This window comes from Paraburkholderia sp. NPDC080076, assembly GCF_050281145.1.
Lineage (GTDB): Bacteria > Pseudomonadota > Gammaproteobacteria > Burkholderiales > Burkholderiaceae > Paraburkholderia.
This window is the reverse complement of the sequence record NZ_JBNNWQ010000001.1, coordinates 965365-1426737: the sequence shown is the minus strand read 5'-3', so window position 1 is coordinate 1426737 and position 461373 is coordinate 965365. Positions and strand designations below refer to the sequence as shown.

The 461373-nt window shown below is 63.1% G+C and carries 403 protein-coding genes, 11 pseudogenes and 2 riboswitches (2 of these 416 cut by a window edge); of the genes and pseudogenes, 166 read left to right on the top strand and 248 right to left on the bottom strand.

The window, feature by feature from the left end; genetic code table 11:
- Positions 1-155, top strand: partial view of an SLATT domain-containing protein gene (locus ACQKRQ_RS06405; RefSeq protein ID WP_132377235.1) — the 3' end only. It extends 364 nt beyond the left edge of the window; the window shows 155 of its 519 coding nt (coding positions 365-519); its start codon lies off the left edge, out of view; it ends in the stop codon at positions 153-155.
- A 71-nt stretch (positions 156-226) separates the two neighbouring features.
- On the opposite strand, the gene ACQKRQ_RS06400 is transcribed toward ACQKRQ_RS06405, so the two are convergent.
- Entirely contained in the window at positions 227-931 is a 705-nt protein-coding gene (locus ACQKRQ_RS06400) for a YceH family protein (RefSeq protein WP_132377236.1), read from the bottom strand.
- A 368-nt stretch (positions 932-1299) separates the two neighbouring features.
- On the opposite strand from ACQKRQ_RS06400, the gene ACQKRQ_RS06395 reads away from it, so the two are divergent.
- Together ACQKRQ_RS06395 and ACQKRQ_RS06390 are read left to right on the top strand one after the other, a co-directional pair.
- Positions 1300-1872 (top strand): helix-turn-helix domain-containing protein, encoded by a 573-nt coding sequence (locus ACQKRQ_RS06395; protein WP_427475782.1) that lies wholly within the window; start codon positions 1300-1302, stop codon positions 1870-1872.
- Between the two features lie 8 nt (positions 1873-1880).
- Positions 1881-2408, top strand: coding sequence for an N-acetyltransferase family protein (locus tag ACQKRQ_RS06390; protein WP_427475780.1), 528 nt, complete (start codon positions 1881-1883; stop codon positions 2406-2408).
- 26 nt (positions 2409-2434) lie between these two features.
- Here the strand turns inward: ACQKRQ_RS06390 and ACQKRQ_RS06385 are convergent, their stop codons facing one another.
- Complete coding sequence (locus ACQKRQ_RS06385) at positions 2435-2830, bottom strand: PaaI family thioesterase (RefSeq protein WP_132377239.1); 396 nt, start codon at positions 2828-2830, stop codon at positions 2435-2437.
- A gap of 282 nt (positions 2831-3112) precedes the next feature.
- Here ACQKRQ_RS06385 and ACQKRQ_RS06380 point away from each other — a divergent pair, with 282 nt between their 5' ends.
- Positions 3113-4342: an MFS transporter gene (locus ACQKRQ_RS06380; protein WP_427475778.1), complete on the top strand. Its 1230-nt coding sequence runs from the start codon at positions 3113-3115 to the stop codon at positions 4340-4342.
- 30 nt (positions 4343-4372) lie between these two features.
- On the opposite strand, the gene ACQKRQ_RS06375 is transcribed toward ACQKRQ_RS06380, so the two are convergent.
- A complete protein-coding gene (locus ACQKRQ_RS06375) occupies positions 4373-5005 on the bottom strand; it encodes a LysE family translocator (RefSeq protein WP_132377241.1) in 633 nt (210 codons plus the stop codon).
- 210 nt (positions 5006-5215) lie between these two features.
- A riboswitch (glycine riboswitch) is annotated at positions 5216-5309 on the top strand.
- 184 nt (positions 5310-5493) lie between these two features.
- On the opposite strand from ACQKRQ_RS06375, the gene ACQKRQ_RS06370 reads away from it, so the two are divergent.
- On the top strand, positions 5494-6705 hold the full coding sequence (locus ACQKRQ_RS06370) for a D-amino acid dehydrogenase (RefSeq protein ID WP_427475776.1): 1212 nt from the start codon (positions 5494-5496) through the stop codon (positions 6703-6705).
- A 123-nt stretch (positions 6706-6828) separates the two neighbouring features.
- Positions 6829-7089 carry a BON domain-containing protein gene (locus tag ACQKRQ_RS06365; RefSeq protein WP_408180153.1) on the top strand — a complete coding sequence of 87 codons (261 nt, stop codon included), beginning with the start codon at positions 6829-6831 and terminating at the stop codon, positions 7087-7089.
- Positions 7090-7092: 3 nt separating this feature from the next.
- Here ACQKRQ_RS06365 and ACQKRQ_RS06360 read toward each other — a convergent pair whose 3' ends face one another.
- Both ACQKRQ_RS06360 and ACQKRQ_RS06355 read right to left on the bottom strand, forming a co-directional pair.
- Positions 7093-8253 carry an acetate/propionate family kinase gene (locus ACQKRQ_RS06360; protein WP_427476098.1) on the bottom strand — a complete coding sequence of 387 codons (1161 nt, stop codon included), beginning with the start codon at positions 8251-8253 and terminating at the stop codon, positions 7093-7095.
- Between the two features lie 13 nt (positions 8254-8266).
- Entirely contained in the window at positions 8267-10660 is a 2394-nt protein-coding gene (locus ACQKRQ_RS06355) for a phosphoketolase family protein (RefSeq protein WP_427475774.1), read from the bottom strand.
- Positions 10661-11057: 397 nt separating this feature from the next.
- Here ACQKRQ_RS06355 and ACQKRQ_RS06350 point away from each other — a divergent pair, with 397 nt between their 5' ends.
- Both ACQKRQ_RS06350 and ACQKRQ_RS06345 read left to right on the top strand, forming a co-directional pair.
- A complete protein-coding gene (locus tag ACQKRQ_RS06350; RefSeq protein WP_279388615.1) occupies positions 11058-11183 on the top strand; it encodes a hypothetical protein in 126 nt (41 codons plus the stop codon).
- 124 nt (positions 11184-11307) lie between these two features.
- Positions 11308-11844: an ankyrin repeat domain-containing protein gene (locus ACQKRQ_RS06345; RefSeq protein ID WP_427475772.1), complete on the top strand. Its 537-nt coding sequence runs from the start codon at positions 11308-11310 to the stop codon at positions 11842-11844.
- Positions 11845-11926: 82 nt separating this feature from the next.
- Here ACQKRQ_RS06345 and ACQKRQ_RS06340 read toward each other — a convergent pair whose 3' ends face one another.
- The 5 genes from ACQKRQ_RS06340 to ACQKRQ_RS06320 form a co-directional block, all read right to left on the bottom strand.
- Positions 11927-12619 (bottom strand): HAD family hydrolase, encoded by a 693-nt coding sequence (locus ACQKRQ_RS06340; protein ID WP_132377245.1) that lies wholly within the window; start codon positions 12617-12619, stop codon positions 11927-11929.
- Positions 12620-12634: 15 nt separating this feature from the next.
- On the bottom strand, positions 12635-13672 hold the full coding sequence (gnd, locus tag ACQKRQ_RS06335) for a phosphogluconate dehydrogenase (NAD(+)-dependent, decarboxylating) (RefSeq protein ID WP_132377246.1): 1038 nt from the start codon (positions 13670-13672) through the stop codon (positions 12635-12637).
- A 373-nt stretch (positions 13673-14045) separates the two neighbouring features.
- Positions 14046-15374 (bottom strand): sugar efflux transporter, encoded by a 1329-nt coding sequence (locus ACQKRQ_RS06330; RefSeq protein WP_427475769.1) that lies wholly within the window; start codon positions 15372-15374, stop codon positions 14046-14048.
- Positions 15375-15547: 173 nt separating this feature from the next.
- A complete protein-coding gene (locus ACQKRQ_RS06325; protein WP_132377248.1) occupies positions 15548-16060 on the bottom strand; it encodes a hypothetical protein in 513 nt (170 codons plus the stop codon).
- 145 nt (positions 16061-16205) lie between these two features.
- Positions 16206-16502, bottom strand: a complete 297-nt coding sequence (locus ACQKRQ_RS06320) for a DUF2628 domain-containing protein (protein WP_132377249.1) — start codon at positions 16500-16502, stop codon at positions 16206-16208.
- A 253-nt stretch (positions 16503-16755) separates the two neighbouring features.
- Between ACQKRQ_RS06320 and ACQKRQ_RS06315 the strand changes: the two genes are divergently transcribed.
- Both ACQKRQ_RS06315 and ACQKRQ_RS06310 read left to right on the top strand, forming a co-directional pair.
- Positions 16756-17076, top strand: a complete 321-nt coding sequence (locus tag ACQKRQ_RS06315; protein WP_132377250.1) for a thioredoxin family protein — start codon at positions 16756-16758, stop codon at positions 17074-17076.
- Between the two features lie 57 nt (positions 17077-17133).
- Positions 17134-17553 carry a secondary thiamine-phosphate synthase enzyme YjbQ gene (locus tag ACQKRQ_RS06310; protein ID WP_408180162.1) on the top strand — a complete coding sequence of 140 codons (420 nt, stop codon included), beginning with the start codon at positions 17134-17136 and terminating at the stop codon, positions 17551-17553.
- 58 nt (positions 17554-17611) lie between these two features.
- Here the strand turns inward: ACQKRQ_RS06310 and ACQKRQ_RS06305 are convergent, their stop codons facing one another.
- The 4 genes from ACQKRQ_RS06305 to ACQKRQ_RS06290 all read right to left on the bottom strand — a co-directional run bounded on the left by ACQKRQ_RS06305 (position 17612) and on the right by ACQKRQ_RS06290 (position 25853).
- Positions 17612-18634: an alpha/beta hydrolase fold domain-containing protein gene (locus ACQKRQ_RS06305; protein WP_427475766.1), complete on the bottom strand. Its 1023-nt coding sequence runs from the start codon at positions 18632-18634 to the stop codon at positions 17612-17614.
- Positions 18635-18800: 166 nt separating this feature from the next.
- Positions 18801-23000, bottom strand: coding sequence for a CheR family methyltransferase (locus tag ACQKRQ_RS06300; protein ID WP_427475764.1), 4200 nt, complete (start codon positions 22998-23000; stop codon positions 18801-18803).
- A gap of 251 nt (positions 23001-23251) precedes the next feature.
- Entirely contained in the window at positions 23252-23542 is a 291-nt protein-coding gene (locus ACQKRQ_RS06295; RefSeq protein WP_427475762.1) for a hypothetical protein, read from the bottom strand.
- 142 nt (positions 23543-23684) lie between these two features.
- Complete coding sequence (locus ACQKRQ_RS06290; RefSeq protein WP_427475760.1) at positions 23685-25853, bottom strand: ATP-binding protein; 2169 nt, start codon at positions 25851-25853, stop codon at positions 23685-23687.
- A 275-nt stretch (positions 25854-26128) separates the two neighbouring features.
- Between ACQKRQ_RS06290 and ACQKRQ_RS06285 the strand changes: the two genes are divergently transcribed.
- Together ACQKRQ_RS06285 and ACQKRQ_RS06280 are read left to right on the top strand one after the other, a co-directional pair.
- Positions 26129-27694 carry an FAD-dependent oxidoreductase gene (locus tag ACQKRQ_RS06285; RefSeq protein WP_427475758.1) on the top strand — a complete coding sequence of 522 codons (1566 nt, stop codon included), beginning with the start codon at positions 26129-26131 and terminating at the stop codon, positions 27692-27694.
- A gap of 27 nt (positions 27695-27721) precedes the next feature.
- On the top strand, positions 27722-27904 hold the full coding sequence (locus ACQKRQ_RS06280) for a hypothetical protein (RefSeq protein WP_132377257.1): 183 nt from the start codon (positions 27722-27724) through the stop codon (positions 27902-27904).
- Positions 27905-28059: 155 nt separating this feature from the next.
- On the opposite strand, the gene ACQKRQ_RS06275 is transcribed toward ACQKRQ_RS06280, so the two are convergent.
- The 3 genes from ACQKRQ_RS06275 to glgX form a co-directional block, all read right to left on the bottom strand.
- Positions 28060-30096, bottom strand: a complete 2037-nt coding sequence (locus ACQKRQ_RS06275) for an AI-2E family transporter (RefSeq protein WP_427475756.1) — start codon at positions 30094-30096, stop codon at positions 28060-28062.
- Positions 30097-30223: 127 nt separating this feature from the next.
- Positions 30224-30403, bottom strand: coding sequence for a DUF2934 domain-containing protein (locus ACQKRQ_RS06270; RefSeq protein ID WP_427475754.1), 180 nt, complete (start codon positions 30401-30403; stop codon positions 30224-30226).
- Positions 30404-30558: 155 nt separating this feature from the next.
- Positions 30559-32769: a glycogen debranching protein GlgX gene (glgX, locus tag ACQKRQ_RS06265; RefSeq protein ID WP_427475752.1), complete on the bottom strand. Its 2211-nt coding sequence runs from the start codon at positions 32767-32769 to the stop codon at positions 30559-30561.
- 269 nt (positions 32770-33038) lie between these two features.
- On the opposite strand from glgX, the gene ACQKRQ_RS06260 reads away from it, so the two are divergent.
- The gene (locus ACQKRQ_RS06260; protein ID WP_427475750.1) at positions 33039-33443 is read left to right on the top strand and encodes a PRC-barrel domain-containing protein; all 405 of its coding nucleotides are present in this window, start codon (positions 33039-33041) and stop codon (positions 33441-33443) included.
- Between the two features lie 215 nt (positions 33444-33658).
- Here the strand turns inward: ACQKRQ_RS06260 and ACQKRQ_RS06255 are convergent, their stop codons facing one another.
- The 3 genes from ACQKRQ_RS06255 to ACQKRQ_RS06245 form a co-directional block, all read right to left on the bottom strand.
- Positions 33659-34117 (bottom strand): response regulator, encoded by a 459-nt coding sequence (locus ACQKRQ_RS06255; RefSeq protein ID WP_408226228.1) that lies wholly within the window; start codon positions 34115-34117, stop codon positions 33659-33661.
- Positions 34118-34485: 368 nt separating this feature from the next.
- Positions 34486-36162 (bottom strand): ATP-dependent DNA ligase, encoded by a 1677-nt coding sequence (locus ACQKRQ_RS06250; RefSeq protein ID WP_427475748.1) that lies wholly within the window; start codon positions 36160-36162, stop codon positions 34486-34488.
- Complete coding sequence (locus ACQKRQ_RS06245; protein ID WP_427475746.1) at positions 36159-37310, bottom strand: ligase-associated DNA damage response exonuclease; 1152 nt, start codon at positions 37308-37310, stop codon at positions 36159-36161. The genes ACQKRQ_RS06250 and ACQKRQ_RS06245 overlap by 4 nt, the downstream gene beginning before the upstream one ends.
- Before the next feature lie 277 nt (positions 37311-37587).
- Between ACQKRQ_RS06245 and ACQKRQ_RS06240 the strand changes: the two genes are divergently transcribed.
- The 5 genes from ACQKRQ_RS06240 to ACQKRQ_RS06220 all read left to right on the top strand — a co-directional run bounded on the left by ACQKRQ_RS06240 (position 37588) and on the right by ACQKRQ_RS06220 (position 44288).
- A complete protein-coding gene (locus ACQKRQ_RS06240) occupies positions 37588-38490 on the top strand; it encodes a YihY/virulence factor BrkB family protein (RefSeq protein WP_132377264.1) in 903 nt (300 codons plus the stop codon).
- Positions 38491-38622: 132 nt separating this feature from the next.
- Positions 38623-39426, top strand: coding sequence for an alpha/beta fold hydrolase (locus tag ACQKRQ_RS06235; RefSeq protein WP_132377265.1), 804 nt, complete (start codon positions 38623-38625; stop codon positions 39424-39426).
- A gap of 4 nt (positions 39427-39430) precedes the next feature.
- Positions 39431-41761 (top strand): PAS domain S-box protein, encoded by a 2331-nt coding sequence (locus ACQKRQ_RS06230; RefSeq protein WP_427475743.1) that lies wholly within the window; start codon positions 39431-39433, stop codon positions 41759-41761.
- Positions 41762-41881: 120 nt separating this feature from the next.
- On the top strand, positions 41882-42985 hold the full coding sequence (gene zapE, locus ACQKRQ_RS06225; RefSeq protein WP_427475741.1) for a cell division protein ZapE: 1104 nt from the start codon (positions 41882-41884) through the stop codon (positions 42983-42985).
- Positions 42986-43202: 217 nt separating this feature from the next.
- A complete protein-coding gene (locus tag ACQKRQ_RS06220) occupies positions 43203-44288 on the top strand; it encodes a hypothetical protein (protein WP_408285764.1) in 1086 nt (361 codons plus the stop codon).
- Positions 44289-44390: 102 nt separating this feature from the next.
- Here the strand turns inward: ACQKRQ_RS06220 and tkt are convergent, their stop codons facing one another.
- From tkt to ACQKRQ_RS06205, 3 genes are all read right to left on the bottom strand, one after another.
- Entirely contained in the window at positions 44391-46475 is a 2085-nt protein-coding gene (gene tkt / locus ACQKRQ_RS06215; RefSeq protein ID WP_408285762.1) for a transketolase, read from the bottom strand.
- A 257-nt stretch (positions 46476-46732) separates the two neighbouring features.
- Positions 46733-47278: a cupin domain-containing protein gene (locus ACQKRQ_RS06210; RefSeq protein WP_132377270.1), complete on the bottom strand. Its 546-nt coding sequence runs from the start codon at positions 47276-47278 to the stop codon at positions 46733-46735.
- 395 nt (positions 47279-47673) lie between these two features.
- Positions 47674-47946: a hypothetical protein gene (locus ACQKRQ_RS06205; protein ID WP_427475740.1), complete on the bottom strand. Its 273-nt coding sequence runs from the start codon at positions 47944-47946 to the stop codon at positions 47674-47676.
- Between the two features lie 156 nt (positions 47947-48102).
- Between ACQKRQ_RS06205 and ACQKRQ_RS06200 the strand changes: the two genes are divergently transcribed.
- Positions 48103-48339, top strand: coding sequence for a hypothetical protein (locus tag ACQKRQ_RS06200; RefSeq protein WP_132377272.1), 237 nt, complete (start codon positions 48103-48105; stop codon positions 48337-48339).
- Between the two features lie 44 nt (positions 48340-48383).
- Here the strand turns inward: ACQKRQ_RS06200 and ACQKRQ_RS06195 are convergent, their stop codons facing one another.
- Positions 48384-48629: a DUF6723 family protein gene (locus ACQKRQ_RS06195; protein WP_132377273.1), complete on the bottom strand. Its 246-nt coding sequence runs from the start codon at positions 48627-48629 to the stop codon at positions 48384-48386.
- 195 nt (positions 48630-48824) lie between these two features.
- Here ACQKRQ_RS06195 and ACQKRQ_RS06190 point away from each other — a divergent pair, with 195 nt between their 5' ends.
- Together ACQKRQ_RS06190 and ACQKRQ_RS06185 are read left to right on the top strand one after the other, a co-directional pair.
- Entirely contained in the window at positions 48825-49022 is a 198-nt protein-coding gene (locus ACQKRQ_RS06190; protein WP_427475738.1) for a hypothetical protein, read from the top strand.
- A 133-nt stretch (positions 49023-49155) separates the two neighbouring features.
- Positions 49156-51525, top strand: a complete 2370-nt coding sequence (locus ACQKRQ_RS06185; RefSeq protein ID WP_427475736.1) for an FdhF/YdeP family oxidoreductase — start codon at positions 49156-49158, stop codon at positions 51523-51525.
- Positions 51526-51601: 76 nt separating this feature from the next.
- On the opposite strand, the gene ACQKRQ_RS06180 is transcribed toward ACQKRQ_RS06185, so the two are convergent.
- The gene (locus tag ACQKRQ_RS06180; RefSeq protein WP_427476096.1) at positions 51602-52687 is read right to left on the bottom strand and encodes a porin; all 1086 of its coding nucleotides are present in this window, start codon (positions 52685-52687) and stop codon (positions 51602-51604) included.
- A gap of 318 nt (positions 52688-53005) precedes the next feature.
- Here ACQKRQ_RS06180 and ACQKRQ_RS06175 point away from each other — a divergent pair, with 318 nt between their 5' ends.
- Positions 53006-54235 (top strand): AAA family ATPase, encoded by a 1230-nt coding sequence (locus ACQKRQ_RS06175; RefSeq protein ID WP_427475734.1) that lies wholly within the window; start codon positions 53006-53008, stop codon positions 54233-54235.
- Positions 54236-54240: 5 nt separating this feature from the next.
- Positions 54241-55986 carry a cobaltochelatase CobT-related protein gene (locus ACQKRQ_RS06170; protein ID WP_427476094.1) on the top strand — a complete coding sequence of 582 codons (1746 nt, stop codon included), beginning with the start codon at positions 54241-54243 and terminating at the stop codon, positions 55984-55986.
- A 27-nt stretch (positions 55987-56013) separates the two neighbouring features.
- Here the strand turns inward: ACQKRQ_RS06170 and ACQKRQ_RS06165 are convergent, their stop codons facing one another.
- Entirely contained in the window at positions 56014-56847 is an 834-nt protein-coding gene (locus ACQKRQ_RS06165; RefSeq protein ID WP_427475732.1) for a class II glutamine amidotransferase, read from the bottom strand.
- A 122-nt stretch (positions 56848-56969) separates the two neighbouring features.
- A complete protein-coding gene (locus ACQKRQ_RS06160; RefSeq protein WP_132377277.1) occupies positions 56970-57647 on the bottom strand; it encodes a MarC family protein in 678 nt (225 codons plus the stop codon).
- 363 nt (positions 57648-58010) lie between these two features.
- Here ACQKRQ_RS06160 and ACQKRQ_RS06155 point away from each other — a divergent pair, with 363 nt between their 5' ends.
- Both ACQKRQ_RS06155 and ACQKRQ_RS06150 read left to right on the top strand, forming a co-directional pair.
- Positions 58011-58226 (top strand): DUF3311 domain-containing protein, encoded by a 216-nt coding sequence (locus tag ACQKRQ_RS06155; RefSeq protein WP_132377278.1) that lies wholly within the window; start codon positions 58011-58013, stop codon positions 58224-58226.
- Positions 58223-59695: a sodium:solute symporter family protein gene (locus ACQKRQ_RS06150; RefSeq protein WP_427475731.1), complete on the top strand. Its 1473-nt coding sequence runs from the start codon at positions 58223-58225 to the stop codon at positions 59693-59695. Before ACQKRQ_RS06155 ends, ACQKRQ_RS06150 begins: the two co-directional genes overlap by 4 nt.
- Positions 59696-60641: 946 nt before the next feature.
- Here the strand turns inward: ACQKRQ_RS06150 and ACQKRQ_RS06145 are convergent.
- Positions 60642-61031 carry a hypothetical protein gene (locus ACQKRQ_RS06145; RefSeq protein ID WP_427475730.1) on the bottom strand — a complete coding sequence of 130 codons (390 nt, stop codon included), beginning with the start codon at positions 61029-61031 and terminating at the stop codon, positions 60642-60644.
- Positions 61021-61284 carry a hypothetical protein gene (locus ACQKRQ_RS06140; protein WP_427475729.1) on the bottom strand — a complete coding sequence of 88 codons (264 nt, stop codon included), beginning with the start codon at positions 61282-61284 and terminating at the stop codon, positions 61021-61023. The genes ACQKRQ_RS06145 and ACQKRQ_RS06140 overlap by 11 nt, the downstream gene beginning before the upstream one ends.
- A gap of 329 nt (positions 61285-61613) precedes the next feature.
- On the opposite strand from ACQKRQ_RS06140, the gene ACQKRQ_RS06135 reads away from it, so the two are divergent.
- Complete coding sequence (locus tag ACQKRQ_RS06135; RefSeq protein ID WP_427475728.1) at positions 61614-62819, top strand: IS110 family transposase; 1206 nt, start codon at positions 61614-61616, stop codon at positions 62817-62819.
- Between the two features lie 611 nt (positions 62820-63430).
- Here ACQKRQ_RS06135 and ACQKRQ_RS06130 read toward each other — a convergent pair.
- From ACQKRQ_RS06130 to ACQKRQ_RS06120, 3 genes and pseudogenes are all read right to left on the bottom strand, one after another.
- Complete coding sequence (locus tag ACQKRQ_RS06130) at positions 63431-63787, bottom strand: hypothetical protein (protein ID WP_427475727.1); 357 nt, start codon at positions 63785-63787, stop codon at positions 63431-63433.
- 344 nt (positions 63788-64131) lie between these two features.
- Positions 64132-64293: pseudogene (locus tag ACQKRQ_RS06125) on the bottom strand (RHS repeat-associated core domain-containing protein); the annotation flags it as partial.
- 213 nt (positions 64294-64506) lie between these two features.
- The gene (locus tag ACQKRQ_RS06120; protein ID WP_427475726.1) at positions 64507-64755 is read right to left on the bottom strand and encodes a tyrosine-type recombinase/integrase; all 249 of its coding nucleotides are present in this window, start codon (positions 64753-64755) and stop codon (positions 64507-64509) included.
- On the opposite strand from ACQKRQ_RS06120, the gene ACQKRQ_RS06115 reads away from it, so the two are divergent.
- Positions 64685-64876 carry a SymE family type I addiction module toxin gene (locus ACQKRQ_RS06115; protein WP_427475724.1) on the top strand — a complete coding sequence of 64 codons (192 nt, stop codon included), beginning with the start codon at positions 64685-64687 and terminating at the stop codon, positions 64874-64876. The two genes, ACQKRQ_RS06120 and ACQKRQ_RS06115, sit on opposite strands and share 71 nt — an antisense overlap.
- A gap of 58 nt (positions 64877-64934) precedes the next feature.
- Here the strand turns inward: ACQKRQ_RS06115 and ACQKRQ_RS06110 are convergent, their stop codons facing one another.
- From ACQKRQ_RS06110 to tssF, 9 genes and pseudogenes are all read right to left on the bottom strand, one after another.
- Positions 64935-65183 carry an immunity protein TriTu family protein gene (locus tag ACQKRQ_RS06110; RefSeq protein WP_427476092.1) on the bottom strand — a complete coding sequence of 83 codons (249 nt, stop codon included), beginning with the start codon at positions 65181-65183 and terminating at the stop codon, positions 64935-64937.
- An 8-nt stretch (positions 65184-65191) separates the two neighbouring features.
- Positions 65192-65460, bottom strand: a pseudogene (locus ACQKRQ_RS06105) (hypothetical protein).
- Between the two features lie 73 nt (positions 65461-65533).
- Positions 65534-65677: pseudogene (locus ACQKRQ_RS06100) on the bottom strand (RHS repeat-associated core domain-containing protein); the annotation flags it as partial.
- Positions 65678-66217, bottom strand: coding sequence for a hypothetical protein (locus ACQKRQ_RS06095; RefSeq protein ID WP_427475722.1), 540 nt, complete (start codon positions 66215-66217; stop codon positions 65678-65680).
- Positions 66218-66694: 477 nt separating this feature from the next.
- Positions 66695-67021 (bottom strand): annotated as a pseudogene (locus ACQKRQ_RS06090) (RHS repeat-associated core domain-containing protein); the annotation flags it as partial.
- Positions 67022-69404: 2383 nt separating this feature from the next.
- Positions 69405-70490 carry a DUF6531 domain-containing protein gene (locus tag ACQKRQ_RS06085; RefSeq protein ID WP_427475720.1) on the bottom strand — a complete coding sequence of 362 codons (1086 nt, stop codon included), beginning with the start codon at positions 70488-70490 and terminating at the stop codon, positions 69405-69407.
- Positions 70491-70577: 87 nt separating this feature from the next.
- Positions 70578-71009 (bottom strand): DcrB-related protein, encoded by a 432-nt coding sequence (locus tag ACQKRQ_RS06080; RefSeq protein WP_427475718.1) that lies wholly within the window; start codon positions 71007-71009, stop codon positions 70578-70580.
- Between the two features lie 170 nt (positions 71010-71179).
- A pseudogene (locus ACQKRQ_RS06075) lies at positions 71180-72997 on the bottom strand (type VI secretion system Vgr family protein); the annotation flags it as partial.
- 175 nt (positions 72998-73172) lie between these two features.
- A complete protein-coding gene (gene tssF / locus ACQKRQ_RS06070; RefSeq protein WP_427475716.1) occupies positions 73173-75062 on the bottom strand; it encodes a type VI secretion system baseplate subunit TssF in 1890 nt (629 codons plus the stop codon).
- Positions 75063-75652: 590 nt separating this feature from the next.
- Here tssF and glgA point away from each other — a divergent pair.
- From glgA to ACQKRQ_RS06055, 3 genes are all read left to right on the top strand, one after another.
- Positions 75653-77242, top strand: a complete 1590-nt coding sequence (gene glgA, locus ACQKRQ_RS06065; protein WP_427475715.1) for a glycogen synthase GlgA — start codon at positions 75653-75655, stop codon at positions 77240-77242.
- Between the two features lie 72 nt (positions 77243-77314).
- On the top strand, positions 77315-77704 hold the full coding sequence (locus tag ACQKRQ_RS06060; protein WP_132377287.1) for a VOC family protein: 390 nt from the start codon (positions 77315-77317) through the stop codon (positions 77702-77704).
- A gap of 262 nt (positions 77705-77966) precedes the next feature.
- Positions 77967-79391, top strand: a complete 1425-nt coding sequence (locus tag ACQKRQ_RS06055) for a DUF1254 domain-containing protein (protein ID WP_427475713.1) — start codon at positions 77967-77969, stop codon at positions 79389-79391.
- Between the two features lie 71 nt (positions 79392-79462).
- Here the strand turns inward: ACQKRQ_RS06055 and ACQKRQ_RS06050 are convergent, their stop codons facing one another.
- Positions 79463-81109, bottom strand: a complete 1647-nt coding sequence (locus tag ACQKRQ_RS06050; RefSeq protein WP_427475711.1) for an FAD-binding oxidoreductase — start codon at positions 81107-81109, stop codon at positions 79463-79465.
- Between the two features lie 465 nt (positions 81110-81574).
- On the opposite strand from ACQKRQ_RS06050, the gene ACQKRQ_RS06045 reads away from it, so the two are divergent.
- Positions 81575-82237 carry a glutathione S-transferase family protein gene (locus ACQKRQ_RS06045; protein WP_427475709.1) on the top strand — a complete coding sequence of 221 codons (663 nt, stop codon included), beginning with the start codon at positions 81575-81577 and terminating at the stop codon, positions 82235-82237.
- A gap of 39 nt (positions 82238-82276) precedes the next feature.
- On the opposite strand, the gene ACQKRQ_RS06040 is transcribed toward ACQKRQ_RS06045, so the two are convergent.
- Entirely contained in the window at positions 82277-83131 is an 855-nt protein-coding gene (locus ACQKRQ_RS06040) for a phytochelatin synthase family protein (RefSeq protein ID WP_427475707.1), read from the bottom strand.
- A gap of 229 nt (positions 83132-83360) precedes the next feature.
- On the opposite strand from ACQKRQ_RS06040, the gene ACQKRQ_RS06035 reads away from it, so the two are divergent.
- Complete coding sequence (locus ACQKRQ_RS06035; protein ID WP_132377291.1) at positions 83361-83591, top strand: DUF1289 domain-containing protein; 231 nt, start codon at positions 83361-83363, stop codon at positions 83589-83591.
- A 9-nt stretch (positions 83592-83600) separates the two neighbouring features.
- Here ACQKRQ_RS06035 and ACQKRQ_RS06030 read toward each other — a convergent pair whose 3' ends face one another.
- The 4 genes from ACQKRQ_RS06030 to ACQKRQ_RS06015 form a co-directional block, all read right to left on the bottom strand.
- Entirely contained in the window at positions 83601-84665 is a 1065-nt protein-coding gene (locus ACQKRQ_RS06030) for a GGDEF domain-containing protein (protein ID WP_427475705.1), read from the bottom strand.
- Positions 84666-84705: 40 nt separating this feature from the next.
- Positions 84706-85434 carry a hypothetical protein gene (locus ACQKRQ_RS06025; RefSeq protein ID WP_427475703.1) on the bottom strand — a complete coding sequence of 243 codons (729 nt, stop codon included), beginning with the start codon at positions 85432-85434 and terminating at the stop codon, positions 84706-84708.
- 750 nt (positions 85435-86184) lie between these two features.
- Positions 86185-86529, bottom strand: a complete 345-nt coding sequence (locus ACQKRQ_RS06020; protein WP_132377293.1) for a cupredoxin domain-containing protein — start codon at positions 86527-86529, stop codon at positions 86185-86187.
- Positions 86530-86561: 32 nt separating this feature from the next.
- Positions 86562-87506 (bottom strand): metallophosphoesterase family protein, encoded by a 945-nt coding sequence (locus ACQKRQ_RS06015; protein WP_132377294.1) that lies wholly within the window; start codon positions 87504-87506, stop codon positions 86562-86564.
- Between the two features lie 385 nt (positions 87507-87891).
- On the opposite strand from ACQKRQ_RS06015, the gene ACQKRQ_RS06010 reads away from it, so the two are divergent.
- Positions 87892-88638 carry an SDR family NAD(P)-dependent oxidoreductase gene (locus tag ACQKRQ_RS06010; protein WP_427475701.1) on the top strand — a complete coding sequence of 249 codons (747 nt, stop codon included), beginning with the start codon at positions 87892-87894 and terminating at the stop codon, positions 88636-88638.
- Between the two features lie 108 nt (positions 88639-88746).
- Here ACQKRQ_RS06010 and ACQKRQ_RS06005 read toward each other — a convergent pair whose 3' ends face one another.
- From ACQKRQ_RS06005 to ACQKRQ_RS05980, 6 genes are all read right to left on the bottom strand, one after another.
- On the bottom strand, positions 88747-90930 hold the full coding sequence (locus ACQKRQ_RS06005; protein ID WP_427475700.1) for a M1 family metallopeptidase: 2184 nt from the start codon (positions 90928-90930) through the stop codon (positions 88747-88749).
- Between the two features lie 591 nt (positions 90931-91521).
- The gene (locus ACQKRQ_RS06000) at positions 91522-92520 is read right to left on the bottom strand and encodes an aldo/keto reductase (protein WP_427475698.1); all 999 of its coding nucleotides are present in this window, start codon (positions 92518-92520) and stop codon (positions 91522-91524) included.
- A 113-nt stretch (positions 92521-92633) separates the two neighbouring features.
- Entirely contained in the window at positions 92634-92846 is a 213-nt protein-coding gene (locus ACQKRQ_RS05995; protein ID WP_408314501.1) for a hypothetical protein, read from the bottom strand.
- Positions 92847-92882: 36 nt separating this feature from the next.
- Positions 92883-93521 carry a glutathione S-transferase family protein gene (locus ACQKRQ_RS05990; protein ID WP_427475696.1) on the bottom strand — a complete coding sequence of 213 codons (639 nt, stop codon included), beginning with the start codon at positions 93519-93521 and terminating at the stop codon, positions 92883-92885.
- Positions 93522-93560: 39 nt separating this feature from the next.
- A complete protein-coding gene (locus ACQKRQ_RS05985; protein WP_408290736.1) occupies positions 93561-94010 on the bottom strand; it encodes an SRPBCC family protein in 450 nt (149 codons plus the stop codon).
- Positions 94007-94342, bottom strand: coding sequence for an ArsR/SmtB family transcription factor (locus ACQKRQ_RS05980; protein ID WP_132377301.1), 336 nt, complete (start codon positions 94340-94342; stop codon positions 94007-94009). Before ACQKRQ_RS05980 ends, ACQKRQ_RS05985 begins: the two co-directional genes overlap by 4 nt.
- A 160-nt stretch (positions 94343-94502) precedes the next feature.
- Between ACQKRQ_RS05980 and ACQKRQ_RS05975 the strand changes: the two genes are divergently transcribed.
- Complete coding sequence (locus ACQKRQ_RS05975; RefSeq protein ID WP_408180938.1) at positions 94503-95408, top strand: LysR substrate-binding domain-containing protein; 906 nt, start codon at positions 94503-94505, stop codon at positions 95406-95408.
- A 23-nt stretch (positions 95409-95431) separates the two neighbouring features.
- Here ACQKRQ_RS05975 and ACQKRQ_RS05970 read toward each other — a convergent pair whose 3' ends face one another.
- The 4 genes from ACQKRQ_RS05970 to ACQKRQ_RS05955 form a co-directional block, all read right to left on the bottom strand.
- On the bottom strand, positions 95432-96046 hold the full coding sequence (locus ACQKRQ_RS05970; RefSeq protein ID WP_427475692.1) for an HAD family hydrolase: 615 nt from the start codon (positions 96044-96046) through the stop codon (positions 95432-95434).
- A gap of 181 nt (positions 96047-96227) precedes the next feature.
- Positions 96228-97379, bottom strand: coding sequence for a branched-chain amino acid ABC transporter substrate-binding protein (locus tag ACQKRQ_RS05965; RefSeq protein ID WP_132377304.1), 1152 nt, complete (start codon positions 97377-97379; stop codon positions 96228-96230).
- Between the two features lie 137 nt (positions 97380-97516).
- Positions 97517-98746, bottom strand: a complete 1230-nt coding sequence (locus ACQKRQ_RS05960) for an NAD(P)/FAD-dependent oxidoreductase (protein ID WP_427476090.1) — start codon at positions 98744-98746, stop codon at positions 97517-97519.
- Positions 98746-100176 carry an amino acid permease gene (locus ACQKRQ_RS05955; protein WP_427475690.1) on the bottom strand — a complete coding sequence of 477 codons (1431 nt, stop codon included), beginning with the start codon at positions 100174-100176 and terminating at the stop codon, positions 98746-98748. Before ACQKRQ_RS05955 ends, ACQKRQ_RS05960 begins: the two co-directional genes overlap by 1 nt.
- Before the next feature lie 294 nt (positions 100177-100470).
- Here ACQKRQ_RS05955 and ACQKRQ_RS05950 point away from each other — a divergent pair, with 294 nt between their 5' ends.
- Complete coding sequence (locus ACQKRQ_RS05950) at positions 100471-101874, top strand: PLP-dependent aminotransferase family protein (protein ID WP_132377306.1); 1404 nt, start codon at positions 100471-100473, stop codon at positions 101872-101874.
- A gap of 120 nt (positions 101875-101994) precedes the next feature.
- Positions 101995-103080: a TIGR03118 family protein gene (locus tag ACQKRQ_RS05945; RefSeq protein WP_427475688.1), complete on the top strand. Its 1086-nt coding sequence runs from the start codon at positions 101995-101997 to the stop codon at positions 103078-103080.
- Between the two features lie 52 nt (positions 103081-103132).
- Here the strand turns inward: ACQKRQ_RS05945 and ACQKRQ_RS05940 are convergent, their stop codons facing one another.
- The 3 genes from ACQKRQ_RS05940 to ACQKRQ_RS05930 all read right to left on the bottom strand — a co-directional run bounded on the left by ACQKRQ_RS05940 (position 103133) and on the right by ACQKRQ_RS05930 (position 107402).
- Positions 103133-104107: a hypothetical protein gene (locus ACQKRQ_RS05940; protein ID WP_427475686.1), complete on the bottom strand. Its 975-nt coding sequence runs from the start codon at positions 104105-104107 to the stop codon at positions 103133-103135.
- A gap of 443 nt (positions 104108-104550) precedes the next feature.
- Positions 104551-105915 carry a sigma 54-interacting transcriptional regulator gene (locus ACQKRQ_RS05935; protein WP_427475684.1) on the bottom strand — a complete coding sequence of 455 codons (1365 nt, stop codon included), beginning with the start codon at positions 105913-105915 and terminating at the stop codon, positions 104551-104553.
- A 323-nt stretch (positions 105916-106238) separates the two neighbouring features.
- The gene (locus tag ACQKRQ_RS05930) at positions 106239-107402 is read right to left on the bottom strand and encodes an epoxide hydrolase family protein (RefSeq protein ID WP_427475682.1); all 1164 of its coding nucleotides are present in this window, start codon (positions 107400-107402) and stop codon (positions 106239-106241) included.
- 151 nt (positions 107403-107553) lie between these two features.
- Here ACQKRQ_RS05930 and ACQKRQ_RS05925 point away from each other — a divergent pair.
- Positions 107554-107746: pseudogene (locus ACQKRQ_RS05925) on the top strand (LrgB family protein); the annotation flags it as partial.
- Here ACQKRQ_RS05925 and ACQKRQ_RS05920 read toward each other — a convergent pair.
- A pseudogene (locus tag ACQKRQ_RS05920) lies at positions 107717-108269 on the bottom strand (porin); the annotation flags it as partial. The pseudogenes ACQKRQ_RS05925 and ACQKRQ_RS05920 sit on opposite strands and share 30 nt — an antisense overlap.
- A 121-nt stretch (positions 108270-108390) precedes the next feature.
- Here ACQKRQ_RS05920 and surE point away from each other — a divergent pair.
- Positions 108391-109170: a 5'/3'-nucleotidase SurE gene (gene surE / locus ACQKRQ_RS05915; protein ID WP_427475680.1), complete on the top strand. Its 780-nt coding sequence runs from the start codon at positions 108391-108393 to the stop codon at positions 109168-109170.
- 40 nt (positions 109171-109210) lie between these two features.
- Here the strand turns inward: surE and ACQKRQ_RS05910 are convergent, their stop codons facing one another.
- Positions 109211-110182, bottom strand: a complete 972-nt coding sequence (locus ACQKRQ_RS05910; protein ID WP_427475678.1) for a hypothetical protein — start codon at positions 110180-110182, stop codon at positions 109211-109213.
- A gap of 222 nt (positions 110183-110404) precedes the next feature.
- Positions 110405-111304 carry a DMT family transporter gene (locus ACQKRQ_RS05905; RefSeq protein ID WP_427475676.1) on the bottom strand — a complete coding sequence of 300 codons (900 nt, stop codon included), beginning with the start codon at positions 111302-111304 and terminating at the stop codon, positions 110405-110407.
- Between the two features lie 347 nt (positions 111305-111651).
- On the opposite strand from ACQKRQ_RS05905, the gene ACQKRQ_RS05900 reads away from it, so the two are divergent.
- The 3 genes from ACQKRQ_RS05900 (at position 111652) to ACQKRQ_RS05890 (ending at position 116575) form a co-directional block, all read left to right on the top strand.
- Positions 111652-113958 (top strand): PA14 domain-containing protein, encoded by a 2307-nt coding sequence (locus ACQKRQ_RS05900; protein ID WP_427475674.1) that lies wholly within the window; start codon positions 111652-111654, stop codon positions 113956-113958.
- A 213-nt stretch (positions 113959-114171) separates the two neighbouring features.
- A complete protein-coding gene (gene treA, locus ACQKRQ_RS05895; protein WP_427475672.1) occupies positions 114172-115845 on the top strand; it encodes an alpha,alpha-trehalase TreA in 1674 nt (557 codons plus the stop codon).
- Positions 115846-115969: 124 nt separating this feature from the next.
- A complete protein-coding gene (locus ACQKRQ_RS05890) occupies positions 115970-116575 on the top strand; it encodes an alpha-ketoglutarate-dependent dioxygenase AlkB (protein ID WP_427475671.1) in 606 nt (201 codons plus the stop codon).
- 15 nt (positions 116576-116590) lie between these two features.
- Here ACQKRQ_RS05890 and ACQKRQ_RS05885 read toward each other — a convergent pair whose 3' ends face one another.
- The 5 genes from ACQKRQ_RS05885 to ACQKRQ_RS05865 form a co-directional block, all read right to left on the bottom strand.
- A complete protein-coding gene (locus tag ACQKRQ_RS05885) occupies positions 116591-117310 on the bottom strand; it encodes a carbonic anhydrase (RefSeq protein ID WP_427475669.1) in 720 nt (239 codons plus the stop codon).
- Between the two features lie 118 nt (positions 117311-117428).
- On the bottom strand, positions 117429-118064 hold the full coding sequence (locus ACQKRQ_RS05880) for a carbonic anhydrase (protein WP_132377318.1): 636 nt from the start codon (positions 118062-118064) through the stop codon (positions 117429-117431).
- 350 nt (positions 118065-118414) lie between these two features.
- On the bottom strand, positions 118415-118723 hold the full coding sequence (locus ACQKRQ_RS05875; protein WP_427475667.1) for a DUF4148 domain-containing protein: 309 nt from the start codon (positions 118721-118723) through the stop codon (positions 118415-118417).
- A 145-nt stretch (positions 118724-118868) separates the two neighbouring features.
- A complete protein-coding gene (locus ACQKRQ_RS05870; RefSeq protein WP_427475665.1) occupies positions 118869-120020 on the bottom strand; it encodes a porin in 1152 nt (383 codons plus the stop codon).
- 295 nt (positions 120021-120315) lie between these two features.
- On the bottom strand, positions 120316-120582 hold the full coding sequence (locus ACQKRQ_RS05865) for a DUF1488 domain-containing protein (RefSeq protein ID WP_132377321.1): 267 nt from the start codon (positions 120580-120582) through the stop codon (positions 120316-120318).
- Between the two features lie 215 nt (positions 120583-120797).
- On the opposite strand from ACQKRQ_RS05865, the gene ACQKRQ_RS05860 reads away from it, so the two are divergent.
- Positions 120798-122291, top strand: a complete 1494-nt coding sequence (locus ACQKRQ_RS05860) for an MDR family MFS transporter (protein ID WP_427475662.1) — start codon at positions 120798-120800, stop codon at positions 122289-122291.
- 75 nt (positions 122292-122366) lie between these two features.
- Here the strand turns inward: ACQKRQ_RS05860 and ACQKRQ_RS05855 are convergent, their stop codons facing one another.
- Both ACQKRQ_RS05855 and ACQKRQ_RS05850 read right to left on the bottom strand, forming a co-directional pair.
- A complete protein-coding gene (locus tag ACQKRQ_RS05855; protein WP_427475660.1) occupies positions 122367-123491 on the bottom strand; it encodes an alpha/beta hydrolase family protein in 1125 nt (374 codons plus the stop codon).
- A 2-nt stretch (positions 123492-123493) separates the two neighbouring features.
- Positions 123494-124387, bottom strand: a complete 894-nt coding sequence (locus ACQKRQ_RS05850) for an AraC family transcriptional regulator (RefSeq protein WP_427475658.1) — start codon at positions 124385-124387, stop codon at positions 123494-123496.
- Positions 124388-124454: 67 nt separating this feature from the next.
- Here ACQKRQ_RS05850 and ACQKRQ_RS05845 point away from each other — a divergent pair.
- Positions 124455-124673 (top strand): annotated as a pseudogene (locus ACQKRQ_RS05845) (polyamine ABC transporter substrate-binding protein); the annotation flags it as partial.
- 27 nt (positions 124674-124700) lie between these two features.
- Here ACQKRQ_RS05845 and ACQKRQ_RS05840 read toward each other — a convergent pair.
- Entirely contained in the window at positions 124701-125633 is a 933-nt protein-coding gene (locus ACQKRQ_RS05840) for a LysR family transcriptional regulator (RefSeq protein WP_132377325.1), read from the bottom strand.
- Between the two features lie 135 nt (positions 125634-125768).
- Between ACQKRQ_RS05840 and metE the strand changes: the two genes are divergently transcribed.
- Complete coding sequence (metE, locus tag ACQKRQ_RS05835; RefSeq protein ID WP_427475656.1) at positions 125769-128063, top strand: 5-methyltetrahydropteroyltriglutamate--homocysteine S-methyltransferase; 2295 nt, start codon at positions 125769-125771, stop codon at positions 128061-128063.
- Positions 128064-128147: 84 nt separating this feature from the next.
- Here the strand turns inward: metE and cobM are convergent, their stop codons facing one another.
- Genes cobM through cbiE form a run of 4 tightly spaced genes read right to left on the bottom strand, consistent with a single transcriptional unit; the run spans position 128148 to position 132142 of the window.
- Positions 128148-128873, bottom strand: coding sequence for a precorrin-4 C(11)-methyltransferase (gene cobM, locus ACQKRQ_RS05830; RefSeq protein ID WP_132377327.1), 726 nt, complete (start codon positions 128871-128873; stop codon positions 128148-128150).
- Positions 128874-128919: 46 nt separating this feature from the next.
- Positions 128920-129642 carry a cobalt-precorrin-6A reductase gene (locus tag ACQKRQ_RS05825; RefSeq protein ID WP_427475654.1) on the bottom strand — a complete coding sequence of 241 codons (723 nt, stop codon included), beginning with the start codon at positions 129640-129642 and terminating at the stop codon, positions 128920-128922.
- Positions 129639-130736, bottom strand: a complete 1098-nt coding sequence (locus ACQKRQ_RS05820; RefSeq protein ID WP_427475652.1) for a cobalt-precorrin-5B (C(1))-methyltransferase — start codon at positions 130734-130736, stop codon at positions 129639-129641. The genes ACQKRQ_RS05825 and ACQKRQ_RS05820 overlap by 4 nt, the downstream gene beginning before the upstream one ends.
- Positions 130736-132142: a precorrin-6y C5,15-methyltransferase (decarboxylating) subunit CbiE gene (cbiE, locus tag ACQKRQ_RS05815; protein ID WP_427475650.1), complete on the bottom strand. Its 1407-nt coding sequence runs from the start codon at positions 132140-132142 to the stop codon at positions 130736-130738. The genes ACQKRQ_RS05820 and cbiE overlap by 1 nt, the downstream gene beginning before the upstream one ends.
- Positions 132143-132226: 84 nt before the next feature.
- Positions 132227-132405: riboswitch (cobalamin riboswitch) on the top strand.
- An 84-nt stretch (positions 132406-132489) separates the two neighbouring features.
- On the opposite strand from cbiE, the gene cobG reads away from it, so the two are divergent.
- The 4 genes from cobG to cobJ are packed head-to-tail and all read left to right on the top strand — an operon-like array spanning position 132490 to position 137151.
- On the top strand, positions 132490-134100 hold the full coding sequence (gene cobG / locus ACQKRQ_RS05810) for a precorrin-3B synthase (protein ID WP_427475648.1): 1611 nt from the start codon (positions 132490-132492) through the stop codon (positions 134098-134100).
- Positions 134093-134719 carry a precorrin-8X methylmutase gene (locus tag ACQKRQ_RS05805; protein WP_427475646.1) on the top strand — a complete coding sequence of 209 codons (627 nt, stop codon included), beginning with the start codon at positions 134093-134095 and terminating at the stop codon, positions 134717-134719. Before cobG ends, ACQKRQ_RS05805 begins: the two co-directional genes overlap by 8 nt.
- Positions 134720-135451, top strand: coding sequence for a precorrin-2 C(20)-methyltransferase (locus ACQKRQ_RS05800; RefSeq protein WP_427475644.1), 732 nt, complete (start codon positions 134720-134722; stop codon positions 135449-135451).
- Positions 135448-137151 (top strand): precorrin-3B C(17)-methyltransferase, encoded by a 1704-nt coding sequence (cobJ, locus tag ACQKRQ_RS05795; RefSeq protein ID WP_427475642.1) that lies wholly within the window; start codon positions 135448-135450, stop codon positions 137149-137151. The genes ACQKRQ_RS05800 and cobJ overlap by 4 nt, the downstream gene beginning before the upstream one ends.
- A gap of 15 nt (positions 137152-137166) precedes the next feature.
- Here cobJ and ACQKRQ_RS05790 read toward each other — a convergent pair whose 3' ends face one another.
- From ACQKRQ_RS05790 to ACQKRQ_RS05770, 5 genes are all read right to left on the bottom strand, one after another.
- Entirely contained in the window at positions 137167-137778 is a 612-nt protein-coding gene (locus ACQKRQ_RS05790; RefSeq protein WP_427475640.1) for a hypothetical protein, read from the bottom strand.
- Positions 137775-138257: a DUF2778 domain-containing protein gene (locus ACQKRQ_RS05785; RefSeq protein WP_427475638.1), complete on the bottom strand. Its 483-nt coding sequence runs from the start codon at positions 138255-138257 to the stop codon at positions 137775-137777. Before ACQKRQ_RS05785 ends, ACQKRQ_RS05790 begins: the two co-directional genes overlap by 4 nt.
- Positions 138258-138276: 19 nt before the next feature.
- Positions 138277-138753, bottom strand: a complete 477-nt coding sequence (locus ACQKRQ_RS05780) for an Hcp family type VI secretion system effector (RefSeq protein WP_427475637.1) — start codon at positions 138751-138753, stop codon at positions 138277-138279.
- A 268-nt stretch (positions 138754-139021) separates the two neighbouring features.
- A complete protein-coding gene (locus ACQKRQ_RS05775; RefSeq protein ID WP_427475635.1) occupies positions 139022-141646 on the bottom strand; it encodes an AAA family ATPase in 2625 nt (874 codons plus the stop codon).
- Complete coding sequence (locus ACQKRQ_RS05770) at positions 141643-142785, bottom strand: metallophosphoesterase family protein (protein ID WP_427475633.1); 1143 nt, start codon at positions 142783-142785, stop codon at positions 141643-141645. The genes ACQKRQ_RS05775 and ACQKRQ_RS05770 overlap by 4 nt, the downstream gene beginning before the upstream one ends.
- Before the next feature lie 216 nt (positions 142786-143001).
- Between ACQKRQ_RS05770 and ACQKRQ_RS05765 the strand changes: the two genes are divergently transcribed.
- The 4 genes from ACQKRQ_RS05765 (at position 143002) to ACQKRQ_RS05750 (ending at position 148500) form a co-directional block, all read left to right on the top strand.
- Positions 143002-144282, top strand: a complete 1281-nt coding sequence (locus tag ACQKRQ_RS05765) for a DUF445 domain-containing protein (protein ID WP_132377339.1) — start codon at positions 143002-143004, stop codon at positions 144280-144282.
- A 136-nt stretch (positions 144283-144418) separates the two neighbouring features.
- Positions 144419-146371, top strand: a complete 1953-nt coding sequence (locus tag ACQKRQ_RS05760; RefSeq protein WP_408180977.1) for an AI-2E family transporter — start codon at positions 144419-144421, stop codon at positions 146369-146371.
- A 161-nt stretch (positions 146372-146532) separates the two neighbouring features.
- Positions 146533-148290, top strand: a complete 1758-nt coding sequence (locus ACQKRQ_RS05755; RefSeq protein WP_427475630.1) for an FAD-dependent oxidoreductase — start codon at positions 146533-146535, stop codon at positions 148288-148290.
- A gap of 18 nt (positions 148291-148308) precedes the next feature.
- Entirely contained in the window at positions 148309-148500 is a 192-nt protein-coding gene (locus tag ACQKRQ_RS05750; RefSeq protein WP_427475629.1) for a hypothetical protein, read from the top strand.
- Positions 148501-148557: 57 nt separating this feature from the next.
- Here the strand turns inward: ACQKRQ_RS05750 and ACQKRQ_RS05745 are convergent, their stop codons facing one another.
- From ACQKRQ_RS05745 to ACQKRQ_RS05735, 3 genes are all read right to left on the bottom strand, one after another.
- Entirely contained in the window at positions 148558-149541 is a 984-nt protein-coding gene (locus tag ACQKRQ_RS05745; RefSeq protein ID WP_427475627.1) for a 2-dehydropantoate 2-reductase, read from the bottom strand.
- A 4-nt stretch (positions 149542-149545) separates the two neighbouring features.
- Positions 149546-150337 carry a class II aldolase/adducin family protein gene (locus ACQKRQ_RS05740; protein WP_427475625.1) on the bottom strand — a complete coding sequence of 264 codons (792 nt, stop codon included), beginning with the start codon at positions 150335-150337 and terminating at the stop codon, positions 149546-149548.
- A gap of 247 nt (positions 150338-150584) precedes the next feature.
- Positions 150585-151784, bottom strand: a complete 1200-nt coding sequence (locus tag ACQKRQ_RS05735) for an aromatic amino acid transaminase (protein ID WP_427475623.1) — start codon at positions 151782-151784, stop codon at positions 150585-150587.
- A gap of 282 nt (positions 151785-152066) precedes the next feature.
- Between ACQKRQ_RS05735 and ACQKRQ_RS05730 the strand changes: the two genes are divergently transcribed.
- A complete protein-coding gene (locus ACQKRQ_RS05730; protein WP_132377346.1) occupies positions 152067-153008 on the top strand; it encodes a LysR family transcriptional regulator in 942 nt (313 codons plus the stop codon).
- Positions 153009-153032: 24 nt separating this feature from the next.
- On the opposite strand, the gene ACQKRQ_RS05725 is transcribed toward ACQKRQ_RS05730, so the two are convergent.
- From ACQKRQ_RS05725 to ACQKRQ_RS05705, 5 genes are all read right to left on the bottom strand, one after another.
- Positions 153033-153851 (bottom strand): helix-turn-helix transcriptional regulator, encoded by an 819-nt coding sequence (locus tag ACQKRQ_RS05725; RefSeq protein ID WP_427475620.1) that lies wholly within the window; start codon positions 153849-153851, stop codon positions 153033-153035.
- Positions 153852-154125: 274 nt separating this feature from the next.
- Entirely contained in the window at positions 154126-155253 is a 1128-nt protein-coding gene (locus ACQKRQ_RS05720; protein ID WP_132377348.1) for a hybrid sensor histidine kinase/response regulator, read from the bottom strand.
- 9 nt (positions 155254-155262) lie between these two features.
- On the bottom strand, positions 155263-155889 hold the full coding sequence (locus tag ACQKRQ_RS05715) for a chemotaxis protein CheB (RefSeq protein WP_427475618.1): 627 nt from the start codon (positions 155887-155889) through the stop codon (positions 155263-155265).
- Between the two features lie 10 nt (positions 155890-155899).
- Positions 155900-156745 (bottom strand): CheR family methyltransferase, encoded by an 846-nt coding sequence (locus ACQKRQ_RS05710; RefSeq protein WP_427475616.1) that lies wholly within the window; start codon positions 156743-156745, stop codon positions 155900-155902.
- Positions 156746-156763: 18 nt separating this feature from the next.
- On the bottom strand, positions 156764-160333 hold the full coding sequence (locus tag ACQKRQ_RS05705) for a response regulator (protein ID WP_427475614.1): 3570 nt from the start codon (positions 160331-160333) through the stop codon (positions 156764-156766).
- Positions 160334-160596: 263 nt separating this feature from the next.
- Here ACQKRQ_RS05705 and treF point away from each other — a divergent pair, with 263 nt between their 5' ends.
- Positions 160597-162411 (top strand): alpha,alpha-trehalase TreF, encoded by a 1815-nt coding sequence (treF, locus tag ACQKRQ_RS05700; protein ID WP_427475613.1) that lies wholly within the window; start codon positions 160597-160599, stop codon positions 162409-162411.
- A 67-nt stretch (positions 162412-162478) separates the two neighbouring features.
- On the opposite strand, the gene katE is transcribed toward treF, so the two are convergent.
- The 5 genes from katE to ACQKRQ_RS05675 all read right to left on the bottom strand — a co-directional run bounded on the left by katE (position 162479) and on the right by ACQKRQ_RS05675 (position 168124).
- The gene (gene katE, locus ACQKRQ_RS05695; protein WP_427476088.1) at positions 162479-164776 is read right to left on the bottom strand and encodes a catalase HPII; all 2298 of its coding nucleotides are present in this window, start codon (positions 164774-164776) and stop codon (positions 162479-162481) included.
- Between the two features lie 25 nt (positions 164777-164801).
- Positions 164802-165698, bottom strand: coding sequence for a MipA/OmpV family protein (locus tag ACQKRQ_RS05690; protein ID WP_427475611.1), 897 nt, complete (start codon positions 165696-165698; stop codon positions 164802-164804).
- A 392-nt stretch (positions 165699-166090) separates the two neighbouring features.
- Positions 166091-166834 (bottom strand): peptide-methionine (S)-S-oxide reductase MsrA, encoded by a 744-nt coding sequence (gene msrA, locus ACQKRQ_RS05685; RefSeq protein ID WP_427475610.1) that lies wholly within the window; start codon positions 166832-166834, stop codon positions 166091-166093.
- A gap of 24 nt (positions 166835-166858) precedes the next feature.
- A complete protein-coding gene (gene msrB / locus ACQKRQ_RS05680) occupies positions 166859-167446 on the bottom strand; it encodes a peptide-methionine (R)-S-oxide reductase MsrB (protein WP_427475608.1) in 588 nt (195 codons plus the stop codon).
- 147 nt (positions 167447-167593) lie between these two features.
- Entirely contained in the window at positions 167594-168124 is a 531-nt protein-coding gene (locus ACQKRQ_RS05675) for an Lrp/AsnC family transcriptional regulator (RefSeq protein WP_427475606.1), read from the bottom strand.
- 161 nt (positions 168125-168285) lie between these two features.
- Between ACQKRQ_RS05675 and ACQKRQ_RS05670 the strand changes: the two genes are divergently transcribed.
- Positions 168286-169302, top strand: coding sequence for a 1-aminocyclopropane-1-carboxylate deaminase (locus ACQKRQ_RS05670; protein ID WP_012427263.1), 1017 nt, complete (start codon positions 168286-168288; stop codon positions 169300-169302).
- On the opposite strand, the gene ACQKRQ_RS05665 is transcribed toward ACQKRQ_RS05670, so the two are convergent.
- The gene (locus ACQKRQ_RS05665) at positions 169299-170186 is read right to left on the bottom strand and encodes a LysR family transcriptional regulator (RefSeq protein ID WP_427475604.1); all 888 of its coding nucleotides are present in this window, start codon (positions 170184-170186) and stop codon (positions 169299-169301) included. The genes ACQKRQ_RS05670 and ACQKRQ_RS05665 overlap by 4 nt on opposite strands.
- Positions 170187-170317: 131 nt before the next feature.
- Here ACQKRQ_RS05665 and ACQKRQ_RS05660 point away from each other — a divergent pair, with 131 nt between their 5' ends.
- A complete protein-coding gene (locus tag ACQKRQ_RS05660; RefSeq protein ID WP_408250210.1) occupies positions 170318-171043 on the top strand; it encodes a pirin family protein in 726 nt (241 codons plus the stop codon).
- 79 nt (positions 171044-171122) lie between these two features.
- Entirely contained in the window at positions 171123-171536 is a 414-nt protein-coding gene (locus ACQKRQ_RS05655) for a DoxX family protein (RefSeq protein WP_427475602.1), read from the top strand.
- A 125-nt stretch (positions 171537-171661) separates the two neighbouring features.
- On the opposite strand, the pseudogene ACQKRQ_RS05650 reads toward ACQKRQ_RS05655, so the two are convergent.
- The 4 genes and pseudogenes from ACQKRQ_RS05650 to prpR all read right to left on the bottom strand — a co-directional run.
- Positions 171662-171991 (bottom strand): annotated as a pseudogene (locus ACQKRQ_RS05650) (alkane 1-monooxygenase); the annotation flags it as partial.
- 31 nt (positions 171992-172022) lie between these two features.
- A complete protein-coding gene (ahpF, locus tag ACQKRQ_RS05645) occupies positions 172023-173615 on the bottom strand; it encodes an alkyl hydroperoxide reductase subunit F (protein ID WP_132377360.1) in 1593 nt (530 codons plus the stop codon).
- Between the two features lie 152 nt (positions 173616-173767).
- A complete protein-coding gene (gene ahpC / locus ACQKRQ_RS05640; protein ID WP_063499251.1) occupies positions 173768-174331 on the bottom strand; it encodes an alkyl hydroperoxide reductase subunit C in 564 nt (187 codons plus the stop codon).
- A gap of 138 nt (positions 174332-174469) precedes the next feature.
- A complete protein-coding gene (gene prpR, locus ACQKRQ_RS05635) occupies positions 174470-176464 on the bottom strand; it encodes a propionate catabolism operon regulatory protein PrpR (RefSeq protein ID WP_427475600.1) in 1995 nt (664 codons plus the stop codon).
- 202 nt (positions 176465-176666) lie between these two features.
- On the opposite strand from prpR, the gene ACQKRQ_RS05630 reads away from it, so the two are divergent.
- The 4 genes from ACQKRQ_RS05630 (at position 176667) to ACQKRQ_RS05615 (ending at position 180640) form a co-directional block, all read left to right on the top strand.
- Entirely contained in the window at positions 176667-177548 is an 882-nt protein-coding gene (locus ACQKRQ_RS05630) for an isocitrate lyase/PEP mutase family protein (protein WP_427475599.1), read from the top strand.
- Positions 177549-177900: 352 nt separating this feature from the next.
- Complete coding sequence (locus ACQKRQ_RS05625) at positions 177901-179340, top strand: MFS transporter (protein WP_427475597.1); 1440 nt, start codon at positions 177901-177903, stop codon at positions 179338-179340.
- Between the two features lie 37 nt (positions 179341-179377).
- Positions 179378-179812 (top strand): GNAT family N-acetyltransferase, encoded by a 435-nt coding sequence (locus tag ACQKRQ_RS05620; RefSeq protein WP_427475595.1) that lies wholly within the window; start codon positions 179378-179380, stop codon positions 179810-179812.
- Positions 179813-179977: 165 nt separating this feature from the next.
- On the top strand, positions 179978-180640 hold the full coding sequence (locus ACQKRQ_RS05615; protein WP_427475593.1) for a cation diffusion facilitator family transporter: 663 nt from the start codon (positions 179978-179980) through the stop codon (positions 180638-180640).
- Between the two features lie 19 nt (positions 180641-180659).
- Here ACQKRQ_RS05615 and ACQKRQ_RS05610 read toward each other — a convergent pair whose 3' ends face one another.
- The 3 genes from ACQKRQ_RS05610 to ACQKRQ_RS05600 all read right to left on the bottom strand — a co-directional run bounded on the left by ACQKRQ_RS05610 (position 180660) and on the right by ACQKRQ_RS05600 (position 183815).
- A complete protein-coding gene (locus ACQKRQ_RS05610) occupies positions 180660-181547 on the bottom strand; it encodes a 2OG-Fe(II) oxygenase (RefSeq protein WP_132377365.1) in 888 nt (295 codons plus the stop codon).
- Between the two features lie 92 nt (positions 181548-181639).
- Positions 181640-182125 carry a nuclear transport factor 2 family protein gene (locus tag ACQKRQ_RS05605; RefSeq protein ID WP_427475591.1) on the bottom strand — a complete coding sequence of 162 codons (486 nt, stop codon included), beginning with the start codon at positions 182123-182125 and terminating at the stop codon, positions 181640-181642.
- Positions 182126-182249: 124 nt separating this feature from the next.
- Positions 182250-183815 (bottom strand): MFS transporter, encoded by a 1566-nt coding sequence (locus ACQKRQ_RS05600; RefSeq protein ID WP_427475589.1) that lies wholly within the window; start codon positions 183813-183815, stop codon positions 182250-182252.
- Between the two features lie 112 nt (positions 183816-183927).
- On the opposite strand from ACQKRQ_RS05600, the gene ACQKRQ_RS05595 reads away from it, so the two are divergent.
- From ACQKRQ_RS05595 to ACQKRQ_RS05585, 3 genes are all read left to right on the top strand, one after another.
- Entirely contained in the window at positions 183928-184803 is an 876-nt protein-coding gene (locus ACQKRQ_RS05595) for a LysR family transcriptional regulator (protein ID WP_427475587.1), read from the top strand.
- 189 nt (positions 184804-184992) lie between these two features.
- Positions 184993-185592 (top strand): hypothetical protein, encoded by a 600-nt coding sequence (locus ACQKRQ_RS05590; protein ID WP_427475585.1) that lies wholly within the window; start codon positions 184993-184995, stop codon positions 185590-185592.
- A gap of 148 nt (positions 185593-185740) precedes the next feature.
- The gene (locus tag ACQKRQ_RS05585) at positions 185741-187093 is read left to right on the top strand and encodes a DUF2325 domain-containing protein (protein ID WP_427475583.1); all 1353 of its coding nucleotides are present in this window, start codon (positions 185741-185743) and stop codon (positions 187091-187093) included.
- Between the two features lie 25 nt (positions 187094-187118).
- Here ACQKRQ_RS05585 and ACQKRQ_RS05580 read toward each other — a convergent pair whose 3' ends face one another.
- From ACQKRQ_RS05580 to ACQKRQ_RS05570, 3 genes are all read right to left on the bottom strand, one after another.
- Positions 187119-187520: a winged helix-turn-helix domain-containing protein gene (locus ACQKRQ_RS05580; RefSeq protein WP_243658296.1), complete on the bottom strand. Its 402-nt coding sequence runs from the start codon at positions 187518-187520 to the stop codon at positions 187119-187121.
- Positions 187521-187572: 52 nt separating this feature from the next.
- Entirely contained in the window at positions 187573-188118 is a 546-nt protein-coding gene (locus tag ACQKRQ_RS05575) for a nitrogen fixation protein NifQ (RefSeq protein WP_427476086.1), read from the bottom strand.
- A 173-nt stretch (positions 188119-188291) separates the two neighbouring features.
- Complete coding sequence (locus ACQKRQ_RS05570) at positions 188292-188780, bottom strand: molybdopterin-dependent oxidoreductase (protein WP_427475581.1); 489 nt, start codon at positions 188778-188780, stop codon at positions 188292-188294.
- A 216-nt stretch (positions 188781-188996) separates the two neighbouring features.
- Between ACQKRQ_RS05570 and ACQKRQ_RS05565 the strand changes: the two genes are divergently transcribed.
- From ACQKRQ_RS05565 to ACQKRQ_RS05555, 3 genes are all read left to right on the top strand, one after another.
- Positions 188997-189923: a hypothetical protein gene (locus ACQKRQ_RS05565; protein WP_427475579.1), complete on the top strand. Its 927-nt coding sequence runs from the start codon at positions 188997-188999 to the stop codon at positions 189921-189923.
- A gap of 78 nt (positions 189924-190001) precedes the next feature.
- Complete coding sequence (locus ACQKRQ_RS05560; RefSeq protein ID WP_427475577.1) at positions 190002-190892, top strand: extracellular solute-binding protein; 891 nt, start codon at positions 190002-190004, stop codon at positions 190890-190892.
- A 5-nt stretch (positions 190893-190897) separates the two neighbouring features.
- A complete protein-coding gene (locus tag ACQKRQ_RS05555; protein ID WP_427475575.1) occupies positions 190898-192745 on the top strand; it encodes an ATP-binding cassette domain-containing protein in 1848 nt (615 codons plus the stop codon).
- On the opposite strand, the gene ACQKRQ_RS05550 is transcribed toward ACQKRQ_RS05555, so the two are convergent.
- The 3 genes from ACQKRQ_RS05550 to ACQKRQ_RS05540 form a co-directional block, all read right to left on the bottom strand.
- On the bottom strand, positions 192742-194184 hold the full coding sequence (locus ACQKRQ_RS05550) for a nicotinate phosphoribosyltransferase (RefSeq protein ID WP_427475573.1): 1443 nt from the start codon (positions 194182-194184) through the stop codon (positions 192742-192744). The genes ACQKRQ_RS05555 and ACQKRQ_RS05550 overlap by 4 nt on opposite strands.
- Before the next feature lie 342 nt (positions 194185-194526).
- Positions 194527-195729, bottom strand: a complete 1203-nt coding sequence (locus ACQKRQ_RS05545) for an AAA family ATPase (RefSeq protein WP_427475571.1) — start codon at positions 195727-195729, stop codon at positions 194527-194529.
- A 67-nt stretch (positions 195730-195796) separates the two neighbouring features.
- Positions 195797-196084 (bottom strand): hypothetical protein, encoded by a 288-nt coding sequence (locus tag ACQKRQ_RS05540; protein ID WP_427475569.1) that lies wholly within the window; start codon positions 196082-196084, stop codon positions 195797-195799.
- Between the two features lie 1350 nt (positions 196085-197434).
- On the opposite strand from ACQKRQ_RS05540, the gene ACQKRQ_RS05535 reads away from it, so the two are divergent.
- The 4 genes from ACQKRQ_RS05535 to ACQKRQ_RS05520 all read left to right on the top strand — a co-directional run bounded on the left by ACQKRQ_RS05535 (position 197435) and on the right by ACQKRQ_RS05520 (position 204270).
- Positions 197435-198871: a sigma-54-dependent transcriptional regulator gene (locus ACQKRQ_RS05535; RefSeq protein WP_132377378.1), complete on the top strand. Its 1437-nt coding sequence runs from the start codon at positions 197435-197437 to the stop codon at positions 198869-198871.
- 224 nt (positions 198872-199095) lie between these two features.
- Positions 199096-200850, top strand: a complete 1755-nt coding sequence (locus tag ACQKRQ_RS05530; protein ID WP_427475567.1) for an MFS transporter — start codon at positions 199096-199098, stop codon at positions 200848-200850.
- Positions 200851-200990: 140 nt separating this feature from the next.
- The gene (locus ACQKRQ_RS05525) at positions 200991-201341 is read left to right on the top strand and encodes an NIPSNAP family protein (RefSeq protein ID WP_132377380.1); all 351 of its coding nucleotides are present in this window, start codon (positions 200991-200993) and stop codon (positions 201339-201341) included.
- A 286-nt stretch (positions 201342-201627) separates the two neighbouring features.
- Complete coding sequence (locus ACQKRQ_RS05520; protein WP_427475565.1) at positions 201628-204270, top strand: mechanosensitive ion channel family protein; 2643 nt, start codon at positions 201628-201630, stop codon at positions 204268-204270.
- On the opposite strand, the gene ACQKRQ_RS05515 is transcribed toward ACQKRQ_RS05520, so the two are convergent.
- The 14 genes from ACQKRQ_RS05515 to ACQKRQ_RS05450 all read right to left on the bottom strand — a co-directional run bounded on the left by ACQKRQ_RS05515 (position 204209) and on the right by ACQKRQ_RS05450 (position 222822).
- A complete protein-coding gene (locus ACQKRQ_RS05515; RefSeq protein WP_427475563.1) occupies positions 204209-205060 on the bottom strand; it encodes an alpha/beta fold hydrolase in 852 nt (283 codons plus the stop codon). The genes ACQKRQ_RS05520 and ACQKRQ_RS05515 overlap by 62 nt on opposite strands.
- Before the next feature lie 121 nt (positions 205061-205181).
- Positions 205182-207446 carry an ATP-dependent DNA helicase gene (locus ACQKRQ_RS05510; protein WP_427475561.1) on the bottom strand — a complete coding sequence of 755 codons (2265 nt, stop codon included), beginning with the start codon at positions 207444-207446 and terminating at the stop codon, positions 205182-205184.
- Positions 207443-209236, bottom strand: a complete 1794-nt coding sequence (locus ACQKRQ_RS05505) for a VRR-NUC domain-containing protein (protein ID WP_427475559.1) — start codon at positions 209234-209236, stop codon at positions 207443-207445. The genes ACQKRQ_RS05510 and ACQKRQ_RS05505 overlap by 4 nt, the downstream gene beginning before the upstream one ends.
- 83 nt (positions 209237-209319) lie before the next feature.
- On the bottom strand, positions 209320-210207 hold the full coding sequence (locus ACQKRQ_RS05500) for an MBL fold metallo-hydrolase (RefSeq protein ID WP_427476084.1): 888 nt from the start codon (positions 210205-210207) through the stop codon (positions 209320-209322).
- 280 nt (positions 210208-210487) lie between these two features.
- Positions 210488-211903, bottom strand: coding sequence for an MFS transporter (locus ACQKRQ_RS05495; RefSeq protein ID WP_427475557.1), 1416 nt, complete (start codon positions 211901-211903; stop codon positions 210488-210490).
- Positions 211904-211940: 37 nt separating this feature from the next.
- Complete coding sequence (locus ACQKRQ_RS05490) at positions 211941-212954, bottom strand: succinylglutamate desuccinylase/aspartoacylase family protein (protein ID WP_427475555.1); 1014 nt, start codon at positions 212952-212954, stop codon at positions 211941-211943.
- 156 nt (positions 212955-213110) lie between these two features.
- The gene (locus ACQKRQ_RS05485; protein ID WP_427475553.1) at positions 213111-213995 is read right to left on the bottom strand and encodes a LysR family transcriptional regulator; all 885 of its coding nucleotides are present in this window, start codon (positions 213993-213995) and stop codon (positions 213111-213113) included.
- A 73-nt stretch (positions 213996-214068) separates the two neighbouring features.
- Positions 214069-214656: a LutC/YkgG family protein gene (locus ACQKRQ_RS05480; protein WP_427475551.1), complete on the bottom strand. Its 588-nt coding sequence runs from the start codon at positions 214654-214656 to the stop codon at positions 214069-214071.
- Complete coding sequence (locus ACQKRQ_RS05475; RefSeq protein WP_427475550.1) at positions 214643-216037, bottom strand: lactate utilization protein B; 1395 nt, start codon at positions 216035-216037, stop codon at positions 214643-214645. The genes ACQKRQ_RS05480 and ACQKRQ_RS05475 overlap by 14 nt, the downstream gene beginning before the upstream one ends.
- Positions 216034-216777, bottom strand: coding sequence for a (Fe-S)-binding protein (locus tag ACQKRQ_RS05470; protein WP_408180004.1), 744 nt, complete (start codon positions 216775-216777; stop codon positions 216034-216036). The genes ACQKRQ_RS05475 and ACQKRQ_RS05470 overlap by 4 nt, the downstream gene beginning before the upstream one ends.
- A gap of 347 nt (positions 216778-217124) precedes the next feature.
- Positions 217125-217871: a FadR/GntR family transcriptional regulator gene (locus ACQKRQ_RS05465; RefSeq protein WP_168790285.1), complete on the bottom strand. Its 747-nt coding sequence runs from the start codon at positions 217869-217871 to the stop codon at positions 217125-217127.
- Positions 217872-218054: 183 nt separating this feature from the next.
- Complete coding sequence (locus ACQKRQ_RS05460) at positions 218055-219839, bottom strand: S10 family serine carboxypeptidase-like protein (RefSeq protein WP_427475547.1); 1785 nt, start codon at positions 219837-219839, stop codon at positions 218055-218057.
- A gap of 188 nt (positions 219840-220027) precedes the next feature.
- Positions 220028-221206, bottom strand: coding sequence for a pyridoxal phosphate-dependent aminotransferase (locus ACQKRQ_RS05455; RefSeq protein WP_427475545.1), 1179 nt, complete (start codon positions 221204-221206; stop codon positions 220028-220030).
- 134 nt (positions 221207-221340) lie between these two features.
- Positions 221341-222822, bottom strand: a complete 1482-nt coding sequence (locus tag ACQKRQ_RS05450) for an RNA polymerase factor sigma-54 (protein WP_408180001.1) — start codon at positions 222820-222822, stop codon at positions 221341-221343.
- Positions 222823-223318: 496 nt separating this feature from the next.
- Here ACQKRQ_RS05450 and ACQKRQ_RS05445 point away from each other — a divergent pair, with 496 nt between their 5' ends.
- Positions 223319-223660 carry a BON domain-containing protein gene (locus ACQKRQ_RS05445; RefSeq protein WP_408180000.1) on the top strand — a complete coding sequence of 114 codons (342 nt, stop codon included), beginning with the start codon at positions 223319-223321 and terminating at the stop codon, positions 223658-223660.
- Positions 223661-223850: 190 nt separating this feature from the next.
- Here ACQKRQ_RS05445 and ACQKRQ_RS05440 read toward each other — a convergent pair whose 3' ends face one another.
- A complete protein-coding gene (locus ACQKRQ_RS05440; RefSeq protein ID WP_132377396.1) occupies positions 223851-224303 on the bottom strand; it encodes a PA2169 family four-helix-bundle protein in 453 nt (150 codons plus the stop codon).
- A 371-nt stretch (positions 224304-224674) separates the two neighbouring features.
- Here ACQKRQ_RS05440 and ACQKRQ_RS05435 point away from each other — a divergent pair, with 371 nt between their 5' ends.
- Positions 224675-224917 carry a hypothetical protein gene (locus ACQKRQ_RS05435; RefSeq protein WP_427475542.1) on the top strand — a complete coding sequence of 81 codons (243 nt, stop codon included), beginning with the start codon at positions 224675-224677 and terminating at the stop codon, positions 224915-224917.
- 91 nt (positions 224918-225008) lie between these two features.
- On the opposite strand, the gene ACQKRQ_RS05430 is transcribed toward ACQKRQ_RS05435, so the two are convergent.
- The 5 genes from ACQKRQ_RS05430 to ACQKRQ_RS05410 form a co-directional block, all read right to left on the bottom strand.
- Positions 225009-225590, bottom strand: a complete 582-nt coding sequence (locus ACQKRQ_RS05430) for a hypothetical protein (RefSeq protein ID WP_408314387.1) — start codon at positions 225588-225590, stop codon at positions 225009-225011.
- Between the two features lie 92 nt (positions 225591-225682).
- On the bottom strand, positions 225683-226027 hold the full coding sequence (locus tag ACQKRQ_RS05425; RefSeq protein WP_132377399.1) for a DUF1488 domain-containing protein: 345 nt from the start codon (positions 226025-226027) through the stop codon (positions 225683-225685).
- The gene (locus ACQKRQ_RS05420) at positions 226024-226587 is read right to left on the bottom strand and encodes a DUF4142 domain-containing protein (protein WP_408250131.1); all 564 of its coding nucleotides are present in this window, start codon (positions 226585-226587) and stop codon (positions 226024-226026) included. Before ACQKRQ_RS05420 ends, ACQKRQ_RS05425 begins: the two co-directional genes overlap by 4 nt.
- Positions 226588-226687: 100 nt before the next feature.
- Positions 226688-227239, bottom strand: a complete 552-nt coding sequence (locus ACQKRQ_RS05415; RefSeq protein ID WP_427475539.1) for a type 1 glutamine amidotransferase domain-containing protein — start codon at positions 227237-227239, stop codon at positions 226688-226690.
- Between the two features lie 146 nt (positions 227240-227385).
- Positions 227386-227727 (bottom strand): chemotaxis protein, encoded by a 342-nt coding sequence (locus ACQKRQ_RS05410; RefSeq protein ID WP_132377402.1) that lies wholly within the window; start codon positions 227725-227727, stop codon positions 227386-227388.
- A 212-nt stretch (positions 227728-227939) separates the two neighbouring features.
- On the opposite strand from ACQKRQ_RS05410, the gene ACQKRQ_RS05405 reads away from it, so the two are divergent.
- A complete protein-coding gene (locus ACQKRQ_RS05405) occupies positions 227940-229259 on the top strand; it encodes a DNA topoisomerase IB (protein ID WP_427476082.1) in 1320 nt (439 codons plus the stop codon).
- A 25-nt stretch (positions 229260-229284) separates the two neighbouring features.
- Here the strand turns inward: ACQKRQ_RS05405 and ACQKRQ_RS05400 are convergent, their stop codons facing one another.
- Positions 229285-229581, bottom strand: a complete 297-nt coding sequence (locus tag ACQKRQ_RS05400) for a hypothetical protein (RefSeq protein ID WP_132377403.1) — start codon at positions 229579-229581, stop codon at positions 229285-229287.
- Positions 229582-229863: 282 nt separating this feature from the next.
- Positions 229864-230157: a hypothetical protein gene (locus tag ACQKRQ_RS05395; protein ID WP_427475536.1), complete on the bottom strand. Its 294-nt coding sequence runs from the start codon at positions 230155-230157 to the stop codon at positions 229864-229866.
- Between the two features lie 367 nt (positions 230158-230524).
- Between ACQKRQ_RS05395 and ACQKRQ_RS05390 the strand changes: the two genes are divergently transcribed.
- The 5 genes from ACQKRQ_RS05390 (at position 230525) to ACQKRQ_RS05370 (ending at position 233806) form a co-directional block, all read left to right on the top strand.
- Positions 230525-231052: a PRC-barrel domain-containing protein gene (locus ACQKRQ_RS05390; RefSeq protein ID WP_427475535.1), complete on the top strand. Its 528-nt coding sequence runs from the start codon at positions 230525-230527 to the stop codon at positions 231050-231052.
- Positions 231053-231203: 151 nt separating this feature from the next.
- A complete protein-coding gene (locus ACQKRQ_RS05385) occupies positions 231204-231590 on the top strand; it encodes a DUF3175 domain-containing protein (protein ID WP_132377406.1) in 387 nt (128 codons plus the stop codon).
- Positions 231591-231681: 91 nt separating this feature from the next.
- Positions 231682-233001 carry a cation:proton antiporter gene (locus tag ACQKRQ_RS05380; protein ID WP_427475533.1) on the top strand — a complete coding sequence of 440 codons (1320 nt, stop codon included), beginning with the start codon at positions 231682-231684 and terminating at the stop codon, positions 232999-233001.
- Between the two features lie 22 nt (positions 233002-233023).
- The gene (locus ACQKRQ_RS05375) at positions 233024-233212 is read left to right on the top strand and encodes a hypothetical protein (RefSeq protein ID WP_427475531.1); all 189 of its coding nucleotides are present in this window, start codon (positions 233024-233026) and stop codon (positions 233210-233212) included.
- 15 nt (positions 233213-233227) lie between these two features.
- Complete coding sequence (locus ACQKRQ_RS05370; protein ID WP_408434084.1) at positions 233228-233806, top strand: FUSC family protein; 579 nt, start codon at positions 233228-233230, stop codon at positions 233804-233806.
- On the opposite strand, the gene ACQKRQ_RS05365 is transcribed toward ACQKRQ_RS05370, so the two are convergent.
- Positions 233807-234757, bottom strand: a complete 951-nt coding sequence (locus ACQKRQ_RS05365) for an AraC family transcriptional regulator (protein WP_132377408.1) — start codon at positions 234755-234757, stop codon at positions 233807-233809.
- A gap of 116 nt (positions 234758-234873) precedes the next feature.
- On the opposite strand from ACQKRQ_RS05365, the gene ACQKRQ_RS05360 reads away from it, so the two are divergent.
- Positions 234874-235245 carry a carboxymuconolactone decarboxylase family protein gene (locus ACQKRQ_RS05360; RefSeq protein WP_408179989.1) on the top strand — a complete coding sequence of 124 codons (372 nt, stop codon included), beginning with the start codon at positions 234874-234876 and terminating at the stop codon, positions 235243-235245.
- Positions 235246-235431: 186 nt separating this feature from the next.
- Here the strand turns inward: ACQKRQ_RS05360 and ACQKRQ_RS05355 are convergent, their stop codons facing one another.
- Positions 235432-236484, bottom strand: coding sequence for an aldo/keto reductase (locus ACQKRQ_RS05355; protein WP_408179988.1), 1053 nt, complete (start codon positions 236482-236484; stop codon positions 235432-235434).
- Between the two features lie 226 nt (positions 236485-236710).
- On the opposite strand from ACQKRQ_RS05355, the gene ACQKRQ_RS05350 reads away from it, so the two are divergent.
- Together ACQKRQ_RS05350 and pdeR are read left to right on the top strand one after the other, a co-directional pair.
- Positions 236711-241213: a DEAD/DEAH box helicase gene (locus ACQKRQ_RS05350; protein ID WP_427475528.1), complete on the top strand. Its 4503-nt coding sequence runs from the start codon at positions 236711-236713 to the stop codon at positions 241211-241213.
- Positions 241214-241452: 239 nt separating this feature from the next.
- Positions 241453-243456 carry a cyclic di-GMP phosphodiesterase gene (gene pdeR / locus ACQKRQ_RS05345; RefSeq protein ID WP_132377412.1) on the top strand — a complete coding sequence of 668 codons (2004 nt, stop codon included), beginning with the start codon at positions 241453-241455 and terminating at the stop codon, positions 243454-243456.
- A 51-nt stretch (positions 243457-243507) separates the two neighbouring features.
- On the opposite strand, the gene ACQKRQ_RS05340 is transcribed toward pdeR, so the two are convergent.
- The gene (locus ACQKRQ_RS05340; protein ID WP_132377413.1) at positions 243508-244392 is read right to left on the bottom strand and encodes a crotonase/enoyl-CoA hydratase family protein; all 885 of its coding nucleotides are present in this window, start codon (positions 244390-244392) and stop codon (positions 243508-243510) included.
- A 1-nt stretch (position 244393) separates the two neighbouring features.
- On the opposite strand from ACQKRQ_RS05340, the gene ACQKRQ_RS05335 reads away from it, so the two are divergent.
- Positions 244394-244690 (top strand): hypothetical protein, encoded by a 297-nt coding sequence (locus ACQKRQ_RS05335; protein WP_427475525.1) that lies wholly within the window; start codon positions 244394-244396, stop codon positions 244688-244690.
- A gap of 126 nt (positions 244691-244816) precedes the next feature.
- Here the strand turns inward: ACQKRQ_RS05335 and ACQKRQ_RS05330 are convergent, their stop codons facing one another.
- Together ACQKRQ_RS05330 and ACQKRQ_RS05325 are read right to left on the bottom strand one after the other, a co-directional pair.
- A complete protein-coding gene (locus ACQKRQ_RS05330) occupies positions 244817-245920 on the bottom strand; it encodes a malate/lactate/ureidoglycolate dehydrogenase (protein WP_132377415.1) in 1104 nt (367 codons plus the stop codon).
- Between the two features lie 55 nt (positions 245921-245975).
- On the bottom strand, positions 245976-247436 hold the full coding sequence (locus tag ACQKRQ_RS05325; RefSeq protein ID WP_132377416.1) for a M20 family metallopeptidase: 1461 nt from the start codon (positions 247434-247436) through the stop codon (positions 245976-245978).
- Between the two features lie 216 nt (positions 247437-247652).
- On the opposite strand from ACQKRQ_RS05325, the gene ACQKRQ_RS05320 reads away from it, so the two are divergent.
- Complete coding sequence (locus ACQKRQ_RS05320) at positions 247653-247964, top strand: superinfection immunity protein (RefSeq protein ID WP_408179982.1); 312 nt, start codon at positions 247653-247655, stop codon at positions 247962-247964.
- A 70-nt stretch (positions 247965-248034) separates the two neighbouring features.
- On the opposite strand, the gene ACQKRQ_RS05315 is transcribed toward ACQKRQ_RS05320, so the two are convergent.
- The 3 genes from ACQKRQ_RS05315 to ACQKRQ_RS05305 form a co-directional block, all read right to left on the bottom strand.
- Positions 248035-248307 (bottom strand): YodC family protein, encoded by a 273-nt coding sequence (locus ACQKRQ_RS05315; protein ID WP_132377418.1) that lies wholly within the window; start codon positions 248305-248307, stop codon positions 248035-248037.
- 486 nt (positions 248308-248793) lie between these two features.
- Positions 248794-250362 (bottom strand): MFS transporter, encoded by a 1569-nt coding sequence (locus ACQKRQ_RS05310; RefSeq protein ID WP_427475522.1) that lies wholly within the window; start codon positions 250360-250362, stop codon positions 248794-248796.
- A 31-nt stretch (positions 250363-250393) separates the two neighbouring features.
- Positions 250394-251032 (bottom strand): TetR/AcrR family transcriptional regulator, encoded by a 639-nt coding sequence (locus ACQKRQ_RS05305; protein ID WP_427475520.1) that lies wholly within the window; start codon positions 251030-251032, stop codon positions 250394-250396.
- Positions 251033-251230: 198 nt separating this feature from the next.
- Here ACQKRQ_RS05305 and ACQKRQ_RS05300 point away from each other — a divergent pair, with 198 nt between their 5' ends.
- Complete coding sequence (locus ACQKRQ_RS05300) at positions 251231-252346, top strand: patatin-like phospholipase family protein (RefSeq protein WP_427475518.1); 1116 nt, start codon at positions 251231-251233, stop codon at positions 252344-252346.
- Positions 252347-252530: 184 nt separating this feature from the next.
- On the opposite strand, the gene ACQKRQ_RS05295 is transcribed toward ACQKRQ_RS05300, so the two are convergent.
- Positions 252531-252956 carry an OsmC family protein gene (locus ACQKRQ_RS05295; protein ID WP_011492126.1) on the bottom strand — a complete coding sequence of 142 codons (426 nt, stop codon included), beginning with the start codon at positions 252954-252956 and terminating at the stop codon, positions 252531-252533.
- Positions 252957-253305: 349 nt separating this feature from the next.
- On the opposite strand from ACQKRQ_RS05295, the gene ACQKRQ_RS05290 reads away from it, so the two are divergent.
- Positions 253306-253614: a DUF4148 domain-containing protein gene (locus tag ACQKRQ_RS05290; protein ID WP_427475516.1), complete on the top strand. Its 309-nt coding sequence runs from the start codon at positions 253306-253308 to the stop codon at positions 253612-253614.
- Between the two features lie 255 nt (positions 253615-253869).
- Here ACQKRQ_RS05290 and ACQKRQ_RS05285 read toward each other — a convergent pair whose 3' ends face one another.
- The 6 genes from ACQKRQ_RS05285 to gltA all read right to left on the bottom strand — a co-directional run bounded on the left by ACQKRQ_RS05285 (position 253870) and on the right by gltA (position 261765).
- On the bottom strand, positions 253870-254424 hold the full coding sequence (locus ACQKRQ_RS05285) for a carboxymuconolactone decarboxylase family protein (protein ID WP_427476080.1): 555 nt from the start codon (positions 254422-254424) through the stop codon (positions 253870-253872).
- Positions 254425-254459: 35 nt separating this feature from the next.
- Positions 254460-255791 (bottom strand): aspartate aminotransferase family protein, encoded by a 1332-nt coding sequence (locus ACQKRQ_RS05280; protein WP_427475514.1) that lies wholly within the window; start codon positions 255789-255791, stop codon positions 254460-254462.
- 31 nt (positions 255792-255822) lie between these two features.
- On the bottom strand, positions 255823-256884 hold the full coding sequence (locus ACQKRQ_RS05275) for a C45 family autoproteolytic acyltransferase/hydolase (protein WP_427475512.1): 1062 nt from the start codon (positions 256882-256884) through the stop codon (positions 255823-255825).
- 129 nt (positions 256885-257013) lie between these two features.
- Complete coding sequence (locus ACQKRQ_RS05270; protein ID WP_012427335.1) at positions 257014-257868, bottom strand: MurR/RpiR family transcriptional regulator; 855 nt, start codon at positions 257866-257868, stop codon at positions 257014-257016.
- Between the two features lie 98 nt (positions 257869-257966).
- Entirely contained in the window at positions 257967-260240 is a 2274-nt protein-coding gene (locus tag ACQKRQ_RS05265) for an amylo-alpha-1,6-glucosidase (RefSeq protein ID WP_132377427.1), read from the bottom strand.
- 226 nt (positions 260241-260466) lie between these two features.
- Positions 260467-261765 carry a citrate synthase gene (gene gltA / locus ACQKRQ_RS05260; protein WP_132377428.1) on the bottom strand — a complete coding sequence of 433 codons (1299 nt, stop codon included), beginning with the start codon at positions 261763-261765 and terminating at the stop codon, positions 260467-260469.
- 434 nt (positions 261766-262199) lie between these two features.
- On the opposite strand from gltA, the gene ACQKRQ_RS05255 reads away from it, so the two are divergent.
- Complete coding sequence (locus ACQKRQ_RS05255) at positions 262200-262601, top strand: hypothetical protein (RefSeq protein WP_132377429.1); 402 nt, start codon at positions 262200-262202, stop codon at positions 262599-262601.
- Between the two features lie 131 nt (positions 262602-262732).
- Here ACQKRQ_RS05255 and ACQKRQ_RS05250 read toward each other — a convergent pair whose 3' ends face one another.
- The 3 genes from ACQKRQ_RS05250 to ACQKRQ_RS05240 all read right to left on the bottom strand — a co-directional run bounded on the left by ACQKRQ_RS05250 (position 262733) and on the right by ACQKRQ_RS05240 (position 265686).
- Positions 262733-263521 carry an alpha/beta fold hydrolase gene (locus ACQKRQ_RS05250; RefSeq protein ID WP_427476078.1) on the bottom strand — a complete coding sequence of 263 codons (789 nt, stop codon included), beginning with the start codon at positions 263519-263521 and terminating at the stop codon, positions 262733-262735.
- 260 nt (positions 263522-263781) lie between these two features.
- Entirely contained in the window at positions 263782-264834 is a 1053-nt protein-coding gene (locus ACQKRQ_RS05245; protein WP_427475509.1) for a rod shape-determining protein, read from the bottom strand.
- Positions 264835-265026: 192 nt separating this feature from the next.
- On the bottom strand, positions 265027-265686 hold the full coding sequence (locus ACQKRQ_RS05240) for an alpha/beta hydrolase (protein WP_408181753.1): 660 nt from the start codon (positions 265684-265686) through the stop codon (positions 265027-265029).
- 279 nt (positions 265687-265965) lie between these two features.
- Between ACQKRQ_RS05240 and ACQKRQ_RS05235 the strand changes: the two genes are divergently transcribed.
- Positions 265966-267543 (top strand): DHA2 family efflux MFS transporter permease subunit, encoded by a 1578-nt coding sequence (locus ACQKRQ_RS05235; protein ID WP_132377432.1) that lies wholly within the window; start codon positions 265966-265968, stop codon positions 267541-267543.
- Between the two features lie 22 nt (positions 267544-267565).
- On the opposite strand, the gene ACQKRQ_RS05230 is transcribed toward ACQKRQ_RS05235, so the two are convergent.
- Positions 267566-268318, bottom strand: a complete 753-nt coding sequence (locus ACQKRQ_RS05230) for an AraC family transcriptional regulator (RefSeq protein ID WP_427475507.1) — start codon at positions 268316-268318, stop codon at positions 267566-267568.
- A gap of 187 nt (positions 268319-268505) precedes the next feature.
- Here ACQKRQ_RS05230 and ACQKRQ_RS05225 point away from each other — a divergent pair, with 187 nt between their 5' ends.
- Positions 268506-269420: a glutaminase gene (locus ACQKRQ_RS05225; RefSeq protein ID WP_427475505.1), complete on the top strand. Its 915-nt coding sequence runs from the start codon at positions 268506-268508 to the stop codon at positions 269418-269420.
- Between the two features lie 142 nt (positions 269421-269562).
- Here ACQKRQ_RS05225 and ACQKRQ_RS05220 read toward each other — a convergent pair whose 3' ends face one another.
- From ACQKRQ_RS05220 to ACQKRQ_RS05205, 4 genes are all read right to left on the bottom strand, one after another.
- Positions 269563-270018 carry a universal stress protein gene (locus ACQKRQ_RS05220; RefSeq protein WP_408181747.1) on the bottom strand — a complete coding sequence of 152 codons (456 nt, stop codon included), beginning with the start codon at positions 270016-270018 and terminating at the stop codon, positions 269563-269565.
- Positions 270019-270452: 434 nt separating this feature from the next.
- Positions 270453-270704 (bottom strand): GlsB/YeaQ/YmgE family stress response membrane protein, encoded by a 252-nt coding sequence (locus tag ACQKRQ_RS05215; protein WP_132377436.1) that lies wholly within the window; start codon positions 270702-270704, stop codon positions 270453-270455.
- A gap of 663 nt (positions 270705-271367) precedes the next feature.
- Positions 271368-271739, bottom strand: a complete 372-nt coding sequence (locus ACQKRQ_RS05210; RefSeq protein WP_427475502.1) for a ligand-binding protein SH3 — start codon at positions 271737-271739, stop codon at positions 271368-271370.
- Between the two features lie 18 nt (positions 271740-271757).
- A complete protein-coding gene (locus tag ACQKRQ_RS05205) occupies positions 271758-273182 on the bottom strand; it encodes a UbiA family prenyltransferase (RefSeq protein ID WP_132377438.1) in 1425 nt (474 codons plus the stop codon).
- Between the two features lie 287 nt (positions 273183-273469).
- On the opposite strand from ACQKRQ_RS05205, the gene ACQKRQ_RS05200 reads away from it, so the two are divergent.
- The 3 genes from ACQKRQ_RS05200 (at position 273470) to ACQKRQ_RS05190 (ending at position 277747) form a co-directional block, all read left to right on the top strand.
- Positions 273470-274666 (top strand): hypothetical protein, encoded by a 1197-nt coding sequence (locus ACQKRQ_RS05200; protein ID WP_427475501.1) that lies wholly within the window; start codon positions 273470-273472, stop codon positions 274664-274666.
- A 716-nt stretch (positions 274667-275382) separates the two neighbouring features.
- The gene (locus ACQKRQ_RS05195; protein WP_427475499.1) at positions 275383-276951 is read left to right on the top strand and encodes a tetratricopeptide repeat protein; all 1569 of its coding nucleotides are present in this window, start codon (positions 275383-275385) and stop codon (positions 276949-276951) included.
- A 307-nt stretch (positions 276952-277258) separates the two neighbouring features.
- Positions 277259-277747 (top strand): cache domain-containing protein, encoded by a 489-nt coding sequence (locus ACQKRQ_RS05190; protein WP_427475497.1) that lies wholly within the window; start codon positions 277259-277261, stop codon positions 277745-277747.
- A gap of 634 nt (positions 277748-278381) precedes the next feature.
- Here the strand turns inward: ACQKRQ_RS05190 and ACQKRQ_RS05185 are convergent.
- Complete coding sequence (locus ACQKRQ_RS05185) at positions 278382-279020, bottom strand: hypothetical protein (RefSeq protein WP_427475496.1); 639 nt, start codon at positions 279018-279020, stop codon at positions 278382-278384.
- Between the two features lie 1066 nt (positions 279021-280086).
- Here ACQKRQ_RS05185 and ACQKRQ_RS05180 point away from each other — a divergent pair.
- The 3 genes from ACQKRQ_RS05180 (at position 280087) to ACQKRQ_RS05170 (ending at position 283352) form a co-directional block, all read left to right on the top strand.
- Complete coding sequence (locus tag ACQKRQ_RS05180) at positions 280087-280998, top strand: PadR family transcriptional regulator (RefSeq protein WP_427475494.1); 912 nt, start codon at positions 280087-280089, stop codon at positions 280996-280998.
- 150 nt (positions 280999-281148) lie between these two features.
- A complete protein-coding gene (locus ACQKRQ_RS05175; RefSeq protein ID WP_132377443.1) occupies positions 281149-281988 on the top strand; it encodes a siderophore-interacting protein in 840 nt (279 codons plus the stop codon).
- A 107-nt stretch (positions 281989-282095) separates the two neighbouring features.
- Positions 282096-283352: an MFS transporter gene (locus tag ACQKRQ_RS05170; protein WP_427475492.1), complete on the top strand. Its 1257-nt coding sequence runs from the start codon at positions 282096-282098 to the stop codon at positions 283350-283352.
- Between the two features lie 168 nt (positions 283353-283520).
- Here ACQKRQ_RS05170 and ACQKRQ_RS05165 read toward each other — a convergent pair whose 3' ends face one another.
- From ACQKRQ_RS05165 to ACQKRQ_RS05140, 6 genes are all read right to left on the bottom strand, one after another.
- A complete protein-coding gene (locus ACQKRQ_RS05165; protein WP_427475490.1) occupies positions 283521-284669 on the bottom strand; it encodes an enoyl-CoA hydratase/isomerase family protein in 1149 nt (382 codons plus the stop codon).
- Positions 284669-285484: an enoyl-CoA hydratase gene (locus tag ACQKRQ_RS05160; RefSeq protein ID WP_427475488.1), complete on the bottom strand. Its 816-nt coding sequence runs from the start codon at positions 285482-285484 to the stop codon at positions 284669-284671. Before ACQKRQ_RS05160 ends, ACQKRQ_RS05165 begins: the two co-directional genes overlap by 1 nt.
- A complete protein-coding gene (gene mmsB / locus ACQKRQ_RS05155) occupies positions 285481-286386 on the bottom strand; it encodes a 3-hydroxyisobutyrate dehydrogenase (protein ID WP_408432291.1) in 906 nt (301 codons plus the stop codon). Before mmsB ends, ACQKRQ_RS05160 begins: the two co-directional genes overlap by 4 nt.
- 33 nt (positions 286387-286419) lie before the next feature.
- A complete protein-coding gene (locus ACQKRQ_RS05150; protein WP_427475485.1) occupies positions 286420-287931 on the bottom strand; it encodes a CoA-acylating methylmalonate-semialdehyde dehydrogenase in 1512 nt (503 codons plus the stop codon).
- A 59-nt stretch (positions 287932-287990) separates the two neighbouring features.
- Positions 287991-289682: an AMP-binding protein gene (locus ACQKRQ_RS05145; protein WP_427475483.1), complete on the bottom strand. Its 1692-nt coding sequence runs from the start codon at positions 289680-289682 to the stop codon at positions 287991-287993.
- 109 nt (positions 289683-289791) lie between these two features.
- Positions 289792-290925 carry an acyl-CoA dehydrogenase gene (locus tag ACQKRQ_RS05140; protein WP_132379340.1) on the bottom strand — a complete coding sequence of 378 codons (1134 nt, stop codon included), beginning with the start codon at positions 290923-290925 and terminating at the stop codon, positions 289792-289794.
- A gap of 270 nt (positions 290926-291195) precedes the next feature.
- Here ACQKRQ_RS05140 and ACQKRQ_RS05135 point away from each other — a divergent pair, with 270 nt between their 5' ends.
- The 7 genes from ACQKRQ_RS05135 to ACQKRQ_RS05105 all read left to right on the top strand — a co-directional run bounded on the left by ACQKRQ_RS05135 (position 291196) and on the right by ACQKRQ_RS05105 (position 297915).
- Entirely contained in the window at positions 291196-292233 is a 1038-nt protein-coding gene (locus ACQKRQ_RS05135) for an AraC family transcriptional regulator (protein ID WP_132377450.1), read from the top strand.
- A gap of 84 nt (positions 292234-292317) precedes the next feature.
- Positions 292318-293895 (top strand): NfeD family protein, encoded by a 1578-nt coding sequence (locus ACQKRQ_RS05130; RefSeq protein WP_427475481.1) that lies wholly within the window; start codon positions 292318-292320, stop codon positions 293893-293895.
- Complete coding sequence (locus ACQKRQ_RS05125) at positions 293892-294665, top strand: slipin family protein (protein WP_132377452.1); 774 nt, start codon at positions 293892-293894, stop codon at positions 294663-294665. The genes ACQKRQ_RS05130 and ACQKRQ_RS05125 overlap by 4 nt, the downstream gene beginning before the upstream one ends.
- A 129-nt stretch (positions 294666-294794) precedes the next feature.
- On the top strand, positions 294795-295055 hold the full coding sequence (locus tag ACQKRQ_RS05120) for a DUF4148 domain-containing protein (protein ID WP_132377453.1): 261 nt from the start codon (positions 294795-294797) through the stop codon (positions 295053-295055).
- Between the two features lie 238 nt (positions 295056-295293).
- On the top strand, positions 295294-295791 hold the full coding sequence (locus tag ACQKRQ_RS05115) for a YaiI/YqxD family protein (protein ID WP_427475478.1): 498 nt from the start codon (positions 295294-295296) through the stop codon (positions 295789-295791).
- Positions 295792-295946: 155 nt separating this feature from the next.
- Positions 295947-297248 (top strand): NCS2 family permease, encoded by a 1302-nt coding sequence (locus ACQKRQ_RS05110; protein ID WP_408178107.1) that lies wholly within the window; start codon positions 295947-295949, stop codon positions 297246-297248.
- A gap of 136 nt (positions 297249-297384) precedes the next feature.
- Positions 297385-297915, top strand: a complete 531-nt coding sequence (locus ACQKRQ_RS05105; RefSeq protein WP_408178108.1) for a cytochrome b — start codon at positions 297385-297387, stop codon at positions 297913-297915.
- 152 nt (positions 297916-298067) lie between these two features.
- On the opposite strand, the gene ACQKRQ_RS05100 is transcribed toward ACQKRQ_RS05105, so the two are convergent.
- A complete protein-coding gene (locus ACQKRQ_RS05100) occupies positions 298068-298358 on the bottom strand; it encodes a DUF1488 domain-containing protein (protein WP_132377457.1) in 291 nt (96 codons plus the stop codon).
- A gap of 403 nt (positions 298359-298761) precedes the next feature.
- Here ACQKRQ_RS05100 and ACQKRQ_RS05095 point away from each other — a divergent pair, with 403 nt between their 5' ends.
- Together ACQKRQ_RS05095 and ACQKRQ_RS05090 are read left to right on the top strand one after the other, a co-directional pair.
- Entirely contained in the window at positions 298762-300753 is a 1992-nt protein-coding gene (locus ACQKRQ_RS05095; RefSeq protein WP_427475475.1) for a sigma-54-dependent Fis family transcriptional regulator, read from the top strand.
- A 46-nt stretch (positions 300754-300799) separates the two neighbouring features.
- Entirely contained in the window at positions 300800-301111 is a 312-nt protein-coding gene (locus ACQKRQ_RS05090) for a 2Fe-2S iron-sulfur cluster-binding protein (protein WP_132377459.1), read from the top strand.
- Between the two features lie 22 nt (positions 301112-301133).
- On the opposite strand, the gene ACQKRQ_RS05085 is transcribed toward ACQKRQ_RS05090, so the two are convergent.
- The 3 genes from ACQKRQ_RS05085 to ACQKRQ_RS05075 are packed head-to-tail and all read right to left on the bottom strand — an operon-like array spanning position 301134 to position 302243.
- Positions 301134-301328 (bottom strand): YqaE/Pmp3 family membrane protein, encoded by a 195-nt coding sequence (locus tag ACQKRQ_RS05085; RefSeq protein ID WP_408255431.1) that lies wholly within the window; start codon positions 301326-301328, stop codon positions 301134-301136.
- Between the two features lie 25 nt (positions 301329-301353).
- Positions 301354-301548, bottom strand: a complete 195-nt coding sequence (locus ACQKRQ_RS05080; RefSeq protein ID WP_427475472.1) for a DUF1653 domain-containing protein — start codon at positions 301546-301548, stop codon at positions 301354-301356.
- 50 nt (positions 301549-301598) lie between these two features.
- The gene (locus ACQKRQ_RS05075; RefSeq protein ID WP_095421107.1) at positions 301599-302243 is read right to left on the bottom strand and encodes a helix-turn-helix transcriptional regulator; all 645 of its coding nucleotides are present in this window, start codon (positions 302241-302243) and stop codon (positions 301599-301601) included.
- Between the two features lie 190 nt (positions 302244-302433).
- On the opposite strand from ACQKRQ_RS05075, the gene ACQKRQ_RS05070 reads away from it, so the two are divergent.
- The 3 genes from ACQKRQ_RS05070 to infA all read left to right on the top strand — a co-directional run bounded on the left by ACQKRQ_RS05070 (position 302434) and on the right by infA (position 303922).
- The gene (locus ACQKRQ_RS05070) at positions 302434-302652 is read left to right on the top strand and encodes a hypothetical protein (protein WP_132377461.1); all 219 of its coding nucleotides are present in this window, start codon (positions 302434-302436) and stop codon (positions 302650-302652) included.
- Between the two features lie 584 nt (positions 302653-303236).
- Positions 303237-303518: a hypothetical protein gene (locus ACQKRQ_RS05065; RefSeq protein WP_035557986.1), complete on the top strand. Its 282-nt coding sequence runs from the start codon at positions 303237-303239 to the stop codon at positions 303516-303518.
- Between the two features lie 131 nt (positions 303519-303649).
- Positions 303650-303922: a translation initiation factor IF-1 gene (gene infA, locus ACQKRQ_RS05060; protein WP_012427521.1), complete on the top strand. Its 273-nt coding sequence runs from the start codon at positions 303650-303652 to the stop codon at positions 303920-303922.
- Between the two features lie 235 nt (positions 303923-304157).
- On the opposite strand, the gene ACQKRQ_RS05055 is transcribed toward infA, so the two are convergent.
- The 5 genes from ACQKRQ_RS05055 to ACQKRQ_RS05035 all read right to left on the bottom strand — a co-directional run bounded on the left by ACQKRQ_RS05055 (position 304158) and on the right by ACQKRQ_RS05035 (position 309115).
- A complete protein-coding gene (locus ACQKRQ_RS05055) occupies positions 304158-304901 on the bottom strand; it encodes a GntR family transcriptional regulator (protein WP_427475469.1) in 744 nt (247 codons plus the stop codon).
- A 327-nt stretch (positions 304902-305228) separates the two neighbouring features.
- Positions 305229-306248, bottom strand: a complete 1020-nt coding sequence (locus ACQKRQ_RS05050; RefSeq protein ID WP_427475467.1) for an alcohol dehydrogenase — start codon at positions 306246-306248, stop codon at positions 305229-305231.
- A 329-nt stretch (positions 306249-306577) separates the two neighbouring features.
- Positions 306578-306940 carry a translation initiation factor Sui1 gene (locus ACQKRQ_RS05045; protein WP_132377463.1) on the bottom strand — a complete coding sequence of 121 codons (363 nt, stop codon included), beginning with the start codon at positions 306938-306940 and terminating at the stop codon, positions 306578-306580.
- A 232-nt stretch (positions 306941-307172) separates the two neighbouring features.
- The gene (locus ACQKRQ_RS05040; RefSeq protein WP_427475465.1) at positions 307173-308690 is read right to left on the bottom strand and encodes a CoA-acylating methylmalonate-semialdehyde dehydrogenase; all 1518 of its coding nucleotides are present in this window, start codon (positions 308688-308690) and stop codon (positions 307173-307175) included.
- 293 nt (positions 308691-308983) lie between these two features.
- Positions 308984-309115, bottom strand: a complete 132-nt coding sequence (locus ACQKRQ_RS05035) for a hypothetical protein (protein WP_427475463.1) — start codon at positions 309113-309115, stop codon at positions 308984-308986.
- Between the two features lie 504 nt (positions 309116-309619).
- On the opposite strand from ACQKRQ_RS05035, the gene ACQKRQ_RS05030 reads away from it, so the two are divergent.
- The 3 genes from ACQKRQ_RS05030 to ACQKRQ_RS05020 all read left to right on the top strand — a co-directional run bounded on the left by ACQKRQ_RS05030 (position 309620) and on the right by ACQKRQ_RS05020 (position 312780).
- Positions 309620-310864, top strand: coding sequence for a cyanate transporter (locus tag ACQKRQ_RS05030; protein WP_427475461.1), 1245 nt, complete (start codon positions 309620-309622; stop codon positions 310862-310864).
- 178 nt (positions 310865-311042) lie between these two features.
- Positions 311043-311618, top strand: a complete 576-nt coding sequence (locus ACQKRQ_RS05025) for an ANTAR domain-containing response regulator (RefSeq protein WP_132377466.1) — start codon at positions 311043-311045, stop codon at positions 311616-311618.
- A gap of 10 nt (positions 311619-311628) precedes the next feature.
- On the top strand, positions 311629-312780 hold the full coding sequence (locus ACQKRQ_RS05020) for a CmpA/NrtA family ABC transporter substrate-binding protein (protein ID WP_427475458.1): 1152 nt from the start codon (positions 311629-311631) through the stop codon (positions 312778-312780).
- A 22-nt stretch (positions 312781-312802) separates the two neighbouring features.
- Here ACQKRQ_RS05020 and ACQKRQ_RS05015 read toward each other — a convergent pair whose 3' ends face one another.
- Positions 312803-314221, bottom strand: coding sequence for a sensor histidine kinase N-terminal domain-containing protein (locus ACQKRQ_RS05015; protein ID WP_427475456.1), 1419 nt, complete (start codon positions 314219-314221; stop codon positions 312803-312805).
- Entirely contained in the window at positions 314218-314889 is a 672-nt protein-coding gene (locus ACQKRQ_RS05010) for a response regulator (protein ID WP_132377469.1), read from the bottom strand. The genes ACQKRQ_RS05015 and ACQKRQ_RS05010 overlap by 4 nt, the downstream gene beginning before the upstream one ends.
- 140 nt (positions 314890-315029) lie before the next feature.
- Here ACQKRQ_RS05010 and ACQKRQ_RS05005 point away from each other — a divergent pair, with 140 nt between their 5' ends.
- The 4 genes from ACQKRQ_RS05005 (at position 315030) to ACQKRQ_RS04990 (ending at position 320178) form a co-directional block, all read left to right on the top strand.
- Positions 315030-316118, top strand: coding sequence for an ABC transporter substrate-binding protein (locus tag ACQKRQ_RS05005; protein WP_427475454.1), 1089 nt, complete (start codon positions 315030-315032; stop codon positions 316116-316118).
- A gap of 101 nt (positions 316119-316219) precedes the next feature.
- On the top strand, positions 316220-317989 hold the full coding sequence (locus ACQKRQ_RS05000; protein WP_427475453.1) for an ABC transporter permease: 1770 nt from the start codon (positions 316220-316222) through the stop codon (positions 317987-317989).
- Complete coding sequence (locus tag ACQKRQ_RS04995) at positions 317982-319049, top strand: ABC transporter ATP-binding protein (protein WP_427475451.1); 1068 nt, start codon at positions 317982-317984, stop codon at positions 319047-319049. The genes ACQKRQ_RS05000 and ACQKRQ_RS04995 overlap by 8 nt, the downstream gene beginning before the upstream one ends.
- 52 nt (positions 319050-319101) lie before the next feature.
- Positions 319102-320178 (top strand): porin, encoded by a 1077-nt coding sequence (locus ACQKRQ_RS04990; protein WP_427475449.1) that lies wholly within the window; start codon positions 319102-319104, stop codon positions 320176-320178.
- Positions 320179-320525: 347 nt separating this feature from the next.
- On the opposite strand, the gene rhaS is transcribed toward ACQKRQ_RS04990, so the two are convergent.
- The 6 genes from rhaS to rhaM all read right to left on the bottom strand — a co-directional run bounded on the left by rhaS (position 320526) and on the right by rhaM (position 326542).
- Positions 320526-321533, bottom strand: a complete 1008-nt coding sequence (gene rhaS / locus ACQKRQ_RS04985) for a rhamnose ABC transporter substrate-binding protein (protein WP_132377476.1) — start codon at positions 321531-321533, stop codon at positions 320526-320528.
- A gap of 92 nt (positions 321534-321625) precedes the next feature.
- Positions 321626-322642, bottom strand: a complete 1017-nt coding sequence (locus ACQKRQ_RS04980; protein ID WP_132377477.1) for an ABC transporter permease — start codon at positions 322640-322642, stop codon at positions 321626-321628.
- Positions 322635-323693: an ABC transporter permease gene (locus ACQKRQ_RS04975; protein ID WP_132377478.1), complete on the bottom strand. Its 1059-nt coding sequence runs from the start codon at positions 323691-323693 to the stop codon at positions 322635-322637. The genes ACQKRQ_RS04980 and ACQKRQ_RS04975 overlap by 8 nt, the downstream gene beginning before the upstream one ends.
- Positions 323690-325228: a sugar ABC transporter ATP-binding protein gene (locus ACQKRQ_RS04970; protein ID WP_427475446.1), complete on the bottom strand. Its 1539-nt coding sequence runs from the start codon at positions 325226-325228 to the stop codon at positions 323690-323692. Before ACQKRQ_RS04970 ends, ACQKRQ_RS04975 begins: the two co-directional genes overlap by 4 nt.
- 40 nt (positions 325229-325268) lie before the next feature.
- Positions 325269-326162 carry an amidohydrolase family protein gene (locus ACQKRQ_RS04965; RefSeq protein WP_427475444.1) on the bottom strand — a complete coding sequence of 298 codons (894 nt, stop codon included), beginning with the start codon at positions 326160-326162 and terminating at the stop codon, positions 325269-325271.
- 56 nt (positions 326163-326218) lie between these two features.
- Complete coding sequence (gene rhaM, locus ACQKRQ_RS04960) at positions 326219-326542, bottom strand: L-rhamnose mutarotase (RefSeq protein WP_132377481.1); 324 nt, start codon at positions 326540-326542, stop codon at positions 326219-326221.
- A gap of 139 nt (positions 326543-326681) precedes the next feature.
- Here rhaM and ACQKRQ_RS04955 point away from each other — a divergent pair, with 139 nt between their 5' ends.
- Positions 326682-327683: a LysR family transcriptional regulator gene (locus ACQKRQ_RS04955; RefSeq protein WP_132377482.1), complete on the top strand. Its 1002-nt coding sequence runs from the start codon at positions 326682-326684 to the stop codon at positions 327681-327683.
- Between the two features lie 16 nt (positions 327684-327699).
- Here ACQKRQ_RS04955 and ACQKRQ_RS04950 read toward each other — a convergent pair whose 3' ends face one another.
- The 4 genes from ACQKRQ_RS04950 to ACQKRQ_RS04935 form a co-directional block, all read right to left on the bottom strand.
- Positions 327700-328482, bottom strand: coding sequence for an SDR family NAD(P)-dependent oxidoreductase (locus tag ACQKRQ_RS04950; RefSeq protein ID WP_132377483.1), 783 nt, complete (start codon positions 328480-328482; stop codon positions 327700-327702).
- A gap of 97 nt (positions 328483-328579) precedes the next feature.
- On the bottom strand, positions 328580-329758 hold the full coding sequence (gene rhmD, locus ACQKRQ_RS04945) for an L-rhamnonate dehydratase (RefSeq protein WP_012427543.1): 1179 nt from the start codon (positions 329756-329758) through the stop codon (positions 328580-328582).
- 36 nt (positions 329759-329794) lie between these two features.
- Positions 329795-331123: an MFS transporter gene (locus ACQKRQ_RS04940; protein ID WP_427475442.1), complete on the bottom strand. Its 1329-nt coding sequence runs from the start codon at positions 331121-331123 to the stop codon at positions 329795-329797.
- Between the two features lie 92 nt (positions 331124-331215).
- Positions 331216-331968: an SDR family NAD(P)-dependent oxidoreductase gene (locus ACQKRQ_RS04935; protein WP_132377485.1), complete on the bottom strand. Its 753-nt coding sequence runs from the start codon at positions 331966-331968 to the stop codon at positions 331216-331218.
- Positions 331969-332246: 278 nt separating this feature from the next.
- Here ACQKRQ_RS04935 and ACQKRQ_RS04930 point away from each other — a divergent pair, with 278 nt between their 5' ends.
- From ACQKRQ_RS04930 to ACQKRQ_RS04920, 3 genes are all read left to right on the top strand, one after another.
- The gene (locus ACQKRQ_RS04930) at positions 332247-332477 is read left to right on the top strand and encodes a hypothetical protein (RefSeq protein ID WP_132377486.1); all 231 of its coding nucleotides are present in this window, start codon (positions 332247-332249) and stop codon (positions 332475-332477) included.
- 285 nt (positions 332478-332762) lie between these two features.
- On the top strand, positions 332763-332972 hold the full coding sequence (locus ACQKRQ_RS04925) for a hypothetical protein (protein WP_132377487.1): 210 nt from the start codon (positions 332763-332765) through the stop codon (positions 332970-332972).
- A 116-nt stretch (positions 332973-333088) separates the two neighbouring features.
- Positions 333089-333787: an SDR family NAD(P)-dependent oxidoreductase gene (locus ACQKRQ_RS04920; RefSeq protein WP_427475439.1), complete on the top strand. Its 699-nt coding sequence runs from the start codon at positions 333089-333091 to the stop codon at positions 333785-333787.
- 19 nt (positions 333788-333806) lie between these two features.
- On the opposite strand, the gene lhpH is transcribed toward ACQKRQ_RS04920, so the two are convergent.
- The 5 genes from lhpH to ACQKRQ_RS04895 all read right to left on the bottom strand — a co-directional run bounded on the left by lhpH (position 333807) and on the right by ACQKRQ_RS04895 (position 338680).
- Positions 333807-334814 (bottom strand): trans-3-hydroxy-L-proline dehydratase, encoded by a 1008-nt coding sequence (gene lhpH / locus ACQKRQ_RS04915; protein WP_427475437.1) that lies wholly within the window; start codon positions 334812-334814, stop codon positions 333807-333809.
- Positions 334815-334847: 33 nt separating this feature from the next.
- Positions 334848-335969, bottom strand: coding sequence for a branched-chain amino acid ABC transporter substrate-binding protein (locus tag ACQKRQ_RS04910; RefSeq protein WP_132377490.1), 1122 nt, complete (start codon positions 335967-335969; stop codon positions 334848-334850).
- A 124-nt stretch (positions 335970-336093) separates the two neighbouring features.
- Positions 336094-336804: a lysophospholipid acyltransferase family protein gene (locus tag ACQKRQ_RS04905; protein ID WP_132377491.1), complete on the bottom strand. Its 711-nt coding sequence runs from the start codon at positions 336802-336804 to the stop codon at positions 336094-336096.
- Positions 336805-336994: 190 nt separating this feature from the next.
- A complete protein-coding gene (locus ACQKRQ_RS04900) occupies positions 336995-337342 on the bottom strand; it encodes a lysozyme inhibitor LprI family protein (RefSeq protein ID WP_427475434.1) in 348 nt (115 codons plus the stop codon).
- A gap of 90 nt (positions 337343-337432) precedes the next feature.
- Entirely contained in the window at positions 337433-338680 is a 1248-nt protein-coding gene (locus ACQKRQ_RS04895) for an MFS transporter (RefSeq protein ID WP_427475432.1), read from the bottom strand.
- Positions 338681-339067: 387 nt separating this feature from the next.
- On the opposite strand from ACQKRQ_RS04895, the gene ACQKRQ_RS04890 reads away from it, so the two are divergent.
- Complete coding sequence (locus tag ACQKRQ_RS04890) at positions 339068-339340, top strand: hypothetical protein (protein ID WP_427475430.1); 273 nt, start codon at positions 339068-339070, stop codon at positions 339338-339340.
- Positions 339341-339399: 59 nt separating this feature from the next.
- On the opposite strand, the gene ACQKRQ_RS04885 is transcribed toward ACQKRQ_RS04890, so the two are convergent.
- Positions 339400-339717: a hypothetical protein gene (locus tag ACQKRQ_RS04885; RefSeq protein ID WP_427475428.1), complete on the bottom strand. Its 318-nt coding sequence runs from the start codon at positions 339715-339717 to the stop codon at positions 339400-339402.
- A 437-nt stretch (positions 339718-340154) separates the two neighbouring features.
- Here ACQKRQ_RS04885 and ACQKRQ_RS04880 point away from each other — a divergent pair, with 437 nt between their 5' ends.
- The 3 genes from ACQKRQ_RS04880 to ACQKRQ_RS04870 all read left to right on the top strand — a co-directional run bounded on the left by ACQKRQ_RS04880 (position 340155) and on the right by ACQKRQ_RS04870 (position 341407).
- Positions 340155-340385 (top strand): hypothetical protein, encoded by a 231-nt coding sequence (locus tag ACQKRQ_RS04880; protein WP_132377495.1) that lies wholly within the window; start codon positions 340155-340157, stop codon positions 340383-340385.
- Positions 340386-340490: 105 nt separating this feature from the next.
- Positions 340491-340817 carry an H-NS family nucleoid-associated regulatory protein gene (locus ACQKRQ_RS04875; RefSeq protein ID WP_132377496.1) on the top strand — a complete coding sequence of 109 codons (327 nt, stop codon included), beginning with the start codon at positions 340491-340493 and terminating at the stop codon, positions 340815-340817.
- Between the two features lie 308 nt (positions 340818-341125).
- On the top strand, positions 341126-341407 hold the full coding sequence (locus tag ACQKRQ_RS04870; protein ID WP_427475426.1) for a hypothetical protein: 282 nt from the start codon (positions 341126-341128) through the stop codon (positions 341405-341407).
- 60 nt (positions 341408-341467) lie between these two features.
- On the opposite strand, the gene ACQKRQ_RS04865 is transcribed toward ACQKRQ_RS04870, so the two are convergent.
- The 3 genes from ACQKRQ_RS04865 to ACQKRQ_RS04855 form a co-directional block, all read right to left on the bottom strand.
- On the bottom strand, positions 341468-341992 hold the full coding sequence (locus ACQKRQ_RS04865; protein WP_427475424.1) for a low molecular weight phosphatase family protein: 525 nt from the start codon (positions 341990-341992) through the stop codon (positions 341468-341470).
- A 225-nt stretch (positions 341993-342217) separates the two neighbouring features.
- Positions 342218-342418: a hypothetical protein gene (locus tag ACQKRQ_RS04860; protein WP_427475422.1), complete on the bottom strand. Its 201-nt coding sequence runs from the start codon at positions 342416-342418 to the stop codon at positions 342218-342220.
- A 209-nt stretch (positions 342419-342627) separates the two neighbouring features.
- Complete coding sequence (locus ACQKRQ_RS04855; RefSeq protein ID WP_427475420.1) at positions 342628-344196, bottom strand: MFS transporter; 1569 nt, start codon at positions 344194-344196, stop codon at positions 342628-342630.
- A 369-nt stretch (positions 344197-344565) separates the two neighbouring features.
- On the opposite strand from ACQKRQ_RS04855, the gene ACQKRQ_RS04850 reads away from it, so the two are divergent.
- On the top strand, positions 344566-345231 hold the full coding sequence (locus ACQKRQ_RS04850; protein ID WP_427475419.1) for a gamma-glutamylcyclotransferase: 666 nt from the start codon (positions 344566-344568) through the stop codon (positions 345229-345231).
- Positions 345232-345235: 4 nt separating this feature from the next.
- Here ACQKRQ_RS04850 and ACQKRQ_RS04845 read toward each other — a convergent pair whose 3' ends face one another.
- The gene (locus ACQKRQ_RS04845; protein WP_427475417.1) at positions 345236-345913 is read right to left on the bottom strand and encodes a J domain-containing protein; all 678 of its coding nucleotides are present in this window, start codon (positions 345911-345913) and stop codon (positions 345236-345238) included.
- A gap of 460 nt (positions 345914-346373) precedes the next feature.
- Between ACQKRQ_RS04845 and ACQKRQ_RS04840 the strand changes: the two genes are divergently transcribed.
- The 6 genes from ACQKRQ_RS04840 to ACQKRQ_RS04815 all read left to right on the top strand — a co-directional run bounded on the left by ACQKRQ_RS04840 (position 346374) and on the right by ACQKRQ_RS04815 (position 352083).
- Complete coding sequence (locus tag ACQKRQ_RS04840) at positions 346374-347036, top strand: NADPH-dependent FMN reductase (RefSeq protein ID WP_408178144.1); 663 nt, start codon at positions 346374-346376, stop codon at positions 347034-347036.
- A 337-nt stretch (positions 347037-347373) separates the two neighbouring features.
- Complete coding sequence (locus ACQKRQ_RS04835) at positions 347374-347589, top strand: transcriptional regulator (protein WP_106277508.1); 216 nt, start codon at positions 347374-347376, stop codon at positions 347587-347589.
- Between the two features lie 132 nt (positions 347590-347721).
- Positions 347722-348675 (top strand): ferritin-like domain-containing protein, encoded by a 954-nt coding sequence (locus tag ACQKRQ_RS04830; RefSeq protein WP_427475414.1) that lies wholly within the window; start codon positions 347722-347724, stop codon positions 348673-348675.
- Positions 348656-350110, top strand: coding sequence for an indoleacetamide hydrolase (iaaH, locus tag ACQKRQ_RS04825; protein ID WP_427475412.1), 1455 nt, complete (start codon positions 348656-348658; stop codon positions 350108-350110). The genes ACQKRQ_RS04830 and iaaH overlap by 20 nt, the downstream gene beginning before the upstream one ends.
- 49 nt (positions 350111-350159) lie before the next feature.
- Complete coding sequence (locus ACQKRQ_RS04820; protein ID WP_427475410.1) at positions 350160-350948, top strand: CDP-diacylglycerol diphosphatase; 789 nt, start codon at positions 350160-350162, stop codon at positions 350946-350948.
- A gap of 151 nt (positions 350949-351099) precedes the next feature.
- Entirely contained in the window at positions 351100-352083 is a 984-nt protein-coding gene (locus tag ACQKRQ_RS04815) for a fatty acid desaturase (protein ID WP_427475408.1), read from the top strand.
- Positions 352084-352285: 202 nt separating this feature from the next.
- Here the strand turns inward: ACQKRQ_RS04815 and ACQKRQ_RS04810 are convergent, their stop codons facing one another.
- From ACQKRQ_RS04810 to ACQKRQ_RS04800, 3 genes are all read right to left on the bottom strand, one after another.
- Entirely contained in the window at positions 352286-354217 is a 1932-nt protein-coding gene (locus ACQKRQ_RS04810; RefSeq protein ID WP_427475406.1) for an SMP-30/gluconolactonase/LRE family protein, read from the bottom strand.
- A gap of 290 nt (positions 354218-354507) precedes the next feature.
- Positions 354508-355776, bottom strand: a complete 1269-nt coding sequence (locus tag ACQKRQ_RS04805; protein WP_427475404.1) for an RNA polymerase sigma factor — start codon at positions 355774-355776, stop codon at positions 354508-354510.
- Complete coding sequence (locus tag ACQKRQ_RS04800; RefSeq protein WP_132377510.1) at positions 355773-356144, bottom strand: YciI family protein; 372 nt, start codon at positions 356142-356144, stop codon at positions 355773-355775. Before ACQKRQ_RS04800 ends, ACQKRQ_RS04805 begins: the two co-directional genes overlap by 4 nt.
- A gap of 584 nt (positions 356145-356728) precedes the next feature.
- On the opposite strand from ACQKRQ_RS04800, the gene ACQKRQ_RS04795 reads away from it, so the two are divergent.
- Positions 356729-357655, top strand: coding sequence for a hypothetical protein (locus tag ACQKRQ_RS04795; RefSeq protein ID WP_427475402.1), 927 nt, complete (start codon positions 356729-356731; stop codon positions 357653-357655).
- A gap of 181 nt (positions 357656-357836) precedes the next feature.
- On the opposite strand, the gene ACQKRQ_RS04790 is transcribed toward ACQKRQ_RS04795, so the two are convergent.
- The 4 genes from ACQKRQ_RS04790 to ACQKRQ_RS04775 all read right to left on the bottom strand — a co-directional run bounded on the left by ACQKRQ_RS04790 (position 357837) and on the right by ACQKRQ_RS04775 (position 364065).
- Positions 357837-358580, bottom strand: coding sequence for a BON domain-containing protein (locus ACQKRQ_RS04790; RefSeq protein WP_408255514.1), 744 nt, complete (start codon positions 358578-358580; stop codon positions 357837-357839).
- A gap of 65 nt (positions 358581-358645) precedes the next feature.
- The gene (locus tag ACQKRQ_RS04785; protein WP_132377521.1) at positions 358646-359131 is read right to left on the bottom strand and encodes an aminoacyl-tRNA deacylase; all 486 of its coding nucleotides are present in this window, start codon (positions 359129-359131) and stop codon (positions 358646-358648) included.
- A 249-nt stretch (positions 359132-359380) separates the two neighbouring features.
- Positions 359381-360922: a DUF2235 domain-containing protein gene (locus tag ACQKRQ_RS04780; RefSeq protein ID WP_427475400.1), complete on the bottom strand. Its 1542-nt coding sequence runs from the start codon at positions 360920-360922 to the stop codon at positions 359381-359383.
- 170 nt (positions 360923-361092) lie between these two features.
- The gene (locus tag ACQKRQ_RS04775; protein ID WP_427475398.1) at positions 361093-364065 is read right to left on the bottom strand and encodes an acetoacetate--CoA ligase; all 2973 of its coding nucleotides are present in this window, start codon (positions 364063-364065) and stop codon (positions 361093-361095) included.
- Between the two features lie 323 nt (positions 364066-364388).
- On the opposite strand from ACQKRQ_RS04775, the gene ACQKRQ_RS04770 reads away from it, so the two are divergent.
- On the top strand, positions 364389-365840 hold the full coding sequence (locus ACQKRQ_RS04770; protein WP_427475396.1) for a GDSL-type esterase/lipase family protein: 1452 nt from the start codon (positions 364389-364391) through the stop codon (positions 365838-365840).
- An 86-nt stretch (positions 365841-365926) separates the two neighbouring features.
- Here ACQKRQ_RS04770 and ACQKRQ_RS04765 read toward each other — a convergent pair whose 3' ends face one another.
- From ACQKRQ_RS04765 to ACQKRQ_RS04740, 6 genes are all read right to left on the bottom strand, one after another.
- The gene (locus ACQKRQ_RS04765; RefSeq protein WP_408285258.1) at positions 365927-366094 is read right to left on the bottom strand and encodes a hypothetical protein; all 168 of its coding nucleotides are present in this window, start codon (positions 366092-366094) and stop codon (positions 365927-365929) included.
- A gap of 997 nt (positions 366095-367091) precedes the next feature.
- Positions 367092-368774 (bottom strand): glucosamine inositolphosphorylceramide transferase family protein, encoded by a 1683-nt coding sequence (locus ACQKRQ_RS04760; protein WP_427475393.1) that lies wholly within the window; start codon positions 368772-368774, stop codon positions 367092-367094.
- A 12-nt stretch (positions 368775-368786) separates the two neighbouring features.
- The gene (gene glmS / locus ACQKRQ_RS04755) at positions 368787-370604 is read right to left on the bottom strand and encodes a glutamine--fructose-6-phosphate transaminase (isomerizing) (protein ID WP_427475392.1); all 1818 of its coding nucleotides are present in this window, start codon (positions 370602-370604) and stop codon (positions 368787-368789) included.
- A 177-nt stretch (positions 370605-370781) separates the two neighbouring features.
- Positions 370782-371480 carry a FadR/GntR family transcriptional regulator gene (locus tag ACQKRQ_RS04750; RefSeq protein ID WP_132377528.1) on the bottom strand — a complete coding sequence of 233 codons (699 nt, stop codon included), beginning with the start codon at positions 371478-371480 and terminating at the stop codon, positions 370782-370784.
- Between the two features lie 240 nt (positions 371481-371720).
- The gene (locus ACQKRQ_RS04745; RefSeq protein ID WP_427475390.1) at positions 371721-372857 is read right to left on the bottom strand and encodes an MraY family glycosyltransferase; all 1137 of its coding nucleotides are present in this window, start codon (positions 372855-372857) and stop codon (positions 371721-371723) included.
- A 311-nt stretch (positions 372858-373168) separates the two neighbouring features.
- A complete protein-coding gene (locus ACQKRQ_RS04740) occupies positions 373169-374224 on the bottom strand; it encodes an EpsG family protein (protein ID WP_427475388.1) in 1056 nt (351 codons plus the stop codon).
- Between the two features lie 536 nt (positions 374225-374760).
- Between ACQKRQ_RS04740 and ACQKRQ_RS04735 the strand changes: the two genes are divergently transcribed.
- The gene (locus tag ACQKRQ_RS04735) at positions 374761-375936 is read left to right on the top strand and encodes a glycosyltransferase (RefSeq protein WP_132377530.1); all 1176 of its coding nucleotides are present in this window, start codon (positions 374761-374763) and stop codon (positions 375934-375936) included.
- 21 nt (positions 375937-375957) lie between these two features.
- Here the strand turns inward: ACQKRQ_RS04735 and ACQKRQ_RS04730 are convergent, their stop codons facing one another.
- The 10 genes from ACQKRQ_RS04730 to ACQKRQ_RS04685 form a co-directional block, all read right to left on the bottom strand.
- Complete coding sequence (locus ACQKRQ_RS04730; RefSeq protein WP_427475386.1) at positions 375958-376959, bottom strand: hypothetical protein; 1002 nt, start codon at positions 376957-376959, stop codon at positions 375958-375960.
- 41 nt (positions 376960-377000) lie between these two features.
- Positions 377001-377738, bottom strand: a complete 738-nt coding sequence (locus tag ACQKRQ_RS04725) for a DUF2334 domain-containing protein (RefSeq protein ID WP_132377531.1) — start codon at positions 377736-377738, stop codon at positions 377001-377003.
- Between the two features lie 81 nt (positions 377739-377819).
- Positions 377820-379010, bottom strand: coding sequence for a glycosyltransferase family 4 protein (locus ACQKRQ_RS04720; RefSeq protein WP_427475384.1), 1191 nt, complete (start codon positions 379008-379010; stop codon positions 377820-377822).
- Between the two features lie 71 nt (positions 379011-379081).
- Positions 379082-380206, bottom strand: a complete 1125-nt coding sequence (locus tag ACQKRQ_RS04715; protein ID WP_427475382.1) for a glycosyltransferase family 4 protein — start codon at positions 380204-380206, stop codon at positions 379082-379084.
- Between the two features lie 47 nt (positions 380207-380253).
- Complete coding sequence (locus ACQKRQ_RS04710; protein WP_427475380.1) at positions 380254-381414, bottom strand: glycosyltransferase family 4 protein; 1161 nt, start codon at positions 381412-381414, stop codon at positions 380254-380256.
- On the bottom strand, positions 381411-382775 hold the full coding sequence (gene murJ, locus ACQKRQ_RS04705; RefSeq protein WP_132377534.1) for a murein biosynthesis integral membrane protein MurJ: 1365 nt from the start codon (positions 382773-382775) through the stop codon (positions 381411-381413). Before murJ ends, ACQKRQ_RS04710 begins: the two co-directional genes overlap by 4 nt.
- An 82-nt stretch (positions 382776-382857) precedes the next feature.
- Entirely contained in the window at positions 382858-383889 is a 1032-nt protein-coding gene (locus ACQKRQ_RS04700; protein ID WP_427475377.1) for an SDR family oxidoreductase, read from the bottom strand.
- Between the two features lie 70 nt (positions 383890-383959).
- Positions 383960-385237: a Vi polysaccharide biosynthesis UDP-N-acetylglucosamine C-6 dehydrogenase TviB gene (gene tviB, locus ACQKRQ_RS04695; RefSeq protein ID WP_427475375.1), complete on the bottom strand. Its 1278-nt coding sequence runs from the start codon at positions 385235-385237 to the stop codon at positions 383960-383962.
- A gap of 91 nt (positions 385238-385328) precedes the next feature.
- Complete coding sequence (locus ACQKRQ_RS04690) at positions 385329-387572, bottom strand: polysaccharide biosynthesis tyrosine autokinase (RefSeq protein WP_132377537.1); 2244 nt, start codon at positions 387570-387572, stop codon at positions 385329-385331.
- 499 nt (positions 387573-388071) lie between these two features.
- On the bottom strand, positions 388072-388953 hold the full coding sequence (locus tag ACQKRQ_RS04685) for a pirin family protein (RefSeq protein ID WP_427475373.1): 882 nt from the start codon (positions 388951-388953) through the stop codon (positions 388072-388074).
- Positions 388954-389055: 102 nt separating this feature from the next.
- Here ACQKRQ_RS04685 and ACQKRQ_RS04680 point away from each other — a divergent pair, with 102 nt between their 5' ends.
- Complete coding sequence (locus tag ACQKRQ_RS04680; RefSeq protein ID WP_427475371.1) at positions 389056-389940, top strand: LysR family transcriptional regulator; 885 nt, start codon at positions 389056-389058, stop codon at positions 389938-389940.
- Positions 389941-389998: 58 nt separating this feature from the next.
- On the opposite strand, the gene ACQKRQ_RS04675 is transcribed toward ACQKRQ_RS04680, so the two are convergent.
- From ACQKRQ_RS04675 to ACQKRQ_RS04655, 5 genes and pseudogenes are all read right to left on the bottom strand, one after another.
- Positions 389999-390697 carry a pirin family protein gene (locus ACQKRQ_RS04675; protein ID WP_408178174.1) on the bottom strand — a complete coding sequence of 233 codons (699 nt, stop codon included), beginning with the start codon at positions 390695-390697 and terminating at the stop codon, positions 389999-390001.
- 264 nt (positions 390698-390961) lie between these two features.
- The gene (gene wrbA, locus ACQKRQ_RS04670) at positions 390962-391561 is read right to left on the bottom strand and encodes an NAD(P)H:quinone oxidoreductase (protein WP_427475368.1); all 600 of its coding nucleotides are present in this window, start codon (positions 391559-391561) and stop codon (positions 390962-390964) included.
- A gap of 140 nt (positions 391562-391701) precedes the next feature.
- Positions 391702-392124, bottom strand: coding sequence for a DoxX family protein (locus tag ACQKRQ_RS04665; protein ID WP_427476076.1), 423 nt, complete (start codon positions 392122-392124; stop codon positions 391702-391704).
- Positions 392125-392720: 596 nt separating this feature from the next.
- Complete coding sequence (locus tag ACQKRQ_RS04660; RefSeq protein WP_427475367.1) at positions 392721-393185, bottom strand: MFS transporter; 465 nt, start codon at positions 393183-393185, stop codon at positions 392721-392723.
- A gap of 101 nt (positions 393186-393286) precedes the next feature.
- Positions 393287-393936, bottom strand: a pseudogene (locus ACQKRQ_RS04655) (oxidoreductase); the annotation flags it as partial.
- 158 nt (positions 393937-394094) lie between these two features.
- On the opposite strand from ACQKRQ_RS04655, the gene ACQKRQ_RS04650 reads away from it, so the two are divergent.
- Positions 394095-395009: a LysR substrate-binding domain-containing protein gene (locus ACQKRQ_RS04650; RefSeq protein WP_427475365.1), complete on the top strand. Its 915-nt coding sequence runs from the start codon at positions 394095-394097 to the stop codon at positions 395007-395009.
- 251 nt (positions 395010-395260) lie between these two features.
- Positions 395261-396097 (top strand): aldo/keto reductase, encoded by an 837-nt coding sequence (locus tag ACQKRQ_RS04645; RefSeq protein WP_427475363.1) that lies wholly within the window; start codon positions 395261-395263, stop codon positions 396095-396097.
- Between the two features lie 242 nt (positions 396098-396339).
- On the opposite strand, the gene ACQKRQ_RS04640 is transcribed toward ACQKRQ_RS04645, so the two are convergent.
- Both ACQKRQ_RS04640 and ACQKRQ_RS04635 read right to left on the bottom strand, forming a co-directional pair.
- Positions 396340-396954 carry an O-methyltransferase gene (locus ACQKRQ_RS04640; protein ID WP_427475361.1) on the bottom strand — a complete coding sequence of 205 codons (615 nt, stop codon included), beginning with the start codon at positions 396952-396954 and terminating at the stop codon, positions 396340-396342.
- 3 nt (positions 396955-396957) lie between these two features.
- The gene (locus ACQKRQ_RS04635) at positions 396958-397089 is read right to left on the bottom strand and encodes a hypothetical protein (protein WP_279388618.1); all 132 of its coding nucleotides are present in this window, start codon (positions 397087-397089) and stop codon (positions 396958-396960) included.
- A gap of 319 nt (positions 397090-397408) precedes the next feature.
- On the opposite strand from ACQKRQ_RS04635, the gene ACQKRQ_RS04630 reads away from it, so the two are divergent.
- Positions 397409-397687, top strand: coding sequence for a DUF1488 family protein (locus ACQKRQ_RS04630; RefSeq protein WP_132379356.1), 279 nt, complete (start codon positions 397409-397411; stop codon positions 397685-397687).
- 25 nt (positions 397688-397712) lie between these two features.
- Positions 397713-398504 (top strand): phosphate/phosphite/phosphonate ABC transporter substrate-binding protein, encoded by a 792-nt coding sequence (locus tag ACQKRQ_RS04625; protein WP_132377546.1) that lies wholly within the window; start codon positions 397713-397715, stop codon positions 398502-398504.
- Between the two features lie 16 nt (positions 398505-398520).
- Here ACQKRQ_RS04625 and ACQKRQ_RS04620 read toward each other — a convergent pair whose 3' ends face one another.
- From ACQKRQ_RS04620 to ACQKRQ_RS04605, 4 genes are all read right to left on the bottom strand, one after another.
- Entirely contained in the window at positions 398521-400575 is a 2055-nt protein-coding gene (locus ACQKRQ_RS04620) for an acetyl/propionyl/methylcrotonyl-CoA carboxylase subunit alpha (protein WP_427475358.1), read from the bottom strand.
- A gap of 80 nt (positions 400576-400655) precedes the next feature.
- Complete coding sequence (locus ACQKRQ_RS04615) at positions 400656-401441, bottom strand: enoyl-CoA hydratase/isomerase family protein (RefSeq protein ID WP_427475356.1); 786 nt, start codon at positions 401439-401441, stop codon at positions 400656-400658.
- Positions 401442-401472: 31 nt separating this feature from the next.
- Positions 401473-403080: a carboxyl transferase domain-containing protein gene (locus ACQKRQ_RS04610; protein WP_408178183.1), complete on the bottom strand. Its 1608-nt coding sequence runs from the start codon at positions 403078-403080 to the stop codon at positions 401473-401475.
- Positions 403081-403241: 161 nt separating this feature from the next.
- The gene (locus tag ACQKRQ_RS04605) at positions 403242-404423 is read right to left on the bottom strand and encodes an isovaleryl-CoA dehydrogenase (RefSeq protein ID WP_132377550.1); all 1182 of its coding nucleotides are present in this window, start codon (positions 404421-404423) and stop codon (positions 403242-403244) included.
- A 298-nt stretch (positions 404424-404721) separates the two neighbouring features.
- Between ACQKRQ_RS04605 and ACQKRQ_RS04600 the strand changes: the two genes are divergently transcribed.
- The 3 genes from ACQKRQ_RS04600 (at position 404722) to ACQKRQ_RS04590 (ending at position 407650) form a co-directional block, all read left to right on the top strand.
- Positions 404722-405468 (top strand): TetR/AcrR family transcriptional regulator, encoded by a 747-nt coding sequence (locus ACQKRQ_RS04600; protein ID WP_427475353.1) that lies wholly within the window; start codon positions 404722-404724, stop codon positions 405466-405468.
- A gap of 93 nt (positions 405469-405561) precedes the next feature.
- Complete coding sequence (locus ACQKRQ_RS04595; protein WP_427475351.1) at positions 405562-406404, top strand: DUF72 domain-containing protein; 843 nt, start codon at positions 405562-405564, stop codon at positions 406402-406404.
- 127 nt (positions 406405-406531) lie between these two features.
- Positions 406532-407650: a 3-deoxy-7-phosphoheptulonate synthase gene (locus tag ACQKRQ_RS04590; RefSeq protein WP_408285303.1), complete on the top strand. Its 1119-nt coding sequence runs from the start codon at positions 406532-406534 to the stop codon at positions 407648-407650.
- 200 nt (positions 407651-407850) lie between these two features.
- On the opposite strand, the gene ACQKRQ_RS04585 is transcribed toward ACQKRQ_RS04590, so the two are convergent.
- Entirely contained in the window at positions 407851-408129 is a 279-nt protein-coding gene (locus tag ACQKRQ_RS04585) for an HU family DNA-binding protein (protein ID WP_006049832.1), read from the bottom strand.
- A gap of 350 nt (positions 408130-408479) precedes the next feature.
- Between ACQKRQ_RS04585 and ACQKRQ_RS04580 the strand changes: the two genes are divergently transcribed.
- Together ACQKRQ_RS04580 and ACQKRQ_RS04575 are read left to right on the top strand one after the other, a co-directional pair.
- Positions 408480-408863: a hypothetical protein gene (locus tag ACQKRQ_RS04580; RefSeq protein ID WP_427475347.1), complete on the top strand. Its 384-nt coding sequence runs from the start codon at positions 408480-408482 to the stop codon at positions 408861-408863.
- 186 nt (positions 408864-409049) lie between these two features.
- Positions 409050-411023: a putative bifunctional diguanylate cyclase/phosphodiesterase gene (locus ACQKRQ_RS04575; protein WP_427475346.1), complete on the top strand. Its 1974-nt coding sequence runs from the start codon at positions 409050-409052 to the stop codon at positions 411021-411023.
- An 85-nt stretch (positions 411024-411108) separates the two neighbouring features.
- Here the strand turns inward: ACQKRQ_RS04575 and ACQKRQ_RS04570 are convergent, their stop codons facing one another.
- Positions 411109-411840 (bottom strand): DUF899 family protein, encoded by a 732-nt coding sequence (locus ACQKRQ_RS04570; RefSeq protein ID WP_427475344.1) that lies wholly within the window; start codon positions 411838-411840, stop codon positions 411109-411111.
- Between the two features lie 234 nt (positions 411841-412074).
- Between ACQKRQ_RS04570 and ACQKRQ_RS04565 the strand changes: the two genes are divergently transcribed.
- Both ACQKRQ_RS04565 and ACQKRQ_RS04560 read left to right on the top strand, forming a co-directional pair.
- A complete protein-coding gene (locus tag ACQKRQ_RS04565) occupies positions 412075-413013 on the top strand; it encodes a LysR substrate-binding domain-containing protein (protein ID WP_427475342.1) in 939 nt (312 codons plus the stop codon).
- A gap of 108 nt (positions 413014-413121) precedes the next feature.
- Positions 413122-414372, top strand: coding sequence for an MFS transporter (locus tag ACQKRQ_RS04560; protein ID WP_427475341.1), 1251 nt, complete (start codon positions 413122-413124; stop codon positions 414370-414372).
- Between the two features lie 65 nt (positions 414373-414437).
- On the opposite strand, the gene ACQKRQ_RS04555 is transcribed toward ACQKRQ_RS04560, so the two are convergent.
- Positions 414438-415043: a peroxidase-related enzyme gene (locus ACQKRQ_RS04555; protein WP_427475339.1), complete on the bottom strand. Its 606-nt coding sequence runs from the start codon at positions 415041-415043 to the stop codon at positions 414438-414440.
- Between the two features lie 180 nt (positions 415044-415223).
- Here ACQKRQ_RS04555 and ACQKRQ_RS04550 point away from each other — a divergent pair, with 180 nt between their 5' ends.
- From ACQKRQ_RS04550 to ACQKRQ_RS04535, 4 genes are all read left to right on the top strand, one after another.
- On the top strand, positions 415224-415640 hold the full coding sequence (locus ACQKRQ_RS04550; RefSeq protein WP_427475337.1) for a cupin domain-containing protein: 417 nt from the start codon (positions 415224-415226) through the stop codon (positions 415638-415640).
- 334 nt (positions 415641-415974) lie between these two features.
- Positions 415975-416994: a VTT domain-containing protein gene (locus ACQKRQ_RS04545; protein WP_427475335.1), complete on the top strand. Its 1020-nt coding sequence runs from the start codon at positions 415975-415977 to the stop codon at positions 416992-416994.
- 108 nt (positions 416995-417102) lie between these two features.
- Positions 417103-417636 (top strand): MarR family winged helix-turn-helix transcriptional regulator, encoded by a 534-nt coding sequence (locus ACQKRQ_RS04540; RefSeq protein ID WP_427475333.1) that lies wholly within the window; start codon positions 417103-417105, stop codon positions 417634-417636.
- Positions 417633-418829, top strand: a complete 1197-nt coding sequence (locus ACQKRQ_RS04535) for an MFS transporter (RefSeq protein ID WP_427475331.1) — start codon at positions 417633-417635, stop codon at positions 418827-418829. Before ACQKRQ_RS04540 ends, ACQKRQ_RS04535 begins: the two co-directional genes overlap by 4 nt.
- A 41-nt stretch (positions 418830-418870) precedes the next feature.
- On the opposite strand, the gene speB is transcribed toward ACQKRQ_RS04535, so the two are convergent.
- The 3 genes from speB to ACQKRQ_RS04520 form a co-directional block, all read right to left on the bottom strand.
- The gene (gene speB / locus ACQKRQ_RS04530) at positions 418871-419839 is read right to left on the bottom strand and encodes an agmatinase (protein WP_427475329.1); all 969 of its coding nucleotides are present in this window, start codon (positions 419837-419839) and stop codon (positions 418871-418873) included.
- Between the two features lie 133 nt (positions 419840-419972).
- A complete protein-coding gene (locus tag ACQKRQ_RS04525; RefSeq protein WP_132377565.1) occupies positions 419973-421466 on the bottom strand; it encodes an aldehyde dehydrogenase in 1494 nt (497 codons plus the stop codon).
- 102 nt (positions 421467-421568) lie between these two features.
- Positions 421569-422120 (bottom strand): cupin domain-containing protein, encoded by a 552-nt coding sequence (locus ACQKRQ_RS04520; protein WP_132377566.1) that lies wholly within the window; start codon positions 422118-422120, stop codon positions 421569-421571.
- 447 nt (positions 422121-422567) lie between these two features.
- Here ACQKRQ_RS04520 and ACQKRQ_RS04515 point away from each other — a divergent pair, with 447 nt between their 5' ends.
- The 11 genes from ACQKRQ_RS04515 (at position 422568) to ACQKRQ_RS04465 (ending at position 435493) form a co-directional block, all read left to right on the top strand.
- On the top strand, positions 422568-422789 hold the full coding sequence (locus ACQKRQ_RS04515) for a hypothetical protein (protein WP_370577238.1): 222 nt from the start codon (positions 422568-422570) through the stop codon (positions 422787-422789).
- A 303-nt stretch (positions 422790-423092) separates the two neighbouring features.
- Positions 423093-423887: a gamma-glutamyl-gamma-aminobutyrate hydrolase family protein gene (locus ACQKRQ_RS04510; RefSeq protein ID WP_427475327.1), complete on the top strand. Its 795-nt coding sequence runs from the start codon at positions 423093-423095 to the stop codon at positions 423885-423887.
- Positions 423888-423919: 32 nt separating this feature from the next.
- Positions 423920-425254, top strand: coding sequence for a glutamine synthetase family protein (locus ACQKRQ_RS04505; RefSeq protein ID WP_106277425.1), 1335 nt, complete (start codon positions 423920-423922; stop codon positions 425252-425254).
- Positions 425255-425281: 27 nt separating this feature from the next.
- Positions 425282-426730: an aspartate aminotransferase family protein gene (locus ACQKRQ_RS04500; RefSeq protein ID WP_427475324.1), complete on the top strand. Its 1449-nt coding sequence runs from the start codon at positions 425282-425284 to the stop codon at positions 426728-426730.
- Between the two features lie 73 nt (positions 426731-426803).
- Positions 426804-427925 (top strand): polyamine ABC transporter substrate-binding protein, encoded by a 1122-nt coding sequence (locus ACQKRQ_RS04495; RefSeq protein WP_427475322.1) that lies wholly within the window; start codon positions 426804-426806, stop codon positions 427923-427925.
- A 213-nt stretch (positions 427926-428138) separates the two neighbouring features.
- Entirely contained in the window at positions 428139-429302 is a 1164-nt protein-coding gene (locus tag ACQKRQ_RS04490; protein WP_310818132.1) for an ABC transporter ATP-binding protein, read from the top strand.
- Complete coding sequence (locus ACQKRQ_RS04485) at positions 429299-430273, top strand: ABC transporter permease subunit (protein ID WP_408285348.1); 975 nt, start codon at positions 429299-429301, stop codon at positions 430271-430273. The genes ACQKRQ_RS04490 and ACQKRQ_RS04485 overlap by 4 nt, the downstream gene beginning before the upstream one ends.
- Positions 430270-431181 carry an ABC transporter permease subunit gene (locus tag ACQKRQ_RS04480; RefSeq protein ID WP_408178201.1) on the top strand — a complete coding sequence of 304 codons (912 nt, stop codon included), beginning with the start codon at positions 430270-430272 and terminating at the stop codon, positions 431179-431181. Before ACQKRQ_RS04485 ends, ACQKRQ_RS04480 begins: the two co-directional genes overlap by 4 nt.
- 38 nt (positions 431182-431219) lie before the next feature.
- Complete coding sequence (locus ACQKRQ_RS04475; RefSeq protein WP_427475319.1) at positions 431220-432797, top strand: DUF3138 family protein; 1578 nt, start codon at positions 431220-431222, stop codon at positions 432795-432797.
- Positions 432798-432869: 72 nt separating this feature from the next.
- Entirely contained in the window at positions 432870-434162 is a 1293-nt protein-coding gene (locus tag ACQKRQ_RS04470; RefSeq protein WP_427475317.1) for an NAD(P)/FAD-dependent oxidoreductase, read from the top strand.
- A complete protein-coding gene (locus ACQKRQ_RS04465; protein ID WP_427475315.1) occupies positions 434162-435493 on the top strand; it encodes an NAD(P)/FAD-dependent oxidoreductase in 1332 nt (443 codons plus the stop codon). Before ACQKRQ_RS04470 ends, ACQKRQ_RS04465 begins: the two co-directional genes overlap by 1 nt.
- 47 nt (positions 435494-435540) lie before the next feature.
- On the opposite strand, the gene ACQKRQ_RS04460 is transcribed toward ACQKRQ_RS04465, so the two are convergent.
- The gene (locus ACQKRQ_RS04460; protein WP_427475313.1) at positions 435541-435915 is read right to left on the bottom strand and encodes a hypothetical protein; all 375 of its coding nucleotides are present in this window, start codon (positions 435913-435915) and stop codon (positions 435541-435543) included.
- Positions 435916-436024: 109 nt separating this feature from the next.
- Between ACQKRQ_RS04460 and ACQKRQ_RS04455 the strand changes: the two genes are divergently transcribed.
- The gene (locus ACQKRQ_RS04455) at positions 436025-436303 is read left to right on the top strand and encodes a 5-oxoproline transporter, DUF979 family subunit (RefSeq protein ID WP_427475311.1); all 279 of its coding nucleotides are present in this window, start codon (positions 436025-436027) and stop codon (positions 436301-436303) included.
- Between the two features lie 10 nt (positions 436304-436313).
- Entirely contained in the window at positions 436314-437324 is a 1011-nt protein-coding gene (locus tag ACQKRQ_RS04450; protein WP_132377578.1) for a DUF2891 domain-containing protein, read from the top strand.
- Positions 437325-437520: 196 nt separating this feature from the next.
- Here the strand turns inward: ACQKRQ_RS04450 and ACQKRQ_RS04445 are convergent, their stop codons facing one another.
- On the bottom strand, positions 437521-437946 hold the full coding sequence (locus ACQKRQ_RS04445) for a PRC-barrel domain-containing protein (RefSeq protein ID WP_012426540.1): 426 nt from the start codon (positions 437944-437946) through the stop codon (positions 437521-437523).
- 229 nt (positions 437947-438175) lie between these two features.
- Between ACQKRQ_RS04445 and ACQKRQ_RS04440 the strand changes: the two genes are divergently transcribed.
- Positions 438176-440557 (top strand): DNA polymerase II, encoded by a 2382-nt coding sequence (locus tag ACQKRQ_RS04440; RefSeq protein WP_427475308.1) that lies wholly within the window; start codon positions 438176-438178, stop codon positions 440555-440557.
- Between the two features lie 45 nt (positions 440558-440602).
- The gene (locus ACQKRQ_RS04435; protein ID WP_427475306.1) at positions 440603-441583 is read left to right on the top strand and encodes an LLM class oxidoreductase; all 981 of its coding nucleotides are present in this window, start codon (positions 440603-440605) and stop codon (positions 441581-441583) included.
- 28 nt (positions 441584-441611) lie between these two features.
- Here the strand turns inward: ACQKRQ_RS04435 and ACQKRQ_RS04430 are convergent, their stop codons facing one another.
- From ACQKRQ_RS04430 to ACQKRQ_RS04415, 4 genes are read right to left on the bottom strand one after another with little or no spacing between them, the layout of a single operon-like run.
- A complete protein-coding gene (locus ACQKRQ_RS04430; protein ID WP_427475304.1) occupies positions 441612-442880 on the bottom strand; it encodes an MFS transporter in 1269 nt (422 codons plus the stop codon).
- A gap of 1 nt (position 442881) precedes the next feature.
- On the bottom strand, positions 442882-443436 hold the full coding sequence (locus ACQKRQ_RS04425; protein ID WP_427475302.1) for a GAF domain-containing protein: 555 nt from the start codon (positions 443434-443436) through the stop codon (positions 442882-442884).
- 32 nt (positions 443437-443468) lie between these two features.
- Complete coding sequence (locus ACQKRQ_RS04420; protein ID WP_427475300.1) at positions 443469-444881, bottom strand: MFS transporter; 1413 nt, start codon at positions 444879-444881, stop codon at positions 443469-443471.
- 48 nt (positions 444882-444929) lie between these two features.
- Positions 444930-446714: a gamma-glutamyltransferase family protein gene (locus tag ACQKRQ_RS04415; RefSeq protein ID WP_408285376.1), complete on the bottom strand. Its 1785-nt coding sequence runs from the start codon at positions 446712-446714 to the stop codon at positions 444930-444932.
- Between the two features lie 224 nt (positions 446715-446938).
- Between ACQKRQ_RS04415 and ACQKRQ_RS04410 the strand changes: the two genes are divergently transcribed.
- Entirely contained in the window at positions 446939-447616 is a 678-nt protein-coding gene (locus tag ACQKRQ_RS04410; protein ID WP_427475298.1) for a FadR/GntR family transcriptional regulator, read from the top strand.
- Here ACQKRQ_RS04410 and ACQKRQ_RS04405 read toward each other — a convergent pair.
- The 7 genes and pseudogenes from ACQKRQ_RS04405 to ACQKRQ_RS04375 all read right to left on the bottom strand — a co-directional run bounded on the left by ACQKRQ_RS04405 (position 447557) and on the right by ACQKRQ_RS04375 (position 452526).
- The gene (locus ACQKRQ_RS04405) at positions 447557-447859 is read right to left on the bottom strand and encodes an SDR family oxidoreductase (RefSeq protein WP_427475296.1); all 303 of its coding nucleotides are present in this window, start codon (positions 447857-447859) and stop codon (positions 447557-447559) included. The genes ACQKRQ_RS04410 and ACQKRQ_RS04405 overlap by 60 nt on opposite strands.
- Positions 447750-447977 (bottom strand): SDR family NAD(P)-dependent oxidoreductase, encoded by a 228-nt coding sequence (locus ACQKRQ_RS04400; RefSeq protein ID WP_427476116.1) that lies wholly within the window; start codon positions 447975-447977, stop codon positions 447750-447752. The genes ACQKRQ_RS04405 and ACQKRQ_RS04400 overlap by 110 nt, the downstream gene beginning before the upstream one ends.
- Positions 447978-448056: 79 nt before the next feature.
- Positions 448057-448356: pseudogene (locus ACQKRQ_RS04395) on the bottom strand (SDR family oxidoreductase); the annotation flags it as partial.
- A 208-nt stretch (positions 448357-448564) separates the two neighbouring features.
- Positions 448565-449362: a substrate-binding domain-containing protein gene (locus ACQKRQ_RS04390; RefSeq protein WP_427475294.1), complete on the bottom strand. Its 798-nt coding sequence runs from the start codon at positions 449360-449362 to the stop codon at positions 448565-448567.
- 164 nt (positions 449363-449526) lie between these two features.
- On the bottom strand, positions 449527-451125 hold the full coding sequence (locus ACQKRQ_RS04385; RefSeq protein WP_427475292.1) for an FAD-dependent monooxygenase: 1599 nt from the start codon (positions 451123-451125) through the stop codon (positions 449527-449529).
- Between the two features lie 540 nt (positions 451126-451665).
- A complete protein-coding gene (locus ACQKRQ_RS04380; protein ID WP_427475290.1) occupies positions 451666-451923 on the bottom strand; it encodes a hypothetical protein in 258 nt (85 codons plus the stop codon).
- A 153-nt stretch (positions 451924-452076) separates the two neighbouring features.
- Positions 452077-452526 (bottom strand): Rrf2 family transcriptional regulator, encoded by a 450-nt coding sequence (locus ACQKRQ_RS04375; protein WP_132377590.1) that lies wholly within the window; start codon positions 452524-452526, stop codon positions 452077-452079.
- A 364-nt stretch (positions 452527-452890) separates the two neighbouring features.
- Between ACQKRQ_RS04375 and ACQKRQ_RS04370 the strand changes: the two genes are divergently transcribed.
- Positions 452891-453958: an alkene reductase gene (locus ACQKRQ_RS04370; protein WP_427475288.1), complete on the top strand. Its 1068-nt coding sequence runs from the start codon at positions 452891-452893 to the stop codon at positions 453956-453958.
- An 80-nt stretch (positions 453959-454038) separates the two neighbouring features.
- Here the strand turns inward: ACQKRQ_RS04370 and ACQKRQ_RS04365 are convergent, their stop codons facing one another.
- The 3 genes from ACQKRQ_RS04365 to ACQKRQ_RS04355 form a co-directional block, all read right to left on the bottom strand.
- Complete coding sequence (locus ACQKRQ_RS04365; protein ID WP_427475286.1) at positions 454039-455505, bottom strand: MFS transporter; 1467 nt, start codon at positions 455503-455505, stop codon at positions 454039-454041.
- A 182-nt stretch (positions 455506-455687) separates the two neighbouring features.
- The gene (locus ACQKRQ_RS04360; RefSeq protein ID WP_427475284.1) at positions 455688-457637 is read right to left on the bottom strand and encodes an aconitase family protein; all 1950 of its coding nucleotides are present in this window, start codon (positions 457635-457637) and stop codon (positions 455688-455690) included.
- A 198-nt stretch (positions 457638-457835) separates the two neighbouring features.
- Positions 457836-458738, bottom strand: a complete 903-nt coding sequence (locus tag ACQKRQ_RS04355) for a LysR family transcriptional regulator (RefSeq protein ID WP_427475282.1) — start codon at positions 458736-458738, stop codon at positions 457836-457838.
- 257 nt (positions 458739-458995) lie between these two features.
- Here ACQKRQ_RS04355 and ACQKRQ_RS04350 point away from each other — a divergent pair, with 257 nt between their 5' ends.
- The gene (locus tag ACQKRQ_RS04350) at positions 458996-460555 is read left to right on the top strand and encodes a serine hydrolase (RefSeq protein WP_427475280.1); all 1560 of its coding nucleotides are present in this window, start codon (positions 458996-458998) and stop codon (positions 460553-460555) included.
- A gap of 11 nt (positions 460556-460566) precedes the next feature.
- Here ACQKRQ_RS04350 and ACQKRQ_RS04345 read toward each other — a convergent pair whose 3' ends face one another.
- Positions 460567-460887 carry a DUF1330 domain-containing protein gene (locus tag ACQKRQ_RS04345; protein ID WP_427475278.1) on the bottom strand — a complete coding sequence of 107 codons (321 nt, stop codon included), beginning with the start codon at positions 460885-460887 and terminating at the stop codon, positions 460567-460569.
- Between the two features lie 137 nt (positions 460888-461024).
- Positions 461025-461373 carry the 3' portion of a GntR family transcriptional regulator gene (locus ACQKRQ_RS04340; protein WP_132377597.1) on the bottom strand. The gene runs 317 nt beyond the window's last position, so the window shows 349 of its 666 coding nt (coding positions 318-666); its start codon lies off the right edge, out of view — the gene reads right to left on this strand; it ends in the stop codon at positions 461025-461027.

Sequence of the window (461373 nt, the reverse complement as noted above, 5' to 3'; positions counted from 1 at the left end):
CGGGCGATGCCGATGCGCGTGACGGCCACTACCTCACCGCGATCCGCGACGAGCTCGACCGGCTCGCCGAAGATTCGCCTAACGTGCCGCCGCGCGTTTTCTATCGCACGCAGCGGACGCTGTCCGCGGATCGGCAGCGCAACCGCGACAACTAATGCGTGAATTCAACGCGTCGCGGACACCAGCATCATCATCGGGCGTTCGCGTTCTTCCGCGGTTCACGGCTTTATTCGCCTGCGGTGAGGTCGCTGGCGTCGATCCCCAACTCCGCTGCCATGCGGCGGACTACGGCCTGCAGCCGGCTGACTTCATCCGCGAGACGCTTCTGTTCGGCCTTGACCGCTTCGAATGCGGAGAGCGGCACCGAATCGTCTTCCTCACCCGGCTGCGCCAACTCGCTTGCGCTCACTTCACCGCACAGCAGATGCGTCCAGCGGTTCTCGCGCTCGCCCGGCACGCGGGCAAGTTTCACGACCCGTGGCGGGTCGTTGGCCGCGAGTTCGTCGAGAAATGCCTCGACCGACGAGATATCCGCGAAGCCATGCAGACGCGCGCTGTTCAGGCGCAATTCGGCCGCGGTTTGCGGACCGCGCAGCAGCAAGGTGGTGAGCAACGCCGCCGACTGGCTCGGCAGTCCCAACACGCGATTCATGTTGTGCTCGAAACGCGGCACGCGGCTGCTGCTGCCTTCCATCACGAGGCTGAGCCGTTTCAAACCGTCGACGGCGGTCAGCACCTCGGCTTCCGTGGCGTTCATCACCGGCGTGCGGCCGGTTTTCTGGTTGCAGCCCAACGTCAGCGCGTTGAGCGAGAGCGGATAGCTGTCCGGCACCGTGTGCTGCTTTTCGACAAGCACGCCGAGCACGCGTCCTTCAAGCAAGGTCAACGCGCGGATCGAAGGACGGGAAAAAGCGTCGGGAGTGGAGTTCATAGATGATGTCGCGGCATGAGCCGCCGGGTCTCGTAAATGATGTGCTTTACCGCTGCACAGCCGGGCGGCGCTTTCTGGTTTGTGGGCACTATGATAAACGGCCCAGGCCGCGCAGGTGTATGAATCTCCGCTACGGCAAGGCGCGCGTGAGGCTCGTGTGGCATGGGTCGAGCGGGCGTTGTCTGTGGATGCTCTCGAGCGTGTCGCCACACTCGCTGCAAGCGTGAAAGACGCGTTGATCGAGCGCGTTTGCTCGTCCCTTTACGACACATTGACGCTGCGCATGAACCGGCACGCGCCAGCGGAGCCGCCGGGCCCATCCATTTTCGTTGTTGACGGTTTTCCATATTAGAGATAATTTCCCTAATATGGAAAACACACTCTCCGACGACAACGCCATCGACCGCCGCATCGCCCAGCGGCTACGTGCGCTGCGCGCCGAACGCAACTGGTCGCTCGACGACCTCGCCAAACTCAGCGGCGTCAGCCGCGCGACGCTGTCACGCCTCGAAAACGCCGCCGTGAGCCCGACGGCGAGCGTGCTCGGCAAGCTCTGCGTCGCGTACGGCCTGCCGATGTCGCGCCTCATGCACATGGTCGAAGAAGACTTTGCGCCGCTCGTGCCGCGCGACGCCCAGCCGCTCTGGACCGACGCCAGCATCGGCTTCCGGCGGCGCTCCGTGTCGCCGCCCGCGCAGGCGCTGAGCGGCGAGGCGCTGGAATGCGAACTCGACGCCGGCGTGCACATCACCTACGACGCGTCGCCGCGGCCCGGTCTCGAACATCATCTGATCCTGCTCGAAGGGCAGTTGCAGATCACTGTCGACGGCCAGAGCCACGATCTGCAACCGGGCGACTGCCTGCGCTATCAGTTGTTCGGGCCCAGCGCTTTCGTGACGCCCGCGCATAGCGCGGCCCGCTACATTCTCTTCATCGTGTGAGCCAGAGCATGAGCAAGACCACCATCACCCCATTCACCGCCGACGACCTCGTGCGCCATCTTCCCGAACTCGGCGCACTGCTGCGCGCCTGTGTGCATGACGGCGCCAGCGTCGGCTTCGTCATGCCGTGTGGCGTCGACGAGAGTGAAGCGTTCTGGAACGGCAAAGTGCTGTCTTCGCTGCGTGCCGGCGGGCTGGTGGTGTTGGTCGCGCGTCAGGGCACGACGATCGCGGGCACCGTCCAACTCGACTACGACACGATGCCGAATCAAAGGCATCGCGCCGAGGTGCGCAAGCTGCTGGTCCATCCCGCGTTCCGCCGTCAGGGCATCGCGAGGGCGCTGATGACCGAACTCGAACGCCATGCGCATGGGTTGCAGCGCAGCCTGCTCACGCTCGACACCCGCACCGGCGACCACGCCGAGCCGCTTTATACCGGCCTGGGTTATCGGACGGCCGGCGTGATCCCGGGCTATGCGCGCGGCACGCACTGCCACGAGTACGATGCGACCACCATCATGTACAAGGCGCTATGACGAGCGTGCAGACTGGTCGCTACGGCTCAAGTCGTCCGTGAATACTTGAACGTGCCCTGCGCGCTGGCAATCAACAGCTTGCCGTCCACCCAGGCCTCGCCGCGCGAGAAGAAAATCGAACGGCCTGCGCGCTCCAGAAAACCCTTCGCGGTGACCGATTCGCCGAGTCCCTTGTCGAGGTAATTGGTGGTCAGCGACAGCGTGAAAGCATGCCGTGCCGGTTCGCCGCTCGGCGCAAAGAGTCCGGCATAGCCCGCCGCCGCATCGAGCAGCGTCGCGATCGCGCCGCCTTGCAGCACGCCCTGCCGATTGAGCTTGCTCGCATCGATCGGCATCAGCAGTTCGGCGTAGCCATCGCGCCATTGCGTGAGACGAACGCCGAGCGATTCGAGAAACGGATTGTCGATGGGGAAGTCGGACATGGGCGTGCCTTTGTGTTCGAGATAAGAAATGCCGGGGCGCGCGTGGTGCGCGGGCAATGATGAACAGTCAGCATACCAGGGTTCACGACCGGCAATTGTCTGAGGCGGCACCAGACTGCGCCGGTTAACTGTTTTCGGCTTGCGCTCGCTACATCGCTCGATGACCCATTGATCGGCCACGCCCTGCCCGCTTCACCGGCCCGATTGCCCGCTCTCAGGCACAATCGGTTTTTCGCCGCGCCCGCGGCCCGACGTCATTCGCCCGCATTCCATCCTGCCTCGATGAGTTCAGCCACTTCCACCGACGGCGCGCCGCACTGGCAGCGCAATCTCTATGTCTGCCTGTTCGGCTCGTTCACGACCATCGTCGCGATGACGTTGCTGCTGCCTTTCCTGCCTCTCTATGTGCAACAGCTCGGCGTCCATTCGGCCGCGGTCGCCGTGCAGTGGTCCGGCGTCGCGTTCGGTGCGACGTTCCTCGCCGCCGCGCTGGTGTCGCCGCTGTGGGGGCGCATGGCCGACCGCTACGGACGCAAGCTGATCCTGATTCGCGCGAGCCTCGGCATGGCCATCGTGATGTCCTTGCTCGGGCTCGCGCAGAATGTCTGGCAACTGGTGGGGCTGCGGTTTCTGGCGGGACTCGTCGGCGGCTATGCATCCGGCGCGACCGTGATGATCGCCACGCAGACGCCGCGCTCACGCACCGGCTGGGCGCTCGGCACGCTGGCTTCGGGCGTGATGGCGGGCAGTCTGGTCGGCCCGCTGGTGGGCGGCGCGCTGCCGCCGCTGATCGGTATCCGCAACACGTTTTTCATCGCCGGCGCGATGATCTTCTGCGCGTTCATCGCGACCACGCTGCTCGTCAAGGAGCAACCGGTCGAGCGCACGCGCGGCAAGGCGCACACAGCGGACGCGGCGACCGGCTGGGCCAGCGTGCCCGACCTGCGGCCGGTGCTGGCAATGCTGTTCACCTCCGGCTTGCTGATGTTCGCCAACATGTCGATCGAGCCGATCATCACCGTGTACGTCGCCCAACTGGTGCACGACGCAAGGCACGTCACGCTGGTGTCCGGCTTCGTGATGTCGGCGTCTGCGCTGGGCAGCGTGCTGGCGGCTTCGCGTGTAGGGCGTCTGGCCGACCGCATCGGCGCGCCCAAGGTGATCGTGGTGTGTCTCGCCGTGTGCGCGGCCTTGCTGGTGCCGCAGGCGTTCGTCACGAGCGGCTGGCAACTGGTGGCGCTGCGCTTTCTGATGGGTTTGGCGCTGGCCGGCCTGCTGCCGTCGATCACGAGCGTGATCCGCCACAACGTGCCCGACCGCTCGGCCGGCTACATTCTCGGTTATGCGACTTCGGCGAATTACGCGGGCCAGGTGGCGGGTCCGCTCGCGGGCGGCTTTGCCGGCGCGCATTTCGGCATGCAGGCGGTGTTCCTAATCACCAGCGCGTTGATGCTCTGCGGGGCGCTGTTCAACGGCTGGGTGTTCAGAGGCTCGGGTGCCGGGTCTGGCTGACCAGGCAACGGATAGCGCGTCTCAAGCGAATCAACGACGCGAATCGAACGCGATGCGTACCGCGAGTCCGGCGAGCACGGTGCCCATCAGCCAGCGCTGCACCAGCAGCCACACCGGACGGCCGGCAAGAAACACGGCGATCGAACCCGCCATGCTTGCGATCAGCGCATTCACCGTCACGCTGATGACGATCTGCACGCAGCCAAGCGCAATGGACTGCGCAAGCACGCTGCCGTGCCCCGGCGAAATGAATTGCGGCAGCAGCGACAGATACATCACCGCGATCTTCGGATTCGCGAGATTGGTGACGAGGCCCATGGTGAACAGCTTGCGGCGGCTGTCGTGCGGCAGATCGCGGACCTGGAACGGCGAACGGCCACCCGGCTTGACCGCCTGCCACGCCAGATACAGCAGATAGAGCGCGCCGCCGAAGCGCAACGCGTCGTACGCGTACGGCACCGTCAACAGCAGCGCCGTGATGCCGAACGCGGCGCAGAACATGTAGAACACGTAGCCGAGCGCGACACCACCGAGCGAAACGAGGCCCGCGCGCCGCCCCTGGCAGAGCGATCGCGAGATCAGATAGATCATGTTCGGCCCCGGCGTGAGCACCATGCCGAGCGAGACCAGACCGAAGGCGAGCAGCGTTGGGAAAGCGGGCACGTCATTCTCCTTTGCAAATGAAGGTTGGGCGGTGCCGCCAAATATAGCCGATGCCGGCCATTCCGGCGCGACATACGGGCCCGAAAATTCGTAGCGACGCATGCCCCGCCTTCATCTCCACTCAAGCAGTTTCAGACCGCCGCTTGCGCAGTGCATAGCAGGAAAGACTTGCGGTGAAATTTTTTGAACGGTATTGTCGAGCCGTTCTGCAATGCAAGCGCGGGAGAGATCGTCAGACGTTCGTGACGACGCCGACGGAGCAACCGCCCCGGAAACTCTCAGGCAAAAGGACCGCGCAGCAGGAACATCTGGAGAGCGGCGCACTGGACTACCCTGTGCGCCCACCGAAGGGGATTCCCCGCACACGGCTCGCATCGGGCCCGGCTGCCGCGGGGAAGAAACTCTCAGGTACATGGACAGATGGGGCATCGACGCCGGTTTCGACACGAAATCGACACCGGTGATGCTCAACTACTCTGGACCATGCCATGTCACGAATCGCCATTATCGGCGCCGGCATTACCGGCGTCACGACTGCTCACGCCCTCGCTCAGCGCGGCCACCACGTTACCGTCTTCGAGCGCCATCGCTATGCGGCGATGGAGACTTCGTTCGCCAACGGCGGCCAGTTATCCGCCAGCAATGCCGAAGTCTGGAACAGCGCGGCCACCGTCATGAAAGGCCTGCGCTGGATGCTCACGCGCGACGCCCCCTTGCTGCTCAACCCCACGCCCACCTGGCACAAGTACTCGTGGATGGGCGAATTCCTGCGCGAGATTCCACACTACCGGACGAACACGGTTGAAACCGTGCGGCTCGCGATTGCCGCGCGCGAACATCTGTTTTCGATCGCCGAGACCGAAGGCATCGACTTCGATCTGGAGCGGCGCGGCATTCTGCACATCTACAAGACCCGCAAGGAATTCGACGCCGCGAGCAAGGTGAACGAACTGCTGCGCGAAGGCGGGCTCGACCGCAATCCGGTGACGGCGAGCGAGCTGCATGGCATCGAGCCCACGCTGCACGGCGATTTTTACGGCGGCTTTTTCACACCGTCCGATTCGACCGGCGATATTCACAAGTTCACGCGCGGCCTCGCTCAGGCGTGCGTGCGGCACGGCGTCGAGTTTCATTACGACGCGCAGATCACGTCGATCGAGCAGCCCGCCGAGGGCCGCTTTACGCTGACGGTCGATCTCGAAGGCGAGTCGCAGCGGTTCGCGTTCGAGCGGATCGTCGTGTGCGCGGGCGTGAAGAGCCGCGATTTCGCGTCGATGCTGGGCGATCACGTGAACATCTACCCTGTCAAAGGCTATTCGATCACCGTCTGTCTCGAAGACGAACTCAGCCAGCAGCGCGCGCCGTGGGTGAGCCTGCTCGACGACAGCGCGAAGATCGTCACGAGCCGGCTCGGCGTGGATCGTTTTCGCGTGGCCGGCACGGCGGAGATCAACGGCTTCAACCGCGATATCCGTTCGGACCGGATCGCGCCGCTGGTGGACTGGACGCGGCGTTATTTCCCCGAGGTGTCGACCTCGCGCGTGATTCCGTGGGCGGGCTTGCGGCCGATGCTGCCGAGCATGTTGCCCAAGGTGGGCCGCGGCAAACGGCGCGGCGTGTTCTACAACACCGGGCATGGACATCTGGGCTGGACCTTGTCGGCCGCGACGGCGCAGGTGTTGGCGGGCGCGATTCAGTAGCGCTTGCTGACGCAGGGTTTTGCAGGCGGCGGTAGCGTGATGTCACCACTGCCGCCGCCGAGTGCAAAATTCGCCACTTCTGCTAGTGTTCTCCCCATACGCATCAGTGCCGCGGAGAACTCCATGCCCTACACCCGTGCAGCGAACCACAAGGCAGGCAGCGCACGCCTGAGCGACGCGCAGATCGCCGCGGAGGCGACCCGGCGTCTCGCCTGGGACGCCGCGGTCCCCGAACACGCCGTGAAAGTCCACGTCTCGCGCGGCCGCATCACGCTGCGCGGCGAACTGCAACGCGATCAGCAACGCACCGCGGCGCTCGAAGACGTGACACGCCTGTTCGGCGTAACGGGCGTGTCGGATCACACCGTCGTCAAGGCAAAGTAAAGGTCAGCCCGTCTGCGTTTGCCGCAGCAGCGTGCGGCAATGCCGCGCGATCTGCTTTTCCTCTTCGGTGTGAATCGCCCTCACCTTGCCCGCCGGATCGCTGTCTGTTAGCCCCATGAAAGCCAGCCCGTCGCACACGCGCCTGCGAATCTGTCCGCTGTGCTCGCCGATGCCGCCGGTAAACACCAGCAAATCGATTCCGCCCAGCAACGCCGCATAGCCGCCGATGGTCTTGCGCACGGCGGTCGCGAACGCATCGAGCGCGAGTGACGCATCGGCATCGCCCGCTGCTGCGCGTTTTTCCAGAGCTTGCATATCGCTTTCGCCATCCGCGTAACCGGCGAGGCCGCTCTCGCGATTCAGCAGCGTCTCCAATGCGCCGGCATCGAGCTTCTCCACACGCATCAGATACAGCAGCACGCCTGGGTCGAGATCGCCGCTGCGTGTGCCCATCGGCACGCCGCCGGTCGGCGTCAAACCCATCGACGTGTCGATCGATTGGCCGTCGCGCAACGCGCAGACGCTCGAACCGTTGCCGAGATGCGCGAACACGGCGCGCGCCGGCAAGTCCGCGCCGAGCCGCGTCACCAGCGATTCGTACGAGAGACCGTGAAAGCCGTAGCGCATCACACCGGCTTCCGCGTAGCGGCGCGGCAACGCAAGGTGTGCCGCGCGCGGCGGCAGCGTCGCGTGAAACGCGGTGTCGAAACAGGCGAAATGCGGCGCGTCGTCGAAAATCTTCTCGGCCTCGTCGATCAACGCAAGCGCAGGCGGAATATGCAGCGGCGCGAAGTGCACGGCATCATGCAATTGACGGCGCACGTCGGCGGTAATGCGCTGATGCGCGCGCAGATGGGGTCCGCCATGCACCACCCGATGCCCCACCGCCGAAGGCCGCGCATGGTGCTGCTCCGTGAGCACCTGCGCGAGTTTTTGCAACGCATCGATCTGCGATTCGAGCACGCGCTCCTGCTGCACCAGCACGCGGCCGTCGGGCGCCTTGATCCGCAAACTGCCGTCGTCGCGCCCGATGCCTTCCGCACTGCCTTCCAGCAACAGGGATTCGTCATCGCCCGCGTGCCTGAACAGCCCGAACTTCAGCGACGACGAACCGCTGTTCAACACCAGAATCGTTCGATCGTCAGCGCTGTTTTCAGTGTGCATGGTCATGCCTCGCTCAGCCTTTCCACGTCCAGTTGCGGATTTCTTCCTTATCGATGCCTTCGGAATGCGCATAAGCCAGATGTTCGATGATCTGGCCACGCAACCATTCCTTCGCATGATCGCCGACACCGCGCAGCTTCGGCACGCGGTCGATCACGTCGATCGCCAGCGAAAAGCGGTCGACCTGGTTGATGATCGCCAGTTCGAGCGGCGTGTTGATGTTGCCCTTCTCGTGATAGCCGTGCACATGCAGGTTGTCGTGATTCGTGCGGTTATAGGTCAGCTTGTGAACCAGCGACGCATACGAGTGGAAGTTGAAAATCACCGGCTTGGTCGCGGTGAACAGCGAATCGAAATCGCGGTTGGACAAACCGTGCGGATGCGCGTGCTCGGGCATCAGGCGGAACAGATCGACCACGTTGACAAAGCGGATCTTCAGGTCGGCGAACTGCTCCTTCAGAATCTGCACGGCGGCGAGCGCCTCCATGGTCGCGATGTCGCCCGCGCAGGCCATCACCACATCCGGCTCGACGCCCTGATCCGTTGACGCCCAGTCCCAGATGCCGATGCCCTTGGTGCAATGCGTGACCGCCGAGTCCATGTCGAGATACTGCAGGTGCGGCTGCTTGTCGGCGACGATCACGTTGACGTAGTCGCGCGAACGCAGGCAATGATCGGCGACGCTCAACAGGCAGTTCGCGTCCGGCGGCAGATAAATACGCACCACGTCCGGGCTTTTGTTCGTGACGACATCCAGAAAGCCGGGGTCCTGGTGCGTGAAGCCGTTGTGATCCTGACGCCACACGAGCGACGTGATCAGCAGATTGATCGACGGCACCGGCTGCCGCCAGCCGAGATCGCGCTTGGCCTTCTCCAGCCACTTGGCGTGCTGGTTGAACATCGAATCGATCACGTGGACGAAGGCTTCATACGTGGCGAACAGACCGTGGCGGCCGGTCAGCACATAGCCTTCGAACCAGCCTTCGAGCGTGTGTTCGCTGAGCATTTCCATCACGCGGCCGTCTACCGCGAGGTCGCCGCCGTCCGCGTCGCCCGGTTCGGTTTGCGCGAGCCAGGTTTTTTCCGACGCTTCATAGATCGCGGTCAGCTTGTTGCTCGCGGTTTCGTCGGGGCCGAACACGCGGAAGTTCGTCATGTTGTTGCGCATCACGTCGCGCAGGAACTTGCCGAGTACCTCGGTCGGCGACGTGTACGAGCCGCCCGGCTTTTTGACCGCCACCGCGTAATCGCGAAACGGCGGCATGTCGAGCGTCTTGCAGAGCAAGCCGCCGTTCGCATGCGGATTGGCGCTGATGCGGCGCGCGCCCACGGGCGCGAGTTCGCGCAGTTCTTTCACGAGGCGCCCTGCTTCGTCGAACAGCGTCTCAGGCTCGTAACCGCGCAGCCAGCTTTCCACCAGCTTCAGGCTTTTGCCGTTGGTCACCGGATCGAGCACGGGCACCTGATGCGCGCGCCACGAACCTTCCACCTTGTGTCCGTCGACTTCCTTCGGGCCAGTCCAGCCTTTGGGCGAACGCAGCACGATCATCGGCCAGCGCGGCCGCGACGCGTCGTTGCTTTCACGCGCACGCTGCTGGATCGCGCGGATTTCGCCGATGCACTGTTCGAGCGTCGCGGCCATCTGCTGATGCATGACAGCGGGATCGTCGCCTTCGACGAAATACGGTTTGTGGCCGTAGCCGGTCAGCAAAGCTTCGAGCTCCTCGCGGGGAATGCGCGCGAGAATGGTCGGATTGGCGATCTTGTAGCCGTTCAGATGCAGCACCGGCAACACCGCGCCGTCGCGGATCGGATTGAGGAATTTGTTCGAGTGCCAGGAGGTGGCGAGCGGGCCGGTTTCCGCTTCGCCATCGCCGATCATCACGGCGACGATCAGATCGGGATTGTCGAACGCGGCGCCGTAGCCGTGCGAGAGGCTATAGCCGAGTTCGCCGCCTTCGTGAATCGAGCCGGGCGTCTCGGGTGTGCAATGCGAACCGATGCCGCCGGGAAACGAAAACTGCCGGAAAAAACGCTGCATGCCGGCTTCGTCTTCGCTGCGGTCGGGGTAGATTTCCGAGTAGTGCCCTTCCAGATAGCAATGAGCCAGCGTGGCCGGCGCGCCATGACCGGGACCGGCGACGTAGATCATGTCCAGATCGAGCTTTTTGATGAGCCGGTTCAGATGCACGAGCAGGAAACTCTGCCCCGGGTCCGAACCCCAGTGGCCCAGCAGGCGGTTCTTGATGTGTTCGGGCTTCAGCGGTTCGCGCAGCAGCGGATTGTCGCGCAAATAGATCATGCCGGCCGACAGGTAGTTGCAGGCTCGCCAGTAGCGGTCCATGTTGCGCAACGTGTCGGCGTCCAATGTTTGCGGCGGCGTGGGATGAGAGGTTGCTTCAGCCATGGTGTCACTCCTTGGAAAGGACTGTCAGGCAGGTTGGCGGATGCGGCAACGGTGATTCGTGAGGCGGCCGGCGCGAAAGAAACCAGCGGTACCGGCCATGCTGTCATGCGGATGACACAACGAAAGCGTAAGGGCAAAGGCCCGTGGCAGCGGGCCTTTGCGCCCTTGTCTGGTGATCGTCAGTGTGACAGGAAGCGGGCCGCATGGTTCGACGCAATCGTCCAAAGCTTGATCCATCTGCGACTGCGCGACCGTGATGACATTCCGCCTCATGACGCATGCGTTAGACTTTAAGCCCGTATTAAGCGAATGCCTTTAAGCTGCTCATGCTTCATGCGCGACGGCGGACCGCATCTGGCGCGTACCACCTTGCTCGCCCCTTACCAAACATTCCATCATGCCGACACCCAGTCGCCTCAAAGCGCCGTTGATCCTTGTTCTGACATTGGTGTTCCTGTTCGCGGGTGTCGCCATTCTGGTCGGCGTGTTCGGCTTGCTGGTCAAGCTGTTCGGCCACGCCTGAGTGCCGCTGCGCGGGCGTCGCCGGCGCAAAATGTGTATCCTGAGCAATCTTCCCGGCGCCTTCACGTGTGGTCTCCCGCCTTCCCGAGACCTGGGGCGCCCAGCCTGATTGCAAGGAGATTCCATTGACGGACCACGCTGATACTTCCCCGCCCTCCGGCCAGCCGATCGACCCGGAGTTGCTCGAACTGGCGCACCAGGTTTTCGACCTCGCGCGGAGCGGCGATGCCGCCATGCTCGCGGCGGTGATCGAAAAAGGCGTGCCGCCGAATCTGCGCAACGACAAAGGTGACAGCCTCGTCATGCTCGCCAGCTACCACGGCCACGCGAACGCCGTGCGCACGCTGCTCGAACACGGCGCCGATCCCAATCTGCGTAACGACAACGGACAGACGCCAATTGCAGGCGCGGCGTTCAAAGGCTTCGACACCGTGATCGAAACCTTGCTCGCGCATGGTGCGGATGTCGAAGGGGCGTCGCCGGACGGACGCACCGCGTTGATGATTGCGGCGATGTTCAATCGCACGGCAATCATGGAATTGCTGATAGCGCATGGCGCGGACCCGAAGGCCCGCGATGCGAACGGCGTGACGGCACTGGATGCGGCGGGCCGCATGGGCGCCGGCGATGCGCAAGCGCGCCTGAAGGAACTCGGTTCATAGAGCGAACCGGTATTGGCCCGCGGCGTTGTTGCTCTCCATGTGCATGACACATACATAGAGACGCGCGAGCGCCGCGAACCGTCTAGCGTTTCTCAGCCAACAACGACTCCACGTCGATCTCCGCCAACTCGCCGATCCGCTCCACCGTCACATCCGCCGGCGGATTGCTGGAGATCTCTTTCGGATCGAATGCATAGTGCCCCTGGCGGGGAAACACCGTCGTCAGTTTCGCGCCCCATGCCTTTTTCATGGCTGTGAGAATGCGCAGCTTGTCGTCGACCATGACATAGTGGCGCGCGGGATAGCACTCCATCACCTGATCGAGCATCAACTCTTTGTGGATGTAGATCAGCACGCGCCCTTCGACCTCGTCCCATAGTCCAGAGCGGGAGATCTTGCGCGGCTGGAACACCACGTCGCCGTCGGAGAGAATCACCGTGGGACCGCGCTCGCCCACATGCCGGAGCGCATCCAGCGCGCCCGGATACAGGCGGTTCGCAAACGGATAGTCGATCAGGAACGACGACATCAACAACAGCCGCGTGTCCCGCGGATGCTCCGAGCGATAGCGCTGCAGCGCGCCCAGGTAGTCGGCATAGCCGAGCTCGGTGCGCAGGTTCTCGAAGATTTCCCAGTACCGCGCGCTGTTCTCCGCGCCGAACTCGCGCATCATGTGCGCGCGCAGATCCGAGAGCACATGATCGTTGTCCAGCAAGGTGTTGTCGCAGTCGAACAGAAACACGACGTCGTGCGGCGTGGAGGTGGTGGCTTGCATCGCGGCTCCCTGGAATCAGCTTTTCGGCTTATCGGACGGCGTGGCCGATTTCTCGGCGTGGCCACCGAAATCCTTCCGCATGGCCGAGAGCACCCGGTTCGCGAAATCCGCCTCGCCGCGCGAACTGAAACGCGCGAACAGCGCCGCGCTCAGCACCGGCGTAGGCACGCCTTCGTCGATGGCGGCCGCCACGGTCCAGCGCCCCTCGCCTGAATCGGATACGCGTCCTGCGTAGTTTTTCAGCTCGACATCGCTAACGAGCGACCCGGCGATCAGATCGAGCAGCCATGAACTGATCACGCTGCCGCGCCGCCAGACTTCGGTGACGTCGGCGAGATTCAGATCGTACTGGTACAGCTCGGGTCGGCGCAGCGGCGAGGTTTCGGCGTCAGCCTCGCGCGCCTGCTTGCCGGCGTCGGCGTGGTGCAGAATGTTCAGACCCTCGGCGTACGCGGCCATCATGCCGTACTCGATGCCGTTGTGGACCATCTTGACGAAGTGCCCCGCGCCCTGCGGCCCGCAATGCAGGAAGCCTTGATCCGCGGTGCTCGAGCCGGCGACACGGCCCGGCGTGGCCGGCTCTGAGCCGGCACCCGGCGCGAGCGTCGCGAAAATCGGTTCGAGCCGCTTCACGATCTCCGGCTCGCCGCCGATCATCAGACAGTAGCCGCGCTCGCGGCCCGCCACGCCGCCGCTGGTGCCGACGTCCACATAGTGAAGCTTGCGCTCGGCCAGTTCGGCGCTGCGGCGGATGTCGTCGTGGTAATAGGAGTTGCCGCCGTCGATCACGATGTCGCCCGGCTCCAGCAACGGCACGAGTTTCTCCAGCGTCATGTCGACCACGGCGGCGGGCACCATCAGCCACACGGCGCGCGGCTTCTCGAGTTGCGCGACGAGGTCTTCCAGCGACGCCGCGCCCGCCACGCCGTCCTGTTTCAGCCTCTCCACCGCCGCCGGTTGCACGTCGAAGGCGATACAGTGCTGACCGCCGTTCGTCAGGCGCCGCACCATGTCGGCGCCCATGCGCCCCAATCCAATCATGCCTAGCTGCATATCTCGCTCCGGAAAGTGCCTCGTTGCGCTGCTGGATTTGCTTCGATGTTTTGCTTCGTTCTACCGCGGCTATGTTGCGTTTTCGCTGAGCGCTTCAGTGGCGGCGTCAGGAATCGCACCTGGCTACACTTACTGTAGTGGTGTTTCTTCGCGTGCGCCGGACACACGGTAGCAGCCCTGATTCGCTCTTGCAGCGAAGCGGGCATCGCCCATGCATCGAAAGACGATACGCCTTTTTGCAGAGGTTTTGCGCGGCGTAAAGTTCCTGGGCAGTGTGCGCTTGCGTCAGGCTTGCGCGGCATGACGCCCGCGCAGGCTTCGATTCGGCTGACCGCTTTCTTGCAGTTCGTGTTTGCCCTTGAAGCCGGCGCGTCTAGCGCTGTCGCTGTCGTGCCTGGAGTTTGCCGTATTGCGAACGCGCAAAACGCTTCACGGCGTTCCACATCAACGGATAGCGGTAGCCCGGCACGGCGAACAGCACCAGCGCGCACAGCGCCAGCAGGCCGCAGAACAGAAACGTGCCGCGATAGCTGAACGCCTGCACCAGCAAGCCCGACAACACGCCCGAGAGAATTGAGCCGACGCGCGCCGCATTGAAAAACAGCGCGGTGGCGCGGCCCGGCGACTGTGGCATCAGATCCTGCACATAGGTCATGCCGAGGCACGAGGTCACGGCGACCACGAATGCGTTGAGCATCTGCATCGGGATCAGCACGTGGACATTCCCCGCCAGCGACATGCCGACGAAATACACCGCGTGCACCGCGGCGCAGGCGGCCAGCCAGTTCGGCTTGTGCAGCGCCGACGACTTCGCGCCGAGCGCGAGCATCATCGGAATCTCCATCAAGGCGCCGAGGCCGAGCATGACCGACACATCCAGATGCGTGCCGTTCAGCCCATGCACGATGTAGAGCGGCAGCACGATCATGGTCGCGTTCGCGGCGAGGCCGAGCAAGGTGAGCGCGGCGACCGCGCGGCCGATGTCGTTGGCCGAGGCGACGCCCGGCAAGTCCTCGTGCGCATCTTCGCCGGGCGCGGTCAGCGGCGGCACGGTGATCGAAGCCGACGGCTCCGACGCCGTGTCTTCCACCGTGTGATCGCCCAGGTGGCCCTGCGGCTCCCGCATGCGCCATACGATCGTCGCGCAGGCGCCGAAACTGGCGGCGGCGAACAGGAAGAGCCCGTAAAAGCTGCTGGCGGCGAGCACCAGCGCGCCCACCGACGGCCCGAACACCCAAGCCGCCGACAGAATGGTCCGCAAGGTCGCGCTGGCGAACACGCGCTCCGCCGGGTCTGCTACCGGCAAGGCCGCGCGGCTGAACGAGAACACCATCGAAATGGCCGAGCCGCCCGCGCCGATGAAGACGATCCCGACCACCAGCAGCAGCCGGTAATCACGCACGACGCATAAGCACAGATAGCCGAGCGCCGCCGCGATCAGCGCGGCCAGCAGCAAGGGCCGGTGCCGTCCGCTCGCGTCGCTCCAGCGGCCCGCGAAGGTGCTGGCGAGCACCCCGCTCGCCGCGATCAGCGTCATGAAGACGCCGAGCCTGAACGGCGTCATGCCGGCGCGCTCGACGCCGAACAGGGAGAGATAGGGAGCGGTGAACGACATCGCCACACCGAGCATGAGCGTCGCGGCGGCGAGCGGCTTGAAGCCGGGAATGCGCAGCAGGTCGAAAAAACGTGAGGTTTTTAACACGAGGGGCGGTGGGTCAGGGAAAGCGAGCCTGCGACGCGTTATGCACGCCGCACACTTCGTGGCCGGAACGACCGGGGCATTATCGGCTTAGCTCGCGGGCGCGTAAACCCGCGCCACCGCATCCCAAAATTGCAGACCGCACCGTTGCCGCGCCACCGACGGCGTGGAGCACGCTACTTGCCGTCCGCCGCGCGCATCTGCTGCGCTTGCGCCTTGTAGTCGTAGGTCGGATAAAACTCGGTGCGATAGCCGCCCCACGCGGTGGTTTCGATCGCCCGGTTCACCTCGCGCAGGCGGCTCGCCGGCACGCGCAGCGTGACCACCTGGCCGATGCCCATCATCACGTACCACGACACCACTTCGATGCCGGGCGGCGGAAAGGTCTTGAAGAATCCTTGTGCGCGCAACTGGTCGTTGATCTTCGGCAGCGGCTTGGACTCGTCGTGCCGCAGGAAGATGGTGAGCAGAAAGGTGTCGTCGGGCGCGGATGCGGCGGCCGTTGGCGGTGCCGTGGCGCTCGAAGCACCGGAGGCGCCAGCCATGCCCGCGCCCGGCGCGGCGCTCGGTTCGGCGCCATGCGCAAGCGGCGCGACGCCGAGCGACACGGCCAGCGCGGCGCCGGCCAGGTTGCGGCGCAGCAGGTTGAACAACACGGCGGAACGGCGTGAAGCAACTGCATTTGGCATGGGATGCCTCCATGACGCGTTGGGAATCGGTTCGACGGCGCGCGCTTCGTTGTCTTTGTTTCGCTTCGGTGCATGCACGTGCGGCGTGAAGCTAGCAATATCCGCTCCCGCTATGCAACTCCCGACCGCGCCTTTGCAGCGCGCGTTACTGCACGACGTAACCGCGTTTTTCGAGCGTCCAGCGGTGCCACTGATTGCCATACATACCGCAAGCGATACCGAACAGCACCGACAGCACGAGTCCGATCAGGTCGGCGGTTTCGCCCCATAGACCCGAGCAGAAGAGCAGCAAGTTGATCGCCAGCATGACGAAAGCAGCAAACCACATCTTCTTCGACAAGGCCCAGACGAAGCCCAGCAGACACGCACCCCAACTGAAACCGGTAGCCACCGCGACGGTTTCTTCCTTGCCGGGGTAGCGCAGATAAATCCTTTCGCCCATTTCTTTCCCTTCCTGCCTTCGATGATTCGCCGCCTGCCGGCAGCACCGGACGAATGTTTAACACGCCATGGCGGCAAGAATATGAGTTCGCGTGAAATTTACGCCGCCGCGCGCCGTGCCGGGCCGCGCATCGGCGGAAGCCAGGCTCACTGACGATCCCGGGGATAGCTGCTACTCTTGGCAATTCCACCCGCAGGGGCGCCACGGCGGCCCAAGCCCCTGCCTGCACAGGTTAAACCGCTCCGGAGCAAGCATGGCAACCCAGACAGCCTATTCTTCCAAAGCCCCCTCGCGAGCCCAACTCGACGCCCTGGCGGGCGCCACCCTCGTCGAATTCGGCACGGACTGGTGCGGCTACTGCCAGGGCGCGCAGGCGTCGATTGCGCAAGCCCTCGAACCGCACGACGGCCTCAGGCATCTGAAGATCGAAGACGGCCCGGGGCGGCCGCTCGGCCGCTCGTTCAAGGTCAAGCTCTGGCCCACGCTGATCCTGATGCGCGACGGCACGGAAGTCGCACGCGTGGTCCGCCCGGCCAACGCCGCGGAAATCGCGGACGTGCTGACGTCGCTCTGAGGTCTAGCGGCGCACGCTGCGCCTCATGCGCCGCGCCATCTCCACCCGACAACTAGCATGCGACAAGCCATCCACCACCTCAGCGTGAAGGCCCGCAGCCGCGGCCTCGTCGAATTCACTGACGAAGCGCGCCGCTTCGTCGCCGCGCAGGGCATCGACACAGGGCTGCTGACGCTGTTTTGCCGCCATACGTCGGCTTCATTGCTGATTCAGGAAAACGCCGACCCTTCGGTACAGCGCGACCTGGAGCGCTACTTCGCGAGCCTCGCGCCCGAAGACGCCGAGCGTTACGAACACGACGCCGAAGGCCCGGACGACATGCCGGCCCATTTGCGCACCGCGCTCACGCAAGTGCAATTATCGGTGCCGGTCGAACATGGGCAGATGGTGCTCGGCACCTGGCAAGGGTTGTATCTGTTCGAACATCGCCGTCACACGCAGCATCGGGACATCGTGCTGCATCTGATCGGCGAATGACGGCGCGCTCCATTGCACTCGAAAGTTCGATAGAGAACCAAACGGACCGCTCACCGCTTCAAAGCGGCGCCCCGCCGAACGCCTGGCGCTGCGCGAGCGACACGAAGGCCTGCGCGTCGCGCGCCGCCTGCACCACCGCTGCCATGCCGAAGAACTCGTGCGTCGCGCCCCGATAATTGCGATGCTCGACGGGCACGCCCGCGCTGTGCAGTTTCTGCGCGAGCTTCTCACCATCCGAGCGCAGCGGATCGATGCCCGCAGTCACTATCACAGCCGGCGGCAAGCGTGACAGATCCGCGCTCACCACGTCGATCAACGGACTGGTGAGATCGCTCTCACTGTTGATCACGTTATGTATGAACCACAGCATCATCGGCTTGTTCAAGGGCTTGGCATTGCGATTCTCTTCATAAGAGATCGACACGATGTTGTTGCTCGCCACCGGATAGATGAGCGCCTGATGCATCGGCATGCGGATGCCCGTGTTGCGCGCGCGGATCGATACATTGATCGCCAGATTGGCGCCGGCGCTCTCGCCCATGATCGCGATCTTGTCCGGGTCGCCGCCGACGCTCATTGCATTCCCGATCAGCCAGCCCCATGCGGCGAACGCGTCGTCGTGAGCGGCCGGCAGCCGGTGCTCCGGCGCCTGCCGGTAGTGCGCGGACACCACGATCGCCCGGCTCTGGGCGGCCATGGAACGCGGCGTGGCATCGTAGGTATCGAGGTCGGCGATCACCCAGCCGCCGCCGTGAAAATACAGAATCAGCGGGAATGGTCCCTCGCCTTGCGGCGTGTAGACCCGCGCGGGATTGCTGCCGGCCGCGCCTGGAATCATGATGTCTTGGGTGCGCACCGCCTCCAGTTCCAGCGCAGGCCGCGCGCTGAACGCGGGGTTCTGCATCAGTTTTTTGACGGCGTCGGCGGGCGTGGGCTGGTGCCTCGCCTCCTCCACCGTGCAATCTTCGATGGGCTTCGGGTCCAGACTCTTGAGCGCGTCGAGTACCGCTTTCATGTCGGGATCGGCATGTCCCGTTGGATCCATGCCGACCATGCCTTTGATCGTATCGCCGAGTGTCATGTCCATGCTCCTGCAGAAAATGAAGGGCACGGACTCATCGGAGGCTTTCAGGACTGGCGCTCGACAACCGTGCATGCGTTTAATTTCAGCAAGCGCTATACCCGTTGACGGCAGGTCGCGCGGGCTGTTCAAAGCCCGCGCCAAGACGAAAAATCAGATCGAACCCTCAACGGTTCGGAGTGGTTGCGCGCGCAATCTTATCGAGCAGCGCCTGCAGCGAAACCGGCTTGCCGAGATGCGCGTCGTAGCCCGCGCGAATCGCACGCGTGGCATCCTGCGGGCGGCCAAAGCCGGTGAGCGCGAGCGCGGGCACCGACGCCGTGGCCGGCAGTTTGCGCAACGCCGCGATCAGCTCATAGCCGTCCATGCCCGGCATGCCGATATCCGACAGGATCAGGTCGAACTGTTGATGCGCGGCAACCTCCAGCGCGCCCGCGCCATTGGTTTGCGGCCACACTTGCGCGCCCTCCATTTCGAGCAGGCTCTGGAACGCCTGCAGGCTTTCGACCGCGTCGTCGACCAGCAGAATCCGCATGCCCTTGAGCAGACTGACGTCGCCCTGGCTTTCGCGGGGTTCGGCTTGCACTGCGGCGCTATCGGCGGGCAGCCAGACGCGAAAACGCGCACCCTTGCCCGCACCCGCGGACTCCGCCTGCACATGCCCGCCATGCATTTCGGCAAGTTGCTTGACGAGCGCGAGACCGATGCCCAGACCGCCGCTATGCCGCCGGTGCGCGCCTTCGGCCTGGCTGAACATATCGAACACGTGCGGCAGGAAGGCCGGTTCGATGCCGCGCCCGGTGTCGCGCACCTCGACACACGCGAAGCCGTCCTCATGCGCGAGCCTGATCGTCACGCTTCCGCCCTGCGGCGTGAATTTCACCGCATTGCTGACGAGGTTCCACAGAATCTGCTCGAAGCGCACGGCGTCGGCGTCGATAAGAAACGGTTCGGCCGCACCCTCCACGTTCACCTCGACCTGATGCGACAGCGCATCGGCTTCGATCGCGCTCGCCACCGACGCCGTGATCGCCGCGATATCCACCCGCGAGCGCTCCAGCGCCAGTTTGCCGGTGCGCACGCGCGACAGGTCGAGCAGGTCGTCGATGATCTTTGCGAGGCTGATCACCGAACGGCGGATCGCATCGGCCGCATCGCGCACTACCGGCAGGCCTTGGGTGGACGGCGCGCGGTCCAGCATGTCCGCTTTTACATGAATAAGGTTCAGCGGGTTCTTCAATTCGTGCGAGAGCACCGCGAGGAATTCGTCCTTCAGACGGCTGGCCGCTTCCATTTTCTGCCGCACCGAGCGTTCCAACGAAATCTTGCGCTGCTCGAGCGCCTCGGTGCCTTTGCGCTGCGTCAGATCGCGCACGATCTTCGCGAAACCGCTGAAGGTGTCCGACGCCATCGGCGTGATCACGCCGCTGCAATAGAGCCGCGTACCGTTTCTGTGGATGTACCAGCGTTCGTCTTCGCAACGACCGTCGGTCTGCGCGCGCCGCCGTTCGTTCGCGGGTTCGCCGGCTTCGCGATCTTCCGGCAGATAGACACGGTCGAGCGTCTGCCCCGCCATCTCGCTCTCGCTGTAACCGAAGATGCGTTCCGCGCCCTTGTTCCACGTCACCACGCGGCCATCCATGTCCTGCACGATGATCGCGAAGTCGTTGGTGCTTTGCGCGGCGAGATGCAGGCGCTCCTCGCCGACGCGCACGAGCTGCTCCGCGCGCCGCAACGCTGTGATATCGACGATGGTCAACACCGCGCCGTCGATGTGATCGTCCGTGGTGCGATACGGCGAGAGGCGCGTGAGGAAATAGCCCCCGTCGGTGCCGCGAATCTCGCGCTCGATCAGTTGCAGCGACTCGAACACGGTGAGCGTGTCGTCGTTCAGTTGCGGATAGTGGAGCCGGTGCGTGATGTCGTGCAGCGGGCGGCCGAGGTCGGACGGAATCACGTTGAACAGATCCGTTGCAGCCGGCGTATACCGCTTGATCCGCATCTCGCGATCGACGAACAGCGTGGCGATGCCGGTCGAGGCGATCACGTTCTGCAAGTCGTCCTTGGCCTTGCCGGTCTCCTCGATCTTGGTCTGCAATTCCGCGTTGACGGTGAACAACTCCTCGTTCAGCGACTGTAGTTCTTCCTTGCTGGTCTCGAGTTCTTCGGTAGCCGCGCGCAACTCTTCATTGATCGCCTGCAATTCCTCGTTCGACGCTTTCAGCTCTTCCGTCGATGCCTCCGACTGCTCGACCGTGGAGCGCAACTCCTGTTTCGTGCGATGCAGTTCATCCTCGAGATGCACCAGCAGCGAATCCTGCGCCGCCGGACCGGCGGGCTGCTTCGACGGTTGCGCGGCGGCGTCGGCCGCAACTTCCTCGAACAGCACCAACGCGAATTCCGGTGAATCTTCCGTGCGCCGATAAGGGCGCACGACGATCCGCACCTGCGTGCCGGGCGTGAAATCGATCGGCGGAGTGGCCGCTTCGCGGTTGCCGCGCAAGGCCTGAAACAAGGTCGCACGCAGTTGCAGACGCAAATCCGGGTGGACCAGCATGATCAGGTTGTACGACGGCTCGCCCCGCACGAAGCGCAGAAACTGGCCCGCGTGCTCGGACATATGCAGGATGTTCGCGTCCGTATCGACCACCACGCTCGGCGGTGCGTACGACTCCAGTATCCGGTGATGCAAGGCCGAAAACGGCAGCGACTGCGGTAGCGGCGCCGCGGGCCCGATGTTGGCGATGCTGGCCGCGCCGCCTTGTGCAACGACCGGCATGCTGATCGGCGGGCGAACGGTGCTGGCCACGACGTTGGCGCGATAGATCCGGTTTTTCTTGTCGACCGCCGTGAACAGATCGCCGGCGGCCTCGGCGGATTCCGAACTGCCGAGCAGCAGATAGCCGCCGGGCTGCAGGGAGAAGTGAAACATCTGCAGCACCTGGGTTTGTACGCTGCGGTCCAGATAGATCAACAGATTGCGGCACGACACCAGGTCGACGCGGGAAAACGGCGGATCGCGCAGCACGTTATGCACGGCGAACAGCACCTTTTCGCGGATCGCCTTGGTGACGCGAAAGTGTGCGTGCTCGGCCGTGAAGAACTGGCGCAGCCGTTGGGTGGGCACGTCCGCGGTGATCGATTCGGGATACAGCCCCGCGCGCGCGAATGAAATCGCGCGTTCGTCGATGTCGGTCGCGAACAGCTGCGCCTGAATGCCTTCATGCCGCTCCGGATGATCGGCGAGCAGCATGGCCAGCGAATACGCTTCTTCGCCGGTCGCGCAGCCGGCGACCCAGGCGCGCACCGGATCGTCCGCGGACTTCTTCTGGAACAGCTTCGGCACGATCTCGCGCTCGACGACTTCGAAGGTCTCCCGGTCGCGGAAGAAATTGGTCACGCCGATCAGCATGTCCTTGAGCAGCGCCGGCGTCTCGTCGGGATGCGTGAGAACGTAGTCCTGGTAGGCTTGCAGATCGGGAATGCCGTTGACCTGCAAACGGCGTTCGATACGCCGCAAAATCGTGGCGCGCTTGTAGTGCTGGAAATCGTGGCCGGTGCGTGCGCGCAAGGTGGCGAGCACGCCGAGCAAGGCCCGTTCGGCGATCGAAGCCGCATCGGGCTCCTTGACGGCGAGCGTTTCCGGCTCGTCGTCCGCGGACGGCAGGCGGATGGCGCGCGCGTTTTCGGCCAGCTCGCGGAGTTTGCGCGGCATGTCGGCCGCCGGCAACGTGAGGTCGACCATGCCGGTGGCCATCGCGTTCTGCGGCATTTCCGGGTACTCGGCGTCGGCCGGGTCCTGCGCAATCGTCACGCCGCCCTGTTCCTTGATTCGCCCGATGCCGGTCGCGCCGTCCGCGCCCGTGCCCGAGAGCACGATGGCGATCGCCCGCTCGCGGTGCGCGTCGGCGAGGCTACGAAAGAACAGGTCGATGGCGATCGGCCGGCCACGCGGACGATCGGCTTCAACGGGCGTGAGATGGCCGTGGTCGAGCGAGAGATCGTGTGACGGCGAAATCACATAGACGTGGTTCTTTTCCACCTGGACCGGCCGCTGAACCTGACGCACCGGCATGCGGGTGGCGTGCTGCAACACCTGGTCGGCGCTGCTTGCATGGTCGGGCGACAGGTGCAGCACCACCACGAACGCCATGCCGATATCGGCCGGCGCGTTCTCGAAGAAACGCAGCAGCGCCTGCACGCCACCCGCGGATGCGCCAATGCCGACTACAGGAAAGTCCAGCGAGCCTGAAGCGGCCGCCCTGCTCCCCGCGGTATCGGAGTTCGTCTGTATGCCTGATTGCGTGCTCGTTTGCGCAACGCTCTGCGTGTTCGTTTGAGACGCTCCTGCTTCACTGCCAGCCATACTCATCCTTGTGCGCTGCGCTGCGTCTCAGCCGACCTCGTCTCGTCTTGGCACGGGCCTGTGCTGTATCAACTCATATTGTCGCGTGTGTTGCACCGCATTGCAAAGCCAGCCCGGCTTCGGCGCCCGTGCGCAGCGCGCCTGCCAAGGCTGGGTGCGGGAGTTTCGTGTCATCGGTTGGGATCGGAGGCGCCCGCAGCAGCAAGCGCTCCGGAATCCTCGTTCAGCTTTGCCCACTGTGCTTCTCTACGTTACTGCCCCTTCGTATCGCTGCTCGCGTCCGCGCCCGGCATATTGGTCGAGTCGGTAGCCGGCTTCGCCTTCGACGACTTCATGTGATGTTTCTTGGTCGGCTTCGAATGCGCCATCGCGCCCGATGCCTGCATGTCGCCACCCTCACGAGTCGCGCCGGCATTGGTGCCGCCACTTGGGTCATTGCCGGCCGGACCGCCACCCCCGCTGCCTTGCGCCATCGCAATTGAGGAAGCGGCGAGCAAGGCCGAGATGAGGACTGCGCTGCGAGTCTTGTTTCTGAGGTGCATGACTTTCTCCTGTGCGAAAAGAAGTGGGTTGCGCCGGCCGGTTCAGCCAAATACGCATACCTCGTCTTCCTCTCAGCAAGGGGTGTGCCGCGAGTCATGAAACACTTCGAACATGCAAGGCGTGCGCCGCGAATGGCGAGCCTTACGGTTCACACGCCACCAGAGCGTGCAATTCGTCGATGTTGAACGGCTTGGCGAGTATCGCCACGCCCAGCCGCCGCGCGCGTTCGAGTTCATCGGCATAGCCGGTCATCAAGGCGATCTTCTGTGACGGCCACGCGCTGCGCACCTTCTCCGCGAGGTCGATACCGTTGAGCTTGCCCGGCATCTGGATGTCGGACAGCACGAGCTCGAAGCGCGCGCCGCCGGTCAGCACATCGAGCGCCCGGTCGGCGGTCGGTTCATGGCGCACCTCGCAGCCGAAGGTCTCCAGCACCGCCGCCACGCCCGCCGCGACATCTTCGTTGTCTTCCACCAGCAGCACGACGCCGCTCGGCGCGGGCACCGGCGCCTGCACCGTCTCGGCTTGCACCACGGACGCCTTCTGGCGTTCGCGATATCGCGGCAAATACAACCTGACCGTCGTACCGCTGCCCGGCACGCTGTCGATCTTCGCCGTGCCACCCGCCTGTTCGCACATGGAAAGCACCTGCGCGAGGCCGAGGCCCGTGCCCGAACCGCGCAGCTTGGTGGTGAAGAGCGGCTCGAAGGCGCGCCGCGCGACGGCCTCGGGCATACCCTCGCCGTCGTCGGAACAGGCGATCAGCACGTATTCGCCGTCGGGCAGCAAGGTATCGCTGCCGACCAGCCGGTTGTTCTGGCAGCGAATCACGAAGCGTCCGCCACGCGGCATCGCGTCGCGCGCGTTCACGGCCAGGTTCATGATCGCGAATTCGAGGTCGGTCGGATCGGCCAGCACCTGCCAGACCTTATCGACCATGTTCAAGGCCAGCTCGACGTTGTCGCCGAGCGCGGCGTCGATTAGCGGGGCGGCGCCGGGCATCCACGTGGCGAGATCGAGCGGCTGCTGTTTGAGCGGCTGCTTGCGCGCCACGCTCAGGAGGCGCCGCGTGAGCGATTCGGCGGTGGCGGTGGCGCGCTCCACCGCCAGCACTTCCTTCTCCACGTTGTTAAAGCGCTTGAGCCGCGCGAGCTCCGTGTTGGCGGCGACCACCATCAGCAGATTGTTGAAATCGTGCGCGACGTTGGCGACGAGATTGCCGAGCGCGCCCATGCGCTGCAGTTGCCGGCTCGAGGCTTCGGCTGACAGACGCATCGCCACTTCGCCCTGCCAACGTTCCCACGCGCGGCGCTCGCCTTCCAGTTGGCGCAGCGAGTAGAACACCAGCAGCCAGATGGCGATGCAGGGCACGGCCGTGAGTGCCGCGATCGTGATGAAGTGCCGCCGCCATGCTTCGCCGATCGACGACGTCGCGTAGGCGCTCATCACATAGAGCGGATAGTCGCCGACACGGCGAAACGCCAGCAGGCGCTCCACACCATCTACCGTGGAATTCAGACGGACGTGGCCGGACAGCTGTTTGTCGCGCAACGCCTGAGTGAACTTGCTCCGCGGGCTGGGCTTCGCGCCCGCCGGCCACGGCGGATAGCGCACCAGCAAATTGCCGTCCTGCCGGTACAGGCCCAGCGCCAGCGACGAATCGCCGTTGGTCAGTTCACGATAGAAGCGCGAGAAGTACTCGTTGCGCAGCGCCACCGTGACCACGCCGAGGAACTGGCCGTCGGCGCCCGAACGGCCCGTCGCGGTGGTGAACACATCGGTCTGCGAGAGTGGGCCGAACATCGGCAGCGAAAAATACGGATGCGGGCGCATCGCTCTCGCGCTCGTGAAATCCTCGCGCTGCGCGATCGACATGACGGGCGCGGGAAACGTGCGGCTCGACACCAGCAGATCGCCCTTCGCGCCAAGCAGATAGATCGACGCGACCTGCGAAAAGTCGCCGCCGATGCCGCGCAGACGGTCGTGCAACATCGCTTCGCGCGCGCGAATCTGCGCGTCGTCGTCATTGCCGAGCAGTTCCACGATGCGCGAGGACATCTGCTGGTTCAGGTCCAGCACCTTGACGGCCTGTTCCTCGGCGACGCGCGCGAGGCGGTCGATCATGTCGTTCGAATCGGCGATCCGGCGCTGGTAATCGAAGTAGCCGTAGCCCGCAAGGCAGATCAGAGGAAAGACGACCGAAACGGCGAGGACGATCAGCAGCATGCGCCGCGTCGCCGCGAAATTGCGCGACGGCATGGGGAAATCGACTGCGGCACGTTCCGCACGCTGCACGGTCACGATCTCCATGAAAGGTCAATTCAGGTCAGGGCGCCTCGGCACGACATGCTCGGGGCATGTTCGTGCGCTATTTCCTTTTCCGGAATTTACCGCACTTCGGCCGTTCTCCAAAGCGTGACGGGGGACGAAACAGCGCTCGCGCAGGCGCGCGCATTCGGGCACATGGATTGCTGAACAATTGGCGTTCGGCGGCCTGAAAGGCGTGTTGCAGCGCGGCGTGCTGATGCGCGTCGCGCGCCGCCTGCGCTGCCATTGCTCATGCCACCATCCGCGAGGAACCGGCCATGCCCACGACTGCCCGATGCGTCGCTCAGCTCTCGCAATTGCGAACCGACCGCGCTGAACGTGTCGTGGTGAACGACGAAAAGATTCTGCTGGTGCGCGACGGCGATACCGTGCGCGCCTATTCCGCCGATTGCCCGCACGCCGGCGCGCCACTCGAAGAAGGTGCGCTATGCCACGGCCGGATCATCTGCCCGTGGCACAAAGGGACGTTCGAAGTCGCCACCGGCAACGTGCTCGAACCGCCCGCGCTGGTCGCGCTCGACCGCTATCCCGTGGTCGTGACAGGCGACGACGTGATGGTCACGCCGGAAAAACTCCCCCACCCGACGCGCAATGCCAGCGCGAAAGAACCGCATTACGTGGTGATCGGTGCGGGCGCGGCAGGCGCAGCCGCTTGCGCCACGCTGCGCGAATGTGACTTTGGCGGCCGTATCACGCTCGTGGGCGATGAGCCGCATGCGCCGTACGACCGCACTTCGCTGAGTAAATTTGTCCCGTCTGGTGAAATGGCGCCTGCCGATGTGCCGCCGCTACTCGCGCCGGACTGGCTCGAGCGGCACGATGTCGAGCGGATTGCCGGCAAGGTCGCGCGGCTCGATGTGCCCGCCCGCACGATTCATTTCGAAAGCGGCGGCGAACTGACTTACGACACCGCCTTGCTTGCTACGGGCAGCGTGCCGAAGCTTCCACCGATTCCCGGTGTGGAACTCGGCGGCGTGCACGTGCTGCGCAGTCTCGACGATGCCGCCGCGCTCGTCGACGCCATCGGCGACGATGCCGGTCAAACCCAGGTCGTCATTCTCGGCAGCAGCTTCATCGGACTCGAAACGGCTTCCTCGCTGCGCAAACGTGGCACGCAAGTGACCGTGATTTCGCCGGAGAAAGTGCCGTTCGCGAGGCAGTTCGGTGAGCGCGCGGGCGCCATGTTCCGCACGCTTCACGAGCGCAATGGCGTGGAGTTCCATCTCGAAGCAAAGGTCACGTCCCTCGAAGGCGAAGAAGGCAACGTGCATCAGGTGATGCTCGAAAACGGCGAGCATATCGCCGCCGACATCGTGCTGTTAGGCACGGGCGTCGCACCGGCCACCGGTTTCATCGAAGGACTGCCGCTGCAAAAAGACGGCGGCGTGCTCGTCAACGCGGGCATGCAAGCCGCGCCTGGTCTCTATGCAGCGGGCGATATCGCCGTGTTTCCGTTGCATGAAGATCAGGAACCGTTGCGCATCGAACATTGGCGCGTCGCGCAGCAGCATGCGCGCATTGCCGCGCAAAACATGTGCGGCGCGCGGCATCGCTACGCCGGTGTGCCTTATTTCTGGACCTATCACTTCGGCAAGAACTTCGAATATCTCGGCCATGCGAGCGAGTGGGACGAGATCGTGACCGACGGCGACCTCGATAAGCAGCAATTCGTCTCGCTGTACATGAAGAACGACATGGTGGTCGCTGTGCTCGCCTGCGAACGCGAAGCGCAGACCGCGCGCCTGATCGATGCGATGAGAGGCGGCGTGTCGCGCGCGGATGCAATGGCAATCGTCGGCGGCGCATCGTGCGCCACGAAATGAACACCCGTAACCTGAAGGAGAAACGCGATGACAGAACACAAGGAAAAGCACCCGCACTCGAACAAGAGCGAAAAGCAGATCGACAAGCAGGTCGAGGATAGCTTTCCCGCGAGCGATCCGCCTTCCACCGGCGGCACCACGAAGATCGTCCCCGACAAGGACGCCGCTTCGAAAGACAAGTCGGCCGCAAAGAAACCGGCCAGGCATTAGGCCTTGCTAACCGAACGTGAACCGCCCGACGCGCTGCCGACGGGCGGTTTTCTCCACTTCTGCAACTGCAACCCCTCTGACCGACACTCGCAACCCTCATCACCTTCGCTTTGATGACGTGTCAAGGCGGGTGACGTGCAGGGATTCGTGGCACGCTAGCTATTGACCACGAGCGGCAGTTCTTCCTCGGTCTGGGTTCTGGTCGTCTCGACACGCCGGCAAGCAGCGACGATTTCCTGCAATGAGGTGGCGTAACATTCCGCACCCATCGCGCTTTGCAGATCCGCGCTCCACTTCTCCGTATCCTCCGCCGCCCACAGTCCGACGACGATCGACACATTTGGCAATCGCGCGCGAATGCGCCTGACTAAATAGCGCAGATGCGACGGAATGCCGTCGATCTGCAAGTAAAGAATGCAGACGATGCCGACATCGTCCGCGTCGAGTTGATCGATCGACGCGCGCGATGCGGCCTCATGCGGCAACGCGCGTGACGTAAAGCCGTGCTTGCCGAGCAACTGCAACAGGATCGTTGTCGCTAATGCGTCGAGTGGACCGCGGCCGGGAATGCACAGCACACGGTTGCTGGCTGCGAGCGGCGACGGGTCTGTTGCACGTTCTTCTTTCGAATTGCCTGGAGAAACGAGCCGCGTATTCGCGGGTTGAGCTTGTGCATCGTCGGATGTCCCGGACGCTGAAGAAGGTGCCAACGGTCCCGCCGCGCTCCAGTTTTGTTCCGCCGCGGACGTGACCGGCTCGCAGTCGTCGTAGCCGTCGAGGCCGTCCACGAGGTCGTTCGTCGTCGCCTCGATGCGTGCAAGCTGGGTTGCCGTGACGCTGCCGCGCTCGACGTCGTTGGCCGCGAGCTGCAAGCCCTTGATCGCAACCTCATCGTAGTACGCGGACAATGAGCGCTCACGCAGCAGCACTTCGGCTTGCTCGATCGCCTCGTCCGGGTCGCCCGCCAACGCACGCTGGTAGAAGTTTTCGATGGGCGTGAGCGCCGGCTGGTCGCCCAGCAGCACATCGAGAAATTCCAGGCGCCGCACATGCCGGCCGAGCACGAGCAGGCAAAGCGTCAACGGCGTCGACAGAATCAGTCCAATCGGCCCCCAGATCCAGCTCCAGAAAATCGCCGCCACCACCACGGAAAACGGCGAGAGCCCCGTGCTGCGCCCATACAGCAGCGGCTCGACGATCTGCCCCACCAACAACTCCACAGTGGCGAATAGCGCCAGCGACCAGATCGCCATCGCCCACCCCGGACTCACGGCGGCGGCGAGCGCGGTGGCCAAGGTCGCCGAGATCCAGATGCCGACGTAAGGCACGAGCCGCAGCAACGCCGCGAGAATGCCCCATAGAATCGGACTCGGCACACCGATCATAAAAAGCCCTGTGCCGATCACCACGCCGACGCCCGCATTCAGGCCGAGTTGCGACACGAAGTAACGGCTTAGACGGCGCGCGGCTTCATCCATCACCGTGGTCGTGCGGTGCAGATCGCGCGAGCCGAACAGACGGATTGCGCGGTCGCGCAGATCGTCGCGTTGCAGCAGGATCACCACCATCACGACGAAAACGATAAACGCCGTTTCGAGCGGGCTGATAGCCGGCGACAGCACGCGTCTCGCGAGTTCGAACGGCGTCGGCACCGGCTCGCGCACTTCGACGGGCACGGCGGCGGGTTCACTGGCCGTGGTGTGCGCGCTGCCGCGAGACGCCGGGCCAGCCTGCGGTGCGGGTTGCGGCGGCTCGACGGTCGCGCGTTGCAGCGCCTGACCTGCCGCGCTGGCAAACCGGTTCAGTTTGCCGATGGTCAGGCTGTGCGCCGTTTCCATCTTCTGCTCGATGGTCGCCTGATAGCGTGGCATGCCGGCCGCGAGATCGGTCAGTTGCGTGGCGATCACCGCGCCGAGCATCCCGATCACCGACACCGAGATCACCACCGCGGCGAACACGGACGCCACGTGACCGAGGCGCAAACGCGTCAGCGCATCGGCGAGCGGCGCGACGAGAAAGCTGAGCAGGATGGCGAGCGTAATCGGAATCAGCACGGCGCTCGCAAAGTAAAGGCAAGCGACCACCGTGACGCCCACCGCAAGCGCGATCAGGCTGTCCAGGCCGAAGGCCGTGGCGGGCGCTTGAATGCGGGCGGCCGGCCTCACGCCGCGCGGTTGGGGTATGTCCTTCATTTGCGCGAATCTGTCCGGTTACGTTCGGTTGCCGTTCTTGTATCTTGTGAGGCGTGACAATCTTGTTGGCCAATGCCGGTCAATAGGACTATCGGACCGTCGTCGAAGTCCCATTGCGATAGCGCACTTACTTCAAAGGCTCGTCAGCGATCGGGCCACTTTCTACCGGCGGTGCTTCCTTTTCTATCTCGGCGCGTGCCTGGTCCCAGTACTCGTCAGGCGTGCCTTTCGGATCGTCTGCCTGCTCCCACAGGTAATAAGCGCGCATGCGGATCTGTTCCTCTATAGAGGTTTGTTCCTGTTCCATTTGATCACCTCGGTTAAACCTGGCGGGGGCCGATGTCGGCTGCGCTGCGCGTCCGCCGCAAAAAGAGCGGCATGGCGCGCAGTCCCTTGCAATCGAGCAAGCGCTATACCCGGCAGCGCAAGCTCGACGGCGTTTTACGCCTTGGTGTATCAGGCTTAGGCGGAGGGTTCGCTTTCGTCGGTAGTGAGCTGCTCTTCGAGGCGGTCGAAAACACGCTGCGTCGCGCGGTTCGGTGCGTCGAGCGCGAACAGCAACAACGAGCGTGCCGTCACCTGATACGCGTCGCCGGCACTGAAGAGCGGCAACTCGGAGCGCACCGGCATGTTGGTATCGAGCAGGCAGGTCCACTGGTCGCCCTCGGGAATATCGGGCAACGTGAAGTTGACGACATCGTGATGCGCATTCAGCACCAGCAGCAGGGTCGCATCCGAGGCCGGACGGCGAATGCCGCTCGCCTGCGCGCGGCCGTCGATCACGAGGCCGAAGCAGCGCATCGACGGATCGTCCCACTGCTCCTGCGAGAGATCCGTGCCGTCCGGCGAGAGCCAGCGTGCGTCAGTCACGTCCAGCGCCTCGTTGTATTCACCGATGATAAAGCGGCCACGCCGCAATACCGGCAGCCGGTGGCGCAACGTGGTCAGATTCTTGACGAATTCGATGAGCGCGCGGCCGTCGTCGTCGATGGCCTCCCAATCGACCCAACTGATCTCGTTGTCCTGGCAATAGGCGTTGTTATTGCCCTTCTGCGTGCGGCCGAATTCGTCGCCCGCGAGAATCATCGGCGTGCCTTGCGAGAGCAGCAGCGTGGCGAGCAGATTGCGTTTCTGGCGCTCGCGCTGCTGACGAATCTCCGCGTCGTCGGTCGGACCTTCCACGCCCATGTTCCAGGACTTGTTGTCCGAGTGGCCGTCGTTGTTGTCCTCGCCGTTGGCGTCGTTGTGTTTGTCGTTGTACGAGACCAGATCGTTGAGCGTGAAGCCGTCGTGCGCGGCGATGAAGTTCACGCTCGCCCACGGGCGGCGGCCACGATGATTGAACCTGTCGCCCGAACCGGTGAGACGCGTGGCGAGATCGGCGACCTTGCCTTCGTCGCCCTTCCAGTATTCGCGCACCGTGTCGCGAAAGCGGTCGTTCCACTCGGCCCAGCCGGGCGGAAAGCCGCCGACCTGATAGCCACCGGGGCCGCAGTCCCACGGCTCGGCCACCAGCCGCACGCTCGAGAGCACCGGGTCCTGCCGGCAACTGTCGAGGAAACCGCCGCCTTCGTCGAAACCATGCAATTCGCGCCCGAGAATCGTGGCGAGGTCGAAACGGAAACCGTCCACCTTCATTTCCGTCACCCAGTAACGCAGGCTGTCGGTCACCATTTGCAGCACGCGCGGATGCGACAGGTTCAGCGTGTTGCCGGTGCCGGTATCGTTGATGTAATAGCGCGGCTCGTCGGGCATCAGCCGATAGTACGACGCGTTGTCGATGCCTTTGAACGAGATCGTCGGGCCACGTTCGTTGCCTTCGGCAGTGTGGTTGTAGACCACGTCGAGAATGACTTCGAGATTGTTGTTGTGAAAACGGTCCACCATCTCCTTGAACTCGCCCACTGAATCAATCGACGACGCGAAGAAGCGCGGATCGGCGGCGAAGAAGCCGATCGTGTTGTAGCCCCAGTAGTTGGTGAGGCCCTTGTCGAGCAGATAGCTGTCGTTGACGAAGGTCTGGATCGGCATCAGTTCAACCGACGTCACGCCCAGGTTTCTGATGTAGTCGAGCACGACCTGCTGACCGAGCCCAGCAAAAGTACCGCGCAGATTTTCCGGTACTTCCGGATGTCGTTTGGTAAATCCGCGCACATGGGTTTCATAAAAAATCACGCGCTCCCACGGCAGCGCGTTGCGTTCGGGATGACTCCACGAAAAATTGGCGTCGACCACCTTGCACTTGGGCACGAAGGGCGCGCTGTCGCGCTCGTCGAACGACAAGTCGCCCTCTTCGGAATCCAGCGTATAGCCGAAGATTTCCGGCGCCCATTTGAGTTCGCCGATATGCGCCTTCGCATACGGATCGAGCAGCAGCTTGTTCGGATTGAAACGATGGCCCTTCTCCGGTTCATAGGGGCCGTGCACGCGATAGCCGTAAACCGCGCCCGGCTTGAGGTTCGGCACGTACACGTGCCACACCTCGTCGGTGTATTCCGGCAGTTCGATGCGTTCGATTTCGTTTGCGCCGGTTTCATCGAACAGACACAGTTCGACCTTGGTGGCGTGCGCCGAGAACAGCGCGAAGTTGACACCGCTTCCGTTCCATGTCGCGCCAAGCGGAAAAGGCGTTCCTTCCGAGATGCGCGTCGAGTAGTTGGCCTGGGATGACATAGTGGGTCCTGTGGAAGCAAGAGGCGCTGACGCGCGTGTTTTAGTGTAGGCAGAGGATCCGTCTATGCAGGGATTTCCGTCCGCATGGAATGCATCATCGGAACATCAAACAGCAAGCCCGTTGATTTAGCAAGTTCCGGACCTGAGAGGATTGACGTAGGTATTGGCGCTGCGCGGCACAACTTTTGCAGCAAGCAAGGTGAAAGCTGACTCAATGAAGCGGCGCGGTAAAAGAAGCGCCGGACATGTCATCAGGGAGAACAATCATCATGCAACGAATACAGCTCAATTCACTGGCCGCCACCGCCCTGGTCCTCGCCACGCTCGCGTCGTACGGCAATGCGTACGCTCAGGGCGCGCCTCAGGCAATTACGGAAAAACGGACGGACGTGGTGCAACTCGCAAGCGGCTACCGCGCGTCGAAGTTGAGCGGCGCCGATGTCTATAACAAGAACAAGGACACTATCGGCACGCTGGACGATCTGATCGTCTCGCCAAGCGGAGACCGCAGCACGTACGCGATCCTGTCGGTAGGCGGATTCCTCGGCATGGGCAAACATCTGGTCGCCGTGCCGTTTAACGACTTGCAGATCAATAACCGGCGTGTGGTGCTGCCTGAAGCCACCAAAAAGTCGCTCGAGGCGCTGCCTGAGTTCAAGTACGCGCCGGACTAAGCGCGGGTCTCTGATCCGGTCGACTGGTTGCAAGGGACCGCCCTTGCAGACCGGTTGGTTGCGCTGTTATCTGTAACAGGTCAACAACCCGTCACGGCGATATATTCAATTAACCTAAATAATCTGAGTGCCCCTTGACACTCTGCATCTGCTTCAATCTGCGGCGAATTCCATAGTTGCCGCATGGTGAATTTCTTTCAAAGCGCACGCAGCCTTTACGGCGGTCCTGCCGCATGCAGCGCCGCAGCCGATTCGAGCACACGCAACAGACGCTCGGGCGTCAACGGCTTCGCGCAATGCGCATCGAAACCGGCGGCCTTGGCACGTGCCCGGTCGTCGCGCGAGGCGAATGCGGTGCACGCCACCAGCAACATATGCGAAGTCGAAGGATGGGCGCGCAGGCGGCGAGCCAGTTCCAGGCCATCCAGGCCCGGCATCTTGATGTCCAGCACCACCGCAAACGGCTGCCATTCATGGGCCATCGCGCAGACTGCAAAGGGATCCTCAAGCGCGCGGCACTCGAAGCCGTCAGCAGTCAGCAACATCTGCAATGCCTCGGCCGCTTCCCGGTAATCGTCCACCACGAGGACGCGCCGGTGCGACGCCATCGCATACTGGATAGGCCGCCACACTACGACGTCTTCGTTATCGTCCATCCGGTCGTCGAACGTCACCATCTTCTCCTTGGCTTTTTCCGTGCGCCACTCGCGGGCACTTCGGAACACGCGCGCAAGATTCGCTCCTGACGCGCAGACAAAGCTCATCGTTCTCCAGACGATGGTTTCTGTTCGCGTCGCCCCGCGCTTGCAGCGCCGCAGCGTACGCCTTACCTCACCATAGCTCACGCAATAAAACGCCGCTGGTTGATTTAAGTGCGTTGAGGCATTGAGAACGGACGTTCACGCGTCGGCGAGACGCACTCGCGTCGTGCAGGCCGCCCTTGCCGCGTGCGCCGGATGGCACGCCTTGAGGCTATCATCGATAACGCAGGAATCCTGTCGAGAAAAACCCGGCACCCTTTTAGGGATTTGTACTCAGCGGGTTATCCCGCACGATCGTCGATGAAGCCCTTGAGCATGGTCAGCGTATCGGCGTCGTCGATATGTTTGTCGGTGCGCCAGCGCAGCATGCGCGGAAAGCGCACCGCCACGCCGGATTTATGACGCGGACTTGCCTGAATGCCCTCGAAGCCGATTTCGAATACCAGGGTGGGGGTCACACTGCGCACAGGGCCGAACTTTTCGATCGTGGTCTTGCGAACGATGGCATCCACCTGACGCATTTCTTCGTCGGTTAGTCCGGAATAAGCCTTCGCGAACGGCACCAGCGTACGCACGCCGTTCGCTTCGTCCCACACCGCGAAGGTGAAATCGGTGTAGAGACTGGCACGGCGGCCGTGGCCGCGTTGCGCATAAAGCAGCACGGCATCGACTGCATACGGATCGATCTTCCATTTCCACCATGTGCCAGATGCCTTGGTGCGGCCCACGCCATACATCGATTCGCGTTGCTTGACCATCAGCCCTTCCACACCGCGTGATCGGCTCTCGTCGCGTAACGCCGCGAGCGCCTGCCAGTCCGCGGCACGCACTAGCGGCGACACACGCAGCAGATCGCGCGCGAGCGTGCCGTCGATGGAAATGGCCAGCTCATCCAGTTGCGACCGCCGCTCGGCGAGCGGCGTCATGCGCAGATCCTTGCCGTGCGCTTCGAGCAGATCGTAGGCAAGCAGCGTGGCGGGCGAATCGGCGAGGATTTTTTTAGTCAGCGTTTTACGGGCAATCCGTGGTTGCAGGCGCGCGAACGGCAAGGGCGCCATCGCGCCCGGCTCCCACGCGAGAATCTCTCCGTCGATCACGCAACCGTCCGGCAACGCTTCGCCTAAAGCCGCCACCTCGGGGAATCGATCCGTGATCAGATCCTCACCGCGTGACCACAACCAGACACGTCCACCACGTTTGACAAGTTGCGCGCGAATGCCGTCCCACTTCCATTCGATCTGCCACTGCGACGGATCGCCTAGCGTCGCAGGATCGGCCTGCAATGGATGCGCGAGAAAGAACGGATACGGCAGGCCGAGATCGCTCTCCTGCTGGTGATCGCCGGACTGCGTCTCGTCACCTGTCGCTTCGGGTGCGATCAAACGCAGATAGCGCGCGGCATCGGGCTTCTGTTGAGAGTCGGTCCAACCGACCATGCGTTGCGCGATCCGTTTATGATCGACGCCCGCTACTTCCGCCAGCGCCCTCACCACCAGTTGCCGCGCGACGCCGACCCGAAACCCGCCGCCGATCAGTTTGGTCAGCAGGAAACGGCCGCCCCAGTCGAGTTCGTCCCAGTAGCCGATCAAACGCGTGCGCAACTCTTCCGGCGCGACGCCACGCAAAGTCAGCACGCGTTGCTCGATCCATTGCGTGAGGCCCAATTCGGAACTGCGTTGCGCGGGCGGCAGGATATGGGCGATGGTTTCGGCGAGGTCACCCACCGCGTGATAGGACTCCTCGAATAACCACGCGGGCAAACCGGCGCGCTCGCGGGCAATCTCCGTCAGTAGACGCGTCGGCACCGACTGGCGCGGTTTGCCGCCGGCGAGAAAATACGAGGCCCACGCCGCATCTTCCGGCTCGGCCACGGCGAAGTAGCTCGTGAGCGCTTCGAGTTTGTCGTGTGTGGACGTGGTCGCGTCGAGCGCGGTGTAGAGGGCGGCGAAGCGTTTCATGCGCGGCTCGACGGGTCGGCGGCGTTGGCCGTGTCGTCAGTGCCGGCGTCTTGCTCGGCGGCCTCATCGAACTCGTGCGGCACGCTGCCCGTCGTGGCTGTTTCATCCGCGCCCGCGGCGTCGGCCTCGACGGTATCGTCGCCATATTGTGTTTCAAACGCGCCGGCCTCGAGGCCTTGCTCACGCAACCAGCGCACCATCGGCTCGACCGAGCCATGCGTGACGATCACACGTTCAGCGCCCGTCGCCTGAATGGCCGTTTGCAGGCTGGGCCAATCGGCGTGATCCGACAGCACGAAGCCACGGTCGACGCCGCGCCTGCGGCGCGCGCCACGCAGACGCATCCAGCCCGACGCGAACGCGTCGCTATAGTCGCCGAAGCGCTTGAGCCATGCGCTGCCCTGCGCGGACGGCGGCGCCACGATCAACGCCTGTCGGAACGCCGCCTTGTCCTTGAGCGGGATCTCGCTCACGAGGCGCACCGGCGGCAAGCGCACGCCGGCCTCCCGATACGCGCGATTGAGCGGCTCCACGGCGCCGTGACAGAAAATCGGCCCAATGCCGGCATCGACGCTCGCCAGCACGCGCTGCGCCTTGCCGAACGAATAGCAGAACAGCACCGATGCGCGTCCTGCGGCCGCGTTATGACGCCACCACGAATCGACACCGTCGAACACGGTTTGCGGCTGGTCCCATCGATAGATCGGCAGGCCGAAAGTCGACTCGGTTATGAAGGTATTGCAGCGCACCGGTTCGAAGGCATCACAGGTCGGGTCGGGGTCGAGCTTGTAGTCGCCCGATGCCACCCATACGCGCCCGCGGTGTTCGATCCGCAGTTGCGCCGAGCCGAGTACATGCCCAGCGGGATGCAGCGACACCGTCGTGCCGTTGAGATCGAGGCGCTCGCCGTACGCCAGGGTTTGCAGTGATATGCCGGGCAAACGCGACAGCAGCACGGTCGCCCCCGCTTGCGACGCGAGATAGTGCCGATGCCCGAAGCGCGCATGATCGGAATGCGCGTGCGTAATCACCGCACGTTCCACGGGGCGCCACGGATCGATATAGAAGTCGCCGGGCGGGCAATACAACCCCTCGGGCCGTGCCACCACCAGGTCCGCGAGATCTGCTTCCTCAGAGGCTATAGTCAATGGTGATTCCGATGGGAAAGATGGCACGTCGAGTCTGCGAGTGATAGATGTCTATATGGCAATCGCCGTTTTCATACGTGTTGAAGCATGTCGACGCGACGTCGATACAGCCGCCAAGCAAACTGCATTCCTGGCGCGCATTGGCGAACCGGCGTGACAGCAGGAAACGGCAACGCCAGCGTGGCTGCATTCTTGCTTAAGTATGCATCAGCAACAAGGCAAGCGCGTCGGCAAATCCGGCATTCCGGCAGGCCAGCCACGCGCGCTGTGAGGTCACATGCAATCCATCATCGACGACCACGCGTTATATGTGGCGAAACATCCCGGTACATTCGCGCTGCAAACCTTGAAGGCATTTCGCGCCAACCAGGGCTTGCTGCTCGCGGGCGCGGTCGCGTATTACGCGTTGCTTTCGATCGTGCCGCTCATGATCCTGATCGTGATCGCCCTGTCGCGCTTCGTGCCCCAACATACTTTGCTCGCGGCGCTCGCGCATCTATTGCAATGGCTGGTGCCGGGCCAGTCGAATGCGCTGGTGCGCGAACTGGCCAATTTTCTCGCACATCGCGCGGTGATCGGCTGGGTCTTGTTGCTGACGATGATCTTCTTCAGTTCGCTGGCCTTCACCGTGCTCGAAAACGCGATGTCGCTGATTTTCGTCCACCGCGTGGTGGTAAGGCGGCGTCACTTCCTGCTCTCGGCGATGCTGCCGTATTGCTACATTCTGTGTCTCGGCGTCGGCCTGCTGATCGTCACCTTCGTGTCGAGCGGCCTCGAGGCGATCGGCGCCGAAGGCATCGAACTATTCGGCCTGCATGTTTCGTTGCAGGGACTCTCGCGCGTCGTGCTGTATCTGCTCGGCCTCGCGGGCGAGGTGTTCGTGCTGACCTCGATCTATATGGTGATGCCGGTCGGGCGCCCTTCGCTCAAACATGCGCTGTTCGGCGGCGTGGTCGCCGCGGTGCTATGGGAGATTACGCGGCACGTGCTGGTCTGGTATTTCGCGACTCTCTCGCAGGTGAGCCTGGTGTACGGATCGCTGACAATGGCCATCGTGATCCTGTTCAGCCTGGAGTGGCTGGCGACCCTGCTGCTGCTGGGAGCCCAGGTGATTTCGCAATACGAACGATTCGGAAGCGAGCCGCTTCAGGCTCCGCAACCGGAAATCAAGACCGATTGAGCCTCGCCGCGATGCGCCCTACGCCTCGGGCAACATGGCGAATGGCAAGACTGGGGTAACATTCTCCTGAATACCGGCCGGGGCGCACGCCTGGCGTAACCGCCTCCACCCGGCAGGCTTCAGGACCCGACAATGAGCATCACCCTACGCAACAACATACAGATTTCCGGCAACGGCAAGCGGACCATGGTGCTGGCGCACGGCTTCGGTTGCGATCAAACCATGTGGCGCTACCTCGCACCGTCGTTTCATGACGAATACCGGACGGTGCTGTTCGATCACGTCGGCAGCGGCTCGTCGGATCTGAGCGCCTACGACATCGACAAGTACGACTCGCTGTACGGCTACGCCAGCGACCTGATCGAGATCATCCGCGAAGTCGCCGAGGGTCCGGTGGTGTTCGTCGGCCACTCCGTCAGCGCGATGATCGGCCTGATCGCGAGTCTCAAGGCGCCGCAACTCTTCTCCGCGCTCATCATGGTGGGCCCCTCGCCCTGTTATGTGAACGACGGCGATTACGTCGGCGGCTTCTCGCGCGACGATATCGAAGACCTGCTGCGCACCCTCGAAAGCAACTACCTCGGCTGGTCGAGCACGATGGCGCCGGCCATCATGGGCGCGCCGGAGCAGCCGGAGCTCGGCGTCGAACTGACCAACAGTTTCTGCCGCACCGACCCCGAGATCGCGCGGCAATTCGCGCGCGTCACGTTTCTCTCCGACCATCGCGCGATACTGTCGCGCGCGACCACGCCCACGCTGATTCTGCAATGTAGCGACGACATCATCGCGCCGTGCGCGGTCGGCGAATATCTGCACCGCATGATGCCTGGCAGCACGCTGCATCTCATCGAGAACGTCGGCCATTGTCCACACCTCAGCTCACCGAGCGCAAGCGCGGACGCGATGAACGCCTTTCTCGGGCCGATGAGCCTGTAGCACGATGCAAAGCACGGACCGCCCGCTGCCCTCAGCCGACGCATTATTCGAGCACGCCGCCTGCGGCCTGCTCGTCACCGATGCCAACGGACGCATCCTGCGCGTGAACGCGACCTTCTGCGGCTGGCTCGGCTATGAGACCGCGGAGCTTGCCGGGGCGAAGCAAATCCAGGATCTGCTGAGCGCCGGCGGCAAGGTGTTCTATCAGACGCATTGGGCGCCGCTGCTGCAAATGCAGGGCTCGGTGGCCGAGGTCAAGCTGAACATGATGCATCGCGACGGCCACATGGTGCCGATGCTGCTCAACGCGGTGCGCCGCCGTCATGGCGACGTGACTTACCTCGAAGTGGCGGTGCTGATCGTCGCCGACCGCCATAAGTACGAGCAGGAGCTGCTGCTCGCGCGGCGCAATGCCGAGGCGTCCGTGGCCGCGCATCAGCTCGCGCAGCGGGAGTTGCAGGAAAGCCGCGACGTGTTGAGTCTCGCCATGCGCGGCGCGCGCATGGGCGCGTGGTCCCACGAACCGAATTCGGGCAAGTTCTGGTGGAGCCGCGAACTGGAAGCGCTCGCGGGTTATGCCGAAGGCCGCTTCGCCACCACGCCCGGCGGCTTTTTCGAACTGATTCATCCGGGCGATCTGGTTGCGCTGAACGAGGCAGTGGACCATGCGGTGGAAGCCGGTGACGACTACGTCGCCGAATTCCGCTTTCTGCATGCGAGCGGCGACTGGTGCTGGATGGAAGGCCGCGGGCGCGCCACGTATGACCGCCACGGCGAGCCGCTGATGATCTACGGCCTCGGCATCGACATTACCGAACGCAAGGAAGCGCAGACGGTCCTGCTACGCCAGGCCGCGATCTTCGAGCACCTGAGCGATGCGATCGTGATCACCGACCTGCGCGGCAATATCACCGACTTCAACGTGGGCGGCGAGCGCATGCTGGGTTATCGCATGCGCGAGATTCTCGGCAAACCGGTCGCGCTCTTCCTGCCGCCGGAAGAAGCGCTGAGCATCCGCCGGGAAGCGCTCGCGGCGCTCGCCGCCGAAGGCACGTGGCGCGGCGAGTTGCCGTTCGTGCGGAGCGACGGTTCGCGCGGCGTGTGCGAAACCGTGGTCAAGCCGCTCGCGAACGCGCGCGGCGATATTTACGGCGCGGTCAGCATCAACCGTGACATTACCGAGCGACGGCGCGCCGAGCAGCAACTCACGCGGCTGAATCTCGAACTCTCGAAGGCCGATCGCCGCAAGGACGAGTTTCTCGCCACGCTCGCGCACGAACTGCGCAATCCACTGGCGCCGATGCGCAACGTGCTCGAGATTCTGCGTCTCAAGGAATTCGCCGATCCACAATTGAACTGGTCGCGCGACGTGTTCGACCGGCAACTGCAACATATGACACATCTGGTCGACGATCTGCTGGAGGTCTCGCGCATCACTCAGGGCAAGCTCGAGTTGCGCAAGCAACGTCTCGAACTGGCGCGCGCAATGCAATCGGCCATGGAAGCGGCGCGGCCGACCGTGCAGGCCTCGTCGCATCATCTGAGCGTGACGCTGCCACGCGAGCCGCTTTATCTGGTTGCCGATCCCACGCGCCTGTCGCAGATGATCCTGAATCTGCTGAACAACGCCGCCAAGTACACGCCGCCTGGCGGCAGCATTTCGCTCGCTGCGGAACGCGAGGGCGATGAAGCGGTAATCGTCGTGCGCGATTCCGGCATCGGCATTCCGGGCGAGCATCTGGACAGCGTGTTCGAAATGTTCTCGCAACTCGCGCCCGCGCTGGACCGCTCGCAAGGCGGCCTCGGCATCGGCCTCGCGCTGGTGCGCGGCCTCGCGGAACTGCATGGCGGCACGGTCGCGGCCTTCAGCGACGGCCCCGGCAAAGGCAGCGAGTTCGTGATCCGCCTGCCGCTGACCAAATCCGCTTCGTTGCCGTCCGACAGTGCGCCGACCGAGACGCCGCACGCGGCGGGTTTGCGCGTCGTGATCGTCGACGATAATGCGGACGCCGCCGACAGTCTCGCGATGGTGCTCGAACTCGAAGGCCACGAAGTGCGCACGGCCGGCGACGGCATCGCCGGTCTTGAACTGATCGGCGCGTTCGCGCCGCAGGCGGTGATTCTCGACATCGGCTTGCCGCTTCTGAACGGCTATGAAGTGGCGCGGCGCATTCGCCACGATTACCAGGACGCCGGCATTGTCCTGATCGCCGTGACCGGCTGGGGCCAGCAGCAGGACAAGCAGACGGCCGTGGCCGCCGGCTTCGACCATCACTTCACGAAGCCGGTCGATCCGGGCGAGTTGCAACGGGTGTTGAGCCGGCAGCGGGTATGAGCGCGCCTTGTTAAACTGACGCGATTTCCGCCCGCCGCCCCTTTATGCCCATCGACACCGCTGCCGCATTCGCCGCCATCTCTTGCGAAACCGTTTCGCCACGCACCGGCAAGCTTGCTCATGCTTGACGGCGCTCAAGTCACACGCACCTTGGCCGCGCGTGGCATCGCGCCCGATGCGAGCCAGCGCGAAGCGATCGGCGCGCTCGTTGCACTGCTCGGCGCGAATGGCCGGCGCGCGCGGTCCAACTCGCCAGCGGCGCATCGAGGCGTGTATTGCCACGGACTGCCTGGGCGCGGCAAGAGCCTCGTGGTCGACACGGTGTTCGAGTTGGCGACCTGCCGCAAGCGGCGTCTGCACTTTCACGAATTTCTGCGTGAGATGAACCGGCGGCTCGTGAGCGAGCCGCGCGGCGACGACCGCCTCGGCTCGGTCTCGCGGCAATGGCTCGACGGTGTCGAGTTGCTGTGCTTCGACGAATTCCACGTACACGATATCGCCGACGCGTTCCTGATGGGCCGCTTTCTCGATACCGCAATCGGTCTCGGCACACACATCGTGCTCACCTCGAACTACGCGCCGGATGGCCTGCTATCCGACCCGGAGTTTCACGAGCGCTTTCTGCCGACCATCGAACAGATCAAACGCTGCTTCACCGTGATTCGTTTCGACGGCGCGCGCGACTACCGTTTCGGCGGTGAAGAAGCACAAGTGCCGCACTTCTTCGCGCCGCTCGATGCCGCCAATCGTGAAACCATGCGCCAGATTTTCGTGCGTTATGAAGGCAGCGAAACGCTGGATCCGGTTACGGTGAGCGCGGCCGGCCGCCCGCTTGCCGCACGCGCGGCGGGCGCGGCATTACTGTGGGCGGACTTCGAGAATCTGTGCGTGGCGAGCCGCTCGCATCTCGACTATCTGGATCTCGCCGAGCAATGGCACGGTCTGATTCTCGACAATCTGCGCACCGAATGGCTGAGCCAATCCCACACGCTACAACGGCTGATCTGGCTGGTCGATATTCTCTACGACCGCAAGCGTGCGCTGTTCATCGCCTCGGACGAACCGATCGAAGCGGCGCTCAGCGGCCTGGAAGGCGCGCACGATCTGTCGCGCACGCTGAGCCGGCTCGCCGAAATGCAATCGCGCGCTTATCGCAACACGCTCGACGGGATGGACGAGGACTCGGCGGACACGCCGGCAGATGCAATGGACAGTTCCTCTTAAGCTGCCGGGCAGCTACTTACGTGCGTATTCTGCAAATCTTGCAAAACGATCGCAAATCCTGCGCACCCTCTTTGAATCGCCATCGTCGAGAGAAAACCCCGCTATTCATAGGATGAAACGGCGGATGGCGCCTGCGTGCCGCCATTCGGGAATAGGACCTGCTACCGCCGTTGCGGGCCCATTCTTCAGCGGATAGCGTTCCGCTCTTCCCGTCCTCATGATCAGAACCGCTTCTGTCGCCGCGGCATTGTGCGCGGCCTGCGTCACTTCCGCCTGCGTCCACATCGGACCATCCCGCCTCAAAGCCGATCAGGTCGACTATGCGCGCGCCCTCGGCGATGCGAAGAAACGCGAGATTCTCGCCGCCGTGGTCGGGTTGCGTTACGGCGACGCGCCCGCGTTCCTGACGGTCAGCAGCATCATCGCCGCCTATACGTTCGATGCCACCGCGGGCGCCACGGCCAACGTCGGCTCGGGCAGCCAGCCGAATTACGCGCTCGCAACGGGCAGCGCTTCGTATTCGAATCACCCGACCTTCACCTTCACGCCGACCACGGGCGAAGCCTTCGCGTCGGCGTACATCCGCCCGCTTGCGCCGTCGCTGGTGTTGCCGCTTGCCGAAGGCGGCATTCCGATCGATCTGCTGTTGCGCATCACCGCGCAATCGGTGGGCGGCTTGCAGAACGGCAATGCGCTCGGCGGCGAAAACAGCGCGGGTGCGCCGGGTTTCTTCGAGTTGCTGCAAGCGCTGCGACGTCTGCAACTGGCCGGCGAACTGAACGTCGAGTCGCGCCAGGCGGACGGCAAAAGCGGGGCGATGGGCGTGTATCTGGTGATGGGCGCGACCACCAGCGGCGAGTCGCCGGCCACGGCGGCCGATCTTGCCCGCGTGCGCAAACTGCTGCATCTGTCGTCGAATACGCGGACCTATGAGATTGTCTACGGGCCGTCGTCGGCATCGCAAAAGGGCGACAAGATACCGATGGTGACGCGCTCGGTGCTCGGCATCCTTTCCGACCTCGGCGCCCAGGTGCAGGTGCCGGTCGAGCGTATCAGCGATGGCTCGACCAAGCCGACCGTCGGCCTGATCGGCGGCGAGACCAGGCCGACCATCATCGTGCACTCCGGCAAAACACCGCCTGAGAATGCCTACGTGATGATCGCGTACGGACCGTCGACGTATTGGGTCGATCGCAACGACTTCGATTCGAAATATGCCTTTACGGTCGTGCAGAATCTGATGGCGCTAGCGGAAGCCGATACGAGCAGCAAGGCGCCGGTGGTGACGATTCCGGCGAATTGATCGCGCGATAGCGGCGGCGGCCCGCGAGTTCGCGGCGGATAAAAAAGCCGGCGGCTCTCATCAAGCCACCGGCTCTTTACCGCGGCGGACCTATCCGTGCCTTTACTCCTGACTGCGCTTGGACTGCACCCGCGCGATCTGCTGCTTCGCCGCTTCGTACACCCGCTCCGGCGTGAAGCCGAACTTCTTCTTCAGATCGGCGAGCGGCGCGGACGCGCCGAACGTATGCATCACCACCTGCGCGCCGAGACGGCCCACATAGCGGTCCCAGCCGAGCGAGGCTGCCTGTTCGACAGCGACACGCGCGTCGACGTCCGGTGGCAATACCGAGTCCTGATATGCCTCGTCCTGGCGCTCGAAGATGTCCCACGACGGCATCGACACCACGCGCGCCGCGATCCCCTCGCCCTTGAGCTTCTCGTACGCGTCGACGCAGATCGAGAGTTCGCTGCCCGTCGCCATCAGGATCACTTGCGGCTTCTGTCCATCGGGCGCATCGGCGAGTACATAAGCGCCCTTCCGCGTGCCGCTGGCGGCGGCATAGCGGCTGCGGTCCAACGTGGGCAGCGCCTGACGCGACACGACGATGCACGACGGCCGCCGCGGATCCGACAGCGCCACCCGCCAAACCTCGGCGACTTCGTTGGCATCGCCCGGACGCAGCACGGTGAGCCCCGGCACGCCGCGCAGCGAGGCCAGTTGCTCGATCGGCTGATGGGTCGGGCCGTCTTCGCCCACGCCGATCGAATCGTGCGTGAACACGAAGATGGACGGCACTTCCATGATCGCCGAGAGGCGGATCGGCGGCTTCATGTAGTCGCTGAAAATCAGGAACGTGGAGCCGAACGGCCGCAGATTCGACAGCGCGAGGCCGTTCACCGCCGCACCCATTGCGTGTTCGCGGATGCCGAAGTGCAGATTGCAGCCGCCGTAGCTATCGTGCTCGAAGCTGCCCGCGCCTTCGAATTTCAGGTTGGTTTTGGTGGACGGCGAGAGATCCGCCGCGCCGCCGATCATCCACGGCACGCGCGCGGCAATCGCGTTGAGCACCTTGCCCGACGAATCGCGTGACGCGACGCCCTTCGGATCCGCGTCGAATGTGGGGATGTCGCTGTCCCAGCCCGCCGGCAGTTCGTGCGCTTCCATCTGCGCGAATTCACGCGCGAGCTCCGGGTACTTTTTGGTGTACGCGTCGTACTGCGCCTGCCATTGCTCGCGTGCCGCCTTGCCGCGCGCGCCGATGCCCGCCGCGAAGCGCTCGTGCACGCCGTCCGGCACATAGAAGAATTTGTCCTCCGGCCAGCCATACGCCTTCTTGGTGAGCGCCACTTCTTCGACGCCGAGCGCTTCGCCATGCGCCGACGAAGTGTCCTGCTTATGCGGCGAGCCCCAGCCGATGATGCTGTGCACCACGATCAGCGTCGGCCTGTCGGTGATGCTTTTCGCTTCGACTAAAGCGGCTTCGAGCGCGGCGGCGTCGTTGGCGTCGTTCACACGCAGCGTATGCCAGTTGTAACCGTGGAACCGGCTTTCCACGTCGTCGCTGTATGCGAGGTCGGTATGGCCCTCAATGGTCACGCGGTTGCTGTCGTAGATCCAGATCAGATTGGACAGCTTCAGATGCCCGGCGAGCGAAGCCGCCTCGTGCGAGATGCCCTCCATCATGTCGCCGTCGCCGCACAGCGCGTAGACGCGGTGGTCGAAGAGCGGCGCATCCGGCTTGTTGAAGTGGCTCTCGCACCAGCGCCCCGCCATCGCCATGCCGACGCTGTTGCCGAGCCCCTGGCCGAGCGGCCCGGTGGTGGTCTCGACGCCGGTGGTCATGCGGTACTCGGGGTGCCCCGGCGTGTTGCTGTCGATCTGGCGGAAATGCTCTATGTCGTTGAGGGAAACGGCGGGCGCGCCGGTCGGTTTGCCCTCCTCGTCCACCGCCTTCACGTTGGCCAGATGCAGCAGCGAATACAGCAGCATCGACGCATGTCCCACCGAGAGCACGAAGCGATCGCGGTTCGGCCACAACGGCTCGTCCGGGTCGTAACGAAGATGGTTTTGCCACAGATGATAGGCAACGGGTGCCAGTGCCATCGGCGTGCCGGGGTGACCGGAATTGGCCTTTTGCACAGCGTCCATCGACAGCGTGCGGATCGTGTTGATACACAGCTGATCGAGGGCGGGATCGTTTTGCATGGGACACTCCTTGTTCGGCGGTTGAAGAGAAAGCCGGGACGCACTGTGTCGGCGCACCCGGCGAACCGTGTTACGTGGAAGAACGCATGAGGAACCGCTGCGAGGCTCAACGATGATGCGCCGATGCGCGCAAATCTGCACGGAGCGTTACACGCGGCATCAGATGGGTTCGCTGCGGGGAGCGAATTCAGAGGGCTTGGGACGCGAGCCCGTTCCGATCGGCGCGGACAAGGGGGAAGAAACGGCGTGCGCCAGCATCAAGCCGCGCGCAGCCAGTGCTCGACTAGTGGACCATGTTTGCCGTCGATCGGATCCAGCGGCGGAAAAGGCAACGCCTCCATGGCCGCGAGTTCGTCCGGCGTGAGCGCCTCGCGGCGGATGTCCCACTGCTGGCCTTCCGGATAGCCGGCCACGACCCGAAAATGCCGGGCGAACGATTGCAGGCAATGGCCAGTCCCGGCCGGCAGCAGGATCGCGTCGCCGGCGGACAGCGTCACCACCTTGCCGCCCGGTCCGCCAATGATCACTTGCGCGGAGCCGTCCGTCACGCCCAGTATTTCGTGCGCGGTGGCGTGGAAATGGTGGTAGTCGAAAATGCCGTCGCGCCACTGCGGCGGCCACGCATTGCGTTCGAAGAGGATTTCGAACGCGGCCGCGAGGTCGCCGCTATCCGGCATGAGGGCGCGCCTGTAAATCACGACCGGCAATGTGCGGTTGTTCGGCACCCAGTCGTGCGGCTTGAGCATGAAGGCTTCGTACTCGGTCTTGGCGGCGTCGAATCCATGCTTTGAATCGTTGAACATGGTTTGCTCCTTTGCGTCCTGAAGATCGCTGTGCTCCCCTGCAGCCGGCGTTGAAGACAACGTGCCAGCCGGCTCGGGCGATCTTTTCAGCGCCGCATAAAGCGCGCCTGCTTTCGCGCGCGCTTCTTTTTGGGCAATTCTGTGCGCGCTGCCGTGACGATGGACGAATTTCGCAAACATATGAAGTATTGCTCGCTTGGTCTGTTTATCTCAGTCTGCGTGGCACCGGCCGCGAGGGTCGAGTGCCGCGCATGCCCGTCACCGTTGGTCAGCCGCCGCCGACGCCGGACGCATCCGCCGAGGCTTCGTCGCCCGGGTTCAGCGGTTCGTTTTCCTGTTGCATGAATCTCTCCCTCGGATTTCCGGCTTGTACTCCGGGACCAGCATACGCCGCATCATTGCTTGCGCTGCGATTCACGTCCGCCGCCTCCGGGCGGCTCAGCATCAGAGCCGGTGCCGAGCGGGACTTCGGTGGTTTGGGCCGGGCGCTCGTTCGACCGCGGCGGATTGGTCGCCTTGTCCACGCCGGTCTGTTCGACGGGCTCGATACCAAGCGGGCTGGGTTCGACATAGTGCGTGCCGCTCGGCTTGTTGCGCTGTTTCACTTCGTCTGTAACTAGCGCGTCGAGCTGGTCCTGCGGTTTGGTGTCCTGCGGTTCGGTCTGCATGCCGCCCTCCTTCTGATTTCGGATATGTCTTCGATGCAGCAACATCCGGTCCCTCTCCGTCAACACGCCCCTCAGCACGCCAACGGCAAGCTGGGCACAGCCGTTGCGGCAAGTGCGGCGGAGGTCTGGACCGACATTTGTAAAAAGGAGAAGCTCATGACAATGACGACGATTCGCGTATCCGATACTGAAGTACAAGTCGAACGCACCCTGTACACCTTCGCGCAAAAGAACGACGCGGACTCATTCCAGCGCTGCCTCGCCGATACCTCGATCGACAGTTGCTATCGCACGCATCCACCGCTCTCGGCGCGGCCGACGCTGCCTGACGAACATCCCGACGACCCAGGTCGTGGCAGCACGATTTCTCCGTCGCTCGGCGGCATGCCATAAGGCAATCCCTTTTTCTACGGGCGGCGCGAGTGCGCCGCCATCCGTCAGTTCTCAGGGCTCGCGCGATCCGCTGCCACGATCTCACGGCCATAGTCGATCGCGGCGCGGCGCGCCTCGTCGGCGGTCGCGTAGGGCCCGATTTCGGGCGCGCCATCGAATGGAAACAGAATTCTTCTGTCCGCTTTTCTGACAACCTTCAGTCCACCTACGTAACGGCCGTCGCCTGTTCCGTGATAGCTGGCGTAAATCTCGAAGTCATCGTCAGCAACGTCGGCCTTATGTCGCGCCATTTTTCTTTCCCTTGTCCCTGCACTTCAGTGCGTCATATCCAGAGTGATATCGCGGCACGTATCGCCTCTGTGGCGCGACGCGCATGCTGTGGTCGAGCAATAGCTGTTCCACACGGCGCGGGCTCGCATTCGCGGCGAACGAAGCCGGTGGCATGCCTGTTGCGATTGACAGGCATGCACATCACGGAGACCACGATGACTATGACGAGCAAGCGTTGCATGCCGAGTCTGCATCTGCATACGCCGATGCCACCGGAAGTCGACCCCGACGCCCCGCGCCCGACGAGCGATCCCGATCCGTCGCCGCCGCCCGACGACGTGCCGCCGAATGATCCGGATCGTGCGCCAGACGGCGATCCGCCTGCCAGGCCGCCGCCAGTCAGCGCCGCATGATCCTATGCAAGTGGCGTTGCAAGGCGAGGGCTGGGCGGAATGCGTGTAAGCGCAAATTAAACCAGTGGTCCGGTAATTGCGGACTCTTCGGGTAAGCCGGCGCTCAGGGACCGGCAACCCGCCAGGAGTCAACATGAGCACCGATCACATTGTCGAAACCGCGCCGCAGAGCGCAACGAAAGGAACACCCGGCACACCCGATAGCCAGCCCATCAAGGAGTACCGCAACGCCGCCGGCGGCTGGGGCTCGGTGAAAGCGGTCGCGTCGATCCTCGTGCAGGAACACGTGACGTTGAACGGCAGCCGCATCCTCTCGCAGCAAAACAAGGCGGATGGCTTCGCCTGCGTAAGCTGTTCATGGGCCAAACCCGCGGACCCGCATCTCTTCGAGTTCTGTGAAAACGGCGCAAAGGCGACCGCGTGGGAAATCACCAGCAAACATATCGATACGGACTTTTTCGCCGGCCATACGCTGACCGAATTGCGCTCATGGAGCGGTCTGGAACTCGAGTCGCGCGGGCGGCTGACCGCGCCGATGCGCTGGGATCCGGCGACCGACCGCTACGTGCAGACCACCTGGGAACATGCGTTCGCCGAAATCGCGAGCGAACTGCAGGCGCTCGATCCGAATGAAGCGGTGTTCTATGCATCGGGCCGGGCGTCGCTCGAAACGTCCTACATGTATGCGCTGATGGCGCGCGTGTACGGCACCAACAACCTGCCGGACAGTTCGAACATGTGTCACGAAAGCACCTCGGTCGGCTTGCCGAAGTCGATCGGCGTGCCGGTCGGGACCGTGCAACTCGAAGACTTCACGCATACCGACTGCATGCTGTTCTTCGGCCACAACACCGGCACCAACGCGCCGCGCATGCTGCATCAGTTGCAGGATGCGCGCAAACGCGGCGTGGAAATCATCACGTTCAATCCGCTCAAGGAACGCGGGCTCGTCACATTTGCGAACCCGCAGTCGCCGCTCGACATGCTTACCCCGGCCGATACGCGGATCAGCACGCAATATCATCAGGTGAAGATTGGCGGCGACGCGGCGGCGATTGCCGGACTCTGCAAGCTGCTGATCGAATGGGACGACGACGCGCAACGCAACGGTGAGCCGCGGGTGCTCGACGCGGCTTTCATCGCCGAACATACACATGGCTTCGAAACCTTCGCTAACGCGATGCGCGCCACTTCATGGGAAGAGATCGAACACCACTCGCAACTCAGCCGCGGCGCGCTCGAAAGCGCGGCACGTGTCTACGCGAAAGCGAATGCCGCGATGGTGCTGTACGGCATGGGCATCACGCAGCATCGCAGCGGCGTGCACAACGTGCAGATGCTGTCGAACCTGCTGCTTCTGCGCGGCAATATCGGCCGGCCGGGCGCGGGCATCTGCCCGATTCGCGGTCACTCGAACGTGCAGGGACAGCGCACGGTCGGCATCACGGAAAAGCCTGAACTCGCGCCGCTCGACAAGCTGAAGGAACTCTACGGCTTCGAGCCGCCGCGCGACGAAGGCATGACTACGGTCGAAGCATGCCGTGGCGTGCTCGACGGCATGGTCAAGGCCTTCATCGGCCTGGGCGGCAATTTTCAGGTGGCGATTCCCGATCATCATGTGATGGACCCCGCGTGGCAGCGGCTGCGGCTCACGGTGCAGATCGCCACCAAACTCAACCGGAGTCATCTGCTGCACGGCGAGGTCGCGTACCTGCTGCCGTGCCTCGGGCGCATCGAGATCGACCGCCAGGCGAGCGGCGAGCAATGGGTCAGCGTGGAGGACAGCACGGCCTGCGTGCATGGCTCGCACGGACTCGCCGAGCCGGCCGGCGACATGCTGCTGTCGGAACCCGCGATCGTCGCGGGCCTTGCAAAAGCTCTGCTGCCGCGCAATCCGAAGATCGACTGGGATGCGTGGGTGGACGACTACTCGCTGGTGCGCGATGCAATCGAACGCACCTATCCGGATCAGTTCAAGGACTTCAACCAGCGCTTCAGGCAACCAGGCGGGTTTCACCGGCCACTCGCCGCTTGCGAGCGCAAATGGAATACGGCAAGCGGCAAGGCGAATTTCATCGTGCCCGAGACGCTCGACGAAGACGCGGACATGCCGTCGCGAGGTCCAGACGTACTGCGCCTGATGACGGCGCGCGGCGACAGTCAGTTCAACACCACCGTGTACGGTCTCGACGACCGCTTTCGCGGCGTGCGTGGCAGCCGCAGCGTACTGCTCATGCATCAGGACGACATGACGCGGCTCGGCTTTTCGGAAGGCGACACGGTGTGCATCTCCACCGTCTCGAACGACGACGTGACGCGCGAAGTGGACGGCATGCATGTCCACGCGTTCGACATTCCGCTGGGCTGCATCATGGGCTACTACCCTGAGTGCAATCGCCTGATTCCGCTCTCGCATCACGCGCAATCGAGTCAGGTGCCGGCGTCGAAGTCGATTCCGGTGCGGCTGCGCAAGTCGGCGGCGAGCGAGGATTTGGCGGCGTGAGAATGCACAAAGGGCGCGCCGGCCTGAACCGGAGCGCCCTTTCTGCGATGCCAAACTGCCAGCCGCCTACGCTGCATCAGAACTGATGCAACATGCCGACATAAGCACCGGTTTGCGATTCACCCACGAGCGGACTCGTATTGTTGCTCGCATCGCGCGGCGATGCTTCGAGCGAGAAATTCGAGTTGCTGCCATTGCGCACGTAGCCCACGGTGCCGTACAGGAAGGTGCGTTTCGACAGGTTGTAGGTGGTGCCGAGCACATACATCATCGCGTGGCCGGATGGGTCGTGGGCGGCATCGCCCGAGCCGTCGCCGACCTTTATATAGAAGCCGCCCGCCGTCATGGCCCAGCGCGGCAGGAAGTTGTAGGTGGCGCCGAGCCAGTAGTGATCGGCCGAGTCGGCGACGCCGACCGGCGAATCGGGCGCCGAGTAATGCGTGTAGGCGCCCTGAATCTTCACCGCGTCGAAATGCACGTTGACGCCGGCGAAATATTCGCGCGATGCCTGGAAGATGTTGCTGAAGCGGCCGTTGTTGTCGCGCAGTTCGTCGTAAATGCCGCGCACGTCGAAGAGCGGCGAGTGGTAGCTCAGCATGATGCCGTCCGAGCGGCCGAACTCGCCGGCCGCGCCGCTGTTGAAAGCGCCCGCCTGATTGCCGAACGCATATTGCGCCTGCACATCGAAACCCCAGAAGACTGGGCTGTGATACTCGACGTTGTTGCTGGTTTGCTGCCAGTTGCGCCCACGCACGAGCGAGGCCGACGAAAACGCCTGCTGCACGAACGGATCGAATTCCCAAACGCCGTCGCTGTCGATAAACAGATTACGGCCAGCCTGCAAGGTGCCCCACTGCTCGCTCTTCAATCCGACGAACGCGCGCCGCGACCAGAGCCGCCCGCCGCTCGTCGTGCCGTTCATGACCTGCAAACCGGTTTCGAGGTTGAAGATCGCATTGAGTCCGCCGCCCAGATCTTCGTTGCCTTTGAGGCCGAGCATGCTGGTGCCCCAGTCGCCGCCTTCAGCGCTCCATCGGCTCGAACTGCCGCCCGCGCCATTGTTGATGTGATTCAGGTATTCCAGACCGGCGTCGAGGCGGCCATACAAGCTCACGCTGGTTTGACCATATGCCAGCGGACTTGCCACGGCGAGCGCCGCCATTAATTTTGTATGTAGTCTCATTGTTTTGCCGTCAATTTTTTGTGTCGCGATGTAGGGCAAAGAGGACTGCGGATGCTTCAAACACGATCCACGAGAAAGACGTTTGTAAACTACAGCGCTGGGTTCGTCGAACTATAGGCGATACGCGCTCCACGGCCTATTCGTTTGACGCAACAAATATTTGCCCGGCCTGGGCTCGACAAGGCCCGGTTGCCAATGGAATGGGAAGATCGAAAGCCGCTCAAGATAAGATAGTCGCTCATTCGGCCCCAGCCAAATTGCAATGCACGATTCGTTATTGACTATTCAACTTTCGCCATGAACTCGCCCGAACTGACCGAAGACGAAAACCTTGGCCTTTACCAACGCGCAACGGAACACGGCGCCGAATGGTGGCGCGTGAGCGTGGCCGACCGGCCGGAAAATTATCGGCTCGAACATGGCGTCGACAATGGCAGCGGCCCTGGCGCGGTCGATATCGATCTCGTGGTGGACGCGGAAAATCTGCGCGCGAAGCTGAAGAAATGGCGTCGCGAAGGCTTCGCCATCGATACGGACGACGCCGCAAGCGAGCAGTCCGCGGCCGGCCGCGTCGCCTTCATGCCGGAATTGCAGCGCGTCGCGGCGCGAGCTTTGGCGGCGAAACATCGGCAGTTGGAAGGCACCGGCGCGACCGTGCGCATCGGTCATGTGGAGGTGCCTTGCGGCTTCGACAATCCGCTCGTGCCACGCCTCAATCCAGCCTATCTGTTCTCCGAGCGCTTTAACGACATCGTCGAGGACATCGTCGAGAACCGCCGCGTGATGCTGATCGGCCACACCGGCGCCGGCAAGACCAGCCTGATCGAACAGGTCGCGGCGCGGTCGCGTCACGGCGTGCTGCGCTCGAACATGAACGGGCAGACCACGGTTGGCGACTTCGTCGGCTTCTGGACCGTCAAGGGCGGCGAGACGCTGTGGGTCGACGGCGTGTTGCCCACGGCCATGCGCGAGGGGCTCTGGCTGATCGTCGATGAAATCGATTTTGCCGAACCGTCGATTCTCGCCGCCCTCACGGCCGTGCTCGAACCGCACGGCCGCCTCGTGCTGAAGGAAAAGGGCAACGAGATCGTTACGCCGCATCCCGCCTTCCGGTTGTTCGCGACAGCCAATGCGGTCGGCGCGATGAGTCAGTTCCGGCATCTGTATCAGGGCGCCAATCTGATGAACGAGGCGTTTCTGGACCGCTGGCGCGTGTATCTGCTCGACTATCTGACGCCCGCCGAAGAAGCCGACGTGCTGATCGCCACCCTCGCCCCGCACATGTCGCGCGCGCTCGCCACCACGCTCGCCGCAATCGCCGCCGACTGCCGCGCGGCGTTCGCTCGCGAAGATCTCTCGAGCGCGTTCTCGACCCGGCGTCTGCTCGACTGGGCCGAACTGATGCTGCGCACGGGCGACCCCGAACGCGCAGCCGGGCCGGCCATCTACGCGAAGGTGAGCCCGGAAGACGCCGCGTTGATTCGCGGCATCGTTCGCCATCACATCGCGCCGGCTCCTGAAGCGTGAACGCGATGCACGCAACGCGCGACACGCGCGGCTTCGCCTTCGAATCCGCGCTCAGCAAGGTGGCCCGCGTGCTGACCGGGCAATACGGCGTGACGGTCGCGTTCAGTCCGGACGGTCCGCGCGTGGAGCCCGGCCGCATTGTGATTCCCGCCTATGAGTTGAATGGCGAGGTCGAGCGCGATGTGCTGATCGGCTATCTGGATCTGCTGGTCGCGCGCGCCAAGCATGCGTCGCTCGCGCAACTCGATGCGCTGCCCTCGGGCGTCGCCGCGAATCTCGCGCAGGTGATCGAAGACCGCCGCGTGTGTGGACAGTTGCTCGACGAATATCCGGGCGCGCGCTGGTTCATCGGCAAGCTGCGCGTGCATGCGGCCGAGCGCGTGCGGCAGCGCTGGCCGAAGCTGCATTGGCGCGACCGGCTGGTCTGGCTGGTCGAACGCGCGTTGTGGAATGAACCGCCCACCCGGACCGAAGCGAGCCATTCGCTGCTCGCCGCCTTGCATGCCGCGGAGGATCTGCTGCACGAAGCGCGCGCGAGCCGCTCGACCGCGCAGAGCATCGCGGCGGCGCAGGCGCTCGTGGCGCGCGTGCGCGCGTTGTCGGCGGGTGAGGTGAACAGCATGGCGTTCACGGCGGATCCGGTCGAGGACATCGATACGGAAACGGCCGCTTCGTCATCCGTGCCGCTCGAAGACGATGACACCGTGCTGCCCGATCAGGACAGCGCGAACTCGCCACCGTCCGATCGAAGCGGTGGCGCGCAGGCGGACAACGCGGTCGGCATGGGTCAATCGCTGGCGGACGCGCAGCAACCGTCCGCGCGTTCGGAAGGCGAAGCAGGTAACGTCACTGCGGCTGCATCACAAGCCCGGCTGTCGATTCCGCTCGCCACCGAATTCGACGACATCCGCGATCTCACAGGCCAAGGCGACAGCGCCGCCTGGCGCGAGTTGCGGGCGCAGGCTCGCGCGGACACCGCGCCGCTGAAGGAAAAGCTCGAACGCGCGCTGAGCGCCGACGAACGCACGCGCTGGCGCCGCGAGCAGGAGCGCGGCGAGATCGATCGCACCGCGCTGGCGAAGCTCGCCACCTCGCCCGGTTATCGCACGCCGTTTCGCACGCAACGGCCCGCCAAAGGACGCGACGTCGCCGTGACGCTGCTGATCGACCGCAGCGGCTCGATGGCCGGCCGCAAGATCGAACTCGCGCGCCAGTGCGCGGCCGCCTTGTGCGATGCGCTGACGCAGTTGTCGTTCGATTGCGAAGTGCTCGGTTATTGTTCGGTCGAATCCGCGCCCATGAAGCAGCTCTACGAGCGGCAACGCGCCGCCGGCGCGGATTTACGACGCTATAACCGCTTCGTCGAACGGCTCGATCTGAAGGTCTATAAGCGCTTCGGCGCGACGGACCTGAGCGGGATCGCCGCGATCGACTGCGGCCACGAGAATCCGGACGGCGAGGCGCTGGCCTGGGCCGCGACGCGGCTTGCCGACCATCAGGCCGAACGGCGCATCCTGATGATGTTCTCCGACGGCTACCCGTCCACCGGCGACGGCGATCCGCAGGTTTTGCGCAGCGATCTGCGCGAACGCGTCGCGGCCATCGGCAAGCGCGGCATCGAGCTGGTGGGGATCGGCGTGCTGACGGACGCGGTCGAGGACTTCTACCCGCACAACGTGGTGGTCAGCCGCCTCGCCGAACTACCGTCAACGGTGTTCTCCGTGTTGAGCTCGATGCTGCTCACGCGTTGATGGCGGCGCTCAAGGGGCTCACAGCGCTCACGCCGACTGCGGCTTGAACGGATACCGTTCGATTTCACCGCCGCGCGCCACCACCGCCGTGCTCTCCGGAATCTCCTGCCACCAGCCCGGCAGGTCGGCGAGCGGTTCGGACAGCACCAGAAACGCATTCGCGCCGGCCGCCTCGATGCGTGGATCGTCGGGATACAACGCGTGCAGTTGCTGAAACGAGCTGCTGTGAAAGAGCGAGCGCGACTGCCCTTCGCTCGAATAGCGCACTGCGACGATCTGCTCGCCGTCGGTGGCGCACACGGTCATGTTCAGCGGTTCGTCCACGCCATGCTTGCGGCCGGTGTCCTCGACGAAGGCCACCATCCGCTCGAGTGCGGTGACCGGCGCCACTTCCAGGCCGAAGGTCAGCGCGAGGAAAAACATCACCTCGGAATCGGTCGAGCCTTCAATGGACGGAAACAGATCGGGGTCGATCGCCACCATCAGATCGCGGCGCACGGCCGGATAGTTGCGTATCAGGCCGTTATGCGCGAAGAGCCAGCGGCCATGGCGGAACGGATGACAGTTGGTTTCCTGCGACGGCGTATCCGTCGCCGCGCGTATGTGCGCGACGAACAGCGGCGCGCGGATCGCCCGCGCCGCTTCGCGCAAATTGCGGTCGCTCCACGCCGGTTGAATGCAGCGGTAGCGAAACGGAATATCGGTCGGCTGGCCGTACCAGCCGATGCCGAAGCCATCGCCGTTGGTCGTGGTCTGGCCGAGCCGCGAATGCAGGCTCTGGTCGATCAGGGAGTGTTTGGCGTTGAACAGCACCGTTTCGAGCTGAATCGGGTTGCCTGTATAAGCGAGCCAGCGGCACATGAGCTTTTCTCCTGTCGACCAGAGTTGGCGCTTTAGCGCCTTACTCTGGTCCCATGCACTTGCTGCGGTCGACCAGAGTTGGCGCTTTAGCGCCCCGGCGCGGTGTGCCGCCGGGTACACGTCTACTTCACTACCGGCTGCATCGTCGCGATCGGAATCAGGAATTCGGAGAAGCCGGTCAGCATGATCTGCACGCCGATGCACAGCAGCAGAAAGGAAGATACACGCATCGCGACCTTGGTGCCCTCCACGCCAAGGTACTTCGCGAACACCACCGCGCGGCTATAGATCAGATAAACCGTCACGGCCACCGCCAGCGAGATCACCACCGACGCGATGCTCGAAATCACAAATTCGGAGAGCTTATGCGTGCGGTTCGCGGTCAGCGCGACAGCCGTGGCGATCGAGCCCGGCCCCGTGGTCAGCGGAATGGTGAATGGGAAAAACGCCTTCGACATCGCATTGTCCGCGTCCACCCGCTTGACCGCCGGCTGCTCGGCCGGCTGCGTGTCGGGCGCATTGAGCATCTGCCAGCCGCCCACCGCGACGGCGAGCCCGCCGCCGATGCGCAGCGCCTGCATGGAGATGCCGAAGAAATGCAGGATCGGCGTGCCGATGAAAAACGCCACCAGCAGCACGCACATCACGTTGATGGCGATTTTGCGGGCGAGCGCGGTGCGCTCCTCCGTGGTCAACGAAGCAGTCCGGTCCAGGAAGACGAAAGCAATGCCGATTGGATTGATGATGCTGATCAACCCGGTAAAGCCAAACAGAATGTCCGAGATCAGACTTTCGACCATATGCGTTCCGTGTCGAGCGGCGGCTCGGGTGGCTCCACTGCGCACCCGGCATGCCGCGCCATGTTGATGAAACCGGACTCTCTCTCCGGCGCTCCAGATGATGCTCGCGCTGCGTGGCGAGATGATATCGCGGCGCGCCAGGGAAACCGTAAAAAAGCCAGCCGCCAGCGCGCGTGCCGCGGCGCGCCTCACTATGCAGCCCGTCTTGCAGCGCAGCAACCGACCCCATAAAGATGCGTCCGCAACTTTCAGAAAGCCTACACTTTTTTGACCTGCTTTACGGGACCAAAGCATCCGGCATACAGTCCCCAGCGAAGCCGCACTTTCAACGAGACGTACTTACCGGTTCGAGGAGTTGCCCCCATGTTGCTTCGTGTACTTGCCGCGCTGCCGTTCATCGGCATTCTGCTCGGTGTTCCGTTTGTGAATCGTGTCGAGCCGCTGATGCTCGGCATGCCGTTCGTGCTGGCCTGGATCGTCATGTGGGTCGTGCTCAGTTCGATCATCATGGCGATCGTCTACCGTCTGGATCCGTCCAACCGTCAGCTCGCCGCCGATGGCGAGGAGGCTAGTTCATGAGCGCACTCATCATCATTGCTGCGATTACGCTGTTTGCGCTCTACCTGGGCGTGCGCGCCAAGCGCGGCCACGACATGAGTCTCGAACAATGGACCGTGGGCGGCCGCAGCTTCGGCACCGCCTTCGTGTTCCTGTTGATGGCCGGTGAAATCTACACGACCTTCACCTTCCTCGGCGGCAGCGGCTTTGCTTATGGCAAGGGCGCGCCGGTCTATTACATCCTGGCGTACGGCACGCTTGCGTACATCCTCTCGTACTGGATGCTGCCGCCAATCTGGCGTTACGCGAAGAATCACCGCCTCGTCTCACAGCCGCACTTCTTCGCGCGCAAGTATGAAAGCCCGGCGCTCGGGACGCTTGTCGCGCTGGTCGGCGTGGCCGCGCTGATTCCCTACCTCGTGCTGCAACTAAAGGGGCTCGGCATTATCGTCGCAACGGCCTCGTACGGCGCGATTTCGTCGACGGCGGCCGTGTGGATCGGCGCCTGTGTCGTGACGGCCTACGTGATCGTCTCCGGTGTGCGCGGCTCGGCGTGGAATTCGGTGGTGAAGGATCTGCTGATTCTCGCAATCGTGCTGTTCCTCGGCATCTATCTCCCGCTGCACTACTACGGCGGCTTCAGCGACATGTTCCGCGCGATCGACGCCGCGCGCCCCGGCTTCCTGACCTTCCCGGCCAAGGGCTCGAGCGTGACCTGGTTCCAGTCGACCGTGCTGCTGACGGCGCTGGGCTTCTTCATGTGGCCGCATACCTTCGGTTCGATTTTCACCGCGAAAGACGAACGCATTTTCCGTCGCAACGCGATGGTGCTGCCGCTGTATCAGCTGATTCTGCTGTTCGTGTTCTTCGTGGGCTTTGCGGCGACGCTGAAGGTGCCAGGTCTGAAGGGCGGCGACATCGACCTGTCGCTGTTCCGCCTGTCGTTGCAGACCTTCGACCCGTGGTTTGTCGGCGTGATCGGCGCGGCCGGCATTCTGACCGCGCTCGTGCCGGGCTCGATGATCCTGACGTCCGCGTCGACGCTGCTCGCCAACGACGTGTATCGCGGCATGGTGAGCCGCAAGGCATCGGATGCCACGGTGGCGAAGCTCGCGCGATTCCTCGTGCCGGTCGTGGCGCTTGTCGCGGTCGGTTTCACGCTGCAAGGCGGCGAAACGATCGTTGCGTTGCTGCTGATGGGTTATAGCTTCGTGACCCAGCTTTTTCCGGCGGTGATCTGCAGTCTGCGTCCGCATAACCGCGCGACCAAGCAAGGCGCGTTTTGGGGGATTCTGGCCGGCGTTGCCGTGGTGGCCGTGACGACCACCATGCACTTGAGCATCGGTCAGTTGATGCCGTTCCTGCCCGATGCGTTGAAGGACATCAACATCGGCTTCCTGGCGTTGGCGGTGAATATCATCGTCTTCGCGGCGGTGAGCGCGGTGACGCAGGCGCGGCCGGTCGAGCAGACGCATGCGTCGGTGAATTGAGTTGTAGTTGGGGCAGGTTGTGTAGGCTCGTGATTGAGTCTTCACAGACTGATTAGCTGGATAGTGGGCTCTTTAGTCATTCAAATACGGCACGGGATAACGACCCGTGCCGTTTGCGCTTGTCGTCATCCTTCGGTTCCGTGCGCGGTGGCTTTGGCGTTTGCAGCACCATACATTCGCTTCAGTCTAATCAGGAGCCCTTTGTCGCACATCCACCCTTGGTCGCGCATCAATTTAATTTTCAGTGCAACCGCGTCTGCTTCCTCGTTGCAGGAATTTTGATGCCATCAACCCACCAGTCCATTCCTTCCTTTTCAATAACCGCTCGCTTGCGATCAGAGTTCCATGGCACCCCTCTTTTTAAAATATCCTGATATGTAAAAATTCACACGCCGAACAAGTTGTGGATTAGTGTATATTATTCTATCCGCCAGACTCCTGCGAACTCCGGATTACTCAAAATACTCAACTTCACCCTTGCAGAAGATACCAGCTTCACGATATGATTTACCTTCGAATTCGATATTTTAAATATACGATTCTTCAGGAGTATAGAAATGATCAACTGCGAGTATAAGCCATTTAATTTTTCCGACATGCCGACCAAAGTCGCGTGAAGCATAGGTGGGATTAAAAAATGCGCCTCTTCCGAAAAATTTCTTGCATTGACTTCCTCCGCGGAAATATCGAAATTTAGACTGAAATCATCAAAAACCTCAATCCACGCCGATGGCTGCGAATCACACGAGAGCGCGCGAACGCGCGGAACGGACCATTGAACTCAAGGCGCAGAGCGACCAGTTGCGCAGCGTATGACGTGTGCAAATCAACGGACGCGGAAACAAAGGGCCGCGCCAGGATCACCGTTGAACACGGGCGGCTGACCATTAGCGCTGAGTAGATGAACAAAGGGCCGCATAAGTAAGCGGCCCTTTTTGTCATCACATTACATCGGATAATCCGTCAATCCAGAATCGACAAAATCCTCTACACTCAGCCCTTCTTTAGTTAAAAAACCATCCAAATCAGATGTGGATGGAATGTCAATATAATCTCCAACCTTGTCGAAATTTGGATCAAGCCCGTTATCAATATCTTCCCTTAGAAAAGTCGCATATCGCAATCGGAAAGCAGCCCTTTCAGGCAAACAGGACGGCTGAAATTTAGACCCTTTAAGCATTGCATAAGGCCGAACTCGCAATGGATAGGCTTGCCTATCGCTTTCGGCCAGCTTCAGCTCAATCCATGTTCGCTCCGTAAAACTATCCGATGTAATTTCTTTCACCAAGATACGCCCTTGCAAAAGACCCTTGAAATTTGATGAATTAGTGTCCATCAACGCCCCAAGGAAAGAAAATGTGGATTACATCGCCATCCAATTGATGAACTTGCAAATGCGGTAGGGCTCCGTATGGGTTATCAAGGCTGTGCCCCATAACTCGCCCTGGATTTTTCGGGTCCATCGTAGTGTCCCAATGGTACGTTCCATTTTTTGTTGGGTTTCCAGTTAGATAATCCATCATATTTTTCGTAGATGGACCACTTTCCCCAGTCATGTATTTGTAACCGTGCTCAAGATAACGATCCATGAACAGTTTTCTGCTTCCGATCGGGACGAGACCGTAACCTTTTTTGCACCGGCATCTAATCCCCTACCAGCCTCCTTCGCGCTTACTCCTTCGCACGTCCCCGTTACTATCTTCATTCCTCGACAATCGGGGATTTGGCCAGCTAGGCCCGGCATGATTCTCGCCCCCAGTCGCAGTCATGATCCGGGGGGTGTTGTCACCAGGCCTGGTGGGTGGCTGGTGATCGCTAATAGGGGCTCGGCCAGGATATCTTGAGGCCGTCCGTAACGTGGATGCCGAGACTTGCCACCGATGTTGCAGGCCAAACCGTTCAACCTGCAAAGCCTTCGATGCAAGAAAACCAACAACATAGCTCTGTCGATGCATTCGTCGGCGTCGATGTCGGCAAAGGCCACCATCACGCCGTCGCCCTCGATCGGCGCGGAAAGCGCCTTTACAACAAGGCGCTGCCCAACGATGAGGCCAAGCTGCGCGCCCTCATTACCGAACTCAAGACGCACGGCCAGCTCCTGTTCGTCGTCGATCAACCTGCCACCATCGGCGCGTTGCCCGTGGCAGTCGCCCGTGATGAAGGTGTTCTGGTCGCATATCTACCGGGTCTGGCTATGCGCCGCATCGCCGACCTGCACGCCGGTGAAGCCAAGACTGATGCTCGCGATGCCGCCATCATTGCTGAAGCCGCGCGCTCAATGCCGCATACGCTGCGCTCACTTCGGCTGGCCGACGAACCACTCGCCGAACTCACCATGCTGTGCGGCTTCGACGACGATCTGGCGGCCCAGATCACGCAGACCAGCAACCGCATTCGAGGTCTGCTCACCCAGATTCATCCGGCGCTGGAAAGGGTCCTGGGGCCGAGCCTCAACCATCCGGCCGTGCTCGATCTGCTTGAGCGATACCCGTCACCCGCCGAGCTCGCCTCAGCCAGCGAGAAAACACTCGCCAACCGCCTCACCAAACTCGCACCTCGCATGGGCAAGAGCCTGGCTGCAGACATCGTCCAGGCGCTCAGCGAACAGGCTGTGATCGTGCCCGGTACTCAGGCCGCAACCATCGTCATGCCGCGTCTTGCCCAGCAACTCGCATCCTTGCGCAAGCAACGCCAGGAGGTTGCCAGCGAAGTTGAACGTCTGGTGCACGCACACCCTCTTTGGCCGGTCCTGACCAGCATGCCGGGAGTCGGCGTCAGGACCGCCGCCAGACTCCTCACTGAAGTCGCTCACAAAGCCTTCGCATCGGCTGCGCATCTCGCCGCCTACGCCGGCCTCGCCCCGGTGACCCGACGCTCGGGCTCGTCCATCCGTGGCGAACACCCGTCCAGACGGGGCAACAAGGTACTCAAGAGAGCGCTCTTCCTCTCGGCCTTTGCTGCCCTGCGAGACCCGATCTCAAGGGACTATTACGCGCGCAAGGTCCAGCAGGGCAAGCGCCACAATCAGGCGCTCATCGCTCTCGCTCGACGACGCTGCGACGTGCTGTTCGCCATGCGGCGCGACGGCACCCTCTACCAACCAAAATCCGCCCCTACCGCTTGACGAATCACATAGGGGCACCCCCCCCGGATCAATCCACGAAACCGGATTTGGCGCATACGCATAATCTGATCCGCCGTTTTACCCCTGCATCAAGCTCTCAGGACTTGGATCTAGCACGCAGATTTCACTCCGATCAGCGCGTCAAGATCAACGTCGAACATGGACGGCTGACCGGCCGCACAAGTGGCCATTCATTAAAAATTCAAGCTAACCTTGACTTCGTTTAAAACTTGATTTTTCTGAATCAGAGAACAGTTTCTCATACTTAGACACGTGTTCAATCTCACCCGACAAATTTGCAACACCACATATAATGCATCTTCGGATACGGATTTCGAACGACGCACCCCTCAGAAGAGACATAATCTCCATCACTACAATCCATGTACAGATATAAATATTCACCCTCTTTAATCGAAAGAATATGACCCGAAAAATCGGTAACGCCAGCGGTCTGTGTAAGTCCAACGCATCCTCATCGAAAGGTCGTTCGTTGTTTATATCAGCAAAGACACGCAGTTCCTTCGGCCTGCATCCCCTTTTAGCAAAATACTCGCATTTCTTCTTTGCGCTTTTGGTACCGAATTTCCCTAGCGGGGCCAAACAGCGGATCAACGATGTAGTAACGACACATCCGCTGATTGAGAGCTGACTGAAATTTTCATGAAATCTTTTACTTCAGTTGCATAGTTAAAGCTCTCCATCATAATTTCTGTTTCGTACCCGTCAACCGTTTCTTTACAAGTCATAATCAGAACTCCAACGTTCTCATTCAGATCAAACCACTTCTTCATCGCATGACAAGCATCTCCTTTTGCCCCAAAGAAAGTGACATCAATGCGTATTTCGTCATCTGAATCTTCATCAAACGCAGAAAATATTAGAATCAAACAATCACTCTTCAGCTCGACCGAATCAATGTTTGAATCATGCAATGATTTTTTCTTGAAATAATCTACCAATCTCATCTAGCACCCTCCTGTGTTTCCAGCCCTACCCGCCTCATATCCAGGCTGATTCGGTTTGATGTGCGAGGCATCTGATCCTTTTGGAACAGGCTTACCCTCATTGTTTAAATAGTGATCGCCTTTGCTCGTAGCATTCGGATTGTGGACATGGTAATGATCCACAACCCCCCAACCTTTTCACTGGCTTTTCCCGGTTGAAACTCAATCAACTGCCCGGTTTCCGGATTCCGAATGTCAAGCATGCTTGTATTTGCCCTCTTGGCCGCGTGAGTTACGTCCTCCCATCCACCGGTTATTAAATCCAAAGGATTGCCAGGAAGATCGAATGTATAACCATCTGGAGTTAATCCCCAACGATCAATCCAGCTGATCGGATTAGGCGCATACCGATAAAGATTCAATCTCCCCGCAAGCCCAATCGGATCCTGACTGACAAACCGCCCCGTTCCCGGATCATAGTACCGGAACGTGTTGTAATGCAGCCCGGTCTTCTCGTCAGAATACCGGCTCATCGAAGAGCCTGTCATCGTGCCACTCAGTCCCTTGCTAGTGCCTTTTTCGTCACTCACTTTTTTCTGACGCGTCCTCAGCCGCTTCAGCGTCGATAGCCGCTAACAGCGAAACCGTACCGGGGCCACTTCGGCGTCGTCCTCAATCTCCGGCTCATGCATCACGCCATCGACCCGCGCCGGGTGTGTTACCGCGTGGACCCGTTGGAGCTACTCCACCGACGCCACCGTGTAGTTCTGTGTGCTTGGCTGCAACGTATGCCCCAGCATTGCCTGAATGAGCCGCGTATCGGTTCCGTTGTCCAGCATGTGCGTGGCCATGGTGTGCAGCACCAGGCGACACGAGCCTGTCTTGTGAATACCGGCGCCCTCCATCATCCGCATCACGATGTGCGCCAAGTACGACGCGGCAATCCAGCAGTCGCGGCGCCACCGGCGCAACTGGAGAAGTCCCACCATCCCATCGCTTTATCCGTGGACGAAGCTCGCCAGACGATGGATCGAGCACGCCGGATTTGAAGCAGGGCAGCGCGTGAAGATCGCTGTCGAACATGGACGGCTGACCATTACCGCCGAGTAGAGGAACAAGGGCCGCGCTCACAACTCGCGGCCCTCGTTTCCTCTGTTATGTGTGAGTGCTAACGCAAGAAAGACGTAAAATTAACAAAGATTCTCTCTAAATCATCGAGACTGGAGAATTCACACCTTTCATTTATTCTAAATCCCCCCGTTTTCACATCAATTACCTCAGACATCGAACTAAAATCATCCCAAACAGTAAATCTACCAATAACATCATCGGTTTCAAAATCAACAACAACGCTGGATGACAATTCATGGGTATGCATGACATAGCTATATCCATACTCACCCGTCATCCAAGAAATAAATTCATCTAGCAGGCTGATTTTATTACTCCATTAACCTTTGTTGCCTTCACATTGATATTTTCCGCTGCTGGCATTTCTGGAACGGGTAAGCCTTTCTTGGCTGCCAAGCGACCTTCCAGCGAGTTTGGCCCAACGATTTTTCCCCATCCTTCGCCAGTTGGCACTACAGATTTCTCTGGAACTCAACGTACATAGCACCATTTTGTGCTTGCCGACCAAAGGCATTTACATCAGCAGGAACAGCCACATGCGTTGTCCCAGTTGAGCTTTCCACAACAAAATCCGGCGTCGCTCATCTGTTGATACTCGGATGGCCCCATCCAGCGACCAACAGTAATGCTATCGGGCCCAAGCGGATCGATCCATCGCAAGGGGTTCGGCGCATACTGATACAGATTGAACCCGCCAGCCAGCCCAATCGGATCGCCGCTGACAAACCGTCCGCCGTGCGGATCGTAATAGCGGAACGTGTTGTACGAGAGCCCGCTTTCTTATCGCAGTGGAACAGGCAGGCGTCGTGTCAGTGGTCGAAGCATTTCCCGGTCATTCCAAAGGCCAGGAAAGATTTCGAACTTAAGATCATCACGATTAATTCCACAATCGAAATATCTACATAGTCGATCGCATAAATCGTCTTCTCCCCACATATTTGTCAGCTCGTATTTTTCGATCAACTCGCGATCGTTTGGCAATTCCAAGTCTTCTCTAATTACAGGAGCTAAGGTGACACCTATGTCGCCACGCTTACCTAAATCAATTAACTTCCCTCCCAGAAACGGGAAAGAATATCGATCTCCTTTGTAGTGATGGCCATCCATAGTCAAGGTGTATGGCTTTATCCATAGACTATCTGATAAATCGCCCCCCGCAATAATTGACTCATCTCTAATTTTAGATTTCACTAAATTCTTAAGAATAACATTCCCAACGAATACACGGAAAAGTGGTGCAACCAAGTTTAAGTCAACATCTTTCCAGCACCCATCTGGACTGCGGATGTCATAAAACTGCATCGCTGGGCTGGCTAACATTTTCCCTATCGTGTAAAGATCATCCCTCAGCTTAAGACTAACCAGATCACCAGGGACCCAAAGAATTCGTTTTGCCATTTTTCAATAAGATAGTTTTAGTGGAGGTCAACACCCAGCGCCACCAGTTTTCCCTGATGTTTTATTCAAATGCTCGTCTGCAGCTTTTAAATACTCCATTCTCCGAGCATTGCCCTTTCCCACAGGATTTTGCTTATTGGCTGTACCCTCAAGGCCACCAAGATTTTCGAACGTCCGCTGCTCAAGGCCTCTCGCCACGTCTTTTCCTGCTTGGCCATTCCCTTCATACAGGATATCAGGGGCCTGCCCACCAAAGCGACTGAAGTCATTTCCATATCGATATTTCAAAACGTCCTGTCCCGTTTGATTCCCCTGCATGCTTGCATAGCCAACGTATGGCCTTCCAGTTTTGGCATCAATGCCTTGGTACGTAATGTGAGTAGCCGTAGCTGGATTGCCGGCTAACCCCAATGGATCAATCCAGGATATGGGATTAGGCGCATATTGATAAAGATTCAATCCCCCCGCAAGCCCAATCGGATCCTGACTGACAAACCGCCCCGTTCCCGGATCATAGTACCGGAACGTGTTGTAATGCAGCCCGGTCTCCTCGTCAGCATACTGGCCGGCGAACCGTAGCGGCTCATCGAAGACCCTGTCATCGCGCCACTCAGCCCCTCTGAATTCCCCAAAGCCAGAGAAGCGGGGCTCCCACACCACATCGCCGCTCGCGCTGGTGACGTCGTACACCTGACCGTTGTCATGCGCATGGTGATGCCAGACCATGCGCCGACCACCGGCACGACACTTTGCGTCAACGCTGACGACAGGCTGATCCACCCGCGCCATCGGCCGGTAGGGCGAATCCGGTGAGTAGACATAGGTGCGCACCGTCTCATCGCGCAGCACCTGCACCATACGCATGCCTTCCCACACAAAGCGCGTCTCGTCGGTGAGCGGGCTGCCCTCCGCTGCCATGCGGCGCGTGACCTTGGCCGTTCGCCGCCCGACCGCGTCGTAGTGATAGACCGTACTGTGCCCGCCATGCCGACCCTGACCCGAAGCGCGAACCATTCGCCCCTCGTCGTCGTAGACGAAGTCCTGGACCATGCCGTCCTGCACCCGGCGCGTGAGCTGGCCAAAGCCGTCGTAACTGTAGCCGGTCCCCCGGAAACGGTTCAGCAGATCGTCCAGAATCCGGCTGGCCGTCCGGTCGCGCGTCGCGTCAATCAGGTTGTCCGCGGCGTCGTAGATGTAACTTTCGTGTAGCCCCTCCTCGTCGTGACAACCCGTCATCCGCCCCATCACGTCGTATGCGTAATTCACGACGCTGCGCCCATGCCGCCCGCCGCCATGTCGGGTCACCTGATGCAGGTTGCCGGCGAGATCGTACTCATAGGCCGACCCGAGCGGCTCGCTGCCCATCATGCCCTGCCGTCCGGACCGCTCGCTCAGCCGCGACACTGTCCGCCCGCGCGGATCGTAAGCCGTCCGGCATACGCGAGGCCCCTGCGTGCGTTGCACTTCGCGGTGCAGCGCATCGCGTTCGATATCGCTGAGCGTTTCGCCGTCCAGACTGATCTGGTGGACATGCCCCGAGCCATAGTGCAGCGTCGAGATTCTCTGGCCCAGCGGAAGATGGCGTTCGGTCACGTTGCCGAGCGCGTCATGGCGCGACTCCGAACGCTGGCCGTCCGCGGTTTCCGCCACCAACCGGCCTAGCGCATCGTACTCAAAGGTCAGCTCGCTGGCGAGGATACCCAGCGCCATGCCGGCGGCACCCGGCTGCCTGTGAACGGCCGTCACGCGATCGAGCAGGTCATGGCTGTAGCGGGTGACCGAACATCGGCTGTGTTTGGACACCAGTCGCCCGGCGGCATCCCGCTCGAGGCCGATCGACTCCGATTCGCCCTGTCGGCCGGTCATCGTCTGTGCGATCGCTTCGCCATTCAGGTTGTAGTGCAATTCGCGCCGCACGCCGTTCAGCCGGACTTCATGGGTCATGCGCCCCATGGCGTCGTAAGCGAAGCTGTAACTCGCCCCGTTCGCGTTGGTCAGCCTGACCAATTGCCCGTGCGGATCGTAGCAATATTCAAGGCTGCGCCCCAACCGGTCCGTAAAACGGTCTGGTTGCCCGCGCGGGCTGTAGTCCCACCGGGACACGTGCCCCAAAGCATTACTGTGCCGGCTGATCTGCCCGAGCGCGTTGTACTCGAAAGTCTCACGGGTGCCGTCGGCATGAACGACGGTTCCGACGGCTCCGCCCGCGTTCCGTAGCAGTTGAGTCACCTGGCCGAGTGCATCGGTCTGGCGAACCAGCTCACCCTCGTCATTCCACGCGTAGCGCGTGGTCGAACCGGAGCAGTCCGTGCGGCTCAGGAGCAAACCGTAGCGCTCGTCGTAGGTGAACCTGCTCGTGCCGCCGCGTTCGTCGGTGTAACACGTGAGCAGCCCGTGCCGGTCGTGTTCGAACCGCGCGATCTGCCCCAAGGCATCGATCCGCTCAACGGGTAAGCCCTGTTCCGTATGCTTCCATTGCCAGACGCTGCCATCAGGCAGCGTGTCGCTCGCCAATCGCAGCGTTTTCAAGTGATACGTGCTTTGCCAGACCCGTCCCGTGGCGTCCACGGCGTCGGTTACGCGACCCAGTGCGTCGTAACCCAGGCGCTGCACACGCTCATCGGGAGATTCGACGCGCACCAGTTGCTGGTGCCCGTCATACTCGAACTGATAACGCGCGCCTAGATAGTCGGTCCATTGCGTCACCAGATGATCCGCGTCGTACCTCCAAACCTGCGTACCCTGGTCTTCGCTGCTAACGCGCGCCTGCCCTGACTCGATGTCATAGGTAAAGGCGTACTGCTCGCCGGAACCGGTACTGTGTTCAACCACCCGCCACCCGTCGCCGTACTGCGCATAGCGATAATCACAGGTGAAGCCGAGCGCGTTCACGTGCCGGGTCATCAATCCGTCGGTATACGCGAACTGACGCACCAGTTCGTCGGTCCGGCCACGCACGCGGATCAACTGCCCATTGCCGTCATAGCCGTAACGCACGAGATTGCGCCTCGCACCGTCGATCCGGTCGACACCCGTCAGACGGCCGTCGTGATGCTGCAATTCAAGAATGACATCCGCGTCGCTGCGCACTTCGACGAGCACGCCGTGTTCATCGCGACGGAATTCGATAAAGTGTCCGAACTTGTCCTCGATGCGCTCCAGCACGTGGCGCCCTTTCAGCGGTTCCGCGCTGAATCCGTAAAAAGTTATCGTCCAGGCCGTTCAGGATATAGCGGCCATCCAGCGCATGAGACAGATAGAGTTGCTCAAACGGGTTGTATTGGTACTGACCGGTCGGGAGATCGTCAAAGCCGACTTCACGCCCCTGAAATCCCACGTATTCGAGACCACGGCTACTGCGTTTCAGGTGAATGTCCCAGTTATGCTGCCAGCCACGGCCCAGCATGCCACCCGTGTCAATCGCGCTGGAATACGAGCGCGAACCGAAGAGCGGCAGCAGACCTGGCATGCTGAAATCCAGTTCGTTGGTGAGAATTTTCTGGCCGGTCGGGACGTGAACCGGGTGACCAAACAACCCGGACAGCCCCTCCATGACTTTTGAGCCAACGTAGATTCCCGCCACCTGGCCGGCGATGAATTTCAAAGCGCATGGCGCCGTTGCCTTCATGCCGTTCTTCAGCGCACCAGCCAGCCCGCCTGCAACGCCCGCAACCATGAACAGGCCGTTTTTCAGATTGACTGCCCACGGCGGTATTTCGCTGGCAACGGCTATTTCACAAGCCTTGTCGCTGCCAAAAAATACGCTCTTCGATCCCTTTGCAATCGTCGCGCCGCATTGAATCTCGTCGCCTTTACGCGCCGCAACGTGCTGATTGATAAAGACGGTGCTGGCACCGCAGGCCACCGGTTCGTGCGACGTATCCTGGCCGCACATGGCGACGCCTATCTGGGCGGGAACGGCCGCGCGCCCGTTGACGAACACATTGGGCGAACCCGCTGCAATCGTGCCAGTTGTACTGGCGAACATGCTTCCTATTCTGGTGGCGATATCAACAATCTGTTCGGCAATCATGCTAGCCAGAAAGCCCGCAATAAAGCCGACAAGAAATGGGCACGCGAACGTCAGCATTGCCACGGCAAAAATCAGCGCTGCCCCAAGGATCGCGCCGATCAGGAAGCCAGCCAGGGCTGACGTGTGCTGTATCTCGTCTCCAACACGTGCTGCTTCAAACATGCTCCTCCTCTTGACCCGGGTTCCGAAAACGGGGCGCCCTGCGCGGCGCGACACAGGATTGACCTGCTGAACGGCATCGACAGTCGATCAGGCCGGTATGAACGTATCGATCATTCGCCGCCAGATCGCTAACTGTGCTGAAGTGAAGGGAACCGTGTTGGTCGCGGTGAAGATAAGCGCCTTGCCATTGGCGAGGAGAATCGCGCATTGCCGCTGATAAACAGACTTGCCATTGCTGTTGTAACGGGTCTCAATCTCGATGCCGTCTGCCTCGCAACCGGCAAGCACGACTGTCTCGCGCGACTTGATAGACAAGCCCTTGATCTTCCGTTTCAGCAAGCCGATCTGGCGGTCGACATATTCATCAAGGGTTTCATCGTGCCGGGCGGTGTCACGCGCCACCTGAAGATTGGAAAGACCGTCCGTCAGCGGTTCCTGTACAAAGATATTGACCGTTCGGTCGGTGTAGCCAGCAGGCAGGGTGATGCTGCCTTCATCCATCGCGTATTGCACTGTCATCGTCTGTTCGGGAGGCGGGTTGGAAGTTAGCAGTTAAGATTTATCTTGCTGCCTTTCATATTCGTCTCGCCCGTGGATTTGCTGTCGATCGTCTTTGCGATCAGACTGAGCAGCTCCGGGGTCAGCACGACGGTCGTCCCCTCGACAACCAGTTTGATCTGCGTTTTCGCGGAGATCGTCACCGTGCCTTTCTCAGACGTCACGCTGATATTCCCCTCCGTCGAGGTCTGAGAGATGTCATGCTTGATGGTCTCCGTGTGCTGTCCGTTGACGGTCTGTGTCCGGTTGCCCTTCACGGTTGTCACTTCCTGTCCCTTGACGATCTTCGTCCGGTCCGCACCGACCACATGCGTCTCGTTATTCTTGATGGTGCTGTTCATGTCCTTCTCGGCCTGCAACATGAACTCTTCCGAACCCTGCGTATCGTCAAAGCGAATACCGCTGTAATTCGATTTGCCACCCTTCATCGAGCGGCTGATGATCCCGCTTTGCGTCGCACTGCCCGGCAGCGTCCACGGCGGCATGGAAGCCGCATTAAAAACCCGCCCCGTCACGATCGGCCGGTCAGGATCGCCATTCTCGAAATCGACGATCACTTCCTGACCCACGCGCGGTATGTTCACTCCGCCGAAGCTGCTCCCCGCCCACGGGTACGACACGCGCACCCAGCACGATGAGTTCTGGTCGTTCACGGGCGAACGGTCCCAGTGAAACTTGAGCTTCACCCTGCCGTACTTGTCAGTCCAGATTTCCTGCCCGGGAGGTCCTGTCACGATCGCCGTCTGCGGACCCGTCGTACGCGGCTTGTCCACCGTGCGCGGCGCGCGGAACATCGTGGTCGCCGGCTGCACCTCGAACGTCGTGTTGATGCTGTATTGGCCCGCGCCGGTTTGATCGCCGGATTCTTCCGCTATCACCTTCGCGCGGATCACGAGGTATTCGCGGTTCGCCGCCTCCTGGGGGTAGCCCGCGAGCGTAAAGGTCGTGCCGCACACCACGTTGCGCAGATGGCCCTTGCCCGTAGCACGCTCGCCTTGGGCGCGGATTTCTTCCATGCGTACCCGTGCGAACCGTGCGCCCTGCATCGGGTCGGCATAGTCGCCCGGCCACTCATAAACCGTCAGCTGGTTATGCGAGGTGTCCCGCGGCAGCGCATTTTCCACCGCCAGATTCGCACCCGGCTGCGTGAAGTCGAAATCGTCGGTGGTCCAGATGCCCGACTGGATGCTTTCGGTCGTATCGAAGTGTTCGACGTGCTCGCGATCGACCTTGTGCCCCGGTGGGTAGTACCACAGCGTCTGATACGCGACGCTCTCCACGGGTTTGTGCGCACCAAGATTGTCGACGAGCACCATCCGGTGCACCTCCCTGGAGTGCTCGTAAAACCAGTAGATGCCGTGTTCAGCCATCAGGCGCTGAATAAAGGCGAAGTCCGACTCACCGTACTGGACCTGATAGATCAGCTTCGAATACTTGCCGCCCAGACGCTTGACATAGCCGTAGAGATAATTCGCCTTGAGCACCTCGTCAATGATCTCGACCACCGTCTTATTCTGGAAAATCCGGTAATCGGTGCGCCGCTCGGCAAGCACGATCCACGGCTGCAGTTTCAACCGGTAGAGGTACTGGCGGTTCAACTGACTCACCAGACTCGCCGCCGTAACAATGCCGCTAATCTCACGTATCCCGGCACCGAGATTCGCAGCGCCGCCGCCGGCGACGCCCGGCACGAATGTTCCCATGCCATCGAGCTGGATGGTGACAGTCAGCTCCTTGCCAATCATCGTCTTCAGGTCGAAGCTGGCAGCCGTGCTGTCCGGCAGCAGCGGATCGACCGGCGTGACGAGGCTCAGCTCGTATTCGTAGATTGTCGACAGGGCTTCTTCGCCAGCGATCGCGCGTAGCTGCAATGCCGGCTCGCCATCGGGCAACGTCGGCAGCGCCGCCCCGCTGACCGTCAGCGTACGTGGCGTCACAAAGTTCAGCATATGCAGCTTCCTTGCCGTGCGACCGGCGCGCCACAGGCTGCGTCAGACACGTCGCCCTTACCGCACATCATCACGCGCCTTGTCATCAATCCTTGCATTTTTGTAGCCATCCTAATTATTTTGATCCAAATCAAGACACTGCTTCTCACTGCCTATCCCTGAATTGCACGATTGTTCAGGTCACCCCACGCGTGCCCATGCGCACCGGCCACCCCGCGACGCGGCCGCGCTGCACCGAATGCAGTTCGGTCTGAGTAAACGAATGGCCCGATACGTGTCGCGCCAGATAGTGTTCAAGGATCAGGCCGAACAGATAGGGGCTGACGCCACCCAGACCGGACTCGTCAACGGTCAGCGTGCACGCGATGCCGCGCCCGAACACGAGATCGTTGGACGGCGGAAGCTTGCGTGTCACCGGCCGGCTCACAACTGTCACCAGACTCCCGATCTGCTGCCGGTAAGCCGTGTCGTCCGCGGCGAGGAACAGTCGCAGCAGATCACGCAGGCCCGCGCCCGACGCCTCGTCAGGTTGTGCTCCCAACGTGAGGTAGTTGAAGTTCAGTTGGCGGATCAGCGACCAGGCCGCCTCACGCTCTGCATACGGTGCGCGAGGGACACTGGGCGCGCGGATCAGGCCCACGTGCTGAACCGGTGAGGATTGCACCAGCGTGAGATCGCTAACGCCGTTGCACGGGATCAGGTTGGGCAGGTCACGGTTGGTTAGCCACGCGTCAATCGAGAGGTAACGCATGCGCTGTTCATAGGGCCGCTCGTCCTGGTCCACTAGTGAAACGAAAGCCTCCGTACCGATGTACGGCGTGCGCGTCCCGTAACGGCGCAACGAGTCTGACGTCTGCTGGCGCTCGCGACGCAGCGTAAAAAACCGCCTGTGATTGCCCTCGTCGTTAGTCAGCGCCTGATACAGCGGACGGAACTCAAGTGGCTCCGATGTCTCGCGGACCTGACCATACAATGTCGCGACCGAGAACACTTCATAGTCCTGCGGCGCGAGTTGGTCAGGCACCAGGTGGAATTCAGCGCCTGTGTCGTGCACTTCCACCGGATCGGATCTGTTCCTGAACAGGTTGACGACCGGCGTGCAGAACAGCGCAAATTGCGAGGCATCCACCTGCTCCTCCAACGCACCGGGTGAGCGCTCCAGCAACACGACAATTTCCGCTTCGCATCCGCGCACCTGGCGCAGGCCTGCATTGAGGCCGGTCAGTGTAAAAAAGTAGAAACGCGACGGGCATGCCGCAAACTCGTGCAGCAGGTTGTGTCCGTGAAACTTCGGCGCAACGAGTGGCAACAGCCCTTGTCCGGCATCAAGCCCCTCATGGACCACCGCCTTGTCGCTCACCGCGTGAAAGACACTGCCGGGCGTGCCGAACTGTCCTGGCTCGCCGATGATCGATGCGAGTCCAGCTGCGTGCAGCAGTTCGAACAGGTGTGACGCAGTCCGCTCGTCGCCCGCCAGATAAACCGGCAGGCGGTTCAGTCCCTGGAGGCTGGCGATCGGTATGGAATTCGTGGTGCGCAGGCGCAGCCGTAGAGCGCCCCGAACCTCGGCGCCGTGGCGCACGTAACGATCGAGCGAGGGAATGTCTGGCGGGATGCCGGTCAGCCGCGCGCCGGTGATCTCAAGCGGATACAGCGTCACGTCCTGGCTGCTGCGGAACTGGCAGGGCGTATTCTCGCCATCGAGCACACCACTGATGAACGACGCACCGCGTGCGATGTGCAAACCTTCGGCAAGATTGCCTTCGTCACTGCCCGGAAACAGTCGGGCAACCGCCATGGATGGCGTGGGTGCAGCGTAGTTCGGATAGACGACTTCGAGCAGCCGTTCCGTGAGGCGGGGAAATTCAGCATCGAGCCGCAACTGCATGCGTGCGGACATGAAACAGAACGATTCGATCAGCCGCTCGACGTATGGGTCGCCAATCTCACCCGCCTGCATGCCCAGGCGCCGGGCAATCTTGGGATGGGCCTGTGCGAATTCGCCCGCCAGCTCACGCATGTAGAGCAGTTCACTCGTGTAGTACTCCAGCAGTCGCGGGTCCACTTTGGCTCCGTTTCATCAAGTCCGGGGGCAGGTACGCACGAGCGTTTCGCCGTGACACATTCCGTGGTCACGCCAGGCGGCACGGTTGGATATGGGCGACAAGCCGGCTTGGCTCTTAAGTCTCTCGCCGCTGCGATCGGCGATCTCGTCCAGAATCTTTGCCCGTCTTTTGTCGCTGTTCATTCCGCCTTTCCGTTCAAAACCCTCGCCCAGTGGCCTCATGGATATGGCCATCCTGGTCACCTTTCCAGACCCACGTGTGCCCCGAGACAGAACAACAAGGCTAACCGATATTCATCTGATGAATTGTCAAGATGTGCAACGATGAAGCGACGCCAAGCGACGCATCCGATGCTTAACCGTGGAATGTCAAATCTACACACGGATGCAAAAACGCTTTCCAGGAGCGACGCGTCAAGACAAAAAAATAGGCCATCCAGGCCAAACAATCGCTCACCCGCACTGCAACACAAACCCTCCTCACTGCCCTTCTGAAACCACGCACCTCAGGCACACCCCTTGCTGAACTGACGCGTCCGCGAATCCCACCGCACTGTGCAAGTGCACAAAACCCGTCCTTGGGGGCCACTTTGCCGCTTAACGTTCTTCTTGTCGCTTCCGAAGCCCTGCCGCTCGCCAAATCCGGCGGCCTCGGCGACATGGTCAGCGCATACGCCGCCGCTCTGCGCGATGCCGGCGTCGATGTCTCGATCCTGATGCCCGCTTATCCGGCCGCGCTCGAACGCGCGGCCGACGTCGCGCCGGTCGCGCGCATGACCGGCCTGCCCGGCGGCGACGCCCGGCTGCTGCGCGGCCAGATGCCCGACACCGGCGTGCCGGTGCTGCTTCTGCAGATGGATCACCTGTTCGCGCGCGAAGGCCTCTATCGCGATCCGCAAGGGCGCGACTATCTCGACAATCTCACCCGCTTCGCCTCGCTCGCGGCGGCCGCCGCGCGAGTGGCGCGCGGCGTGCGCAACGTGAAGCGCCCCGACATCGTGCATGCGCACGATTGGCATGCAGGATTGACGCCGCTCTATCTGCGGCTCGCGGGCGTCGCCGCGAAAAGCGTCTTCACGATTCACAACCTGGCGTTCCAGGGCAATCATCCGCTTGCCATGGGCGGCTGGATCGGCGTGCCGCCCGAATTGCTGGCGCCCGCGCTCTCCGATGAACGCAGCATCGAGTTCTATGGTTCGCTGAGCATGATGAAAGCGGGCATCGTCCATTCGGATCGCGTCACGACGGTGAGCCAACGCTACGCGCGCGAGATCCTGACGCCACACTTCGGCCATGGCATGGAAGGCGTGTTGCAGGCGCAGGCCGGCAAGCTGTCGGGCATCGTCAACGGCATCGATACCGCCGCCTGGAACCCGGCCACCGACAACCAGATCGCGCGCCCCTATTCCGTCGACGACACCGCCGGCAAGCAGGCCTGCAAGCGCGAACTGCAACAGGCCTTCGGTCTGACGCGCGATCCGTTCGCACCGCTGGTCGCCGTCGGCAGCCGCCTGACCGAACAGAAGCTCGCCGATGTCGTCGTGCATACGTTGCCGGCGCTGCTCGAACGGCATCCGCGGCTGCAGTTCGCGATTCTCGGCCAGGGCGAGCACGGTCTCGAACAGGCGCTGCGCGACGTCGCGGCCGCATGGCCGGGACGCGTCGGCGTGCAAATCGGCTACGACGAGCGGCGCGCGCACATGCTGCACGCGGGTGCGGACATTCTGCTGCATGGCAGCCGCTTCGAACCCTGCGGACTCACCCAACTCTATGCGATGCGCTATGGCACGATTCCGGTGGCCTCGCGTGTCGGTGGCCTGGCCGATACGATCGTCGACTATGTGCCGCACGATCCTCGCGGCGAACAGCGAGCGACGGGCTTCCTGTTCGACGGCGAAAGTCCGGACGACGTGATGCACGCGCTCGGCCGTGCATTGGCTGCGTTCGTGCAGCCGTCGTCGTGGCACGTGTTGCAGCGGAATGCGATGAGCCGCGATTTCGGTTGGGATGCGTCGACCAAGAACTATCTCGCGTTGTATGCGGATCTGGTCGATGCACGTCCGGCGGTGCGCGATACGCGGGTTCGCAAGACCCCGGTTCGGGCGCGTACGGCGGCCTCGGCAGGTACGCGCAGGGAAGAGTTCAACGCGGGCGTCGGGGAGATGGCGCGTAGCGCGTGAAGCGCATGAGGCACTCGGGCGTGCTTTGGCGCGCTATGCTATACGGCATTCCAACGTGCCGCGGAGTTGCCCATGCAGCCGCCCGTTCTCCGAGTCGCCCGTCCTACTAACGATCTGCACAAGGTCGCTGATTTCTATACACGGGGATTGGGCTTCGAAGTGCTGGCGAGCTTCGAGAATCACGAAGGCTTCGATGGCATCATCGTCGGACAACGGGGCTGCCCCTGGCACATCGAGTTTACGCACCAGCACGGCGTGACCGTCGAACGGGCGCCGACCACCGAGCACCTTCTCGTGCTCTATCTTCCCGAACGCGATGCATGGAGCGCGGCCGTCGAACGGCTCGAAGCGCTCGGCGTGTCGGCGTGCGAATCGGAGAATCCTTACTGGGACCGTCAAGGCAAAACGTTCGAAGATCCGGATGGGTATCGGATCGTTTTGCAGAATGCGGCTTGGGTATAAACACGCCGCTGGCCCGACACCCGCATGCTGACGCGCGATCACGCATGACGTCATAGCTTCTCGCGCATCCCGTTCCCTCCACCATCCGCTTTGCAGAAAGCTGCTTGACAGCTAACACCGACGTTAGGCAAGCTGCGGCGTGCAGAAGCTTGCACCGCGAGTCCGGTTTCCTGTTGCGCCTGTCGTGCCGCGCTGTTTTGAACGCGCGGTATGAACGAACGATCACGCTGCCGTCGTCCACGGCTCATTCCCGAGGGTCGCAATGCACAGAACACGAACCATCGCTGCCGCGCTACTGGCCATCGTCCTCACCGCCTGCCATACGCCGCCTACCAACGACTTCTCCAAAGCCCCCGTCGCACCCATCAGCGCCAACCGCGCCGACATCCGCTCGATTGCCAAAGACGCGTATATCTACGGCACCCCGATGGTCGATTCGTACGCTGTCATGTATGCGTTTTCGGTGGACACCACCAACCCGCAATACAAAGGCCCGTTCAATTCCATCCTGAACATCTCGCGTGTCTTCACGCCGGACGACACCGCCTTCGTCACGCCCAACTCCGACACGCCCTATTCGTTCGCCGGCCTCGATCTGCGCGCGGAACCCGTGGTCATCACGGTCCCGCCGATGGATGCGAAGCGCTACTTCGTGTTCCAGTTGATGGACCTCTATACCTTCAACTTCGCGTATATCGGCAGCCGCACCACGGGCAACAACGGCGGCAAATTCCTGATCGCGGGACCGCGCTGGAACGGCCAGACACCGAACGGCATCACTCAGGTGATCCGCTCCGAGACTGATCTCGTGAACGTGGTCGGACGCACGCAACTGTTCAATCCCGACGACCTCGATAACGTCAAGAAAATTCAGGCGGGCTACAAGGTGCAAACGCTGTCGGCATACACCGGCAGCACGCCCGCACCGACCGCGCCGCCGGTGCAGTGGGTCAAGCCGATCGCACCGGCCGCCGCGCGGACATCGCTCGAATTCTTCAATCAACTCGCGTTCGTGTTGCAGTTCGCGCCGGTCAATCCGAGCGAGGCCGGATTGCGCAACCGCCTCGCGCAGATCGGCGTGGTGCCCGGCAAACGGTTCGATGCGAACGCGCTCTCGCCGGAGCAGAAAGCGGCATTTCAGGCCGGCATGCAGGATGGCCAGAAGGCGATCGACGACAAGCGCGCGTCGCTCGGCGGCAAGACCGATACGCTATTCGGCTCGCGCGAGTCTCTGAAGAACGACTACGTGGCGCGCGCCACCGGCACCCAGGTCGGAATCGGCGCGAACTCGCGTGAGGAAGCGCTATATCCGGTGCTCGACAAGGATTCGACCGGACAGCCGCTCGACGGCAGCCAGCGTCGCTACGTGCTGCGCTTTCCGAAAGGACAGTTGCCGCCTGTGAATGCGTTCTGGTCGGTGACCATGTACGCGCTGCCGAGTCAGTTGCTCGTGAAGAATCCGATCGATCGGTATCTGATCAATTCGCCGATGCTGCCGCAACTGAAGAAGGATCGCGATGGCGGTTTGACGATCTACATCCAGGCGAATTCGCCGGGCAAGGCCAGGGAGGCCAACTGGCTGCCGGCGCCGGAAGGACCGTTCATGATCACCATGCGGTTCTACTGGCCGAAACCCGTGCTGCTGGATGGCAAGTGGAAGACGCCGGTGGTCAAGCGGGTGAAGTAGTTGGAATCAAGCGTGCGTGGCGTGAGCCGTGAGTGGCTCACGCTGCTGGGTCGGCCATGTCGCTATCTGGCTCAGCCAGGCCCGTTCTTCACCTTCGTCCATCCATCCGCGCTCCACGCTTCTGAATTCACACCGTGATGAACGAAGAACAGGCCATCGGGATCGTACCGGTTCTTCACGGCAGCCAGCCGCGCGTAGTTGCTGCCCCAGTACGCCTGTTGCCAGTCGTCTTCGAAGAAATCGCTTTCGGAAAAGTACGCCCCCGGCACAGCGACGATTTCGCGCAGCGTCCGCGTGGCCTGCTTGATGCGCTCAGCGTAACGCCGCCCTTTCTGCTCGTCCGGCTCGTGCCCTTCGATGCCGGGAAAGGCCGGCGGTCCCTCGGCCGCGATGATCGCGAGCGCGAAGGCGTCGAGTACCGCCGGGTTCATCGCCGTATCGCGCGTGGCGTTCAAGGCGTCGTCCGGTGCGCCCGCCAGCCCTTTGTTGAAGTGCAAGTTGACCGTCCACTGCCGCGTGCCTGCGAATAGCGTGTCGGCGAGACGGCCGCGTTGCGCCGCACTCAGCAACGCAGCCGGCAGCCATGTCGAGGTGTAGCCATAAAGATACTGGCCCGCTTCGACGACGTTATCCGCCCAGAACACATTGTCCGCCGGCGCGCCCGGACGGTCGTCCGCGACGAGCACGCCGGGCAGGTGCTGCATGATGAACGCGGCGTCCCAGAAGTGGCGCGCCGCCACGGCAAGAATCTGTGGCGGGCTCGTCTCGCAGCCGTGCTCACGGTTCGCGATCCAGTCGAAAAAAGGTTGCCAGACGCGCGACGCCTCATCGCGGCTCAGTCCCTGGTACAGCATTGAAATGCCCAACGTATTGTCGCCATGAAAGGCGACCGTTTCGCCCCAGTGTTCGTTCATCAGGTTATCGGCATAGAAGGCCATGAACTCGCCGATCAATGCGCGGAACGCCGCGTCGGACGAGGCCTTCACCGTCGCGCGCACGACGCCGACGGTGTCGGGCAATGGGTGCGTGCGCAACGTCAGCCGCGTGACGACGCCGAGACTGCCGCCACCGCCGCCCTTCAAGCCCCAGAAGAGGTCCGGGTGCCGGCACGCGTTGGCGATTCGCACCACGCCGTCGGCGGTCACGACTTCGGCTTCCAGAAGACCGGCCGCGGCGGTGCCGAACTTCTTCGAAAAGTTGCCGAAACCGCCGCCCTGCACGAGACCGGCGACGCCCACCGTCAGACAGCCGCCGCCTTGCACGTAGCGGCCGCCTCGGGTACTCACGGCGTCGTAGACGTGGCCCCACAGAGAACCGGCGCCGACCGTCACCGCGGCTTCCGGCTCGACTCGTCCTTCGCAACCCGCCGGCACGAAAGCATCATGCAACGCGATGTCACGCATGGACCTGGTCCAGATCAACAGAGAGTCGGGCGCGTTGGATGTGCCCTGATAGCTGTGGCCGCCGCCCTTCACCACCAGCCGCAGACGATGCCGCCTGGCGAAGTCGACCGTCCTCGCGACGTCCTGCGCGTTGGCCGCCGCCACTACATACACGCTCGGCGCGGATGTCCACGCGTCGAGCCATCCGGCGCTCTGCGTCAGCGCGGGCGTATCGCCGATGTAGTAGGGATTTTTCAAACGCCGGAACAGGTCGAGGCACGCGGCGCTCGTTGGAAATTCCGCGCAGGTTGCCAGCGGCGATTCAACCAGGCTCAAGCGGCCGCCTACGGCCCGGTCGAGGTCCTGCCAGGCGTTCGTCGAAGGCCACGCTGGGTCGCCGGGCCGCACGCGGTGCAGTGTCGGTGTGGTCGTCGCGTCTTTGGAACTTGCTCGTGGAGGCTTTGCGTGTGCCGGCAATGCCAGGGCCGCATTCAACCATGGCGCGGCCAGCACGCCCTTGAGCAAGGTCCGACGGTCCAGTGCGCACATACGTTGCTTCACCTCCGCAAACATGACCGCGTGCCTGAGTGCCCGCACAGGGCTCGCGCGAGCGCATCGCGCGAAAAATCGCGTGCGGGTCGCCGCCTCTATCAGTCGACAAAAAATGAGTGAAGGGATGTTAGTCGCGAAAACGCGAGCGCGCCACTACGAGACTGCGCGTTCCTTCGGCGTTTGCGCATGGGCATCTGTCAGGAACGGCGGTAGACTGTCCGCCGGATCGACACCGGACATCAACCCACTATGCACAGCGATTCCACACCTTACGTGCTTTACTATTCGCCCGGCGCGGCGAGCATGGCCGTTCACTGGATGCTGATAGAACTGGGCATCTCGTTCGAATCCCAGTTGATCGACATAGACGTGGGTCAGCAGCACGACCCGGCGTATCTGCGGCTCAATCCTGCGGGACGGGTGCCGACGCTGACGATCGACGGCGCGCCGCGCCACGAGTCGGCCGCGTTGCTGATGCTGCTGGCCGAGCGGCATCCCGAAACCGCGCTCGCCCCCGAGCCGAATTCTGTCGATCGCGCCGCGTGGCTCGAAATGATGGTCTATCTCGCCAACACGATTCTGCCCGCCATGCGCGACTGGTTTTATGCGGACTCCGATGGCGACCCTGCCGGCGCCGAAGCGGTTCGCGCGCTCGCATGCCGTCGGCTCGACGCAGCGTGGGACAAGCTCGATAGCCATCTCGGCGAAAGCCATGATTATCTGATCGGCGACAAGCTCAGCACGGCCGACTTCATGGCCGTCATGTTGATGCGCTGGACCCGCAATATGCCGCGCCCCGCGCTCGGCTGGCCCAATCTTGCGCGCTATATTCGAAAGCTACGTGCGCTGCCTTCGTTCATCGAATTGAATGCGCGCGAAGGACTGACCGAATGGCGTAACGAGGAAGATTGACCCGCGTCTGAATGTCGTGGCCGCCTCGGCAAGCAGACATCAATTCGGCCGCTTGCCGATGATCACGATGCCGCGTGAAAGCCCGCTCACGCTATCCACCGCCAGCGCCCCCGCGTACAACTGCGCGAGCGGCACCCAGACGGCCGGATATTTGTAGCGCGCCACGTCGAGCAGCAACGCGCTGTCGCTCGCCGAGTCGTAAGCGGCGAGCGGCGACCAGTGTCCGCCGCCCGTCTCGCCGATTTCCACCCGCCTGAAATTCAACAGCACGAAGCGGTCGCTGTGGCCCGTGGTCGCGCGCACGAGGTCGCGAAACTGGCCGAGCGACAGGTCCGCGGCGTGGTATTTCCTGACATCGACCGGAAAGGCATTCAGCGCCGTGCCGAGCTGGTCGAGCGTCATGCCCTCGTGCGAGACCCGCGCGGCGTTGGCCACCTGCGGATCGATGCCGTGAAAGAAATCCTCCTGCGAGAAGAACGGGAAGTCGGGGTACTGCGTCGACTGGGGCCGGCGGATGCCCAATGCGTTGAGCGCCATGACCGAGGTCGCGACGGAGCAATAAGCTTCGTTGCGCTGGGTTTCGAAATACTGCGAGAGGGGCCAGTACGACTGGTTGGACGCGGAGCTCGTCAGCCGTTTCTGGCCGGCCGGCTGCGCCAACGCGACGAGGTTCGGCGGCACCGGCAGCGGGCCATCCGCGGGGCGTCCGGTGGCTTGGGCGTCGGCGCGGCTGGCGGGCTGAACAGCGGGCTGAATTACGGCAGGCGGAACGGCCACCTGACTGCTGGCCGGCGGCACCGGCGCACACGCGGCCAGTGCCGCAGCCACGAAGGCGACGATCCACTCAGGCTGGCTCAAGCGCCCGACGGCGCGCATCAACGAATATCTGGACATGAATCTTTCCGCTGTGGATGAACCCGGAATGACGGCCGCTGTGCCGGTGCATGAAACAGCGCTTACTGGCAAGCCTCGATTTTGTAACACGAAACAAAGTTCAGCGTGCGCGACAGTGCGCGAGCTTCGATCCGCGAAGCGCACTTCTCCCCTACAATGCTGCAGCATTTTTTAACCGACTCTCGCACATCACCGTCGAAGTCAACCCAACGGAAGCGCTGGTCTGAACATGACAATCCAGTCACCCTGCATCGACATTTGCAAACTCGACGGCAAAACCGGCTTCTGCCTCGGCTGCCTGCGTACGCGCGACGAAATTCGCGGTTGGAAGACCATGAGCGATGACGTGCGTCTCGCGGTCATCAATGAACGGCCAGGTCGGGAAGTGATGCTGAGAACAGAAACGCAAGCGCAAGCGATGCAAGCGGTACAAGAGACACAAGAGACACAAACGTCCTGAGCGCTCCGCTCAATCAGCCTGCACCGCAAACGCGTAACCGTTCTTGCCGCCGCGCTTGACGCGATACATCGCGTCGTCCGCCGCGGCGACGAGGCGCTGGTAATCGCTGACGAGATCCGGATAGCTGGCAATGCCGATGCTCGCGCGGACCACGCCGACACCCATCTGCTCGTCGGTATCGACCACACACGCGATGAGCCGCTGAGCAATCTCGGCAAGTTCATACGCCGTCGAATACTCTCGAACCAGCACCGCGAATTCGTCGCCGCCGATGCGCGCGACAACATCCACCTTACGCACCGACTCGCGAAAAGCGTGCGACACCGCAATCAGGAATTCGTCGCCGACGCGGTGGCCTAGCGTGTCGTTGACCTGCTTGAAGCCGTCCAGATCCACATACAGCACGGCGATGTTGCGATCCGTGGGACCGGCTTGCAGATTCGCAGCCGCCTCGTCGAGCGTGGCGAACAGCTTGCGCCGGTTCGGCAAGCCGGTCATGGGATCGTGCAACGCGGCGTACTCGAACTCGTGCGACTCGCCCGCCAGTTGACGATTGCGTTTCGCGTACATGCCGAGCGCGGTGAGCAGCATGCCGAACAGCAGCGCGGCCAGCGCGATCAAGACGTTCGCGACATGGGCAATCCGCAGGCGCACGTCGGCGCCGTCGGCATCGCGCTGGGCGCGCCAATACGGCGGGATCGTGGCAAGCAACGCATCGGTTCCAGTCAGGCTGGCATCCGGCGTCAATGCCGACGCCGGCACCCGCGGCGCAGCGGACGGACTGGCATTCACCAATGCCGCGAGCGAGTTCAGACGATCGGCGAGTTCGATGCGTGCATGAAGGTAACCCTGCGTTTGCGCTTGACTGTCGCCGGAGTGTAGCTGCCACACGCCGACCATCGCGCGAGCACTTTCCGCGCGCTCCGCCGCTTCGAGCACGAGTCCGGCGTATTCCTGCTTCAACTGATCGGAGAAGATCGTCCTGATCTGCAAGGCGAGATAGAGAAGGCCGACCAGCAGACACAGCAATGACGCGCTCGCCAGCACGGCGGGAACCCGCCTGAAGCGGCTCATGAAGGCGCCTTTTGAACCGGCACGCCCGGCTCGGCGCCGCTCACGGATGGGAGTAGAGGTCTTGCCGATTTGCGTTGCCATGCTGCCGGTAACTCACACGACGAAAGAAGAGCCCCATGCGGGCGAACAGACTGTTCTTATGCCGCGCGGTCTCGGAGGCGCCGCGGCGCTCCGGCGGCGCCGCCCGGGCATCTTTACCCAGACGCGACGCGGCGAGTTGCTGAGTCGGCGGAGCGGTTGAGCCTGCCGAACGGTGGCCCGAAGTAGGCGGCGTAGCGGCAGATGCGGGCGTGTCGGGTGCCGCATCCGCAACGACGTCAGGCCGCGCCTTCGATGCCTTGACCTGGCCTGCCCAGGACGCGAACTGCCCGCCCGCTTCCGGATCCGCGCCGGCTGCCGATGCCGCGACCGTCACGCCGCTCGCGGACGTTGCTGGCGACGGTTGCGGCGACTTCGCCAGCACGGCCGCTGCCGGCAACGCCGTCACGCCCGCGCTTTTCGCCATCGCAGCAGCACTCGCCGACGCGCTGTTGCCGAGCGCTCGCCGCGCGCCGGCCATGGCTTCGGCGTAAGCCTGCTGATCGTGATTGAACCAGACGCTATACGCCACCGTACCCATCACGCCGATGGCGAGCGCGCTGGCCGCGGCCACGCACATGGCGAGGCGTCCGAACCTCGGCGGCGTGGCGGAAAATGACAGACCGCTCGTCTGGCCACCGGCATCCTGGCCATCGAGCACCGATTTGGGCGAGTCCGTATCGTTGTACATCGCAATACTCTCCGGAATCCTTACGTCTGCCCTGCGGGCCGACTTTATTCACACGATTTTGCAGGTCCATGCAAAGCCGTTCGAAGACTGAAACCCGCTCATCGCGCGAACAACCACAACACGGCAATGCTGCGCTTTAAACGTCGTCTTTGCGAGGCAGTTTTGCGCGGAAGAAACAGGTAAAACGTTCCACGCCGCGTGTAGTCGCGCGCTATGCGGGAAAGCTTCGCAGCGCAACGGGACGAGCCGTACAGGGCGTGAGCAGCGGGTATCGCGCAAGTGGCTGCAGGTGGCCGTCAGTCATGCAACAACCACGCCCGAGCACAGCAGGTTTTTCTGTGCTCGGGGCCGCGTTTTAAACGCAAGTGGCGTTCCTGGTCACCGCCCTGGCGGCGGTAGCGGTTGCCCTGGAAGCGCGCTGTGCGCCGGGCGAATCGCGCAGCGCATAGCAGCATACGTGTGGCTTATTTTATCGCCCTGCCCGGCTGTCCAGAACCGCCGTTTCTCTGGCCGGATCGGCCATACTCCGGCTTGCGCTCTGCCCGTCGATTTCGGCGGCACGCAGCGACGTCGATAAACCCATGGCATCGAGCGTCGCCGCCATGCCGCCGGGGGGCGCTGCCGATCAAACGTCCCGGCATCAACTCCGTGTTGCGTGCGCCGAAGGCGCCACAGGCAAGACACGCAGCGATGCTGCATGCAATGCGTGAGCGCCTTGGCCGCACTCTATACATTGGTCTCCTACAACGCTCACTGCACGGTAATGGTCTCCTTCATATTCGGGTGGATGCCGCAAAACACCTTGTACACGCCCGGCTTGTCGAACTTGAACTGGTACGTGTCGTTCTGATCGAGTGCCGCGGAGCGAAACATGCCCGCGTCGTTCACGACGGTGTGCGGTTCGCCGTCCAGATTCTTCCAGGTCACGGTCGAGCCGGCTTTGACCGTGAGTTCCATAGGCGAGAACATGAAGTTCTTGATGACGACCGCGTTCGGCGTCTCCGCCCGCGCCACGGAAAACCCGGACGATGCCGCGAGCAACGCCGAACTTGCGGCCAATGCCAACCATACGCGGCGAATATTTTTAGTTTGCATAACTGATCTCCTGAGATGAAAAGTTCTGACTATCAGACGAGCGTCGTGTCGTTGAGCGTGGCTTTCAGCGGATGCCGCGCGATCTTGATGCTGGTCACGCCGAGCATTTTCGGCAGCTGGTCGCTCGCCACCGTCAACGGTCCGGGGCCGGTGCCGTTGCCGGCGGTCGGCTGCGGATAAGCCGTCGAACGCGCCGTGTGGAAGGTGATGTTGCCCTCCACTTTCGACACGATCTGATGAATGTGGCCGTTCAGTACCGTCACCGAACCGAAGCGTTTCAGGTAGCTCATTGCCTGGCCCGCGTCTCCGGTGCCCCAGCCCCACGGCTCGTAGATCGTCCACATCGGCATGTGCGCGAACACGACGATCGGCGTGCTGGACGAGCGCCCTTTCAAATCGTTTTCGAGCCACTCGAGTTGTTCGTCGCCGAGACCGCCCAGGCCGTTCGGCTTGAAATGCATCACGTTGACCAGGCCGACGAAATGCACGCCCTGATGGTCGAAGCTGTAATAGCCCTTGTTGTCCGAGGCCTTGCCGAAGCGGCTGAAGTATTCGGTTCCGGGACCGTCCGTCACGTCGTGCTCGCCGGGAACGGTGTGCAGTTCCGTGATGTTCAGGCCGGACATCAACTGGGCCGCGAGATCGAACTCCGCGGGCTTGGACAGATGCGTGATATCGCCGGTATGGATAGTCAGCGCGGGCTTGACCGGCATCGCGTTGACGTACTCGATGGTCTGCTTGAGCGTGCCCGCCACGTCCGGATTGGCTTCCTTGTTAAAGCCGATATGCGAGTCGCTGATTTGCAGGAAAAGCGGCACGCCGCCAGTAGCAGCAGATGGTTTCGGGTCGGCGGCGAGTGCCAGTTCCACCGGCGTGAGAATGCCGCCGGCGAGAACGAACACGGTACCCAAGCCACCGAAAGCAAGACACTTCAGTGCGCCGCGCCGCGACGCGTCGAATGATTGATGTGACGACATGTTGACCTCACGATAAAGAGTCGCAGCCGAGCCGTGGATCATCCGGCGGCCCTCGCGAGTCGGTTCGTCAGGCATGACTGAGCCGGCGCCGGTTTTATTCCAGCTTCGATCAATCGGCAGATGAATTGTCTCGGGACGTTGGCGGATCGGCAGAGGGACTCAGGTCGCTGCCGCCGAACGGGCAGCCTGCGTCGAGCGCCTGCATTGTCAAATGCTTCTCCATGCCCGTCAGGCATGCCAGCCAGCTTATAAAGTCTTTTTACTCCGACCGGGAAGCCACTAAATTGCACTCAAGGCAATGATTTGAAGCAGATCGCAACCCGTTTAGCCGGACGCCGCCTGCTTCGCTCTCATACCGCAAATACATACCCTCCAGGAGTTGAATATGAGCCACCCCGTCATTCTGATCACCGGCGCACTCACCGGGATCGGCCGCGCCACGGCCCTTGCTTTCGCCGAAACCGGCGCCCGTCTCGTCGTCTCCGGCCGTCGCGAAGCCGACGGCAAGGCGCTCGAAAAAGAACTGCGCGAACTCGGCGCGGACGCACACTTCATCCTGGCCGACGTGCGCCGCGACGAGGAAGTCGCGAGCCTCGTCGACCAGACGGTCGCGCGCTTCGGCCGCATCGACGCCGCCGTGAACAACGCCGGCACCGAAGGCCAGCCTGGCGCCATCACCAGCCAGACCGTCGAGAGCTACACCGCGACGTTCGACACCAACGTGCTCGGCACGCTGCTCAGCATGAAGCACGAACTGCGCGTGATGTCGGCGCAAAAGAGCGGCAGCGTGGTGAACGTTTCGTCGACTTACGGTCATGAAGGCGCGGCCTTCGCGTCCGTGTACGCGGGCAGCAAGCATGCGGTGGAAGGCATGACGAAGTCGGCGGCGCTCGAAGTGGCGTCCAACGGCGTGCGGGTCAACGCCGTTGCGCCGGGGCCGACCGACACCGGCATGCTCGACCGCTTCACCGGCACGCCGGAGAACAAGGCCGCGCTCGCCGCGAAAGTGCCGCTCGGCCGTATCGGCAAGCCGGACGACGTGGCGCGCGCCATCGTGTTCCTGGCATCGGATGCGGCGTCGTTCGTCACGGGGCAGATCGTGACCGTCGACGGCGGCAAGACCGCCGGCTGATTGCGGCGCCTCGCTCCACTGCGGCACGTGAAGTGCCATTGAAACAGCGGCCCGCATCGCTGCATCACGATGCGGGCCGCTGAACTACCCAATACCCAACACTGCCGCTTATTGGCCTTGCTGCGCCTGCGGCTTCGCTTTGAACTTGCCCTGATAGCGGATCGTCGGACGCTGCGATTGCGTCGTCGGCGCCGTCATCAGCAACTGACGCGCAAGCGGTGTGGCCGCCGGACTCAGCGAGCCGATGCTGGTGACGCGCGACGGGTCCGCGAGACCGTTGTTCACCAGCAGCTTCGCCTCGAGTTGCAGACTGGTCAGCAGAACCGGATCCTTCAGCGCGTTACCCTGCGCGAGCAACTGGCTCCATGCGTTGTTGCTGTAGTTGGTCACGTAGTAGTCGAGACCGCTCGGATCGGCGAGCACCGCGGAACAGCCGTTCAGACGCACCTGCGTTTGCGTGTCCTTCATCGCCAGCGTCTTGCGTGAAGTCAGACCGTCGCCGTACGCGAGCGTCAACGGAATGGTCCACTGCGTGCCCGGATACTGATTCCGGTTCGGGAACGGCGACTGTTTCAGCGTGACAACGGTCTGATTGGTCGTCAGATCGCACTGCGTGTCGAGCGAGATCAGCGGGACTCCCGTTTGTCGCACGAAACTGTCGCCGATCGCCACCATCGGCTGGCCGCTCGCCTTCGCCAGTTCGTCCCACAGACGCTTGGGCGTGACGTTGCCGAACGAATAGTCGGCGAGATACGACTGCAGACCCTTGCGCATCACTTCTTCGCCGAGGTAGTTCTCCAGCATCTTCAGCACGTGACCTCCCTTGTCGTACGTGAAGGCGCTCGCGCTCAGCACGAAGTCGTTCGACGCCCAGCCGTTGAAGTTCGGCTGCACCGGGAACGAGGTGGACTTCAGGTCCGCATTGATCACGGCGTACTTGTTCTTCACGTCGTCGACCCAGCTGAAGCGGTCCGGGAAGAAGCGCACCTTGGTCTTGTTCTCGAAGAACGTCGCGAACGACTCGTTCAGCCAGACGTCGTCCCACCAGTCGAGCGTGACGAGGTCGCCGAACCATTGGTGCGCGGCTTCGTGCGTGAGCACCGTCACGCCGTAGTCGGACATGGTCGTGCCGGGCGCCGGCAGAATGTCGTCGGCGAATTCGAGAATCGCGCCCCAGTTCTCCATGCCGCCGAAGTTCAGGTCCTTCTGCTCCTTGAACGCGTCGTTGGCCGCGATGGTGTCGAACTTGGTGAGCGGCAACGGAATGCCGGTGTAGCGGTAGTAGTAATCGAGCGCCTGCTTGGTCTGTTGCATGGCCGGCTTGGCCCAGTCACGCATGCCGGGCGGCGTGAAGATGCGCAGATGCAGCCCTTTACCGTCGGGCAGCGGGCTCGAAAAGTCGTCTTCGAGAATGTCGAACTGGCCGCCGCCGAAGAACAGCAGATACGACGGCATGGGCGGCGTCTTCTCGAACGACACGAGCTTGTAGCCGCTATCCACGTTCACCGCCGGTTTCTCGGCCGCGTTCGAGACGACGTTCCAGTTCTGCGGGACTTCCGCACTCACCTCGTAGGTGGGCCGGAAAGCCGGCTCGTCCCAACCCGGGAACCATTGACGCGCCAGGTTCGATTCGCCTTGCGTGAGGATTGCGCCGCTGGTCGTGCCGTCGGTCGACTTCAGATCGACGCGGAACACCCCTTCGGCCGCGGAGCAGCCCGGATAGGGATCGTCGCCGCAACTACCGCCGGTCTTGGCGACCGGATCGTCATAGGTCTTGAAGTTGATGATGCCGCTCCACTCCATGTGCAGCGAGTAGTTGCCGGCGGCGATCTGCCCGCTCACGGGGCGCAGTTGATAGAAGTCGCCGTCGTCCTGCGGCGTGGCGATCAGCGGGATATTGCCCGGCTGAAGCGTAATCGTGCCGTTGGTGAACTTGACCCGGTGCCCGGCGATCGTGATCGCGTTGACGGCTTTCTGCACCTTGATCTGCACGTCGGCGCGGCCGTCGAACGAAGACAGCGCGGGGTTCGGCCGGAACCATAGCTTGTAGTTGACCGGTGTGACCGTGTCGGGCAACTCGACCGGCGGTACCGTCTTGTTGATCGATGTGTCCGCCACAACCGGCGCGGCGGGCGGGGCCAGCGCCACTTCGGAGGCGGCCGGTGCGGCCGCGGGCGCCTGCCCGGATTTGCTCGTCAAGGAAGACGAGCCGTCGCTGCCGCCGCATCCCGCCAGAACCGCAATTCCGGCTAGTGCGAGGCACTGCATCTGCAATCGGAAATTTATACGCATGATTAATCCTCGACTGACAATATCGGCAAAATAAAGTGCGTTGAGTGCTTATGCTGGTTTTCTCTTTTTTTCAGCGAAAAAGGTCTCCCGCACTAGCACCGAATTGCTAGTGAGAATATAGGGACGTGTTGGCGCCTCAGCACTTGTGGCTGATTTTAGAATTGCGACACACGTTTATTACAATGCTTTCACAACGACAGCTTGGGCCATATTTTCCGGCCTTCATTCGATCGTCCGGCTGACCGGCAAAGCGGCGGCTTACCTGCGTCTCCGGGCAGGTGGATTAAACCGAGGTCAGTTTTTGACGACAGTGCGTAGCCTAGTTTGGCAAACGTTCCCGTGTCAACTTCCTTTCACAATCTTTCTTTGACTTGTGTTTTGCGTATGCAAACCGAATGGCTTCAGTAATGGGACTGAGTTAATCCTCTAGAAATCGCAATATCGTTCTCGACTACGGGAAACTTTATTTTTCTTTGCGCAGTATTGTGCTATAGCGCAATGGCGCGAGCGAATAACCGCGAGCGAGGTATCAATTTGAACTAGCTGGAGAGTTCACAAAGCAATTAGCGCAATTAATACGCAAATGATCGGCTAGCCATTCACCGCTGCCACGATTCGTGCGCACATCGCCTTGTCGGGTAATGGGCCAGAACCGGCCCGAACGTTGTCCGCCATGTATTGCGGACGCCCCGTACCTGGAATCACCACCGTCACCGCCGGCTGCGCGAGCACGAACTTCAAAAGAATCTGCGCCCAACTCGTGCAGCCGATTTCCGCAGCCCACGCAGGCAGCGGCGTTTTGCCGACGCGTGCCAGCAGGCCGCCGCCGCCGAAGGGCTGATTGATCACGACGCCGATGCCCAACTCCGCCGCGAGCGGCAAGATGCGCGACTCGGCGGCGCGGTCGTCGGCTGCGTAGTTGACCTGCACGAAGTCGGGCTTGTCGCTGCGCATGACGGCGGCGACTTCGTCGAAAGCACTCGACATGTAGTGCGTGATGCCGATATAGCGAATCCGGCCGCGCGCTTTCCAGTCGCGCAGCGTGGCGAGTTGCGTGCGCCAGTCGAGCAGGTTGTGAACCTGCATCAGATCGATACGCGGCTGCTGAAAGCGGCGCAGCGATTCTTCCATCTGCGCGATGCCCGCCTCGCGTCCGTCGGTCCAGACCTTGGTGGCGACGAAGGCCTTGTTGTGCGCGTTCAGTTGTGTAAGCAGCGCGCCAGCGACGGCTTCCGACGAGCCGTACATCGGCGATGAATCGATCACCGAACCACCGGCTTCGAACAGGATGCGCAGCACGTCGGCGAGTTGCGCGCGGCCGGCGGGATCGTTGCCGACATCGAAGGTCCGCCAGGTGCCGCAGCCGACCACGGGCAAGCGTTCGCCCGTGGCGGGAATCACGCGTTGCGCCATGCGTGGCAGCGGCGTGCTGGCGGATTCGGTTTGCGACTGAGACGGCGTTGGGGTTTGACCGGCCGCCAATCGCGGCAAAGCGAGCGACGCTGACAAGCCGATTGCGGTGCCGCGTGCCGTGCGCAGAAAACGGCGTCTGCCGGAAAGCCCTACAGCGGTTTTCGACGAAAGTGCCATGACGTGCCCTCGATTCGCGCGCAGTACAGTGACTCCGTACGATACGGCAAATCGGCACAGCACGTTGAAGCCACCGAGAGCGCCCTGCTTCGACGATCACACGTTACGCGCCATTAGCGGATAAAGTGCCCGCAAATCGGCATGCTGGCCAGCCGCGCGATCAACGACGATTGTTGTCCGCCACCCGCCGCCGCGAACTGATCCGCAGCCGTCGCGGACCCCGCCGCCGCGCCGATCGCGATAACCGCGATCGCGATCCCGCGCAGCCGCCCGGTGCGGCCGACGAGCGAGCCCGACACGCCGCGCCAACTGGCCAGCAAGGTCATCGAGAGTGCAACTATCGCGCAGCACATGGCTCCTCCTCAGGCGTTCGCCGTGGCGCGTTCCTGCCGCGCGGGAAACGGGTCGCGCCATGCGTCGATCGCGTTCAACTGATCGTGCCAGCGCACCACTTCCGGAAACTCTTCAACCGGCATTGCCGCGCTTTTCGCATACGGCAGCGCGATGCCGACCGAGAAATCCGCCACCGACATCTCGTCACCCAGCAGCCACTTGCGCCCCTTCAGATGCTGGTTGAGCACGGCAGCATGCTTGCGGAAAAAACCTTGCGCTTCGGCGACCTTCGCGGGGTCGGGCTCGCCGAGTCCGACCCACGGTTTGATCAGGTACTCGAAGTAAAGCGCGCCGGCATGCCGGAGCAGATGCTGGCTATTCCAGCTGAACCAGCGCACGATTTCGATCTGCTGCTGCGCGCCCCGCGGCCAAAGCGGGGATTCCGCGCGCTGCGCGAGATGGCACAGGATCGCGTCGGCCTCCCAGATGATCTTCTCGCCGTCGACGAGACAAGGCACCTTGCCGTTCGGATTGATCGCCAGATAGTCCGGCCGGGTTTGCTCGCCTTTGCCCAGATCGACAAAGGCGTAGTCGATTGGCAAGCCTAAATATTTGGCTAGCGCACAGGATTTTCTGGGAGACAGCGTTTCAGCATAGTAAAGCTTCATGGTCGACCTCGGTATGCGTTGACTTCGGTGGAATGTGCTTCATTCGGCTTCGTTTTCCAGCTCGGCAAGCAGTGCGTCCAGCTTCTCGAATGCACCGGTCCAGCCGGTTTGATGACCATCGCGTGCGGCTTCGTCGAAGAACTGCGCGTGATTGAAATGCAGTTCGGTGCCCTCTTCGATCGGACGAAACCGGATCGTCACCAGCGACCGGCGCTCCGGCAGCGTGACCCACTCCCACGTGAAGACGAGCTTGCGCTCCGCTTCGACCTCCTGGTACTCGCCGCGGCAGTCGTGCGTTTCGCCATCCAGTGTCTGAAACACCACACGAAAGCGGCCGCCCACGCGCGGATCGGCTTCGGCGCTCAGCACCGGCCCGGCGTCCGGTCCCCACCAGCGCGCCATCAACTCGGGCCGCGTCCATGCTGCGTAGACTCTTGCAGGTGGCGCCTTGATGCGCCGCACGATGGTCAGGCTGGGCTTTTCGTTCATTCGTCGTTCCTCTCAACAAAATCGGCGAGCCGGTCGAGACTCGCGGACCAGAAGCGTTCGTAGCGTCGCAACCACGCCATCGCTTCTTCCATCGGGCCGGCAACCAGTTCGACCGAGACGGTTCGGCCGCTTTTCGTGCGCGCCACGAGACCCGCGTCGCTCAGCACGTCGAGGTGCTTCATGACGGCGGGCAGTTTGAGCGGCAACGGACGCGCGATTTCCGTGACCGACAGACCAGGCTCACGCTCCAGACGCGCGAGGATGGCCCGCCGCGTGGGATCCACGAGGGCGGAAAACGTGCGATCGAGTTGACTGACTGGAGACTTTGCCATATGGTGAACTATAGGCCGTGAGTTCCGGGAGTCAAGGTTTTTTGCGGCCGACTCCGTGAACCCGTAGGCCGGTTTGCACTGTCCGACATCAACGCGCCGCGGCTATCATTCCAACGATTCGCGAGTAGGTCTTCGCTCAGCTTCCAGAGGACAGCACCGTATGGACCTTCTTCAAGGCATGGCAGTGTTCAAGCGCGTCGTCGACGCGTCCAGTTTCTCGAAAGCGGCCGATTCGCTGGAAATGCCACGCGCCTCCGTGTCGACGGTCGTGCAGAATCTGGAGAGCCACCTGGGCGTGCGGCTGCTGAACCGCACGACGCGCCGCGTGCAGGTCACCGACGACGGCGCGCTCTACTACGAATACTGCGCACGCATTCTCGCCGAGGTCTCCGACGCCGAGTCGGCGTTATCGAGCAAACGCCAGAGTCCGCGCGGCACGGTCCGCGTCGACACGTCCGCCACATTCGCGGCTCACGTGCTGGTTCCGGTGATGCGCGATTTCAACGCGCGCTATCCCGACATCACGGTGAAGCTGGGATTGGCGGACCGCAACGTGGATCTCGTGCAGGAAGGCGTGGATTGCGTGATCCGCATCGGTGTGCTCGACGATTCGAACCTCGTGGCACGCTCGCTCGGCAGCGTGCGCATGACGATTTGCGCCGCGCCCGCCTATCTCGAGCAGATGGGCGAGCCCGCCACGCCCGACGATCTCGACCGGCATCACGCCGTGAATTATTTTTCCGCGCGCACGGGGCGCGTCTATCCGATGGAGTTCGAAGCGGACGGCATCCTCATCAAAAGACCGATCGAGGGCAAACTCGCGGTCAACGAAGGCCTGGTCTATGTTGCGTCGGCAGTGGAAGGCTTGGGCCTGATCCAGACGCCGCGCTTCATGGTGGCGAAGGCGCTCGAATCCGGCGCGCTGCGTGAGATTTTGCGCGACTGCCATTGCGCGCCGTTGCCGCTCTCGATTCTTTATCCGCACCGTCGTTTGAGCATGTCCGTGCGGGTGTTCAGCGAGTGGGTGCACGAACTGGTGCAGCAGAATCCGGACTTCAGCGATTAGCGACTTGAAAACCGCCACAGCCGCTATGTCAGCCCGCGACGCCGCAATTCGTCCGACAAAGCTGCGACGCTGACGAACAGGTGCCCTTGCAGTCCCGCATCGACCGCGCCGTTCACGTTGGCCGCCGTATCGTCGACGAAAAGCGTTTGGGCTGCGGGCACGCCGAGTTGCTCCAGACAACGCAGATAGGTTTGCGCCGCCGGTTTCGCGGCACCAAACGCCGCCGACGAGTAAACGTGCGTGCCGAACAGCCGCGCGACAGGCGGATTCAGATAAGCGATGTGTTCGGTCAACAAGCGGCAATTGTTCGTCAGCACCGCGATACTGTGCCGCTCGGCGACTTTGGCGGCAAGCGCGAGCGCTTCCTGGTTCGGCGTAATCGACGCGTGGCGCGCGGCCAACCAGTCGTCGCGGCTGACCGGGTAGTTCAGTAGCATGCCCAACTCGCGCAGATACTCGTCATCGCTGATCTGGCCTGCGTCCGCACGCGCTTCGAGGCCCGATCCCCAGATCGCGTGACGCACGATGTCTGGCGAGCACCCCGCGGTGGCCGCCAGATGATCGACCCGTGCGGCGCGGTCGTAATGGGTCAGAACACCTTCCATGTCGAACAGAACCAGCGTGATGGATGCGGTCATGCTGTCGGCCTCGCGTCGAAAGCTTTCAGAAACGAAGCAACCGCGCGGCGCGATGACACCGAACGGTTGCCTGTTTCCATTGTGCCTCGACAAAACCGCGACTGCCGGCAACAGCCGGCGTCACGGTTTTTTCTCAGACCTCAGCCAAGCGGTGAAATATGGCTTGCTTCCAGACCGGCCATCATGCGCCGCTGCCGCCCACCGTCTTGACGCTTTTCCATTGGCCTTGCTCGACCTGGAACAAGGTGTACGGCGGCTTGATCAGATCGCCGTACGGATCGAAGGTGATATTGCCGGTGACGCCCGTGACCGTGACCTTGGCGAGACTGTCGACGATCTTCGCGCGATCGAGCGAGTCGGCGGCGTGAATCGCTTTCAGCATGGCGAGCGCGGCGTCATAGGAAAACGGCGCGTACAGTTCGACATCCTGATTGAAGCGCGCCTTGTAGCGCTTGCCGAACGCCTGCGCGGCAGGCAGCTTGTCGAGCGCCGGGCCCGGCTCGAGATCCTGCGTCCCGTTGCCCGCCGTGCCGGCGATCTGCAGGAACGCGTTGCTCTTCAGCGCACCGGCACCGAACAGCTGCGCGGACATGCCGAGCGAGCGCATCTGCTTGACCAGCATCGCGCCTTGCTCATCCAGTCCGCCGAAGAAAATCAGGTCGACGTTCTTGCTCTTGAGCGTGGTCAGAATGGCGCGAAAATCGATCGCTTTGTCGTTGGTGAATTCCCGATCGACGATGTTGCCGTTCGCTTCCTTGACGCCCTTCTCGAACGCATCGGCCAGCCCTTGCCCGAAAGCGGTGCGATCGTCGATGATGGCAATGCGCTTCGCCTTCATCTGCTCCACCACGAAATGCCCCGCCACGACGCCGCCGATGCCGTCGTGGCCCATCGTACGAAACACGTTCTTGAAGCCTTGCTTGGTCAATTGCGGATTGGTCGAGCCCGGCGTGATCATCGCCACGTTCGCCTGGTGATACACCGTCGACGCCGGAATGCTGCAGCCCGAGTTGTAATGGCCGATCACGCCGACCACGCCGTCGTCGACCAGCTTCTGCGCGACCTGAATCGCCACGCGCGGATCGGCCTGATCGTCCTGCACGTCGAGCACGAACTTGACCGGCTTGCCGCCGATCACCGGGTTCTTCGCGTTCTCTTCATCGAGCGCCAGCTGCGCGCCGTACTGCAAGTCCTTGCCGACGCGGGCAACCGGCCCCGTCAACGGTCCGACGAAACCGATCTTGACGATCTGGGGGTCGGCGGCCCACGAAAACGGCATATACGTGGCGAGTGCACAGACAGTGGCACTCAACAGCCAATAGCGGCGATTCATGATGCGCTCCTTGCGAGATGTGACGTCGCGCGTGTGTGTGCAGGTGGGCCGATCCGATGCGCGACGCGTCGAAACCGCTCTGCGATGCTTGCTGTAAAGCCTGAATAAAACGACTCCGAACCTGTCCTCTGCTGCAATCAAAAGCGCGTGGCCGCGTAGGGCGCGAGATCGAGCGGCGGCGCGCGCCGCGCGATCAGATCGGCGACGATGCGTCCGCTCACGCCCGCCAGAGTTAAACCCAGATGCTGATGGCCGAATGCGTAGATCACGCGCTCGCTCGCGCGTGAGCGTGCGAGCACCGGCACGCCGTCGGGCAATGTGGGGCGAAAGCCGAGCCAGTTGCTATCCGGTGTTTCGAGTGCGGGCAACGCCCGTTTCGATGAAAACGTCAGCAGGTCGAGCAGCGAGCGGTTGCGCGTGTCGCCAAAGCCGGCGAGTTCGACCGTGCCCGCCACGCGCAAGCCGTCGTTCATCGGCGTCATGTAGAAACCGCGCTCGGCCCAGCCGACCGGCCGCGACACCAGGTGCTGCGCGACGGGAAAGCGCACGTGATAGCCGCGCTCCGTGTCGAGCGGAACCGGGTCGCCGCACTGGCTGGCGAAATGGGCCGAACGCGCGCCGGTCGCCACCACCACGTGATCGAAACGCCGCGCCACGCCGCCCACGCTCAGGCTCGCGCCGTCCGCGCCGGGTTGCACCGCATCGACAGTCGAGCGTTCGAGCTTCAGCCCCTGCGCGGCGAGTTGTTCGTAAAGCGTCTGCAGAAAGCCTTGCGGGTCGGAAAAGTGCCAGCTATTGCTGAACAGCACGCCGCGCTCGAAGATCGGTGCCAGTCCCGGTTCAAGTGCGCGAATAGCGGCGCCGTCGAGCACATCGAAAGCCACGCCCAGTTTTTTCCGCAGATCGAGCGCGGGACGCGCGGCATCGAACGAAGCCGCGTTCGAATACAGATAGAGACACTCGCGCGGCCGGACGAAACGTGCCAGCTCCGCATTGGCAAGCAGCGGCGCGTAGCCGTCCTGCGCGCAATCCAGCAGCGCGGCGAGCGCACCCGCGCTCGTTTCGTAGCGGCGCGGCAGCGAGCTCATCATGAAGCGCACGAGCCACGGCGCGAGATGCGGCAGATATCCCCAACGCAATCTGAACGGGCTTTGGTTCGACAGCAGAAAACGCGGCAAATCTCGGAACACGGACGGGTTGTTGACCGGAATGCACGCATAGTGCGCGAAGGTGCCGGCATTGCCGAACGACGCGCCCTGCCCCACGCCGGCCGGATCGAACAGCGTGACCCGATGGCCGTCGCGCATCAAGGACGCAGCGCTCGCGAGGCCGATGAATCCCGCACCGATGATGGCAATCTCCGGCATCATTTGCGCCCTTCAAATGCTTCCTGGCCGATCTGCGACCGATAGCCCGTCGCGGTGCCGCCGCTCTGCTGGCGTTTCGCTACCCGCATATAAGCCGCCGACGCCACCGCGAGACTCGCCGCGCTCGCCATCAATTGCGGGCGCAGCGACGGATCGGAGCCCATCGCGACGAGCACGCCGACGATCGCCGCCACCACCGCATACGAGAGCCCCGGAAACAGCCACATTTTCAGCGTGAGCCGTTGCGGCTCGGTGGCCTCGATGCGGCGGCGGATGCGGATTTGCGCAAGCGCCGTCGCGAGATAGACGAACAGCATCACGGCGCCCGACGCGTTCACGAGGAACAGGAACACGCCCTGCGGCGACACAATGGCCGCAACGATCGCCACATAGCCGACGACACTGCTCAGCAGCACGGCGAGGCGCGGCACTTTGTGCGGGGTCAGCTTCAGCAGCGACTTCGGCGCGTCGCCGCGTTCGGCGAGCCGGAACAGAATCCGCGACGACACATACAAGCCCGAATTCAGCGCCGAGAGCACGGCGACCAGCACGATGGCGTTCATGATGTCCGCCGAGCCGGGAATCCGCATCGTTTCGAGCGCGGCGACGAACGGCGAGTGTCCGGTGACGATGCTGCCCCACGGCACGATGCATGCAATCAGGAACATCGACCCGACATAGAACGTGATGACTCGCAGAATCACCGAGCGCGTCATGGCCGCAACGCTTTTGGCCGGATCATCCGATTCGGCGGCGGCGATGGTGGCGATCTCCGCGCCGCCCACCGCGAAAATCACTGTTGGCACGGCCGCGAAAATCGACATGGCGCCAAACGGCATGAAGCCGCGATTGCTGCTCAGGTTCGCCACGGCGCTGCCGGTATGGCCGAAGCCGAACACATAGGCCGCGCCGATGGCGATAAAGACGATGATCGCCGCGACCTTGATCGATGCGAACCAGAACTCGAATTCGCCATACGATTTCACCGACAGCAGATTGATCAACGTCATCACCGAGAGCAGCACGAGGCCGATCATCCACACCGGTGCGGGAATCCAGCGCTGCAGGATCGCCGCGCCCGCCACGGCCTCGACCGCGACGACGATCACCCAGAAGTACCAGTACAGCCAGCCGCTGGTGAAACCCGCCCAATTGCCGAGGCCGATGCGCGCGTATTCGGTGAACGAGCCGACGCCGGGCACTGCCAGCGCCATTTCGCCGAGCATGCGCATGACCATCAGCACGACGATGCCGGCCACGAGATACGACACGCACGCGGCGGGTCCGACGGTGGCGAGCGTCGCGCTGCTGCCGACGAAAAGGCCCGCGCCGATAATGCCGCCGAGCGCGATCATCGTGACGTGCCGCTGACGCAGCGCGGCGCCGAGTTTCGGCGTGGTGTCGGGTGCGGAGGACTGGGGAAAGCTCATCGGACAACTCCTGCTGACAGATTGCTGGACACAGTCCGGCGACGTCTCCTGATTCACGCCACCAGACAAAACATGACATCTAGAATCACACAATATTTTTTTGTGTGCAATTAAAACGCACATTGTGTGGCCCTGGCACTTTCCCTGGATTGCCGCGGGTCTGCTCTTTGCCAGCGCCCCGCGGCCGCGTGAGTAATCGGTTGAAGGCTTGCAGTCAGGCATGTCTGGTATAGAATCGGCAAACCTCCGCACAATTGCGGACAAAGCCGGTTTTGTATGGAGACACCTGATCTTATGGCTTCTGACAAAGACGCCGCCCGCTCCGCCCTTGGCGCCCCGGAGCAGGCGAAACGCTCCACCTATATCGAGGTGTCCAGTTCGATCGAGAACGAGATTCGCAGCGGTATCTATCCGCCCGGCAGCCGCCTGCCGCCGCAGCGGCAACTCGCCACCGAACTGGGCATCAACGTGTCGACGGTTTCGCGGGCGTACAAGGAGCTGCAGTTGCGCGGGCTGGTGATCGGCAGCAAACGGCGCGGCTCGCTCGTGACCGGCGGCGCGATGCCGAGCGTGGAGCCGGCGCAGGCCATGAGCAACGCGGCGATCGATCTGACCGTCAACCGTCCGGCCACGGGCGAGTTCCTGAACTGCCTCGCTCGCACGCTGGCCGAATTGCCGCGCGATCCGCGCTACCCGCAATTGCAGGAGTACCAGCCGCCGCAAGGGCCCGCGTGGGCGCGCGTGGCCGGCGCGCGCTGGATGGCCGCGCCCGGCTTTGTGCCGTCGGCCGATCACGTGGTCGTCACGAGCGGCGCGCAGCATGGCTTGTATGCGGTGCTGAACAGCCTGATCGGCACCGACGGCGTGATTCTCGCCGATCAGCTCACCTACTACGGCCTCAAGGCGCTGGCGCCGGTGTTCCAGTTCGAGATCGTCGGTATTCCTAGCGATCGCGACGGGCTGCTGACCGACGAAGTGGAACGCGCCTGCCGGCGCATGCCCGTGAAGGCGATTTTCACGGTGCCGAATCTGCAGAACCCGACTGTCACGACCATGAGCCTCGAACGCCGCATGGCGCTCGTCGATATTGCACGCCGGCACAGCGTGGCGATCATCGAGGACGACGTGTACGGTCCGCTCGTCTCGCAACGTCTGCCGACGATCGCGAGCCTGTGTCCGGAACTCACCTTCCACCTCGCGGCGACCTCGAAAATCCTCGCCCCCGGCCTGCGGCTCGGCTATCTGCTGAGCCCACCGGACAGCGCCGCGCTATGCGCGGAAGCCGTCCGCACGACGGCATGGATGCCCGCGCCGATGTCGATGCTGATCGCGTCGATCTGGATCGAGGACGGCACCGCGCGCCACATCATGGACGCGCAGCTCGCCGAGATTCGCGCGCGCCAGGACCTCGCGCGCGAGCTGTTGCCGCAGGAGTTGCTGCAGACCGATCCGGCCTGCATGTTCGTGTGGCTCAAGTTGCCGCCGCCGTGGCGCGCCGACGACTTCGCGGCCAATGCGAAGGCGCGTGGCGTCGTGGTGATGCCGTCGTCGGCGTTTGCGGTGGACCGGTCGGAGATCGAGCACGGGGTGCGGATCAACCTCGCCTGTGCGACCAGCCGCGATCAGCTCGTGAGCGCGCTGCGGCTGTTGACCGGCACGCTCAAGGATCGTCCGCGCGCGCTGTTCGGCACGATATAACGCGCCGCCCAACTGGCCGCCCGATACGGGTCGAAAAAACTTTTTTGCCGAAGGAATAAAGCCGCCACGCCACGCGTTCAATAGGCGCAATGATCATTGGTCTGTCAGAGAGGTGCGGCCATGAAATCTGTGCTTAAGTCATTGGGCATCGTCGTGGGCGGCGCAGCATTGGTGGGTCTTATCGCAGCGTGCGGCGGTTCCGATTCGGTCAATAACCAATCGTTTACGTCGACGGCACTCGTATCGGACGGCGCGGTCGCGGCGGCGCATACGGACCCGAATCTGAAAAACGCGTGGGGCGTTGCGTTCAATCCGAAGGGTTTCGTCTGGGTAGCGGACAACGCCACCTCGCTGGCGACACTCTATGACGGTAACGGCACGCCACAATCGCTTGTCGTCAGCATTCCGAATGGAGTCAACGGGCCGGCGAATCCGACCGGCATCGTGTTCAACGGCACGACGGACTTCGTCGTGACCCAAGGCGGCAAATCGGGCGTAGGCGCATTCATCTTTGCCGGCGAAGGCGGCACGATTACCGCGTGGGCGCCGGCCGTTGCGCCCACCACCGCCTTCGTCGTATTCGACAGCGGCAGCAGCGCCGCGGTCTACAAGGGCCTTGCGCTGGCCAGCAACGGCGGCGCCAACTTCCTCTACGCCGCCGACTTTCACAACAACAGAGTCGACGTCTTCGACAAGAACTTCGCGAAGGTTTCAACACCGGGCAAGTTTCAGGACACGTCGCTTCCGGCAGGCTTTGCGCCGTTCGGCATTCAGGCAATCGGCGCGAAGCTCTTCGTGACCTACGCGAAACAGGATGCGGAGGCGCACGACAACGTCGACGGCGCCGGCCTCGGCTTCGTCGATGTCTTCGATACCGCGGGCAACCTCCTGCAGCGTTTTGCCTCGGGGGGCGTGCTGAATGCGCCGTGGGGCGTCACGCAGGCGCCGGCCAATTTTGGACGGTTCAGCGGCGACGTGCTGATCGGCAACTTCGGCGACGGCACGATCAACGCCTTCGATCCGGCGAGCGGCCAGTCGCTCGGCGCCATCAATCTGCCCGACAACACTTCGTTCGTGCAGCACGGCCTGTGGGGGATCGCGTTCGGCAATGGACTCAGCAATCAGCCGGTGAACACGCTGTTTTTCGCCGCCGGGCCGAATGACGAAGCGAACGGCGTCTATGGTCGTATCGACGTGAAAATGTGACGAGCGGAGGCGCGGTGCGGCGCTCACCGTAATGCGTATGTGACTGACGCGGCTAGCTCTTCACGCCGCGCAGCGCACACGCGGACTGCATCGCGAGCCGCTCCGCGCTCAGCATCCTCGCGATCCGCTTGACCGCGTGGCGCACGCGCCCACGCAGGTGCGCCACGCGCATGTGGCGCCAGAAACGATCCGGCGCGAAATCGTCGAAACGCGCTTCTCTTTCGAGCAGCGCCTTGCCGCCAGGCAGATGAACGAACGAACAGCAGCGGAACCAGCGCAAGTCGCGATAGTTGTTGCCGGGCCAATGGCGCCCTACCGCCTGATACGCGCCGACTTCGATCAGCACCTGTCCTTCGTCGCTGAGCGCATTGAGCGCGGCCGAGATGAACGCTTCGTCGCCGTGATGGCTCAGGTGCTCGCTTTCGCTGAGATAGCGTGCGTAACTGGCTCGCGCGCGCGGCACCAGACGGCGCAGCGAAGCGGGTGTCGCCAGTAGAAATTCGCCGCCGTACCAACGCGGATTCATCAAGCGCTGGTCCGCAACGATCTCCAGATCCGCGACCACGCGTTCGCTGCCGTAGGCCGGAAACACCTGATCCGAAATATCGAATACGCCGAGGCCGGCTTGCGCGCATCGTTCGATCAGATCTTGATCGAGCGGCAGCAGCGCCACCATATCGGCGTCGAGCAACAACATCATCGTGTCGGCGGGCAAGGTCTCCGCCACCTGGTCCATCAGATCGAGTTTGAAATGCGCGGCGTAGAACGGCGTGTTCTTCGGCAACTCGATCGTTGCGGCGAGAGGCGTCACTGCCGGACGATGCTCGGTCGGCATGCCCGCGAGCCGGCGCGCGACCAGGTCCGGCGCGTTAGTCATGATGGTCAAGGTCGGCATGCCCACGCGCCGCAAGCTGTTATTCAGGCAGATCGCCTGGCTCACATACGAGAGCGGATCGCGACTCGTCGAGTTGGGCCCCGGTTTCGCTTCGACATCGACATAAACGAGAGTGCACGGAAAAAGATTCACATTGCTCCTCGGCACGCGTGAGCGACAGATCGCCTTTTGAGCGCTGCCGTTACTGTCGGAGGTGGATCCACATGTTCTTGCCTGGGGCACGGAAGCCCCCACAAGGTGCGCGGCATTTGAAATTGCGACTCGTGCCATCGTGGCGTCACATTCGAGCCGGGCACGCTGATCTGCGGCGATGGAGTCGGATGAACCGGGGCGCAGGCATCAGGTATGGTCTATCGTTTCACGTCCTTGCATTGCCTTTCCGCCAAAACGCAGAGAGACATGACGTGGAGAGTGTCGCAGGTTCATGTGGACCATCGGCATCGCGCAATAATTGCGGATGCGCTATTGAAGGCAGCGAAGAACTTACTTGTGGGCGATTCCGTCGATGTGCTGACGATTGGCAGACACGTCATTTGCGTACCCGGGCGCTCGCAACTTTACGACAGACGACAGCGTTATTCCGCCGCATCCGGTTCATCTCCGTATCGCATGCCATGTGATGTGAGCAGACGGTAGAGCGTGGTGCGTGAGATGCTGAGTTCGCGCGCGGCATCGCCGGGGCGGCCGCGATGACGCAGCAGTGCGAGTTCGATCGCCTGCCGCTCGGCGGTTTCGCGTGCCTGAGCGAGCGTCACGGGTACGGCCGTGGTATAGCTCGACAGTTCGAGGTCGTCCGCGGTAATGGTGCGTGCCTCCGACATCACGATGGCGCGCCGAACCCGGTTGATCAGTTCCCTTACGTTGCCAGGCCAGTCATAGCGATGCATCGCCGTGATCGCGTCCGGTGCAAAGCCGTAGACGCGGCGGGTCGCGTCCTTGCGGTAACGGTCGAGCGTGTATAGCGCGAGCAATTCGATGTCCTTGCCGCGCGCGCGTAGCGGCGGCTCGTCGATCCTCAGTACGCACAGGCGGTGGTACAGGTCCGCGCGAAAACGGCCGTCTTCGATCGCCGCTTCCATATCCACATGAGTTGCGGAGATGATACGTACGTCGACATTGATCGAGCCACTGCCGCCCAAACGATTGATGGTGCTCTCCTGCAGAAACCGCAGCAGGCTCGACTGACTCTCGAACGGCAGATCGCCGATTTCGTCGAGAAACAGCGTGCCGCCGTTCGCCGCTTCGACGCGACCGGCCCGGCGTTGATTCGCGCCGGTGAATGCGCCGCGCTCGTAGCCGAACAACTCGGACTGCAACAACTGCGCCGGAATCGCGCCGCAATTGATGGCGACGAACGGTGCGTCACGGCGCGGCGAGCGCGCGTGAATCGCCGCCGCGGTCAGTTCCTTGCCGGTGCCGGATTCGCCGGAGATGAAAACCGGCGCGTTGTTGGTCGCAACTTTGCGGATCGAGCGGTACAACGCGAACATCGCGTCGCACGTGCCGATCATCTCGCCTTCAGCGGTGGACGTGTCGACAAAGGCCGGCTCGCCGAGCGAAATCATGCCGCAGGCGTGGCCCACGGTGTCGACGATCCGCTCATTCGCAGCGGGGAGCGTCACGTAGTCGAAACAGTAGTCGCGCATCAACCGGCGTGTGCTTGTGTCGTCGAGGTGCGGGGCGGCGGCCATCGCCACCCAGCCGATGTTCGGCATGGCGAGACACGCTTGCAGCGCGGCAAGCTGACCTGGTTCGAACACGCTCGACAGATCGACGAGACCACCGGCCAGCGAGCCGTCATGCGCGATTTGCCGAACCTCGCGCACCGAGCCGATGACCTCGACGTCCCACTCGCGTTCCCGAAAGCTCGCCAGCAATCCCGGCACGGGATCGCGTGTGAGATAGATGACGCGCCGCGTAATGGCCTTCGTTTTCTGCATCGTCTTTTTTGCTTGTCCCTCAGCACCTGCCCTGAACCGTATGGCGAAGAGCGCACGCGCCCCTTGTTGTGCGGGTGATCCGTGCCACCGCCCAATCATACGTGCTGACGCGAAGCTGAAAACACGGCCTGACCAAATTTAATGGTTGATCGAGATGACGAACAATGCAATGTCTTGTGTCATGGCGACACGCGGACTCGCGGAATCGCGGAATCGCGGACTCGCGGACACGCGGACTCGCGGACTCGCGGACTCGCCGAGCGTCGCGCCATCGACTGGATTCCCGACGCCAAACGTCACGGCAGCGTCGCGGCCTCGTTGAACTAGCGCCGCGGCTGCCGCAGCGGCCGAAAGAACTGGCGAATTTCGGCGGCGAGCAGATCGGGCTTTTCCATCGCGGCAAAATGTCCACCGGACGGCATGTCGGTCCATTGCAAGACATCAAAGGTTCTTTCGAGCCAACTGCGCGGCGGGTGATTGATCTCCTTCGGGAAGTGCGCGAAGCCGACGGGCGGCGCGACGCGTTGTCCTTCGGCAAAACGCATCGGTTGCAAGCGGTTTTCCCAGTACATCTGGATCGCTGGGCCAATGCACTGCGTGTACCAGTAGAGCGAAATGTTGGTGAGCAGTTCGTCTTTCGAAAACACACGCTCCACGTCGCCTTCGCAATCGCTCCACGCCCGAAATTTCTCGCCGATCCATGCAGCCAATCCCACCGGCGAATCGTTGAGCGACGCCGCGAGCGTCTGCGGCTTGGTGGTATGCATGTGCGCATAACCGCCTTCGAGCGCGGCCCACTCGTTCTTCTCCCGCAGGAAATTTTCCTCGGCCGGCGTGAGCGGTTTCTGCGCCGCGCCGATGGCCGGCTCATACGAGCTCGGCAGGAAGTTGAGATGAATGCCGTCCACGGCTTGCGGATGCCGCGCGGCGAGCGCGATCGACACACCGGCGCCGAGGTCGCCGCCTTGCGCGCCGAAGCGCGCATAACCTAGGCCTTGCATCAGCGAGGCCCACAGATCCGCCACCTGAAACGCGGACATGCCGGGCTGCGCGGGCGCCTGCGAAAACGCGAAGCCAGGCAGCGACGGCACGACGACATCGAACGCATCGGCAGGATCGCCACCGGATGCGGCCGGGTCGCACAAGCGGTCGAGCAAAGCGTGGAACTCGAAGAACGATCCGGGCCAGCCATGCGTGATCACGAGCGGATAAGGCGCTGGGCCTACGCCACGCCGATGGACGAAATGCACGCGCTGCCCCTGTACATCGGCGAGAAATTGCGGCTGCTGATTCAAGCCGCGCTCGGCCGCGCGCCAGTCGAAATGTTCGGCCCAATACGACGCCAACTCGCGCAGCCACGCGGAATCGGCGCCCTGTTGCCAGGCTGGCGACGGCGTCGCCGGCGCCCAGCGGGTCGCGCGGATACGGCGGCGAAGATCGTCGATATCGTGATCGGCAATTGCAATCTGAAACGGTTGTGTCTGCATGGCAACTTGTCCGGTACGGGGTGTTGGTTGACGTGCGCGGCTACCTCTACGGCAAAGTCCACGCTTAGCTCAGGCAGCGAGCAAGCACAAGGCAATCTGCATGGTACACAACGGCGCATTTTTTGTTCCGCGTTCTGAAGACCGCCATGCTTCAAGCGCTCGCTGCGCTACCCGCTGCGGCGCATCGCATCAAACGATAGCGTCGCTCGCACCCAGATCGGCGACCCGCCGATCGCGATGGCGCTCGCTTCGGAGATTGGCGGTATCCCATCCTTGATCGCCGTGCTCGTCATTTCGACGGTGTATTCGGCGCCGTAGTTGCCGCCCGCGCCATAGGTGCGTTGACGTGCCGCGTTGAAGGTCGAGTCGCCGCTCACGACCGCGCCGCTGCTGTTGGTGCTCGAACCGCCGCCGTTCAGTTGCAGGTAGCCTGCCGCGACCGCGACCTTCAGGCCGCCGAACACATACGATGCGCCGACGCCATACGCGCGATTGTCCGCGAAGCTGCCCGCCGCATTCGAGAAGCCATACAGCGCGCCGACCTTTAAGCCACCGTAATCGACGGTCTGGAACTTGACGGCGTTGTTGATACGCACCGAATTGTTCAGGTTGTCGTTGTCGTACGGATGCGAGGCGAGCGTGCCGCCGTATTGCGTGCCGTTCAGCGCGAGCGGGCCGAGATAGTCGACCACGCTGTCGTACTGGCGGCCGAGCGTGACCGCGCCGTACTGGTCGTTCGACAGGCCGACGAATGCCTAGCGGCCGAACTCGCGGCTGTTCTGGCCCAGCTTGCCAGTCGAGGTTGAAGCCGTTTTCGAGGACGAAGATCGCCTTCAGTCCGCTGCCCGGATCTTCCGAACCGCGCAGCGCGCAAAGCAAATTGATTCCGGTCGGAAAGGCGCTGTCCTGATTGCATCGAGGCAAGCGAGAGCCGATGACAGGATAATGAGGCTTCCCTTCCCTTACCCACCGAGAGGAGTTTGCCGCGATGTCTGCCTATGAATCCAAAGTGCCGCGCGTACTGTTGACGAACGACGACGGTATCGACGCGCCCGGCCTCGCCGTGCTCGAAGCCGTTGCCGCCGAGCTCGCGCACGAAGTCTGGGTGGTCGCGCCCGAGCACGATCAGAGCGGCACGTCGCATTCGATCAGCCTGCATTCGCCGCTGCGCGTGAGCCGCCAGGGCGAGCGGCGTTTCGGCGTGGCCGGCACGCCCGGCGATTGCGTCGTGATGGGCGTGCGCCACCTGATGCGCGACACGCCGCCCACGCTGATTCTTTCCGGCATCAATCGCGGCGGCAATCTCGGCGTGGAAACAATGTTTTCGGGCACCGTCGGCGCCGCCATGACGGGCCTGCTGCTCGGCTTGCCGTCGTTCGCGCTGAGCCAGACTTTCAGCAACCGCGACAACGTGCGCTGGGACACCGCGCGTGCGCTCGCGCCGGGCGTGATCCGCCAGTTGCTCGCCATCGAGCATGCCGCGCCCACCTGTCTGAACATCAACTTTCCCGATGTCGATGCGGCGCTTGCCGGTCCGCTCACGCCGACCCGCCAGGGCGTTGGACTCGTCGAAGATATCGACGTGTTGCCGCAAGTCGATCCGCGCGGCATGGCCTATCACTGGTTGCGCTTTCAACGCGGCACACGCGCGAACGATCCCGATAGCGAAACAGCCGTGGTGGCTTCGGGGCGCGTGTCGGTCACGCCGCTCGCCTTCGATCGCACCGACGAACCTACCTTCGCGCGGCTCGCGGCTTCGCTGAGTTAAGCCTCTGGTCAGCCTTTGCCGATCGCCCGTTTGCGCAGCCTCACGGACGCGGCGCGCCGGTGAGGCTCGGCGCCCCGCCTGGCCCCGCGGGATCGGGATTGCCGAACGCGGGAAGGCCGCCGGTCTCCCGGGCGCGGGCGAGCTCCGCGCGCACCTGCGAGCGTGTCTTCGGGCCGTCGTCCGTTTTCACGCCCGTGGCGGCGGACGGCGTGGACTGAACCAGCGGCGGTGACGGCAGCGTGGCTTGCGTGGTCAGGTCGGCTTGCGGCTGCACTGGCACTAACGATGCGGCTGGCGGTTTTTGCTCCCGCTGTTGGACCGGTGGTGCCGGCACGGCGACGGGCGCGCTGCTCGTGCTCTGCATCACCTTGAGCCCGGTCTGAATCGACGCCGGTTGACTTGCCATAGCAGGTCCACCGGTAGCTGGCGCTCTCACGTTCGGCGCGCTATTGCTGTCGAGGCGTGCCACCAGCTTGTCCAACGCCGCCTGACTCTGCGCATAACTCGATGAACGGTGCGTGCGCTCGCGGCCCGCAAGGCGGCCCTCACGCGACCGCGCATGTTTCGTCGACGAATACATCCGGGCTGGCTTCGCGGCAGGTTGCGGCGTCTTCTCGACTTGCGCCGCGTTCACTGCACGCTGCTCGTTATCCGTACGCGTCTGCACTTCCTTTTGCAGCGCGCGAACCTGATCGTCATCCTGATGGGCCGAATGGACCGCGTCCAGTTGCGCCTGTGCGGCGGCAAGATCGTTGCGTTGCAGGCTATTGCGCGCCGCCTGCAGGCTGCCGGCCATCGCACTGCTCGAATCGCTGCGAGCGGTGACCGGACCGGATATGACCGCACCGCTGATGGTGTCGCCGCGCGTGCGGTAAGCCGGCGTGTCACCGCGCGCCGAGCCGAATTCGTCCGTCGACGTCCAGGGTTTGCTGGCGTGCGAAACATACGCGGCGATTGCAACAGCACTGACGACGAGGCCCGTGAGAACGATCTTCCTGGGTTCGCTATGCATGACGTCTCCCCCTTCCAGCCGTGGTACGTGCGCGTCTGCGGAATCAAGTCACGTACGATGTCGCACGCGAACTGGATGCGCCCATTTTCTATTTATATTCTTCAGGCGTCGAATCGTCCGATTGTGCCTGCCTCGTTGGCCGAAAAAGCCAGCTTCGAGGCTCGCTTTCCGTTGGCGACTATTTGGAACTGCGAAGCAGTGTTGGGAGCCCAGCGCGCACGCCTAGACTAACGGCCCCTCTTCCTGCTTCCCACGCATCGCAACGGCAATCGAACTGCCGACAATCAACGCAATGCCGAGCAGCGACATGGCGCCGATCGTCTCGCCCCATGCCACATAGCCGAACAGTGCCGCCCACACGATGCTCGTGTAGTTGTACGGCGCGAGCGCGCCGGCGTCGGCCTGGCGAAACGCCATGGTCATCAGCAATTGTCCGGCGGTGGCGAAGCCACCCAGCAACGCCATCACCGCAAGCGCCTGGAGCGAAGGCGTGCGCCATGCGAAAAACAGCGACGCGCCGGTGACGATCGTGCCGATCACCGTGAAATACAGCACCGTGGTGCCCGAATCGTCGGAGGCGCGAATGCGCTTGATCTGAATGATCGATAGCGCGCCGAAGAAGGCGCTCGACATCAGCAGGACGGGACCGAGCCAGCTCGAATGCGAGCCGTCGGGGCGCACCACGAACAGCACGCCGACAAAGCCGACCGCCGCGGCCACGGCGTCGCGCGGCTTCAGCGCCTCCTTCAGCAACAGCGGCGCGAGCACGATCACCAGCAAAGTTTCCGAGTAGACGATCGCCACCGCTTCGCTAAGCGGTATGTACGGCAAACCGGCGAAGAAGAGACCCGACGCGCCGAGCAACGTCAGCGCGCGAATGGTCTGCCCGCGCACGTCCATATGCCTGATCCGCTCGACGATCGGCTTGCCGCGCAGGCACACCGCCACGGCGGGCAGCAGGCCAAACAGCATGCGGAAGAACGTCACCTCGTTAGCCGGATAAGCGAGCGCCACGGATTTGGCGAGCGCATCGACCAGCGCGAAACAGAACATCGACACGAGGATCAGCGCAACGCTGCGCAAGGGCGCGGCGCTCGTGCGGACAGCGGTGATGGGCGGCATGGAGTGTCCTGGGAGCGAGCAAAACGACGCTTCGCCCCGGTTTTGCGTGCCGGCTACGCGGCTCGCAATGTTGGAAAAACGGATTATGCCTGCGGCTCCGTGAAGGATCGACGGGCGCGCAAGACATTGACCCGGTCCGTATCGCATTCGCCACCGGTCTCCACTTCGCCTAGCGCGATCTTTGCCGTTCAACAATTCGGGGTAAGTACGGATACAGGTCCGTCAAACTAATAATATTATTCATATCGATTTCCATATTCATAAGGCTACGACTCACTGCCTCTGGCCCTATGCAGAATTAATAATAATTATGACCATCAATTAAGCGGGGACATCAGGAGATACAGGTGCGCAATTACCTTGTGCTTGCGGCGCTCGCCATGCTGGGCGCTTGCGGTGGCAATGACGGTTCGCCGAATGCGTCAGCGTCGGCGGACAAGCAGGTGGCCGCAGTGGATTCCTCAGCCGCTTCGGCAGCTTTGGCGGCCTCGGCGGCCGACACGGCTAACGTCGAAAGCGAATTCAAGGCCGCGAAGGCCATTCCGGTCGGCATGAAGACGACGACCCCGCCGCTCGTGATCGCCGACCCCACGCTCAACCTTCCGCCCTACACACCGCCAGCGCCGCCCGCGCCGGTCTCCACCACCACCCTTTCGTTCGGCGACTTCACGAACTACCTCGCGCCGGGATCGACCCAGGGCTGGGCGCCGGGCGCCAACAATTCCACCATCACCATTCCCGCGCCGGCCACTAACGGCACCGGCGCGGGCGACAAAACGGTGGCGCTCGCCAGCACCTACGCGAGCGCGTCGTATGAAGCGGACGTGACGGTCAGCGCGCCGGTCGGCAGCGGCGCCGCGAACGCGGGCTTTATCGTGCGCGTCACGAACCCGACGGCCGGCGGCCCCGACAGTTTGACCGGCTACTTCATCGGCCTCGACACGGGTACGCATTCGTTGGTGGTCGGCCGTCAGAACAACAGTTGGACCAACTTCATCTCGTATCCGGTCAGCACGATAGTCGGCGGCAGCACGCATCATCTGAAGGTCACGACTAGCGGCACGGCCATCACCGTCGACCTCGACCAGCAGCGCGTGATCAGCGTGAACGACGCCACCAACGCCCTGCCCGCCGCCTTCCAGTCGGGCAGCTTCGGTTTGCGGCGCTTCGGCGTCGGCGCGACCTTCAGCAACATCACGATCCGCACGTATCCGACCGTGACATCGCCGAGCTACGATTTCTCGAAGGTGGTCGGCGCGGTCTACACGCCTTCCAACGCGGTGAACGCGATCGACTTCTGGGAGAACTACGATCCGGAGATCGTCAATCGCGAACTGACGTACGCGCAGACCTACGGCATGAACACGATCGCGGTCTATCTGCATTACCTGGTGTGGGCGAACGATCGTGTGGCATTCCTGAGCAAGTTCGAGAACCTGCTGAAAATCGCCGCGCGCCACGGCATCAAGGTCTCGCCGATCTTCTACGACGACTGCTGGAACCCGACGCCGCAGTTCGGCCTGCAGCCGGCGCCGGTCTGGGGCGTGCACAACAGCCGGTGGGTGCAGTCGCCGGGTACGCCGGTGGAACAGGCGTATTTCCAGCCGACCGCGTCCAATTCCGCCATCACGTATAAGGCGAGTCTCGCGAGCTACATCACCGACTTCGTCGCGCCACACCGCAAGGATCCGCGCATCATCTTCTGGGAGACGATGAACGAACCCGGTTGCAGCGGCAATGGTGCATTGCAGGAAACCCGCGCGGCGCTGATGAACGATGCGCGCATCGCCATCCTGAACGCGGGCGCGACGCAGCCGATCAATGCGCCGCAAGTGCAGGAAGACGAAGGCACGTACTTCTCCGACTTCTATGCGTTCCATCCGTACGGCAACCCGTACACGGGTCCGGTGAACGGCAGCAATGTCAGCGCGCTGAATTCCGAAACGCTGCAACGCGGCTTCCCCGGCACCACGGGTCAAACCATGCCGGGCATCGTGTCGAACTACGGCGGCACGACGGGGTTCATCGTGTGGGAGCTGATGATCGGCCGCACCAACACGCGCTTCCACTGGGGCCAGGTGCCGGGCGCGCCCGCCACGGTCGAACCGGCTACGCCCTTCCAGGGGACGATCTATCCGGACGGCCATCCGTGGCAGACCTCGGAGACGCAGGCGCTGACAGGTGGCTTCAACGTGAAGCTGCCGGTGCTGCAAGTTGGCTACTACAACGATCCGACGTTCGCGAGCGCGCCCGTCAAGACCTCGATTACGCCGTTGATCGACTTCGATCTGAACACCGAGCGCGGCACCGATTCGCCTGACGCCTCCGCGGGCATCAACGCGACTCACTACGGCGTGCGCTGGACCGGCGCGATCCAGGCGGCACAGGACGGCCTCTATACGTTCTCGATCGACAGCGACAACGTTGCGCGCCTGTGGATCAACGGCGTGAAGATCATCGACAAGAAGACCTCGACGCAATCCACCGTAAGCGGCAAGACCTGGCTCGCCGCGAAGCAACGCGCGTCGATCAAGGTCGAGTATGTGCACGGCACCGGTACGGCCAGCATGCATCTGCTGTGGTCGAACCCGGCGGCGAGCAATCCGAACACGCTGCGGATCGTGCCGTCCGATTCGCTCGTGACGTCGAACTAGAGGAAGTCGAACTCAGCGGGCCGGCAGCAAAAGTAAGACCGCCGGCGCGGCTGGTTGTGCAGCGCAGCGGCATGCGCATCTCGCGCATGCCGTTTGCATAGCCGTTTGTAACGCCCCGTAATTTGTGCGATGCTAGCCACGCCCTGGTCATCCCTAGAAGAAACCGTGGGCGCGAGGCAGACCAATCCTGTTGTCCATTCCTCTGGAGGAGACATGATTGAGTCATCGCAATTGCGCAGCTTCGGACGCGCCGACATCGCATCTCGCACCTCTTTCCGCACTACTGAATCCATCAGGCTGCACCGCATAGCGGCCGCTTCAAGCTTCGTTTTCCTGATCAGTCTCGCCGGCGTCTGCCACGCCGACACCCAGGTCGGCGGCACGCTTCCGCCCGCGCCCGACAAACTCTACGGCGACCTCTTCGTGGCCGTGCAAACCGCGCAGATCTATCCGGACCAGAAGACCTTCGTCGATGCAACGCCGAACGCCGATCCCGCCACGATCGTGCAGTTATACGAGCAGCAGAAGAACACTGCCGGTTTTTCGCTGGCGAACTTCGTCAACCAGTACTTCACGCCGCCGAGCGAGCCGGTCATCACGCCGCCCGCCAACCAGACGCTGCGTGAACACATCAACTGGCTATGGCCCGCGCTGACCCGCACCACCACGAGCGCGCCACCGAACAGCTCGTTGATCCCGTTGCCGAAACCGTATGTGGTGCCGGGCGGCCGGTTCCGCGAAGGCTACTACTGGGATACCTATTTCACGATGCTGGGGCTGCAGGAATCGGGCAACGAAAATCTCGTCGACGACATGCTCGACAACTTCGCGTACGAGATCAAAACCTTCGGCCACATTCCAAACGGCAATCGCACGTACTACCTCGACCGTTCACAGCCGCCGTTTTTCTCGCACATGGTGGAACTCGCCGCGAAGGTGGAAGGCCACGGCGTCTACCAGAAGTATCTGCCCGCGTTGCGCAAGGAATACGCGTACTGGATGCAAGGCGAGAACACCACGCAACCCGGCTCGGCCACGCGCAACGTCGTCGTGATGCCGGATCGCACGGTGCTCAACCGCTACTGGGATGAGCTCGACACGCCGCGCGACGAATCGTATCTGGAGGACATCCAGACCGCGAAACAGGCGAGCGGCCGCAATCCGAACGACGTCTACCGCGAATTGCGGGCGACCGCCGAAAGCGGCTGGGATTTCAGCTCGCGCTGGTTCGGCGACAACATGACGCTCGCGACGGTGCGCACCACGTCGATCATTCCGGTCGACCTGAACAGCCTGATGTTCCACCTCGAGATCACCATCGCCAAGGGTTGCGGCGAGACGCGGGATTTCCGCTGCGTCGGCGAATTCGCGCAACGCGCCGCGAAGCGTGCGCTCGGCATCAACCGCTATCTGTGGAATCCCAACGGCTATTACGGCGACTATGACTGGCAGCTCGCCAAACCGCGCGACAACAAGACCGCGGCGATGGTGTTTCCGCTGTTCGTCGGCGCGGCGTGGCCGGATCGCGCGCTGAAGACGGCGAAACAGGTGCAGTCGACCTTGCTGCAACCCGGCGGCCTCGTCACGACGACCTACAACACGACGCAACAATGGGACGCGCCAAACGGCTGGGCGCCGCTGCACTGGGCGGCGATTCAGGGCTTGAAGCGTTATGGCCAGGACGCGCTCGCGCAACAGATCGGCACGCGCTTTCTCACCGACGTCAAAGGCGTCTATGCGTCCGATCAGAAACTGGTCGAGAAATACGTGGTGGAAGGCGCGGGAACGGGCGGCGGCGGCGGTGGCGAATATCCGTTGCAGGATGGCTTCGGCTGGACCAATGGCGTGACGCTCAAGCTGCTCGACCTGTATAGCTCAGGCGAATGAAGCTGCACGGAGGGCGGTCGTGCGGTCGTGGCAGGTCATGAATACTGTATAAAAACACAGTATAATGATTTGCCCGAGCCGCCCTTCGTTTTCTGACCGGCGGCGCCCAGCCCACGTCGGAATCATGGTGTCCCAGCAAGCCCTATTCGCGCCCGAGCCCGTCGCTCTCCTCCATGACGAGGAAGGCGGCATCCGCTATCTGCCGGAGTCGATCCCGGCCGACACGGCCCAGGCGTGGTTCGAGGCGGCGCTGCGCAATGTCGGCTGGCTCAGTCAGCAGCGCATGATGTACGAGCGCGAGGTCGCCGTGCCGCGCCTGCTCGCCACCTTCGCGCGCGAAGCAGACGATCTGCCCGCGCCGTTGGGCGAAGCATTCGAAGCCGTGCGCGCGCTCGTGGGCGCGCCGTTCAATCGCGTCGGTCTCAATCTCTATCGCGACGGCAGCGACAGCGTCGCGCTTCACAGCGACAAGACAGAGAAGCTCGTGCCTGCTCAGCCGATTGCCATCGTCTCGCTCGGCGCGACCCGGCGCATGTCGATCCGGCCTAAGGCTGGTGCCGGTGCCGGTGCCGGTGCCGGTGCCGGACGAATCGTGCACGTCGAACTGGAGGCCGGCAGTTGCCTTGTCATGAGCTATGCGTCGCAATTTACCCATGAGCACGGCATTCCCAAACTTGCGGGCATGACGGAGCCGCGCATCAGCCTCGCGTTTCGCTGCTTCAGCGGCTGACGAGCGAGAAGGGCGTCAGAGCAGCGTGACCTTGCCCGTCGCCAGATCGTAAACGCCGCCGACAATCTTGACCCTGCCGCTCTTCACGTATGGCCCGATGAGCGGTCTGGATACGATCAGCCGGTTGGTATTCAACTTGACGTTTTCGATCGTGGCTTGCTCGACGAGATCCTCGCCGTGGCCCACTTTCGCCATTTGCACGGCGGGTTTGAGCGCGCGGACCAGTTCCGGCAGATGGCCGGGCAAACGCGTTCCGTCCTTCAGCGCCTTGACCGTGGCGGTTACCGCGCCACACTGCGTGTGCCCGAGCACCATGATAAGCGGCACGCCGAGAATCTCGACGCCATACTCGAGGCTCGCGAGAATATCGTCGTTGACGAAATTGCCTGCCACGCGCACCACGAACAGATCGCCCGGACCCTGATCGAAGGCGAGCTCCGGCGCGACCCGCGAATCCGCGCAGCCGACGATGGCGGCAATCGGATACTGCGCCGAGACACGCGCCGCGCGGTCAGCGGAATAGTCCTTGTTTGAAGGGGTATTCGCGGCGTAGCGGGCGTTGCCCTGCATCAGGCGGTCGAGCGCTTCAGCTGGTGGAATCGAATTCGGCGCATTGCCGGACGCGGGCTGCGCCGCCACGGCAACGTGCCGCGACAAACCCGCCAGCGTGATCGACGACGCACCAGCCAGCAGCAGATTGCGCCGCATGGGGGAAGCCAGATGACGGCCGCACATGGCTCGCCTCCTATGTCATGAGCAACGCCCCAGCGGTACCGTTCGAACCGGCATGAGCCGTGAAAGTTGGTCGCGCACGCGACGCCTCATCGTGCGCCTCTCACGTTCAAACATCAAGCTAGACGGCGTAAATGTCCGGGTTGTCCGCCAGCGGCAAAAACTTGCCGGTAGGTCCGTCGAGCGCGAGCATCGCACCGCTTTCGATATCGAAGATCCAGCCGTGCAGCCGCAGCGTTTTGTTCGCGAGCCCGACTGCCACCGACGGATGCGTGCGAATGTTCGCAAGTTGCGCAATCACGTTGTCTTTGACCAGGGCTTCGAGACACTCCGCGTCCGAATGGTAAGTGCGTGATGCGTTGATGGCCTTGGCCGCATCCGCGTGACGCAGCCAACCCGCCACCGCCGGCAGATGGTCGAGGTTTTTGCACGTCGAGATCGCCGTCATCGCGCCGCAATTCGAGTGGCCGCAAATCACGATATCGCGAACACCCAATACGGCCACCGCGTACTCGACGGTCGCCGACACGCCGCCCGGCTCCGGACCATAAGACGGCACGATGTTGCCCGCATTGCGGATCACGAACAGCGAACCCGGCTCGGTCTGCGTCAGCAACTCCGGCACGACACGGCTGTCCGAGCACGTCACGAAAAGCGTACTGGGACTTTGCGCCATCGACAAACGCTTGAACAATGCGCTCTGCTGCGGAAAGACTTCTCGTTGAAAGCGGATGAAGCCTTCGATGATTTCCTGCACGGTTGTTCTCCAGATAAATCAAAGAATGAGCCTGCGGTGCCCGCGACAATACGAAAGCCGGGAGCACGCAGGCGATCTATTCGCGCGACTATACCGCAGCCGCAACCACGAACTCGACGAACCTGCAGGCGCGAGCAGCAACGAGGCCCCTTCATCACGGCATCTTCATGCCTCACTGAAGCACAAAAAAAAGCCCCGGCTGTTACCAGCCGGGGCCAACTCTCTCGCTCGCACACCGGAAACCGTGCGTGCATGACTACTTTACCGATACCGACGAAGCCTATCTATACGCCGCGCTGGAAGAGTCCTTTCCAACGTGGCCCAACACACACTGCGTCGGGCCAGTCGAATCAGCGGCTGTACATTGCGTTCCAGTCCGCTGCGGACACAGCCGGGCGGCCGCTTTGCGACGAACCCACCACGCTGCCGCCATAACCGCTGGTCTCGCCGTTGCGCGCGGCGACGCGCGCTTGCGCGGCCTGAATCGCTTCCGGATAACGCGTCTGATCGCCGTCGCCGACGTGATAGCCGGCCTGCTGCAGTTGAACCAGTTCCGCGCGCACCTGCTCGCGCGTGATGGGGGAATTCGATTGGGCGAATACGGTGGCCGAAGCAGCCAGCGATGCAACGATAACGACGGCCTTGATCAGGGACTTCATGATGGAAACAACCTCCGGGAATTGATGGTCAGCGACACTTCGAATCACTCTCCGTGCAACCAGTGAACTCAATATAGGCGCCGATTCCTCAGAGAATAATGGCCGCCCGTCGAAGGGATTGTTCCTGAATCTGGAGAAATCACGCTTAGAAGCGCGTGCGGATCCCCACCGTGCCGACCACCTGATTGCCCGTCGACGACGCACCGCCCGCCGTGTTGATAAACGCGGTGTAGCCCTTGCCGCTCACGTGCTGGTACATCGCTTCGGCATACACGTCGGTGCGCAGCGACAGCGCATAGACGGCCTGCAGGTTCACCTGATTCCATTTCGGATCGGAGCCGAAGCTCGACGTGCCGCTCACATGCGCGTTCGTATACGTGTAGGCCGCGCCGAGACTCAGCGCCGGCGTCACGCTGTACTTGCCGTTCACCTCGTAGTTGTCGAAGCGCATCGAACCATGCGTGGCGCCGAACGACGCGGTGTTCTGGAACTGGCTATGCGTATAGACGAAGCCGGCCGTCACGGGACCGAAGCCATAGCTCAACGCGGCGCCGGCAGTGCGTTGCACATCGGCGCCGAGCTGGAAGCCGCCCGTGCCGTTGGCCGCGGATTCGCCGAGATCGACCGCGCCGGCCGTATTGGTAGTCGAGTTCGAACCGTTGATCTGCAAATAGCCTGCAGCCGCCTTGAACGGACCGTTGGCATAGCTCACGCCGGCGCTATAGGCACGATTGACCGCAAAGTCCGTGTTGTTCGAAAACGCATACATCCCGCCGAACTTCAGACCGGCATAATTCGCGCTCGTGTATTTCACGGCGTTGCTCATGCGCACCGAGTGGTTCAGATTGTCGTTGTCGAACGGATGCGCGAACCCGGTATCGCCGAAGGTGCCCGCCGTGCCCGAGAGCGGCGCGACGAAGTCGACCAGCGAGTCGTACTGGCGGCCGAGCGTGAACGTGCCGTACTGCTTGCTGCTCAAGCCGACGAATGCCTGACGGCCGAACAGCCGGTTATTCTGGCCGAGCTTGCCGTTCTGCACGTTGTAGCCGTTCTCCAGCACGAAGATCGCCTGCATTGCGCCGCCGAGATCCTCGGCGCCGCGCAAGCCGAAGCGGCTGCCGTTGATGTTGCCGCTCGTCGCCTGAACCAGCGCACCCTGCGAGTTGCCCTTCTTCACGTTGTTGGTGTACATCACGCCGGCGTCGATGAGGCCGTACAGCGTGACCGAACTTTGCGCATGCGCGGTGGCGGCGGCGAGTCCTGCGAACGCCGCGACCGCGGCGGAAATCTTTTTCACGTCAATGCTCCTGCGTAGCTGAAATGTCAGGTTGAACAGCGACGCGAGTATAGAAACGCGGGCATCGGAAACGAATGCCCGTGGCCTGGAGCAGTCCTTTATGGAATCTGGAAGAATCGGTCATCTAAACGCAGCAATCGCGATGCGCTGCGCTTTGACGAGGTGTTTTTGAAGGTAAAGACGCGCGGCGATGGGTGTGCGCGGCGTGAACGGGTTGCGTGTGAACAACAACCGTCTAGTGGCTTACGAGCCCGGCGCGCGCGCCGGACTCATCGTCAATCAGAAACCGGGCCGCTCAGGCCCTGTTGAAATCGCCAGTCTCGAGTTCCACGGACTGTCCCCCGTTTTTTTCGAGGACCCGGCGTGTAGCGTTTTCAATCCGCGTGCGATTCGCCTCGAAGGTATTGACAAGGTTGTGGGCCGATGGGCCGTCGTTGCCGAAATGGTCGTTCAGCGCATCCAGCGACACGCTACACCAGACGTCGGCCCCGTCGACATTGGCTTCGAAGGCGACGCGTGCCGCTGCTACGACTTCACGGCGTCCGGTGAATTCGATCCTCATGATGACCCTCCATTTGTCGAAAGAAAGCTTCGAACGCGCAAACGCTGTGCCAAGGCGGCGTGGTCCGCAAGGCCGCCGAGGGTCAGCGCACATTCTCAGCAGGGTGCATACTCGACACCGGCCGTCCTCGTACGGTCGTGCTGATGCGTCACGGTGTGCCCGCTTTTGGCCACGCCGCCCGACGTGCCTTATATCCTAATACTAACTCCTGGCCCATGTCCCGCAACCCGCAATCGTCGCGTCCTCTCGTCATTGCCGCCGTGATGGCGTCCATGGCGATGGTCGCCATCGAAGCCACCATCGTTTCCACCGCCATGCCTCAGATCGTCGCGCAACTCGGCGATCTGCATCTGTATAGCTGGGTCTTCTCGTCGTTCCTGCTCACCCAGACCGCGATGACCGTGGTCTTCGGCAAACTCGCCGACCTGTATGGCCGCAAGCCGATCGTGCTGGCCGGCATCGCGATCTTTCTGATCGGCTCGGTGCTGGCCGGCTTTGCCTGGTCGATGCCGGCGATGATCGCGTTCCGTCTGATTCAGGGCGTCGGCGCGGGCGCGATCCAGCCGGTCACGCTGACCATCGTCGCCGACCTCTATCCCGCGCGCGAACGCGGCAAGGTGCAAGGCTATCTCGCGAGCGTCTGGGCAATTTCGGCGGTGGTGGGTCCGATGGTCGGCGGCTTCATCATTCACAACATGTCGTGGGCCTGGATCTTCTGGATGAACGTGCCGATCGGGCTCGCCTCCGCGGCGGGCTTCATCGCGTTCCTGCGCGAATCGGAACGGCATGCGCGCCCTTCGATCGATTTCGGCGGTGCGGCGCTGTTCATGGCGGCAATCGCCGCGCTCATGATGGCGCTCACTTACGCCGGCGACGACCAGGTCGCGCAAGCCTTGATGGCGGGCGGAGCCTTCGTGCTGTGCGTGCTGCTGTTCGTGTGGCAGGAGCGCCGCGCGGCTGAACCGATGATCTCCTTCGCGCTGTGGAGCCGCCGGCCGATCGCCGCCTGCAACGGCTCGACCTTGCTGTCCGGCATGATCCTGATGGGTGCCACCACGTTCCTGCCAATGTACGTGCAGGGCGTGCTGCATCGCTCGCCGGTGATCGCCGGCCTCGCGCTGACGATGATGATGGTGGGCTGGCCGACCGGCGCCACGTTCGCAGCGAAGTCGTTTCATCGCCTCGGCTTGCGGCGCATTCTGATCGGCGGCAGCACGTTCATTCCGCTCGGCGCGGTGCTGCTGCTGTTTCTGTCGCCCGGCGGCTCGCCGCTCGTCGCCGCGTTCGGTTCGCTCATCATGGGCTTCGGCATGGGCACGTCGAGCGTCAGTTCGCTGGTGCTGATTCAGGAGATCGTCGGCATGGACGAGCGCGGCAGCGCCACCGCGTCGAACCTCTTCTCGCGCAATCTCGGCAGCACGTTGGGCGCGACGCTGTTCGGCGCGGTGCTCAACTTCGGGCTTAGTCATTCGAATGGCGCGGCCGTGGTCACCTCGGATCAGTTGAGGGCGCTGCTGCAGAATCAGGCCGTCAAACTCGGCGAGAGCGACATGATCCGCGCGGTACTGCATCAGTCGCTGCACCTCACGTTCATCTCGCTCTTCGTCATCGCGATCTTCGTGGTCGCGCTGCTGTTGTTCGTGCCGTCGATCAGCATCGGGGCGGAGAAGAAGATGCCGCTCGAGGCGTTGTCGCCGCTAGAGGATTGACATGCGTGGTGAGCGCGGCGCCGCACTGCGCGCTGCCACGCTCGGTTCGATAGCGCGACGGCGCTGTTGCCAGCGTCAGCGCGCGCGCAACGTCGCCGCGAAAAAGCGGATCGCCCGATCAGCAGCCAGCGCATGCACCGCATCACGATCGACGCCCGGCCCGTCCTCGCAGATGCCCGCGAGATGCGCGACCACATCGGCGAGACACGTATCCAGGAATGTGTAGTGCGACGCGCCCGGCACCATCTCGACATGCGCATTGGGCATCAAGCCCGCGATGCGGTGAATGTTGGTGGCCACGGGCGCGGTGACGTCGGCCTCGCCCGCGAGCAGCGAGACTGGAATCGTCACGTCGGCGAACGAGGCGCTGTCGAAGGCTTCACCGAGCGCGGGCGCAATGGCGAACACGGCTTTAACGCGTGGATCGCGATACGATGCGCCGGACCGTGCGCGCGACGCCCTGGTTTGCGGCGAAAGATCGTCGAGCGTCAAGGGCGCCGCGCCCGATGCGTCGCTTATCCGCGCCGCCTCTGGTGGATGGCAGATGGCGTCGGCCTGGGGTGACGTGCAGAAGCGCTCGAACGCCTGCAGATTGGTCCGCGCGCCCGCCAGTTCGAGCACCGTGTAACCGCCCAGCGAGAACCCCACCGCGCCGATCCGCTCGCGGTCCACATGCCGGCCGAGCATCGGATCGGCGAGCACGCCGTCGAGCACTTCGCTCGCGTCGGTGGCGCGCTCCCACCAGAGCATGAAGCCGTCGCGGGTCAGCGGCGCCGCAGCGGTGTTACCCGGATGATTGGTGCCGGCCACGATATAGCCTTGCGCGGCGAGCGCCGCGGCCAGCCAGTCGAGACTGTCCGCGGTGCCGCCCGTGCCGTGCGAGAGCACCAGCAACGGGTAGCTTGTGCGCGCGGTGGAGAGCGGCGCATCGTCGGCGGCGGCGTGGCCGTGAAAAATCGGATGACCGGGCGCGCCGATCTCGCGCGGCGTCTGCGGCGCCGACATATCGACCGGATACCAGATCCGCGTCACCAGCGCCTCGGTCTTCGCCCCGCGCCAATTGCGGGCTACGGCGGGATGAAACACCCGCGTCGTCTCGCCCACATGCAAGTCGGCCTGATCCGCCGACGCGGCACCCGCCCAGCACAACGCCGCCGCACACGTCAGCCTGGCGATGACGGCACAGCTCACACGAAACATGGTCAGTCCTTGCGGATTGGAATCATCAGGTCGGTCACGCACGTCTGCTGCAAACCGGCGACCAGTGGACTGCGATACAACTCGAGCGCGGGACGCCGGTCGCGCAGAAAGCCGCTCTGCGGCAGCCAGCCGCCGTAAAGTGCGCGAAAGGTCGGCGAGATCAGCGCATACGGGCCGATCAGCCGATGCACCGCATACAGTCCGCCTTCGAGCCGCAAGGGTTCGACGGCGTCGTCCATCTCGACGGCCGCGGCATGCGGCCCCGTGACAATCGCCGCGCGATAGCTGAAGCTGTCCTTTACCGCGGGATCGCGCACGCAGATGCCCACGCGCTGATCCATCGCCGCGGTTTCGTCGCAATGCAGCATCGTCATGAGCGTGCGAAAGGTCTGGCCGATGGTAGCGACCGGCCCGTCATGCAGAAGACTGAGCACGTCGAACGGCGCGATCTCCGTGAGTTCGACGGCAGGCAACGCCGGAGCCGGGGCGTTGTTCCGTGACGCGGAGAGCGGTGCGTCCGCCGACCTGCCCGTACGTGGCGCCGCCAGACGTTTCTGGCGCGCCTTGAACTCGCTCGGCGAAACACCGGTGAAGCCGCGAAACGCCCGCGCGAAAGCCTGCGGGCTGTTGTAGCCGGCATCGTGCGCGACCGTGGTGACCGACGCGGCGGCATCGGTCAACCGTTGCGCCGCTTGCGCAAGCCGCAGGCGTTGCACGGTCTCCACGACGCTCTCGCCCGTCAGCGCGCGGTAGACGCGATGAAAATGAAACGGCGACAGATGCGCCACCGCGGCGAGGCTCTCCAGCGTGTGGTGCGCGCCGGGTTCGAGCAGAATCGCCTCGACCACGCGGGCGATCCGTCGGCGGTAGTCACGTTCGGTGCTGGGCTTCATCATGGCGCTAGGATAGCGGCGTCGCTGCCGCAAGACGGTGCAGAGCTTGCGAAATTTTAGGCGGCGCGTGATCGAGCGCCCCGAAGTGCACGCCGACATTACCAACACCGTGTTCTACCCGAACGCGGATGCCGCCGCGCGCAAATTCGTGCGGCCGGAAATTCTCAACGACCCGACCGTGTATCCGCCTGAGCCCGTGCTGAAAACGTTGTTTCTGCTCAAGCCCTTGCCCGCGCAGATCAAGCGTCTGGAAGGCCGCTTGTGGGCGCAGCTGAAATCGGGTTCGTGATGTACCGCTGAAGTGACCGGGCGGCCGTCAGGCCGCCTGGCCTTCCGCCGTGAGCAACTCGATGCCGTCGAGTTGCGCCGCGCAGGTATCGCGCACGATCGTGACGAAATCATCGAAATAAGGCCGGCTCGCGAAGCCTTTCGCGGCCACCGCGTACAGCTCGCTCCACAGTCCCTGTGTGCCGACGCGTTTGGCCAGCACGTAATCGTGGTCGACGTAATTTTTCACGCCCCAGTTCGGCAGCGCCGCGATCCCGCGGCGGCTCGCCACCAGTTGCATGATGGCGATGGTCAGCTCCGCCGTGCGCCGTTCGAGTTTGATACCGGCCGGCTCCAGCACCTGGCGAATCAGATCGATGCGCGCCTCGGGCACCGGATAGGTAATCAACGTCTCGTCGCGCAGATCGTCCGACACCACCCGGCGCTTGTTGCGCAGCCGATGCTCGTTGGCCATCACCACCAGGATCTCGAAGCGAAATAGCGGCGCGATATGCAGGCTGCGCCGCGTGGCCGGTTTCGAGCCGATCACCACATCGGCCTTGCCGTCGCTCAGCAAGCGCAACGGGTCCGCGTGGAAGCCGGCGACCAGATCCACTTCGACTTCCGGCCAGCGCCGGCGGAACTCGTCCATCACCGGCATCAGCCAGTCGAAGCAGGTATGGCATTCCAGCACGATGCGCAACTCGCCGCGCGTGTCGCCCTTCAGACGCACGAGATCGCGCTCCGCCGCACTCACCGCCGCGATCGTCTCGCGGCCGAGCGCCAGCAGCCGCTCGCCGGCGGCGGTAAAGCGCAAGCCCTGTTTGGTGCGCTCGAACAGCGACACCTCGTAGTGCGCCTCGATATCGCGAATCTGATGCGAGAGCGCCGACTGGCTCAGATGCACGCGCTCGGCGGCCGCCACCAGCTTGCCCGACTCGGCAATGGCAATCAGCGAACGCAAGTGGCGAAGCTCAAGCATGGGATGGCTCCGCGTTGAACGAAACAGGTTGGATATGAATCTGGCTCATACATTGGTGAAAACATGTCGCTTGATGAATCATAGCGTGACTTTCACACTGGGCGCCAATTCACACAACGAACAACAGGACTTCACATGGCCCGCACGCATATTCCCGGCTTTCCTCGCATCGGCGCGCAGCGCGAACTGAAATTCGCGCAGGAATCGTTCTGGCGCGGCGAATCCGACGAACAGTATCTGCGTGGCGTCGCGCGCGAACTGCGCGCCCGTCATTGGCACTCGCAGCAGGATGCCAGGCTGGATTTCGTCACCGTCGGCGACTTCGCCTACTACGACCAGATGCTCAATCTGAGCGCGCTGCTCGGCGCATTGCCGCAGCGTTTCGGCTTCGATCCGAAGGCGCTGTCGCTCGCCCAGTACTACGAGCTCGCGCGCGGCAACGCCGCGCAACCGGCGATGGAAATGACCAAATGGTTCGACACGAACTACCACTACCTCGTCCCCGAACTGGGCCCGCAGACGAGTTTCGACGGCGGCGTCGAGTGGCTGTTCGAGGAGATCGATGAAGCGCTCACGCTGAATCTGCCGGTCAAGCCGGTATTGATCGGCCCGATCACTTACCTGTGGCTGTCGAAGAGCCATGTCGCCGGTTTCGACCGCTTGTCGTTGCTGCCGAAGCTCGTGATCCGCTACAGCCGTCTGCTGGACAAGCTCAAGCAGCGCGGCATCGAATGGGTGCAGTTGGACGAGCCGGCCTTGTGCGTCGATCTGCCCGCCGAATGGCTCGACGCGTTTTCCGCCGCGTATGACGTGCTCGGCACGTCGGGTGTGAAAGTGCTGTTGGCCACGTACTTCGAAAGCGCCGCGGAGCACGCGCCGCGTGTGGCCGCGCTGCCGGTCGCCGGCGTGCATCTCGACCTGGTGCGCGCCCCGCAGCAACTCGACGCGTGGCGCGCGGCCTTGCCCGCGCACGCGGTGTTGTCGGCCGGTGTGATCGATGGCCGCAATATCTGGCGCGCGGACCTCGGCGAGATCGTCGAATCGTTGCAGGCATTGCATGCGGAGTTCGGCGAACGGCTGTGGATTTCGTCGTCGTGCTCGTTGCTGCATGTGCCGGTCTCGCTCGACGCGGAGAAAAAACTCGACGCCGATCTGAAATCCTGGCTCGCCTTCGCCACCGAGAAGCTCGACGAAGTCGCCACGCTCGCCCTCGCCTTGCGCGATCCCGCGGCAGCCGAAGCGACGCTTGCCGCCACTGACCGCGCGCTCGAAGCGCGCCGCCACTCCAGCGCAGTGGTCAACGCGCTCGTGCAAAAGCGCGTGGCCGCGGTGAGCAGCGCGATGGCCGAACGGCAAAGCCCGTTTGCCGAACGCAATCGTCTGCAGCGCGAAGCGCTCGGCCTGCCGCTCCTGCCGACCACCACGATCGGCTCGTTCCCGCAAACGCCGGCGATCCGCCAGGCGCGTGCCGCTTACAAACGCGGCGAACTGCGCGCGCTCGACTATCTGCAGCGCATGCGCGCCGAGATCGAGATCGCCGTTCGCAAACAGGAAGAGTTAGGTCTCGACGTGCTGGTGCATGGCGAAGCCGAACGCAACGACATGGTCGAATATTTCGGCGAACAGTTGTGGGGCTATGCGTTCACGGAAAACGGCTGGGTGCAGAGCTACGGCTCGCGCTGCGTGAAACCGCCGATCATCTACGGCGATGTCTACCGTCCCGAACCGATGACGGTCGAGACCACGCGTTACGCGCAATCGCTCACGCAGCAGCTGATGAAAGGCATGCTGACCGGCCCGGTGACGATGCTGCAATGGTCGTTCGTGCGTGACGACCAGCCGCGCTCGAGCACCGCGCTGCAACTCGCGCTCGCGATCCGCGACGAGGTCGTGGATCTGGAAAAGGCCGGCATTCGCATCATCCAGATCGACGAACCGGCTTTCCGCGAAGGCTTGCCGTTGCGTCGCGCCGATTGGGCCGCCTATCTGGAATGGGCCACGCGTGTGTTCCGCATTTCCGCAGCGGGCGTCGCCGATCAAACGCAGATTCATACGCATATGTGCTATTCGGAGTTCAACGACATTCTGCCGTCGATCGCCGCGATGGATGCCGACGTGATCACCATCGAAACCTCGCGCTCGGCGATGGAACTGCTCGACGGCTTCGGCGCCTTCGCGTATCCGAACGAAATCGGCCCGGGTGTCTACGATATCCACTCGCCGCGCGTGCCGGACGCGCAAGCCATGCAACGTCTGCTGGAACGCGCGTGCGAAGTGATTCCGGCCGAACGCCTGTGGGTCAATCCGGATTGCGGGCTGAAGACGCGCGGCTGGCCGGAAACGGAAGCGGCGCTGACGAATATGGTTCGGGCCGCCAAGGCATTGCGTGCGAAGCTGGCGGCGAGGCAGCCGGATGCATTGACGGCGTAAGAGGATCGGCCGCTGATCTGGCGTTGATCGCCCATCCGTGCGCTGTTTTGTGTCGCGCGGATGGGTTTTTTCACGTAGACAGGTTCAGTCTTTCGCGTACAGCGTGGAGTCCGCGAAGCCTTCCGCGGCGAGCACCTGTCCGACCAGAATCAACGCGGTCCGCTCGATGGATGTCGACTGCACCTTGCTGACGATGTCGTCGAGCGTGCCGGTGATCTTCTCCTCGTCCGGCCAGCTCGCGCGATAGATCACCGCGATCGGACATGCGCCGCCGTAATGCGGCCGCAATTCGTCGACGATGCGCGCAAGGTGCCGCACGCCGAGGTGAATCGCCATCGTCGCGCGATGGCGGGCGAGGTCGGCCAGTTGTTCGCCTTCGGGCATGCTGGTTTTGCTCGCGAAGCGCGTGAGGATCAGCGTCTGCGAAACGTCGGGCAGCGTGAGTTCGCAACCGAGCGCCGCCGCGCTTGCCGCCGTAGCGGTGACACCCGGCACGATCTCGTAGGGAATCTTCAGTTCGCGCAGTCTGCGGATCTGTTCGCCGATCGCGCCGTACAAGGACGGATCGCCGGAATGCACGCGCGCCACATCCTGGCCTTTGGCATGCGCGGCCGCGAGCAACGCGATGATCTGATCGAGGTCGAGCTCGGCGGTGTTGACGACCTGCTGCGCCGCGTGACCTTCGAGCACCGCGGCCGGCACGAGCGAACCCGCGTACAGGATCACCGGACAGCTGCGCACGAGGCGCTGCCCTTTTACCGTGATCAGTTCCGGGTCGCCGGGACCCGCACCGATAAAAAACACCGTCATTCACTACTCCATGATTCGTTGAGGCGGCATGGCATGCATGCGCGATTCAGGCTACGGCTTGCAGCGCGTCGAGCAGATCTGAAACGCTTTCGAATTCCCGCTCCGCGGCCGGTAACTCGGGACGGCGCAGCATCACGACTGGCAAACCGCGTTCACGCGCGACTTCGAGTTTCGCCTCGGTTGCGTTGCCGCCGCTGTTTTTACTGACGACCACGTCGAATGCTTGCAGCGCGAACAACGCGCGCTCGCCTTCGAGCGTGAACGGACCGCGCGCCGCGAGTATCCGCGCACGTGGCGTGTCTGCGTGTGCTTCGAGACAACGCACGATCCAGAACTGATGCGGGGGAATCTCGTCGAGATGCGCGAGCGGCTCGCGGCCGAGCGTGAAGAGCGGCTTTCTGAACGGCGCGAGCGCATCCGTGAGCTCGTTCCAGTTGCCGACCATGCGCCAGTCGTCGCCGGCTTGCGGCTGCCAGGCCGGGCGGCGGAGCGCCCAATACGGCACGCGCATGGCGCGGCTCGCCTGCGCCGCATTCGCGCTGATTTGCGCGGCATAGGGATGTGTCGCGTCGATCACGAGACCCATGCCTTCGCTTTCGATGCAGCGTGCCATGCCTTCGCTGCCGCCGAAGCCGCCCACGCGCACCGTGCACGCCAGATCGTCTGGCACCTTGCCGAGGCCGGCGAGACTATACACGTGCTTAGCGCCGAGTTGCCGCGCGATCCGCAGCGCGTCGCCGGTGCCGCCGAGCAGCAGAATCCGCTTCATTGCGCGGCCCCGATCAGCAAGCCCTGGCGGTCGATCGCGAACATTTCGACGTTGACCTGCGGCGGCACGATCTCGCGCGCCACCGCCAGCGCATGCCGGCAGACGATATCGCCGAGCGGCACCTGCTGCGCGCGCGCCAGCGCAACCGCCTGCTGACTTGTGTTGGCCGCACGGATCGCAGCCTGAAGCGCGTCGTCGGCACCCAGTTCGGCGGCCCATTGCGCGAGCCGTTCGAGGTCGATGCTCGAATTGCGGCTATGCAGATCGAGATGACCCGCCGCCAGCTTGCTGAGCTTGCCGAAGCCGCCGCACACGCTCAGGCGCTCGACGGGCGCGCGCTTCATATGCTTGAGCACCGCGCCGACGAAGTCGCCCATTTCGATCAATGCGATATCCGGCAGGCCGTAATGCGCGCGCATTGCGTCCTCGCTCGCGTTGCCGGTGCAGGCGGCGAGATGCGTGTAGCCGTTCGCGCGCGCGACGTCGATGCCCTGATGGATCGACGCGATATACGCCGAGCACGAGAAGGGCCGCACGATACCGGTGGTGCCGAGGATCGACAACCCGCCGAGAATGCCGAGGCGCGGGTTCATCGTTTTCAGCGCGAGCGCTTCGCCGCCTTCCACGCCGATCGTCACTTCGAAGCCGCCGCCATACGCATGCTCCGCCGCGAGTTCGGCGAGATGCTCGGTCATCATTCTGCGCGGCACCGGGTTGATGGCGGGTTCGCCGACCGGCAGCGTCAATCCCGCGCGCGTCACCATGCCGACGCCCGGCCCCGCGCGAAATATCACGCCCGGTTCGGCGACGAGGCGCACGCGAGCGAAGACGACCGCGCCGTGCGTGACGTCTGGATCGTCGCCGGCGTCCTTGACGGTGCCGGCTTCGGCGCCGCCGCTGCCGTTGTCGATCAGGCGGCAGAACACCAGCGGCATTGGCACATGCTGGCCCTTCGGCAACACGATCTCGGCGACCTCGCTGACGACACCCGCGAGCAACAGACGCGCCGCCGCCAGCGACGTCGCGGTGGCGCAACTGCCGGTCGTGTAGCCGCTACGCAGCGGCGCGGGGTGTTCGGGCGTTTCTTCGCGCATCAGGGTTTTTGCGGTAAGTCGGTGTTGGTGGTGCTTGTGCCTTTCGTAGCTTTCGCTTCGTTCGTGACACTCGTGGAGCTCACGGCGTTCGCGTCGTTCTTGGCGTTCGTGCCGGTCTTAACGTTGGTAGCGTTCGTGAAACTCTCGGCAGTCGCGGCGTCAATCGCGTTAGCGGTTCCAGCGGCGTTCACGTCCCCGCCCCCGACCGGCTTCGTCACCTCCAACAGCGTAATCGGCAACGCCTGCCGCCACGTATCGAAACCGCCGAGCGGTTGCGCATCCGCCAACGCGATCCGTGTCAACGTCCCGCCATGCCGCTCGCGCCATGCCGCCAACGCCGCCTCGCCTTGCAACGTGACCGCATTGGCGACCAGCCGGCCGCCTTCGCGCAGACTGGCCCAGCAAGCCTCCAGCACGCCCGGCGCCGTCACGCCGCCGCCGATGAACACGGCGTCCGGCACCGGCAACCCCTGCAGCGCTTCAGGTGCGCGGCCCGCCACGAGTTGCAGTCCCGGCACGCCCAACGCGTCGCGATTGTGTTCGATAAAGCGTTGCCGCTCCGCGTGTCCTTCAATAGCGATCGCGCGGCAGGTGGCATGCGCGCGCATCCATTCGATACCGATCGAGCCGCTGCCCGCGCCCACGTCCCACAGCAATTCGCCCGGCGTGGGCGCGAGGCGCGCGAGCGTGATCGCGCGCACGTCGCGCTTGGTCAACTGGCCGTCGTGGCGAAAGGCGTCGTCGGGCAAACCGCAGGTCAGCGGCAGACGCGGCGCGCCTTCAGTGGCACGGCAGTCGAGCGCGATCAGGTTCAGCGCGGCCACCTCGCCCGCGGACCACTGATCCGCGCGGCCGTCGATGCGCCGTTCCAACTCGCCGCCCAGGTGTTCCAGCACGCTCATGCGGGTCGCCCCGAAACCGCGTGCATTCAGTAGTTCTGCGAGCGCCGCGGGAGTGCGGCCGTCCGCGCTCAGCACGAACACGCGCGCGCCGTCGTGCAGATGCGCGTTCAGCGTGGACAACGGCCGGCCCACCAGCGACACCGTCGCGATGTCCTGCAACGGCCAGCCGAGGCGCGCGGCCGCGAGCGACAACGACGAGGGCGCGGGCAGCACCCGCAACTCCCCCGCCGGCAATTGCCGCGCGAGCGTCGCGCCGACGCCGAACAGCATCGGGTCGCCGCTCGCCAGCACGCACACGGCGCCACCGCGCTCGGCGAGCAGCGGCGCGAGATCGAACGGACGCGGCCACGCGGCACGGCGCGCAGTGAGGCGCGCGGGCAGCATCGCCAGATGGCGTTCGCCGCCGTACACCACTAATGCTTCCAGCAAAGCACGCCGCGCGGGCCTTCCCAAACCGGCGAAGCCGTCGTCGCCTATGCCCACCACCGTCAGCCACGCCGGCATGCATCCATCCTCGTTCTGTGTCTTCAAATAATGCGCTGTGCCACGCCGATCAAAGCGTCCAGCCTCGTTGTGCTGTTCGAAAAAAGGCATAATACAGCCGCCGGTGCCCTTCGGGGCCGAAGAGGGAACACAGTGCCGCTGTGGCTGCCCCCGCAACTGTATGCAGCGAGTCCGCCTGCGCTCCACGCCACTGGTTCGACCGGGAAGGCCGCGGCGGACCACGACCTGCCAGCCAGGAGACCTGCCGGCGAGACTGTTCGTGCCAGCCAACATCGGGCGGGGTGTACCGATGCCGTAGCAATGCCCGCCTCGCGGCTTGCTCGGGCCGTCGCGCGACGCTAAACCCGGTGTCCGTCTTGAATCAAGCTTCGCCTTCCACCGTTTTATCCGACGCGGCTCTCACGCTGCGGCCCTCGGCGTGTCCGGGGCTGCTGCGCATCATCGCCGCGCGCGACGGCGGGATTTGCCGGATCAAGTTGCCCGGCGGTGAGTTGAGCGCGGCGCAGGCTCGGGCGATCGCGCAGGCCAGCGCACGGTACGCGGCCGGGGTGATCGAGCTGACCAATCGGGCGAATGTGCAGGTGCGTGGGGTGAAGCGCGATGACGAGGCGGCCTTGATTGCGGCTTTGGTCGATGCGGGTCTCGGGCCGATGCCGGCGACCGGCGCGGGGAACGCTGCGGATAGGACGGTGGCGGATAACGCTGTGGAGACGGGGATAGCGGACGCCGTGGATGCGGAAGGCGAGAACGCGACGGATGCAACCATCGCGAACGCAGTGAATACGGAAGCTGAGAACGAGAGCGCTGCGGACGCACTCGCCGCAGCCGCAGCCGCAGCCGCAGCCGACGACGTGCGCAACGTAATGATCAGCCCCGCTGCCGGACGCGATCCGTTCGCCCTGTTCGACACGCGCCCGCTATGCGCCGAGTTGCTCACGATGCTGCAAAGCGAAGCGCGTCTCGCGGCGCTATCGCCGAAATTCGCGCTGCTGCTGGACGGCGGCGAGCGGCTCGCGAGAGTGGATCATCCGCACGATGTGTGGCTGGCGGCATCGCAAGAGGCGGATGGCGTGCGGTTCGTGTTCGGGTTGGCGGGTTGTCCGCCTGTTAGCGAGTCTGCTGGCTCTTTAGCACACAACGAGCGCATCGCACCGGAAAAGCCCCGCGCAGACGGCACAGGCGCATTAGCCGCGATAGTTCCTTCGCAAGTCACCGCACTAGTCCGCGCGCTGCTCCTCACATTCCTCGACCTCGCTGCCGCCGACGCCACGCGCATGCGCCATCTGCTAGCCGCGGATTCCGTCAATGCTGTACTGCGTCACGCTCAGCGATATCTCGACTTCCCACTGACGCAGAACGCGAAGCTGGCCAAGTGGCATCGCGTTACACCAGCCGACGCCAGCCTCCGCCTCGGCGCCCACGCTCAACGCGTGGCCGAAACCTGGCACGTCGGCGGCCAGCCGTCGCTCGGACGCCTCGACGCCGACACCCTTAACGGCCTCGCGACACTTTCGCAACAGCACGGCAACGGCACGCTTCGCCTAACACCCTGGCAGAGCGTGCTGCTACCCGACATCGCCACGCACGCCGTCCCGACAGTGCTGTCCGGTCTGAACACGCTCGGTCTCGCCTGCGATCCCGCGCAAGCCATCACGCGCCTGATCGCGTGCGCCGGATCGAGCGGCTGCGCGAAGGGCCTCGCCGACACCAAGTCCGACGCGCTGCGCCTCGCGGCCCGCCTGCCTGCGGACGTCGACGTGCATCTGAGCGGCTGCTCGCGCTCGTGCGCCGCCGCGCATTGCGCACCGTACACGCTGCTCGGAGCCGCGCCCGGCCTCTATGACCTTTATCGACGCGACGGCCAGCCCGGTTTCGGCCAGTGCGTCGCGCGCCAACTGACGATCGGCCAGGCCGCCGACATGCTCGAACGCCTCGCCCGGAGTGACACCGATGCTTGATTACATTCGCGACGGTCAGGAGATCTATCGCCAATCCTTCGCGACGATTCGCGCGGAGGCCGACTTGTCGCGCATTCCCGCCGACCTCGAGAAACTCGCGGTGCGCGTGATCCACGCGTGCGGCATGGTCGACGTGATCGACGATCTGCAATCGTCCGCAGGCGCGGGCGCAGCGGGCCGCGAGGCGCTCGCGCAAGGCGCGCCGATCCTGTGCGATGCCGGCATGGTCGCGCAAGGCATCACGCGTGCGCGGCTGCCGGCGCACAACGAAATCATCTGTACGCTCGCGCATCCGGACGTGCCGTCGCTCGCACGCGAACTCGGCAATACACGCTCGGCGGCGGCGCTCGAATTGTGGCGGCCACATCTGGGGGGCAGCGTCGTGGTGATCGGCAATGCGCCGACCGCCCTCTTTCATCTGCTCGATATGCTCGACGCCGGTGCGCCCAAACCCGCGCTGATTCTCGGCTTTCCCGTGGGTTTTGTCGGCGCGGCCGAATCCAAAGCCATGCTCGCCGACGACAGCCGCGGCGTGCCCTACGTGGTGGTGCATGGCCGGCGCGGCGGCAGCGCGATGGCGGCAGCCGCGGTGAACGCGCTGGCCACGGAGGTCGAATAAATGACGGCGCAAGGACGTTTGTTCGGACTCGGCGTCGGCCCCGGCGACCCGGAACTCATCACACTGAAAGCGCTGCGTTTGCTGAAGGCGTCGCCGGTGGTCGCGTACTTCGTCGCCAAGGGCAAGAAAGGCAACGCGTTCAGCATCATCGAGGCGCATTTGCACGACGCGCAACAGCATCTGCCGCTGGTGTATCCCGTCACGACCGAAGCGCTCGAACCGCCGCTTTCGTATGAAGCGATCATCGCCGACTTCTACGACACCGCCGCGGAAGTCGTCGCCACTCACCTCGATGCGGGCCGCGACGTCGCGGTGATCTGCGAGGGCGATCCGTTCTTCTACGGCTCGTACATGTATCTGCACGACCGCCTTGCGGCGCGCTATGAAAGCGAAGTGGTGCCCGGCGTCTGCTCGATGCTCGGCGGCGCCGCCGTGCTCGGCGCGCCGCTGGTGTATCGCAACCAGAGCCTGTCGGTGCTCTCGGGCGTGTTGCCGGAAGACGAACTGCGCCGGCGTCTCGCCGATGCCGACGCCGCCGTCGTGATGAAACTCGGCCGCAACTTCGACAAGGTGCGGCGCGTGCTCGGCGAACTCGGTCTCGCGGACCGCGCGCTCTACGTCGAACGCGCGACGATGGGCAATCAACGCATCGTGCCGCTCGCCGAAGTGGATCCGATGGCGTCGCCGTATTTCTCGCTGCTCGTGGTGCCGGGGGAAAAATGGCAAGGATGAGCGCGCCCGCGATCGTGATTCTCGGCACGGGCGCGTTAGCGACGGCGCGGCGCATTCAGGCGTTGTATGCCGGCAGCCAGGTGCATGCGTTGCAAGGACGCGTCGAAGCGGACGTGTCGTATAACGAACTCGGCGCGCATCTGCGGGAACTGTATGCGCGCGGCACGCCGATCGTCGCGTTGTGCGCGACAGGGATCGTGATTCGTTGCCTCGCGCCATCGTTGTCGAATAAGGGCGTCGAGCCGCCGGTGCTGGCCGTTGCCGAAGACGGCAGCGCGGTCGTGCCGCTGCTCGGCGGTCTCGCCGGCGTCAACCTGATGGCGCGCGAAATTGCCGCGATGCTGGCCGTGCCGGCCGCCATCACGACGAGTGGCGAATTACGTTTCGGCACCTGCGTGCTCAATCCGCCCGACGGCTATACGCTCGCCGACATCGGCCAAGGCAAGCGCTTCGTGTCGGACCTGCTGGCCGGCGAAAGCACGCGCATCGAAGGCGAAGCGCCGTGGCTCGACGACGCGCAACTACCCCGCTCCGCCTCGGCGCGTCTTGCGATTCGCGTGACGCCGCGAGCATGGGACGGACGCGAGGATGAACTGGTGATTCATCCACGCAGCGTGGTCGCGGCGGTGACGGGCGTGGATGGCGACATCGTGGCGCGCGTGCGCGAGGCACTGGACTCGCATGGTCTCGCGCCGCTGTCGCTCGCGGCCTTGCTGGCATCCTCTGATCGCATGGCGGACCCGGCACTTGCCGAAGCCGCGGCGAACCTGGACGTGCCGTTGCGTTTCGCGCTGGCACGCCCCGAAGATGGCAAGCCGCCTGCCAACCTGCTGCACGCCGCGCTGCGCATTCCCTATGAGACGTTGCACGACGATGCAGTTGCAGGCGTCGCGCTGGCGTTGGCGCCGCTCGCCATCGATGCGGACACGATCGGCCGCAAGCGTGGCCGCCTGACCGTGATCGGTCTCGGGCCCGGCAGCGCCGATCTGATGGTGCCGGCCGCTCGCACGGCGCTCAACGTTGCCACCGATATTCTCGGCTACGACACCTACGTAAAGATGGCCGGCCCGTTGCGCGCCGACCAGCGCGTTCACGGCACGGACAATCGCGAGGAAATGCAACGCGCGCGGCATGCGTTCGAACTGGCCAGCGAGGGACGCGCGGTGGTCATGGTGTCCTCGGGCGATCCGGGAGTGTTCGCGATGGCCGCGGCGGTGCTCGAAGCGCTGGAGTCGTCGGATAACGCGGATTGGGCCGCGGTCGAACTAAAGATCGTGCCTGGTGTATCGGCGGCGATGGCAACGGCGGCGCAAGCAGGTGCGCCGTTGGGTCACGACTTCTGCATGCTGTCGCTGTCCGATAATCTGAAGCCTTGGACGATTATCGAAAAGCGTCTGAGGCATGCCGCCGAAGCGGACCTGGTGATGGCGTTCTATAACCCGATTTCGCGCTCACGGCCGTGGCAGCTGGATAAAGCGCTGGATATCGTGCGGGAGTATCGTGCGGCGCAAACTCAGGTGGTGCTGGGCCGAGACATCGGTCGACCCGGCAGCACGCTGAGGACGATCACGCTAGGCGAACTGCGCTCGTCCGATGTGGATATGCGCACGATGGTGATTGTGGGGTCGTCGACGACGCGGCGGTTTGGCAACGTGGCAGAAGGTCGTGAGTGGGTTTATACGCCTCGGTGGTATGAGTGAGTGGGCAGGCGGTGGTTATGGTGTTTTTCTGTGTATGAACCGGCGTATCGCGAGGCAGCAGACGAGCACAGGTGTGCCGATAAGTAGCGTAGCCACGGCCCAATAAAGGTTCATGACATACGACAACATATCGCCCTCGTTATCTGCCTTACTGCCTTCGCCCGTGACTGACAGCCAGAGTCTGACTATCGCACTGACAGATGACGGGATATGCAACGGGTATGTTGTGTACGGACTCGACAGGTACCATCCAAGATCACTAATGGCGAGAAGTGCAAGTAAAGATGCAATGAGGGTTACGGAAAAAGGCATCCTGGGAGTCTTCTTGCCACTCTTTCTTGCAACGAGATAGCGAGGCAGCCATCCTTTGAATTTCGCCAGAGCTAAAGCAATCAATAACGTAGAAACTAGCCAGTAGAGCAGCCACGCAAGCACGTTGATGTCATCAGGATTTGCCAGATATTCCGTGTTCGTGCAGCGTAGCCAGAATAGGAAAAATGCTTCCTCGCTGCTGGACATTTCGACCGGAAGTATGTCGAGAAGATGCACTGCGTACCAACCAGCAATCCCCGATATCACGGTCAAAACGGTGTAAATCGAAAGACGGATTGCGAATCGTTTTTTCATTTCACGTCGATCGTTCCGTAAGCTCGTAAAGCTGTGCCTGGCACTGGCACAGTCTGTCCCCTCGAACGAATGAATTTCTGAAGTCGATCGAATTCCTGAGGGTTCACGACGGTGATACATCCGTGACTCAACCTCAAGTGCCCCATTGGATGCAGTCGGAAGTTACCGCGCTTGATGCCATTGATATTGGTCGTGTCTCCCGTTGCTGGATTCCAGAGCGTGAACCACTTTCGACGGTCGGTAGTGACGGAGTCGGTCGCATACAACCAATCGTACAGAAAACCCATTAAGCCCCCTGACTGACGATCAACCAGAAAGTAGGTTCCCTTCGGAATCGGTCCAACGTTTTCTATCGCAGTATCAGCTGGGTTATCCCGGCCGTGACCGGTTCCCGAGAAGGCAGCAACGGGGATGCTTCCCTCGCACAAAAGGACCGAATCCGTCTGCCCATTAAGAACAAAAGTACATTTAACCGGCATCTCCTCTTCCCCCGCCCGGTCAATTCGTAGTGTTGTTCTTGATATACAGCGTCGCGGTCACCGCACCGCCGCTTCCTCCCTGGGCGTTTTGCACGAAGTACTCATGCTTCATCGTAGAAAAAGACAGATGAACATCTTCGTGGCATTCGTCGCCGCCGCCGATCGGCTCGACCTGGGTAATGACCACGTCGTACATCGTGATCATCAGGTATTCGAACGGCACTCCCCCGGCCTTGCGCACGGTCAGTTTCACCTGGTCAATATGCTTGCCGGTGAAGCAATATCTGGCCAGATTCGGACTCGCGCGGTCCAGCTTGTGCGTGAACTCCAGATCTGAAACGGTGGCCTTGCCCGCGCCACCGCCGGAGCCCGACATCATGGTTGCATCCTGTGAAACCTTCCAGCGCCAACCGATTACGTCGATTTCGTTCAGATGCGAGGCGTCCTGCGATTCGCCGTCGCAGCCGTCAATCTTGATGAACGTGTCTTGAGCCATTGACCACCCCCGTGACATTTGCGACTGTTCAGACGGTCGTCACGCGGAGATGCATAAGCATTCGACACAAGCAGATTTGACTACTGTTGGCAAAAGGCGCAGACCGCAGCGAAGACTCGGAATCAGTAGTGTCTGGGGAAATGCCGACTGACGGAGATGCGATCTTTCTGCAAATGTGCGTGAATTTACGCAAATTCATCGGCCGCATGCCACGATTCATGCGGTCTGATTCATTCATCCCCGACACCGTGCTCGCCTGGCCCGACGTCTAAGCCGCCACCTTCAAATCCTCAATCGACCGCTGCCTCACGCCGAGATCGTCCCACAGCTCCGGGTGACACGTGAACACCAGGATCTGATGCCGCGTGGCCGCGTCGATCAGCGCGCGCTTGATCGCATCGCGCCGCGCGGCATCGGTATGCACGGCGGCGTCGTCGAGCATGAGCAAGGTCGGCCGGCCCGACGCCTTCAGCAGATCCGCATACGCGAGCCGAGTCAGAATGCCGAGTTGTTCGCGCGTGCCGAAGCTCAGCGCATCGAGCGTGTCCGCGCGGCCGAAGCGGTCCAGCGTGGCGGGACTCAGATCGTCACCGAGCGCGATCGTCGACTGCGGAAAAATCCGCTTCAGATAATGCCCCAGCCGTTCGGTCAACGGCGCGCGCAATTGCGCCACCGCGGCATCGCGTTCGTCGACCAGCACTTCGTCGAGCAGACTCAGCGCGCTCGCGCGCAAGCCAAGTTCGTCCTTGCGCCGCGTGGCCTGCTCGACCTTGGCCTCGACCGCCGCCAGACGCTCGCCGAGACCGGACGCGCCGACCGTCTCCAGTTGACTGCGCAATCCCGCGATCTTCACTTGCCGATCGTTCTGCTCGCCGCGCGCAAGTTCCGCCGACGCGCGATAGCGCTTCGCCTCAGCCGCCGGATCGTCGAGGCGCGCTGCTTCCAGTTCGCGCTCGCGCCCTTCGCGCTGCTTGCGCAATGCCTCGACCTGCACGCGTTGTTCGACGATTTTCGTCTGCCACTGCGCGCGATTGCGGCGGAACGCTTCGTCGTTCAACTGCGCTTCCTTGCGCTGCAACTGAGCCGCGAGTGATTCCTCATTCGCCATGCCGGCCGATTTTTTATCGGCCGCCTGGGTCAGCACTTTGCGCGCGGCCTCCAACGCGTCGCGCGCGATCTCGGCGTTGCGGCGCGCTTCGTCGAGCGGCGGCGCAGCCGACACGTCGGGCAGACCCGCGAGCCGCTCGTTGGCGGCCTGCATGCGCGCCGCGGCCGTTGCCGACGCCGCGCGCAACGCCTCGATGCCTTGCGGCGCGTGCACGTCGAGAATCTTCGCCTGGCTTTTCTGCTGCGCGACCGCGGCCTTCCAACGCTCGTGCCTCGACTCGCCCTCGGCGAGCGAGGCGACGCCGAGCGCCTGCAACAACTGCGCATGCTGGGCTTCGAGCGACGCGAGTTCGGACAAGCGGGCCGGCAGATCGGAGACGCCCGGAATCACCTGCAAGTCGCCTAACGTGCCGAGACTGATCCGCTTCTCCTCGTCCAGACGCAGCACGCCTGCGCCGCTCAGCGGCTCATCGTTGACCGTGATCGCGCCGTTCAAGCGATATTCGATGCGCGTCATCGCGGCTTCGGTGCGGGCGCGCAGCACGCTCAGCTCGCTGCCGAGCGCGGCAAGCCGCTTCAGTTTCGCCTCGTCGATTTCGAGCGTGGCCGCCTCGCGCGCGGCTTCGAGCACGGCGTCGTTCGCTTTGCTGGCTGCGGCGATCGATGCTTCGAGCCGCTCGCTCTCAGCGCGATAGAGTCCGATCTGGCTACGCAGATCGGCTGCGGTCACTGCCGCGTTGGCCAGTTCGAGCGCGCGGCTGGCATCGGCGAAAGCCTGCTCGAATTGCGTCACGCTGGAAACCGCTTGCCCGTGCTCGGCCTGGACCGCCGCCACGCTCGCCCGCAGTGCGTCCAGTTGCTGGCGCTCGCGCGCGACGGCCGCTTCCAGTTCGAGCGCGTTCTGCTCCTGTTGCAACGGCAGCGCCAGTTCGGCTTCGCTCGCCTTTAGCGACTGCTCAAGTCCTCGCAGGCTGCCCTCGAGTTGCACGACGGCATCGGCGCGTAATTGCGCCTGCAAGGCCTTCTGCTCGTGAAGCTCCCACGGACGCTTGCGCTGGGTATCGTCGAAAGCTTGCTGCTGCGCGGCGAGACTCGCAATGTTCGCCTCGAACTGTTGACGCTGCTGTTCAAGATCCCCACGCTCTTCGATCAACCTGGCCAGCGTCTGCTCCGCCTCCGCCAGCGGCCCAGTCGGCTTCTGCGTACGCGCGGTGAGCAGTTGCCGAAGCTCACGCTGCACGGCGGCGATCAGCGCATCTTCGCCCGCCGATTCGCGGCTGCCCGAGAGTTGCGACAGCGCATCGCGCAGATACTGCGCCGCGTGACCGGTGGAATCGCGCATCTCCTGCGTGCTGCCTTGCTGCACCCACAACAAACCGGGAACGCCCGCGTTCTCGGCCTTCAACGGCCCACGCGCGGCGCGTGAAAAACCGAGCAAGGCCGCGAGCCTGTCTTCGGCTTCATCTTCGCCGAACGCGCTCTGGCCGATCTTCAACTCGCAGCGCTGCCGCGTGACGAACTGCTTCGACAATCGGCACGCCGTGCCGTCCAGATCGAAACTCACTTCGACCGACGGCTGTCCGCTCGCCTTGCCCCACGGCAACAGGTCTTTCAGATGCGAGGCCTTGTAGCGCTCCAGAAACACGGCGCGTACGGCTTCGGCAATGGTGCTCTTGCCGGCCTCGTTCGGACCGACAAAGAGATTCAACCCAGGCTGCAGATCGTCGATGACGAGCTTGCCGGTGAACTGCTTGAATTCCTGAATCGCAATACTTTGCAGCTTCATGCGGACCTCGCTTCGCGCGGCAATTCACGTTGAAAACGCGCCAGAAGCAGCAATGCCTCGGCCGCGCGCTTGACCTCTTGCGGGTCGGACTGCGGGTCTTCCTGCAAGCCACGCAGACGCGCCACCACCTTAGCGAGGTAGCCGCTTTGCGCGCCGAGTTCGGCGAGGTCGTCGTCGGTGGGCAGCACTTGCAGGCCGCTCAGGTCGACGCGCAAGGCCCGCACGCGGGCTCGCGCTTCTTCCACCGCGACATGAAGCGCTTCGGCGTCGGCCAGCGCAGCCGTGCCTTCGACCGTCACGCGCAGCACGTCGTGGCTGCCCAGCGTGGCGAGGCGCGCCTTCAGCGTATCCACATCGGTCGGCACGGCGATGGTTTCGTCCCAGCGATGCCATTGATATTGACCGACCCGCACCGGCTCGACCACCGGCGACGCGCCCGGCTGGTTCAGCGTGACGTCGAGCATGAAACCGGGGTCGTTGGCGCGGAAGCGGTCCTGCTCGTGCGTGCCGGCATACCAGATGCGCTCATCGACACGCAGATGGCCGTGCCAGTCGCCGAGCGCCAGATAGTCCAGACGCGCGCTCGCGGCACGCGACGGCGCGAGCGGATTCGACGAGTCGATGCCTTCCTGCAGAATCCCACTCACGCTGCCGTGCGCGAGCCCGATGCGGTGATAGCCGGGCGGCGTCTCCGTCGTATCGAAGAAACCGGTGGTGTCGTCATACGTGATGCGTTGCGTGAGCGGCGCGCATAGCAGCGCGCAGCGGCACTCGTCCAGCAGCACCACGCCGGGTTCGAGCACGAGGCGCACATTCGGCGCGACGCAGTTCAGACGCTGCGCGCGGGTCCACACGCTCTCGACGAGCGCGGCGTCGTGATTGCCCGGCAGCATGATCCACGGCCCGGTGAACGCTTGCAGCGCGCCGAACAGACGGCGGATCACCGTGTCCGAGACCGTTTGCAGATCGAATACGTCGCCGGCCACGAGCACCGCATCGACCTTGCGCGCGGCGGCTTCTCCGGCGATCCGGCGCACGGTCTCGAAACGCGCCTCGGCGAGATGCGCCGCTTCGTCCGGCTCGAACTGGCCGAATTGCGTGCCGATCTGCCAGTCCGCGGTGTGCAGAAACCTGATCACTGTGCCTCCCTTCCATTCAATTGCAATCTGCCTCGCCGGGCAAGGCGGCGCAGTCTAACCGCAGATGTTACCGTGCCCACGCGGCAAAGCTAGCCCTTGACGGCCAGCGCGGCCTGGCCCATGCGCTGACGAGCGGCGCTACACTCGCGTTTCCGGACGCGCGAGCCAAGCGCTCCACATTATTTCAATCGACCTAGACCCGCTGCCCTGCCGCCGATGAACAAAGCAATCGAACTGAAGAAGGCCAAGCGCACGCCGTTACTGCTGTTGCTCGCCGCCGCCTGCGTTTTCGTGGTGACCGCGTTCATGCCGCGCGGCATCTGGGTGGACGGCATCAAGGCGATCGCCGAGGCCGCGATGGTGGGCGCACTCGCCGACTGGTTCGCGGTGGTCGCCCTGTTTCGCCGCGTGCCGATCCCGATCGTCTCTGCGCACACCGCGATCATTCCGAGGAACAAGCACAAGATCGCCGACAACCTCGCGGTGTTCGTGCAGGACAAGTTTCTGGATGTGCCTTCGCTAGTCGGCCTGATCCAGAAGCACGATCCGGCGCGCAGCATCACCGGCTGGCTGACGCAGCCGGCCAACACCGCGCGTTTGGGCGACTACGTCGTCAAGCTCACCAGCGGCATTCTGGAATTGACCGACGACGTGCGTATCCAGGTCTTCATCAAGGACGCGCTGCGCGACGTGCTGGCCAAGGTGGATCTGTCGCAATCGATGGGCGCGATTCTCGACACGCTCACCAAAGACGGCCGTCATCAGGAACTGCTCGACGCCGGTATCGAACAGGTCGTGGCGCTGCTGCGCGAACCGCATGCGCGCGAGTTCATCGCCGAACGGATCGTCGACTGGGTGAAAAGCGAGTACCCAACGATCGAAAAGATTCTGCCTTCGGCATGGCTCGGCGAGAAAGGCGCCGAAGCCATCGCCAAGGCGGTGAACCGCATGCTCGAACAGATCAGCGAGAACCCCACGCATCAGCTGCGCCAGAAGTTCGACGACGCCGCGCACAAGCTGATCGTCAAGCTCAAAACCGATCCCGCGTTCCTGCAAAAAGGCGAGGAGCTGAAACGCTATCTGGTGGAAGGCGACGCGCTCAGTTCGTATGTGAAAGACATGTGGGGCGAACTGCGCGCGTGGCTCAAGCGCGATCTGCAAAGCAGCGACTCGGCGCTGCATGCGCGCGTGGTGGCGATGGGCCAATGGGTCGGCCGCGAACTCGCGCACGATCCGGCGTTGCGCCAGTCGCTCAATGACCACCTTGAGGAAGCCGCACGCGCGATGGCGCCGGACTTCGCGAAGTTCCTGACGCGCCATATCAGCGACACCGTCAAGAACTGGGACTCGCACGAGATGTCACGGCAGATCGAACTGAACATTGGTAAGGATCTGCAATACATCCGCATCAACGGGACGATTGTCGGCGGCTTTATCGGCCTGCTGCTGTATGCGAGCTCGCAATTGCTCGGCTTGCTGCGTCTGCACATGGGCTGAGCAATAGGCCGTCCCGCGTCAAAGCGCCTACAATCCGGGCATATGAATTGCTCATGCGTATGGCCCGGACTCCCTCTCTGTGTCCGCGAGCGGCGAGCATAAGAACGACAGCGCGTCTCAATCGGAAAGTGTGCTCATGAAAATATCCTTACCGCCGCACGGGCGGCCAAACCGCGTTTACCCGCCGGGCACGCCCAGTCTGCATGGCCTCGCGTCGGTGATTACCGGCGTGGTGGTGGTGTGCGGGTTGTACTTCGGCCGCGCGGTGTTGATCCCGATCACGCTCTCGGTGTTGCTCAGCTTCCTGCTCGCTCCGCTCGTGCAGATGTTGCGGCGTTTCCATATGGGGCAACTGCCGTCGATCTTCATCGCCGTGTTGTTCGCATTGGCCAGCCTGCTCGCGGTAGGTGCGCTGATCGGTGCGCAACTGGTGCAACTCGCGGCCGACCTGCCGCAGTATCAGGAGGCGATCGAGCAGAAAATCGAAACGGTCCAGGAGAAAACCGTCGGCCGCGCCGATTCGCTGATGAGCCGCGCCGCCGTCGCCTTGCAGCGCGTGGCCCCGCCCAAGCCGAACCCGCCGCGTCCCACCGGACGCGCCGCGCGCAACGCGCCCGCCGTGCCGCAGCAGGTCGAAGTGCACGAGCCGTCGCCTACGCCGATGCAACTCGCGCAACGCGCGCTGTCGCCGGCCATCGCGCCGATCGAAACGACCTTTATCGTGCTGGTCGTGACGATTTTCATCCTGCTGCAACGCGAGGATTTGCGCGACCGTTTGATCAGTCTGTTCGGCTCGCGCGATCTGCACCGCACCACTACCGCGATCAACGACGCCGCCGTGCGCCTCTCCCGCTACTTCGTCGCGCAACTCGGTGTGAATCTGAGCGCGGGCGGCGTAATCGCTATCGGTCTGGCCATCATCGGTGTGCCGGGTGCGCTGCTGTTCGGGGTGATCGCCGCGTTGCTGCGCTTCGTGCCGTATATCGGCATCTGGATCGCCGCGATTCTCGCCGTGTTCCTCGCGGCCGCGATTCAGCCGCAATGGACCATGGCGGTCTATACGCTGATCCTGTTCATCGTCGTCGACGTGGTGGCGGGGCAGATTGCCGAGCCGCTGCTGTATGGCCACCGCTCCGGCCTGTCGCCGCTCGCGGTGGTGGTGGCGGCGATTTTCTGGAGCTGGCTGTGGGGGCCGGTCGGCCTCGTGCTGTCGACGCCGCTCACGTTGTGCGTGGTCACGCTGGGCCGCTACGCCGACCGCCTGAACTTTCTCACGGTGCTGCTGGGCGATCAGCCCGCGCTCACGCCCGCGCAGAACTTCTATCAGCGGCTGCTCGCGGACGATCCGCACGAGGCCATCGTGCAGGCGGAGCGCCTGTTGCGCGAGATGTCGCTGATCGACTACTACGACAAGGTCGCGCTCGAAGGCCTCAAGCTCGCCCGCAACGACGCGATGCGCGGCGTGCTGATGCCGGACCAGTTGCAGCGTATCAACGACGCGCTGGTGGACATCGTCGAAAACCTGGAAATCGCGGACGGCTTGCCGGACCGCCTCGCGCGCAGCGAACCCGCCGACACCGCGAGCGCGCTGCTCGCTTCGGCCTCGGCCGATCTTTCCGAGCGCCACGATAGCCACATTTCAGCGCAGCCACAGATGCGCCGTGAAACCGAAAAAACGTCCGTGCTGTGCGTACCCGGACGCGGTTCGTTCGACGAAGTCACCACCGCGATCGCCGTGCAGTTGCTGGGCCGCCAGGGCCTCGCGCCGATGATGGCCACGCACTCGGGTTATCGCAGCGCACGCGCCGACGAACCGAGCTTCAAGGACGCGCCGATCATCTGCATCGTCTCGCTCGATGCGCCGGAATCGCCGCCGTATCTGCGCAACATGCTGCGGCGCACGCGCGAATGGCGGCCGCGGGCGACGCTGGTGGTCGGCGTCGGCGGCGCGCCGGAAGGCGGGCCGGAGGCGGGCGCGACCGGCGCTTCGCACGCGGCCCCCACCTTCCGCGCGATGATCGAGGAATGCCAGGCGGCCTCGAGCCTGCAGCATGCGCGCCAGCCATCGCATGTGGGCGGAGCGGACTGAGAGCCTGCTTCGCCGCCACGGCCTTGCCCCGCTCTTTGTACCCAAAATGAGGACAGCCGCACGCGCGCCCTCCTTCATACTTCGTTATCGATTCGCACCGCCTTGAAGAGCTAACCAGCCCCGGCGGGCAATTGCCGGCATCGAAGATCCAGGAGACACGCATGAGCCGCCCCTTCAAACCCTATCCGTTTTCGCCTCGTCACTATGAGGGCGTGGTGCCATCGCTCGTCGACGGGCGCGACCCGCTCAGGCGGCCCGTGGCGATCGTCGGCGGCGGGCCGGTCGGCATGACGCTGGCGCTCGCGCTGGCTCGCCAGGGCGTGCGCTCGGTGCTGATCGAAGCCGACGACGGCGTGTGCACCGGCAGCCGCGCGATCTGCATCTCGCGGCGCAGTCTGGAGATATTCAAGCGACTCGGCGTCGTGCAAGGCTTCCTGCAAAAAGGCTTGCCGTGGACGGGCGGCCGCAGCTTCTACCGCGACACCGAAGTGTTCCGCTTCGCCATGCATCAGGACGACGAGCAATCGCTGCCGCCCATGACCAACATCGCGCAATACCAGATCGAACAGTTGCTGCTCGACGAGGTGGAACGGCATGCCGATCTGATCGAGATCCGCTGGCAGACGCGCGTGACCGGCATCGAACAGCACGCGGCGGAAGGCGGCCGCGGGAACCTGGAATGCACGAGCGGCGCGACGCTCGCGCTGCGCACCGGCGACACCGCATGGCAGATGCACGCCGACTGGGTGGTCGCCTGCGACGGCGGCCGCAGCACGATCCGCGAGGCGCTCGGCCTCAAGCTCACCGGCACCACATATGAAGGCCGCTACGTGATCGTGGACATCGAACTGGACAGCGCGCGCGCCACCGAGCGTCTTGCGTATTTCGATCCGCCCTCCAACCCCGGCTCGACGGTGCTGGTGCACAAGCAGCCCGACAACGTCTGGCGCATCGACTATCAGCTTCGCGACGACGAAGACCCGGAAGCCGCCGTGCAGCCCGAGAACGTCATGCCGCGCGTGCAGAGCGTGCTCGACTCGATGGGCGAAACCGGCGCATGGTCGCCGATCTGGATCACCGTCTACAAGGCCAACGCGCTGACGCTCGAACGCTACCGGCACGGCCGGGTGCTGTTCGCGGGCGACGCCGCGCATCTCGTGCCGATTTTCGGCGTGCGCGGCGCCAATTCCGGTATCGACGACGCGGACAACCTCGGCTGGAAACTGGCCTGCGTGGTGAACGGCGTGGCATCGCCGCGACTGCTCGACAGCTACAGCGACGAGCGCGTGTTCGCGGCACGCGAGAACCTGAGTTACGGCATGAAAAGCACGGAGTTCATGGCGCCGCCCTCGTTCGCCTTCGATCTGATGCGCCAGGCGGTGCTCGGCCTCGCCGAGCATCACGCGGCCGTGCGTCCGCTGATCAATCCTCGGCAGACGCATGCGATTGCCTATGTGAAGTCGCCGCTCAACGAAGCCGCGGGCGACGTGGCCGATGCATTCAAGCAAGGTCCGGCGCCCGGCACGGTGTTGCCGGAATGCAGACTCAAACGTATGGACGACGGCGTGGTCCTCGATATTCATCTGACGGATCTGCTCGGGCCTTGCTTCACCGCGCTGTGCTTCGGTCCAAACGCGAACGCGAACGACGACTCCGCTCAAGACACAGCGTGGCAGCCATTGCAAACCACGCTGGCCGAACAAGGGATTCCGTTCAAAGCCGTCATGCTGGTCAGGAACGACACGCAAAACGCTACGAGCTCAAACGTGATCGACCACACCGGCCGTCTGCACGACATGCTCGACGCCACGCCCGGCACCGTCTATCTGATCCGCCCCGACGGCCACGTACTCGCCCGCTGGCGGGACGGCAGCGCCGCGGCCACGCAGCGCGCCATCAGCACGGCGCTGACGACTTAACAAAAGGAGACCCACCTCATGACCGATAGCGATCTCGATCTTGTCTACACGACGCTCTGCAAGACCCTCACGAACGAAGGCGAAGCTCAGGCGTCGTTGTATCTGGCCCGCCTCGCGATGCTGTGCCTGACCGAACTCGACAACCCGCGGCGCGCGTTGTCGTTGATCGAAGCGGCACGGCTGCCGGCTTCGACCGCGGTGACGGCATAAGGCGTAAAAAAGCCGCCGCGCCTCACATGGCGCGGCGGCTTTTGCTTGACGCTAGTGTTACTGCTTCGGATACAGACCCAGCGTGCTCGCATGCAGGCGCGCGAGACCGAGCAGCGCATCCGTGTACGGCGTAGCGACGCCTGTCAGTTGTCCCAGTTCGCGCACCGCGGCCACCAGCGCGTCGAGTTCGACCGCTTTACCCGCTTGCACGTCCTGCAGCATCGAGGTTTTCATCGCGCCGAGTTTCAGTGTGACCTCGTGGCGATCCGCCGGCTCCTGGTCGATCGGAATGCCGAAGCGCGCGCCGATTTCCTTTGCCTCCAGCATGATGCTCGTCACGAAGTTGCGCGCCAGCTCGTCGCTGAGAATCCGGTCGGTGGTCGCGCCAGTGATGGCGCTGATCGGATTCATCGTCATATTGCCCCACAGCTTGTACCAGACGTCGCGCTGGATCTGCGCCGACACCGACGCATTGAAGCCCGCCGCCGCGAGCGTGGCCATGAGCGCCGCGACACGCTCGCTCGACTGCCTCGACGCTTCGCCGATAATCAGCCCATTGCCCTGATGATGGCGGATCACGCCCGGCGCTTCGACCAGACAACTGGCGTGCACCACGCAGCCCACGGTCTGCGCAGACGGAATCGCGGCGGCAATCGCGCCGTCGGGATCGATCGACTTCAGGCGCTTGCCGGCGAAGTGCGCGCCGAGCCCGTCGCAGAACCACCAGGGCACGCCGTTCATCGCGGTCAATACGATCGTTTGCGCGCCAAGCAGCGGCGCGATCTGCGCGGCCACCGACGCCATCGCCGGTCCCTTGACGGCGACCACGACGAGATCCTGCACGCCGAGGTCCGCGGGCTTGTCGCTCGCCTTCACCTTCACGGCATGCGTCACGCCGCCTTCGATCAGACGCAAGCCGTGCTCGCGCAGCGCGTTCAGCGTCCCGCCGCGCGCCACGACGCTTACGTCATGGCCGGCCTGCGCGAGCTTCACACCCATCCAGCCGCCGATCGCGCCTGCGCCGTAGATAGCTACTTTCATCGTTTCAATCCTTGTAACTGGCGTCGATGCGGTCCACTCGCCGCACCAACGCATCGAACACGTCTTGCCCCGCGCCGTGACGCGGATCGAACTGCAGCGCGTCGCGCGAGCAGCGAATTGCCACGTCTTCCGGCACCGGCCGTGCGCGGCCCATCGCGAATGTCGCCATCTGGATTTCGCAGGCGCGGTTGAGCGTCCACAGGACCGCGAAAGTTTGCGGCAAGGTGTGGCCCCACGCAAGCAGGCCATGATTACGCAAGATCACCGCCTGCCTGTCACCGATGTGCTTCAGGAGGCGCGGACCTTCTTCGGCGTGAACCGTGATGCCCTCGAAGTCGTGATACGCAATGCGGTCGTGCAATTGTGCGCTGTAGAAATTGGTCTGCTGCAGACCGTCTTCCAGACAGGCGACGGCGACGCCCGCCGTGGTATGCGTGTGCATCACGCAGTGCGCGTCGGGCAAGCCTTCGTGAATCGCCGCATGCACGACGAAGCCGGCCGGATTCACCGGATACGGCGAGTGATCGAGCACGCGTCCGTGTGCATCGATCTTCACGAGGTTGCTCGCGGTCACTTCGCTATAGTGCAGCCCGAACGGGTTGATCAGGAACTGCCGCTCGCCGCCGCTCACGCTGGTGGGGACGCGCAGCGTGATGTGGTTATAGATCATCTCGGTCCAGCCGAGCATGTCGAAGATCCGATAGCACGCCGCGAGTTGCACGCGTGCATGCCATTCGTCCGGATGCATCGAGTGGGCCTTCGGCGCGCTCGGCGCTTGTATGTCGAGGGTGGTCATTTGGGTCTCCCTTGTCGACCGGAGTTGGCGCTTTAGCGCTTACTCCGGTCCCATGCAAAGCGGTCGACCGGAGTTGGCGCTTTAGCGCTTACTCCGGTCCCATGCAAAGCGGTCGACCAGAGTTGGCGCTTTAGCGCCTTACTCCGGTCCCATGCAAAGCGGTCGACCGGAGTTGGCGCTTTAGCGCCTTACTCTGGTCCCATGCAAGATCGTTGCTGTTATCGTTCTGTTGATCGAAAAAACGCGCTTATGCGCCCGACACCACGGCCGCAATCGACGCCGCCACATACTCCGCATTGCGTTCATTCAGACCGGCCACGCACATGCGCCCGGAGCGCAGCACATACACCGCGTATTCGCTGCGCAGCCGCTCCACCTGGCTTTCGCTCAAACCCGTATAGGTGAACATGCCGCGCTGCGCGACGTAGCGCGCGCGCATCACTTCATCCACACGGCCCGCGAGTCCGGCATGAATCGTTCCGCGCATGGCGAGACTCCGCTCGCGCATGGTGGCGAGTTCCGCTTCCCACGAAGCGCGCAACGACGCATCCGCGAGCACGTTGGCGACGAGCCGCGCGCCGTGCGTCGGCGGATTGCTGTAGTTCGCGCGCACCGTCGACATCAATTGACCGAGCACGCGGCCGGCCTCTTCCGCGCTCTTGCAAACCACGCTCAACGCGCCGACGCGCTCGCCGTACAGCGAGAAATTCTTCGAGAACGAATTCGCGGCGATCAACGGAATGCCCGCGTCGGCCAGCAGACGCACGCAGGCGGCGTCTTCTTCCAGACCGGCTCCGAAACCCTGATAAGCCATATCGACGAAAGCGATCAGCTTGCGGCGCTGCAAGACCGGCACCAGCTCGGCCCATTGCGCCGGGCTCAGATCGACGCCGGTCGGGTTGTGGCAGCACGCGTGCAGCAGCACGACGCTCTGTTCAGGCAAGCGGCCGATCGTCTCGATCATGTCGGCGAAACGCAAGCCGCCGGTGTGTTCGTCGTAATACGGGTAGGTGTTGACCGTCAGCCCCGCGCCTTCGAACACGACGCGATGGTTTTCCCAGCTCGGATCGCTGATCCAGATCTGCGAGCTGGGGAAATAGCGCTTCAGGAAATCGGCGCCGACCTTGAGCGCGCCCGAGCCGCCGATGGTTTGCAGCGTCGCGATCCGGCCTGCCTTGCGCGCCTCGCTGTCCGCGCCGAATACCAGCGCCTGCGCCGCGTCGCGATAGAGCGGCAGGCCGGCCATCGGCAGATACGAGCGCGGGCCGATCGAATCGAGCAGCGCGGTTTCGGCGCGGCGCACGGCGTCCATCACCGGCAGCTTGCCGGCGTCGTCGAAATAGATGCCAATGCTCAGATTGACCTTGTTGGTGCGCGGGTCGAGTTGAAAGTCTTCGTTCAGGCTCAGAATCGGGTCGCCTGGATAAGCGGGAATGTGGTCGAACATGGCAATTCCTTGAATGCGGCCGCGCTGCGGCCTTGGTGTGACGCTTGGTGTGGCGTAACGACAGCCCGGCGTGAACCGCCTTGCGTGCCCGCCTGGCTCAGACGGCAATCAACTTGCAGGACCGGAGTAAGCACGAAAGCGCCAACTCAGGTCGACAGAGCGAGACCGAAGTCTAAGCGGGTTTGGCTGGGTGCGTCGATTAGGAGAAGTCTCCGCGCATGGCGCACGGCGCACAATCAATCGATTTTTCACGATTCGTTAGTTTTTCTTTAGAATCGCCGAATGCCACTCACGCGCGTCACCATCCGTCAGTTCGAAGCGTTTCTCGCCATCGTCGATTTGCATAGCATCGGCGCGGCGGCGGACCGGCTCGGCCTGACTTCGTCGGCGGTCAGCCAGTTGCTGGCCGACCTCGAAACGGAACTCGGCTTTCGCCTCTTCGACCGAACCACGCGGCGCGTGAATCTGTCGAGCGCGGGGCAGGATTTTCTATCGTCGGCGGAATCGGTGCTGCGCCATGTTCGGGCCGCCGCGCAATCCGCCGACGATATCCGCAACCGCGCCGCGGGCATCGTGCGGATCGGCGCGCCGCTGGTGCTGGCGGCGACCGCGCTGCCCGCGGCCATCGCCGAATATGCGCGCGACAAGCCTAAGGTGGTCGTGCGCATTTGCGACACCGTGGTCGAGCAACTGGTGGAGCGCGTGGAAAGCGGCGACGTGGACCTCGCGATCGGACCCGACCGGCAAAGCGGCACACGCGTGCGATGCGACCCGGCGTTCGCGAGCCCGTGGGTGATGTGGTGCGCGCCGAGCCATCCGTTGAACGCGCGCCGCCGCGTGCTGTGGCCGCATTTGCGCGAGGTGCCGATCGTCGCCACCGGCCGCGACCACGAACGCGCGGTCGGTCAAATGCTGGCCAATCTGCCTGCGGAGGCGCGCATCATTCCGGTGGACGTGGTGGACAACGTCACCACGGCGTTCGGCCTGGCCTCGCAAGGGCTTGCCGTTACGCTCGCGCCCGCCTATGTCGCGCCGCTGGCTCGGACCTTCGGGCTGGTAATGAAGCGCATCGTCGATCCCGAAACGATCCGCGAGGTGTGCGTGTATCGTTCCACCGAGCGCGCATTGTCGCCGCCCGCCGACGGTTTCGCGGATTTCATCATGCCGTGGCTGAAGCGCTGGGATCGCGAGACGCAGGCCGATGTGCGGCCCAAGCGTGCGTGATGGGTGACTGCTGAACGCGTCGGTTCAAGCCCGTTCGGGCACCATGCACAGCGCGAACAACTGGCGCTGGCTAGAGATGCCAAGGCGCGCGTAAGCGCGCTTTTGATAGGTGACCACACTGGCAGGCTTGACGCCCATTTGCACAGCGATTTCCGCGGCGCTGGCGCCTTCGAGCGTGCCGCGCAACACATCGAGTTCGCGCGGCGTGAGTGCCGGGCAAGCGCGTCTGACTCGCGCCAGCATCGCGGCGGCCGAACCCTGCTGATGCTGTCCATTCAGCCCGTAATGACTCTTCGCCGCGTGCGCGAACAGATGCGCGAGGCTTTCGACGTGTTCCAGTTCGCCCGGCTGAAACACGCCATAGGCGCGGTCGCGATACAGATTGATCGACAGCCAGACGCTTTCCATCGGCTGCACGAGCAGCGATAGCCGGTCGGACACATTCGGCTGCGCGTAACAGGCCGCGCGATACGCTTCGTTTTCGATCTCTTCGCTTTGCTGCTGGTGCAGCACCAACGCGTCGCGCGCCGGTTTTTCACGCGAACGGCCGATAATCGCGCGATTGCCGTCGAGGGCATAAAAGTGCGTGGCGTAGCGATCGGCGACGTCGCGCAGAAAGCGGCCGCCGCGATGATCGGCGGCTGACACGGTGCGCGGCCTCGCGTCGAATTCATAGGCGAAGATGGTGCACTGCGAGACAGGCAGCGTATCGCCGACGGTTCTGAGGATGCTGGCGGCGAGCGCGTCGGCATCCGCGTGCGAGATCGACATGACGAGCTCGGTCGCGCGCGAGGTGCTGATCTGTTCGTTGCGGTGCGGTGCGGAGATGCGCCAGGAACGCATGATGAGAGTCGGGTCGCTGTGCAAGGGGTTCGGTTCGCCAAGCGTAGCACAGCGCAACGCGGGACTGTTTCCGGTGGTCTGCAAGAACGCCTACAGTTGTCCAGAACGCGTGATCTCACTGACTGAGCAAGGAGCACTGGCATCGCATCGACATACGCGGACATGCGCTATCGCAGCATCGAGATCGACGGCGTGGACATTTTCTACCGTGAAGCCGGCCCCCGTGACGCATCTCGCCCGCTGATTACCGGACCCTGCCGGTGGCCTCCGGCGCTTACTTGCCCGTAAACGACCCGCGCTGGAACGTCACCATTCTCGGCAACTCGATCGTAAAGATCGTCCCTATCGCCTCGTCGGAATGCACGCTGACATTGCCGCCATGCATCCGCGCGATCTCCTGCACGATATGCAGGCCGAGCCCCAGCCCTTCGCGCGAGCGCGCACCGCTGTTGTTCGGGCCAAACGCCTTGAACAGATGCGGAAACACCTCGGCCGGAATCGTGCCGCGATTGGCGACCTTCAGACGGACGGACTCGACCGCTTCGCCATCCACCTCGACGCCGATATCGCTGCCCGGCGCGCCATGATGCAGCGCGTTGCTCACCAGATTCGACACGGCCTGCCAGACCAGGTCCGTGTCCCACGCGCCCGACGTATTGCCGCGGCTCGCGAACACGATCTGCTTGCCGTTCTCGCGCGACGCGAATTCGTCGATCACCGAACGGCACAGCGTCGCCAGTTCGATCGAGCGCGGTTGCAACGGCAGGCGCCCGCCCTGCAAACGCGCGAGATTGAGCAACTGGTCGACCATACGCGCCATGCGCAGCGAACTGTTCTTCACCCGCGCGGCCACCGTCACCGACTGTTCGTCGGCCGCCGTGCGCATCAGATATTCCGCCGACGCCAGCACCGCGCCGAGCGGCGTGCGCAAGTCATGACTCAGCACCGCCATCAGCATCTCGTTGGCTTCGAGCATCTGCCGCGTGGTGACGAGTTGCGCCGCGAGCTGGCGCTTCTGCTGTTCGAGCTGCACGAACACATCGACCTTGGATTGCAGAATCCGCGGATCGAACGGCTTATAGAGAAAGTCGACCGCGCCGGCTTCGTAGCCGCGGAACGTGCGCGACGCATCCTGCGCGGTCGCCGTCAGAAAGATGATCGGCACGTGCGAGGTGCGCGGGCTGCCACGCATCAGCGCGGCCAGTTCGAAGCCGTTCATGCCGGGCATGTTGACGTCGAGAATCGCCAGCGCGACTTCGTGCTTGAGCAGCAGGTCGAGCGCCGCCGTGCCCGAGTCGGCCACCAGCACGGCGAGATCCGGCCGTGCCAGCAAGGCTTCGAGCGCCGTGATGTTGTGGACGATGTCGTCGACGATCAGAATGTTAACAGGTGAGTTCGTCATGGCATCGGGTCAGAAAGAGGCCGGCAATGCGGCAAGCCGCCGGGCCATGGTTTCGGGAGTGTAAATAAAATCCGCCACGCCGCGTTCAATCGCGGCGCGCGGCATCTCGGGGGAAGCAGCGGTGTCCGGCGCCTGCACCCAGGCCGTGCCGCCGAACGCGCGCACGCGCTTCAGGCCTTGCGCGCCGTCGTCGTTGGCGCCGGAGAGCAGCAGCGCCAGCAGGCGTTCGCCATACACGGGGGCGGCCGATTCGAACAGCACGTCGATCGAGGGACGCGAAAAGCGCACGGCGGCGTCGGTCGACAGCGCGACGGTGCGGTCCACCTCCACCAGCATGTGGTAGCCCGGTGGCGCAATATGCACGCGGCCCGGCATGATGCGTTCGCCCGCATCGGGCTCGAGCACCGGCAATGCACAGCGATGCGCGAACGCATCCACCAGGTAGCTCGGCGGATCGGGCGGCAGGTGCGTGACGATCAAAACGGCCGGCGCGAAGTCCGCGGGCAGCGCGCCGAGCAGCACGTTCAGCACTTCGATGCCGCCCGCCGAGCCGCCGATCACGACGAGCTCGTAGCCGCGCGCCGCTTCGGCGCGCGGTTCGGAATCGACGGCTGGCTGGACAGGTGAGCGTGGCATGGTGAGCGTGCTAGCGCTTCTGATAAATGCGTTCGCTCGGACGGAATTCGTCGAACGCTTCGTAATGACTGGAAAAACGCAAACTTTCCTTGCTGCCCAAGCCGAGAAAACCACGCCGCACGAGCGCGTTCTCGAACAGACCCAGCGCGCGATCCTGCAAGCCGCGATCGAAATAGATCAGCACGTTGCGGCACGACACCAGATGCGCTTCGAGAAAGACTTCGTCGGTGGCCAGGCTGTGGTCGGCGAACACCACGCGCTCTTTCAGCGAGCCCGCAAAACGCGCGCCGCCATAGGCAGCATGGTAGTAGTCGGACAGCGAACGCTTGCCGCCGGCCGCCAGATAGTTCTGCGTGAAGCCCTGAATCCGGTCCAGCGCGTAGATGCCGGACTCGGCGCGCGCGAGCGCGTCCGGGTTGATGTCGGTTGCGTAGAACAGCGTGCGCTCGGTCAGGCCCTCCTCGTCGAAGAGGATTTTCAGCGACCAGAGTTCTTCGCCCGTGCTGCATCCCGCTACCCACACTTTGATCGACGGATAGGTGCGCAGACGCGGCAGCACGTGTTCGCGCAGCGCGAGGAAATACGCCGGGTCGCGAAACATCTCGCTGACCTGGACCGTGAGGTACTGGAACAGCCGCGAAAACTCGTCGCCGTTGCGCATGATGCGGTCCTGCAACTGCGAGAGCGTCTTCAACCCGAATTCCTCGAGCGCCTGCGACAGCCGGCGCCGCAGCGACGACATCGCGTAGTGCCGGAAGTCGTGCTGATACTTGAGATACACCGCCTCCAGCAGCAGCTTCAACTCGATGTCGAAGTCGCTGATGCGTTGCGGCGCGTCGAATTCGGACTGGCTCATTCTGTTCCCGTGTTCCTGCTACCGTTGCCGCAACCAGACGCGGCACAGCGCGACCAGCTTGTCCACGTCGATCGGCTTCGAGACGTAGTCGTCCGCGCCGGCTTCGAGGCAGCGCGTGCGGTCATTCGCCATGGCCTTCGCCGTCAGCGCGATGATCGGCAGATGGGCAAAACGCGGATTGCGGCGAATCTCGCCCATCGCGGTCAAACCGTCCATCTCCGGCATCATGATGTCCATCAGGATCAGATGCACTTCGGGACCGTTTTCCAGCGCTTCGAGCGCTTCGCGGCCGTTGCGCGCAATCTGCAGTTTCGCACCGAGCGGCTCCAGCACGTGCGAGAGCGCGAAAATATTGCGGACGTCGTCTTCGGCCAGCAGGATCGTGCGGCCCTCGAAGGCATTGTCGCGCTGCCGCACCGTGCGCAGCATGCGCTGCTGCTCGGGCGCGAGCGACGACTCCACGCTATGCAGGAACAGCGTCACCTCGTCGAGCAGGCGCTCGGGCGACTTCGCGCCCTTGATGATGATCGATTTCGAATAGCGGCGCAGGCGGTGCTCTTCCTCGTCGGACAGCATGCGGCCCGTGTAGACGATCACCGGCAGCGCGGCATGCGCGGTGTTCGCGGCAAGCCGTTCGAGCAGATCGTAGCCGGTGCCGTCGGGCAGCGCGAGATCGGTCACCACGCAGTCGAAGGTGAATTTGCCCAGATATTCCAGCGCCTCGGCCAAGGTTGCGACTGCAACGATCTCGGTGTTCTCGCTTTGCAGGAGCGCGCGGATGCTTTCGCGCATCGGCGCGTCGTCCTCGATCACCAGCACGCGTTTGAGGCGCTGCTGCAGACGCGCTTCGAGGCGGCGGATCGCGGCTTCCATCGTGCTGCGCGCGGTCGGCTTGAGCGTATAGCCGATGGCGCCGAGGTGCAGCGCCTTGTCGGCGTGATCGGTGGCCGAGACGATGTGGATCGGGATATGACGCGTGAGCGGATCGTTCTTCAGCCATTCCAGCACGGTCAGGCCGGAACGGTCCGGCAGGCCGACGTCGAGCAACACCGCCGCCGGGCGCATGTCGCGCACGAGGGCGAGTCCGGTGGCGGCACTGCTGGCGTGGACGAAGTCGAAGTCGAGGTCGTGCGTCAGATCGCGCAGGATTTCGGCGAAGGCGAGATCGTCTTCCACCGCGACGATCAGACGGCCGGCGCGCGTGCGGTTGTCGCGGTCGTCGGCAATCGGGCCGTTGGTGGTTTCGGGCGCGTTGCCGTTGATGAAGCCGCTCGTCAGGCCATTGGCCGGCGTGATCACCGTGGGCTGATTACCGCCCGAAGACGGGCGCACGAGCAGCGGTTCCATCGTCGATTCGGCCGCGGCCGGCGCGCCGGCTGACGTCTGAGCCGAGGCGAAGGCCGGCGCCGGCTGCGCGCCCTGGCTTGCGTTCAAGGCCGCCTCTGCATCGAGCGGCAACCACAGCGTGAACACACTGCCCTTGCCGACTTCGCTGGCGACGGTGATCCGGCCGCCCAGCAAGCGCGAAAACTCGCGCGAAATCGATAAACCCAGCCCGCTGCCGCCGTATTGACGGCTGGTGGAACCGTCGGCCTGCTGGAACGCTTCGAAGATCATATCCAGCTTGTCGGCTGCGATGCCGATGCCGGAGTCGCGCACGTCGATACGCAGCATGTCGCCTTCGGCCGGTGCCACCGAGAGCGCCACCTCGCCGCGCTCGGTGAATTTCACCGCGTTCGAGAGCAGGTTGCGCAGAATCTGCGTGACGCGCTGGCCGTCGGTGATGAAGGTATCCGGCGTGCCCGGCGAGCGGTCGAACGCGAGACGCAAATGCTTGGCGCTGGCCATCGGCCTGAACAGTTCCTCCAGTGCCTGCAGGGTTGCGTCGATCGACACCGTTTCGAGTTCGACCGTGACCTGCCCGGCTTCGACCTTCGACAGATCGAGAATGTCGTTGATCAGCACCAGCAAGTCGCTGTTGGAAGCATGAATCGTTTCCGCGTAGCGCACCTGCTCTTCCGTCAGATTGCCGGTGCGGTTCTGCTGCAGCAGCTTCGCGAGAATCAGCGAACTGTTCAGCGGCGTACGTAGTTCGTGCGACATGTTGGCAAGGAACTCGGACTTGTAGCGGCTCGACTGTTCGAGGCGCGCCGCGTTGGCCGCGAGGTCGTCCTGCGCGCGCAGCAGATCGGACTTCTGCCGCTCGAGACGTTGCGCGTATTCCTCCAGCTGCACGTTGGTCTGTTCGAGCTCGGCCTGCTGCGCCTCGAGCCGTGTTTGCGATTCCATCAGCGCGCGGCCGCGCTCTTCGAGTCCTTCATTGGAGACGCGCAATTCCTCCTGCTGCACCTGCAGTTCTTCGTTCAACTGCTGCGTTTCGGCCAGCGCGTCCTGCAGACGCTCGCGATACAACGCGGCTTCGACGAAGTCGCCCATGCCCTTGGCGATCAGTTCCATGAACTCCTGGTCACGCGCGGTCAACTCGCGCATGAAGCCCAGTTCGACGACGCCATTGACCTCGCCGTCGTTTTCGATCGGCATGACGAGCAGGTTCTTCGGCGCGCTGCTGCCGGTCGCGGACACCACCTGCACGTAATTCGCCGGCACGTCACGCAAGATCAGCGTGCGGCGCGCGAGAGCCGCCTGGCCGATCAGCGTCTCGCCTTCGGCGAAATTGCGCGCGCTGGCCTGCTCGCTTTCGCGGCTGAAACCATAAGTTGCGATGCGCCGTAGCGCGCCGTGCTGCCTGTCGCGCACGTAGAGCGCGGCCACGGCGGCGTCCAGATATTGCGCGAGAAAGTCGAGCATCGCGCGGCCCACCAGCGGCGAGGTCGCCTGACCGACCACCTTTTCCGCAAGCAGGCGCTGCCCCGAGCGCAACCACACTTGCCCTTGCAGCATCTCGGTCTGTTCGGCCTGCTGGCGCAGCGCGCCGTCATACGTGGTCGACAGGCCCATCAGTTCGCGGCGGCCCATCCACGCGAGCAGGCCGCTCACGCTCAGGCTGAACAGCAGGAACACGCTCACCAGCGTGGTGGTGACTCGGCGCGTCGCTTCACTGCGCTCCTGACGCAAGCGCAACTCGACGTCGAGAAACTCCGCAAATTCACGGCGCGTTTCGTCGAATTCGGTCTTGCCGCGACCGCTCGCCAAGGCGTCCTCGAAATTCTGATTCCGACGGCGTGCGTCGATCATCTCTTCAGCGAAACGGCTCCAGCGTTGCTGAATCGCCTCGATCTGCTTGAGCTTCTCGACTTGCGGCGGGTTGTCGGCGACCATCTCCTGCAAGGCCTCGATCTGCGTCTTGAAGCGCGGGCCGCCGGCTTCATAAGGCGCGAGGAAGCTCTCGTCGCCCGTTATCAGGAAGCCTCGCATCGAGGTCTCGCGGTCGACCGCGAGGCGCAGCATTTCATTGGCCTGGCCGATCACGCGTTCGGAATGCTCGGCCCAGTTCATGGTCGAGACCAGGTAGGCAATCAGTCCAACGAAGACGGCCATCGTGACCAGGCCGACACCCAGAGGCAAGGCAATGTTGCGGCGAATGATGCTGCGAAAACGATTCTGGTCGACGGCCTGGGATGCGGTCATTTTTTCTGTCTTCGGCTTGGCGAATCGAGTCGATTCGGAATATTTTTCGGGTATTTCGAGTGATTCATTTTGTCGCGATGCGACGCGCGTAATCATACAGGATGAGGGTTGTTTTTGAGGCGCGTGTCAGCGGTTCAGGCTTGCTGGACGGGCCTGTTGCTGACTCACGCAACTTTGCGCCGCCCACGCGGGTCAATCGTGCGAGGAATGCAAATCCGCTTTCTTCGATCAACCGATCGCCGTCCACTCTCTTCCGGTAGCCGATGCCTTCTCACGCCCTCACCGATTTCTCCCGCGCGCCCTTGCGTATCGCCCTCGCCGCCGCGTTCATCTGGCATGCCTCGTTGAGCGGCGCGGCGCAGGTTGCCGAGCCGCCCTCGGCACACGGCAGCATCGTGGCCGCCACCGTGCACGTCGAGGCGCCCACGGAAGCTTCGCCGGTCGTGCCCATCCCGCCGTCCGAGCAATATCCGACGCTCTATCGTGATGTGCAACTCGCGCATCTCTATCCCGACAGCAAAACTTTCGCGGACATGGTGCCGCTTTCGGCGCCCGCGCAGATCGCGGCTGCGTATAGCACCGCCAGGCAACAGCCCAACTTCAATCTCGCCGACTTCGTGAAGCACAATTTCACGCTGCCCACGCGCACGGCGAAGGTCTATGTGTCCGATCCGAATCAGGACGTGGTGGGCCATATCGATACACTCTGGAACGTGCTGCGCCGCGAGCCGGATGCGACCGCAAGCCCATGGTCCTCGCTGCTGCCGCTGCCGTACGCGTATATCGTGCCGGGCGACCGCTTCGATGAGATCTATTACTGGGACTCGTACTTCATCATGCTCGGCCTCGAACAGAGCGGACAGCATGCACTGGTCGTCGACGAACTGAAGAACTTCGCAACCCTGATCGACCGCTACGGCCATATTCCGAACGGCAATCGCACCTACTACCTGAGCCGCTCGCAACCGCCGTTCTTCGCGCAGATGGTGCGGCTCGTCGCCGAAAAGGATGGCGACGCCGTCTATGCGCAGTATTTGCCCGAGTTGCAGCGCGAGTACGCCTACTGGATGGACGGCAGCGATGGCCTGGCCGCCGGTCATGCGAACCGGCATGTGGTGCGCATGACCGACGGCACGTTGCTCAACCGCTATTGGGACGAACGCGCCACGCCGCGCGACGAGTCGTATCGCGAAGACGTCCTCACCGCGCAGCAGACCCCACAACGGGATGCCGCGGATCTCTGGCGCAATCTGCGCGCCGGCGGCGAAACCGGCTGGGATTTCAGCTCGCGCTGGTTCGCGGACGGCAAGACGCTCGCTACCGTGGACGTGACTTCACTCGTGCCCGTCGATCTGAATTGCCTGCTGGCCGATCTTGAGCGCACGCTGGCCAAGGCTTATCGTCTGCGCGGCGACGTCACGCATGCGGAAAATATGGAGCAGCGCGCCGCCTCGCGCGCCGAAGCCATTCGCCGCTTGCTGTGGGACCCGCAATTGCAGGCATTCGGCGACTACGACTTCGTGCATCACACGCTCACGCACAGGCTCACTGCCGCGACGGTCTATCCGTTGTATACGGGGATAGCCAGCCGTCAGCAGGCGAAAACGGTCGCCGCTACGTTGCAGCGCGAATTGCTGCGCCCGGGCGGACTCGCCACCACGCAAGCGGCGACGGGCCAGCAGTGGGACGCGCCGAACGGCTGGGCGCCATTGCAGTACCTGGCGGTGATCGGCTTGCGGCGCTACAGCGAAGCGGCGCTTGCGCAAACCATCGCCACGCGCTGGATCAAGACCAATGTGTCGTACTACCAGCACACCGGCAAGCTCGTCGAGAAATACGATATCGACGCGGCCACGCCCGGCGTTTCAGCGGGTGGTGGCGAGTATCCGCTGCAGGATGGTTTCGGCTGGACCAATGGCGTGCTGCGCGCGTTGCTCGTGCTGTATCCGCGGACAGTGCAGGCCTCGCGTCCTAGCGATATTCCCGAAGGTCCGGCGGGCGTGTCGGCAGCCGCGGCTTCCGCGGCCGCCGCGCCGAAGAATACGCATCGGCTGCATGGCACGCGGGTGAATCCTTAATGCTGCAACCATGAAAAAAACCTGGCCGGTGCGAACCGGCCAGTTTTTCCAACGACTCTTGTGACGTTTAGGCCGGCACTGTCTCAGCCTGCTTCGCACGCGACCACACGCGATGCTGCTCAGCCGCCTTGATGAAGGCCTTCAGCACGTCGGCGGCCTGGTTGTCGTCGCCGGTTGCGACGCCGTCGGCATGGTCCGGCAAATGCGCGGCAGTCAGCACCTCACGCCCCGCGCCGATCGCCGCAATCGCCTTCAGATGTTTGAACGCCTCGAGCACGAAATGCCGCGCGTCGCCCGATTCCGCCAGCGTCTTCGCGCCCTTGTCGCCGCCCACCACGATCACCGCGTCGAACATGATCGACGGCAAGCCGGCAATCGTGGCGTCCGGCGCCATGCCGTCGATCGCGGCAAGCGTCGGCGCGATCAGCATGGGCGCCGCGCCTTCGCCTTGCAGCGCCTGCTGCAGCTTCTTGATGGCTGCGCTATCGGAACCCGGCGCGGCCAGCAACGCGATCTTGCAGGTCTTGATGCCCGGCTGCACCCGGTTGAGCAAACTCAGCGCGGGCGATTCCTTGGGACCGGTCAGCTTCGCCGTGCCTTTCTTAGGCGCCGGCAAACCCAGACCTTCAGCCACCTGCGCGGCGAGGTTCGCGTCGAAGTTGGCGATAATCTCGTTCACCACGCGCGCTCGAATTTCCGGCTTCGTCACCTTGCCGAGTTCGAACTGATAGGCCGCGGCGATATGGTCTTTCTCCGGCTGGGACATGCTGTTGTAGAACAGCGCCGCCTGCGAAAAATGATCGGCGAACGATTCGCTGCGCACGCGGATCTTGGTGCCTTCCACGCGCTCCTGATAACTTTCGAAGCCGCCATCCGAGGGCGCCGGATCGGTTTCCTTCGGCCAGCCGCCACTCACCGAATTCGGCTCGTACGAGGCCTGGCCGACGTTGATCGCCTGGCGGTGCATCGCGTCGCGCTGGTTGTTATTGAACGGGCACACCGGCCGGTTGATCGGAATCTCGTGGAAGTTCGGGCCGCCCAGCCGGCTGATCTGCGTATCGGTGTATGAGAACAAACGGCCCTGCAACAGCGGATCATTCGAAAAATCTATACCCGGCACGATATGGCCCGGATGGAACGCCACCTGTTCGGTCTCGGCGAAGAAGTTGTCGGGATTGCGATTGAGCGTCATCTTGCCGATGATCTTGACCGGCACGATTTCTTCCGGAATCAGCTTGGTCGGATCGAGCAGATCGAAATCGAATTTATGCTCGTCGGCTTCTTCAATGATCTGCACGCCGAGTTCGAATTCGGGGAAATCGCCGCGTTCGATCGACTCCCACAGATCGCGCCGATGGAAATCCGGGTCCTTGCCGGCCAGCTTCTGCGCTTCGTCCCACAGCAGCGAGTACGAACCCAGCACCGGGCGCCAGTGGAATTTGACGAAACGTCCCTTGCCTTGCGCATTCACGAAACGGAACGTGTGAATGCCGAAGCCTTCCATGGTGCGCAGACTGCGCGGAATCGCGCGGTCCGACATGGTCCACAGCACCATATGCGCGGATTCGGGCACCAGCGAGACGAAGTCCCAGAAGGTGTCGTGAGCGGAGCCGCCGGTCGGCATTTCGTTCGGCGCTTCGGGTTTGACCGCATGCACGAAGTCGGGAAACTTGATGGCGTCCTGAATGAAGAACACCGGCATATTGTTGCCGACCAGATCGTAATTACCTTCCTGCGTATAGAACTTCACGGCAAAGCCGCGCACGTCGCGCACCGTGTCGGCGGAACCGCGCGGGCCCTGCACCGTGGAAAAGCGCACATAAACCGGCGTCTGTGCGGCGGGATCCTGCAGGAACGCGGCCTTGGTGTACTCCTTCATCGACTCGTACACCTGAAACACGCCGTGCGCCGCCGAGCCGCGCGCATGCACGATGCGCTCGGGAATGCGTTCGTGGTCGAAGTGCGTGATCTTTTCACGCATGATGAAGTCTTCGAGCAACGAGGGGCCGCGCGGGCCCGCGCGCAGGCTGTTCTGATTGTCGGAGATCTTGACGCCCTGATTGGTTCTCAGCGCCTGGCCTTCAGGATTGACTCGAAACTGTTCGAGATCTTTCGATTTCGGATCCGCTTGCGGACTATTCGCCTGCGCGTTCTTCGCTGCGGGCTTCGGCGTATTCGTTTTACCTGCCATGAGAATCTGCTCCTTGCGTTCGGGGGCGTGCCGGTGGGGAAATCCGGTCTGACGCACCGAAACAAGGGAGCAAGCGCTGTACCCGCGCGGGCTCCATCGCACTATATGATTGCCGATGAACCAGCCTTGCGGGACGAACGATGCGGCGCGCCGCGATTGCGCGCCGCCGGCCATCTTATGCAAGCGCCGAAGCGCGCCATCAGAAACGGTAGTTGATCGAAATATCCGCTACGCCATTGGCTTTGCGGTGCGTGACAGGGCTATTGCCCGCGCTGCCCACCAGTTGCTCGAAGGCGCCGTCCGCGGTGGCGAACCAGTGCTTGTCGAACAGCCACACTGCGCTGATGCCGAAGCCCACCGATTTGAAGCCCGCGCTCGCGTGATACTGCGGGTACTTCGAGTTCGCCGCCTGAGTCTGATTCACGCCGAACCAGCTATTCATGTAAGTGGAGTCCGCGAGTGTCACGTTCGGACCGGCGAACCAGAAGAACTTCTTGGTGCTGCCCGGCATCGGCATATACGCGCCTAAATCGCCGATCCAACCATTCGAGCCGCCAAAATAGCGCCTGACGTCGGCACGCAGCACGAGCGGGAAATCCTTCGACACCACATACTCACCGGACAGTTTGACGCCCGGCGCGGGGTTGATGTTGCCGAGACCGTCCAACTCCTGCGGGTCGTCGTGGCCGCGGCGTCCGAGGTCGTAGACAGCGGCGAGACTCGCGCGCCAGTTCTCCCCTTGTGCGAAGTTGACCCCGAAACCCTCGCCGCTCGACAGGAAGAACAGATCCTTGTAGCGCACGTCGACGCTCGGACCCGCCATCAGGTGATAACGGTCGGAGCCCTCGTAGCGCGGCTGGAACGACGTCGCCGCGCCGACGCGCACCTGCCAGTCCGGAATATTCGGCTGCCACATCTTCTGCAGCGGAATGCCGACCGAATATTGCCATTCGCCCAGCGGCGAAGGCGTTTGGGCCGAGGCCGAGCCCGGTAGGACGGCGACGCCGCCGATGGTCGCGGCGACCAGGGAAGTTGCCGCGATGCCTGTTTGTTTATTGCGGAGCTTGCCGCCCCGCTTTCTACGGCTGTTAAACACCAGAAGCCTCCGATCTCGCGTATCGCGAAGAGGGTTTATGTTCTCGCCCCGGGTCCGCAAGGGATAAAAGCATCCGGGCGACTGCCGCATCGTTACTTACGGCATGTAATTTTTTCAGCGAACGCCACGCACCGCTCGACAAAATACGCGACTCGTTCCGATCGGGAGCCCGTCAATTGGGCATTTGTCTGAACAGACCGGTACGAAAGATTTGCCGACGGACGCACTGGTGCAAAATGCGGGCCTGGTCGCTGGAGAGCGGACTCGATTGGCTGAAGAACAAGAGGCGAAAGCGCCGCGCTGCCAGAACGACGACGAAACCCAGGTATGCGGATGCGATGAAGAAAGACACGGCCGGCGTCGCATGTAGCGACGCCGCGCACATTCGCGGCCTACTGCGATGCTTCGACCAGCACCGGCTTGTCGCGATACAGATTCGGGAACAGGCGCTTCAGGTTGGCGACCTTCGGCATGTCGTTGATCGCGATATACGCGGAGTTGGGATGCAGCGTCAGGTAGTTCTGGTGATACGACTCGGCCGGATAGAAGCCTTTGAACGGCTCCGTCTTCGTCACGATCGGCGCGGGGAAGGCGTGCGCCTTGTCGAGTTGCGCGATATAGCTTTGCGCGACGCGTCGCTGCATGTCGTTCAGCGGAAACACCGCCGAGCGATATTGCGTGCCGCTGTCCGGCCCCTGGCGGTTCAACTGGGTCGGATCCTGAATCACGGAGAAATACACCTGCAGCAACTGGCCGTAAGTGACCTTGGTTGGGTCGAACGTGACCTGCACCGATTCCGCGTGCCCCGTCTCGCCGCCGCTGACCGTTTCGTACTGCGCGGTGTCGCGCTGGCCGCCCGAATACCCCGAGACCGCCCTGGTAACGCCGCGCACGTGCTGGAACACGCCCTGCACCCCCCAGAAGCAGCCGCCCGCGAACACCGCCGTTTCTTCATGCGCGGTCGAAGCCGCGACCGGTTCGTCGAGCGCCGGCGGCGCGATCACGACGGCGGCCTCCGATGAGAACGCCATGCGCTGCGCCAGCAGCAGCGCGAGCGCACCGAATCCGACCGAGAGTGAAATCGCCGCCATGCGCGAGCGGGCCGGCCTGCCGTCAATGCGTTTGTCGAAGTTCATGAGGTCCATCCTGATTCGCTCAGTTCACGCGCCCGATGCGGGCGTAAATGTCATCGCCAGACCGTTCATGCAATAGCGCAGGCCGGTCGGCTTGGGGCCGTCGTCGAACACGTGGCCGAGATGGCCGCCGCAGCGCCGGCATAGCACTTCGTCGCGCGTCATGCCGAACGACTTGTCGGTATGCGTGATAACCGCATGGTCGAGCGGCTGCCAGAAACTCGGCCAGCCGGTGCCGCTGTCGAACTTGGTCTTCGACGAGAACAGCGGCAGTTTGCACCCGGCGCATGCAAAAGTACCCGCGCGGTGTTCGTCGTTCAACGCGCTGCTGAAGGGGCGCTCCGTGCCCGCCTCGCGCAGCACGCGGTATTGCGCGTCGGTCAGCAGTTTGCGCCATTCGGCGTCGCTGTGCACGACCTCGTAGGCGGCTGCCGCGCTGCCGTTTGCTGCCTGTGCCGCTTGTGCCGCTTCTGCCGCTTCTGCCGCTTGCGCCGCTTGTGCCGCTTGTGCCGCTTGTGCCGGCTGCGCCGCGCGCGCCGTGCGCCACACCGAGGCGCCGCCGGCCAGCGACATGGCGCCAATCAACCTGAAGAAAATCCGTCTGCTGCAAGCCATGATGATCGCTCCGGAAAGTCCGTACCGTTCACCCGTTCCGGCGCTGATCGCGCCGCCCGCGAGTGTTCCCGATGCTTGGTCGCACGAGAGCGGGATAAATGACAGCATGCGCGTCTTTTTACATGACGGTGACAACCGCAGCGGCGATTACAGCGGAAATTTGGTGGTCGAGAGAATTTCCTTGAGCACCATGAATGAGCGGATTTGCCGGACGCCCGGCAGATAGAGCAGTTGCTCCGCGTGCAGGCGATTGAAGCTGTCGCTGTCGCGCGTGCGGATCGTCATGAAATAGTCGAATTCGCCGGTCACCACGTGGCACTCCATGCAGCCCGCAACCTTTTGCGCCGCTTTCTCGAACTCGGCGAACGACTCCGGCGTGGAGCGATCCAGCACCACGCCGATGATCACCAGCATTCCGGCCCCCGCCGCCTTCGGGTCGATCAACGCGACGACCCCGCGGATCAGCCCGGACTCCTTAAGCCGCTCCACGCGCCGCAAACACGCCGGCGCACTCAGCTTGACCTTCGCAGCGAGCGCGACGTTCGAAATCGACGCGTCGGTTTGCAACTGCCGCAGGATCGCGCGATCGATGCGGTCGAGCGCCTGCAGCGGATCGGGCGGGACGGCGGCAGCGGTTGTCACCGCTGTCGAAGGTCGACGAAATTTTGTTGCGTTCATGAGTTCCCACACGTTTCTTTCTTGATCTGATTACGGATTTTCATTTCCAAAAGTATGCCGAGCCCAATTTTTTCGCAAGCTCATTTCCAGCGGATTTCCCTACCATCTGCTTAACGCGACCGGATGCCGTTCGCGTCCCACCTACCGACCAAGGAGCTGCCATGAACCTGCAACGATTCCCTCGTTACCCGCTGACCTTTGGGCCGACGCCGATCCAGCCGCTCAAGCGCCTGAGCGACCACCTCGGCGGCAAGGTGCATCTGTATGCGAAGCGCGAAGACTGCAACAGCGGCTTTGCCTTCGGTGGCAACAAGACGCGCAAGCTCGAATACCTGATCCCCGAAGCGCTCGCGCAGGGCTGCGACACGCTGGTGTCGATCGGCGGGATCCAGTCGAACCAGACGCGCCAGGTGGCGGCCGTGGCGGCGCATCTGGGCATGAAGTGCGTGCTGGTGCAGGAGAACTGGGTGAACTACTCGGACGCGGTCTACGACCGGGTCGGCAACATCCAGATGTCGCGCATTCTCGGCGCCGACGTGCGTCTCGTCGCCGACGGCTTCGACATCGGCTTTCGCAAGAGCTGGGAAGATGCGCTGGAAAGCGTGCGGGCCGCCGGTGGCAAGCCGTACGCGATTCCAGCCGGCTGCTCCGACCATCCGCTCGGCGGTCTCGGTTTCGTCGGCTTCGCGGAGGAGGTTCGCCAGCAGGAAGCGGAATTGGGCTTCAAGTTCGACTACATCGTGGTCTGTTCTGTGACCGGCAGCACGCAGGCCGGCATGGTGGTGGGTTTCGCCGACGACGGCCGCGCTGAGCGTGTGATTGGTATCGACGCTTCGGCGAAGCCGGCGCAAACGCGCGAGCAGATCACCCGCATCGCGAAGCAAACCGCGGAACAGGTTGGGCTGGGACGCGATATTACGAGTAAGGACGTGGTGCTCGACGAGCGCTTCGGCGGCCCGGAGTACGGCTTACCGAACGACGGCACGCTGGAAGCGATCCGCCTATGCGCGCGTTTGGAGGGCGTATTGACCGACCCCGTCTACGAAGGCAAATCCATGCACGGCATGATCGAGATGGTGCGCAACGGCGAATTCCCCGAAGGTTCGCGCGTTCTGTATGCGCACCTCGGCGGCGTGCCGGCGTTGAACGGCTACAGCTTTATTTTCCGCAACGGCTAAACGAGGCGCTTCCTCAGGTGCTCCCTCAGGAATTCCACGAACGCCCGAATCGTGAGGGAGCTTTGCCTGTGCTGCGGATAAACCGCGTAGACGCTAGTGGCGGTAGGCAGGAATGCTTCGAGCACCGGCACGAGCTGACCACTTTTGAGCGCGTCGGCAACGATAAAGTCAGGAAGCCGAACAATTCCCAGGCCCGCGACCGCCGCATCGCGCACCAGTTCGCCATTGTTGGCGCGCAACGGACCGTGGACCTCGACGCCCTTCGTCGCGCCATCGACGACAAACTCCCAGCTCACGGCGCCGCCGTGGCCATACAACAGGCACGCATGGCGCTCCAGGTCAGCGGGCACCTTAGGCGCGCCACGACGCCGCAAATAGCCAGGACTGCAGCAGGCCACCATCCGGATATCCACGAGCTTCTGCCCGATCAGCGTGGAATCCGGCAAGGTGCCGATGCGGATCGCCATGTCGAAGCCCTCGCCGACCACGTCGACGGTACGGTCGCTCAATTCCATCTCGAAGCGCACTTCGCCGTGCTCGCGCAGGAACATCGCCACCAGCGGCGACAGATGCGCCATGCCGAACGACATCGGCGCGCTCACGCGTAACAGCCCGCGCGGCCCGGCACGGCGCAGCGACATGGCCTGCTCGGCGTCTTCCACTTCGCCGAGGATGCGTTTGGCGCGTTCGTAGAACTCCTGCCCGAGGTCGGTCACCGCCAGCTTGCGCGTGTTGCGGATCAGCAATTGCACACCGAGCGTTTCCTCCAGCGCCATCACCCGGCGGCTGACGAACTGCTTCGACAACGACAGCCGGTTGGCGGCCGCCGTGAAGTTATGCGCGTCGACCGTGGCCACGAAGATCCGCATGTCATCGAGTTGCATCGTATTGTCTACTCCACAGTGACAGTGTTTCCGGTTTGATGGCGATTATACCCATCCGGATTGACCTACACTCTCATTCATGGATCGCGGACAAACATCTGGCCGGATCGCACAACCCAAGGAGAAAAAAGATGCTTGAAATCAGACATGCCAATCAACGCGGCCGCGCGGAGCACGGCTGGCTCAGCTCGCGTCATACGTTTTCCTTCGCTAACTATCACGATCCGAAGCAGAATGGCTTTTCCGACCTGCTCGTGATCAACGACGACCGTGTCGCGCCGGCGCAAGGCTTCGGCAAGCATCCGCACCGCGACATGGAAATCTTTTCGTACGTGCTGGAAGGCGCGCTGGAGCACAAGGACACGATGGGCACCGGTTCGGTGATCGTGCCTGGCGACATCCAGTTGATGAGCGCGGGAACCGGCGTCGCGCACAGCGAATACAACCATTCGAAGAGCGACCCGGTGCACTTCCTGCAAATCTGGATCGCGCCGGGACAAAAGGGTACGGCGCCGCGTTATCAGCAGCGTCACTTCGGCGCGGATCAGAAGCGCGGTGTGTTGCGCCTCGTGATCTCGCCGGACGGCGCGGACGATTCGCTGGTGGTGCAGCAAGACGCGCGGGTCTATGCCGGTCTCTTCGACGGCGATGAAACGGCGCGGCTCGAACTGGCCAGCAATCGCTATGCGTATGTCCACGTGGCGCGCGGCAGCGTGAGCGTGAACGGCGTCGAGTTCAAGGAAGGCGACGGCGCGCGTGTGCGCGGCGAAGAAGCGCTGACCTTCACGCAAGGCCACGACGCGGAAGTCCTCGTGTTCGACTTGCGCGACATCGAAATGTCGGAGTTGTGGGCTTAAGCGGCTGAATGAGCCCAGTGCGGGCTCGCCGGAGACATGCTGGCGAGCCGCCCTCTTCCTACCTTGTTGAGAAAAAATCATGCGCTATACGCTGTTTGAAAATCAGAAAGACGCGGTCATCCTCGTCGCCCGCATCCTGTTGATGGTGCTGTTCGTCATGTTCGGCTGGTCGAAGCTCGCCGGCTTTTCCGGCACCGTGGCTTATATGACGTCGAGCGGCGCGCCGGTGCCCGAGTTGTCGGCGGTGATCGCCGTGGTGATGGAGTTTGTCGTGGGCATCGCGCTGCTGGTCGGTTTCTATACGCGGCCGCTTGCGTTGCTGCTCGCGGTTTATACGCTCGGCGCCGCGTTCATCGGCCACCACTACTGGAACATGACCGGCGCGGTGCAGTACGACAATATGATTCACTTCTACAAGAACATCAGCATCATCGGCGGATTATTGCTGTTGTGTGTGACGGGCGCCGGGAAGTATTCGATCGACCGGCGGTGAATCTGCTGTCTTGCACGGCACGCCAGAAAGAAAGCCGCCCGGTTGACGCCGCGCGGCTTTTTTCTCGTGTTGCGCGGTTCATGCTAGCGCGCGAACGCACTTGCGAATGGCCCGGAGGATATACGACTGCGCCATGTCGCCACGATAGTGCGCGGCAGAAACGCCCAGAACGATTCGCCATAGCGCGCACTGGCCGGATCGGATGGCGTCGCCACCCGCACGTATTGCCCACGATTGTGATCGACGAAAAAATGGCCGTAAGCGACCGGCGCCAGCGTGATCCTGGCGAGCCATCGCTCGAAGCGATCGGTCTTGTGGCCGAGTTCGTGCGTCGTGTCGATCGACACGCCAATTGCCGCATGGAGTGAGAGCGAGAGCGCGAAGCCCTGGCAGTCGTTCCAAGTCATCGCATGCGTGCCCACGATCCATAAACCACAAACAAAAACGGCGGCCCAAAGGCCGCCGTCCACTACTCACACAACCGCATCAGGCCACTACCTCAGCCTCAGCTTCTCCAACCACTTCCACTTCTTCACTATTGCGGATCAGATGATCGAACGCGGAGAGCGATGCCTTCGCGCCTTCGCCCACGGCGATCACGATCTGCTTGAACGGCACCGTGGTCACGTCGCCGGCGGCGAACACGCCCGGCACCGACGTCGCGCCGCGTGCATCGACGACGATCTCGCCGTGCTTCGACAACTCGACCGTGCCCTTGAGCCATTCGGTGTTCGGCACGAGGCCGATCTGCACGAACACGCCTTCCAGTTCGATCTGCTTCACTTCGCCCGAACGCAGATCTTTGTAGACCAGACCGTTGACCTTCTTGCCGTCGCCGGTGATTTCCGTGGTCTGGGCCTGCGTGACGACGGTCACGTTCGCGAGGCTGCGCAGCTTGCGTTGCAGCACTTCGTCGGCACGCAGCGTGGCGCCGAACTCGAACAGCGTCACTTCACGCACGATACCCGCGAGGTCGATCGCCGCTTCGACGCCGGAATTGCCGCCGCCGATCACCGCGACACGCTTGCCCTTGAACAGCGGACCATCGCAGTGCGGGCAGTAAGCCACACCATGATTGCGGTACTCGCGCTCGCCCGGCACGTTGATTTCGCGCCAACGCGCGCCCGTCGCCAGAATGATGGTCCTGGCCTTGAGCACCGCGCCGTTTGCCAGACGCACTTCGTTGATGCGGCCCGGGATCAGCGCTTCGGCACGCTGCACGTCCATGATGTCGACTTCGTAGCTCTTCACATGCTGCTCGAGCGCCGTGGCGAACTTCGGCCCTTCGGTTTCCGTCACGGAGACGAAGTTCTCGATGGCCAGCGTGTCCAACACCTGCCCGCCGAAGCGTTCCGCCACCACGCCCGTCGCAATACCCTTGCGCGCCGAGTAAATCGCCGCAGCCGCGCCCGCAGGACCGCCGCCGACGATCAGCGTATCGAACACCGGCTTCTTTTCCAGTTCCTTTGCGGCACGCGCACCGGCGTTGGTATCGAGCTTCGCAAGGATTTCCTTCACGCCGCTGCGGCCCTGGCCGAACACTTCGCCGTTCATGAACATGGTCGGTACCGCCATGATCTGGCGCGCTTCGACTTCGTTCTGGAACAGCGCGCCGTCGATCGCCACGTGGCGGATGCGCGGGTTGATCAGCGCCATCACGTTCAGTGCCTGGACAACTTCCGGGCAGTTCTGGCATGACAGCGAAAAATACGTTTCGAATTGATAGTCGCCGTCGAGGTTGCGGATCTGTTCGATCACGGCGTCTTCGAGCTTGACCGGATGGCCGCCGACCTGCAACAGCGCAAGCACGAGCGACGTGAATTCATGACCCATCGGAATGCCGGCGAAACGGATGCCCGTATCCTTGCCCGGCTCGCCGATCGAAAACGACGGCTTGCGCTCGGCGTCGCCACGACGCTCGATCACGTTGACGCGCTCCGACAACGTCGCGATATCGTTCAGCAATGCCAGCAGCTCTTGCGATTTCGCGCTGTCGTCGAGCGACGCGACGATCTCGATAGGCCTGCTAACCTTTTCGAGGTACGTTTTCAACTGGGTCTTGAGATTGGCATCAAGCATGGCTATTCGATTCCGTGACGATGGGTGTTGGGTTCCCGGCGCCGCACGCTTCCGGATAGGATAGGTGCGGCCCGGGGACGTGCGAACCGCTGTAAGAAGCGGTCCGCACGGTGATGCGCCGCGAGGCGCTAACTGCGTAAGGTGGTGAGACCTTAGATTTTGCCGATCAGGTCGAGCGACGGGGTCAGCGTTTCTGCGCCCGGCGTCCACTTGGCGGGGCACACTTCACCCGGGTGAGCCGCGATGTATTGCGCAGCTTGCACCTTGCGCAGCAGCTCGCCGGCGTCACGGCCGATGCCGTTGTCGTGAATTTCGGCCAGCTTGATTTCGCCTTCCGGGTTGATCACGAACGTGCCGCGCAGTGCCAGACCTTCTTCTTCGATCAGCACGTCGAAGTTGCGCGAGATTGCCAGCGTCGGGTCAGCGAGCATCGGGTACTTGATCTTCTGGATCGTGTCCGACGTGTCGTGCCATGCCTTGTGCGTGAAGTGCGTATCGGTCGACACGCTGTAGATTTCGACGCCGAGCTTCTTGAATTCGGCGTAACGATCGGCCAGGTCGCCCAGTTCGGTCGGGCACACGAAGGTGAAGTCAGCCGGGTAGAAAACGAAAACCGACCACTTGCCCTTCAGGCTTTCTTCGGTGACGGTCTGAAAATCGCCATTGTGATAAGCCTGTGCCTTAAACGGTTTGACTTGACTGTTGATGATCGGCATTTACTGAGTCCTCTTTCGAAGTGGTTGGAAAGTGGAGTCAGTATGTCAGACGACGCTTAATAGGTAAAGCGGTGTGTTTTAATGGTAGCGATAGTCTGACGCTATTTATCTCGCTACGCCTGCCTATCACGCCGTGGATCAGTCCTTCAGAAGCCGCCAGAGGGTAGTGCGGCCGATTCCCAGCGCCCGGCTGGCCGCAGCGCGGTTGCCGCCAGCCTGTTCGAGGGCGTGGAGAACGTCCTCGCGGGTCGGGCTGCTGCGGTTCGGGGCGGGTTCAGCGGCGGCATTCGCGCCGTTTGTACCGTTTTTTGTGCCAATGGTGCCGTTAGTGCTCGCCTCAAAGGCCGCCGCCTGCCTCATGCGCCCAAATTCCGGAAACACCGCCTGCCAATCCTGACCGGCAACACCCGCTGCGTCGCCGAGATAGATCGCGGCGCGCGTCAGCAGATTTTCCAACTCCCGCACGTTGCCGGGCCACGCGTACTGCTCGAACAGGGGCGCGAGAAACGCCAGCACCCGCTCGAGCGCGGCCTCCGACAGCCCATATTGAAGCGCGCTGCGGCTCAACAAGTGCCGCGCCAGTTGTGGAACATCGTCGCGCCGTTCGCGCAACGGCGGCAATTCTATCTGAAGCAGGTTCAGACGAAAATACAAATCCGCGCGAAACGCGCCCTGCTCGACGAGCGCGTGCAGATCTCGATGAGTGGCGGCGATCACCCGCACATCGACCGGCGTGGCGCGTCCCGAGCCGAGCTTCATCACCTCGCGCTCCTGCAGGACCCGCAGCAGACGGCTCTGCAGCGCCGCCGGCATCTCGCCGATTTCGTCGAGGAAGATCGTCCCCGTGTGGGCGATTTCGAACAGCCCCGGCTTGCCGCCGCGCCGCGCGCCCGTGAACGCGCCTTCCTCGTGGCCGAACAGTTCGCTCTCGATCAGGCCTTCCGGCAGGGCCGCGCAGTTGAACGCGACGAACGGATTGCCGCGCCGCCGGCTGGCGTTGTGGATGCCTTGCGCGACCAGCTCCTTGCCGGTTCCGCTTTCGCCGCTCAGGAGCACGGTCGCGTCGTGCGCCGCGCCTGCGCGCGCCAGCCGCCGCACGCGCTCGAGCGCCGCCGAGTTGCCGATCAGATCGTCCAGTTGATGCCGCGCGACCAGATGCTTCGGCCGCTGGCTGGTGCGCAGCGACCGGTCGATCCGCTGCGCGACCAGCGCGTCCTGCAAGGTCACCACGGAGCCGGAGCGCACGCCCTGCTCCACGATCGGCACGCAATTGACGATCAACGCGCGTCCGCCGATCTGCTCGACACGCTCCTCGATCGGCAGGTCGTGCTCGAGCGTTTCGCGCAGCAACGGCCCGACAGCGCGCTCGACTTGCGCGGGCACGTCCTGGTCGCGGTCGAGACCCAGCAGATCCAGCATGGCCGGATTGACGGCTTCGACCTGGCCGGCATCGTCGAAAGCGGCGACGCCGTCGCGCAGATGCGCCACGATCGTGTTCAGGCGAACGCGCTTCGATTCCTTCTGGCGGCTCACGCGCGCCAGTTCGACCGAGCGCTCGAACGCTTCTTCGACCGCCCCGAGCGAGTACAGGAAAACGCTCGCGAGGCCGGCCTGCTGGGCAAAGTCGCAAGCCATGCCGGGCCCGATGATGACGCTGCAGCCTTCGGCGGCGAGGCTGTCGACGGCGAGCCGCACTTCGTCGATCGAACGGTAGGCGCGCTGTTTCAGGCTGACTTTCAGCCACGCGCTCAGGTCGGCCAGTTCGTGCGAGATCGTTTCGTGCAGCACGAGGCCGATCTGCGCGTTCGGCCACGTGGTCGTGGCGCGGGTGATCGCGCTCAGCACGTCGAAACCGTTCACCTTGACCATCACGACCGGCACGTTCAGGTTGTCGCGCAGGTAGGCGCCGTTCGATCCGGCGGCCAGCACGACATCGACCGAGCCTGCATCCACGTAGGCCTGCAAGGCCGTGACGGCCGCGCTGTAGCCTTCCCGGACCGAGAAGAATTTTGCGCGCCCGGCGTAGCGCGGCGCGACGGTCTCGCAAAGCGACTGCAACCGGCTGATACTCACCAATGCAATGCCTGGGCGGCCCGGATCGGAATTCGCAAGGGACGGCGTGAAAGTGGACATCGCGGCACTCGGTCTATGTTGAAACGTTCCATGGAACGTTTCATGGAACAGTACGCTCATTGTGCCACAGACCGCCGCGCCGCCGCCTTCCAGCTAACTTATTGATTGTTTGGGACAAACCACCAAGGCCGCGAAATGGCACGCTTCCTGCGATTTTTCGTTCGCGCCATTTATCCGACTTCCTGAAAGGAGACACACCGTCATGACCGCATCCGCCACCCGCCGCGCCGCCTTCCGCGCCAAAGTCAACGAACGCCAGGGCCTGCTCGTGCCCGGCGCTTTCAATGCGATGAGCGCCCGCGTAATCGAAGATGCCGGTTTCGAGGCGATCTACATCACGGGCGCCGGCGTCACCAATATGTCGCTCGGCCTGCCCGACCTCGGCTTCATCGGTCTTGCCGAAGTCGCCGAACACACGGCGCGGATTCGCGACGCGGTCGCGCTGCCGCTGATCGTCGATGCCGACACCGGCTTCGGCAATGCGCTGAACGTGCGCCAGACGGTGCGCGTGCTCGAGCGCAGCGGCGCCGACGTGATCCAGTTCGAAGACCAGATCATGCCGAAGAAATGCGGCCACTTCTCCGGCAAGGAAGTGGTCAGCGCGAGCGAGATGGTCGGCAAGATCCGCGCGGCGGTCGATGCCCGCGAAGACGGCAATCTGCAGATCATGGCGCGCACCGACGCGGCCGCGGTGCACGGCATCGAGGACGCGATCGAGCGCGGCCATCGCTTCATCGAAGCCGGCGCCGACATTCTCTTTATCGAAGCGACCGAATCGCTGGCCGACATCGAACGTTTGCCGGCGCTGTTCGACAAGCCGCAACTGATCAATATCGTGATCGGCGGCAAGACCCCCGTGCAATCGCGCGAGGCGTTAGCCAAGCTCGGCTACGGCATCGTGCTGTACGCGAACGCGGCGCTGCAAGGCGCGGTGCTCGGCATGCAACGCGCGCTCGGCACGCTGAAGAGCAATGGCCGGCTCGACGAGGACGCCACGCTGGTCGCGCCGTTCAGCGAACGCCAGCGGCTCGTCAACAAGCCGTTGTACGACAAGCTCGATCGCGAGTACGCCGCGAAAGACTGAGCGGTGTAGAGAAAACAGTATTTCCGGTAGATGGGGGGATGGGCGCTCCCGCTTGCGGGCACGCCGCTTCCGCCTGCGGTCGTCAGCGGTATGGCGCCGTTTATTGCGTTAGGATTCAGGGCTAGCAGTCGTTTGCGACTGCCGGCGTGCCATCTTCGATGGCTTCGCCGGCGCGTCAACTGCGGCCGCGATCCTGTCGCTCGTCCGCCTCGTCCGGATACCGGAAACACGTTTTCAATAAGGGTAGTCGCAAGAACATGAAGGCCAAACCATCGCGCGCAAAGCGCCGGCACCGCATCGGCGCTGATACGCGTTCGCACGACACTGCAGGCAGCGCGGCGGGAGCAGCGCAATGAGCGGCAGCGACACGCGCAACGCGCACATCGGCTGGCTGCCGTATATCGTCGCGGCCACCTTCTTCATGGAGTACCTCGACACCACGGTGATCGCCACCGCGTTGCCGCAGATGGCGCACTCGTTCGGCGTCGGTCCCAACAGCCTCAGTCTCGGCATGACGGCCTACATGCTGGCGCTGGCGATCTTCATCCCGGCCAGCGGCTGGGTCGCCGACCGCTGCGGCTCGCGCACGGTGTTCTTCAGCGCGATCGGCGTGTTCACCGTGGCTTCCATGTTGTGCGGCCTGTCGCAGAACGTCACCGAGTTCACCGCTGCTCGTCTTTTGCAAGGCATGGGCGGCGCGATGATGGTGCCGGTGGGACGGCTGATCGTGGTCCGTAGCACCGAAAAAAGCCGCATGATGCAGGCGATCTCGACCATCACGTGGCCGGCGATTGCCGCGCCGGTGGTCGGGCCGCCGATCGGCGGTTTCATCACGACCTACGCGTCGTGGCGCTGGATCTTCCTGCTCAACGTGCCGTTCGGCCTCGCGGCCATGGCCGTTGCGCTCGCGCTGGTGCCGAACCTGCGCGGCACCGAACGCAAGCCGCTCGACGTGGTCGGCCTGCTGCTGAGCGGCACGACCTTGACGGCGATTCTCTACGGCGCGGAGTTGGCGAGCCAGCCGGGCGAGAATCCGTGGATCGCCGGCGCGATCATCCTCGGCGGCTTGCTGATGGGCGTGGTGGCGTTCCAGCACGCGAAGCGTCATCCGCATCCGCTCGTCGACGTCTCGACGCTGAAGATTCCGACCTTCTCCGTGACGGTGGTGACGGGCTCGTTCACGCGCATCGGCATCGGCGCGGTGCCTTATCTGATGCCGCTGCTGTTCCAGGTGGGCTTCGGTTTGTCGGCGTTCAAGTCAGGGCTGCTGCTGCTCGCAAGCGCACTCGGCAACCTCGGCATGAAAGCGCTGACCACGCGCATCCTGCAGCGTTACGGTTTTCGCATGGTGTCGATCGTCGACGTGACGGTGGCCGGCGTGTTCATCATCGCGTGCGGATTGCTGAGCCCGAACGTGCCGCTCGCGCTGGTGCTGTTCGTCGTGTTCATCTACGGCGTGGCGCGTTCGATGCAATTCTCGACGCTCGCCACGCTAGCCTATGCCGACGTCGCGCAACCGCAGATGAGCGCGGCGAGCACGCTGTGGAGCGCGGCCGCGCAGATGACGATTGGTCTCGGCATCGCCTTCGGCGCAGTGTCGCTGCGGGCGGCGGCCTTCTTCAACGGCGAGACCACGGGCCGCGTCTTCACGCTCGACGATTTCCGCCTCGCGTTTCTGTTCGCGGGCGTGGTGACGCTGGCATCCGTGATCGGCTACATGGGTCTTGCACGCGATGCCGGCCAGAGCATCGGCGGCGGTTCGCGCGGCAGCGAAGATCCGGCGAAGGGTTGACGGCGAAGCACTCTGATAAAACGGGCGGAGATACGCGGTGCAAGCACAAGAACTGACTATTTCAAATGACAAGGCCGATCTCGACATCGAGTTGGTCTACACGTTCCTGTCGCAAGAAACTCCGTGGGCCAAGGGCATGCCGCGCGAGACGTTCGAGCGGGCCATCGCGGGCTCGATGTGTTTCGGCGGCTATATCGATGGCAGGCAGATCGCGTTCGCGCGCCTGATCACGGACGAGGCGACCTTCGCGTACCTATGCGATGTATTCGTGCTGCCGGACCATCGCGGCCAGGGACATGCGTCCGCATTGATGAAGCGCGTTTTCGCCAGCCCCTCGCTGCAGGGTCTGCGAAGAATCGTGCTGGTGACGACAGACGCGCATCGCGTGTACGAGCCGCACGGCTTCACCGGACTCGCGACGCCGGAGCGTTACATGGAGCTGCACAACCCGGACGTCTACAAGACGGCCTGAGCGCGGCGCGCGGCGCGAACCTCGCGGCGTTGTCATCGGCGTGCCACGTTGGACGGTTAATTTGCTGCGGGAACACAAACCGCAAAAACAGCAAAAACCGTCCCCTGCCCATGCCACAGCATTTCGCGCGCGAGTCCCGCAGTGATTCCGTCAATGGCGGCCGCCTTGTTTAAGGCCGCCTCCGCCAGCGCGCTGCTCAATGCCTTCCTTTCGGCGATGCAGATCGCCATCGGCCTCATGGCGCATTCGGACGGACTCTTTGCCGACGGCGTGCACACCTTGAGCGACCTCGCCGCCGACGGCGTCGTGCTGATAGTGCTGTACCTCACTACGCGACACCAGCGTACGAAGCTGCGCGATGCTGGCCAAAGCGCCGACACCGGCATCGAGCAGGCGCTGGCCGCGCTGTTCATCGCCGCCGTATTGATGATTACCGCCGCCGACATGCTCTGGACCAGCATCGCGCAGACCTCGACGCTGAGCGGCGGCACCGCGATGCATATCGGCGCGCTGGCCGTGAGCGGCTTCGTGATGCTCGCCAAAGAAGCGCTATTTCGCTATATGCGCGCCGAAGGCGCGCGCACCGGTTCAGCGATTTTGCTGGCCAGCGCATGGCATGCGCGCGTCGACGCGGTGTCGGCGCTGGTGGCGACGTTGGGACTCGCCGGCAGTCTGGCCGGCATGCCGATGCTCGATCACATCGCCGGCGCGGCGATCGGCCTGATGATCATGCGCATGGGCTACGCAAGCGGCCGCGGCGCGTTGAAGCAACTGTTCGCCGGCGCGCCGGGCAACGCGCCCGCCACCGCTGGCCAGCCGGCTGAATAAAATCTGGATTCGGTTTGCGTCAGCCGTAAGCGCGTTCGCGCATCCACTTCGTCATGATCCATTTGTCGCCGCCGAGCACCGGCGCGCCGCCATGCAAGGTCAACGGATCGAGCTGGCGCTGGCCATTCATATAGCGAAAATACACCGCGCCGCCCTGCCTTGCCGCGACCGACATGCCCGCTTCGGGAAAGATGGTTTCGCCGCCGTCGGACACGTCGTTCAGATAGATCACCAGCGTGGCGACACGCTGGCCGCCCTGCGCGGTATGCACTGCGCTGCCGGGTTGATCGGGCGGGAAATAGTCGAAATGCGGGCGGTATTCGCCGGTCGTGCCGTAGTGCAGAATCTGCAGCCCTTCGCCGTTCTCGACCGGCCAGTTCATCAGACTCGCAATGCGCCGGTCCATCCGTTCGATGAACGCGTCTTCGCCGCGCTGATACCAGATCCCCTCGCTGGTGCGATTGCGGATCACGTCTTCCTTGCCAGTATCGGGATTGACCGTGGTGGAGCGCTTTAACCGATGCCGCGAGCGCTCGATCATCTCGGCGCATTCGTCCGGCGACAACACGTCGCCGAATACGATCACTTGCGGCCGCTCGCAGCGCATCAGCACACGCACGTCACGATCGTGCGCGCGGATCACATTACCGCGCGCGACGGGCGGGTCGTCGTATTGGTAAGTCTGTGGCGCGGCTTTGGCGAGCGCCGCCTCGGTCGCGGCCGCCGCGGCAAAGGCCGGATTCGCCGGATTCGCCGGATCCTGGCTGAAGGTTTTGTGCACGGCCGCGCGCGCGGCGTCGGTGGCGAAACCGGCCTGCACCATGGCGTCGACCATCGAATCGGGACTGCAGCCGCGCGCCACGTTGCTGCTCAGCCACTCTTCCCATGCGGCATCCACTACTGGCATAGCATTCCTCATTCGTCCGCTTGAACAAATTCAGCATCACGTGACTGAATGATAGCAAGCGGGCGTGGCTCGGCCTGACGTCAAGCCGCAGATCAACCGCGCTGCTGCCGGTGCCGGTACAGGTCGAGGCCCTTTCGCGCCTGCGTCCGAATGGCGCGCTGCACGAGCGGCGACCAGCCGAGCAGCGTCCCTTTGACGCCGAGCGCCTGGCGCGTCCAGCTCCACAAGTCAAAGCTGTCGCGATGTTCGACGATGCGGCCATCGCGGAACACGAAACGGGCGTCGATGCGGTTGACCACCGCGCGCCCCGTCTGGCTGAAGAGATAACTGGCCATCCAGTGGGCGCGGCCGCTGCGCTCGTCCGCTTCGACGCCCTCGAACGTGAGCGAAAAGTCTTGCGCGCGGGCCACCAGCATGCGCCACATGTCGCGCGCTTCCTCGCCGCGCAACTCGCCGAACGCGGGGTCGCTGAAGACGACGTCGTCCGCGTAACAGGCCACCATGGTTTCGGCGTCGCGTTGCTGAAACGCCGTGTAGAAACGCTGGATCAGTTCAGTGTTGGTGTTGGGATGGCTCATTGTTTTGATATCGTGCGATGCCCGTGTTTGAAGTCGATCCGGAAAAGGCGCCCGGCGACCATTCGATGGCGGGCACGCCGCACACGATATCGGAAAACTGAGCCCAACGGGCGACGCGGAGTGGCTACCCGTTCGAGGCCGCGCCACGCATCCGCGCGGCCTCGCTTTTGCCGGCCAGCAGCCAGACGCCGGCCGCGATCGACACCGCAATGACAGCGGCCAGACCCAGCGCGGCGGCAAAGCCGCTCGCAAAGCTCGCATGCGCGGCCGACATCAGCGCGGCCCGTACGGCGGGCGGCAAGCTCGCCGTGGCCTGCGCCGTGTCGCCGGCCAACACGCGCGACATGAAGCCGGCGTCGAGCGCGGTTTTCACCTCGGGCGTCAGCGGCGCCGCGGCGAGGAATGCCGTGTGAGTGCGCGCCGCCAGCACCGCGCCGAGCACTCCGACCGAGGTCACGATGGCGGTAAAGCGCGTCGTCGTGCTGATGCCGGAGGCCATGCCCGTGCGATCCGGCGGCACGCAGGCCATGATCGCCTTCTGCGTGTCGCCGTTCAGAATCCCGGCGCCGAGACCCGTCACGATCATGCCGAGCGCGACCAGTGCGTAGCGTTCGTCGCTCGCGATCAACGCCGTCAACAGGTTGCCGAGGGCGATCAGCAGCAAGCCCATCGACAGCACGGCCATGCTCGAAACACGCCTGCCGAGCGCGGCGCCGATGTACGGGCCGATCACCATCGACAGCGCGAACGGCAGCATGCCCACGCCCGCGGCCACCGCCGACAGACCGAACGCGTTCTGCAAATACAACGGCAGGAACGTCATCATCACCTGGGCGCAGGCGGCGTACCCGAACATGGCGAGCACCGCGGCGACAAAGCGCGGTTGCCGGAACAGCGCGAGATCGACCATCGCATGCGCTCGCACCCGCTGCACCTGAACGAACGCGCCGAACAACAGCACGCAGGCCGCGAGCCGCATGGCGGTCGGCCAGCTTGCGAGGCCGTCGGCCGGCACTTCGATCAGCGCCCAGATGCCGAGCGCGAGCGCGCTGCCGAACAATAGACTGCCGGCGATATCGAGCGGACCGGGTTTCGGATTGCGCGACTCGACGATTGCACGCGACGCGCACCACGCGAGCACCGCGCACACGGGCAGGTTCAGCAGAAAGATCCAGCGCCAGCCGAACCATTGCGTGATGACGCCGCCGACCAGCGGCGCCACCGTGGTCGCGAGGCCCATGCAGGTGCCCCACACGGCCCAGGCGCGCACGCGGGCGGGGCCTTCGTGAAACGTGTTCGCGATGATGGCGAGCGCGGCGGTGAGCAGCATTGCCGCGCCGACGCCCTTGACCGCCCGCGCGATGTTCAGCACCGCAGCCGTCGGCGCCGCGCCGCAACCGAGCGACGCCAGAAAGAACACCGCCAGCCCGAGCAGCAGCATTTTCTTGCGGCCGACGCGGTCGGCGAGACCGCCCGCCGGCAGCAGGCACGACGCGAACGCGACCATGTACGCGCTGACGACCCATTCGACGTCGGCGAAACTCGCGTGGAACGAGCGCGCGATCGACGGCAACGAGACCGCCACGACATTGGTGTCCAGCACGATCAGCGCGCAGGTGGCCGACGCGGTGGCCAGCACGAATGCGGGGTTGGCCGGCGCCGGGCGGTGGTCTGAGGAAGGAGACGGCATAGGGAGGCGAATGGCGGCGAGTTGAGGTCGACTCAATGTTAGCGACGCCTCTATTGCCTGTCATTGGCATAAAATAACAAAATAATTAGCTCCAGCGGAAATACAGAAAACCATGCGGCAACTCGAACTCCGTCATATCCATGCCTTCGTTTGCGTCGCGAAACAGCTTCATTTCTCGCGCGCCGCCGACGAATTGGGAATCGCCGCGCCGTCGCTGACCAAGCTGATCCAGGAGGCGGAACGGCTGCTCGGCGTGCGGCTCTTTCATCGCACCAAGCGCTCGGTCGCGCTGAGCGCGGCGGGCAGCGCCTATCTCGCCGAGGCGCTGGTCGCGCTCGATCACCTCGCGCGCGGCGAGGAGCGCGCGGTGCTGGCCGAGCGTGGCGAGCTCGGGCGCGTCGAAGTCGGCTATGTGGCGTCGGCGGCGTATGCGGGCGTGTTGCAGCGCGATGTCGGTGGATTTCGCGGCGCGCATCCGGGCGTCGACATTTCGATCCGCGAGGTGCCGATGGACAACGTCGCCGCCATGCTGCGCGACGGCCTGCTCGACGCCGCCTACGTGCGCCCGCCGATGCTGCTGGCCGACGGCATTCAGGCCACGACCGTGCATCGCGATCAATTCGTCCTCGCATTGCCGACCGATTCCGCGCTGGCGGCCTCGCCGAGCGTCAAGCCGGCGCAACTGCGCGACCAGTGCTTCGTGCTGCCGGAGCAGGAAGCCGGCACTTTCGAAGTGGCGCGGCGCGGGCGCTTCTCCGCGCGGCTCGGACCGCGCCCCGGTACGCTCGCCTCGGTGCTGGCCTGCGTGTCGCTGGGCGGCTATGTCGCCGTCGTGCCGCATACGCTGGCGGACTGCATCGCTTTGCCGGGTGTCGTGTACCGCGACATCACCGGTCAGCCCATCCCTTCGGAGATCGCGATTGCCTTCCGGAAGTACGAGCGGGCCCCGGCCGTCAAGGCGTTTCTCGACTTCGCACGGCATAAGTGACACCGGTCTGAAAGTAGCTTGAAGCCTGTCCGACGGGTCGGGAAACGGCGTCTGTTCAACACGCCGGCCGCTTTTCGTTATATCCTGCCGAATATCACGGTAGGCTTCGTGGTGCGTGGCGGCGCGTCTTTCTGCGCTTCTGGGAGCCCCGCGCGACGAGGCGAAACGAGCCAGCAGGAGCCAGTAGCGGTGCGCAGTCGATCCATTTCATCCGCCCCGGCAAGACGCCGCGAGCGTCTGCCCAACGAGCTTTCATCGACCATCGTCGCGGTGAAGTCGGCGTCCGAGCGCGGCCGCGCCGAATCGATCCGCGATGTCGTCGACGCCTACCGGCGTCTCTACGGCAGCGTGCAGCGCTTCGTGCTGATGCTGACCGACGACCAGTTGAATTTCGCCTCGGTCGGCACGTCCGGCTCGCATTCGCTGAACCAGTTGCTGTCGATCCTCGCCGAGCGGGCGAGAGCCGCGGCGTTCGCGCGTCTGCGCGACCTCAAAGCGGCGATCGAGGAAGCGCGCTGCGCCGAACAACTGCGCGACGCGATTTTTTCCGATACGTTCAGCAACGACCTGGCTGCCTTGCGCAAGGTGGTCGCGGAACTCGAACGGCTCGACGCGGCCTTCGTGGGCCTGTGCGTCGGGCATGTGCTCGAACAGCACGCACGGGCCGCGAATGACATGAGCCCGGCGGCAGGAAAGCGCGCCGGAACCGCGCGAAGCCCTGCGGACAGGTCGGCCGTGCGGCGCAAAGCGCGCGTCGCCGAGCCCGCCCTCGCCTCCTCCAACGACTGATTAACGACAGCCGCAGATGAACGCTCTCTTTCGCCCATCGTTATATCTTTCCGAATATATCGCCGGCCGCGCTCGCGCGGCGAAAGTGCGCCATGAGCTTCACCTGCACTTTCAACCCGCCTGACACCGAACCGGATTCGAGATTCCCATGCACACGCCCCCGTTCCGTCTCGCCCAGCCCGCGCGCCTGAAACTATCCGGCGACGAGCTTGCCGGCACCGGCATGCACGTCGCCGACGCATGTTGCGCCCCCGCCAGAGTGTCGTTCTCGAACACCAAACGACGCGCGCGCCTCGCCGAACTCGACAGCCATCTGCATTGTTCGATCATCGGCACGTGTCTGAGCACGCACGAGTTGCGCAAGCTGGTGCCGAAATTCACGGGACTCGATCGCCGCGACGCGAGCGATCTGGAGATCCATCACTCGGCGGTCGAACTCGCGATCGAAGGCGGCGCGGCCGCCAAGGCGCTGCACAAACTGCTCGACGAACACTATGCGGGCGCGATCCGCCGCTTCGAGAAAGCCACCGACGACGTCGACCTGCTCAAGCTCTGGGACGAAGCGCTGAAGAGCGGCGACATCCCGCCCGCCTACTGGGCGTTGATGACGCATCCGTTTGCGACCATGCCCGTGCGCCAGAAAGCATTCGGCGACTTGCACATGCTGTCGCATCTGGTGGGCGCGGCCAATCGCGCGGACATTCGCCGGCTGGTCGCACTGGAAGAGGAAAACGCCGCATTGAAAGAGAAAATCGAGCGTCAGCAGAGCCGTTTGCAGGAACTCAGCCTGCAACGCGACGCGTCGATTGCGGCGCTCAACGAGCAGATCGCGCAGCTCACGGCGCAGACAAGCCGCCAGATCCCCGCCGATGCCGCCGGTCTCGAAGCCGAAACGCAACGGCTGCGCGACAAACTGGCCGACGCCGATCAGCGCGTCGCGCTGCATACGAGCCGCCGCGAGGCCGCGGAACAGCGCGCGCTGCAGGAACAGGACGCGGCGCTCGCGCTGCGCAGAAGCCACGATCAGACGCTGACGCTGCTCAGGCTGGTGCAAAGCGAATGCGACGCCCTCGAACGCGCGACGGTGGACGCAGCGGACGCGGCGAGCGGAGCCGGCACGCGCCGGGCGAGCCTCGACAGCGTGCAAGGCAAACGGATCGCGTATGTGGGCGGCAGGCCGGGTTCCAACGCGGCGCTCAAGCGGCTGGTGGAAGCCGCGGGCGGCGAACTGATCGTGCACGACGGCGGTGTGGAAGATCGCAAGGGCCTGCTTGCCGCGGCGTTGCCGGGTGCGGATCTCGTCGTGTTTCCGGTCGATTGCATCGACCACGATTCGATGAATACGCTCAAGCGCGTCTGCGAGCGCCATCAGATCGACTATCACCCGCTGCGCACGGCGAGTGTGGCGAGCTTCGTCGAATTGATGGCGCGCCTGCACCCCGAGCAGCTTTCGCAATTGGGCAATCCGCCGCCTTCGGCGTTTTGCCTGCGCCACGGCTGAGCGCACTTGCGCGACCCGGCCCCGCTCAGGAGCGGATTAGCCTGGTCAACTCGGCGATCTGTTTCGCGCAACTTCGCTGCGCCTCGACTTCGACGTCGCGGTACAGGCGAATGATGGTTTCGCCCACGGGCGTGAGCGTGCAGCCGCCGCCGCTCTGGCCGCCCTGCTCCGAATGCGTGGCAGGCGACTTGAGCGAACGGTTCAGTTCATCGATCAGCAGCCAGGCGCGACGGTACGACATATCGAGGCTGCGCGCCGCCGCCGAGATCGAGCCGAATTCGCGCACGGCTTCGAGCAATTCGACTTTGCCCGGCCCGAGCGCGACCGCGTCGCCGCTACGGATGCGCATTCTGAAGCGCACTTCTGGACGCGCCTTCGCGGCTTTTTTTGCCGCGGGTGCGGGTTTGGTTTTTGGGGTGTCAGCCATGCGCGAAAGCATACACGAACCGCCTCATACTGCCACCCTGGCCGAACGGCCATCACAATCCTCCCTGAAGCTCCGGGAAGCAATGCCCGTAGTCTTCACAGCCGGGACAGCCTGGCGCCGGGCCTGGCTGCAAACCCAGTGACAACGCGCGTTGTTCAGCGAGGAATTTCTTCCACCGCAAGTTGGCGGTATTGAGCGCGACGAGCGTGGGGAAATAACGCGTCAGCATCCAAGTGACTTCGTCGCGGCCGGCGAGGCCGAGGTCGCGCCACAGGTGATCCGGACGCAAACAGGCATGGGCGATGATCGCAGCTAGACACTGCGCGTCGTCTGCATGGATCGCGGCGCTGGCGTACGTGAGCAATAGCGCGTGGAGCGTGCGGACGAATTCCGCGTGCTCGCTCGAAGTGACCACGAGCGGCAGCGCGGCCGGGACAGCGGCACGCGCGAAGTGCCGCGCCAGCAGCGCGCGCCACGCCGGTTGCTGAAGTCCGAGCAGCGCGAGTTCGTTGCGCGCGTCGCGCTCGGCGATCAGTTTGGCGAAGAGTTGTGTGTCGGGTGATGCGGCATTAGTCGCTGCGTCCAGCCACTTTGTCATGCGCGCGGCGGTCAATGCGTCCTGCGGCAACGACAACGACCGCACCCACAACGGCGCTTCTTCGCCAGTTGCGGCAACACCAACAGCGCGTGCAAGCGGATCGTCAGACATGGCGGCAACGTGATAAGGATCAGCGACCCATGTTACGCCTGCCGGCTGTGCCTCGCGTTCACCTACGCCAACGGTCCCAACACATGCGCCTCGATCCGCGCGAGCCGTTTGACATGGCGCGGCGCGGGCAGGATGTCGGATCCGGAAAACAGAATCGGCGCGCCGTCTTCAGCGTCGAGCGCTTGGCCGCCGCACTCGTAGGCGACCATCACGTTCTCGCCGATCGGTGTGTTAAAGAGTTCGTGCCACGAAAACGTCACGACATAGCCGTCGTGCCCCACCGCGACGAACACCGTGCGCTTGAATTCGCCCGGCATGCTATTCGGCAAGCCCGCTTCCGTGATCAGCGTCGTCAAGCGCACGCCGCGATACGGCTCGACGCTGCGAATAAAGCGGTTGGTCGTATAGCAACGCAGATCGAACGGCGTGGCCACCACGCTTTCGTAGCGTTTGAGTTCATCGAGCCCGAATGAAAGCGGCCGCTGGAATCGTCCGCTCAGGACGAGCGCGCTGTCGACAGCGGGCGCGGCAATCACATTCTCACTATCCATATCCGTTTATCTCCAGCATGTGCGCCTGAGCGGCTTGTTCACCCGTTATGTCCGTGTGTATATTACGCTGCGATGGCGGCTTGCGCGCAAAACCGCGTCGATACGCGTCATATCGCCGGGAATATAGCCCGGCCTCACCCTCATCCATAACAATCACGGCACGCGTGGGCGCGCCGGCATACGGCCGGTGCGCAGCCGGGCCGCTCAGGAGGTCACATGCGCTTCTCACCCGCCTGGCGACGCACCACGCGCCTCGCTTTCGTCTCCCTCGGCCTGATCGCGGCGCTCGCCGGCTGTGGCGGCGGCGAGATTACCGTCACGCCGCAAAAGGCCGCCGTCAGCGCGTCGCCGAACGGCATCGCGGTGCGCGCGGCGGACGGCGCCGTCTTCATCACCGACGACCAGACCAATAGCGTGCTCTCCTCGCCGGACGGCCGCACGTTCGCGCATTACGCGAGCGTGCCCGCGGTGGCCGGCCAGTCGAACAGCCTGAGCCAGTTGAGCTTCGCCGACGCGTCCACGCTGATGATCGAACGCTTCGGCTTCGGCACGGCGAGCGCGGTGTTCAGCATCACGGGCGTCGATGCGATCGCGGCGCTGAGCGGCCCCGATCCGGCGCGCCGCCGCCTCGGCCTGATCTCGATCGGCTCCAATCGTTTGCTCTCGACGTGGTTCGTCAAAATCGGCAGCAATCCGCTGCAAGGCGGCCTGAGTCTCATCACGTACGATCCGGCCGCTCACACGGCGGTCGAGCGCGATCTGCTGAGCGGACTCGGCAAGCCGGTCGGGATCGCCGTGTCGGGCGACGCGGTCTACGTCTCCGACCAGGCCAACAACGACATCGTCAAAGCGAGTCTGAGCGCGTTGCTCGGCGGATCGCAGGCCGTGACGCCGAGCGGCGCGTTCGTGCGGATCATCAGCCCGGACCTGATGGCCGTCGACGCGGGCGGCAAGCTGTACACCAAATGCAATACCACCAGCCTGTGCCGGATCGCGCCGGACGGCACGATCAGCGTGCTTGCAAACGACTTTCAGGACGCCCGCGGCGTAGCCGTCGACGCGCCGCGCGGCCGGCTGTACGCCATCGACCGCGCCGCCAGTGCGAGCGGCACCAGTTACGTGCGCAGTTTCCCGCTTAACTGATGCAGAGCGGCGTCGTCATACAAGACAATGCGATGACGTCGTAATATAGCGCTCTTAATAACGTATCGGGGTTATCGCATGATTCGCAAGCTGCTCGCTTCTCTCGTCGCTCCTCTCGTGGTCGTTACCGGCATCGTGACGGCCGCGCCTGCTTTCGCGCAGGACAACACGGTCAACGTGCTGTACGCCGGCTCGCTCGTCAATCTGATGGAGCGCAGCATCGGCCCGGCATTCGAGAAGGCCACCGGCCAGCATTTCCGCGGCTACGCGGCGGGCTCGAACAAGATCGCCAACGAGATCAAGGGCAAGCTGCGCCGCGGCGACGTGTTCATCAGCGCGAGCCCCAAGGTGAATGACAGTTTGACCGGCGCTGCAAACGGCGATCACGTCACGTGGTATGTGAACTTCGCCGAATCGCCGTTGATGATCGGCTACAACCCGCAGAGCAAGTTCGCGCCGCAGTTCAGGAGCAAGCGCTGGGACCAGGTGCTGCAGGAGCCGGGCATCCGCATCGGCCGGACCGACCCGAAGCTCGACCCGAAGGGTGCCTTCACCGTCGAGATGGTGACCAGGGCGGCTGAGCTCTACCACCAGCCGGACCTCGTCGAGAAGACGCTCGGCGCGGCGGAAAACCCCGAGCAGGTTTTGCCCGAGGAAACGCTGGTTGGCCGCCTGCAATCCGGCCAGCTCGACGCCGGCTTTTTCTATTCCACCGAAACGTCCGATCTGAAGATTCCGGCGATCCGCCCCGCACCCGAATTGCAGGCCAAGGCCAGCTACACGCTGACGATTCTCAGCGACGCGCCGAACCGTGAAGGCGCGAGCAGCTTCGTCGACTTTCTGTTGAGCGCGAAAGGCCGCGCGCTGCTCAGGCAACATGGCGTGGACGTCATCAAACCCACGGTAAGCGGCAACGGGCAAGCCATGCCGCCTTCGGTGCAAGCCGTGATCGACGCTGCCGCGCAGTAAGCGCGGTGAAACGTACCGCTGCGCGTCCGCTGCTGTGGCTGGCGGCGCTGCTGGCCGTCTATCTGTGCGCTCCGTTCGTTGCGAGCGTGCCGCAGCTCGGCGCGGCGGACTGGGCGAATGTCGATTGGCGCGCGACGTGGTCGGCGGTCGGCATCTCGGCGGCGAGCGCGAGCGTGGCCTCGCTCGCGATTCTGCTGGGCGGCGTGCCGCTCGGCTATTTCCTCGCGCGTTCGACTTCGCGCAAGGTGGCGCTGCTCGGCTTCGTCGTGCAGTTGCCGCTGGCGCTGCCGCCGCTCACCAGCGGCGTGCTGCTGCTGTTTCTGCTCGGGCCGTATAGCTGGGTTGGCCGCTTCACCAATGGCGTGCTGACGGATTCGTTCGCCGGCATCGTGCTCGCGGAAGTCTTCGTCGCCGCGCCCTTCCTGATCATTGCCGCCAAGTCCGCGTTCACCGCCGTCGACCCGGTGCTCGACGACGTGGCCGCGACGCTCGGCCATCACGCCGGCAGCCGATTTTTCCGCGTCATGTTGCCGGTCGCGTGGCCGGCGATTCGCGCGGGACTCGCGCTCGCGTGGCTGCGCGCGTTCGGCGAATTCGGCGCGACCGTGATGGTGGCCTATCACCCGTATTCGTTGCCGGTCTATACGTACGTCGTATTCGGCGGCCAGGGGTTGCCGGCGATGATGCCCCTGCTGCTGCCGACGCTCGCCATCGCGATCGTCTGCGCGGCGCTGTCGATTTACAGCCTTCGGCAAAAGACCACGCTCGAGCAAACCGAAAACGGCGACGACGCGCTCGAACCCGGCGCGGACCTGACGGCGAGCCGCGGCGAAACCGCGGACCTGCGCCTCGCTTTCCATTTGCAACGCCGGCTGGGCGCGTTCGATCTCGACATCGCATGGACGCCGGTCACACGACGCCTCGCGATCATCGGGCCGTCGGGCTCGGGCAAGTCGTTGGCGCTGCGTCTGATCGCGGGGCTCGAATCCAACGCGTCGAGCAGCGTGACACTCGGCACAACGCCATTGAACACGCTGCCGCCCGAGCGCCGGCAGATCGGTTATATGCCGCAAGACTACGGCCTGTTTCCGCATATGACGGTGGCGCAGCAACTGGCCTTTCCCGTCGATGCCGATCCCGCCGGCGCGCGTTACTGGCTCGATCATCTGGGCCTCGCCCAACTGGTCGCGCGCCTGCCGCATCAATTGTCGTTCGGCCAGCGGCAGCGCGTCGCGCTCGCGCGAGCGCTGACACGGCATAGCGAACTGCTGCTGTTCGACGAGCCGTTCGCCGCGCTGGATACGCCGCGGCGGCGCCGCTTGCAGCAGTCGTTGCGCGCCTTGCAGCGCGAGATCGCGGCGGTGACGATCATCGTCACGCACGATCCGGATGAAGCCGCGTTGCTGGCCGATGAAGTTCTGGTCGTCGAACAGGGCCGCGTGTTGCAAGCGGGTTTTATCGACGCCGTATTCGAGCGGCCGGCGTCGATGCGAGTGGCCGGCCTGCTCGGCTTGCACAATGTAGGCGAAGGCGTGATGAGTGCTTCAGGCAAGGTCGAGATCGCTCAGGGCCTCGTGATCGGAACGGGCGACAGCGGACTCGATCTCGCCGCCGGTCAGCGGGTCATGTGGCGCGTGTCGTCGCACGCCATTGTCGTGACGGTGGACGGCACACATGCCGGTGTGGTCGACGCGGTCGAATTGCGGCGCGGCGAGCGCTATGTCCGCGTGAATATTGCCGGAGTCCGCTTCGACATTGCCAATGAAGATGCCCGCCTGCGCGAAGGCGCGCCGTGCCGGATCGAGATCCGCGCTTCAGGCGTTGCCGTCTGGCAAGCGAGCGATTCGCATTAACCTTCGTGCGCGTGAGCGCGGCCTCTGATTTCGGCAAGCGACATATCGACCAGCAGCTTGCCGGAATCGAACACCGTCACCAGCGCATCTTCCCAATCGCCTTCGACGGTGCGCTCGTCCCACGCCACAGGCAGCGTCGTCGTTCGATATTCGCCCGTGTGGCGATTCACCAGCAGCGTCAGGCGCCCTTTCATCGAGCGCTTTCCGGCGTCCGTGACCGGGTCCTTGAGCACGTCGTGCCACTCGTCGCCTAAACGGATCGCGGAACACTTCATCGCGAAGCGCTGCGTGTCGCGGTTGATCTGCTGCAACAACGCGCCGCCCATGCCGAACACGATGTTGTCCGCCGCGAAGCCGGCTTCGTCCATAGCGGCAAGAATCGCTTCAATCGAATCGGGGTTCACGCCGTCGCCCTGGATCACCCGCACGTTGTTGAGCACGCGCCGCCCTTTGCCGTTCACTACCGATCCGAACGACGTCTCGAGTGCCCGCAGGGTTTGCAGCACGATCGTCCGTGGATCGCCGGAGTCGGGCCGGATCACCAGCGTGCCACCGGAGTCGAGCACCGCCTGCTTCAACTCCGTGCCCCAGGCGTCGAGCGCGGCGAACAGATCGTAGGAATCGGACACCACGGAAACGATTGCCCCTGGCTTGCCGAACTGCGCAATCATGTTGCGAAACGCGTCGGTTTCGCGCTCGCGGCCCCATGACGTGATCGTGCTGTGCTCCGCCGCCGGCACGGAAAACGCCGCCATCGTCTCGTTGTAGTAGTGGTTCGCCGCGACCACGCCGAGCACGGTGTCCGAGCCCATGAAGCTGACGAGGTGCGCGGCGCCGCCGATCGCCGCCGACTCCGCGCTCGACACGCCACGCGCGCCGAAATCGTGCAGCTTGAACGGCAGTTGCGTGAGGTCGTCGCTGCTCTTTAGCAGATAGCCGCGGATCGTCTTGCGCAGATGCCAGCTTTGCGTCGCCACCGTAATCGGATACCACACGCGCAGAAGCATGGTCTCCATATACGACGCCAGCCAGAACACCTGCGGATCGTCGCATTCGACCGTGACGAGCACGTTGTGCGTCGGCACGACCGAGCCTTCCGGCACCGCGCGAATGCGCACCGGCAGAAAGCCGCCGTGGTGTTCGACGATGTAGCGCCAGCCCGCTTCGTTGAACGGCTCGCCGTGCGCCGTGAAAAAAGCCTTGGCCTGCTCGATCATGGCCGGAGTCACCGGGCGGCACAGATATTCCTTGATCAGCATCTGCAGGCCGAAGAACAGCGTGCGATCGTAGCGCCCGCCGCGCGACTCGATGTAGGAGAACATCGCCGACGCTTCGGGCGGATATTGCAGGTAGTGCGACGCCTTGTACGAATCCGTGTTGAGGATCGGATTGGACAGGATCGACGCGATATCGTTGAGACCGTTGGACTCGTTTTGCATGGACGATGCTGCGCTCACAGGCGCTCTAGAGAGTAATCAGACAGGCCGCGAAGTGGCTGGCCACAACGACACGATACACTGTCAAAACACACCGGGAATCAAGCGAAAGCACAGCTTGCGTCGATACGCGCGATAGCCGCTCGCCGCGACGCTATGACGCCGGAGCGGTCCACGTCATTGCCTATTCGTTTCGACATGCGAATTATTATTCTGGCAGGTTACGCCAAAGGCTGCCCGCCTCCCATGATCGGAGCGTGGCAGCGGCACGGATCCGCTATCCAGATCATGCCACGGACGTGCGGATTCGCTTCTGACGAGTGTGTCCAGTTTGACAGAACGGCCTCAATGGCCAGGTTTGAGCTGCGGCGGCACATTCGGCCGCGACGCGAACAGCCGGCCGAGCACGCCTTTGCGGCGCTCGGCGCTGGACGGCCACAGCATGTCCGCCAGCAGGCTGATACCTTGCGCAAGCGTGCTGTCCCGGGCCGATGTCACCAGCGGCACACCGCGGCTGAGCGCTTCATTGGCCTGCTTTTCGTCGCGCGGAAGCTGATGCGCCACCCTCGCGCCGAGCGTCTGTTCGAGCTTCGACAGGTTGATCTGGGCGTTCTTGTCGTAATGATTCACCACCACCCGCACCTTGCTGGCCGGATAACCCAGTTCCCTGAAAATATCGAGCATGCGCCGCCCGCCGTGCAGGTAAAGCAGGTTCTGACGCACCACCATGCAGATCGCGTCGCTGCGATCGAGTGCATGGATCGTCAACGGATTCAGGCTCTGGCCGACATCGATCAACACTGCGTCATAGCGCTCGCGCGCCAGCGCGAGAATGCTCTCCATCTGCGCGGGCAGCAATTCCGCGGCCTTGAGCGGATCGCCCGCACCCGCCAGCACATCGAGATTTGCGTGGACATGCATCACGCATGATTCGAGTAGCGCGGCGTCGAGGCGCTCCGCGTGGGAGCAGAGATCGGCAAGCGTGGTGGGCGGCGGTTTGTCGGCCATGAGCAGGCTGGCGTCGCCGAATTGCTGGCTGAGATCGATCAGCAGCACACGCCGGTTGCTCAGCGCGGCAAGCGAATACGCGAGATTCACGGCGATTAGCGTGGTACCGCTGCCACCCTTGCTCGAAGCGAGCGAGACGACACGGCCGACGCGGCGGCCGATGGCTTTTTTCCGCACGTCGGCCTGGATGAGGATGGTGGTGATCTCGTCGGCGTCGAGCGGCCACGCCAGCACATGCCGCACGCCGACGCGCATCGCCGCGCCCAGCAAGGCGGTGGACGGCGCCGCCGTCATCAGCACGCAGTGCAGGGCGGGCGTGCAGGCCAGCGCTTCCTCGACGCCGTCCAGGTCGCGCGCATTCAGACCGGCATCGTCGACGATCAGCATATCGGCGCTTCGAATCGCACGGTCGTGCGCCCGCACTTGCCGGGCCGTGCCGTGAGCGGTGCGCAGCCGGTAAGCCACGCTGCTTGCCTCGAGGCGAGCGACGATGTCCGGCGCGCGCTCCATGCTGGATGAAATCAGGAAGATGTCGATCATGTCGGCTCTCCGCCGGTCTGACGCCGTTCGGTTGGCGAAGCCACCTCGATAGCGATCGATGTTCTGGTTATTCGTCGGAATCGGACCGGTAAATGTCCGCACCGCGTTCGTAGTTTCGTTCCTGCGACACCGGCATCTCATACACCGAGTCGCGCAACGCCTCGCGCTGAAGCTCCGCTTGCGCCCGGCGCTTGATCGCCTCGGCAATCACCAGCGTCGTCAGATCGACCGGCGGCGCGGCGAACAATGCGCGCGGCGCGGCGATATGCCGTTGATAGGCGACATCCGTTGAGTACACGGTGGTTTGACGAGCTGGCTGTGCTGTGCCGGCCGGCTTGGTGAACTGTCTGGTCATGACAACCCCCAAAAAAGATCTGTTTTTTTCACTGCTCTGTCCAGGTGAGCCGTGTCCGCAAATTCGCGGACACGGCGCCCGGTCCACCTCGTAAGCTGCGCCTCTCTACGGAGACTCTGGCCATTCCTCCCCGCTCCATCGCGCCCGGTTGGTCCTCGACCGCGCGCTACCCCGCCGCTCTTCTTTCGCTGTCTTCTTGTTGTTGTGCGTATCGTTCGCTCACCCACTCCGCGAGCGCGGTACTTGTTGTTTTTTGCCATCCCCTTCATGTCCGCCGAAACAGACGGAAAAAGTGGCGAGGTCGACCTTTACATCGTCCGGTCACATTGACCGGTACGTTGTACCGATCATTCGCGCCGTGCTCTTATGTCGTTTGTTTTTCAGTGGCCCCGCCGCCCCCTCGTAAAACGCATTGGCTTCCCCCCGCCGCGCCTACGAAGTTTTATGTGCCGCCGATCTCTCTTCACTCCGGCTTCCCGGAGTTCGGACCGGGCGGCAACAGCATTCGCTGTGAAGTGCTTATTGCAACGGCTATGCCATGTGCCCTCAAACCCTTATGCCACCGTGATCGTTGCTGCGGCGCACCCTGCTCGCGCACTCTTCGCATCTCGCGTTGATTCGAATTCGACACGCACTTAGGCGTCCGCCGACGCGCCGCGGCGACGCGTAGCTGGCCGTTGGCTCGCCGGGCAATCCGCAGGTCCCGCGTGGGGCCGGGCGCTGCGTTACATCCCGGTCAAAGATGCCGATGCTTCGGAACCCTACCGGGTAGTCTCGACCCCCTGTCCGATGTGTCGCAAGCCTGAGACGAGGCAAATCCCGAACTACAGTTCCGTTTCACATTTGCCGTAAAACGAATTGAGGCGCTATGTGGGATGCCGAGCATAGCGGGACTTGACCGTCCATTTTTTTACCGCAAGCACAATGGGGTGATATGAAAAACGTTTCTGAATCCAGACTTGTTTGTATGGCGCTCGAAAGCGGTTTCGCTTATCGTTAAGCCCATGCGCCAAGAAGAGTGCTTGTATCAGGCCAACGAGGTTAAAAACGGTTTGAGTGATTCGGGGAAAAGATCGTGTGACGGTTACAACGGTGAACACCGTTCCCGCCATTCGTCCGATATGTAGCAGCTCGCGGCTCGCGCCGCCCGCTCCATGCCCCCCGAGATTGCCGCTACCGTGAATCGTCACCGCCGGGCGTCGAGTCGCAGAACCCCAAAGCGGTGGATCAATCCATGTCCGGGTCCGCACAAGCGGACCGGCTGGCTCAGTTGGCCGGAAGCCGGCATCTTGCCGGTCTGTTGGGTACGTCGCAGAACAGTCCTGAGAGCTGCATCAAACCGGGGGTAACATGAACACGACTTGCACGCCTGTCGACACGGAACGCACTGTTCTGTATGTGTCGAATTCGCCGGATCAGAAACTCGCCGCTTTTCTGGCGGCTTCTGGCTGGCAAGCGGTGCATGCCAAAAGCACGGCCGTCGCCGAGCGTATGCTCGAGCGCGGCAATATCAAGGTCGGCCTAGTCGAGCTGCCGGGCGACTGCACCTCACAGCATCTGTCCGCACTGGCGTCCTGCATGCGGCGCGTGGAAACCAACTGGGTCGCCCAGATCGCGCCGGGCCAGGCGGAAAACGAACTGGTCAGCCGTTTCATCCTCGACTATTGCTTCGACTTCGTCACGCGACCGTGGCTCAACGACCGGCTCGTGTTCGCGCTCGGCCACGCGCATGGGCTGTCGAGCCTGCGGCATGTGGAGGTCGCGCCGGAGCCGTCGCTCGGGCGGCACGGCATGGTTGGACAATGCGAGGCCATGCAGCAGTTGTACCGGCGCATCGACAAATGCGGCGTGACCGACGCGCCGGTGTTCGTCGCCGGCGAATCCGGCACCGGTAAGGAACTGACCGCCAAGGCGATTCACGAACGCTCGCCGCGCGCCGGGCGGCCCTTCGTCGCGATCAATTGCGCGGCGATTCCGCCGAGCCTCCTGCAAGCCGAATTGTTCGGCCACGAACGCGGCGCCTTTACCGGCGCGCTCCAGCGCAAGATCGGCCGGATCGAGAGCGCCCATGAAGGCACCCTCTTCCTCGACGAAATCGGCGACATGCCGCATGAATGCCAGGCGGTCCTGTTGCGCTTCCTGCAGGAAGGCACGATCGAACGGCTGGGCGGCAATGGCCCGATCAATGTCAACGCGCGGGTCATTTCGGCGACCCACGTCGATCTGGACAAGGCGGTCGAAGACGGGCGCTTCCGCTCCGACCTGTATCACCGTTTGTGCGTGCTGCGCCTCGTCGAGCCGCCGCTGCGCGAGCGCGGCGGTGACATCAAGCTGCTCGCCAACTATGCATTGAGCATGTACAAACAGGACGGCGCGCGCAAACTGCGCGGTCTGTCGAGCGACGCGATCGTCGCCATGTCGAACTATCCGTGGCCGGGCAACGTGCGCGAACTGATCAATTGCGTGCGCCGCGCCGTGGTGATGAGCGAGGGCCGCTTTATCACGGCAAGCGATCTGGGTTTGCCGGAAGCCGACAACGGGCCGGCCGTGACGCTGGCGGAAATCCGCAGCAAGGCCGAGAAGGACGCGATCGAGCATGCGTTGCAGCGACATGGCTACAAGTTGTCCGAGGCGGCGGCCGAACTCGGCATTTCGCGGGCCACGCTGTATCGATTGATGCATGCCAACCGGCTGCATCAGGAGCCGGCAGCCGGGCGCGCTTCGAACGCCGCCGGCGGCGCGGATGCCGACGGCGAGACGGAGCGGCGGGCGGCTTCGCTGGTGTGAGCGGGTAAGTCCGGCGTCGCTTCTGCTTCGCTGGGGTCCGCCGGGTCGGGTCTGAACCTCGCTCGCCCGGATGATCGCGGGCCGCGCGCGCCGCCATTTCGCGCGCACCATAGGGCGAAATGACGTGACAAGGTGCGCTAGCAGCGCCTGACGCATTCTTCGCGCCTTTCGCCGACACGCCGGCATTGCTATGCTGAAGGCCGTTCATCCATCCGGGAGCGGACTTGGCCGACCAGCACGTACCGGCGCTCGAGCGCCGTTCCTCGTCCGTCCTGCCCGCTCAGGCGAGCCCGTGCGACGCGCTCGTCATTCGCGCGCAACATCCCAGCCTCGTCCATCCGTGCCGGCGTAAAAAACTCGCGCTGGCCGCGACCATTCTCGGCTCGAGCATGGCCTTCATCGACGGTTCCGTGGTCAACGTCGCCTTGCCGTCCATCCAGACCGAACTGGGCGCGAGCGTGGCGGCGATCCAGTGGGTCGTCGATGCCTATCTGCTGTTTCTCGGCGCGCTGGTGCTGGTGGGCGGCTCGCTCGGCGACAAACTCGGCCGGCGCACGGTGTTCATCGCCGGAATCGGGCTGTTCACGCTGGCCTCGATCGGCTGCGGCCTCGCGCCGGGCGCCGCCGCCCTGATCGCGGCGCGCGCCGTGCAAGGCGTGGGTGCGGCGTTGCTGGTGCCGAGCAGCCTCTCGATCATCGGCGCGGTATTCGACGACAAGGAACGCGGCCAGGCGATCGGCACCTGGGCCGGCGTTGGCGCGATCACCTCGGCGCTCGGGCCGGTGGCGGGCGGCTGGCTAGTCGATGCGTTTTCGTGGCGGGCCATCTTCTTTCTGAACGTGCCGATCGCCTGCGCGACCGTCGCGCTGGCGGTCATGGCCGTCCCCGACAGCCGGCAGGACGACGACGGCGATCCGGCAACCCCCGCCGCCGGCGCCACCGGACATGCGGCAGCCGGACTCGACTTGCCGGGCGCGGTCATGGCCACCGCCGGACTGGCCGCCTTGACCTACGGCCTGACTCTCGCCTCGACGCATGGCTTCGGCAACCGCTGGGTGCTGGCGTCGATCCTCGGCGGACTGCTGGTGCTGATCGCCTTCGTCGCGCTCGAAGCGAGAACCCGCAATCCGATGATGCCGCTCGACGTGTTCCGCTCGCGCGACTTCGTCGGCGCCAATCTCGTCACACTGCTGCTTTACTTCGGCTTGGGCGGCGCGCTGTTCTTCCTGCCGTTCACGCTGATCCGCGCCTATGGTTACAGCGCGACCCAGGCGGGCGCGGCATTGCTGCCGGTGCCGGTGACCATCGGACTGCTGTCGCGCTTCACCGGCGGCCTGACGAGCCGCTACGGCGCGCGAGCCTTGCTGAGCGCGGGACCGGTCGTCGCCGCGGCCGGCTTCGCGATGCTCGCGCTGCCGTGGGTACGCGGCGAGTACTGGCGCGGCTTTCTTCCCGCGTTGACCGTGCTCGGACTCGGCATGACCATTACCGTCGCGCCGCTGACGACGACGGTGATGACCTCGGTATCCGCCGCCCGCACGGGCGTCGCTTCGGGCATCAACAACGCGGTGGCGCGGGTGGCGAGCCTGCTGGCGATCGCGGTGCTGGGGATCGTGTTCGTGTGGTCGCACGATGCGGCGCTCGCTGCGCGGCTCGATGCGCTGCATGTGCCGCAGGCGGCGCGCGCAGCGGCGAGCCTGGCGCAGGTCGGCATGGATTCGGGCGCTGGGACCGGTGCGTCGGAAGGAAAAGTGAGCGCAGCAGCGGCAAGTGCCGCAGCGGCGCAAACCCACGCCGATCCGGATGCAGGCGTGGCCCAAACACATGCAGAACCGGCACGAGCGCAAGCCGACATCGCGCAGGCACAAGCCGAAGCCTTGGGCGCGGCATTGCGCGCGGTGGCGCTGGTATCGGCGTTATGCGCGCTGGCCGGCGCAGCGCTGGCGGCCTTCACGATCCGCTCGCAACGGCCGCTTTAGATGCCCGGCGTCTGATTCATGACTCGCGCACGGTCACCATCCATAGTTCAGAGCGCGCTGAAACATCGCCGGCCGGCGCCCGCCATACTGCAGTCATGATGCTTCAGACCATGCCCCTCAACCGACCCGGAGCTATGCACATGACAATTACCTGCTTCATCCGCTATCAGATCGATCCTTTCCAGCGCGATGCCTTCGACGAATACGCCCGCAACTGGGGCCGCATTATTCCTCGCTGCGGCGGCCACCTGATCGGCTACTTTCTGCCGCACGAAGGGACCAACGACATCGCGTGGGGCTTGATCGCGTTCGACAGCCTCGCGGCTTATGAGACATATCGCGCGAGACTGCGCGCCGATCCCGAGGCACGCGACAACTTCAAGCTGGCGCAGACGAAGCGCTTCATTCTGCGCGAGGAGCGCACCTTCACCGAAGTCGTGGAAGGCACCTTGGGCGTGCCGGCGGTGCGCGCGTCGGCAGCGACGGAGTAATTGCGAGGGGTTGCGATTGCGGCTGCGGCGGTGAAGGTATACGCACGCGCCGGGGGGAATTCCTGCGCGTCGCAGCCGGCATGGGACAATCGGGTACTGTCCGACAGGCAAGTTTTTTGCTACCGCAAGGTGCCGCTGCACGGTGCTCGCCGGATTTCCGGCGCCTCGCGCCACGGCAGGTCAAGGAACTTGTACCGCCAAAACCGTGTCGGTTCATGGTCACGCCGCCGAACCGGTCCGTACGTATCGGCACAGCCGTCCGCATCTGTCCCCCGCTTTACACCCTATGCGCAAATTATTCCAGGTCTGGTTTTTCGTTCTTCTCGCCTTCATCACCGCGCCGGTTTTCGCCGCAACAGCGCCGGCCACGCCCGCGTCGTCGGCCTCCGGCGTCGGCGTCACGCTGACACCCGAGCAGGCCCGCCAGGCTCTCGCCGTTCTCAATGACCCCACGCGCCGCGCGCAAGTCGCCGACACGCTGCAGGCCATCGCCGCCGCCGGCGCGCTGAGCGCGCCGCCCGCTTCCGCGCCCGCGGCCGCCTCGGCGCCCGCTGCGGCGAGCGGCGCCGCCGCCATCGTGCCGGCGGCGTTCAAGTCCAACGGCCTCGCCTCGCAACTGGCCCGCCAGGGCGCGCATTGGGCCGTGCACCTCGGCAAGTCGTTACGCAGTTCGGTCGCCGCGCTGCTCGACCTCGCATCGGTCCGCGCCTGGTGGAACTGGCAATCGACCAACCCGCAAGCGCGCGCCGTGCTGGGCCACGTCGCGTGGTCGCTGCTGGCCGCGCTGATCCCCGCGCTCGTGCTCGAATGGCTGGCGCGCCGCCTGCTGCGCCGCGCCTACCGGGCGCTGGCCGCGCGCCGCGAACTGGCAGACGAAGACGACGCCGCGCAAGCCGACCTGCCCGTCGACGTCGCGCCACAACCCGCCGACGCGCCGAACGCCGCGCCGCCCTTGCCCGTTTCGCCGCCCTCGCCGGTGAGTACGGCAGAGGCGCAAGCCGCGGCCGTGCCGTCCGGCACCTCCGCCGCGACGAAGGCCAAAGGCCGGGTCAACGAAGCCAAAGGCAAGCAGAACGCCAAACATCACTGGACGCTGCTGCGGCGCCTGCCGCGCGCGCTCCTCTCCATGGCGCTGCGGCTGCTGCCGCTCGTGGTGTTCGTCGGCGCGGCGAGCGCGCTGATGTCGATCTTCGCCGACGACGGCACGCCGCAAGACCGCGCGCTCGATTCGCTGGTCGACATCTACGTGCTGTGCCGCGTGATCGTGATCGTCAGCGGTTTCTTCCTGCAACCGGCGGCGCCGCGTCTGCGTCTGCTGCGCATGAGCGACGCGTGGGCCGCTTTCGTGCAACGTTGGATAGTGCGGATCGTCAGCGTGGTGGGCGTGGGTTCCGCGATCGCCGAGATCGCGCAGTCGCTCGGTCTGAACGACGCGGCGCATCTCGCCTTGATGAAAGTGGTCGCGCTCGCCGGCCACGTCATGATCTCGATCCTGCTGCTGCAATGCGCGACCCCGGTCGGCGAATTGATCCGCAAGCGCCTCGCCGCGCGCAAGTCGCTGGAGATGTTCGGCAACGTATTCGCCGAAGTCTGGGCGTGGGCCGCGGTGTTCGTCGTCATGGCGCTGTGGTTCATCTGGGCGCTCGACGTGCAGAACGGCTATCACGCGCTGCTGCATCTCGGCGGCATTTCGCTGGCGGTGCTGGTGGGCGCGCGGGTCGTGTCGATCGTGGTGTTCGGGGCACTGGCCCGGCTCTTCAATGTGCAGGACGACGCGGCCAAATCGCTCGTGCATCAGCACGCGTACCGCTATTACCCGCTGTTGCGCCTCGTGGTGGCGTGGCTCATCGGCATCGTGACCGCGCTCGCGCTGTTGCAGGTGTGGGGCGTGCACGTGGGCGACCTGTTCCGTACCGGCACGATCGGGCACCGGCTCGCGTCGGCGATCATCACGATCGGCGTGGCGGCCGTGATCGCGCTGCTGGTGTGGGAAGGCGTCAACGTATCGGTCGAACAACGGCTGGACAGTTGGACCACCAGCGGCGACCTCGTGCGCGCCGCGCGCTTGCGCACGCTGCTGCCGATGCTGCGCAGCGCGCTCTTCTGCGCGATCGCGCTGGTGGTGGTGCTCACCGGTTTGAGTGAACTCGGCGTAAACATCGGGCCGCTGCTGGCGGGCGCGAGTATTTTCGGCGTGGCGCTCGGATTCGGCTCGCAAAAACTGGTGCAGGATTTCATCACCGGCATTTTCCTGTTGATGGAAAACGCCATGCAGGTCGGCGACTGGGTCACGCTCGCGGGCGTGTCCGGCACCGTCGAATATCTGTCGATCCGCACCGTGCGGCTGCGCGGCGGCGACGGTTCGCTCTACACCGTGCCCTTCAGTTCGGTATCGACTGTGAACAACACCAACCGCGGCATCGGCAATGCGGCAGTGAAGGTCAATATCGTGTTCGGCGCGGATGTCGATCTTGCCATCAACACGCTGAAGGAAATCGGCGCGGCCCTGCGCGAGGACGACAAGTTCAAGGACGGCATTCTGTCGGACTTCAGCTTCTGGGGCGTCGATGCGCTGGACGGCTCGGCCATCACGCTGGCCGGCCAGATCCAGTGCCGCGACAGTGCGCGCTGGGGCGTGCAGCGCGAATTCAACCGGCGCATTCTCGACCAGTTCCGCGAGCGCGGCATCGAGATCGCGAACCCGCAGCGCAATCTGCTGACGTGGGACCCGGAAAGCGCACCCGCGAGAATCGAAGCGGATGACACACGCAAAGACGCACCTGACGCAGTTGATGCACCGAAGGCCGCGCCGCCCGCCGCAGCGGCGCAGAAGGACGCGCCGGTGGAAGACCAGTTGCCCGTCGACCCTAAGCCGGCTGGCGGCCCAGGAACGCCAGCAAATCCCGGTTCAACCTCTCCGCATGAGTGAAGTAAAAGCCGTGACCCGCGCCTTCATAGACATGCAGTGACGCGCCGGGTATCAGCGCCGCGGTGGGCCGCCCGGTTAGTTCGAGCGGCGCCGACGCGTCACGATCGCCATGCAGGATCAGCGACGGCACCTCGATCTTCGCCAATTCCGCACGGAAATCGGTGATGGTCTGCACGCGGGCCAGTTCGAGCATCGCCTGATGCGAGGTTTGCAGCATCATGCGGATCGTCCAGTCGAGCGGCGCGCGCGACACGCCCGGCCCGAAGTACGGCGCCGCATTCGCCTCGATCCAGTCGGGAAAGGAACGGCTCAGCGCGAGGCGGCCTTGCTCGAATAAAGCGGCGTCGATGCCGTTCGGGTTGTCCTCGGTTTTCAGCAGATACGGCGTGGCCGCGGGCGCGACGAACGCGACCCGGGCGACGCGCGCCGAACCGTAACGCGTCAGATAACGCACCGCTTCGCCGCTCGCAATCGAATGCGCGACCAGGGTGACGCCGCTCAGATCGAGCGCGCTCAACACGCTTTCCAGATCGTCGGCGAGCGTGTCGAAGTCGTAGCCGCGGCCCGGATCGCTCGAACGGCCATGCCCGCGCCGGTCGTACGCAATGCAGCGGCAATCGAGACGCGACAGCGGTTCCATCTGGTACGCCCACATGTCGGAGTTCAGCGTCCAGCCGGAGAGGAACACCAGCGGCGTGCCCTGCCCCCAGTCGCGGTAGAAAAGACGCGTGTTGTCGGCGGTGCGGATGGTGTTCGGTTCGTCGGCGAGATACGGTGCGGTCGCGTTCATGGAAGTCTCCTTGCCTCAAGTGGGAGTCGTGATGCCGTGACGCCACTGTGCCGGGCGACGGTAGGCAGGTCGATTACCTGGGAGGTAAAGAGGCGCGCTAATAACGCGCCGGGCTGCCGCGCTATTGCACGTCCCACCAGCGCGGCAGCAACCGCCGCACTTCCGGCCGCCGGTAGCGGTCGTCGATCAGATGCACCACACCCTGGTCCTGCTCCGTGCGGATCACGCGTCCGGCCGCCTGCACCACTTTCTGCAAACCCGGGTACAGGTACATGTAGTCGTAGCCGTTGCCGAACTTCTCCTCCATCGTGCGACGCATCTGTTCGTTGATCTCGTTCATCTGCGGCAAACCTAGCGTGGCGATGAACGCGCCGATCAATTGCTGGCCGACCAGATCGACGCCTTCCGAAAACGCGCCGCCGAGCACCGCGAAGCCCACGCCCTGATTCATGGTGCGAAAGCGCGCGAGAAACGCGTCGCGCGCCGCTTCGTCCATGCCGGGTTCCTGCGCCCAGACCGGCAAGTCCGGATGCCGCTCGCGCATCAGCGCGACCACGCGCTGCAAATACTCGAAGCTGCTCAGAAAGCCCAGATAGTTGCCCGGCTGCGCCGCATATTGCCGCGCGATCAGATCGACGATCGGCACGAGCGAACGCTCGCGGTCGCGCCAACGCGTCGATACGTTGCCGGCCACGCGCACCTGCAACTGTTCGGCGCGAAACGGCCCTTCCACGTCGAGCCATTGCGTTTGTTCAGGCAGGCCCAGGGTGTCGCGATAGAAATGATGCGGGTTGAGCGTGCCGGAGAACATCACCGTGGTGCGCGCGGCCGCGTAGCGCGGCGCGAGGAACGGCGCGGGAATCACGTTGCGCACGCAGAGCGTGGCATTCGTTTTGTCGCGCGGCGCGTAACGGTCCGCGCTCAGCGTGAGATCGAAGATCGAATGCTCGCCCAACTGCTCGGCCAGCGCGACGAAATGCATCGCGTCGAAGAAAAAGCGCAGCGACGCTTCGTCGATGGAAAGCGGTGCTTCCGCCAGCTGATCGGTGACGGCGCCGATCAGATTCTGCGCGGCCGAGAGCAGTTTGCCGGGGACGTCGGCATAGACCTGATAGGTCGCGGTCTGCGCGCGCTTGACGGCGTTCCACTCGCGTTGCAGCCGTTCGAGCGGCTTGCGCAAGGTGGCCGGCGCCGTTTTGCGCGCGAGCCGGAACGTCGCCTGATCGAGCGACGCGGTGTACATGCGGCGCGCGCGGTCGAGCAGATTGTGCGCCTCGTCCACCAGCACACCCACGCGCCACTGGTTGATCTGCGTGAGCGCATACAGCATGGCGCTGCTGTCGTAGTAGTAGTTGTAATCGCCGACCACCACGTCGGCCCAGCGCGTGAGTTCCTGCGCCAGGTAGTACGGACAGACTTCGTGGGCGAGCGCCGCTTCGCGCACCGCCGCGCGGTCGAGGCGCGGAGCGGCCAGCGCCGCGCTGCGGGCCGCGTCGAGCCGGTCGTAGAAGCCCCGCGCAAGTGGACAGGATTCGCCGTTGCAGGCTTTGTCGGGATGCTCGCAGGCTTTGTCGCGCGCGACCAGTTCGAGGGTTCTCAACGGCAGGCGCGTGACGCCTCGATGGAGCGTTTCGATCGCGTCCAGCGCCAGCGCGCGGCCTGGCGTCTTGGCGGTCAGGAAGAACACCCGGTCGATCTGGTCCGACGCACACGCTTTGAGCAAGGGGAAAATCGTTGCGAGCGTCTTGCCGATGCCAGTCGGCGCCTGCGCCATCAACGTCTTGCCGTCGCGTGCCGAACGATACACCGACACCGCCAGCTCGCGCTGTCCGCTGCGAAACTGGCCATGCGGAAACTGCAGCGCGTCGAGCGCCGCATTGCGCGCGGCCCGATGCGCTTCTTCCTGAACTGCCCAATCGAGAAACCGTTCGCATTGCTCGACGAAGAAAATCTCCAGGTCGCGCGCGGTATGCGTTTGCGTTAGCAACACTTCTTTCTGGGTGCCGATATCGAAGTACACCAGCGCTACCGTCAATTCTGTGAGTTCGCGTGTCCGGCACAGCAGATGTCCGTAGACGAGCGCCTGCGCCCAGTGCAGCGTACGGTGATTGGCCGGCATTCGTTCGAGATCGCCGCGATGCGTCTTGACCTCTTCCAGCCGGTTCGCGCTCGGGTCATAGCCGTCGGCGCGGCCGCGCACGGTCAGGCTGCGATGGGTGCCAGTCAGCGTGATTTCGGCTTCGTAGCCGCTTGCCCGCCGGCCGGCGACCGTCATGTGGCCCGCCATGCCTTCGAGCGAGGTCGGCGCCGGCGTGAAGCGCAGATCGAGGTCGCCCCGCCTTGCGGTGAATTCGCACATCGCCCGCACGGCGACGATGTAGGTCATGCGGTGGCCTCGGTGGTGGCTTTGGCGGCGACCTCGGTGGTGGCCGCGGCAGCAACTTCAGCCACGCCCCCACCTTCCGCGACTACGGCTTCATCGGCCCAGCGCACGTCGAGCACGCGTACCGGCATGCCATGCTGCGCGCAATACGCGAGCCAGCGAATCTGATTGTCCTGCAAGCGGTCGCCGGGGCCTTTCACTTCGATCAACTCATAGCGGCGCTCGGCCGGCCAGAAGCGGATCAGATCCGGCAAGCCGGACCGATTACCGCGAATATCGCGCAGCAAACGCTCGAACCACAGTTTCAGATGTGCGGCCGGCAGACAGTCGAGCGCCAGCGCGACGAGTTCCGGCGTGAGCATCGCCCAGAACACGAACGGCGATTGCAGCCCCGCCTTGCCATGCAGATGCCGCAAAATCGTCTCGCGATAGACGCCGCTATCGAGTTGTTCCAGACACCCGGCGAACTGATCCGCGCGGCGCGCATGAAAATCCGGCGCGTGCAGATCGGCCGGACCACGCTGGAACGGATGAAAAAACGCCCCCGGCACCGCCGCGAAAACCGGCTCCCAGCACAGCAGCCCGAACAACGAGTTGATCAGCGCGTTCTCGACGTAATGCACCGGTGCGGTCTCGCACGTCAAATGATCGCGGGCGACGTACTCGACCGGTATCGGCGCCTCGGGCCGCGGCAGCACCAGCGCGCTGCGCTCGACCGGACGGGCCGCCGGCACACGCGCGACCGCCTCGCCACGCTTGCGCTGCAAACGCGGCAGCATGCGCGCGAGGCGTTGCGCCTCTTCTTCGCTTTCAGGCGCGGCGAAGGCTTGCAAGGCCAGCCCGAAGGCATCGTCGAAACGCTCGCTGCGTTCGAGTACGCGCATGCGCCGATGGCGCGCGCCGGGCCACGCACAACGCTCATAAACCGCGAGCGCGGCCGCCCAGTTCTGCCGACGCTCGCACAGATTGCCGATGCGGAACAGCAATTTCGCGCGCCGCGTCTCGAGCCAGGGGTTGGCAGTCTCAATGGCGGCGACCGAGGTGACAAGCTCGTCGATTGCCGCCGCTTCCGCGTCGCCACCGGGCAGCCATTCGAGCGCCTCGCGGCACGCATGCAAGGCGAGATAGACGTCGACGTCCGCGCGCTGCTGGAAAGCACGCGACGAAGGCGCGAACGCCACTTTCTCGTACTGGAACACACCGAGGTCGGCGAGCACGAACTCCGACCACTCCTGCTGCAAATTGCCGAAGAACATCAAACGCAAACGTTCGCAAAGCGGCGCGATCGCCACGTGAAGGACGCGGTCTTCAGCTCGACCGTGCCATGCCGAAAGCGGGCGCGCTGTGGCGCCTTCCTCGTCGCTCTCACTCGCAGAGAAAGGGCGCAGTGTTTCCAGCAGGTCCGGTTTGCGCAGGCTCCTCGCGCCCGGAATCAACGCGATGGTGTCCGCGAAAATCTCCATCAACTCGGCACGCGTGGTGAGCGAGAACAACTCGTCGAGCGTCAGACACGGTTCGGTGTCGACCCAGCCGAGCGCCGCGATCTGCGCGGCCGCCTGCAACGGGCAGCCGATCTCGTCGTAAGACAGGCGGCTCGCGCGGAACAGCGTGCCTTTGCGCATCAGCATGCGAACCAGCAGCGCGCGCGAAGACTGCGGCAACGCGGCGAACTCGCGCAGAAACGCGTGTTCGTGAGTGTCGAACACATCGTCGTAACGCTGCGCGAGCCACGCCAGGGCGCGCTCGAAGTTCAGCAGATAGTAGAGAGCGTAGGGAGAGACAGGTGTTGCCACGGCACTTTCATGAAACCTGTATGTTTATACAGTGATGATAGCAAAATCCGTGGGGGGCGCAGCCACATTGCCTCAAGGTAGCGTCATGGTGCGGCGTCAACGTATTGCCATTCGAATCCGTCCGCGCCGCGCCTCACCCGCCCCGCCGATGTCTGCGGAAAATGCGCGGTGAAGAGCGTCGCGTTGCGGTCGGCCGCGTAGTTCAGCAACCAGTGCCGCGAGTGACGCGCCGACGCCGCATCGAGGCAGAACGTCGAGTTCCATTCCGGGCGGTAGACCTGGATGGGGTTATGCATCACATCGCCGGTGAAGATCGCTTCCTCGCCGCGCGAACGGATCGATATCGACATATGTCCGGCGCTATGCCCCGGCGTGGGATGAAATACGATACCTTCGCGCCACGTGCCGCCGTCGGCAGGAATCGTTACGGCTTGACCGGATTCGATCACAGGCACCACGCTGTCATCGAAAACCATGCGGCGGCTGTCACCGGCCGGGGTCGCGAAGAAATCCTGCTCCGCTTGCGGGAACACGTATTTCGCGTTCGGGAAGGTCGGCTGCCAGCGGCCGTCGATCCACTGCGTATTCCAGCCGACGTGGTCCGCGTGCAGATGCGTGAGCAGCACCTCGTCCACCTGCGCCGGCAAGATGCCCGCGTCGGCGAGACGCTCCAGGTACGGGTTGTTCAGCTGATGAAACAGCTTGCTGAACGGCCGCTCCTTGAAATTGCCGATGCCGGTGTCGATCAGCACGGTCAGGCCGTCGATCTGCACGACCCAGGTGTGCACGCTCAGCGTCACTTCGTTGTGTTCGAGGTCGAGACTTGCCGACGACAGGCGGCGGCCCAATTCGTCGGCTGCCGACGACGCCCACTCCGGATAGAGGACCGTGGGCGCTAACGGAAAACAGGTTTCGCTGACGCGGGTGATGCGCGCGTCGCCTATTCGGTGCGTGAGGACCTCAGTCGGCATCATGTGACTCCGTGAAAAGTGCGGCGGCAGCGAGTGGATCGGTTATGCCACTCTTCTGCGGTGAATGGCCTCACTATCGCAAATCCGTGGCTTGCCGGCTAATGCCGTTTTCTGCGTTTGGTGATGCTTTGTGGGCATCGCCATGTGAGGCTCGGTGTCCATCGGTCTATGGGGGCGCGACGCGCCTCCATGCAACCGTCTCTTGCGCCGGTTCACGCGGCCGCCACCATGCGGGCCATGTCATGCACCGGTTCACGCGGACGCGGCCATGCAAGCCGCGTCATGCGCGGGCGAACACCGGCGTGCGTCGCGCCGCCACGCCATACAGCAGCGCGCTGAGCGCAGCCGCCACACCGCCGACGCACGCCAGCGCGACGCCCAAACCAGCGCTTTGCCCGCCGAGCCGCTCATTGATGAAGCCGACCGCGAACGGCCCGAGTCCGCCGCTGATCGCGTTGGTAAGAAACACCAGCAACGCAATCGAGCGTCCGCGCATACGATTCGGAATCGCGATCTGGATCGGCACCGGCGCCAACGCCATCGCGACACTCGCAGCAAACGCGGAGGCGCCATACAGGACCACCGCGATATGCACATCGCCGACGAGCGGCATCGCAATGGCGGCCGGCACGAGCAACGCAGCCGCCGACGCGGACAGCACCAGCACCTTGCGCACCGCTGCGGCATCGCTGACGCGCGCGGCGAGGCACCCCGCGCTCAGCACGCCGAGTATGCCGCCGAACATATAGGCCGGCGCTGCCATCTGTCCGACTACGCGTGGCGTCAGATGAAAATGCCGGATCAGCAGCGTCGGAAACCAGGCCGCGTGTGAGTAGAACAGCGTGATCAGCGCGACATAGGCGGCGAAGTACGGCAGGCAGAAGCGGTTCTTCACGAACAGTTCACGCAGCACGTCTTTCAGCGGCGGCGTACTGTCCTGCAACGCCTCGGCCACCACAGCGGCCGATGGCGCAGTTTCAGTCGGGACGACACCCTGCGTGGCCGGGTTCGCGACCACGTTCCGAAGCGTGGACGAGACCCCACGCCGTTGCGGCTCCCGCACCGACAACGCGACAATCGCCGCAAGCGCCAGCCCCGGCAATCCGACCGCGACGAACACCGCCTGCCATCCGTTCAAACCCATGCCCGCGAGCCACGCAGCGCCCGCGCCGTGCTCGATCGAACCGAGCAGCATGCCGCCGCCGAACAGAGCGACGCCACCACCGATGTACGGTCCCAGCATGAACACGCTGCTTGCCCGCGTGACTTTGCGCGGCGGATACAGATCGCTGAAGATCGACAGCGCCGCCGGGCTCAGGCCCGCTTCCGCGATCGCCGTCCCCGCACGCGCCGCGAGCAGTTCGCCGAAATTGTGCGCGAACCCGCACAGTGCCGTGGAGACCGCCCAGATCGCCACGCACACGGCAATCAACCGCACGCGATTGGAGCGATCAATCAAGCGCGCGATGAACACGCCCGCCGTCGCGTAGCACAGCGTGAATGAAAACCCTTGCAGCAGGCCGATTTGCGTATCGGTGAGCGCCAGCGTTTCCTTGATCGGTTGCACGAGAATGCTCACGATCTGCCGGTCGAGATACGAAAACGCAAAGCAGACAAAGAACAGGACGACGACGTAGGTGTGTCCACGACGCGCATCGGCGGCGTCGGCATCGGTCACGGTGGTGACTGCATTCATGGCGAATCTCCGGCTGGCTTCTGTTCGATGGACTGGGTCACTGCCACTGCGCATCCGCAGCCAGCACGGCGATACAGTCGCCCGGTTCGACGCGTGCGAACGAACGCATGCAGACCACCACACCATCGCCCGCAAAACGGATCTCCTGTGGTTCGCTCCACGGCGCGTACGGATCGAACACCCGCGCGGCCAACTGATCCTTTTTGACCTGATCGCCGAGTGCGAACACGGGTTCGGCCACGCCCGCCCGCGAGGCGAACACGTAGTGCCGCGCGCCGTCCACTTTCAACCAACGCGTGTCGTGCCGCGGCGCAGGCGGACGATCGTCAGGCGTGACGCCGAGCGTATGCAGCACACGCCGCAGACCATCCTCGACGATCGCGACGCCGTTGGGATCGCAGGCCGCGTAGCCGCCGAATTCACCGCACAGGAACAGCTTGCCGTGCCGCTCGACAGCCGCGCCATACGTGCGGTCCTCGCCGAGCAGATCCATGAGCATGGTTTGTGGCGCGGCAAACGCCTGCACGAGCCGCCGGTATTCCGCACGGCGCGACGCGTCGGCTGGCGGCGCCGCGAGCAAGGCCGGCAGATGATTGAACGACGCGCCGCCCGCATGCAGATCGATCACGACGTCGGCGCGCGGAAACAGTTCGGTGTCCGCATAGTGCGCAATCATTTCGGTGATATGGCCGTTGCGCGCGCCGGGAAAAACGCGGTTCAGGTTGCCCTTGTCGATCGGCGAGGTGCGCGAGCCGTTGATAAAGGCCGGGAAATTCAGCGCCGGCACGACGATCAACCGACCGTTGATCGACATCGACGGCATGCGCCGGACGAGTTTCATCAGCGCAACGGGGCCTTCGTATTCGTCGCCGTGATTGCCCCCGCTCAGCAACACCGTAGGACCGTCACCGCCCTTGAGCACGGTGATCGGAATCGGAATGTGCCCGTACGCGGAGCGGTCGTGCGAAAACGGCACGCGCAGCGTGCCGTTTTGCAGGCCGAGGCGTTCGTAGTCGATGTCGGTGGAAATCAGCGATGGTGTGGACGGCATGGTTGTCTCCCGATAAGAAAGCGGACCACGGCGCTGTCGTCGGATGACGCGCCGCGGTCGTGCATTCAATATCGTCGAGGCAAAAAAACAGCGCCAATGCCGATTTTTAGGGAAGCCGATGCCTTAAAGGCATCAAAGCAAGGTATTGCCAGCCGCTCACTTCTGCGCCTCGAGCAAGGCAATGAACTGCGCGAGCGCCGGATTGCGATGCTGCTCGTGATACGCAAAATGCAGCGGCAGCACGATCGACAGATCGGACAGTGCAAGAAATTGCACCAGCGCGGGCGGCCGTTCGCGATTGGCCGAGTTGACGATCGCCGCGCCCACACCCGCCGACACTAACGAGAGAATCGCGGCTTCCGTCGACACTTCCTGCACCACGTCGAGCGTCAAACCAGCGCGCTCGCACGCGCCGATCAGGCGGTCGTAGTAAGCGGGATAAACATGGCGCGGAAACGTGATGAAGGGCTTGCCGGCCAGTTGCGCGGCAGGCACGGTCTTGCGCCGGCCGAACGACCACGAAGCCGGCGCCGCCAGCACGACACCGTTTTCGAGCAAGGGCAAGCTGGCGAATTGCTCGGGCAGCGCGCCGAAGTGGTAGATGAAGCCGCCGTCGAGTTGACCCGCGTCGATCGCGTCCAGTTGCTCGGGCGTGTTCATCGGCGTGAGTTCGATGCCGACCTGCGGCGCCTTCTGCTGGAACGCTTGCAGCGCGTTCGGCACGAGGCCGCCCCACACCGCGTTTTCCACGAACCCCATGCGCACATGACCCGACACGCCTGCCGCGACTCGTTGCGCGACGCGCGCCGCTTGCTCGACCTGCTGCAGAATGCCGCGCGCCTCGCGCAGATAGGCGTCGCCCGCCAGCGTCAACTTGAGGCCGCGTGGCGTGCGCTCGAATAGCGCGACGCCCAAGGTTTCCTCGAGGTCCTGGATTTGCCGCGAAATGGCCGGCTGGGTCACGTGAAGTTGCTCGGAGGCGCCGCGCACGCTCGCGTGCTCCGCAACGGCGACGAAGTATCGGAGATGCCGGAGTTCCATGTCAGCAGAGTGGCAGGCTTATCGAACGGGATGCCGCATTGTGCCATTCGATCACGCCGCGGTTACTGCATTTTCATTGCGCCGCGAGCCACACCACCGTCAACGACCGCACGCCTTGCGCGCCGCGAATCAGCACGCCCTCGATATCCGCCGTCGCCGAAGGTCCGGTGACGAGCGCCGCATAGCGGGCGTCACGAAAATCATCGCGCCGGTACACGTCCTGCAAGCCGTCGATCAATTGCGCCGGGTCGAGCAGCACGACCAGATGCTGCACGATGTAGCCCAGCGCGTTGACCACATACTCGCGTTCGCTGAACCACACCGAGCCGGTTTCGGCGACGCCGAAGCGCGCCCGCACCACGCCGACGTCGATGTCCTGCAACGAGGCGGGTTCCGTATCGGCTGTGAGCGCGCGCGTGCCTGGCACTTCGGCAGTCGCCGAAGCCACCGATGCCGCCGCACCGAAGCGCTCGCGAATCAGCCCGCTCACATCGGTTGCGGACCCGGCTTCGACGCAGGCGCCGCCCATTGCCTGCAAGGCCGCCGTGAAGCGCGCGCGCAGATCGCCGCCTGCCGAGTCGAACAGCGGCACTTCGGGTCGTGGCCGCGACGGCGGCTGCGCCTGCCGCACCTTGTCCAGAAAAGCCTCACGTGTTGCCATTGTCGCCTCCACGATTCTTCTTGTACCAGGCGTGGAAGGTCAGCTTGGGCGCCTCCGGCAACTCGCGCTGCTTGCCCCAGATATTGAGCGGGTTATACAGCACGAAGTTCGGCAGCCGCCGCAGCGCGCTACCCATCGACGACACCGTCGCGCGATACAAGGTCGGACTCGCCAGCAAGCGCCCCGCCATTTTCAGCACTTCCTGCTTCACGAACGGCACTTCATGACGCTCGGCGATCACCGTGCGCCATTTGTAGATCTGCTCGTGGATATTGATCTTCACCGGACACACGTTGGTGCAACTGCCATTGAGCGTCGACGCGAACGGCAACGCGCTGTAGCGCTTCAGATCGAAGGTCGGATTGATGATCGCGCCGATCGGCCCCGAGTACGTGCCGCCATACGACAGCCCGCCGCTGCGCCGGTACACGGGACACGTATTCATGCAGGCGCCGCAGCGAATGCATTTGAGCGAGTACCAGAAGTCCTTCATCGCGAGCCGCTCCGAGCGGCCGTGATCGACGAGGATGAAATGCATCTCCGTGCCCGGACGCGGCGCGCGGAAATGCGAGGTGTATTGCGTGATCGGCGAGCCGAGCGCGCTGCGCGACAGCATGCGGATGAACACGCCGAGGTCCGATACTTTCGGAATCAGCTTCTCGATCCCGATCGACGCGATATGCAAAGGCGGCACGTTCGCCGACAGATCCGCATTGCCTTCGTTCGTACACACCACGACCGTGCCGGTCTCCGCCACCGCGAAATTACATCCGGTCATGCCGGCCGTTTTCTCGCGCACGAAGTACGGCCGCGTGTTCATGCGCTGGCTTTCCGCGAGGTAGTGAATGTCGCTATTCTTCGGATCGGTGCCGATGGTGCGGCCGAACAGTTCGGCTACGTCGGCGCGCAGTTTATGCACCGCCGGCACCACCATGTGGCTCGGGTCCTGATGATCGAGTTGCTGGATCCGTTCACCCAGATCCGTTTCCATCACCGTGATGCCGCGCGGTTCGAGATACTCGCGCATCTTGCATTCGTCGGTGAGCATCGACTTGCTTTTGACGAGCGTGGTCATGCCGCGCTCCGACATGATCTGGTGCACGAGCGCGTTGTGCTCTTCGGCGGTGGCGGCCCAATGGACCGTCACGCCGTTGGCCTCGGCCGCCGCCGCGAACTGTTCGAGATATGCGGACAGATTAGACAGCGTATGTTCCTTGATACCCGATGCGAGTTCGCGCATCGTCTCCCATTCAGCAATGCCGTGCGCCTGCACATCGCGCTTCTCACGCAAATCCCACAGACGCTTGTCGTGAAACGCCACGTGCTCCGTCTTGCTGATAAAAGCGCCCGCGGCTTTCGCGTGATCGATCCGGTTGCTCATACGCGTGCTCCATTGAGGACCTGCGCGATATGGATGAAACGCGCGTCGGCTTTCATGCGTTCCGCGCAGCCTTGCTGATGCATGAGGCACGACATGTCGCCCGAGACGATGTATTCGGCGCCCGCGTTCAGATGATCGCGCACCTTGTCCTGTCCCATGCGCACCGACACCGGCTCTTCGGTGACGGAGAAGGTGCCGCCGAAACCGCAACATTCGTCGGGCCGCGCCAGCTTGACGAACTCGATGCCCTTCACGCCTTCGAGCAAGGTGCGCGGCTTCGAAAACGGCGTGCCCGCCACTTCCGAAATCGACGCTTCCTTCAGATGCCGCAACGCGCTGCAACTGTTATGCAAGCCCACGCGATGCGGAAACTCGGCCCAGGGAAATTCACGCGCGCCGACCACGTCGTGCAGAAACTCGACCAGTTCGTAAGCGTTCGCGCGGACTTTCTTCACTTCGTCGGTTTGTTCGAGCGCGGTCAGATGCTCGCGCACGTGGTGGATGCAACTCGCCGATGGCCCGACGATGTAGTCGTAGCCCGCGAAGTTGCGCGCGAACACACGCTCGGTGCCGGCTGCCTCGGCATGCGCGCCGCTGTTGGCCATCGGCTGGCCGCAGCAGGTTTGCTCCTGCGGATAGTCGACCTCGATGCCGAATCGTTCGAGCAATTCGAGCGTGGCGATCCCCACTTCGGGATAGAACGCGTCGATGAAGCACGGGATGAACAGGGCGACTTTCATAAGCTTATTGAAAAGAAAAATGGCAGCCGGCGACCACCTACTCTACTGCGGAATCGCGCCGGGGACCCAGTACGGCGTCGCGGCGGCATGAATCGATTGACAAGGTTTTCGTCGTTTCAGTCAGACTGGTAAGGTTGGTCTGACCAAGAATATAAGGGAAGTTGTGAGGGGGTGTCAATCGCGGGATCGCGACGGATTAGCGGCGATCAGGAACGATAAGGCCGCGCCGTGCGCGCAAGCATCCGCGGCAATGAACCAGCACTGAAGGGGATTTAAAGCGAAAGATTGAAACCGCGACCACGTGGGCGCCAGGCTAGCGTCCAGACAGCATTCAAGCGCTTACGCAATCAAGAAACCACGCTCGACGAAGGCTTCGCCGCGTCTTCCTTGTACATCTCGCGCACGAAAGTCAAATGACGCTCGGCGGCCTTGCGCGCCTTTTGCGCGTCGCGCGCCATGACGGCGTCGTAGATGGCCTGATGCTGGCTCATCAACTGCTTTTCCATCGCGTCGTCGTAATCGATCAGCCGATGGTACTGGCGCATGCCCTCGCGAATCAGCGTATGGATGCCGTGCATCACATGCGCGAGCGCGATGTTGTGCGTGGAGTCGGCGATCGCGAGGTGAAACGCGGCGTCCAGCTCCGCGAGGTTCACGCGATCCTGCGACTGCGAGCCGGCCTTCAATGCCTCGAACGCCACGCTGATCTTTTTCAGGTCGGCGGCCGTGGCGCGCTCGGCGGCATACACCGTCGAAATCGATTCGAGCCCCTGGCGCAATTCCAGAATATCGGCACTGGTACGTGGATTTTGCAGCAGCAGCTCGGCAAGCGGCTTGGAGATGATCGGCGCCGTGACGTCGACCACCGTGAAACCGCCCCGCCCGGAGGTCTCGATGTAGCCATCCGCTTCCAGCCTGATCAGCGCCTCGCGCAACGACGGCCGCGACACGCCGAGCTGCGTCGCCAGATCGCGCTCGGCCGGCAAGCGGTCGCCGGGCATCAGCGTGCCGTCCGAGATCAGTTGCTTGATCTGGTCGGACACCACGTCGGACAACCGTTTGCGTGTGAAGGACTGGATCGGGAGAAATGGCATGGGCAGCGGTGAGTGAAGCCGGTTGAGCGAGCGGTTTTCAGGCGGTGGATAAGCGTCCAGGCGCGGTGCGTTGCAACGTTGCAGTCATACCGCGACGTTGCAACGAATTATACCGTTCAACCGAACACGCCGAATCCGCTTGTAAGGCAAGCCCCGAGCGCCGCGCGAGTTCTTCAGAGCCAGCTAGCGCGCCCCCGCCGCATAGAAACTCGCCAGATCGCGCTTGAGCGTATGCAATGCCGCGTCGTCGAGATAGATCATATGACCGGTCGGATAGTAGGCGATCCGCACATTGGCGCGCAGCGGCCCATCCACGCCAAGATGCGCAAGCGCATATTCGGTCGCATAGAACGGCGTGGCCAGATCGAAATAGCCGTTCACCGACATCACGCGCAAATGCGGATTCTGTCGCATCGCCTCGGCCAGATCACCCGCCGCGTACGGCACAGGCAGATGCTCGCCCCACCATTCGCGATGCTTCCAGTCCCACTGCGCCAACGCTTCGTCGTTGAAGACGCGGTAGCGCTCGGCCGGCGTGAAGTGCAGATCCTGAGCGAAATGCTGGTGCAGCGCCGCGTCGAAAGCACTCGAGACGCTGCTTACCGAGGCATCGTAATCAGGACGCTCGGATACGCTGTCGAAGTCGATGCCTTCGAAACGCGCATCGTAACGGCCGACGCTGCGCGCCTGATCGCGCAGCAATTCACTGCGATAACGCGACGGATAGAGACGCAAGCGGCTGCGCTTCACATAGCCGACATCGAGACCGGTGAACTGCGCGACTCGCGCGGCGATCGCGTCGCGCTCGGCGTCGGGCAGCGCATCACCTTGCGCGAGCGCCTGCGCATACGGGCCGCGCGCGAACGCGCGGGCTTCGTCGAGAAAGGCCGGCAGACTGGCCGGCTTCGGCACGATCTTGTCGTGATACCAGGCGATCGCCGCGAAGCTCGGCAGATAGCTTTCGCTTTTGAAATCCGAGCCGGCCGAAAACGCGGCGGAATCGAGCACCGACGACATCAGGATCACACCGTTGAGCGCGATATTGTTCTGCCCCAACTGATACGCGAGCATCGTGGCGCGCGCGGTGCCATACGATTCGCCCAGCAGGTACTTGGGCGAATTCCAGCGCTGATTCACCGTCAGATAGCGGTCGATGAATTGCGAAAACGCGCCGAGATCCTTATCGACGCCCCAGAAGTCTTTGCCGGTGCCATGACCGACCACCCTCGACAGGCCCGCGCCGACGGCGTCGATGAATACCAGGTCGGTGGTATCGAGCAGGCTGTCGGGATTGTCGGCGAGCGTGTAAGGCGCGGGCGGCGTGATGTCGGGACTCGCGGTGCGCACCCGCTTCGGTCCGAACGAGCCGATCATCAGGAACACGGTGCCGGCGCCCGGCCCACCGTTAAACAGGAATGTGACCGGCCGCTTTTCCGGCGTTTTGCTGGCCACGGTGTAAGCGACATAAAAGACGCTCGCGTTGGCCTGCCCCGTCCTGTCTCGCAACAACAGGTTGCCGGCGGTGGCCGTGTAGTCGATCTTGCGGCCATCGAGCCGGATGGAATGCTGCGTGACCGACGAGGTTTCAGGCGGTACCGGAATCGCCGCCGGCTCAGGTTTCGCGTTGCGCTGCGCCGTGCTGCCCGATGCTTCGTTCTGCGTCGTCGCGGCGGGGCGTGGCTGGCGAGGCGTGCGCTGCGGCGGGGCTGCGTGCGGCTCATCGAGCGGTGGGTCGTTCGCCTCCGCGCGTTGATTGGGCGTGCCGCTCACGATGCGTGGCGCGTCCGGCGCCGACGCCTCGACGTCCGCGCTTGCAGCGGCTTGCGGCGAATCGTCTGGTTCAGCCGCCGCGCACATCGTGCTGAACGTGGCGAGCGCGAGCAGCACGAGCGCCATCGCGACGAGCGCGGCCGCCATCGATCCTGCCATCAGTGATTGGCGCAACCAGAAGGTGAAACGAAGGCCCATGAGTTTCCCGACCGAGAGTCGATAGGCGCCGATGTCCGGAAGGTCAATGGTTAAGACGAACTCGGCGCTCGATTTTTGACGCAAGCATTTGCCGCGTCAATCGAAAACTGGCGAGGACGCGCCCTCCTCCCCACGACGTATCGCTGCGTGACGCTAATCGAAAAGCAAACGAAATGTTGACGAAAGACTCAACGACCCGGCAATGCCCCGACGAATACAGCGATCCGCTCGCACGCATCGATGAGGCGCGCTTCGTCGACGACGAATCCCAGCCGCACGAACCCATTCGCCGTCTCGCCGAAAGCGCTCGCGTCGAGCAGCGATACGCCCTGCGCGCGAAACAGTTGCCAGGTGAAATCGACCGTATCGAGGCCCGTGCCGCTCACGTCCACCATCATGAACATGCCCGCCTCGGGCAACAGGCACCGCAAGCCCGGCACACGATGCAAACGCTCGAATACCACGTCGCGCCGGCGCCGGTAGATCTCACGCATCTCGGCGGCGATCCGGGCCTTGTGCTGCAACGCCGTCAATGCGGCCTGCTGGATGAAGCCGGGCAAGCCGTACAGCATCGCAAGCGCGAGCCGCCCCATATGCTCGATCAGTTCGGTGGGCCCGATCGCCCAGCCCACGCGCCAACCCGCCATTGCATGCGATTTCGACAGACTGCCGAGCGTCACGGTGCGCTCCGCCATGCCGGGCAGCGCGGCAATGCTCACGTGCTCGCGTTCGAAGGTCAGCTCGGCGTAGACCTCGTCGGACAGCACCCATAGGTCGTGCTCGCAAGCGAGCCGCGCGATACGTTCGAGATCGGCGCGTTGCATGACCACGCCGGTCGGATTGCATGGCGTCGCGAAGAAAATGGCCTTGGTGCGCGACGTGACGGCCGCCTCCAACGCGTCGCAGTCGACGTGAAACGCCCGCGCCGCATCGACCGGCACCGTCACGAGCGTGGCGCCGGCCGCGCGCACGCAGGCCTCGTAGGTCAGATACATGGGCTCGGGGACGATCACTTCATCGCCCGCTTCGAGCAGACACAACGATGCGGCGAACACGCCGTTCTGCGCCCCCGCGGTCAGGATCACGTTGGCGGCGCTCACGGCACAGCCGGTCATGCGCGTGTGTTCCGCGGCAATCGCCGCGCGCACCGGCTCGCGGCCGGAGACGGCGCTGTAGTGCGTGTCGCCGCCGCGCAAGGCCTCGATTGCACGCTCGACGATCGGCGCGGGCGTGGCGAAATCGGGGTCCCCCACGCTCAGCACGATGACGTCTTCACCTCTCGCCTCCGCCTGTTGCGCGACACGATGGATTTCCCACGCGGAGGTGCGCCGGCCCTGCAAGCGTTCGACCAGATTCGAGTACTTCATTGAGCCCACCCCGTTTCCCATGGACCCGCCAATGTAAAGGGGCACGCGCGAAACGTCCAGATACGAAAAAGCGCCACGCGAGCGAACAGCCTCGCGTGGCGCTTGAGCGTTGCCCCGTTTTAAGGGGCGGCGCGTTAAAGCTGGCGGCGCAACTCCGCCGGCGGCACCTTCATCAGATGCCGGTATTTCGCCACGGTGCGGCGCGCCACCAGCACGCCCTGATCGGCGAGCATTTTGGCGAGCGTCACATCCGAGAGCGGATCGCGCGTGTTTTCCGCGGCGATCATTTCCTTGAGCAGCGCGCGCACGGCCGCGGCCGAACACGTACCGCCGCTTTCCGTGCCCAGTTCGCGCGGGAAGAAGTGCTTGAATTCGAAAATACCGCGCGGCGTGGCCATATATTTGTTGCCGGTGGCACGCGAGATGGTGGACTCGTGCAGGCCGAGTTCCTCGGCGACGTCGCGCAGCACCATCGGCTTGAGCGCGATTTCGCCGTACTGGAAGAAGGCCTTCTGATGCGCGACGATGCATTCGGCCACGCGCTGAATCGTGTCGAAGCGTTGCTGCGCGTTACGGATCAGCCAGCGTGCTTCCTGCAGTTGCTGCGCGAGCGGCGAACGGCTCGCGCCGGCAGACTGCGCGAACAGTTCCGCATACATGCGATGGATACGCGCGCGCGGCTGCACCGCCGGGTTGATCGCCACGACCCACTTGTTGCGGACCTGACGCACGATCACGTCCGGCACCACGTAGTTGTCTTCGGTACGGCCGTAGCTGTTGCCAGGTTTCGGGTCGAGCTTGCGCACCAGCGCGCAGGCCACCCGCAATTCTTCGGCGCTGCAGCCGATCTGCTTTTGCAGTTCGGCCTGCTCGCGGCGCGCGAGCCGTTCCAGATGATGTTCGACGATTTGCCGCGCGACTTCGCGCCCCGGCGTGTCGGCGGGCAACGCGTTCACCTGCAGCGACAGGCACTCGGACAACGAACGCGCGCCCAGACCCGGCCGATCGAGCGATTGCACGAGACGCAGCGCCACCAGCAATTCTTCTTCGGTCAATTCGGGTTCGAGATCGACGCTGTCCGCCAGATCGGCGAGTTCCTGGCGCAGATAGCCGTCGTCGTCGAGCGCCTCGATGATGAAGCGGGCCACCGCGCGGTCACGGTCGTCGAGTCGGTAAAGGCGCAGCGAATCGTGCAGTTGCTCGCGCAAGGTCGGCTGCGAGCGCGCCCATTCGGCCGGGTCGCTGCTGTCCGAGTCGCCGTTCTGGCGCGTCGAACTGCGGCTGCTGTAATCGCCCGAGAAGTCGCCCGGCATGTCGTCCTGGCCCGCGCCTTCCAGCGTATCGTTGGCGCCGGATTCAGCCTGCACCGAATCGGGTTCGGCGTTTGCGACGGTGTCGGCGGCGGGCAGCGCGCCGCCGTCTTCGCCGGAGGTTGCGGTTGACAGCGCAACGTCTTCCGTCTCCGACGAGTCGTACTCAAGGAACGGATTGGTGTCGAGCGCCGTGCGCAACTCCTGCTGGAACTCCAGAGACGACAACTGCAACAGACGCACCGATTGCTGCAGACGCGGCGTGAGTGCGAGAGACTGCCTTGTGCGTAGTTCAATTGAAGGCATTGTAGTGAGGTCCCGTTAATAGCCGAAAAATGGTGAGTAACCTCCCAAGAGCAACTGTCGTACCAGCTCGCGCAACGCCCTGTTTTTTCTACGCTTTGCGTTTTCAGGCCCGCCAATTGCGCAGGCCGCCAGGCGCTTTTTTTACAAGCACCCGGCAAATTCCGGTCCCTCCCGCCGCGTGCCGCCGAGCGTGCCGCCCGCGCTTCGCGGCGGCCCATTCCTCAGCCTAAATACCTGTGTCGTAACGGCTTTCCTGCGACGGCAGTCTTTTGACGCCATGGCGGGCACACCGCTTGCGTCCAGGCACTATGTGGACGGACGCCGGTCTTTGCATGCGACGCGCAAGCGCAGCGGATGCAGACCGTCATCCGGTGTCGATAACGGGCCCTGACGGAACCGTAGCGGCAACGATCCCACGCGTGTCATCGGCGGTTCCGGCCGCGATCGACCGCAGGCAACAAGACCGCAATTTTCATCAACACCCGAAGGAGAAACCATGAAGACCATCCAACTTTTGAAGACCGCAGGTAGCATCGCTTGTGTCGCTTTCGCACTGAACGCGACCAACGTCATGGCGCAGAGCAGCGCTCCGTCGGCGGCGTCCGAAACCATCGGCCAGCACGTCGATGACGGCACCATCACCACCAAGGCCAAGGCAGACCTGCTGGCCGCGAAGAACGTCAAGTCGACCCACATCCACGTGAAGACCCGCAAGGGCGTGGTGTGGCTCACGGGTACGGTGCCTTCGGCCGACGACAAGGCGGCAGCCGGCGAAGTCGTAGAGGCAGTGAAGGGTGTATCGAGCGTCAAGAACCATCTGAAGATCGCTGCTGAATAAGAGCGGCCGGTCGACCCGGGAAGTGCCGGCTTCGGTTGGCGCTTCCCGGTGCTTCTGGTTCAGGAAACAGAAAAGCCATCCGCGTTGCGGATGGCTTTTTTATGTGCAATCGGCTTCCGAATGGACGCCGATTGCGGTTAAGAAAGAACAATAACCGGCGCCCTATCGAGCGCCGGTTGCTCAGCCACTTTTAGCGCTTGGCCGCCGCATATTGATCGCGCAGATCACGCACGCGGTCATGATTCTGCAGCACGCCCTGGTACTGCCGCTCGACGATCGCCCGCACATCCGCCGGCAATTCCTTTTCGAGCGCATCGTGATAGCGCTTCTTCGCGACGTCCTCGCCCTTTTCGCACTCGGCCAGAATCTCGTGGTCGCTGCGATCCGTCACGGCCGACTTCACGTCGACCCAGCCGCGATGCAGCGCGCCGCTCATGCTGCCGCCGGTTTCGGGCTTGCCGCCCAGCCCTTGAACCACGTCCTGCAGCTCACGCGCGCCGCGCGTGCAGTCTTCCGCACGTGACAGGAACAGCGTTTTCAACTGCGCGTCGTGCGCGTCTTCGGCTGCTTTGCGAAAGCCCTTCTCGCCGTCCTTCGACGTTTCGACCAGATCGTTCAACACGGAAACAACGTTCGTAGCCATTCAATACCTCCAAGGGTTTCGTTAGTCATGGAATCCGTCGCCGGAGAATCGTCAGGCTGTTGCCAGGCGCCCGCCCTCCGACGATGGAGTTCATGGATCTATTCGCACGAGCCGTGCCCGACGGCTATCGCCGTGGACGTATTGCGCGCTGCGACGACGACGCACGCGCAATCTTGCCAACGCGCGTAAATGTTGCCCGCCGCGAAGCCTCGCGACCGCATGCAAAGCCCCGCCCAGCGGGCTTCCGCTCGATGGCACAGCGGTTGCTTCATATGCTCCGCCCCCAGCACGCGTGCAACGCAACAACACACTGCAAGACGTGCCAATGGATTGAAAACAATGGGCAGGCAACAACGACAGGGAATATCACCATGAAGATCAGGAGCGCAGAATTTCTGGCCGCCGTCGCGATCATCACCTCGGCCGCCGTGATGCAGATTCGAGAACATGTGCAAGTGCGGGAAGCGCCGTCCGCGAATGCTCAGGCAACGTCGCCTTCGTGTGGCGTGATGCATGATGGACTCGTGCCGGCGGCTTGCGAGCCGACGCGCGATGAGCGCCAGGTGGAGAGCGCGCCGCAGCCGCAACGCAATGCGCCGCAAGTCTGGGTCTGAGCAGAGAGTCGAGTACTGACAGGCACCAAAAAAACGGCCCGACTGGTGTCGGGCCGTTCAGCTAATGACCGCAGCGAAAACGCGCGCCAACTCAAGCGCTCCTCTCGCTGAACTCACTGAGCGGCACAGGCTGCTTCAACGGATCGAAGTCGGCCCAGCGTCCCTGCTGCCAGCGTCCGCTTGCCCGCTCGATCGCCATGCCGCCTGCTTCGCGCAAAACGCGCGCGGCATCGAACTGATTATCCGGCGAGACGTGCACGGCCACGAGCACGCCGGAATCGCGCGTCTCCTCGTGGAATGCCGGACGGTGGCCCGTATGGCCAGCGTCACGCGTTCGCGACATCGCCCCGATCAGCGAGCCGACATACGCGCCGACGCCCGCGGCAATCAACGACACGATGATCGGCGCGGAGAACGCCGCGAAGATCCCGACGCCAACCACGGCGCCGACCACCGCCCCGATGGTGACGCCCATGCCGGCACCTTTGGGCGCATCCCTCGCGCCGGCATCAGTGCTGGTGTCGCCGCCGATCGGAAAACGCGCGTGCTGGCCACGCGGATTGACGAAGAACAGCGTGACGTCTTCCTCGACGAAACCTGCATTGAAGAGCTTTGCCGCCGCATCTTCGGCGGCGGGAAAAGTCGTAAAGCGTGCTGCGACGATGAGTGACATGAGGCCTCCTTGCATCGTTGGATAGCGTTTGCGGACCATGCCGCCGCATTTCGCCGCGCCGCACAGCGCGCGAGCGACGGCACGCGCCGGCACTACGCCGTGGTGCCGCGATCCGGTTCCATGCCTTCCACTCTGAACAGTCCGCTATGCAACACTACGCCTTCACCGTCGTTCTGGTCGAGTGCTTCTGCGCAAACCGAACGGATACGTTGACGGCCTTTGTCGAAGGCGGCCATCAGCGCGGCTTCCAGGGCGGAATCGGCGCCGAAATGATCCTCGAGCGCTTCGGCGGTAATCGTGCAGACGACCGGTTCGCCATCCACCCGCGCCATGAAACGCACGGTCAGATTCGCTCCGTCGAAGACCGGCTTGTCGTCGGAAAAAGTGATCTGCATAAGGGAATCCTCATAGGCCGGTCGCGGCAGGATCGCGTTCATGGCGAACCCTTCATTGCGCCGGCGAGTTGCTGCGCCATCGCGAGATGATGTTTGATGGTCGGCAGCGCGTGCAGAGCCGCCGCCTTGAGTTGCGCATCGGTGCCGCTGGTGCTTTCCTGCTGGAACAGATCGACCGCTCGCTGATGCGCTTCCACTCCGATCTGCTCGACGTAGGCTTGATCGAATTCCTTGCCCTTGAGGGTCTGGAGTTTGCCGACCAGCGCGGAATCCGCCGACGGCGTCGAGGTGAAGCCCTTCTTCGAGACGAGCGCCGCCATCGCGTGGGAGAGTTTCGTGTGGTCCGTAATCATCTGCTGCGCGAATTTCTTCACTTTTGGATCGCTGGAATTCTTCAGCGCAACCTTGCTGGCCGCGATTTCGGTGGCGTCGGCCTGCGAGGCGTCCTGCACGAATTGCTGATCCGCCGGCGAAAGCTTCGTGCCGCTGACCGGTGCATCGCTCGCCGGAGCGTCGCTGGCTTGCGCGTAGACCGCGCCGATGGACGCCGCGCTCAAACTGAGCGCGACAGTCATCGCTTGTAGGGAATACCGGAATTTCATGCACTTTCTCCCAGGTCGACGGATACACCGAAGCGGAACCGGTGAAACGTGGCGCGACATTCATCAAATGCGAATGCGCGCGCTCCGCGCGTCACTCCGCTCATGCCGCCTTGCGCTTCGACAATTGCGCAATGAGCGTTCTGTTAAAAGCCGGCAGGTCGTCGGGTTTGCGGCTGCTGATCAGATTGCCGTCCTCGACCACTTCCTGGTCCACCCACGTGCCGCCCGCATTGCGAATGTCGTCCTGCAAGCTCGGCCAACTCGTGAGTGTGCGGCCCTTGACGATGCCCGCCGACACCGGCAACCACCCGCCATGACAGATCACGGCGATCGGTTTCTTCGCGTTGTCGGCGGCTTTGACGAAAGCTTGTGCCTGCGGCAGCAGACGAATCGCGTCGCCGTTCACCACGCCGCCCGGCAATACCACGGCGTCATAGTCGTCGGCGCTTGCCTTGTCGAACGTCGCGTCCACCTCGACGGCGTCGCCTTTGTCCACGTGCTTGAAACCCTGGATCTTGCCGGGCTTGGCTGAAATGACGTGCACCGTTGCGCCTGCTTCAACCAGTGCGCGTCTTGGCTCGATCAGTTCTGCCTGCTCGAAACCGTCCACCGCGAGTACCGCCACCTTGTAACCCTTCATCGTGTCAGACATGCATACTCCCCTTCCTGTAGGTGCTGGACCGGGCTTGTCGCGACGCCCGACCCCATCATTAATGTCAGTTCAGCAAAAGACGTGCCCACGCATTCGACCGCCTGCCCGAGCCAGGCGCCCATCTCTGATCGCTGCCCGAAGCAGAATCAAAGACCTTGCGGGTCATCGTCGAGGCCATCATCGTCGTTAGCCAGCGGATCGATCACCCGGTCGGGCTCGATATCACCGTCCGGCACAAGCGTCGAATCACCGTCGGCAGCGGCGCGTTCGCCTGTGCCGGCACGATCCGTATCGCTGCCAAGTTCGGTGTCGCCGGTTTCGAGCGCGTGGTTGTCCAGTTCGGTATCCACGTCGAACTCATGACGCTTCGCACCGGCGACGTCGCTGCCGCTATCGGACGAATCGCTCGGACCGAGCGCGCCGGTCGTGCCGGCAGTTTGCTTGACGACCTGTTGCGGCTCTTCATCGGGATTCAGTGTGCTGCTCATCGCGCTCTCCTTGGTTCGTTCGTTCATTCAGTACCCGTAGCGAGAGTTCGCAAGGACTGTTCCGCTCGTTCACGAAGTAACCAGAAGCAACCAGAAGCAACCGGCAGCAGCCATGCGCGCCACGCCGAAGGCGGTGCCAGGCATTGCCTTTGCTTGCAGGCACAGTCACCGGCGCAAAGCGCGCCCTCTGCTTGAAACTTCTACCTGCGACGATGGCTGCCACACCTACTTCGATTCAACGCCGCCCTGAACGCGCGGACGACGACAACGCGAAACAGCCCGCGCCGGCCGCCATGCCGCCGGGCTTGCGCCATGCCGACGATACGAAAGCCGGCATCACGCGTCAGCGTGAGAAAGACGGCTTCGCGTACTTCGATGTGGCGGGCAAACGCATCGACGATGAAGACGAAATCAAACGCATCAATGCGCTCGCGATTCCACCGGCTTATGAGGACGTGTGGATCTGCCCGGATGCGCGCGGCCATATCCAGGCGACCGGCCGCGACGCGCGCGGCCGCAAGCAATATCGCTATCACGCGCGCTGGCGTGAGACGCGCGATGCCGACAAATACGAACGCATGGCCGAGTTCGGCCGCGCGCTGCCGAAGATCCGCGCCCGCGTCGCGCGTGACCTGAATCTGCCGGGCATGCCGTGCGACAAAGTCATCGCCGCGATCGTGCAGTTGCTCGACACGACGCTGATCCGGATCGGCAGCGTCGAATACGCGCGCGACAATCAGTCGTACGGATTGACGACGCTGCGCAAGAAGCACGTGAAGATCGAAGCCGGCCAGTTGCGTTTCAGGTTTCGCGGCAAGAGCGGCATCGAACACGACGTGACGGTGAACAATCCACGCGTGAAGCGCATCGTGCGGCGCTGCGCAGAACTGCCGGGCCATGACCTGTTCCAGTACCTCGACGAAGACGGCACGCGCCGCACCGTCGGCTCCGCCGATATCAACGACTATCTGCGCCGCGCGAGCGGTGCGGATTTCACCGCCAAGGACTATCGCACGTGGGCCGGCAGCGTCTATGCGTTGGCCGCGTTGCGCCGCTTGATGTGCAGCAGCGCAGCGGAAGCGCGCCGTCATATCGTCGCGACCGTGAAGGATGTGGCGGCGTTGCTGCGCAATACGCCGGCCGTGTGCAAGCGTTGCTACATTCACCCTGCGGTGATCAGCTCATTCGAAGCGGACGAATTGCAGAGCCTCGCGCCCGCTCAATCGCGCCGCGGGCTGAGAGTGGACGAGGTCGCGTTTGCCGCGCTGCTTGCGCAAGCCGAGAAACGCGCGGCGAAGCTCGCGCGGCAGGCTGGCGCGAAGGGGCGCAAGGCGCGCGAAGCGGCGGTGGCGGACAGCATCGACGATTCGATCACTAGCCTGCTGAAGAAGTCGCGCGTGGTGCGTAAAGCAGCGGCGGCAAAGGCCGATGCAAAGGCTGGTGCGCAAGGAACCCGGCGCGCGGCTGCGCCTCGGGTTGCGGGCGTGCGCGCGACGGGAGCATCGCGCGCAGCAAAACAGGCGGCGCCTTAGAAAAGAGCCGCCACTCAGGGCTCCGTCACACCTCTTCCGCGAATGCGGCCATCACGAGCCACATGTCGCGCTCGCCGTCGTGTACCTCGGCAGCGAGCGCATATGGATCGCCGGGCGAACAGACGCGCTCGAGCGCTTCATGCGCGACCTCGCCGTTGTCGAACACATGGGCCGACAATGGCCGCACTTCCTGTTTTCCTTCGAACATCTGCTGATTCCTTCGATAAACGAGGGTCTGCGACTTCCAGTTGCGAAAGCATTCCCTGACGTGCGCGAAATCACCGCCGCAAATGTTCATCTGATAGTGGATCGTTTGCGTCATGATCGTATCTCCCGCGATGCACCGGGCGTGCGCCTCTGCTTCCTGGTGTCCTTGAAACAAGAGAGTCGAACCGCACGCTTTAGTCGCATCGATACAGGCGGAGCAGTGTCTCCGTAGTTGCCGACATTCCACTGCTCCGATACTACCCGTTCTTAGGCGTTGATTTTTTCCCCGCCCATCGGGATTCCGAAAGAACCGGCGCTGGGCTCGCGCCGATTGCACCTCACTGATCGGAAAGCTGCCCGACCCTTCGTCATGGCCCCGCCGCTCGACAGAGTGCTCTCACTGGCCTTTCGTATCGCTGCTCGCATCCGCCCCCGGCATATTGGTGGAATCGGTCTTCGCCTTCTTGGCTTTTGTCTTCGACATGTGATGGGATTTCGAGCCAGTGGAACCCATCGCGCCCGATGCGGCTTGTCCATCCGTGGTCGGCGCTGCGGTCGCCGCGCCGTGCGCGTTGCCCGAGCCGCCGGAGCCACCATTGCCGCCGTTACCGTTGCCACCGCCCGCTTGCGCGAACGCCGCCCCCGACATGGCGAAAAGTGCCGATACCAGCAGTGCTTTTGAATATTTCATTGAAGTCTCCGAGGATAGATGGACCACATAGACAGCGTTCGTACGTGATTGATCGCGCTGCTGCCTGAACAGTCAGCAAGGGCTATGCCTCATAGCGGCGCCGTACCGGTATGCTGGTGGCAGGCCATGTTGCCGCCAACCCGTGAACGCACTTTCTCAGTTCTCCTCGTCTATCTATCCCGACGAAATATTTTCAAACGCGCCAGCACGCTTTACGCGTTCAGCGTGACGCTTCACACGCGCTCTTTGCAAACGCAGACGAGCTTCAACCAAGGATCACACCACTGCGCCGCTGCACCCCGTCCGGAATTGGAAGGAACGCCGGTTGCTCAGCCTTGCACACACTTACCTGTAGAGGAGGCTCATCATGCTGAACCAGACACAGACACAAGCCGGCCTGCGACAAGACCAAGGCGCCCGAATCGTCGGCAAGGGCAGCGCGACCGCGGACGGTCCCGGCCCGGACGTGATGGCCGCCGCCACGCTCGACGGCAACAAGGTGCTCAGCAGCGACGGCGAGGACATCGGCAAGATCAAGGACATCATGCTCGACGTCGGCTCGGGCCGCGTTGCGTATGCCGTGCTCTCGAGCGGCGGCTTTCTCGGCATCGGCGACAAGCTGCTCGCCATCCCCTGGCATGCATTGACGCTCGATACCGGGCGCAAGTGCTTCGTGCTGAACATGACCGCTGAGCGCGTGAAGAACGCACCGGGCTTCGACAAGGACCACTGGCCATCCATGGCGGACCAGACGTGGGCCACGTCCGTGCATCAGTACTACGGCAGCGAACCCTACTGGGGTCGCGACTCGTATGCGCGCCGCGACGACTACGGTGTCGGCGACGTTCCGCCCGCGTCGTCGGACGCGCCGGAGGCTGGCGGGCTGAAGTTGTAACGCAGGCTCGCGGCGGACGCGCGCGAGCGCAACCGGTCACCCGCGTCCGCGCCGATGCGCCGGCATGCCGCCATCGCGGCAGCCGGCGCGTTTCAGTTTGAGCGCACAATAAGCTCGATCAGCGCGCACGACCCGTTGAGGAGGCGCCATCATGGCCACCCGGAAATCCACCAGCAAGTCCAAACGCCCCGTCGCGCGCGGCAAGTCGGGCCGGCCGCCACGCCAGCGGCACGCCCAGGCACACGCGGCGCATCGCGCCAAAAGCCCGAAGAAATGGTCGCATCACGTGATGGAAACCAGTGACGCGATGGATATCCAGCACGATATTTTCAAAACCGGCAGCGCGGAGTCGATCGCGCAATCGCTCAAGCAGTCGTCCACCAAAAGCCGCCGCCGCAAAGGCACGCCGTTCCAGTCGGCGATGTCGATGCTGAACTTCTATATCAATCGCGCCGGCAGGAACCTGCCGAAAACGCGCCGCGACACCTTGCAGCAAGCCAAGCGCAAACTGCGCGAAGCATTCGGACGCGCGCCTTGAAATGACGCGTCAGCGACTGACGCGTTCCGGCGCACCTTTCTTCAACCGGCCACGCATACGGTACGCGTATGCGGGCCCTCACCGGATGCTCATGCACGAAACTTTGTGGTTTCTCATCGTTGGCGCCGTGCTCGTTTTTATGGGCCTGGCGGCAACGGCGCTGCGGCGGCTACCCATCAGCGCCGCCATGTTTTATCTCGCGATCGGCTACTTTCTCGGGCCGCCCGGTATCGGCCTGTTGCGCCTCGATATGATCGCCGACGCACATCTGCTGCGTACCATCACCGAAGTCGCGCTGCTCGTCTCGCTGTTTGCCATCGGTCTGCGGCTGCGGCTCGGCATGCTCGAAAAACTCTGGACCGTGCCGCTGCGTCTCGGCTTCCTTGCGATGCTCGCGACCATTCCGCTGCTGATGCTGTTCGGCGTGTACGTCCTGCATCTCGGCTGGGGGCCGGCCTTGCTGCTGGCGGCGATTCTCGCGCCGACCGATCCGGTGCTGGCGCACGACGTGCAAGTGCACAACCCCGGCGACCACGACCTGCTGCGCTTCGCGCTGTCCGGCGAAGGCGGACTGAACGACGGCATCGCGCTGCCCTTCGCGATGCTCGGCCTGGCCTTATGCGCGGCGCCCGCCGCCGAAGCGGGCGACCTGTTGAACCTGGAACTCGCGGGCAGCATCGTGTGGGGCGTGGCGGGCGCGATCGCGATAGGCGGCGTGCTTGGCTGGGCCACGACGCACGCGGTGGCGTGGCTGCGCACGCGCCACGCGCAGGCGCTCGGGCTGGAGGGTTTCTTCGCGCTCGGATTGATCGAACTGTCGTTCGGCGCCGCGCAACTCGCGCATACCTACGGTTTCCTGGCCGTGTTCGCGGCCGGTGTCGCGATGCGCCGTGTCGAACATCGCGCGAGCGGCGGCCAGTCGCCTCGCGAAACCATCGGCACCGTCGATTCGGAAGACGTCGAAGCGACCGCGGCGAATCCGAGCAAAGCGCACGCTTATATGACGGAGTCGGTGCTCGGCTTCACGATCGAACTCGAACGCATCGCCGAAGTCGCCGTCATGGCGATGGTCGGCAACGTGCTCGCCACGATGCACACGCCGCTCTTCACCTGGCAGACCATCGCGCTGACCGCTGCGCTGTTCGTGCTCGTGCGGCCGATATCGGTGGAGCTGTCGCTGGTGGGATCGAGCGCGACGCCGACGCAACGGCGTTTGATGAGCTGGTTCGGGATACGCGGCATCGGTTCGTTTTACTACCTGGCGTACGCGCTCGAAAACGGCGCCGCTGCCGACGTCGCTCCGCTCGTGCCGCTCACGCTGGCTGTGATCGCGGCGTCGGTGGTGATTCACGGCGTCTCGGCGACACCGTTGATGAATTGGTATCGCCGGCTGCGCAGTCATGAAGGTTAGTCACGATCGCTCAAACACGTGAATGCCGAAGCATGTAGTCGCAGGTCTGATGGCCGCCTTCGCCGGACTCCGCGTGTTCTTCACGGCAATCACGCTGCCACTCGATCCCGCGCTCCAGCGCCACGGCTTGGCCCGTTCGGTGCCGGCACGCCGGTCTCTGCTCGACCGTCAATTGGAGTCGCTAGAATACGGGACCTTCATGCTGCAATAAACCTTCTCACCTTCGATGACCCCACCCGACGATTCCCGACGCACGGCACGGGCGAGCGCCACCAACTCGCTGTTTGCCTTTCTCAAGTCGTTGCCGCTCGGCGAGCGCCTGATCGAAGGTGGCTTCATGGCCGTGCAGGCGGTCGCCGGCGCGAGTCTCGCCGTCGCCATCGGCCGCTTGCTGCATACCGAGCAGACCTTCTGGGCCGCCATTACGGCCATCGCGGTCAGCCAGCATAGCTACGTCGACACCCGCAACCTGTCGCGCGATCAATTCATTGGCGCGATGGTCGGCGGCTTGTGCGGACTCGTGGGCGCCACGTTCGGCGAGGGCTATTTCGCGGCCTATGCCGCCACGGTGGGTGTCGCGATCGCCCTGTGCTGGGTCCTGAACGTCGGCAGCGCGGCGCGTCTGGGCGGCATTACGGCGACGATCATGCTGTTGGTGCCGGGCATGGGTCCCGCGTGGGACAAAGCCCTCATGCGTCTCGGCGAAGTGACGCTCGGCACGATCTGCGCACTGCTGGTGGCCTTCCTGATGTCATGGATCGAACGGCGCTGGTTCGGCAAACCGGGCAAGCCGGGCAAACCGTAACTAGTTCTCCGCCCCATCGTTCTCTTGCGGCCGACGCCGGTAGCGTCCCGGCGGCATGCCGACGCTTTGCTGAAACGCCTTGCCGAAGGCGGCCTCCGATTGATAGCCGACCGCCTCGCCGATCTCGGCCGCGCTGCGCTGCGTGCGGCGCAGTAGATCGCACGCGATGGTCATGCGGATCTGCGTGAGAAAGTCCATCACCGTCATGCCCGCGCGCTCGTTGAAATGGCGTGCGTAAGTCGCGCGCGACATGGCGGCGAGTTCGCCGAGTTCGGCGATGGTCCACGCCCGTTCGGGAGCGCTTAGCATGCCTTGCACGGAAGCGCCAAGGCGCGCGTCGGCCAGCAGCGCGAGCACGCCTGAAGCCGATGCGTTCTGCTCGCCGTGCACCCGTAGCGCCATGGCGAGCAACGCGTTGCTCAAGGCGGTGACGATCGCGAGGGCGCCCGCCTGCCGTCGTTCGGCCTCGCTGCGCATCAGCGCAATCACCGTTTGCAACGAGTCCAGCGTTTCCATGCCGCCGAGCGAGACATGGAACGGATCGGGCAACGCGTTCAGCAGCAAGGCCGACGAACCGGGCGAGTAGACAAAGCGGCCGCACAGAAGATCGAGGTCGGCGGGGACGTGGGCGCCGTCATGGCCGTCGTTGCGCCGTAAAGGCAGCATGCCGTCATGGCCTTGCGTCACCGGTGCAGTGGCGGCCGAGCGTTGCACATCGCGCACACGATGCGCCGCGCCGCGTGGAAATAGCATGAAGTCGCCCGCGTGCAATGCACGCTGCGCGCCGTCAGCGGTTTCGACGACGCATGCGCCGTCCAGCACCAGGTGGAACGGCGCAATGCCCGCTTCCTCCCGGCCATGATCGATATCGAAAGCGCCCGAGAGCAGGCAACGCAGATCGAGGCTGGCTTGCGGGCGGGCGAGGTCGATCAGTCGGCTGAGCGTATCCATGAGACGATCGCGCTAAAAGTTGAGCGAATCGAGTATTCAGGATATCGCGGCGCAGCGCAATACTTGTCTCACGACGCCGGCACCCGCCGACGCGCAACAGACCAAGGAGCACTGCCATGTTGAACTGGATCGATTACCGTCAAGAACTGTTCGGCCGGATCGGCGAGATCGCCAAACTGTCGCCGGACACCGTCAGGGGCTATCAGGCGTTGTCGAGCGCCGGCCAGAAGAAGGACCTGCTCGGGGCCAAGACGCGCGAACTGATTGCGCTTGCGGCGGCGGTCAGCCTGCGTTGTGACGGCTGTATTACCGTGCACACCGCCGAAGCGCTCAAGCATGGCGCGACGCGCGAGGAAATCGCCGAAGCGCTGGGCGTGGCGGTCGCGATCAATGCGGGCGCCGCGATGGTGTACTCGGCTCGCACGATGGATGCCGCCGCGGCTTATACGGCGCAGGCGGCTGAAGCAGCCCAAGGCGCGGCGGAATAAGCGGCCGCACTGCGAGCCGCTTAAGTAGCCGACGCAGCGGATGCGGCCGCAGCCGCATAGGCGCCCGCTCCGCCAATCGCGCCGGGGGGATGCGACGACCAGGCACCGCGTTCACAGTCCGTGCTGTTCTCACGCGGTGTCCAGCCGGCGTCGGCTTGCTGCGGTTGGCTTCGCTGACGGCTGCCGCTACGCCGCCGGATGCCGCGCCTCTTCAAGCTGCTTGCGGCGTGGCTCACCTTGCCGCTCCAGCATCCAGCCCGGATATTCCGCGGGCAGCGTGCTGACCTGATCGAGCTTCGCAAGCTCATCGGCGGTGAGCGAAACGCCCGTCGCGGCGATATTGTCGTCGAGCTGCTCGACCTTCTTCGCGCCGACGATCACCGTGGTCACCACCCGTTGATGCAGCAGCCACGCTAGCGCGATCTGCGCGACCGACACTCGCTTTGCCTCGGCGATGTCGCGCATCACGTCGATACAGTCATAAGCGCGCTCGCGATTGACCGGCGGAAAATCGAACGTCGTGCGGCGGCTGCCCGTTTCGCCCTGCTGCTCACGTCCATACTTGCCGCTCAGCAAGCCGCCCGCAAGCGGACTCCACACCATCAGGCCGAGGCCTTCGCTGTGCAGCATCGGCGCGAGTTCCCGTTCGAGGTCGCGGCCCGCCAGCGTGTAATACGCCTGCAGCGTTTCGAAACGCGCGAGCCCAAGGCGCTCGGAAATGCCGAGCGCTTTCACGATCTGCCACGCGGCCCAGTTCGACACGCCCACATAGCGAACATGGCCGTGCTGCACCAGCGTGTCGAGTGCGCGCATGGTTTCCTCGATCGGCGTGGCCGGATCGAAACCGTGGATCTGATACAGGTCGACGTGATCGAGTTGCAGACGCTTCAAGCTCGCCTTCACACCGTCGATGATGTGATAACGCGAGGCGCCGCGCGCATTGGGAAACTCGCCCGTCTGGCCGAAGACCTTGGTGGCCACCACCACTTTGTCGCGCGGCACCTTGAGGTTCTTCAGCGCCTGGCCCGTGATCTGTTCGGACAGGCCCTCCGAGTAGACGTCGGCTGTGTCGATGAAATTGATGCCCGCGTCGAGCGCCCGGCCGACCAGCCGCTCCGCGTCCCCCTGCTGCAGATCGCCGATCTGCTTCCAGATGCCCCCGCCGCCGCCGAAGGTCATCGTGCCCAAACATAATTCTGAAACAAACACACCGGTACGGCCCAACTGGTTGTATCGCATCGTCGAGACTCCAACGTGGTTCGTGGATGGGTGAGGCGTAGAGAGTACTGCAATTGGCAAAATCCGGCAGAGCGAGCGGCAAGCTGTGCCCCGCGGCAAAAATTGCCGTAGCGCAGGCTCTCCATTGCGACATAAATGCCGATCTGTAGCGCTCGGCAAAACCCGTGGAAACCTGCCAGACTGGTTCCTGATCCTTGCAACCGGTTGCCTTAGGCGCCCTCTGGATATGGCACGCCCCGCCCCCATCTACGCGAGCATGACTTCGGCTTCCACTACCGCCGCCTTGGGCGCGGCGTCCGCCAATGCATCCGTCGCGACACCCGCCATCGGGCTCTCGACGGCCGGCGCGCTCGCCGATTTCCATCCGGCTGTCGCGAGCTGGTTCCTCAAGACCTTCCCCGCGCCGACCGCCGCGCAAGCCGCCGCGTGGCCGCAGATTCGCCGTGGCCGCTCCACGCTGGTGGCCGCGCCGACGGGTTCGGGCAAGACGCTCACCGCCTTCCTGTCCGCGCTCGACGATCTGGTCCAGCAAGGCCTCGCCAGCGGCGGCGCATTGCCGGACGAAACGCTGGTGGTCTACGTGTCGCCGCTGAAGGCGCTCTCCAACGACATCCGCCTCAATCTGCAACTGCCGCTGCAAGGCATCGCCGCGGAACTCGACGCGAGCGGCTTGCCGCCGCTGGATATCCGCACCGCCGTGCGCACCGGCGACACCACGCAGCAGGAACGCAACGCGTTGAAGAAGCGCGCGCCGCATATTCTCGTGACGACACCGGAATCGCTTTACGTGCTGCTCGGTTCGGACTCCGGCCGCCGCATGCTTTCGACCGTGCGCACGGTGATCGTCGACGAAATTCACGCGCTCGCCGGCAGCAAGCGCGGCAGCCATCTCGCGCTCAGCCTCGAGCGGCTCGACGCGCTATGCCAGCGGCGCTTGCCGCGTATCGGCCTGTCGGCGACACAAAAGCCGGTAAGCGCGGTCGCGCGCTTTCTGGTGGGCGGCGGCAGCATCGACAGCGGCATTCCCGCGGATTGCGCAATCATCGACGTGGGTCATATCCGCGAACGGGACCTCGCGCTCGAAATCCCGCCCGTGCCGCTCGAAGCGGTGATGCCCAACGAGGTATGGGAGCGCGTCTACGACCGTCTCGCCGAGCTGGTGGCGATGCACCGGACCACGCTGATTTTCGTCAACACGCGCCGCATGGCCGAGCGCGCCGCGCGTCATCTGACCGAGCGGCTGGGCAAGGACGTGGTCGCCGCGCATCACGGCAGTCTCGCCAAGGAGCATCGTTTCGACGCCGAGCAGCGCCTGAAACGCGGCGATTTGCGGGTGCTGATCGCCACCGCTTCGCTGGAACTCGGCATCGATATCGGCGACGTCGACCTGGTCTGCCAGATGGGTTCGCCGCGCGCGATCGCACCGTTCCTGCAACGCGTCGGACGCTCGGGCCATCACGTGGGCGGCATGCCGAAAGGCAGGCTGTTTCCGAATTCGCGCGACGATCTGATCGAATGCGCCGCGCTGCTCGATTGCGTGCGACGCGGCGAACTCGACGCGCTGTGGATTCCGCGCGCGCCGCTCGATGTGCTCGCCCAGCAGATCGTCGCGGAAGTGTCGAGCGCGGAATGGAGCGAGGACGCGCTGTTCGAGCTGATGCGGCGCGCGGCGCCGTACGCGGACCTCGAACGCGAACAATACGACGCCGTGCTGCGCATGCTCGCCGAAGGCTACACGAGCCGCAACGGTCCGCGCGGCGCCTATGTTCATCGCGACGTCGTGAGCGGCACGCTGCGCGGCCGGCGCGGCGGCAAGCTGGTCGCCGTCACGTCGGGGGGCACGATTCCCGAGAACGCCGACTATGCCGTCGTGCTCGAACCGCAGGCGATCAATATCGGCACCGTCAACGAGGATTTCGCCGTCGAAAGTCTGGCTGGCGACGTGTTTCAACTCGGCAACGCGTCGTACCGGATTCTGCGGATCGAAAGCGGGCGCGTGCGTGTCGAGGACGCGCAAGGCCAGCCGCCGAATATTCCTTTCTGGCTTGGCGAGGCGCCGGGGCGCAGCGACGAACTGTCGTTCGGCGTCGCGCGATTGCGCGAACAGATTGGGCGTCTTCTAGATGGCGTGGGAACGGCGGCCGGTTTGACGGACACGACCGGCACCGAGGTCGAAACGCTCCCCGCCCGCATCGACCACGCGATCGACTGGCTCGTCGACAACCTCCATCTCGACGAAGCCGCCGCCCGCCAGATCGTCGACTATCTTGCCCGCGCGCGCGCCGCGCTCAGCGTGCTGCCCACGCAAAACACGCTGGTCATGGAACGTTTCTTCGACGAATCCGGCGGCACCCAGCTCGTCATTCATGCGCCGTTCGGCAGCCGGGTCAACCGCGCGTGGGGCCTCGCGCTGCGCAAGCGCTTTTGCCGGACCTTCAACTTCGAGCTGCAAGCGGCGGCCACCGAGGACGCGATCGTGCTGTCGCTGACCGGCAGCCATTCCTTCGTGCTCGACGACGTGTGGCGCTATCTGCATTCGAACAGCGCCGAGCATCTGCTGATTCAGGCGCTGCTCGATGCGCCGCTGTTCGGCGTGCGCTGGCGCTGGAACGCGACCACCGCGCTCGGTCTGCCGCGTTACACCGGCGGGCGCAAAACCGCACCGCAATTGCAGCGCATGCGCAGCGAAGATTTGCTGGCGAACGTGTTTCCCGAGCAGGCTGCGTGTCTGGAGAACGTCGTCGGCGAACGCGAGCTGCCGCATCATCCGTTAGTGAACCAAACCGTCGACGACTGCTTACACGACGCGATGGACAGCGAACGCTGGCTCGCGCTGCTGCGCCGTATCGAACAGGGCGACGTGCAACTGGTCGCGCGCGATTTGCCGGCGCCCTCGCCGCTCGCCGCCGAAATCCTCAACGCCAAACCGTACGCCTATCTCGACGACGCGCCAATCGAGGAGCGCCGCACGCAAGCCGTGCTGAACCGCCGCTGGACCGACCCGTCGAGCGCCGATGATCTCGGCGCGCTCGATGCCGAAGCCATCGACAGCGTGCGCGACGAAGCATGGCCGCAGGCGCGCAACGCCGACGAGATGCACGAAGCGTTGAGCGGCCTCGCCTGTATCACCGAGGCCGAAGCGCGGCGCAACGAAGGCTGGCCGGCATGGCTCGCGTCGCTGGCCGAATCCGGCCGCGCCACTCGCCTGCAACTGGCCGGCGACTCAGCCGTGTGGCTGCCTGTCGAACGCCTGACCTGTTTTCAATCGCTCTATCCCGACGCCCGCTTGGCGCCGCCCGTTGCCGCGCCGAAAGGCTACACGGAGACCTGGAACGCCGACGACGCCCTGCTCGACGTGCTCCGTGCGCGCCTGACCGGTTTTGGCCCGTTGCCGGTCGGCGCGATCGCTGAAGCGCTGAAGTTGCCGGCGGCATCGGTCGAACAGAGCCTCACGCGCCTCGAAGCCGAAGGCTACGTGATGCGCGGCCGCTTCACGCCGCAAGCCGCCGAGGAAGAATGGTGCGAACGGCACCTGCTCGCGCGGATACACCGCTACACGGTGAAACGCCTGCGGCGCGAAATCGAGCCGGTGGAACGGCACGACTTCATGCGCTTTCTGTTCGAGTGGCAGCATCTGACGCCGGACACGCGCAGCGAGGGGCGCGACGCGCTGGCCGCGGTCCTCGAACAGCTCGAAGGCTACCAGGCCGCGGCGGGCGCATGGGAGGAAGACATTCTGCCCACGCGCGTGAAGGCCTACGCGAATACTTCGCTCGACGAACTATGCCGCGCCGGCAAGATAGTCTGGACCCGCCTGACGGAACGCGCGCGTGGCGCCACCGGGCCGGTCCGCAGTACGCCGATCGTGCTGTTGCCACGCGCACAGGTCCGCGTGTGGAGCGCGTTGCTCGATCCGTCGAAGCAACCGGAGTTGTCGGCGCGCGCGCAAAGCGTGTATGACACGCTCGTGCAACACGGCGCAATGTTCTTCGACGAATTGCTCGCCGAAGTTCGCGTATTGCGTATGGAATTGGAGAGCGCGCTGGGCGAGTTGGTGGCCGCGGGGATCGTGAATTCCGACAGTTTTGCCGGCTTGCGCGCCTTGCTGAAGCCCGTCGCCAAACGCAACTCGTTTTCCAGCAACCGGCGCGCGCGTTCGAGTGCGCTGATCGGCGGCATGGACGACGCCGGACGCTGGGCGCTGGTCAGCCGGCCCAGCGCTGCTGCGGCATCAGAGACCGTGCCGGAGCGCCGCCGGCAGTTCCCACCCGAAGTGCTGGAGCATGTCGCGCTGACGCTGTTGCGCCGTTACGGAGTGGTGTTCTGGCGTCTGCTCGAACGCGAGGCCGAGTGGCTGCCGCCGTGGCGAGACCTGCTGCGGGTTTTTCAGCGGCTCGAAGCGCGTGGCGTGATTCGCGGCGGGCGCTTCGTGAATGGTCTCGCCGGCGAACAATTTGCTCTGCCCGAAGCGATTCCCGTGCTGCGAGAAGTGCGGCGGCATGCGAACGACGGTGCTTTTGTGTGTGTCGCCGGGACCGATCCGTTGAACCTCGCGGGCACTTTGCTGGTCGGCGAACGTGTGCCCGCTGTGACGGGAAACCGGATTCTGTATCGCGACGGCGTTGTAGTGGCCACGCTCGTGTCAGGGACTTTCTGGTTCGAACCGTCGCTGGAAGCGGTTCCCGTCGAAAGGGAAAAGGCTCGCGCGTGGCTGGCGCGACGGTTTTAGCTGTTTAGAATGGGCGCGGGTTGCCGTAAATCACCTGTGCCTGACGGGAAGAGCGCGGGGAAGAGCGCGTAAAAAAGCACCTGAAAAAGCCCTAAAGATGGAAGTCTTACTGACCGTTAATCTTTATAAGCCCTAATTCCAATCGCTTCGCTACAATGGGGACAGTCTTAAGTATGATGAAGACTGTTTGCCGACTCCGCCTTCACGGCGGCCACCGGCACACACCGCCCGGGGATCTCATGAACGACGACCAACACGAGCAGGTGCTTTATGCCCAGTTCGGCACAAGCAGCCCATGCTGGCGTCTGTCGAACGACAGCAACGCGCTAGAACTCACGCCCGTCACCGGCGACGTGCCGGCCAATGTCGCCATTCCGCTGAATCCTCAGCAGGCCTCGCAAATCCGCTGCCTCACCGGCGTGACCTCGCATCTCGTCCTCGACGTGCGGCTGTTCGGCGAACCGCTGCGTTTGCATCTGGTCGGCAAAAAGCTTAGCAGCAACAGCTGGGCCGGCACCGCCTCGGCCTATGACGACACCGAATCCGTCGCCCGCGATCTGGTTCACGGCCTCTCGTTCGCCGAGCAGGTCGTGTCCGAGGTGAATTCGGTCGTCGTGATCGTCGACCGGCATGGCCGAATACAACGCTTCAACCGTCTTGCCGAAGAACTCACGGGCGTCAAGGAAGAGAACATCATCGGCCGCAACGTATGGGCGTTGTTCATGTCCACCGAAGACGGCGCGGCCTCCAGCCAGAACATTGCAGGCTTCTTCAATCGCGGCGTGTCGTACGAAGTCGAGCGGCGCGTCAAGACGGTGCATGGCGAACGGCTCTTTCTGTTCCGCAACAAGTTCGTCCACAGCGGCAGCGGCGTCGAGGAGCAATTCCTGATCTGCTCAGGCACCGACATCACCGAGGAACGGCTCGCGCAGGAACGCCTCACCGAACTGGCGAACACCGACTCGCTCACCGGGCTCGCGAACCGCAACGCGATCCAGGACAAAATCCGCACCGCCATCGAAGACGCCGCGCCGGGCGAAGCGGTCGGCGTGCTGTTCCTCGATCTGGACAACTTCAAGAAGGTCAACGACCACTACGGCCACGTATTCGGCGACCGCCTGATCCGCGACGTGTCGTCTGCCATCAGCGAGTGTCTGAATGAAGGCGATACGCTCGCGCGCCTGGGCGGTGATGAATTTATCGTGCTCGCGGCCAAGGGTACGGCGCACCAACTCGAAACCACCGCGCAACGCATTCTCGAGCGCATGCGCACGCCGTTCGCCCTCGGGCTCGTGGAGGTCTACACGGGCTGCTCGATCGGCATCGCGCTGTATCCGGAACACGGCGACAGCCTCGAGTCGCTGATCCGTTCGGCCGACACAGCCATGTACGTCGCCAAGGACGAAGGCAAGCGCACGCACCGCGTGTTCTCGCCGGAAATGAACCGCCGGGTCGCCGAGTACATGTGGCTCGACACCAACCTGCGGCGCGGCCTCGAAGAGGGCCAGCTGACGCTGCACTACCAGCCGAAACTGTCGCTCGCCACCGGCGTGGTGCAAGGCGTCGAAGCGCTGGTGCGCTGGAATTCGCCGGAGCGCGGGCAGATCATGCCCGCCGAGTTCATCCGTTACGCGGAAGAGTCCGGGCTGATCGGCGTGCTCGGTCGCTGGGTCATGGTAACGGCCGCGAAACAGGCCGCCAAATGGAAGGCGGACGGCTACAACCTGCGCATCGCGATCAACGTATCGGCGCGGCAACTGGTCGATACGGCCGTGGTCCGCCATTTCAGCGAGGCGCTGCAGGCCGCCAATCTCGATCCCTGCCTGATCGATCTCGAACTGACCGAGAGCTGCCTGATCGAAGACGAAACAGCCGCGATCGATCTGATCAAGCAGTTCCGCCAGCTCGGCGCGCAGGTTCATCTGGACGATTTCGGCACGGGTTATTCGTCGCTGTCGCAGCTCGGCCGGATTCCGCTCGACGTCATCAAGCTCGACCGCAGCTTCGTGCGCTCGATCAACGCCGACACCAAAGCGCAGGCACTGGTGCGCTCCATGGTGGCCGTCGCGCAGGAGTTGAATTTCAAGGTGGTCGCCGAAGGGATCGAGACCGAATCGGAAGAAGTGTTCATGAAGGGCTTGGGCGTGGATTACGTGCAGGGCTTCCTGTACGGCCAGGCCATGCCGACGGCTGAATTCGAACGCTGGTTGCAGGATAGACAGAAGCTCAGGCTGATCGCCTGAGCTTCCGGACCGCCCCCCTTTACGGCTTATTGTGTTCGAACCCAGGTCAATTCAGCCGAAATTGGCCGCGCTGGCCGTCTGGCGCAGGTTCGAGGTACGGCGGTTCTGCAGCATCACCAGCCGCTCCATGAAGGCGAGATCCTTCTCCTCGATCGTGAAGGCGGCGTCGACCCAATCCTCGGTGATTTCCATCAGCTCGGCGCGCGAGAGTTGCAGCACGCGCTGGCGCGCCCGCAGCATCGCCCGGATGCCGTTCATTTTCGGCTTGAGCGTGTCGATGAAAGTACGGGTCGCCATATAGGCTTCGCCCGGTTCGAACAGCTGATCGACCAGACCTTTGCCGTAGTGCCATTCGGCCGTGTGCGATTCGCCGACGCCGATCAGCTCCTCCGCGAGCCGCATGCCGGCCTTGCGCGCCACCAGTGAATAACCGCCCATGCCCGGGAACAGATTGAACGCAATCTCCGGGAAGCCCATGCGTGCGTCGTTCTGCGCGAGCAGGAAATGATGCGCGAGCGCGGCCTCGAAGCCCCCGCCGAGTGCCGTGCCTTCCACCATCGCGATCGAAATCGCCCCCGTGTCGAAACCTCGCGACGCCGCATGCACGCAATCCACACAAGCCCGTGCATAAGCCATGAGCGCCTGACGCTTGCCGGCGCGGATCGCATCCGCGAAGAAATCCAGATCGCCGCCGACGTTGTACATGGTCGGAATCAACGAACCGGTGACCCAGAAATCGATCGGCAATCCCGACTCTCGTGCTGCCTGCGCGAGTTCCAGGATGTCATGGACCAGATCGAGATTGAAACAGGGACGCGGCTGCGCCCGCAACATCATCCACATGACGTTGCGGCCTTCTTCGTAGTAAGCCGAAATTTGCGAAAGATTGCCGGCTTCGAGGAACGGGCGGCAGGCGTGGTGGTTATGCAGATTCATTTTGAACGGTCCTTTTAAGGTTAAACACTGGTATTGCAATGCGAGCCTAAAGCAGACCGGAATCGGATGGGAGCGGGGTAACCAACAGATGAATGCAAGCCGCGTTCAAAAGCCCGCCAGCAGGCGCTCTGCGGGAAAGAGGAAGATCGATGGCATGTGGCGCGCACGCAAACGCTTGCGCACCGAAGATGGGCGAAAATTGACCCACAAAAAGGCACGCGGCGGCAATCAATATGCGCCCGCGCCGGGATTGAATTTCTTGCCGGATCGAAAAAAGAAAGAAATAGTCGCCGATTAGAAAATGCAATCGAAAATAATCAGCGACGAATGGTTTTTTCTCTGATTGGTGGGCTAACAGACGGTGTATCCGCTTCGCATGATAAAACGCGGGCGGCCCACCGCGCGCCGCTTTTGCATCAGCGTCTTATTGCAAACGCGCGGACCAGTGGCCGGCTTCTTCCGCGCTCATCCCGACGGCCAGCGCCGCGGCGAGAATCTGCGCCCACGTGGCCGCGTCCACGGGAATACCCTCGGCCTCGCGTTGCGCGCGCGTCACGCGCTCGGGTTCGCCGGGCTCATAGATACGGTCGACGCCCGATGCGAGCGGCGAGGCCTTCACCCAGTCGATGAACGCGTCGGCTTCGGCTTGCGCATCGGGCGCGTCGAACGCGGCCGGATCGATGATCACCGACAGCATGCAGTTGATGATCGCGTTGGTCGTGCCGAGCGTGGTCGAGTGCGTGGTAAAGCCGCCCGACAGCGCGCCGCCGAAGATCTCGCACAGGGCCGCGAGCCCGAAGCCCTTATGCCCGCCGAACGGCGTCAGCGAACCGAACGGCGCTTCGTGCATGACTTTGGGTTCGAGCGTGGCGCGGCCCTCGTGATCGATCAGCGCGCCGGGTTGCACCTGCTTGCCTTGGTTATAGGCGACGCGCGTCTTGCCATACGCGACCGTGCTGGTCGCGAAGTCGAGCACGAGCGGCGGCTTGCCGGGCCGCGGATAAGCGGCGCAAAACGGGTTCGTGCCAATGCGCCGGTCGGCGCCGCCGAACGGCGCGACGAGCGGATCGCCCGCCACGTTGACGAAATGGAACGACACGAGACCGGCACGCGCGCACTGTTCGGCCCAATGACCGATGCGCCCGATGTGATGTGCGCCGCGCAAGCCGACCGCGCAGATGCCGATGCGTTTGGCGCGCTCGATGCCCTGCTCCATGGCCTCGAACGCCACCACCTGGCCGAAGCCTCGGCCGCCTTCGACCGTCAGCACGGCGCCCGCGTCTTTCACCACGTCGGCATGCAGGTTCAACTGAAGCTCGCCGTCGGCGAGCGACGCCACATAGCGCGGAATCATCCCCACGCCATGCGAGTCGTGACCGGTCAGATTCGCCGCCACCAGATGATCGGCGACCAGCTCCGCTTCGCGTGGCGTGCTGCCCGCCTTTTCCCAGATCGCCCTCACATAGGCATGCAATTGATCGGCCGGAATCCGGGGCGTGGCGAGTTGAGCGGTCGAGTTATCGGTCATTCACAGTGTCGGCGGACGTGACGGGTTCAGGGCAAACGACGGTCGAAGAGATGGCTCAAGGCGCGGCGGCGATCACCTCGGCGACCGCGGCCGTGAGCTTCTTGCCGTACGGCACGTGCAGGAACTCGTTCGGCCCGTGCGCATTCGACTTCGGTCCGAGCACGCCGCACACCATGAACTGTGATTTCGGGAAGCCCGCCTTCAACACGTTCATGAGCGGGATGGTGCCGCCCTGCCCCATGTAGGCGACGTCGGCACCGTAGTGCTGGCGCGACGCGTCGTTGAGCGCCGTGGCAAGCCACGGGGCGAGGTCGGGCGCGCTCCAGCCGCTTGCCGCGCCGGCGTCAGGCTTGAACGTCACCTTGGCGTTGTACGGCGGATCCAGTTCGAGCAGCGCCTTCAGTTCGGCGACGGCCTTCTCCGCCTCGATCATCGGCGGCAGACGCAGCGACAGCTTGAACGCCGTGCGCGGACGCAGCACGTTGCCGGCATCGGCCAACGCGGGCAAGCCGGCCGCGCCGGTTACCGACAGCGACGGACGCCACGTCGAATTGAGCAAGGCCTCCTTCGGATCGGTGGTGGTGGGCAGCACCTGACGGCCGTCCTGGCCGCAGGCCCACGGCAGCTTCTTCCAGACGTCGTCGCCGAGAATCTGGGCGGTGGCTTCCGCTTCACGCAGACGGTCCGCCGGGATATCGACGTGAAAACCCTTCGGCAATAGCGTGCCGTTGGCGGAGTCTTCGAGACGGTCGAACAGTTGCCGCATGATGCGGAAGCTCGACGGCGCGATGCCGCCATAGCCGCCCGAGTGAATGCCTTCGTCGAGCACCTGCACTTCGAGGTCGCCGGCGACCAGTCCACGCAACGACGTGGTGAGCCACAGTTGATCATAGTTGCCCGCGCCCGAATCCAGGCACACGACCAGACCCACCTTGCCGAGCCGCTCGCGCAGCGCATCGACGTACGGCAGCAGATCGTAGCTGCCCGACTCCTCGCAGGTTTCGATCAGACCAACGCAACGCGGACGCTCGACGCCTTGCGCGTCCAGCGCGGCAAGTGCGGTGATGCTCGCGTAGATCGCGTAGCCGTCGTCGGCGCCGCCGCGGCCGTAGAGCTTGTCGTTCTCGAGCTTGGGCGTCCAAGGCCCGAGGTCGTTGCGCCAGCCGTCGAACTCGGGTTGCTTGTCGAGATGGCCGTACAGCACGATGGTTTCCTCGCTGCCCGAACGGGTCGCCGCCGACTCGAAGAAGATCACCGGCGTGCGGCCCGGCAAGCGAATGATTTCGAGTTTCAGGCCGCGCACCGGCTGCTGTTCGGCCCATTGCGCCGCGTCGGTGATCACGCGCTCCAGATAGCCGTGCTTGACCCACTCGGGATCGAACGCCGGACTCTTGGCCGGCACGGCGATGTAGTCCGTCAGCGCGGGCACGATCTCGTCGTTCCACTTGCGGTCCACGAATTCGCGTAGCGTCTCGGGGTTGATGCGTTGGGCCTGCTGGGTATCGTCGGAGATCATGATGGCGGTCCGTGGGGATCTGTTCTGTCGAAACGATCATGATAGACCCGATGCGGGATTGGCTGAACCCCTCGCCGCGCATCGGCTTGGTGAACGACCAGGGCGACTGCCCGTCGCAGCCGTCTCACGAACGGCATGCAACCTTTGCGGCGAGCTTACGCAAACAAAACAATCGCGCGACAATTGCGGCATAGGTCGCGTATCGGGAGCCGCTTCATGGAGGGCAACGTCGTCGTGCAGGCCATCGCCGCGGTGCTGGCACTGGCGCTGTATTTTCTGCCGGCCCTGGTGGCGGACCGGCGCAAGCGTCATGACGTGCTGACGCTCGCGCTCTTCAATGCATGCCTCGGCTGGACCGTGTTCGGCTGGCTGCTCGCGCTCTATTGGGCGTTGCAACCAAACCCGCCGAAGAACATCGCCGGCGAGATCGTGGAGACGCGCAAGCTCGTGAGGATGCGAGCGTTTTCGTCCGCGCTGCTGGTGCGCGTGCAACGACGCGCAAGCACGCGGGATCGCTCGGAGAAGTGAATCTGGCGTGGCGTGGATGAAGCAGAAAACGGACTGGCCGGCCGGAGCACCGGCCGACCACGCGGGCTGTTCAGGCCGCGCGGCTCATGCGGTTCCACAGAACGGAACCGGCGGGAATCGAGCGCGGCTCGGTGCGCACGCTCGCGGGTGAAAACATCTCGCGGCGCAATTCGCCGTGTTCGTCGAACCATTCGCAAATCAGCCAGTCGCCGGGGTTGAGCGCCACTGGGCCTGCATACGTTACCGTCATGCGCGAGCCCCCTTCCTTCAATGTGACGACGTCGCCGACATTGAACTGGGCGGCTGGCGGTGTCTGGAATGCGTCAATGGTAGCGGTCAGCATATTCATCCCCCTACGGAACCGTTGTGCGGTATTTAAGTCATTGCGCCGGGTTTTTCGACTTTAGACCTGCTGAAGGAAAACGCTAAAAAGTTTGCCAAGATTAACAATCGAAATTAATCGCCGCAAGTGCTTTTTATTGATACCGTTTTCATCGACGGTGGAATTGCTTCCACCCTCGGGCTATCGATGGGCAAAACCGGGAAAACCCTTCAATGCCCCGCCAGGCCGCCCCTTCATGCGGCAGTGCACGATCGCAAAACTTACAGCGGCGAACTGCCGGCGGACAGCAGAAAATACGAACGTCTTTCGTCATATCTAATGCCCCGACCAGAACCATTCAGGGTTTATTCTGAGCCGCCACAAGCGAAATTACCTGTGAATGACTAACTCACCGGTAAATGCGCCATGCTTAAAATCGGCCCTGTTTAAAAAAACGCCTAATAATTTCCGATAGCTTTGTTGAAAACGATTCCCGCTTCCGGATTTTCAAACCGGTTGCGCCGAGCGGCGCAGCGCGATTTGCTGATGCCGCACGAGCAGCACGCTCAGGCCAATGCACACGAACATCAGCAGTGCATTGATTGCGAGGCTGACCTGGAACGCGTGCGCGTAATCGCCCGGTGCCGCGCGGCCGCCGATCGCGCCGAAGAACGCGCCGCTGATAGCCGCCGTGCCGAATGCGGAGCCGATCTGCAGCGTCGACGACACCACGCCTGAAGCAAGCCCGGCCTTCTCCGGCACGACCTCCAGTAACACGATGCGCATGATCGACGGCAGCAGCAAACCATGTCCGACGCCCGCGCACACCAGTCCGCAATAGAACAGCAGATCCGGGGTGGCCGACTGGGTGGCGGACCAGCCGGTGACCGTGAAGCCGACCGTCATCATCGAAAAACCGAGCGTGAGCACATGGCCGCCGATGCGCTTGACCACCGCCGGCGAGGTCAGCGGCCCGACCACGAAACCGATCGCGAACGGCATGATCGCCATGCCGGATGCGAGCGGCGTCCAGTGCAAACCGGTTTGCAGGAAGATCCCGTAGGTCAGGAAAAACGCGCTATTGCAGTAGAACAGGAACGCGAGCACAAGCCCTAACGCGAAGGCCCGGTTGCGGAACAATTGCAGGTCCACCAGCGGATGGCCGCCGCCGCGCTCGACGCGCTGCTCGGTCATCACGAAGAGCGCGAATGCCGGGACGGCAAGCGCGAACATCACGAAGGTCCACGCCGGCCAGCCGGCTTCACGGCCGTGCGTCATCGGGTAGATGACCAGCAGCAGCACGGCGGACAGCAGCGCCACGCCCTTCACGTCGATGCCGGTGCGGGTGGCCGGCTGATTCTCCGGCACGAACTTCCACGTGCCGACAAACGCGGCAATACCGATCGGAATGTTGATCAGAAAGATGATGCGCCAGTCGAGCCCGAACGGGTGATACGTGATCAGCGCACCACCGCCCAATTGGCCGACGATCGACGACAAGCCGAACACGAAGCCATACAGGCTCATCACCTTGGTCTGCTGATGCAGCGGCACGACCGCGCGAATCGTCGCGAGCACCTGCGGCGCCATCACGGCGGCCGCGATACCCTGCACGATCCGCGAAATCACCAGCATGTGTCCGCTGGTCGCGAAGCCGCATAGCGCCGAGGCGACTACGAACGCCGCCATGCCCGTCATGAACATGCGGCGGCGGCCGAACAGGTCGCCGAGCCGCCCGCCCGTGATCAGCAGCACCGCGTACGCCGACGCATAGGCGGAAACGACGAGTTGCAATTGTGCGTCGCTGGCGTTCAGGCCGGTGTGAATCGAGGGCAGCGCGAGATTGACGATGAAGTAATCGAGCGGTGCGAGGAACGCGCCGACGAACAGCACCGCCAGCGCAAGGCCCTGCCGTTCGAAACGCGGCTGAGCCTTGTCGACCGCTGCTACCACGTCAGTTGCCACGCCCGTTGCCATGCTCGCGGCCGCGGCGCCAGGACAGGTCACCGCTGAAGCTGCGGCGCCTTGGGGTCCAACGAATGCCGCCGGAGCGGACTTGATCGCTTCGCTGTTCATGACTGATCGTTCAAAAATTCGGCAAAAAAATTTAGACGAGCGCGCGCATGGCGACGTCCACGATTCCTGTCAGCGCATCTTCCTGATGAGCGACCCGCCCCAGCACGCGCAGACCTTGCATCACGCAGAGGAGGAAATCGCCGACGGCTTTTTCGTCGAGTGTGGAGTTGAACGCGCCGCTCGCCTGGCCGCGAATCACCGACGCCGCCAGCAGCGTGGCCATGCGGCGCTGAATCGCGGCGACGCGCGTGCGCAGTTCTTCGTCGCCGGGCTGCATTTCCAGCGTGGTGTTGGTGATGAGGCAGCTGCGTTCGCCGGTCAGCGCGCACGCGACCCGCGCGTAATGCAGCAAAGCGTTGCGCAGCGCCTCTTCCGGCGGCACCGGCGCATTCAGCCGCTCGGCGAGCCGCGCGACCGACCCTTCCGCGTAGTGATCCAGCGCGGCCAGCATGATGCCGTGCTTGTCGCCGAATACGCCGTAAAGACTGCCGCGCAACAGGCCGGTGGCTTTGCACAGGTCGTCGATCGAGGTGGCGTGGTAGCCGTGGTTCCAGAACACCTGGCTCGCGCTCGCCAATACCGTGTCCGTGTCGAACTCGCGCGGCCGGCCCCGAGAGCAGACCTCGCCGGCTTTCTTCGCGGATTGTTTCGAATCGCCTGATTGCTTCATGCAGTGGATATTATGACTAACCGTTCAATAAAGCAAGACGAGTTTCCGTAGGGCGCGGCACGAAAGCACGAAGGCGCGGAGCGCCGGCGGCATAGCGGAAAATCGTGCAGTGCAGTACAACGGTTAAAACCGCGTCGGCACTTTCGTTTTCCCCTATGAGTTCGACGACTGCTGGGCGACCGCACAACGGAGGTCAGAATGGCAACGACAAAAGACATTCCCACGATCGGTCTTGCCCTCCAGGGCGGCGGCGCGCACGCGGCGTTCACGTGGGGTGTACTCGACCGGCTGCTGGACGAAGTCGAGCGCGGGACACTTTCGATTGTCGCGATCAGCGGCGCGAGCGGCGGAGCGCTCAACGCCGCGGCCTGCACATACGGCCTAAGCAGAAGTCCGACCGATGCCAAACGGTCGCTCGAACAACTCTGGACGCTGGTCGGCGCCAGTTCGAAGTGGCAGCCGTTCTTTAACTTCCCCAAGGATCTGCTGAAGTCTCCCGAGCGCTGGAATGTCGATCTCAATCCCGCGATACTCGCGCAAAGCATGCTCCAGCCGTTTGCCTCTCCGTATGCGATGCCATGGCTGACCAATTCCCTTGGCTCGATCATGGAAACCGTGATTCCGGACTTCGGGGTCGTCAATGACCCGAAGGGCGCCGTGCCCAGGCTCTACGTGGCGGCGACCAACGTCAACCTGACCGCATTGCGCATCTTCGAACCCGGCGAAATTTCGGCGAAGGCGCTGATGGCCTCCGCATGCTTTCCCACGCTCTTCGAGGCGGTGCAAATAGGCGGCGAATTCTATTGGGACGGCGGGTACATGGCCAATCCGGCGCTCGCGCCGCTCGTCGAGTGGGTCGACGACATTCTGAGCGTTCTCATCGATCCGCTCTGTACGAAACATGGCCCGCCTGAGCGCCCCAGCGAGATCAACAACCGGATCAACGAAGTCAGCTTCGGCGCGTCGTGGGTCACGGAAGTCCGTCAGATCCAGTTGATCAACGAACTCGCCGCTGAAAACCCCGGCCTCGTTCACCGCGGAAAGGCCTACACGTCCAAGCGCTTTCACGTGATTCGCGCCGACCGCTTCATGGACGAGATCGGCGCGGCATCGAAGAACACGCCCTCCATCGAATTCTTCCGAGCCTTGCGACACGCGGGCCATGCCACGGCGGACACATGGGTACGCGATTGTCTGCCGAGCGTCGGCAAGACTTCCACTTTCGACCTCGACAAGCTCGTGAGAAGCCGGGTCAAAGGGACGCCCGCTGCAATTCATACCGTTCAGCAGGCCGAGGGGAAAACGCTTAGATGAGCCTTGTCTGACCGGGCCGAATCGAGTGGCCTCGTCTTCGCGCCAAGCCGGTTTCATCGCGCTGCAAGAAGGCGCAGTTGTAGCGGCATCGGCATCTCTAACCAAGGCGAGTACACAAAAACCGGCGCCGGGCTTGACCCGTGCGCCGGTTTAATCGCTGCCAGATCACCAGCAAAAACTCGACTCAGGTTTCGAGCTTCGCGTCCATCGTGATCGTGGCGTTCAGCACTTTCGACACCGGACAACCGGCCTTGGCGTCGGCGGTCGCCTTCTCGAAGGCGGCTTTGTCGCCGCCGGGGATTTTCACGGCCACGTCGAGATGCACCGCGGTGATCGCGAAACCGCCGCCGTCCTTATCGAGCGTGACGGTGGCCGTCGTGCCGATGCGCTCGGGCGTGATGCCGGCCTTGCCCAGTTCCGCCGACAGCGCCATCGAGAAACATCCCGCATGCGCAGCCGCAATCAGCTCTTCCGGGTTCGTGCCGATGCCGTCCGCGAAGCGTGTCGAAAACGAGTATTGGGTCTCCTTGAGGACGCCGCTGTCGGTGGAAATCGAGCCCTTGCCGTCTTGCAGGCCGCCTTGCCAGACTGCTGATGCCTTGCGCTTCATCGCTCTCTCCTGTTTGTGCCTGCTTCGCGCGCAATACGACCGAATCTGATGCCCACCGCAACGGTCCAGCCCAGGATTTGCGGTTTCGGCATCGGTCGCGAGTGTCGCGCACCACTGCGGGCGCGGGCGTGGACCGAACTTCATCATAGGCGCTTCCGTGTGCCAGCGTCGTGACGACGCCGGCAATCGATCAAAAGAGAAGCCATCCCAGCAATTATCTCGATAACAGTAATAATCTTTCCTCCGAAAGCCGCTTTTTCACTGACCTCGTAGGAAATAGACTGGTTTCAACGGATCGGCACCGCAGCATTGAACCGATCACATCAACAATCGAATCCAGGAGGTCATCATGAAATCGCTTTTTTCCGCAGTCGTTATTGCATCCGCGCTTATCGTCCCGGCTGTTTCGTTCGCCCAGCAGGCCAATGGTCCGGTGACCCGCGCACAAGTGCGCGCTGAGCTGGTTGCCGCGCAAAAAGCGGGCCTTCTGAATCAGAACGACACCGACTATCCGAAGGCCGTGCCGCAAAACGCTACGACAGTGGCCGCCGAGGCGCAGGGCTCGCAGGACGTCGGCGGCGTGAAGGCAGCTTCGTCGGATGCCGGCGCGCGGGACTCCGTGCAGCAACGCCTGTTCTCGACGTATCGCGGTCAGTAAGCCGGTAAACCGCGGTTGGCGGTGTCGCAGCAAAAAAGAAAAAGCGCCCCATTGCGAAGTTCGCAACGGGGCGCTTTGCTTTGTATTGCGTGGCGGAAAGTTGGGCGAATGCGTTGTAAAGGAGGCGGCGTTCGATGCCGAAGCTGGCCGCGCATCAAGACTGATTACGCCATTGCGGGCCGCGCCCCAGTCCGCTCCCGCACCGCCCGCCCACGCAATCGCCAATCGCACAGCTGCGCCGCCATGCCGCCCGCACTACTCAGCGAACGGCAAGCTCTCCTGCCCCACCGCGCGCATGCCGAACACGTTCAGCGTCATTGCCACCAATGCGTAATAGCCGAGCAGGCCCACCAGATTGATCACCACCTGATGCCCGAAGCGTTCGACCGCCTTCGCATAGATTGCGTCCGAAACGCGCTTCGTGTCGTACAGCTCGCTCGCGAAGTCGTGAATCAACGCGTCGTCGGCGTCCGCGAAATCCGGGCGCTCTCCCTGGCGAATCGTTTCGGCATCCGCTTCGGACACGCCGGCTTGCAGCGCGATCGGATAGTGGATGTACCACTCCGCCTGCGCCTGCCAGCGCGCCGCGGTCACCAGGATCGCCAGCTCCGACAGGCGCAGCGGCAAACCCGTCCGATAGCGGCAGAACGCGCCCAGGCGCTGCGCCTGCTGAGCCAGTTCCGGGCTATGAATCCAGCCAAGGAACGGCCCGTTCAGATTGCCGCGCGGGCCGGACAGAATTTCGTCGAGCACCGTTCTCTGTTCGTGCGTGGCGTCGGACAGGTCGAAGTGGGGCAAACGCTCGGTCATCATCGTTCTCGCAAGTCGTGGTGGTGTCGTAGGTCTCAGATGGCGGACAACAGCGCGCCGCTGACCGCATCCGTGAACCGGCTGACGATTTCGTCGATGTCGCGCTCGGTGCAGATGAACGGCGGCGCCAGCAGCACATGATCGCCGATCTGGCCGTCGACCGTGCCGCCCATGGGATACACCATCAAACCACGCGCGAACGCCTCGCGCCGGATTGCCGCGTGCAGCTTGAGGCCGGCGTCGAACGGCGTTTTGCTGGCGCGGTCCTTGACCAGTTCGACGCCGACGAACAGCCCCCGTCCGCGCACGTCGCCGATATGCGGATGTTGCGCATAGTGCTCGCGCAACCGGCCACGCAACTGTTCGCCGCGCGCCAGCACGTTGGGCAACAGCTTGTCTTCCTCGATCACGCGTTGCACTTCGAGCGCCGCCGCGCAGGCGGTGGCGTGGCCGATGTAGGTATGGCCATGCTGAAAGAACCCCGAGCCGCCGACGATCGCCTGATAAATCCGCTCGCTCACGAGCGTCGCGCCGATCGGTTGATAGCCGGCGCCGAGCCCTTTGGCGATGGTCAGGATATCAGGCGCGACGCCGTCTTCCTCGCAGGCATACAGGTAGCCGGTGCGGCCCATGCCCGACATGATCTCGTCGAGAATCAGCAGGACGCCGTAGCGATCGCACACCGCGCGAATCTTGCGGAAGTACTCGCGCACCGGCGGCACGGCGCCGGCCGTCGCGCCGACCACGGTTTCCGCCACGAAGGCGGCGACCGTGTCCGCGCCGAGTTCCAGAATCTTCTGCTCCAGTTCGTCGGAGAGACGCTGCGCGAAGCCCTCTTCGGTTTCGTCGGCACGTTGCTCGCGGTACGCGTAACACGGACTCACGTGATGCGCTTCGATCAGGATCGGCAGGAACGGCTCGCGGCGCCACGCATTGCCGCCGATCGCCAGCGCGCCCAGCGTATTGCCGTGATAGCTCTGGCGACGCGCGATGAAATGGCGGCGCTGCGGCTCGCCCTTCTCCACGAAATACTGGCGCGCGAGTTTCAGCGCCGCCTCGATCGCCTCCGATCCGCCGGACACGAAGTACACATGTTCGAGCCCTTGCGGCGCGCTCGCCACCAGGCGGTCGGCAAGTTCTTCGGCGGGCGCGGTGGTGAAGAACGACGTGTGCGCGTACGGCAACTGCTGCGACTGCCGTTTGATCGCGTCGATCACGCGCTGGTTGCTATGGCCGAGACACGAGACGGCGGCGCCGCCGGACGCGTCGATATAGCGCTTGCCGGTGGAATCGATGATCTCGATGCCGTCGCCCGCGACGGCGACCGGCAGCGACTGTTTCGGCGAGCGATGAAATACGGTGGTCATGGTGTTCGGTTCCTGTGGTTTCGGCAAGCGCTTAGGCGCCGGCTTGTTCAGATGCCGTGCGGGCGATGAAGGTGTCGAATGCGCACTGCCCTTGCCGGTAAACTTTCATCGACACACCGGCAATGCCGATGTCGAAGAGCGCGGTGGCGAGCGTGTTTTCGTCGTCCGGATCGAGCGGATCGTCGCGGTAGATCGGCAAGCCCGAGGGCGCGCGATCGTGTAAGACGTCGAGCAAGGCGGCGGGTTGCAACGGGTGGGCGATCGCGGGCAACAAGGCCTCCACGCGCAATTGACGGTCTCGCGAGGAATCCGTGACGATTTGCGCTTCGGCTTCGCAGCCGCGATGAATCATGTGGTTCGCGTGGCCGTAGAGATGCGGCACGGTTTGCACGGAGCATCGCTGCGCGCTTGCTTCGACGCTGAAGATGCGCGCGTCGCCCGCACAGCCGAGCGTGTGATGAAAGCCGCTCGCGGCCGGCGTGTCGCGCAGAATGTGCAACGCTTCGTCGAGCGAAGCCGCATCGAGTACGGCACGCGCGAGGATCATGCGCGGCACGCCGGCAACGGGCGTGCGAATGCGCAAATTGTTGATCGCCTGGACGACGCCGGCGCGGCTCGCGGCAAAGGTGTGCCCCGGCAGCGATCCGGGGTAATAGAAACTCACGAAGCCAGGCTTGCCGGCCGGCTGAACCTCGACCAGCGCGCAACGCTCGCGCAGAAACGGATCGCCGTCTTCGTTATGCGCGATGAAGCGCGTGTCGCCAACGACCGCCGCCAACGTGGTGCAACCGTCCGGCGCGTTGTGAATCAGTTCGCCGCGGCAGTTCCAGAGAAACACGTCTTCCGCCGGCCAGCCGAGGCCCGCCGCCATGCCGTCGAGTTCAGCGAGCAGCGCCGGGAAATGCGCCTGCGCCGCGTCGCGCAGTTCCCGCACGAACGGAGTGCCGCGCCAGCGCCGAACCGCCTGCCATGCGCCGCTCTGTTTCATGTAGTCGCCGAAAACCGGACGCGCGAACTCACCCAACTGGTAGCCGATGTCATACGGCCCGCCGCTCACCTGCAAAAGACTCAAACCCTGCTTCGACGCCACCATTCGCACCCATTCAACAATCGGTACGTATTTATACGTTAAAACAACATTTGTTGTCAAACGGCGCGACGCCGAACCAGATGGAGCGGAGCTGCGTCGCGCACGATCTGCGCTCGATCCAGACGGGAATGTTCAAGGCACGTACGCGCCTTTCGCGTGCAGCGACTGCTCGGCGATGGCGAGTTGTTCGACCGCATCCGCGCCTTCCAGCGCAAGCAGATGCGCGACCAGCGACTCGGCCAACGCCGTAGCCGCCACCAGCGACGGAAAGAACGACGGACTCTCGTGTGAAAAGATCAGCACCTTGTCGGCGTTCAAGGCGATCGGCGATACGGCGCTGTCGGTGATGGCAATCAGCTTGCTGCCCTTTTCGAGCGCGGCTTCAGCTACGCGCGCGGCTTCCACCGAGTACGGCGCGAAGCTGATCACGATGGTCGCGCTGTCGCGCTCGATCGTGCGCAACTGCATTTCCAGCGTGCCGGCTTCACCGTTGAGCAAGGACACCGAGGAACGGAACAGCCGGTAACCGTACACGAGGCCGAATGCGACCGCGTAACAGGAGCGGAAGCCGGCCACGTGCACATGCGGCGCGCGCCGCAACAGACGCGCGGCTTCCACGATTACACGGCCGTTATGCGCGGCGGTGACCTCGAGATTGTGTTGTTGAGCGACGAGTAGATCGTTCGCCAGTGCGTCTTTCGATTTGACGAGCGAACGCGCGCGGCTCGTAAGCGGCTCGGGCCGCGTGCGCACGCGCGCGACGAACAGGTTGCGCAATTCGTTCCAACCGGGGAAACCGAGTTGCTGCGACAGGCGCACCAGCGAAGCCGGTTGCACCTGCGCCCGTTCCGCCACTTTGCGCATGGACGAGACCGCAACCTCGTCGGGATGGTCGAGCAGGAAACCCGCTCCCATCTGAAACTGCGGACTCAGTTCGGAAAAGCGCGCCCGGATCAGGGCGGCGAGCTGGTCGAAACTGTCTGGCATGCGGATGTACCGGGCGAACGGTCGATAAGGATGACAACAAATGTTACCACCCGGCACCTCGCATCCAACAGCAGTTCCAGCGTGCTTTCGACGCTTGTTTAAAGAAGCGCGACCACTCGCACGTCGCCCTGCTCCGCCGAGGCGACGACCTTGTCGCCGATGCGGCGGAACGTGATCGACACCGAGGCGTCGCCCACCCGCAAATCGCCCACTTCGAGCCAGTCGATGCCTTCGGGCAGCATCGGCTGTTCGATCAGCACTTCGCGCCGCTCGGCGTCGATCGTGATGCCCAGACACGCTTCGAGCATCATGAACGGCGAACCCGCTGCCCATGCCTGCGGCAGACAGGCGACCGGATAGGCGGTAGGCGGCTCGCCGCGCCGCCGTGGGAAGCCGCAGAAGAGTTCGGGCAGGCGCATGTCGAAATTGACCGCTGCCTGAAACAGCGCTTGCAAGAGCCGCACGGCCGCCGCCTTGCCGCCGTAGCGCGACAGGCCGCGCGCGCAGAGCGCGTTGTCGTGCGGCCAGACCGAGCCGTTGTGATACGCCATGGGGTTGAAACGCGACTGGCTCGCGGCCAGCGTGCGCACGCCCCAACCGGTGTGGAACAGCGTGGATTCGAGCGCGCGCACCACCGATTCGCCGCGCTCGCGTGAAGGCAAACCGAAGGCCAGCAAGTGACCGGCGTTCGACGCCATCACGCGACACAATTCGCCGTGGCCGTCGAGCGCGATGCCGTAGAAGCCGGCCTCTTTCATCCAGTACTTTTCTTCGACGCACTGACGGATTTTCTTCGCCCGCTCGCTATATTGGGCCGCCGAGTCGTGCAAGCCGCGCAGCTTCGCGAAGTGGGCCATGGTGTCGAAGGCGGCGCTCGCATAGGCCTGTACTTCGACGAGCGCAATCGGGCCGTCCGGGAAGCGGCCGTCGGCGTGAAAGACGGAATCATGGCTGTCTTTCCAGCCTTGATTCGCCAGACCGCCGTCAGATTCGCGCTGATAGTCCAGCAGGCCAAAGCGATTCTTGTCGCACACGCCCGCGACCCACTGCGCCGCGCGCTCTAGCGCCGGCCACAATTCGTCGATCAACGCGAGGTCGGCCGTGCGCGCTGCATAGGCGCCCGCCAGCACGATGAACAACGGCGTGGTGTCGACACCGCCGTAATAGAGCGCGAACGGCACTTCGCCGGTGGCGGCCATTTCGCCTTTGCGCATCTCATGCATGATCTTGCCGGGCGCGGCGTCGCGAAACGGCGAGTTCTCACGCGCCTGATGTTCGGCGAGAAAGCGCAGCACGCCCGCGGCCAACTGCGGCTGCAGCCACAGCGTCTGCAGCGACGTGATAACGGCGTCGCGGCCGAACGGCGTGGAGAACCACGGAATGCCGGCGTACGGATACGGGCCGGTCACGAGGTCCGTGGTCAGCAGGCCAAGGTCGGCGAGCGAGCGGTCGATCCATGCATTGAAAAGCGGATTGCTGGAACGCACGCGCGCGGTGGCGCGGCGGCGCTCGCGCATCACGAGGTGAGCGTCGACGAGCGCGGCACGCACGGCAGCGCGGCCGACACGCGGGCGCTCCGCGTCGATCTGCGACAGGTGCGCTTCGCTCAACGCATGCGTGGGCTGCGAGACACCGGCGCTGGGTTTGTCCGACTGCGCGACGACCTGCACCGACACCGACAGATAGATCGACACGCAGGCCTGGGCCGGCAGCTTGACAGTGTAGTCGGCGCGGTTGGCGAAAAGTTTGTCCGGTTCCGGCGAGAAAGCAATCTGCACATTGCGCGCCACGTCATCGAGGCCCACATAGCCGAGCAGCACTTCCCGATTCTCGACGCGCGCCGGTTCGACACGGCCCTGCTTGTCGCGCTTCAGGCCGCGCACTTCGAACATGTCGCGGAAGTCGCTGGCGAACGAGATGGACAGCGGCACCACCGCGTCGCTCGTGCCGTAGTTGGTGAGTTCGATGGCTTCGTTGAGCACGGTGCCCGACAGCACCCGCACGCGCTCGACGTGGATCACGCCTTCGGGCGTGCTGTCGCCGCCGAGCGGTGGCAATGGACGGTTGGTCAGATGCGCGGTGAACGACGTGTTGTCGCTGCTGACGCTGCCCGATAACAGCGACGGCGCGCGTCCCCCGAAGGTGAGACGCAGTTGCGAGAGAACACGTGTGTCGTTGACGAACAGGCCGTCGTCGTGGCCGGTGATATCGCCGAGCGGATCGTTGACGATGAAGGTGTCGCCCGACTTCAGCACGTGCTGAGTGGCGCTGGCGACATTGAGGTTTTCTGTCGGGATGAATACGCCGTCCGGCTCGGGTTCGCGGTGATCGATTCCGCCCGAAAGGCCGCCGAGGGCTTCTGGCTGCTGCATCAGGGTCACTCCTATGGGTTCGCTGCTGCGTTCACGCTTTTGCGTTCGGTCTACATCCGGTTGCTACCTGAGTCGCTTCCGATTGTAGAGGGTCTGTCCGCGTCAGACGAACTTATCACAGAGGAGTTTCGGTTTTTTTTCAGTGGCACAGGACGTGCAGAGCGATGGCGCGGCGCTCCTCGTGAGAGCGCCGCGCGGGCGTCGGGCGGGTGGCCGCCGCGACGCTTTAGCGCTTCGCCAGCGGCGCGGCTTCGCGTTGCGATTCGCCGACGAAAAGCTGACGCGGACGACCGATCTTCTGTTCCGGATCGGCGATCATTTCGTTCCACTGCGCAATCCAGCCGACCGTGCGCGCCATCGCGAAGATACACGTGAACATGGCCGTCGGAATGCCCAGCGCGCGCTGCACGATACCCGAGTAGAAGTCGACGTTCGGGTACAGCTTGCGCGACACGAAGTAGTCATCTTCCAGCGCGATTTTTTCGAGCGCCATGGCGAGCTTGAACAGCGGGTCGTCGTGCAGGCCCAGCTCTTCCAGCACTTCGTGGCAGGTTTCGCGCATCAGCTTCGCACGCGGGTCGTAGTTCTTGTAGACGCGGTGGCCGAAGCCCATCAGCTTTACGCCGGAATCCTTGTCCTTCACCTTCGCGATGAACTCGGGGATGTTGTCGACCGAGCCGATTTCTTCCAGCATGTTCAGCGCCGCTTCATTCGCGCCGCCATGCGCCGGGCCCCACAGACACGCGATACCTGCTGCAATACACGCGAACGGATTCGCACCCGACGAACCGGCGAGACGCACGGTCGAGGTCGATGCATTCTGCTCGTGGTCCGCATGCAGGATCAGGATACGGTCCAGTGCCCGCACCAGCACGTCGTTGACCTTGTACTCTTCGGCCGGGTTCGCGAACATCATGCGCATGAAATTCGCGCTGTACGACAGGTCGTTCTTCGGAAAAACGAACGGCTGACCCACGGTGTACTTGTACGCCATGGCCACCAGCGTCGGCAGCTTCGCGATCATGCGGATCGCGGAGATTTCACGGTGCAGCGGATTATTGATGTCGAGCGAGTCGTGATAGAACGCCGACAGCGCGCCGACCGCGGCGACCAGAATCGCCATCGGATGCGCGTCGCGACGGAAGCCGCGGAAGAAGAAGTGCATCTGGTCGTGCACCATCGTATGCTGCGTAACGGTCTTGACGAACTCTTCCTTCTGCTTCGCATCCGGCAATTCGCCCTTCAGCAGCAGGTAGCAGGTTTCAAGGAAGTCGGCGTTCTGCGCCAGATTGTCGATCGGGTAACCGCGGTACAGCAGCTCGCCTTTGTCGCCGTCGATATAGGTAATTTCGGAGTTGCATGCCGCCGTGGACATGAAACCCGGGTCATACGTGAACTTGCCGGTCTGGCCATACAGCTTGCGGATATCGATCACATCCGGTCCGAGCGTGCCCTGATAAATCGGCAGATCAATGGTTTGGTCGCTGTCGGAAAAGCTCAGCGTTGCGTGTGTCTTCGAGTTCATCTACACGTTCCTTTTACTTTCACATCGCACACGTGCCGGCATGCTCGATCGTCAAAGGCGCTTTGGCATGCTCAGGCTCCGCTTGGCATTTTAAGGTCCAGCGGCCCTCGAATTGCGACGATTGACCGCAACAATGCATCTCGGCTGGCGCAACATTCGTTGCCGGCGTTTCCTCTTACAAGGCTTGACGTCGCCGGGAAACCCGCACCGGCGCGGCGCGAGCAAACCGGCTGCGCGGCGCCTGCACACACTGCCAGCTAAATGAAAGTTGAGCGCTTATTGCAACAATGTTTTGCGGCAGTCAGGCTGCGGAGGCGCGGGTGCATCTGCGATACTGCACTCGTGTTTTGCTTCCCCTGCGAACACATCGCTGTGTTTGGCCCGCCGTTCTACGGCGGGCCTTTTTAATCAGCCAAAAGAACAGGAACGACCACATGAACGCCTCTCTCGAAACGCTGTTTCCGGATCACGTCCACACCGACGAGAACATCGTCACCGCGCTGAATCACCAGGACATCGTCGTCGCGTTGTCGGCGGCGCTGAAGACGCAGGACGTGGCGGTGTTGCATATGCTCTACCCGCGCACCGACGCGCGCACGCATCGCAGCCTCGATACGCTCGTGAACGTGTTGCACGGTCACGGCCTGCATGAAGTCGCGGATCTGATCGCGCAGGAAGCGCACTATCTGCTGTTCAAAGATCCCGTGAAAGCGTGGAAAGCCTTCCACGAAATTCGCAACGACTCGCTCGCGATCGGCGTGCATCTGTACTACCACGGGCTTGTGGGCGAAGCGGCGGAACGCGCGCTCGATAAAGACGCGCATCGTAAGGCATGAGGTCGAGCGTTTGATGCGTCGCCGGGGTCGAGCCAGCCCGCGGATCATCGCCGCGAGCGCGAGCCACCCGGCACGGCGTCGTCGTGCATTGATTGCACGTTTATTACGGGTTCATTGCGCTCATTGGTCGTTCACTTGTCGCTCACTGAACGAATGAATTCGTCGACGTAGCGATTGAACGCCGACGGATGCGCGAGATTCATTCCGTGCGACGCGCCGCGCACCGTTTCGCGGCGCGCATCCGGCAGCCAGTTTTGCAGCGCGGCCACGGTACGGCGAAACATGTCGGGACTCTTTTCGCCGTCGATCAGCAGCACCGGGCAACTCACCTCGGCGGCCTCCTCGGGAACATAGGCGGGCAGCGGGTCGCGGAATTGACGCGCGAGCGTGTGCGCGTTGTCGGTCGCCATCCGGCGAAAACCCGGCGTGCTCATCGCCCAGAAACCGGGCCGGCTGACCGAGTCGACGAACAGTTGCAAGCCGGCCTCCACTTCCCCGCTTTCGATCAGTTGCGCCGCTTTCGCGCGCAACGCATTGACCGTCTCAGGCATTCGCGCGGGCGGGCGTCCGGCAATCTGCAACGGACCGCCCGGGTCGGCTAGCGTCAACGTCCGTACATGCTCAGGATGGCGCCGCGCGAAATGAAACGCCACACAACCGCCGCGCGAATGTCCGACCACGTGCGCCGGTCCCACGCCAAAACGTTCGATGAACTCCGCCACTTCGTCTGCGTGCGCGCTCCAGCTGAACGGCAGGCCGGACTCGGTATCGGCCGCCGGCCAGTAGTGCGTGAGACTCACCGCGATACAGCGGTAGTGCTTCGACAGGCCCGCGAGTTGCGGTTGCCAGTAGCGGTAGTCGCACAGCGAACCATGCACGAACAACAGCGGTTCGCCCTCACCGGCTTCCACGTAAGGCATGCGCAAACCGCTTCGCAGTTCGATGAAAGATGACGAAGCAGACGACGCGGTAACTGATTGAGTCACGAGTGGTTCACGGGCAGCGCGGCAATGCCCGAGTGCGGCGCTGTCGGCTCGAAATGGAATGGGGAGCGAAAGTGCGTCCCTGAGATTGGGACGCGAAGCGTATTGTCACACAGCCGGTCGAACAGCGTGGCAGCCCGGCCCAATGGCGGACGCGAGCCTCCCGAAGGCAGCAGCGCGGCAAGCCCTGCGCGCAATTATTCGTAAGCGAATTCGTCCAGCAGGCCGGCGGTGGCCGCCGTGCCCGCGCCGCGCACCGCGCAGGTCAGCGGTTCATCGGCGACGCGCACCTCGAGGCCGATCTCGTTCGTCAAGCGGCGGCTCAGGTTGCCGAGCAGCGCACCGCCGCCCGTCAGCACGATGCCGTTGTTGGCGATGTCGGTCGCCAGTTCGGCCGGTGCCTCTTCGAGCCCGCGTTTCACCGCGCCGATCATCTGACGCAGCGGCCCCTCGATCGCATCCGCGATATCGTGGTTGCTCAGTTGAACCGTGCGCGGCAAGCCGTCGTCGACGCTGCGGCCGGTCGCGTTCATATGCTCGCGCGGCACGTCGCGCACGGCCGAGCCGATGCTCTTCTTGACGTGCTCAGCGGTCTGTTCGCCGAGCAGCACGCCGTACAGATTGCGCACGTAGCTCACGATCGCCATGTCGAAGCTGTCGCCGCCCACGCGGATCGAGCCGCTATACGCCATGCCGCCGAGCGCGATCACGCCGACCTCGGTCGTGCCGCCGCCGATATCGACCACCATCGAACCGGTTGCCTCGGACACCGGCAAGCCCGCGCCGACTGCCGACGCGAGCGATTCGCCGATCAGGCTCACCTTCCATGCGCCGGCCGCCACGGCCGCCTCCTTGATCGCCCGACGCTCGACTTGGGTCGCGCCGGCCGGCACGCACAAGGTGAACGCGGCGCGGCGGCTGAATAGCGGCCGCAGGCGCGCCATGTCGACGAATTGCCGGATCATGTGCTCGGCGGCGGAGAAGTTGGCGATCACGCCGTGGCGCATCGGCCGCACGGTTTCGAGGTTGCACGGCGCGCGGCCCAGAAGCTGGCGCGCCTGGGTGCCTACGGCGGCGACGCGTTTCGGCCGGTCGGCGGCCTCTTTCTGGAAACACACGACGGACGGCTGGTTCAGCACGATACCGCCGTCGTCGGTATAGATCAGGGTGTTGGCCGTGCCGAGGTCCACCGTCACGGAATGACGGAACAAGCGATCGAACAGCGGGTAATGCGGCGTCGGTCTGGCCATAAGAAGGCTCTGATGTGTCGTTATCCGCCCGTACCGGGCAGTCTGGAAAATGCGCCCCCGGTCACCCGAGCCGCATGGGCCGCCCTGTTGGGGCGTTCCGCGGTCCGCGCGGCGGGGGTGATTCTCATGCTATGAGCAGTTAACGGCAAGCAGATCAGAAAACTTAAGGGCCGCTTTTCAGGCACGACCGTGTCAGTCGCGCGACAAAGCGCCCAGCGCGTGTTCCAGCGCTTCCTGGCCGAGCGCGACGCCGTCGGCGTTAATCGTGTGACCAATGCCTGGAAGCGCATAGGCGTCGACGGTATAGCCGGCGTTGCTGAACGCGTCGGCGGCGTATTCGAGTTCCTGCACCGGGATCACTTCGTCGTCTTCGCCGTGGATCAGCGTGAGCGCCGTGCCGTTCTGCGCGACGATCACGGAGGCGAGCCGCCCCGAATACGCGACCACGCCGGCCGCGCCTTCCGCGCTGGTCGCCACATGGTGCATCGCCATGATCGAGCCTTGCGAGAAACCAATCAGCGCAAGGCGCCCGAAAGATACCTGCCAGTGCGCAAGCTCGGCTTCGAGCATGCGCCGCAACGCCGGATAGGCCGCGGCGACACGGGCCTCGCGATTGCCTTCGTTGACGTCGCGCAGGCTGAACCACTGACGTCCGCCGAAGCCGCCGTCGAAGGCGTCGGTGCCGTCGAGCGAAGTGAAGGCCACATCGGGCAGGCTCTCGCTCCAGATGTCCGCAAGCGGCATCAGGTCGCGCGCATTGCTGCCGACGCCGTGCATCAGCACCACCAAGCCTTTGGCAGGCGCGGTCGCCGGCGCGCGTCGCCAGCCGTGTTCGAATTGCTCCCAGGCCATATTCGTTCCTTCTATTTGTTGATTCGTGGATGGTCGTTCCGCACGCGCTGTGCCAGGCGTGACGAGGGATCGCGCCGTGCGGCCGTGTGCAGCCTCAGCCGCGAGCATACGCTGCCGGATTTGTTTTCGCCGCCGCCTTTGCGCGCGCCGATGACGTCCAAACGTGAATACAGGTATGCTTTTGCGAGCATTCAGCGGACCTGCGGCCCGACGCATCGCGCGGGCACGAAATACAACTTCCCCGCAGCATGTCCGCGGCACACCGATCCGGAGAACCGTTTGAGCCAGTCCACTTCCGCGCCTGCCTCGGCGCCGCCTGCACCACCGCCGCCGCTGAAGGGCGGCCAACTGGTGCTGGCCACGATCGCCGTCGCGCTCGCCACCTTCATGAACGTGCTCGACACGTCGATCGCGAACGTTGCGATCCCAACCATTTCGGGCAATCTCGGCGTCTCGGTCGATGAAGGCACGTGGGTCATCACCGTGTTCGCCGCGGCCAATGCCGTGTCGATTCCGCTCACCGGCTGGCTCACGCAACGCATCGGCCAGGTGAAGCTGTTCGTCGGCGCGATCCTGATGTTCGTGCTGGCGTCGTGGTTGTGCGGCATTGCGCCGACGCTGCCGATCCTGCTGCTCGCGCGGATCTTCCAGGGCGCCGTGGCCGGCCCGCTGATCCCGCTGTCGCAAGCCATTCTGCTCGGCTCGTATCCGAAGGAGAAATCCTCGACCGCGCTCGCCCTATGGGCAATGACCGCGACCGTCGGCCCGATTGCGGGCCCGGCGCTCGGCGGCTGGATCACGGATAGTTATAGCTGGTCGTGGATCTTCTACATCAACATTCCGGTCGGAATTTTCGCGGCCGGCGTCACGTGGATGATCTACCGCACCCGCGAGTCGCCGACCCGCAAGCCGCCCATCGACGTGGTCGGGCTGGGCCTCCTGATCACGTGGGTCGCCTCGCTGCAGATCATGCTCGACAAGGGCAAGGACCTCGACTGGTTTTCGTCGCCGGTGATCGTGATTCTCGGCATTACCGCGCTCGTCAGTTTCGCGTTCTTCCTCGTGTGGGAATTGACCGAGGAAAATCCGATCGTCGATTTGCGGCTTTTTCAGCAGCGCAACTTTCTCGGCGGCACGATTGCGATTTCGGTCGCGTACGGCGTGTTCTTCGGCAACCTCGTGCTGCTGCCGCAATGGATGCAGGAGTATCTGAACTACCGTTCCGTCGATGCCGGTCTCGTGACCGCGCCGCTCGGCGTGTTCGCGGTGCTGCTCGCGCCGGTGATGGGCCGCGTGCTGCCGCGCTCGGATGCGCGTGTGATCGCCACGCTGGCGTTCATCGGCTTTGCGATCGTGTTTTATATGCGCTCGAAGTACGTGATCGAGATCGACACCTGGCATCTGGTGATACCCACGCTGCTGCAAGGCATTCCGATGGCGTTGTTCTTCGTGCCGCTGACTTCGATCATCCTGTCCGGCCAGCCGCCGAGCAAGATTCCAGCAGCGGCGGGTCTGTCGAATTTCGCTCGCGTATTTTGCGGCGCGGTGGGCACGTCGATCGCCGGCAACGAATGGAACAACCGCACGGTGCTGCATCACGAACGGCTTACCGAGCAGGCCTCCATCAACAACCCGGTGTTCAATCAGCAGATCGATTCGACCCAGTCGCTGCTGCATCTGAATCCGCAATCCGCCCATGCGTTGTTCGATTTCACCGTGAACACGCAGGCGGCGATGATGGGCCTGAACGATATCTTTTTCGTCTCCGCGGTCATCTTTATTCTGATCATTCCACTGATCTGGATTACGCGGCCGAGCAAGGGCGGTGGCGGCCCGGATGCGGCGGGCGCGCATTGAGGGCGATGCCGATGGCCGTGCGTCAGCGGAAATAACGTGCGGGCGTGTCGCCGAACGCGTCCCGGAACACGGCGATAAACGACGACACGTCGCTGTAGCCCACCTCGAGCGCCACCTGCGTGACGCTCGCGTCCGCGCCAAGGTGTTCCAGCGCGACCAGCAGGCGAAGCTGCTGGCGCCACTGCCCGAACGTTTGCCCCGTTTCCTTGACGAACAGGCGCGCCGCCGTGCGGGCCGTCACGCCGGCGGCCGCGGCCAGTTCTTCGAGTACCGCGGCGTCGGCCGGGTTAGCGCTCAACGCGTCGGCGATCCGTTCGGCACGCGGATCGCGCGGCCAGTTCAACCCCAACGGCGCAGTGCGCAGAGTCGGTAGACGGTCCAGCAGCACTTGCACGAGACGCGCGGCGGGTTCGTCGAACGGTTGGTCGCGCGGCAGATCAGCCGCGGCGGTCAGCAACGCTGCCACCAATGGGTCGGGCACGACGGCGCAGCTGTGCGGCGGGAGCGGCGCGGCGTCCATGCCGACATAGAGCGCATGAAACTCGACAGGACCGGCGGCGGACAAGCGGTGCAGCAGACCCGCGGGCATCCAGACCGCATGGCCTGGCGGCACGACCCAGCGCTCGGTCTCGGTGCGCACGATCAGCACCCCGGCGCTCACGTGGATCAGCCGCGCGCGACGATAGGCGCCCAACGGTTCGTCCAGCGTCTCGTACCGCTCCCCGATCACGAAGACCGGTTGCTCGACGCCGTCTGGATCAAAAGTCTCCATCATGGAGTCCGTTTTGCCCGATTGTTGCCAGAAAGACAGCAAGATTAGCATAGCCGCTCGGGGACGCTCGGGGACGCTCGCCGAACGCCGCCCGAACCTGGACGCGACGCACGGCGACGTGCGCGATGTCCGGCGGGAACAATTCGCTCCGGCTTGCCAGTAGAATCGCGGCTCCAACGGTCCGAGCCCCATGAACTACGCATCCATCCTCGATCAGATCCACGGCGATCTGCAGCCTTATCTGGGCACCGGCAAGGTTGCCGATTACATTCCCGAACTCGCCAGAGTGCCCGCCGATAGTTTCGGCATGGCGATCGTCACGGCATCGGGCGAGGTCTTCCGCACCGGCGACGCCGACACGCGTTTTTCCATTCAGAGCATTTCGAAGCTGTTCGCCTGCACGATGGCCTTCCGCCTGCTCGGCGACGCGTTGTGGCAGCGCGTGGGACGCGAACCGTCGGGCACCGCCTTCAATTCGCTGGTTCAGCTCGAGGCCGAACAGGGCAAGCCGCGCAATCCGTTCATCAACGCGGGCGCGCTGGTCGTCACCGACGTGCTGTGCCGCCGTTTCGTGCAAGCCGAGACGGCGCTGGTCGAATTCATGCGCCGGCTGACGGGCGAAACGAGCATCGACTACGATTCGCGCGTCGCGCAATCGGAATTGCAGAATGCCCACCGCAATCGCGCGATGGCGCATTTCATGGCGAGCTTCGGCAACATGGAGATGCCACCGGAGGTGGTGGTCGATGCTTACTGCCGGCAATGCGCGATCTCGATGAGTTGCGTCGAGCTGGCGAAGGCGGCGCTGTTTCTGACCAATCACGGGGTGGTGCCGGCCACCGGCGAGCGGATTCTCGACACGAGTTCGGCCAAGCGTCTTTCCGCGCTGATGCTGACCTGCGGCACCTATGACGCGGCGGGCGATTTCGTCTACCGGGTCGGCTTGCCCGCGAAAAGCGGCGTGGGCGGCGGGATCGTCGCCGTGCTGCCCGGCGAGATGGCGGCGTGCGTGTGGTCGCCGGGGCTGGATAGCAATGGCAATTCGCTTGTCGGCGCCCTGGCATTGGAACGGCTGACCACGCTTACCGGGCAGTCGATTTTTTGATAACGCCCGCGCAGACGCCCCAAAAAGTTAATTTACGCTGAGCGCAAGCGTGACCGACGCCGGTTGTTCCTCTGGCAGGAGTCGCCCCACAAGCGCCACCCGCAGCTCTCTAAAGCGGCTGCCACCTGACCAGGGTCTGAGGTTAGCCCTTGTCGCGGGTTTCGATCAGTACCGGACAGCTCGAGCGGTCGATGACTTCTCCGCTGGTCGACGGGTTGGCCCAGCGGCGTAGCCGTGACAAATGGTGATGTCCCATCACAATGACCTCCGCTGTCAGCAGCCGGGCTTGTTCGATGACGACGTCGGCCGGATTTCCCGCGCAGAAGTGCTGTTCCACCGTGAGATTCCGGTCGGCAAGCTGTGCGGCTGCGGCAGCCAGGACGGATCGTGCGAACGATGTCTGCGCCTGTGCTGGCGGATAGGTCAGGCCATCGGGCGCGACACCGTTTTCGGAACCGGGAGGCAACGCGTAGGACGGGTCGACAACGCATAGAAGGTGTACGGTTGCCGTACCTGGCACCGCCACGCGGCTCGCCAGGTCGACGACGTAGACACTCTGGGCTGAGCCGTCCAGCGGAACGAGGAGAATATTGAACATGGTGGGAGATACCCTTCGAAGATCGGATTGCCGCGCAGGCTGGCATCGCCGCCGGGAAGCGTGTCGGGCCAGTAGTTGCCGGGATCCTCAAACTGGTTCAGCCAATGGTAGAACTCTTGCAAGACGCGGGTCTTCCCAAGGCGAGCCTGCGCGCCAAACGCGACCACCTGCGGCTGCCCACCAAGCGCGTCATGCCACGCCTGGAGCAGCACGGAAAGCTCGTTCTCCCGGCCCACGAATTACATAAAAAGCTCTCGCCATCTGGCGAAGACGCAACCTGTACATTGCAGAATGTGCGAAAGCCCTGTCAAGTACACGATCGAGTGAACCGGAAAACCTGTGCGCGCCGCCGGTTGATGCCGAATGGCTGAATGTGGCCAGGATACTGGCCTACCCAAACGGCATGCTTCGCCCGATTCTCGCGAGCGCGCAGATTAACGCCGCCGGCGCACCAGTCCGTAAATGACCAGCAGGACGATCGCGCCAATGACCGACGCGACCCAGCCCGCCGCCTGGCCTGGTTGATACCAGCCCAGCCCACGCCCGACATAGCCCGCAATCAGCGAGCCGGCAATGCCGAGGATGATGGTCAAAATGAGGCCCATGCTGTCGTCTCCGGGCTTAAGCGCCCGCGCAATCAATCCGACGACCAGCCCTACGATCACCGTACCAATGAAGGAAAGCATGTCGACCTCGCAAGAGTGTGAGTGCTACGGTTTCTTTTAATGCTGGCTACTTACTGTTTCACTGCGATGCTTTTCGGGAGCATACGCGCTAGATGCGGTAGCCGGCCGCCATATGCTCGTCGGTTCGCACATCGAGCACCAGTTGCTCCCGGACGTTCGTCGCCGTCCAGTTGATCCACGAAAGCGTCGTCGCGACAAATTTCGACCATCGCCCGCTCGGTCATTCGACTGACAGGACGCCACCGAAGGCTACCGGTTCGATAGCGGTCCTTTTGACGCCCAATATACAAGAGCATTTTATGCCCGTCTCTGCAATCGTCTGCAGTGTCAGAGCATCCCGTTCGCGCGGGAGATAAACAGCACGGCCCACACGTCGTGCGGCCTCGCGCTATCTGCCCATCGCCGCCTTTCCAGCCTCACAGGGCTTGCAAGGCCCCGACCATCCGAACGTGTCGTCTGGCACCCGATCTCAATGCGCGGCGCCCACTTCGGCCCGTCAGAACAGCCATTCTCAACGGCGGCTTTCGGGTGGCGGATTCAACCGGTGCAAAGCGGTTGCTTTCTCCCCGCGGCAGCTGGCGGGTTCGTTGCAACCTGTGATCCGCCCCATCGTCAGTTCGCCAAGTTATGCGGCGCATCTAATGGGCCTGCCGCAAGGCACTCTCACGGCCGAACCGGTGCCGCCGCCGGTAGATACAGCAGCAGGACGCTGGCGAGCAGGAGCGCCGCGCCCGCCAAGGTACGCAGCGATACCGCCTCGCCGGAAAAAAAGCCGAACAACAGGATTTCCAGAATCGTCACCGCGACCATCAATGGATAGGCAACGCTGAGTTCAACGCGCCTTAGTGCCAGCGCATAAAATAGGAACCCAGCTCCATACGCACCAATCGCCGCCATCCGCAAAAGCAAGGGTCGGCTAGCAAACCCTGCTATCAATACGTCTCCTTGAGCAACGACTATTTTCCCGGCCACACGCAACAAAATACTGGCCATCGCGCTAAAAGTACCGCTCAGCAAAAGAAATAAAATGGACATAGGAACGAAGGGAACCAGTCAGATAGCGACAATAACTGTCGCGATGCAAAGGCCGATGACCAGCATGCTCAGCCGGTCCTTGATTGCAAACACGATTGGATCGTCGTGCATCTGGCCGCGGAATGCAAGCATCCAGACTCGGCTGATCCAGTACAACAAAAGGCCGAACAAGAACCAGAGGGCGTGTTGATGATGATACAGGATGCTGATTTCGGAAGAGTTCATGTAGAGTGCAAGAACCAGCACGGCAAGATATCCGGACGCGGTACCGAATGAACGCAGGATCCCCAGGTCTTGAGTGATATAACCGCGCCCTGCTACCGCGCATTCGCCGTCTCGCAACAAGAGGGCATCGAGTTCCGTGTAACGCTTGACCATCGCAAGGCTCAGGAAGATAAGTACTGAAAACATGATCAACCAATGCGAAAGCGGAATGTCGTCGGCCGCGCCGCCAGCGGCAATACGTACGGTGTACAACGCGGCGAGCGTAAAGACGTCGACGAGCATCATGCGCTTGAGCGCGAACGAATAAGCCACGGTCGCGATGAGATAACACGCCAGCACCAGGCCGAATTCAGAAGGCAGCAAAACCGTCAGCGCGGCGCTTGCCGCGAGCAGCGCAAGCGTCAGAAAAATACCGAAGGTCAATGATAGCTGGCCCGACGCGAACGGCCGGTTGCGCTTGCGCATGTGACGCCGGTCGGCATCGAGATCGAGCATGTCGTTCAGCAAATACACGGATGACGCGCAAAAGCTGAAAGACAAAAAGGCGATGCCTTCGGCGAAGATGGAATTGACATCGGTGAAGCGATGCGACGCCAGTAGCGGCACGAAGATCAGCAGATTCTTGACCCACTGATGAACCCGCATTTCCTTGATGACGAGGCGCACGAAGGAACGTTTCCGCTCGAAGAAAAGGGTCGTATTGTTGACCTTCTGCGCCGCGGCAGCGATATGACGGCTTCCCACGACAATCGCCCTGCGCGCCTGCTTCCAGACGGCGACATCGGCGAGCGCATTGCCGCAGTAATCGAAGCCACCCACACCGAATTCCGCCGATAGCGCGCCCGCCTTGTTTTTGCCGGACAGATTACGCGCCTCGTTACTCGCCATGACACCTTTGAAAAAGCCGAAGTGGGTGGCGACTTGTTCCGCGAATCGTTGGTTCGATGCAGTGCAAAGGTACAGGTCGCGCCCGTTCGACTGTTCCTCGCGCAAGAACTCGACAAACCGCGGGTCGTACGGAAGCACCGACACATCGATTGCCACGCGCGAAGCAATCTGTGCTTTCAGATTCGCCTTCCCTCGCAGTAACCACACGATGCAGTAGAACGCATAGAGAGGATTCCTCTTAAAAAGAACAAGAAAAGACTCAACAAGAAGATCGGTGCACGTTAGCGTCCCGTCGAGGTCGACACACAGGGGAATGCTTGCATCAGACATGTTTTGCCTCGGACTGTCGTCGTTAGTTTTACTTGTATGCCGACGCAACGAACTGTCGGCCTATGAACAGCCTGCTTGGGGTGATTTGCATGCGATGGTACGCGGCGTATCATATCGATCCGTGCGATAGGCCACCTTCATCGCCCCGAAAACCGGGGAACATTCAGCCAGCGCATTTCTTTTGCTCGACGTATTCCTGTGCGGACACGCGGCTACATGCGGCGACTGCGGTAGGGAAAGATATCTGGCGCCTTGCCAGCAATCCCATCTTCTTGGAGGAAGTCCTGATGAACGAACCACTTTCCCGTCCGGGCATTCGCTGGCTTTTTCTCGCTTTCATCTATTTCGTGATGGCTTCCGCGTCGTTCAGCGGCTTCTTCACAAAGTGGCAGTTTCGCGAGGACATGCCAGTTCTGTTTGCGACCGATGCGTCGCTGCCTGCGATGGTCGACGGAACCGCCGAGCGCCCGTATGTATACCGACAACTATTGCCGCTCATTGCCAACAGCATTGAGCGCGCGTTGCCGATCAGCGTTCGTGATCACGCCACCGCCGTACTGTTCGACAAAAAGCGCAACTATCATCCCATTGCAGAGTTCTACCCAAATGCCGTCGACGCCCGCAACCCCCAATACGCCCTACGCTATTACCTGATCTATGCCATGTCGTTCGCGTCGCTGCTGCTGGCGATGTTCGCCCTGCGCGCGGTATGCATCGACATGCAGCCCAACCGGGTTGCCGCCACACTGGCGCCGGTCGCCTTTGCAGCGATCCTGCCGCTTATCCTCACCGTTGGCGGCTATTTTTATGATCCGCCGGAGCTACTTTTCATGGCGATAGCGGTCTGGTTCTCAATGCGAGGGCGGGTGTTATGGCTCATCGCGATTACCGCACTGGCGACGTTGAACAAGGAGTCTTTTTTCTTTTTCATCCTCACGTTGTTCCCGTTCTTGCGCACACGGTTTTCGGTTAAAGCAACGTTGGCGGTTCAGTGCGTGTTGCTGGTCGTCGCAGGGGCGGTCAACGTGGTGATCAAGCTGAAGTACGCGCACAACGGCGGTGGCGTCGTGACATACCACCTGATGGAGAATCTCGTTTTCCTTATCCATCCGTCGAGTTACATAGGCTTCGAATACAACTACGGCATTCCAATGACCAAGGGCTTCAATGTGATCAATATCGTTTTGGTCGCGGCGCTCGTGCGCACCGCGTGGGGCAAACTTTTGCCGGCCGTGCGACAGCATTTGAAGATTGCCCTGCTGGTCAATGTGCCGTTATTCCTGGCGTTTTGCTATCCCGGAGAATTGCGCAACTTCAGTATGTTGAACGTCGGGTTCGTAATCACTATCTGCGTCAGCATTGCTGCGTATCTGGACCGGAGTTATCGAGCGCTACCTGCAGCGGCGGTGCCCGTGGGCGCAGCTCCCGAAAGCACGGTGCCTGCAGTCGCGGAGTCTGTAAGCGCGCGCACAGCGGTGCCGTGATGATTAACCCAACCGTTTAATCCGTTGGTCGCGGGTTCTAGTCCCGTATGGACCGAGATGAACTAGCTCCCAGTGCATCGGGAGCCTTTTCATTCGTGTCGCGAGTGGTGTGCCGACCGGCATGGAGGAAGTCTGCAGCCTCAATGCACTTTGCTTGCCTCAGTCACCCACTAATCAAAATGGGGCTTGTCGGTCGTGACCCTGCCATCGGCGAACTTCGTGATTAGCGTCGAAGATCCGCCGGTCTTGCTAATAGCGAAACTGGACCATGTCGCGACAGGGGACTTGATCGGGTCGATCAGCGTCTTGGCCGCGGGTTGACCGTGATTAACTGATCGTCCCCAAGGAGCCGAGTTTCAGGACCGCATCGCCATGCGGCGCGGGTCCGCACCGCGGAACGATTCGCCCGGGCAAGTGGCCGCTTTGTGGCGTCATAGCTCAGGGAGAGCAACCGGCCAGAACCAGCCACCGAAACTTAAGCTACGACCGTCCGTTTCCGATTCAGCTTAAGACGGCCGCTGAGGCTTATCTATCTTGCGTAGCGATCGAAACCGCTGATTAAACAGCTCGACGCTGGCGGGAACACTTTGGTGTTTGCATATGCAGGTAACCGACGCTACCATCGCTTCGCTCTGGAGACTCGCTATACGCGGTCCCGTACAATGAGTCGTTTCGAATCCCGCGACAGATCGTACTTTGCTCCAGCCTCCAGCGCCATGAATCACGATATTGAACACGCTCTCGCCGCCGCGCAGGAGAACCTCATGGCCGGTCGGCTCGACGATGCCGCAGGTCTGCTGCTCGGCATTCTGGCGAGCGTCCCCGACCACGGCGAAGCTCTTGCAGGTCTCGGTTATATCGCCGCCAACCAGGGCGATCATGCATGCGCGGCGGAGTACCTGATGCAGGCATCGGCGCACATGTCAATGTCTATGGATCAACTGAACTTCGCCGCGCAGGTGTGTCAGTTGGCGCAGCGTCACGATGCTGCGATAGCGCTGTTCGAGCGCTGCCTGACCCAGTTTCCGAACCATGCCGCCTCGTTGTACGGTGCCGCAATGTCGCTGATACAGCTTGGCGAATCGCAGCGGGCACTTGAGCTGTTGGTGCATCTGTGCAAGATCCAGCCACAATCAGCCGAAGCGCATTACAACCGTGGAACGCTGCTCGGTACGATGGCACGCTATGAGGACGAACTGGATGCCTACCGGCAGGCGATCACGCTCAAGCCGCGTTTCGTACGCGCATACGTTAATCTCGGGGTCGCGTTGCGAGATCTCCGGCGCTTTGATGAGGCATTGCTTCAATTCAAGAAGGCGCTTTCCATCGATCCGAACGACGCCGGCGCGCGCACCAATCGAGCTCAGACGAATTTGCTGCTCGGCGAATTCGAACACGGCTGGCGCGAATACGAATGGCGTTGGCGTGATGGCACCTGCAGCCACGGTTTTCCGCAGAACACCCTATGGACTGGCACCCAACCGATAGACGGCAGGACAGTGCTCGTTCATCATGAGCAGGGGTTCGGCGACACGCTGCAATTCGTGCGTTTTGTGGATCGGCTCAGTGCAGCTGGCGCTCACGTCGTGTTGCGTGTTCAGGATGCCCTGTTGCCGCTCCTCCAAAATTATCGGGGTGCGGCCGAAGTCATCGGTGAGACAGGGCAAGTGCCACATTTCGACTATCACATTCCAACCCTGAGTCTGCCGTTTGCGCTCAAGGTTCGTGCACCCGATCTCGCGCTATCCGGTGCATATGTGCAGGCAGACAGTGCGCTTGTCCCTCAATGGGACGATTTTTTTACAGGCTCCATTCGACGGCCGAGCATTGGGATCGTGTGGTCGGGAAGCCGTACGCATCTGAATGATCACAATCGGTCCATTTCGCTTGAGCAACTGAAGCCGGTGTTCGATGCCGACGCGGATTTCTTCGCGTTGCAACCGGATGTACGCGACAGTGATCGCGCGTGCCTCGCGCAACTTGAGCAGCGCGGGGTGCTGCGCGATGCTTCCGGGCGGCTCACCACGTTCGCTGAGACTGCTGCGCTGATCGCTCGCCTCGACCTCGTCGTCAGCGTCGACACAGCTGTGGCGCATTTGGCGGGGGCGCTTGGGAAACCCGTATGGATTGCTTTGCCGTTCATGCCGGACTGGAGATGGCAACTCGACCGAAGCGATAGTCCGTGGTACCCAAAGGCGCGGTTGTTTCGACAAACGACGCGAGGCGATTGGACTGGCGTAGTTGCAGCGCTTCGCGCAGAGATCGACGCATTGCGGGGCGCCTGAAAGGCGAGCCGCCCGACAGAGAGCGCCCCATCCACTGCTCGCCGCAGGTTCGGGTCGCAAATTTGGTCGTGCCTGTTCCGTCGTGCCGCTTGCCCGCTTTGAGCGACTAAGGCGCGTCGGATTGCCGGGTCGGGCCAGTTTCTGCCATTCGCAACCGTCCGCTATCGAGCCGACATTGATGTGGTAAAACGGTGCTGGCCAGGCTGCGCTTCGTGCACTAGTCTTTTGCATACAGAGCAGGCGCCTCACATCCAAGCCGCGACCGATGTACGGGCCAGCGCAGAACTCAACCGTTGGAGATACTGGTATGAACGGTAAAGCTCTCGTTACCAGTGTATTGCTACTGGTTGGATTATTCTGCCCCGCGTCGCCTGCATTTTCTCAGTCATCTCCCCCGACGTCCGAGACAGCAAGACAAACCGAAGCGCTGGTCGACAAAGCCGCGGCGTTGATCGGGAGTAAAGGCAAGGTCGCGTTTTCGGAGTTCAGAATCAAAGGGAGCGAGTGGTTCCACGGCGACACCTATCTGTTCGTTTACGATCTGAAGGAAAATGTCTTGTTGAATCCGGCCTTTCCCGCCCGTGAGGGAACCAACGTCAGCGGTCAGAAAGATACCAACGGCAAGCCGTTTCATGACGCCATGATCCAGACGGTTGAAACGAAGGGTTCGGGCTGGGTTGACTACATGTTCCTGAGACCAGGGCAGACTCAGCCATCGCATAAATGGACATATGTGAAGGCAGTGAAGATCGACGGAGTTCCAGGCCTGGTGGGTTCGGGTTTCTATTCGGAGTAGGTTCTGGCTAGCCTCGATTGATCGCCGCGCGACCATGGCAGAACCCGTTTCGGCAACTGGTGTTGAGCGACCGCTCTCGGCCTTCGAATTCCACAGCTTGTAATTCCGCTCCGGGTCGCGTGTCGCCAATCGACGGCCGGCAGTGACCGGCCCAGTTAGAGACGATCGGCGTTCCGATGAAGATTGTCGACAATCGGAGCTTGGCAGCGTGTGCGTGTCGGATCTCTAAGACGGTCCGCCCAACTGCGAAAATACAGTCGCAATGGCCCGAGGTGCTGTGAGCGCCGCTCGTGACCTCCATAATCGTGTCTTTCGGCAGAAATCGCACAAGTTGATCGCCGGGCGCCACGGGACCGAATTGTTTCGGTCGGCGCATCCAGTTATCGGCTTTTGCAAGGGCTGGGTCGAATCGCCAATCGCCCACGTCGCCGTTCTTGGACCGGGCAGTTGAAATAAGGATGGTCGCCCGCTGCATGCAAGGATATGGTCGCAACGGTGAGAGGCAATCCGTGCCAGTAAGGGCGGTAACGATTGCGGCCGACAAAGAAGGGCACATCCAGGTCGCCGTCAGCGTTGCTCGCCAGCGGCGCCCTGCGTACAGCCAACACGACTGGACGTTTGCATCATCGCAGCGTTATTGGCATGTCACACTCACATTGGAGATGTCGCCGTCCGGGACGGTGCCGGTGCCGTTCGTCACTACGCACGTCCGCGTTGGTGGGATCGGTTGCGCCGAGACCGTAACCGAATAAGCATCACCGTAGCGCACCTTCGTGGGAAAGTTGAAACTGCCGTTAGCTGCGAGAGCGAGGGAATTCGCGCCGTTGTTCTGCAGCGTGATGGTCGTACCCGGGGCGAGACCATTCAGGGTGCCACCCAAGGTATGACTGTTTGGGGTACAGACGACGTTAACATTTGCGTCGGCGGGGCCGTAGCCGCTTCCATCCTGGTGGTAGATAGTGCATGACTGCCCGACCGGCTGGGTTAGAACCGTAACGCTAAAGTTGCGGGAGCTGTCCACCGTGTTGTTAAACGAAAATCCCCCGTTGTTGCTCAGCGTCAGATTGTCGGTGCCGTTGTCTTGAAGGGTAACCGAACTGTTGGCGAGAAGCCCGGAGAGGCTGCCACCGACCGTATAGCAAGTGCCCTCGTCCAGACAGTCCCAACCACCCCCGCACGAAGACAATGTCAGTGCTATCGCAGCAGCAGCCAGATACGGGCGACAACGAAACAGGTGATGCGCGCTTTCGGCTGAGGAGTCAGCGGAGTTCATCTAGATCAACCTTAGGTCTGCATCAAAAGGGCTACCTTGCGTCGTCGGGCAACGCGTCTGTCGGTGCTCGACGATCAAAATAAGGTCGTGCGGGGAACCGACCGCGCCGCACCGGAATCATCACGACCTATGCACACACCGGGCAGGACCACCGTCGGCGGCCATGTCGGCTGTGTCAAACCGCACGCTTCGATCGAGGCTTGTCGAAGCTGCGCCGGCGAGAACAGCGCACAACACTTCAGTCGTCATTCGGAGCATCGTTTGACACGCCAGCGTGTGGAGCGCAGTCGTGAAACCTGTGCGTATTGCGCAGAGCGCGAGAGCGGCTGGCTTACCCGGCAACCTGCGAATAAATTATTACCAAATCATTACGAAGGCTATGCTTCGCATCCGTCCACGACAACCGGGCAAACCCGAGGGTGCACTGCAGCAAACCGTTCTGTAACAAGAGGTGTCGCTGAGCCGTGCCGGGTTGATCCCAAGTAATTTTGGAAACCTGTGCATTCGCGATCCATACGCCACCTGAACGGGCCCAGCGTGAAAGGCGGCTTCCGAAGTGCAATGAGTCGCCATCCGGGGCCACACTGACCCGACGCCACGGACCGCGAGTGATGACCACTGCATCCTGGAATCGGACGGCTAAGTAGGACTTGGTCCGACGTCCGTAGTGGGTCGAAAGTGTGAGTTCACTGACCCTGGACTGGGCTTTAACCCGCGATCCATTGCAAGGCGCGTGGTACGCGTTCTTCCATTCGAAAGAGTTGCGTGCAAACTGGAAAATGGGCAAGACGAGAAACGCCCATACGTTGCAAGCGTGGCCAACGCGAGCCACAGGAGCCTCAACTCTCGTCTCTCTATCGGGCCCACCTGCAGATCAGCCACGCCAAAAACTGTGCGCCGCACCATGAAATTCCGCTTTGCCGCATGTTTTGTCGTATCTAAACAGCCGTTCTTTCGATCCCGCAGACTGTGTTGCACGCCCATAAATCGCAAAAAAGGGATTTGACAAACTATCTTTAGATATATATCTTAAGACACATCTTAAGACACAAGCGGGAGTACCAAGATGCGTCATCAACACCGTTTTTCGCGTCCGCGCCCAACGGACGACACTTTCTACACCAGCCACGAACGCGGCGCACTCCATGCGTTCTGGCACGCCTTTGCCCATCACCACGACTATCGCGGCGAGCGCGGCGGCGAAGCACCCGGTGACGGCTTCGAACGCCGTCGCGGCGAACGCGGCCGCAGTGACCGCGACGAATTCCGTGGCGACCTGCGCGGCGGCCCTGGCCGTCACGGCTACGACCGCTTCTCGCTGCACGCGTTGTGGCACGCCATCGGCCGTCATCACGAGCATCGCGGCGGCGGGCGTGGCGGGCGCTTCGGCGGCGGCCCGGGCGGCTTCGGCGGCGACGGCGACGGTTTTCCGCGCGGCCGCAAATTCAGTTCCGACGACCTGCAACTGCTGCTCCTGTCGATGATCGGCACGCAGCCGAGCCACGGCTACGAACTGATCAAGGCGCTCGAAACGCGCTCGAACGGCTTTTACAGTCCGAGCCCGGGCATGGTCTATCCGGCGCTCACGTATCTGGAAGAACTCGGCTACGTGACCGTGCAACTCGAAGGCAACCGCAAGCGCTACGAACTGTCGGAAACGGGCCGCGAATATCTGGCCGCCAACCGCGACCGCGTCGAATTGATGCTGGCCAAGCTGAGCCATATCGCCCGCAAGATGGATTCGGTGCGCCGCGCGTTTGCAGGCGAAGAGCCGGCCGACATCAGCGAAGGCGGCTGGCTGCCCGAGCTGAACGAAGCGCGCCGCGCGCTGAAGCACGCGTTGCTGCGCCGTGACAACGCGTCGGCGGCGCAGCAGCGCCGCATCGCTGAAATTCTGATGCGCGCGGCGAAAGAAATCGAAAGCGAAGTCAAACCGGACAACAGCGAAAACGGCAACGGCGGCGAAGCGGCCCGTTGAAATCGTGCCGCCCGTTCCCGCGTGCGCTTGCGCGCCGGGAGCGCCGCCCGTGCGTGAGCGCGCGCCCATCGAACCAACCGCAACCATCTTGCATGGGACCGGAGCAAGGCGCTCAAGCGCCAACCTCTGGTCGACAGGAGCACCACTCTTATGCCGACTAAAGACCACCAAGCTGACAATCAAACCGACCTCGCAGTCCACCGCGTACGCCATCCGCTGAAGTTCCGTCTGCTGCAAGTCAAGCAGGTGCGCGCGCTGACCCCGCATCTGATCCGCGTCACATTCACTGGCGAAGATCTGCACGACTTCGTCTCCGCTTCGTTCGACGACCACCTCAAGGTGTTCTTCCCCGAACCCGGCGCGGACAAGCCGGTGCTGCCTGAAGCGGGCCCCGACGGTCCGGTGTTTCCCGCCGGCCAGCCACGTCCGATCGCGCGCGATTTCACGCCGCGCCGCTTCGATCGCGAGGCGGGCGAACTCGACATCGAGTTTGCAATGCACGAAGCGGGCCCCGCGGCGACGTGGGCGGCGCAAGCCAAAGTGGGCCAGTATCTCGGTATCGGCGGCCCGCGCGGTTCGCTCGTGATACCTAAGGATTTCGACTGGCATCTGCTGATCGGCGACGATACCGCGTTGCCCGCCATCGCCCGGCGTCTCGAAGAGCTGCCGGCCGGCAAGCGCGTCGCGGCCGTGATCGAAGTGGCCGATCCGTCGGCGCAGATCGAATTCACGACGCAGGCCGAGTTGCATCTCGTGTGGCGCTATCGCAGCGAAGCGGGTGTGCGCGGCGAGGCCTTGCTGCAGGCCGTGCGCGACACCTACCTGCCCGAAAACGGCGAAGGCTATGTCTGGGCAGCCGGCGAAGCCGCGACGATGCGCGCAGTGCGCTATCACCTGTGCACGGAACGCGGCGTCGACAAATCACGCATTCGCGCGGCCAGCTACTGGAAACAGGGCGCCGAAGCGGTGCACGAAACGCTCGACGATTGAGTGTCGGCCGTCCGCGGATCACATGCGTCTTGAGGCGCGTGCGATCCGCCGGCGGCGCGAGTCGCGCGAGCACTGTGCTTCCAAAAACAACAACAAGGAATCGATCGATGTACTCAATAAGCGCAAAGCACGAACGCCGCCTGCTGTGGCTGCTCGCGCTGACGCAGTTCACCATCATCATGGACTTCATGGTGATGATGCCGCTCGGCCCGCAGATCATGCACGCGTTCGCGATCACGCCGGCTGCATTCGCGACGGCCGTGTCGGCGTATTCGTGGTGCTCGGGACTGTCGGGACTGTTCGCCGCGACCTATATTGACCGCTTCGACCGGCGCCGTCTGCTGCTGACCATGTATGCGCTGTTCGCGCTGTCGAACCTGGCGTGCGCGCTGGCGAGCAGCTTTCCGCTGTTGCTGGCCGCTCGCGCGTTCGCGGGCATCACGGGCGGCGTGCTGGGCTCGGTGATCATGGCGATCGTCGGCGACGTGATTCCGGTTCAACGCCGCGGCGCCGCCACCGGCACGATCATGACCGCCTTTTCCCTCGCGGCGATTGCGGGCGTGCCGGCCGGCGTGATGCTCGGCGCGCACTTCGGCTGGGCGGCGCCGTTCTTCCTGCTGGTGGCGCTGTCGCTGCTCGTGTGGACGGCGGGACGGCAACTGGTGCCATCGCTGGCGGAGCATTTGAACCGCCGTCAGCCGCCGCTCGCGGAAGTGCTGCCGGATTTGTGGCGGCTCCTGAGCAACCCGCGGCATCTGAATGCGTTTGCGCTGACCTTCATGATGATGGTCGCGCACATGCTGGTGATTCCGTTCATTTCGCCAGTGCTGGTCGCCAATCACGGCGTGGCGCCCGAGCAATTGTCATGGCTCTATATGGCCGGTGGCGCAGCGACGTTCTTCACTTCGCGCCGGGTGGGCGGACTCGCGGATCGTTACGGCACGCGGCGCGTGTTCCGGATCGCGGCGGTACTCGCGTTTGTGCCGGTGCTGTTCGTCACACATCTGCCGAATCTGCCGTTTTACGCGCTGGTGATGTTCTTCCCAGTTTTCATGGTGCTGATGTCCGGGCGCATGGTGCCCATGCAGGCACTGCTGACCACCGTGCCCGAGCCTGCCCGGCGCGGCGCTTTTCTCAGTGCGAACAGTGCGCTCCAGGCACTGGGCACGGGATGCGGCGCATGGATCGGCGGCTTGATGCTCAGCAGTTCGCCGAGCGGCCAGATCATCGGTTACGGAACGGTCGGCTGGGCTTCGGTTGCGGTCGCGCTGGCCGGCGTATTGTGGGTTTCCCGCGTACGCGGCGCGCAAGGCGATGCGCCGGCGGCTGGGATGTTGCATGCTGAAGCGGTCGGCGAAAGTTGATTGCGTGTCTCGCGCGGCGCTGTTGTGCAAGGCGCCGCGCGGAGATGCTTCAGTCTGTCAGGCCGGCATCGTTCAGCTGGCCGGCCACCACCACGACCTTGATGCCGCCTTCGGCCAGACGCAGCGCGGCTTCCTTCAGCGGCGCTTGCACACAGTGCCCTCCCGACTTCACCCCTGCTGCGCGCCCAACGCGGCCAGTGGATGCGCCTCGCTCTTCCACGGCGAGGCGAGAAAATGTTTGACGCGCTCGGGCCGCACCTCGGCGAGCGTGGCAGGCGCCCAGCGCGCCTTGCGATCCTTATCAATCAACTGGGCTCGCACGCCTTCACAGAAGTCACCCTCCTCGATCACGCGTTTGACGATACCCAACTCCATGCGGAAGCACTCGGCCAGGCTCATCTGCCGCCCACGCAAAAGCGCCTCACGCGTGACGTAAAGCATGGTGGGCGAATGGCTGGTCAGCGCATCGTAGATGGATTGCAACCACTGCTTCACCTCGCGCGGCGGCTCGCGCTCCAGGTCGTGCCGCACCGTCGCGACCATCCGCTCGACGCTCGAACGGCGGTCGAAATGCCGCAAGATCAGTTGCGTGAACACGGCCAGCGGCGCGTGCGGAATGATATTGCACGGTGGCTCGAACACGCCGCGCAAGGCGGCCATCAGATCGCCTTCGAGCGGCATGCGCTGCAGTCGCTCTTCGAAACTGGCGAGCCATTCGGCCGGCACGCACAGATCGGCTAGTTGCAGGCGCAACGCATCGGCACCGGACAAGGTCGCGCCGGTCAGCCCGACATATAGCTCGAGCTCCGCCGGCATCACGCTCAGAAAGCGTGTCGCGCCGACGTCCGGCAGAAAGCCGATGCGCGTCTCCGGCATGGCGATCTTGCTGCGCTCGGTCACGATGCGCAGCCGCGCCCCCTGGCCGAGCCCCATGCCGCCGCCCATCGCGATGCCGTCGAGCAACGCGACCACCGGCTTCGGAAAGGTGTGCAGCGCATTGTCGAGCCGGTATTCGTCGACGAAGAACGCGAGCCACCGGCTGTCGCCGTTCTTCGCGAGCCGCTGCACTTCGCGCACGTCCCCGCCCGCGCAGAAACCTTTGGCGCCCGCGCCTTTCAGCACGAGCGCGACGATGCCGTCGTCGGTGCGGCAATGCTCGACCAGCACGGCAAGCTCGCGCACCATCGCATGCGAAAGCGCATTGAGCGCGGCGGGACGGTTCAGCGTAATGATCGCCACGCGATTCACCACGCGAAACAGGATCTCGCGTTCCGCTTCGAGGCTCGTTTCGGCTATGACGCTTTGCAATGCACTCATCAACGCGTCTCCTGCTGCGAGGAATCCGCCAGCGCGGCCTGCGTCACCTGCCAGCGCGGCGTGCGCTTTTCGAGGAACGCATTGACGCCTTCGCGCTGATCGGCGCCGTCGAACAGATCGACAAAGCGCTCGCGCTCCAGCGCCAGCGCCGCCGCGCGTGGCACGCCGTTGCGCCCCTGATGAATCAGCGTCTTGCTGAAGCCGACCGCCTGCGGACTCAACGTAGCGACACGCGCCGCCATGGTCAGCGCGGCCTCGCGCGCCGCGCCCTTCTCCACCACTTCTTCGACCAGACCGATGCGCAACGCCGTCGCCGCATCGACGCGCTCGCCGGTCAGAATCATCCGCTTGGCCCAGCCTTCGCCGACCAGCCACGGCAGCGTCTGCGTGCCGCAACCACAGGGCAGCAAGCCGACTGCCGTCTCGGGCAACGCCAGCAACGAATGTTGTTCGGCGATGCGAATATCGCAAGCGAGCGCGCATTCGAGCCCGCCGCCCATCGCATACCCGTTGATCGCCGCGATCACCACCGGCCGCGCGTTCTGCAAGGTCTCGAACGCCGCGCCGAAACGCGCCGCCGCGGTACGCGCGACTTCGCGGTTGCCGTCGGCGAACGTGTTCAGGTCGGCGCCCGCGCTGAAGAACTTGGGGCCGTCGCCGGTAATCACGATCGCCCGCACGCGCGCCTCGCCGTTCAGGCGCTCGACGGTCTGCTGCAATTGCAACAAGCCCTCGGGCGTGAACGCGTTGGCGGGCGGCCGCTTGAGGGTGAGTTGCGCGACGGCGCCGTCGTGCGCGTAGTCGAGTTCGATCATGCCGCGCCTCCGTCCTTGCCGTCCTGGCGATACAGCTTGATGACCGCGGAAAAATCGAGACGTCCCGCGCCTTTCGTGCTCATCGTCTGGTAAAGCTGTTGCGCGAGCGCGCCGAGATAGAGCGGTTGACGCGCGGTTTTAGCGGCGTCGGTGGCGAGCCCCAGGTCCTTGAGCATCAGATCCGTGCCGAAGCCGCCGGTATAACCACGCGTGGAGGGCGCCGTCTCGATCACGCCGGGCATCGGGTTATACGTGTCCGAACTCCAGCAGCGCCCGGTCGACGTATTGATGATGCCGCCCAGCACTTTCGCGTCGATGCCGAGCGCCTCGCCGAGCGACATGGCTTCGGCCACGCCCGCCATCGTGATGCCGAGCACGAGGTTGTTGCAGATCTTCGCGACCTGGCCCGTGCCGGTATCGCCGCAATGCACGATGTTCTTGCCCATCGCCGAGAGTACCGGCTTGACCTGCTCATACGCGCTCGCGCTGCCGCCGACCATGAAGGTCAGCGTGCCGGCCGCCGCGCCGCCAGTGCCGCCGGACACAGGCGCGTCGACAAAAGTATTACCGTGTTGCTGCGCGAGTTCGGCGAATGATTTCACGCTCGCGGGATCGATCGTGCTCGAATCGATAATGGTCACGCCCTTCGCGATGCCGGCGAAGATGCCGTCGTCCGCGGTCAGCACGCTGCGCACATGGGCGGCGGCGGGCAGCATGGTGATCACGCATTCCGCGTCGGTCACCGCCGCTTTCGGCGAACCGGCCGCTTTCGCGCCCGCATCGACGAGCGCCTGCACGGCTTGCGCGTTGAGGTCGAACACGTTGACCGCGTGGCCCGCCTTGAGCAGGTTGTGCGCCATCGGCGCACCCATGTTGCCGAGTCCGATAAAGCCTATTTTCATGATCTCGTCTCCAGTCTTCAGAAGCCGCGTGACTCAGCGCAGGCTGATGGTCGTATTGACGCCGTCGTTGACGGTGTCGTCGTCGAACCAGCGGGCGGTGACGGTCTTGGTCTGCGTGTAGAACTGCACGACCTGTTTGCCATACGGGCCGAGATCGCCGAGTTTCGAGCCGCGCGAACCGGTGAAGCTGAAGAATGGCACCGGCACCGGAATCGGAATGTTGATGCCGACCTGACCGATATCGATCTCGCTCTGGAATTTGCGTGCCGCCGCGCCGCTCTGCGTGAAGAGGCCCACGCCGTTGCCGAACGGATTGCGGTTGACCAGCGCGATCGCGTCATCGAGCGTTGCCGCGTTCAGCACCACCAGCACCGGCCCGAAAATTTCCTGACGGTAGATTTCCATTTCGGTGGTGACGTCGCTAAAGACCGTCGGGCCGATGAAGTTGCCTTGCTCGTAGCCCGGCACTTTTACGCCGCGACCGTCGAGCGCGAGCGTGGCGCCTTCTTTCACGCCGGCTTCGATCAGGCCGAGAATGCGTTGCTTTGCCGCGCGCGAAACCACCGGGCCGATGTCCGTGTTCGGTTCGTTGCCCGCGTTGACTTTCAGCGTCTTGGCCTTGGCGACCAGGTCCGGCAACCATTGCTGCGCCGCGCCCACCAGCACGACCACCGAGGTTGCCATGCAGCGCTGTCCCGCTGCACCAAATCCTGCGCCGGCCAGCGCGTTCAGCGTCTGCTCGCGGTTCGCATCGGGCAGCACCACGGCGTGGTTTTTCGCGCCCATCATCGATTGCACGCGCTTGCCGTGCTCGCTGCCGAGGCGGTACACGTGCGTGCCGACCGCCGTCGAACCGACGAACGAAATCGCCTTAACCAGTTCGTGCGTGCAGAGCGCGTCGACCACCTCCTTGCCGCCGTGCACCACGTTCAGCACGCCCTTCGGCACACCGGCTTCGAGCGCGAGTTCGACCAGTTGCATGGTCGAGAGCGGGTCCTGCTCGGAAGGCTTCAACACGAACGTATTGCCGCATACGATCGCCATCGGGAACATCCACAGCGGGATCATCGCCGGGAAGTTGAACGGCGTGATGCCGGCGCACACGCCGATCGGTTGCCGCAGCGTGTACGTGTCCACGCCGCCCGCCACGTTCTCCGCGAATTCGCCCTGCTGCAAGGTGCCGATCGAGCATGCGTGCTCGACCACTTCGAGGCCGCGGAAGATATCGCCTTCGGCATCGGGAATCGTCTTGCCCTGTTCCGCGCTCAAGGTCTTCGCGATACGCGGCATATGCTCGCGAATCAGCGCCTGGTACTTCAGCATGATGCGCATGCGCGCACCGATCGGCGTGTCCTTCCAGGTCTTGAACGCGGCGTGGGCGGAACGGATGGCTTCGTTCACCTCATCGGTGGTGGCGAACGGGACGCGCGCCAGCACCTCTTGCGTGGCGGGATTGACGATGTCGCGCCATTCGCTGGTCTTCGATTCGACGAACTCGCCGTTGATCAGCAACTTGACGGTGGCAACGGCAGCAATTGCGCTCATGCTGAAACTCCTCTGCAGTGGCCGCGAGGCGGCCGGACAGTGACTGGGGACAAATAAAATCAACGCAGATCCGGGAAATCTTCTTCCCAATACTCATCAGGCAGGCGCGCGGGCTCGGCCTCGCGCTCCATTTCGCGGCGCCGCAATTCGACGCGGCGAATCTTGCCGGAAATGGTCTTGGGCAACTCGCTGAATTGCAGGCGGCGAATCCGCTTGTACGGCGCGAGCTTTTCGCGCGAGAACGCGAACACGGCGCGCGCGAGTTCGGGGCCGGCTTCGTAACCCTGGCGCACGGTGACGAACGCCTTGGGCACCGACAGACGCAGAGCGTCGGCGCTCGGCACCACGGCGGCCTCGCCGATCGCCTCGTGTTCGATCAGCACGCTTTCGAGTTCGAACGGACTCAGGCGGTAATCGGACGATTTGAAGACGTCGTCGGCGCGGCCGACATAGACGTAGTAGCCGTCGTCACGGCGCAGCGCGACGTCGGACGTGCGGTAGAAGCCGTTGCGCATGGCTTGCGCGGTAGCGTTGGCGTTGTTCGCGTAACCGGTCATCAAACCGAGCGGCCGTTCGGCCAGCGGCAGCGCGATTTCGCCTTCGGTGACGGGCTGGTCGTCGGCATCGATGAGCTCGATGGTGTAGCCCGGCAGCGGGCGCCCCATCGAACCGGCCACGACCGGTTGGCCCGGCGAGTTGCCGATCTGACAGGTGGTCTCGGTCTGGCCGAAACCGTCGCGTATCGTGATGCCCCACGCGTGTTTCACGCGCTCGATGACCTCGGGATTCAGCGGCTCGCCGGCGCCGACGATTTCGCGCAGCTTGACCGGGTAGTCGGCGAGATGCTCCTGCACCAGCATGCGCCAGACGGTCGGCGGCGCGCACAGCGTGGTGATGTTGAAACGCACCAGCGCGTTCAGCGTGTCTTTCGGCACGAAGCGCGGGAAGTTGAAAACGAACACGCAGGCCTGCGCATTCCACGGCGCGAAGAAGCAGCTCCACGCGTGCTTGGCCCAGCCCGGCGAGCTGATATTCCAATGGATGTCGTTCGGTTGCAGACCGATCCAGTACATCGTCGACAGATGGCCGACCGGATAGCTTTGGTGCGTATGTTCGACCAGCTTGGGCTTCGAGGTCGTGCCTGATGTGAAGTACAACAGCATCGGATCGGTGGCCCGCGTGACGCCCTCGGGCGTGAATTGCGGCGATGCGTCATAGGCCGCGGAGAGATCGATCCAGCCCTCGCGCGGCGTGCCCACCGACAGGCGTGTGAGCGGCGCTTCGAGCGCATCGAATTTGGCCAGCTCCGCGCTATCGACCACCGCGAAATTCGCGCCGCCGATCTGCACGCGGTCGCGCACGTCGTCGGCGGAAAGCTGGGTGGTGGCGGGCAGCACGACCGCGCCGAGCTTCATGGCCGCGAGCATCACGTCCCACAGTTCGACGCGGTTCGGCAACATCAGCAGCAGACGGTCGCCGCGGCCCACGCCCATGCCGCGCAGGAAATTCGCCATGCGCGCCGAGCGCTCCGACATCTGCGCGTAGGACAGGCGCAGGCCGTCGCTGGCGGGATCGTCGACGATCCACAGAGCGGGATTGTCGTTATTGCGCGCGATTACGTCGAAATAGTCGAGCGCCCAGTTGAACTCGCCTAGTGCCGGCCACGCGAATTCGCGGTACGCGCGGTCGTAGTCGGTTCGATGGCGCAATAACAGGTCGCGCGCGTCGAAAAAGGCCTTCGCTGCAGTCATCGTCGTCTCCTGGTGGCGCGGTATGCGCTCCGCTTTTTTTGTCCCGCGTTGCACTGCTTTCTACTCGGCGGGCAAGCTATTTTGCACTCAAAACCAGCCTCACTTCTATTTACACGTGCCGCGCGATCAGCATGCGCTGCACTTCGCTGGTCCCTTCGTAAATCTGCGTGATGCGCGCGTCGCGGTAATGGCGCTCCACCGCGTAGTCTTCGAGATACCCATAGCCGCCGTGAATCTGGATCGCGTTCGAGCAGATTTCCTCGGCCAGTTCCGACGCGAACAGCTTGGCCTGCGAAGCCTCCGACAAACAGGGCTTGCCCGCCGTGCGCAGCCGCGCCGCGTGATGCACGAGCAGGCGCGCGGCGTTCAGGCGCGTGGCCATGTCGGCGAGCATGTTGGCGATAGTCTGATGCTCCTTCAACGCCTTGCCGAACTGGATGCGTTCGTTTGCGTAGAGACGCGCGGCGTCGAACGCGGCCCGCGCGATGCCGACCGCCTGCGCGGCAATGCCGATACGGCCGCCTTCGAGATTCGACAGCGCGATGCGCAAGCCTTCGCCCGGCTCGCCGAGCAGATTGGCTTCCGGCACGGCGCAGTCGTCGAGCGAAATCGGACAGGTGTCGGAGGCGCGAATGCCGAGCTTGTGTTCCGGCTTGCCGACGTTGAAACCCGGCGTATCGGTCGGCACGATGAAGGCCGACAGACCACGCTTGCCGCGCTCGGGATCGGTGACGGCGAAGACGATCGCAAGGTCGGCGCGCGAGCCGTTGGTCACGAACTGCTTGCTGCCATTGAGAATCCACTTGCCGTCGCGCAGCACGGCGCGCGTGCGCAGATTGTTCGCCTCCGAGCCGGCCTGCGGCTCGGTCAGACAGAACGCGCCGATGCGGCGGCCGGTCGCGAGGTCCTGCAAATAGCGGTCTTTTTGTGCTTCCGTGCCGAAGTTGAGAAGCGGCCCGCAGCCGACCGAGTTGTGTACGCTCATCAGCGTGGCACACGCGGCGCAGCCCGCGGCGATCTCTTCGAGGGCGAGCGCATAGGCCACGTAGTCCGTGTAGGAGCCGCCCCACTCCGCCGGCACGATCATGCCGAGAAAACCAAGGTCGCCCATCTGCTTGACGACCTCGGCGGGCAGTTGCGCGTCGCGGTCCCATTGACCTGCATGCGGGGCGAGCCGCTCGGTGGCGAAGTCGCGAGCGGCGTCGCGGATCATCCGTTGTTCGTCGGTGTAGAAGCTGTCCATGGCGCTCGGTCCTGTGCTGTGCGTGTGATCGCGGCTCATGCCGCGCCTCGCGGCGGCGTCGCCCAAGGCAGGCTGTGCGCGATCGGTTGAGGCCCAGTGTAGGCAAGCCGCCGGACAGGTTCGATGCTCAGCCCGATCATTCTGATTGAGCGCATTTGCCATGCTGGTACGATATGAGGCCGCATATATCCACGATTTCAGGCACTTGGCGAATCGCCACAAGGAAAACGCTGAGCGCTTTTGCCAGATTCTCCGTAAAGCCGGACACGCATGAAAAACGATAAAGGGACGATTTCCGTCAGCATGGTCGACGAAGCGCTCGCGCTGGCGCGCTCGCGCGGCCTCGACGCGCTGCCGCTTGCCGAAGCCGCCGGCATCGCGGCGCCGATGCTGGCGTCGCAGAAAAGCCGGGTGTCGTCGGCGCAATACGGCGCGCTGTGGGCGGCGATTGCGCGCGCGATGGACGACGAGTTCTTCGGCCAGGATTCGCATCGCATGAAAAGCGGCAGCTTCATCGCCATGACGCAGACGGCGCTCACCGCGCGCAATGGCGCCCAGGCGCTGGCGCGCGCGGTCGGTTTCATGCGTCTGGTGCTGGACGATCTCGGCGTGCGGGTCGAAACGGACGCGCAGCGCGTGCGCCTGCGCTTCGTGGAAAACGCCGGCGCGCCGCCGCCGGCCATGTTCGCCTACGCGACCTACTTCATCCTCGTGTACGGGCTGTTGTGCTGGCTGGTCGGGCGGCGCATTCCGTTGCTCGAGGCGCGCTTTCGCTGCACCGAGCCGCCCGCCGCGCACGAGTACCGGCTGATGTTTTGCGATCAGATGAGCTTCGATCAGGCCGAGTCGTACGTGGACCTCGCGCCGGCGTTTCTCGACCTGCCCGTGATTCAGACGACCAAATCGGTCAAGCCCTTCCTGCGCGATGCGCCCGGCAGCTTCATCGTCAAGTACCGCAATCCCGGCTCGCTCGCGGCGCGCGTGCGCAAGATGCTGCGCGCCATGCCGATGGCCGGCTGGCCCGCCGCCGATCAGATGGCCGATCGCCTGCACGTCGCCGAGGCCACCATGCGGCGGCGTTTGAAACAGGAAGGCTATACGTACCAGTCGATCAAGGACGACCTGCGGCGCGACATCGCGATCGGCGAACTGCAGGACACCGACCGCACCATCGCCGACATCGCGACCTCGGTGGGCTTTGCCGAACCGAGCGCGTTTCATCGCGCGTTTCGCAAGTGGACCGGCATGCGGCCGACCGATTACCGGCCGGCGCGCGCGGATTTCACGCGCCGGGCGGAATCGGACTAAGCTGTAAGGAGCAGGCCAGCCTTCTTTTGGGGTATCGGCCCGCGCCGGTCGATACGCCCTGACCGCGCGCGGCAGCCGTCAGCGATGAGCACGTATCCACGTCTCCCGTTCCGGCAGTCTGGCTCGCGCATGTCGCTTATCCGTGGCGATGTCGTGGGCCGGTTGATGCGCGGCATGACCGTGCTCGGCGTGCTTTTGACGTTTGGATTCGCGTCATGCGAATTGAATGTCGCTAATGTCCCACTTCGCGCCGCCGTCGCCCCCAACAGCGTCGTCGTCATTCCCGTGAACGGGGCGATCAGTCCGGCCAGCGCCGACTTCATCGTGCGCAGTCTGCAGCATGCCGCTGACGATCGCGCGCAGCTCGCCGTGCTGCAACTCGATACGCCGGGCGGGCTCGATACGTCGATGCGGCAGATCATCAAGGCGATTCTCGCCTCGCCCGTGCCGGTCGCCACGTTCATTGCCCCGAGTGGCGCGCGTGCGGCGAGCGCCGGCACGTATATCGTCTATGCGAGCCACATTGCGGCGATGGCGCCGGGCACCAACCTCGGCGCGGCGACGCCGATCCAGATGGGCATTGGCGGCGCTGAGCCGCCGGGGGGCGGCGGAACGCCGGGCTTGCCCGGCATTGGCGGTGGCGGTGGCGGTGGCAGCGGCGGGTCGGCAAAACCCGCGGCATCCGCGCCCACCGGCTCCGCCAGCGCCCTGCCGCTCGACACCCAGTCGACTGAACTGCGCAAGCAGGTCCACGATGCCGCCGCCTATATTCGCGGCCTCGCCCAGATGCGCGGGCGCAACACCGACTGGGCCGAGCGTGCGGTCCGCGAAGCCGTGAGCCTGTCGGCGGCGGACGCGCTCGCACAGCACGTCGTTGATCTGAATGCGCGCGATGTACCCGACCTGCTGCGCCAACTGGACGGTCGCACGATCGTCACGGGCGCGGGCAACGTCAAGCTCAATACGGCCAACGCCCCGATCGTCACGCTCGAAGCCGACTGGCGCAGCCATTTCCTCGCCGTGATCACCGATCCCAACGTCGCGCTGATCCTGCTGATGATCGGCATGTACGGCCTGTTCTTCGAATTCGCCAATCCAGGTTTCGTGCTACCCGGCGTGGTCGGCGCGATCAGCCTGCTGCTCGGCCTCTTCGCCATGCAGATGATGCCGATCAACTACGTCGGCCTCGGCCTGATCTTTCTCGGCATAGCGTTCCTGATCGGCGAGGCGTTTCTGCCGACCTTCGGCTCGCTCGGCTTCGGCGGCGTGGTCGCGTTCGTGATCGGCGCGCTGATGCTGATCGATACCGACGTGCCCGGCTACGGCATCCCTCTGCCGATGATCGCCGCCGTGGCCGTGTTCAGTGTGGTGTTCGTGCTGGGCGTATCGCGACTCGCGTTGCACGCGCGGCGGCGTCCGGTGGTGACGGGTTCGGAAGCGCTGATCGGCAGCGTCGGCGTGGTGCTCGACGGCGGCCTGTCGCCGGCGGACCTCACCGCGGATGGCGCGCTGGGCGGTTGGGCACAAGTGCATGGGGAACGCTGGCGGGTGTCCAGCACGGCCCCGGTTGCGGCGGGCCATGCGGTGCGCGTTACGGCGCGGCGCGGCCTGACGTTGACCGTGGTGCCCGCGGAAGCACGACAACAAGGAGAAAGCTCATGATCGGTTTCACATTCGGCTTCAGCAGCATTCTGATTCTGCTGGTGGCCGCGCTGATTGCCTCATCGATACGGATTTTTCGGGAGTACGAACGCGGCGTCGTGTTCATGCTCGGGCGCTTCTGGAAGGTCAAGGGACCGGGCCTCGTGCTGATCATTCCGATCGTGCAGCAGGCCGTGCGCATGGATCTGCGCACCGTCGTGTTCGACGTGCCGCCGCAAGACGTGATCACGCGCGACAACGTCTCGGTGAAGGTCAACGCGGTGGTGTATTTCCGCGTGGTCGATCCGGAGAAAGCGGTGATCCAGGTGGCGCGTTACTTTGAAGCGACCAGCCAGTTATCGCAAACGACGCTGCGCGCGGTGCTCGGCAAGCACGAACTCGACGAACTGCTGGCGGATCGCGAGCAATTGAACGCCGATATCCAGAAAGTGCTGGACGCGCAGACCGACGCATGGGGCATCAAGGTATCGATCGTGGAAATCAAGCACGTGGATATCAACGAAACGATGATCCGCGCGATTGCCCGTCAAGCCGAAGCCGAGCGCGAGCGGCGCGCCAAGGTGATTCACGCGGAAGGCGAATTGCAGGCCTCGCAGCACCTGCTGGAAGCGGCGCAGACGCTCTCGCGCCAGCCCCAGGCGATGCAGTTGCGCTACCTGCAAACGCTCACGACGATTGCCGCCGACAAGAATTCGACGATCGTTTTCCCGCTGCCGATCGATCTGCTGAGCGCCGTGTTGGACCGCTTCAGCAAACCGTCGCCGCCCTGAGTCACAGGATCATTCAGCCCGGTTTGATTCGCTGGGCGAAATGGTGCATTACCTTCAATCGCCTTACTCGAAATGCATATGAAAACTAGAATACCGCTGTCGTTTTTAACCGCTCCATAGGAGCTCGTCATGAAAATCGTTTCTCGAGTTGGACTCGGCGCGCTGTTGGCCGCCGTGAGCATGAGCACCGCGTTTGCGCAGACTTCGGCGCGGCCCTACGATCCGTCGGCGCCGAAAACGCGTGCCCAGGTGAAGGCCGATCTGGCCGACTGGCGTGCAGCCGGTTACGATCCGCTCGACTGGATCGACTACCCGGAGAATGCGCAACGCGCCGGCCGTATCGTCGCGCAACGGCGGGCGCAGGGATCGGGTGGAACGATGGCGCAGTAAGCGCCAGTTGCCGCGTGGCATGCGGGGCTGCCTGCGACTGCAACGGTCGCGGGCGCTGTTAGCCCCACATGCCTTTCCCGTTTCCCGTTTCCCGTTTTCCGCTTCCCCGCTTCCCCGCTTCCCCGCTTCCCCGCTTCCCCGCTTCCCCGCAACATCGTAAATTCGCTTGCCGCGCCGCCCCGCGCGCTGGCAAGGTATCATCTCGCCCCTTCGACAACCCGCCGCCGGAATCCGAACCATGTCAATCTGGGTTGACGCCGACGCCTGTCCGGTCGTGATCAAGGACATGCTGTACCGTGCCGCGCGCCGCACCGGCATGACGCTGACGCTGGTCGCCAATTCGTTTCTGCGCGTGCCGCCGTCGCCGTTGATCCGCGCGATCCAGGTGCCGGCCGGCTTCGACGCCGCCGACGACCTCATCGCCGAACGTGTCGCCGCCGGCGATCTGGTGATCACCGCCGACATCCCGCTCGCCGCCGCCGTGCTGGCCAAAAACGCCCAGGCGCTCGATCCGCGCGGCAACTGGTACACGCCCGGCACGATCGAAGAACGGCTGCGCATGCGGTCGATGCTCGACCAGTTGCGCGGCAGCGGCGTCGATACCGGCGGCCCTTCGGCCTTCAGCCAACGCGACAGTAAGAGCTTCGCGGGCGAACTGGATCGCTGGCTGGCGCGCCAACGGCCGCAGCCTGATGCATCGGCGCCACAATCTCCCGACGAACCGCCCGCCGAATGAGCGTTTACACAGCCGCTCAACCACACAATGCGGCACACCGCCGCCAATCCTGACTACAATCCGCCCGTGACCCCAGCGCCCGCAGCCCCGGCGACGCGGCGCCTTCACCGTCCCAACCACAAGAAACGCTTTCTGAACGACGAGAGACCCGCCTCATGGACTCCATAAAACGCTACTTCGGCTTCGAAGCCGCTGGCACCAACCTGCGCACCGAAGTGCTCGCGGGACTGACCACCTTCCTGACGATGGCCTACATCATCTTCGTCAACCCGGCGATTCTCGGCGACGCCGGCATGCCGAAGGACGCCGTGTTCGTTGCGACCTGCATCGTGGCCGCGCTCGCGTCATTGATCATGGGTCTCTACGCGAACTATCCGATCGCGCTCGCGCCGGGCATGGGGCTGAACGCGTACTTCGCGTACACCGTCGTGAAAGGCATGGGCTTCACCTGGCAGGCCGCGCTCGGCGCGGTGTTCATTTCCGGCTGCCTGTTCCTGATCGTCACGCTGTTTCGCGTGCGTGAGGTGATCGTCAACGGCATTCCGCATTCGATACGCATTGCCATCACCGGCGGTATCGGCCTCTTTCTCGCGATCATTTCGCTGAAGTCGGCCGGCGTGGTGGTCGGCAGTCCGGCCACGCTCGTGACGCTTGGCGATCTGCACAACCCGCACGTGATTCTCGCGGTGATCGGTTTCTTCGCGATCGTGACGCTGGATCATCTGCGGGTGCGCGGCTCGATCCTGATCGGGATTGTCGGCGTGACGGTGTTGAGCTTTTTCTTCGGCGGCAATCAGTTCCACGGCATCGTCTCCGCGCCGCCGTCCATTTCGCCGACGCTGTTCCAGCTCGACATTCGCGGCGCGCTGTCGGGCGGTGTGCTGAACGTGATCCTCGTGTTCTTCCTCGTCGAGCTGTTCGATGCGACCGGCACGCTGATGGGCGTGGCCAATCGCGCCGGGCTGCTGGTGGAAGGCAAGATGCACCGCCTTAACCGCGCACTGCTTGCGGACAGCACTGCGATCCTGGCCGGCTCGATGCTGGGCACTTCGTCGACCACCGCGTACATCGAAAGCGCGTCGGGCGTGCAAGCCGGCGGACGCACGGGCGTGACGGCCATCACCGTGGCCGTGCTGTTCCTCGCGGCGCTCTTTTTCGCGCCGCTGGCGGGTGTGGTGCCCGGCTATGCGACGGCGCCGGCGCTGCTGTACGTGTCGTGCCTGATGCTGCGCGAAATGCTCGACCTGCCGTGGGACGACGCCACCGAAGTCGTGCCGGCCGCGCTCACCGCGCTGCTGATGCCCTTCACCTATTCGATCGCCAATGGCGTCGCGTTCGGCTTCATCTCGTATGCGGGCCTGAAGCTGTTGACCGGCCAGGCGCGCAAGGTGAAGCTGGTGGTATGGATCATCGCGGCGATTTTCCTGTTCCGCTATTTCTATCTCGGCAGCGAGTAGGCGCGGCGCGGACGCTCGTCGGCCAAACCCGGGTCTGGATCAACGACGGTTTTATTCGCGGTGCCCATTCCGGTCGGGCACCGTTTATCATCTGACGATTAATAAAACGATCGACCTGGACACGGGAGTCCCCTACATGTCTTACAGCCGCACCTCGGACCGCTATACGGCGCCCGCCATTTTCTTTCACTGGGCCATGTTTCTGCTGATCGCGCTGGCTTATCTGGCGATCGAGATTCGCGGCCCCAAGGGCAGCGACAGCCGCGCGTTCTGGAGCAGCGTGCATTTCTGGTGCGGCACGCTGGTGCTGGGGCTGGCCTGTTTGCGTCTGCTCTGGCGACTGTGGGCCGGCGCGCCCGCCGAAGTCGACAGCAACCGGCTGCTCGCCTTTCTGGCGCGGGCCGCGCACCTCGCATTGTACATTTTCATCTTCGTCCAGCCGCTGCTCGGCATCCTGATGATCAACACCGGCGGACATCCGGTCACGCTGGCGTGGGTCAACATCGATTACACGCTGGTCGGCGCCGATCCCGTCGCGCGGCCATTGCTCAAGACCGTGCATGAGTGGCTCGGCAATGCCTTCTACTGGGTGATCGGCTTGCACGCGCTGGCCGCGATCGCGCATCACGTGGTGTTGAAGGATCGGACGCTGCGGCGGATGATTTGAGCGCACTCGCGCGCAAGTTGGGACGCCGGCGGCACGGCTGGCCGCGGACGGTTTGAATGATCGATGCCGCGCGTGGGTTTCCTCGCCTTCTGCTTCTTGCGCGGCTTTCCTGCTTGCGGCGTTGACCGACAGGACGTCGGAAACGCCTTCAGTCAATTACGCCAATTGGCTTCGTAGAAGCGCACATAGCCGCTTCTCAGCACGAGACATTGCGCTCTCGTTTCCGATATCAGGCGTCGCGTGGCCGCTTCGATCCTGGCGCGGTGCGCGTCGAACGCGCCGACCATGTCTTCCAGACGCGGCGATGCGGCGCCGTAGTGGTCTTCCAGTGCCTCCGCCGTGATCATGCATTCCACCCTCTGCCCATCGACCATCGCCGGGAACGCCAAGGTGAGTTCGCGACCTGAATATTCAGGAGTTTCATTCGGGAATAGGATCTGCATGGGTGTTCACCTGGAAGGTAGGTGCTGCGCATGGTGTAGCCTGGTAGTGCGCAAGCCGGTTGCGTCTGATCGCGTCGCTCGCCCACAACCTCCTTGTCCAATGCTGACGACGCGGGCTCGTCACCTGATTGCGGCGGCGGAATAGTTCGCGGCCCGCGGAGGTGATTTGATTCACTTTAGACGAGTTCGGCCACGGCGCAAGTTTTCCTTTTTGTTTGCCTGATTTTGGTGCCCCGCGCGTTTTTTTGAGGCATGCGGCGCCGCACGGCCTCCGTTTTTTCCCTGCCGTGCGCCGCGCGATTCGTCCTGTAATATCGGTGTTCGGCCGTGGGCGCGCATGTTGCGCTGCGGCATCGAGCGGAGGGCAACGTACCCGCCGTGTCCGTTTCACCGGAGACATGCCTTGACCCAACGTTCCGCCACGCCGCCCACTGTGGGTCGGCCCGATGTCATCGCGCAAGCTCACGCCCGCTCGCTCGAAATCGGCCTGCGCGCGTCGGAGACGCCGGACTTTCATCCGCTGCCCCGGCCTGCGCTGCGTGAGCTCGTCGATCGCAATCAATCGCTGTTCACGCATGCGCTTCCCGTCATGGAGACGCTGCATGCGCAGATCGTCGATACGCAAAGCATGGTGCTGCTCACCGACAATCACGGCGTGATCCTGCACAGTCTCGGCGACAGCGACTTCGTCGAAAAGGCCAATCGCGTCGCGCTGTGTACGGGTGTGTCGTGGGCCGAAGCGGATCGCGGCACCAATGCGATCGGCACCGCGCTCGTCGATGGCCAGCCGACCGTCGTGCACGCCGGCGAACACTTCCTGCACGCCAACCGGATTCTCACGTGCTCGTGCGCGCCGATTGCCGATCCGTTCGGGCGCACTATCGGCGCGCTCGACGTGAGCGGCGACACGCGCGGATTTCATAAGCACACGCTCGCGCTGGTGAGGATGTCGGCGCAGATGATCGAAAATCATCTGTTCTCCAATCAATTCGTCGACGCGATTCGCGTGCACTTTCACGCGCGCGCGGAATTCATCGGCACCCTGTTCGAAGGGCTCGCGGCGTTCGCGCCGGACGGCACGTTTCTGTCGGCCAATCGCAGCGCGCTGTTTCAATTCGGGCAGCCGCTCGCCGAGCTGCAACGGCAACCGTTCGATGCGCTGTTCGGCGTGGCCTTCGCGAGGCTGTTGCAGCAGATCGCGCGCGCACCGGGCGAGAGCATTCTGTTGACGCTGCCGAGCGGCGTGCGCGTGGTGGCGCGCGGCGAATATACGCTGCCACGCTACGTCGGACCGACGGAAAGCCTCGCCGGCACTTCGCGCGCGCCATTGTCCGGCGAGGCGCGTCATGCGCCGCGCTGCATCGATCCCGCGCCGCTAGCCACGCTTGAAACGCTCGACACCGGCGACGCGCAAATCGCCGCGATCCTGCGGCGTGTCGCCAAACTGCGGGGCCGCGATATTCCGATCCTCGTGCTCGGCAAGACCGGCACCGGCAAGGAGTGGCTGGCGCGCGCCATCCATCACGATTCGCCGCGCCGGGCCGCGCCGTTTATCGCCCTGAATTGCGCGTCGTTGCCGGATACGCTGATCGAGGCGGAGTTGTTCGGCTACGAAGACGGCGCGTTCACCGGCGCGAAGAAACGCGGCAGCATCGGCAAGATCGTGCAGGCCGACGGCGGCACGCTGTTCCTCGATGAAATCGGCGACATGCCGCTCGCCCAGCAAGTGCGTCTGATGCGCGTGCTGCAGGAGCGTAACGTCGTGCCGCTCGGCGGAACCCGGGCGATTCCGGTGGATTTGCGCATCGTCTGCGCGACCCACCGCAACCTGCGCGCGATGATCGAAGCCGGCACGTTCCGCGAAGACCTGTACTACCGGATCAATGGACTCGTCCTGACCTTGCCGACGCTGCGCGAGCGCACGGATCTTCGTGTGCTCGTCACGCGCATACTGGAATTGCAAGCCGACGGCGAACGCCTGCCGCGGCGCGTCTCCGCCGAAGTGCTCGAACGATTCGCGCAATGCCGCTGGCCGGGCAATCTGCGGCAACTGGCCAACGTGTTGCGCACCGCGAGCATCATGGCCGAAGGCGCGGAACAGATCGAACTCGACGATTTGCCCGAGGACTTCTTGCAGGATTGCGTCGACATCGCGGCTGAGCCGCGCGTGAAATCACTGGCAGCGCTTGCGGGCTCAGAATCCTGCGATGAGGTCCGCGCCGCGGCGCAAGCGCAGGGGCAGCCGGCGTCCAGCAAGATGGAGGCATGGCAGGCCACGCTGATCGCGCAAACGCTCGAACGGCTCGACGGCAATGTGTCAGCGGCGGCACGCGAGCTGGGATTGGCGCGCAATACGGTGTACCGCTATTTGCGACGCAACGGCACGACTCATTGAAGATGCAACGTGTAAAGTGTGGCGCAATCCGTCACAGATTCACACGATGTCCGACTCTACCCGCCCGCCTCTCGTTCGCGTCGAGCCGCTCGGCCACACCTTCGAAGCGCCCGATTCGCTCACGATTCTCGAAGCCGCCGGCTTTGCGAATCTGCGCTTGCCGCGCTCGTGCCGAAATGGGACGTGCCGCACGTGTCTGTGCAAAATGACTGCGGGACGCGTGCGCTACACGATCGAATGGCCTGGGCTCAGCCGGGAAGAAAAACAGGAAGGCTATATTCTGCCGTGCGTAGCGATCGCGGAATCCGATGTGGTGATCGAAGCGCCGGATGCGGTCGAATTGCCGCCGCTCAAGTGAAGCGCGGCGCGCATCGCCGGCCTTAACGCCCGTTACCCATCGCCTGGGCGATTTTCTTGTCGGTGTTGTACTGGCTCAGCGCGTACACCGACCAGATCGCGGCCGGAATCCAGCCGATCAGCGTGATCTGCAGGATCAGGCAGATGATGCCCGCGAACGGGCGGCCGATCGTGAAGAACTGGAACCACGGCAGAATGATGGCAAGCAGTAGCCGCATGCAGATTTCCCTTTGTTGATAATGGCTAGTTGATCGGTGCGAAGCGCGGCACCTTGGCGCCGTCGACTTCGACCAGTTCGAAAAATACCGAGGCTGGACGCGTCCAGGTCGTACCATCGCTGGCTTTGTAGACGATCATCGTGACCGTCGGATCCGGCTCGAGCGTGGCCTCGCAAACCAGTTCGTAAATCCCGCCTTTGTAGTGCCGGTAACGCACCATGCTTATCCTCCCTGAATTGACCAATCGGCGATTCAGCGACGGTTGAACCGTCAGCCGCCCTCTTTCATCTGCTTGAGAATCTTGTAGACGGTGGCGCGTCCCATCGTCAGCACGGCGGCCACGTAGTTCGCGGAACTGCGGCCGCGAAACGCGCCTTGTGCGTGCAGCGCCTCGACGATTTCCCGCTTGTGTTCGCGCGTGAGCGCATTGATGCCGATCTGGCGTTCGCGCAGCCACGTATGCAGGTATGTGTTGATGCGGTCCTGCCAGTCGTCGCGGAACAGTTCCTCCGCGGGCGCGTCCGTCAGATTGCCGCCCTTGATGAACAGATCGAGCGTGGAGCGCACATCTTCGAACACCGCGATATTGAAGTTGATGCACAGCATGCCGGCCGGCTTGCCGTCGTCGTCGAACAGGATGTTGCTCACGCAACGCATGCGCCGGCCGTCCCAGTTGAGCTTCTCGTACGGTCCGATGGTCTGGCCGCGCGCCGCGTAATGGACTTCGTCCAGCACCGACGGCCCGCCGACTTCGAGCTTCGACAGGTTGTTCACGAGGTACGCGATGGTCTGATCGCGCAGGTCGTGAATCACCACTTCGGCGCACGGATAGAAAAGCGCCGCGATGCCGTCGGCGATGGGAGCGTAGCGCTCGAGCAGCAGGTCTTTCACAGGAGACACGTTTGGGTTGCGCATGGGGTCGCAGTGTTCGAAGGATGCGGCAACTCGCCATTGTAGCCACCCGGCCCGGCCACGGCGACCGCGGCGCCGGCCACGTCGTCAAAAAAGCAAACGCTGCCCCCATAGTCATGCGGCGATTTTTGTCCGCTTGGCGAGCGATTTTTTTTCGTGCGATAAAAGACCCATCTATTTGACGGAGCAACAGATGGCCACGCTTGAAGCGTTTCGCGCCGTGCTCGATGACGAAGGCACGCCGGAAATCATCCGCAATCACATCATCGATTCGCTGCAATACACGCTGCGCAATCACGGACAGATCTTCACGTCGAAGGAAGTCGAATGGCTGGCCGGCTGGGACGACGCCCGCATTCCGCTGGCGGCGTCGCGAGAGTTGCAAAAGCGCGTGAGCGAAACTTCCCGCTGAAACGCGAGTCTGTTGATCGTCCAGCGCCCGCGCCGTCACGGCGCAACCCCTCACCCGGCGTGCCGCTCATGCCCCGGCACGCCGTTCGCGACGATCGCGTCGCTCGCAAAGCCCCGCCGGCCGGGCGGTTTGTCCCTGCGTGGAACTTTTTGCTATCCAATTAGCCCTATTTAGTGCATCATATTGGAATAGCTGTATCCCGCATTCGCCGCATTCGCATTACCAGGCAACAACCGGCTTGATCAGGCAACACCGGGCAGTCTAAAACCGGCGTCTGCGCACCACCCCCGACTGTTCGACCGCCTGTCGGCGATCCCGTCACCCCGGCAATGCGTCGCATGCATTCGCCGTCGCGAGTTGTGCAGCTGAGTGTTCAGCTTTACGCGCCCGATGTCCGCGCGACATCAGCGTGTTTCTTCTCCATCGAATCCGCGATTTTGCGCGGCCGCGCTCAAGCCCTTGCGATCGGGCCTGTGCCAACCTTTTTCCATGGCGGCGCGCCCCAAGGTGCTGCGCTGCCCGGCCTGTCGTGCCGCGCGTAACACGCGTGACACGCCGGCCACGTATTACAGGACACGTGCTTCATGAATTCAGTTGTCAAGACGTACAAGGGTTATGAAATTCACCCGCTCGTCTATCCGCGCCGCCCGGCGGACGGTCAGACGAGCCGCAATCCGGACGCCGGCTACGACGCGTCGGTGCGCATCTGCCGCGTGGGCGCCAATCCGGCCGCCGACGGGCGTGTGTTCCGTCTGCAGTACCTGTTTCCGTTCGACGGCACGGGCAAGGCGCGCATTGCGTGCATGGCCCACGCCGAGCAATTGATCGACGGCCGTGTAGACGGCCAGTCCGTCGCCGATCTTTGAGCGGTACTATCAGCGCATAGGCTGATGCCGCAGGACGGCGGGCTCGAAAAGCCCGCTTTTGCCCCCATCTGATGTTGTGCTGCCCGGCGTGGGCGACCAACACCCCTTATCCCATCGACCAGGAGTTATGCATGGCGAAAGAAGAACTGCTTGAACTTGACGGTATCGTCGACGAAGTACTTCCGGACAGCCGTTACCGCGTGACGCTCGACAACGGCGTCGTGGTTGGCGCTTACGCGTCCGGACGCATGCGCAAGAACCACATCCGTATTCTCGCGGGCGACCGCGTGACGCTGGAACTGTCGGTCTACGATCTGACCAAAGGCCGGATCAATTTCCGTCACAAAGACGAGCGCGCCACCGGTGGCGGCGGTGCTCGCAACACGCAATTCCGTCGCCGTTAAGGCTGGCGGCACGCTGACCGCGCCGCGCACGGTCCTGGCGTGATCCATTGCGATTAAGTTGTACGCGAAGCCATTCGCGCGCCTTCTCCGGCTTGACTCGTTGACTCGAGCCTGAGCGGCGCGCTGCGGCATCGCTTCGTTGCAGCCTGGTTTTGCCCGATTCGCTTTAGCGCCTGGCCCTTTCTGTCGCCAGCGTGCGTTTCACACGCTTTCCTCGCTTCCTGCATACACGCGCTTAAAGCCCGAACACCGTCCCGAGATCCTCGCCGACGGCGCTTTTGCGCACCTGCTCGACTACCCGCTCCTCCAATTCCGCCAGATGCTCGCGCATCGCCGACAGTGCCACGTCGAGATCGCCCGCATCGAGGGCGTCGATGATTTGCGTGTGTTCGTCCGCGGAGCAGGTCGAACCCTTCGACGGGTCGAACAGCGCTTTGTACAGTTCCGTCTTGGCGACCAGTTGCCCGACCAGCCCGAGCAACTCCGTGCCGCCCGCCAACTCAGTCAGCAGCACGTGGAACTGGCCGGCAAGACGCACGGACTCTTCGACGGCGCCCGCGCTCAACGCCTTCTCTTCGCTGCGCACATGCGCGCGCAAGCGCCGCTTGTGCTGCGCGCTCAACGCCCCGCACAAAGCCGCGACGATGCCCGCCTCGACGATCTGCCGCGCGCGATACACCTGGCGAATGTCCTCTTCCGACGGCGACGGCACGAACGCACCGCGATTCGCCTCCAGCACGAGCTTGCCCTCGAAGCCCAGCCGCGCCAGCACCTTGCGCAGCGCGCCGCGCGTGCAGCCGAACGCGGCAGCAAGATCGCGTTCGACGAGTTGCGCGCCCGGCCGCAGGCGCCCCTGCAACAGCGCGGCGGTAATGCACGCGTAAATACGCTCTTCGACGCTGATCGAATCGTCGTCGCGTGCAGCTTGAATGGGCGTTTCCGTGTCGGCAGACGACGGACGCCGGGGACGTGGAGCCATGAATTATGTAATCGGGAATGGAGCGATATCGGCTGGCATTCTAGCGGCGGCGGGCAGCCTGCGCCATCATCCACGGTTCGGGCAAGCGGACGCCCGTGTCGTGCTTGCGTTGAATCTTCTCCGCGCGAAGACGGTCGATGGACATCGCGAGTTTTCAACGTGAACGCCGAAGAGCCGCGGCGATGCTGCTGCGGCACTTCGTGGTTTAAGTTGAAGAGATGCAGGCTTCCGGCTTCGCGGCAGACGTTCTAACACGACGTGGGATCGTAGGGGCGTCGACCGTGCCGATGTGAAGACGCCTCAAACACGGCCGAAAGTCGCGCGCTTCTATTGTCCCGTGTTGAGCACAACCCTGAACCGCGCGGCGCCACTCATCATCCGGTCGTAGGCCTCGGCAGCTTTCGTTAGCGGGAATTCTTCGATCATCGGTTTGATGCCCGATAGCGCGCTGAAGGCGAGCGTGTCCTGAGAATCCGCCGACGTGCCCGACGGCCAGCCTTGCACCGAATTTCGCCCCATGATGAACTGCGCGATCGGCACCTCGACGGGCTCTTCGGAGAGTCCAACCATGATCAGCTTGCCGTTCAATCCGAGGCCGCCCACTACGGCGCTCATCGCTTTACCGCTGGTGACCGTGGCAAGAATCACGCGAGCGCCGCCCAGAGCCTGCAACGCCTCTGCGACGTTCACCGCCGTGCTGTCGATGTAGTGATGGGCGCCAAGCTCTTTCGCCAGACTTGCCTTGTCCTGCCCACGCGCGATGGCTACCGTGACAAATCCCATCTTTCGCGCGAACTGCACGCCGAGATGGCCAAGTCCGCCAATGCCCAGAACGGCGACCACGTCTCCGGCACGCGCGCCGCTGTTGCGCAGCGCGTTGAATGTCGTGATGCCCGCGCACAGAAGAGGGGCGGCATCGACATCGGAAAGATCATCCGGAATGCGCGCAAGTGCTTCGACCGGGGCCACCATGAACTCGGCATATCCGCCGTCGTAGCTGATGCCGGGTACGAGTGCGCGCTGACACAGAACAAAATCGCCTCGACGGCAATGCTCGCACCGTCCGCAATGTCCGCCGTGCCAGCCGACGCCGACTCGCTGCCCCGCCTGCCATGCTTCAACGCCCGCGCCGACCTTGTCGATGACGCCTGCGATCTCGTGCCCGGGCACCCGCGGATATTCCAGGCCCGGCCACTGCCCTTCTTTCGTCAACACGTCACTGTGGCAGATACCGCACGCCTGGATCTTGATGAGCACCTGTCCGGCACCGGGTTCCGGCACGTCCCGTTCAACGACCTCCAGGGGTCCGCCGGCCTTTGCCACCTGCACTGCCTTCATCGTCCGCATCGCTTTCCTCCTTGTGAAAGAGACGAACGCGAGTCGACCGAACCCGGTTCGCAGATTTGCCGCCGATGTCACCCTCCGGTCGAGCGCTCAGCTTACGCCATATTTTCGGCGGCGCGCCACGGCCTTGCCAATCTGGCCATGAGCGCTGACTCTGTTTCGAACGGGTCTTGCAAGCGGGATCATGGTGGCCGATGGAGCATGAGGCATGGCGTATGGTCACCGTTGGAGAAAGCCGCTTTCCAGGTCCGCGAACCGCGTCGAGTTCCAGGCTGTGGCCGTGGGGACGGGCATTCAACCGGATCACCGAGCGGGTAATGGAAGCGATGAGCTCAGCCCCCGGCCCTCTTCGCGCTGTGGCCATACTTTTTTAGCGCCTCGATGACTCGCTCGCAATGATCACCCTGCACTTCGATCACGCCATCCTTGACCGTTCCACCAGAACCGCAGGCCGTGCGCAACTGCTTGCCTAGCAAGGCCAAGGCAAGAGGATCGAGCGCCAGCCCTTTAACGAGCGTCACGCTTTTCCCGCCCCGGCCCTTGGTCTCGCGACTCACTCGCACCACACCATCACCTACCGCTCGTGCCTTGGCGAGCGTCTTGCAGACACATTGCGCGAGCACCTGGCTGCACTCGGGACACATCCGTCCGCCATCGGTGGAATAAACAAGGCCGCCTTTTGAACTACTCTTCATGATTGGCTTACTCAAAGACACTTAAGTCGGAAATCACGACGAGTTTAGCAGGGGCTCCTGTACTGCCTCTCAATGTTTAACGCGCCGCCGCTCGCCACGCGGCGACGATTTCTCGTGTCCTGCCTTCTCCCGGAATCTCTACGGCGACTACACCGATTCAGTAGAGATAGCCGCGAATCCAGTGATAGCCGTCCTTGCCGCCCGCTTCAATGACGAGCGAGCCCGGTTCGGCTTACCGGGCCACGGGCATCGCGAATTCCGCACCTTTAGCGATGCTGTCGGGCCAGCGCTGCATGACGCTCTTGTAGTGCGTGTAAAAGCGCACGGCTTCCTCGCCGTACGCGTGATGATCGCCGAACAACGATCGCTTCCAGCCCCCGAACGAATGCCACGCCGGCGGCACCGGACTCGGCACGTTGATGCCCACCATGCCGATGTGAATCTGCCGGGAGAATGCGCGCGCCGCGCTGCCATCGGAAGTAAAGAGCGATACGCAGTTTCCCAGTTCGTGCGCATTGACGAGTGCTATCGCACTCGCGAGATCCGGCACGCGGACAACCGACAGGACCGGCCCGAAAATCTCTTCCCGATAGATGCTCATCTCAGGCTTCACGTCGTCAAAGAGCGAGCCGCCGAGAAAGAAACCCTCTTCGTGGCCGGGCACGCGATGGCCGCGACCATCGACGACGAGCCTGGCGCCCGCCGCGACGCCCGCATTGATATAGCCCAGCACCTTGGCGCGATGCGCGGCGCTGATGAGCGGCCCCATGTCCAGATCGGGCTCCATGCCGCCGCCGATCCTGAGCGAGCGCACGCGCGGCGCGAGACGCTCGATGAGTTCGTCGCCGATACGCCCTACCGCGACCGCGACCGAGGTCGCCATGCAGCGCTCGCCGGCCGAGCCATACGACGAGGCGATCAGCGCATCGACCGCCTGATCGAGATCGGCGTCGGGCATGACGACCAGGTGGTTTTTCGCACTGCCCAACGCCTGCACGCGCTTGCCGCGCTTTGCGCTTTCGCTGTAGATGTATTGCGCGACCGGCGTCGAGCCGACGACCGATATCGCGGCCACGTCGGGGTGCTCGATCAGCGCATCGACGACCGACTTGTCGCCATGCACGACATTGAACACGCCTCTGGGAAAGCCCGCCTCGATGAACAGCTCGGCGAGCCGGATCGATGCCGACGGCGTGCGCTCCGAGGGCTTGAGCACGAACGTGTTGCCGCATGCAGCTGCCATCACGAACATCCAGCACGGCACTACCATCGGGAAATTGAACGGCGTGACGCCCGCGGCCACGCCGAGCGGCTGACGTAGATTCCAGTTGTCGATGCCACCGCTGATCTGATCGGTGAAATCGGTCTTGAGCAGGTTCGGAATGCCACACGCGAATTCGACGATTTCGATACCGCGCACCACCTCGCCCTTCGCGTCCGAAAACAGCTTGCCGTGGTCGCGCGTAATGAGTTCGGCGAGTTCGTCCGAATGCGCCTCGAGCAGTTCCTTGAACTTGAACATCAAACGGGCGCGCTTGAGCGGCGCGGTTTCGCTCCAGGCCGGGAACGCGGCTTTCGCAGCGGCGACGGCGGCGTCCACTTCAGCTGCGTTTGCGACCGGCACGCGGGCCGCCACCCGGCCTTGCGCCGGATCGAATACATCGCCGAACCGCCCGCTCGCGCCAGCGGCGCGTCGGCCGTCGATGAAATGACTCAGCTCGCGCACAGCGCGTTGATTTGCTTCGCTCATGTGTACTCCTATGGCGGGATGCGGGCGCTGCGCGCGCCACGCCTCCACATGTCTTCGAACATGGGTCGTTCGGCTTCACTGTCGATCGGGCCGACGGCTCCGATAGAGGACAATGTAGGCGCATTGATTCGGATTTCGAACGCCCGCGTCCGACAAACAGTCTTGCGCAGCAGGAACAAATCGAAATTAGCGGGAAGGCTTGGCAGGCCGGAGTGAACGGTGATGTTCTGTGCAGTGCAGCCGCTAAAGGCGCGAAGTCGGATTGATGTGCGTATCTTCTCTCGACGTCGGCTTCACTTTTTTTGAACAGGGCTGACGAGGAGCTTCGACGGATCAGGCAGGGCCGGAAGCGAGATGACACCGTTCTTCGGTGCCAGCGGCACGATACCCGCCTGCTCGACGATGCTCGTTTCGATGCGTGACAACCATCGAGGCGCTGACGCATACAGCAGTCGTGCACCATTCCGAGAGTCTCTCGGACAAAGCGTTTGCAGCGCTCGTCGACGAAGCCACGCGGCTGATAGTCCGATATCTGCAGTAATCGCCGCGGTTGACGGAAGAGCAACGAGCACTCACGGAGAGTTTCCCGTGAGTGAGCGTCTCTTTTCCGGCTAACACATCGCCTCTCCTTCGCTCGCTCATCCATCTCGAACAAAAGCCAGAGCGACTCTCTATCCGTTGAACGCGCAACCCTCGCAAGTTGCCCGCATCTCGTCGCGCCCCACATCGTGAGCGGCGCAAGCTGAAGCTGCGCGCTAACACTTCCACGAACACCTATTGCACTCGGCACGCAAAGCCGAGAACTGCCCCTATACAGCGAGCTATACCGGACATTAGGAAATGGTTAACCATTTTTTGTTATTATGGTTGACCAAAACCAGGCCTTCGCACGGTTTTTCACACCGCCCAACCCTCGCCACAGGACCCTTGTGAATTCGCCTTCCAGCGCCAGCCCGCCCCGTACTCCCGCTCACCACGCCGCCACGGCGCTGAAGTGGCGGGACATCGTGTGGCTGGCTGCGATCGTCGCGATCGGCATCAATCTGCGCCCGCTACTCACGTCGATCAGCCCTTTGATGACGACGATCCGCGACGCAACCGGCCTCAGTTTCTACGGCGCGTCGTTGCTGACCAGCCTGCCGGTCGTCGCGATGGGCATCGGCGCATTCGGCGCGGGCGCGCTGACCCGCACGATCGGCGAAACACGCGGTGTCGTGCTCGGCTTGCTAGCGATCGCGTTGGCCTGCGCGGCACGGTGGACGGCGTCGAGCGGCACGGCACTGCTCGCCACCGCGTTGCTCGCGGGCGTGGGCGTCGCGGCGATCCAGGCGCTGCTGCCCGCCGTGATGAAGCAGCGCTTTCATGCGCGCGTGCCGCTTGCGATGGGCGTGTTCTCAGCGTCCATCATGGGCGGCGGCGGGTTGGGCGCGAGTTTGAGTCCGTGGGTGAGCCGCGCGACGCGGTCGTGGCATGCGGGGCTCGCGGCGTGGGCGATTCCGGCTTGCGTCGCGCTGGTCTGCTGGTGGGCATTGAACCGGCAGGCTTCCGCCGGCGGCGCCATGGCAAAGGCTGCTCCCGTCAACGGCGTTACCCTTTCGCTTTGGCGCACGCGGCGCGCGTGGACGCTCGGGCTCTACTTCGGCATCGTCAACGGCGGCTATACGAGTCTCGTTGCATGGTTGCCGGCGTTTTATCAGCAGCGCGGCGTGAGCGTCGCGGCAAGCGGTTCGCTGCTGGCGGGCATGACGGTGTTCCAGGCCACCGCCGCCCTGTTGCTGCCGCTCGCCGCGGCGTCGTTCCGGGATCGGCGGCCGTGGCTCACGCTCGGCCTCGCGGCGCAACTGTTCGGATTGCTTGGCTTGATCGTCTGGCCCGACGCGGCGCCCTTGCTATGGGTCGGCGTGGCAGGCGCGGGACTCGGCGGCACTTTTTCGTTGACGCTCGTGACCGCCATGGATCATTCGGCCGACCATCGCGTAGCCGGCAAGCTCGTCGCGTTCACCCAGGGCGTCGGCTTCATCGTGGCGGCTATTGCACCGATCGTAGCCGGCCTCGTGCGCGGCTGGAGCGGAAGCTTCGGTGTCGCGTGGATCATGCTGGCCGGCTGCGTCGTCGCAATGATCGCGGTGAGTTTTCTGTTCTCGCCCCGCAGTTATAGCGAATGGCGTCGATGAAGTAAGCGGCGCAGCCGTGCGCCGCTTCGGTGCATTGGCCTTGCGTGCCCCGCGCAGGTGCAGCCGCGGCGGCCCATGCAGCCGCTAAGTCCGTGATTGCTTTCGTTTCACCTTCGGGCGTACCGCCTGGCATAGCCGTTGCTTAATACGAGGCTAGCCGTCGATAAAGCCCCACTCCATGCTGCGCGTTCTCCTCGTAACCGACACCGATAAGCCCATCGGCGACCTTCGCGACGCCCTTGCCCGCCTCGGCTACGAGATGCTGGCAGGCACCGCCACGCCGCAAGCGCTGCATCGCGTGGTGCAGTGCGAGCGGCCGGATGTCATCATCATCGATACGGAATCGCCGTCGCGCGATACGCTCGAACAACTCGCCGTGATGAACGCCACCGCGCCGCGTCCGGTGCTGATGTTCAGCCACGACGCCAACCAGCAGTTGATTCGCGACGCCGTCGGCGCGGGCGTCACGGCCTATCTGGTCGAAGGTCTCGCGACCGAGCGCCTCGCGCCGATCCTCGAAGTCGCGCTCGCGCGTTTCGCGCAGGAATCGCAGTTGCGCGAACGTCTCGCGCAAGTCGAGAACGAACTCGCCGAGCGCAAGCTGATCGATCGCGCCAAGCGCATCCTGATGGATCAGCAGAAAATCACCGAACACGCCGCCTACGCCAACCTGCGCAAACGCGCGATGAACCAGGGCGTCAAACTCGCCGAGGTCGCGCGCGCCATCATCGCGGCGGCTGACTCGCTCAAATGAAGCGCCGTCCATGAACTCTCCTACTTCACTCGCCAGAACGTCCACATCGGGGCAACTCGAGAAGACCCATTTGCGGCTCGGCTTCGTGGCGCTTTCGGACGCCGCACCGCTCGTCGCCGCCAAGCTGCTCGAATTCGGCCATGCGCACGGCCTGACGCTGGAGCTGTCGCGTCAGCCGTCATGGGCCGCCGTGCGCGACAAACTGCTGTCGGGCGATCTGGATGCGGCCCACGCGCTCTACGGACTCGTCTACGGCGTGCAACTGGGCCTGGGCGGACCGCAAACGGATATGGCCGTGCTGATGGTGCTCAACCGCAATGGCCAGGCCATCACGCTGTCGAACCGTCTCGCCGATGCGCTCGCCGAACACGGCACACTACCCAAGGCACTCGCGACGCTCGGCCGCAAGCCGGTCTTCGCGCAAACTTTCCCGACCGGCACGCATGCGATGTGGCTGTACTACTGGCTCGCGTCGCAAGGCGTGGATCCGCTGCGCGAGATCGAGAGCGTGGCGATTCCCCCGCCGCAAATGGTCGCGGCGCTCGCCGAAGACAAACTCGACGGCCTGTGTGTCGGCGAGCCCTGGAACGCGCAGGCGGAAGCGCAAAGTGTCGGCAGAACGATCGCTTATACGAGCGACGTGTGGCCGGATCATCCCGACAAAGTGCTGGCGTGCCGGCGCGATTTTGTCGGCGCGAATCCGAATGCAGCACGCGCACTCGTGCAGACCATGCTCGAAGCGTGCCGCTGGCTCGACGGCGCGGGACATCGCGAGGAAATCGCGCATTGGCTTGCGCGGCCCGAGTATGTCTGCATCGATGAAACGTTGATCGCCGCGCGCCTGGACGACGAAATTGCCGCTTCCGCACCTGGCGGTCTACCCATGCGCTTCTTCGACAACGGCGCGGTCAATTATCCGCAAGCGTTCGAAGGCGCGTGGTTTCTCACGCAGTTCGAACGCTGGGGCATGATCGACGCGCGCGCGGATTACGCGGACATTGCCGCGCGGATCAACCAGACGCAGTTGTATCGCGAGGCGGCCACCGCTGTGAACGTGGCGGTGCCGGAAGAAGGCGCTTCAAAGGTATTGATCGATGGCGAAACGTGGAGCGACGGCACGTCACCCACCGCTTACGCACAGCGCTTTCCGATCCGCCGCTGAGTTGCTGAGTTGCTCGCCAACGTCACATCGCTTTCAACGGTGGAAACAACACGCTGACGACCAACCCGCCACCTTGCGCGTCGGTGAGCGCGACCTGCGCGCCGTGCACGCGCGCGATCTCCCGCACGATCGATAAACCCAGGCCGCTACCCTCGACCGCCTGCGTCGCTTCGCTGCGATAGAAACGTTCGAACACCGCGTCGCGTTCGCCGGCGGCAATGCCCGGCCCGTTGTCGATCACCTGCAGCAAGGATTGTTCTCCTTCGCGCGCAACCCGCACGGTAATCACCGCGCCATCGCCGGAATAACGGATGGCGTTGTCGATCAGATTGCCGACCAGTTCCGCAAGCAGATCGATCTGGCCCGTCACGTCGACACGCACGTCCTGTTCGAAACCGAGATCGATGCCGCGCGAGCGCGCCACCGGCGACCAGTCGAGCGTGACGCTGCGCGCCACCTTATGCAGCGGCACCGACGCATGCTTGACCGTGTAGCCGCTGTCCGCGTCGAGCCGCGAGAGCGACAGCAACTGCTGCACGATGCGCACCGCCTGCTGCACGGCGCGATTCAGCCGCCGCAAATGCACCCCTTGCCGGCGATTGCCCCCCGTACTTTCCTCCACGACATCGATATCGCGCAACGCCAGTTCGGACTCCGCCTGAATCACCGCAAGCGGCGTTTTCAACTGATGCGCGGCGTCGTTGAAAAACCGCCGGCGCGACGACTGCATCAACTGCGTGCGGCCGATGTACTGATTGATCGAATCGACCAGCGGCGCCACTTCGCTCGGCAGACCGACGGTGTCGAGCGGCGTCGGATCGTCCTCGGCGCGTGCGGCCACTTTCGCCGACAGGCGGTTCAACGGCCGCAAGCCGCGCGCCACGCCCAACCAGACGATGCCGAGCGCGAGCACCACCAACAATCCTTCCTGTTGCAGCGACCCGGTCAGAATCTCGCGCGCCAACGCTTGACGCTGCTCGATCGTTTCGCCGACTCTCACCAGTACCACGCGCGTCTGCGCGCTCGGCACGTCGTGCACGGGCAGCCTGAGCATGGCGATGCGCAGCGGACGGCCGCGAAACACGTCGTTATAGAACCGCACGCTGTAGGGCTCGCCCGGCACTTTTCCGGGGTCCGGCAAGTCGGGATAGCCCGTCACCACGCGGCCACCTTCCTCGCGAATCTGATAGTAGATGTTGCCGCCGCCGTTCGATTCGAACATCTCCAGCGCGAGGTACGGCAGATCGACTTCGATCTCGCCGTCGCGCAAACGGATGCCGTCGCGGATCGAGCGCAGTGAAAATTCGAGCGCCCGGTCGAAGGCCGCGTGCGCCGCGTTCATCGCGCGCTGATAGGTGAGCCATGCGTCCAGGGCGAGCAGCAGAAGTAGCGGCAGCAACAACCACAGCGCGATCCGTACGCGCAGATTCGGCCGCGTCATGCGCTTTTTGCTTCCAGCAGATAGCCGAGCCCGCGCAGCGTCACGATGCCCACCGAACTGTGTTCGAGTTTCTTGCGCAGGCGGTGCACATAGATTTCGATGGCGTCCGCGTTCACCGATTCGTCGAGCCCGAAGATCTTCTCCGACAACGTGTCCTTGTTGATCGCGCGGCCGTTGCGCAGGATCAGCACTTCGAGCACCGAACGCTCGCGCGGCGTCAGCGCGAGTGCTTCGCCGTCGAGCGTGAAGCCGCGATCCACACTGTCGTAAAGCAGCGTGCCGCATTGCGCATGCAACGGCTCCTGCCCATGACTGCGGCGCAAGAGCGCACGCGCGCGCGCTTCGAGTTCGGTGAGCGCGAATGGCTTGGCGAGGTAGTCGTCGGCACCGAGATCGAGACCGCGCACGCGCTCTTCCACCGAACCGTGCGCGGTCAGCATCAGCACCGGCACTGCATTGCGGCGCGCCCGCAAACGGCGCAGCACTTCGAGGCCGCCGAGCTTCGGCAAGCCGATATCGAGAATCACCAGTGCGTAGTCCTGGGTGCGCAAAACATGGTCGGCGGACTCGCCGTCATGCATGCAGTCGACGGTGAGTTTCGCGCTGGTCAGCGCGTCAGTCAGCGAGCGGGAAAGGATCGGATTGTCTTCGACGAGGAGCACACGCATAGAACGGAATCCCAGGGAAATCCATGAGGCGAATTCGACCATTGTGACGCATTTCCTTCGAAAACTGAAAGCGTTCAGAAAGCCCCTGTCTCTTACCATTCGCCTACACAAAACCAACACGAAGTTTTCTGGAGGAAGACGTGCAAAACGCTTTGAAGGTTCTCGCAGCCGCTCTCGCATTCGCCGCACATTCAGCGTGGGCGGCCATTCCAGCCGGTTATCCGAGTGATTACCAGGCCACGGTCGACGGTGCAAAAAAGGAAGGCAAGCTGATCGTCTACTCGGTCACGGACACCGCGCTGGTGCGCCCGCTCATCAAGGATTTTGAAAGCCTGTACGGCGTCAAGGTCGAGTACAACGACATGAACAGCACCGAACTGTACAACCGCTACATCAGCGAAAACGCGGCGAGCAGCACCAGTGCCGACGTGCTGTGGAGCTCGGCCATGGACCTGCAGGTCAAGCTCGTCAACGACGGCCTGATGGCCACTTACGAATCCCCCGAAGCGAAGCAGTTGCCGCACTGGGCGCAGTACCAGAAGCAGGCTTACGGCACCACCTACGAGCCGCTCGCGATCGTCTACAACAAACGCCTCGTGCCGACCGGCGACGTGCCGCAAACGCGAGCCGATCTGATCAAATTGCTGCAAACCAAGCCCGATCAGTTCAAAGGCCGGGTCACCACTTACGACATCGAAAAGTCCGGCGTCGGGTTCAACTACCTGACCCAGGACGCACGCGTCAACCCGCAGGTCACGTGGGATCTGGTCAAGGCCATGGGCGCCACCGGCCCCAAGCTGCAATCGAGCACGGGCGCGATGATGGAGCGTATTTCTTCCGGTGAGAACCTGATCGGCTACAACATTCTCGGCTCGTACGCGCTGACCAAGGCGAAGAAAGATCCGTCGATCGGTTATGTCTATCCGAAGGACTACACGCTGGTCGTCAGCCGCCTCGTGACGATTTCGAAGAAAGCGCAAAGCCCGAACGCCGCGAAGTTGTGGGTGGACTATCTGCTCTCGCAACGAGGTCAGACGCTGCTGGCTAATCAGGCGAGCCTGTTCTCGATTCGCGCCGACGTGGAAGGCGAAACGTCGATGGCCGGCCTCACGAAGCAACTCGGTGATTCCCTCAAACCGATCCCGATCGGTGCGGGACTGCTGGTCTATCTCGACCAGTCGAAGCGCCTCGAATTCCTCAAGCAATGGCAACAGTCGATCAAGCGCTAGCCATGCGCGTTTGATACGCAAGCGGCCGCACTGCGACGCGGCCGCCGGCCCTTCCTTCCACACCTGTCGATATGCGGCCTGCGTGCCGCAGGGGGACCCTCATGCTTTCCACTAGCGCAACCGGACGCCGCGCCGCGCCGCCGCACGCGGCAGACGGCGGCTCCATCGGCGCGCTGCCGCGCGGCGGACTGCAGCCGTTCATGGGGCTGCTGCGCTGGCTCGTCGTCGCGGTGCTGACCGTGGCCGTGGCGCTGCCGCTCGGCTTCATCCTGTTGCAGAGCGTGCTGAGCGCGCCGTTCTTCGACGCGAAACGCACGCTCGGCCTCGCTGGCTTCGAATTCATTTTCAGCGACCCGGACTTCTGGTCCGCGCTGAAAAACTCTTTTGTCATCGCGTCCGGGATGCTGTTCATCTCGATTCCGCTCGGCGGCATTCTCGCGTTCCTGATGGTGCGCACCGACCTGCCGGGCCGCCGCTGGCTCGAGCCGCTGCTGCTCACGCCCGTGTTCGTCTCGCCGATGGTGCTCGCCTTCGGCTATGTGGTCGCGGCCGGCCCGGTCGGTTTTTACTCGGTGTGGTGGATGGAGTTGTTCGGCACCGCCGAAGCGCCGTGGACCGTCTACTCGGTGTTCGCCATCACGGTGATCGTCGGCCTCACGCATGTGCCGCACGTGTATCTGTATTCGTCGGCGGCGCTGCGCAATCTCGGCTCGGACGTCGAGGAAGCCGCGCGTGTCGCCGGCGCGCGGCCGTTTCGCGTCGCGCTCGACGTCAGCCTGCCGATGACATTGCCCGCGCTGTTGTTCGCCGGCGTGCTGGTGTTCTTTCTCGGCTTCGAAGTATTCGGCCTGCCGCTCGTGCTCGGCGATCCCGAAGGGCACCTCGTGCTGGCCACGTATCTCTACAAGCTCACCAACAAGCTGGGCGTGCCCTCGTATCACCTGATGGCCGCGGTCGCGATGTGCATCGTCGCGATCACGTTCCCGCTCGTGCTGCTGCAACGCCGGCTGCTGAAGAGCGCGAACCGTTTCGTCACGGTCAAGGGCAAGGCGGGACGTCAAACCGTGCTGCCGCTCGGCGCGTGGCGCTGGGTCGCGCTGGCGATCGTGGCGCTGTGGCTGCTGCTGACGGTGTTCGTGCCGCTCTCCGGCATCACGCTGCGTGCGTTCGTTACACACTGGGGACATGGCGTGCATCTCGCGGATACGCTCACGCTCGCCAACTTCACCGAACTGTTCGAGCAGAACAACCTGGTCCGCGCGATTCTCAACACGCTCGGCATCGGCGTATTCGGCGGCGCGTTGGCAGTGGGCTTCTATTCGCTGGTGGCGTTCGCCGGCCACCGCCGCAACGACTGGGCCACGCGCCTGCTCGATTACCTCGTGCTGCTGCCGCGCGCGGTGCCGGGCCTGCTCGCCGGTCTCGCGTTCCTGTGGGTGTTCCTGTTCGTGCCCGGCCTCAAGGAACTGAAGAACTCCATGTGGAGCATCTGGATCGCGTACACCGTTGTGTGGCTCGCCTACGGCATGCGTCTGATTCAGAGCGCGCTGCTGCAAGTCGGGCCTGAGCTCGAAGAAGCAGGACGCAGCGTCGGCGCAACGCGCGCACGCGTCAGCCTCGATGTGACGCTGCCACTGGTGCGCTTCGGCCTGCTCGCTGCGTGGCTGCTGATTTTCATGATCTTCGAGCGCGAGTATTCGACCGCCGTCTATCTGCTCTCGCCCGGCACGGAAGTGATCGGCGCGCTGCTCGTCTCGCTGTGGGCCACCGGGTCGGTGGATCAGGTCGCCGCGCTTTCTGTCATCAACATCGCGATGGTCGGCGCCGGACTCGGCGTCGCGCTGCGCTTCGGAGTGAAATTGCATGGATAAGCTCTCGGTCGACAACCTCTTTCTCAGCTATGGCGACAACCCGATTCTCAAAGGTGTGTCGTTCGAACTGAATCCCGGCGAAGTGGTCTGCCTGCTGGGCGCGTCGGGCAGCGGCAAGACCACGCTGCTGCGCGCGGTAGCCGGTCTCGAACAGCCGTCGTCGGGCCGCATCGAACTGGACGGCAAGGCGTTTTTCGACGGCGCGGCGCATGTCGATCTGCCGGTCGAGCAGCGCTCGCTCGGGCTCGTGTTCCAGTCGTATGCGCTGTGGCCGCATCGCACGGTGGCCGAGAACGTCGGGTATGGATTGAAACTGCGGCGCGTCAGCGCTACCGAGCAGAAAAAACGCGTGCAGGCCGCGCTCGACCAACTCGGCCTCGGCCACCTCGCCGCGCGTTATCCGTATCAGCTTTCCGGCGGCCAGCAACAACGCGTGGCGATTGCGCGGGCGCTCGTCTACAACCCGCCGGTGATTCTGCTCGACGAACCGCTCTCCAATCTCGACGCCAAGCTGCGCGAAGAAGCGCGCGCCTGGCTGCGCGAGCTGATCGTGTCATTGGGCCTCTCGGCGTTGTGCGTGACGCACGACCAGACCGAGGCGATGGCGATGTCCGACCGCATCCTCTTGCTGCGCAACGGACGTATCGAACAGGAAGGCACGCCGGCCGAACTGTACGGCGCGCCCCGCTCGCTCTACACGGCCGAATTCATGGGCAGCAACAACCGCATCGAGGCGCGCGTGACCGCGGTCGACGGCGAACGCGTGACGCTTGCCGGCGACGGCTGGCAACTGCAGGCGCAAGCACGCGAAGCGCTCACGGCCGGTCAACACGCGCAAGCCGTGATCCGCCTCGAGCGCGTGCAGGTCGCCGACGGTCCCGGCACCAACCGGCTCGAAGCCGAGCTCGTCACGTCGATGTATCTCGGCGACCGCTGGGAATACCTGTTCCATTGCGGCGACCTGCGGCTGCGCGCCTTCGGGCACGTGCCGCGCGCGGCCGGCCGTCACTGGATCGAATTCCCCGCCAACGACTGCTGGGCGTTCGCTCAGGCGAGTTGAAAGCGGCACGCCACGAACCGAAGCAAAAAAAACCAACCACCGGAGACTATTGATGAAGTGGAGCATGAAGAAAGCGACTGTCGGCGTGACTTGCGCCGGGCTCGCCGGGTTTGCGGCGGGCACGCACGCGCAGTCGAGCGTGACCTTGTATGGCATCGTCGACGCGGGTGTCGAATACGTGAACCATGCAAGCAAGGACGGCGGCGCCACGCGCCTCGTCTCGGGCGGCAAGAACACGTCGCGCTGGGGTTTGCGCGGCGTCGAGGATCTCGGCGGCGGACTGAAGGCGGTGTTCCAGCTGGAAAGCGGCATCAACATCGCCAACGGCCAGTTCGACGACGGCCCCGGCGCGATCTTCGACCGCCGCGCGACCATCGGCCTGAAAAACCGCTTCGGGCAAATCACGCTCGGCCGCAATTTCACGACCACCTACGATTACATGCTGCCGTTCGATCCGATGGGTTACGCGCCGAACTACTCGTGGGCGACGTCATCCACGGCGACGGGCGGCCGTAAAGACGGTCTGTTCTCGCGCTCGGCCAATGCGGTGCGTTACGACGGCACATTTTCCGGCTTCAAGTTCGGCGCGATGTATGGTTTCGGCAATGTGCCGGGCAGCATGAAGTCGAGCTCGAAGTACGACTTCGGTCTCGGCTACGAGAACGGTCCATTCGCGGCGGTCGCGACCTTCGACCGGCAGAACGGCGCGAACGACAGCGTCACGCCCGCCGATACGACCAACTACATTCAGGGCATTCACGCGGGCTTGAGTTACGACTTCGGCGCCGTGAAGGCGATGGCGGGCTACCGGAACTACCGGCGCACGTTCCACACCAGCGCGCCTACGCTGCGCAGCGACATGTACTGGATCGGCGGTCAATACGAAGTGACGCCGTTCATCTCGCTGTTCGCCGCGCTCTACCATCAGGACATCAAGGACGCGAGCGATGCCGATCCGACGTTGTTCTCGCTGCGCGCGCAGTACGCGCTGTCGAAACGCACGGTGCTGTATATGGCGGGAGGTTATGCGATGGCCAAGCACGGCAATGCAGTGAGTCTGTCGCGCGATTTGATTGGCGCGGCGGATACGCAAGCGGGTGTCACGGCGGGTATCCAGCATCGCTTTTGAAGTTTTTCGCTCGCCGCGTCGCACGGCGACGAAGTGGGCACGCTCGATGAATTTTGCCACCTGTAAGGCAGATTTTTCTCGGATCAAATGGAGGTAATGTGAAACCACAACTGATCCACCCACCGCGCCCACCGTGAACATGAGTCCACACGCAAGCGTGTGGACAGATACCGAAACCACGTGAGCAAGGTTAAAGAATGTCTTACGTAGCAAATATGGCTGAAGCAAATTCTCTTTAAGGACAAAAAACACGCGGCGTGTGGACCGCTGAATCGCCCTCGCGCCGCGTGTTTCGTGCGTTGCCAAACACTTCAGCCGCGCAACGTCACGCGGTGAAGTGTTGCCGCTCAGAAATTGAAGTTATCGATATTGCTCGAATCAAACGTGGTCGGCGGTCCAAGAATGATTTCGCCTTGCGGCCCAATGGTGCGTTTGCCGAGCTTGCCAGCGTCGAACGACTCGCCTTCCTTACCGCTGATCGTGCCCGACGACAGCGCCGCCGCGGCATATGCGGCCAGGTAGCCGAGTTGACCCGGATCCCACAACTGGAACGCCTTCACGGTGCCGTTCTTCACGAACGCGCGCATCTGGTTCGGCGTGCCCAAGCCTGTCACCGCCACCTTGCCCTTGCTCGACGAGGTCGAGATATAGCGCGCGGCGGCGGCAATGCCGACCGTGGTCGGCGCGACGATCGCCTTCAGGTTCGGATACGCCTGCAACAAGCCCTGCGTTTCGACGAACGACTTCTGGTCGTCGTCGTTACCGTAGGCGATTTTCACGAGCTTGATCTTCGCGTACTCCGGCTTCTTCAACTCCTCCTGCATCCACTTGATCCACGTGTTCTGATTGGTCGCGTTAGGCGTGGCCGACAGCACCGCGAACTCGCCCTCGCCGCCCATCAGTTTGGACACCAGTTGAATCTGGCCACGGCCGATGCCTTCAGCGTTCGCCTGGTTGACAAACAGTTGCCGGCCCTCGGGCGCCGTGTCCGAGTCGAAGGTCACGACCTTGATGCCTTGCGACATCGCCTTCTTCAGATACGGCACCACCGCATTGGCGTCGTTGGCGGCGATCACGATCGCGTCCTGGCGCTGTGTGATCAGCGTATTGATGTACTGCACTTGCGACGACGCACCTGCGTCCGACGGACCCACCGCTTTGCCCACGCCGCCAAATTCCTTGATCGCGGCCATGCCGCCGTCGTCGGCGATCACTTCGTAGGGGTTGTTGATCTGCTTCGGCAAGAATGCGATTTTCAGCCCGCTTTTCAGGCCCGCGGCGGACGCGGCGCAACTTATCGCGATCAACGCGACGCATAGCGCCGCGGTGCCGGTGTGACGTAGAGGTTTGAACATAGAGTGTCTCCTGCCTTGTTGTTGGACGTGGTGTTGTCCGGGTTGTCGGTTGTTGGACTTTCTCTTCGTAGACGCAGGCCTTGCTGAAAACGTTAGATGGAAGAAGCGGACTTCGCGATGAAACGCCGGTCGCGCGCCGCGCGCCAGCGGGCAACCAGATTCGGTATCAGCACCGACGCCAGCAGCAGCACGCCGGTAACGATGGTGAGCGTTTCGCTGGACACGTCGTCGAGCGTCAGCGCGTTCTTCAGCACGCCGATGATCAGCAGCGACAGCAACACGCCGATCATCGACCCGCGTCCGCCGAAAATACTCACGCCGCCGAACAGCACCGCCGCGATCACCGACAACTCGAAACCTTCGCCGTTGTCGCCGCGCGCGCTGGTAAAGCGCAGCGTATAGACGATGCCCGCCAGCGCGCTCATGGCGCCGGACAGCACGAACAGCCGCAAGCGGATCTTCGCCACTTCGATGCCGGAGAACGCCGCGGCGGTCGGATTCGCGCCGATCGCGTAGAGACTGCGGCCGAACGCCGTGGACTGCAGCAGCACGGTGAAGACGATCGCGCCGACGATCACGATGACAAACGGCAACGGTATGAAACTCCCGCCCAGCGTGTCCATGCCGAACGCCGTATAAGCGGGCGGGAAATCCGCCACCGCCTGGTCGCCGAGCAACACATAGGCGAGGCCGCGAAACAGCGCCAGCGTGCCGATCGTGACCGCGAGCGAAGGCAGATTGAGCTTGACGATCACGAGGCCGTTCAGCAACCCGGCCAACGCGCCGGCGGCCAGTACCAGCACGATCACGAGCGGCATCGGCAAGCCCATGTGCCACAGCACGCCCATCAACGCGCTGGATGCGCCGAGCACCGACGCCACTGACAGATCGATTTCGGCGGCGACGATGATGAGCGTCATGGGCAGCGCCATCAAAGCGATCTCGGTCAGATCGGCTAGCACGTTGCTCAGATTCGCGCCGGTCAGAAACACCGGCGACAGCAAGCGTCCGAGCGCGAGCGAGAGAATCAGCACGATTACCAGCAGCACTTCCCATTGCAGCGGCGTTTCGCGTTTGCGCGTGAGCAGCGCGGAATCGGGTTTAGCCATGATCGCGTTTCCTCATCATGCGTTTGGCGACGGAGCGGGCCAGCAAGGTATCGGCGGTGATCGCGGCGACGATCAATGCGCCTTCAATGGCCTGCTCCCAGAACGGCGACACGTGCAGCACCACCAGCGCGATGCTGATCACGCCGAGCACGAGCGCGCCGAGCGTCGCGCCGAGAATCGTGCCGACGCCGCCCGTGATCGCGACGCTGCCCACCACCGCGGCGGCCACCACCTGCAATTCGATGCCCTTCGCAGTGCTGGCATCCACGGTGCCGAAGCGGGCCAGCCACAATGCGCCCGCAAAACCGGCAATCGCGCCGGACAGCAGAAACCCGGCCATCACGCGACGTTCGACATTCACGCCGGCCAGACGCGCCGCCTCCGGATTCGAGCCGATGGCGTAATGTTCGCGCCCGCCGCGAAACTGTTTCAGATAAACGGCGAGACCGATCAGCACGACGATCGCGATCAGCGCGAGTGTCGGGATGCCGAGGAACGTGCCGGTGGCAAGGCGCGAAAACGCATCGGGCAAGCTGGTGGCGTTGATCTGTCCGCCGTGCACCCACGCGTAGTCCGCACCGCGAAAGATGTACAACGTGGACAGCGTCGCGACGAGCGACGGCACGCGCCCTACCGCGACCAGCAGCGCGTTGATGGTGCCCGCTACCAGACCGATGGCTAGCCCCGCTCCCAAAGCGACGATCACCGGCATATGCGGAAACGCGACATACAGGCTGCCGACCGCATACGCGCTGACGCCGACCGTCGATCCGACCGAGAGATCGATATGCCGCATCAGGATCACCACGGTCATGCCGGCTGTCAGCAAGCTGATAATCGACACATTCAGCAGCACGTCGCGCAGATTCTGCAGATTCAGGAACTGAGGCTTCGCGAGCCCGGTGCCCACGATCAACAGAACCAGCACGACGAAGAGCGTCGTCTCGCGGCTCTTCGCGATGCTCGCGGCGAAACCGCCCGGCGAACTGACCGCGCGCTTCGGGACCGGCGCCTGCACCGGTGCGGGATGAGTGGAAGAATGGCGCATCATGCGGCGTGCCCCAGCGGTGAAATCGGTTGGCCGGGTTGGCCGAGCGCGGCGCCCATGATGCGTTCCTCGTCGGCATCGGCACGCGCTATATCCGCGCTGATACGCCCCTCGTGCATCACCAGCACGCGGTCGGCCATGCCGAGGACTTCCGGCAATTCGCTCGAGATCATCAGCACCGCCATGCCGTCGCGCACCAGTTCGGCGAGCGCGCTATAGACCTCGGCCTTCGCGCCGACGTCGATGCCGCGCGTGGGTTCGTCGATGATCAGCACTTTCGGTCCGGTGGCCAGCCATTTGCCGAGCACGACCTTCTGTTGATTGCCGCCCGACAACGTGCCGACCGGCGCGTTGGGGTCGCCTGCCTTCAGGCGCAGGCGCGTGCCCCATTGATTAGCGAGTTGCGTCTCGCTGCGCGTGGAGATGAGGCCGTGTTTGACGAGGCGGCCGAGCACCGTCATCGATGCATTGCGCGCGATGCTCAATTCCAGCGCGAGTCCTTGCTGGCGGCGGTCTTCCGGCACGAGCGCAAGTCCGGCGCGCACCGCGGCGGCGGGCCGACCTGCCGTCAGACGCTCGCCGGCAATCCAGATTTCACCCGAGTCGAGCGGATCGATGCCGAAGATCGCCCGCGCGACTTCGCTGCGCCCCGCGCCGACCAGTCCGGCGAGCGCGACGATCTCGCCCGCGCGAACGTCGAAGGAAATGTCCTTGAACACGCCGATGCGCGTGAGGCCACGCACCGACAGGCGCACTTCGCCGGGCGGCCGCTCGGCCTTCGGATAGAAGGTTTCCAGATCGCGCCCGACCATTTTGGCGACGATCGACTCGGTGTTGAGATCGGCGGTCAAACCGTCGAAGACTTTCGCGCCGTCGCGCATGATCGTGACGCGTTGTGTCAGCGCGAATACTTCGTCGAGCCGGTGCGTGATGAACAGAATCGCCACGTCACGCTCGCGCAGCTTGCGCACGATGGCAAAGAGCCGCTCCACTTCGGGCAGCGACAACGCCGCGGTCGGTTCGTCCATGATCAGCACGTGGGCGTTCAACGACAACGCCTTGGCAATTTCGATCACCTGCTGATCGGCAATCGACAAACCACGCACCAGTTGATCGGCGCGCAGATCCACACCGAGCGACGCCAGCAAGCCGTCCACCTCGCGGCGCATCGCGTCGTACTGAATCCGGCCGATGCGGTCGACCGGTTGCCGTCCCATGAAGATGTTCTCCGCGATCGACAGATCGAAGAACAGCGTCGGTTCCTGATAGATGACCGCGAGCCCGGCGTCGCGCGCCTCGGCGGGTGTCGCGAAGCGGCGCGCCGCGCCGTCCACCAACAACTCGCCGGTGTCCGGCTGATGCACGCCCGCGAGAATCTTCACGACCGTGGATTTGCCTGCGCCGTTTTCGCCGAGCAAGGCATGCACTTCGCCCGGCCAGAGCGCGAGGTCGCCGTCGGAGAGCGCGCGAACCCGCCCGAAAGATTTACTCGCATGCCGCAATTCGAGCCTCGGCACAGCGGATGTGGGTTGCTGCACTGCGTGTCTCCTTCTTTTTCGTGTTTCCAGGCAACGTGTTTCAGATGCGGTAGCAACGTTCCGCGTTATGGCAAAACAGCGCCTCTTTTTCGGCGACGCTCGCGCCTTCCACAATCGACGCATACGCATGCCACAAATCCGCGTAAGAGCCGAACAGCCGGTCGACCGGAAAGTTCGAGGCGAACATCGCCCGCTCGACACCGAATGTATCGATCGTTTCGACCACGTAAGGCCGCAGGCTTTCAACAGTCCACTTATGATCGAACATCGCGAGTCCGCTGATCTTCACGGCGACATTGCGGCAACCCGCGAGCAAGCGCATGCCGTCGCGCCATGCGCGATAACCGGCCACGCTGCTGCGGTCGACGAACATGCCCGCGTGGTTGATCACGAACTGCGTGTCGCCATGCGCGCGCGCCAACGCCGCCGCCTCTTCCATCTGTGACGGATACAGTTGCAGATCGAACGACATGTCGTAACGGCGCAGCAACGCAAAGTGCTCGCGCCATTGCGGCTCGCGCATGAAATGACGGCCGACGTAATCGAACAGCTTGTTCTCGTGCACGTTCAGAATCTGCCGGATGCCACGCGTGTTGGCGAACGATGCATGCGCTTCGAGCACGGCCGGCGCATTCGGCGCGGACAGATCCACCGCGGCGACGATCGCGTTCGGCATGCCGCGCGATTCCTTGCGATCCGCAATGGACTGCAGCCAGCGCGTTTCTTCGACCGGATCGGCGGGATCGTGATTCGCTTCGACGTGCACGAGTTTCAGCACGTCGATATCGCCCGCTTCGCTCAACAGATCGTCGAGCAGGTAGTCGTGCTTCAGATCGCGCGCGTCGCCCACGAACGACACGCCCGGGTTTTCCAGCCACGGATAGCGATGTGTTTTCAGATCCCACAAATGGATATGCGAATCGACCACCTGCATGCGACATCCTCCGTCCGGTAAAGTCGTTTCGAGGTTTGAGATCCTGCCGGATCAGTTCAGCTTAGCGAATTCAAATGAAAGACCGGTTCGAGCGGCTGCTGCACGGGCGTGTGATCCGGGGCCGTCTGCATGATGTCGGCCATGTAATCCCACCATTTGCGCATCACCTCGAGTTGCGGCAGTTCGTCCATGGTGTGGTGGCTGTTTCGCGTCAGCACGGCGAAAAGATGATCCGAGCCCGGATCGAAGAAAATCCGATAGTCGCGCACACCGGCGTTGTGCAATGCATCAACCAGCTCAGGCCAGATTTGCGCATGACGTCGTTCGTATTCCTCGCGCATGCCGGGGTTGAGCACCATCCGGAAAGCGATTGTCTCCATTGCGGCCTGTCTCCCGTCGTATCCGGGCGCTTTTCCAGCGAAGCGTGGAAGCGTCTGATACGACTATAATTCCTGCGTCGATAGCATCTCAATCCGAAGTTGGGATTGGGCGATCCACAAACCGAATCGCACTCGCCCCATGAGCCAACCCTCAGCAACTGTCGCACTCGTCAATCGGCTCAAGTTCAAGCACCTCGCGCTGCTCGTCGCGCTCGACGACGCGCGCAATCTCCATCAAGCCGCCGAGGCCGTCAACGTGGCCCAGCCGAGCGCGAGCCGCATGCTCGGCGATATCGAAGAAGCGTTCGGCTTTCTGCTGTTCGAGCGCAACGCGCGCGGCATGACGCCCACGCCGCTCGGCGTCGTCACGCTGGCTTACGCGCGGCGCGCGCTGGCCGAACTGACCCGTTTCGCCGAAGACCTCGACGTGAAACGCCGCGGCGGTCATGGCCAACTGACGGTCGGCGCGATCATGGGCGCCGCGCCCGATCTGCTCGCCATGGCGGTCGCCGCGCTGAAAACCGAGAGCCCACTGCTGAACGTGCGCATTCTCGGCGAAACCAGCGACCAGGTCGTGCAATTGCTGCATCGCCGCGAAGTCGACTTGGCGCTTGGGCGCCTGACCAGTCCGCTGCAACACAACGATTTCAGTTTCGAGCCGCTCGCGCGCGAGACGTTGTTGCTGGTGGTGCGTTCGGTGCATCCGCTCGCGCAGCGCGCGCGCCTCACGCTGCGTGAACTGATCGACTGGCCGTGGGTGGCGCAACCTGTCACCAGTCCGGCGCGTGTACTGTTCGAAGAGGAACTCGCGCGCGCGGGACTGGCCACGCCGGTGAACCTGACCGAATGCGCGTCGATTTTCGCCACGCTGCAATTGCTCGAGAATTACGATGCGGTGGCGATGCTGCCCGAGTCGGTGGTGCGGGATCATTTGCGCGGCAAACTGCTGGTCGCACTGCCGCTCGAAATCGGCAAGAGCCTCGCCGGCTTCGGCATTCTCACGCGCAAGGAAGAACCGCTCGCCGAACCGGCGTTGCGCTTCATCGACCTGTTGCGCGGTTTCTCGCGCAAGCTCAAGCGCGATGACACCGCCGCGGCCGCTCCCGACTCGGTGATCGCGTCTTCGGCTCCCGTGAACTGAAATCGGCATCGGCGCGTTACTGCAGGTTGACGAAGAGACCGCCGTCCACCAGCAGCGCCGCGCCGGTCACATAGCGCGCGCGGTCGGAAGCGAGGAACGTCACGCAATCGGCGACATCTTCCGGGCGGCCCAGTCTGCCGAGCGGAATGCGCTTTTCGAAGTAGGCTTTTTTGGCTTCGTCGGCGAGGTCTTCCGCATTCAGGTCGGTTGCGATGGTGCCCGGCATCACCGAGTTGCAGCGAATGCCGTACGGTCCCAATGCGACTGCGCAGGATTGCATCAGCGAATGCACGCCAGCCTTGGTCGGCGTGTAATGCGTTTGCATGCCGCCGCCCACTAGCGCGCTGATCGAACTCGTCGCCACGATCGCGCCGCCCGTGCCTTGCAGCTTCATCTGTTGCGCGGCGGCTTGCGTGACATAGAAGGCGCCGTTCAGATTGACCGCCACCGTCGATTCCAATACTTCCGGCGGCATGTCGAGAAACGCGTGGAACGGACAGATGCCCGCGTTGCTGGCTAGCACGTCGACTTTGCCGAAAGCTTCGACCGTATGGCGCACCAGTTGCTGACCGGTTTCGCGCGCGGCGACGTTGCCCTCGATCGCAATCACGCGCCGCCCCAGCGCCTCGATTTCGGCGACCACCTCCGCGACCGCAGAGCGGCGTCCATACGATGCATCGTTATCGCCCCAGTAGTTGATCGCCACGTCCGCGCCTTCGGTTGCGCACGCAACCGCGATCGCACGGCCGATGCCGCGCGATCCGCCGGTGACGATCACGACCTTGTCCTTGAGCAGCACGTCATTCTCCTTTTATGTTTCTACGTTGCGGCGGGTTACGCGCAGCGAGCGCCGCAACTCAACTAACGCAATCAACGCGCGTAATCAACGCGCGCAATCAACGCGGGTAAGGCCGCACCAATGCACATTCCGGATTCAGCCTCACGCCGAATCCCGGCGTGTCCGGCACCTTCATGCGTCCGTTCACCGGCACCGGCTCGTCGAGCAGCAGCGGCGTGAACATCGGCACGACCTCGTCGGCCTTGGGCGCCATCATCAGAAACTCGGCGAACGGCGAGTTGTGCCGCGTGACCACGAAGTGATAGCTATACACCGATGAACCATGCGGCACGACCATCACATTATGGGCATCCGCTAACGCGGAGATCTTGATCAATTCGGTAATGCCGCCGCACCAGCCGACATCCGGTTGAATCAGATCGCAACATTGCATCTCGAGCAGCATGCGAAAGCCCCAGCGCGTCGCTTCGTGTTCGCCGGTCGACACCATCATGCCGCGCGGCACGTTGCGGCGCAGTTCGGCGTAACCCCAGTAGTCGTCGGGCGGCAGGCATTCTTCAATCCACTTGAGGCCGTATTCGTGCGCCGCTTGCGCGAGCCGCGTCGCATACGGCACGTCGAGGCTCATCCAGCAGTCGTACATCAGCCAGAAGTCGTCGCCGACGCGGCTGCGCATGTCCGCGAGTTTTTCCAGATTCTGCTTGAGACCCGCTTCGCCTTCAGCCGGACCGTGCTGCAACGGCAGCTTGCCGCCGATAAAACCCATCTCTTTAGCAAGATCGGGCCGCGCGCCGGTTGCGTAGAACACGAGTTCGTCGCGCACCGGACCGCCCAATAGCTGGTACACCGGCTCCTTGCGCACTTTCGCGAGCAGATCCCACAACGCGAGATCGACGCCCGAGATCGTATTCAGCACCACGCCTTTGCGACCGTAGTACAACGTGGAGAAGTACATCTGATCCCACATCTTCTCGATGTCGGTAACGAGTTGGCCTTCGAGAAAACGCGCGAGATGTTTCTCGACGATGAACGCGCCGATCTCGCCGCCCGTCGTCACCGCGAAACCGACGGTGCCGTCGCTCGCTTCGATCTCCACCACCAGCGTGCCGAGCACGTTGATACCGAACGACTGGCGGCTCTGCCGATACTCCGGATAACGCGCCATCGGCGTGGAAATGTGATCGTCGATCCAGTGTCCGCCGGGTTGGTCGTGATAATCCGCACCGCCGCCGCGGACGATGAAGGCACGCACGTGCCGGATGGTAGGCATGGCCATGAATGGGGCTCCGTTATGAGTGCGTCGAGCGAGCGCCTAGCGGGCGCGATGCAGTAAGGTTTCGAAAGTGGTGTGCGGTTGCGCGGGATCGCGGCGCAAGAGCGTGCCGATCAGCAGCGCGGCGAGCAGACTCGACACGCCCAGCACGACCAGTCCCGCCGACGTCGACGAAAACGCGTGTTCCGCCGCGGTGCGCAAGCTCGGTGCGATGAAGCCGCCGAGTCCGCCGAGCGAATTGATCAAGGCGATCCCGCCCGCCGCGGCGGCGCCCGTGAAGTAACGCGTGGGGAAGGTCCAGAAGAGCGGCTGCGCCGCGATAAAACCGCTCGCCGCACAACACAGCGCGAGCAAGCCGAGCAGCGGGCTATGCACGAGTCCCGACACGCCGATGCCGAGCCCGGCGACGATCAGCAAGGCCACCGCCCAACGCCGATGCTCACCCGTGCGATCCGCGCGCCGCGGCACATACCAGGTCACGGCCAGCGCGCACAGCCACGGTAGCGCGGCGACGAGTCCCACACGCAAACCGACCGTCGTGCCAAGGAATGCCGCCACCTGTTGCGGCAAATAGAAGATCACGCCGTACACGCTCATCTGGATCAGCAGATAGATCGCCGACAGCAGCAACACACGGCGGTCCACCAGCGCCGCGAGAATGCGATGCGGGCCGTGCGCGGACGCAAGCAGTGCGTCGTCGTCGAGAGCCGCGCGCAAGCTGGCGCGCTCTTGCGGTTCGAGCCAACGCGCATCTTCGGGACGATTGTCGAGATACCAGAAGGCCCACACGCCGACCACTGACGCCAGCGCGCCTTCCACCAGAAAGAGCCATTGCCAGCCGGTAAGTCCAAGTGCACCGTGCAATTCGAGCAGCGAGCCCGACAAGGGGCTACCGAAAATAAACGCCAGCGGCGCGCCGAAATAGAAGACGCCCACCGCGCGCGCCCGGGACGACTGCGGAAACCAGTGCGTCAGATAATAGATCACGCCGGGAAAGAAACCCGCCTCGGCGACGCCGAGCAGAAACCGCAGCGTGTAGAACGCGGTCGGCGTATGGGCAAGGCACATGGCCGCCGATACGAGCCCCCACGTCACCATGATCCGGCACATCCAGGCACGCGCGCCGACCCGATGCAACAGAAGATTGCTCGGCACCTCGAACAACGCATAGCCGACGAAAAACACGCCCGCACCGAACGCAAACGCCGCATTCGACAGGCCGGTATCGTGCTGCAAAGCCTTCTGCGCGAAACCGATATTGGCGCGATCGAGAAATGCCAGCACGTACATCAGCAGCAGAAACGGCAGCAGCCGGCGCATAACCTTGCTGTTGATCGCCTCGAGTGAAACGGGCGCAGGCGCTTCCATGTCGTCTCCTTCGCAGAGCGCGGGCGGCGGCTCTGCGTTTTCTTGTCTTGTGTAGCGCTACTGAGATCAGGCTCGCGTGATGCCGCGGCGCCTCAGTACGTTGCGCGACCGCCGGACAGGTCGAACACCGATCCGGTGCTGAACGCGCAGTCCTCGGACGAGAGCCACAGAATCAGCGACGCCGCTTCTTCCGGCAACAGGAAACGGTTCATCGGAATCTTCGAGAGCATGTAGTCGATGTGCTGCTGCGACATTGAATCGAAGATCTCGGTTTTGGCCGCGGCGGGCGTGACGGCATTGACGAGAATGTTCTTCGTCGCGAGCTCTTTGCCGAGCGATTTGGTCAGGCCGATGAGACCTGCCTTGGAGGCGCTGTAGTGCGAGGCGTTCGGGTTGCCCTCCTTGCCGGCCACCGAGGCGATATTGACGATCCGGCCATAGCCCTGCTTGAGCATTTGCGGCACGACCGCGCGACAGGTGAGATACGGGCCGATCAGGTTCACGTCGATCACGCGGCGCCAGACGTCGGGCTCCAGTTCCCACGTGGCGCCGTTGCCGCCGGTAATGCCGGCGCAATTGATCAGCACGTCAATCGCGCCATGATCGGCGACGGTTTGCGCCACCGCCTGCGCGACGGCGGCTTCCTGCGTGAGTTCGACGGTGACCGCGGTGACTTTGCCCAGTTCGCTGAGCTCACGCTGGCTGCGCGCGAGGCGGTCCGCGTCCACGTCCCATAGCGCGACCGAGGCGCCCGAGTTCAGCGCCCGTTGCGCCACCGCGTAGCCAATGCCACGCGCGCCGCCGGTAATGGCGACTACGCGCCCCTCCAGATCGATTCGATTCATCGCTGTGCTCCTTGGCAGGCCTATGCGGCGTGCCTTTGTGTTGTTGTATGCCGGCTGGTTGTGCTGTCAGTGCTGCTTGTGCTGACGGTTCAGCCAATATACGAGCGCTGCGATGCGCTAACAATTCGAGTATTGGAGAGGGTGATAACAAAAGTGGATCGCGGACAGCGAGGCAAACCCTGGTATTAATCCGCCCTCCCCGTCATTGAAACTTCATATATTGACGGGACAATCGCGCCACTGAGAGAGAACGGGCTGTTGTTGCCCATAAAAATCGAATGCAAATCCAGCTGAATACACCGGCCAGCCGAGTCAGTTTTCATCGGGGATTCGGTCTGCGTGCAAGTACGACGCCCACGGGCGATGGCTTGCACTCGGCGGATCTCATCATCGAAGAACCCGGACGCCCTCCGCGCGCGTTCAACTCGCTAGACTTTTTCTACGACCACGAACAGGCAATCGGCTACGCAACCGCTTGGGGGCGTATCTGGGTCGACTCGAAGATGTAGAGCGCTTCATCGGGCGTCCGTGCCTGCGTCACCGTTGCCAGGACGACGCCTTATCCCTGCGGCCGTGCATGCACGCCTCGCTAGTCCATACTAGTGCAGCGCAATCGCGCTCAAACCCCGGAGGGACGGCCCCATCCAACCCCTTTTACTTTATTTTTTTGCACTTGCACAACCGCTCCATCGAGCCGGATACTGATTTGGCTCGCGCTGTCTCCGCGTGCATCAGTCTTCGCCCGCTCCGCGCGGGCTCATTTCGAACGATGGATGCGAACGTCAGGAGGCGCCATGGAAGTCTGCGATGGATGCTCCGACATCGACGGCCTGCCAGTCGATGTGCAACGGCAGGAAAACCTCACGCTCATCGGTGTCGCGGAGTGCAACGGCACGCTCGTCCTCGAGCACTATCGCTGCGATAAATGCCGGGCTGTTATCGCCAGACAATTCACGGGCGACTCCGACGAACGGGTCTGGAGCGTGATCGAAGCCTCTCCTTAGGCAAGCGACGCCACCATCCGTCAGCTCAGTGCCATTCACGGTGAACGCCTACAATCAGCAAGGCATGATGCGGCACACACACACCGCAGCGCTTCCCTGTTGATTCCGGAGGACCCATGAGTCGAACTGAGACTGCATTGATTGTCGGCGCGGGCAAGGGCTTGAGTGCCTCCCTCGCACGCCTGTTTTCGGCGGAGGGCATGCAGGTCGCGCTCGCCGCCCGCGATACGAGCAAGCTGACGGACCTGGTCGATGAGACGGGCGCCCTGCCCGTGAGTTGCGACGCCAGTCAAGCGGACCAGGTCACGGCACTCTTCGAGCGCGTGGAAAAAGCATTCGGCGTCCCCGATCTCGTCGTCTACAACGCGAGCGGCCGCTATCGCGCGCCAGTTGAAGCCATCGAGCCACAGAAGCTAGAAGACGCCTTCAAAGTGACCGCCCTCGGCGGCTTTCTCGTGGCCCAGGCCGCGGCGGTGCGCATGTTGGCGCGCGGCCACGGCACTGTACTGCTGACCGGCGCGACTGCCAGCGTGAAAGGACTGCCCGGCTCCACTCCATTCGCCATGGGCAAATTCGCGCTACGAGGCATGGCCCAATGCATGGCGCGCGAGTTGGCGCCAAAGAATATTCACGTTGCCCATTTCGTGATCGACGGCGGCATCGCCAGCAGCGCGAGAGGTCCGGAAGAAGGCGGCGCGGACGACAAATGGCTGGACCCCGATGCCATTGCAAGGGAATACCTTCACATTCATCGTCAGCACCGCAGCGCGTGGACGTGGGAGGTCGAACTGCGCCCGTGGGTCGAGCGGTTCTAGGCCTCGTTGCTCGTCTGACCTAACGCACCAGAAATCCGTGGGTCAGCGGGTCACGCTCGTCGATAATCCAGGTCGCGAAGCCGCACACAAAGGCATTGCCTTCGACTTCCGGAATGACGGCCTTGAAATCGCCCACCGTGGTTTCGCTCAGGACGCGCCCTTTGAACACGGTGCCGATAATGGACTCGTTCACCAGGGTGTCGTCCTTGCCCAGCTTCCCACGCAGATAAAGCTGCGCGACCCGGCCTCCTGTTCCGGAGCCGGTCGGTGAACGGTCCACCTCACGATCGGCAAACACACAACAGTTCGCTTGCGTCGAATCCGCATGCCGCGGCGCATTCGCAATGATGGTGCCGTAGATGTGGTTGATCTCGGGGATGAAGGGATGCTCGACAGGAAACGCCTTGTTGGCCGCCCGCTTGACTTCATCGCCGAAGCGGATGAGCTCTTCCACCGACGACTCCCGCACCGCGAGACCATGCGGCTCGCCGTCGGTGTAAAAGTAGAACGCGCCGCCGAACGCGATATCGCCCGTCACCGAACCGAAGGACGGCGTCTCGACGGTCACGTCCTGCTTCCAGATAAACGACGGCACGTTGACGAAGCGGACATTGCCGGCGTGCTCGCCATCCCACTTCACGAATGCTTCGATGAACCCGCACGGCGCGTCGATGCCCACGCGCGTTTCGGGTATCTCACGCTGAACCCAACCCAGTTCGACCGCCGCCGTCGACAGCGCGATGACACCGTGGCCGCAATGGTCGCTGTACCCTTCGTTGTGAAGGAAGATGATGCCGAAGTCGGCATTCGGGCTGACCGGTTCTGTCAGATACCCGCCGTACATATCGGCATGCCCACGCGGTTCGAACATCAACGCCCGGCGGATATCGTCCGCGTTTTCCTTCAGCCATGCGCGCCGCTTGACGATCGTGTCGCCGGGCAGACGCGGCAAACCGCTGGTGACAATGCGGAATGCCTCGCCGCCGGTGTGAACTTCAACAGTCTGGATAGTGCGTGAAATTTTCATGTTTGCTTCATGAAGTCAATGGGTCGCTTGCCGTTACTGTCCGTACGGGACCGGCAAGCCGTTCTTGATGACGTACACGGTAGTCGGCGCGCCCTTCAGGTCACCGGACTCGTCGAACGAATAGGTGCCCGCGACGCCCTTATAGTTTTCCTTCGCGAGTTGGGCGGCCAGCTTGGCCTTGTCCGTTGTGGTTCCCGCCTTCACCATCGCGTCGGCCAGCAACTTGACGCCGTCGTAGTAGCTCACGGCATAGACCTGCGTATCGATGTTATAGGCCGCCTTGTACTTTTGCAGAAATTCGCGGCCGGCCGCTGTCTTCTCCAGCGCAATGCCGCCCTGCGCGCAATACACGATCGATGCCGCTTCGCCCGCGACCTTGCCCATGTCAGCCGAGCAGATGCCGTCGCCGCCGAGCAGCTTCGCCCTCAGTCCACGTTGGCGCATCTGTTTGGCCATCGGCGCCCCCTGCGACGCGTACCCGCCGAAGAAAATCACGTCGGGATTTTTGGCCTTGATGGTCGTCAGAATGCCGAGGAAGTCGGTCGCCGACGAGTTGGTGAATTCCTGAGCCACGATCTGAATGCCGTTCGCCTTGGCGACCTTCGTGAACTGTTCGGCGACGCCTTGACCATACGCCGTGCGGTCGTCGATGACAGCAGCCGTCTTGGCCTTCAAGGTCTTCGCGGCGAACTGCCCCATCGTGCCGCCCAGTTGCTCGTCGCTCGCGCCGATCCGGAAGATGTTCTTGAAGCCCTGCTTCGTCAGTGCCGGGTTCGATGCGACCGGCAGCATCGGCACGTTTCCGGCGTTGTAGACGCGCGAGGCGGGAATCGCCACGCCCGAGTTGTACGGTCCGACCACCGCGACTACGCCGCTATCCACCAGTTTCTGCGCAACCTGCACGCCGATTTTCGGGTCCGCCTGGTCGTCTTCCGAGTCCAGTTTAAAGGTGACCTTCTGACCTGAGACGGTAACACCCGCCTTGTTCAGCTCGTCGATGGCGAGCCGCGCCCCGTTCTCGTTGTCCTTGCCGTTCGGTGCCTGCGGACCGGTGAGCGGCGCCGAATGACCGATGGTGACGACAACCTGGGCACTCGCGGACAGGGTGAAACCAGCGGCCATCAATGCGGCCGCAGTCATTGCAAGACATCGCATACCGGACTCCGATTGGACTAGGGAGCAATCACCTTATGCTCAATTGGGTTCCAGTTCAATCGAGCGGTACGCCACGCTCCGCGTCTCCAGATGATCCGTGCGTCACCGCTCGGCTCGAAAATCATCAAAGCCGCAGCAGTTCGTTTTTCATCCACTCGTGAACCGCGTGACTCAATTCCTGCTGGGTCATGTCCTGCGGAGACAACGGCGGGCCGACCACCACGCGAATATGCCCGCGGCCGTCGGGCCAGCCTTTCGTCGGCCAGACCTTGCCCGCGTTCAACACCACGGGCACAGCCGGCACGCCGGTCGCGCACGCCAGCCGAACGCCGCCGGACGTCATTCGCAACGGTGCATCGTGCGCCACCCGGGTGCCCTCCGGGAAAATGACGACGACGTCGCCCTTGGCCAGCCTCTCCGCGCTCTCCTTCGTCACAGCCTGGTGAGCCTGTCGCGCGGAACCGCGATTCAGGCTGACCATATCGAGGCCGCGCAACACCCAGCCGAAGAACGGGATGCGCAGGAGATCCTCCTTGAACACAAAACTGATGCGGCGCGGGAAAAGCGCGAGGAATGCGAGCGTTTCCCACGTCGACTCATGACGGCTCAGGATGATCACCGGGCCGTCGGGAAGATTGTCGAGCCCGTCTACCGAACATGAAACGCCGGGTAGCCAACGCATGACGAAAACCAGCGCGCGACACCACTGCTTGGCGAGCCAGTATCGTCCAGCGCGTCCGACGAAGGGAAAGAGAAGCAGAATAAGGATTGAATACAGCGTGCCGCTACCGAGAAGGTAGACGATAAAAAGCCATTTGGTAAAAGTTGAGCGCATCGGGACCTGAATCGGATGGTAAGCGGCGGAAGGATTTCATGGTAACGCGTTGAGACTCCGACGTGAGTGATACGTTCGGTCGCGCGCGGGAGACGCGCGCCGGGCGCTCCCGCCGCTCACCGACGGATCGAATTCGGCTTGCGTTCCTCGTCCTTGTCACGCATCCGTTTCTGGACGACACCCGGCGCACTCAGAACGGTCCACGACTCGCGAGCCGGGCATAGTCGTCCTTGAGCGTCCCAATGCGTCGCCGGTAGGCATTGAGCAGACACGATTGATTACCGCCGCATGCTTTTCTGGACTTCAGCCACGCCTGCTGCTCGTCCTGCATATCGCCGCGCGTGCCCATTGCAACCAGACCCGTCAGCATCTGGTAGCGCACGGACATTTCGACGTCCATCTCACTCAGCTGCCGTGATGCGCATACGGCCTTTTCGTCCGGCAAGCGCGCCCGGCCGCAGTCGAAGCTGGCGGCGAAGGCAGACGCGGAACTGAGCGTGACCATTGCCAACAGCGTCCATCGCAAGTGTCGTTTCATGCCTTGATCGCATTGTCGATTCATCACTCTTTCGCGGTCGAGTTGAACTACCGTGAGCATGGTCCGAACGGCTTGACCGATACCCGCCAATTATTCCGTACACGCCGGGCAAGCCACCGCTTCAGTGGCGACCTTCTGCTCGCTGCGGCCAAAGCTCGCCAGCGCGGCGAGCCCCAGCAGCGCGAGGCCGCTACCGAACAGAAAGTCGGCGGAAATCCCCACATGATCGACCACCACGCCGCCCACCAGCGACCCCAACGCAATCGCCACCTGAATGATGCTCACGAACAATGCCGAGCCGGCTTCGGGCGAGTCCGGCGTGGCACGCTGAATCCAGATGCTGAAACACAGCGGCAACGCGCCGAAGGAAATGCCCCACGCAAGCACCAGCGCCACGACGCCGATCGTCGAATGCTGCAGCAGCGGCAGCAACACCAGGGCGAACATCAGCAGTGAAACCATCGCGCCGACCGACACTTTCAGATTGCGAGTGACCGTCGACGATACGGCGAAGTTCGAGAAGAACCCGATAATGCCGAAGCCGAGCAGCAGCCACGTGATGGTCGACATGTCCAGATTCGCGTTGCGCAGCAGGAAAGGCGTGATGTACGTGTACGAGGAAAAATGCGCGCCGAAAGCGAGCGCCACCATCAGCATGCTTCGGCGCGGATGCGGCTGGCGCAGCAGCGCCACCAGATCACGCAGACGCAGCGCGGCAGTCGACGGCAAGGACGGCACGAAGAACAATTGCGCGACCAGCGCGACCGCGACCAGCACGCCGGTCGCCATGAACGACACGCGCCATGATGCGAAGCTCGCGATGAACGTGCCGAGCGGCACGCCGATCACCGTTGCGCACGTCACGCCGGTGAGGATCGTCGCCATGGCGCGCGCGGAATCCCTCGGCTTCACGAGACGCCCGGAGGCCGCCGTGGCCAGTGTCCAGAAACCGCCCAGCGCGGCACCGAGCAGCGCGCGCCCGAGCAGCATGCAGAGGAAATTCGGCGCAAACGCGGAAATCAGATTCGACGCCAGCAGCAAAGCCGTCAGTAAGAGAAAGACCCGCCGGCGATCCATGCGCCCCGCCACCAGCATCAGCCCCGGCGCTGAAATAGCCGCGATGACGCCGGGGACGGTGACCATCAGGCCGGCCGTGCCGGGCAACACGCCCAGATCGGCGGCGACGCGCGGCAACAGTCCGACCGGCAAGAACTCCGTCGTCACGAAAGCGAACGCGCCAATGGCGACAGCCATGACAGCCAACCAGGAACGCAGGGACGACGAGGCGCCATCGTCCAGCGAGGCGGTGCTCGCGGGCAGATTGTCTTCGATCAACATAGTATTGTTTGCGAGTCTCTTAACAACGGGTGGGATTGGAGCGGCCGCACCGCGCTAATCCAGTCGCAGATCGCCCGGCACGATTAAAAAAGCAGGCCATATTGGCCTGCTTGCCGGAAAGTGACGCGATTGCAGTCTGGACAATCAGCGGGTGAAAACCCGAATGGACTACACCATAACATCGTATTAATTCGCTCGCTGACGACTCCGGAAAATTGCAGTCGAGCGTGGGGTTATTGGTGCGGATTTCAGGTTGGCTACCTGCGTGCGAATGACGCGGCAGGGCATGGCGAAGCGCGAGCGTCTCCTGGGCACAGCGCTTGCTGAAGCGCACGTCAGCGTTTTTGACAACCGCTCATCCGCTCACAAGAAAAGAGGACTTTGCCCATGGTTACTACCCGCCCTTGCACCGCCACTTGCGTGATCGACGGCATGCCGCTCACCGTCACCTTCTATCCGGACAACGGCGTGCTGCGCATCGCGGATTCGTTGGGGACGTGCATCAAGGAAACGCGCTGGCATGCGTCGTGGCGCGCACTGCTGGACGAATTGCGCGGATTCAGCGAACGCGCCGCGGTGGAAGGACAGGGCTTCAACACGATGATGGGTCGTTTCGGCGAGCGCGCCGACCATCCGCTACACACTATGGCGCTCGCATAACGGCGGCTGACGGGAAGCGGTGCCCGCCATCGCGCACCGCATTCCCAAAGATAGACCGGTCATTGACCAAAATAGATTCTGCATTGCGGCCCGGAAGACGTGCAAGGCTGGCCTTGCCGGCCTCCCGCTTCCGATTGCCCCGTGGCCACGCCTCCGTAGGACACGTTGCGCACCGGCTGGGCGCCGGGCATGCCCTGTCCCGATTCGCTGAACGACATGTCGGTCGTCGCTTGCGCCGATTCGTTCGCGTTCTGTTGCATCAGCGCGCGGCCCGACATGCCGGTGCTCTGCTGGCTTTCGATGCCCAGCGCGGCCGCCGTTTTCGGCACCAGCAGAAGCACGGCGCTGGCCAGCGCCATCCATAATCGTAGTTTCATGTCCAGACTCCTTGAATCCGGCGCAGCAGTTCTCGTCCTCCAAAGAATTGATCCGCGAAAAAAGCCAGGCTGCCCAATGGGCTGACGGACGAGTCGATGCCGATGCCAACTGCTGCGGCGAGTCATCGAACTAAACGAGTAATGAGTTGCCAGACCTGCAACCGATGTCGGACGCGTTCTCGCGGCTGGCCGGAATCAGTCGCCGCAGGCTGGAAGCACGGATTTTGGCTCCGCTGTTTTCTTTATAGCTCGGCCATTCAGGAATTCAATCGCGGAACACCCGGTCCGGTCTGCCGCAGCCGGAGTAGTTCGATAGAAGGGATTTGCACAAAATCATCCAGACCGGTACGTGCGTTGGCCGCACAGTGCGTTATGATGCTGACATAACGTCAATAATCGGCCCCACGCGAAGTACCGGCGAGAGACGGAGCGTGGAGATGAAACCGGCCTGCCGCAATCAGTGCATCGTCAATACCGTTTTTTCCCTTGTGGGCATGAGGCTCAGCGTGAGTCGTACGCAGCCTTCCTTGCCGCGCGGCAAAGCGCTTGAATATTCACTGATCGACATCCCTGAATTTGATAGGCGGTCGGGTCGGCTAATTGCTGCGCCGCGATATATGGTGCGACGTTTTTTAAATGCTGCCTTTGGAATTTCCTTCAATCGATAACCACACTGCGGGCCGTCCCCATTTATATGGGCCGATGCTTTCGCGGATTTCCCTTGCAATCTGTAATTGACAGAACGCCGGACGTTTTAGAAGGACGAATATCTTATGGACGAAAGGAAGCGAGATAGCATGATTGCGTATCTCCGCCATCGCATGGAAGAGTTTGGCATCAAACCAGAAGACCTTGCTGCAGTGCTGGCATCCGAGCCGGCCGCGCAAAAGGCTGAACGCTACCGTAGCGCAACTGGAGATAGCTGGGACGGCCAGGGCGAAATGCCCCAGTGGCTGAAACAGGCAATCAGCGCAGGTCAATCCATCGACCACTTTGAATTGTCGGCCGCGCCGGCGCCTGCCCCGCAGCCGAAAAAGCGCGTGGACTGGCAGAACGACCCGTTCGCCGGAAGTCCGCTCGCGCGTTCGAACAACCGATAGACCACCGCAGTTTCCAGCCGCTAGCGTAGAGAAATCACCCCGCACTTCCTTAGTGGAAATCGCCGTTTCGGCAGATTCGCAAGCACGCCTGTACCCGCGTCACGCACGCATGTGATGCGTTGTCGCGTGCGCTTGACCTGCGTCGCCCCGCACTGCTCATTTGCATCCAGACGCCTGTGCCCGCTGTATATCCCGAGAGAACAGCGCAATCGCGCGTTGCATCTCGAGGACCGCTCACGGCAATCACGAGCGGCATACGTCCGGCTCAGAGCGGTCCTGATGCCGATGAGCTCGCAAGGAGAAAAGTCATGCGCAAATCAATGCTGAAAATCATGCTGGGGTGCGTCGCCGCGCTTTCCGCGGCAAGCGGTGCGGCGCTCGCACAAGGCGGCGGCAACGGCCAGGGCGGCAGTGGCGGAGGCAACGCGCACAGCGCGGCGACCGCGGGCATGACTCATTGGGGCGATCCCGTCTCGAAGCCACTGGACCCGATGCCGGGATCCACCATGAAAAACACGGATTCGGCCAATGGCAAACCGCAGCCGGTGTCGCCCGGCGATTCAATGAATGCAGGGAAACCCGCGCAGTGACTCTTGCTGGCGTTTCGCCTCAGGCCTGACTAAGACCGAGACGGCGCCTGCGCAAACTGTTCAGGCGTCACACGTCGTGACGCGCTGCGTCGAGGCACTCAAAGCGGGGATCGCGGCCGCAGTGGCCGCAACGCTGGCCGGCGTCGCATATTGCGGCAGTTCGATAAACGCGCTCATCTGCCGCACGATTTGCCAGAACACCTTCTCGAATAGACGCGCCCGCTCGGGCTCGGCGATGTCGTCGGCGAGCGGATCGGCGAATGCCCAGGTGCACGACGCAGGCTCGCCAGGAAACGCGGGCGTGTGATGTGCGTCGACGGATTCGTCCAGCGCGACGACTAGATCCATGCGCGGTGCCCACTCGCCGGTGAATTCCAGCCAACTTTTCGGACTGAGAATGCCGAGGTCCGAGATGCCGGGCCGCAATTGCGCGACCGCGAATGGATGAACCCGCGCGGCCGGTTCCGGCCCCGCGCTGAACGCGTCGAACCGGTGTCCCGCCAGTTCCCGCAACAAGGCTTCGGCAATGATGCTGCGCGCTGAATTCTCTCGACAGAGAAACAGCACCTTATATTTTCTGGTCACGCTTACCCCGTACCCGTGTTTTTTTGTTTGATTCTGTGTGCAATTCTGCCGGCTCAGTCTTGCGCCCTCGTGACACTACGATGTTCAAATTTGTTGCGCCACGAGAATTTGTACCAGGGTTGGTCGCTCACGGGCACCACGCGTCGCGCTTGCGCGGGAGTGTACCAGCGCACGCGTCGAGCTTTCATTAGGCCTTCAGTGGAGCACCAGCCGAGATCGAGCGCTTCAGACAGCAGCGTCGCTCTCGCGTCGGCCGGAGACGATCCGGTTGGCCGCGTCGTTTCCGTCGGACGCCGCGGCGGGCGACGTGTCGAACATCATGGCCGCGGGCGGGTTGCTGATTGCCTTGACGCCATTGGCGATGCTCGGTGCCGCGACGTAGGGAACAAATGCCGCCACCGCAACTACAACGATGAAAGTGAACATGGCCGTCGTGCCTCTCGGGATTGACTGCGTGAAAGTCAAGCGAAGCAGGACCGCGTGGCAATGAGCAGGCGTCGCTCTTCACGGCGGCGTTCGAGCGACCACTGTCGCGGACGTGTCATTGATTCTAGAAGTGCAAATTCGAACGCTAAAGGCCGCTGTCTATATCAATTCGGTCTACCTCTATCGCCTACCAGCCAGAGCGTCATTCCTCACACGGCTGCGGATTCGGTGGTCTCGCATTGCGGCTCGCCGCTTCGATCGTCGCGCGATCCTGTGCGACTCAAAAACACGAACGACGCAAATGCGGACAGCAGCGTGATCGCGATCAACACGTGCAACAGGCGAGTGAACGCGTGAGTGTAGGTCAGCGCCAATTCGCGCCTGCCGATTTGGGGCAGGCTCGCGGCCGCTTGCGCCAGGTCGCCCGTCGTCAAGCGCTGCGCGGCTTCGGCGAGATGGGCGGCCATCGCGGGGTCGGCGTGCGGCACGAGTCGCGCGAGGCTCGCCTGCGCCAGTCCGGCGAGCAAAGCCGTGACGATGGCCAGCGCGATGCCCTCGCCCGCCACGCGCGTCGTGCTGAAAATGCCCGACGCCATGCCCGCCCGTTCCTTCGGCACGACGCTTACCGAGAGGCCGTCCATCAAGCCCCACGGCATGCCCGCGCCGATGCCGGTGACGAGCATCGGCAGGATGATCGACGCCCGCGAGGCGCTCATGTCGACGCGGCTCAACCAGTAAAGCCCCGCTGCGGCGACCAGAAAACCGATACCCGACAACACGCCCGCCGGGATCCAGCGCGTGAGTGAAGCGGCGAGCATCGGCACGACGAGCATCGGCGCCGACAGCGCGATCATCAGAAGACCGGCGTCCATCTCGCTGAGACCTTCGGCGCCAATAAAGCGCAGCGGCAGCATCACGATGAGCACGATGTAGCAATAGCAGGTGCCGACCGGCAGAATCTGCACCCCCACGAAGCGCGGGTAGCGGAACAGGCTCAGTTCGAGCATCGGCCGCGCGACGCGCATTTCCACCAGCACGAACGCCGCCAGCAACAGCGCCGACGACGCCAGCATGCCGGCCACCAGCGGGCTCGACCAGCCGCTTTGCGGCGCCTGGATCACGGCGAAAGTGAAGAGCGCCAGCGTGGCGGTGAAGGTGATCGTACCCGGCCAGTCGAGGCCGCTTGCGACCGGATCGCGCGTCTCGCGCATACGCGGCACGCCGAAGATGAAGGCCAGCGCGCCGATCGCGGCAATCGCCAGGAAGATCGCGCGCCAGCCGAAGTGCGTGATCAACGCGCCGGCCATCAGCGGACCGAACGCAAGTCCGATGCCGAAGCTCGTGCCCAGCATGCTGAACGCCCGGGTGCGGGCGTGGCCGTCGAATTCCTGCGCGAGCGCCGCCGATCCGCTCGCCAGCGACGCCGCCGCGCAGACGCCCTGCACCGCGCGCAACACGTCGAGCCAGACGACGGACGGCGCGAAACTCATCGCCAGCGAGGTCACGATGAAGCCGCCCAGGCCGCTCACGAAAAGCCGCTTGCGGCCGAACTGGTCGGCGAGCGCGCCGGCGGCCATCAGCAGGCTGCCGAAACTGAGCATGAAGGCATTGGTGATCCAGGTCAGCGCGCTCGCGCTGCCGCCCAGGTCGCGCCCGATTGCGGGTGTCGCGACCGCGCCGCCGGAAAAAGCCAGCGGCAGCACCAGCGCGGCGAGACAGACGGCGGCGAGAATCAGCGGTTTGCCGCTGTCCGTTCTGTATGAGGTTGCAGTGTTCATCGATTGGCCCTTCGCTAAAAATCCGGCAGTGGCGCGGACGATCGGGCACCGGCCAGGCGCGGGCCGAGCGCGCTTCGTCAAGCGCTCAAGGGCGCTATTCTGTTGGCGGATTGGCGAAGGATAAAGAGCGTGCGTGTCGTCACTGAGCCGCCTGAAATGCGGCAATCGCCGCCGCCTGGCCCGGCCCGCCGCCAGGGCATTCGGCGTTGCGTGCCCGCCGATTGTGCTGCTGAGCGCGACGCTCTATTTACCCCAGACGGATTTATCGCGGCCAGTCCCGCCTTCATACTGAGCTTGAGAGTTTTTGCGCGGACGTCATGCCGACCGGCCGAACGCCACGCCACGCCACACCACGACGGAAATCACGGGATGCTGAACAGAAACGCCATTAGCTCGGGCGCCTACCTCGAAAGTTTTGAATCGCTGCCCAAGGAAATGCTGTGGACGCAGGCGCAAATCGACGCGTCGCTCGCGCACACCATGCAGCAGCGTCCGAACACCGGCGATGTCTGGGTGTTCGCCTACGGCTCGCTGATGTGGAATCCGATCTCGGACTTCGACAGCCGCCGCATCGCGACCCTGCACGGCTGGCATCGCAGCTTCTGCATCCGCATGATCGCCGGACGCGGCACGCCGCAGCAGCCGGGCCGCATGCTTTCGCTCGAACAGGGCGGCAGCACGCAAGGCGTCGCGTTGCGCCTGTGCGGCGAGACGCTCGAAGAAGAGCTGCGCATTCTCTGGATTCGCGAGATGGTGACCGGCGCCTATCGTCCGACGTGGGCGCCGCTCACGCTCGAGGACGGCACCGAACTATCGGCGATCGCCTTCGTGGCGGATCACGGGAATTCGCAATACGAAGGCGACGCGCGAGCACCGCTGATCGCACCGTTGATGGCGGTGGCGACCGGTCTGTTCGGCACCAACGCGGAGTACGTGTTCAAGCTGCAGAGCGCGCTCGCGGACTGCGGCCTGAACGACCCTTATATCGACGAACTCGCCTCAGAACTGACGCGAATCGCCGGGCAGCCGGCGTGATGCGTCAAAACCGCAAGCCGTTGAGAAACTGAAACCACAAACCTTCCAGTACGCCGGCCGGATGGGTCTCGGCAGCGGGTTCTCCGCGCTTGCCCGAATTGGCGCGGCCGGCCGGCGCGCCCTTGCTGGCGGCGTCCTGTTTCACTGAAGTTGCCTCGGACTGGGCTGAAACATCGGCGACCTCAGACGCCTCTGCGGCCTCGGCCTCCGCCTTCGCCTTCGCCGCTTCGCGGCGCGAGGCCTGCAACGCCGACACGCTGTCCGCGATCTGCGCGGCTCGCCGTGCCTCGCATTGGCGCCCGAGCAGCACGCCGAACAGCACATCGCGGTTGTGGCCGTCGTCGGCGAAACGCATGGCGAGCGAGACCATCTCCGCATACGCGGCTTCGTCGGCAGCACGCGCCGCCGCTTCGCGCTCGGCTTGCGCCTTCTGCTGGCGTGCGTGCTGCGCTTCCCAACTGCGCATCTGCTCGGCGTAGACCGCGTCGTACACCTTGCGCTGCGCGGCGTCGGAGAGGATCGCGTACGCGTCCTTGATTTCCTGGAAGGTGGCGCGTGCCACTTCTTCGGCGCCGCTATTGCGGTCGGGATGCCACTTCATCGCGGCCTTGCGGTAGGCCCGCTTGATTTCTTCGTCAGTGGCGTGCGTGGGCACGCCGAGGGTGTCATAAAGAGTTGCCATTGCTTGCTCGACCTCGCCGTGATTGGCTTCGCGGACGATCGTAACATGCAAAAAACGGCTTTATCGTGAAGTGGCCCGCGTGTGCGCCCTTCGGCCGGCGGATAAAAAAAGGCCCCGCCACTGGCGTGGCGAGGCCGAGTCCCATGTCAAGGAGGTGTCATGGAGGAGACGATTCGATCATAGCCGCAGGTCATCGCGCCCCCAAACAATGCTTCGCCATATGCTTATCCGGCGCGGCTTCAAGTGCATTGCAGCGTACGCGGCATGGGCTCCACGACGCCGACAGCGGGGGCGCCGCCGCGCCGCCAACACGTCGCGCGGTTATATCGTTAGAACAAAAAGTCGCTTCGTGCGGCGCCCGGCGCTGATTAAGATGACACTTCAAAGTCCGGTTCGCCCCGGTCCGCTGCGCGCAGCCCCGCGCCGGCGCGCCGTGAGCCGCTACCGAAGGAGCATTTCGTTGACCAGTTTCGACCATCATCGCCGGCCGCTCGTCATCGGCATTGGCGGCACGACACGCGCCGCCTCGTCGACAGAACGCGCGCTCGGCTTCGCCTTGCGCGGCGCGCAAGCAGCCGGCGCGAACACCCGCCTGTTCGGCGGCACCTTCCTGCATAGCCTGCCTCACTACGCCCCGGAACAGGCTCACCGCACGGACGAACAGCTTGAACTGATCGAGGCGGTGCGCCATGCGGACGCGTTGATCATCGCCACGCCCGGCTATCACGGCGGCGTGTCCGGTCTCGTCAAGAACGCGCTCGACACGCTCGAGGAATTGCGCGCCGACGAGCGCCCCTATCTGGATGGCCGCGCGGTCGGCTGTATCGTCACCGCGTATGGCTGGCAGGCCGCGGGGTCGGTGCTGACGTCGTTGCGCTCGATCGTCCACGCGTTGCGCGGCTGGCCAACGCCGTTCGGCGCCGGCATCAACACGCTGGAAACGCGCTTCGACACCGTCGATACCTGTTCCGACGCCAAAGTCGTCGATCAGCTCGCCACCGTCGGCCAGCAGGCCGCGCAATTCGCGCTGGCATTCAATGCGCACCGCACGCCGGACGCCGCGCCGCTTGCCGGCACCGCGCTCAAGGAAGCACAACCCGCTCGCCTCCTGCACGCGGTTTAAATCCCCGGTTTACATCCCTTTCGCCACAAGACTCACCACGCCGTGGACCCGCTTGCGCGGCCCACGGCGCGGTCGTTCGCGCGAACCGTGCGGCACATAACAGACCCGTGATCCGCAACACCGGATAGTGTGTCTGAACACAGCGAATATGATCCGATCGGGGCTCCTGTACACCTCCCTCCTGATTTGCTTACGACGAAAGATTGGTTCACCCGCTGCGCAGCGCGGCCTAGGCTTGATCCTGCCCGCTGATTTACCGGCCGCGTGACGCTACGGGTTGCGTCCGACGTGCCGGCCTTTTCGCAACGCAAGCGGGGCACAACGATTGCCAAAAATCATGAACGCACATATTCGCTACAAGGGTTACGAAGTTGCACCGGCCGCACAACAACTCCCCAACGGCCTGTTCGCCGCCAACCTGACCATCGAAAAAACTTCCGCGAATCACGAGCAGCATTATTCATTCGACGCGCTCGATTACTTCTTCGACGAAGAGCACGCGCTGGCCTACGCATTCCGCTGGGGACGCATGTGGATCGATAACCACCAGTAGGATCGCCGATCGCGTCAGTTGCATCATTTTGCGCTGGGAGCGGCGCGGGCCAGCTTGCGCCGCTCGGCATCGGAATTTGAACGGTTGTGCCAGAATAGGCGACACATCGAGTTCGCCCTCTGTACGCCTGCCATGTCCGATACACTGACAGATGTTGCCGAAGACCGCACCCTGCGCCACTGGACATTCCGCGGCCCCGCCCGCGTGAAGATCGGTTCCGAGGCGCACAAGCAGATGTTTTGCCGGATGCTGCTTGAAACCCACAACCCTTATAAACCCGCCGTGATCGAATGGCCGGCGCTGCCGCCCGATGCGCTCGAGCGGTTGTGCTCGCTGCCGATCTGGGACATCGCGGTGCAGACCGAAGGCCGCGCGTCGATCGCCGTCCATACCTATGCCGCGCAACTGAGCGATCCCCTGCTGCGCGAAGCCATCACCATGGACGGCGACGAAGAAGCCCGTCACAAGCACGTGCTCTCCAAGCTGGTCGCCGCGTACGGCATCGAGATCGCGCCCGAGCCGGACTATCCGCCGCCGCGCGACGCCGAATGGGAATGGATGCGCACGGGCTATAGCGAGTGCATCGACAGTTTCTTTGCGTTCGGTCTATTCCGCTCGGCGCAGCAGTCGGGCTTTTTCCCCGAGGCGCTGGTCGAGACTTTCGAGCCCGTGATTCAGGAAGAAGCGCGCCACATTCTGTTTTTTATCAACTGGGTCGCGTGGTATCGGCGCACCATGCCACTCTGGCGCAGACCGTGGCATTCGCTGCGCGTGGCCGCGATCTGGGTGGTGCTGGTGTGGCAGCGCCTCGCCATCGCGAGAGGCATCGACGCCAAAGGCATGGCGCACGATTCGAATTTTCTGCCCGCGAGCAGCAGCGTAATCGGTGAAGCCATGAACGCGCGCGACCTGTTCGCGCTCTGCCTCGCGGAAAACGACCGGCGCATGAGCGGTTACGATGCGAGACTGCTGCGGCCCAAGCTGGTGCCCACGCTGGCGCGCTTCGCACTGCGCTTCATGAAACCCTCGCGCCGGGAAATCCCATCAGGACAAGGAGACGCCGGCCATGACATGGACCGTCGATGAACAACTCGCGTTGACCGCTACAGAAGCCGTCGCCGCGATCCAGTCCGGCCGCCTGAACGCCGCCGACTACGTGGCCACCTTGCTCGCGCGCGCAGCGGCGCTCTCGAGCCTCAATGCGCTCACCACGCTCGAGCTCGACGGCGCGCTCGCCGCCGCGCGGCGCATCGACGCCTTGCCCGCGGCCGACAAGGCTCGCTTGCCGCTCGCCGGTTTGCCTATCGTCGTGAAGGACAACATCAACACGGCGGGCATGCAGACCTCGGCGGGCACACCGGCGCTCGAGGGCTTTATGCCGAAGACCAACGCGCCCTCGGTGCAGCGCCTTATCGACGCCGGCGCGATCGTGCTCGGCAAGGCGAATATGCACGAACTGGCATTCGGCATAACGAGTACGAACCTCGCCACGCATGCCGGGCCGGTGCGCAATCCCTACGATCCCACGCTGATTCCGGGCGGCTCGTCGGGCGGCACCGCCGCGGCGATTGCCGCGCGCATCGTGCCCGCGGGTCTGGGCACCGACACCGGCGGCTCGACCCGCATCCCGGCCGCGTTGACGGGCACGGCGGGGTTTCGTCCGTCGGTCGGCAACGGCGGCCCCGAGCGGCGCTATCACGATCCGAACGCCGTGGTGCCGATCAGCCATACGCGCGACACGGTCGGACCGATGGCGCGCACCGTCGCCGATATCGCGCTGCTCGACGGCGTAATCACCGGCGCCGGCGCATTGCCGGCGGTCGCCTTGAACGGGTTGCGCATCGGCTTGCCCGCGCCGCTCTGGGAAGGGCTCGAGCGCCAGGTGGAAGACGTCGCGCGGGCCGCGTTGAAGCAACTCGAAGCGGCGGGCGTGGTGTTCGTGCCGGTGGCGATGAGTGAACTGGACGAGTTGAACGGCATGGTGGGCGGCCCGATCGCGATCCATGAGCCGCTCGAGGACGTGCTGGCCTGGCTCGTCGCCAACGACGCGCCCGTCAAAACCATCGTCGAAATGGCGGCCCGCATTGCCAGCCCGGACGTGCGCGCGATCTACGACGGCGTGCTCGACGATGTGCTGGGCGACCGCTACGAGGCCGCGCTGAATCATTGGCGTCCGCGCTTGCAGCAGTACATGGCCGCGACGTTCGCCGACGAGCGGCTCGACGCGCTGCTGTTTCCGACCACGCGTCTCGCCGCCGTGCCGATCGACGACATCAACGGCTCGTCGGTAGTCTCGATCGACGGTTCAGCAGCGATCGACACCATGGACGCGTTCCTACGCAACACCGATCCGGCCAGCACCTCGGGCATACCGGGGCTTTCGCTGCCGGCGGGCATGACCGCGAGCGGCTTGCCGGTCGGACTCGAACTGGACGGCCCGCTCGGCGAAGACCGGCGTCTACTTGCGATTGGCGTGGCGTTCGAACAGCTTCTCGGCGCGCTGCCGGCGCCGGTGCTTTGATACCGCAACGACCTTCACAACGCCTCTAAAAAACTAGACTAAAACACCGATGAAAATACCAATGCCCGCTCTCCCGCAGCGGGTCCTTTTGCGCCACGGCGCGCGAATCGCCGCGGCGTTAGCCATCGCCTTGGCCGCCAGCGCATGCGCGCGCCTCGCCGCGGTCGACTCGAATGCGCTGTGGAAGATCGTCGATTTGCGTTGCGTGCCGTCTCAGCAGGCCACCAGCACACCGGGTCAATGCACGTTCGTCGACCTGAACAAACGTTACGCGATCCTGAAGGATATCGTCGGACGCTCGCAGCATCTGCTGATTCCGACTGACCGCATTACCGGGATCGAAAGCCCGCTCGTGCTCGCGCCGCATGCGCAGGATTACTGGGTCGACGCTTGGGACGCGCGCACCTATGTCGAGAAGTCGGTCAAGCGTTCGCTGCCTGACAATCAGCTCAGCCTCGAAATCAACTCGCAATATCGCCGCACGCAGAACCAGTTGCATATCCATATCGATTGCATACGCGGCGATATCAGCGAAGCGCTCGCGCGTCACGCCAAAGACTCGCCCGATGAGTGGCGCTGGGAGACGCTCGACGGCAATCGCTACCGCATCATGCGCGTGACCTCGCTCGAGGGGGCCGAAAACCCGTTTCGCATCGTCGCGCGGGACAATCGGGGCGCTGCGGCGATGGCCGGGCAAACCATTCTCGTGACGGGCGCGGGGCCCTCCGCTCAGAAGGACGGCTGGCTGGTCTTGAATAGCGGGCTCGACGTGGACAACGGCAGCGGCTCGGCAGAAGGCCTGCAGGATCACGCCTGCCGCGTAGCGGACGCGCCGTAAGCGCCTGCCCCGCAAGCTCGCAGAGCGCGCCGGTGCTTAGGCCCGCGCGCCTATGCACGTTTGAGCAGATGCATTGCTGAACAAATTGGTTCTGGCAACGCGCGCGGGTCCGTAGGATCGGTCTGAACCTGCATTCCGACCGATCCCGCCCATGGCGATTTATCTCGACGACACGCAACGCAACGCACTCGCCCGCCTGGCGACAAGCTGGACCTGGCGCACGCAATGGCCGACCTGGGCGCTGATCGTGACGATCTATGGAGGATGGTTCGGCGTGGCGACGCATGCGCGCGAGCTCGGCTTGCCGCTCACCGCTCTCCTGCTGGCCGTGCTCGGCACGTGGTACATGTCCTTGCAACATGAACTGCTGCACGGCCATCCGACGCGTTCGCCGTTCGTCAACGCTCTGCTAGGGTTCGCGCCGCTCGCCGTGTGGTTTCCCTACGGCATCTATCGCGACTCACATCTTCAGCATCACGACGATCCGCATCTGACGCATCCCGAGCGCGACCCCGAGAGCTACTTCGTCAGCGCGCTCGTGTGGCGACGCGCGGGTTGGGCGATTCGCGCACTGCTGACCTTCCGCAATACGTTTATCGGGCGCCTGCTGATCGGGCCGGCGTTCGCCATTGCCGCAACGGGCGTGGAAGCGCTGCGTCGAATCAGAAGCGGCGATTGGCGCGATGTCCCGGTGTGGCTCGCGCACTTCGCCGCACTCGCCGGGCTCACGGCCTGGCTGCAACGTGCGTGTGGGATTCCGGCGTGGGTCTTTGTCGTCGGCGCGGGGTATGGCGCGCTGTCGTTGGGCTCGATCCGCTCGTTCCAGGAACATCGTGCGGCGCAGGCACACGAGCATCGCACGGTCGTCAACGAAGCGGCGTGGTTCTGGCGTCTGCTGTTTCTGAACAACAACTACCATCTGGTCCATCACGACTTGCCGCATGTGCCGTGGTTTGCGCTTCGAGTCGTCTACGAGACCTCCCGCCAGCAGTACATAGAACGTTCAGGAGGCTTTCTCGTACAGGGTTATAGCGAGTGGTTGAGGCTCTACGCATACGCACCGGTTGCGCATCCGGTGCATGGCAATCTGCCCGATTTCATCGAGAGGAATCCGCCTGCTTTCGGCAGGGCGTAGCGCAGTGGCGGTCCGAATCGCCGAGCAAACGCGAACCGGGTGGTCTACTACCAGCCGCATGCATGCGAAGCTGCCGGTCGATAGAAGACGGTGAACGTCCGCACGCAATCTGCTGAGAGAACATTCGCAGGTGACGCGCCGATACATTGATTGTTCGCGCCGGTTCCAGCAGCTGATGTGAAGAGTCTACGGAATCGCACGATCAGGGCGTCCAGCGATAAACAGTAATGCTGGAGCCCTTGACGTTGTTCTTCGTGACCACGTACTCGCCGGTAGATCGAAGGTATGCCCTGATGCCGTACATCGCATCGATCGCGCTGCTGGCGTCCACGGCACGGCTATTGGTGTTGACCAGCGTCGTGTCGAGGTTGCCTGTGGCGAGATTGAAGGCATCGATGTTCGGCAAAGCTTGGCCGCTGCCGAACCAGTAGCCGACGAAAAGATAGCGGCCGGCCGCGTCAATCGACTTGGCGCCGGCATGGGTGAGGTTGATCACCGGATTAGGTGACGTGGTGTTGCCCGCGCTCCAGCCGTGATACACCTCGATCCGCGTGCCTATCGAAGTCCAGTCCGTACTCCCGACGACACCCTGCCCGAGAATCATGGTGTCGCTGTCCGCGAGGTAGACGATGCGCGTCAGCGGCTGGATGCTCGCGGGAATGCGGATAGGGATGCCGGGTCCCCATGTTGGCTTGCCGCTGGCGTCGAAGCCGGTCAGCGGGTAGTGGTAGATGAAGCCCGTCTTATCCAGACCGGCCCACACGCCCCCCTTGCTGTCGATGCTGAATCCGTCCCTGACCGCTGCGGTTGTTTTGAACGCCGGACCAGGAAGCGTGGCGTCCGGTATGGCGATGTAGCCATTCGCAGCATTGAAGTGGAAGAAGTAGAAGATATCGGGATTCTGGCCGGACGCCACGAGGATCCGGTTGGCACCGACGGTGGCAAGTTGACCGAAGTGCTCGTCCCGTGAGTGATCGTTCATGTTGATGCGCGGGTCCGACGGATAAGTGAACGGATCGACGGTGTTCGCGACGAAGGTGCCTCCAGCGCTGCCGCTGTAGATGTTGGTGCCGCCATAGAACAAGGCGCCATCCGTGGCCGGGTCCGGGGCGGCGATGCCCTCGAGGTTGAGGGACTGAAGCGTCCACCGCAGGTTGCCGGCACTGTTATACGCATGAAGGTCGGTGCCGCCGTTGCGGCCGAGGTCCCAGCTTCCGCCCCACGGGTTGTTGAGCACATAGAGGTTGCCCGCGGTGTCCTTGCCGATGCCAGTGACGCGGGTGAAGCGCTTCGCGCCGACCTGGCCTTTGATTCCCGTCGTGGTGTCGAGATAGCCGCCCTGAATGCCGAATGTACCGGCCAGCGTCGGCGTGCCCGAGAGTTTGTAGCGCTTGATGTTCATGTCGGGGCCCTCGTCCCCTATCATGAGCTGCCCCGACGATGCATCGAAGTAGAGCGACGACGGCTGCGATCCACTGGGCATACGGATGGTGTTCAGCAGCGCGCCAGTCGGACTGAACTCGACAGTCGAGCCCTCGCTCTTCTGAGCAACCCAGACGTTGCCCGCGGCATCCAGGGCGAGCGCGCCCGGCCCCGACACGTTGATGTCCCGCTTCCAGACACCGTCGGTGGTGTAGATGCGGACGCGATTGCCATAGAAGTCGCTCGCATAGAGGAGCGAGCCCGCCGTGGCGAGTCCGGTGATGACGTCGACCCGAGGCTGGTTGGTCGACGCACTGACCTGAATCAAAAGATCGCGAGCCTTGGTGGTGCGGTTGTATCGTCCCACCGCGCCGCTTCCGTACGACCCGCCGGGCTGCAGTGCCGCGAAGATCGACGTCGCGTTGCCCGTGATCGCGCCGCCCTGAAACTCGCCGTGCGCGCCGATCGAGCCGAGGCTCTTGCCGTTCTGGTAGATCGCGACGCCACCCTCGAACTCGTCCCACATGGATGCCGTATAGATGACGCCCTCGGGCGCGACCCACATGGAACGCGCGGTGTTACCCACGTGGGCGGCGAGAGTCCCATAGGTGTTCGCCAGCCAGTCGGTGGTATTTTGCGCCTGACAGGCCGGCGCAATCGTGGCGATCGCCGCGGCGAAGAGCGCAGCATGAATTCGTTTTATTTGCACCATGACTGCTGCTCTCCTGGATGTAGCGATCATTCACGTGAATGACCTCATTAACTCGCGACGCATAGCGTGCAATTCGCGCCTCCTCATTTTTAGATCATATTGAGGATGGACTCCAGAGCTTCGTACAGTTCATGTGTTCTTTCGGTCAGGGACCTCTCGAGCGAAGATCGACCGTTTCCTGTTGGCAGCTAACAGGCTCATGCAAGCGGCATACGCGACTCATTCGGCGCGGGTCTGAGCCGCGTTAGCGCGCGGCTTGCAACCTCGCGTGACAAGCGCAAGGCGCCAATTTAACTCCTCGTCGATGACAGTTCGATGCGCTTGCGCTGCAAGAACCGGCGCACGGCCGGATCGCGTTCGAGTCCGATCGCGAGATCGTAAGCGCCGAGCGCTTCGGCCGTCGCGCCGGCACGCGCGAGCAGATCGGCGCGCGCGGCCCAGTACGGCTGATAGTCGGCCAGCCGCGGATCGTGCGCATACGGTTCGAGCGCGTCGAGCGCCGCCTGCGGGCCGTCACGTTCGGCCAGCGCAAGCGCGCGGTTCACCGCGACCACCGGTGATGCTGCAATCGTAAGTAGCGCATCGTAGAGTTGCAGGACCTCGTCCCAGTTCGGCCGATGCGTCCGGCAGCGATGGACGTGCGCGGACTGCAGCGCGGCCTCGAGCTGAAAGCGTCCGATTGCGTTGAGCGTGTTCGCGCGCCGCAGCAGTGCATTGGCTGCGTCGATCATCGGCGCGTTCCATGTCGCCGGATCCTGAGCCGACAGCGGCACGTAGTCGCCGGCCGCATCGCGTCGCGCATCGCGCCGCGCCTGCGCATACAGCATCAGCGCGAGCAGACCAAGCGTCTCTGGTTCCTCGGGCAGCAACTCGACCAGCAGTCGTGCAAGAAACAGCGCCTCGCCGGCAAGATCGCGCCGCGCGGTATCGCCGCCGACCGGATCGGTCCACCCTTCCGCATACGCCGCATAGACCGCTTCCAGCACCGCGGCGAGCCGGCCGGGCAACTCCTCGCGCTCGGGTACGCTGAACGGAATGCCCGCTTCGCGAATCTTGTTCTTTGCCCGCACGAGGCGCTTGCTCATCGCGGCCGGCGACATCAGGAACGCGGACGCAATCGTCTTCGCTTCGAGCCCCAGCACCACCTGCAGCATCAGCGGCGTGCGAATCGCGGCCTCGAGCGCGGGGTGCGTGCACGCGAACAGCAGCGCAAGCCGCCGGTCGGGCAACATGCCTGCTTCACGCTCGTCGATCTCGTCGGCGAGGATCGCCAGCTGGTTCACCACTTCGTCGCCGACACGGCGATGACGCGCGCCATCGACTGCCCGGCGGCGCGCAACCGTCATCAGCCACGCTTCGGGATTCGCGGGGCAACCGCGCTGCGGCCAGTCCGCGAGCGCGGCCGCAAACGCGTCGGCCAGCGCGTCCTCGGCCGCGGCGACGTCGCGCGTGCGCATCGCCAGCAGCGCGACGAGCTTGCCGTAACTGCGGCGCGCGACCGCCTCGGCAATCGCATGCGCGGCGCCGTCAGCGTCACGGTCGCCGCCGCCCGGACTCATGCAGCGGATGGCGCATCGTAAGGCGCAGTCCAGACCGGGCGCACTTCCATGAGGCCGTGCGCCGCGCCGGGACAACGCGACGCCCACGCGATCGCCGCGTCCAGGTTGGGCACGTCGATCAGGTAGTAGCCGGCGAGTTGTTCCTTCGAATCGGAATAAGGTCCGTCCAGCACCTGCGGCTTACCGTCGACGAGCCGCACCGTGGTGGCCGTGCTCGTCTGCTGCAACCGGTTGGCCCCCACCAGCGCGTCCGCTTTTTTCAACGATTCGGTGTACGCCTGATAGGCGGCAACCCCTTGCTGCCGCTCGCTGTCGGTCATCTGGTTCCAGCCGTTTTCTTCCGAATAGATCATCAATAGGTATTGCATATGAGCCTCCGTCATGGGGTTAAGGCGGCTGAATGACATCGGGCCGCCATTACAATGACGCTCGGACCGCATGCTGACGGACAGGCGGCGTTAAAAAAATCGCGAATGGCGCACCCGCGTCAATCGGTCGCCTCCGTCGAGGACCCTGCGCGCGGTCACTTCGGGCGAGGCCGCCATCCGCTCCGCGCGGCTATCAATTTCACCGCACCATTGCAGACTGCATTAAAGCCCGGTTCCCGCAGGTGTCGCAACAATCTCGGTGAGGATATCTGACTTTCAACTGTCCCTCGCTCGACACCCACCAAGGTCGCTCGACTTCTCCCGCAACTGCTCTATCGATAACCTGCCGAGCAACTCGAAGAGTCAATAACTACACCTTGAAGCTGTCGATCAGGTGACACCCGGCCCGCGGTCCGTTTCACCGGCGACGATGCCTGACTGTCGGCAACGGCCGATTGCACGACAGCGGCGATTACGGATGTACAAACCCCTCCACCTCCTGCAAGAATGCGGGACAACGAGGGCTCCACGATCCGATCCGCGCACGGCGCCCCGCCACCTGAGCCAAAAGTAGGAGTGCGTCCATGAGCAGGCTTGCCAGATCTGCAGCAAGCAACCGCAGTCAGTGGCTGATGGCCGCGATGCTGGCGGTGCTCTGCTGCCTGTGCCAGAGCGCCTTCGCGCAAGCGGCCGGCAACGCGGCGAGTCTGCGCGACAAATACCAGAGTCTGACGCAGCAGCTCGCGCACAACCAGTTCCAGCGACCGCTCTACCTCGAATCGCAGGAGTTGCCCTCGGCGCTCAAGGGTGATATTTACGGTGTGCTCAACTATCCGTTCGCGACGGTCAACGGCACGCTCAACGACCCGACTCAGGGCCCGGCCAACTGGTGCGACGTGCTGATCCTGCACCTGAACACCAAGTACTGCCATGCATCGACGAGCGCCAGCGGTACGGTCCTCGCGGTGAACATCGGCAAGAAAACCGAGGAATCGCTTTCCTCGTCCTACCGTGTGCAGTTCAACTATCGGCCGGCCGCGACCAACCCGGATTATCTGCGCGTGGAACTCTCCGCCGCCACGGGTCCGCTGAGTACGAAAGACTACCGTATCGTGATGGAGGCCATTCCCGTGGGCGATAACCGCACCTTTATCCATCTGACCTACGCCTACGGGTATGGCACGACAGGACGGCTTGCGATGAAAACCTATCTGGCGACCATCGGCAGCGACAAGGTTGGTTTTTCCTCCACGCCCGATCAGTCGACGGGCGAGACGCAGTATATCGGCGGCGTGCGCGGCCTGGTGGAACGCAATACCATGCGCTATTACCTCGCCATCGATGCGTACCTGGGTGCGCTTTCCAGCCCGCCCAACGCCCGCCTCGAAAAACGCCTCACCGACTGGTTCGATGCGACCGAGCAGTATCCGCGGCAATTGCACGAGGTCAGCCGCGCCGACTACATGCAAATGAAGCACAACGAGTATCAACGTCAGCAGACCGCCCAGTAGATTGCGCAGCAGCGCGGGCGTCGTTGGGACCGGCAGGTTCTGCGAGGCCGCGCAATGAATTCGGAAGCGCGTCGTCCGATATCAATTCTCGCTGCCGGTGCACTCGACCCGAAGGTCTGATCATCTGACGGAGCGTCGCAACGAACGGCCCTTGAACGCACTCGTTCCCCTAGGCCTACAGTCAGATCGACGCACGCACCTGGATACGATTGACGACGCCCCCGATCGCATCCATGCACCAGGCGTCCTGTTCCGCTTGCCGGCTTTCGGCTTCGGTCGCCACCCAACCTGCTAGCGTGATCCTGTGGTTTTCCACGTTGACGGTGATCTGCCCGGCGCGCACGCGCGGATCGGTTTCGAGCACCAGGTGCAGGACGTCGGACATTTCATCGTCGCCGTCCGCTTCGGCGGGCACCAACTCCAGCAGGTTCACCACGTCGCGGCAGCCGCCGACCCACCAGGCAGTTACACTCGCCAGGCGCCTGTGAGACAGGCTGATCACTTGCCCCGTCAAGGTCACCACACCGTCCTTGACCGTTATCTCGATGACGCCGCTGCCGTCGTTGCCCGCTTCGTCCATGGTGCCGCGCAGCACTTCGAGCTCGCCCTTCACCCGTGCACAGATCACACAGTTGCGGAAATCCACGGCCTGAGCCAGCCGTTCGCAGATACGTGTGCGCAATTCGCCATCCGCGACCGGCGGGTTGGCGGTGACACGCAACTGGTCGACCACGCGTTTGCCCTCGCTGTGTAGCCGGGTCAACTGAAGGAGGCGCTTCTTGGATGCGACATCCGGCACCTCGCCTGCCACGGTCAAGGCATCGTCGTCGAAACTCATATGAATGGGATGATTGTGAAGCTTCAGGTGTGATTCGCGTTCGAAGGCTGCCACCACCTGCTTCAGGACCGTATCGCTGCGTTGCATGATCCGCCTCGCGCAAAGGTTGGGGACGCAGCGCGCTTCAAGCCGCGCTGCGCAAACCGGGCCGGTCACATCGGCATACCCTGCATGCGACGGGCGAAGCGTGCCCGCTCGGCTCGGTCCATCAGATCCAGGAATTGATCCGTGTCCATATGGATCAGCTCTTCATGATCGCCGGCCTCGAAATAAACGTCCGGCTGCAAGGCGAGGCTCTCGTCAAGATAGGTTTGCATGCCATAGGCCGTACAGACCGGCGGGAGCGCTCCCGCGTCGCAATCCTTGAACAACTCCCGCAGATCGGTCTCTTTGGCGAGCACGAGATGGCGTCCGGTCTTTGCCCATAGCTCGGAGAGCCGCACGGCGTAGGTCGATGGCAGCACGGTGGCCACATAGCCGTGTTCGTCTTCAAAAAGCACTGTCTTGGCGAGGCGATCGCCGGGAATATGCGCTGCCGCCGCGGTTTCGACGCTGGAATGGCTGTATGGATGATGCACGATTTCGTACTGCGAGCCCTTGCTGCGCAGGCAGTCCTGGAGCGTGGCTGAGATTGACATGACACACCTCCGCTGAAAGCAAACAGGAAACTACTTCGCGAGATCCTTTAAGAATAGTTCGCTTTCGCTAGCGTGTGAAAAACATGCGGACCGCAGCGCGGTGACTGCGCGGGCGCGACAGTGAATGGGATGGTTACCTCATATGGCATATGGCCCACCGCCGCTATGATAGGTAACGCCGCCGAAGGTTTCATGGGCCGCCGCGGTGGGCAAGGGCCAGGTCACTGATTCAGTTCAATGCCTGACGCGTCACGATGGTTGACCCGCTCCGGAACCTCCGGGCGCTGTTGCGGGTGCAGTCAGGTCATCAGCCGCCGCATGGCTAGCCGGCATGCCGCCTGATTGGGTTATTTCAACCCGCAGACTTCCTTGATTATTCCAGTACGCCCAACTGGCATCGTTGGCGAAGCAATACAGGTACCCCGAGTAGGGAGCCTTGATCTCCACTTCCCTACCAATCCTGAAGTAGAAGGGTTCAGGCGGCACGCCTGTCCTGCCCGGTTGTCCTGGATGTGAGATTGCACCGCAGAGTTCGAACCAGTTCGCTTCCCTGACCCGCCTCGCCCACGCAAACAGGTGTTGCATCCAGTTACCCGGCGTTCCTTGCGCGCCGGATGCAGTGTCCCCATTCAGCCACGCTTGCCCTTCAGGCACCTTGAACCGGTAGCTCGTCCCTTCCTTCATGAAAATACCTGTCCAATTCCACAACGAACTGGCGAAAACCCGCACCTGAACCGCCGACGCAGGGTCTATGTTCGGTCGATAGGGAGCCTGAAAGATTGGCGGACCAGCCTGCCGTTTCAATGTCAGATCCGATATCGATTCAGAACATCTTCGTGAACCCTTCGCCAGATATGGAAAGGATCGAGGGCGAAAGCCGATTCTCCTGTAAAAGCCGGTGAGCGAATTGTGAAGCACGCCATGTATTGCCGATGGCGACAACTGGTCCGCATGGGCTAACTGCTTCAACATATCGGGCTCAAACACCGCGCCGCACTGCGCGGCCTCGGAGATCATCCATTTGAGCGTGGCATCGGAAAGGCCGGTCTCTTTGTAGCCGCCCCCAACGTCAGCATGCACGCCAGGAAACCACACTTGCGTCACGCGAGCCAGGTCGCAACCATCCGAGTCCATCCACAACGTTGGAGAGAAGTTGTTCCGCTGCTCATCGATTGCGAGGGCATGTACCGCGCGTTCAACTTCCGGCGGGAGCCTCGTGTCATGAAATTCATAGCGCTTTCTGCCGAACCCGAATACGTCCACAATTTCCGGGATGCCGAGCGCGCCCACCGTCTCCCACACCCCCAGGAAACGAATGGGCGGAGGTTTGCCATGCTCGATGCGGAACCGTTCCTGCCGGGTGACGCTTTCCGGTATTTTCGGGTCGAGCCGGTAGAGGTTCCATGCTTGCGTCACCAGCGTCCAGCTTGCCTCGTGAGGAAGTCCGCAGTGGTGAAGCATGCCGACCAGGCTTCGAGCCGTGAACGCGCCACGCGAGAAGCCGATGACAAAGATTTCGGAGCCTTCTTCGTAGTGATCGGACAGCCACTTGTACGCGGTTCGAATGTCGCGGGAGAGGCCTAGTCCTAGCGCGCCATCCACGAGGCGACGCACCCGGCCTTCGTTGGCGCCAATGCCGACGTGATAGTACCGGAGCTGCTCGACGCCATCGTCGCCGCGCTCACGCAATGCGTTGAAAAAACGCACGACATTGGTTGGTACGGGCACTCCCTGAAACTCGTCGCTCTCCGAGTTCCATGTGCCGTCACAGCAAACGAAGAGTCTCTTCATGTTTGCGGCCCTGCTCGTCCGGCGCGATTCTGATACGAAAGCATGACCCGGCATGTCGGGAAACGAAAGGTGCGCGCCATTTGCCTTCACGGCGATTCACGCGCAGCCCGGCCTTTCCGCCAGGCCCTGGTGGTCGACACCAACATGATATTGAACCACGTCCCGGCTCGCTACGCGCCGGCCAGTCTGCGCGCGAGCGTATCCGCCACCGTTGCGAGGTTCGGCTCGACGACGAGATCGGTATGCGCGCCGTCGATGTTCTTCACCAGCAGACCATTCCTCGCGACGCGCTGCCAGGCCGGCAGTGGATCGCCCTGCCCGCCTTCCCTGACGGACGCGCGCACGTAGACAATCGGGCTGCCGAGATAGCGGCGCGGACGATACGTCGCCATCGCGACGCGCATCGACTCGCGTACCTGCCGCAGTACTGGCGGCAGACCCTGCGTATCGGCTGCCGGCCTGGAAGCCATCTTGCCGAGCCGCATGCGAATCCGGTCGGCGGCTCCGGACACCCTGTCCTTCAGATAGGCAAGGCGACCGCTTGCGGAAAGCGCACGGAACGCTTGCACGCGCTTCGCCATGACCTCGCACTGGAAGCCGAACCACGCATGCAGCGGCAAATAGCGTTCATCGACGTAGGTATCGAGCAGACACAGCAACTCGATCTTCTCGCCCGCCGCGACAAGCTGCTGCGCTATCTCGAACGCGACTAGCCCGCCAAACGAATAGCCGACCAGCGCATACGGACCGCTCGGCTGCACCGCGCGAATCTGCTCGACATAGACACTCGCCATCTCCTCGACGCGCCGCTGCGGCTCCTGGTCGCCATCGAGCCCGCGTGCCTGCAGGCCGTACACAGGCCGCTCGCTTTCCAGCGTGCCGGCCAGCGTCAGGCACTCCATCACCGAGCCCGTGATGCTATGAAGCATGAAGACAGGCCGCCCGCGCCCCGCACGCATCGGCACGACGTTGGGATGCGCGCCCTGCACGCCTTCTCCCGCGATGACGGCCGCGAGCCGCGCAATGGTCGGCGCGATGATGAGCGTCGCAAGCGGCAGGGTTCGGCCGGTTGCCAGCCTTATTTCGGCGAGCATCTGCGCGCCGAGCAGCGAATGGCCGCCGAGTTCAAAGAAGTTGTCGTCGAGACCGACCGGCGAGAAGCTGAAAAGCTGCTCCCAGAGCGCGCATAGATAGACTTCCACCTGCTCGGCCGATTCGCCGGGTTCCGGCAACTCGCGACGTGTGCGGGCAAGCGCGGGATGCGCGCTGATATTCTCGACGCATCCGGGGTTCGCCAGCGACGACAGGTTGCGCACCGGCAGCCCGTTCACCGCATCGCGCGCGGCCGCCTCCGATGCCTTGCCGTTATGCGTGACGGGCAGCGCTTCGACTTCGGCGATCACGTCCGGCACGAGCGCCGCCGAACCCTGCAGCATCAACTCACGCCGCACGCGCGAAGCGAGTGCCGCGCTCATCTTCGCGCCCCTGCGCAACACGAGCAGCAGCACGACGCGCTGGCCTGATCCGCTCGCGTCATGGGCAGTCTGCGCGACGACCATCGACTGATTGATCTCGCCAATACTGCTGACAATGCGGTAAATCTCACCGGGGCTCACGTTGATGCCGCGCACATTCAGCACGCCGTCGCTGCGTCCATGCAGGCGCGCCGATCCCTGCGCCGAAAACTCGATGATGTCGCCGTGCGTCCACACGCCCGGGTTCGCCTTGAAATAGGCGGAGTGAAAGCGGGCGCCGTCCGCGTCGCCGAAGAAGCCAAGCGGGCGCGACGGAAACGGATTGACGCACACCAGTTCGCCGGTCATGGAGGTGAGTGCGCCCTCGTTCCACGCCTGCACATCGAGGCCGAGACTCCTGCACTGTGCTTCGCCTGCATAAACCGGCAGATTCGGGTTGCCGAGCACGAAGCAGCCGATGATATCGGTGCCTCCTGAAATCGACTGGAGCTGCAGCGGCTTGACGTAGGAGCGCACCCATTCGAACTGCGAGTCGTAGAGCACGGCGCCCGTCGACATCATCGCGCGCAGCGCATCCAGCCCGAACTGCTCGCCAGGTTTCAGGCCCGAGTCCTCGCACATCTTCAGATAGGCGGGACTCGTGCCGAACACGGTCACGCGTTCATCGGCGACCAGCCGCCAAAGTGTGTCGACTTCCGTAACCGGTCCGTCGTACGTGACGATCTCGGCGCCCGAGGCCAGCACCGACAACTGCCAGTTCCACATCATCCACGAACAACTCGTGTGAAAGTACAGCTTGTCGCCCGGACCCAGATCGCTGTGTAACTGATGCTCTTTCAGATGTTCGAGCAATGTGCCGCCGGCGCCGTGCACGATGCACTTGGGCTTTCCCGTCGTGCCCGACGAGAACATGATGAAAAGCGGATGATTGAACGGAAAATGCCGCCATTCGAACCGTGCTGCGTCGCCGTGAACGATGAGATCGCGCAGCGAGTGCTGAGGCTGGCTGACCGTGCTCGGCAGCGGCGTTTCATCCAGACAGATGACGTGGGTGAGCGTCGGCAATGCCGCGGCCACCGCGGCGACGTGCGCGGCGATCGAGCCAGCCGTATCGAATGAGCGCTGCGTCGTGTGCGCAAACAGCATGCGTGGCTCGAGCGGCTCGAAGCGGTCGAGGATCGCCTGCACGCCAGTCTCAGGCGCCGCGGTGGATAGCGTCGCGCCAACCGCCGTCACCGCGAGCGCCGTGATGATGGCCTGCGCGTCATTTCGCATCATCGCGACCACGCGGTCGCCCGGACGCAAACCGAGTTCGCTGAGCGAATAGGCAAGGCGCGCGACCCGGTCGCGCAGATCGCCGCGCGTCATCGTTTCGCGGCGGCCATCGGCATAACGCGCAGTGAGTGCCGGCGAGTCGTCCGGCGCGATCCTTCGCCCAAGAACGCTTTGGGCGTAATTCAGTTCGACATGCGGAAAGAAAAGCGCGGTCTCGCATTCGTCGCCGATGCAGGCCGTCTCCATGCTACCGCCCCATTCCATTCCTCCGGTCCACTGCAGAAAGCACTGCCAGAAGCGACGGAATTCGCGCGTCGAATAGGCATGCAGTTCTGGATAGTCCGCGAAACGCTCGCCGGTGAAGTTCTCCAGCGCCGCAGTGAAGCGTGACATGCGCGATTGAGCGACGCGCTCCGGCAAGTTCTGAAATAGGGGTTCGCGCGCATACATGCGTATGCTCGCCCCGACCACCCTCTCGTGATTCATCCGCGCACCCGTATTGGAACAAAGCTTTATAAGTATTTATCTGTCTGCCGGCAGGCGCCGGCGACCAGTCGCATTCCGACAATGCCTTGTGCTTGACCATGAGCACCGTCCCCTCGCAAACAGATTACTGCGCGAGGCAACGATGCTATGTGCGACCTCACACAAAATTACATGCGTCGCACAGAACGTCTCGCGGCACGATGCTTTAAATACCGATTTGTTGCGAGCAGATGAATCTAATTCTCGCGCCGCTTTGCGCTGTGTTATCTAGCGTACCGAACGCCCGCGCAAAGCACGCTCCAATCGACCGGAAACCATCAAACTGGAAAGAGGATCAGGCTCATGCGCTGCACGATAAGAACATTGGGCGGTGCGTTTGCAAAAGAGATTGCAATATCCGTTCTTCGCCACGCGGCCGGCTTCGTGCCCCCTCTTCGGCCGTCCACGAGGGGAAGAATGTGAAACGATGGATTCCAGCGCTTCTAAAAGCGGTCGTGGTCATCTCCATCGCGCTGCCTGATGCAACCCGCTATCGTGCGCAAGGGATCGGGACGTCCGCACCCTGGATAGGCACGTGGTCAGTTTCGCCATCTATTACGGACGATGACGGCTTCAATAATCAGACGTTGCGGCAAATCGTGCGCACCAGCATCGGCGGAACATCCGCGCGAATCCATCTGTCGAATCTATTCGGCTCCGAGCCCCTGGTAATCGGCGAAGCTCAGATCGCGCGGCGCGCGCAAGGTCAAAAAACAGTGGCCGGCAGCGACCGCGCCGTCACGTTCGGCGGCCAGCGGAACGTCACGATTCCCGTGGGCGCTTCGGTCGTGAGCGACCCGATCGCGTTCGAAGTCCCTCCGCTTGCCGATGTCGCCATCAGCCTCTATCTCCCCGTGCGGACCCCGCCGCGTTCGACGGGCCACGTCGATGGCCTGCAAGACCTGTATATTGCCGCTGGAGACGTGGGCGCCGACCCGGCCTTTACCGGCGGGACCACAATCTCCCCAGGCGGCCAGTCCTACTATTTCTTGACGAATCTCGACGTGCAGAACGAGGCGGCGACGGGCGCGATCGTCACGTTTGGCGCCTCCATAACCGACGGCCTCATATCGAGTGTCAATGGCAACCGGCGCTGGCCCAATCGCCTCGCGATACGGCTGCAACAGGCCGGAATGACGGTGGGCGTGCTGAACCAGGGCATCAGCGGCAATAACTTCTTCACCAATAGCGCCGGCCAGGCTGGTCTCAGACGCTTCGGTCGTGACGTGCTCCAGCAGCCGGGAGCGAAATGGGTGGTCATCTCGGACGATGCAATCAACAATCTGAATACCGACAGACCTTCCACGGCTCCCCAGTTGATCAGCGCATTGCGACAGCTCGTCGAGCGGGCGCATCGCGCCGACATCAAGGCAATCTGCTCCACGCTGACGCCGTTTGGCGCGACGGACAGCATCGAAGCTGCGCGTCAGGACGTGAACGCATTCATCCTGAGTTCGACTAGCGGCTGCGATGCGGTACTCGATCAGGCGAAGGCAGTCAGCGACCCCGCCAATCCCGCTGTTTTACTGCCGGCCTATAACAGCGGCGATAACCTCCATCCAAACGAAGCGGGCTTGCAAGCAATCGCCAACGCGTTAGATCTGGATGCGCTGACGGCCGGGTCGCCCATTCAGGCGCCGTAAGCGTACGGTCAGAGGATCGCGTTCCGCGAGAACGACTTCACCGCAACATGCGAGCCGAAGGCCGTCTGACGGTTGTGCAGGCAAACTCATTTACGCAACCATCTTCGACGTCCGTTCGGCTTTCGTGCTCCAGCATTGTTCTTTGACATCTTCTTTTTGTCGGACGTAGAAAACAGGACGTCCACCACCGCCAGCAACGAGAGCACGACAACCGCGACGAAAACAACCGTCCCGATGATGCCCAAAAGAGTCATATGACCTCCGTGAGTCAAGGGCAAGCGCGGATCGATGCAGGCTTTACCAATCCCAGGGTTTGCAATCTAATCACATGTCATTGCGCATGCGGACGTTGTTGGCACATCCGGGTGCCACACCCGATTAGCTAGCTCAACCCTGCCTTTCCTATAACGCTCCATTAAGTTGTTAGCAAGACACGCGATACCCGCGCCGCACCCCTGAACGGCTGGCAGGCAATGGCGCCCGGAGCGGTTCAGCGGCGACGACGAGTTCTGCACTGTACCTCACCTGCCCGCGTCCGTTAAGCCGCAGCAAGAATCCCATGGCTGGGAATATGACCACGGCGGCGTTCATCGCGCCTGGATCACTGCCCATTAGCCGGGTTGCTTATTGTCCGCGTATTCCCGCGCAGTTTGATTTGAGTGTGCGCAGCGCCGCAGAAGAGGCGTGCCTTTAGCTCCAACATCGCCATCAAATACATTAAAAGAAGGGGGACCAAAATGGCGATCGGTAAATATACGGCACCAGGTTGAATCGCCTGGATTGAACGCTCCACAGTCGTTCGCGCCCATCAATCGATTCCAATAAAGCAGGCTCGCCATGACCACATTAACCACAATTATTCTAATAGTTTCAGTATGGCTCTTCGTCGTACTCTTCCTTTGCGCGCTGGTTCACAACGGCGCAATACGGGAGCGAGAGGAATATGAAAGGCCGCTCGCAAGCAGGAAGAGGAAGGCTCAAGCACGACGTCCGGTTACCCGCGACGATGCCGATAGCGCTCACGCAGACTCGCCCGAGATTCATGGGCCGTCCGGACGAAAGAGAACGCCGTGATAGGGAAGGATGTGAATTCTGACAGCCCCGGCGTCACGCGGGGCTGTTTGCTTAAATAGCCCCGCATGCAAGATTCGCTGAGTGCCGTCTACGACTCTGCTTGATGACTCGCCATCGCCAAGGCGCTGTGCAGTCTGCCGAGATGCAGTATCGAGAGGGGATTTATACTGCGGTGAGTCACAATTTACCGCGCGTTTTCATCCCGTCGATAAGAGTCAATCTCCCCGCCCGGTTGAACGTATGCACGCGATCTATGCTTGCGTCCCAGTTGGCTTCTATCCGGCTCGCCGGCGTTTCCTTGTAGGTCGTCTCGTCGATTACGTCGATACGCTGAAACGACAATGCGCGCCCGTACTTACCGCTGCAATCCTGCGCGGGCCGATACCACTGCCCCCGGTGCTCGAAAATGTTCCCTGCGGGGCGGGCAGTTCTGATATCCGACACGATCGGGTTGCACGGATGAGGATGCCAGTCCTGCGTCAACAGCGAATCGGACCAGAACAGAAACAACTCGTCGGACAGCGGTGCGTGCTCGTTTTCCCGCATGCAGGCGAACAGCCAATACTTGCCGTCGTGACGCCAGATCGTGGTGTCGACGGCCATGACGTCGTCCATCAGGTTCATGACGTGTTCCCATTGCTCCGGGAACCGCGTGCACCGGTAAATCTCGATGGCCTTGCTCTCGTTCGTCTCCGGAATCATGTAGAGCTCACCGTCCTCCTCCAGCATGAAAGGATAAGACAGGTGATACGGCCGCTCCAGAATCTTCACAGGAGGCAAGATCGGTTGATCGTTTGCATCGAAACGGATGACCGAAAGATGACCCCTGTTCTTCGAGTATTCGAGTTCTTCGAGGAACACCGCATACTCGCCATGTCTTTCGACGACAAACGGGTCCGCCCAGAAACGGTCCTTGGGAGGCACCAGTTGCCTGAATTCGAAAAGACGGTCAGGGAGATGACCGTTCTCGCCGAAGTGATACAGCAGCATCCACTGTTCGAACTTGCGCAGTCCGCTTGCCTTCCTTGCGACGGTGCGCGCCAACAACTGGCCGATGAACTTGCCATAGGATCCGCTGGTCGGCTCGGCGATTTTCTCTCCGGAATAGAACGCCGGCGGCGTATCAGCCTTCGTGTATTTCAGCCTGAAGTTTTCCTCGCCGATCTGCCTAAGCTCGCGCAACCTTCTCGGCGCGAACGAAAGCGTCTTCCAGTAGCAGTGACTGCGATTCCGGTGAATCGACACCGGGTAGGTCATCGACCATGATCTTTGCAGCGTGTGCGGGCGTTCGCCCGCGCGGGTCTGAAACTGCAAGGCGGACGCCGTCGTTGTGCGGTCGAGAAGGATGTCCCACACGCCGACGGGCCCATCACGTTCGACAACCTCATCACCATGCCGATACGACCAGATGCCGCAAGAAGCCGTGTCGAAGATCTCGCCGCAAGGGCGCAGCGAGCCCAGCCGCAAGAATACGGTGATGCCATAGGCGGCGATGTTCGCGAGGTCGCGAGCATCTAGGTGATCCCCGCATTCCCTGCTCTCCACCTCGACATTCAAGGTCGGGATTCCCGGCAGCGTCGAGACCAACGGCTCGGTCCTGAACGCGTCATGTCCAACCTTGACGAGCCGCTTGTCGAGCGCCATCCACAGCGACAACAGCCACGGAGCGGCCTGCGCAGCGATCTTCTTTTCCGGCCGCTGTTTATACGCATATTTGACGACAAGGGCGACCTCCATGCCCTCCTCCGTGGCAATCTGCCCCAGCATGTGATTCACCCAGGCCGGCAACGCAATGTCGTCGACGAGAACCCCGACCTTTATCTTGTTCATCGCTGATTGTCTTCGTAGATCAATATGCATGTGCCACGCGCGTCATTCCACCGTCACCGATTTCGCGAGGTTGCGCGGCTTGTCGACATCGGTCCCTCGCGTGCACGCCGTGTGATACGCGAGCAATTGCAAAGGCAGCACGTGCAGGATCGGCGACAACGCCCCGTAGTACTCGGGCATCTGGATGACGCGCAGCCCTTCCTCGTTTGACAGGTTCGCATCGGCATCGGCGAAGACGTACACCTGGCCTCTGCGCGCACGAACCTCTTGGATGTTCGACTTGAGTTTCTCCAGCAAGCCGTCGTTCGGCGCGGTCACGACGACCGGCATCGCATCGGTCACGAGCGCAAGCGGCCCGTGCTTCAGTTCACCGGCGGGATAGCCCTCGGCGTGAATGTACGAAATTTCCTTGAGCTTTAACGCGCCTTCCAGCGCGATTGGGAAGTGCGCCCCGCGGCCGAGGAAGATCGCGCTGTCCGTGCGCGCAATCTCGTGCGCCCACGCGATGATCTGCGGTTCGCGCGCAAGCACGCCCTGCAGCGCCGTGGAGAGGCCCGAGAGCTGCGACCGATAGTTCGCTTCCTGCTGGTCGTCAACGTACCCGCGTGAGCGGCCGAGCGTCACCGCGAGAACGAACAGCGCCACGAGTTGCGTGGTAAAGGCCTTGGTCGATGCGACACCGATCTCGGGGCCGGCTTGCGTGATGAACGACCAGCGCGACTGTCGCACGATCGCGCTCGTCGCCACGTTGCAGATGGCGAGCGTGTGTTCCTGACCCAGCGATTGCGCATGGATCAGCGCACCCAGTGTGTCGGCGGTCTCGCCCGATTGCGAAACGGGCACCACGAGCGTGTTCTTGCCCGCGATCGTCTCGCCGTATCGGTATTCACTGGATATCTCGACCTGGGTCGGAATCTTCGCGATCGATTCGAACCACGCCTTGGCGGTCATCGCGGAATAGTGACTCGTGCCGCAGCCGAGCAGCAGGATGCGGTCGATCTGTGCAAACGCATTCGGATCGGTCGCGCCGAAGAGCGTGGCGTCGAACGCGCTGTTGCGGGGGAACGTTTTCGACACAGCGAGCGGCTGCTCGAAAATTTCTTTTTGCATGAAGTGACGGTACGGCCCGAGCGCTGCCTCGGTGGGCGGGTGGCGCAAAGTGCGCGCCTCGCGCACGACCGGCTCGCCGTCGCGGTTCATGATGCGAGTGCCGCTGCGGGAGAGGTCGGCGATGTCGCCGTCCTGCAGAAACACGAACCGGTCCGTGACATCGGACAGCGCAAGCGGGTCCGACGCAAGAAACGATTCCTTGCCGTTTATCCCGATCACGAGCGGCGAGCCATATCGCGCGCCCACCACGCGTTCCGGTTCGGCTTTGCAGAAGACGGCGATCGCATAGGCGCCGCGCAGTTGGCTTACCGCGCGACGCACCGCATCCGCCAGATCGCCCTGGTAGCAACTGTGAATCAGGTGAGCGATCACCTCCGTGTCCGTCTGGCTCGCGAATTCATAGCCCGCGCGGCTCAGTTTGATTTTCAGCGCCTCGAAGTTCTCGATGATGCCGTTGTGAACGATCGCGACCTCGTTCTTCGAGAAGATGGGATGCGCGTTCTGGGTCGCCGGCGCACCGTGCGTGGCCCAACGCGTGTGCGCGATGCCCGTCGCGCCTTCGAGGCCCATCTCGCGGACCTCGGCATCCAGGGAGCGAACCCGCGTCAGACTGCGCACGCGGTGTGGCGCGCCGTCCCGAAGCACCGCCACTCCGCAGGAGTCATAGCCACGGTATTCCAGCCGCCGCAGGCCTTCGAGCAATACCGGAACGACATTGCGTTCCGCGATCCCCGCCACGATTCCACACATATTCCCCTCCGATGGTTTAGCCCGTATCGCGACTCAACAGTGTTGGAATATCGCGTGGACTTCATAAAGCATGCTGTGATGCGCTAAAGCGATCCGTTGCTTCGCGCATATTTCTTCTCTATAGGCATCCGAATTAAATCGTCCGCCTCCAGGCAACGGCGGCGCCCCACAATCAACTCAAACCGTTTCCCCAAGCAGCTGGTCCGCGCTATGGCTGATGAGTTGCATCATCGCCGCCTTCGCGCCCCCCGCATCGCCAGCTTCGATCGCACGCACGACTTTCCCGTAGTCGGCGACCCGCGTATCGTACGCGAGCGCTTGCACGTGGGAGATCGCCTGCATGGCCCTTAGCCCCATCCGGACGATACTGCCCATCTGGCTGAGCAACGCGTCGCCGCTTGCATCGACGATGGCCGCCTGCAATGCGTCTTCAGCAGCTTTCTCCGCGACGTAATTCCCACTCGCACGCTGGAGAGTCTGATACATGGCGGTGATCGCAATGCGCTGATGCCGGTTCGCGCGAGTGGCCGCGAACGCAGCCGCACGGGGGTCGACGAGCTTGCGGAACTCGATCAGCCCATGCAGATACTCCGGATCTGGCGTGGCGCGAAGCCGCCACTCGGCAACTTCATGATCGATGATCAGCCAGTCTTTCGCAGGCGTGATGCGGGTCCCCGTCTTGGTCCTGACATCGAGCATCCGGCGCGAAACGAGGATGCTGATCGCTTCGCGCATGATGGCCCGGCTCACGCCATGCTTCTTCGAGAGGATCACCTGCGGAGGAAGCACGTCGCCGTCGTAATCCCCGTTGATGATGCCGGTCACCAGTTGATTGACCACTCGCTTGACGAGCGAGGCTTCGAATCCATGGTTCATTTTATTTTCTCGTCACACTGTGAAGTGTTATGTGCAAGATCCGCCTTTTCTCGAATCTTCGCCGTGGTTTACAAGGCTTTCCCCCGTGCCTTTGTATAACCACATGGTGCATCGGGTTTCGCTCCCGCAACGTACGTCCTCACACACTGACCATCTAAAGAAATTCAAATCGCAGCGCAACACGCCGCTCGCAACAGCCCGGGCGCCACGCATGAGCTACTCCGTCCTGCCGCCCGCACCTCAGTGGCGCGGCCGCTCCGCCCCACGCGGCGCGACCACCGGAGCGTGCCGCGTGATCATCAGCCAGCGCGGCGTCCTGATGCGCACGATCGCCACATAGAGCTGAACGTAGACCAGAATGAATGCGATGGTTGCGCCGGCAAGCGCGATCGGGCGGTCCCAGAAGAACGTAGCCGGAACAATGCCGACGAGGCTCAGCACCCACAGATAAACCGAGGTAAATGAATTGCGCAGCGCGCGCTGGCGCAGATTGCCCGCGTCGAGACCCTTTCGCACGATGCGCCGGTACACGAGCGTATGCAGATGAAGTCCGTCAGGAGCGCCCGCCGGCCTTCCGCGCACGATCCTGCGGCGATAGATGGAAAAGAGCGTCTCGAAGGTCGGATAGATGGCGACAGCCATGGCGTACCACGCAGACACGCTCGGGTTGCGCACGATCAGGAGGATGAGCAGCTCCGCCATGATGAACCCGACGAAATAAGCTCCGCCATCTCCGAGGAAGACGGAAGGCACCGGAAAGTTCCACAGCACGAAGCCGCCGATCGCTCCGATCATCGTCAGTGCCATGCTCATGATGAGCCAGTCGTTGACGCTGTGCGCGACGTAGCCGATCGAGGCGAAGATCAGCATCGTCACGACCGACGCGAGTCCGTTAAAGCCATCGATGATATTGACCGCGTTCGTCAGCCCGGCGACGCCGAGCATCGTGAAGCCGATCCCGATCGGCACGATGCGCAGCCACTGATCGACGAGCGGCAAGTCCACCCGCGTGAGCGTCGCGTGCATCAGCAGGCAGGCCGCGAGCGCCGAAGCGAGCGCGCACAGGAGCCGCACGCGCGGACTCACGCGCTTGGTCATGTCCTCGATCACGCCGCCCGCGAACGCCGGCACGGCGCACAACAGGAGCAGCAGTTGACTCGTCCCGGGGTTGGTCGCCCACAGCGGCTGTATGAGCGGTACGACAGTGGCGGCACATGCAATCCCAATTCCGCCGATTCGTGGCACCGCGTAGGCGTGGTTCTTCTGAATGCCGCGCAAGTCGTGGTCCATCGTAAGCGACCCGTGCAGACCCGAACTTCGCACGATAAAAAAGATAACCAGGAATGAGACAACAAAGCCAAGCGCAAGATTTAACATCTCGGTCTCCAATATTAACGGAGGAATTTTTATTTTCTTGTCGCTTGAACGTCTTTTTAGGACAAGGATAGTAATGCACACCGTCTCTTATTTTGAGTCTTTCCTCTGTGGCATTCCCAACACAACCCCGACACGATCATTTTATGAACCGACAAATAAGCGTAAATGCGGCGTGCTGCCGAATACGCCGGTTCAGGTTATCGGCGGATCGGGACGTGTATATGAAATGACCATTGCTCATTCTTGCGTCCGGTTCGCACAGGAAGCGCGCTTCGCATCGGCGAGCTCCCCGGCGGCTATCGGACACCTGCTCAGAGAAAGTATTTGTACGTGTCCAGCAGGTAGTTCTTGATAACGTCGTAGGTCAAAATACCTAAGACAAAAGCGACGGTCCACAGGACCAGCGAATTCTTGAGGCGGATCTCCGGCAGCAGGAACGCCAACAGCAGCGGCCCATAGTAGACAATGCGCTGGGTCCCGAACGGATACACGAAGAAGGAAATGATCAGGAACATGAGCAGGCCGATATGCATGATCGCGATCTTATGGACGACCATTTCGCGCACCGTGTTCTCGATATTTTTTCGACGCAGCATGAGCACGAGCGTCGGTACGATCAGATACAGGGCGAGCGATATCAGGAAGTTCACCGTGAACTCTTCCTGCTGGGTGTATTCTTCGAGCCGGCGGCCGCCGAACGTGTTGAAAAGCCACGCCGACGCCAGCGACATCGCGAGCGCCGCACCGACCACACCCACGATTGCCAGCGCCTTGCTTCGTCTCATGAGAACGTGCGCGAGAATCAGGAACAAGGCCGGATACGCGAACGTGGTGTGAACGATGCTGGCGAGAAGCGCGCCTCGAATGGGCTGCTGCCGGCACATCGCGAAGTACATGGCAATCGACAGAGCAAATCCCTGACGGATCTGAAATAGCCCGACCGTCGCGAGGCCGGTAGGGATCACCGCCCACAAAAGCAGGCCGAGAAACGGGCGGCGCGTGCGGCTGAGGGCAAGCGCCATGAGCACGTTCAGCACGACAACCGTCAGCCGCACCGCGGTCTCAGGTGAGAAGCCCAGTGAATCGATGCCTAGTACCCAGAGCCGCCAGCCGAGCTCGTCCGTGATCGTCTTCACGATGAAGAGCACCGTCGAATGGCTAGTGGACCAAAGATGCATGATCCAGAGCGGATCGGCATCCCTGAAGTACGCAACGTAATTGTCCTGATCGAGCAGTTTGCTCCGATCGCCGAAGGCGATCCTGCACAGGATGAGCACTGCCAATGCCAGGAATGCCAGCATGGAAGGCCGCAACCATCGGTAGCCGACTGATTGGAACTGGAACTTCGAGTTGAGTTGTTGTGCCACTTTCATCTCCCTCTTGCCCGTCGGCTTGCCAGCCCTGCGCAAACCGGAGGAGGTGTTGATTTTTATGCCGCTCAAATGTGCTCCCGGCAATCGCCGTTCAGCGGACCGGGCTCTGTAATCGACGATGCTATCGAGCCATTGAATGGCCGTCGAACTGACATCGCATTACGCCCCTGCACGCTATCAGGCTTTTGTTCGACATTACGAGCGGAATGGCACACAAGTTTTGAATCGACCACGGAACGTTAGTCCGTCAATTCGTATCAACAATAAATCGCATCCGGAATGGCCGCGGACAATTGTCCCGGTCTGTGTACGATGCCGAACGGTAAGGCGGCTGCCCGATCACTTAGCCTTTCACCAGTCTTACCGCGATTACGGATATCAACTCCGTTAAACGACGCGACAGGAAAAGGCGGCCGTCCGCAAGGCATGAATGGCGTTTGTGGAACTCAGTGCTGCTGCAAATGAAACCTGTTTGCCCAACCGAAAAAGATACGGGTTTACATCAACGAATGCCGAACCGTGCGAACGAAATGAAAATCGTCCATATAATCTCGGGCCTCGGTTTGGGCGGCGCCGAAACGCTGCTGCTGAACCTCGTTTCGGAGTCGCGCAGCACCGGCGGCACGCATGTCATCATTTCCCTGTCGTCGCTGGATATCATGGCGGAGCGTCTGCGCGCCGCCGGCGCGGAAGTCAGGCTGCTGGGCATGCGGCCCGGCATTCCGAATCCGCTGCTCCTGATTCGACTGGCCAGGTGGATCGTCAAGGCCAACCCCGATGTCGTCCAGACGTGGATGTATCACGCGGATATTTTCGGCGGCGTGGCGGCACTGCTGGCGCGGCTGATGTTCCGGCTCAGGGGGCAACGCCACCGGTTCGTGCTCGTCTGGGGCATCCATCGAACCGAAGTGCCCACGGCCAAAGTCGGGCGCGTTCTGAATGCGCTTGCGCGAATCGGCGCAATGACTTCCAATCAGTTGCCGGACTCGGTCATTTGCTGCGCCAACGCGTCGTACAAGACTCACGCCGAGTACGGTTACGATCGCTCCAGGATGCGCGTGATTCATAACGGCTTCGATGTCCGCAAGTTCGTGCCGGATGCCACTGCAAGGGCTACGCTCCTGAACTCGCTCGGCTTGCCGCCACGCTCGATACTGATTGGCATCGTCGGACGCTCCAACCCCGCCAAGGATTACGATAACTTCCTGCGCGCGGCCGCCCTGCTTCATCAGCGCGTGCCGGAATGCCATTTCGTCATGGTCGGCAAGGATGTCGATGCCAACAATAAGGCGCTTGCACGCATGATGAGCGAGCTTGGCTTGACCCGCGTATGTCACTTGCTGGGCGCCCGGAATGACTTGCATCGAATCATGCCGGCGTTCGACATGTTGTGCCTCTCATCCCGAACGGAAGGTTTGCCCACGGTCGTCGGCGAAGCGATGGCCTGCAGCGTTCCGTGCGTGGTCACGGATGTGGGCGATACCGGCCAGCTCGTCGGCGATACCGGTCTGGTCGTTCCGCCGCGAGATCCCGTCAGTTTGTCGGATGCGCTTGAAGAGATGGCGACGTTGAGTCTGGAGCAGCGCGAGAAACTCGGCAAGCTGGCACGCGAACGGATTGTCGAATGCTTTTCTATTACGGTGTGCTGGCAGAAGTATCGGGACATGTACGCGACATTACTGCGTGCGAAAGGCGTAACGCGTTGAGCGTTACGCTATTGAACGCCGCTACCGGATGATCGTGGGATTCGTGATATCGATCTTCGGCCCCGCACGGTCGTAGTCGGTGCTGACAAAGGCGTCTCTTCTCGGACGGATCCACGTCGGTGAATTGCTCGTGATATAGCCGGTCACGATGCGGCCTTTCGTCGCCAATCCGGATACGCTGTAGGCCGCTTCCCTGCTGTCTTCATCCTTGTGTCCACTGATCACGACGCTGACGTACTTTTCCCGGCTGCCCGGCAGTGCCTCCAGATAGACGAGAATGCCGAACTGGCAGTGTCGTGTCGTCGGATTGACGATCCGGATATTTTCGATAACGTCCGTGTTGGCGTTCGGCTCGATGTCGAGTCCGGCGGAAGGAAGCGTACCGGCGATGTTTTCCCACACGGGATGATCGAACAGGATATTCCTGCCGCTGATGATCGACACCCCTTGTCGACGGCAACCCGAGGCATAGTGATTCATCACCCGGATGTCGCTCGAGTAAGGCAGGCCGTTGCCGAAGCTGTTCGCGATATAGATGCCGTCGCCCCAACAGTTGGTCGTGTTGGGGGAAAGTATCGTCACATCGGTGCTTCCCGCGATCGATATGCCCATGCCCCACTCTCCGCCGGTCACGGTGTTCAGCTCCTTGCTGCCGTCCACGCGCGGATTTTCCAGCCGCACATGCCGCACGTCCCAGATACGGATGACCTCATAGTTTTGAGTGTCGTGAGGAAGCAGTTTGAGCGACGCGCCGGGAGCAAAGCGCACGCGGCTGTTGCTGCGCATGTGCAGCCCTTGCGCATCGATCCTGCATGGGCCTGTGATGACCAGTGTCTTGCCGACTGAACTGTCGACTGCCTTTTGAAGCGCGGCACGGTCATTCGTCTTGCCGTCCGCGCTGACGCCGAACCATCGATCGACGACCTCGTCGGCCGCGGCGCGCTGATTGGTCACGACGTCGGCCACCGCAGCGAGCGGGCGCGCGATCGCACCCACCATGCTGCTGAGGAGAAAAGCATTCACCGCTCTTCGGCTATTTCGCACCGTACACCCCCATAAGAAGTTCAGCCCCTCATGCGGCGCATGGCACGCAACGGAGTAGACGTTAAAAAGCGCATCGCCATCGCGATGCCTGGGACGGGGGCTTCGACGCTCGCGGCCTCTGCGAAAGAAATGAACCGCGAGCGGTTTTTCTTCACGAATCCGATGATTCCGTCGATCTCGGCCTCGCTTAGCGTATTGACATGCAGGCAGATGGAATACACGCCAAAGCCAAAATGCACCGGCGTGGCGAACAACTGCGGCACCGCGGTCAGACCGCCGAATTTGTACGGATAGACGCCGCTGCCGTCCGTCAGGTACTTGAAGTCCAGATCGGCTAGTGCGCGGAGCGTCGCTTCATCGAACGAGTGGGAAGGCGCCATGAATACCGGCTGCCAGACACCTTGTTCCTGGAGTATCTTTTTTCCCGCCTGCAGCTTGGCAAACTGCTCGTCGTATGAGAGGCCGGCCAGTTCCGATTTGCTGCCAAGACGCAACAGCCCGGGGTGCTGGGTGACGTACTGATGAGTGTATCCGTGCTGCGCGATGCTCCAGCCGCGATCGACCCAACCGCGGACCGCATCCCAGAACGCATCTCTCGCCGGCTCGACAACCAGCGTCTGATCGAGGCAGTTAGGCACGACGCCGACGAGCAACGGCAGGTCCTGATCCATGGAAAGCTCATCGAACGGATCGAATCGCGACCAGGCCATTTCCGGGGTGACGTCATCGAAGCGCAGTATGAATTTCGGAGCGACCATACGCACTCAATCTCCTTCAGGATATTTCTTTGAATCTGCCCTGGCGTCCGGCGGATATCCGCACGGAAGCGCCAGCCGGGTTCAAATCTGCCGCTCGCGCTGACCCGCGATGACGACTTCTTGAGGCACGGGGTCCAGCAATTCGCTGTAGACCCGTAATGTCTTGCTGATCACGATCGATTCGTCGAATTCGCTCAGGGCTTTTTCCCGCGCCGCGAGACCGAGTCTGCGGCAGAGCTTCCGGTCGTCGTCCAGGCGGCGGATCGCGTCGGCCAGCGCCGCGCTGTCGCGCACGGGAACGAGCAAGCCGTCTTCTCCCGAACAGCTCACGACCTCGCGGCAGCCCGGCGCATCGGTTGTGATCAGCGGCAACGCGCACGCGGCCGCCTCGATCAGCGTCTTGGGCAAGCCTTCGCGATAGCTCGGAAGCACGACGACGTCCACTTCGGACAGCAGCTTCGGCATATCGCTGACATGCCCCAGCCACGTGAGAAGGCCGTCGTTGACCCACCCTTCGACGAGTTCCCGGGAGACAGAGGCGGGATTGCCGTCGTCGGGAGAGCCGGCAAGAAGGAACTTCACCGAGCGGTTTTCACTTCTCAGTGCCCGGGCCGCCTCGACGTACTCGGCGATCCCTTTGTCCCACAACAAACGGGCAGCCAGCACGACCCGCAATGGCGCCCGGGTTTCCTCGTCCGTCTCCTGCCGGGCGGAGAACCGCGAACAGTTCACGCCGGATCCCTTGATGAGCCGTATCGACCGGTCATCGACGATTCTCGCCCGTTTGAAAACCGCGACGTCGTCGGGATTCTGCAATATCAGCGCATTGCGCCGGCCATTCAACGCGGAGCGCATCAACTGGCGCACGATAGGCCGCAGTACACGGGCTTTCAAATCCCGGCTCGTGAAGACGTAACCCATACCGGCGACGGCATTGATTCGCGCGGGCACGCCGGCAAGCTTGCTCGCCAGCGATCCGTACACCGCGCTCTTGATCGTGAAGCCGTGGACGAGGTCCGGCTTTTCACGTTGAAGAAACCGCACGAGCCACGCGAGCACGCCGAGTTCGCGCAACGGATTGAGGCTTCGACGATTCATCGGCATGGCATGCCAGCTAAACCCCAGCGCCTGCAGCTTGGGCCCGAACTCGCCCGGCGGAGAGAGCAACACCACTTCATAACCGTCTTGCCGCAGCTTCTGCGCCAGCGAGAGGCGGAAGTTGTAGAGATACCAATCGGTGTTGGCAAAGAGAACTACTTTACGTCCGTTCATGTCCGCTCCTGAATCTCTGAGCTTTTTGTGAATACGGCAGGTCACGACCACAACGATGCCATCGGTTCAATTCAATGCGTCGACTCAACAGGTCTCACCCGCGCCCCGACCCGCTCGAACAACTCGTCCCAGATCTGCAATACCGCCTTCAATGAATAGCGTTCCCGTACCGACTTGGCGGCCTTCCTGCCCAGCTCAGCGCGCAGCGGGTCGTCCGAAATCAGGTGGTGTAAAGCGGCGGCCATGGAATGCGCGTCGCCTGGCGGGATGAGCAGTCCGTCCTCGCCGTTTCGCGTCAACTGCCTCGGTCCGCTAGGACAGTCGAACGACACGACAGGCAATCCAATCGCCATGCCTTCCATCAGCGCCATGGGCAAGCCTTCATGACTCGACGACATCGCAAAGACCTGCCCCTTGGCCAGCTCGCTCCACGGGGTCAGCGTCCGTCCTGGCAGAAAAATCCGTTCCCCCATGTGCAGTTGCTCGATCTGAGCCTCCAGTGCGGCGCGCTCAGGTCCTTCTCCCCAGATCCACAAGTCCCAATCAGGGCAATCGTCTGCCAGCAGTGAAAAGGCGCGAATCAGCAAGTCGAACTGTTTTGTCCTGTTCAACCGCCCCAGAGAAATGACGCGCTTGCGCGCCGTCGCTTGTTGCCGTTGCTGCACGAACAGTTCATCGGGCAGTGGATTGGGCATCACCGCGATGTCCTTCATTCCCGGCACGACCTTTCTGAACGGCGCGACCACGTCGTCGGTCAGCAGGGTCAGGAGATCGGCCTTCGGATAGATAAACCGGCACAGCAGTCTCCATAACAACGAACGGCGATCGGCCAGAGGATTGGTGTGCTCGCTTACGATGATGGGAATGCCGAGGCCTCGCGATGCGAGAATCGTCGCGACATTCACATTCGTCAGAAACGACACGATCACATCCGCCTGGCTCTCGCGCATGAGCGCGCGCAACGCACTCATGCGCTCGACAAAAGCGAGCGGCCCCCGGCCTCGCCGCGTCACCAGGTCAGCCAGATAGACGAACTTCACACGCGATGAAACGGGGTAATTGCAGGTGCTCCGCCCGGAATACGTGGCGACTAGCGTGACCGAGTCGCCGCGCTCGACCCAGGCATTGACAAGCGTCGCAGCGACACTCTCGGCACCGCCATCCTGCATCGCGCTAATGAACAAGACGATATTCATGGAATGTCAGGTCTCCGCCCGCTTGATGATTGGAAGCAGCGTGGGGTTCACTCCGTCACCCGCACGGAAGGACGATCGATGATCCCCGAAGGTTTCACGCCGGTTTGCGTGAACACGTCACGCCACATCGAGAAGACCCTGGCCACCGAAAACCGCTCGACGACCGCACGCGCGCGCGCTGCCATGAGTGCCCGCATCTCGTCATCGCCCATCAAGGTCGACAAGGCATTGGCGAGTTCCTGCGGGTCGCCGACTTGACGAACCAGCAGGCCGTCATGGCCGTGCGTGATGATGTCTCCGGGCCCCGCGTCGCAGTCGAAGCTCACCACCGCACAACCGCTCGCCATCGCCTCGACGATCGTCATCGAGAAGCCTTCGAACCGCGAACTCAACACGTATAGGTCCGCACGCTCGTACCAGTCAGGCATATTGCCGACCTGACCCGGCAGGAGCACGCGCTTACTCAATCCCGCCGCGGCTATCTGTGCAACGAGCGCATCCCGGTCATGGCCATCTCCGAGAATGACGAGATCCCACGCGGGAAAATCACTCGCGATCCGACCGAAGGAATCGATCAGAATATCGAAGCCCTTTTGCTCGGCCATGCGTCCCGCCGCGAGCAATACGCGACGCCCGGCGCCGACCACCTGCTGGGGCGGCACGATAGGTTCCACGACAGGAATCGGCAGCGAGATCGAATTCGGAATCACGGTGACGGCCTTGCAATTGCAGTTGTCCTGCAACCACAGCTTGCTTTTCTGCGTCAACGCGACGACCTTGTCCGCGAAGGGGTATGTCCAGCGGCGCAAGGACTCCCAGAGCTTTCCTTCGAAGAGCATCGGCGGATGAATGTGCTCGGTCGCAATCACCTTGCAAGGCAGGCCGAGGCCGGCCAGGATGGCGAGGATCGACGGCCGCGTCTCGATGCCGAGCACGACATCCGGCTTCACCTGTCTGAGCACGCGGCGCAGAGCCAACATCCGGCGCACATTCGCGAATACCGCGCCCGCCAAACCGCCACTGCCCCCCGCGAGGTCGAGGGTAATGCGGTCGACCGAGTCGTGCAGCAAATAGAAGTCGCTTGCGGTGGATGTCAGCGTCACGACACTGACGTCCAGCCCTTGCGCGACCCATTCGCTCGACAGGTTCATTGCCACGCGCTCCGCACCGCCGTAATGCAAGGAATGGATGAACAGCAGAATCTTCATAGCGGACCCGTCTTGTTCTTTAATGAGCCGTTTGACAACGTGAAAAACAGATAGCAGACGAACGAACAGAGGCCCATGACGCCGGTTGCAAGAACGACCCCCGTGATGCCGAGCCATCGAATCAGGAAGTAATTGGCCACCACCTTGACGGCGAAATTCGCGGCCGCGATGCCCGCCATTGCTTTAAAGCGGCCTTCGCTAGCCAGCAGCTGAACCAGCACCAGCACCGAGAAGTAAAACGGTATCTGAATCAATCCCCAGCGAAACAGGCCAGACACCGCCACAGTGTCCGCAGCGCTAAAGGCGCCGCGCTGAAACAGCAGCTTCACCACCATCGGCGCGAGAAGCCACGCCACCACCGCCACCACGCAGCCGACCGCCAGCATGAATAGCGACCACTTTAGCGCGATGCTTCGGGCGCGAGCGTTGTCTCCTGCACTCAACAGCTCCGATAAAACCGGCAAGGTCGCGCGGCTGATCGCCACGGCGCCCATGCTGACGAGCAGGCCGAGCACGCGGCTGGCATAGCCGAGCGTCGCGATGTTGCCGTCGCCGAGGCCCGCCACGAAATACTGGTCCAGCGGCGTGGCCAGACTCATGATGAACTGGCCGATCATGAACACGCCGACCGCACGGTACATGTGTGGCCACTGCGGCGAGCTGACAGAGAAGCTGAGCCGCGCGCGGATGTTGTCCGCACGCCCCGAAAGCACGCCCAATATCACCGCCTGAAGGAGAAAGCCGAGCGTGCTGCCCAAGATCAGCGGCAAGGGGGAGCTCGGATCGTGCCAGGCCAGCACGAAGCCCAGCAACACGACGGCCGGCACGCACTCCAGCAGCGTGTTGACATGCTTTTCGCGTGCCTGGAGCCGTGCCGCATACACGCAGATCGTCAGCATGACGATGCCGACCGGCGCCATGCCGAGCATCATCCGGCGCGACATCAAGCGGGTTTCTTCCGACAGGTTGCGCGCCATCAGGTCGAGCGCATGCGGCCAGGCGAAATAGAGAAGGACCGCGAACACCACGCCGACAAAAATCGCCATCACGTCGAGTTCGCCGAGAAACTTCGCTTGCTCCTGCCTGGGCCTACCGCGCAGCTCGACGAGAGCCGGCACGAGCACGACGCTCAGCACAGCGACAAACGTAGCCGGCAGCCAGGTGACCAGCGTGAGCGTGAGCTGATAGGCATCGACGACATTGCTGATGCCATACCGATACGCGATCGCCATTTCCTTGAGCGCGCCCGCCGACTTGCCCATGAGCGCGAACAGGGAAACCCAGACCGCACTGCGTGCGATCCGCGAATGATCGGGATGAATCTGCAGCAGACGGCTTCGCCAACCTGCGATCTGAGACATTGACGTTACTGCCTTAAAAAGATCAACGCGTTGCGCATCCGTCATGCCGAAGCACGCCCGTGAGACCGGGCGTCTGAAGACATCACCTTTGCGATACGAACTCGATGTACCAGGGCATCGCTTTGGACAAGCCTTCTACCAAGGGAATCGTGTTTTCATAGCCGAGCAGCCGCTCCGCCTTGTCGACATTTGCCTGTGAATGCCGGACATCGCCGGCGCGAAAAGGCCCGAACACCGGGCGCTTGTCGCAGGAGACACCGTTGTCGGCGAGCACGGACCGCAAGCCGTCGTAGAGCTGGATCAACGTCGTGCGATCGCCGACGGCGACGTTGTACACCTCGTTGCGTGCCACCTCGTCCGCCGTCGCCGCCAGGATGTTCGCCTTCACTACGTTGTCGATAAAGCAGAAGTCCCGGCTGGTTTCGCCGTCGCCATTGATCACGACGTCGTCGCCGGCAATGAGCGCGGCCGTCCATTTGGGAATGACCGCGGCGTAAGCGCCGTCCGGATCCTGGCGCTTACCAAACGCATTGAAGTAGCGCAGGCCAATCGTCTTGAAGCCGTAGGCACGAGCAAACACCGATGCGTACAGTTCATTGGCGTACTTGGTGACGGCATACGGCGAAAGCGGCTGCCCGATCTGGTCTTCGACTTTCGGCAAGCCGGGATGGTCGCCATATGTCGCGCTCGATGCGGCATACGTGAAGCTCGACACTTGCGCGTCGCGCGCGGCCACGAGCATATTGAGGAAGCCGCTGATGTTCACTTCGTGGGTCGCGATCGGGTCAACCACCGAACGCGGAACCGAACCCAGCGCCGCCTCATGCAGCACGTGATCGACGCCAATGACGGCGTTCACACAATCTTCCGCACGCCGGATATCGCCTTCGATGAATCTGAAGCGCTGCCATTGCTCCGGCGAAACGACGGAGCGTACTTCGTCGAGATTGCGCTGGTAGCCGGTAGAGAAATTGTCGAGTCCGACCACGGTCTGGTCGAGCTTGAGCAGCGCCTCCAGCAGATTCGAACCGATAAAGCCGGCCACGCCGGTAATCAACCACTGCTGCGGATGCCCGGCGAGTTGTTGCCGTGTTGTGTCGTAGCGATCAGGCATCAATGCCTCCGGATAAGATGAGGAGGTCATCACGTCGTGATGGCCTCGCGTGCGATGTGCTTAGGGTCTGCTAGAGACGCAGATCACTGGCGTCCGCGGGCAGCAGGTACTTCAGGTCGTACAGTACATGCCCGGGCTTGCCGAAGACACGAATGGCTTGCGCGCCCAATTCCTGGAACCGGCTGTGCGCGACGGCCAGAATCGTCGCGTCGTAGACGCCTTCGGCGGGATGCTCGATGGGGTCCAGGTTGTGTTCGCGCCGGGCCTCCTCTTTCGAGACCCACGGATCGTAGACATCGACTTCGACGCCGTATTCCCGCAACTCGGCAACGATATCGACGACCTTGGTGTTGCGCAGGTCCGGACAATTTTCCTTGAAGGTCAGACCCATGATCAACACGCGGGCACCGGCGACGCCGATCTGCCGCTTGGTCAACGCCTTCACCAGTTGCGACGCAACGTAACCGCCCATGCTGTCGTTCAGGCGCCGGCCGGCGAGGATGATCTCCGGGTGGTATCCAATGGCCTGCGCCTTGTGCGTCAGATAATACGGATCGACGCCGATGCAGTGGCCACCCACCAGACCCGGTCTGAAGGGCAGAAAGTTCCATTTGGTTCCGGCTGCCTGCAGGACCGATTCCGTGTCGATGCCCATCTTGTTGAAGATGATCGACAGCTCGTTGATCAGCGCGATATTGACGTCGCGCTGCGTATTCTCGATGACCTTGGCCGCCTCGGCGACGCGAATGCTGCTCGCCTTGTGCGTGCCCGCGACGATGATCTCGCGGTACAGCGAATCGACGAGTTCAGCGATCTCCGGCGTCGATCCCGACGTGACCTTTCTGATATCCATCACGCGGTGCGCCTTGTCGCCCGGATTGATCCGCTCGGGACTGTAGCCGACAAAGAAATCCACGTTGAATTTCAGCCCCGAGGTCCGCTCGAGAACCGGCACGCATTCCTCTTCCGTGGCACCCGGATAGACGGTCGATTCATAGATGACTACGTCATTCTTTTTCAGCGCGCGGCCGATAGTCTCGCTGGCGCCGATCAGGGGCCGGAGGTCAGGACGCTTGTAGTCGTCGATCGGCGTCGGAACGGTTGCGATGTACACGTTGCAGGCTTTGAGCTCCTCCACGTCCGACGTGAAGGTCATGCCCGTGGCCGCGGCCAGTTCTTCATCGCTGACTTCGAGCGTGATGTCCCGTCCTTCACGTAACGCCGAGATGCGCACGCCGTTGATGTCGAATCCCACCACCGGGCGACGCTTGCTGAACTCCACCGCAAGCGGCAATCCGACATAGCCAAGACCGACCACGGCGAGTTTCAGCTCGTTTAACGAATGCATGATTGTTGCTCCCCTTTATTATAGATACGCGTCTTTTCTAAAACCCCGTGCAAGATTCAATTGGCCTGAACCTTTGCACGGGCTACGCGCGCTATTTCATTGCCGAATCGGAGTAATAGGCGTCGTATGCGTAGCCGCCATACCGGCGCGACTGGGCGTAATTGCCGCGACTGACCTTGAATCCATTCAGCAGAATGCCTTCCACTTTCGAACCGGTTTGCGCCAGGCGCTTGACCGATTCCGAGATCTCGCCGGCGCGCGTATCGGCGAAACGCGCGACCATGAATATCGAGTCGGCGACGGGCGCCATGGTCACCGTATCCGACACGGCAAGAATGGCGGGCGCGTCGAGCAGCACAATGTCGTAGCGCTCCGAAGCGGCACGAATGGTTGCCCTGAAATTGCTGCTCAACAGCAGTTCGGCCGGGTCGTGCGGATACTCGCCGCACTGCAGGACATCGAGATTCGGCAGCACTTCCTTGTGCACGGTGTCTTCGAGCGAGCCAGTGCCGGCGATCACGTCTGCAAGCCCCGCGGCGCGCGGCAAGCCGAAGTACTGGTTCAGATGGCCGCGGCGCAGGTCACCGTCCACCAGCAGCACGCGCTTGCCGCCCGCGGCGAGCAACGTGCCGAGATTGGCTGACAGGAACGACTTGCCGATACCCGGCAACGGCCCCGCGAGCATCACCACGTTGTTGCGGTCGCCGTTCATCGCGTATTGCAGCGACGCGCGCATCGTGCGCAGCGCTTCTACAGCCGGGTCCATCGGGTATTGGAAAGCCAGAGCCAGCTTCTCTTCGCCCGTGGTGGACATTTTCCGCGTCAGCTGGAACTGCTGGTCGCTGACCGGGATCGTCGCGTACACGCTCAGGCCGGTGCGGGACTCCAGCTCTTCCGGATCGGCCACGCCCTTGAACAGGAAATCACGCAGGAAGGCAAGCCCGATACCGATGAACAGCCCCAGCACCGCCGCGATCAGCAGCACGAGCGCTTTCGCGGGCTTGACCGGCCGCTCGGGGACGTCCGCCGTATCCAGCAACTGCACGGAAGCGGACTGACCGGCCTTGACCAGCCGCAGGGTGTCGATGTTGCTACGCAACGCCGCGTACATGTCGGAGCTCATGCGCATGTCCCGCATCAGGCGCAGCGCGCCTTGCTCCGCCGTCGGCATGGCCTTGACGCGGCTCGCGAGACTCTCGACGTACTTGTTGGTGCTGGCGATCTGCTGGTCTATCGCCACCACGCTCGGGTGCTCGGCCGTCAAGTGAGCGGTCAGGTCCTGGCGCTGACGTTTGAGGTCGTAGAGGCGCGAGTCCGCTTCAGTGGCCTGTCGCAGGATCAGCCGGCTTTCCTCGTCCGCATCCAGAAGTCCGTGACTGTTGCGATAGGTGTTATAGGCTTCTTCCGCCTGCTCCATCTGGCGCTTCGCCCCCGGCAGCTGCTGCTCGAGGTAGTTCAGCGACTTCTCGGCGTTGGCACCCTTCTGGTTCACGTTCTGGCGCACATACACCGCGCCGATATCGTTGAGGATGTTGGTCACGAGAACCGGGTCGCGGCCTTCCAGCAGGACGCCCAGCACATTCGACTTGTTGCCTTGCTCGTCGATCTGGAGGCCCTTTTGCAGCTGTTCGAGGGCCTCCTGACGCGAGTGGCGCGTGAGATTGAACACCGCCCCGCTCTCGCCGTCGATCTTGCTCACGAGCAGATTGATCGGCCCGTGGCTGCTTTCGAATTGCTCATCGACGCCGACGCGTCCGGTGACCGGCTGTTCCAGTCCCGGTCCGCGCAACTGGTACTGGCCGCCGGACAATGCGGTGACGGTGTACGCGTTGCCTTCCTGTTTCCTCGGCACTTCGAACGTCGCCACGCTGATCGATTCGTCACCCCAGACGAAGCCGCCCCAGCCGAAGAGTCCGGGCGTCATCCGTGTGTCGGTGTGACGCGCGATCAGGCCGCCGAGCACCGGCAGGCGCTTCGGCTCGGCTTCGATATAGAGCTTGAGGTAATCCACCGTCTGCATGGCGATGGCTTTCGACCTCAGGATCTGCATTTCGCCTTCGGCCGAGGACTTCTCCTGGAACAACGACGACGCATTGCGCACCAGATCTTTCGAATCCGGCAGCGCGGTCGGTGCATTGTCCTCGACCCTGATCGAGATACTTGCTCGATAGATCGGCGTCGCGCAGAACGCGTACAAGGCGCCCATCAAAATGAAGGCCGCTGTTATCGCGGCGATCATTACGCGGTGATTAATCAACGTATCGATGATCGATCCAGGATCGAATTCATCATTACGTTCGGATAATCCCTCTAACGCTAGATTTTTGTGTTTCATGGGCACGTCTCGTCACGTAGTTTTATTTGACCGCTTTTGCAAGCGGATTCGAACGAGGGAAATGCGCGATTTAGCAGTAATGGTCCTTTTCCCTGACGCCACAATACGCACCGTGCTGCGCCAAGTATGCGCGGTAGTGCACACAATCTTCCCGGTGCTGATTCGCTGTAAGCGGCCTTGCAAGTTTTTGAGGAAGCGGGAATCGGATTTTTTAAAATAAGGGAAAACCACAAAATGTCCGACCAGACAGATTCGAGTTTTCACGGTGCTCTGCTGGCGCGCGCAGGCAGAGTCTCCCGTCGTTTTCAGGGAGGTCAGGAACGCAGGTTCGCAGCCGGGCGGCAGCGAATTTTTGGATTGCCTGATGGACGCGTCAGGCAATGCATCCGAACATCGCCTGACAGACAACGGCTATAAGAAGGCTTGTGAGCTTGCCGCGTTCCAGCCGCGGCTTGCCCTTTCCAGAAGACGATGATGCGTTCGCGGACGAGCTACCGCATCAAGTAATTCGCGCTGTTGTGACGCGACGCTGTGCGGCCAGTTCGCGACCGACGCGGCGTATCTCGGCCTCGCCCCGCGCAAGCGCGTCTGCGTTCGTATGCACCGAGTAGTAACCGAGCACCAGTGGATACGGATGCTTGATAGCGGAGCCGATGACGAACGACGTCGCCTCCTCGGCGTGTAGCTCAATGGGCGCGCCGTCGGATTCCTCGAACACGGCGAGTTGCCCTGCCTCGATCGGCTCGGACGCGTTCAGGCGGCCCTCGTCAATCGCCAGCCACGCGACGTTGTGCCCGGCAGGCGGCGCATGTCGCCAGGTCTCTCCCGCGCTCAGTTGAACATGGAAGTAGTTGATGCCTTCAGGCGCGCGAATGTCGCTCGCCGCGGACCCGTGGCGGCCGAGGATGACGCGGACCGGCCCATCCCGCTGGACCTGGGCCGGCGAGATGTACTGGCTTTCCGGCGGCGAGTTCTCCATCGAAGGCGGTAGCGCGACCCAGAGTTGAAAGAGGCGTACGGTTTCCCCCGGCAATACATTGCCGTCGTGCCAGACACCATTGCCGGCCTTCATCCATTCGAGGCCGCCGGCTGAAAGCTCGCCATTCTTGCCGGTCGTGTCCGCATAGGAGATGCCGCCACTCAGCACGGTGGTGAGCGTGGCGATGCCCGAGTGCGGGTGGAAGCCGAACATCGGTTTACCGGTGGGCACGACCACGGCGTGATCGAGGAACACGAAAGGCTTGATCAATTCTCCGATATCGCCGGGACTGGCCAGGCGAGTAATGCCGCCGTGCGCGCTGCCGCCGGTGCGAAAAGCAATCCGGCGCGGCGCAAGCGCTGTTTCCTGAATCGGGGTGAGTACGGCTGTGTCGATGTTCATAGCGCTGCCTCGAGAAAAAAACGATACACATAAGGTAAGAGCTTGCACTCCATCTTAAAAGCCTATATTTTTAGATTTCACCTATCGTCTGGAGCGATGGACATGCTTGACGGCCTGACACTGGACCAGCTTCGGACCTTCATCGCGGCAGTCGACGAAGGCAGCTTCTCAGCGGCCGGACGCAAGCTCCGGCGCGCGCAGTCGGTGGTCAGCCAGACCCTCTCGAATCTCGAAGCCCAGCTCGGGGTGAAACTGTTCGACCGCACGGCCCGTTACCCGCAGCTCACCGACGCCGGCAAGAGCCTGCTGCTTGACGCGCGTTCCGTGGCTGACACGATCGATGGATTCAAGGCGCGAGCGCGCGCGATGCGAGACGGTCTGGAGCCCGAGCTCTCGGTGGCGATGGACGTGATGTACCCGATGGACAGCTTGACGAGCGCGGCCGCTCAATCCCAGAAGGATTATCCGCACACGCCGCTGCGGCTCTATGTCGAGGCGCTGGGTGGTGTGATGAAGCTGGTACTCGACCGGATTTGCAACATTGGCGTGATCGGCACTCTGCCGATCGTGACGGACGAACTCCAGGTCGAACTGTTGCGCGAGCTCGAGCTGGTTACCGTCGTGAGCCCTGCTCATCCGCTTGCGAAACGCCGCGGCCTCGTTTCGGCGGCCGCCATCAAAAAGCACGTGCAACTTGTGCTCAGCGACCGAACCGCACTGTCCCAAGGAAGCGAATTCGGTGTCCTGTCGCCCTCGACGTGGAGGCTCGGAGATCTGGGGGCCAAGCATGCCTTCCTGAAGGCGGGACTGGGCTGGGGCCATATGCCGCTGCACATGGTCAAGGAGGATCTCGAAAGTGGCAGCCTGGTGACGATCCGCATTGAAGGCCTGCCGCGCGAAGTCATGATGCCGATGAAGGTTGTCTACCGCAAGGACGCGCCGCCGGGGCCGGCTGCCCGCGCCTTCATCGCACAACTGGGAAAATAGGCTAATTACCGCGATTTGGTCTGAACTGGATCTGCGTAGAGAGAGTACAGAGACGCGATCAGCCCGCGTCCACCATCACCAGTTCGGAATCTTCGAGGGCGGAGATCTGCACCGCGGCGACCTTCGTGATCGCCACGCCGTCTAGCGGCCCAACGGGCTCGCCATTCACTTCGATGCGTCCCGACGCCACGACGAGATAAGCGCGACATGCCGGACCCAACTCGTGTCGAACGCTTTCGCCTGCCCTTAGCATTGCGCCAAGCACACGCGCATCGGCGCGAATAGGAAGCGCGCCTTCATCGCGGGCGAACCCGCTGGCGAGAGCGACGAAACGCCCTGACCGGTCGCTTTTGGGAAACGGCCGGGTATCCCATGCCGGTTCACCACCGGCCTCACGAGGCAGCAGCCAGATCTGGTAAAGCTTGAGCGGCACGTCGCCCTTGTTGAACTCGGCGTGGCGTATGCCCGTGCCGGCGCTCATGACCTGGACATCGCCTGCGTGGATCGCTCCCTCGGAACCCAAGGTATCTCGATGCCCGAGCAGGCCCTGGCGCACATACGTGATGATCTCCATGTCACGGTGTCCGTGCAGGGGGAAACCGGTGCCGACCGCGATCTCGTCGTCGTTCCAGACAATCAGCGGACCCAGGGCGGCGTGCGCGGGATTGCCGTCGGCGCTGACCACGAAGTGATGTTTCGCGCGCAGCCAGCCGCGTTTCGCCCCGTCCAATGATTTCCAACGTCTGTGTGTGAGCATGTTCTCCTCTGTTTCGAGCCACCGCCAATGCGGCGCGCGTCACCTGTGCGAGCGGCCGAGTTGAGCGCCGCTGCAGATGATGAGCGTGGTGTTTCGGGTGGATTCCGCCGTGGTTTCAGCGTGCGGTATGCAGGCCGGCGCCTGCCAGCAGTTTCTCAGTGACAAGCATGCCGATGGCGATTCGATACCCGGACCGGTGTCGGCCAGGCGGGAAAACGCCTGGCTGTCTCACGCACGCGTAGGCGGTGTGAATTTGAATGACGTTCAGCCAAACAGCTTGTTAGCCGTCCGGGCGATCAGTTCGCCCTGGTGGCGAGCACCGGCGAGCTCGATAGCGCTCGGCTGGCGCTGACCTTGTGCGCCTGCAATGGTCGTGGCGCCATACGGAGAGCCGCCGACAATTTCGTCCAGCGTCATCTGCCCCTGGTGGCTATACGGCAGGCCGACAATGGTCATGCCGAAGTGCAGGAGGTTGGTGATAATCGAAAACAGCGTCGCCTCCTGTCCGCCGTGCTGGCTGGCGGTCGACGTGAAGGCTCCGCCGACCTTGCCGTTCAATGCGCCGCTCATCCAAAGACCGCCGGCCTGATCCAGAAACGCCGCCATCTGCGACGAGATGCGCCCGAAGCGGGTCGGTGTGCCGACGACGATGGCGTCGTAGTTGGCGAGTTCGGCGACCGTCGCAACGGGTGCTTGCTGATCGAGCTTGAAGTGGGCGCCCTTCGCCACGTCCTCCGGCGCGGTCTCAGGCACCCGCTTGACGTCGACCGTCGCGCCCGCCGAGCGCGCGCCTTCAGCGACGGCTTCCGCCAGCGCTTCGACATGGCCATACGAGGAATAATATAGAACCAGAACTTTCGACATTTCGACCTCCTTCCTATATCTGCGGTGATGCCACTGTGGGAAAAGATGTGCGCCCGACAACACGCACCGTGTTGCTGCAAGGGCCGATCCAGTTGAGACGATCCGGACGGTCGGTCGGTCGTCTCATCGGAGCCGTCTTCCTAGCTCGCGGTCAGAGGCGAGACGCCCGACGCTGTCCGCCTGGAGCGCGCATCGAGGCTGAACGCGCCGGCACCGAAGTAGGTGATCTGCAAAAGACCACCGGCCATCATCACGTTCTTGAGAAAGTGAATCATCTGGTTCTGATCGGCGAAGTTGTGGTGAAAAAACAATGCCGTGACCACGCAGAATACCGCCATTGCCAGTGATACGGCGCGAGCCCTGTAGCCCGACAGCAGCAGCAAGCCGCCGCCCAGTTCGGTCAGCACGGCAACGACGAACGCGAGCGGCGGCACCGGCAAACCCATGGCGGCAATATAGCCAACCGTCGCAGCATATGCTCCGAGCTTGCCCAGCCCACTCATGACAAACGGCGCGCCGATCAAGATGCGGCCCAACAACGGAAGAAACTTAAAACGGTCCATGACAATCTCCTGAAAAGAAATGACGACTGGCATGAATGCTACGGCCGCAATGTTGATGCGCATATCTCCATGGAGGCAAAGTATCGTTGCTTCTGGCAGAACGATAAGATTCAGTCAGCGCATGCCAATGGACCGGATCGCTCGCCTGGGCGATCGCCGGCGCTTCGCAGAGGTTGTGGGGCGTGGAAACTATTCGGCGGCCCTGGCGTGGGCCGGCCTAGACGTCGAAGCTCGAGCGTCGCGTTCGCGCCCGGCCTGCAATTCGGGAGGCGTCAAAACAAGCCGCCCGGAGCAGTAATGTTGCGAGATGAGCGCCGTCCACGGCTAGATCAACGTCCGTCACGAAGGAGGTGATGGCGGTCGCCCGTGACGATGCTCGCTTTCCGTTCAAGAGCCCGGCTCATGTTGCCTCTGGCGTCAATGCGTGAACAGCGGCGCGACGTCGATGTAAATACGGTAGTCGTCGATTTGCCGATCGCGCACCCGCCAGATCGTCACGGGCAATCTTTGCGCGCCCGATAACGGGGTCGTTATTGGCATAGACAAACGTGCAGTTGTCCGTCAAGAAGCGCGCTAACCGACGCTCGTCCTTCGAATCAACCGCCCGTACACCTCCGATACATATTCGAATGCCGCTGTGGACGCCTCGGTGGACATGTCGAGTCTCCTTTTCGAATGGTGATTGAGTACGACGTTGCAGATAGCAAGCGCCGCGAGGCAGCCACTACCGGCGTCGAGAACGCGGACACGAGACAGGCAACGCCGAAGAGGAATACGGAGGCGATCATCAGAGACCGTCGTCCAACGCGGTCGGACAAAGGGCCGGACACGAGCGCGCCGAACGCGAGGCCGAACAGCGCGGCACTCAGGACCGGTGCGAGATCGGGCTTTGCCAGATGCCATTGCGTCAGTAACGACGGCGCGATGAAACCGATTGCCGCAGTGTCGAAGCCATCCAGCACGACAATCACGAGGCACATGAGAAAAACGAGTCGTTGAAAACGGCCGAACGGGTGCTCGTTGATGAAGCCTTGGACGTCGACGACTGAAGCACGTTTCACGGTTTGTCTCCTGTGTCGACCGGAGTTAGCGCTTTAGCGCTTCTCCGGTCCCATGCAGCGCGAGTCGACCTGAGTTGGCGCTTTAGCCAAGTCTCACGTCATCCCGCTAGCGGGAAGAACGGCACATAGGCGATGCCCTGCTGCGCGAGCGCATCGACTAACGGGCCGTCGTGGCGTTGCATCACATTGAACATGTTTTGCACGCAAACGACCGGGGCAATTGACTGGGCTTCCTCGACCTGCGCGGCGGTCACATTGCTGAGACCCAGATGCCGTATCAAGCCTCGCTGCTGCAACTCGGCAGGACCGTAGACTGCTCGGCAATCGATCCCTCGACCGGACGTCTGTCGTCCATCATGGTGCGCAGATTGACGACATCGAGGACATCGACATGCAGATTGCGCAGGTTGTCGTGCACGGCAGCGGTAAGTGCTGCCGGACTCTGCGCGGGGATCCATGAGGCATCGCTACCGCGCACAGCGCCCACCTTGGTCACGATCGTAAGGTCGTCACGATACGGATGCAGCGCCTCGCGAATGATCTGGTTCGTTACGTGGGGACCGTAGTAGTCGCTGGTATCGATATGGTTGACGCCGCGCTCCACTGCCTCGCGCAGGACGGCAATCGCCGTGTCTCGATCCTTCGGCGGCCCGAACACGCGCGGGCCGGCGAGTTGCATGGCGCCGTACCCCATGCGGCTCACGTTGCGGTCACCGAGCATGAACGACCCGGGAGCGTTCGTCTTCGTCATGATGAAATTGCTGTGTTGCATTGGTTTTGCTTCTGCCTGCAGGCCGATGGTTTGACCCGTTAGAGATGCTATATCCACAACGATATTTCGCCTATGTCCTGAATTGCAAAGCAACATTGCGAGTGGTAGAACGTTAAAGGCCCCACTCAGAGCCCCCGATGAACCGAATCACTGACCTCAATGATCTTCGACTCTTCGCTGAAGTCGTCGAGCACGGAAGCTTCACGGCAGCGGCCCGCAGCCTCGGCGTACAGACGTCGAAACTCAGCCGGCGTGTTCGCGCACTGGAGGAAGAGCTTGGCGTTCGTCTGCTCAATCGCACCAGCAGGAGCCTGTCCCTGACGGAAACCGGGCGGCGGTTCCATCAGCATTGCCTCGCCCTGGTGGCGGAATCGAAGGCTGCCAAGGATTTTGTGGACCAGACGCGCTCAAAGCCGCAGGGCACCATACGGATAAGCTGCCCCGTGGGACTGCTGACCTCCGGCATCTCCACAATCATTGCGCAGTATGTCCATGACAACCCGCAGGTGCAGGTCCTCGTCGATGCAACCAACCGTCGCGTGGATGTGGTCGAGGAAGGTCTGGACTTCGCCATCCGGGTCAGGCTTCCCCCTTTGGAAGACACCGATCTCGCAGTCAGGCAACTAGGCTTATCCGTGCAGATTCTGGTCGCCAGTCCGCAACTGGCGGCGCGCCATCCGGTGCCCACGTCCCTTGAGTCGCTCGAAGAATGGCCCACGCTCGCCATGTCCAGCAGCAGCGAGCGCTTCGCGTGGAACCTGGTGGACGCCGAGGGTCGCACGACGTCATGGGCGCATCAGCCTCGTCTGGCGACGGACGACCTGGCGAGCTTGCGGATTGCGGCTTTGCGAGGCGTCGGCGTGGCCATGCTGCCCCGTGAACTGGTCGACGCCGATATTCACGCCGGCCAGTTGCAGCACTTACTGGCCGGCCTGGCCACGACGCCGGGCCTCGTTCACGCGATCTTCCCCACACGACGCGGCATGGTTCCAGCCGTCCGGCAACTACTGGACGCCCTGGTTTCGGGGTTCGAAGACCTGAACCGGAAGTGATAGCGCGAGCGTGACTACCCGAAGCTTCGCGAACGGGCTCACGTAGATAAATCCTGCTCAACATGTATCGCCTCCGACGATAGGTCTCATCGAAACATATAGGCTTCTTCCTCGACACGCCAACGCTTACTCTACCCTCCACTTGATCTGAGATCTTCTCTCACGATTTAACGCAGGATTCCTACGTGTGACCTTCAATACAAATTCTTCCGGCTCATCTTCCTTGACACTTAGTCCATAAGGAATAGTTCATGCAAAACGTCCGCGCCGGTAACGCGCTCATTCCGGCCATAGGCTTTGGCACCTACGGGATGAATGGCGACGACATCTATCGAATGATCCCCGCAGCCCTTCGTGCTGGCTTCCGCCATATCGACACCGCGCAAATCTATCGTAACGAGGCCGAGATCGGCGAGTGCGTCGCCGAATCCGGCATCCCAAGAAACGAAATATTTCTGACGACCAAGGTCTGGGTCAGCAACTACTCCGCAAGACACTTCGATGCGTCCGTGAACGAGAGCCTGCGCAAACTCAAGACGGACTATATCGACCTGCTCCTGCTGCACTGGCCTGGCTCGGATGTGCCGTTGACCGAACAGATCGCGAAGCTCAATGCGGTTGTGCGCGCCGGCAAGGTTCGGCACATAGGCGTGAGCAATTTCAACCGTGCATCGATGACGGAAGCTATCCGGCTTTCGGCGGCTCCGTTGGTCACGAATCAGTTCGAATACCACCCGTACCTGAACCAGTCCTTGCTCATCGGAAGCACCCGCCAGGCCGGGCTTGCCGTGACAGGATATTGCGGCATGGCGATTGGCCGCGTGTTCTCGGACCCGACGCTCATGGAGATCGCGGCCCGTCATGACAAAACCATCGCCCAGATCGTCTTACGGTGGCTTGTTCAGCAGTCCGGCGTGGTAGCGCTGTCGAGAACCACGCGGGTCGATCGACTGGCACAAAACCTGGCGGTATTCGACTTCGAGTTGGACGGTGCGGACATGGCCGCCATACACGCATTGGCGACGGCAAACAGCCGAATCGTAGATCCCCCCGGTCTTGCCCCGCCGTGGGATAGCACGGGCGCTTGACGACCTGATCCCCGCCGCGAGACCGGAAGCACAACAGCGTGATCGATCATCATTTTGGGCTGTGCGAGCCGGCTTTACCGAGTGTTCCCAATGGCCGCTGCCATGATCCGTTCAAGAGGGTTTACCCGCTACGACGCGAGGCCTCTCTCGAACACGGCGGGTATTTTCTGGTAAGAGAATCTAAGGAATGAATAGCGAACCACGCATTGACACCGGTCAGCCGCTGGCAGCCATTCGCGTCGTCAGCGATACCGGCTGATCTCCAGACCGGAACCCACCGGCAACGATAGACTCGTCATGCCCGGCTTCGAGCGAACCGCGCGGATATAGCGCAACGCGTTCTCGCCGCCCGGCCGAACCATATTGTCGGCGACGATGATCGCCCCCGGATTGAGCTTCGGATAAAACGCGTCGAGACACGGCACGTAGAGATCTTTCCAAAGATCGATGAAGACGAAATCCGGCTTGAGCGGCATGTCCTCGATCAGCGTGACCGCATTGCCGACCTTGAAGTCGACGTAAGCCGCGAGGCCGGCGCGGGTCGCCATTTCGCGTGCATAGGCCGATTTGTCGTCGTGCAATTCCATGGTGGTCACACGGCCGCCCGCGACCCGCGCCGCTTGCGCGAGCCAGAGCGTCGCATAGCCATCCGACGTGCCGAGTTCGAGAATGTGCGGCGCGTGCAGGCTTGCCGCGAGGATGTTGATGAAACGCGCGGTCTCCACGCCCGCCGCGCAAACATAGCGACCTTTCGTTTCCTTCTGCTTGCGTCGCGGGCGCGGCTTGCGTTCTTTCGTCCGCTCTTCATCTGCGCGCTCCTGATAGGCGTCGAGCACGGCCAGAAAGTCCGGGTCCATCCGTCAGCGGCAACCAATCGCGCAGCCGAGCAGACTGAACGCGCCAACAATCCCGACGCCCGCGCCGAGCCCGAACGTTTCGAGCGACGTGGCGCAGCCCTGCAGACCGCAGGCGCACGCCAGCGTGGCCACCATGAGAAGTTGCCGGGTGCAGTTGCGCGCCGGCCGGCTGTATCGGCTCCTGTGGATCATCGTTCCCCCTTCCGTGTTGATTGGCCTGAGCCAACGCGAAATCGCTGAAACGAGTGTAGCCAGCGCACTTCGCGCAAAACGGTCGAATACCGGGGGCAAAGACGGAGCCGCTTACAAAAGCTTGCGCAGCCGTATTCAGCTTCTGTTCGGCGCAGCCCATGAAGTCACGGCCATTTCATCGCAAATGCCGGTTTTCCCACATACCGCCAGCTTACGACTTGTCATCCTGAAGGCTCAGGCGTGTGTATGGCGGGAGATGGCTATGTCGGTCTATGTCGATGAAGGGTTCAGGCCCTGTGTGACGGAATGCGCGACGGTCGCGTTCCGGGTGTGCTGTGATGATCGGGCGCAGATTTTCGAGGTCAGCGCCGAGGCACTCGTGGCCTATTGTGGCGCGGCGAGCAAGCGCAAGGAGGATCTACTCGTCGCATTCGAAGGTGCGCAACTGGAAATCCTTTCAGTCGCCGCACAGAAGTGGGCCTTCAGACCGACGGAGCCGGTGCGTCTCGGCCTCGACGAATTCCGAATGGTCAGACATTAAACAGCAGGTATGCCAGAATCGCATCATGACCTGGATCGCCGCCCTGCCGATGTATAACGTCACGCCCGCGCTCGACCTCGAGTGGCGCGAGTGGCTCGCCGACGTGCTGCGCATGGTCAAGCCCGCGTGCCGCATCGTCGAACCGGACGAGGAATTGCACGGCTTCTGGCGGCGCCCCAATCTGCTGATCTCGCAGACTTGCGGTTATCCGTTGATGCACGGCTTGCACGAACAGGTTCAACTGATCGCGACGCCGCGCTTCGACGCGCCGGGCTGCGAGGGGGCGCATTATTCGAGCGTGCTGGTGACGCGCGCGGACGCGCAGTTCGACACGCTCGCAGCCTGCCGCGGCGCACGCGCCGCCTACAACCAGGACGATTCGAATAGCGGCATGAACGTGTTTCGCCACGCCGTGGCGCCGCTTTCGAGCGGCGGCATGTTCTTCAGCTCAGTGTTGCGAACCGGCTCGCATCTCGGCTCGCTGCGCGCGGTGGCGGAAAATCGCGCGGACGTCGCCGCGATCGATTGCGTGACCTTCGCTTTCGTGTGTGACGAAATGCCGGAACTGGCCCGCCAGGTTCGCCGGATCGGCACGACTGCGCCGTCGCCGGGCTTGCCTTTGATCGCCTCCGACACGGTGCCCTCGGCGACGATCGAGGCATTGCGCGAAGCGCTGAACGAGGCGCTCGCCAATCAGCCCGAGCGCGCGAAACGCCTGCGTTTGCAGGGCTTTTCCGTGTTGCCGCCCTCGGACTACGAACGCATCGAGCAGCTCGAAAACGAAGCGCGCGCCGTCGGCTATACGCGCCTCGCCTGAAATCTGAGCCGCCGATTCATTGCTGCTGCACGTCCAGCACCAGAAGCTGCGCGCCGTCGGCAACCTGATCGCCGACCGCATACAGCACCTCCGACACCGTACCGGCCGCCGGCGCACCGATGGTGTGCTCCATCTTCATCGCTTCCATCACGATCAGCGGCGTGCCCTTCTCCACCACGGTGCCCGGCTCGACCAGCACCGCGATCACCTTGCCGGGCATCGGCGCAGTCAAACGGCCTTCGCCGCCTTCGGCGTCCGCGGCGTGCGCAAGCAGGTTCTGCCACTCGAACGAGAGTGCCTCGCCAAGGCAGAACACATGGAACGTATCGACGTCGACGAACACGCGGCCCGTTGCGCGCGCGTCGCCGATCGTCGCGCGGAATTCATGCGGACCGCTGCCGTCCGACCAGCTGAAATCCTCGCGCACGCCGTCGTGTTCGAGCGTTTGCGTATTGCCGTCGCGCGCGAACGTGACGGTGAAGTTGCTTTCGCTGTCGTTAGCCGTGCTGCCGCTGTCCAGATCGCGCCAGCCGAGCGTCTGCGTATAGCCGCTATTCAGGCGCCAGTGCGACAGCGCATCCCACGGCGACGCGCCGTGCGCCGTGCCGCCCTCGCGCTTGAGCAACGCCGCGCAAGCCAGCGCCAACGCTTCCTTGAACGGCTTCTTGCGCGGCGCGAACAGGGCGTCGTGATGACGTTCGATCAGGCCCGTGTCGAGATCGCCCGTTGCAAACGGCTCGCTCGCGACGATGCTTTGCAGGAACTCGACATTGGTATGCGGGCCGACCACCTCGCATGCATGCAGCGCGCGGCTCAGACGCGCGAGCGCCTCCTCGCGCGTGGCGCCGTGCACGATCAGCTTGGCGATCATCGGATCGTAGAACGGCGTGATGGTGTCGCCTTCACGCACACCGCTGTCGATACGCACCGGCGCCTTGCGTCCGGGCTCGCCGAGACCGGCCGCGTCGATGGCGAACTCCACGCCATCCGGCATCCGCAGATGCTTGAGCGTGCCCGTCGACGGCAGGAAGCCGCGCGCCGGATGTTCGGCGTAGATGCGCGCTTCGATCGCGTGACCATCGATTTTCAGCTGGGCCTGCGTAAGCGGCAGCGGTTCATCGGCGGCGACGCGCAGTTGCCATTCCACCAGGTCCTGGCCGGTCACCATCTCCGTGACCGGATGCTCGACCTGCAGGCGCGTGTTCATTTCCATGAAGTAGAAGTCGCCCGTGCCGGTCATGATGAACTCGACCGTGCCCGCGCCGACATAATTCACCGCACGCGCGGCCGCCACCGCCGCCTCGCCCATTTCGCGCTTGATTTCACCGGACAATCCGGGCGCGGGCGCTTCTTCCAGCACTTTCTGATGCCGCCGCTGCACCGAGCAATCGCGATCGAACAGATAGACCGCGCCGCCGTGCCGGTCCGCGAACACCTGCACTTCCACGTGACGCGGCCGCGTCAGATACTTTTCGATCAGCACGCGATCGTTGCCGAAGCTGCTTGCCGCTTCCCGCTTGCATGAAGCCAGCGCCGCCGCGAAATCCTCGCTGCGTTCGACCACGCGCATGCCCTTGCCGCCGCCACCCGCGCTGGCTTTGAGCAGCACCGGATAACCGATCGCATCCGCCTCGCGATGCAGCAGTTGCGGATCCTGATCGTCGCCGTGATAACCCGGCACGAGCGGCACGGCGGCCGCATGCATCAGTGCCTTCGCGGCGGCCTTCGAACCCATCGCGGCGATGGCCTCGACCGGCGGCCCGATGAAGACGATGCCGGCCGCTTCGCAAGCATGCGCGAAGTCTTCGTTCTCCGACAGGAAACCGTAGCCCGGATGCACCGCCTGCGCGCCGGTGGCGCGCGCGGCTTCGATAATGCGCTCGACGCGCAGATAGCTTTGCGCGGCTGTCGAGCCGCCGATGTGCACCGCCTCATCGCACGCGGCCACGTGTTTCGCGTTGGCGTCCGCATCGGAATAGACGGCCACGCTCGCAATGCCGAGCCGCTTGCAGGTCGCGGCGACGCGGCACGCAATCTCGCCCCGGTTGGCAATCAGGATCTTGTTGAACATGAAGTGTCTCGATGAAGTGTGCCGTTTTTTCGGGGCTGTTGTTCTGGTCAAGGCGCGGCGCGCGCCCTGGAATGTGTGCTTCAGTTGCGCCAGGCGGGCGTGCGTTTCTCGAGGAACGACGCGACGCCTTCGCGCCCTTCCGCGCCGGCACGCGTGCGCGCGATACGCGCCGCCGTGTCCTCGATCATCGCAGCGTTCAACTCATGGCCCGCGATGTCCTGCACGAGCTGCTTGCACGCGCGCACCGCTTGCGGACCGTTCGCGCAGAGCGTCCCGGCAATCTGCTCGATAGTGGCGTCGAGTTGCTCCATGCTCACCGCTTCGCTGACGAGCCCGAGGCGCAACGCCGTCGCGCAATCGAATTGCTCGGCGGTGGTGAAATAGCGACGCGATGCCTGCTCGCCCAGCGCGCGAATCACGTACGGCGCGATGGTGGCCGGAATCAGACCGAGGCGCGCCTCCGAGAGGCAGAAGCGCGCGCTGTCGACAGCCACCACGATGTCGCACGCCGAGATCAAACCCATGCCGCCCGCGTACGCGTCGCCGTTGACGCGCGCGATCACCGGTTTGTTGCAGCGATAGATCGACGACAACATGTTCGCGAGCAGCATCGCGTCGGCGCGGTTCTCGTCGTCCGAGTAGCCGGCCATCTTCTTCATCCAGTTCAGATCCGCGCCCGCGCAGAACGCCTTGCCGTTCGCGGCGAGCACCACTGCTCGCACGTCGTCGCGATCGTTGAGCGCGGTGAAGGCCGCGGTCACTTCGGCGATCATCGTTTCGTTGAACGCGTTGCGCACGTCCGGACGATTCAACGTGACCGTCGCGACCTGGCCGGCGAATTCGACATTCAGTGTTTCGTATTGCATCGTCGCTGCTCCCGCGCTTCGTCGCGCATCGTCACATTCTGAACACGCCGAAACGCGTGTCTTCGATCGGCGCGTTCATCGCGGCGGACAAGCCAAGACCGAGCACATCGCGCGTTTGCGCCGGATCGATCACGCCGTCGTCCCACAGGCGCGCGCTCGCGTAGTACGGATGGCCCTGATGTTCGTATTGATCGCGGATCGGTTGCTTGAACGCCTCTTCTTCTTCAGCGCTCCACGAGCCGCCCTTGCCTTCGATGCCGTCGCGCTTGACGGTGGCCAGCACCGACGCCGCCTGCTCGCCGCCCATCACCGAGATGCGCGCGTTCGGCCACATCCACAGGAAACGCGGCGAATACGCGCGGCCGCACATGCCGTAGTTGCCCGCGCCGAACGACCCGCCGATGATCACCGTGAACTTCGGCACCTTGGCCGTAGCCACCGCCGTCACCATCTTCGCGCCGTTACGCGCGATGCCTTCGTTTTCGTATTTGCGGCCCACCATGAAGCCGGTAATGTTCTGCAGGAACACGAGCGGAATCTTGCGCTGACAGCACAGTTCGATGAAGTGCGCACCTTTGAGCGCGGACTCCGAAAACAGAATGCCGTTGTTCGCGATGATGCCGACCGGATGCCCCCAGATATGCGCGAAGCCGGTGACGAGCGTGGTGCCGTAGCGCGCCTTGAATTCGTCGAATGCCGAGTCGTCGACGATCCGCGCGATCACCTCGCGGATATCGAACGGCTTGCGGGTATCCACGGGAATCACGCCGTACATGCTCTTCACGTCGTAGCGCGGCGGCTTCGGTTCCTGCAAGGCGACCGGCACCTGCTTGCCGCGATTCAGATTGCCGACAATGCTGCGCGCAATCCCCAGCGCATGCGCGTCGTTCTGCGCGAGATGATCGACCACGCCCGACAGGCGCGTATGCACGTCGCCGCCGCCGAGATCTTCGGCGCTCACCACTTCACCGGTGGCGGCTTTCACGAGCGGCGGACCGCCGAGGAAAATCGTCCCCTGATTCTTGACGATGATCGACTCGTCGCTCATGGCCGGCACGTAGGCGCCGCCCGCGGTACACGAACCCATCACGACGGCAATCTGCGGAATGCCCGCTGCGGACAGATTCGCCTGATTGTAGAAGATGCGGCCGAAGTGATCGCGGTCCGGAAACACATCGTCCTGGTTCGGCAGATTCGCGCCGCCCGAGTCGACCAGATACACACACGGCAGGTGATTTTCAGCGGCGATTTCCTGCGCCCGCACGTGTTTTTTCACCGTGACCGGATAGTAGGTGCCGCCCTTGACGGTTGCGTCGTTGCAGACGATCACGCACTCCTGCCCGGCGATCCGGCCAATGCCGGTGATCACGCCCGCGCCCGGCGCATCGTTGTGATACATGCCGTAGGCTGCGAGTTGCGAGAACTCGAGAAACGGTGTGCCCGGATCGAGCAGCTTCTCGATGCGATCGCGCGGCAGCAGTTTGCCGCGTCCCGTGTGTTTGTCGCGCGCCGCCTGACCGCCGCCCAGCGCGAGCTTCTCGACCTTCGCGCGAAGGTCGGCGACCAGCGCTTCGAGCGCCGTCGCGTTGGCGCGGAAGTCGTCCGAGCGCGGATTCAGCTTTGATTCGATGATCGGCATTACGGGCTTCTCCTGTCGATCGGAGTGAGTGCTTCAGCACTTACTCCGATCCCATGCAAGGTAATTGCTTTCGCCGCTTCTTTATAGGCTTGCGCTGACACGCAGCGTCACGCGCCGTACGATGTATGGTGCGCTGCGAAGTGCACTAAGTGCACAACCGCTCAGGCCGTTTCGGCGAACAGTTCGCGGCCGATCAGCATGCGGCGGATCTCGCTGGTACCGGCGCCGATTTCATAGAGCTTCGCGTCGCGCCACAAACGGCCGACCGGATACTCGTTGATATAGCCATTGCCGCCGAGAATCTGGATAGCCTCGCCGGCCATCCACGTCGCTTTTTCCGCGGTGTAGAGAATCACGCCCGCGCAGTCTTTGCGCACCTGGCGCACATGCTCCTTGCCGAGCGTGTCGAGTTGACGACCCACGGCGTAGAGATACGCGCGGCACGCCTGCAACGTCGTGTAGAGGTCCGCCACCTTGCCTTGAATGAGCTGGAATTCGCCGATCGGCTGACCGAACTGCTTACGGTCGTGGATATACGGCACGACCGCGTCCATGACCGCGACCATGATGCCGGTCGGGCCGCCTGCGAGCACGGCGCGTTCGTAGTCGAGGCCGCTCATCAGCACCTTCGCGCCGCCGTTCAACTGGCCGAGAATGTTTTCTTCCGGCACTTCCACGTCCTGGAACACCAGTTCGCCGGTATGCGAGCCGCGCATGCCGAGCTTGTCGAGTTTCTGCGCAACGGAAAATCCCTTCATGCCCTTCTCGACGATAAACGCGGTAATGCCGCGCGAATTCGCTTCGGGATCGGTCTTGGCATAGACGACCAGCGTGTCGCAATCCGGGCCATTGGTGATCCACATCTTCGTGCCGTTGAGCACGTAGTGGTCGCCCTTCTTCTCCGCGCGCAGCTTCATGCTGACCACATCCGAACCCGCGTTCGGCTCGCTCATGGCGAGTGCGCCGATATGTTCGCCCGACACGAGCTTGGGCAGATACTTCTGTTTTTGCGCTTCCGTGCCGTTGCGATGAATCTGGTTGACGCACAGATTCGAATGCGCGCCGTACGAGAGACCGACCGACGCCGACGCGCGCGAGATTTCCTCCATGGCGATCATGTGCGCCGTATAGCCCATGTTCGCGCCGCCGTATTCCTCCGAGACCGTCATGCCGAGCACGCCCAGATCGCCGAACTTGCGCCACAGGTCCATGGGAAACTGATCCGTGCGATCGATTTCCGCGGCACGCGGGGCGATTTCTTTGGCAGCGAATCCCGCGATGCTGTCGCGCAGCATTTCGATTTCTTCGCCGAGCGGGAATTGCAAACCGGGCAGGTTGCTCATTGCTGTGTCTCCAGAGTTCGTTGGCGGCCGGCCGTGGGTGGGCGCCGGCTGGTCCGGTTGCGGCTCGGCGGACGGCGGCGGCCTTGTGGGCCGCCCCTGTCGTCCCGCACGAGGCGCGAAACGTTCAAGGCGCATTTCACGCTAGATTTACGTAAGCGTCAATAGGTATTTTTGAGTGTTACTCAGAAACTGAAGCGACCGCCTACAACATCGCTGTGGCGTGATAGCATCGCAGTCATCGGACTTATTCCACACCTTTACGAGCCGAATTCGCCTCGCAAATCTGAACTGGACTCATATGACGGTTGCCACGAAGGCCGAGTTACCCGCCTCGCGCCGCCAGCCGGCCGGGCGCAAGTCGCAGCAGCGCGTGAAGGAGATCCTTCAGGCGGGGCGCGACGTGTTTTCCGAAAAGGGCTACGAGCGCGCGACAACGGCCGAAATCGCGCAGCGCCTCGGCATTTCCGAGGCGACCGTGTTCAGCTATTTCCGCGGCAAACGCGAGCTGTGCGCGCGGGTGATCGGCGACTGGTACGACGAGATCATCGACGCGATCGAATCCGGCTTGCCGCGCGACGGCAATGTGCGCCAGCAGTTCGCGTTCATCGTGCGCACGCATTTGCGGCTGATGCTGGTCAACGGTACTGATCTGTGCGCGCTGGTGTTATCCGAAGGTCGGGCCCGGCATCATGAGCTGAGCGAGGCGCTCACGGAGTTGCAGCGCCGCTATACCGCGCCGTTGATGCGCGTACTGGCACAAGGCCAGGAAAGCGGGCAGATTCGCGCCGACATGCCACTGCGCCTGTTGCGCTCGATGGTGTTCGGGCCGATGGAGCATGTGCTCTGGGACGCCACGCTCGCGAACCGGCATATCGATATCGATGCGACCGCGGATCAGCTCATCGACGTCTTGTGGGCCGCGCTGACGCCGCCGGATCTGGCGGTGAGCGCATTGCAGCAGTTCAGAGTGGAAGTGGCGGAGGCGAACCGGCGGTTCGAAGAGGCGGCGCGCGGTGCAACGGATATGTCTCACGGCAACGAATAGCGGCCGCATTTCCTGCGTTTGCCTCACTTCTGTTCTTCGGCGAAAAAACGGCTAATCTACTGCTTCCCGGTCGAAGTCAGATGGAGACGCCAAGTGCCGAAAGAATCAGCCGCAAAGATCGCCAAGCCAGCCAAGACCTCGAACATCCGCATCGGCATAGGCGGCTGGACCTATGCGCCCTGGCGCGGCACCTTCTACCCCTCCGACCTCACGCAAAGCCGCGAACTCGAATACGCGAGCAAGAACCTCACATCGATCGAAATCAACGGCACGTTTTACGGATTGCAAAAACCGGCGAGCTACGAGAAGTGGTACCAGGAAACGCCGGACGATTTCGTCTTTTCGCTGAAGGCGCCGCGCTACGCGACCAACAGAAAAGTCCTCGCCGACGCGGGCGAAACGATCGAACGCTTCTTCGGCAGCGGCGTGCTATTGCTCAAGCAGAAGCTCGGCCCGGTCAACTGGCAATTCGCGCCCACCAAAAAATTCGACAAGGAAGACTTCGAAGCCTTTCTGAAGCTACTGCCGGCCAGTATCGAAGGCCAGAAGCTCAGGCATGCGGTCGAAGTCCGCAACGACACCTTCAAGACGCCGGACTTCATCGCGCTCGCCCGCAAATACAAAGTCGCCGTGGTACTGGCGGGCGACAGCGAATACCCGCAGATCGCGGACGTCACCGCGCCCTTCGTGTACGCCCGCATCATGGGCACGACCGACAAACAGGCCAAGGGCTATTCGAGCAAGGCGCTCGACACGTGGGCCGAACGCGCGCGGCAATTGGCGGCAGGCACGACACCGGACGACCTGGAAACCTCGGCAGAAGCGCCCGCGAAAACAGCCACGCGCGCAGCCGCACGCGACGTCTATCTCTACGTGATCAGCGGCTTCAAGGAACGCAATCCGGCGGCCGCCATGGCGCTGATCAAACGTCTCTGACACGCGCCGCCCGGCCGCATCGCGCGAGTGTCATAATCCCGGCAGCGAAGACAAGCACGATCAACGTACCCACACTTACGCAGTCAGGCCGCGAGGCCACTTCATCACCAAGGTCCGGGAGAATATTTTGAGCGCCATCGACAATCCTTTGCACGATCAGGAAGTCGGCTCGGCCGACGCCACCCAGGACACCACGCGCATCGACGACGTTCGGATCGGCGCGGTCCGTCCACTGATTTCCCCTGCGCTGTTGCAGGACGAGTTGCCGGTGCCGCCTTCGGTGCAGACGCTGGTCGAGAAAACCCGCACGGAAATCGCCGATATTCTGCATGGCCGTGACGACCGGCTCGTGATGATCGTCGGGCCGTGTTCGATTCATGACCACGATCAGGCAATCGAATACGCACACAAACTGAAGGTCGCCGCCGACACCTACAAGGACGACCTTCTGATCGTGATGCGGGTCTACTTCGAGAAGCCGCGCACCACGGTCGGCTGGAAAGGCTATATCAACGACCCGCGTCTGGATGGCAGTTTCCGCATCAACGAAGGTCTGCGTCTTGCACGGCAACTGCTGCTCGACATCAACGGTCTCGGCTTGTCCACGGCCACCGAATTTCTCGACCTGTTGAGCCCGCAGTACATTGCCGACCTGATCGCGTGGGGCGCGATCGGCGCGCGCACGACGGAGAGCCAGAGCCATCGTCAACTGGCGTCAGGCCTGAGCTGCCCGATCGGTTTCAAGAACGGCACCGACGGCGGCGTGCAGATCGCCGCGGACGCGATCGTCGCAGCGCGCGCGAGCCACGCGTTCATGGGCATGACGAAAATGGGCATGGCCGCGATCTTCGAAACGCGCGGCAACGACGACGCGCACGTGATCCTGCGCGGCGGCAAGAAAGGGCCGAACTACGACAGCGCGTCGGTGGAAGCCACCTGCGTGGCGCTCAAATCAGCGGGTTTGCGCGAGCAGGTCATGGTCGACTGTTCGCATGCGAACTCGGGCAAGTCGCACTTGCGTCAACTGGAGGTGGTGCAGGATCTGGCGCAGCAGTTGTCGCAGCGCGAGCGCCGCATCATCGGCGTCATGCTGGAAAGTCATCTGGAAGAAGGCCGTCAGGATCTGAAGCCAGGCGTGCCGTTGCGTCACGGCGTATCGATCACGGATGCCTGCGTCAGTTGGGCGCAGACCGAGCCGGCGCTCGAGACGCTCGCCGAAGCCACCCGCAAACGTCGCGCCGGCTGAGCGCGAGCCGGGACGCAAGCGCTGAGTCGGGCACCCCCCAGGAAGCCCCTTGGGGAGAGCACAAAAACACACGCGCCGCACCAGCCGCCGATCGATCCACCTTACCGGGGTTGGGCAGCGCGTGATTCCTCACGCCCGACGCATCGCTCGCCGCGCGCCAGTTTGGCGCGTGTGGATGCTCCGGCGTGAAGCGCGTTGCATTAAGACGCGTTGACGGCTTCCTTGAACGCCTTGCCAGCGGTGAATTTCACCGTCTTGGCAGCCGCGATCTGGATCTCGGCACCCGTCGACGGATTGCGGCCCACGCGTGCTGCGCGCGCGCCAGTCGAGAAAGAACCGAAACCGACCAGTTGCACCGTATCACCACCCACCACGGCTTTGGTCACCGCTTCGACGATCGCGTCGATGGTTTGGCCGGTGGCCGCTTTGCTTTCGCCCGTCGCTGCGGCGACTGCATCAATCAGTTCCTGTTTGTTCATAGCACTTCCCGTATGGTAATCATGGAACCGGCGCCACATCTGTTGCGCCGGGACCGACACACTAACGCATAGGCGCGGGTTCGCGCAAACCTTGGGTGTAAGCCTTGTATCACCCGCCCACAGGGAATTTGACGATTTTTTCCTGCAAAGTGCCATAAGAATCGCGCGCTTACACGTTTCTTCGGCTCGACACGGCTTTTTGCGTTATCACAATCCGTTGCAATTTCAGTGCTTTAGCGCGTCCCAAACCGCCACCAGCGGGCTTTTTTACTATGTTATGGTGGATCGCAGAAAGTCGGAATTTGTCAGGCGCGGCGTCCGGTAAATAAAGAATCCGGGAGGAATAAAAAATGAAATTTCGCCATATTGCAACATGTGCGCTGCTCGCCGCGACGTCCTGCGCGGCCCTCGCAGCCGACGACAAAAGCTGCGCCACGCTCGTCGGCACGGCAAATTCACCCGCTCCGCAGAGCTTTCAGGTACGTGACGGCGAGCCGGTCGACCTCGTCAGCGGCACTGGAACCGTGCACGGCAAGCTGCTGGTTTTTGGCGACAGCGGCGTTTTCCGGGCCTATTGGCAGCCCGAGAACAGCCCGGAGAAGTATGTGCTGGCGAATGCCGGCATGAATACCGTGCGGCTCGTCTCTACGCCGCCACAAGGCACGCCGGCACAGAACGGCCAACCCGGCACGACGCTCACGCCGCAACGCGTGCTCTCCTGTCCGGTGCTTTGATGCGACGAGTCTGTCACTTCGGCCGTTCGAGCGCAGCACAAATGACCCATCACGCATCGTAAGCAGGTCGTACTTACCGCTTGTTCGCGAGGCAATCGATTTCTATCTGACACGCCCCTCAAGGTCTCACCCGTCCTGCCGATATACAAAGCTGCGTGTGCTGCGCAAACGTTTAAAGGAACGGGGATGGTTCTGTTAGCCAAATTGAGGGATGCGCTGTCGGTCGCGGAACGCGACCCCGAGCTCGTGCGTTCGCAGCTCGAAGCATTCAGCCACCAGGTCCCGCTTCTCTATTTCATTCTGCTCGTCAATACGGCGGCCGTCGCCATCACGCACGTCAGCTGCGCGCCGGCATGGTTGTCGATCTACTTTCCCGCGACGCTGTGCACCCTGTGCATCATCCGTTGCATACGATGGTGGCGTCTTCGGCACCGCCCCCTGACTCTCGACAAGGCAGTGTCCGAACTGCGCAAGCTGACCTGGCTTGCCGGCCTCTTCGCCGTCGCATTCAGCAGCTGGTCGTTGCTGCTCTTTCCCTACGGCACCGCGTACGAACAGACGCAGGTCGCGTTTTACATGGCGACCACGCTGGTCGGCTGCGTGTTCTGCCTGATGCACTTGCGCGCGGCTGCCATGCTGCTGCTGTCGATCGTCATCCTAAGCTTTTCGACCTTTCTGGTTTTCACCGGCTATCCGGTTTTCATTGCGATGGCCGTCGACATGACGTTGGTCGGCGTCGCGCTTGCCTTCATCATTCAGCTGTATTGCCGGACCTTTGCCGACGTGGTGCACGCGCAGCGCGAGTTGCAGGCGAGCCAGCAAAAAACGCAGCGCCTCAGCGACGACAACTTCCGGCTCGCGAGCATCGACAGTCTGACGGACCTGCCCAACCGGCGCAGTTTCTTCGCCTCGCTGCGCGCGCTATCCGAGCAGGCGCTCGGCACCGGTAGCGGCTTCAATGTTGGGCTGATCGATCTCGACGGCTTCAAACAGGTCAACGATATCTACGGCCACGCCTGCGGCGACCTCGTTCTTCAGGAAGTCGGCTCGCGTTTGCTGGCGCTCGCCGAGCCCGGCATTTTCTTCGCGCGCCTCGGCGGCGACGAGTTCGGCGTGCTCGCGCAGCACAAACTGGCGAACGAGACGCTCGTCGAATTGGGCGAGCGTATCTGCGAGGCGCTCGGTCAGCCCTATCGAGTTGCCGGCAACGTCGCCGAGTTGTCGGGCACGATCGGCTGGGCCGCGTTCCCCGAAGCCGGCACGACGGTGGCCCAAGTGTTCGAACGCGCCGACGCGGCACTATACGTGGGCAAGGAAAGCCGGCGCGGCACGCCGGTCATCTTCTCCACCGAACATGAAACGCGCATCCGGCGTTCGAGTCTCGTGACCCAGGAACTCCGCCATGCGGACCTCGAGTCCGAACTGTTTCTGGAGTTCCAGCCGATTTACGACGTCGTCACGCAATGCACCCTCGGTCTGGAAGCGCTCGGGCGCTGGCACAACGCACGGCTCGGCGCGGTCAGGCCGGAAGAATTCATTCGGATTGCCGAGCGTACCGAACTGATTCTGCGCATCACGGAAGTGCTGCTGCATAAAGCGCTCGACGAAGCGGCGCGCTGGCCGTCCGAGCTTTATCTGTCGTTCAATCTGTCGGCGATCGATATCTGCACGTCGGCGCGCGCCCGACGGCTGATCGATATCGTCATGGCAAGCGGCGTGCCGCCGCACCGCGTGTCGTTCGAAATCACCGAGACCGCCGTGACGCGTGATTTCGAACAGGCCCGCTGTTCGCTCACCATGATCAAGAAAGCCGGCTGCCGCGTGTCGCTCGACGACTTCGGCACCGGCTATTCGAGCCTCAGCTATGTCCATCGCCTGCCCTTCGACACGATCAAGATCGACCGCAGCTTCATGACGGACGTGGATACCAATAGCGCGTCGAAGAAGATCGTCAAGTCGGTGCTCGACCTGTGCGGCAACCTTGGGCTCGAATGCGTGGTGGAAGGACTCGAGACGGCGTCGCAAGTCGAGGTCGTCAAGGCGCTAGGCGCACGCGCGGTGCAGGGTTATCTGTTTAGCCGGCCGATGCGGGCAAGCGCGATCGCCGCCTATTTGCAGACGGCGCGCGGGCACGATTTTGCGATTGAGGTCCAGCCGTAGTCCTATCGTTCCGCGACACGGTGCGGTGCTGAACCCGCTTCACCGTCGCGCGGCCAGGCGCCACCTGACCGCCCTCATCAGCGCGCTAACGTGCCGCGGTATCGTATTCCAGCTTCGGATACCAGTCCGTGCCACGGCCACCGGGCGTCATGTCGAGCACGGTCCAGATCGGCATCACGTCCGGGGCGCCGCGTGGATCCTGTCCGGGGTCCGCAGTCGACGGCCCCATCTCCTCCGCCCAGAAGTGCCGCACCGTGTCGCCCGAGCGCGTAAACACGTTGAACGCGGGATTGTCGTCGCCCGCCGGATCTTCCGCCGCGTAATCGCGATTGAAGGTGTTGCCGCCCGATGAATACAGCCGCAGATGCCGCCAGCCCCGCTCCTTCTTGAACGCAACCAGCTTCTCGATCGGCGAGCGGCCGATCACCGCGAACGCGACGCGCTGCAGGATGTCGGGCATTTCGCCGTCGTATGCACTCAAAAGCGAGGTGCACATCGGACACGGCCGGGCGCGCTGCGGGCCGAACATCCAGTTGTAGGTGACGAGCGTGTCATGCTCGCCGAACATCTCCGATAGCTTCACCGGGCCGGCTTCGCCCATGAACAGGTAATCCTCGGGCACGACGCCGCCGGCCGGCAGCGCGCGGCGCTGGGCGGCAACCCGTTCGATATGGCGGCGCAATTCGATTTCCTCGGCGAGCAGGTCGTTGCGCGCGCGCCGATAGTCGGCGCTTTCGCCGGGAAAGCGGCTCGGCGTGTCGGCCGCTAGTTGGCGGGCCGGCTTCAACGTTTGTGCGGATGCGGATACGTCAGTCATCAGCCATCTCCTCTTACGGAACAAGGATAAAGGGCGCGAGCAGCGCGCCGCGAACGCGGCCGCGTTCTCGTCCTCTATATAGCCACGACGAACCGCGCGGCGGCAAATCGACAGCATCGGCAAAATTTTTTGGCGATGCTCAGGCGCACCTTGACGGCAACCCAAAGCGCCCGGCAAGGTATCCTTGAGCGCAACAGCACGCGCGCCGAGGCGCGCCGTCCATGGGGATGCAACATGCCGCTTCGTCTGCCACCGCTGCCGGCGCTTCGTTTCTTTGAAGCGGCCGGCAGGCATCAGAGTTTCAAACTCGCCGCCGCGGAACTGAATGTCACGCCGAGCGCGATCAGCCACGGCATTGTCGGACTGGAACAGGCGCTCGGCGTCGAACTGTTCGTGCGCGAGCCGCGCGGCATCTCGCTCACGGCGAGCGGCGCGGATTACTTGTCATACGTCTCCGAAGCGTTTTCGCTGATCGCGATCGGCACGCAGCGCCTGCCGAATCACCGCGCGGATCGGCCAATCGCGCTGAGTTGCGCGCCGACCTTCGCGTCGCGCTGGCTGCTGCCGCGCCTCGCCGGCTTTCGCGCGCGCTGGCCGAATGTGAACGTGAGCGTCGACACCTCGCATCGTCAGGTCGGTTTTCCCGTCGACGGTTTCGACTTCGCGATCCGCATGAGCCGTGCGCCGGTTGCAGGCACCGCGTGGACGCGGCTGTTCGGCGAGCGCCTCGTGCCCGTGTGCAGCCCCGCGCATCTGGCGGATCTGCGCGACGAGCACGGCAACGCGGACCTGCGTCGCGCGACGCTCATTCACGTGAACGCCGCCAGCGAGGACTGGCAGGCGTGGCTGGATGCGACCGGCGCCGAAGGCGTCCAGACCACCGCAGGCCTGCGCGTCGACACGATCCAGCTCGCCTTTGAAGCCGCGGCAATGGGCCTCGGCGTCGCGCTCGGCAGACGGCCGCTGGTGGATCGGGATATCGACAGCGGCGTGCTCGTGGAGGCTTATCCGGCAACGATCGCGTCCACCACGGCCTACTGGTTGGTGAGCGCGGAGAACTCTGACCGCCGGCCGGAGCTTTTCGATTTCAAACGCTGGCTGGTGAGCGAGGCCGAGCAGTTCGACGCGCACACCGACGTTGCCGGCCAGGCACTGCAGAACGCCACCAACTAAACCACAGGTCCGCTTCGCACAGGTGAGCCACGCTCACCTGTCGTCAAAAACTTATCTTTTGCCGCTTCTGACGCTCGCTGCGACCATGTGTCGAAGGAGATCAGAACCATGTCGACCGCCAACAGCAAACGCTTCGCCCCCGCCTTCAACCAGACGACGCTCGTGATCCTCGCCGGCGCGCTCATTCTGAGCGCCGCAATGGGCATCCGGCAGACGTTTGGTCTGTTCGTCGGACCGTTCTCGTTCGACCGCGGCTTGCCGGTCACGCTGATTGCGTTCGCGATCGCGCTGCACAATCTCGTGTGGGGTTTCGCCCAGCCGTTCGCGGGCGCCGCCGCGGATCGCTACGGTTCGGCGCCGGTGGTCGCGTTCGGCGCGACGACATTCGCGGCGGGCCTCGGCCTCGCGGCAGTGGCGCCCAGCGGCGCCATGTTGATCGTCGGCATGGGGCTGCTGGTCGGCATCGGCGTGAGTTGCACGACCTTCGGCGTGGTGCTGCCGGCGGTCGGCCGCATCGCCTCGCCTGAAAAACGCAGCATGGCGATGGGTCTGGTCAGCGCCGGCGGCTCCGCCGGCCAGGTGCTGATGGTTCCACTCGTGCAAGGCATCCGGCTCAGTTCGGGCATTGCCACGTCGCTCTTCGTGCTGGCTTTCCTGATGCTGCTGATCGCCCCGCTCGGCATGGTGCTCGACCGGCGCGCGCGGGTCGGCACGCCCGTTCACGAAGAGCATGTCGCGCCGCTTCGCAAGGTGCTGGGTCAAGCCGCCGGGCATCGAGGCTACCGGCTGCTGACGCTCGGTTTCTTCACCTGCGGTTTCCAGCTTGCCTTTATCGCCACGCATCTGCCCGAGTACCTGTCGCTTTGCCATATGCCGGTCGGACTCGGCGCCACCGCGCTCGCGCTGATCGGGCTGTTCAACATGGCGGGCAGTTGGGCGTGCGGCTGGCTGGGTGGCCGCTTCCGGCAGCATCATGTGCTCGGCTGGCTGTACGTGATTCGCAGCGTGACGATCGGCGCATTCTTTCTACTGCCGAAAAGCCCGGCGTCGGTGGTGATCTTCGCGGCCGTGATGGGTCTGACCTGGCTCGGCACCGTGCCGCTCACGAGCGGGCTCGTCGCGAAAGTGTTCGGCACGCGCCACCTCGGCAGCCTGTTCGGAGTCTGCTTTCTGAGCCATCAGATCGGCTCGTTTCTCGGCGCGTGGCTCGGCGGTCTGGTGTTCGATCTGACCGGGTCGTATTCGCTGCTCTGGGAAGCGACGGTGGTCGCCGGCCTCGTCGCCGCGATGCTGCACTTTCCGATCGACGACACCACCGTGAGCACGCCCACGCTTCGAGCTAACCCGGCGGCGGCGTGAGTGAGCGTGCCGACAGTGGCCACGAACGGCGCCCACCGGCATGAACTCAAAAGCAGCGCGTGCGGCTATTTTTTCGGCGTATCCGCCGCGGCTTTCGGCACGCGTCCCATCAGATAGAACTCGTCGTTCGGACGCATGGAAATCACGTTGGCCATGCGGTTCGACAAACCGAAAAACGCCGTGATCGCCGCGATATCCCAGATGTCTTCATCGGCAAAGCCGTGCTCGCGCAGCGTTTGAAAATCGGTGTCGCCGAGCGTGCCGGACGCGCTGCACACTTTGACCGCGAAGTCGAGCATCGCCTTCTGACGCGGCGTGATATCCGCCTTCCTATGATTGACGGCGACCTGATCCGCGACCAATGGCGCCTTTTCGTAGATGCGCAGAATCGCCCCATGCGCGACCACGCAATACAAACACTGGTTGATCGCGCTGGTGGCGACCACGATCATCTCGCGCTCGCCTTTGCTGAGGCCGCCTTCTTTTAGCATCAACGCGTCGTGATAGGCGAAGAACGCGCGGAATTCGTTCGGGCGGTGCGCCAGCGTCAGAAACACATTCGGCACAAAACCGGCTTTCTCCTGCACTTCGAGAATGCGCGCGCGAATGTCGTCGGGCCATGCGTCCGGTTTGGGCACGGGGTAGCGGCTGATCGGCTGAGGCTTTGCCATGCGATGTCTCCGTCGTATCTGTTTGGGTATGACGACGATTCTAGCAAGCCGCACAGCCGCAGCACGTCCACGCTCGACAAGGTCCGATATCGACGCCCATATCGTCTAGACTTTCCACTCAAGGGAGCTTGAGCCGCGCCGCGACGACCGGCGCCGGCCGGATTTCAGCAGGAGCTGACCATGTCAGACGTTTTGCACGACGCGCGAGCGCCCGTCGTCAAGGTGCGCCCCGACCGGGAAATGGCGACGTCCCAGCGTCTGCCGTACTTTGTCGGCATCTCCGCCGGCACCGCGGGCACCACGGGTTTGTCGATGTATCTGGTCGTAGTGCCGCCGGGCGGTCACGCCGAGCCTCACTTTCACGCCGACTACGAAACCGCGATCTACATGCTCGAGGGCAAGATCGAGACCCGCTATGGGCCCGGCTTGCGCGAGTCCGTCATCACCGAACCGGGCGATTTCCTGTTCATTCCGCCCGGCGTGCCGCATCAGCCGTTCAATCTGGACGCGACCACCGCGGCGCGCGCGATCGTGGCGCGCAACCATGCGGACGAGCACGAACGCGTCGTGCCGTATGATCCGGCCTCTGACGCATGATTCAGCCTCAGACGCGTGATCCAGCAAATGAAGGCAGCGGGGCTAGTACCGGCTAACGGCTGGTACACCGGTCTCGCCGCCGACCGCGACCACGCGCATTTTCCGCCCCGCCATCCCGCGTCAAGCGCCCCGGCATCCAGCCTGCCCCGCAGCGCCGTTTTGCCACCTGTGCTTAAATCCGCTTCTCATATCATTCTTGTACTATGGCGGCCGCCTGCCGACGCGGCATGGCGCTCGCCGTCGTGCGGGAACGGAACATGCGCGGACTGTTCGCCATGCGCCACCCGGGCGCGGACGTTTCAAATCCCAACATTCCATTCTCAGGAGCGCGGTTGTGTGGCATTTTCCGGTTGCTATTCCACCCTCGCTGGGCGTGTGGGCCGTGTTCATGAGCGTGCTCATCACGCAACTCGGCGTGCCGATTCCGGCCGCGCCGATGCTGATCCTCGGTGGAACCATGGCCGCCATGGGGCAAACCTCGTATACGAGCGTCGTGTGCGCCGCGGTTGCCGCCACGCTGATTGCCGACTCGCTATGGTTCTTCACCGGACGAATCTATGGCCGACGCCTGCTGAACTACCTGGTGCGCTTCTCCCTCTCGCTCGACACCACGGTGCGTCTCGCGCGCAATACCTATGAACGCTACGGCGCGCCGATTCTCGCCGTCGCGAAGTTCCTGCCCGGACTCGGCCTGATCTCCGCGCCGCTGCTCGGCACGACAGCGATCAGCGTCAGCGTGTTTCTGCTGTGGGACTTTATCGGCGCGGCATTGTGGTCCAGCGTGTGGGTCATCGGCGGCGCCGCTTTGCACGACCAGATCGTGCAACTGATGCTGCTCGTGCGCCACAACGGCGGCACGATTTTCGATGCGTTCGCGGCCATCTTCGTGGCCGTGCTGCTGTATCGCTGGGTGCGCCGCTGGCAGTTTCGCCGCTGGCTCGCGCATACGCGTATTTCGCCGGACCAGCTCGACGAGATGATGAAGTCGAACGAGCCGCCGCTGATCTTCGACGCGCGTCCACGCAGCGTGCGCGAAAGGGAGTCGCACCGGATTGCCGGCGCGCGGCGGCTGGATCTCGATTCGCCCGAGCCAATCGATCCCGAGTTGCTGAAGCGGCCAATCGTCGTCTACTGCGTGTGCCCGAACGAAGCGACGGCAAAGCGCATTGTCGACCAGTTGCATCGCAAGAATATCCACCACATCCGCGCGCTCAAGGGCGGCCTCGACGCGTGGCAGAAACGCGGTTATCCGGTCGAACCGTTGCCGGCCGACTTCCACACCGCGAAGGCCCATATGATCGAGGACGAGGGCGAAGAAGGCGAATACACGGTGCGCGCGCGGCTGGCGAAGTAACGACACCGGGCCTCGAAGGCCACGCAACGCTCATCAAAAACCGCTTGCGCTTCACACCCAATGTGTGCAACATGCATATATGCACGTTGCACACATTGAGGCATCCCCATGACGCAGCGCACAGAAAATCTGCTCGGCGTGCTCGCCCTGCTGGTCACGGACGAAATGAACGCGCAACCCACCGTTGACGCGCTCGCCGGCCCCACCGCCCGCGCCATGCTCAACGCGGTCGGCCAATATCCCGATTCATCGATTGAAGTGCTGCGCGAGGCGGTCGATCTGTCGCATCCGGCCGCCGTGCGCGCCGTGGCGGGACTGGTCGAAGCGGACCTCGTCGAGAAAAAATCAGGCGCGGACAAACGCGCTGTCGCGCTTGCGTTGACCGCGGCAGGCAAGCGTGAGGCCAAACGCCTGCAAACGGCGCGCGACAGGATGCTGCAACGCATTGTCCGCCGGCTCGAAGACAGCGAGCGCGAAGTGCTCGAAAGCCTGCTGATCAAGATCTTGTGGAACGAGACCCGCGACTCCGCGCACGCGATGCAACTGTGCCGCCTGTGTGACGACGGCCCGTGCCTGAAAGCCGGCTGTCCGGTCGAATGCAGCGAACAGGGGCTGCCCATGCCCGCGCGGAGCGGCACATGAAATCCGCCGCGCCGGTGCGCTGGCCGGCAATCGCGGCATTGACCGCGGTGTCGGCGCTCTCGCAGGTCGGCCAGTTCGGCATCGGCTTCATGGTGCTGCCGGTGTGGCTCGCCCATCGCGGCCTGGATGCGCCACGCGCCGGCCTCTTCTCCGCTTCGCAATGGACCGGCATGCTGGCCGGCTTGCTGATCGCGCCGTGGCTGATGGCGCGCATCGGCGCGAAACGTACCGTGTCGCTGGGTCTGCTGGCCACGCTCGTGGCGTTCGCCACGATGAGCGCGCTGTCGTGGCCGCTGTGGCTCGTGCCTGGTCTGTTGACGGGGCTCGGCATCGGTTTGCGCTGGATTGCCAACGAAACCTGGCTGTACGGTCTGGTCCCCGCAAAATCGAGCGGACGTGTGGTGGGCGTGCACGAAGCACTGATCGCCACGGCGGGCGTCATCGGACCGGCGCTCGCAGTGTGGTGCGATGTCGATGGACGCATCACGTTCGCGGCCGGTGCGGCCTTCACGTTCGCCGCCGCGCTGCCGCTCTGGCTAACCGCATCGGACGAGAAACGGCCTGCTTTGCAAGAAGCACGGCCTGCGCGAAGAGAAAGCACTCAACGGCGCATCCTCATCGGCCCGCTGGTGAGCCTCGGCATGGTGGTCATCGCAGCGGGCGGAATCGGCGACGGCGCGCTTTACGGCCTCTTCCCGCTGTTCGCCGACGCGCACGGCCTCAGCGCCACGCAAACCGCCACCCTGCTGACGCTATTCGGCGTCGGCGGCATGGCGCTGCAATTTCCGGTCGGCTGGCTGGCCGATCGCGCAGGGCTCGCGGCCACGGTGATCGTGTGCGCCGCGCTCAGCACACTGGCGATCTGCGGCTTCGCGCTGGCCGTGCCCGCATCGTGGCTCGCGGCCGCGAGCGCGCTCTTGCTCGGCGGCATGAACAGCTCGTTCATCACACTCGGCATGTACACGGCGGCTTGCAGCGACAAGGCCGCGCTCACACGGAACATGCGGCTGTTGTCGCTTACCTTCACCGCGAGTTCGATCGTGGGGCCGCTCGCCGCGGGCTTCGCGATGAACGCGCAGGGCAGCGATATGCTGATGTGGCAACTCGCGCTGATGAGCGGCGCGCTGGTGGTCTACACGCTCGGCTTGCGCGAAGGCCGGCGCCAGCCCGAACGTTCTTCGTCGATGGGCTGAGCTGGTTTTTTTGCATCGATTGGCAGGAAGGTTGGACGCGTCTAAGCCTCGCGTCCAGCAACCTTGCGTTGGCGCCACAGACACAGCAGATCGCACGCAATATGCGCGGCGGCAATCGCCGTGATTTCGCTCTGGTCGTATGCCGGCGCGACTTCGACGACGTCCGCGCCCACCAGATTCAACGCGCCGAGCGCGCGCACGATCGCCAATCCCTGCGCCGACGACAAACCGCCCGCGACCGGCGTACCCGTGCCCGGTGCGAACGCCGGATCGAGACAGTCGATATCGAAAGTCAAATATGCGGGACGTGCCCCCACAATCGACACGATGCGCTCCACTGCCGCTCGTGTGCCATTCTCATGGACCCAGGCGGCATCGAGAATATTGATGCCCATGAAATCGTCGTTCCATGTGCGAATGCCGATCTGCACCGAGGTCTTCGGATCGATCAGGCCATCCTTCACCGCCTTGTAGAACATCGAGCCGTGGTTCAGGCTGTCGGGACTGTCGTCGGCCCAGGTGTCGCAATGGGCGTCGAAATGAATCAGCGAGAGCGGCTTGCCGTACTTCTCCGCGTGCGCGATCAACAGCGGATAGGTGATGTAGTGATCGCCGCCGAGCGTAAGCATCTTCGCGTCCGAGCGCAGGATCGTACGCGCATGCTCGACGATGGATTCCTTGATCGTGAGCGGATTGTGCGCGTCGAACCAGCAATCGCCATAGTCGGTCACGGCGAGGTCGTCGAACGGATTGAAACCCCACGGATATGGATGCAACTCCGACAACTGCACGCTGGCCGCGCGCACCGCCGCGGGCCCGAGACGCGCGCCCGGGCGAAACGTAGTGGCCAGATCGAGCGGCACGCCGGAGACCACGACGTCGACGCCGTCGAGTTCACGCGTGTACTTGCGGCGCATGAACGACAGCACGCCCGCATAAGTGTTTTCGATCGACGAGCCATAAAGCGACGCACGGCGGATCGCGCCGTCGCCGTAGACGAGTTCAGTCATGGATGACCTGATACCTATAGACAGTCCGGCGCGGCGCGCGAAGCTTCGAAGGCACGCGCAACGCCGGCTTCGGATTCATTGGGAACGCGACGGCGCGCATCACACGCGGCGCCGCGCTGGCTTCGCGAATCCTTTAGCGCAGCCGCACCAGCGTGGACTTCAGTTCGGTGTATTTCTCCAAAGCATGCAGCGACTTGTCCCGGCCGTTGCCCGATTGCTTATAGCCGCCGAACGGGAAGTTCATGTCGCCGCCTTCGTCGTAGCAATTGACCCACACGGTGCCGGCGCGGAGTTGGCGTGACACTTCGTGCGCCGTGGTCAGGTTCGAAGTCCAGACCGCGGCGGCCAGACCATACTCGCTGTCGTTAGCGATCCTGATCGCCTCTTCGACCGTGTCGAACGTGATCACCGACAACACCGGCCCGAAGATTTCCTCTCGCGCGACCTTCGCGCCGGAAGCCGGAATTTCGAAGATGGTCGGCTCGATATAGAAGCCGCCCGTTTCCTCTTTCACGCGCGCACCGCCGAGCAACAGTTTGGCTTCGGCGCGGCCTGCCTCGATATAGCCGAGCACACGTTCGAGCTGAACCTTGTCGACGATCGCGCCCATCGACGTTTTCGGGTCGAGCGGATTGCCCGGCGTATAGCTGCGCGCCGCGGCGACCAGCTTGTCGAGGAACGCGTCCTTGATGTCGCGATGCACGAGCAGGCGCGAACCCGCGGTACACATTTCACCCATGTTGTAGAAGATCGCACCCGCCGCCGCATTCGCCGCGCGATCCATATCCGGGCAATCCGGCATCACGATGTTCGGCGACTTGCCGCCGAGTTCGAGCCACACGCGTTTCAGGTTCGATTGTCCCGCGTACTGCATGATCAGCTTGCCGACGTTGGTCGAGCCGGTAAAGGCGAGACAGTCCACGTCCTGATGCAGCGCCAGCAGCTTGCCCGGCTCACCCGCGCCCGGCACGACGTTGAACACGCCGGCGGGAATGCCTGCGTCCAGTGCGAGTTGCGCGAGTCGGATCGCGGTGAGCGGCGATTTCTCCGACGGCTTGAGCACCACGCTATTGCCCGCCGCCAACGCCGGGCCAAATTTCCACGACGCCATCAGAATCGGGAAGTTCCACGGCACGACCGCAGCCACCACGCCGATCGGCTCGCGCGTGACGAGTCCGACCAGATGATGATCGGCCGGCGCGACTTCGCCGCCAACCTTGTCGATCGCTTCAGCGAACCATTCGACGCAATACGCCGCGCCCGGCACGTCCACGCTGGTGGTATCGGCGATCGGCTTGCCGGCGTCGAGCGTTTCGAGCAACGCGAGTTCGTCCATGTGCTCGCGAATCGACGCGGCCCAGCGCAGCAGCACGGCCTTGCGTTGACGCGGGTTGAGGCCCGCCCACACGCCAGAGTCGAACGCGCGGCGCGCGGCGGCCACGGCAGCGTCGACCTCGGCCGCGCCGCTGTCGGCGACCTTGGCGAGCAGTTTGCCGTCGATCGGGCTCAGGCAGTCGAACGTGCGGCCGCCTTCGGCATCACGGTATTCGCCGTCGATAAACGCGCGGCCTTCGATCGATAGCGTAGCGGCCTTGTCTTGCCAGAAAGCGAGAGATTTCTTGTCCATCAGGATGCCTCAATGTTATGCGCTCGACGCGAACCTGCATCGACTTCATGCGGCACCGAACTACGGCACTGAGTCGAGTCGAGGCGCGTTGGCGCGGAGTCTTCAGAAGGTGGGCGGCGAATTGGCCGACACGATCTCGCAGAGATGCTCCGCGCTGGGATTGCGAAAACGGTGCGGAAGACGGCTTTCGAAATAGTAGCTGTCACCGGGGTCGAGCAGCCACGTGGTGCCGTCCACTGTCAGTTCGATCTGACCGCTCACCACTACCCCGCCCTCGTGCCCTTCGTGCTCCAGCATTTCCGGCCCCGTGTCCGACAACGGCTGATAGACCTCGCGCAGAATGCCCATATTGCGGTCTTTCACGCTCGAACCCGCGAGATAGAACTCGATCGACTCATTGCCGAGGTTCGGCATGTCGGCACGGCGCGACACCACCGAACGCTCCGCTTCCACTTCGAAGGTGAAGAATTCGGCGAGACTCATGGGTATGCATTCGAGCAGTTTCTTCAACGAGCCGACCGAGGGGCTCACGCGATTCTGTTCGATCAGCGAGATCGTGCCATTTGTCACTCCCGCCCGTTTCGCCAGTTCACGCTGGGACAAGCCGTTCTTCTTGCGGATGTATTGCAGACGGGTCGCTACTTCTATGGACATCGCTAGGTTCTCTGACATTGAAGACGATCGGGGCGCTAAGTGACCAGATGAATGGACCACATGACTTGGGCAACGAGAGGTGCCCGCGAGTGTTGAATATTCTAATCACTTTGATTGTTGCGCCGCTGGGGAAAACCCTGAAAGGTTTCCGAAATATGAATGACGCAACGAACGTTCCCAATGGGCGGGATTCTAGCCGCGCCCTCGGGAAAGCCCTGATAAATGTTTTATCAAAAAGGGTTTGACGGCTTTATTGGCTCGTATATGCTGGTTCCCAGGCGATCGTCATGCCGATGTCACGGGGCACCCAAGTGTGCTTCGCGGCGCAGCGAATTCAATTCGCTTAGGTTCAAGGCGATCAACCCAGCGTCCTGTTTCTTTAAACGCCCCCGTGCGGATTTCGAGCAGGCCGTTCAATACTTTCAACGTCGCCAGTCGAGTGTAATCGTGAGAGTCCGAGGCCCTTTGGTGAGATGGAATCGTAGTCAGGCGAGTTGTCCTCGCGCTGACGGCGCCATCGCCGACGGCAGCAGCGGCAGCCTTGCGTTCCGCCGCTTTCTGTCCGTCTTCACGATCCTGTCCCGCCGTTCAGTTCGACGCCACAACTCTATCTCCGCGCGCGCCTTCATTGCCGTGCGCACGGACGAAGTCGCCTCGCTGCTGCCGTAGCGCCTCCCCCTTTTCGCCGTTCGATTCATCCGTTTGCGTGAGCGCGCTCTTTCGAGCCGTGCGTTCCTGCATGTGCGGTGCCGTCTGCCGCCTGCGCGTTTCACGCTCTTCGGAAAAGTTGCGCACCGCAGCGGATCGAATCGAACAGCCCATCTGACTATCACGCGCGGCGCGTCTCAGTTGACGACGACCGCCTGCACTACCCGGTGGCCTTGCGCACGGCGCACGGCTGCTGAATCGTGCCGCGCTGTGTTTAACGTTGTTCATGCCGCGTCCCGCGGGGAACACACACGTCTATTCGTTATGCGAAACAAACCCCTGGTCGGCATCAGTGCCGACAGAACGATGATGGGAGTCCACCCGTCGCACGTGGTCGGCGAGAAATACATCGCCGCGATCGTGGACGGTTCACAGGCGCTGGCCATGTTGCTGCCTGCGCTCGGCGAGCGTCAGCCCGCCGAAGACGTGCTGGCGACGGTCGACGGCCTGTTGTTTACAGGCAGCTATTCGAACGTCGAGCCGCACCGCTACGGCGGCCATCACAGCGCGCCGGGCACGCTGCACGACGCCGCACGCGATGCGACGACGCTGCCGCTGATGCGCGCGGCGATCGCCGCCGGCGTGCCGGTGCTGGCCGTCTGCCGGGGCTTCCAGGAAATGAACGTGGTTTTCGGTGGGACGTTGCATCAAAGCGTTCACGCGGTGGAGGGTCTGAACGACCATCGCGAGAACAAGGAAGACGACCTCGACGTGCAATACGCACCGTCGCATTCGATCACGCTGACGCAGGGCGGCTTGTTGCAGCGCCTCGCGGGCGGCACGAATGAAGCGCGTGTGAATTCCTTGCACGGCCAGGGCGTCGAGCGGTTGGGCGTGGGCCTCACGGCCGAAGCCACCGCGCCGGACGGCTTGATCGAAGCGGTGAGCGTGAAAGATGCGCGCGCGTTCGCGCTGGGTGTGCAGTGGCACCCGGAGTGGAAGCATGCCAACGACGCACTATCTACCGCGATCTTTCGGGCGTTCGGCGACGCCTGCCGCGATCGAATGCGCACCAAGGCCGGCTATGGCGCGGCATCCGCCGCTGCCACGCATGCCTGAGCCGGTCGCGCACCAAAACTGAGAGAATAAACATGCATGACATCGACGATTTTCTGAAGAAGAACCGTGTCACCGAAATCGAAGCGATCATTCCGGATATGGCCGGGATCGCGCGCGGCAAGATCATTCCGCGCAGCAAATTCGAATCCGGCGAGTCCATGCGCTTGCCGCAGGCGGTGATGATCCAGACCGTCACAGGAGACTATCCGGAAGACGGCACGCTCACCGGCGTGACTGATCCGGACATGGTGTGCGTGCCCGACGCCAGCACCATCCGCATGATTCCGTGGGCCGTCGATCCGACCGCTCAGGTGATTCACGATTGCGTTCACTTCGACGGCACGCCCGTCGCGATCTCGCCGCGCCGCGTACTGCGCCGCGTGCTCGAACTCTATAAAGCCAAAGGCTGGAAGCCGGTCATCGCACCCGAGCTCGAGTTCTATCTGGTCGATATGAACAAGGACCCGGACCTGCCGCTGCAACCGCCTATCGGCCGTACCGGTCGCCCGGAAACCGGCCGTCAGGCGTACTCGATCGAAGCCGTCAACGAATTCGACCCGCTCTTCGAAGACATCTACGAGTACTGCGAGGTGCAGGAACTGGAAGTCGACACGCTGATTCACGAAGTCGGCGCCGCGCAGATGGAAATCAACTTCATGCACGGCGATCCGCTCAAGCTCGCCGACAGCGTGTTCCTCTTCAAGCGCACGGTGCGGGAAGCCGCGCTGCGCCACAAGATGTACGCGACCTTCATGGCCAAGCCGATGGAAGGTGAACCGGGCTCGGCCATGCACATGCATCAAAGCCTCGTCGACGAAGAAACCGGCCACAACCTCTTCACCGGCCCGGATGGCAAACCGACGTCGCTGTTCACGGGCTATATCGCTGGCTTGCAGAAGTACACGCCTGCGTTGATGCCGATCTTCGCGCCGTATATCAACTCGTATCGTCGTCTGTCGCGCTTCATGGCTGCGCCGATCAACGTGGCATGGGGTTATGACAACCGCACGGTAGGTTTCCGGATTCCGCATTCGGGGCCGGCTGCGCGCCGCATCGAAAACCGTATTCCGGGCGTGGACTGCAACCCATATCTGGCGATTGCCGCGACACTCGCCGCGGGCTATCTCGGCATGACGCAGAAGCTCGAAGCCACCGAGCCGCTGCTCAGCGACGGTTACGAATTGCCCTACCAGTTGCCGCGCAATCTCGAAGAGGGTTTGACGCTGATGGGCGCGTGCGAGCCGATCGCCGAAGTGCTGGGCGAAAAGTTCGTCAAAGCCTACCTCGCTCTGAAGGAAACCGAATATGAAGCGTTTTTCCGCGTGATCAGTTCGTGGGAACGCCGGCATTTGCTGCTGCACGTGTAAGGCAAACGCAAAAAAATTGGAGGCAGTATGAGCTACAGAACTGAAGAAGTCGCTTACGTGCAACCGGCCCAGCCGGCCGCGAGCGCACAGGCAGCACAAGCCGCGCAACAACAACGCAGCACCGCAGAATACCGCGCACTGGACGCCGCGCACCACATCCATCCGTTCTCGGATATGGGCTCGCTCAATCGCAGCGGCAGCCGCGTGATCGTCAAGGCGCAAGGCGTGTATCTGTGGGACTCGGAAGGCAACAAGGTGATCGACGGCATGGCCGGCCTGTGGTGCGTGAACGTCGGTTATGGCCGCAAGGAACTGGCCGACGCCGCGTACAAGCAGATGCAGGAACTGCCCTACTACAACACCTTCTTCAAGACGACGCACCCGCCTGTAATCGAGCTGTCGGCGTTGCTCGCGGAGTTGGCGCCCGAACCGTTCAATCACTTCTTTTACTGCAACAGCGGTTCGGAAGGCAACGATACGGTGCTGCGCATCGTCCATCAATACTGGGCGACTCAAAACAAGCACTCGAAGAAATTCGTGATCTCGCGCAAGAACGGCTATCACGGTTCGACGATCGCGGGCGGCACGCTCGGCGGCATGGGCTACATGCATGAACAGATGCCTTCGAAGGTCGAGAACATCGTGCATATCGACCAGCCCTATTTCTTCGGCGAAGCAGAAGGCAACCTGACGCCGGAAGAGTTCGCGCTGGCCCGTGCGCAGCAACTGGAAGCGAAGATTCTCGAAATCGGCGCGGACAACGTCGCCGCGTTCATCGGTGAGCCTTTCCAGGGAGCGGGCGGCGTAATCTTCCCGGCTCCGACGTATTGGCCGGAAATCCAGCGCATCTGCCGCAAGTACGACATTCTGCTGGTCGCCGACGAAGTGATCGGCGGTTTCGGCCGCACCGGCGAATGGTTCGCACATCAGCACTTCGGCTTCGAACCGGATCTGATCACGCTGGCGAAAGGCCTGACGAGCGGCTATGTGCCGATGGGCGCGGTCGGCCTGCATGACCGCGTCGCCAAGGCGATTATCGAAAACGGCGACTTCAATCACGGTCTCACGTATTCGGGTCACCCGGTCGCGGCCGCCGTCGCGCTCGCCAACCTCAAGCTGCTGCGCGACGAGAAGATCGTCGAACGCGTCAAGAACGACACCGGCCCGTACTTCCAGAAGCAACTGCGCGAGACCTTCGCCAATCACCCGATCATCGGCGAAATCTCCGGTGCGGGGCTGGTGGCCGGTTTGCAACTCGCAGAGGATCCAAAGGCGCGCAAGCGCTTCGCCAATGGCGGCGACGTCGGCACGATCTGCCGCGACTTCTGCTTCAACGGCAACCTCATCATGCGCGCCACTGGCGACCGCATGCTGCTGTCACCGCCGCTCGTGATCAACAAGCTGGAAATCGACGAAATCGTCTCGAAGGCCAAAAAAGCCATCGATGCGACAGCACAACAACTCGGCATTTCGTAACGGCAGTCCGTTCCGGCATGAGCACACCCACAAATCACGCCCATGCCGGTTCTTCACATCAAGGGAAAAAACCATGAGCGTTAGTCATCTTCGTCATGCGGTCGCGGGGGCCGCGCTTCTCGCCTTCACGGGTTTTGCGGCGCTGTCGGTTACGCCGGCCCTTGCGGCCGACACGGAACTGAATGTGTATAACTGGTCGGACTACATCGCGAAGGATACGATTCCGAACTTCGAAAAGCAGGACGGCATCAAGGTCAAATACGACAACTACGATAGCGACGACACCTTACAGGCGAAACTGCTCGCCGGCAGCTCGGGTTACGACATCGTGGTGCCGACCTCGAACTACATGGCCAAGCAGATTCAGGCCGGCGTGTACCAGAAGCTCGACAAATCGAAGTTGCCGAACCTCGCGAATCTCGACCCCGTGCTGATGAAGATGATTGCCGACGCGGACCCGGGCAACCAGTACGGCGTGCCTTGGGCATACGGTACGGACGGCATCGGTTACAACGTGCAGGCCGTGCAGAAAGCGCTCGGCGCCAATGCACCGGTTGATAGCTGGGCGCTGGTTTTCGATCCGGCCAATCTCTCCAAGCTGAAAAGTTGCGGCGTTTCGATCCTCGATCAGGCCGTCGACGTGTTCGCCGCCACGCTGCAATACATGCACAAGGATCCGAACAGCACGAACCCCGCCGACTATCAGGCCGCGTTCGAAGTGCTGAAAAAGATCCGCCCGTATATCACCCAATTCAATTCGTCCGGCTACATCAACGACCTCGCCAATAACGACGTGTGCGTCGCGCTGGGCTGGTCGGGCGACGTCGGCATTGCCAGCCGCCGTACCGAAGAAGCCAAGCGCTCGTACCAGATCAAGTTCTCGAACGTGAAAGAAGGCGGCCTGCTGTGGTTCGACGTGATGGTGATCCCGAAAGACGCGCCGCATCCTGAAGCCGCGTTGAAGTGGATCAACTACATCTCGGACCCGAAGGTCAACGCCGCGATCACCAACGAAGTGTTCTACCCGACCGCGAACAAGGCCGCACGTCAGTTCGTGACGCCGGCTGTCGCACAGGACAAGACCGTTTATCCGGGCGATGAAGTGCTGAGCAAGATGACGCTCATGAAGCCGATGCCGACCGACATTCTGCGCCTTGAAAACCGTCTTTGGGCGCAGCTTAAAACCGGCCATTAATCCAGTCATTCAAATCGATTATTGATCCCGCGCTCAGGGATCGCTCGATCCCTGAGCGCATGAATAGCAGTAACGGTAGTCAGCCTGCGCGCTTTTTTAAAGTCCCATCCGCGCGCAGTCCCATGTTTTCCGATCGCAGCGCACGTTGCGAGACGCTTCCCGCGCCTCGTATGGAGACACTTGCGCCCGCGATCCGCAAGGAACGGTTACATCATGAACTCGACGACCTCAAAAAGCGCAGCCGGCGCCACCCAGATGGCCCGCCCCGCAGTGACGACAAAATCGAAATCGGACGAATTCGTTCGCATTGAAAATGTCGTGAAGAAATTCGGCGACAGCACCGCTGTCGACAACGTCAACCTGAGCATCGCCAAGAACGAGTTGTTCGCGCTGCTCGGCAGTTCCGGCTGCGGCAAGTCCACGCTCCTGCGCATGCTCGCGGGGCTCGAGACGGTGACGTCCGGGCGCATTTTCGTCGACGGCGAAGATCTCGCTGCGATGCCGCCGTACAAGCGGCCGGTCAACATGATGTTCCAGTCGTACGCCCTCTTCCCGCACATGAGCGTGGAGGCGAACATCGCCTTCGGCCTGAAGCAGGAAGGCACGCCGAAGAACGAGATCAAGGAACGCGTCGCCGATGCGCTCAATCTCGTGCAGATGAGCAAATACGCGCAGCGTAAGCCGCATCAACTGTCAGGCGGCCAGCAGCAGCGTGTGGCGCTCGCGCGTTCACTCGTCAAGCGCCCCAAGCTGCTGCTGCTCGACGAGCCGATGTCGGCACTCGATAAAAAGATCCGCCAGAAGACCCAGCTCGAACTCGTGAACATCATCGAGAAGGTCGACGTGACCTGCGTAATGGTCACGCACGATCAGGAGGAAGCCATGACGATGGCCGGGCGCCTAGCCGTGATGAGCGAAGGCCGCATCGTGCAGATCGGCTCGCCGAGCCAGGTCTATGAGTTTCCGAATAGCCGCTTCTCCGCCGAATTCATCGGCTCGACCAACCTGTTCGAAGGCACGGTGGTCGCGGACGAACCGGATCACATTTTCGTTGAAAGCGAAGACCTCGAATCGCATATCTACGTGAGCCACGGCATTACCGGGCCGCTCGGTATGCCGGTGGGCATTTCGGTGCGTCCGGAGCGCATCAAGGTATCGCTCGACAAACCGTCGACGCCGCACAACTGGGCGCGCGGCGTGGTTTCCGATGTCGCGTACATGGGCAGCTATTCGCTGTATCACGTGCGCCTGCCAAGCGGCAAGACCGTCGTGTCGAATCTCTCCAGCTCGCACCTGATGGCCGAAGGTGCGCCCTCCTATAACGACGACGTGTTCGTCTACTGGTCGCCGGCTAGCGGCGTGGTGCTGACGCAATGAGCAATCCCACTACCTCCTCCCCCGCGGCGCTCGGTGCGCCGTCCGGCAGCCGCCTGTTCGGCTCGCTGAAAAAACGCCTGTCGATGCTGGTACCGTCGGGCCGCACGACCGTGATCGGCGTGCCGTTCCTCTGGCTTACCGTGTTCTTCGCGTTGCCGTTCGTGCTGGTGCTGAAGATCAGTTTCGCCGATCTGCGTCTCGGCATTCCGCCGTACACGGATCTCGTGTCGATCAAGGACGGCATGGTGCATTTCGCCATGCAACTCAGCCACTACGCGTTCCTGCTGCAGGACGACCTGTACGTCGCCACGTATCTCAGCTCGCTGAAGATGGCCGCGGTCTCGACCTTCTTCTGTCTGCTGATCGGCTATCCGATTGCGTACTACATCGCGCGCTCGGAGCCGACCAAACGCAACCTGTTGATGATGGGTGTGATGCTGCCGTTCTGGACGTCCTTCCTGATTCGCGTCTACGCGTGGATCGGCATCCTGAAGGACGACGGCCTGCTCAATCACACGCTGATGGCGATGGGCATGATTCATTCGCCGTTGCGCCTCTACCACACGGATATTGGCGTCTATATCGGCATGGTCTATTCGTACCTGCCCTTCATGGTGATGCCGCTGTATGCGCACCTCGTGAAGATGGACCTGACGCTGCTCGAAGCCGCTTACGACCTCGGTTGCAAACCGTGGACCGCGTTCACGCGCATCACGTTGCCGCTCTCCAAGAACGGCATTATCGCCGGCAGTCTGCTGGTGTTCATTCCGGCGGTCGGCGAATACGTGATTCCGGAACTGCTCGGCGGTGCCGACACGCTGATGATCGGCCGCGTGATGTGGGATGAATTCTTCAACGATATGGACTGGCCGATGGCATCCGCCGTCACCGTCGCGATGGTGCTACTGCTGCTCGTGCCGATGGCCGTGTTCCAGTACTACCAGGTCAAGGAACTGGAGGGCGCGAAATGATCAAGCCTAATAAGACGCTTTCCAATAGCGTGCTGACGTTCGGATTTCTGTTTCTCTACATTCCGATCATCAGCCTGGTGGTGTATTCGTTCAACGAGTCGAAGCTCGTCACGGTGTGGTCCGGCTTCTCGCTCAAATGGTACGGCGCGCTCTTGCAGGACGGCGAACTGCTGAACGCCGCATGGCTTTCGCTGAAGATCGGTCTGTTGACCGCGTGCGCCTCGGTTGTGATCGGTACGTGGGCCGGTTTCGTGCTCGCGCGCTTCGGACGCTTTCGCGGCTTCACGCTGTTCGCCGGCATGATCAACGCGCCGCTCGTGATTCCTGAAGTGATTCAGGGCATCTCGCTGCTGCTGCTGTTCGTCGCGCTCGAACAGATGCTCGGCTGGCCGAAGGGGCGCGGGCTCTTCACGATCTGGATCGGCCACGTGATGCTGTGCGTGTCGTATGTGGCGATCATCGTGCAATCGCGGGTGAAGGAGCTCAACAAGTCGCTCGAAGAAGCCGCGCTCGATCTCGGCGCCACGCCCTTCAAGGTGTTCTTCCTGATCACCCTGCCGCTGATCTCGCAGGCGCTGATGTCGGGTTGGCTGCTGTCGTTCACGCTGTCTTTCGACGACCTCGTGCTCTCCGCGTTCCTCTCCGGTCCCGGCTCGACCACGCTGCCGCTCGTGGTGTTCTCGCGTGTGCGTCTCGGCCTGAATCCGGAAATGAATGCGCTCGCCACGATCTTCATCACCACGGTGACGATCGGCGTGATTGCCGTGAACCGCTGGATGCAGTTGCGCGAACGCAAGCGCAACCGCGACATGCAAATGGCTTTCGCACTCGCCGAAGCCGCCGACCCCTTGCCCGCGGCACCACAACAAGCCGCCGTACGAAAGTCGCTCGATACGGCACGCGCATAAGAAGTCCTTTCGCAATACGACCAATAAGGAGAATTTGAATGAGAAGAAAGCTTATCTGTCTGTTGGTGGCGGGGAGTCTGCCTGGCATAGCCATGGCGGACGCCACCAGCGACCAGATCAAGGCGCTCCAGGCGCAACTGAATGCACTGCAAAAGGAGGTAAAACAGTTGCGCGCCGAAGTCGCCACCAAGCCGAAGGCAGCCGCCGCGGCGACGGCGGCGACTGCGGCCCCCGCCCCGGCGGTGGTGGCCGCGCCGGTGGATGTCTCGTCGCCTGATTACGGCAAGGCTCAGGCGACGCTGACCAACGACGACGTGACGGCGATGAAGCAACAGATCGCCAATCAGCAGTTGAAGGTCGATTCGCTCGAAGACGCGGCGCAGACCGGACCGATCGCCGGTTTGTCGGTGACGGGCTATATCGATCCGACCTACCTCTATAACCGTGCGCAGAGCAGCTCGTCGTTCCTGTTCGCGAACCACGAAAGCAGCTACAACTACTTCAACAGCACGTTCGGCGATCTGTACCTCGACATCAAGAAGACCTTCGGTGTCGGCCCGATGGCGCCGTCGGCCGAGATCACCTTGATGCCGAACCGCGGCAACGGCATTACGCTGCTGCAGAACTCGCACGGCGATATCGGCAACAACATTCTGAATACGGCCGTGGTCAATGTGCCGTTGACGGCGACCACGACACTCGTGGCCGGTTTGATCCCGAGCTTCGGCGGCTATGAAGTGCAGCAGTCGAATCAGATGCTCACGCTTACGCACAACCTGCTGTACGACTTCTCGGATCCGGGCAGCTATGTCGGGATCGGCGCGAACTACACCGCCGGCAACTGGGCGTGGAAGTTCTTCCTCGGCAACGAACAGTACCGCACGTTCGGCGCAGTCACGCAGACGGGCACCAACGCACTGGGCGATCCGATCACGACCAGCAACAAGATCCCGACCTTCACCGCACGTACCGACTACACGTGGTCGAGCGCACTGGATATCGGCGGTTCGTTCAACATCGGCCGTCAGACCTTGCCTAGCTCGATCGACGCGAACGGCGCGGTCAGCTACGGCGTAGGCGGCCAGTCGCCGAGCTCGGGCGGCACGTTCTTCTTCACCGAAGCCGACCTGACCTACACGCTCGCCGATGTGCAGTACAACGCCGAACTCGACTACGGTCAACAGCAGAACGCCGCGTACAACGGCGGCCAGGCACAGTGGTATGGCCTGTCGCTGCTCGCGCACCGCAAGTTCAATCTGCCGGTGGTGGGCCGTATGGGCGCGACCGTGCGTTATGACCTGCTGGTCGACAGCAAGAACGGCGGCGGCGGCGGTGGCATCGCGTTGAACGGCAACGGCATGGACACGGCGAACGGCTTCGGTATCGGCGCGGACTGTCTCGCCAATTCGCAGGCGAACGGCGGCCTCGGCTTCGAATGCAAGGGCGCGACCCGCCAAGACGTTTCGCTCGACCTGCTGTTCTATCCGACCCAGCAGATCACGGTCAAGGTGGAATACCGCCACGACTGGGCCAACAAGCAGGTGTTCCTGAAGAACGACGGTTCGTATGGCAAGTCCAACGACCTGCTCGCGACCCAGTTCATCTACTCGTTCTAATCCGACTTGCCGGCGCGTGGCCTTGCTGTCGAAAAAGGCCACGCGCATAGGCTCTTTCCGCATGCTCTGCCTATGCTCCGATTCTCGAACCAGCCTCACGTCGCCTCGTACTACGCCGCCACCGCCAACGACACCACCCGCCATCCCGCGCTCGACGAAACGATTACCGTCGACGTTTGCGTGATCGGCGCGGGACTGACCGGCATTTCCGCGGCGCTCAATCTTGCCGAACGCGGCCATTCGGTCGCGGTGCTCGAAGCATCGAAAGTCGGATGGGCGGCGAGCGGCCGCAACGGCGGCCAGTTGATCGGCGGCTTTGCGTGCGACATCGATACGTTCGCGAAGTACATGCCCGCGGACGACGTGAAGCGTGTTTGGGACATGGGGATCGAAACCCTCGACATCGTCAAGGAACGCGTCGCCAGGCATCAGATCGACTGCGATCTGACCATCGGCTATCTGACCGCGGCGAATAAACCGCGCGATACCGACGCGCTGCAAAAATGGCGTGACGAAGCGCAACAGCGCTTCGGCTACGACCGCTTCCGTTACGTCGACGCTGACGGCGTGGGCAACTATGTGCAATCACAGCGCTACCTGGGCGGCCTGTTCGACGCGGACAGTGGCCACCTGCATCCGTTGAATTACACGCTAGGTCTGGCGCGCGCGGCACGCGAAGCCGGCGTGCGGATTTTCGAAGACAGTTGCGTCACGTCCTTGCGTGAAGAAAACGGCCGACATGTCGCCGAAACCGCGCGCGGCCAGGTGCGGGCGCGCTTCGTCGTGCTCGCCTGCAACACGTACCTCGGACAGCTTGCACCGGACGTGGCGAACAAGATCATGCCGGTCGGCACCTACGTGATCGCCACCGAAACGCTCGATCCCGATCGCGCCGAAGCGCTGATGCCCGCCAAAGCCGCCGTGTGCGATAGCCGCTTCGTGCTCGACTACTTCCGCCCCGCGCCCGATAACCGCTTGCTGTGGGGCGGCAAGGTGAGTTATTCGAAACTCGCGCCGCGCAATCTCGGCGAAGCGATGCGCCGCGACATGCTGAAAACTTTCCCGCAACTCGACGATGTGAAAATCGACTATGCGTGGGGCGGTTTCGTCGATATCACCATGAACCGCGCGCCGCATTTCGGCCGGCTCTCGCCGACCGTGTATTTCGCGCAAGGCTTCTCGGGGCACGGCGTGAACACCACCGGTCTCGCGGGTAAACTGATCGCCGAGGCGATCGACGGCCAGGCGTCGCGCTTCGATCTGTTCGGCAAGATTCGTCACCGCGACTTCCCCGGCGGCGCTACACTGCGCACCCCTGCCCTCGTACTCGCGATGGCCTGGTATCGAATGAAGGACCTGCTTTGATGAACACTGCGACTCCCGGCCTCAACACACTTAACACGCTCGACCGCCGTGCCGATGCGCTGATCGCCAACTCCTACTACGAAGCGAGCGCCGCCCGTCCGCTCGCCGACGACCCCACGCTCGACGGCTCGCTGGAAGCCGACGTGTGCGTGATCGGCGCGGGCTTCTCCGGTTTGTCGGTGGCGCTGGAGTGCCGGGCGCGCGGTTTGTCGGTGGTCGTGCTCGATGCGCATCGTCCCGGCTGGGGCGCGTCAGGCCGCAACGGCGGGCAGACGCTGGTGGGTTTCGCGAAAGACGAGATCATGGAGCGCCAGCTCGGTCTCGACGGCGCGCGCGCCGCGTGGGCGATGTCGGTGGAAGGCGTGGCGCTGGTGCGCGAGCGCATCGAACGCTACGGCATCGACTGCGATTTCACGTCCGGCTATCTGACGGTCGCCACCAAACCGAAACGCGTGCCCGATTTGCGTTCGTGGATGGAAGCGGCTTCGCAACGCTGGGGTTATACGAAACTCTCGTGGCTCGATACCGACGAGGTCCGTTCACGCGTCGCTTCGAAGCGCTACCTGGCCGGGGTCTACGATCCGTTTTCCGGCCATCTGCATCCGCTCAAATACTGCCTCGGTCTCGCGGAGGCGGCGCGCCGCCAAGGCGCGCAACTGTTCGCGCATTCGCCGGTGATCGAGGTCGTGCGCGGTACTCGGCCTGTCGTACGGACCGCTCGCGGTGAAGTGCGCTGCCGTTTTGTCGCGGCGTGCGGCAACGCCACGATCGGCGACGTGCTGCCCGCGCCGGTGGCCGCGCGCATCGCGCCGATCGCGTCGTATATCGTTGCAACGGAACCGCTCGGCAAAGAGCGCGCGGATGCGCTCATCAAAGGGCGCGAGGCGATTTGCGACAACAACTTCTTTCTCGACTATTTCCGTTTGTCGGCCGACCATCGCGTGCTGTTCGGCGGGCGGGCGAGTTCTACCGGCGCTTCACCCGTGCAGCTTGGCGAAGAGATTCGCCAGCGCATGATCGGCGTGTTCCCGCAACTCGGCGATGTGAGAATCGACTATGCATGGGGTGGCTTTGTCGACGTGACGCGTAATCGCGCGCCCGATTTCGGGTCGATCGATCCAAATTACTTCTATGTGCAGGGGTTCTCGGGGCATGGCGTCGCGTTGACCGGTATTGCCGGGCGCGTGGTTGCCAAAGCGATGGCGGGTGAGACGGCGGCCTTCGACCTGTTCGCGCAGTTGCGGCACGCGCGATTTCCGGGCGGCCCGGCGTTGCGGGGGCCGGCGCTAGAACTCGGGATGATGTATCACCGGATTCTGGAGCTGTTTTAGGCGTCGTCGCATGGTGGAGGCGGTCCGCCGCCCCAAGTAGACGGCTGCTACGCAACCGTGTCGATGTTAGTCCCCGTATGGTCGAAGCGGAACGGTGCAGAACCGTTTTGCGCCGACGAGTCGGACGCGGACGCATCGAGCACCGCCTGACTATTCGCCGCTTGAGTCGCGTCTCCGGCCGCAGCACCGGATTCCACAGCACCCGACTGTTTGGAGGTGGCTTCAACTGCGGCAACCGTTCGAAGCATCTCCGCATGGGCCGTAGCCGCCGACGCCGAGGAAGCGCCCGTATTCGTGATCTGCGTGATGTCCCGCTGCAAGGCAGTAATCTGGCTGGTGAGCATCATGACGCGCGCATGATTTTCCGGCGACTGCCCCGCCGTTTTCCACGCCTCTTGCAGTTGTTTGCTGAGCGCTTCCATCTGCTTCTTCAGGCTTTCGACGTCGGGCGTGCTATCAGCGCTGTCCTTTTTCGGGTCCCACGGGTAAGGAACGGGGGTATCGGTGGTCGCTGAAGTAGAGCTGACTCGCATGGAAACCTCGTTTATAACCTCGATCGCGCATCAAGGCCCGCTCAGAATATTTGGCGGGTATTATTGGGTAGAAAGCCGGCCGTCAGATTACCAGAAAACCGCTGTTTTCAAGTATTTACCCTCCGATCTCGCCGGAATCACGCGCTCCGCTATCGTGCCGTTTGCGCTGCAGAAGCTGAAAGATCCGAACGGCATAATCAAGTCACAAAAGCCAACCGCTTTACTATTGTTGATCCTCAACAGCATACTGTTACATCTATGTGTATTCCGCTTTTGAGGAGGCGCCGATGACCATTCAACTCACTCGCCAATTCGCATCAAAATTCGCCAACCTCGCGCTCGCCCATCTCACGCGCGAATACCCGAACAAGCTGACGCATTCGCTCGCCGGACCGCAGGACGTGCAGGGTCCGCGCGCGCTGCATCCGATTTTTTACGGCAGCTACGACTGGCATTCGTGCGTGCACGGCTACTGGTTGATTCTGCATCTACTCGAGCGCTTTCCCGATTTGCCTGAAGCGGCGCGCATCGTCGCGGTGGTCGACGAGCATTTCACCGCGGCGAACGTAGCTGGAGAACTTGCGTATCTCGATCTGCCGCACAACCGCGGTTTCGAGCGTCCGTATGGCTGGGCCTGGCTGCTCGCGCTCAGCGCGCAACTCAATTCGCTGAAACTCTCGGAAGCCGCGCGCTGGTCGAAGACCTTTGCGCCGCTCACCAAGGCGTTTGTCGAACGTTTCGAGGAATTCCTGCCGAAAGCAACCTACCCGCTGCGCGTGGGCACGCACTTCAACATGGCCTTCGCGTTGGCGCTGACGCTGGATTTTGCACGGCAAACGTCGCGTGATTCGCTGGAAGCGCTGGTCGTGAATACCGCGGAACGCTGGTTCGTGAACGACGTCGCGTGTCAGGCATGGGAACCTGCCGGTGACGAATTCCTCTCGCCTTCACTCATGGAAGCCGAGTTGATGCGCCGCATCTTGCCGCCCGCGCAATTCGTCGACTGGTTCGGCCGCTTTCTGCCGGATCTCGGCGTGAAAAAACCCGCCACGCTGTTCGAGCCCGTTACCGTGACGGATCGCACCGACGGCAAGATCGCTCACCTCGACGGCCTCAATCTCAGCCGCGCATGGTGCCAGCGTTCGCTGGCGCGCGCACTGCCGGCAGGCGATATTCGCCGGACGGTATTGTTCGATGCAGCCGAGCGGCATCTGCAAACCGCACTGCCGCACGTGGCCGGTGACTATATGGGTGAGCACTGGCTGGGCACATTCGCCACGCTTGCATTGGAAGCCTGAATAAAGGCCTGATTCAGGGCTTAGAATCAAACTCAACTCAGCGGCATGGTCCGCTGAAAATGCGAAAGCGGCGCCGCGCACGCGAAACGGTTTCTCCCACCAACCGATTTGCGCGGCGAGCGCCGCTGTTCCATGATTGCGTCGATCCAGAGCCGCTTCCTGCGGCTCAGCCGGCGACCGCGCCGGCTTCCAGGATTTACTGCCCCGTCAGCTTTTTAGGCTTCGGCGGCGCCTGGACCTTGTTGTACTGGAACTCGGGCGTCGCCTTCAGTGCGTCCTTGGTAGCGCCAGCCAGATAGAAATTCCCCTCGCGGATGTCCAGCGCGGCGATGGGCACCGCCACGTCGTGCGACGCTACGCCCAGGAAACCGCCAGCTGAGACGATGGCTGCGGACAGCGAGCCGTCCGGCGCGATCACCAGATCGCGGACCGTGCCGATTTTCGCGTTCTGGTCGTTGTATACCGATTTGCCGAGAATGCTCTTCTTCACACTCCAGCCGCTCAGCAGTGCATTCGACTGCTCGACCGTGACGCTCAGCGGTTGCGTGCCGGCGACTTGCGCCTGTGCACCGAGGCTGGTTGCAGCTACTGCGACGACAACAACAAGTTTGCCCAATGTCATATCGTTCACTCCACTCTTAGTAGACTTGGCCGGCGCATGGCGTGCGCCGAAAGGAATCGCTGCACCACGATCATACAGACTGCGCGGCACGGCTGCATCCAGCGTGCAGGAAGGCCGCACGCGGGCACCGCATCGAGCCTGCACGGCAACGCTCGGGGATGGCGTCACGGCCCGCGGCGCATGGCGGTAAAATCGCGCAAGGCGATCACGCCGGTTTTAGAGGTGGCAGTTGACTGAGCTTGAACAGGGTTTCATTTTGACCCGACATTGGCGGGACACGCCCGCCGGCACGGAGGTCGATTTCTGGCTGGCAACGGACAGCGGGCCCCGGCACGTCCGCCTGCGCCCACAGCCTTCGGTGGCGTTCATTCCCGCCGAACATCGCGAGCGCGCCGAGACGATCCTGCGCCGCGAAGCGCCGCTCGATCTACGAACGCTCGATCTGTGCGACTTTCAGCATCGACCGGTCATGGGACTTTACTGCCCGCAGTACCGGCAATTGACGGGCTTCGAGAAACGCCTGAAACAAGGCGGCGTCGACGTCTACGAAGCCGATGTCTTTCCGCCCGAGCGCTACATGATGGAGCGCTTCATTACGGCGCCGGTGTGGTTCAGCGGCGACAGCGACACACAGAGCACCGGCCACCACGGCCCGCTCCTGAACAGCGAACTCAAGCCCGTCACTGGCTATCGTCCGCCCTTGAAGCTGGTGTCGCTCGATATCGAAACCAGCGCTCACGCCGAGTTGTATTCCATCGCGCTGGAAGGTTGCGGACAGCGCCAGGTGTATATGCTCGGACCGCCCAACGGCGACGCAAGCTCGCTCGACTTCGACCTCGAATACTGTGAAACCCGCGCACAGTTGCTGGAAAAACTGAACGTGTGGCTGGAGCGGCATGACCCCGATGCGATCATCGGCTGGAATCTTGTGCAGTTCGATCTGCGTGTGCTGCAGCAGCATGCCGAACAATATCGCGTGCCGCTGCGGCTCGGCCGTGGCGGTGCGGTGATGGAATGGCGCGAGCACGGACTCAAGCAGAACCACTTCTTCGCCGGCGCCGCCGGACGGCTGATCATCGACGGCATCGAAGCGCTGCGCTCCGCAACGTGGAGTTTTCCTTCGTTCAGTCTCGAACATGTCTCGCGCACGGTGCTGGGCGAAGGCAAGGCGATCGACAATCCGTATCAGCGCATGGACGAAATCCAGCGCCGCTTCGACGAGGACAAGCCCGCGCTCGCGCGCTACAACCTCAAGGACTGCGAGCTGGTCACGCGCATCTTCGCCAAAACGGAGTTGCTGCCGTTCCTGCTGGAACGTGCGAGCGTCACCGGCTTGCCGGCGGATCGCAGCGGCGGATCGGTGGCGGCGTTCACGCATCTGTACATGCCGCGCATGCATCGGCAAGGCTATGTCGCGCCCAACCTCGGCGATGTGGCCGGTGCCGCGAGTCCCGGTGGCTTCGTCATGGACTCGCGCCCCGGTCTCTACGATTCGGTGCTCGTGCTGGACTACAAGAGCCTGTATCCGTCCATCATTCGCACCTTTCTGATCGATCCGGTCGGCCTCGTCGAAGGCATGTTGAATCCCGCCGACGATCAGTCGGTGCCCGGCTTTCTCGGTGCGCGCTTCTCACGCACGCGCCATTGTTTGCCGTCGATCGTCGGGCAAGTCTGGCAAGGCCGCGAAACGGCCAAACGCGAGAACAACAAGCCGCTTTCGCAGGCATTGAAGATCATCATGAACGCCTTTTACGGCGTATTGGGATCGACCGGTTGCCGCTTTTTCGATCCACGCCTCGCGTCGTCGATTACCATGCGCGGCCACGAAATCATGCATGCCACGCGCGAACTGATTCAGGGCGAAGGCTACGAGGTCATTTACGGCGACACGGATTCGACCTTCGTGTGGCTGAAGCATGCGCACAGCGAGGAGGATGCGAGCCGTATCGGCCGCGCGCTGGTCGAGCATATCAACGCGTGGTGGCGGCAAAATCTGCAGGAGCGGTTCGGGCTCGACAGTGCGCTCGAACTGCAATTCGAGCGCCACTATCGGCGCTTCTTCATGCCGACGATTCGCGGCGCCGAGGAAGGCAGCAAGAAACGCTATGCGGGCCTCACCGTTTTGCCGGACGGCAGCGAGGACATCGTCTACAAAGGACTCGAAACGGTACGCACCGACTGGACGCCGCTTGCGCAGCAGTTTCAGCAGGAACTGTACCGGCGCATCTTCACGCAGCAACCGTATCAGGACTACGTGCGCGACTATGTGCGCGACACGCTCGAAGGCAAGCTCGACGATCAGCTCGTGTATCGCAAGCGCCTGCGCCGGCCGCTCGAAGAATACGAGCGCAACGTGCCGCCGCATGTGCGCGCGGCGCGTGTGGCGGACGAGTTCAATCGGCGGCAAGGGCGTCCGTTGCAATACCAGAACGGCGGCTGGATCAGCTATGTAATGACGGTTGCCGGACCCGAGCCGCTGGAAACGCTGCGCTCGGCAATCGATTACGAGCACTATCTGACGCGGCAATTGCAGCCCGTCGCCGACGCTATTCTGCCGCTGCTGCGCGATGACTTCACGACCTTGATGTCAGGCCAGAAGCAGTTGTTCTGAGGCAGTGCTAGCATCGAGCGTATCGACGCAACGCACAGGTCACGCATGAACGAGTCGAATTTGAACGCGGCAGACGAGCTGAAAGATCAGGCGCAAACCACCGCGAACCGCGTGTTTTCACACGGTGCGCTCAGTCTCGGACTCACCCTGCCGATGCTGCGCGCCGGCACGATCGTGGCCGATTTCGACGAGCAACTGGCGCTCGCACGGCTTGCCGACGAACGCGGCTTTCGCGCACTCTGGATACGCGACGTCCCATTGAACAGCGCGGACTACCCGGACCCCGTCGGTCACCTCGACCCGTGGGTGTTGCTCGGCGCGCTCGCCGCGAACACGCGGCGTATCGCGCTCGTGAGCGGGGCCATCGTGCTCACGCTGCGTCATCCGCTGCATATCGCCAAAGCGGCGCTGTCCGTCGATACGCTCAGCCATGGGCGCTTCATTCTGGGTCTGGGTTCAGGCGACCGCCCACCGGAATATGCCGCATTCGGGCGCGATCCCGACGAACGGCGCGAACTCTATCGCAGTCACTGGGAGACCGTTGCCGCCGCGCTCGGCGAACCGTCGCGCGTGATTCCCGATCGCACGCCTGAGGGCGCGCCGACCTTTCAACTGCTGCCCGAGAATTCGCACGCAGTGCCGCTGCTTGCAGTCGGTTCGGGCGGTCAGAGCGTCGACTGGATCGCGCGCCATTCGCTGGGGTGGATGACCTATCATCGCGAACCCGACGCGCAGCGCGCCCGTTGCAGCATGTGGCGCGCCGCCGTCGAACGCGTGGCGCCCGAGGCCTTTCGCGCGTTCGGTGTCGCGATGCGGCTCGAACTCAGCAGCGATCCGCATGAGCCGGCTCAGGCCGTGTCGCTCGGCTACCGGACCGGCCGACATGGGTTGATCGACATACTCAAAGCGCTACGCGCGGACGGGACACATCACGTGACGTTCAATCTGTCGTCGGAGCGTCCCGTCGCCGAGGTCATCAATGAACTCGCCGATAAGGTGTTGCCGCGGTTTCATCAAGAGAAATAGAAAGCGCGTCGCGCACACCTGCTTCGACTCACGGCGTGGACGGACGGTCCGTGTCGTACAAGCGGTCCGGGATGAACACCGCGGTCACGCCGCTCAGGAAGAACACCGCGCCGACCACAAGGAAGCCCAGACCGATGGAGAACTGTGTGGCCAGGAAGCCGATGACGATAGGCGCCGCGCCCGAGCAGAAACGGCCCAGGTTGTAGGAGCCGCCCACAGCAGTGCCGCGGATCGAAGTGACGAAACTCTCGGACATGAAAGTGCCGATCGTGCCCAGCGGTACGCCGTACAGAAAACCGAAGAAAAGCATGAGAACGGCAATGTTCTCTCGCGTATGCCAGAAGATGATCACCGGCAGAAAAAGCGCGGCGCCCACGCAGCCGAAAATATACACACCACGCCGGCTCCAGCGGTCGCCCAGCCAGCCGGCAAAGATCTTGCCGACGAAGGCGACGACGTAAGTGCCGATCATGTACCCGGTCAGCGCGCTGAACTTGATATGCAGCTCTTTTTCGAGGTACGTCGGTAGCCAGTTATTCAAGCCATAGAACCCGGAAAGAATGAATACCGAGGTCAGGGTCCACAGGATAAACAGGGTTCGTGTCTGCCGATTGCTGAAAATCACGTGGTAACGGCTGTCGCGCCATCGACGTTGGCTCGTGCGCTCGACGGCATGGCTCGCCTGCCAGCTAGCCGGCTCGGGGACCGCGAACTTGATCGCCAGGGCAAACACCACGGGCAGCGCCGACACGTAGTAGAGCGTGCGCCAGCCGTAGTGCGGCAATATCCAGCTGCTCAGCGCAATCACGACGATATAGCCGGCCGAAATGCCGGTCTGCAATGCGCCGAGAATCAGCGAGCGCCGTTCCGTGGGCACGTATTCGGCAACGAGCGTCGTGACCAGCACCATAGAGCCGATGCCCAACGAACTGATGAAGCGGACGATCGCGAATTCCACAAAGCTGTGCGTGAGCCCGAGCAACCCCGCGCCGAGAGAAAAGAGCGCGAGCGCCCAGACCACCACCCTCACCCGCCCTATACGGTCACTCGCCCAGCCGCCGAGAATCCCGCCGACGGCCATGCCTAACAACGTCAGGCTGCCCAGTGCTCCCGCCTGGACATTGCTCAGCCCGAAGTCGTCCTTGATTCGCGTGAGCGTGAGGCCGTACATCATGACGTCGGCGCCATCGGCCATGAGCGCAAGATAGCCGAGGATGAAAACGAGCAGCCAGCGGCCTTGCGATACGGAGGCCTGGCTCACCGGTGACGCGGTTGCAACACGATGGGTAGTGGTCATGTCAGAGAGGAGTCAAGCTGCTGGCGGATATCGTATTGCGCGAAATGAGAGCGGGCGCCAGGAAGGAACCGATCAGTAATCCCAACTCTTCATGCCTCGTCGTGTACCAGCTCTCCTGATGCGTCAGGTTCATGGTGCCGATGCACACGCCGTCGTACGCGATCGGGATGTTCAGGATCGATCCGAGGCCCATCTCGGTCATCACGGTGTGATCGTCGAACGCTTCACGAATGCCTTGCGGCGTCTCCGCACGAAATGGCTTGAGATCGTGCAGTATCTGTCTGGCCCACGCGGTGCCCTGTTTTTTCTTGCGCCCACCAATCGGATAGACGTCGGGCATGTTCGTGTAGACGCGTTCCACCTCCTGGTTTCGCGCATCGTAGGACATGATCGTGAACAGGCTGAAGCCGATTGCGCTTGCCGCCACCTCGTGAACGGCGCGGAAAATCGCCATCGGCTGACCCTTGAGCCGCATGGCCTTCGCGAGATGCTCAAGGTTCGAAATGTCCAGCGCTTGTGGAACTGGCGGCGCAGTTTCGATCCGGTTGCCTTGCATAGTCTGTACGGGAAGTTGGCAAATCACGGCGTTCAGCCGTGTAGTTCAGTGGAATTGAGCGGGCCTCGAACATCCTGCGTGCGCCCGAGTTCCTCGGCCTCGATGTCTTCGAGCGAGCGGTTGCGAGTCTCGATACCCAGGAAGAAAACCACACACGCCCCGATGAGCAGAACCGTCGTGGTCATGGCGAACACGCCGAGGAATCCGAGCACGGGATAGACGAGGCCGACCAGAATCGGCGCACTTACCGAGCCGATGCGGCCGAACGATGAAGACGATCCGGTGCCGGTGGTGCGCACCGCTGTCGGGAATACTTCGGGGGTGTACGCATACACGCCTGCGAATGCACCGTTCATGAAGAACGACAGGCATATGCCCGCAACCATGATCCCGATTCCGGTGTGAGAGAACGCAAGCGCGATCGCCGCGATACCTCCCAACAACATGTACGATGCGACCACGGCCTTCCGGCCGATCCGTTCATTGAGCCATGCGGCCGAAAAATATCCCGGAATCTGCGCCCCATAGATCGCGATGGAATAGCCGAAGCTCTTCGTCATGGTGAGCCCCTCCTTGAGGAGCAAGCTCGGAATCCAGGAGAAGAACGAGTAGTACGCGAATGCAACCGAGAACCACATCAGCCAGCTTACCGCCGTGGTGCGCGCGAGTCGCGGCGACCACAACGTCAGCACGTTCTGCAACGCGCTACCGCTCGCACGCGCCGATGCGGGAATCATGCCGGCGGCGGCGGCAGGCGGAAGATGAATGCCTTTGTCGGCAAACCATGCCTCGATCGTGCTCACGATGCTGTTCGCTTCTTCCGTTCGCCCCTGGCTCTCGAGCCATCGCGGCGACTCAGGCAGCGTCCTGCGCCACCAGAGCAGCATCACGACGGGCAACGAAGTCACCACGGCCAGGTAGCGCCAGCCATCGACAAAATTTCGCACCACGACGAAGCCGAGGATGGATGAACTCAGATAACCGAACGACATGAAGCCGACCAGCGCGCCGCAAAACATGCCCCTGTAACGACGCGGCACGAATTCCGCAAGGAATGGCGCGATCACCACCGTCTCCGCGCCGGACCCAAATCCCGCGACGATGCGCAACGCGAAGAACGTGTGCCAGTCCGTAGCAGCGGCACTCGCGAGCGACGCGACACAGTAGATTGCCAGCGCCGTCATCATGATGCGGCGACGGCCGATCAGATCGGCGAATACGCCTGACAGAAAGGCCCCGAAGAAGTAACCGATATAGGTGCTGCTCGCGACGAGCCCGGTCTCGGCGCTCGTCAGGTGCCATAGCTTGCTCACGACCGGCAGCAGGAACGCGAGCGACGATGAATCGAGCCCATCGAACAGATACCCCAAGCCACCGATGAGCAGGAGTTTCCGATGAAAGCCCGACAACGGAAGTCTTTCAAGACGAGCGGCTATGGCAGACACGGTAACTTTCTCCCAGGAGGAATGGACACGAGGTCCGCAATGCCGACGTTATCGCCCGACCGCATAGGCCTGCATCTGGCGAGGCGTCGCTGCGCCACGCATCAGACCGTTTCTGATCCCGACCGCGCAGACCCGCCCCAGCGCCCACGGTTCGGCCACGGTCAGGTCGTGCCCCCGCGCGCGCAACTCGGCGAGGGTGCTTTCCGGAAAACGGGACTCGGCTGACATCTTGCCGAGATGCATCGCGCGCGGGTAGAACGAGCCGGGAAAGTGCGCCGTCTGGAACGAGGGCGAATCCGCGGCGGCCTGAAAGTTCATGCCGGCGTGCACGTGTTTGAGGAATAGCTGGAGCGACCATTGATCCTGCTGGTCGCCACCGGGCGTGCCGAACGCCGCGTACGGCTTGCCTGCGCGGGTAACCAGCGTCGGCGACAGCGTCGTGCGCGGACGGCGCCCCGGCCCGAGCGACGAAGGCAGCCCCTCTTCCATCCAGAACATCTGTGCGCGCGTGGTGACGTTGAAGCCGAGACCGGGCACCGCCGGCGACGCCTGCAGCCAGCCACCCGAAGGCGTGGCCGACACCATGTTGCCCCAGCGGTCGACGACATCAAGATGAACCGTATCGCCTCGCAGTTCAGGCAACGGGGCGAAGGTCGGTTCGCCCTGGCCGAAGCCGCCGGACTGTTCCTTACCGGCCAATGCCATGATGCGCGCGGCACGCTGCTCGCTGTCGCCCAGCGTGCCGGGACGGAATTCGAGTGACGCCCGGCGCGGGTCGATCAGCCGACGACGCTCGTTGTTGTAGGCGTCGCTCAGCAGCACATCCATCGGCACGTGCGCGAACGCAGGGTCGCCGTAGAACACGTCGCGATCGGCGAACGCGAGCTTCGAGCATTCGATGATGGTATGGACGAAATCCGGGCCCATCGGGTCCATGGCCGCGAGATCGAAGCCCTTGAGCAGCGCGAGCTGCTGCAGGAACATCGGCCCCTGGCCCCACGGACCGGTCTTGTGGACGCGCAAATCCCCGTAGTCGTATGAAACGGGGTCCTCGTAGGACGGTTCCCAGCGAGCGAGATCGCCGGCGTCGAGCAGGCCGCGGTTGCGCTGACCCGACGTATCGAGAACGGCGGTCGAACCAAAGTACTGGTCGATGGCGTCAGCCACGAAGCCGCGATAAAAGACCTCGCGGGCGCGTTCGCACTGTTCGCCGCGGTCACGCCGGGTATTCGCTTCTCGCAGAATGCGCTTGTACGTGTTGGCAATGGCCGGATTGGCGAACAGCTGGTTTGGCATTGGTGCGTCGCCGTCGCGCAGCCATTGCTCGGCCGAAGTCGGCCACTCGGTCCGGAAGAAATCCTTGATGGCGAGAATCGACGAAGTCATGCGCGGCAGCACCGGATAGCCATTTTCCGCATAACCGATCGCGTAGCTCAACACGTCCTCGAGCGGCAACTGGCCGTAATCGCGCAGCATGGCCATCCAGGCGCCGAATGCACCGGGCACCACGGCAGGCAGCAATCCCGTACCCGGAACCACTTCCAGACCTAACTTCCGCATGCGCTCGATGGTCATGGCCGCGGGCGTCACGCCCTGCCCGCAAAGCACGCGCACGCGATCTTCGCGCGCGCTGTAGAACACCACCGGGAGTTCGCCGCCCGGACCGTTCAGATGCGGCTCGACGATCTGCAAGACAAAACCGGCGGCGGCCGCTGCATCGAATGCGTTACCGCCTTTCTCGAGCACGGCCATGGCCGACGCGCTGGCGAGCCAGTGCGTGGAGGCCACCATGCCGAATGTGCCGATCAGTTCCGGGCGGGTTGTGAACGACATGCGCTGCTCCTTTGCGATCGCGGGCGACTGGCAGCTGAACCAATCACCATAGGTACGAATTAGATAAACGTTAAAGATACGGCCAAAGCCAATCAGTTTTACCTGATGCTAACCCGAAACCTCGTTGTAACAAACCGGGTCAAAATAATTTCTGGAAACTGCGGGTCACGGCGCGCCAAATCTGCTACCGTTGATACCAATGATCATTGGTTCGGCTGAAGACAATGGAAAACACGGCACTGGAAGGGTTACTCGGCTATATCGCCAGCCATCAACTCAAGGACGGCGACGCGCTGCCGCCGGAAAGAAAGCTGGCCGAAGACCTTGGCGTCAGTCGAAGGGAACTGCGCGCGGTGCTGGCTTCGCTGGAGGCGTCAGGCCGGGTCTGGCGCGGTGTCGGGCGCGGTACCTATCTGGGCGCGCGGCCGCTGAAGTTCGGTCCCACGCTGCGTGGACTGCGCGCGGGGACCAGTCCGGCGGATATCGCCGAAATGCGGCTGCTGTTCGAGCCCGCACTTGCGGAACTCGCCGCTACGAAGGCCAGTTGGGACGATCTGCTGGAACTGGAAAAGTGCGCACGTAAAAACGCCGCCGCGAAAAACGACGAAGAGTGGCAACAATGGGATCATCGCTTTCATTTGCTGATCGGCCAGGCCACCCGTAATCCCGCACTGATCGCGCTGATGGAAGTCATCAACGGCATGCGTGTGAAACCGGACGTGCGTGAGAAGACCGTGGCCCAGGAGACCCGGCAGTATTTCGCCCAACAGCATCAGGCAATCGTCAATGCGATGAAAGCCCGTGATGGAGAGACAGCGGCCCGATGCATGCGCGAGCATCTGCTAAGTGTTCAGGGGCGTGCATCCGCCAGAGTGGGCGCGCTCTCGGATCAACAGGTTTGACGTAGCGGTCGCCTGCGCGAAGCTCGGCGAAAACGGGCGCACGCCCGCGCCGCCGCTTTGCAACATGGCGGCAATCTCGTGCTTCATGCAAAGAAACGCGCCGGTGAGGTCGACGTCGACGACGCGATGCCATTCAGCCGCGCTGATGTCGTGCAACGGCTTGTGGCCAGGAGCAATGCCAGCGTTGTTGAACACCGCCCTGCGCAGAAATCTGCCTGACGGTTTCTTCGCCGCTCCCGACATCGATGTCGGAGACGACCACGCGCCCGCCGGCCTGAGCAAAAATCAGGCTTGCTGCACGCCCGATTCCGCCGCCCGCACTCGTCACAATGATTGCACGACCATCCAGGGTTCCTTGCACGTCTACCTCCACGTAAGTTTGCGTCGTCGAGGCCGTCAAGCGACGACGCCAGCCGGCCTCGTGAATCGATCCGTATGGTTCAGACTGCCGTCCAGCCGCCGTCGACGGCCATCGAATGGCCGGTCACGAACGACGCCGCATCGGACAGCAACCACTTCACTGCCGCGGCGACCTCTTCCGGCTGTCCAGGGCGCCCCACCAGATGCTTGGCCTTGATCTCGTCGAAATGTGCGGCATAGGCCGGTGCGCGCAGCGCTTCCACGACGATGGGCGTCATGATGAGGCCCGGCAGGACGGCATTGACCCGCACGCCGCGCGTGCCGTAGTCGACTGCCGCGGCCTTGGTCAAGCCGATGACGCCGTGTTTGGCCGCTGTGTAATCGCCAGCCACGGGCATCGGCGAGGAAGGTTCCAAAAGCCGCGACCACACCTGATTCAGCAGCGCTTCGCCCTCTTTCAGTCTGCGGCAATTCTCGACCAGCACCGCAATGCTGCGCGAGAGAGTCTGCGGGGTGAGCCATGCCACGTGAGGCGTAGCGATTTCACCGGCCACTCAGATCGAACAGCGCATAGGACACGCGTTTCGCTCAATTCGCAGGCGTCGCCGAAAGCGGTTCGAGCCCTGTCCTCGAAATCGCGGATGCCGCGTCCGGCGACGACAGAAAATGGATCAGCGCCGCTGCGCCGGCTGGATTTTTCGCACTAGTGGCGATGCCCCCGGAGAACACCGTGTACCACTGCACTTCTGCGGGCAAACTGCCGACTACCGTCACCCCCTTCACCGTTAACAGTTCGACGATCTGTTGAATTCCGAGCTCGGCGTCTCCATTCGCGACTACATCGGCGACTTGCCCGGCCGGAATCATGCGGCTCTTGCTCTGCATCCGCCCCGCGATGCCGAGACGCCAGAACAGCTCGCTGCCGACAAAGACGCCACTCGGGCTGTCCGGATAGACGATCGACCTCGCTGCGAGCAGCGCTCGCCGTAATGCGTCGACCGAACTGATATCCGGCGTTGGCGCCCCCTGGCGAACCACCATGCCGATTGCCGAGCGTGCCAGGTCCACCTTACTGTCCGGCAAGACCTTGCCGGCATTGATCTGTTCGTCGAGCGCATACCCAACCACGATCAGCACATCGGCCCACTCGCCACGCGCAAGCCGCACAGGGATCGCATTCGCGGCCGTACCTACCGCGGGGCCCCAGACGGTGATTAGCTTACGGCCGGTCGCCTCTTCGAATTGCGGGCCCAGGTCGCGATAGGCTGACGCAAACCCGCCCGAAATCATCACTTTGACTTCGTCTGCCCATGCGGCCCCGCTGCCTAATAACGCGCCCGCTACGCAGAACGCAAGTGCGCGAATCCTCAGCTTGCGAATGGTCACGGCCCCGCCCCATGTCGATCGAATGGCTTAGTCAGGATATGCATCGAGTGTAAGAGCGGAGCAGGTTCCGAAGATATAGCGGCCATTCAGCCGGTCTGCGGTGAAGGAGAACCTCGCAGGCCCATCGTCCATTCGTCTGGTTCCACCCGCGCCCCCCTCAAAAATCAATCGACCCGTATCGAACGCCGCAACCATCCTGTCACTGTCTCTTTCGAGCACGCGCAGCTACGCCAGCCGATATGCGCGTCAGGCCGCACGCCCCACACTGTGCCGCCTGAGGCACGAAACGCGATAGTGAATTCATTTGCCGCATCCGTGAGCACAGTGAACTGCTCATTGGCAGGCACGTCACATCCCGGTGCCGCGATCAACACCGCAGACGCCAACTCACGAGGCAGGGCATCGAGCGCAGAGCTCCCCTCGACGAACGCATCGTATTGTGCGCCGGGTGCATCGATATAGCCGAGCAGGACATGCCGCCCGCGGCCGACATATTCATGCAGGCGCTGCGCATGGCCGACGAACCTTTGCTGGAAGCCGCCCACTTCGGGAACACGATCGCCGGGCGCGGGTAACGTCGCGTCCATCTCGGGACACTCGTCGGCGACGATGCGGCTGCCTCGATAGGTGATGAGCAACTGGGTTTCGCGCATGGCCGGTGTCGCCGCCTCGCGAGCGAACACCGCATTCAGCGCCGCGCTCGTCGATCGAACGACGTCGACCCCGACGGGATGCCGTTCTTCTGAATAACTCTCGAGCAATTCAGGCTGTGCGAGGTCCCGCGCCGCGAGCGATAGCTTCCACGCCAGATTGTGTGCATCCTGCAGCCCCGTATTCATACCCTGACCGCCCACCGGAGGATGGATATGCGCCGCGTCGCCGGCAATGAACACGCGGCCCCGGGCATAGGCAGGCACGATGCGATGGCTGACCGGGTAGACCGACGACCAGCGCATCGACGACAGCCGCGTGTTATCCGGTAACGCCGGCAGGAGCAGCTCGCACATCGTATCGAAATCGGGCGACGGAGTATCGACGAGCGCCGCCTTCTCTTCGGGCACGATGATCGAGAGCCGGTAGCGTTGCTCCGAGCCGCGAACCGGAACCGCCGCGAGCGAAGCTTTCGGGCGTGTCCCCGCGCTCCAGTCGAAGCGATACATGGGTCCCCTGGGCAGGTCCCATTCCACGTCGAGATCGGCGAGCGCGAATGTTTGCGGGTATTGACCGCCTTCGAACGCAAGACCAAGCGTCGAGCGAACCTTGCTGTGCGCGCCATCGCAGCCCACGAGCCAACGGCAACGCAGGGTGTGCGTTCGCCCGCTGGAATCGGTGAGTTGCGCGTGGACCGCACCCTCGCGCTCTTCGAAAGCGTCCAGCTCGACGCCATACTCCACACGTCCGCCCTGCGCAGCGAGTGCGGCCTCGAGCAGGCGTTCCGTTTCGAACTGCGCGAGCGACAGCGAGCCGTACGGCAGGCCTTGCCCCTGAATGCTCATACTGCGTGCGGGGACATGCGTACCGTCCTGCCACGTTTGAACGCCGGTGAGCCATACGCCGGCTTCGATCGCGCGTGCGGCGATGCCGATGTCTTCGAAAATCTCGATGGTGCGTGGGGTAACTCCGAGCGCCTTGCAATAGAAAATCCGGGCGGGCATACGGTCGACGAGGCGCACATCGACGCCGTCGCGTCGCAACTCTGTCGCGAGCAATAGACCGACCGGGCCGGCGCCGACGATCAGTATGTCTGGAGCATCGTTCGACATGTCAACGAATCCTCAAGATGAGCGGCGGGACGGCTGCCTGTCACGCCGGACTATCGATTCCTTATACAAATTGCCGCGATACGCAGGGTGACAGAGGCGGCGCTCTCGTGTTCGCGCAAGCGTCGAACGACGGCAGCTCGTGCAAACAGCTTACGCATATCGGAGTGTCGCTCTGCAGCTTCTGTCGAAATGTAGTCCCGAATTCAACTGTTTGCGCGCATTTTTCGACATTTCACGTATTTCACGTACCAGTGTCGAATGTCCATTCCTGGCCGCACTCGGTAGCCCGATCGTGCAACGCGGACAATCTGCCCAAACTTCTCAAAATCGTTATCGCAGCATCGCTTGTGACGGGCTGCCGGTACATTCGGCGTCGCTTTTTCATGCGACCGGTTGGCGCGATGATCATCGGCGCTTACGCGGACCGCGTGGGACGCCGCGCAGTGATGACGAGGACCTGCTGGATGACGGCTCTGGGAACCGCCGCGCTCGGCCTGTGCCCGTCGTTTGCCAGCATTGGTGTGATTGCGCCGCTCGTCGTCAGCGCCGCTCGATCGTCAGGGCTTTGCCGTCGGCGGCGACATCGTGAACTGGCGATCCCACGTCCACAGCCTGGTATGTGGCGCCGGCGTGTGCGGTGAGCTTCCGTGCGCTGACGCTTTTCAAGGAACGGCGCTTCGAAGCGGCCAATTGCGGTGCGCCCGCAGCCGACGCGTTTTGCCGGTCGCAGGGCATGGGAAACGCCGTGAGCTTTGCTGTCAAAGCGGATGTGCCGCTGACCATCGTGACATCGAGCAAACGCATCTGTCCGCATCAGGGATGCAAGGCGTCCGAGCGGGTCGATTGCGGGACGCGTAAATAGCCGTTGCATCCATTCAAGCCGTCGAGCGACATCTCAAGGCATGACTAGCGGATGGAACGTCGAAGCCGACACACATAATCGCCCCAGATTCAGCCACGTTTTTTCGATGGTTGCGATGCGAGAGTATCTGCGAGTACCGCTTCGATCGTCGTGGCGGCAAGCGTTTTTCGAACGCCATTATCGATCGAATCATAGACGTGGCTCAGCGTCGACCCGATGCCTCGCCCGACGGGGCAAGCCTGACTCGGTTTCGAAGGGTGCAGCGCGAAGCGTGCACCCTCTTCAAGCGCATCAAAGACGTCGAGCAAACTGATTGCATCCGCACTCCTCGTCAGACGCCATCCCGCATTGACACCGCGATAACTCTCGACAAGCCCGCCTTTCGCAAGCAACCCAAGCGTCCGACGAATCACCACCGGATTGGTGTTGACGCTCGCAGCGATGCGATCGGATGTGACCGGGTCAGAACTGCGCCGTGCGACGAGCGCCATCCACGCCAGGATGTGGGTCGCCACGGTCAAGCGGCTGTTGGCGCTCATGGAAAGTCTCTGTTAGTCGGTTTAGTTGTAACTATATTCGTTACAGCATGGGTAGTCAATCCTGCCATGTCTGATAATCCCGGCGACATAGCGCGTTCCCCGCCTTAAAAGACGGACGATTTCGGGCTACACGCATCGTCCCAGTGACGTGACGAAACACCCTGCCCCCGTCATTCGAGTCCCAGCGACGACGCCTCGTCACGAGAAGAGACTTGTGTTGATGGCCTGGATAGTTTATGTTGTAACAATTATTGTTACATCGAATGCGCTGTACTGGTAAACGTATGGCTTGCGACGCTCCATAACCAATGGAAACGGTGCATCCGTTCTTGCTACTTTCAACACCGAAATGAGAAGCCCGCAGATGTCCACACTCTTCGATCCCATCCAGATTGGCGCGCTGAAGTTGTCGAACCGCATTGTCATGGCACCGCTCACACGCATGCGCGCGTTCGCCGAGCGCAGTCCAGGTGTCCTCCACGCGCACCACTACGCACTGCGTGCGAGCGCAGGACTCGTCATTACCGAAGCCACTTCCGTCACGCCTCAGGGCGTTGGCTATCCCAACACTCCGGGCATCTGGTCCGAAAAGCAGATTGCCGGCTGGAAAGAGGTGACGTCAGCGGTACACAATGCGGGTGGCCTGATCGTCTCCCAGTTGTGGCACGTCGGGCGAGTTTCCGACCCGCTCTACCACGGCGGCCAACTTCCCGTCGCCCCCAGCGCCGTTGCGCCGGAAGGCCATGTCACCCGCGTGCGGCCCCAGCGTCCGTACACCGTACCGCGCGCGCTGGAGACCGAAGAAATTCCCGGTATCGTCGAGGATTTCCGGGTTGGCGCCGCCAACGCACAACGCGCTGGTTTTGATGGTGTCGAACTGCACGCGGCAAATGGTTACCTGTTCGATCAGTTCCTGCACGACGGATCGAACCTGCGGACCGACCGTTATGGCGGCTCGGTCGAGAACCGTGCGCGCTTCCTGCTGGAGGCAGTCGATGCGTTGCTCACGGTTTGGCCCGCGGACCGCATCGGCGTGCATCTGAACCTGATGTCGAGTTCATACTCGATGCACGACTCGGATCCGCGCGCGCTGTTCACTTATGTCGCCGAGCAACTCAACGCACGCAACATCGCTTTCATTTTCGCGCGCGAGGCGCTGGATCGCGGCGACGATCGCATCGGCCGTGACGTGCGGCGCATCTTCAAAGGGGCCTACATCCTCAATGAAGGGCTGACGCGGGAGAGCGCGGAACGGGCCATCGAACGCGGCGACGCGGACGCGGCAGCGTTTGGTCGTCCTTTCATCGCCAACCCTGATCTGGTGGAGCGCTTTCGACGCGGTGCGCCGCTCAACGCGGTCAATCCGGAAACCATCTACACGGACGACGAAACCGGCTACAACGACTATCCGCTGCTAGATGAAGCTGTGTGAAAGAGGCGTGCGATGGGCTTCCGGTATAAAGGATCGACCCGGGTACATGGCAGCTCGCCCAGTGAGAGGCGTCTGCCTTGCTATTGAGATATCTTTTCCAGTTCAATACCCTTCGTGCGCGGTCCCATCAATCCAATCGCCAGCATCACGATCAGCATCGCCCCGGCGATAAACACGAACACGCCGCTAGTGCCGAAGTGCTTCAACACCGCTGCAATCAGAAACGCCGTGAAAATCGCGGAAAACCGGCTCCACGAGTAAACGAAACCCACCGCGCGCGCTCGAATGCTGGTCGGAAAAAGCTCAGTCTGATACGCATGGAAGCTATACGAAATGATGTTGCCCGCGAGCGTCAGACACACGCCGAGACTGACCAGCAACACCGCGCCCGCCGCCTGACTGAACCACAGGCCGCAGACGATATTCACGCCCGCCATCACCACGATCACCGTCTTGCGCTCGAAGCGGTCGCCGATAAAGAGGCCGATCACCGGACCGATTGGCGCGGCCAGCGCGATCACGCTCGAATACATCAGGCTGGTGGTGATCGTAATGCCCTGCTTGATGAGCAGCGTGGGCACCCAGTTCGCGAAGCCATAGAAGCCCACGGTCTGGAAGATATTGAAGATCGTCATCATCAGCGTGCGGCTGCGGTACGGCGGCACCCACATATCGCGGAAGCTGCCGCGCGGTGCGACCGGCGCCGGCGGCGCGGGCGGCGGCAATTCGCGGCCATACTCGCGGCGCACTTTCGCTTCGAGTTCGGTCATCACGCGATCGGCTTCGGCAAGACGCCCTTGCTGCGCGAGCCAGCGCGGGCTCTCCGGCAATGCGCGACGGATCCACCATACGAACAGCGCACCATGTGCGCCGATCAGCACGACCCAGCGCCAACCGTCGAGGCCGAGCAGCGTGCGCGGCACCAGCAGATACGACAGAAACGCCACCACGGGCACCGCGGTAAAGCCGACCGCCTGCTCGCATGCAAACGCGCGGCCACGGATCTGCTTGGGCACCAGTTCGGAGATATACGTGCCGATCGTCACCAGTTCGACGCCGATGCCGATCCCCGCCACGAAGCGCCAGAAGTTCAGACCCGTGGCCGACTCCTGAAACGCCATCACGACGTTGGCCGCCGTGTACCACAGCAGCGAATACGTGAACACGGCGCGGCGTCCGAAGCGATCGGCCAGAAACCCACACGCGATCGTGCCGATAAAGAGACCGCTGAACAGCGCCGCGATAAAACTCGCGACGCCGGTCGAGCCGAACAGGCCGTGCGTGGTCGCCGTCAGCAGACCGCTTTTGACGAGGCCCGGCGCGACGTAGCCGGAGTACAGCAGATCGTAGAGTTCGAAGAAGAAGCCGAGGCTCAGCAGCAGCACCAGCTTCCAGACGGAGCGCGTGGCGGGCAGCCGGTCGAGGCGCGCGGAAATGCTGCCGGCGTCGAGCGGCGCGGCCGCAGCGGTGCGACTGGCCGCGCTATCGGAATGCGCCGCGCCGCCGTTCTTCTTCGCGACGGAGCCGGCGTGATCTGGGAATGCCATCTTGTCTGTCTCCTTTGTCGACCAGAGTTGGCGCTTTAGCGCTTACTCCGGTCCCATGCAACATAGTTGCCGATGATTCTGGCGAAAGAATAAGTCTCGCCGGGCCGGTCTCGTGCCGGCCTCTCGTACTTTTGCGCGTCACACGCACCACGATCCGCCGGGCCCAAGGTCCGGCCAGCATTCTAGCCGCGTGCGCGCTTCAATTGTTCGAAGGTCGTGATTTTTCCAGCCAGCGCGCTCGCCGCCACCGTGTACGGACTCGCGAGCCACACATCGCCCGGCCCCGAACGGCCCGGGAAATTACGGTTGATCGCGCTGATCGTCACCTCGTTCGCCTCGGCCGATTGACCCGGTCCGCAATTCGCGCACGACCCGCAGCCCGGCATGACGAGCGTCACGCCCGCGCGTTCGAAGACCGGCAAATAGCCCTGTTCCTCGCAATACGCGCGCACGGCCATGGTGCCGAACTGCAGGAACAGACGCGTGCCCTCGGGCACACGAATGCCTTGTTCGACACCCCAGCGCAGCACCTCGTAATAGAAATCGAAGTCTTCACGCTTGCCCGCGGTGCACGAACCACCGTAAGCGATATCGATCGCGACGTCCTGCTCCAGTTGCGGCGCCGGCACGCCGTTGCCGGGATCGCCGGGACGCGCGAGCATCGGTTCGATGGCGCTGGCGTCGATACAAATCGTGTCGCGATAAATAGCGCCCGCGTCGCTTTTCATCCAGTTTTCAAACGTGAAATCGACGCCGCGCCGCTCTTTGAGAAATGCGACCGTGCGTTCGTCCGGCTCGACGATGCCGGTGAACCCACCCAGTTCCGCGACCATGTTGGTCAAGGTCGCGCGCTCGTCGATCGACATCGCGCGCACCGCCGCGCCGCCGTATTCGAATACGAGGCCGATCGCCTGACCCGAACGGATCGCGTCCATTTGCAGCAGATGCAACACCACATCTTTCGCCGTCACGCCATCGCGCAAGTGACCGCTGATTTCGATGCGCAAGGTCTCCGGCACCTTGCAGCGCACATAACCCGTCACCCAGCTATTGGCGATTTCCGTTGCGCCCGCACCGAATGCGAGGCAGCCGAGCGCGCCCGAATGCGGCGTATGCGAATCGGTGCCGCACGCCACCTGTCCCGGCAACGCGTATTGCTCGGCCATCAACGCGTGACAGATGCCTTCGGAGCCCGGCAGGCTGTCGAGCGCGCCGTGCGAGCGCACCGGATAGTCGCGCGAGAACGACGTATGCCCTTCCATCAGATTGGCGACGCCCGGCAGCAAACCGTCGCGCACGTGTGGAATGCTTTGCGACGCGAGCACCAGATGATCCTGGAACGCGATGATGTGATCCGGCGCATGCAGCGGCGCAGGCTTGCCGAACGCGCGATGCATCAGGTGCGCGCACATGCCGGTGAAGTAATCGTGGCTGAAGCGCCAATCCGCAGCGATAAACACGCCGTCGCCGCGCTGCGCGCCCACGCTGCCGGGATGCAGATGCCGTTCGATGATCTTCTCGACCAGCGTCTTCGGCTCCGCGGCCTGCGTCGCGTTAGCGTTATCGCCCACGCGCGGCGCGGGCCAGTCGGCGAACTTGCTGTACGCGAGCAGGCCACCGCTGCGGATGATCTGCTGCGTGAGCGCGTCGCGGCCTTTGAGAAATTCGTCGATGGGCACCGCTTCTCCCGCGCTCAACCGATCGAGCACGGAAAAGTCAGTGGTGGTGAGAATGCCGATGTTGTCGCAATTCTGCTGATAGATCCGCTCGAAGCTCTCCGCGACGATCAGCCGGATACCGGCCGAGAGTTCCGCCAACGGACTCGATTCGCGCGATGAACCCTTGCCGTAGCGCTTGCCCGCCACCGTCACCTGAAAGCCGCCGTTCTTCACCGCATTGCGGCCGATCGGCATGCGCTCGCCGGCTTTGAAGCCGACATACGGATACTGGCCGAGGCGTTCGTCGTACGTGAGCATGACGGTGACCGGCGTGATCTCGTCGGTGGAGACGTTGTCGCGCAACGGACCGGCCGTGGCGCGCGTGAAGTTGTCGCCGGCGAGCTGCGCCTCGATCACCGCGGGGTCCTGGGACAGGTACAGCACGCGGCCGTCCAGACGAATCGTGTCGCTCATGGGCATTCTCCTTGCGCTCACTATACGGCGCGCGCAGGCAATGCCGAAGTGCCGGTACGGCAACGCAGACCTCTCGTTTGGCGATGATCGGCGCGATCGTGCTCGACGCGGTCCGGGCGCTGACGCGTCGCCGCCAGCATATGACAGCCGGCAGCCGGCGCAGACATGCCTCTGCCGATTCGCCCGCCGTTGCTCGCGTCAAACACCCTTGCCGAGAAACCCGACCAGCGCCGCCGCGCTAGCACTCAACTGGTTGCGCGTCTTGAAGATCATGATGAGGCGGCGCACCGCCCACGCGTCGCTCAAGGACAGCAGGCTCACGTCGAGCGCATTCACATAGAGCAGCCCGACCTGCTCGGGCACGATCGCGATGCCGAGCCCGGCATGCACCATCCGGCAAAGCGCGTCGAGACTGCTGACGCGAATCTTCACGTCGAGTTGCCGCCCCGCAGCGGCCGCCTGTTGCGTGAGCAGTTGCGTCAGCGCGCTCTCGCTGCGCAAGCCGACGAAGCTGTCGTCGAGCAGTTCGTCGAACCTCACGCGCAACGCGCCGGCGAGTCGATGGCCGCCCGGCACCAGCACCGCGAGACGATCCTGCCGGTACGGCACCTGTTCGAACGCCTCGCTGCCGGCCACCGGATTACAGATGCCGAAGTCCGCCGCGTGCTCACCGACGATCCGCAGCACGTCGGCGCTGTTTTCCTCTTCCAGTTCGATCGACACTTCCGGGAACGCGCGGCCGAACGCGGCCAGGTCTTCCGGCAGAAACTGCACGATCGAGGACAGATTCGCCACCACCCGCACGCGCCCTTTCGCGCCCGACGAGAAGCGCGACAGCTCCGCGCTCATCTGTTCGAGATTGCCGATGATCGCCAGCGCGTAGCGCAGCACGGTCTCGCCGACCGGCGTCACGGTGATGCCGCGCGACTGGCGCTGGATCACGGGCAGGCCGATCACCGCCTCGATCTCGGCGATGCGCCGGCTGACGGCGGACGATGCGATGAACTCGCGCTCCGCCGCGCGCGCGATGTTGCGCTCCTGGCAGACGGCGACGAACAGGCGCAGCGAGGTGAGGTCGAGCTTCTTGAGAAGGTTTTCCATGGTTGCTTCTTCATGCACGGTGAAGCCGAAGAACTCGCCAGCGAACCCGGCACCACGGTGAACGGATCTACGCAAAAAGATGGGCAAGTGTAACGCTCTTCTCCAGGCCAGAATGCCTGCCATTCCCGCAACCAGCTTTCGATTCGCTTCTTTGCTGCCTACACTACGCAACGCAACAACGCGGCGCGTCAAGCCGTCAGGGCCGCTGTACGAGCCTGGATTCAAACAAGCCAGAAGAAGTTATCCGGAGACACGACATGACCTCAGTGCAAGGACGCCGGCGCTTTCTCGGCGCGGCGCTATGCGGGGCCGTCACCGCATGCGGCGGTTCCAACGAATTGAACAATTCGGGCAGCGGCGGCAACACCAATCCAAACGGCCCCGTGCCTGATTCCCAGATCGACGCCGCCCTCGCGCAACTGGACACGCTCGTCAACAACCTCATGACCAGCACCGGCGTGCCCGGCATGTCGGTCGCCGTGGTGCGCAATCTGCGAACGGTCTATGCGAAAGGCTTCGGCACGCGGCTGGTCGGCTCGGGCCTCGCCGTGGATGCCGACACGGTGTTCCAGCTCGCGTCGCTGTCGAAGCCGGTCGGTTCGATGGTGGTGGCGCATCAGGTCGGCATAGGCACGGTGTCCTGGGATACACCGTTGCGCGCGCATCTGCCGTGGTTCACGCTGGCGGATCCGACCGTGAGCGCACAAGTCACGGTCGGCGACATGTACGCGCATCGCTCCGGCTTGCCCGATCATGCCGGCGATCTGCTGGAAGACATGGGCTACGATCAGACCACCATCCTCGAACATCTGCGTTATTTGCCGCTGGCGCCGTTTCGCCGTTCGTACGCCTATACGAACTTCGGCCTGACGGCGGGGGCGATCTCGGTGGCCACCGCCACCGGACTCGATTGGGCGACGCTCTCGGATCGCACGCTCTATCAGCCGCTCGGCATGACGAGCACGAGTTCGCGCTACGCTGATTTCATCGCGCGCGCGAACCGGGCCACCGGGCACGTGCAGCGCAACGGCCAATGGGTCGTCGGCCTGGGCTCGATGCCGGATGCGCAAGCGCCCGCGGGCGGCGTGAGTTCCTCCGCGAACGACATGGCGAAGTGGCTGACGCTGATGCTGGGCCAGGGCGTGTTCAACGGCACGCGCATCGTCGACGCCGCCGCGCTCAACGCGGCGATCAGCCAGCAATCGCAGATTCAGCCGGCCGGCAACGGCCAGAACGCGTCCTACTATGGCTTCGGTTTCAACGTCGGCACCACCGCGGCGGGGCGCGCGTCATACAGTCATTCGGGCGCATTCGGCGCGGGCGCCGCGACCAATTTCGTGGTGGTGCCCTCGACGGGCTGCGCGATCGTCGCGCTCACCAACGGCTATCCGCTCGGCGTGCCGGAAACGCTCACCGCGCAGTTCTTCGATATCGTGCAGTTCGGCTCCATCCAGCGTGACTGGTTTGCGGCTTATAGCGAGGCGTTTGCGGACCTCAACAAACCGGCCGGTTCGCTCGTCGGCGTGAAGCCGCCCGCAGCACCGCTACCCGCGCGGGCACTCGCCACCTATACGGGCACCTATAACAACGACTATTACGGGCCGATCCAGATATCGGCAGCGAACGGCGCCCTGCTCCTGACCATCGGCGCCACGCCCTTGCGCCTGCCGCTTTCGCACTGGGACGGCGATACCTTCACCTTCATGCTCGTCAACGAAAACGCCGCGCCGGGAACGATTTCCAAAGTGTCGTTCCTGAGCAATCAGGTGACGCTCGAGTACTACAACGCGGAAGGACTCGGGACGTTCACGCGGTGATGCCGCCGCGTTCATCTCAGGATGTCGGCCGCCTTGTGCCGCTCGCCCACGCCGTCGATCAGGATCACCGGCCCGCGCGCATGCCGCGTGCGCAACGGCAGGATGCGCTGATACGCGTCCGATGCGTACCAGGCGCGCGCGGCGGCGAGATCGGGGAACGCAATCGCGATCAGATCGCCGTGCCATTCGCCTTCGAGTATTTCCGGGCGTGCGCCATGCACGATGAAATGGCCGTCGAACGGCGCGAGCGTGCCGTCGATGCACTCGAGATATTCGACGATGTCGTCACCCAGTTCGACGTCGTGCAGATGGGCAATCGCGTAGGCGGTCATGGCGTGGCTCCCGGTGATAAGTGGATGCGGATCGAAACTTGCATGCCACTCATGGTCGCCTCGCGCATGACGCGTGTCGATTACCTGTGAGGTAAAAGAACACCCGCCTTCGTGCCCGAGGCCGCCACGCCCCGCCGCTATTCCGCGCTGACTTGCGCGAGCGCGGCAATCAGGTCGCCGAAGCGCTCGCCCTGCACCAGAATGTGCCCTCTCAACGCGGCGGCGGCGGCTTCGCCGTCGCCCGCTTCGAGCGCATCCACGACCGCCTGATGTTCGTCGAACGAGGCGGCGACACGCCCCTTGACGCGCAACTGCAAACGCCGGTACGGACGCAGCAGTTTGTGGAGCGCCTTCGCCTGGTCATGCAGAAAACCGTTGTGGCTGCCGTGATAGATCAGGCAGTGAAAGCGCTCGTTCAGGTGGTAATACTCGTCCGGGCTGCCGCCGTCGCGCGCTTTCTGACACGCGACATGCGCCTCGCGCAGC

Excerpts from the sequence above, each read along its gene's own strand:
- prpR (WP_427475600.1), bottom strand. The coding sequence starts at position 176,464 with ATGTCCACTTTCACGCCGTCCCTTGCGAATTCCGATCCGGGCCGCCCA.
- ACQKRQ_RS05760 (WP_408180977.1), top strand. The coding sequence starts at position 144,419 with ATGAAAATATCCTTACCGCCGCACGGGCGGCCAAACCGCGTTTACCCG.
- ACQKRQ_RS05370 (WP_408434084.1), top strand. The coding sequence starts at position 233,228 with ATGACCCCACCCGACGATTCCCGACGCACGGCACGGGCGAGCGCCACC.
- ACQKRQ_RS04405 (WP_427475296.1), bottom strand. The coding sequence starts at position 447,859 with ATGTCGGGAGCGGCGAAGAAACCGTCAGGCAGATTTCTGCGCAGGGCG.
- ACQKRQ_RS04810 (WP_427475406.1), bottom strand. The coding sequence starts at position 354,217 with ATGGTGCAAATAAAACGAATTCATGCTGCGCTCTTCGCCGCGGCGATC.
- ACQKRQ_RS06145 (WP_427475730.1), bottom strand. The coding sequence starts at position 61,031 with ATGGACACTAATTCATCAAATTTCAAGGGTCTTTTGCAAGGGCGTATC.
- ACQKRQ_RS04895 (WP_427475432.1), bottom strand. The coding sequence starts at position 338,680 with ATGTTGATCGAAGACAATCTGCCCGCGAGCACCGCCTCGCTGGACGAT.
- wrbA (WP_427475368.1), bottom strand. The coding sequence starts at position 391,561 with ATGTCGAAAGTTCTGGTTCTATATTATTCCTCGTATGGCCATGTCGAA.
- ACQKRQ_RS05340 (WP_132377413.1), bottom strand. The coding sequence starts at position 244,392 with ATGAATCTGCATAACCACCACGCCTGCCGCCCGTTCCTCGAAGCCGGC.
- ACQKRQ_RS06185 (WP_427475736.1), top strand. The coding sequence starts at position 49,156 with ATGAGCACCGATCACATTGTCGAAACCGCGCCGCAGAGCGCAACGAAA.
- ACQKRQ_RS04765 (WP_408285258.1), bottom strand. The coding sequence starts at position 366,094 with ATGACTCTTTTGGGCATCATCGGGACGGTTGTTTTCGTCGCGGTTGTC.
- ACQKRQ_RS05405 (WP_427476082.1), top strand. The coding sequence starts at position 227,940 with ATGGCTGCCACACCTACTTCGATTCAACGCCGCCCTGAACGCGCGGAC.
- ACQKRQ_RS05775 (WP_427475635.1), bottom strand. The coding sequence starts at position 141,646 with ATGAAGCTGCAAAGTATTGCGATTCAGGAATTCAAGCAGTTCACCGGC.
- ACQKRQ_RS04435 (WP_427475306.1), top strand. The coding sequence starts at position 440,603 with ATGAACGAGTCGAATTTGAACGCGGCAGACGAGCTGAAAGATCAGGCG.
- ACQKRQ_RS04770 (WP_427475396.1), top strand. The coding sequence starts at position 364,389 with ATGAATCTAATTCTCGCGCCGCTTTGCGCTGTGTTATCTAGCGTACCG.
- ACQKRQ_RS05600 (WP_427475589.1), bottom strand. The coding sequence starts at position 183,815 with ATGCCGTCTCCTTCCTCAGACCACCGCCCGGCGCCGGCCAACCCCGCA.
- ACQKRQ_RS06230 (WP_427475743.1), top strand. The coding sequence starts at position 39,431 with ATGCAAAGCACGGACCGCCCGCTGCCCTCAGCCGACGCATTATTCGAG.
- ACQKRQ_RS05080 (WP_427475472.1), bottom strand. The coding sequence starts at position 301,548 with ATGGTGCGTTACCGGCACTACAAAGGCGGGATTTACGAACTGGTTTGC.
- ACQKRQ_RS05860 (WP_427475662.1), top strand. The coding sequence starts at position 120,798 with ATGTCCCGCAACCCGCAATCGTCGCGTCCTCTCGTCATTGCCGCCGTG.
- ACQKRQ_RS05200 (WP_427475501.1), top strand. The coding sequence starts at position 273,470 with ATGAACGAACCACTTTCCCGTCCGGGCATTCGCTGGCTTTTTCTCGCT.
- ACQKRQ_RS04955 (WP_132377482.1), top strand. The coding sequence starts at position 326,682 with ATGAGCCAACCCTCAGCAACTGTCGCACTCGTCAATCGGCTCAAGTTC.
- ACQKRQ_RS05535 (WP_132377378.1), top strand. The coding sequence starts at position 197,435 with ATGAACACGACTTGCACGCCTGTCGACACGGAACGCACTGTTCTGTAT.
- ACQKRQ_RS04355 (WP_427475282.1), bottom strand. The coding sequence starts at position 458,738 with ATGGAAAACCTTCTCAAGAAGCTCGACCTCACCTCGCTGCGCCTGTTC.
- ACQKRQ_RS04365 (WP_427475286.1), bottom strand. The coding sequence starts at position 455,505 with ATGGCATTCCCAGATCACGCCGGCTCCGTCGCGAAGAAGAACGGCGGC.
- ACQKRQ_RS05300 (WP_427475518.1), top strand. The coding sequence starts at position 251,231 with ATGGCAACGACAAAAGACATTCCCACGATCGGTCTTGCCCTCCAGGGC.
- ACQKRQ_RS06205 (WP_427475740.1), bottom strand. The coding sequence starts at position 47,946 with ATGCAGACCGAACCGCAGGACACCAAACCGCAGGACCAGCTCGACGCG.
- ACQKRQ_RS04745 (WP_427475390.1), bottom strand. The coding sequence starts at position 372,857 with ATGTTAAATCTTGCGCTTGGCTTTGTTGTCTCATTCCTGGTTATCTTT.
- zapE (WP_427475741.1), top strand. The coding sequence starts at position 41,882 with ATGCTTGACGGCGCTCAAGTCACACGCACCTTGGCCGCGCGTGGCATC.
- ACQKRQ_RS05015 (WP_427475456.1), bottom strand. The coding sequence starts at position 314,221 with ATGACGCGGCCGAATCTGCGCGTACGGATCGCGCTGTGGTTGTTGCTG.
- ACQKRQ_RS04835 (WP_106277508.1), top strand. The coding sequence starts at position 347,374 with ATGAACGCACATATTCGCTACAAGGGTTACGAAGTTGCACCGGCCGCA.
- ACQKRQ_RS06150 (WP_427475731.1), top strand. The coding sequence starts at position 58,223 with ATGAGCGCACTCATCATCATTGCTGCGATTACGCTGTTTGCGCTCTAC.
- ACQKRQ_RS05090 (WP_132377459.1), top strand. The coding sequence starts at position 300,800 with ATGTCCGACTCTACCCGCCCGCCTCTCGTTCGCGTCGAGCCGCTCGGC.
- ACQKRQ_RS06210 (WP_132377270.1), bottom strand. The coding sequence starts at position 47,278 with ATGTTCAACGATTCAAAGCATGGATTCGACGCCGCCAAGACCGAGTAC.
- ACQKRQ_RS06155 (WP_132377278.1), top strand. The coding sequence starts at position 58,011 with ATGTTGCTTCGTGTACTTGCCGCGCTGCCGTTCATCGGCATTCTGCTC.
- ACQKRQ_RS04370 (WP_427475288.1), top strand. The coding sequence starts at position 452,891 with ATGTCCACACTCTTCGATCCCATCCAGATTGGCGCGCTGAAGTTGTCG.
- ACQKRQ_RS06015 (WP_132377294.1), bottom strand. The coding sequence starts at position 87,506 with ATGTCGTCACATCAATCATTCGACGCGTCGCGGCGCGGCGCACTGAAG.
- ACQKRQ_RS05995 (WP_408314501.1), bottom strand. The coding sequence starts at position 92,846 with ATGACCTTGCTGGCCAGTTGGCGCGGCGTGTCGGGCTCGCTCGTCGGC.
- ACQKRQ_RS06355 (WP_427475774.1), bottom strand. The coding sequence starts at position 10,660 with ATGGCTGAAGCAACCTCTCATCCCACGCCGCCGCAAACATTGGACGCC.
- ACQKRQ_RS05135 (WP_132377450.1), top strand. The coding sequence starts at position 291,196 with ATGAAAAACGATAAAGGGACGATTTCCGTCAGCATGGTCGACGAAGCG.
- ACQKRQ_RS05575 (WP_427476086.1), bottom strand. The coding sequence starts at position 188,118 with ATGACAAAGTGGCTGGACGCAGCGACTAATGCCGCATCACCCGACACA.
- ACQKRQ_RS05480 (WP_427475551.1), bottom strand. The coding sequence starts at position 214,656 with ATGGCAACACGTGAGGCTTTTCTGGACAAGGTGCGGCAGGCGCAGCCG.
- ACQKRQ_RS05585 (WP_427475583.1), top strand. The coding sequence starts at position 185,741 with ATGCACACGCCCCCGTTCCGTCTCGCCCAGCCCGCGCGCCTGAAACTA.
- ACQKRQ_RS06180 (WP_427476096.1), bottom strand. The coding sequence starts at position 52,687 with ATGGCGGCGCTCGCCGTGGCAAGTCCGCTGGCATATGGTCAAACCAGC.
- ACQKRQ_RS05290 (WP_427475516.1), top strand. The coding sequence starts at position 253,306 with ATGAAATCGCTTTTTTCCGCAGTCGTTATTGCATCCGCGCTTATCGTC.
- ACQKRQ_RS05115 (WP_427475478.1), top strand. The coding sequence starts at position 295,294 with ATGTCAATCTGGGTTGACGCCGACGCCTGTCCGGTCGTGATCAAGGAC.
- ACQKRQ_RS05990 (WP_427475696.1), bottom strand. The coding sequence starts at position 93,521 with ATGAAGCTTTACTATGCTGAAACGCTGTCTCCCAGAAAATCCTGTGCG.
- ACQKRQ_RS05510 (WP_427475561.1), bottom strand. The coding sequence starts at position 207,446 with ATGACCTACATCGTCGCCGTGCGGGCGATGTGCGAATTCACCGCAAGG.
- ACQKRQ_RS06365 (WP_408180153.1), top strand. The coding sequence starts at position 6,829 with ATGCCCTACACCCGTGCAGCGAACCACAAGGCAGGCAGCGCACGCCTG.
- ACQKRQ_RS05710 (WP_427475616.1), bottom strand. The coding sequence starts at position 156,745 with ATGAGCCAGTCCGAATTCGACGCGCCGCAACGCATCAGCGACTTCGAC.
- ACQKRQ_RS05180 (WP_427475494.1), top strand. The coding sequence starts at position 280,087 with ATGCGTCATCAACACCGTTTTTCGCGTCCGCGCCCAACGGACGACACT.
- ACQKRQ_RS04800 (WP_132377510.1), bottom strand. The coding sequence starts at position 356,144 with ATGCAATACCTATTGATGATCTATTCGGAAGAAAACGGCTGGAACCAG.
- speB (WP_427475329.1), bottom strand. The coding sequence starts at position 419,839 with ATGACTGAACTCGTCTACGGCGACGGCGCGATCCGCCGTGCGTCGCTT.
- ACQKRQ_RS06045 (WP_427475709.1), top strand. The coding sequence starts at position 81,575 with ATGCACAGCGATTCCACACCTTACGTGCTTTACTATTCGCCCGGCGCG.
- ACQKRQ_RS04425 (WP_427475302.1), bottom strand. The coding sequence starts at position 443,436 with ATGCAAGGCAACCGGATCGAAACTGCGCCGCCAGTTCCACAAGCGCTG.
- ACQKRQ_RS04385 (WP_427475292.1), bottom strand. The coding sequence starts at position 451,125 with ATGTCGAACGATGCTCCAGACATACTGATCGTCGGCGCCGGCCCGGTC.
- ACQKRQ_RS04975 (WP_132377478.1), bottom strand. The coding sequence starts at position 323,693 with ATGATGCGCCATTCTTCCACTCATCCCGCACCGGTGCAGGCGCCGGTC.
- ACQKRQ_RS04820 (WP_427475410.1), top strand. The coding sequence starts at position 350,160 with ATGAAAATACCAATGCCCGCTCTCCCGCAGCGGGTCCTTTTGCGCCAC.
- ACQKRQ_RS04535 (WP_427475331.1), top strand. The coding sequence starts at position 417,633 with ATGAAATCCGCCGCGCCGGTGCGCTGGCCGGCAATCGCGGCATTGACC.
- ACQKRQ_RS05930 (WP_427475682.1), bottom strand. The coding sequence starts at position 107,402 with ATGCAGACACAACCGTTTCAGATTGCAATTGCCGATCACGATATCGAC.
- ACQKRQ_RS04995 (WP_427475451.1), top strand. The coding sequence starts at position 317,982 with ATGGATAAGCTCTCGGTCGACAACCTCTTTCTCAGCTATGGCGACAAC.
- ACQKRQ_RS06120 (WP_427475726.1), bottom strand. The coding sequence starts at position 64,755 with ATGGTGGGACTTCTCCAGTTGCGCCGGTGGCGCCGCGACTGCTGGATT.
- ACQKRQ_RS06010 (WP_427475701.1), top strand. The coding sequence starts at position 87,892 with ATGAGCCACCCCGTCATTCTGATCACCGGCGCACTCACCGGGATCGGC.
- ACQKRQ_RS06080 (WP_427475718.1), bottom strand. The coding sequence starts at position 71,009 with ATGACAGTGCAATACGCGATGGATGAAGGCAGCATCACCCTGCCTGCT.
- ACQKRQ_RS04625 (WP_132377546.1), top strand. The coding sequence starts at position 397,713 with ATGACCTGGATCGCCGCCCTGCCGATGTATAACGTCACGCCCGCGCTC.
- murJ (WP_132377534.1), bottom strand. The coding sequence starts at position 382,775 with ATGTCTCAGATCGCAGGTTGGCGAAGCCGTCTGCTGCAGATTCATCCC.
- ACQKRQ_RS04680 (WP_427475371.1), top strand. The coding sequence starts at position 389,056 with ATGCTTGACGGCCTGACACTGGACCAGCTTCGGACCTTCATCGCGGCA.
- ACQKRQ_RS04485 (WP_408285348.1), top strand. The coding sequence starts at position 429,299 with ATGAGCAATCCCACTACCTCCTCCCCCGCGGCGCTCGGTGCGCCGTCC.
- ACQKRQ_RS05025 (WP_132377466.1), top strand. The coding sequence starts at position 311,043 with ATGCTGCGCGTTCTCCTCGTAACCGACACCGATAAGCCCATCGGCGAC.
- mmsB (WP_408432291.1), bottom strand. The coding sequence starts at position 286,386 with ATGAAAATAGGCTTTATCGGACTCGGCAACATGGGTGCGCCGATGGCG.
- ACQKRQ_RS05820 (WP_427475652.1), bottom strand. The coding sequence starts at position 130,736 with ATGCGCGAAGAAACGCCCGAACACCCCGCGCCGCTGCGTAGCGGCTAC.
- ACQKRQ_RS06250 (WP_427475748.1), bottom strand. The coding sequence starts at position 36,162 with ATGAAACGCTTCGCCGCCCTCTACACCGCGCTCGACGCGACCACGTCC.
- ACQKRQ_RS04570 (WP_427475344.1), bottom strand. The coding sequence starts at position 411,840 with ATGACTGACGTATCCGCATCCGCACAAACGTTGAAGCCGGCCCGCCAA.
- ahpC (WP_063499251.1), bottom strand. The coding sequence starts at position 174,331 with ATGCCGATCATCAACAGTCAAGTCAAACCGTTTAAGGCACAGGCTTAT.
- ACQKRQ_RS05120 (WP_132377453.1), top strand. The coding sequence starts at position 294,795 with ATGAAAATCGTTTCTCGAGTTGGACTCGGCGCGCTGTTGGCCGCCGTG.
- ACQKRQ_RS04415 (WP_408285376.1), bottom strand. The coding sequence starts at position 446,714 with ATGTCGTTCACAACCCGCCCGGAACTGATCGGCACATTCGGCATGGTG.
- ACQKRQ_RS05790 (WP_427475640.1), bottom strand. The coding sequence starts at position 137,778 with ATGAAAAAACGATTCGCAATCCGTCTTTCGATTTACACCGTTTTGACC.
- ACQKRQ_RS05855 (WP_427475660.1), bottom strand. The coding sequence starts at position 123,491 with ATGTTTCGTGTGAGCTGTGCCGTCATCGCCAGGCTGACGTGTGCGGCG.
- ACQKRQ_RS04830 (WP_427475414.1), top strand. The coding sequence starts at position 347,722 with ATGTCCGATACACTGACAGATGTTGCCGAAGACCGCACCCTGCGCCAC.
- ACQKRQ_RS04510 (WP_427475327.1), top strand. The coding sequence starts at position 423,093 with ATGCGAAACAAACCCCTGGTCGGCATCAGTGCCGACAGAACGATGATG.
- ACQKRQ_RS04605 (WP_132377550.1), bottom strand. The coding sequence starts at position 404,423 with ATGAGCAACCTGCCCGGTTTGCAATTCCCGCTCGGCGAAGAAATCGAA.
- ACQKRQ_RS04990 (WP_427475449.1), top strand. The coding sequence starts at position 319,102 with ATGAAGTGGAGCATGAAGAAAGCGACTGTCGGCGTGACTTGCGCCGGG.
- ACQKRQ_RS04550 (WP_427475337.1), top strand. The coding sequence starts at position 415,224 with ATGTCAGACGTTTTGCACGACGCGCGAGCGCCCGTCGTCAAGGTGCGC.
- ACQKRQ_RS05475 (WP_427475550.1), bottom strand. The coding sequence starts at position 216,037 with ATGAGCAACCGGATCGATCACGCGAAAGCCGCGGGCGCTTTTATCAGC.
- ACQKRQ_RS06130 (WP_427475727.1), bottom strand. The coding sequence starts at position 63,787 with ATGAGATTGGTAGATTATTTCAAGAAAAAATCATTGCATGATTCAAAC.
- ACQKRQ_RS04445 (WP_012426540.1), bottom strand. The coding sequence starts at position 437,946 with ATGACATTGGGCAAACTTGTTGTTGTCGTCGCAGTAGCTGCAACCAGC.
- ACQKRQ_RS06310 (WP_408180162.1), top strand. The coding sequence starts at position 17,134 with ATGCGACAAGCCATCCACCACCTCAGCGTGAAGGCCCGCAGCCGCGGC.
- gltA (WP_132377428.1), bottom strand. The coding sequence starts at position 261,765 with ATGAACTCGAAGACACACGCAACGCTGAGCTTTTCCGACAGCGACCAA.
- rhaS (WP_132377476.1), bottom strand. The coding sequence starts at position 321,533 with ATGTTCAAACCTCTACGTCACACCGGCACCGCGGCGCTATGCGTCGCG.
- ACQKRQ_RS05070 (WP_132377461.1), top strand. The coding sequence starts at position 302,434 with ATGGCCACGCTTGAAGCGTTTCGCGCCGTGCTCGATGACGAAGGCACG.
- surE (WP_427475680.1), top strand. The coding sequence starts at position 108,391 with ATGTCTGCCTATGAATCCAAAGTGCCGCGCGTACTGTTGACGAACGAC.
- glmS (WP_427475392.1), bottom strand. The coding sequence starts at position 370,604 with ATGTGTGGAATCGTGGCGGGGATCGCGGAACGCAATGTCGTTCCGGTA.
- ACQKRQ_RS06380 (WP_427475778.1), top strand. The coding sequence starts at position 3,113 with ATGAGTTCAGCCACTTCCACCGACGGCGCGCCGCACTGGCAGCGCAAT.
- ACQKRQ_RS04495 (WP_427475322.1), top strand. The coding sequence starts at position 426,804 with ATGAGCGTTAGTCATCTTCGTCATGCGGTCGCGGGGGCCGCGCTTCTC.
- treA (WP_427475672.1), top strand. The coding sequence starts at position 114,172 with ATGATTGAGTCATCGCAATTGCGCAGCTTCGGACGCGCCGACATCGCA.
- ACQKRQ_RS05285 (WP_427476080.1), bottom strand. The coding sequence starts at position 254,424 with ATGACCGAGCGTTTGCCCCACTTCGACCTGTCCGACGCCACGCACGAA.
- ACQKRQ_RS05725 (WP_427475620.1), bottom strand. The coding sequence starts at position 153,851 with ATGCGTTCCTGGCGCATCTCCGCACCGCACCGCAACGAACAGATCAGC.
- ACQKRQ_RS05435 (WP_427475542.1), top strand. The coding sequence starts at position 224,675 with ATGAAGATCAGGAGCGCAGAATTTCTGGCCGCCGTCGCGATCATCACC.
- ACQKRQ_RS04930 (WP_132377486.1), top strand. The coding sequence starts at position 332,247 with ATGCAAATCCAGCTGAATACACCGGCCAGCCGAGTCAGTTTTCATCGG.
- ACQKRQ_RS05885 (WP_427475669.1), bottom strand. The coding sequence starts at position 117,310 with ATGTGCGGCCGTCATCTGGCTTCCCCCATGCGGCGCAATCTGCTGCTG.
- ACQKRQ_RS05430 (WP_408314387.1), bottom strand. The coding sequence starts at position 225,590 with ATGTCACTCATCGTCGCAGCACGCTTTACGACTTTTCCCGCCGCCGAA.
- ACQKRQ_RS04585 (WP_006049832.1), bottom strand. The coding sequence starts at position 408,129 with ATGAACAAACAGGAACTGATTGATGCAGTCGCCGCAGCGACGGGCGAA.
- ACQKRQ_RS05805 (WP_427475646.1), top strand. The coding sequence starts at position 134,093 with ATGCTTGATTACATTCGCGACGGTCAGGAGATCTATCGCCAATCCTTC.
- ACQKRQ_RS05085 (WP_408255431.1), bottom strand. The coding sequence starts at position 301,328 with ATGCGGCTACTGCTTGCCATCATTCTGCCGTGGTTCCAGTTCTTCACG.
- ACQKRQ_RS06395 (WP_427475782.1), top strand. The coding sequence starts at position 1,300 with ATGGAAAACACACTCTCCGACGACAACGCCATCGACCGCCGCATCGCC.
- ACQKRQ_RS04505 (WP_106277425.1), top strand. The coding sequence starts at position 423,920 with ATGCATGACATCGACGATTTTCTGAAGAAGAACCGTGTCACCGAAATC.
- ACQKRQ_RS04430 (WP_427475304.1), bottom strand. The coding sequence starts at position 442,880 with ATGACCACTACCCATCGTGTTGCAACCGCGTCACCGGTGAGCCAGGCC.
- ACQKRQ_RS04620 (WP_427475358.1), bottom strand. The coding sequence starts at position 400,575 with ATGTTCAACAAGATCCTGATTGCCAACCGGGGCGAGATTGCGTGCCGC.
- ACQKRQ_RS05765 (WP_132377339.1), top strand. The coding sequence starts at position 143,002 with ATGAACAAAGCAATCGAACTGAAGAAGGCCAAGCGCACGCCGTTACTG.
- ACQKRQ_RS05550 (WP_427475573.1), bottom strand. The coding sequence starts at position 194,184 with ATGCAAAACGAGTCCAACGGTCTCAACGATATCGCGTCGATCCTGTCC.
- ACQKRQ_RS05750 (WP_427475629.1), top strand. The coding sequence starts at position 148,309 with ATGACCGATAGCGATCTCGATCTTGTCTACACGACGCTCTGCAAGACC.
- rhaM (WP_132377481.1), bottom strand. The coding sequence starts at position 326,542 with ATGGAGACAATCGCTTTCCGGATGGTGCTCAACCCCGGCATGCGCGAG.
- ACQKRQ_RS04500 (WP_427475324.1), top strand. The coding sequence starts at position 425,282 with ATGAGCTACAGAACTGAAGAAGTCGCTTACGTGCAACCGGCCCAGCCG.
- ACQKRQ_RS04675 (WP_408178174.1), bottom strand. The coding sequence starts at position 390,697 with ATGCTCACACACAGACGTTGGAAATCATTGGACGGGGCGAAACGCGGC.
- ACQKRQ_RS05420 (WP_408250131.1), bottom strand. The coding sequence starts at position 226,587 with ATGAAATTCCGGTATTCCCTACAAGCGATGACTGTCGCGCTCAGTTTG.
- ACQKRQ_RS05660 (WP_408250210.1), top strand. The coding sequence starts at position 170,318 with ATGCTTGAAATCAGACATGCCAATCAACGCGGCCGCGCGGAGCACGGC.
- ACQKRQ_RS05445 (WP_408180000.1), top strand. The coding sequence starts at position 223,319 with ATGAAGACCATCCAACTTTTGAAGACCGCAGGTAGCATCGCTTGTGTC.
- ACQKRQ_RS05240 (WP_408181753.1), bottom strand. The coding sequence starts at position 265,686 with ATGGCCTGGGAGCAATTCGAACACGGCTGGCGACGCGCGCCGGCGACC.
- ACQKRQ_RS04475 (WP_427475319.1), top strand. The coding sequence starts at position 431,220 with ATGAGAAGAAAGCTTATCTGTCTGTTGGTGGCGGGGAGTCTGCCTGGC.
- ACQKRQ_RS05110 (WP_408178107.1), top strand. The coding sequence starts at position 295,947 with ATGGACTCCATAAAACGCTACTTCGGCTTCGAAGCCGCTGGCACCAAC.
- ACQKRQ_RS06385 (WP_132377239.1), bottom strand. The coding sequence starts at position 2,830 with ATGTCCGACTTCCCCATCGACAATCCGTTTCTCGAATCGCTCGGCGTT.
- ACQKRQ_RS06280 (WP_132377257.1), top strand. The coding sequence starts at position 27,722 with ATGACAGAACACAAGGAAAAGCACCCGCACTCGAACAAGAGCGAAAAG.
- ACQKRQ_RS05540 (WP_427475569.1), bottom strand. The coding sequence starts at position 196,084 with ATGACCAGACAGTTCACCAAGCCGGCCGGCACAGCACAGCCAGCTCGT.
- ACQKRQ_RS06285 (WP_427475758.1), top strand. The coding sequence starts at position 26,129 with ATGCCCACGACTGCCCGATGCGTCGCTCAGCTCTCGCAATTGCGAACC.
- ACQKRQ_RS04665 (WP_427476076.1), bottom strand. The coding sequence starts at position 392,124 with ATGGACCGTTTTAAGTTTCTTCCGTTGTTGGGCCGCATCTTGATCGGC.
- ACQKRQ_RS05495 (WP_427475557.1), bottom strand. The coding sequence starts at position 211,903 with ATGAATGCAGTCACCACCGTGACCGATGCCGACGCCGCCGATGCGCGT.
- ACQKRQ_RS05980 (WP_132377301.1), bottom strand. The coding sequence starts at position 94,342 with ATGGCAAAGTCTCCAGTCAGTCAACTCGATCGCACGTTTTCCGCCCTC.
- ACQKRQ_RS05890 (WP_427475671.1), top strand. The coding sequence starts at position 115,970 with ATGGTGTCCCAGCAAGCCCTATTCGCGCCCGAGCCCGTCGCTCTCCTC.
- ACQKRQ_RS04760 (WP_427475393.1), bottom strand. The coding sequence starts at position 368,774 with ATGCATATTGATCTACGAAGACAATCAGCGATGAACAAGATAAAGGTC.
- ACQKRQ_RS06020 (WP_132377293.1), bottom strand. The coding sequence starts at position 86,529 with ATGCAAACTAAAAATATTCGCCGCGTATGGTTGGCATTGGCCGCAAGT.
- ACQKRQ_RS05205 (WP_132377438.1), bottom strand. The coding sequence starts at position 273,182 with ATGTCTGATGCAAGCATTCCCCTGTGTGTCGACCTCGACGGGACGCTA.
- ACQKRQ_RS05945 (WP_427475688.1), top strand. The coding sequence starts at position 101,995 with ATGAAATCTGTGCTTAAGTCATTGGGCATCGTCGTGGGCGGCGCAGCA.
- ACQKRQ_RS05500 (WP_427476084.1), bottom strand. The coding sequence starts at position 210,207 with ATGCCGACTGAGGTCCTCACGCACCGAATAGGCGACGCGCGCATCACC.
- ACQKRQ_RS05210 (WP_427475502.1), bottom strand. The coding sequence starts at position 271,739 with ATGTCCATTTTATTTCTTTTGCTGAGCGGTACTTTTAGCGCGATGGCC.
- ACQKRQ_RS05330 (WP_132377415.1), bottom strand. The coding sequence starts at position 245,920 with ATGACCGATAACTCGACCGCTCAACTCGCCACGCCCCGGATTCCGGCC.
- ACQKRQ_RS05105 (WP_408178108.1), top strand. The coding sequence starts at position 297,385 with ATGTCTTACAGCCGCACCTCGGACCGCTATACGGCGCCCGCCATTTTC.
- ACQKRQ_RS04580 (WP_427475347.1), top strand. The coding sequence starts at position 408,480 with ATGAAATTTCGCCATATTGCAACATGTGCGCTGCTCGCCGCGACGTCC.
- ACQKRQ_RS05185 (WP_427475496.1), bottom strand. The coding sequence starts at position 279,020 with ATGAACTCCGCTGACTCCTCAGCCGAAAGCGCGCATCACCTGTTTCGT.
- ACQKRQ_RS06350 (WP_279388615.1), top strand. The coding sequence starts at position 11,058 with ATGCCGACACCCAGTCGCCTCAAAGCGCCGTTGATCCTTGTTCTGACA.
- ACQKRQ_RS05740 (WP_427475625.1), bottom strand. The coding sequence starts at position 150,337 with ATGACCACCCTCGACATACAAGCGCCGAGCGCGCCGAAGGCCCACTCG.
- ACQKRQ_RS06190 (WP_427475738.1), top strand. The coding sequence starts at position 48,825 with ATGACTATGACGAGCAAGCGTTGCATGCCGAGTCTGCATCTGCATACG.
- tkt (WP_408285762.1), bottom strand. The coding sequence starts at position 46,475 with ATGCAAAACGATCCCGCCCTCGATCAGCTGTGTATCAACACGATCCGC.
- ACQKRQ_RS04635 (WP_279388618.1), bottom strand. The coding sequence starts at position 397,089 with ATGGTGGCCACGCTGGCGTGCGCCTGCGGTCTGCAGGGCTGCGCCACG.
- ACQKRQ_RS04645 (WP_427475363.1), top strand. The coding sequence starts at position 395,261 with ATGCAAAACGTCCGCGCCGGTAACGCGCTCATTCCGGCCATAGGCTTT.
- ACQKRQ_RS05565 (WP_427475579.1), top strand. The coding sequence starts at position 188,997 with ATGCGCTTCTCACCCGCCTGGCGACGCACCACGCGCCTCGCTTTCGTC.
- ACQKRQ_RS04350 (WP_427475280.1), top strand. The coding sequence starts at position 458,996 with ATGACCTCAGTGCAAGGACGCCGGCGCTTTCTCGGCGCGGCGCTATGC.
- ACQKRQ_RS04910 (WP_132377490.1), bottom strand. The coding sequence starts at position 335,969 with ATGCGATGTCTTGCAATGACTGCGGCCGCATTGATGGCCGCTGGTTTC.
- ACQKRQ_RS06115 (WP_427475724.1), top strand. The coding sequence starts at position 64,685 with ATGTGCGCCAAGTACGACGCGGCAATCCAGCAGTCGCGGCGCCACCGG.
- ACQKRQ_RS06095 (WP_427475722.1), bottom strand. The coding sequence starts at position 66,217 with ATGTTAGCCAGCCCAGCGATGCAGTTTTATGACATCCGCAGTCCAGAT.
- ACQKRQ_RS05325 (WP_132377416.1), bottom strand. The coding sequence starts at position 247,436 with ATGATCTCCGACGATACCCAGCAGGCCCAACGCATCAACCCCGAGACG.
- ACQKRQ_RS06140 (WP_427475729.1), bottom strand. The coding sequence starts at position 61,284 with ATGGATCGTTATCTTGAGCACGGTTACAAATACATGACTGGGGAAAGT.
- ACQKRQ_RS05580 (WP_243658296.1), bottom strand. The coding sequence starts at position 187,520 with ATGGCTGACACCCCAAAAACCAAACCCGCACCCGCGGCAAAAAAAGCC.
- ACQKRQ_RS05735 (WP_427475623.1), bottom strand. The coding sequence starts at position 151,784 with ATGTTCGACCACATTCCCGCTTATCCAGGCGACCCGATTCTGAGCCTG.
- ACQKRQ_RS06340 (WP_132377245.1), bottom strand. The coding sequence starts at position 12,619 with ATGCAAGCCACCACCTCCACGCCGCACGACGTCGTGTTTCTGTTCGAC.
- ACQKRQ_RS05195 (WP_427475499.1), top strand. The coding sequence starts at position 275,383 with ATGAATCACGATATTGAACACGCTCTCGCCGCCGCGCAGGAGAACCTC.
- ACQKRQ_RS06320 (WP_132377249.1), bottom strand. The coding sequence starts at position 16,502 with ATGGGCGAAAGGATTTATCTGCGCTACCCCGGCAAGGAAGAAACCGTC.
- ACQKRQ_RS05665 (WP_427475604.1), bottom strand. The coding sequence starts at position 170,186 with ATGCAACTCGATGACATGCGGATCTTCGTGGCCACGGTCGACGCGCAT.
- ACQKRQ_RS06135 (WP_427475728.1), top strand. The coding sequence starts at position 61,614 with ATGCAAGAAAACCAACAACATAGCTCTGTCGATGCATTCGTCGGCGTC.
- ACQKRQ_RS04890 (WP_427475430.1), top strand. The coding sequence starts at position 339,068 with ATGGTTACTACCCGCCCTTGCACCGCCACTTGCGTGATCGACGGCATG.
- ACQKRQ_RS05485 (WP_427475553.1), bottom strand. The coding sequence starts at position 213,995 with ATGGAACTCCGGCATCTCCGATACTTCGTCGCCGTTGCGGAGCACGCG.
- ACQKRQ_RS04725 (WP_132377531.1), bottom strand. The coding sequence starts at position 377,738 with ATGGTCGCTCCGAAATTCATACTGCGCTTCGATGACGTCACCCCGGAA.
- ACQKRQ_RS04735 (WP_132377530.1), top strand. The coding sequence starts at position 374,761 with ATGAAAATCGTCCATATAATCTCGGGCCTCGGTTTGGGCGGCGCCGAA.
- iaaH (WP_427475412.1), top strand. The coding sequence starts at position 348,656 with ATGACATGGACCGTCGATGAACAACTCGCGTTGACCGCTACAGAAGCC.
- ACQKRQ_RS06295 (WP_427475762.1), bottom strand. The coding sequence starts at position 23,542 with ATGCACCTCAGAAACAAGACTCGCAGCGCAGTCCTCATCTCGGCCTTG.
- ACQKRQ_RS04460 (WP_427475313.1), bottom strand. The coding sequence starts at position 435,915 with ATGGAAGCGCTCAGCAAACAACTGCAAGAGGCGTGGAAAACGGCGGGG.
- ACQKRQ_RS06275 (WP_427475756.1), bottom strand. The coding sequence starts at position 30,096 with ATGAAGGACATACCCCAACCGCGCGGCGTGAGGCCGGCCGCCCGCATT.
- ACQKRQ_RS06315 (WP_132377250.1), top strand. The coding sequence starts at position 16,756 with ATGGCAACCCAGACAGCCTATTCTTCCAAAGCCCCCTCGCGAGCCCAA.
- ACQKRQ_RS05190 (WP_427475497.1), top strand. The coding sequence starts at position 277,259 with ATGAACGGTAAAGCTCTCGTTACCAGTGTATTGCTACTGGTTGGATTA.
- ACQKRQ_RS06400 (WP_132377236.1), bottom strand. The coding sequence starts at position 931 with ATGAACTCCACTCCCGACGCTTTTTCCCGTCCTTCGATCCGCGCGTTG.
- ACQKRQ_RS04615 (WP_427475356.1), bottom strand. The coding sequence starts at position 401,441 with ATGCAATACGAAACACTGAATGTCGAATTCGCCGGCCAGGTCGCGACG.
- ACQKRQ_RS04845 (WP_427475417.1), bottom strand. The coding sequence starts at position 345,913 with ATGGCAACTCTTTATGACACCCTCGGCGTGCCCACGCACGCCACTGAC.
- ACQKRQ_RS05375 (WP_427475531.1), top strand. The coding sequence starts at position 233,024 with ATGCCGAAGCATGTAGTCGCAGGTCTGATGGCCGCCTTCGCCGGACTC.
- ACQKRQ_RS04710 (WP_427475380.1), bottom strand. The coding sequence starts at position 381,414 with ATGAAGATTCTGCTGTTCATCCATTCCTTGCATTACGGCGGTGCGGAG.
- ACQKRQ_RS05170 (WP_427475492.1), top strand. The coding sequence starts at position 282,096 with ATGTACTCAATAAGCGCAAAGCACGAACGCCGCCTGCTGTGGCTGCTC.
- ACQKRQ_RS05670 (WP_012427263.1), top strand. The coding sequence starts at position 168,286 with ATGAACCTGCAACGATTCCCTCGTTACCCGCTGACCTTTGGGCCGACG.
- ACQKRQ_RS05160 (WP_427475488.1), bottom strand. The coding sequence starts at position 285,484 with ATGATCGAACTCGACTACGCGCACGACGGCGCCGTCGCGCAACTCACC.
- ACQKRQ_RS05705 (WP_427475614.1), bottom strand. The coding sequence starts at position 160,333 with ATGACCGCATCCCAGGCCGTCGACCAGAATCGTTTTCGCAGCATCATT.
- cobM (WP_132377327.1), bottom strand. The coding sequence starts at position 128,873 with ATGACGGTGTTTTTTATCGGTGCGGGTCCCGGCGACCCGGAACTGATC.
- ACQKRQ_RS05450 (WP_408180001.1), bottom strand. The coding sequence starts at position 222,822 with ATGCCTTCAATTGAACTACGCACAAGGCAGTCTCTCGCACTCACGCCG.
- ACQKRQ_RS06305 (WP_427475766.1), bottom strand. The coding sequence starts at position 18,634 with ATGACACTCGGCGATACGATCAAAGGCATGGTCGGCATGGATCCAACG.
- ACQKRQ_RS04610 (WP_408178183.1), bottom strand. The coding sequence starts at position 403,080 with ATGCCGATCATCGAATCAAAGCTGAATCCGCGCTCGGACGACTTCCGC.
- ACQKRQ_RS04880 (WP_132377495.1), top strand. The coding sequence starts at position 340,155 with ATGAAACCGGCCTGCCGCAATCAGTGCATCGTCAATACCGTTTTTTCC.
- ACQKRQ_RS05440 (WP_132377396.1), bottom strand. The coding sequence starts at position 224,303 with ATGGCTACGAACGTTGTTTCCGTGTTGAACGATCTGGTCGAAACGTCG.
- ACQKRQ_RS06160 (WP_132377277.1), bottom strand. The coding sequence starts at position 57,647 with ATGGTCGAAAGTCTGATCTCGGACATTCTGTTTGGCTTTACCGGGTTG.
- rhmD (WP_012427543.1), bottom strand. The coding sequence starts at position 329,758 with ATGGCCATGCCTACCATCCGGCACGTGCGTGCCTTCATCGTCCGCGGC.
- ACQKRQ_RS05630 (WP_427475599.1), top strand. The coding sequence starts at position 176,667 with ATGACCGCATCCGCCACCCGCCGCGCCGCCTTCCGCGCCAAAGTCAAC.
- ACQKRQ_RS05140 (WP_132379340.1), bottom strand. The coding sequence starts at position 290,925 with ATGGACAGCTTCTACACCGACGAACAACGGATGATCCGCGACGCCGCT.
- ACQKRQ_RS06055 (WP_427475713.1), top strand. The coding sequence starts at position 77,967 with ATGCACAGAACACGAACCATCGCTGCCGCGCTACTGGCCATCGTCCTC.
- ACQKRQ_RS04980 (WP_132377477.1), bottom strand. The coding sequence starts at position 322,642 with ATGGCTAAACCCGATTCCGCGCTGCTCACGCGCAAACGCGAAACGCCG.
- ACQKRQ_RS05265 (WP_132377427.1), bottom strand. The coding sequence starts at position 260,240 with ATGCAGCAGCCAGAAGCCCTCGGCGGCCTTTCGGGCGGAATCGATCAC.
- msrB (WP_427475608.1), bottom strand. The coding sequence starts at position 167,446 with ATGGCTTGCAGCAGACGGATTTTCTTCAGGTTGATTGGCGCCATGTCG.
- ACQKRQ_RS06000 (WP_427475698.1), bottom strand. The coding sequence starts at position 92,520 with ATGGCACTTTCGTCGAAAACCGCTGTAGGGCTTTCCGGCAGACGCCGT.
- ACQKRQ_RS06165 (WP_427475732.1), bottom strand. The coding sequence starts at position 56,847 with ATGTGCCGCTGGCTCGCTTATACAGGCAACCCGATTCAGCTCGAAACG.
- ACQKRQ_RS04860 (WP_427475422.1), bottom strand. The coding sequence starts at position 342,418 with ATGTTCACTTTCATCGTTGTAGTTGCGGTGGCGGCATTTGTTCCCTAC.
- ACQKRQ_RS05350 (WP_427475528.1), top strand. The coding sequence starts at position 236,711 with ATGGCACGCCCCGCCCCCATCTACGCGAGCATGACTTCGGCTTCCACT.
- ACQKRQ_RS05320 (WP_408179982.1), top strand. The coding sequence starts at position 247,653 with ATGGAGGGCAACGTCGTCGTGCAGGCCATCGCCGCGGTGCTGGCACTG.
- ahpF (WP_132377360.1), bottom strand. The coding sequence starts at position 173,615 with ATGCTTGATGCCAATCTCAAGACCCAGTTGAAAACGTACCTCGAAAAG.
- ACQKRQ_RS06390 (WP_427475780.1), top strand. The coding sequence starts at position 1,881 with ATGAGCAAGACCACCATCACCCCATTCACCGCCGACGACCTCGTGCGC.
- ACQKRQ_RS04520 (WP_132377566.1), bottom strand. The coding sequence starts at position 422,120 with ATGTCCATAGAAGTAGCGACCCGTCTGCAATACATCCGCAAGAAGAAC.
- ACQKRQ_RS05780 (WP_427475637.1), bottom strand. The coding sequence starts at position 138,753 with ATGGCTCAAGACACGTTCATCAAGATTGACGGCTGCGACGGCGAATCG.
- ACQKRQ_RS04900 (WP_427475434.1), bottom strand. The coding sequence starts at position 337,342 with ATGAAACGACACTTGCGATGGACGCTGTTGGCAATGGTCACGCTCAGT.
- ACQKRQ_RS05840 (WP_132377325.1), bottom strand. The coding sequence starts at position 125,633 with ATGCTTGAGCTTCGCCACTTGCGTTCGCTGATTGCCATTGCCGAGTCG.
- ACQKRQ_RS04565 (WP_427475342.1), top strand. The coding sequence starts at position 412,075 with ATGCCGCTTCGTCTGCCACCGCTGCCGGCGCTTCGTTTCTTTGAAGCG.
- ACQKRQ_RS04925 (WP_132377487.1), top strand. The coding sequence starts at position 332,763 with ATGGAAGTCTGCGATGGATGCTCCGACATCGACGGCCTGCCAGTCGAT.
- ACQKRQ_RS04940 (WP_427475442.1), bottom strand. The coding sequence starts at position 331,123 with ATGGAAGCGCCTGCGCCCGTTTCACTCGAGGCGATCAACAGCAAGGTT.
- ACQKRQ_RS05520 (WP_427475565.1), top strand. The coding sequence starts at position 201,628 with ATGCGCAAATTATTCCAGGTCTGGTTTTTCGTTCTTCTCGCCTTCATC.
- ACQKRQ_RS05560 (WP_427475577.1), top strand. The coding sequence starts at position 190,002 with ATGATTCGCAAGCTGCTCGCTTCTCTCGTCGCTCCTCTCGTGGTCGTT.
- ACQKRQ_RS06260 (WP_427475750.1), top strand. The coding sequence starts at position 33,039 with ATGCAACGAATACAGCTCAATTCACTGGCCGCCACCGCCCTGGTCCTC.
- ACQKRQ_RS05545 (WP_427475571.1), bottom strand. The coding sequence starts at position 195,729 with ATGATCGACATCTTCCTGATTTCATCCAGCATGGAGCGCGCGCCGGAC.
- katE (WP_427476088.1), bottom strand. The coding sequence starts at position 164,776 with ATGGCCGGCGGCGCGCAATCGCGGCGCGCCGCATCGTTCGTCCCGCAA.
- infA (WP_012427521.1), top strand. The coding sequence starts at position 303,650 with ATGGCGAAAGAAGAACTGCTTGAACTTGACGGTATCGTCGACGAAGTA.
- ACQKRQ_RS05295 (WP_011492126.1), bottom strand. The coding sequence starts at position 252,956 with ATGAAGCGCAAGGCATCAGCAGTCTGGCAAGGCGGCCTGCAAGACGGC.
- ACQKRQ_RS04785 (WP_132377521.1), bottom strand. The coding sequence starts at position 359,131 with ATGTCAATCTCAGCCACGCTCCAGGACTGCCTGCGCAGCAAGGGCTCG.
- ACQKRQ_RS04905 (WP_132377491.1), bottom strand. The coding sequence starts at position 336,804 with ATGCGCTCAACTTTTACCAAATGGCTTTTTATCGTCTACCTTCTCGGT.
- ACQKRQ_RS05280 (WP_427475514.1), bottom strand. The coding sequence starts at position 255,791 with ATGACCACCGTATTTCATCGCTCGCCGAAACAGTCGCTGCCGGTCGCC.
- ACQKRQ_RS04410 (WP_427475298.1), top strand. The coding sequence starts at position 446,939 with ATGGAAAACACGGCACTGGAAGGGTTACTCGGCTATATCGCCAGCCAT.
- ACQKRQ_RS05255 (WP_132377429.1), top strand. The coding sequence starts at position 262,200 with ATGAACGCCTCTCTCGAAACGCTGTTTCCGGATCACGTCCACACCGAC.
- ACQKRQ_RS05715 (WP_427475618.1), bottom strand. The coding sequence starts at position 155,889 with ATGCCACGCTCACCTGTCCAGCCAGCCGTCGATTCCGAACCGCGCGCC.
- ACQKRQ_RS04775 (WP_427475398.1), bottom strand. The coding sequence starts at position 364,065 with ATGTCACGCTTCACTGCGGCGCTGGAGAACTTCACCGGCGAGCGTTTC.
- ACQKRQ_RS05470 (WP_408180004.1), bottom strand. The coding sequence starts at position 216,777 with ATGAAAGTCGCCCTGTTCATCCCGTGCTTCATCGACGCGTTCTATCCC.
- ACQKRQ_RS06290 (WP_427475760.1), bottom strand. The coding sequence starts at position 25,853 with ATGGAGATCGTGACCGTGCAGCGTGCGGAACGTGCCGCAGTCGATTTC.
- ACQKRQ_RS06035 (WP_132377291.1), top strand. The coding sequence starts at position 83,361 with ATGACAATCCAGTCACCCTGCATCGACATTTGCAAACTCGACGGCAAA.
- ACQKRQ_RS05395 (WP_427475536.1), bottom strand. The coding sequence starts at position 230,157 with ATGAAATATTCAAAAGCACTGCTGGTATCGGCACTTTTCGCCATGTCG.
- ACQKRQ_RS05875 (WP_427475667.1), bottom strand. The coding sequence starts at position 118,723 with ATGAAGTCCCTGATCAAGGCCGTCGTTATCGTTGCATCGCTGGCTGCT.
- ACQKRQ_RS04750 (WP_132377528.1), bottom strand. The coding sequence starts at position 371,480 with ATGAACCATGGATTCGAAGCCTCGCTCGTCAAGCGAGTGGTCAATCAA.
- ACQKRQ_RS05755 (WP_427475630.1), top strand. The coding sequence starts at position 146,533 with ATGAGCCGCCCCTTCAAACCCTATCCGTTTTCGCCTCGTCACTATGAG.
- ACQKRQ_RS05610 (WP_132377365.1), bottom strand. The coding sequence starts at position 181,547 with ATGCCAGTAGTGGATGCCGCATGGGAAGAGTGGCTGAGCAGCAACGTG.
- ACQKRQ_RS06220 (WP_408285764.1), top strand. The coding sequence starts at position 43,203 with ATGATCAGAACCGCTTCTGTCGCCGCGGCATTGTGCGCGGCCTGCGTC.
- ACQKRQ_RS05125 (WP_132377452.1), top strand. The coding sequence starts at position 293,892 with ATGATCGGTTTCACATTCGGCTTCAGCAGCATTCTGATTCTGCTGGTG.
- ACQKRQ_RS05865 (WP_132377321.1), bottom strand. The coding sequence starts at position 120,582 with ATGAGGATCGAATTCACCGGACGCCGTGAAGTCGTAGCAGCGGCACGC.
- ACQKRQ_RS04490 (WP_310818132.1), top strand. The coding sequence starts at position 428,139 with ATGAACTCGACGACCTCAAAAAGCGCAGCCGGCGCCACCCAGATGGCC.
- ACQKRQ_RS04720 (WP_427475384.1), bottom strand. The coding sequence starts at position 379,010 with ATGAACGGACGTAAAGTAGTTCTCTTTGCCAACACCGATTGGTATCTC.
- ACQKRQ_RS04640 (WP_427475361.1), bottom strand. The coding sequence starts at position 396,954 with ATGGACCCGGACTTTCTGGCCGTGCTCGACGCCTATCAGGAGCGCGCA.
- ACQKRQ_RS05910 (WP_427475678.1), bottom strand. The coding sequence starts at position 110,182 with ATGCATAGCGAACCCAGGAAGATCGTTCTCACGGGCCTCGTCGTCAGT.
- ACQKRQ_RS05950 (WP_132377306.1), top strand. The coding sequence starts at position 100,471 with ATGGCTTCTGACAAAGACGCCGCCCGCTCCGCCCTTGGCGCCCCGGAG.
- ACQKRQ_RS05785 (WP_427475638.1), bottom strand. The coding sequence starts at position 138,257 with ATGCCGGTTAAATGTACTTTTGTTCTTAATGGGCAGACGGATTCGGTC.
- ACQKRQ_RS04360 (WP_427475284.1), bottom strand. The coding sequence starts at position 457,637 with ATGAGCGACACGATTCGTCTGGACGGCCGCGTGCTGTACCTGTCCCAG.
- ACQKRQ_RS05965 (WP_132377304.1), bottom strand. The coding sequence starts at position 97,379 with ATGAATCGCCGCTATTGGCTGTTGAGTGCCACTGTCTGTGCACTCGCC.
- ACQKRQ_RS05010 (WP_132377469.1), bottom strand. The coding sequence starts at position 314,889 with ATGCGTGTGCTCCTCGTCGAAGACAATCCGATCCTTTCCCGCTCGCTG.
- ACQKRQ_RS04470 (WP_427475317.1), top strand. The coding sequence starts at position 432,870 with ATGCTCCGATTCTCGAACCAGCCTCACGTCGCCTCGTACTACGCCGCC.
- ACQKRQ_RS05165 (WP_427475490.1), bottom strand. The coding sequence starts at position 284,669 with ATGAGTGCATTGCAAAGCGTCATAGCCGAAACGAGCCTCGAAGCGGAA.
- ACQKRQ_RS05065 (WP_035557986.1), top strand. The coding sequence starts at position 303,237 with ATGAATTCAGTTGTCAAGACGTACAAGGGTTATGAAATTCACCCGCTC.
- ACQKRQ_RS05985 (WP_408290736.1), bottom strand. The coding sequence starts at position 94,010 with ATGAACGAAAAGCCCAGCCTGACCATCGTGCGGCGCATCAAGGCGCCA.
- ACQKRQ_RS05270 (WP_012427335.1), bottom strand. The coding sequence starts at position 257,868 with ATGCCAGACAGTTTCGACCAGCTCGCCGCCCTGATCCGGGCGCGCTTT.
- ACQKRQ_RS06195 (WP_132377273.1), bottom strand. The coding sequence starts at position 48,629 with ATGGCGCGACATAAGGCCGACGTTGCTGACGATGACTTCGAGATTTAC.
- ACQKRQ_RS05655 (WP_427475602.1), top strand. The coding sequence starts at position 171,123 with ATGCGCTATACGCTGTTTGAAAATCAGAAAGACGCGGTCATCCTCGTC.
- ACQKRQ_RS04795 (WP_427475402.1), top strand. The coding sequence starts at position 356,729 with ATGAGCAGGCTTGCCAGATCTGCAGCAAGCAACCGCAGTCAGTGGCTG.
- ACQKRQ_RS05970 (WP_427475692.1), bottom strand. The coding sequence starts at position 96,046 with ATGACCGCATCCATCACGCTGGTTCTGTTCGACATGGAAGGTGTTCTG.
- ACQKRQ_RS05000 (WP_427475453.1), top strand. The coding sequence starts at position 316,220 with ATGCTTTCCACTAGCGCAACCGGACGCCGCGCCGCGCCGCCGCACGCG.
- ACQKRQ_RS05040 (WP_427475465.1), bottom strand. The coding sequence starts at position 308,690 with ATGAGCGAAGCAAATCAACGCGCTGTGCGCGAGCTGAGTCATTTCATC.
- ACQKRQ_RS04875 (WP_132377496.1), top strand. The coding sequence starts at position 340,491 with ATGGACGAAAGGAAGCGAGATAGCATGATTGCGTATCTCCGCCATCGC.
- ACQKRQ_RS05675 (WP_427475606.1), bottom strand. The coding sequence starts at position 168,124 with ATGAACGCAACAAAATTTCGTCGACCTTCGACAGCGGTGACAACCGCT.
- ACQKRQ_RS05020 (WP_427475458.1), top strand. The coding sequence starts at position 311,629 with ATGAACTCTCCTACTTCACTCGCCAGAACGTCCACATCGGGGCAACTC.
- ACQKRQ_RS04455 (WP_427475311.1), top strand. The coding sequence starts at position 436,025 with ATGGAAACCTCGTTTATAACCTCGATCGCGCATCAAGGCCCGCTCAGA.
- ACQKRQ_RS05905 (WP_427475676.1), bottom strand. The coding sequence starts at position 111,304 with ATGCCGCCCATCACCGCTGTCCGCACGAGCGCCGCGCCCTTGCGCAGC.
- ACQKRQ_RS04700 (WP_427475377.1), bottom strand. The coding sequence starts at position 383,889 with ATGCCTGATCGCTACGACACAACACGGCAACAACTCGCCGGGCATCCG.
- ACQKRQ_RS04885 (WP_427475428.1), bottom strand. The coding sequence starts at position 339,717 with ATGAAACTACGATTATGGATGGCGCTGGCCAGCGCCGTGCTTCTGCTG.
- ACQKRQ_RS04790 (WP_408255514.1), bottom strand. The coding sequence starts at position 358,580 with ATGCAACGCAGCGATACGGTCCTGAAGCAGGTGGTGGCAGCCTTCGAA.
- ACQKRQ_RS05515 (WP_427475563.1), bottom strand. The coding sequence starts at position 205,060 with ATGAACGCGACCGCACCGTATCTCGCCGACGAACCGAACACCATCCGC.
- ACQKRQ_RS05045 (WP_132377463.1), bottom strand. The coding sequence starts at position 306,940 with ATGAAGAGTAGTTCAAAAGGCGGCCTTGTTTATTCCACCGATGGCGGA.
- ACQKRQ_RS05975 (WP_408180938.1), top strand. The coding sequence starts at position 94,503 with ATGGACCTTCTTCAAGGCATGGCAGTGTTCAAGCGCGTCGTCGACGCG.
- ACQKRQ_RS05595 (WP_427475587.1), top strand. The coding sequence starts at position 183,928 with ATGCGGCAACTCGAACTCCGTCATATCCATGCCTTCGTTTGCGTCGCG.
- metE (WP_427475656.1), top strand. The coding sequence starts at position 125,769 with ATGGCCCGCACGCATATTCCCGGCTTTCCTCGCATCGGCGCGCAGCGC.
- ACQKRQ_RS06030 (WP_427475705.1), bottom strand. The coding sequence starts at position 84,665 with ATGAGCCGCTTCAGGCGGGTTCCCGCCGTGCTGGCGAGCGCGTCATTG.
- ACQKRQ_RS05050 (WP_427475467.1), bottom strand. The coding sequence starts at position 306,248 with ATGCGGACGATGAAGGCAGTGCAGGTGGCAAAGGCCGGCGGACCCCTG.
- ACQKRQ_RS04450 (WP_132377578.1), top strand. The coding sequence starts at position 436,314 with ATGACCATTCAACTCACTCGCCAATTCGCATCAAAATTCGCCAACCTC.
- ACQKRQ_RS04540 (WP_427475333.1), top strand. The coding sequence starts at position 417,103 with ATGACGCAGCGCACAGAAAATCTGCTCGGCGTGCTCGCCCTGCTGGTC.
- ACQKRQ_RS04600 (WP_427475353.1), top strand. The coding sequence starts at position 404,722 with ATGACGGTTGCCACGAAGGCCGAGTTACCCGCCTCGCGCCGCCAGCCG.
- gnd (WP_132377246.1), bottom strand. The coding sequence starts at position 13,672 with ATGCAGCTAGGCATGATTGGATTGGGGCGCATGGGCGCCGACATGGTG.
- ACQKRQ_RS06025 (WP_427475703.1), bottom strand. The coding sequence starts at position 85,434 with ATGTACAACGATACGGACTCGCCCAAATCGGTGCTCGATGGCCAGGAT.
- tviB (WP_427475375.1), bottom strand. The coding sequence starts at position 385,237 with ATGCATTCGTTAAACGAGCTGAAACTCGCCGTGGTCGGTCTTGGCTAT.
- ACQKRQ_RS05150 (WP_427475485.1), bottom strand. The coding sequence starts at position 287,931 with ATGAGCGCAATTGCTGCCGTTGCCACCGTCAAGTTGCTGATCAACGGC.
- ACQKRQ_RS06085 (WP_427475720.1), bottom strand. The coding sequence starts at position 70,490 with ATGTTTGAAGCAGCACGTGTTGGAGACGAGATACAGCACACGTCAGCC.
- ACQKRQ_RS06005 (WP_427475700.1), bottom strand. The coding sequence starts at position 90,930 with ATGCGTATAAATTTCCGATTGCAGATGCAGTGCCTCGCACTAGCCGGA.
- ACQKRQ_RS05220 (WP_408181747.1), bottom strand. The coding sequence starts at position 270,018 with ATGTTCAATATTCTCCTCGTTCCGCTGGACGGCTCAGCCCAGAGTGTC.
- ACQKRQ_RS05315 (WP_132377418.1), bottom strand. The coding sequence starts at position 248,307 with ATGCTGACCGCTACCATTGACGCATTCCAGACACCGCCAGCCGCCCAG.
- glgX (WP_427475752.1), bottom strand. The coding sequence starts at position 32,769 with ATGTCATCCCAGGCCAACTACTCGACGCGCATCTCGGAAGGAACGCCT.
- ACQKRQ_RS05305 (WP_427475520.1), bottom strand. The coding sequence starts at position 251,032 with ATGAAGCAATCAGGCGATTCGAAACAATCCGCGAAGAAAGCCGGCGAG.
- ACQKRQ_RS04650 (WP_427475365.1), top strand. The coding sequence starts at position 394,095 with ATGAACCGAATCACTGACCTCAATGATCTTCGACTCTTCGCTGAAGTC.
- ACQKRQ_RS05250 (WP_427476078.1), bottom strand. The coding sequence starts at position 263,521 with ATGCCTTACGTGGAAGCCGGTGAGGGCGAACCGCTGTTGTTCGTGCAT.
- pdeR (WP_132377412.1), top strand. The coding sequence starts at position 241,453 with ATGAACGACGACCAACACGAGCAGGTGCTTTATGCCCAGTTCGGCACA.
- ACQKRQ_RS05390 (WP_427475535.1), top strand. The coding sequence starts at position 230,525 with ATGCTGAACCAGACACAGACACAAGCCGGCCTGCGACAAGACCAAGGC.
- treF (WP_427475613.1), top strand. The coding sequence starts at position 160,597 with ATGCCTTCTCACGCCCTCACCGATTTCTCCCGCGCGCCCTTGCGTATC.
- ACQKRQ_RS04345 (WP_427475278.1), bottom strand. The coding sequence starts at position 460,887 with ATGACCGCCTACGCGATTGCCCATCTGCACGACGTCGAACTGGGTGAC.
- ACQKRQ_RS05570 (WP_427475581.1), bottom strand. The coding sequence starts at position 188,780 with ATGGATAGTGAGAATGTGATTGCCGCGCCCGCTGTCGACAGCGCGCTC.
- ACQKRQ_RS06060 (WP_132377287.1), top strand. The coding sequence starts at position 77,315 with ATGCAGCCGCCCGTTCTCCGAGTCGCCCGTCCTACTAACGATCTGCAC.
- ACQKRQ_RS04685 (WP_427475373.1), bottom strand. The coding sequence starts at position 388,953 with ATGAACATCGACACAGCCGTACTCACCCCGATTCAGGAAACAGCGCTT.
- ACQKRQ_RS05625 (WP_427475597.1), top strand. The coding sequence starts at position 177,901 with ATGAGCGGCAGCGACACGCGCAACGCGCACATCGGCTGGCTGCCGTAT.
- ACQKRQ_RS05460 (WP_427475547.1), bottom strand. The coding sequence starts at position 219,839 with ATGGGCCTTCGTTTCACCTTCTGGTTGCGCCAATCACTGATGGCAGGA.
- ACQKRQ_RS04555 (WP_427475339.1), bottom strand. The coding sequence starts at position 415,043 with ATGGCAAAGCCTCAGCCGATCAGCCGCTACCCCGTGCCCAAACCGGAC.
- ACQKRQ_RS05605 (WP_427475591.1), bottom strand. The coding sequence starts at position 182,125 with ATGAGCCATCCCAACACCAACACTGAACTGATCCAGCGTTTCTACACG.
- ACQKRQ_RS05275 (WP_427475512.1), bottom strand. The coding sequence starts at position 256,884 with ATGGTGGCGTCGAAGCAGGGTTTGAGTCTTTTGCAGGTGAGCGGCGGG.
- ACQKRQ_RS05745 (WP_427475627.1), bottom strand. The coding sequence starts at position 149,541 with ATGAAAGTAGCTATCTACGGCGCAGGCGCGATCGGCGGCTGGATGGGT.
- ACQKRQ_RS05355 (WP_408179988.1), bottom strand. The coding sequence starts at position 236,484 with ATGCGATACAACCAGTTGGGCCGTACCGGTGTGTTTGTTTCAGAATTA.
- ACQKRQ_RS05310 (WP_427475522.1), bottom strand. The coding sequence starts at position 250,362 with ATGAACAGCGAAGCGATCAAGTCCGCTCCGGCGGCATTCGTTGGACCC.
- ACQKRQ_RS04850 (WP_427475419.1), top strand. The coding sequence starts at position 344,566 with ATGCTGAACAGAAACGCCATTAGCTCGGGCGCCTACCTCGAAAGTTTT.
- ACQKRQ_RS05720 (WP_132377348.1), bottom strand. The coding sequence starts at position 155,253 with ATGACGAACTCACCTGTTAACATTCTGATCGTCGACGACATCGTCCAC.
- ACQKRQ_RS04560 (WP_427475341.1), top strand. The coding sequence starts at position 413,122 with ATGTCGACCGCCAACAGCAAACGCTTCGCCCCCGCCTTCAACCAGACG.
- ACQKRQ_RS05730 (WP_132377346.1), top strand. The coding sequence starts at position 152,067 with ATGCCACTCACGCGCGTCACCATCCGTCAGTTCGAAGCGTTTCTCGCC.
- ACQKRQ_RS04465 (WP_427475315.1), top strand. The coding sequence starts at position 434,162 with ATGAACACTGCGACTCCCGGCCTCAACACACTTAACACGCTCGACCGC.
- ACQKRQ_RS04935 (WP_132377485.1), bottom strand. The coding sequence starts at position 331,968 with ATGAATCGAATCGATCTGGAGGGGCGCGTAGTCGCCATTACCGGCGGC.
- ACQKRQ_RS05380 (WP_427475533.1), top strand. The coding sequence starts at position 231,682 with ATGCACGAAACTTTGTGGTTTCTCATCGTTGGCGCCGTGCTCGTTTTT.
- ACQKRQ_RS05145 (WP_427475483.1), bottom strand. The coding sequence starts at position 289,682 with ATGACTGCAGCGAAGGCCTTTTTCGACGCGCGCGACCTGTTATTGCGC.
- ACQKRQ_RS05230 (WP_427475507.1), bottom strand. The coding sequence starts at position 268,318 with ATGATGGAGACTTTTGATCCAGACGGCGTCGAGCAACCGGTCTTCGTG.
- ACQKRQ_RS06300 (WP_427475764.1), bottom strand. The coding sequence starts at position 23,000 with ATGGCTGGCAGTGAAGCAGGAGCGTCTCAAACGAACACGCAGAGCGTT.
- ACQKRQ_RS05525 (WP_132377380.1), top strand. The coding sequence starts at position 200,991 with ATGACAATTACCTGCTTCATCCGCTATCAGATCGATCCTTTCCAGCGC.
- ACQKRQ_RS05465 (WP_168790285.1), bottom strand. The coding sequence starts at position 217,871 with ATGCCATTTCTCCCGATCCAGTCCTTCACACGCAAACGGTTGTCCGAC.
- ACQKRQ_RS06240 (WP_132377264.1), top strand. The coding sequence starts at position 37,588 with ATGCAATCCATCATCGACGACCACGCGTTATATGTGGCGAAACATCCC.
- ACQKRQ_RS05410 (WP_132377402.1), bottom strand. The coding sequence starts at position 227,727 with ATGAGCAGCACACTGAATCCCGATGAAGAGCCGCAACAGGTCGTCAAG.
- ACQKRQ_RS04525 (WP_132377565.1), bottom strand. The coding sequence starts at position 421,466 with ATGGACAAGAAATCTCTCGCTTTCTGGCAAGACAAGGCCGCTACGCTA.
- ACQKRQ_RS05360 (WP_408179989.1), top strand. The coding sequence starts at position 234,874 with ATGTTGAACTGGATCGATTACCGTCAAGAACTGTTCGGCCGGATCGGC.
- ACQKRQ_RS05455 (WP_427475545.1), bottom strand. The coding sequence starts at position 221,206 with ATGAAGTACTCGAATCTGGTCGAACGCTTGCAGGGCCGGCGCACCTCC.
- ACQKRQ_RS04965 (WP_427475444.1), bottom strand. The coding sequence starts at position 326,162 with ATGCAGGTGGTCGATTCGCATATCCATTTGTGGGATCTGAAAACACAT.
- ACQKRQ_RS05075 (WP_095421107.1), bottom strand. The coding sequence starts at position 302,243 with ATGCGCAACCCAAACGTGTCTCCTGTGAAAGACCTGCTGCTCGAGCGC.
- ACQKRQ_RS06370 (WP_427475776.1), top strand. The coding sequence starts at position 5,494 with ATGTCACGAATCGCCATTATCGGCGCCGGCATTACCGGCGTCACGACT.
- ACQKRQ_RS04805 (WP_427475404.1), bottom strand. The coding sequence starts at position 355,776 with ATGAGTCCGGGCGGCGGCGACCGTGACGCTGACGGCGCCGCGCATGCG.
- ACQKRQ_RS05800 (WP_427475644.1), top strand. The coding sequence starts at position 134,720 with ATGACGGCGCAAGGACGTTTGTTCGGACTCGGCGTCGGCCCCGGCGAC.
- ACQKRQ_RS05365 (WP_132377408.1), bottom strand. The coding sequence starts at position 234,757 with ATGGATACGCTCAGCCGACTGATCGACCTCGCCCGCCCGCAAGCCAGC.
- cobJ (WP_427475642.1), top strand. The coding sequence starts at position 135,448 with ATGAGCGCGCCCGCGATCGTGATTCTCGGCACGGGCGCGTTAGCGACG.
- ACQKRQ_RS05825 (WP_427475654.1), bottom strand. The coding sequence starts at position 129,642 with ATGAAGCGGATTCTGCTGCTCGGCGGCACCGGCGACGCGCTGCGGATC.
- ACQKRQ_RS05955 (WP_427475690.1), bottom strand. The coding sequence starts at position 100,176 with ATGAGCTTTCCCCAGTCCTCCGCACCCGACACCACGCCGAAACTCGGC.
- ACQKRQ_RS05400 (WP_132377403.1), bottom strand. The coding sequence starts at position 229,581 with ATGACGCAAACGATCCACTATCAGATGAACATTTGCGGCGGTGATTTC.
- ACQKRQ_RS04575 (WP_427475346.1), top strand. The coding sequence starts at position 409,050 with ATGGTTCTGTTAGCCAAATTGAGGGATGCGCTGTCGGTCGCGGAACGC.
- ACQKRQ_RS05175 (WP_132377443.1), top strand. The coding sequence starts at position 281,149 with ATGCCGACTAAAGACCACCAAGCTGACAATCAAACCGACCTCGCAGTC.
- ACQKRQ_RS05490 (WP_427475555.1), bottom strand. The coding sequence starts at position 212,954 with ATGCCGTCCACACCATCGCTGATTTCCACCGACATCGACTACGAACGC.
- ACQKRQ_RS05935 (WP_427475684.1), bottom strand. The coding sequence starts at position 105,915 with ATGCAGAAAACGAAGGCCATTACGCGGCGCGTCATCTATCTCACACGC.
- ACQKRQ_RS05055 (WP_427475469.1), bottom strand. The coding sequence starts at position 304,901 with ATGGCTCCACGTCCCCGGCGTCCGTCGTCTGCCGACACGGAAACGCCC.
- ACQKRQ_RS04715 (WP_427475382.1), bottom strand. The coding sequence starts at position 380,206 with ATGAATATCGTCTTGTTCATTAGCGCGATGCAGGATGGCGGTGCCGAG.
- ACQKRQ_RS05215 (WP_132377436.1), bottom strand. The coding sequence starts at position 270,704 with ATGCTTTCCTTCATTGGTACGGTGATCGTAGGGCTGGTCGTCGGATTG.
- ACQKRQ_RS05425 (WP_132377399.1), bottom strand. The coding sequence starts at position 226,027 with ATGAACGCGATCCTGCCGCGACCGGCCTATGAGGATTCCCTTATGCAG.
- ACQKRQ_RS04375 (WP_132377590.1), bottom strand. The coding sequence starts at position 452,526 with ATGAGCGCCAACAGCCGCTTGACCGTGGCGACCCACATCCTGGCGTGG.
- ACQKRQ_RS06175 (WP_427475734.1), top strand. The coding sequence starts at position 53,006 with ATGAACTCGCCCGAACTGACCGAAGACGAAAACCTTGGCCTTTACCAA.
- ACQKRQ_RS05100 (WP_132377457.1), bottom strand. The coding sequence starts at position 298,358 with ATGCAGATCCTATTCCCGAATGAAACTCCTGAATATTCAGGTCGCGAA.
- ACQKRQ_RS04480 (WP_408178201.1), top strand. The coding sequence starts at position 430,270 with ATGATCAAGCCTAATAAGACGCTTTCCAATAGCGTGCTGACGTTCGGA.
- ACQKRQ_RS04780 (WP_427475400.1), bottom strand. The coding sequence starts at position 360,922 with ATGAAGAGACTCTTCGTTTGCTGTGACGGCACATGGAACTCGGAGAGC.
- ACQKRQ_RS06270 (WP_427475754.1), bottom strand. The coding sequence starts at position 30,403 with ATGGAACAGGAACAAACCTCTATAGAGGAACAGATCCGCATGCGCGCT.
- ACQKRQ_RS06170 (WP_427476094.1), top strand. The coding sequence starts at position 54,241 with ATGCACGCAACGCGCGACACGCGCGGCTTCGCCTTCGAATCCGCGCTC.
- ACQKRQ_RS06360 (WP_427476098.1), bottom strand. The coding sequence starts at position 8,253 with ATGCACACTGAAAACAGCGCTGACGATCGAACGATTCTGGTGTTGAAC.
- ACQKRQ_RS04630 (WP_132379356.1), top strand. The coding sequence starts at position 397,409 with ATGTCGGTCTATGTCGATGAAGGGTTCAGGCCCTGTGTGACGGAATGC.
- ACQKRQ_RS06040 (WP_427475707.1), bottom strand. The coding sequence starts at position 83,131 with ATGTCCAGATATTCGTTGATGCGCGCCGTCGGGCGCTTGAGCCAGCCT.
- ACQKRQ_RS04920 (WP_427475439.1), top strand. The coding sequence starts at position 333,089 with ATGAGTCGAACTGAGACTGCATTGATTGTCGGCGCGGGCAAGGGCTTG.
- ACQKRQ_RS05130 (WP_427475481.1), top strand. The coding sequence starts at position 292,318 with ATGAGCACGTATCCACGTCTCCCGTTCCGGCAGTCTGGCTCGCGCATG.
- ACQKRQ_RS04690 (WP_132377537.1), bottom strand. The coding sequence starts at position 387,572 with ATGAAACACAAAAATCTAGCGTTAGAGGGATTATCCGAACGTAATGAT.
- ACQKRQ_RS05960 (WP_427476090.1), bottom strand. The coding sequence starts at position 98,746 with ATGCCGGAGATTGCCATCATCGGTGCGGGATTCATCGGCCTCGCGAGC.
- ACQKRQ_RS04815 (WP_427475408.1), top strand. The coding sequence starts at position 351,100 with ATGGCGATTTATCTCGACGACACGCAACGCAACGCACTCGCCCGCCTG.
- ACQKRQ_RS04870 (WP_427475426.1), top strand. The coding sequence starts at position 341,126 with ATGCGCAAATCAATGCTGAAAATCATGCTGGGGTGCGTCGCCGCGCTT.
- ACQKRQ_RS06200 (WP_132377272.1), top strand. The coding sequence starts at position 48,103 with ATGACAATGACGACGATTCGCGTATCCGATACTGAAGTACAAGTCGAA.
- ACQKRQ_RS05415 (WP_427475539.1), bottom strand. The coding sequence starts at position 227,239 with ATGTCTGACACGATGAAGGGTTACAAGGTGGCGGTACTCGCGGTGGAC.
- ACQKRQ_RS05850 (WP_427475658.1), bottom strand. The coding sequence starts at position 124,387 with ATGATGAAGCCCAGCACCGAACGTGACTACCGCCGACGGATCGCCCGC.
- ACQKRQ_RS05245 (WP_427475509.1), bottom strand. The coding sequence starts at position 264,834 with ATGGCCAGACCGACGCCGCATTACCCGCTGTTCGATCGCTTGTTCCGT.
- cbiE (WP_427475650.1), bottom strand. The coding sequence starts at position 132,142 with ATGCCGGCGTGGCTGACGGTGGTGGGCATAGGCGACGACGGCTTCGCC.
- ACQKRQ_RS06235 (WP_132377265.1), top strand. The coding sequence starts at position 38,623 with ATGAGCATCACCCTACGCAACAACATACAGATTTCCGGCAACGGCAAG.
- ACQKRQ_RS05225 (WP_427475505.1), top strand. The coding sequence starts at position 268,506 with ATGAACTACGCATCCATCCTCGATCAGATCCACGGCGATCTGCAGCCT.
- msrA (WP_427475610.1), bottom strand. The coding sequence starts at position 166,834 with ATGAACTTCGACAAACGCATTGACGGCAGGCCGGCCCGCTCGCGCATG.
- ACQKRQ_RS05385 (WP_132377406.1), top strand. The coding sequence starts at position 231,204 with ATGGCCACCCGGAAATCCACCAGCAAGTCCAAACGCCCCGTCGCGCGC.
- ACQKRQ_RS04855 (WP_427475420.1), bottom strand. The coding sequence starts at position 344,196 with ATGAACACTGCAACCTCATACAGAACGGACAGCGGCAAACCGCTGATT.
- lhpH (WP_427475437.1), bottom strand. The coding sequence starts at position 334,814 with ATGAAAATTTCACGCACTATCCAGACTGTTGAAGTTCACACCGGCGGC.
- ACQKRQ_RS06325 (WP_132377248.1), bottom strand. The coding sequence starts at position 16,060 with ATGCCAAATGCAGTTGCTTCACGCCGTTCCGCCGTGTTGTTCAACCTG.